405 protein-coding genes, 5 tRNA genes, 1 other RNA gene, 2 pseudogenes, 2 riboswitches and 1 other annotated feature (1 of these 416 running past the window's edge) are annotated in these 461,373 nt (G+C 44.2%); of the genes and pseudogenes, 304 read left to right on the forward strand and 109 right to left on the reverse strand.

Translation table 11 applies throughout. The annotated features are described in order from the left end of the window. Positions 1 to 105: 105 nt before the first annotated feature. The 34 genes from MKZ16_RS10455 to MKZ16_RS10620 all read left to right on the forward strand — a co-directional run bounded on the left by MKZ16_RS10455 (position 106) and on the right by MKZ16_RS10620 (position 29,937). Positions 106 to 258, forward strand: a complete 153-nt coding sequence (locus tag MKZ16_RS10455; RefSeq protein ID WP_179089978.1) for a hypothetical protein — start codon at positions 106 to 108, stop codon at positions 256 to 258. Further along, on the forward strand, positions 255 to 1,109 hold the full coding sequence (locus tag MKZ16_RS10460) for a hypothetical protein (protein WP_076104021.1): 855 nt from the start codon (positions 255 to 257) through the stop codon (positions 1,107 to 1,109). Before MKZ16_RS10455 ends, MKZ16_RS10460 begins: the two co-directional genes overlap by 4 nt. 804 nt (positions 1,110 to 1,913) lie before the next feature. Then, positions 1,914 to 2,321 carry a phBC6A51 family helix-turn-helix protein gene (locus MKZ16_RS10465; protein ID WP_339815639.1) on the forward strand — a complete coding sequence of 136 codons (408 nt, stop codon included), beginning with the start codon at positions 1,914 to 1,916 and terminating at the stop codon, positions 2,319 to 2,321. A 528-nt stretch (positions 2,322 to 2,849) separates the two neighbouring features. Further along, positions 2,850 to 3,011 (forward strand): hypothetical protein, encoded by a 162-nt coding sequence (locus MKZ16_RS10470; RefSeq protein WP_179089977.1) that lies wholly within the window; start codon positions 2,850 to 2,852, stop codon positions 3,009 to 3,011. 205 nt (positions 3,012 to 3,216) lie between these two features. Beyond that, the gene (terL, locus tag MKZ16_RS10475) at positions 3,217 to 4,911 is read left to right on the forward strand and encodes a phage terminase large subunit (protein ID WP_305953725.1); all 1,695 of its coding nucleotides are present in this window, start codon (positions 3,217 to 3,219) and stop codon (positions 4,909 to 4,911) included. Between the two features lie 19 nt (positions 4,912 to 4,930). Then, positions 4,931 to 6,496 carry a portal protein gene (locus MKZ16_RS10480; protein ID WP_305953724.1) on the forward strand — a complete coding sequence of 522 codons (1,566 nt, stop codon included), beginning with the start codon at positions 4,931 to 4,933 and terminating at the stop codon, positions 6,494 to 6,496. Beyond that, positions 6,493 to 7,332: a phage minor capsid protein gene (locus MKZ16_RS10485; RefSeq protein WP_076104019.1), complete on the forward strand. Its 840-nt coding sequence runs from the start codon at positions 6,493 to 6,495 to the stop codon at positions 7,330 to 7,332. The genes MKZ16_RS10480 and MKZ16_RS10485 overlap by 4 nt, the downstream gene beginning before the upstream one ends. A gap of 87 nt (positions 7,333 to 7,419) precedes the next feature. Next, entirely contained in the window at positions 7,420 to 8,088 is a 669-nt protein-coding gene (locus MKZ16_RS10490) for a hypothetical protein (protein WP_076104018.1), read from the forward strand. 95 nt (positions 8,089 to 8,183) lie between these two features. Next, on the forward strand, positions 8,184 to 9,275 hold the full coding sequence (locus MKZ16_RS10495) for a DUF5309 family protein (protein WP_076104017.1): 1,092 nt from the start codon (positions 8,184 to 8,186) through the stop codon (positions 9,273 to 9,275). A gap of 62 nt (positions 9,276 to 9,337) precedes the next feature. Beyond that, a complete protein-coding gene (locus tag MKZ16_RS10500) occupies positions 9,338 to 9,556 on the forward strand; it encodes a hypothetical protein (protein WP_076104016.1) in 219 nt (72 codons plus the stop codon). A 14-nt stretch (positions 9,557 to 9,570) separates the two neighbouring features. Continuing rightward, a complete protein-coding gene (locus MKZ16_RS10505) occupies positions 9,571 to 9,960 on the forward strand; it encodes a hypothetical protein (RefSeq protein ID WP_076104015.1) in 390 nt (129 codons plus the stop codon). Next, positions 9,945 to 10,280 (forward strand): hypothetical protein, encoded by a 336-nt coding sequence (locus tag MKZ16_RS10510; protein WP_339815642.1) that lies wholly within the window; start codon positions 9,945 to 9,947, stop codon positions 10,278 to 10,280. Before MKZ16_RS10505 ends, MKZ16_RS10510 begins: the two co-directional genes overlap by 16 nt. Continuing rightward, positions 10,280 to 10,660 (forward strand): minor capsid protein, encoded by a 381-nt coding sequence (locus MKZ16_RS10515; RefSeq protein ID WP_076104013.1) that lies wholly within the window; start codon positions 10,280 to 10,282, stop codon positions 10,658 to 10,660. Before MKZ16_RS10510 ends, MKZ16_RS10515 begins: the two co-directional genes overlap by 1 nt. Positions 10,661 to 10,729: 69 nt before the next feature. After that, on the forward strand, positions 10,730 to 11,257 hold the full coding sequence (locus MKZ16_RS10520; RefSeq protein WP_076104012.1) for a hypothetical protein: 528 nt from the start codon (positions 10,730 to 10,732) through the stop codon (positions 11,255 to 11,257). A 60-nt stretch (positions 11,258 to 11,317) separates the two neighbouring features. Continuing rightward, positions 11,318 to 11,755 carry a hypothetical protein gene (locus MKZ16_RS10525; protein ID WP_076104011.1) on the forward strand — a complete coding sequence of 146 codons (438 nt, stop codon included), beginning with the start codon at positions 11,318 to 11,320 and terminating at the stop codon, positions 11,753 to 11,755. A 155-nt stretch (positions 11,756 to 11,910) separates the two neighbouring features. Then, positions 11,911 to 12,057: a hypothetical protein gene (locus tag MKZ16_RS10530; RefSeq protein WP_155986544.1), complete on the forward strand. Its 147-nt coding sequence runs from the start codon at positions 11,911 to 11,913 to the stop codon at positions 12,055 to 12,057. A 7-nt stretch (positions 12,058 to 12,064) separates the two neighbouring features. Then, complete coding sequence (locus MKZ16_RS10535) at positions 12,065 to 12,466, forward strand: hypothetical protein (protein ID WP_339815646.1); 402 nt, start codon at positions 12,065 to 12,067, stop codon at positions 12,464 to 12,466. After that, positions 12,463 to 16,242 carry a hypothetical protein gene (locus MKZ16_RS10540; protein ID WP_339815648.1) on the forward strand — a complete coding sequence of 1,260 codons (3,780 nt, stop codon included), beginning with the start codon at positions 12,463 to 12,465 and terminating at the stop codon, positions 16,240 to 16,242. Before MKZ16_RS10535 ends, MKZ16_RS10540 begins: the two co-directional genes overlap by 4 nt. Then, positions 16,242 to 16,790 carry a phage tail domain-containing protein gene (locus MKZ16_RS10545; protein ID WP_076106543.1) on the forward strand — a complete coding sequence of 183 codons (549 nt, stop codon included), beginning with the start codon at positions 16,242 to 16,244 and terminating at the stop codon, positions 16,788 to 16,790. Before MKZ16_RS10540 ends, MKZ16_RS10545 begins: the two co-directional genes overlap by 1 nt. Positions 16,791 to 16,864: 74 nt before the next feature. Then, positions 16,865 to 17,269 (forward strand): hypothetical protein, encoded by a 405-nt coding sequence (locus MKZ16_RS10550; RefSeq protein ID WP_076106541.1) that lies wholly within the window; start codon positions 16,865 to 16,867, stop codon positions 17,267 to 17,269. Positions 17,270 to 17,291: 22 nt separating this feature from the next. Beyond that, positions 17,292 to 19,367 (forward strand): NosD domain-containing protein, encoded by a 2,076-nt coding sequence (locus MKZ16_RS10555; RefSeq protein ID WP_339815650.1) that lies wholly within the window; start codon positions 17,292 to 17,294, stop codon positions 19,365 to 19,367. Positions 19,368 to 19,445: 78 nt separating this feature from the next. Beyond that, positions 19,446 to 20,768 carry a hypothetical protein gene (locus MKZ16_RS10560; protein WP_339815652.1) on the forward strand — a complete coding sequence of 441 codons (1,323 nt, stop codon included), beginning with the start codon at positions 19,446 to 19,448 and terminating at the stop codon, positions 20,766 to 20,768. Positions 20,769 to 20,873: 105 nt separating this feature from the next. After that, positions 20,874 to 21,395, forward strand: coding sequence for a hypothetical protein (locus tag MKZ16_RS10565; RefSeq protein ID WP_339815654.1), 522 nt, complete (start codon positions 20,874 to 20,876; stop codon positions 21,393 to 21,395). 17 nt (positions 21,396 to 21,412) lie between these two features. Continuing rightward, positions 21,413 to 23,590 carry a phage tail protein gene (locus MKZ16_RS10570; protein ID WP_339815656.1) on the forward strand — a complete coding sequence of 726 codons (2,178 nt, stop codon included), beginning with the start codon at positions 21,413 to 21,415 and terminating at the stop codon, positions 23,588 to 23,590. Between the two features lie 43 nt (positions 23,591 to 23,633). Continuing rightward, entirely contained in the window at positions 23,634 to 24,140 is a 507-nt protein-coding gene (locus MKZ16_RS10575) for a hypothetical protein (RefSeq protein ID WP_339815658.1), read from the forward strand. Between the two features lie 63 nt (positions 24,141 to 24,203). Further along, positions 24,204 to 24,398, forward strand: a complete 195-nt coding sequence (locus MKZ16_RS10580; RefSeq protein ID WP_076273770.1) for a hypothetical protein — start codon at positions 24,204 to 24,206, stop codon at positions 24,396 to 24,398. Beyond that, a complete protein-coding gene (locus MKZ16_RS10585) occupies positions 24,398 to 24,712 on the forward strand; it encodes a hypothetical protein (protein WP_339815660.1) in 315 nt (104 codons plus the stop codon). The genes MKZ16_RS10580 and MKZ16_RS10585 overlap by 1 nt, the downstream gene beginning before the upstream one ends. Before the next feature lie 2 nt (positions 24,713 to 24,714). Continuing rightward, a complete protein-coding gene (locus MKZ16_RS10590; protein WP_339815662.1) occupies positions 24,715 to 25,488 on the forward strand; it encodes a M15 family metallopeptidase in 774 nt (257 codons plus the stop codon). Positions 25,489 to 25,492: 4 nt separating this feature from the next. Next, entirely contained in the window at positions 25,493 to 25,702 is a 210-nt protein-coding gene (locus MKZ16_RS10595) for a hypothetical protein (RefSeq protein ID WP_339815663.1), read from the forward strand. Between the two features lie 566 nt (positions 25,703 to 26,268). Next, positions 26,269 to 26,592, forward strand: coding sequence for a hypothetical protein (locus tag MKZ16_RS10600; protein ID WP_339815665.1), 324 nt, complete (start codon positions 26,269 to 26,271; stop codon positions 26,590 to 26,592). Further along, a complete protein-coding gene (locus MKZ16_RS10605; RefSeq protein WP_076273780.1) occupies positions 26,585 to 26,773 on the forward strand; it encodes a hypothetical protein in 189 nt (62 codons plus the stop codon). Before MKZ16_RS10600 ends, MKZ16_RS10605 begins: the two co-directional genes overlap by 8 nt. A gap of 81 nt (positions 26,774 to 26,854) precedes the next feature. Next, positions 26,855 to 27,214: a hypothetical protein gene (locus MKZ16_RS10610; RefSeq protein WP_339815669.1), complete on the forward strand. Its 360-nt coding sequence runs from the start codon at positions 26,855 to 26,857 to the stop codon at positions 27,212 to 27,214. A 12-nt stretch (positions 27,215 to 27,226) separates the two neighbouring features. Continuing rightward, positions 27,227 to 27,508 (forward strand): hypothetical protein, encoded by a 282-nt coding sequence (locus MKZ16_RS10615; protein ID WP_339815671.1) that lies wholly within the window; start codon positions 27,227 to 27,229, stop codon positions 27,506 to 27,508. Positions 27,509 to 27,675: 167 nt separating this feature from the next. Next, the gene (locus MKZ16_RS10620; RefSeq protein WP_339815673.1) at positions 27,676 to 29,937 is read left to right on the forward strand and encodes a hypothetical protein; all 2,262 of its coding nucleotides are present in this window, start codon (positions 27,676 to 27,678) and stop codon (positions 29,935 to 29,937) included. On the opposite strand, the gene MKZ16_RS10625 is transcribed toward MKZ16_RS10620, so the two are convergent. Continuing rightward, positions 29,903 to 30,280 (reverse strand): hypothetical protein, encoded by a 378-nt coding sequence (locus tag MKZ16_RS10625; RefSeq protein WP_339815675.1) that lies wholly within the window; start codon positions 30,278 to 30,280, stop codon positions 29,903 to 29,905. The two genes, MKZ16_RS10620 and MKZ16_RS10625, sit on opposite strands and share 35 nt — an antisense overlap. 226 nt (positions 30,281 to 30,506) lie before the next feature. Here MKZ16_RS10625 and MKZ16_RS10630 point away from each other — a divergent pair. The 4 genes from MKZ16_RS10630 (at position 30,507) to MKZ16_RS10645 (ending at position 35,784) form a co-directional block, all read left to right on the forward strand. After that, a tRNA-Ala gene (locus MKZ16_RS10630) sits at positions 30,507 to 30,582 on the forward strand. A gap of 10 nt (positions 30,583 to 30,592) precedes the next feature. After that, positions 30,593 to 30,665, forward strand: a tRNA-Lys gene (locus MKZ16_RS10635). A 1,852-nt stretch (positions 30,666 to 32,517) separates the two neighbouring features. Then, positions 32,518 to 35,598: a metallophosphoesterase gene (locus MKZ16_RS10640; RefSeq protein WP_076106510.1), complete on the forward strand. Its 3,081-nt coding sequence runs from the start codon at positions 32,518 to 32,520 to the stop codon at positions 35,596 to 35,598. Between the two features lie 113 nt (positions 35,599 to 35,711). After that, positions 35,712 to 35,784, forward strand: a tRNA-Lys gene (locus MKZ16_RS10645). Between the two features lie 355 nt (positions 35,785 to 36,139). Here MKZ16_RS10645 and MKZ16_RS10650 read toward each other — a convergent pair. After that, positions 36,140 to 36,598, reverse strand: a complete 459-nt coding sequence (locus MKZ16_RS10650; RefSeq protein ID WP_038569696.1) for a MarR family transcriptional regulator — start codon at positions 36,596 to 36,598, stop codon at positions 36,140 to 36,142. Between the two features lie 168 nt (positions 36,599 to 36,766). Here MKZ16_RS10650 and MKZ16_RS10655 point away from each other — a divergent pair, with 168 nt between their 5' ends. Then, positions 36,767 to 37,642, forward strand: coding sequence for an SDR family NAD(P)-dependent oxidoreductase (locus MKZ16_RS10655; protein WP_076107545.1), 876 nt, complete (start codon positions 36,767 to 36,769; stop codon positions 37,640 to 37,642). A gap of 336 nt (positions 37,643 to 37,978) precedes the next feature. Here the strand turns inward: MKZ16_RS10655 and MKZ16_RS10660 are convergent, their stop codons facing one another. Next, positions 37,979 to 38,554: a TetR/AcrR family transcriptional regulator gene (locus MKZ16_RS10660; RefSeq protein WP_076107543.1), complete on the reverse strand. Its 576-nt coding sequence runs from the start codon at positions 38,552 to 38,554 to the stop codon at positions 37,979 to 37,981. A 192-nt stretch (positions 38,555 to 38,746) separates the two neighbouring features. Between MKZ16_RS10660 and MKZ16_RS10665 the strand changes: the two genes are divergently transcribed. After that, entirely contained in the window at positions 38,747 to 39,952 is a 1,206-nt protein-coding gene (locus MKZ16_RS10665) for an MFS transporter (protein ID WP_076098505.1), read from the forward strand. A gap of 106 nt (positions 39,953 to 40,058) precedes the next feature. Here the strand turns inward: MKZ16_RS10665 and MKZ16_RS10670 are convergent, their stop codons facing one another. Then, positions 40,059 to 40,424 carry a VOC family protein gene (locus tag MKZ16_RS10670; protein WP_051491055.1) on the reverse strand — a complete coding sequence of 122 codons (366 nt, stop codon included), beginning with the start codon at positions 40,422 to 40,424 and terminating at the stop codon, positions 40,059 to 40,061. A 209-nt stretch (positions 40,425 to 40,633) separates the two neighbouring features. Here MKZ16_RS10670 and MKZ16_RS10675 point away from each other — a divergent pair, with 209 nt between their 5' ends. The 13 genes from MKZ16_RS10675 (at position 40,634) to MKZ16_RS10735 (ending at position 54,464) form a co-directional block, all read left to right on the forward strand. Further along, a complete protein-coding gene (locus MKZ16_RS10675; protein WP_036679206.1) occupies positions 40,634 to 41,416 on the forward strand; it encodes a helix-turn-helix transcriptional regulator in 783 nt (260 codons plus the stop codon). Positions 41,417 to 41,625: 209 nt separating this feature from the next. Then, positions 41,626 to 43,407, forward strand: a complete 1,782-nt coding sequence (locus tag MKZ16_RS10680) for a histidine kinase (protein WP_339815677.1) — start codon at positions 41,626 to 41,628, stop codon at positions 43,405 to 43,407. Between the two features lie 5 nt (positions 43,408 to 43,412). Beyond that, the gene (locus tag MKZ16_RS10685; protein ID WP_256715565.1) at positions 43,413 to 43,547 is read left to right on the forward strand and encodes a hypothetical protein; all 135 of its coding nucleotides are present in this window, start codon (positions 43,413 to 43,415) and stop codon (positions 43,545 to 43,547) included. A gap of 15 nt (positions 43,548 to 43,562) precedes the next feature. Beyond that, positions 43,563 to 44,609: a helix-turn-helix domain-containing protein gene (locus MKZ16_RS10690; protein WP_339815929.1), complete on the forward strand. Its 1,047-nt coding sequence runs from the start codon at positions 43,563 to 43,565 to the stop codon at positions 44,607 to 44,609. Between the two features lie 29 nt (positions 44,610 to 44,638). Then, entirely contained in the window at positions 44,639 to 45,916 is a 1,278-nt protein-coding gene (locus MKZ16_RS10695; protein ID WP_076107540.1) for an ABC transporter substrate-binding protein, read from the forward strand. 138 nt (positions 45,917 to 46,054) lie between these two features. After that, positions 46,055 to 47,539, forward strand: coding sequence for a glycoside hydrolase family 68 protein (locus MKZ16_RS10700; RefSeq protein ID WP_076107562.1), 1,485 nt, complete (start codon positions 46,055 to 46,057; stop codon positions 47,537 to 47,539). Between the two features lie 103 nt (positions 47,540 to 47,642). Then, positions 47,643 to 49,184 carry a glycoside hydrolase family 32 protein gene (locus MKZ16_RS10705; RefSeq protein ID WP_076107560.1) on the forward strand — a complete coding sequence of 514 codons (1,542 nt, stop codon included), beginning with the start codon at positions 47,643 to 47,645 and terminating at the stop codon, positions 49,182 to 49,184. A 174-nt stretch (positions 49,185 to 49,358) separates the two neighbouring features. After that, on the forward strand, positions 49,359 to 49,937 hold the full coding sequence (locus MKZ16_RS10710) for a TetR/AcrR family transcriptional regulator (protein ID WP_038569710.1): 579 nt from the start codon (positions 49,359 to 49,361) through the stop codon (positions 49,935 to 49,937). A gap of 90 nt (positions 49,938 to 50,027) precedes the next feature. After that, positions 50,028 to 50,489 (forward strand): FMN-binding protein, encoded by a 462-nt coding sequence (locus MKZ16_RS10715; protein WP_076098500.1) that lies wholly within the window; start codon positions 50,028 to 50,030, stop codon positions 50,487 to 50,489. Between the two features lie 21 nt (positions 50,490 to 50,510). Continuing rightward, on the forward strand, positions 50,511 to 51,032 hold the full coding sequence (locus tag MKZ16_RS10720) for a hypothetical protein (RefSeq protein ID WP_076107539.1): 522 nt from the start codon (positions 50,511 to 50,513) through the stop codon (positions 51,030 to 51,032). 143 nt (positions 51,033 to 51,175) lie between these two features. Next, positions 51,176 to 51,820, forward strand: coding sequence for a hypothetical protein (locus MKZ16_RS10725; RefSeq protein WP_076107537.1), 645 nt, complete (start codon positions 51,176 to 51,178; stop codon positions 51,818 to 51,820). A gap of 493 nt (positions 51,821 to 52,313) precedes the next feature. Further along, positions 52,314 to 53,048 carry a hypothetical protein gene (locus MKZ16_RS10730; protein WP_076143389.1) on the forward strand — a complete coding sequence of 245 codons (735 nt, stop codon included), beginning with the start codon at positions 52,314 to 52,316 and terminating at the stop codon, positions 53,046 to 53,048. 177 nt (positions 53,049 to 53,225) lie between these two features. After that, complete coding sequence (locus MKZ16_RS10735; RefSeq protein ID WP_036679228.1) at positions 53,226 to 54,464, forward strand: RICIN domain-containing protein; 1,239 nt, start codon at positions 53,226 to 53,228, stop codon at positions 54,462 to 54,464. Positions 54,465 to 54,480: 16 nt separating this feature from the next. Here the strand turns inward: MKZ16_RS10735 and MKZ16_RS10740 are convergent, their stop codons facing one another. Next, positions 54,481 to 55,434: a glycosyltransferase family 8 protein gene (locus MKZ16_RS10740; protein ID WP_052096920.1), complete on the reverse strand. Its 954-nt coding sequence runs from the start codon at positions 55,432 to 55,434 to the stop codon at positions 54,481 to 54,483. Between the two features lie 166 nt (positions 55,435 to 55,600). Further along, a complete protein-coding gene (gene coaA / locus MKZ16_RS10745; RefSeq protein ID WP_036679230.1) occupies positions 55,601 to 56,536 on the reverse strand; it encodes a type I pantothenate kinase in 936 nt (311 codons plus the stop codon). Between the two features lie 180 nt (positions 56,537 to 56,716). Between coaA and MKZ16_RS10750 the strand changes: the two genes are divergently transcribed. Next, entirely contained in the window at positions 56,717 to 57,808 is a 1,092-nt protein-coding gene (locus tag MKZ16_RS10750) for a dienelactone hydrolase family protein (protein WP_038569715.1), read from the forward strand. Between the two features lie 60 nt (positions 57,809 to 57,868). Then, the gene (locus MKZ16_RS10755; protein WP_038569717.1) at positions 57,869 to 58,519 is read left to right on the forward strand and encodes a suppressor of fused domain protein; all 651 of its coding nucleotides are present in this window, start codon (positions 57,869 to 57,871) and stop codon (positions 58,517 to 58,519) included. 32 nt (positions 58,520 to 58,551) lie between these two features. Here the strand turns inward: MKZ16_RS10755 and MKZ16_RS10760 are convergent, their stop codons facing one another. Continuing rightward, positions 58,552 to 58,932, reverse strand: coding sequence for a VOC family protein (locus MKZ16_RS10760; protein WP_076098496.1), 381 nt, complete (start codon positions 58,930 to 58,932; stop codon positions 58,552 to 58,554). A gap of 246 nt (positions 58,933 to 59,178) precedes the next feature. Here MKZ16_RS10760 and MKZ16_RS10765 point away from each other — a divergent pair, with 246 nt between their 5' ends. After that, positions 59,179 to 60,216 (forward strand): NADH:flavin oxidoreductase/NADH oxidase, encoded by a 1,038-nt coding sequence (locus tag MKZ16_RS10765; RefSeq protein ID WP_036679236.1) that lies wholly within the window; start codon positions 59,179 to 59,181, stop codon positions 60,214 to 60,216. Positions 60,217 to 60,431: 215 nt separating this feature from the next. Beyond that, complete coding sequence (locus tag MKZ16_RS10770) at positions 60,432 to 60,869, forward strand: helix-turn-helix domain-containing protein (RefSeq protein WP_052096922.1); 438 nt, start codon at positions 60,432 to 60,434, stop codon at positions 60,867 to 60,869. Between the two features lie 86 nt (positions 60,870 to 60,955). On the opposite strand, the gene MKZ16_RS10775 is transcribed toward MKZ16_RS10770, so the two are convergent. Further along, complete coding sequence (locus MKZ16_RS10775; protein ID WP_244886454.1) at positions 60,956 to 61,558, reverse strand: GNAT family N-acetyltransferase; 603 nt, start codon at positions 61,556 to 61,558, stop codon at positions 60,956 to 60,958. A 224-nt stretch (positions 61,559 to 61,782) separates the two neighbouring features. On the opposite strand from MKZ16_RS10775, the gene MKZ16_RS10780 reads away from it, so the two are divergent. The 6 genes from MKZ16_RS10780 (at position 61,783) to MKZ16_RS10805 (ending at position 76,135) form a co-directional block, all read left to right on the forward strand. Further along, complete coding sequence (locus tag MKZ16_RS10780; RefSeq protein WP_076107533.1) at positions 61,783 to 65,541, forward strand: alpha-L-arabinofuranosidase C-terminal domain-containing protein; 3,759 nt, start codon at positions 61,783 to 61,785, stop codon at positions 65,539 to 65,541. 261 nt (positions 65,542 to 65,802) lie between these two features. After that, a complete protein-coding gene (locus MKZ16_RS10785) occupies positions 65,803 to 66,324 on the forward strand; it encodes a serine acetyltransferase (protein WP_339815681.1) in 522 nt (173 codons plus the stop codon). Between the two features lie 115 nt (positions 66,325 to 66,439). After that, positions 66,440 to 68,275, forward strand: a complete 1,836-nt coding sequence (locus MKZ16_RS10790) for a UbiD family decarboxylase (protein ID WP_036679241.1) — start codon at positions 66,440 to 66,442, stop codon at positions 68,273 to 68,275. Between the two features lie 148 nt (positions 68,276 to 68,423). Beyond that, complete coding sequence (locus MKZ16_RS10795; RefSeq protein ID WP_170914161.1) at positions 68,424 to 68,972, forward strand: GNAT family protein; 549 nt, start codon at positions 68,424 to 68,426, stop codon at positions 68,970 to 68,972. Positions 68,973 to 69,333: 361 nt separating this feature from the next. After that, positions 69,334 to 75,522 carry an SGNH/GDSL hydrolase family protein gene (locus tag MKZ16_RS10800; protein WP_305953745.1) on the forward strand — a complete coding sequence of 2,063 codons (6,189 nt, stop codon included), beginning with the start codon at positions 69,334 to 69,336 and terminating at the stop codon, positions 75,520 to 75,522. Positions 75,523 to 75,670: 148 nt separating this feature from the next. Continuing rightward, a complete protein-coding gene (locus MKZ16_RS10805; protein ID WP_235219424.1) occupies positions 75,671 to 76,135 on the forward strand; it encodes a DUF2269 family protein in 465 nt (154 codons plus the stop codon). Here MKZ16_RS10805 and MKZ16_RS10810 read toward each other — a convergent pair. From MKZ16_RS10810 to MKZ16_RS10830, 5 genes are all read right to left on the reverse strand, one after another. Beyond that, the gene (locus tag MKZ16_RS10810; protein WP_076107529.1) at positions 76,107 to 77,267 is read right to left on the reverse strand and encodes a glycosyltransferase family 1 protein; all 1,161 of its coding nucleotides are present in this window, start codon (positions 77,265 to 77,267) and stop codon (positions 76,107 to 76,109) included. The two genes, MKZ16_RS10805 and MKZ16_RS10810, sit on opposite strands and share 29 nt — an antisense overlap. Positions 77,268 to 77,419: 152 nt before the next feature. Next, on the reverse strand, positions 77,420 to 78,262 hold the full coding sequence (locus MKZ16_RS10815; RefSeq protein ID WP_339815684.1) for a sugar phosphate isomerase/epimerase: 843 nt from the start codon (positions 78,260 to 78,262) through the stop codon (positions 77,420 to 77,422). 17 nt (positions 78,263 to 78,279) lie between these two features. Continuing rightward, the gene (locus MKZ16_RS10820) at positions 78,280 to 79,380 is read right to left on the reverse strand and encodes a mandelate racemase/muconate lactonizing enzyme family protein (RefSeq protein ID WP_038569729.1); all 1,101 of its coding nucleotides are present in this window, start codon (positions 79,378 to 79,380) and stop codon (positions 78,280 to 78,282) included. Between the two features lie 13 nt (positions 79,381 to 79,393). Then, positions 79,394 to 80,848, reverse strand: coding sequence for a GDSL-type esterase/lipase family protein (locus MKZ16_RS10825; protein WP_076107525.1), 1,455 nt, complete (start codon positions 80,846 to 80,848; stop codon positions 79,394 to 79,396). A 111-nt stretch (positions 80,849 to 80,959) separates the two neighbouring features. Beyond that, positions 80,960 to 83,305 (reverse strand): helix-turn-helix domain-containing protein, encoded by a 2,346-nt coding sequence (locus tag MKZ16_RS10830; protein ID WP_076107524.1) that lies wholly within the window; start codon positions 83,303 to 83,305, stop codon positions 80,960 to 80,962. A 180-nt stretch (positions 83,306 to 83,485) separates the two neighbouring features. Here MKZ16_RS10830 and MKZ16_RS10835 point away from each other — a divergent pair, with 180 nt between their 5' ends. The 8 genes from MKZ16_RS10835 (at position 83,486) to MKZ16_RS10870 (ending at position 93,550) form a co-directional block, all read left to right on the forward strand. Further along, positions 83,486 to 85,003: an extracellular solute-binding protein gene (locus MKZ16_RS10835; protein ID WP_076107522.1), complete on the forward strand. Its 1,518-nt coding sequence runs from the start codon at positions 83,486 to 83,488 to the stop codon at positions 85,001 to 85,003. 188 nt (positions 85,004 to 85,191) lie between these two features. Continuing rightward, positions 85,192 to 86,748: an extracellular solute-binding protein gene (locus MKZ16_RS10840; protein WP_036679248.1), complete on the forward strand. Its 1,557-nt coding sequence runs from the start codon at positions 85,192 to 85,194 to the stop codon at positions 86,746 to 86,748. A gap of 133 nt (positions 86,749 to 86,881) precedes the next feature. Then, positions 86,882 to 87,856 carry a sugar ABC transporter permease gene (locus tag MKZ16_RS10845; protein WP_036679252.1) on the forward strand — a complete coding sequence of 325 codons (975 nt, stop codon included), beginning with the start codon at positions 86,882 to 86,884 and terminating at the stop codon, positions 87,854 to 87,856. Between the two features lie 21 nt (positions 87,857 to 87,877). Further along, a complete protein-coding gene (locus tag MKZ16_RS10850; RefSeq protein WP_076107520.1) occupies positions 87,878 to 88,753 on the forward strand; it encodes a carbohydrate ABC transporter permease in 876 nt (291 codons plus the stop codon). Between the two features lie 40 nt (positions 88,754 to 88,793). Continuing rightward, on the forward strand, positions 88,794 to 89,897 hold the full coding sequence (locus MKZ16_RS10855; RefSeq protein WP_076107518.1) for a glycoside hydrolase family 88 protein: 1,104 nt from the start codon (positions 88,794 to 88,796) through the stop codon (positions 89,895 to 89,897). A 151-nt stretch (positions 89,898 to 90,048) separates the two neighbouring features. Further along, the gene (locus MKZ16_RS10860; protein ID WP_036679258.1) at positions 90,049 to 91,170 is read left to right on the forward strand and encodes a glycoside hydrolase family 88 protein; all 1,122 of its coding nucleotides are present in this window, start codon (positions 90,049 to 90,051) and stop codon (positions 91,168 to 91,170) included. 22 nt (positions 91,171 to 91,192) lie between these two features. Further along, the gene (locus MKZ16_RS10865; RefSeq protein WP_076107516.1) at positions 91,193 to 92,554 is read left to right on the forward strand and encodes a glycoside hydrolase family 28 protein; all 1,362 of its coding nucleotides are present in this window, start codon (positions 91,193 to 91,195) and stop codon (positions 92,552 to 92,554) included. A gap of 39 nt (positions 92,555 to 92,593) precedes the next feature. Further along, positions 92,594 to 93,550, forward strand: coding sequence for a pectinesterase family protein (locus MKZ16_RS10870; RefSeq protein WP_036679262.1), 957 nt, complete (start codon positions 92,594 to 92,596; stop codon positions 93,548 to 93,550). Between the two features lie 89 nt (positions 93,551 to 93,639). Here the strand turns inward: MKZ16_RS10870 and MKZ16_RS10875 are convergent. Both MKZ16_RS10875 and MKZ16_RS10880 read right to left on the reverse strand, forming a co-directional pair. Further along, a pseudogene (locus MKZ16_RS10875) lies at positions 93,640 to 94,183 on the reverse strand (NADP-dependent oxidoreductase). Between the two features lie 18 nt (positions 94,184 to 94,201). Further along, positions 94,202 to 94,666, reverse strand: a complete 465-nt coding sequence (locus MKZ16_RS10880; RefSeq protein WP_076107512.1) for a MerR family transcriptional regulator — start codon at positions 94,664 to 94,666, stop codon at positions 94,202 to 94,204. A 176-nt stretch (positions 94,667 to 94,842) separates the two neighbouring features. Between MKZ16_RS10880 and MKZ16_RS10885 the strand changes: the two genes are divergently transcribed. The 5 genes from MKZ16_RS10885 (at position 94,843) to MKZ16_RS10905 (ending at position 102,091) form a co-directional block, all read left to right on the forward strand. Then, positions 94,843 to 95,694 carry an SDR family NAD(P)-dependent oxidoreductase gene (locus MKZ16_RS10885; protein ID WP_076107510.1) on the forward strand — a complete coding sequence of 284 codons (852 nt, stop codon included), beginning with the start codon at positions 94,843 to 94,845 and terminating at the stop codon, positions 95,692 to 95,694. Between the two features lie 97 nt (positions 95,695 to 95,791). Further along, entirely contained in the window at positions 95,792 to 97,771 is a 1,980-nt protein-coding gene (locus tag MKZ16_RS10890; protein WP_076107555.1) for an ATP-dependent DNA helicase, read from the forward strand. A gap of 219 nt (positions 97,772 to 97,990) precedes the next feature. Next, a complete protein-coding gene (locus MKZ16_RS10895; protein ID WP_076107508.1) occupies positions 97,991 to 99,034 on the forward strand; it encodes a YeiH family protein in 1,044 nt (347 codons plus the stop codon). 110 nt (positions 99,035 to 99,144) lie between these two features. Next, complete coding sequence (locus tag MKZ16_RS10900) at positions 99,145 to 99,954, forward strand: MerR family transcriptional regulator (RefSeq protein ID WP_076107506.1); 810 nt, start codon at positions 99,145 to 99,147, stop codon at positions 99,952 to 99,954. A 199-nt stretch (positions 99,955 to 100,153) separates the two neighbouring features. Continuing rightward, on the forward strand, positions 100,154 to 102,091 hold the full coding sequence (locus MKZ16_RS10905) for an FAD-dependent oxidoreductase (RefSeq protein WP_076098484.1): 1,938 nt from the start codon (positions 100,154 to 100,156) through the stop codon (positions 102,089 to 102,091). A 76-nt stretch (positions 102,092 to 102,167) separates the two neighbouring features. Here the strand turns inward: MKZ16_RS10905 and MKZ16_RS10910 are convergent, their stop codons facing one another. After that, positions 102,168 to 102,584 (reverse strand): helix-turn-helix domain-containing protein, encoded by a 417-nt coding sequence (locus tag MKZ16_RS10910; RefSeq protein ID WP_038569750.1) that lies wholly within the window; start codon positions 102,582 to 102,584, stop codon positions 102,168 to 102,170. Positions 102,585 to 102,719: 135 nt separating this feature from the next. On the opposite strand from MKZ16_RS10910, the gene MKZ16_RS10915 reads away from it, so the two are divergent. After that, a complete protein-coding gene (locus MKZ16_RS10915) occupies positions 102,720 to 103,181 on the forward strand; it encodes a DUF2798 domain-containing protein (protein ID WP_038569752.1) in 462 nt (153 codons plus the stop codon). Positions 103,182 to 103,295: 114 nt separating this feature from the next. Here MKZ16_RS10915 and MKZ16_RS10920 read toward each other — a convergent pair whose 3' ends face one another. Beyond that, a complete protein-coding gene (locus tag MKZ16_RS10920) occupies positions 103,296 to 104,237 on the reverse strand; it encodes a MerR family transcriptional regulator (protein WP_076107504.1) in 942 nt (313 codons plus the stop codon). Between the two features lie 345 nt (positions 104,238 to 104,582). Here MKZ16_RS10920 and MKZ16_RS10925 point away from each other — a divergent pair, with 345 nt between their 5' ends. Then, on the forward strand, positions 104,583 to 106,379 hold the full coding sequence (locus MKZ16_RS10925) for a methyl-accepting chemotaxis protein (RefSeq protein WP_179090059.1): 1,797 nt from the start codon (positions 104,583 to 104,585) through the stop codon (positions 106,377 to 106,379). Positions 106,380 to 106,902: 523 nt separating this feature from the next. Here the strand turns inward: MKZ16_RS10925 and MKZ16_RS10930 are convergent. The 3 genes and pseudogenes from MKZ16_RS10930 to MKZ16_RS10940 form a co-directional block, all read right to left on the reverse strand. Next, positions 106,903 to 107,790 (reverse strand): NAD-dependent epimerase/dehydratase family protein, encoded by an 888-nt coding sequence (locus MKZ16_RS10930; protein ID WP_076107500.1) that lies wholly within the window; start codon positions 107,788 to 107,790, stop codon positions 106,903 to 106,905. 472 nt (positions 107,791 to 108,262) lie between these two features. Then, on the reverse strand, positions 108,263 to 109,138 hold the full coding sequence (locus tag MKZ16_RS10935; RefSeq protein ID WP_339815932.1) for an RNA polymerase sigma factor: 876 nt from the start codon (positions 109,136 to 109,138) through the stop codon (positions 108,263 to 108,265). Beyond that, positions 109,136 to 109,237, reverse strand: a pseudogene (locus MKZ16_RS10940) (sigma factor); the annotation flags it as partial. The gene MKZ16_RS10935 and the pseudogene MKZ16_RS10940, both read right to left, overlap by 3 nt. Positions 109,238 to 109,480: 243 nt before the next feature. On the opposite strand from MKZ16_RS10940, the gene clpP reads away from it, so the two are divergent. Together clpP and MKZ16_RS10950 are read left to right on the forward strand one after the other, a co-directional pair. Further along, the gene (gene clpP, locus MKZ16_RS10945; RefSeq protein WP_036679301.1) at positions 109,481 to 110,062 is read left to right on the forward strand and encodes an ATP-dependent Clp endopeptidase proteolytic subunit ClpP; all 582 of its coding nucleotides are present in this window, start codon (positions 109,481 to 109,483) and stop codon (positions 110,060 to 110,062) included. 21 nt (positions 110,063 to 110,083) lie between these two features. Further along, positions 110,084 to 110,290 (forward strand): hypothetical protein, encoded by a 207-nt coding sequence (locus MKZ16_RS10950; protein ID WP_076107497.1) that lies wholly within the window; start codon positions 110,084 to 110,086, stop codon positions 110,288 to 110,290. A gap of 48 nt (positions 110,291 to 110,338) precedes the next feature. Here the strand turns inward: MKZ16_RS10950 and MKZ16_RS10955 are convergent, their stop codons facing one another. Continuing rightward, a complete protein-coding gene (locus tag MKZ16_RS10955; RefSeq protein WP_076107495.1) occupies positions 110,339 to 111,346 on the reverse strand; it encodes a LacI family DNA-binding transcriptional regulator in 1,008 nt (335 codons plus the stop codon). A 263-nt stretch (positions 111,347 to 111,609) separates the two neighbouring features. Between MKZ16_RS10955 and MKZ16_RS10960 the strand changes: the two genes are divergently transcribed. Continuing rightward, a complete protein-coding gene (locus MKZ16_RS10960; protein ID WP_081393484.1) occupies positions 111,610 to 113,358 on the forward strand; it encodes an alpha-glucosidase in 1,749 nt (582 codons plus the stop codon). A 238-nt stretch (positions 113,359 to 113,596) separates the two neighbouring features. Then, positions 113,597 to 117,199 carry a M14 family metallopeptidase gene (locus tag MKZ16_RS10965; protein ID WP_076107494.1) on the forward strand — a complete coding sequence of 1,201 codons (3,603 nt, stop codon included), beginning with the start codon at positions 113,597 to 113,599 and terminating at the stop codon, positions 117,197 to 117,199. Positions 117,200 to 117,269: 70 nt separating this feature from the next. Here MKZ16_RS10965 and MKZ16_RS10970 read toward each other — a convergent pair whose 3' ends face one another. Further along, a complete protein-coding gene (locus tag MKZ16_RS10970; RefSeq protein WP_076107493.1) occupies positions 117,270 to 119,147 on the reverse strand; it encodes an LTA synthase family protein in 1,878 nt (625 codons plus the stop codon). A 304-nt stretch (positions 119,148 to 119,451) separates the two neighbouring features. On the opposite strand from MKZ16_RS10970, the gene MKZ16_RS10975 reads away from it, so the two are divergent. The 16 genes from MKZ16_RS10975 to MKZ16_RS11050 all read left to right on the forward strand — a co-directional run bounded on the left by MKZ16_RS10975 (position 119,452) and on the right by MKZ16_RS11050 (position 139,563). Beyond that, a complete protein-coding gene (locus MKZ16_RS10975) occupies positions 119,452 to 120,423 on the forward strand; it encodes a DUF4830 domain-containing protein (protein WP_076107491.1) in 972 nt (323 codons plus the stop codon). 42 nt (positions 120,424 to 120,465) lie between these two features. Next, complete coding sequence (locus MKZ16_RS10980; RefSeq protein WP_076107489.1) at positions 120,466 to 121,956, forward strand: stalk domain-containing protein; 1,491 nt, start codon at positions 120,466 to 120,468, stop codon at positions 121,954 to 121,956. A gap of 657 nt (positions 121,957 to 122,613) precedes the next feature. Beyond that, positions 122,614 to 123,813, forward strand: coding sequence for a saccharopine dehydrogenase family protein (locus MKZ16_RS10985; RefSeq protein WP_036679313.1), 1,200 nt, complete (start codon positions 122,614 to 122,616; stop codon positions 123,811 to 123,813). A gap of 10 nt (positions 123,814 to 123,823) precedes the next feature. Continuing rightward, on the forward strand, positions 123,824 to 124,960 hold the full coding sequence (gene nspC, locus MKZ16_RS10990; protein WP_036679316.1) for a carboxynorspermidine decarboxylase: 1,137 nt from the start codon (positions 123,824 to 123,826) through the stop codon (positions 124,958 to 124,960). 495 nt (positions 124,961 to 125,455) lie between these two features. Beyond that, positions 125,456 to 126,079: a deoxynucleoside kinase gene (locus MKZ16_RS10995; RefSeq protein WP_036679318.1), complete on the forward strand. Its 624-nt coding sequence runs from the start codon at positions 125,456 to 125,458 to the stop codon at positions 126,077 to 126,079. After that, complete coding sequence (locus MKZ16_RS11000; protein WP_036679320.1) at positions 126,076 to 126,729, forward strand: deoxynucleoside kinase; 654 nt, start codon at positions 126,076 to 126,078, stop codon at positions 126,727 to 126,729. Before MKZ16_RS10995 ends, MKZ16_RS11000 begins: the two co-directional genes overlap by 4 nt. A gap of 284 nt (positions 126,730 to 127,013) precedes the next feature. After that, complete coding sequence (locus MKZ16_RS11005; RefSeq protein WP_339815933.1) at positions 127,014 to 128,261, forward strand: collagen-like protein; 1,248 nt, start codon at positions 127,014 to 127,016, stop codon at positions 128,259 to 128,261. A 259-nt stretch (positions 128,262 to 128,520) separates the two neighbouring features. Further along, positions 128,521 to 129,702: a MalY/PatB family protein gene (locus MKZ16_RS11010; protein WP_076107486.1), complete on the forward strand. Its 1,182-nt coding sequence runs from the start codon at positions 128,521 to 128,523 to the stop codon at positions 129,700 to 129,702. A gap of 118 nt (positions 129,703 to 129,820) precedes the next feature. Further along, positions 129,821 to 130,111: a hypothetical protein gene (locus tag MKZ16_RS11015; RefSeq protein WP_036679330.1), complete on the forward strand. Its 291-nt coding sequence runs from the start codon at positions 129,821 to 129,823 to the stop codon at positions 130,109 to 130,111. 63 nt (positions 130,112 to 130,174) lie between these two features. Beyond that, on the forward strand, positions 130,175 to 131,125 hold the full coding sequence (locus MKZ16_RS11020) for a nucleoside hydrolase (protein WP_076107484.1): 951 nt from the start codon (positions 130,175 to 130,177) through the stop codon (positions 131,123 to 131,125). A gap of 156 nt (positions 131,126 to 131,281) precedes the next feature. After that, complete coding sequence (locus MKZ16_RS11025) at positions 131,282 to 132,535, forward strand: stalk domain-containing protein (RefSeq protein ID WP_036679335.1); 1,254 nt, start codon at positions 131,282 to 131,284, stop codon at positions 132,533 to 132,535. 62 nt (positions 132,536 to 132,597) lie between these two features. Further along, positions 132,598 to 132,829 (forward strand) — a binding site (T-box leader). 62 nt (positions 132,830 to 132,891) lie between these two features. Further along, the gene (locus MKZ16_RS11030; protein WP_076098475.1) at positions 132,892 to 133,698 is read left to right on the forward strand and encodes a class I SAM-dependent methyltransferase; all 807 of its coding nucleotides are present in this window, start codon (positions 132,892 to 132,894) and stop codon (positions 133,696 to 133,698) included. 44 nt (positions 133,699 to 133,742) lie between these two features. Beyond that, positions 133,743 to 134,663, forward strand: coding sequence for an AraC family transcriptional regulator (locus MKZ16_RS11035; protein ID WP_076107482.1), 921 nt, complete (start codon positions 133,743 to 133,745; stop codon positions 134,661 to 134,663). 548 nt (positions 134,664 to 135,211) lie between these two features. Next, the gene (locus MKZ16_RS11040; protein WP_036679337.1) at positions 135,212 to 136,165 is read left to right on the forward strand and encodes a radical SAM protein; all 954 of its coding nucleotides are present in this window, start codon (positions 135,212 to 135,214) and stop codon (positions 136,163 to 136,165) included. Between the two features lie 121 nt (positions 136,166 to 136,286). Beyond that, positions 136,287 to 137,333, forward strand: a complete 1,047-nt coding sequence (locus MKZ16_RS11045; protein ID WP_235219427.1) for a bile acid:sodium symporter family protein — start codon at positions 136,287 to 136,289, stop codon at positions 137,331 to 137,333. A 196-nt stretch (positions 137,334 to 137,529) separates the two neighbouring features. After that, positions 137,530 to 139,563, forward strand: a complete 2,034-nt coding sequence (locus tag MKZ16_RS11050) for a methyl-accepting chemotaxis protein (protein ID WP_036679339.1) — start codon at positions 137,530 to 137,532, stop codon at positions 139,561 to 139,563. 165 nt (positions 139,564 to 139,728) lie between these two features. Here MKZ16_RS11050 and MKZ16_RS11055 read toward each other — a convergent pair whose 3' ends face one another. Further along, positions 139,729 to 141,009 (reverse strand): histidine--tRNA ligase, encoded by a 1,281-nt coding sequence (locus MKZ16_RS11055; protein WP_305953504.1) that lies wholly within the window; start codon positions 141,007 to 141,009, stop codon positions 139,729 to 139,731. 352 nt (positions 141,010 to 141,361) lie between these two features. Between MKZ16_RS11055 and MKZ16_RS11060 the strand changes: the two genes are divergently transcribed. The 3 genes from MKZ16_RS11060 to MKZ16_RS11070 all read left to right on the forward strand — a co-directional run bounded on the left by MKZ16_RS11060 (position 141,362) and on the right by MKZ16_RS11070 (position 144,188). Then, positions 141,362 to 142,015, forward strand: a complete 654-nt coding sequence (locus MKZ16_RS11060; protein WP_036679342.1) for an HD domain-containing protein — start codon at positions 141,362 to 141,364, stop codon at positions 142,013 to 142,015. Between the two features lie 86 nt (positions 142,016 to 142,101). Then, on the forward strand, positions 142,102 to 143,547 hold the full coding sequence (locus MKZ16_RS11065) for a DEAD/DEAH box helicase (protein WP_036679344.1): 1,446 nt from the start codon (positions 142,102 to 142,104) through the stop codon (positions 143,545 to 143,547). 182 nt (positions 143,548 to 143,729) lie between these two features. Next, complete coding sequence (locus MKZ16_RS11070) at positions 143,730 to 144,188, forward strand: hypothetical protein (RefSeq protein WP_339815697.1); 459 nt, start codon at positions 143,730 to 143,732, stop codon at positions 144,186 to 144,188. Positions 144,189 to 144,207: 19 nt separating this feature from the next. On the opposite strand, the gene MKZ16_RS11075 is transcribed toward MKZ16_RS11070, so the two are convergent. After that, a complete protein-coding gene (locus tag MKZ16_RS11075; protein ID WP_339815699.1) occupies positions 144,208 to 144,795 on the reverse strand; it encodes a hypothetical protein in 588 nt (195 codons plus the stop codon). Between the two features lie 190 nt (positions 144,796 to 144,985). Between MKZ16_RS11075 and MKZ16_RS11080 the strand changes: the two genes are divergently transcribed. Then, positions 144,986 to 147,301, forward strand: a complete 2,316-nt coding sequence (locus MKZ16_RS11080; protein WP_076107477.1) for an endo-1,4-beta-xylanase — start codon at positions 144,986 to 144,988, stop codon at positions 147,299 to 147,301. Positions 147,302 to 147,640: 339 nt separating this feature from the next. On the opposite strand, the gene MKZ16_RS11085 is transcribed toward MKZ16_RS11080, so the two are convergent. After that, entirely contained in the window at positions 147,641 to 149,356 is a 1,716-nt protein-coding gene (locus MKZ16_RS11085; RefSeq protein ID WP_036679350.1) for an ABC transporter ATP-binding protein, read from the reverse strand. A 285-nt stretch (positions 149,357 to 149,641) separates the two neighbouring features. On the opposite strand from MKZ16_RS11085, the gene MKZ16_RS11090 reads away from it, so the two are divergent. After that, a complete protein-coding gene (locus MKZ16_RS11090; RefSeq protein ID WP_256715566.1) occupies positions 149,642 to 150,820 on the forward strand; it encodes an MFS transporter in 1,179 nt (392 codons plus the stop codon). 89 nt (positions 150,821 to 150,909) lie between these two features. Here MKZ16_RS11090 and MKZ16_RS11095 read toward each other — a convergent pair whose 3' ends face one another. After that, positions 150,910 to 151,671 (reverse strand): methyltransferase domain-containing protein, encoded by a 762-nt coding sequence (locus MKZ16_RS11095; RefSeq protein ID WP_076107474.1) that lies wholly within the window; start codon positions 151,669 to 151,671, stop codon positions 150,910 to 150,912. A 238-nt stretch (positions 151,672 to 151,909) separates the two neighbouring features. On the opposite strand from MKZ16_RS11095, the gene MKZ16_RS11100 reads away from it, so the two are divergent. The 5 genes from MKZ16_RS11100 (at position 151,910) to MKZ16_RS11120 (ending at position 157,326) form a co-directional block, all read left to right on the forward strand. Beyond that, a tRNA-Leu gene (locus MKZ16_RS11100) sits at positions 151,910 to 151,993 on the forward strand. Positions 151,994 to 152,650: 657 nt separating this feature from the next. After that, complete coding sequence (locus MKZ16_RS11105; RefSeq protein WP_036679357.1) at positions 152,651 to 152,980, forward strand: PadR family transcriptional regulator; 330 nt, start codon at positions 152,651 to 152,653, stop codon at positions 152,978 to 152,980. Beyond that, positions 152,977 to 153,534 (forward strand): DUF2812 domain-containing protein, encoded by a 558-nt coding sequence (locus tag MKZ16_RS11110; protein WP_036679361.1) that lies wholly within the window; start codon positions 152,977 to 152,979, stop codon positions 153,532 to 153,534. The genes MKZ16_RS11105 and MKZ16_RS11110 overlap by 4 nt, the downstream gene beginning before the upstream one ends. 205 nt (positions 153,535 to 153,739) lie before the next feature. Beyond that, positions 153,740 to 156,844, forward strand: coding sequence for a PAS domain-containing hybrid sensor histidine kinase/response regulator (locus MKZ16_RS11115; RefSeq protein ID WP_076107473.1), 3,105 nt, complete (start codon positions 153,740 to 153,742; stop codon positions 156,842 to 156,844). 11 nt (positions 156,845 to 156,855) lie between these two features. After that, positions 156,856 to 157,326: a NusG domain II-containing protein gene (locus tag MKZ16_RS11120; protein ID WP_256719396.1), complete on the forward strand. Its 471-nt coding sequence runs from the start codon at positions 156,856 to 156,858 to the stop codon at positions 157,324 to 157,326. Here MKZ16_RS11120 and MKZ16_RS11125 read toward each other — a convergent pair. From MKZ16_RS11125 to MKZ16_RS11135, 3 genes are read right to left on the reverse strand one after another with little or no spacing between them, the layout of a single operon-like run. Then, a complete protein-coding gene (locus MKZ16_RS11125; protein ID WP_038569778.1) occupies positions 157,319 to 158,194 on the reverse strand; it encodes a TIGR03943 family protein in 876 nt (291 codons plus the stop codon). The two genes, MKZ16_RS11120 and MKZ16_RS11125, sit on opposite strands and share 8 nt — an antisense overlap. 50 nt (positions 158,195 to 158,244) lie before the next feature. Further along, positions 158,245 to 159,234 (reverse strand): permease, encoded by a 990-nt coding sequence (locus MKZ16_RS11130; protein WP_038569780.1) that lies wholly within the window; start codon positions 159,232 to 159,234, stop codon positions 158,245 to 158,247. Next, positions 159,231 to 160,259, reverse strand: coding sequence for a GTP-binding protein (locus MKZ16_RS11135; RefSeq protein ID WP_036679372.1), 1,029 nt, complete (start codon positions 160,257 to 160,259; stop codon positions 159,231 to 159,233). The genes MKZ16_RS11130 and MKZ16_RS11135 overlap by 4 nt, the downstream gene beginning before the upstream one ends. Positions 160,260 to 160,462: 203 nt before the next feature. Between MKZ16_RS11135 and rpmG the strand changes: the two genes are divergently transcribed. From rpmG to MKZ16_RS11185, 10 genes are all read left to right on the forward strand, one after another. Beyond that, positions 160,463 to 160,612, forward strand: a complete 150-nt coding sequence (gene rpmG / locus MKZ16_RS11140; protein ID WP_076098468.1) for a 50S ribosomal protein L33 — start codon at positions 160,463 to 160,465, stop codon at positions 160,610 to 160,612. Between the two features lie 48 nt (positions 160,613 to 160,660). Then, the gene (locus tag MKZ16_RS11145; RefSeq protein ID WP_036679375.1) at positions 160,661 to 161,869 is read left to right on the forward strand and encodes a GTP-binding protein; all 1,209 of its coding nucleotides are present in this window, start codon (positions 160,661 to 160,663) and stop codon (positions 161,867 to 161,869) included. Between the two features lie 218 nt (positions 161,870 to 162,087). After that, entirely contained in the window at positions 162,088 to 162,795 is a 708-nt protein-coding gene (locus tag MKZ16_RS11150; protein ID WP_036679376.1) for a metal ABC transporter ATP-binding protein, read from the forward strand. Continuing rightward, positions 162,741 to 163,607 carry a metal ABC transporter permease gene (locus tag MKZ16_RS11155; protein WP_076098466.1) on the forward strand — a complete coding sequence of 289 codons (867 nt, stop codon included), beginning with the start codon at positions 162,741 to 162,743 and terminating at the stop codon, positions 163,605 to 163,607. The genes MKZ16_RS11150 and MKZ16_RS11155 overlap by 55 nt, the downstream gene beginning before the upstream one ends. Further along, on the forward strand, positions 163,597 to 164,658 hold the full coding sequence (locus MKZ16_RS11160) for a metal ABC transporter substrate-binding protein (RefSeq protein WP_076098465.1): 1,062 nt from the start codon (positions 163,597 to 163,599) through the stop codon (positions 164,656 to 164,658). Before MKZ16_RS11155 ends, MKZ16_RS11160 begins: the two co-directional genes overlap by 11 nt. Before the next feature lie 26 nt (positions 164,659 to 164,684). After that, on the forward strand, positions 164,685 to 164,954 hold the full coding sequence (rpsN, locus tag MKZ16_RS11165) for a 30S ribosomal protein S14 (protein WP_038569786.1): 270 nt from the start codon (positions 164,685 to 164,687) through the stop codon (positions 164,952 to 164,954). Between the two features lie 149 nt (positions 164,955 to 165,103). Beyond that, positions 165,104 to 165,538: a DUF6157 family protein gene (locus MKZ16_RS11170; protein ID WP_081393481.1), complete on the forward strand. Its 435-nt coding sequence runs from the start codon at positions 165,104 to 165,106 to the stop codon at positions 165,536 to 165,538. After that, a complete protein-coding gene (locus MKZ16_RS11175; RefSeq protein WP_081393480.1) occupies positions 165,516 to 166,286 on the forward strand; it encodes a GNAT family N-acetyltransferase in 771 nt (256 codons plus the stop codon). Before MKZ16_RS11170 ends, MKZ16_RS11175 begins: the two co-directional genes overlap by 23 nt. A 16-nt stretch (positions 166,287 to 166,302) precedes the next feature. Further along, positions 166,303 to 166,668, forward strand: a complete 366-nt coding sequence (locus MKZ16_RS11180; RefSeq protein WP_038569788.1) for a hypothetical protein — start codon at positions 166,303 to 166,305, stop codon at positions 166,666 to 166,668. A 3-nt stretch (positions 166,669 to 166,671) separates the two neighbouring features. Next, positions 166,672 to 167,307 carry a class I SAM-dependent methyltransferase gene (locus MKZ16_RS11185; protein ID WP_076107469.1) on the forward strand — a complete coding sequence of 212 codons (636 nt, stop codon included), beginning with the start codon at positions 166,672 to 166,674 and terminating at the stop codon, positions 167,305 to 167,307. Between the two features lie 112 nt (positions 167,308 to 167,419). Here MKZ16_RS11185 and MKZ16_RS11190 read toward each other — a convergent pair whose 3' ends face one another. Next, entirely contained in the window at positions 167,420 to 168,223 is an 804-nt protein-coding gene (locus MKZ16_RS11190; RefSeq protein WP_076107467.1) for an MBL fold metallo-hydrolase, read from the reverse strand. A 151-nt stretch (positions 168,224 to 168,374) separates the two neighbouring features. Then, a complete protein-coding gene (locus tag MKZ16_RS11195) occupies positions 168,375 to 168,959 on the reverse strand; it encodes a helix-turn-helix transcriptional regulator (protein ID WP_076098462.1) in 585 nt (194 codons plus the stop codon). Positions 168,960 to 169,123: 164 nt separating this feature from the next. On the opposite strand from MKZ16_RS11195, the gene MKZ16_RS11200 reads away from it, so the two are divergent. The 9 genes from MKZ16_RS11200 (at position 169,124) to MKZ16_RS11240 (ending at position 175,012) form a co-directional block, all read left to right on the forward strand. After that, on the forward strand, positions 169,124 to 169,411 hold the full coding sequence (locus MKZ16_RS11200) for a Dabb family protein (protein ID WP_036689213.1): 288 nt from the start codon (positions 169,124 to 169,126) through the stop codon (positions 169,409 to 169,411). A 207-nt stretch (positions 169,412 to 169,618) separates the two neighbouring features. Beyond that, entirely contained in the window at positions 169,619 to 170,059 is a 441-nt protein-coding gene (locus MKZ16_RS11205; protein ID WP_076098416.1) for a HepT-like ribonuclease domain-containing protein, read from the forward strand. A gap of 58 nt (positions 170,060 to 170,117) precedes the next feature. Then, a complete protein-coding gene (locus MKZ16_RS11210) occupies positions 170,118 to 170,783 on the forward strand; it encodes a metalloregulator ArsR/SmtB family transcription factor (protein ID WP_036689218.1) in 666 nt (221 codons plus the stop codon). 100 nt (positions 170,784 to 170,883) lie between these two features. Further along, positions 170,884 to 171,363 carry a YtxH domain-containing protein gene (locus tag MKZ16_RS11215; protein WP_076107466.1) on the forward strand — a complete coding sequence of 160 codons (480 nt, stop codon included), beginning with the start codon at positions 170,884 to 170,886 and terminating at the stop codon, positions 171,361 to 171,363. Positions 171,364 to 171,618: 255 nt separating this feature from the next. After that, entirely contained in the window at positions 171,619 to 172,425 is an 807-nt protein-coding gene (gene racE / locus MKZ16_RS11220) for a glutamate racemase (RefSeq protein WP_036689641.1), read from the forward strand. A gap of 306 nt (positions 172,426 to 172,731) precedes the next feature. Then, positions 172,732 to 173,940: a M14 family metallopeptidase gene (locus tag MKZ16_RS11225; RefSeq protein WP_036689219.1), complete on the forward strand. Its 1,209-nt coding sequence runs from the start codon at positions 172,732 to 172,734 to the stop codon at positions 173,938 to 173,940. A gap of 110 nt (positions 173,941 to 174,050) precedes the next feature. Next, the gene (locus MKZ16_RS11230; RefSeq protein WP_036689222.1) at positions 174,051 to 174,302 is read left to right on the forward strand and encodes a hypothetical protein; all 252 of its coding nucleotides are present in this window, start codon (positions 174,051 to 174,053) and stop codon (positions 174,300 to 174,302) included. A 126-nt stretch (positions 174,303 to 174,428) separates the two neighbouring features. Further along, positions 174,429 to 174,731: a heme biosynthesis protein HemY gene (locus MKZ16_RS11235; RefSeq protein WP_036689223.1), complete on the forward strand. Its 303-nt coding sequence runs from the start codon at positions 174,429 to 174,431 to the stop codon at positions 174,729 to 174,731. Between the two features lie 41 nt (positions 174,732 to 174,772). Further along, positions 174,773 to 175,012, forward strand: coding sequence for a DUF1450 domain-containing protein (locus MKZ16_RS11240; protein WP_036689224.1), 240 nt, complete (start codon positions 174,773 to 174,775; stop codon positions 175,010 to 175,012). 625 nt (positions 175,013 to 175,637) lie between these two features. On the opposite strand, the gene MKZ16_RS11245 is transcribed toward MKZ16_RS11240, so the two are convergent. Next, positions 175,638 to 177,677, reverse strand: a complete 2,040-nt coding sequence (locus MKZ16_RS11245) for an LTA synthase family protein (protein WP_076107464.1) — start codon at positions 177,675 to 177,677, stop codon at positions 175,638 to 175,640. A gap of 209 nt (positions 177,678 to 177,886) precedes the next feature. Further along, complete coding sequence (locus MKZ16_RS11250; protein ID WP_036689227.1) at positions 177,887 to 179,026, reverse strand: class I SAM-dependent RNA methyltransferase; 1,140 nt, start codon at positions 179,024 to 179,026, stop codon at positions 177,887 to 177,889. A gap of 202 nt (positions 179,027 to 179,228) precedes the next feature. Between MKZ16_RS11250 and MKZ16_RS11255 the strand changes: the two genes are divergently transcribed. Beyond that, positions 179,229 to 179,858 (forward strand): O-methyltransferase, encoded by a 630-nt coding sequence (locus MKZ16_RS11255; RefSeq protein ID WP_036689230.1) that lies wholly within the window; start codon positions 179,229 to 179,231, stop codon positions 179,856 to 179,858. 4 nt (positions 179,859 to 179,862) lie between these two features. Here MKZ16_RS11255 and MKZ16_RS11260 read toward each other — a convergent pair whose 3' ends face one another. Continuing rightward, positions 179,863 to 181,083 (reverse strand): MFS transporter, encoded by a 1,221-nt coding sequence (locus MKZ16_RS11260; protein ID WP_036689232.1) that lies wholly within the window; start codon positions 181,081 to 181,083, stop codon positions 179,863 to 179,865. 231 nt (positions 181,084 to 181,314) lie between these two features. On the opposite strand from MKZ16_RS11260, the gene hemE reads away from it, so the two are divergent. The 10 genes from hemE (at position 181,315) to MKZ16_RS11310 (ending at position 191,773) form a co-directional block, all read left to right on the forward strand. Then, a complete protein-coding gene (hemE, locus tag MKZ16_RS11265; RefSeq protein WP_076107462.1) occupies positions 181,315 to 182,376 on the forward strand; it encodes a uroporphyrinogen decarboxylase in 1,062 nt (353 codons plus the stop codon). A gap of 54 nt (positions 182,377 to 182,430) precedes the next feature. Then, complete coding sequence (gene hemH / locus MKZ16_RS11270) at positions 182,431 to 183,387, forward strand: ferrochelatase (RefSeq protein ID WP_076296412.1); 957 nt, start codon at positions 182,431 to 182,433, stop codon at positions 183,385 to 183,387. Beyond that, a complete protein-coding gene (gene hemG, locus MKZ16_RS11275; RefSeq protein ID WP_076107459.1) occupies positions 183,384 to 184,808 on the forward strand; it encodes a protoporphyrinogen oxidase in 1,425 nt (474 codons plus the stop codon). The genes hemH and hemG overlap by 4 nt, the downstream gene beginning before the upstream one ends. A gap of 135 nt (positions 184,809 to 184,943) precedes the next feature. Continuing rightward, positions 184,944 to 186,368: a CapA family protein gene (locus MKZ16_RS11280; protein ID WP_339279674.1), complete on the forward strand. Its 1,425-nt coding sequence runs from the start codon at positions 184,944 to 184,946 to the stop codon at positions 186,366 to 186,368. A gap of 18 nt (positions 186,369 to 186,386) precedes the next feature. After that, complete coding sequence (locus tag MKZ16_RS11285) at positions 186,387 to 187,121, forward strand: glycerophosphodiester phosphodiesterase family protein (RefSeq protein WP_244886457.1); 735 nt, start codon at positions 186,387 to 186,389, stop codon at positions 187,119 to 187,121. Positions 187,122 to 187,157: 36 nt separating this feature from the next. After that, a complete protein-coding gene (locus MKZ16_RS11290; RefSeq protein ID WP_036689251.1) occupies positions 187,158 to 187,781 on the forward strand; it encodes a fumarylacetoacetate hydrolase family protein in 624 nt (207 codons plus the stop codon). A gap of 22 nt (positions 187,782 to 187,803) precedes the next feature. Continuing rightward, positions 187,804 to 188,607 carry a DUF92 domain-containing protein gene (locus MKZ16_RS11295; RefSeq protein ID WP_076107458.1) on the forward strand — a complete coding sequence of 268 codons (804 nt, stop codon included), beginning with the start codon at positions 187,804 to 187,806 and terminating at the stop codon, positions 188,605 to 188,607. Between the two features lie 44 nt (positions 188,608 to 188,651). Beyond that, positions 188,652 to 189,221 carry a TetR/AcrR family transcriptional regulator gene (locus MKZ16_RS11300; protein ID WP_076098408.1) on the forward strand — a complete coding sequence of 190 codons (570 nt, stop codon included), beginning with the start codon at positions 188,652 to 188,654 and terminating at the stop codon, positions 189,219 to 189,221. Positions 189,222 to 189,307: 86 nt separating this feature from the next. Beyond that, positions 189,308 to 191,245 carry an ABC-F family ATP-binding cassette domain-containing protein gene (locus tag MKZ16_RS11305; RefSeq protein WP_076107456.1) on the forward strand — a complete coding sequence of 646 codons (1,938 nt, stop codon included), beginning with the start codon at positions 189,308 to 189,310 and terminating at the stop codon, positions 191,243 to 191,245. A 42-nt stretch (positions 191,246 to 191,287) separates the two neighbouring features. After that, positions 191,288 to 191,773 (forward strand): tetratricopeptide repeat protein, encoded by a 486-nt coding sequence (locus MKZ16_RS11310; protein ID WP_249267663.1) that lies wholly within the window; start codon positions 191,288 to 191,290, stop codon positions 191,771 to 191,773. 353 nt (positions 191,774 to 192,126) lie between these two features. Here the strand turns inward: MKZ16_RS11310 and MKZ16_RS11315 are convergent, their stop codons facing one another. The 6 genes from MKZ16_RS11315 to MKZ16_RS11340 all read right to left on the reverse strand — a co-directional run bounded on the left by MKZ16_RS11315 (position 192,127) and on the right by MKZ16_RS11340 (position 196,797). Then, complete coding sequence (locus tag MKZ16_RS11315) at positions 192,127 to 192,957, reverse strand: hypothetical protein (RefSeq protein WP_076107454.1); 831 nt, start codon at positions 192,955 to 192,957, stop codon at positions 192,127 to 192,129. After that, positions 192,941 to 193,981, reverse strand: coding sequence for a M42 family metallopeptidase (locus MKZ16_RS11320; RefSeq protein WP_076107549.1), 1,041 nt, complete (start codon positions 193,979 to 193,981; stop codon positions 192,941 to 192,943). Before MKZ16_RS11320 ends, MKZ16_RS11315 begins: the two co-directional genes overlap by 17 nt. A gap of 2 nt (positions 193,982 to 193,983) precedes the next feature. After that, entirely contained in the window at positions 193,984 to 194,295 is a 312-nt protein-coding gene (locus MKZ16_RS11325; RefSeq protein ID WP_042186819.1) for a lipopolysaccharide assembly protein LapA domain-containing protein, read from the reverse strand. Positions 194,296 to 194,383: 88 nt separating this feature from the next. Beyond that, positions 194,384 to 196,174 carry an oligoendopeptidase F gene (gene pepF, locus MKZ16_RS11330; protein WP_076107453.1) on the reverse strand — a complete coding sequence of 597 codons (1,791 nt, stop codon included), beginning with the start codon at positions 196,172 to 196,174 and terminating at the stop codon, positions 194,384 to 194,386. Between the two features lie 212 nt (positions 196,175 to 196,386). Next, positions 196,387 to 196,557, reverse strand: coding sequence for a hypothetical protein (locus MKZ16_RS11335; RefSeq protein WP_036689267.1), 171 nt, complete (start codon positions 196,555 to 196,557; stop codon positions 196,387 to 196,389). Between the two features lie 6 nt (positions 196,558 to 196,563). Continuing rightward, positions 196,564 to 196,797 carry a hypothetical protein gene (locus MKZ16_RS11340; protein WP_036689271.1) on the reverse strand — a complete coding sequence of 78 codons (234 nt, stop codon included), beginning with the start codon at positions 196,795 to 196,797 and terminating at the stop codon, positions 196,564 to 196,566. 173 nt (positions 196,798 to 196,970) lie between these two features. Between MKZ16_RS11340 and MKZ16_RS11345 the strand changes: the two genes are divergently transcribed. Further along, positions 196,971 to 197,168 (forward strand): cold shock domain-containing protein, encoded by a 198-nt coding sequence (locus MKZ16_RS11345; protein ID WP_036689272.1) that lies wholly within the window; start codon positions 196,971 to 196,973, stop codon positions 197,166 to 197,168. Between the two features lie 214 nt (positions 197,169 to 197,382). Here the strand turns inward: MKZ16_RS11345 and MKZ16_RS11350 are convergent, their stop codons facing one another. After that, positions 197,383 to 198,633 (reverse strand): MFS transporter, encoded by a 1,251-nt coding sequence (locus MKZ16_RS11350; RefSeq protein WP_076107451.1) that lies wholly within the window; start codon positions 198,631 to 198,633, stop codon positions 197,383 to 197,385. A 193-nt stretch (positions 198,634 to 198,826) separates the two neighbouring features. On the opposite strand from MKZ16_RS11350, the gene MKZ16_RS11355 reads away from it, so the two are divergent. Next, a complete protein-coding gene (locus MKZ16_RS11355; RefSeq protein ID WP_036689648.1) occupies positions 198,827 to 199,909 on the forward strand; it encodes a tetraprenyl-beta-curcumene synthase family protein in 1,083 nt (360 codons plus the stop codon). A 66-nt stretch (positions 199,910 to 199,975) separates the two neighbouring features. Then, positions 199,976 to 200,947, forward strand: coding sequence for a 6-phosphofructokinase (gene pfkA / locus MKZ16_RS11360; protein WP_036689277.1), 972 nt, complete (start codon positions 199,976 to 199,978; stop codon positions 200,945 to 200,947). 71 nt (positions 200,948 to 201,018) lie between these two features. Here the strand turns inward: pfkA and MKZ16_RS11365 are convergent, their stop codons facing one another. From MKZ16_RS11365 to MKZ16_RS11380, 4 genes are all read right to left on the reverse strand, one after another. Next, positions 201,019 to 202,392, reverse strand: coding sequence for an MATE family efflux transporter (locus tag MKZ16_RS11365; protein ID WP_036689279.1), 1,374 nt, complete (start codon positions 202,390 to 202,392; stop codon positions 201,019 to 201,021). A gap of 135 nt (positions 202,393 to 202,527) precedes the next feature. After that, positions 202,528 to 203,739, reverse strand: coding sequence for a putative glycoside hydrolase (locus MKZ16_RS11370; RefSeq protein WP_076098402.1), 1,212 nt, complete (start codon positions 203,737 to 203,739; stop codon positions 202,528 to 202,530). Between the two features lie 231 nt (positions 203,740 to 203,970). Continuing rightward, positions 203,971 to 204,159: a hypothetical protein gene (locus MKZ16_RS11375; protein ID WP_036689649.1), complete on the reverse strand. Its 189-nt coding sequence runs from the start codon at positions 204,157 to 204,159 to the stop codon at positions 203,971 to 203,973. Positions 204,160 to 204,339: 180 nt separating this feature from the next. Beyond that, entirely contained in the window at positions 204,340 to 205,173 is an 834-nt protein-coding gene (locus tag MKZ16_RS11380; protein WP_036689285.1) for a YitT family protein, read from the reverse strand. 335 nt (positions 205,174 to 205,508) lie between these two features. Here MKZ16_RS11380 and MKZ16_RS11385 point away from each other — a divergent pair, with 335 nt between their 5' ends. Then, complete coding sequence (locus MKZ16_RS11385) at positions 205,509 to 207,161, forward strand: DEAD/DEAH box helicase (RefSeq protein WP_036689288.1); 1,653 nt, start codon at positions 205,509 to 205,511, stop codon at positions 207,159 to 207,161. 127 nt (positions 207,162 to 207,288) lie between these two features. On the opposite strand, the gene MKZ16_RS11390 is transcribed toward MKZ16_RS11385, so the two are convergent. Then, positions 207,289 to 207,387, reverse strand: a complete 99-nt coding sequence (locus MKZ16_RS11390; protein ID WP_036689290.1) for a hypothetical protein — start codon at positions 207,385 to 207,387, stop codon at positions 207,289 to 207,291. Positions 207,388 to 207,573: 186 nt separating this feature from the next. On the opposite strand from MKZ16_RS11390, the gene MKZ16_RS11395 reads away from it, so the two are divergent. The 3 genes from MKZ16_RS11395 (at position 207,574) to MKZ16_RS11405 (ending at position 209,254) form a co-directional block, all read left to right on the forward strand. Then, positions 207,574 to 208,410, forward strand: coding sequence for a DUF624 domain-containing protein (locus MKZ16_RS11395; RefSeq protein WP_036689293.1), 837 nt, complete (start codon positions 207,574 to 207,576; stop codon positions 208,408 to 208,410). 103 nt (positions 208,411 to 208,513) lie between these two features. After that, positions 208,514 to 208,705, forward strand: a non-coding RNA gene (gene ssrS, locus MKZ16_RS11400) — 6S RNA. Positions 208,706 to 208,864: 159 nt separating this feature from the next. Then, on the forward strand, positions 208,865 to 209,254 hold the full coding sequence (locus MKZ16_RS11405; protein ID WP_036689295.1) for a DUF1499 domain-containing protein: 390 nt from the start codon (positions 208,865 to 208,867) through the stop codon (positions 209,252 to 209,254). 189 nt (positions 209,255 to 209,443) lie between these two features. Here MKZ16_RS11405 and tpx read toward each other — a convergent pair whose 3' ends face one another. Continuing rightward, complete coding sequence (tpx, locus tag MKZ16_RS11410; RefSeq protein WP_038569826.1) at positions 209,444 to 209,962, reverse strand: thiol peroxidase; 519 nt, start codon at positions 209,960 to 209,962, stop codon at positions 209,444 to 209,446. A gap of 117 nt (positions 209,963 to 210,079) precedes the next feature. Here tpx and MKZ16_RS11415 point away from each other — a divergent pair, with 117 nt between their 5' ends. After that, positions 210,080 to 210,715, forward strand: coding sequence for a rhomboid family intramembrane serine protease (locus tag MKZ16_RS11415; RefSeq protein WP_038574339.1), 636 nt, complete (start codon positions 210,080 to 210,082; stop codon positions 210,713 to 210,715). A 4-nt stretch (positions 210,716 to 210,719) separates the two neighbouring features. Next, positions 210,720 to 211,634, forward strand: coding sequence for a LysR family transcriptional regulator (locus MKZ16_RS11420; protein WP_036689300.1), 915 nt, complete (start codon positions 210,720 to 210,722; stop codon positions 211,632 to 211,634). A gap of 36 nt (positions 211,635 to 211,670) precedes the next feature. On the opposite strand, the gene MKZ16_RS11425 is transcribed toward MKZ16_RS11420, so the two are convergent. Further along, complete coding sequence (locus tag MKZ16_RS11425) at positions 211,671 to 212,342, reverse strand: zinc metallopeptidase (RefSeq protein ID WP_036689302.1); 672 nt, start codon at positions 212,340 to 212,342, stop codon at positions 211,671 to 211,673. A 35-nt stretch (positions 212,343 to 212,377) separates the two neighbouring features. Beyond that, positions 212,378 to 212,809, reverse strand: a complete 432-nt coding sequence (locus MKZ16_RS11430; RefSeq protein ID WP_036689305.1) for a MerR family transcriptional regulator — start codon at positions 212,807 to 212,809, stop codon at positions 212,378 to 212,380. A gap of 546 nt (positions 212,810 to 213,355) precedes the next feature. On the opposite strand from MKZ16_RS11430, the gene MKZ16_RS11435 reads away from it, so the two are divergent. Genes MKZ16_RS11435 through MKZ16_RS11445 form a run of 3 tightly spaced genes read left to right on the forward strand, consistent with a single transcriptional unit; the run spans position 213,356 to position 216,609 of the window. Continuing rightward, positions 213,356 to 214,750, forward strand: coding sequence for an ammonium transporter (locus MKZ16_RS11435; RefSeq protein ID WP_036689307.1), 1,395 nt, complete (start codon positions 213,356 to 213,358; stop codon positions 214,748 to 214,750). 39 nt (positions 214,751 to 214,789) lie between these two features. After that, positions 214,790 to 215,863: a DUF294 nucleotidyltransferase-like domain-containing protein gene (locus tag MKZ16_RS11440; protein ID WP_076107547.1), complete on the forward strand. Its 1,074-nt coding sequence runs from the start codon at positions 214,790 to 214,792 to the stop codon at positions 215,861 to 215,863. Then, on the forward strand, positions 215,860 to 216,609 hold the full coding sequence (locus tag MKZ16_RS11445) for an exonuclease domain-containing protein (RefSeq protein WP_038569828.1): 750 nt from the start codon (positions 215,860 to 215,862) through the stop codon (positions 216,607 to 216,609). Before MKZ16_RS11440 ends, MKZ16_RS11445 begins: the two co-directional genes overlap by 4 nt. On the opposite strand, the gene MKZ16_RS11450 is transcribed toward MKZ16_RS11445, so the two are convergent. Next, on the reverse strand, positions 216,591 to 217,067 hold the full coding sequence (locus MKZ16_RS11450) for a M67 family metallopeptidase (RefSeq protein ID WP_051491608.1): 477 nt from the start codon (positions 217,065 to 217,067) through the stop codon (positions 216,591 to 216,593). The two genes, MKZ16_RS11445 and MKZ16_RS11450, sit on opposite strands and share 19 nt — an antisense overlap. A 160-nt stretch (positions 217,068 to 217,227) precedes the next feature. Here MKZ16_RS11450 and MKZ16_RS11455 point away from each other — a divergent pair, with 160 nt between their 5' ends. Next, positions 217,228 to 217,791, forward strand: a complete 564-nt coding sequence (locus MKZ16_RS11455; RefSeq protein ID WP_076104608.1) for a TlpA disulfide reductase family protein — start codon at positions 217,228 to 217,230, stop codon at positions 217,789 to 217,791. Between the two features lie 607 nt (positions 217,792 to 218,398). Here MKZ16_RS11455 and cimA read toward each other — a convergent pair. Further along, the gene (gene cimA / locus MKZ16_RS11460; protein ID WP_036689313.1) at positions 218,399 to 220,018 is read right to left on the reverse strand and encodes a citramalate synthase; all 1,620 of its coding nucleotides are present in this window, start codon (positions 220,016 to 220,018) and stop codon (positions 218,399 to 218,401) included. Positions 220,019 to 220,174: 156 nt separating this feature from the next. On the opposite strand from cimA, the gene MKZ16_RS11465 reads away from it, so the two are divergent. The 3 genes from MKZ16_RS11465 (at position 220,175) to MKZ16_RS11475 (ending at position 223,438) form a co-directional block, all read left to right on the forward strand. Then, complete coding sequence (locus tag MKZ16_RS11465; protein ID WP_038574341.1) at positions 220,175 to 221,467, forward strand: DNA polymerase IV; 1,293 nt, start codon at positions 220,175 to 220,177, stop codon at positions 221,465 to 221,467. Positions 221,468 to 221,627: 160 nt separating this feature from the next. Next, on the forward strand, positions 221,628 to 221,870 hold the full coding sequence (locus MKZ16_RS11470) for a ferredoxin (protein ID WP_036689316.1): 243 nt from the start codon (positions 221,628 to 221,630) through the stop codon (positions 221,868 to 221,870). Positions 221,871 to 222,004: 134 nt separating this feature from the next. Further along, positions 222,005 to 223,438, forward strand: a complete 1,434-nt coding sequence (locus tag MKZ16_RS11475) for a L,D-transpeptidase (RefSeq protein ID WP_038569833.1) — start codon at positions 222,005 to 222,007, stop codon at positions 223,436 to 223,438. Here MKZ16_RS11475 and MKZ16_RS11480 read toward each other — a convergent pair. Further along, on the reverse strand, positions 223,435 to 223,572 hold the full coding sequence (locus MKZ16_RS11480) for a hypothetical protein (RefSeq protein WP_167348489.1): 138 nt from the start codon (positions 223,570 to 223,572) through the stop codon (positions 223,435 to 223,437). The genes MKZ16_RS11475 and MKZ16_RS11480 overlap by 4 nt on opposite strands. Positions 223,573 to 223,781: 209 nt before the next feature. On the opposite strand from MKZ16_RS11480, the gene MKZ16_RS11485 reads away from it, so the two are divergent. From MKZ16_RS11485 to MKZ16_RS11510, 6 genes are all read left to right on the forward strand, one after another. Then, on the forward strand, positions 223,782 to 224,876 hold the full coding sequence (locus tag MKZ16_RS11485) for a quinone-dependent dihydroorotate dehydrogenase (RefSeq protein ID WP_038569835.1): 1,095 nt from the start codon (positions 223,782 to 223,784) through the stop codon (positions 224,874 to 224,876). A gap of 34 nt (positions 224,877 to 224,910) precedes the next feature. Further along, on the forward strand, positions 224,911 to 225,723 hold the full coding sequence (locus tag MKZ16_RS11490; protein WP_036689325.1) for a GTP pyrophosphokinase family protein: 813 nt from the start codon (positions 224,911 to 224,913) through the stop codon (positions 225,721 to 225,723). After that, a complete protein-coding gene (locus MKZ16_RS11495; protein ID WP_036689328.1) occupies positions 225,713 to 226,165 on the forward strand; it encodes a DUF309 domain-containing protein in 453 nt (150 codons plus the stop codon). The genes MKZ16_RS11490 and MKZ16_RS11495 overlap by 11 nt, the downstream gene beginning before the upstream one ends. A gap of 101 nt (positions 226,166 to 226,266) precedes the next feature. After that, positions 226,267 to 227,787: an RsmB/NOP family class I SAM-dependent RNA methyltransferase gene (locus MKZ16_RS11500; RefSeq protein WP_036689330.1), complete on the forward strand. Its 1,521-nt coding sequence runs from the start codon at positions 226,267 to 226,269 to the stop codon at positions 227,785 to 227,787. Between the two features lie 2 nt (positions 227,788 to 227,789). Then, positions 227,790 to 228,554, forward strand: a complete 765-nt coding sequence (locus MKZ16_RS11505; protein ID WP_076104609.1) for a pseudouridine synthase — start codon at positions 227,790 to 227,792, stop codon at positions 228,552 to 228,554. Positions 228,555 to 228,815: 261 nt separating this feature from the next. Further along, complete coding sequence (locus tag MKZ16_RS11510) at positions 228,816 to 229,616, forward strand: Cof-type HAD-IIB family hydrolase (RefSeq protein ID WP_036689337.1); 801 nt, start codon at positions 228,816 to 228,818, stop codon at positions 229,614 to 229,616. Between the two features lie 125 nt (positions 229,617 to 229,741). Here the strand turns inward: MKZ16_RS11510 and MKZ16_RS11515 are convergent, their stop codons facing one another. Beyond that, the gene (locus MKZ16_RS11515) at positions 229,742 to 231,358 is read right to left on the reverse strand and encodes a DUF4179 domain-containing protein (RefSeq protein ID WP_076104610.1); all 1,617 of its coding nucleotides are present in this window, start codon (positions 231,356 to 231,358) and stop codon (positions 229,742 to 229,744) included. Further along, complete coding sequence (locus tag MKZ16_RS11520) at positions 231,342 to 231,860, reverse strand: RNA polymerase sigma factor (protein ID WP_076104611.1); 519 nt, start codon at positions 231,858 to 231,860, stop codon at positions 231,342 to 231,344. Before MKZ16_RS11520 ends, MKZ16_RS11515 begins: the two co-directional genes overlap by 17 nt. A 204-nt stretch (positions 231,861 to 232,064) precedes the next feature. Beyond that, positions 232,065 to 232,156: riboswitch (cyclic di-GMP riboswitch) on the forward strand. 117 nt (positions 232,157 to 232,273) lie between these two features. Between MKZ16_RS11520 and MKZ16_RS11525 the strand changes: the two genes are divergently transcribed. Next, the gene (locus tag MKZ16_RS11525; protein WP_076104612.1) at positions 232,274 to 233,128 is read left to right on the forward strand and encodes a DUF6612 family protein; all 855 of its coding nucleotides are present in this window, start codon (positions 232,274 to 232,276) and stop codon (positions 233,126 to 233,128) included. Positions 233,129 to 233,240: 112 nt separating this feature from the next. Further along, positions 233,241 to 234,404, forward strand: a complete 1,164-nt coding sequence (locus tag MKZ16_RS11530; protein WP_256715467.1) for an NADH-dependent flavin oxidoreductase — start codon at positions 233,241 to 233,243, stop codon at positions 234,402 to 234,404. A 76-nt stretch (positions 234,405 to 234,480) separates the two neighbouring features. Here MKZ16_RS11530 and MKZ16_RS11535 read toward each other — a convergent pair whose 3' ends face one another. Next, positions 234,481 to 235,497: a CapA family protein gene (locus tag MKZ16_RS11535; RefSeq protein ID WP_076100879.1), complete on the reverse strand. Its 1,017-nt coding sequence runs from the start codon at positions 235,495 to 235,497 to the stop codon at positions 234,481 to 234,483. 269 nt (positions 235,498 to 235,766) lie between these two features. Between MKZ16_RS11535 and MKZ16_RS11540 the strand changes: the two genes are divergently transcribed. From MKZ16_RS11540 to MKZ16_RS11645, 22 genes are all read left to right on the forward strand, one after another. Continuing rightward, on the forward strand, positions 235,767 to 237,005 hold the full coding sequence (locus tag MKZ16_RS11540; RefSeq protein WP_076104613.1) for an FprA family A-type flavoprotein: 1,239 nt from the start codon (positions 235,767 to 235,769) through the stop codon (positions 237,003 to 237,005). Between the two features lie 15 nt (positions 237,006 to 237,020). Next, positions 237,021 to 238,235 (forward strand): FAD-dependent oxidoreductase, encoded by a 1,215-nt coding sequence (locus tag MKZ16_RS11545; RefSeq protein WP_076104614.1) that lies wholly within the window; start codon positions 237,021 to 237,023, stop codon positions 238,233 to 238,235. Positions 238,236 to 238,263: 28 nt separating this feature from the next. Continuing rightward, the gene (rd, locus tag MKZ16_RS11550) at positions 238,264 to 238,446 is read left to right on the forward strand and encodes a rubredoxin (protein ID WP_038569857.1); all 183 of its coding nucleotides are present in this window, start codon (positions 238,264 to 238,266) and stop codon (positions 238,444 to 238,446) included. A gap of 48 nt (positions 238,447 to 238,494) precedes the next feature. After that, entirely contained in the window at positions 238,495 to 239,205 is a 711-nt protein-coding gene (locus tag MKZ16_RS11555) for a Crp/Fnr family transcriptional regulator (RefSeq protein WP_076104615.1), read from the forward strand. 214 nt (positions 239,206 to 239,419) lie between these two features. Beyond that, complete coding sequence (locus MKZ16_RS11560) at positions 239,420 to 240,781, forward strand: extracellular solute-binding protein (protein ID WP_179090004.1); 1,362 nt, start codon at positions 239,420 to 239,422, stop codon at positions 240,779 to 240,781. 213 nt (positions 240,782 to 240,994) lie between these two features. Beyond that, positions 240,995 to 242,059 (forward strand): GDSL-type esterase/lipase family protein, encoded by a 1,065-nt coding sequence (locus MKZ16_RS11565; protein WP_076104617.1) that lies wholly within the window; start codon positions 240,995 to 240,997, stop codon positions 242,057 to 242,059. A gap of 16 nt (positions 242,060 to 242,075) precedes the next feature. Beyond that, entirely contained in the window at positions 242,076 to 243,629 is a 1,554-nt protein-coding gene (locus MKZ16_RS11570; protein WP_076100870.1) for an extracellular solute-binding protein, read from the forward strand. Between the two features lie 74 nt (positions 243,630 to 243,703). After that, entirely contained in the window at positions 243,704 to 247,957 is a 4,254-nt protein-coding gene (locus MKZ16_RS11575; RefSeq protein WP_076104618.1) for an alpha/beta hydrolase fold domain-containing protein, read from the forward strand. Positions 247,958 to 248,060: 103 nt separating this feature from the next. Beyond that, entirely contained in the window at positions 248,061 to 248,267 is a 207-nt protein-coding gene (locus tag MKZ16_RS11580) for a tautomerase family protein (protein WP_051491612.1), read from the forward strand. Next, on the forward strand, positions 248,257 to 249,213 hold the full coding sequence (locus MKZ16_RS11585) for an ABC transporter permease subunit (RefSeq protein ID WP_036689353.1): 957 nt from the start codon (positions 248,257 to 248,259) through the stop codon (positions 249,211 to 249,213). The genes MKZ16_RS11580 and MKZ16_RS11585 overlap by 11 nt, the downstream gene beginning before the upstream one ends. 21 nt (positions 249,214 to 249,234) lie before the next feature. Next, on the forward strand, positions 249,235 to 250,119 hold the full coding sequence (locus MKZ16_RS11590) for a carbohydrate ABC transporter permease (protein ID WP_094902792.1): 885 nt from the start codon (positions 249,235 to 249,237) through the stop codon (positions 250,117 to 250,119). Positions 250,120 to 250,183: 64 nt separating this feature from the next. Then, positions 250,184 to 251,215, forward strand: a complete 1,032-nt coding sequence (locus tag MKZ16_RS11595; RefSeq protein ID WP_036689355.1) for a response regulator — start codon at positions 250,184 to 250,186, stop codon at positions 251,213 to 251,215. Next, positions 251,215 to 253,011, forward strand: a complete 1,797-nt coding sequence (locus tag MKZ16_RS11600) for a sensor histidine kinase (RefSeq protein ID WP_076104619.1) — start codon at positions 251,215 to 251,217, stop codon at positions 253,009 to 253,011. Before MKZ16_RS11595 ends, MKZ16_RS11600 begins: the two co-directional genes overlap by 1 nt. A gap of 47 nt (positions 253,012 to 253,058) precedes the next feature. Next, on the forward strand, positions 253,059 to 253,820 hold the full coding sequence (locus tag MKZ16_RS11605; RefSeq protein ID WP_036689358.1) for a glucose 1-dehydrogenase: 762 nt from the start codon (positions 253,059 to 253,061) through the stop codon (positions 253,818 to 253,820). Next, positions 253,817 to 255,895 carry a heparinase II/III family protein gene (locus tag MKZ16_RS11610; RefSeq protein ID WP_052096944.1) on the forward strand — a complete coding sequence of 693 codons (2,079 nt, stop codon included), beginning with the start codon at positions 253,817 to 253,819 and terminating at the stop codon, positions 255,893 to 255,895. Before MKZ16_RS11605 ends, MKZ16_RS11610 begins: the two co-directional genes overlap by 4 nt. A gap of 2 nt (positions 255,896 to 255,897) precedes the next feature. Then, on the forward strand, positions 255,898 to 258,192 hold the full coding sequence (locus MKZ16_RS11615; protein ID WP_038569870.1) for a DUF4962 domain-containing protein: 2,295 nt from the start codon (positions 255,898 to 255,900) through the stop codon (positions 258,190 to 258,192). A gap of 57 nt (positions 258,193 to 258,249) precedes the next feature. Further along, positions 258,250 to 259,806: an extracellular solute-binding protein gene (locus tag MKZ16_RS11620; protein ID WP_076104620.1), complete on the forward strand. Its 1,557-nt coding sequence runs from the start codon at positions 258,250 to 258,252 to the stop codon at positions 259,804 to 259,806. 162 nt (positions 259,807 to 259,968) lie between these two features. Then, on the forward strand, positions 259,969 to 260,367 hold the full coding sequence (locus MKZ16_RS11625) for a hypothetical protein (RefSeq protein ID WP_036689366.1): 399 nt from the start codon (positions 259,969 to 259,971) through the stop codon (positions 260,365 to 260,367). Between the two features lie 143 nt (positions 260,368 to 260,510). Next, positions 260,511 to 261,683, forward strand: a complete 1,173-nt coding sequence (locus tag MKZ16_RS11630; RefSeq protein ID WP_038569878.1) for a serine hydrolase domain-containing protein — start codon at positions 260,511 to 260,513, stop codon at positions 261,681 to 261,683. A 139-nt stretch (positions 261,684 to 261,822) separates the two neighbouring features. After that, on the forward strand, positions 261,823 to 262,554 hold the full coding sequence (locus MKZ16_RS11635; protein WP_256717035.1) for an ABC-2 family transporter protein: 732 nt from the start codon (positions 261,823 to 261,825) through the stop codon (positions 262,552 to 262,554). Next, on the forward strand, positions 262,551 to 263,333 hold the full coding sequence (locus MKZ16_RS11640) for an ABC-2 family transporter protein (protein ID WP_038569881.1): 783 nt from the start codon (positions 262,551 to 262,553) through the stop codon (positions 263,331 to 263,333). Before MKZ16_RS11635 ends, MKZ16_RS11640 begins: the two co-directional genes overlap by 4 nt. A gap of 34 nt (positions 263,334 to 263,367) precedes the next feature. Next, positions 263,368 to 264,366: an ATP-binding cassette domain-containing protein gene (locus tag MKZ16_RS11645; protein WP_244886461.1), complete on the forward strand. Its 999-nt coding sequence runs from the start codon at positions 263,368 to 263,370 to the stop codon at positions 264,364 to 264,366. Here the strand turns inward: MKZ16_RS11645 and MKZ16_RS11650 are convergent. Further along, complete coding sequence (locus MKZ16_RS11650; RefSeq protein WP_036689376.1) at positions 264,357 to 264,926, reverse strand: TetR/AcrR family transcriptional regulator; 570 nt, start codon at positions 264,924 to 264,926, stop codon at positions 264,357 to 264,359. The genes MKZ16_RS11645 and MKZ16_RS11650 overlap by 10 nt on opposite strands. Positions 264,927 to 265,089: 163 nt before the next feature. Between MKZ16_RS11650 and MKZ16_RS11655 the strand changes: the two genes are divergently transcribed. From MKZ16_RS11655 to MKZ16_RS11665, 3 genes are read left to right on the forward strand one after another with little or no spacing between them, the layout of a single operon-like run. After that, on the forward strand, positions 265,090 to 266,028 hold the full coding sequence (locus tag MKZ16_RS11655) for a 2-dehydropantoate 2-reductase N-terminal domain-containing protein (RefSeq protein WP_076100852.1): 939 nt from the start codon (positions 265,090 to 265,092) through the stop codon (positions 266,026 to 266,028). A 27-nt stretch (positions 266,029 to 266,055) separates the two neighbouring features. Next, the gene (locus MKZ16_RS11660; protein ID WP_076104621.1) at positions 266,056 to 266,697 is read left to right on the forward strand and encodes a histidine phosphatase family protein; all 642 of its coding nucleotides are present in this window, start codon (positions 266,056 to 266,058) and stop codon (positions 266,695 to 266,697) included. A 15-nt stretch (positions 266,698 to 266,712) separates the two neighbouring features. Further along, a complete protein-coding gene (locus tag MKZ16_RS11665; protein ID WP_076104622.1) occupies positions 266,713 to 267,303 on the forward strand; it encodes a class I SAM-dependent methyltransferase in 591 nt (196 codons plus the stop codon). A gap of 70 nt (positions 267,304 to 267,373) precedes the next feature. Here the strand turns inward: MKZ16_RS11665 and MKZ16_RS11670 are convergent, their stop codons facing one another. Together MKZ16_RS11670 and MKZ16_RS11675 are read right to left on the reverse strand one after the other, a co-directional pair. Continuing rightward, positions 267,374 to 267,469 (reverse strand): sporulation protein YjcZ, encoded by a 96-nt coding sequence (locus MKZ16_RS11670; RefSeq protein ID WP_197069771.1) that lies wholly within the window; start codon positions 267,467 to 267,469, stop codon positions 267,374 to 267,376. 112 nt (positions 267,470 to 267,581) lie between these two features. Further along, positions 267,582 to 268,982 (reverse strand): RsmB/NOP family class I SAM-dependent RNA methyltransferase, encoded by a 1,401-nt coding sequence (locus tag MKZ16_RS11675; RefSeq protein ID WP_076104623.1) that lies wholly within the window; start codon positions 268,980 to 268,982, stop codon positions 267,582 to 267,584. A gap of 157 nt (positions 268,983 to 269,139) precedes the next feature. Here MKZ16_RS11675 and MKZ16_RS11680 point away from each other — a divergent pair, with 157 nt between their 5' ends. The 3 genes from MKZ16_RS11680 to MKZ16_RS11690 are packed head-to-tail and all read left to right on the forward strand — an operon-like array spanning position 269,140 to position 274,864. After that, positions 269,140 to 270,276 carry a glycosyltransferase family 4 protein gene (locus MKZ16_RS11680; protein ID WP_036689393.1) on the forward strand — a complete coding sequence of 379 codons (1,137 nt, stop codon included), beginning with the start codon at positions 269,140 to 269,142 and terminating at the stop codon, positions 270,274 to 270,276. Positions 270,277 to 270,282: 6 nt separating this feature from the next. Then, positions 270,283 to 271,635, forward strand: a complete 1,353-nt coding sequence (locus tag MKZ16_RS11685; protein WP_076104624.1) for a DNA repair exonuclease — start codon at positions 270,283 to 270,285, stop codon at positions 271,633 to 271,635. After that, complete coding sequence (locus MKZ16_RS11690) at positions 271,625 to 274,864, forward strand: AAA family ATPase (protein WP_076104625.1); 3,240 nt, start codon at positions 271,625 to 271,627, stop codon at positions 274,862 to 274,864. The genes MKZ16_RS11685 and MKZ16_RS11690 overlap by 11 nt, the downstream gene beginning before the upstream one ends. Here the strand turns inward: MKZ16_RS11690 and MKZ16_RS11695 are convergent. Beyond that, positions 274,851 to 275,972: a hypothetical protein gene (locus MKZ16_RS11695; protein ID WP_339815722.1), complete on the reverse strand. Its 1,122-nt coding sequence runs from the start codon at positions 275,970 to 275,972 to the stop codon at positions 274,851 to 274,853. The two genes, MKZ16_RS11690 and MKZ16_RS11695, sit on opposite strands and share 14 nt — an antisense overlap. Before the next feature lie 196 nt (positions 275,973 to 276,168). On the opposite strand from MKZ16_RS11695, the gene MKZ16_RS11700 reads away from it, so the two are divergent. From MKZ16_RS11700 to MKZ16_RS11710, 3 genes are all read left to right on the forward strand, one after another. Then, positions 276,169 to 276,741: a xanthine phosphoribosyltransferase gene (locus MKZ16_RS11700; protein WP_038569895.1), complete on the forward strand. Its 573-nt coding sequence runs from the start codon at positions 276,169 to 276,171 to the stop codon at positions 276,739 to 276,741. A 101-nt stretch (positions 276,742 to 276,842) separates the two neighbouring features. Then, complete coding sequence (locus MKZ16_RS11705) at positions 276,843 to 277,160, forward strand: hypothetical protein (protein WP_036689410.1); 318 nt, start codon at positions 276,843 to 276,845, stop codon at positions 277,158 to 277,160. A gap of 115 nt (positions 277,161 to 277,275) precedes the next feature. Next, the gene (locus MKZ16_RS11710; protein ID WP_036689413.1) at positions 277,276 to 277,494 is read left to right on the forward strand and encodes a hypothetical protein; all 219 of its coding nucleotides are present in this window, start codon (positions 277,276 to 277,278) and stop codon (positions 277,492 to 277,494) included. Positions 277,495 to 277,590: 96 nt separating this feature from the next. Here the strand turns inward: MKZ16_RS11710 and MKZ16_RS11715 are convergent, their stop codons facing one another. After that, positions 277,591 to 278,037, reverse strand: a complete 447-nt coding sequence (locus tag MKZ16_RS11715; RefSeq protein ID WP_076104626.1) for a hypothetical protein — start codon at positions 278,035 to 278,037, stop codon at positions 277,591 to 277,593. Between the two features lie 182 nt (positions 278,038 to 278,219). On the opposite strand from MKZ16_RS11715, the gene MKZ16_RS11720 reads away from it, so the two are divergent. Further along, positions 278,220 to 278,303 (forward strand) — tRNA-Leu (locus MKZ16_RS11720). A gap of 934 nt (positions 278,304 to 279,237) precedes the next feature. On the opposite strand, the gene MKZ16_RS11725 is transcribed toward MKZ16_RS11720, so the two are convergent. The 3 genes from MKZ16_RS11725 to MKZ16_RS11735 are packed head-to-tail and all read right to left on the reverse strand — an operon-like array spanning position 279,238 to position 281,179. Continuing rightward, entirely contained in the window at positions 279,238 to 279,921 is a 684-nt protein-coding gene (locus tag MKZ16_RS11725; RefSeq protein WP_038569897.1) for a hypothetical protein, read from the reverse strand. Then, positions 279,921 to 280,811 (reverse strand): ABC transporter ATP-binding protein, encoded by an 891-nt coding sequence (locus MKZ16_RS11730; protein ID WP_076104627.1) that lies wholly within the window; start codon positions 280,809 to 280,811, stop codon positions 279,921 to 279,923. Before MKZ16_RS11730 ends, MKZ16_RS11725 begins: the two co-directional genes overlap by 1 nt. Further along, on the reverse strand, positions 280,808 to 281,179 hold the full coding sequence (locus MKZ16_RS11735; RefSeq protein ID WP_036689422.1) for a GntR family transcriptional regulator: 372 nt from the start codon (positions 281,177 to 281,179) through the stop codon (positions 280,808 to 280,810). The genes MKZ16_RS11730 and MKZ16_RS11735 overlap by 4 nt, the downstream gene beginning before the upstream one ends. Before the next feature lie 200 nt (positions 281,180 to 281,379). Here MKZ16_RS11735 and MKZ16_RS11740 point away from each other — a divergent pair, with 200 nt between their 5' ends. Further along, entirely contained in the window at positions 281,380 to 282,189 is an 810-nt protein-coding gene (locus tag MKZ16_RS11740; RefSeq protein ID WP_036689424.1) for a class I SAM-dependent methyltransferase, read from the forward strand. Here MKZ16_RS11740 and MKZ16_RS11745 read toward each other — a convergent pair. Next, entirely contained in the window at positions 282,181 to 283,428 is a 1,248-nt protein-coding gene (locus tag MKZ16_RS11745; RefSeq protein WP_076104628.1) for a S8 family peptidase, read from the reverse strand. The two genes, MKZ16_RS11740 and MKZ16_RS11745, sit on opposite strands and share 9 nt — an antisense overlap. 166 nt (positions 283,429 to 283,594) lie before the next feature. Between MKZ16_RS11745 and MKZ16_RS11750 the strand changes: the two genes are divergently transcribed. The 11 genes from MKZ16_RS11750 to MKZ16_RS11800 all read left to right on the forward strand — a co-directional run bounded on the left by MKZ16_RS11750 (position 283,595) and on the right by MKZ16_RS11800 (position 292,134). Beyond that, positions 283,595 to 283,966, forward strand: a complete 372-nt coding sequence (locus MKZ16_RS11750) for a hypothetical protein (RefSeq protein WP_051491616.1) — start codon at positions 283,595 to 283,597, stop codon at positions 283,964 to 283,966. A gap of 194 nt (positions 283,967 to 284,160) precedes the next feature. Beyond that, entirely contained in the window at positions 284,161 to 284,862 is a 702-nt protein-coding gene (locus MKZ16_RS11755; protein ID WP_076104629.1) for a hypothetical protein, read from the forward strand. Between the two features lie 25 nt (positions 284,863 to 284,887). Next, positions 284,888 to 285,439, forward strand: coding sequence for a GNAT family N-acetyltransferase (locus tag MKZ16_RS11760; protein ID WP_076104630.1), 552 nt, complete (start codon positions 284,888 to 284,890; stop codon positions 285,437 to 285,439). A 233-nt stretch (positions 285,440 to 285,672) separates the two neighbouring features. Beyond that, entirely contained in the window at positions 285,673 to 286,710 is a 1,038-nt protein-coding gene (locus MKZ16_RS11765) for an ABC transporter substrate-binding protein (protein ID WP_051491617.1), read from the forward strand. Between the two features lie 16 nt (positions 286,711 to 286,726). Further along, the gene (locus MKZ16_RS11770) at positions 286,727 to 287,716 is read left to right on the forward strand and encodes an iron ABC transporter permease (protein WP_051491618.1); all 990 of its coding nucleotides are present in this window, start codon (positions 286,727 to 286,729) and stop codon (positions 287,714 to 287,716) included. A gap of 1 nt (position 287,717) precedes the next feature. Beyond that, on the forward strand, positions 287,718 to 288,497 hold the full coding sequence (locus MKZ16_RS11775; protein WP_076100835.1) for an ABC transporter ATP-binding protein: 780 nt from the start codon (positions 287,718 to 287,720) through the stop codon (positions 288,495 to 288,497). A gap of 43 nt (positions 288,498 to 288,540) precedes the next feature. Beyond that, positions 288,541 to 289,068, forward strand: a complete 528-nt coding sequence (locus tag MKZ16_RS11780; protein WP_076104631.1) for a pyridoxamine 5'-phosphate oxidase family protein — start codon at positions 288,541 to 288,543, stop codon at positions 289,066 to 289,068. 3 nt (positions 289,069 to 289,071) lie between these two features. Next, positions 289,072 to 289,515, forward strand: a complete 444-nt coding sequence (locus MKZ16_RS11785) for a DinB family protein (RefSeq protein WP_076104632.1) — start codon at positions 289,072 to 289,074, stop codon at positions 289,513 to 289,515. 166 nt (positions 289,516 to 289,681) lie between these two features. Continuing rightward, positions 289,682 to 290,089, forward strand: coding sequence for a MerR family transcriptional regulator (locus MKZ16_RS11790; RefSeq protein ID WP_051491619.1), 408 nt, complete (start codon positions 289,682 to 289,684; stop codon positions 290,087 to 290,089). Between the two features lie 68 nt (positions 290,090 to 290,157). After that, positions 290,158 to 291,087 carry an alpha/beta hydrolase gene (locus tag MKZ16_RS11795; RefSeq protein ID WP_081393373.1) on the forward strand — a complete coding sequence of 310 codons (930 nt, stop codon included), beginning with the start codon at positions 290,158 to 290,160 and terminating at the stop codon, positions 291,085 to 291,087. Between the two features lie 456 nt (positions 291,088 to 291,543). After that, entirely contained in the window at positions 291,544 to 292,134 is a 591-nt protein-coding gene (locus MKZ16_RS11800) for a TetR family transcriptional regulator (RefSeq protein ID WP_036689440.1), read from the forward strand. Positions 292,135 to 292,350: 216 nt separating this feature from the next. On the opposite strand, the gene MKZ16_RS11805 is transcribed toward MKZ16_RS11800, so the two are convergent. Next, positions 292,351 to 292,581: a hypothetical protein gene (locus tag MKZ16_RS11805; RefSeq protein ID WP_143759032.1), complete on the reverse strand. Its 231-nt coding sequence runs from the start codon at positions 292,579 to 292,581 to the stop codon at positions 292,351 to 292,353. Between the two features lie 68 nt (positions 292,582 to 292,649). On the opposite strand from MKZ16_RS11805, the gene MKZ16_RS11810 reads away from it, so the two are divergent. From MKZ16_RS11810 to MKZ16_RS11820, 3 genes are all read left to right on the forward strand, one after another. Next, the gene (locus MKZ16_RS11810; protein ID WP_094902534.1) at positions 292,650 to 293,393 is read left to right on the forward strand and encodes an SDR family oxidoreductase; all 744 of its coding nucleotides are present in this window, start codon (positions 292,650 to 292,652) and stop codon (positions 293,391 to 293,393) included. A gap of 82 nt (positions 293,394 to 293,475) precedes the next feature. Further along, a complete protein-coding gene (locus MKZ16_RS11815; RefSeq protein WP_076100827.1) occupies positions 293,476 to 294,561 on the forward strand; it encodes a glycerol dehydrogenase in 1,086 nt (361 codons plus the stop codon). A gap of 105 nt (positions 294,562 to 294,666) precedes the next feature. Then, positions 294,667 to 295,527 carry a divergent polysaccharide deacetylase family protein gene (locus MKZ16_RS11820; protein WP_076100825.1) on the forward strand — a complete coding sequence of 287 codons (861 nt, stop codon included), beginning with the start codon at positions 294,667 to 294,669 and terminating at the stop codon, positions 295,525 to 295,527. Here the strand turns inward: MKZ16_RS11820 and MKZ16_RS11825 are convergent. Next, positions 295,514 to 296,266 carry an N-acetylmuramoyl-L-alanine amidase gene (locus tag MKZ16_RS11825; protein WP_235219580.1) on the reverse strand — a complete coding sequence of 251 codons (753 nt, stop codon included), beginning with the start codon at positions 296,264 to 296,266 and terminating at the stop codon, positions 295,514 to 295,516. The genes MKZ16_RS11820 and MKZ16_RS11825 overlap by 14 nt on opposite strands. Before the next feature lie 183 nt (positions 296,267 to 296,449). Between MKZ16_RS11825 and MKZ16_RS11830 the strand changes: the two genes are divergently transcribed. Beyond that, positions 296,450 to 296,638: a YqzE family protein gene (locus tag MKZ16_RS11830; protein WP_036689445.1), complete on the forward strand. Its 189-nt coding sequence runs from the start codon at positions 296,450 to 296,452 to the stop codon at positions 296,636 to 296,638. 68 nt (positions 296,639 to 296,706) lie between these two features. Here the strand turns inward: MKZ16_RS11830 and MKZ16_RS11835 are convergent, their stop codons facing one another. The 3 genes from MKZ16_RS11835 to MKZ16_RS11845 form a co-directional block, all read right to left on the reverse strand. Then, positions 296,707 to 297,729 carry a hypothetical protein gene (locus MKZ16_RS11835; RefSeq protein WP_076104634.1) on the reverse strand — a complete coding sequence of 341 codons (1,023 nt, stop codon included), beginning with the start codon at positions 297,727 to 297,729 and terminating at the stop codon, positions 296,707 to 296,709. A gap of 156 nt (positions 297,730 to 297,885) precedes the next feature. Further along, positions 297,886 to 298,950, reverse strand: coding sequence for a YqhG family protein (locus MKZ16_RS11840; protein WP_036689447.1), 1,065 nt, complete (start codon positions 298,948 to 298,950; stop codon positions 297,886 to 297,888). Beyond that, the gene (locus MKZ16_RS11845) at positions 298,947 to 300,692 is read right to left on the reverse strand and encodes an SNF2-related protein (RefSeq protein ID WP_076104635.1); all 1,746 of its coding nucleotides are present in this window, start codon (positions 300,690 to 300,692) and stop codon (positions 298,947 to 298,949) included. Before MKZ16_RS11845 ends, MKZ16_RS11840 begins: the two co-directional genes overlap by 4 nt. A gap of 386 nt (positions 300,693 to 301,078) precedes the next feature. Between MKZ16_RS11845 and MKZ16_RS11850 the strand changes: the two genes are divergently transcribed. After that, positions 301,079 to 303,736: an adenosylcobalamin-dependent ribonucleoside-diphosphate reductase gene (locus tag MKZ16_RS11850; RefSeq protein ID WP_076104636.1), complete on the forward strand. Its 2,658-nt coding sequence runs from the start codon at positions 301,079 to 301,081 to the stop codon at positions 303,734 to 303,736. A 158-nt stretch (positions 303,737 to 303,894) separates the two neighbouring features. Next, entirely contained in the window at positions 303,895 to 304,269 is a 375-nt protein-coding gene (locus tag MKZ16_RS11855) for a hypothetical protein (RefSeq protein WP_076104637.1), read from the forward strand. Positions 304,270 to 304,403: 134 nt separating this feature from the next. On the opposite strand, the gene MKZ16_RS11860 is transcribed toward MKZ16_RS11855, so the two are convergent. Further along, positions 304,404 to 304,802: a cytidine deaminase gene (locus MKZ16_RS11860; protein ID WP_036689594.1), complete on the reverse strand. Its 399-nt coding sequence runs from the start codon at positions 304,800 to 304,802 to the stop codon at positions 304,404 to 304,406. A 239-nt stretch (positions 304,803 to 305,041) separates the two neighbouring features. Between MKZ16_RS11860 and MKZ16_RS11865 the strand changes: the two genes are divergently transcribed. Further along, positions 305,042 to 305,992, forward strand: a complete 951-nt coding sequence (locus MKZ16_RS11865) for a methylenetetrahydrofolate reductase (protein WP_256715468.1) — start codon at positions 305,042 to 305,044, stop codon at positions 305,990 to 305,992. An 86-nt stretch (positions 305,993 to 306,078) separates the two neighbouring features. On the opposite strand, the gene MKZ16_RS11870 is transcribed toward MKZ16_RS11865, so the two are convergent. Continuing rightward, positions 306,079 to 307,821 (reverse strand): SGNH/GDSL hydrolase family protein, encoded by a 1,743-nt coding sequence (locus tag MKZ16_RS11870; RefSeq protein WP_076104638.1) that lies wholly within the window; start codon positions 307,819 to 307,821, stop codon positions 306,079 to 306,081. A 242-nt stretch (positions 307,822 to 308,063) separates the two neighbouring features. On the opposite strand from MKZ16_RS11870, the gene MKZ16_RS11875 reads away from it, so the two are divergent. After that, a complete protein-coding gene (locus MKZ16_RS11875; RefSeq protein ID WP_076104639.1) occupies positions 308,064 to 310,931 on the forward strand; it encodes a glycosyl hydrolase 115 family protein in 2,868 nt (955 codons plus the stop codon). Between the two features lie 47 nt (positions 310,932 to 310,978). Here MKZ16_RS11875 and MKZ16_RS11880 read toward each other — a convergent pair whose 3' ends face one another. Beyond that, positions 310,979 to 311,758 (reverse strand): helix-turn-helix domain-containing protein, encoded by a 780-nt coding sequence (locus MKZ16_RS11880; RefSeq protein WP_051491630.1) that lies wholly within the window; start codon positions 311,756 to 311,758, stop codon positions 310,979 to 310,981. A 129-nt stretch (positions 311,759 to 311,887) separates the two neighbouring features. Here MKZ16_RS11880 and MKZ16_RS11885 point away from each other — a divergent pair, with 129 nt between their 5' ends. Next, a complete protein-coding gene (locus MKZ16_RS11885) occupies positions 311,888 to 312,184 on the forward strand; it encodes a helix-turn-helix transcriptional regulator (protein WP_076104640.1) in 297 nt (98 codons plus the stop codon). 126 nt (positions 312,185 to 312,310) lie between these two features. Continuing rightward, complete coding sequence (locus MKZ16_RS11890) at positions 312,311 to 313,333, forward strand: NADP-dependent oxidoreductase (RefSeq protein ID WP_076104641.1); 1,023 nt, start codon at positions 312,311 to 312,313, stop codon at positions 313,331 to 313,333. Positions 313,334 to 313,404: 71 nt separating this feature from the next. Here the strand turns inward: MKZ16_RS11890 and MKZ16_RS11895 are convergent, their stop codons facing one another. Beyond that, positions 313,405 to 314,214: a YheC/YheD family protein gene (locus MKZ16_RS11895; protein WP_076104642.1), complete on the reverse strand. Its 810-nt coding sequence runs from the start codon at positions 314,212 to 314,214 to the stop codon at positions 313,405 to 313,407. Positions 314,215 to 314,376: 162 nt separating this feature from the next. Between MKZ16_RS11895 and sbnA the strand changes: the two genes are divergently transcribed. The 5 genes from sbnA (at position 314,377) to MKZ16_RS11920 (ending at position 321,836) form a co-directional block, all read left to right on the forward strand. Then, positions 314,377 to 316,584, forward strand: coding sequence for a 2,3-diaminopropionate biosynthesis protein SbnA (sbnA, locus tag MKZ16_RS11900; RefSeq protein ID WP_339815731.1), 2,208 nt, complete (start codon positions 314,377 to 314,379; stop codon positions 316,582 to 316,584). Between the two features lie 24 nt (positions 316,585 to 316,608). After that, on the forward strand, positions 316,609 to 317,574 hold the full coding sequence (locus MKZ16_RS11905; protein WP_076104643.1) for a 2,3-diaminopropionate biosynthesis protein SbnB: 966 nt from the start codon (positions 316,609 to 316,611) through the stop codon (positions 317,572 to 317,574). Positions 317,575 to 317,776: 202 nt separating this feature from the next. Beyond that, positions 317,777 to 319,750: a serine hydrolase domain-containing protein gene (locus MKZ16_RS11910; protein WP_076104644.1), complete on the forward strand. Its 1,974-nt coding sequence runs from the start codon at positions 317,777 to 317,779 to the stop codon at positions 319,748 to 319,750. Between the two features lie 59 nt (positions 319,751 to 319,809). Then, entirely contained in the window at positions 319,810 to 320,487 is a 678-nt protein-coding gene (locus tag MKZ16_RS11915) for a response regulator transcription factor (RefSeq protein WP_076104645.1), read from the forward strand. After that, positions 320,484 to 321,836: a HAMP domain-containing sensor histidine kinase gene (locus MKZ16_RS11920; protein ID WP_076104646.1), complete on the forward strand. Its 1,353-nt coding sequence runs from the start codon at positions 320,484 to 320,486 to the stop codon at positions 321,834 to 321,836. The genes MKZ16_RS11915 and MKZ16_RS11920 overlap by 4 nt, the downstream gene beginning before the upstream one ends. 2 nt (positions 321,837 to 321,838) lie before the next feature. On the opposite strand, the gene MKZ16_RS11925 is transcribed toward MKZ16_RS11920, so the two are convergent. The 3 genes from MKZ16_RS11925 to MKZ16_RS11935 all read right to left on the reverse strand — a co-directional run bounded on the left by MKZ16_RS11925 (position 321,839) and on the right by MKZ16_RS11935 (position 327,030). Next, on the reverse strand, positions 321,839 to 322,474 hold the full coding sequence (locus MKZ16_RS11925; RefSeq protein ID WP_051491631.1) for a TetR/AcrR family transcriptional regulator: 636 nt from the start codon (positions 322,472 to 322,474) through the stop codon (positions 321,839 to 321,841). Between the two features lie 46 nt (positions 322,475 to 322,520). Beyond that, complete coding sequence (locus MKZ16_RS11930) at positions 322,521 to 323,711, reverse strand: pectin acetylesterase-family hydrolase (protein WP_179090005.1); 1,191 nt, start codon at positions 323,709 to 323,711, stop codon at positions 322,521 to 322,523. A 172-nt stretch (positions 323,712 to 323,883) separates the two neighbouring features. After that, a complete protein-coding gene (locus MKZ16_RS11935; RefSeq protein ID WP_076104648.1) occupies positions 323,884 to 327,030 on the reverse strand; it encodes an alpha-mannosidase in 3,147 nt (1,048 codons plus the stop codon). Positions 327,031 to 327,279: 249 nt separating this feature from the next. On the opposite strand from MKZ16_RS11935, the gene MKZ16_RS11940 reads away from it, so the two are divergent. From MKZ16_RS11940 to MKZ16_RS11975, 8 genes are all read left to right on the forward strand, one after another. Then, complete coding sequence (locus tag MKZ16_RS11940; RefSeq protein ID WP_179086374.1) at positions 327,280 to 329,118, forward strand: sensor histidine kinase; 1,839 nt, start codon at positions 327,280 to 327,282, stop codon at positions 329,116 to 329,118. Beyond that, a complete protein-coding gene (locus MKZ16_RS11945) occupies positions 329,093 to 330,667 on the forward strand; it encodes a response regulator transcription factor (protein ID WP_076104649.1) in 1,575 nt (524 codons plus the stop codon). Before MKZ16_RS11940 ends, MKZ16_RS11945 begins: the two co-directional genes overlap by 26 nt. Positions 330,668 to 330,948: 281 nt before the next feature. After that, positions 330,949 to 331,878 (forward strand): ABC transporter permease subunit, encoded by a 930-nt coding sequence (locus tag MKZ16_RS11950; RefSeq protein WP_076100799.1) that lies wholly within the window; start codon positions 330,949 to 330,951, stop codon positions 331,876 to 331,878. Positions 331,879 to 331,896: 18 nt separating this feature from the next. Beyond that, positions 331,897 to 332,820, forward strand: coding sequence for a carbohydrate ABC transporter permease (locus MKZ16_RS11955; RefSeq protein ID WP_038569957.1), 924 nt, complete (start codon positions 331,897 to 331,899; stop codon positions 332,818 to 332,820). Between the two features lie 85 nt (positions 332,821 to 332,905). Continuing rightward, positions 332,906 to 334,423, forward strand: coding sequence for an ABC transporter substrate-binding protein (locus MKZ16_RS11960; RefSeq protein WP_038569959.1), 1,518 nt, complete (start codon positions 332,906 to 332,908; stop codon positions 334,421 to 334,423). A 122-nt stretch (positions 334,424 to 334,545) separates the two neighbouring features. Beyond that, entirely contained in the window at positions 334,546 to 335,865 is a 1,320-nt protein-coding gene (locus MKZ16_RS11965) for a glycoside hydrolase family 125 protein (RefSeq protein ID WP_038569961.1), read from the forward strand. Next, on the forward strand, positions 335,862 to 338,996 hold the full coding sequence (locus MKZ16_RS11970) for a beta-galactosidase (protein ID WP_076104650.1): 3,135 nt from the start codon (positions 335,862 to 335,864) through the stop codon (positions 338,994 to 338,996). Before MKZ16_RS11965 ends, MKZ16_RS11970 begins: the two co-directional genes overlap by 4 nt. A gap of 63 nt (positions 338,997 to 339,059) precedes the next feature. Then, positions 339,060 to 341,819, forward strand: a complete 2,760-nt coding sequence (locus tag MKZ16_RS11975; RefSeq protein ID WP_076104651.1) for an alpha-mannosidase — start codon at positions 339,060 to 339,062, stop codon at positions 341,817 to 341,819. A 70-nt stretch (positions 341,820 to 341,889) separates the two neighbouring features. Here the strand turns inward: MKZ16_RS11975 and MKZ16_RS11980 are convergent, their stop codons facing one another. Then, positions 341,890 to 342,327: a MarR family transcriptional regulator gene (locus tag MKZ16_RS11980; protein WP_076104658.1), complete on the reverse strand. Its 438-nt coding sequence runs from the start codon at positions 342,325 to 342,327 to the stop codon at positions 341,890 to 341,892. 257 nt (positions 342,328 to 342,584) lie between these two features. Between MKZ16_RS11980 and uvrA the strand changes: the two genes are divergently transcribed. Beyond that, positions 342,585 to 345,089, forward strand: coding sequence for an excinuclease ABC subunit UvrA (gene uvrA / locus MKZ16_RS11985; protein WP_076104652.1), 2,505 nt, complete (start codon positions 342,585 to 342,587; stop codon positions 345,087 to 345,089). A gap of 501 nt (positions 345,090 to 345,590) precedes the next feature. Continuing rightward, positions 345,591 to 345,731, forward strand: a complete 141-nt coding sequence (locus tag MKZ16_RS11990) for a hypothetical protein (RefSeq protein ID WP_179089339.1) — start codon at positions 345,591 to 345,593, stop codon at positions 345,729 to 345,731. Positions 345,732 to 345,863: 132 nt separating this feature from the next. Here the strand turns inward: MKZ16_RS11990 and MKZ16_RS11995 are convergent, their stop codons facing one another. From MKZ16_RS11995 to MKZ16_RS12025, 7 genes are all read right to left on the reverse strand, one after another. Beyond that, entirely contained in the window at positions 345,864 to 345,995 is a 132-nt protein-coding gene (locus MKZ16_RS11995; protein WP_326058360.1) for a hypothetical protein, read from the reverse strand. 224 nt (positions 345,996 to 346,219) lie between these two features. Next, positions 346,220 to 346,789 carry a YdeI/OmpD-associated family protein gene (locus MKZ16_RS12000; RefSeq protein ID WP_076100793.1) on the reverse strand — a complete coding sequence of 190 codons (570 nt, stop codon included), beginning with the start codon at positions 346,787 to 346,789 and terminating at the stop codon, positions 346,220 to 346,222. Between the two features lie 56 nt (positions 346,790 to 346,845). Next, entirely contained in the window at positions 346,846 to 347,361 is a 516-nt protein-coding gene (locus MKZ16_RS12005) for a DinB family protein (protein WP_076105369.1), read from the reverse strand. 82 nt (positions 347,362 to 347,443) lie between these two features. Continuing rightward, positions 347,444 to 348,355, reverse strand: coding sequence for a YafY family protein (locus MKZ16_RS12010; RefSeq protein WP_076100790.1), 912 nt, complete (start codon positions 348,353 to 348,355; stop codon positions 347,444 to 347,446). Positions 348,356 to 348,497: 142 nt separating this feature from the next. Continuing rightward, entirely contained in the window at positions 348,498 to 349,664 is a 1,167-nt protein-coding gene (locus MKZ16_RS12015; RefSeq protein ID WP_036689715.1) for a KamA family radical SAM protein, read from the reverse strand. A 140-nt stretch (positions 349,665 to 349,804) separates the two neighbouring features. After that, positions 349,805 to 349,946: riboswitch (cyclic di-AMP (ydaO/yuaA leader) on the reverse strand. A 48-nt stretch (positions 349,947 to 349,994) separates the two neighbouring features. Next, positions 349,995 to 351,593, reverse strand: coding sequence for an AraC family transcriptional regulator (locus tag MKZ16_RS12020; protein ID WP_305953650.1), 1,599 nt, complete (start codon positions 351,591 to 351,593; stop codon positions 349,995 to 349,997). A gap of 208 nt (positions 351,594 to 351,801) precedes the next feature. Next, a complete protein-coding gene (locus MKZ16_RS12025) occupies positions 351,802 to 352,827 on the reverse strand; it encodes an ABC transporter substrate-binding protein (protein WP_076105371.1) in 1,026 nt (341 codons plus the stop codon). Positions 352,828 to 353,354: 527 nt separating this feature from the next. On the opposite strand from MKZ16_RS12025, the gene MKZ16_RS12030 reads away from it, so the two are divergent. Next, positions 353,355 to 354,017 (forward strand): HAD family hydrolase, encoded by a 663-nt coding sequence (locus MKZ16_RS12030; RefSeq protein ID WP_036689719.1) that lies wholly within the window; start codon positions 353,355 to 353,357, stop codon positions 354,015 to 354,017. 42 nt (positions 354,018 to 354,059) lie between these two features. Next, positions 354,060 to 355,265 carry a mannitol-1-phosphate 5-dehydrogenase gene (locus MKZ16_RS12035; RefSeq protein ID WP_076105372.1) on the forward strand — a complete coding sequence of 402 codons (1,206 nt, stop codon included), beginning with the start codon at positions 354,060 to 354,062 and terminating at the stop codon, positions 355,263 to 355,265. Between the two features lie 93 nt (positions 355,266 to 355,358). Here the strand turns inward: MKZ16_RS12035 and MKZ16_RS12040 are convergent, their stop codons facing one another. Beyond that, positions 355,359 to 356,819, reverse strand: a complete 1,461-nt coding sequence (locus tag MKZ16_RS12040) for an alpha-L-fucosidase (RefSeq protein ID WP_076105373.1) — start codon at positions 356,817 to 356,819, stop codon at positions 355,359 to 355,361. A 120-nt stretch (positions 356,820 to 356,939) separates the two neighbouring features. Between MKZ16_RS12040 and MKZ16_RS12045 the strand changes: the two genes are divergently transcribed. Continuing rightward, positions 356,940 to 357,770, forward strand: coding sequence for an AraC family transcriptional regulator (locus tag MKZ16_RS12045; protein WP_038569983.1), 831 nt, complete (start codon positions 356,940 to 356,942; stop codon positions 357,768 to 357,770). 66 nt (positions 357,771 to 357,836) lie between these two features. On the opposite strand, the gene MKZ16_RS12050 is transcribed toward MKZ16_RS12045, so the two are convergent. Beyond that, positions 357,837 to 360,947: a glycoside hydrolase family 2 TIM barrel-domain containing protein gene (locus tag MKZ16_RS12050; protein WP_076100779.1), complete on the reverse strand. Its 3,111-nt coding sequence runs from the start codon at positions 360,945 to 360,947 to the stop codon at positions 357,837 to 357,839. 121 nt (positions 360,948 to 361,068) lie between these two features. On the opposite strand from MKZ16_RS12050, the gene MKZ16_RS12055 reads away from it, so the two are divergent. Both MKZ16_RS12055 and MKZ16_RS12060 read left to right on the forward strand, forming a co-directional pair. After that, positions 361,069 to 361,893, forward strand: a complete 825-nt coding sequence (locus MKZ16_RS12055) for an AraC family transcriptional regulator (RefSeq protein WP_036689725.1) — start codon at positions 361,069 to 361,071, stop codon at positions 361,891 to 361,893. A gap of 167 nt (positions 361,894 to 362,060) precedes the next feature. After that, positions 362,061 to 362,966 carry a hypothetical protein gene (locus tag MKZ16_RS12060; protein WP_036689727.1) on the forward strand — a complete coding sequence of 302 codons (906 nt, stop codon included), beginning with the start codon at positions 362,061 to 362,063 and terminating at the stop codon, positions 362,964 to 362,966. A gap of 47 nt (positions 362,967 to 363,013) precedes the next feature. Here MKZ16_RS12060 and MKZ16_RS12065 read toward each other — a convergent pair whose 3' ends face one another. Further along, a complete protein-coding gene (locus MKZ16_RS12065) occupies positions 363,014 to 363,883 on the reverse strand; it encodes an AraC family transcriptional regulator (RefSeq protein ID WP_076105374.1) in 870 nt (289 codons plus the stop codon). Between the two features lie 137 nt (positions 363,884 to 364,020). Between MKZ16_RS12065 and MKZ16_RS12070 the strand changes: the two genes are divergently transcribed. Next, on the forward strand, positions 364,021 to 366,687 hold the full coding sequence (locus tag MKZ16_RS12070) for a family 78 glycoside hydrolase catalytic domain (protein ID WP_076100776.1): 2,667 nt from the start codon (positions 364,021 to 364,023) through the stop codon (positions 366,685 to 366,687). A gap of 172 nt (positions 366,688 to 366,859) precedes the next feature. Continuing rightward, positions 366,860 to 369,241, forward strand: a complete 2,382-nt coding sequence (locus MKZ16_RS12075; RefSeq protein ID WP_076105375.1) for an alpha-L-arabinofuranosidase C-terminal domain-containing protein — start codon at positions 366,860 to 366,862, stop codon at positions 369,239 to 369,241. A gap of 73 nt (positions 369,242 to 369,314) precedes the next feature. Here MKZ16_RS12075 and MKZ16_RS12080 read toward each other — a convergent pair whose 3' ends face one another. Next, entirely contained in the window at positions 369,315 to 370,820 is a 1,506-nt protein-coding gene (locus tag MKZ16_RS12080) for an alpha-N-arabinofuranosidase (RefSeq protein ID WP_076105376.1), read from the reverse strand. A 150-nt stretch (positions 370,821 to 370,970) separates the two neighbouring features. Here MKZ16_RS12080 and MKZ16_RS12085 point away from each other — a divergent pair, with 150 nt between their 5' ends. The 6 genes from MKZ16_RS12085 (at position 370,971) to MKZ16_RS12110 (ending at position 378,174) form a co-directional block, all read left to right on the forward strand. After that, on the forward strand, positions 370,971 to 371,873 hold the full coding sequence (locus MKZ16_RS12085; protein WP_076100771.1) for an ArsR family transcriptional regulator: 903 nt from the start codon (positions 370,971 to 370,973) through the stop codon (positions 371,871 to 371,873). 170 nt (positions 371,874 to 372,043) lie between these two features. Then, complete coding sequence (locus MKZ16_RS12090; protein WP_036689737.1) at positions 372,044 to 373,051, forward strand: LacI family DNA-binding transcriptional regulator; 1,008 nt, start codon at positions 372,044 to 372,046, stop codon at positions 373,049 to 373,051. Positions 373,052 to 373,230: 179 nt separating this feature from the next. Beyond that, positions 373,231 to 374,172, forward strand: coding sequence for an ABC transporter permease subunit (locus MKZ16_RS12095; RefSeq protein ID WP_036689816.1), 942 nt, complete (start codon positions 373,231 to 373,233; stop codon positions 374,170 to 374,172). A 14-nt stretch (positions 374,173 to 374,186) separates the two neighbouring features. Continuing rightward, positions 374,187 to 375,074 (forward strand): carbohydrate ABC transporter permease, encoded by an 888-nt coding sequence (locus tag MKZ16_RS12100; RefSeq protein WP_036689738.1) that lies wholly within the window; start codon positions 374,187 to 374,189, stop codon positions 375,072 to 375,074. Between the two features lie 55 nt (positions 375,075 to 375,129). Beyond that, entirely contained in the window at positions 375,130 to 376,767 is a 1,638-nt protein-coding gene (locus MKZ16_RS12105) for a sugar ABC transporter substrate-binding protein (RefSeq protein WP_076105377.1), read from the forward strand. A 63-nt stretch (positions 376,768 to 376,830) separates the two neighbouring features. Further along, positions 376,831 to 378,174 carry a glycoside hydrolase family 30 beta sandwich domain-containing protein gene (locus tag MKZ16_RS12110; RefSeq protein WP_076105378.1) on the forward strand — a complete coding sequence of 448 codons (1,344 nt, stop codon included), beginning with the start codon at positions 376,831 to 376,833 and terminating at the stop codon, positions 378,172 to 378,174. Between the two features lie 200 nt (positions 378,175 to 378,374). Here the strand turns inward: MKZ16_RS12110 and thiD are convergent, their stop codons facing one another. Beyond that, entirely contained in the window at positions 378,375 to 379,187 is an 813-nt protein-coding gene (thiD, locus tag MKZ16_RS12115; RefSeq protein WP_038570000.1) for a bifunctional hydroxymethylpyrimidine kinase/phosphomethylpyrimidine kinase, read from the reverse strand. Positions 379,188 to 379,318: 131 nt separating this feature from the next. Next, complete coding sequence (locus MKZ16_RS12120) at positions 379,319 to 380,200, reverse strand: DUF4850 domain-containing protein (protein ID WP_076105379.1); 882 nt, start codon at positions 380,198 to 380,200, stop codon at positions 379,319 to 379,321. Between the two features lie 181 nt (positions 380,201 to 380,381). Here MKZ16_RS12120 and MKZ16_RS12125 point away from each other — a divergent pair, with 181 nt between their 5' ends. After that, the gene (locus MKZ16_RS12125; protein WP_076105380.1) at positions 380,382 to 381,476 is read left to right on the forward strand and encodes a glycosyltransferase family 2 protein; all 1,095 of its coding nucleotides are present in this window, start codon (positions 380,382 to 380,384) and stop codon (positions 381,474 to 381,476) included. Between the two features lie 565 nt (positions 381,477 to 382,041). Here MKZ16_RS12125 and MKZ16_RS12130 read toward each other — a convergent pair. Both MKZ16_RS12130 and MKZ16_RS12135 read right to left on the reverse strand, forming a co-directional pair. Further along, on the reverse strand, positions 382,042 to 383,652 hold the full coding sequence (locus MKZ16_RS12130; RefSeq protein WP_036689748.1) for a helix-turn-helix domain-containing protein: 1,611 nt from the start codon (positions 383,650 to 383,652) through the stop codon (positions 382,042 to 382,044). A gap of 14 nt (positions 383,653 to 383,666) precedes the next feature. Continuing rightward, positions 383,667 to 385,391 carry a sensor histidine kinase gene (locus MKZ16_RS12135; RefSeq protein WP_076105381.1) on the reverse strand — a complete coding sequence of 575 codons (1,725 nt, stop codon included), beginning with the start codon at positions 385,389 to 385,391 and terminating at the stop codon, positions 383,667 to 383,669. Between the two features lie 256 nt (positions 385,392 to 385,647). On the opposite strand from MKZ16_RS12135, the gene MKZ16_RS12140 reads away from it, so the two are divergent. The 5 genes from MKZ16_RS12140 to MKZ16_RS12160 all read left to right on the forward strand — a co-directional run bounded on the left by MKZ16_RS12140 (position 385,648) and on the right by MKZ16_RS12160 (position 393,289). Next, a complete protein-coding gene (locus MKZ16_RS12140; protein ID WP_076105382.1) occupies positions 385,648 to 387,252 on the forward strand; it encodes an extracellular solute-binding protein in 1,605 nt (534 codons plus the stop codon). Positions 387,253 to 387,334: 82 nt separating this feature from the next. Continuing rightward, entirely contained in the window at positions 387,335 to 388,258 is a 924-nt protein-coding gene (locus MKZ16_RS12145) for an ABC transporter permease subunit (protein ID WP_036689753.1), read from the forward strand. Between the two features lie 17 nt (positions 388,259 to 388,275). After that, positions 388,276 to 389,199, forward strand: a complete 924-nt coding sequence (locus MKZ16_RS12150) for a carbohydrate ABC transporter permease (protein WP_076105383.1) — start codon at positions 388,276 to 388,278, stop codon at positions 389,197 to 389,199. Between the two features lie 45 nt (positions 389,200 to 389,244). Beyond that, the gene (locus tag MKZ16_RS12155; RefSeq protein WP_051491642.1) at positions 389,245 to 390,849 is read left to right on the forward strand and encodes an extracellular solute-binding protein; all 1,605 of its coding nucleotides are present in this window, start codon (positions 389,245 to 389,247) and stop codon (positions 390,847 to 390,849) included. After that, a complete protein-coding gene (locus MKZ16_RS12160; protein WP_339815742.1) occupies positions 390,842 to 393,289 on the forward strand; it encodes a TIM-barrel domain-containing protein in 2,448 nt (815 codons plus the stop codon). The genes MKZ16_RS12155 and MKZ16_RS12160 overlap by 8 nt, the downstream gene beginning before the upstream one ends. Positions 393,290 to 393,377: 88 nt before the next feature. On the opposite strand, the gene MKZ16_RS12165 is transcribed toward MKZ16_RS12160, so the two are convergent. Next, complete coding sequence (locus MKZ16_RS12165; RefSeq protein ID WP_038570011.1) at positions 393,378 to 394,721, reverse strand: glycoside hydrolase family 30 protein; 1,344 nt, start codon at positions 394,719 to 394,721, stop codon at positions 393,378 to 393,380. A gap of 133 nt (positions 394,722 to 394,854) precedes the next feature. On the opposite strand from MKZ16_RS12165, the gene MKZ16_RS12170 reads away from it, so the two are divergent. Then, complete coding sequence (locus MKZ16_RS12170) at positions 394,855 to 395,649, forward strand: AraC family transcriptional regulator (RefSeq protein ID WP_076105384.1); 795 nt, start codon at positions 394,855 to 394,857, stop codon at positions 395,647 to 395,649. Between the two features lie 72 nt (positions 395,650 to 395,721). Here MKZ16_RS12170 and MKZ16_RS12175 read toward each other — a convergent pair whose 3' ends face one another. Continuing rightward, positions 395,722 to 396,690, reverse strand: a complete 969-nt coding sequence (locus MKZ16_RS12175) for a glycoside hydrolase family 43 protein (RefSeq protein WP_036689758.1) — start codon at positions 396,688 to 396,690, stop codon at positions 395,722 to 395,724. Between the two features lie 157 nt (positions 396,691 to 396,847). Beyond that, positions 396,848 to 397,876 (reverse strand): glycosyltransferase family 4 protein, encoded by a 1,029-nt coding sequence (locus tag MKZ16_RS12180; protein WP_036689759.1) that lies wholly within the window; start codon positions 397,874 to 397,876, stop codon positions 396,848 to 396,850. A gap of 142 nt (positions 397,877 to 398,018) precedes the next feature. On the opposite strand from MKZ16_RS12180, the gene MKZ16_RS12185 reads away from it, so the two are divergent. Beyond that, complete coding sequence (locus MKZ16_RS12185) at positions 398,019 to 398,528, forward strand: DinB family protein (RefSeq protein WP_076105385.1); 510 nt, start codon at positions 398,019 to 398,021, stop codon at positions 398,526 to 398,528. A 62-nt stretch (positions 398,529 to 398,590) separates the two neighbouring features. On the opposite strand, the gene MKZ16_RS12190 is transcribed toward MKZ16_RS12185, so the two are convergent. Then, the gene (locus tag MKZ16_RS12190) at positions 398,591 to 399,457 is read right to left on the reverse strand and encodes a sugar phosphate isomerase/epimerase family protein (RefSeq protein ID WP_305953653.1); all 867 of its coding nucleotides are present in this window, start codon (positions 399,455 to 399,457) and stop codon (positions 398,591 to 398,593) included. Between the two features lie 29 nt (positions 399,458 to 399,486). Next, a complete protein-coding gene (locus MKZ16_RS12195) occupies positions 399,487 to 400,395 on the reverse strand; it encodes an alpha/beta hydrolase (RefSeq protein WP_076105386.1) in 909 nt (302 codons plus the stop codon). A gap of 495 nt (positions 400,396 to 400,890) precedes the next feature. On the opposite strand from MKZ16_RS12195, the gene MKZ16_RS12200 reads away from it, so the two are divergent. The 10 genes from MKZ16_RS12200 (at position 400,891) to MKZ16_RS12245 (ending at position 411,666) form a co-directional block, all read left to right on the forward strand. Next, entirely contained in the window at positions 400,891 to 401,391 is a 501-nt protein-coding gene (locus MKZ16_RS12200) for a GNAT family N-acetyltransferase (RefSeq protein WP_036689764.1), read from the forward strand. Positions 401,392 to 401,607: 216 nt separating this feature from the next. Then, positions 401,608 to 403,677 (forward strand): bifunctional aldolase/short-chain dehydrogenase, encoded by a 2,070-nt coding sequence (locus MKZ16_RS12205; RefSeq protein ID WP_076105387.1) that lies wholly within the window; start codon positions 401,608 to 401,610, stop codon positions 403,675 to 403,677. Between the two features lie 40 nt (positions 403,678 to 403,717). Then, complete coding sequence (locus MKZ16_RS12210; RefSeq protein WP_036689767.1) at positions 403,718 to 404,476, forward strand: DeoR/GlpR family DNA-binding transcription regulator; 759 nt, start codon at positions 403,718 to 403,720, stop codon at positions 404,474 to 404,476. A gap of 26 nt (positions 404,477 to 404,502) precedes the next feature. After that, entirely contained in the window at positions 404,503 to 405,231 is a 729-nt protein-coding gene (locus MKZ16_RS12215; protein WP_036689769.1) for a (Fe-S)-binding protein, read from the forward strand. Beyond that, positions 405,228 to 406,781, forward strand: coding sequence for a LutB/LldF family L-lactate oxidation iron-sulfur protein (locus tag MKZ16_RS12220; protein WP_339815746.1), 1,554 nt, complete (start codon positions 405,228 to 405,230; stop codon positions 406,779 to 406,781). Before MKZ16_RS12215 ends, MKZ16_RS12220 begins: the two co-directional genes overlap by 4 nt. Further along, on the forward strand, positions 406,774 to 407,502 hold the full coding sequence (locus tag MKZ16_RS12225) for a lactate utilization protein (RefSeq protein ID WP_076105389.1): 729 nt from the start codon (positions 406,774 to 406,776) through the stop codon (positions 407,500 to 407,502). The genes MKZ16_RS12220 and MKZ16_RS12225 overlap by 8 nt, the downstream gene beginning before the upstream one ends. A gap of 26 nt (positions 407,503 to 407,528) precedes the next feature. After that, on the forward strand, positions 407,529 to 409,019 hold the full coding sequence (gene rhaB / locus MKZ16_RS12230) for a rhamnulokinase (protein ID WP_256715506.1): 1,491 nt from the start codon (positions 407,529 to 407,531) through the stop codon (positions 409,017 to 409,019). Positions 409,020 to 409,105: 86 nt separating this feature from the next. Continuing rightward, positions 409,106 to 410,380 (forward strand): L-rhamnose isomerase, encoded by a 1,275-nt coding sequence (gene rhaA, locus MKZ16_RS12235; protein ID WP_036689772.1) that lies wholly within the window; start codon positions 409,106 to 409,108, stop codon positions 410,378 to 410,380. 159 nt (positions 410,381 to 410,539) lie between these two features. Further along, the gene (locus MKZ16_RS12240) at positions 410,540 to 411,178 is read left to right on the forward strand and encodes a Vat family streptogramin A O-acetyltransferase (protein WP_076105390.1); all 639 of its coding nucleotides are present in this window, start codon (positions 410,540 to 410,542) and stop codon (positions 411,176 to 411,178) included. A 110-nt stretch (positions 411,179 to 411,288) separates the two neighbouring features. Further along, positions 411,289 to 411,666, forward strand: a complete 378-nt coding sequence (locus MKZ16_RS12245; RefSeq protein WP_080742463.1) for a YkvA family protein — start codon at positions 411,289 to 411,291, stop codon at positions 411,664 to 411,666. A 16-nt stretch (positions 411,667 to 411,682) separates the two neighbouring features. On the opposite strand, the gene MKZ16_RS12250 is transcribed toward MKZ16_RS12245, so the two are convergent. After that, on the reverse strand, positions 411,683 to 412,075 hold the full coding sequence (locus tag MKZ16_RS12250) for a helix-turn-helix domain-containing protein (RefSeq protein WP_076105391.1): 393 nt from the start codon (positions 412,073 to 412,075) through the stop codon (positions 411,683 to 411,685). 150 nt (positions 412,076 to 412,225) lie between these two features. Between MKZ16_RS12250 and MKZ16_RS12255 the strand changes: the two genes are divergently transcribed. The 11 genes from MKZ16_RS12255 (at position 412,226) to MKZ16_RS12305 (ending at position 418,080) form a co-directional block, all read left to right on the forward strand. After that, positions 412,226 to 412,900 (forward strand): NAD(P)H-dependent oxidoreductase, encoded by a 675-nt coding sequence (locus tag MKZ16_RS12255; RefSeq protein ID WP_076105392.1) that lies wholly within the window; start codon positions 412,226 to 412,228, stop codon positions 412,898 to 412,900. Positions 412,901 to 413,087: 187 nt separating this feature from the next. Continuing rightward, on the forward strand, positions 413,088 to 413,498 hold the full coding sequence (locus MKZ16_RS12260) for a CidA/LrgA family holin-like protein (RefSeq protein ID WP_036689778.1): 411 nt from the start codon (positions 413,088 to 413,090) through the stop codon (positions 413,496 to 413,498). Continuing rightward, complete coding sequence (locus MKZ16_RS12265) at positions 413,498 to 414,184, forward strand: LrgB family protein (RefSeq protein ID WP_036689780.1); 687 nt, start codon at positions 413,498 to 413,500, stop codon at positions 414,182 to 414,184. The genes MKZ16_RS12260 and MKZ16_RS12265 overlap by 1 nt, the downstream gene beginning before the upstream one ends. A 94-nt stretch (positions 414,185 to 414,278) precedes the next feature. Next, entirely contained in the window at positions 414,279 to 414,458 is a 180-nt protein-coding gene (locus MKZ16_RS12270) for a hypothetical protein (protein ID WP_036689781.1), read from the forward strand. Positions 414,459 to 414,624: 166 nt separating this feature from the next. Beyond that, positions 414,625 to 414,804 (forward strand): hypothetical protein, encoded by a 180-nt coding sequence (locus tag MKZ16_RS12275; RefSeq protein ID WP_038570027.1) that lies wholly within the window; start codon positions 414,625 to 414,627, stop codon positions 414,802 to 414,804. A 164-nt stretch (positions 414,805 to 414,968) separates the two neighbouring features. After that, the gene (locus MKZ16_RS12280) at positions 414,969 to 415,535 is read left to right on the forward strand and encodes a putative ABC transporter permease (protein WP_052096957.1); all 567 of its coding nucleotides are present in this window, start codon (positions 414,969 to 414,971) and stop codon (positions 415,533 to 415,535) included. A gap of 146 nt (positions 415,536 to 415,681) precedes the next feature. Next, on the forward strand, positions 415,682 to 416,158 hold the full coding sequence (locus MKZ16_RS12285) for a DUF523 domain-containing protein (protein WP_036689786.1): 477 nt from the start codon (positions 415,682 to 415,684) through the stop codon (positions 416,156 to 416,158). A gap of 49 nt (positions 416,159 to 416,207) precedes the next feature. Next, complete coding sequence (locus tag MKZ16_RS12290) at positions 416,208 to 416,354, forward strand: hypothetical protein (protein WP_155288116.1); 147 nt, start codon at positions 416,208 to 416,210, stop codon at positions 416,352 to 416,354. A 168-nt stretch (positions 416,355 to 416,522) separates the two neighbouring features. Beyond that, positions 416,523 to 416,972: a DUF4362 domain-containing protein gene (locus MKZ16_RS12295; RefSeq protein WP_036689788.1), complete on the forward strand. Its 450-nt coding sequence runs from the start codon at positions 416,523 to 416,525 to the stop codon at positions 416,970 to 416,972. A gap of 30 nt (positions 416,973 to 417,002) precedes the next feature. Beyond that, entirely contained in the window at positions 417,003 to 417,476 is a 474-nt protein-coding gene (locus tag MKZ16_RS12300) for an NUDIX domain-containing protein (protein ID WP_036689829.1), read from the forward strand. Between the two features lie 16 nt (positions 417,477 to 417,492). Further along, positions 417,493 to 418,080: a histidine phosphatase family protein gene (locus MKZ16_RS12305; RefSeq protein ID WP_076100752.1), complete on the forward strand. Its 588-nt coding sequence runs from the start codon at positions 417,493 to 417,495 to the stop codon at positions 418,078 to 418,080. Between the two features lie 47 nt (positions 418,081 to 418,127). Here MKZ16_RS12305 and MKZ16_RS12310 read toward each other — a convergent pair whose 3' ends face one another. Then, positions 418,128 to 418,256 carry a hypothetical protein gene (locus tag MKZ16_RS12310; RefSeq protein ID WP_256715507.1) on the reverse strand — a complete coding sequence of 43 codons (129 nt, stop codon included), beginning with the start codon at positions 418,254 to 418,256 and terminating at the stop codon, positions 418,128 to 418,130. An 82-nt stretch (positions 418,257 to 418,338) separates the two neighbouring features. Here MKZ16_RS12310 and MKZ16_RS12315 point away from each other — a divergent pair, with 82 nt between their 5' ends. Beyond that, positions 418,339 to 418,749 carry a DUF2809 domain-containing protein gene (locus MKZ16_RS12315; protein WP_051491644.1) on the forward strand — a complete coding sequence of 137 codons (411 nt, stop codon included), beginning with the start codon at positions 418,339 to 418,341 and terminating at the stop codon, positions 418,747 to 418,749. A gap of 24 nt (positions 418,750 to 418,773) precedes the next feature. Beyond that, positions 418,774 to 419,565, forward strand: a complete 792-nt coding sequence (locus MKZ16_RS12320; protein WP_036689792.1) for a lipid II flippase Amj family protein — start codon at positions 418,774 to 418,776, stop codon at positions 419,563 to 419,565. A gap of 18 nt (positions 419,566 to 419,583) precedes the next feature. Here MKZ16_RS12320 and MKZ16_RS12325 read toward each other — a convergent pair whose 3' ends face one another. Beyond that, positions 419,584 to 420,393: a hypothetical protein gene (locus tag MKZ16_RS12325; RefSeq protein WP_143759068.1), complete on the reverse strand. Its 810-nt coding sequence runs from the start codon at positions 420,391 to 420,393 to the stop codon at positions 419,584 to 419,586. A gap of 204 nt (positions 420,394 to 420,597) precedes the next feature. On the opposite strand from MKZ16_RS12325, the gene MKZ16_RS12330 reads away from it, so the two are divergent. Both MKZ16_RS12330 and MKZ16_RS12335 read left to right on the forward strand, forming a co-directional pair. Further along, complete coding sequence (locus MKZ16_RS12330) at positions 420,598 to 421,458, forward strand: SDR family oxidoreductase (RefSeq protein WP_076105393.1); 861 nt, start codon at positions 420,598 to 420,600, stop codon at positions 421,456 to 421,458. 342 nt (positions 421,459 to 421,800) lie between these two features. Further along, the gene (locus MKZ16_RS12335; RefSeq protein WP_141118582.1) at positions 421,801 to 422,226 is read left to right on the forward strand and encodes a DUF4265 domain-containing protein; all 426 of its coding nucleotides are present in this window, start codon (positions 421,801 to 421,803) and stop codon (positions 422,224 to 422,226) included. A gap of 84 nt (positions 422,227 to 422,310) precedes the next feature. Here MKZ16_RS12335 and MKZ16_RS12340 read toward each other — a convergent pair whose 3' ends face one another. After that, positions 422,311 to 423,288, reverse strand: a complete 978-nt coding sequence (locus MKZ16_RS12340; RefSeq protein ID WP_076105394.1) for an alpha/beta hydrolase — start codon at positions 423,286 to 423,288, stop codon at positions 422,311 to 422,313. 155 nt (positions 423,289 to 423,443) lie between these two features. On the opposite strand from MKZ16_RS12340, the gene lepB reads away from it, so the two are divergent. From lepB to MKZ16_RS12355, 3 genes are all read left to right on the forward strand, one after another. Then, positions 423,444 to 423,941 (forward strand): signal peptidase I, encoded by a 498-nt coding sequence (lepB, locus tag MKZ16_RS12345; RefSeq protein ID WP_036689798.1) that lies wholly within the window; start codon positions 423,444 to 423,446, stop codon positions 423,939 to 423,941. 184 nt (positions 423,942 to 424,125) lie between these two features. Then, entirely contained in the window at positions 424,126 to 425,163 is a 1,038-nt protein-coding gene (locus MKZ16_RS12350; RefSeq protein ID WP_036689800.1) for an HD domain-containing phosphohydrolase, read from the forward strand. Between the two features lie 264 nt (positions 425,164 to 425,427). Beyond that, a complete protein-coding gene (locus MKZ16_RS12355) occupies positions 425,428 to 426,288 on the forward strand; it encodes an alpha/beta hydrolase (protein WP_076100749.1) in 861 nt (286 codons plus the stop codon). An 83-nt stretch (positions 426,289 to 426,371) separates the two neighbouring features. Here MKZ16_RS12355 and MKZ16_RS12360 read toward each other — a convergent pair whose 3' ends face one another. Beyond that, a complete protein-coding gene (locus MKZ16_RS12360) occupies positions 426,372 to 426,689 on the reverse strand; it encodes a MazG-like family protein (protein ID WP_036689803.1) in 318 nt (105 codons plus the stop codon). A gap of 97 nt (positions 426,690 to 426,786) precedes the next feature. Between MKZ16_RS12360 and MKZ16_RS12365 the strand changes: the two genes are divergently transcribed. The 4 genes from MKZ16_RS12365 to MKZ16_RS12380 all read left to right on the forward strand — a co-directional run bounded on the left by MKZ16_RS12365 (position 426,787) and on the right by MKZ16_RS12380 (position 430,542). Then, positions 426,787 to 427,365 (forward strand): TIGR00730 family Rossman fold protein, encoded by a 579-nt coding sequence (locus MKZ16_RS12365; protein ID WP_036689805.1) that lies wholly within the window; start codon positions 426,787 to 426,789, stop codon positions 427,363 to 427,365. A gap of 16 nt (positions 427,366 to 427,381) precedes the next feature. Beyond that, the gene (locus MKZ16_RS12370; RefSeq protein WP_076105395.1) at positions 427,382 to 427,942 is read left to right on the forward strand and encodes a GNAT family protein; all 561 of its coding nucleotides are present in this window, start codon (positions 427,382 to 427,384) and stop codon (positions 427,940 to 427,942) included. Between the two features lie 68 nt (positions 427,943 to 428,010). Then, positions 428,011 to 428,760 carry a GTP pyrophosphokinase family protein gene (locus MKZ16_RS12375; protein WP_036689808.1) on the forward strand — a complete coding sequence of 250 codons (750 nt, stop codon included), beginning with the start codon at positions 428,011 to 428,013 and terminating at the stop codon, positions 428,758 to 428,760. A gap of 156 nt (positions 428,761 to 428,916) precedes the next feature. After that, positions 428,917 to 430,542, forward strand: a complete 1,626-nt coding sequence (locus tag MKZ16_RS12380) for a glycoside hydrolase family 9 protein (RefSeq protein ID WP_076105396.1) — start codon at positions 428,917 to 428,919, stop codon at positions 430,540 to 430,542. 121 nt (positions 430,543 to 430,663) lie between these two features. On the opposite strand, the gene MKZ16_RS12385 is transcribed toward MKZ16_RS12380, so the two are convergent. Continuing rightward, the gene (locus MKZ16_RS12385; RefSeq protein ID WP_076105397.1) at positions 430,664 to 430,933 is read right to left on the reverse strand and encodes an excalibur calcium-binding domain-containing protein; all 270 of its coding nucleotides are present in this window, start codon (positions 430,931 to 430,933) and stop codon (positions 430,664 to 430,666) included. Between the two features lie 209 nt (positions 430,934 to 431,142). Between MKZ16_RS12385 and MKZ16_RS12390 the strand changes: the two genes are divergently transcribed. Further along, positions 431,143 to 431,643: a hypothetical protein gene (locus tag MKZ16_RS12390; protein WP_076100742.1), complete on the forward strand. Its 501-nt coding sequence runs from the start codon at positions 431,143 to 431,145 to the stop codon at positions 431,641 to 431,643. A gap of 997 nt (positions 431,644 to 432,640) precedes the next feature. On the opposite strand, the gene MKZ16_RS12395 is transcribed toward MKZ16_RS12390, so the two are convergent. Beyond that, on the reverse strand, positions 432,641 to 433,498 hold the full coding sequence (locus MKZ16_RS12395) for an alpha/beta hydrolase (RefSeq protein WP_081393448.1): 858 nt from the start codon (positions 433,496 to 433,498) through the stop codon (positions 432,641 to 432,643). A gap of 171 nt (positions 433,499 to 433,669) precedes the next feature. Between MKZ16_RS12395 and MKZ16_RS12400 the strand changes: the two genes are divergently transcribed. Beyond that, a complete protein-coding gene (locus tag MKZ16_RS12400) occupies positions 433,670 to 434,506 on the forward strand; it encodes a cupin domain-containing protein (protein WP_256715527.1) in 837 nt (278 codons plus the stop codon). Positions 434,507 to 434,557: 51 nt separating this feature from the next. Here the strand turns inward: MKZ16_RS12400 and MKZ16_RS12405 are convergent, their stop codons facing one another. Continuing rightward, positions 434,558 to 435,553 (reverse strand): acryloyl-CoA reductase, encoded by a 996-nt coding sequence (locus tag MKZ16_RS12405; protein WP_036683447.1) that lies wholly within the window; start codon positions 435,551 to 435,553, stop codon positions 434,558 to 434,560. 139 nt (positions 435,554 to 435,692) lie between these two features. Here MKZ16_RS12405 and MKZ16_RS12410 point away from each other — a divergent pair, with 139 nt between their 5' ends. The 7 genes from MKZ16_RS12410 (at position 435,693) to MKZ16_RS12440 (ending at position 442,040) form a co-directional block, all read left to right on the forward strand. After that, a complete protein-coding gene (locus MKZ16_RS12410; protein WP_339815754.1) occupies positions 435,693 to 435,908 on the forward strand; it encodes a hypothetical protein in 216 nt (71 codons plus the stop codon). A 10-nt stretch (positions 435,909 to 435,918) separates the two neighbouring features. Further along, positions 435,919 to 436,269 (forward strand): hypothetical protein, encoded by a 351-nt coding sequence (locus tag MKZ16_RS12415; RefSeq protein WP_339815756.1) that lies wholly within the window; start codon positions 435,919 to 435,921, stop codon positions 436,267 to 436,269. 321 nt (positions 436,270 to 436,590) lie between these two features. Further along, the gene (locus tag MKZ16_RS12420) at positions 436,591 to 438,009 is read left to right on the forward strand and encodes an NAD-dependent malic enzyme (protein ID WP_036683453.1); all 1,419 of its coding nucleotides are present in this window, start codon (positions 436,591 to 436,593) and stop codon (positions 438,007 to 438,009) included. A 116-nt stretch (positions 438,010 to 438,125) separates the two neighbouring features. Continuing rightward, positions 438,126 to 438,659, forward strand: coding sequence for an AAA family ATPase (locus MKZ16_RS12425; protein WP_036683456.1), 534 nt, complete (start codon positions 438,126 to 438,128; stop codon positions 438,657 to 438,659). A 373-nt stretch (positions 438,660 to 439,032) separates the two neighbouring features. Further along, positions 439,033 to 439,476, forward strand: a complete 444-nt coding sequence (locus MKZ16_RS12430; protein WP_036683459.1) for a GNAT family N-acetyltransferase — start codon at positions 439,033 to 439,035, stop codon at positions 439,474 to 439,476. Between the two features lie 31 nt (positions 439,477 to 439,507). Further along, on the forward strand, positions 439,508 to 439,999 hold the full coding sequence (locus MKZ16_RS12435) for a DinB family protein (protein WP_038570047.1): 492 nt from the start codon (positions 439,508 to 439,510) through the stop codon (positions 439,997 to 439,999). An 88-nt stretch (positions 440,000 to 440,087) separates the two neighbouring features. Then, positions 440,088 to 442,040, forward strand: a complete 1,953-nt coding sequence (locus MKZ16_RS12440; protein WP_076106112.1) for a CotH kinase family protein — start codon at positions 440,088 to 440,090, stop codon at positions 442,038 to 442,040. A gap of 71 nt (positions 442,041 to 442,111) precedes the next feature. On the opposite strand, the gene MKZ16_RS12445 is transcribed toward MKZ16_RS12440, so the two are convergent. Continuing rightward, positions 442,112 to 443,806 (reverse strand): ABC transporter substrate-binding protein, encoded by a 1,695-nt coding sequence (locus MKZ16_RS12445; protein ID WP_036683466.1) that lies wholly within the window; start codon positions 443,804 to 443,806, stop codon positions 442,112 to 442,114. Positions 443,807 to 443,918: 112 nt separating this feature from the next. Between MKZ16_RS12445 and MKZ16_RS12450 the strand changes: the two genes are divergently transcribed. The 10 genes from MKZ16_RS12450 to MKZ16_RS12495 all read left to right on the forward strand — a co-directional run bounded on the left by MKZ16_RS12450 (position 443,919) and on the right by MKZ16_RS12495 (position 457,218). Further along, entirely contained in the window at positions 443,919 to 445,430 is a 1,512-nt protein-coding gene (locus tag MKZ16_RS12450) for a DUF4173 domain-containing protein (protein ID WP_076106114.1), read from the forward strand. Positions 445,431 to 445,454: 24 nt separating this feature from the next. Continuing rightward, entirely contained in the window at positions 445,455 to 445,979 is a 525-nt protein-coding gene (locus tag MKZ16_RS12455) for a hypothetical protein (protein WP_076106116.1), read from the forward strand. A gap of 94 nt (positions 445,980 to 446,073) precedes the next feature. After that, positions 446,074 to 446,772 carry a cyclic nucleotide-binding domain-containing protein gene (locus tag MKZ16_RS12460; protein WP_036683474.1) on the forward strand — a complete coding sequence of 233 codons (699 nt, stop codon included), beginning with the start codon at positions 446,074 to 446,076 and terminating at the stop codon, positions 446,770 to 446,772. A gap of 161 nt (positions 446,773 to 446,933) precedes the next feature. Next, positions 446,934 to 448,628, forward strand: a complete 1,695-nt coding sequence (locus MKZ16_RS12465) for a methyl-accepting chemotaxis protein (protein WP_076106118.1) — start codon at positions 446,934 to 446,936, stop codon at positions 448,626 to 448,628. A 267-nt stretch (positions 448,629 to 448,895) separates the two neighbouring features. Beyond that, positions 448,896 to 452,816, forward strand: a complete 3,921-nt coding sequence (locus MKZ16_RS12470; RefSeq protein WP_081383995.1) for a discoidin domain-containing protein — start codon at positions 448,896 to 448,898, stop codon at positions 452,814 to 452,816. Between the two features lie 147 nt (positions 452,817 to 452,963). Then, on the forward strand, positions 452,964 to 453,884 hold the full coding sequence (gene cysK / locus MKZ16_RS12475) for a cysteine synthase A (protein WP_038570052.1): 921 nt from the start codon (positions 452,964 to 452,966) through the stop codon (positions 453,882 to 453,884). Positions 453,885 to 453,904: 20 nt separating this feature from the next. After that, a complete protein-coding gene (locus MKZ16_RS12480; RefSeq protein ID WP_076106121.1) occupies positions 453,905 to 454,927 on the forward strand; it encodes a hypothetical protein in 1,023 nt (340 codons plus the stop codon). Between the two features lie 111 nt (positions 454,928 to 455,038). Continuing rightward, positions 455,039 to 455,857: a histidine kinase gene (locus tag MKZ16_RS12485; protein ID WP_076106124.1), complete on the forward strand. Its 819-nt coding sequence runs from the start codon at positions 455,039 to 455,041 to the stop codon at positions 455,855 to 455,857. Continuing rightward, complete coding sequence (locus tag MKZ16_RS12490) at positions 455,854 to 456,513, forward strand: response regulator transcription factor (RefSeq protein WP_038570057.1); 660 nt, start codon at positions 455,854 to 455,856, stop codon at positions 456,511 to 456,513. The genes MKZ16_RS12485 and MKZ16_RS12490 overlap by 4 nt, the downstream gene beginning before the upstream one ends. Positions 456,514 to 456,576: 63 nt before the next feature. Beyond that, positions 456,577 to 457,218 carry a DUF1775 domain-containing protein gene (locus MKZ16_RS12495; protein ID WP_051491292.1) on the forward strand — a complete coding sequence of 214 codons (642 nt, stop codon included), beginning with the start codon at positions 456,577 to 456,579 and terminating at the stop codon, positions 457,216 to 457,218. Between the two features lie 112 nt (positions 457,219 to 457,330). Here MKZ16_RS12495 and MKZ16_RS12500 read toward each other — a convergent pair whose 3' ends face one another. From MKZ16_RS12500 to MKZ16_RS12510, 3 genes are read right to left on the reverse strand one after another with little or no spacing between them, the layout of a single operon-like run. Then, positions 457,331 to 459,241, reverse strand: a complete 1,911-nt coding sequence (locus MKZ16_RS12500; protein WP_038570060.1) for a CotH kinase family protein — start codon at positions 459,239 to 459,241, stop codon at positions 457,331 to 457,333. Positions 459,242 to 459,270: 29 nt separating this feature from the next. Further along, entirely contained in the window at positions 459,271 to 459,999 is a 729-nt protein-coding gene (locus MKZ16_RS12505) for a DUF4956 domain-containing protein (RefSeq protein WP_036683492.1), read from the reverse strand. A gap of 2 nt (positions 460,000 to 460,001) precedes the next feature. Beyond that, positions 460,002 to 460,715, reverse strand: coding sequence for a polyphosphate polymerase domain-containing protein (locus MKZ16_RS12510; RefSeq protein WP_076106126.1), 714 nt, complete (start codon positions 460,713 to 460,715; stop codon positions 460,002 to 460,004). 226 nt (positions 460,716 to 460,941) lie between these two features. Between MKZ16_RS12510 and MKZ16_RS12515 the strand changes: the two genes are divergently transcribed. Next, positions 460,942 to 461,373: the beginning of a metallophosphoesterase family protein gene (locus MKZ16_RS12515; protein WP_076106129.1), read on the forward strand. Its footprint extends 810 nt past the window's final position; the window shows 432 of its 1,242 coding nt (coding positions 1-432); it begins with the start codon at positions 460,942 to 460,944; its stop codon lies off the right edge, out of view.

A 461,373-nucleotide genomic window follows, 5' to 3' on the forward strand; every position in this document is an offset into this window, starting at 1 on the left:
TGTACATATGTTACAACCGGAGGTTTAAGGGGCGTTTGGAATGCGAATGTTGCGGGTATACTCCGCACGTCCTTACGCTTTACATACGAATAGGAGGCGTTGTACATGGCCGGAAACATTGGCGAAATAAACGTTAAGGTAAACGTAGTCGATATCGCGGAAACGATTCGTGGACTTAAAGCGATCCAGCGTGAGGCGAAGAAAGCTACGCAGGCATTGCGGGATTTAGAGGCTGCGCAAAAGGGGGCAGCGGAATGAGTACCGCTAAACTATATACTACGGAACATATCGCATTTACCGGAACGGGAACCGCGTTTGATCCGGACACGGGTGAAGCGCTAATTTACGCGCCTGCCAATACGCACAGAGTCGTAAACATTGCGCAGTTTGAAGCGTTTAAAGAGCGCAAGGAATTTCAAGGTCGCCAAGCGGAGTTTACCTTCGCGGATATGAACGAGTTACATGAGGTAATCGACGTACTAACTACCGCACAGTGCGGTTACTTGCTACTCCTGCAGTGTTACGTAGACTTCGATAATGGCCGCCTAATCAACGCAAAGGGCGACGCTATGAAGCCGGGCGACTTGCTGGACGTGCTCGGATTAAAACGCAAGAGGCAAACGTTTTACGATTTCCTCGATAAATGCGTTGCACATTCGATTATCACGCGTGATGAGGGCGGAATGTACTACGTTAATCAGCGCTATCATTTCCGAGGAGCTGCCGGTAGTAGAGCGGTGGTACGGACTTATTCAACGATGGTTAAGCGCTCATATCGCGAGAACAAAGCGTCGGATCTCGGTCTCGTCTACCGAATGCTGCGCTTTGTCCATCTGGACACTAACGCACTTTGCGCTAATCCGCTTGAGCGTGACGCGAGAAAGGTGCGTTGGTTTAACGGTAAGCAACTTGCGGAAGCAATCGGAGTTGACGAGAAGACAGTTACACGCAGACTGCCGAATATAACGGTGGGAGGCGTTCCGATCGTGGCTCGCGTAAAGGTGAGCGGAGAAGCTACGAAATACGTGTTTAATCCTAACGTTTTCTACCGTAGTAGTAAGGAGCCGTCAACGTTGCTGGCTGCGCTATTTAACGGTGAGGCTGCGTAAAAAGTGACCTGATTCGTACATTTCGCCGAAAAAAGTGACTTTATTCGTACATCGAAAAATGCCGTTCCGCCTTAGAGTGGCGCGGCTTTTCGGCGTTTTGGGCGTTAAATTATATCTTAGTCTTGTTTGATACTTACGTTCACAAAACGTAATGCTATCGGTAAAAACGCGAACAAGGTGGCGTATTTACACATTCGTTCCATATACTGCGGAGTTCATTTCCGGAGAAGAACACTCCGACACTGCGGCGAAAACCGTGCCTTGTGTAACTATTATCTAACCTCGCCGATCTTTAATAAAAGCTTGAGCGCAGTTAAATAACATGTTCCGAAGACGCGACAGCGGCAAGGTGTGAAGCCCGCTTTTGGCTGAACAGGCACTATGCTGAAACCTTTGTCTAATAGATACAAGTTGATTAATCTAAGAAGTACCTCATGTAGACAACACAAAGAATAACGCGGATGTTAAAGCGTAAGCGAACGCTAAGTGAGCGGAGGGATAGCGTAATGTTAATCGTATTCTTATGCGTTTGGATAGCGCTAGGTGTCGGAGGAATTACGCATCATATTAGCGCTTATAAGCGCGATATACAGCCGTTTACTATAGCGTTCATTATCGTATGTCCTCCGTTATATTGGGCGCTGATATATGCGTTTAGGAACGGATTTGGCGGATGGGTATAACGTAATAGACAGCGTTGTTCTTACGCTTTGCCCGGGCGTAGGAGCAGCGTTTATAGTATGTAAGTATAAGCGTTAGGGTAGCGTAGATAAGCGTTAATTCAACGGAAGGGAGACGGTTATATTGGCGAAGACATTAACGCCAGAACAGTATATCGCGATCGAGTGGTTGTCTATACCGGGTAAAGGCGGTAAGACATACGAAGAGATAGCGGACATATGTGGCGTACACTTTAATACGCTGGGTAACTGGCGTAAGGATAAGGCGTTCGATGCGGAGCTTAAGCGTGCGATTGTACGGAACAATAGCGCTAAGCTACCGGAAGTAGTCGAGTCTATGGCGGACTGGGCTATACGAGAGGGTAACGCAGCAGCAGCGAAGTTAGTCCTGCAGATTAACGGAATGCTTACGGATAAACTCGAAGTGGAGACGAAGCTTGATAGCGGAACAGACGTAGCCGCGTTGACAGCACGGATCAAGGCGTTGCAGGTACGTAAGGGCGATGAGGATAGCGCGGACTCACAAGGATAGCGTGTGGTGTGCGCATATAATGAAGGAACGCGATGTATGACGGTGTGATTGCGTGTGAATCGCGCCTATTTAGTCTGCACGGGTCGCCTGACGCGTACCCTCCGAAAACTTTCGGACTTCACCGTAGTACAGCGAATTTAACGTTGCATAAGCGTTGTATAATCGGAGGGATTAGCGCTGAACTAACGCTGCATAAACTGGAAACGGAATATTACGTTAAATGGCGCTAAGCCGCGTGGATACAGCGTTATTGCTGCGCGGGTACTGGTAAATGTATATACGTTGCATACGGGGCGTTTATGCATTGCGTACGAACCGCGTAGTGGTGCGGGTTGGCGGCGTTGACATCTGCATCATATACGTATTTTGTGCACATGTCTTGCATAAACGTTGCATAATTAAATCTATTTTATTTACTTCAACGCTTTAGTGCTGTAAAGCCCCAACGCCCCAAAGCAATAAAGTGAATTCTGGTGCCACAGATTTCCGCGTATCAAAAATAACGTTTGGGTTTCGGAGGTGAATGCGTTGGAGGAACTACGTCAGATCGCGCTCGACTTATTGGAATCGTATCACAGCGCAGAGGAGTCCGCCATTCACGAATATATAACACACGACGTCCGCGGAAAACTGGCGGATCTCGAGCGTAAGGTTTCGGAACTGCGCGATCATATCGTCAACATCACGTAATTTCACCGTTAAATCACCGTCGAATTAGCGCGCCTACCTCTTTCCGAGTATAAGCGGAAGGGTCACGTAGTTCAAGCGCTAATTCAACGGTAATTTACGCCTATACGGAAGGGAGGCGATATCTATCGCATGGATTGACGGCAAATGGAACGGACGAGACGAACGCAACACGGTAATCAGCGGCATTAACGGACTCATTGATTCGTTGGCTGGCGTAGATATCGCGTCTCTTTCGGAAGAAGATCAGCGTTTAATCGACGAACAGGTTGCGGAGCTTGAGCGCTTAGAGCGTATTAACCGTTGCGAACGTAATTTGCTCGAATTTTCCTTAGAGTATTTCTCGGAAGCGCGCAATCCCGGCAATGACGGTAATTGGGACGGATTCGATATTACGGACGTGTCGGAAGCGCCCGATTTTCACCGTGAAATCGCCGAGATAATCGACGACATATCTAACGTTAATCTTAACGATAAGGTAGCGGTCGCAGCGCCCCGTTCACACGCGAAATCAACGTATTTATCGAAGGCGGAACCTTGTCGCGAGATCGTATACCGCAAACGTAAATACGAGATCATCATATCGGAGACGCCGGCAGTATCCAGCGCTAACCTCGATTGGATCGCGGCGCAATTAAAAAGTAACGCTAAACTACGGGCGGACTTTGGACCGTTATTATCACCGAAGCAGCAAGAAAATCCGAAGGATAACAGCTCGGAGTTTATCGCATGGGAACCGCGCGAAGACGGAACAAAGAAGCTACTCACGAAAGTCGAAGCGGCATCAACGGGACAGGCGCTACGTGGACGTAACTGGAACGGAGTACGCCCGGACTTAATTATCTGCGATGACCTCGAAGACATTAAATCTAACGCAGCAACTCCGGAACTCCGGCGCAAACTTAAGGACTGGTTCGCGCAGACAGTCGTACCACTCGGCGATCCGCGCGGAAAGAAGACGGCGTTTATCTACATGGGGACGACGGTCCATCACGAAGCATTGCTTGTTGACGTGCTATATAATCGTTCGGACTTTAAGAGCCGCGTATATCGCGCAATTAAGACGTGGCCTGAGCGTATGGACTTATGGGAAGCGTGCCGTCTCGTATATAAAGATCCGGATTTACCGAAAGAGCAACGCGTCAAGGATGCGCAGGCCTTATACGAATTGAATCGCGCTGAAATGGATCGTGGAGCCGTCGTATTATGGCCGGAAGCACAGCCAATATGGACGCTTATGACGTGGAAATGGAATAACGGCAGCAAGGCGTTCAACACTGAGTATATGAACAATCCGATAGATGAAGAGTCGATGATTTTTAATCCGGAGGCGTTTACGTATTGGGACGGAAAGCTTAACGTTGAGTTTACACAATACTTAAAGCCTACACCGGACTATGACATATATATGGGCGTTGACTTCGCTATGGGAAAAACGCGCGGAGACTATAGCGCAATTGTAACAATCGCACGACACAAACAAACTGGAACAAAATACGTAATCGATGCGTTCGGCGAACGGATAAAGCCGGACGCTTTTTTGCGTGTAATTGTGGAGAAGGCACTTCGTTATCAGCCGAACGCAATAGCAGCGGAATCACAAGCGGCGCAAGAATTCTTCGTTACACAACTAAAGACCGCGCTTAAAACTGCGGGATATCCAGCGCAAACACGTGTTAAGGAAATATACCAACGTTCACGTAAGGGACTGCGGATTGAAGCGCTTATGCCGGCGGTTGAGAGTGGGGAAATTCAATTCTCACGAAGGCACGCGCTGTTACTCGAGCAATTCGAAATGTACCCGTCTGGTACGCATGACGACTTACCGGATGCGCTTGAAATGGCCGTAAGTATCGCGAAGAATGGGCGCAAGCAAGCACGCAATAAACCAAAATGGATGTAACCGTAAAGGAGGCGATAATTTGACGGAGTTTTATACGTATAGCGAAACGAAGCTGTTTTATACGGGCGCTCAGTATCCGCCCGCAGCCGATATCGAACGCTTAGCAAAGTACGAACGTGGCCGCGCAATCTTTCAAGGCCGCCATGCTGAGATTTATGAACGCGCCTCATCCATACTCGCAGATACGCCCCAAGCACCGCAACTTAAGACCCTTTTTATTGCGGTTAACATTATGGACGTATTACTGACGAAGCCGGCAGATTTGATGGTTGGCGACCCACCTACCTACGATAGCGGCAAAGGACCGCAGTCTCGCGAACAGACGCGCCTTGATTCCGTTGTTCAAGAGAACGACCTCACGCAGATGATGCACGAAATCGTAATCGGAGGCGGATATCGAGGCGACTCGTTTATCAAAACGCGTATTGATTCACGTGATGACTTTACAGAAACGCTGCAGCTCGGATTGAAGCCGCCGGAAACCGTAAAGGAACCGATAATTGAGCCGGTCGATCCATCGATTGTGTTTCCGGAATTATCGCGAGGCTCAAAGAAACGATTCAAAGCGGTTAATATCGCATGGGTCGAATGGGAGGTCGAACGGTCTAGCGGATTTATGGCGCTATTGGCGGGAATGCCAACGTCAGAAGAACCGTATCTCAATGTTGAGCGTCATATTCCCGGATACATCATATATGAGCGGTATAAGCTGACACCGAACGGAGTCAATACGTACTACGACGTACCTGTTCCGGTTTATATGATCGGAGAGCAAGTAGGAGAGTCGCGTATTGAACCAACTGGTCAGACTTATATGCTTGTCGAGCATATTCCAAATAAGACAACGGATGACGATTGGCGCGGAATCAGCTCAGTCGAAAAGTTAGAAAGTGTATTGAGTGCGATTAATGATCGTCTGGTGCAGATCGATTATATACTTTGGAAACACAGCGATCCTACCGCGTATGGCCCTGAGATTGACGACAGTGAAGACGGGAATGTACGCTTCGGCAGCCGGTATATACCTCTTGATCAGACCGATGCAACTCCCGGCTATATGACGTGGAACTCGCAGCTTGAGGGCGCATTTAAAGAGCTTGATGTATTGCTTGGCCTAGTATTCCAAATGAGTGAAACGCCGCAGTGGTTATTCGGAACAACGCTCGCAGCGGATAAAGGTGGAACAGGCACATCGCATACGGACGCCGGCGCAATCAAAGCGCGATTCATGCCGATTTTATCGAAGGTCAAACGTATTCGCTCGCATATTGATCGCGCTTTTAGGAATGCGCTATGGAAGGCGTTGGCCCTTGAAAACTACGCGTATAAGGGTGTTCAAGGTTACGCAGAAATCGAAGAAATCTATCCGACGATTAATTGGCGCGATGGAATCCCACGTGACGAAAAAGAAGCCGCAGAAGTAGCGCAGATTCGTACGGGAGGTAAGGCAACTTGGTCCGTACTTGACGCGATTAAAGATCAGGACGGTGTAGACGATGCCTCGGCGGAAGAGACCATGCGCAGAATTGATAAGGACGAAGATCGAACGCTTGGAACGGTAACGTCGTCGGTGTTTAACGAATGACGCCGCTAATCCCGGAGCCAACGTACGACTATAGCATCAACCTTCTCGTCCGCTCATATAAAACCGCATTATTGGCGATATCCGCCGAACTATCACGCTTAGATTTAACGGATTTGTCCCGCGCTAATTCAAAAGCCGCCCTCGCCGAGGTTGCGGCTATTTTGCGTGGGCTGAATACGGAATCGGCTGCGTGGGTTGACCGCTATATTCCGTTAGCTGCTACGGATGGCGTTGCGCTCGCTATCGTGCAGCTCGGCGCTGCGGAAACGTTAGAAGAAGCGCGGAAGATCGTTAAGTTTAACCGGATCAATCGCGAGTTTGTAGCGTCAGCCGTTGCGGATACACAAGCGGATTTACTTGCGGTAACAAATAACGTAAGCCGCCGCGTTAAGCAAGTCGTCCGCCAAGTAACCGCCGATTCAATGCGTGCGAACCTGACGCGTGGTATTAACGGGAATCGCACGCTTAACGCTGATATTCTGCAGCGCATGAAAAGCACGCTAGGCAGCGCGGTTGATACCGGAATTATCGACGCGGCAGGACGGCGCTGGCGACCGGAAACCTACGTCGAGATGCTAACGCGTACGAAGATGGGCTCGACACAGCGCGAGTCTACGATAAATGAGGCGGTTGGTCGCGGTGCTTATTACGGAGTGATATCGAAGCATAACGCGATAGATAAATGCCGCCAATACGAAGGAATGATCGTTAAACTTACGCCGGATGCGCCAGGTAATTACCGTTATATAGGCGACCTTCCGCGTAACGAGATTTTTCATCCGTGTTGCAAACACGTAGTAACCGCAATACGTGATCCGAAGCTATTGGAGCAATAAGGCTCCGCGTCCCAAACGTATAAGACGCGATAAACTGGACGGCCAGACATACTAGTGCCGACGGGCCTTGTACGGGGAGGAAATACGATGGAAAACGCAATTAAGCACTCACGATATCCGTTAAATCTGCAAATGTTTGCGGAGGAACCGCCGGCCGATCCAGAACCGCCCGCTGATCCGCAAGACCCGCCAACAACGTTTACACAAGCTGACCTCGACCGTATTGTAGCGGATCGTATCGCACGGGAACGTAAGAAGTACGTAGATTATGACGATATCAAAACGAAGTTAACCACGCTTGAACAGGCGGAAATGTCCGCAACTGAGCGGTTAGAAGCGGAGAAAGCCGACGCGCTTAAACGAGCACAGGAGGCAGAGGAACGAAATGCGTCCGTTTTGACAGCGGCAAATAAGCGTTTGATCACCGCTGAATTTAAGACCGCAGCACGCGACGCAAACATTCCGGCTGACCGACTGGCTGCCGCACTTAAACTAGCGGACACCGGTGCTGTTACCGTCGATGATGACGGAAATGTTAGCGGATTGGCTGACGTAATTACAACGCTCATTGCAGAACATCCGTATCTGGCGGAAGCAGCGCAGCCGAAAACCGTAGGAAGTCCGTCGGGTGGCGGAGATCCCGCGATTAAGACGAAGGATCAACGATTGGCCGAAGCGAAGGCGATGGCGGAGAAGAATCCGACACCGCAGGCGATCGCAGCCTATACGAAGTTAAAACGTGAGTTATCAAGTTAAGCAGAGGCGTCCCAATGGGCCGTATTTTTATTTTGTACTTATTCTTTAGTGCTACACCGCACTAAACAAAACTTATAAACGGGGGAAATAAAACAATGACTAAAATTTTTAATGCTGACATTATCGGCAAGCCGGAATCAGTAACCGAACAGATTCTAATGCTCAATCCTTATCAAACGCCAATGCTTGCTATGTTGGGTTTTGCAGCGCCAGTAAGCCAAGTGGAGCACGTATGGTTTGAGGATTCGATGTTTGCTACTGAGTCCACTGCAACCGCTGACGCACTGGTCGGCGCTACCACCATCGTCGTTGCATCCGTCGAGCCGTTCCGTGCCGGAGACGTTATTAAGATCGGTGAAGAACTGCTAAAAGTTTCCGCAATTAACACCGGCACTAAAACGTTGACTGTAGCGCGGGGATACGCGAGCACTACTGCCGCAGCCGTAACGACAGGTGCGGTTGTTGAGTTCCAGTTTACGGAAGGCGTAGAAGGAGCTGACGCGATCGCAGCTCGGTACAAAAAGCGCGAGCGTAAATCTAACATCTCGCAAATCTTCACTGACACCGTTGAGATTACGGGTACAGCGGCTGCCGTTGCAAACTATGGCATCTCTGACCTGTATACGTACGAACAGTCGAAGAAGCAGCTCGAACTTGCGCTTCAATTGGAAAAGGCGCTGATTAACGGAATCAAATACGAAAACGGATCAACGCGCCAGATGGCTGGTGCTCGCAGTTTGATCACGACTAATGTCAAGGATGCAGCAAACGCGGCCCTGACGTTGAACATGATTAACGACTCGCTGCAAGCTATCTATGAAAAAGGCGGATTCGCGTCTGGAGGCAACTACGAGATCATCGTACCGGCTAAACAAAAGCGCGTAGTTTCCGGATTCGGCGCAGACCTGGTTCGCGTTGATCAAGCGGATAATCGTCGTGGTACCGTTGTATCCCGTCTGACTACTGACTTCGGCGAGTTCCCAGTTTCTATTAACGATAACCTAACCGCAACCGAGGCACTGATCCTAGATAAGAACCGCGCACAAATTAAACCGCTGAATGGTCGCGAGTTTCAACACGAATACCTCGGCAAGAAAGGCGATTACTATCAAGGTATGCTCGTAGGAGAATACACCTTCGAATTGCATCAAGAAGCCGCACACGCTCGCATTAAAGGCTTGGCGTAAGCCTAGTCGTAAATACAACGGAGCCTGCTCGCGCGGGCTCTTATTTATAACGGAGGTTAACGATGGCAAAGTATACGTCAAAGTACGCGGAGCTCTCGTTTTATGTTGACGGAACTGAGCGGAAGTTCAGCGTAGGTCAATACGAAGCGACGACACAAGAAGAGATCGCGGTACTCGACCGTTTGGTTGACGCGGTTAAGACGGATGAAGAAGTACCGGAGGATGTTCCCGTTAAGCCGGCGCCTAAACCGCGAAAGGCTGCGAATACCTCCGCAAAATAACGGGAGGTGGTTACGTGGCAACTACGGTAGAAGACGCAACAGCGTATATAAACGTGAATTGTATTAGCATTGACGACTGGACGGACGCAGACGACGCCAAAAAACTACGGATAGTAAACGTGGCAGGACGGACGCTGACGAACAAATACGCTCAATATACGATACCAGACGCGGCTGTATACGAATATGCGAACGAACTCGCGATCGCGTTTAACGATACGAATGCGCTACAGCAACAAGGCGTAGCGAGCTTCGGATTAACAGGCGTAGCGAATTTTACGTTTAAGGATTGGGCGAAAACGGGCCTTGACGCATGGATACCGGACATCGCGCTTGAACTCATTAGCGCGGAGAATGGCGGCGTTAAACTCGGACGTAAGACCGCGAAGTGGGTGACGATGTAATGGCGCTCATACCGCTGAGACAGACCGTCACAATTACGCCGTTTACCGGATATGATCCGGATTATAACGAGCCGTCATACGGTACTTCTTACACGCAGAAATGCCGCTTTAGTGAGGCGGTTAAACTCGTACGCAATCAGCACGGCGCGGAAGTCGTGAGCGTGGGTACGTTTTACTTCGATAAGCTCGCGGACATATCGCTCGACGACCGCCTCGCACATACCAACGAACTATTAGCGGAGACAACGTACACGCCAATCGCAATCAGCGTAAAAAGGGCGCTCAACGGTAAGCCGCTAATAACGGAGGTGGACGTATAATGGCGCTTTTAACAGTCGCAGATATTAACGCAACCATCCGCTTAATCGTTCCGGGGTTTACCGTAGTCGGCAACGATTTTACAACGGCTAATCCGGACGATTGCGCTTATACGCGGATAACGGGCGGACCGCCACCGAGCGAATGGTCATCCGTTGCTTACCCATCATTCCAAGTCGTGATTCGCGCGAAGTCATCCGCAACGGCAGAAACGAAGGCTAACGCAATATTCGAAGCGCTGCATGGTAAAGCGGAGTTTACTATCGGAACTACGCGCGTCGTTAAGTGCCTGGCGGATCAATCGGCGCCGTGGTATCTCGGGCCGGACGCGAATAACCGAGCGCTATACTCTGTGAATTTTACGTTAACAACATCACTATAAATGCAGGGCTGTCCGTTATCGGGCGGCTCTTTTTGTTGCGCAAATATAAATATAAGGGGACATGTGAGAATGTCACAAAACTTTAGCAAGATTGAGGTAGGCCCGGCAATCGTCGAATATGGCGAAGGCCCAACGATGGTCAAATTCGAGACAACGATCGGCGGCGTCGTTTTTAATACGGAAACTACGTACCGCGAACAGAAGACGGACCAAACCGGAGAAACCATCGTCGGCAAGCGCGTAACTGGACGTAATGCCAGCGTAACCGTTCCGTTCGGTGAGTACGAGCTGACTGTTATTCCTAAGATCATGGCGGGCGCGGAAGTCGTAACGGGCGCGGGCGGTTCGAAGATTAATCTCAAAACTGGCGTCGGATTAAACCTGATTGATAGCGCGAAGAAAGCCGTAATTAAGCCACTGGCTAAACTGACCGATCCGGATTTTTGGATCACGCTGCCGCTGGCGTATAGCGAGACGGATTTATCCTATTCGTACAACAACGAGAACGAACGCATCACGAACGTAACTCTACGGTCGACACCGGATGCAGACGGAATTATCGCGATTCTAGGCGACGAAGAAATCACCTCAGCTTAAATATCAACGTTAGCAGGGGCGCTTAATTGCGCCTCTATTTCTTTATAAGGAGCGAATATAATGCCGATTTTTAAGCGTTCAGATAAAGCGGAAACTACCGTGCCAGAAATTCCGGTAATTGACCCCAACGTAGTCCAACTCGGAGATAGAACGGTAAAGGTACGCAAAATACCAATCGACGGATGGATTCAATTGACCGGAGTTATTAATTCACTACCGGAATTGGTTATGGGCGTTATTTCAGCGCCGGAAGGAAGTCGCACAGCGTACTTATTCGCGATCCTCGAACACGCACTTGAGGACATCGTGCAGGTGGTCAGTGTATTGACCAAATTTGAACCAGAGTGGATTAAAGCGAACGTAGCGCCCGACGAATTGATGGCGTATTTTACCGCCGTTGCGCGCGTTAATAACTTCGGCGGTCTCTTAAAAAACGTGCAAGGCGCTCTGCAACTCGCGAACCTGCAGACGGGAGTAGCGGAAGCGAGCGCCGAGTAACGATAGATGAGTTTTTCATAGACGCAGCCGTTCGCCTCGGTAAAACGCAAGTTGAGTTCGAGCGCGGCTATTACGTTATGGATTTACTCGACGTGTTGGATGCAGACAAGCGGCGTAAGGCTGGCGAAACATTAGACGCGCTAAACGTTAACGTCATGTCGCACACGACTAACGTTGAGGACTACCGCAAGTTTACGACGGGATTACAGCGTGAAGCCGGATTCGCGACGCAGAGCAAGCCGAAGTTTGACGAAGCTGGATTTAAACTATTACGCGATCAGATGAGCGCGGGGAGGGTGTGACGGACGGATGGATTTTCGGATGGAAACGGCGGCGCTACGTCAGTTTTTAGAGCGTCAGAAAACGCGAGTACTCGACGGGGCGACCGTCGGATTACATGACGCTACCGACCACCTACTCGCGGCATCACGTAATGAGGCTCCGTTAGATACTGGCACATTGCGGATGGCAGCCGGTAAGGAAGTCGTAAATAGGGACGGACGGATATACGGTGAGGTATTTTACTCCGCAACGGAAACGGGCGCAGGTGGTGCGCGCTTTAATTATGCGCTACGTGTACACGAGATGGGCGAGTATAAGAATCCGACAACGCCCGGCACTCGTCCGAAGTTCTTATCGCGACCACTCCGAACGAATGAACGGATATATAAACAGTTTATCGCGGATGCAGTAAGGAGGGCGCTAAGATGAGTACGGGCGGCACAAACGTAGGTGAAATTCAAGCGCGGATTACGCTTGATATAGCGGAGTTTCGGCGTAACTTAGACGAAGCGAGGCGCCGGATACAGGAACTCGAAGATCAAAGTAGACGCGGTGCGGACGGCATGCGCGATATGTCTTCCGCGTTAGCCGGGATAGGTGCAGGCGCGGCCCTTACGAAGCTCGTTTCCGAGATGAAGCAAGCGGTTGACGCAGCTACGAAGCTGTACAACGCTTTTCAAGGTTTAAACGCTGTGGCAAAGGGCTTCGGAGTTCAGACGAAAGATGCGCAACAGGCCGCGCAGGATTTAGCCAAGCGTGGGTTCTTATCTCTGACCGAATCGGTATTAGCGTATAAAACCGCCATGTCAACCGGTTTAGGGTTGGAGCAGTCTACAAAGCTCATTAACTCCCTCGCGGATTCAGCAGCCTACAATAGACAATCCTTCTACACAATGGGCGGCGCTATCCAAGCGTCACTTGATGGTATCAAGAACGGTAACTCGGTACTGTCTGATGCGGTCGGCGTTACGAAGAATCTATCCGTTATGCAAAAGGAATACGCACGAACGATCGGAACGACGGCGGGCAGATTGACCGATGCGCAGAAGATCCAGGCCGCATATAACGGATTTATCAACGAGGGCGCGATATTCACCGGAAATGCGGACCAAGCGATGCAGGATTTCACCGGCACACAAGCGCGGTTCACTGCCGCAACGGACGAAGCAACGGTTGCGTTCGGACAAGCGTTCACACCGCTGTTTAAAACCGTGCTCGAAACGTTGACTCCGACAATCATTGCGCTCGCCGAGTTTACCACCGAAAATAAAGCGCTTGTCTCCGCTGCCGCTGCGAGTTCGGTTGGCGTGTTAGGTTTGGTCGCCATTCTCGCGACAGTACCGCCCGTGATTAAACTTATCTCAGGCGCGATAAAGTCGTTAGAACTAGCAGCCGGTCCGGTAGGGTGGGCAATTCTCGCAGTCGGCGCATTGGCCGGAGGTATCGCCTATCTAACAACAGCGCAATCAGAAGCCGCTAATTCAGCGAAGGAACTCGCGAAGGCACAGTCCGACCTCAATGCGGTATTAAATAAGCGGGATATTGATCGCACGGCTGCGGATATCGAAGAGTTAAAGGTAAAAACGGAGGAGCTAACGCCTGTCCTCGAAGAACGCGCGCGGCTACAAGAGCGGTTAAACGAGCTTCAGGCGGCTCAAAAGGCAGGAACAGCACTTCCGGAAATGTATACGGAACTTCCCGATATTATCGATGCAATCAGTATACTCGACGATAAGCTCGAAGACCTCGGTTACACTGGCGTAGAGAATGCGACGCAGAAGCTCGGAGAAATGAACGCGGTCATAGAGAAAGGTGTTATCGCGTTATCCGCTCAGGACAAAGCGGAGTATGCAGCGCTCGCTACGAAGAAGCAGACGCTAAAGGAAATGTCCGCAATGGCTGCGGAGTTTAAAACGCTCAACGCAGCGCAAGAACTTGACGCTTCGCAGAAAAGCCGCCTCGTTGATATTACGCAGAAGTTAGTCGAGCAGTATCCGGAATTGAACGCTCAACAAGGCGAGGACGGAAGAATTCGCGCTAGTAACATCGATGTAATTATCGACCAAATTGCGACGGACAAGCGTTTTACAGACACGGCCGCCGATAACAGCGTGGCGCGTATACGTAATTCTGCTAAAGAAAGTGAAGCGGTAGCGAAATCAATACAGACGCAAATTGATAACTACACGCGGCTAATAAAGGCGATGGCAGCCGTATCCGGTACAAAGGCAGGAACTTTTGAGGAAGATATGGCGGCAAAGGCGGAGGCTGACAAACGCAAAAAGTCGGGCAACGTTATGGACATCGTGACTAATGGCGCGCTGGAGATGATGGTGGGGTCCGGAGCATCTAAAGAACTTGAAAAGCAACGAGACGACGCGCTTAAAGAGCAACAGAAGTATTCCGACGCTGCTCGTGATCTCGAAAAGCTGGCCGCGGAGGTTGAAACGGGAACCCAAACGTTCACGAAGGATATAATCACGCCAGATGCCCCGAAAGCGGCGAAGGAAAAGAAAGCGACGGGCAAAACAGCCGCAGAACTTGCCGCCGAAGCGCGCAAAGCAGCGTACGATGCCGATATGAAAACCGTCCAGTTCCAAGCGGATTTTTACGATATGACGGCTGATGCGCAGATTAAGAAATACGAAGAGTTGCGCAAGAAGCACGCTACTTTCCTCAAAGAATCCGTAGACGATGCGCGCACCCTAGCGCTACAGCTTAAACGGCTCGGAGAAGACAGCGCTCAATCACGCTATGACTTTTCGGCTACGTGGATTGATGCGGAGTCGAAACGGATGGAGGACAGCGGTAAGTCGGAGTTAAAGATCGCGGAAATGAAACTCGCAAGCTGGACGCGACTACGTAATCGTTACGCGAAGGACAGCGCAGAGTATATTGCCGCCGATGATCAAGTTCGCCAATCGCGCAAGAACGTAGCAACCGCAACCGAAGCGGAAGCACGCGCTCAGTACAACGCATCGTCGAAGTGGATTAGCGCAGAGGAACGGCGCATGTCTGACGCGGGTAAATCGGAGACAGAGATCGCGCAAATGAAGATCGACGCGTGGACTCGTGTACGTAATCGCTACGCCAAGGACTCGGAGTATTATGCGCAAGCTGACGAACAACTGTACAACCTCCGCAAGTCACTAACGAAGCTTACGCAGGATCTCGCGACCGATCTCGTTAAGACGCAGAAAGCCGCGATTAAGGACGCGAAGGATGCGGAGCTTAAATCGATTGAAGAGCGTAAGCAAGCGGCACTCGACGATTATGACGCGCGGATTGACGCTATTCAGCGTTTACGTGACGCCAACAAAGAGCTAAATGTTGACGCGGACTATGAAACGCAATTAGCGGAAAAGCGCGTACGATTAGCGGAGTTGGAGTCTGCGGTTGGACAAACGGGCAAAGACGAACGTGACGCGCTGCTTAAAGAGATCGCGCGCATGCAACTCGAACATGACCGCGAATTAACCGACCGTACGCTCGCGGATCAGCAAGACGCGCTTAAGGACGAAAAGGATGCGCAGACGAAAGCGTACGAAGCAGAGAAGATCGCAGCCGAAGCGCAGTACGACGCACTCACAGCGGCATTTGATGCGTACTCAGGCGATATCAAGTCGATAGAGGACGGGATCGCAGCGTATCGTGTTAGCGCAAGTGGCAGCGCGAACACTGCGATCCTTACGGAGCTCGACGGATTCCTGACGCAGTATCGAGCGAAGATGGCGTCGATTACGCAGATCAATGCGGAGTCGAAAAAGGCGTCCGACCTCGCTGAATATAATGCGAATAAAACCGCATGGACCGCGGCGAAGGCGAGCGGCAATACGGCGGAGATGGCGCGGCTTAACGCACGTAATGAAGAGCTACGGAAACTGTACGGAGTATCTTCGGATACTGGCGTGTTGCAGGCGTTTAAGGACGGCGGCATCGTTAAGGGCGCACCTGGCGCGGCTGTTCCGGTTATAGCGCACGCGAGCGAGATGTATTTAAATCCGCAGCAGCAAGCGACGTTGTTCGATATGATCGCAAGCCCACGCATGTCACCGCAAGCCCCTGCGTCAGTTACTAATATTACGCAGCATATCGATCTCGGCGTAGATGAGGTAACACTCGCGGATAAAGCCGACATTGCTACGTTTTATGACGAGCGTACCCGCGCGCTATCCCGTTTGCAATCGATGGGGGTGAAGGAGTAATGGCGTATGATGTAGCGGTAAATGGCGTTTGGCTATCGGAGCACGGAGCCGCGCTATATGAACGTAACTTGCCGGTCTTGCCGGAAACCGAAGACAATACGGTCAAACTCGCGAATACGGACGGCGTCGTTGATTTCGGCGCTTCCTACGGTCCGCGTACGATTGGACTAACGTTTGAGATTACGTCATCGGCTGCGGAGTTTCACCGGACATTGGCTTATCTAGCGCGGACGTTTAACGCTAAACGCGGGGAGATTACGCTGGAATTTGCGGACATGCCCGGCAAGTACTACGTAGCTACTTACGCAGGTACGCTCGCGCTCGGTGCGACCGGATCGCGTTTGATTGACGTTAATCTGCGCATGAATGATCCGTGGCCGACCGGCAGCGAAGTGCTTACGGAGTATACGATAGATGCGTCACGGCAAGCGGTGGCGATCGAATCGGAAGCGGACGTAAGAGCGCGGCCGGTTATTACGATGGCGAATACGGGAGTTACGACAGTTAACGGATTTACACTAACGAACGAATATACACTCGAAGATTAAACAAAGGAAACGCGGAGGGTTCGGCAATTATGCCGGGCCTTTTTGCGTTGTCCACAAATAGGAGGAAACGAATAATGGCGATGCAAATTTCGAACTACCTTAGCGCGGCACTACTTAACGCGGCTTTACGCAATACGGCGTTTACCGGACCGTCTACCGTATATATTGCGCTATATAAATCGGACCCAACGGCGGCGGATACCGGCACGGAGGTAACCGGAGGCTCATACGCACGGCAGGCGGTTACATTCGGAGCGCCGACGCTCGTTAGCGGACAACAAACCGTGGCGAATACCGCAGAAGTAGTATTCCCCGTTGCTACTGCGGATTGGGGGCTCGTAACGCATATCGGATTACGAACGGCGGCAACTGGCGGATCTTTACTATGGACGAAACCGCTAGATAATCCACGTACACTACTCGTTGGCGACCGTCCGCGTTTCGCGATATCAAGTACGTCGGTTAAATTCACGCAATAATAACGGAGAGGGGAACAAATAGATGGCGCAGGTAGAAATGTTCGCAGCAAAAGCGAATAGTCCGGCAACGGAATTGACCGCAGCAATCACGGACGTAGCAACGACTGTCTCCGTATTGGATGCGTCGAAATTACCGGACGCTCCGAATATAGCGACGATTGGCGTAGATGAGAGCGCGGAAACAGTACGATACGCAGGGAAAAGCGGAAATGACTTAACGGGCGTTACGCGCGGTTTTAGTGGGACGGTAGCTAAGGCGTGGGCGACTGGCGTAGGGGTGGCGCGGTATTTTACGGCGTATGATGCGGATGCGCTACGGGAGAATGTGGCGGAGCATAGTGCGGAATTAGTGAGCGTTAATGCGCAGTTGGCGGATATAGCGATAAACGTCAGGATGTTCGGCGCGGTTGGAAATGGTATAAATGATGATACGGTGGCTATTCAATCAGCTATTGATTTTGCGGCTACAATCGGGGCGTTTGTACTGTTCCCCCCAGGAATATATAAAATATCTACCATTTACGTGAAAAATGGTGTGCGAGGACTGACGTCAAACTCTGCGGTGTTGATAAGTACGGCCAGCTATGGAAAGGTAATTAGCTGTACGACTGATAATTTAGACATACTGCAGCAAGTTAACAACTGTACGATCAAAGGTTTTACTGTTAACTTGGATCAAGTTGCCTCAATAGGTATCTACCTCTACGGCAACGACAACGATGTAAGTGACAACTACATTTACGGTGCTCGGACAGGCAGCCAACTCATTCGGGTGACTTACGATTCGCACCGCAACAAAATCCATAATAACAAGTTGATCTCAGCGATAGACGAACCGTTTGCCACGTATACCGATATGTCCTGCATCACCATAGAGGGAAAACAATATAACACCTGGGCAGGATTGAATGAGAGCGATGAGGTAATTCCAGGAACTAACACTAGTTATGACAATAAGGTCTACAATAATTACTGCGAAGGTGGTACACATACCATCGGTCTGCGGCAGGCGGAGCGCACTCTCGTAAAAGGAAATACTATAAAGAGAGGATCGCATAGAGGTATTGTGCTTAGTCCTTATGCTTGTTATAACCTCGTGACGGAAAACACCATTATCGAGTGTGGTTCATCTGGTGTGCACATTGCTTATGGGTCGAGTGAAAATAAAATAACCAACAATTCAATTATTAACTTACTTAACCCAGCTATTACTGGACTAACTGGCGAAGGTGCGATTCAATCCTATATTCATACAAAAAATAACTATATTTCTGATAATAAAATTATTTCTAGGTACAGATATGGGATATATACAGGAATACACTCGGATGGGACAGTCATCGAAAACAACTTTGTGGACGGCGGTACTCGGTGTTCTATTGCAGTCTCAAGTGAATGGTCTAGTCCACTGGCTGTCGATGAGAGTTATGATAGACCAAACTACAGCTCACCGGATAACCCTGCATGGACAAGTTGGGATAATGGTAAGGGACTGCACAACATCGTTGTATCAAATAATAAAATCAAAAAATACGTAAGTGATGATAACACCGTACGGGGCGCTGGAATCTACATCGGGCAAGGTAAGGTTTCAGTACTTGATAGCTTGTCGGTTAGGGGAAATCGTATTGTCGGGTTTTCAAACGGCAGCGAAGACTTATACGTCTATGTAAATGATCAAACTAAATTCACGAATATAACCATAAGTGACAATGACAGTTTCCCTAATCAGCCACTTAGAAACGTATTTACTAATCCAAACACAAATTTGACTACCTATCAGGGTAACTCTTGGCAGAACCAAACTATATCAATAACTGCTGCGCGTATTGATGGTGCTAATCTTATAGATGTATCAGTGTATGGTAATTATTTTGTTACAGCAACACCATCAACTATAGCAGGATTTAAGGGAGTCGTTTGCGAAGGTAGAGAACTTATTTTTCGACTAAATCCAAACATAACATTAGTGCATAGCAGCACCTTTAAGTTAAAAGGAAACACTAATGTGACCACGCCGAGTACGGCGGGGGATAATTTGATCATGAAATTCTGCTATGTGGGATCATCTTGGATTGAGATGTCTAGAAACTTCTAACCTATGAGGCACACAAATAATCCATTGCTCCCCTCCTAAAAGCTATGATATTATTTGGGAAGATAAGGGAGCGATGGTATGTTTAATTCTAATTTAGTCGAAGCAAGAGGATACAGGGTGCAGTCACTTATGACTGGGATACTTCTGATCACACCGTTTGTATTGCTTATGATGGCATTTCCAAATGATTCATTCGGGTGGTTCTTGCTAGCGGTATCTTATTTTTTACTGTTAACTTGTAAGGAAATACGAAACAGCACTACCCTGTTCTGGGTATCAGTAATTGTTCTAACATTGCATCACATCACATCATTTATTAACGCGTATATAGGCACCACCTTAGGGGCAGATACGGACGCAATGGGTTTTCATGTTGCGGCTCAGATTCAATCCTCAGTAACAGGTAGCTTTGAATTAAAGGTAGGGTCAGGCTTTTATATACAAATGCTTGCATACCTTTATAAAGTATTTGGGCCGTCGCAGTTCACTGGACAAATGACATCGGCAATTGGTTACGTCCTGTCTAGTATCGTCTTTATTAAATTGATGACTAGGATAGGGGTAAAGAGACACCAAGGAAAATTGTTATTTTTATTTGGTGCTTTGCCTACAGTATTTTTCCTTACAACGGTTATTTTACGTGAGTCTTGGGAAATTCTATCATTTCTATTAATCATTTATACAGCGTTGGGTCTTAGAGATAAAAAGTCACTCCGCCAGTTCGTAGTGCTTTTTATGTCTGTGTTTTTGCTTGCTCTTTTGCATAACGGTATGATGGCTTTTGCTCCAGTAATCATTTTGTTTTCATTTTTGTGGATCTATTCTAAAAAAGAGGGGCAAAAGAGCGCTGTTGGAAAGAGAGTTATTGCAGTTTTGATATCATGTATGGCTATTGGCGCATGGATTTTTATTAATAACTCAGGAATATCATCAACTGCATCTTCAGCGGTAGCTAGTGGATCGGTGGTGGATTATGCCAATGCATATCGGGATGGCAGCGCCCACGACTCACGCGCATCATACGGTATATCTAATCCCGACTCGTCATTGTTTGGACTTATAAAAACATTTCCGTTGATGTTGGTATATTATATGTTCGCTCCTTTGCCTTGGCAGATCGGTACTATGGCGGACGTTTACGCGGCACTAGAGTCTTTATTCCGGTTTGCCCTCCTATACTTTGCGTACAAGACATGGAAAAAGGCTGTCGGAGAAGAGAAGCAAAGGATGAAGTATCTTTTATTGACCTTTATTGCTCTTGAATGTTTGTGGTCACTCGGTACTATAAACTGGGGTACAGCCATGAGACACCATTTGGTCGGTTATGGACTGCTTCTTTTGATCGCGGGGCCGGGAATGTTTGATAGATTCAATAGTTTATCGAGGCCGAAAATAAAGTAATAATAAGTAGTAGGACTATACTGCGCACTAACGCGCCAGCAATCACGCAAGCCCTCAGGTATATTCCGGGGGCTTTTTACGTTACAAGAAAGGAGGCGCACGCATATGTCGTTTCTCGGCGCATTCAACCGCGCGCCCTTTAATCGCCCTTACGTAATCCAAACGTTCTTTAACGTTACGATCGCATCCGAAACGGACGTATCCGCTCGCTTAAACGCTGACTTCGCGGTCGGTATCGTATTTGACACCGAAACGAAGTTCGACGGAGCCCCAACGCGCGATATCCCGTCCGCTGCAGTATTCGAATCGGCTACGGAATTGCTCACGTCAATGATCCGCGAACGCTTAAATGGCGCGAACTTTGCGACATCTACGCAATTTAGCGCTAAAGTCCGCTATATGCACGTCGATAGGCTCTCGTTTACTGGTGGGTTTAATCCCGGCGATAAACTCGTCATCGACGTTAAGAAACAGACGATTACGCTAAACGGAGTTAACGCGATTCACTTACTTGACGGAGATTTCTTCGAACTCGGTCTCGGCCTTAACGAAGTCACCTACGCGGACAACGAAGCTGCTCGCGAAATCTTAACGCGCATTACGCATCGTGATCGCTATCTCTATTAACGGAAGGAGGCGCGCTCTTGATAAGCGCACTACAATCGTACGACCGTTTCCGCAAGCGCATCGGTATCCTACGCGACGCTTACGATATCACACGAACGCGGCGGACTAACGCAGATTATACGCTGACCTTTACCGTCCCAATGACTTCCGATGATTTCCGCGATAAGTTGCCGCTAAAAGGGCACGTAATGGATGAGTGCGGTCAATATTACGTGATTAATAAGCGTGAACGATCGCGTGAAGACCGTAAGCTTACCGCACAAATATCGTGTTCACACGTCATGTTTAAACTGGCGGACTATAAATTTCCGTATGCTTCGTATATAAAGGAAGGCTACGGAATCCACATAACGCAATTAACAGCGCTCATCTCGGCGGCAACCGGTGGGCGCTTTTCTATTGCGGTCGATGATACGTTCTACCTCGCGGATGTTAAAGCGTTCGGTGGCGGAAACTGCCTCGAAGCACTCAACGCTGTCATTAACTTATATGGCGCGGAGGTTGAGCCGGATAATTTTACGATACATTTGCGCAAGAAGATCGGTAATCCCGCATCGGACTACCGGATCCAAGTAACTCGCAATTTGATCGCGGCATCCTTTACCGATAGCGCAGCGTCATTATGTACGCGATTATATGCGGAAATGAAAGACTCGCGGACATGGATCGGTCAGCCTGCGTCGATTTTAACCGCGGAGGAACAGGCGCGACTTAGCGCGATACCTGGCGCAATTACTGACGGAATCCTCCGCGTCAACTACCTCGTTTCTCCGTATGCTGACGCGTGGGCTTCGGATAGCGTTCCTTTTTACGACGATTTGCTAACGGAGCAAGACGTAACCGATCCGGTAAAGCTCGTAGCTGCCGCTAGATTACGCTTATCCGAACGCGAAGTGCCCGCGCTTGAGGTGTCCGTTAGCGCTGCGGATTTATTTAAGATCGATAAGCAAGAAGCGCGCCCCGGCCTCGGCGATACGGTAACGCTCGTAGATCCTGCGCTCGGCTTAACGGGGATCACAGCGCGAATCACGGAAATGACGGAGTATCCGTATGCTCCCGATAAACATACGCAGCTTACGGTCGCAAACGTAATGAAACGTGACTATACGCAAATACTCGCGGACTTGGAGGCGGGACGGCGTGCGATAGAGAACGTGTTTAGCGGTGGGCGGATTCGTGCGGAAGTATTCGAAGAGTTCGCGCGGCTGGCGGTTAACGAGATTAACGCGAGTAAGACGGAGATTAAATACGATGAGCGCGGTATCGTCCTGCAGTCGAAAACGGACCCGTCCGATCAAGTCATATTAACGTCAAACGGACTTATCTTAACGACGGATGGCGGAGCGACTGCGCGGATAGCGATGACGGCGACCGGAATAGCAGCGGAGGTAATTGCGGGACAACTCGGCAGTTTCGTATCGATGGTTATCGGCAGCGGTAATAACGTAGTCAAGATCAACACGAACGGTATTAGCGCAGGGCACGACGATTTCAACTCCGCGCCCTTCCGTTTGGATATGGCGGGTAACGTTGTACTCAATAAGCTGACCGCTAACTCTGCGAATATCCTATCGTCCAACTTTACGAATGGCGCGATCGTCGGATCTTCGATTAACGTTGGGAACGGGGTATTCACGGTAGACACCGCTGGTAATATGCGAGCGACGAGCGGTGACTTTAGCGGATTTATTAGCGCATCCTCCATTAGCGGTACGACTATTACGGGCGGTACGATAACGGGCGCTAAGATACAGACGTCTGCCTCCGTTTATCCGCGTGTAGTGATCGATCCGACAAGCGTTGCGTTCGGTGTATATGCAAGCGCCGATAGCGGAATTCAGATTCCGGCATTTGACGGAGGATTAAGTAAGATCATATTTAATGCAGGAGGAGGTCGTCAGTCTACGTTATATAACTCGCCGTCATCCGGGCTAACTATAAGCGGAGATCCCGACGTGACGCTGAGCGGAACAAATATCAGATTATCTACATCGTCGTCCGGACAGGTGATCATCGCAGGTTGGGGGCGGTTGTACAACGGAGCTACTACACTTGCGGAGGAATTAGCAGCAATATGGACTGAGCTAAATAAAAAGTCTAATATCGGACACGGGCATACGGTTACCTTGCAAAACCATAATCATGGAAGTGCGACTCTTACTCCATCTGGTGGCGGAACCTTCCCAGTCTCCTAACGTAATGGTACTATTAGGTAAATACTATTACGGAGGTCATCATATGAAAAAGTTTATTTCCGGTATAATCGTCGGAGCGCTTTTATTTTCAGGCGCTTCGGTTTTCGCGGGTTCCGCTAGTTTAATAGGACAGAAAGTACAAGGTATCTTTGTAATAGAAAAAGGTGGATCGAAATTAGCGGAGGCTGTAGTTATTAACGGCACGGCATACGCGCCTATACGTGCAGTTTCAGAAGCTACCGGAACTAAGCTATCCGTGGAGGGGAAGAAAATAATAATGGACGAAACGACTACTGCGTCATCTGGCAATAGCATTACGGAGCGTGATCGTATAGTATCAGAAATCGCGCGCTATGATAAACAGATCGCTGGATATAAAGCGGATATCCTGCCGACGTATAAATTGCAGGCGGAAGAACTCGCTAATAACGGTGATCTCGGAAAAAGAGCCGCTGAGACATACGCAGACTTTAAGGCGCAGGTCGATGCGTGGGAAAAGGAACGGGCAGCGCTACAGGCGCAACTCGCCGAAATCGACGGTAATAAATAAACGCAAAATAACGAAGAGTCTCGCATCCGTTGCGGGGCTCTTTTTACGTAGAGGAGACGTTATATGAAAGTACGCGCATTACTCGAATGTACGATAGATACCGCTAACCCAGCGCCAGAACTCGCTGCAACTATTAGCGCAGTCCTAGCCGCACTACCTAACGCTGAGTCCCGCCTATCCGTACTCCAAACGCTCGATGACGAGATCGGCCGCGCATTAGCGGATTATCTTGCGCCTGAAACGGAGGCGGCTTCGTAATGGACGGAACACTTTGGGCGGAGGTCGCCAAGAACGGAATATTTGCGGTAGCAGCCGCAGTCATCGCGTGGACTCTATGGAAAGAGATGCGCCGAATGTCTGACGAGGCTCGCGCGCGTGAGGAACGCATAAGTACGGAGGCTAAAACGGAACGCGAACGGATGCACAGTGAAGCAATCGCGCGGGAAGACCGCTTGATGCGGTTAGCGGAAGGATTAACGGCGCGATTCGAAGCACTCGCAGGTCAATACGAAGGGCTGGCGCAAGACGTTCACGAAATTAAATCGAGTATTAACGGAAAGGATGTTGCGTAATAATGACGCTCACAATCGAACAGGTACGTGCGAAGTCCGCCGCTAAGTTGGTCGGGCTTATTCCGTGTGTCAAAGCGGCAGCCGAAGCGCTTATCGATCGGTCATATGCGCTAGGTATTCCGATTGTTGTTACGCAAGGACTACGAACATTTGCGGAGCAGAACGCACTATACGAACAGGGCCGCACGAAGCCGGGAAGTATCGTAACGAATGCGCGCGGAGGGTATTCGAATCATAACTTCGGCGTAGCGATTGATTTCGCGTTACTTACGAACGATGGGAAATCCGTATCTTGGGATACGAAGCTAGACGGAAATCGAAACGGTAAAGCAGATTGGAACGAAGTAGTTACGCTGGCAAAGGCGCTCGGCTTTACGTGGGGCGGCGATTGGAAAACGTTCCTTGACATGCCGCATTTCGAAATGACATTCGGATTATCCACGGCTCAATATCGCGCGGGTAAATGTCCGACACAGGCGCAGATAAACGCGGTACTAAAATTAATCGAAGGAGATGACGCAATGATTGCGGAACAGATTAGCGCGTTACAGAAAACGGTAGAGGAACAGGCTGCGGTTGTTCAGGCGCAAGCTAAACGGATTGAAACGCTCGAAGGCAGGGCGAAGTTGGGTGCAATTCCAGTATGGGCAACACAGGCGTGTGTCAACGCTAAGCTGGCGGGCTTTATCGATACGACCGCGGATGGTAGCTACGATTTCTACCGGTTCGTGACGTTGCTAGATCGCGCAGGAATGTTCGTAAAGGAGGCGAAATAATACGATGAGCAAAAATGATATCTTACGTAAATTATCCTCGCGGAAGTTTTGGGCGCTACTCGCTGCGTTAGCCACTTCGGTACTTACAGCTTCGGGCGCGGGCGACAATACGGTGCTGCACGTAACTGGCGTCATTGGCGCGGTTGGTGCGTGCGTTGCGTATATGTTGGCGGAGGGGATTTCTGACGCAGCGAACAAAGATAAGGCGGAATAGGCTACGCATATTTACAAAATGCGGAAACTCTCCGATAATGAAGTATAACGGAAATTAACGGAGGTCGATCGAATATGTTCTTAGGCGTAATCGTATTCGGAGTTGTAGTCGGGATAATCATCGCGGTAGTAATCGCAATTAAACAGACCGCAACTGCGGAGAAAGTTGATTGCCCTACGTGCGGACGTACGACTCTCTTACCGGGCGGAAGCGCAAAATGTCCGAAGTGTAAAACGCTGATTGTGCGGACGTCTAGCGGTGAATTGATAACGAAGTAACAACGTAATATAAGGCGCAGTCTTTGCGGAGTAATATCCGTAGGGGCTGCGCCTTTTTTTCGTTTATTTTCGCGAGTTCGTCCGGCATAACGTACAAGCCCGCCGTCATACGCTAGGGGTAAAGCGGTCGCCTACGCGATCCGCGCTTTGGGAGCGACGGTGGATACCTGCGATCCTTTTCGTTGTCTAACGCCTGTCTACACGTAATAATGTCGTAAAATTTGACGACATATAGACCGAGCTACTCCGCATAACATCAAACATACGTAAAACGTAGGAGGCGGTAATGTGGCAGCGTTAGTAAACAAAGCGTTATTGAAACGTATGGCTGGCGAAGTATCCGTTGGAATACTCGCTGAGATGATCGCTGATTTCGCGCAAGGAATCACGGATGCGGACGATGTTGACGACGGCGTGCTCGAAGTAGTTAGCGCGATTGAAACGTTGACGGCGGAGATTAAGAGCCGCAGTGGCGCACCGAAAGTTGATCGTTCTAAGCGTAAAAAGACAGCCGCAGTAGTAGCGGAGCCTACGGAATCAAAGCCCGCCGACGGTCCGAATACTCAACCGGTAACTATGCGCCCAATAGGAGACGGTAGTCATCGTGAGTAAGTACGTACGTAAGGGCGTGAATTTCAACGTCGACAACGAGCACCAACGCAAGATACTCGAATGGGCAGCGCGAAAGGGTCACGATAACTTTAGCGGATTTGTAAAGACGATATTATACGCCGCAATGACGGCTGAATTAAAACAGAAGCGTGATCGCTCCGACAGCACCGCCGACGATTAATCCGATAACAAACGCCATTAGTAACAACTCCTTTGCGTTAAATTTACGCCTAGTATATCCAATCCGAAAGGAATGATACGTATGACTAAAACCGTTGCGATCGAATGGGCCGCATTCCAATCCGGTATTATATTGCCGAAAGTTCGCGCACCTCACGTACCGACTCCGGTAACAAAAACGGCTGCCACCGTTCACCTCGCGTTAATCCCAAAGACCGCGTTTGCATCATCAGTAGCGGCGGGATCCGCAACGTGGGTAACGGTATTTTCAACGGTGCTCGGTATCGCCGATTGGCTCTGCGTCGGCATCATCGTATACGCCGGCATTACGTGGATGTTCGGTAATCGAACGAAGGCGATCGAGTTTCTAATGGGCGGAAGTATCGGTTACATTATCGTGCGCCATGCGGTCGATATCCGTAATTGGCTGCGGATGTTATAGGAGGTGGGCGCAATGATAATACGTATAAATGGCGCAGTACTTCCGGACATTGGCGGCGGTGCTATCGAGAACATAACGGAGACGATAACCGGAATAATGTCGCGTGCATTGGGAGAGACAGTGCACGGTATTTTCGCGGCGCTTAACGCATACTCACCGGAAATTATTACGTTTGGCATTATCGTATGTGCGCTCGGAATGATGGTCGCGCCAATCGTCGGCAACAACGGTAAGTGGCTGGGGCGCATGTTTATAACGTTTTGGGTCGGCGTAATCTGGCGTGTATTAACGTGAGCGCGTACGTCGTATATAAAATCATCCCGCATGTATCCGCACTAAACTCCGCCTCCCGTAACTTCCAACGCTCACTCTACGAGCTATTCTCCGCGCGCACTAAACCCCGCCGCGAAGGTTATCGCATTGTCACGAAGCCGGCTCCGGACTTCTGGTGGATAACGCAAATGGCTGCCGATTCAATATCGTTTTACTGCGCGATGCCATCCGATTTCGCCGAATCATTCCGCGTTAAATTCCGCAACCACGAACAGTGGCGTAAGGCAACGTTAGAACTCGCGGACGACTTTACGTTTCCGGACGCTGACGATACGGATTTATATGCGCTCAAATACCGCCGACACGATATGTTCTCGCTAGACTTCCGCTACAACGAGCAGACGACGCCAATACGCGAATTACTCGGAGTAACGAACGAACTAAGTGAGGGTGAAGCGGTCAGCGTATTTATCCGGACTGAAACGGTATCGCGCCATAAATGGAAGAAACTCGCGGACTATGCGTGGGAAACGTGGGAAGGCGGAGGGCTCGCGTACCGACCCGGATTTGATCCGATGCGGATTATGCGTACACTAGCGATGGGTGCAGCGCATATCTTTTATGAAGTAAAAACGCTGATCGAGGACGTAATGGCCGGCGTAGAGAAATCGCTGTATCATGGCGCAGGTCCGGCGGTTAAGTCCGAACGTAAGGCGTTACCTAATCCGGATCGCGCGGAGTTACTCGTTAATGGCGACCTATCTACGCAGACAAAAAATAAGCGTAATTTACCCGTATTTAAAACGTCGATTCGCTGCGCAGTAACGTCCGCTGATCCAGTTAAACGCGAGATGTTGGCGCGGTCAGTCGCGAGTGCATACGGTGGTCTCTCGGGCGATAATCGGTTAGAATGCGTAAAGGTTAACGTAAGGGCTCGCGCAGATTTGAGCGAATGGAAAGTGCGCGAGATAGCTCCGAATATTATGAGCGTAGATGAGCTCGGTAAATTAACGCAGCTGCCAACCGCCGATTTACAAACGGAGTTTTCCGAAGTACTTACGTCGAATCGGCGCGTTGAGATCGAGCTGCCGCGTGCGTTCCTGGATGAGCGCGGAATGCTTGCGGGTACGGCTACGGATCGCGGCGTAGAGCATCGCGTTCATATTCCGACGAACAGTCCGGATAAATTGTATATGCCGCGCGCTGTTAACGGATCGCCACGTATGGGCAAAGATCAGCACGTAGTCAATCTCGTTGTCGAAGCGAAGCGCAAGCACGGAATCGGCGCAGTTATACCGGATTTCATCGACGAACATAACCGCGATAAGGACGGTAACCAACGCGGCATGGCAGACGCAATCCGTGACCACTTAGCGCCAGAAGACGTGATCGATATTAACTTAGCGGATACAGCTTACGCGCCATATCTCGGACTGCAGACCGTGCTTCATAACGTTAGTGATAAGCGGATTGCCGCCGATGCGATAGCGGAATATTTAACGGATTTCTTACTATCGGACGGTGACGAAGATAAGTTTCAAACGTCGGAATTTACGCGTGATGCCGCGAAAGTGTGTAACGGGGATCTAACGGATATGAAAGCGATGTTTACGTCCGCCGCCTTCCGTAAGCAGAAGATAGCGGAGTTGGACGATACGTTCGATATGGATACGTGGCGCGATTACGATAAAATGAGCGAAGGTAAGCAGGGGCAGATATACGGACCGGTCTTGCGGAGGATAACGCAAATAACGAGTAGCGAGTTTTTGAAGCCGATGTTTTGCCAAACGTATAATCCCGCGATGGATTTATACCGCTGGGTCGCGGAGGGGAAAGTCGTGATTATCCGCTGTGTAATGCCGGAGGGGGTACCGATGCCGGAGCGCGTTAAGGAGATGCTCGGATACTGGATCGTAATGCTGACGCTACTTATTAAACTAGCGCAGGCGGGAAAGGGCGCCGGAACACTGCTCGTACTCAACGAGCCTCACCAGTTTATGTCGCGAGGACTCGTTCACTTTACTAAGCGGATGCTACGTGAGGGTCCGAAATATAAACTCGCGCCGATCATCGCGTTTCATGATTTCAGCGCGTTCCACTCATACCCTGGCTTCGTTGATACACTGCTCGCCGCGTCGGTCAATTGGCATTTATTCCGCAACACGCACGTTGATACGTATAAGCGCTTGATGCCGTATCTCTCGAAAACGTTCGACGATCCGCAGCAAGCTTTCGAAGCTACGCGCCAGTACCAATTTATCGCGTGTTGGCTGCGGGAAGGGGAATACGAAGCGCCATTCGTAGCGGATGCGTTAGTTCCCGTCGGCAAGCGCTATGCGTCCGTAGATAACGCAGCTCTCACGGCGGAACACTCGCGGAAATACGGCCGACCTATTGCGAATGTACTCGCGGAGATTAAGGCGCGGGAACGGGGTTATCGAAAAGCGTAAGATACGCGCGCATAACGTCCATGCCGCCGTTTATGTCGACCGTGACTTCTCCGCTGTGACCGCGACAGAGATAATGCGCTACAATATTTGCGCCAACACGCTCGGTAGAAACTACGCGTAAACCTCGCCGATAGACTTCGCGTTTAGCTGCGTCGAGATCCACAGTGGCGCGAGCAATGGCGGTGTCAATAACGTCGGTATACGGGGACGGCGTCTTTAGGAGACCGGGCTCCATAAATACGAGGCGATCACGTTTAAGCGCGGCAATAACTAGCGGAAGGGTGACGGCAGGTGCGATGAGAGCGAGGTCATCCGGAGAAGGTGGCGCGGGTTGATTTTTCATAGCGTAGACCTCCGTTTTGATTGCGAATATATGTTCGTATTATATAACGGAAAATGCGATTCCGCAATATTCGAGCAGATATCCGAAAAAAAGACTTGCAGCGATGCGCTCCCGTGTGGTATATTAATTGAGCGGAAAGAAAACGAGCGGATTTGCAGGACGCTAGAAACCGTTGGTACGAGCGGGTTGTACGTTGACTGACCGTCGACTTGACGGAGTAATTCGCGGGGCCATAGCTCAGCTGGGAGAGCGCATCGCTGGCAGCGATGAGGTCAGGGGTTCGATCCCCCTTGGCTCCACCAAACATCATATGGACTCTTAGCTCAGTTGGTAGAGCAGTAGACTCTTAATCTATTTGTCCAGGGTTCGAGCCCCTGAGAGTCCATCCTAAAGAAACGGCAGAAATGCCGTTTCTTTGCATTTAGTAACACTTTTATAATGAGTAAAAATCGGTGAGATGAGGATTAATCTAATTAATCTCTCTCTCATGTACAGAAGTGAATCTTCGATCAATAGTATTCCGCTTTATGAAAAGCTCAGTAGGATTTACTATGAATGTGGTAACATTCTTAAATCGACACTGATACCTTTTTGATAAGGTTTCGCAAAAATTCTCTTTGGTATTAATCACATTACCCAGTCTTATTATGCCGAGTATCTTCTAATCACATGTTATACGAATTACACTCCAATACCCAGTGACAGGCTGAATCCCGTTGTTTGAAGTTATGATGATTACAGAATTCTGGATCTTGTTAACTACTAAATATTGCTTGTTATTGAGACACAGTGAAACATTTAAAAGGAGTAGAGTGGTGGGACATAGTCCCATCACTCTACTCCTTTATTTTATATCGGAACTATTCCTAGAATTTTCGTATTCAATTTCAACTAATTTGAAGAAGTATGATGGTCTAGTTTTTAGCCCTTCGCAAAGTTAAAATATTTTACTGACGAATGGCTCATTTTTACCTACCTCGATTAACGATATATATATGATCTATCAACATTGCAGATTCCAGCCAAATCTTCTTGACTCAAGTTCTGGCTAGCTCGTAAGCCTTTAAGTGTCTTTCCGATAAATAACAACTGATATAAAGGTGAAATTAAACATAGTTAAATAATTGAATTTATATATTTTAATACTATTTATTGGATTTTGCGGAGTTATAAAACGAATATTAATTCCTGTTTGGCGTGAGGTGATTAAGAAAGCATCTACTGCTAAGAAGAAAATGATGCTTAGTACGATCATCGAGTGCGTGAGGGTCTACCGAGATTCAGTAGAACTGACGTTGAAATTGAAAATTAGCTCGTTTTTAGCGACTGCTTGTACAAGTAGCTTAAAAGTTGATGATTTGAATGTTGGGGTAAGGCACTGTCGCATCATACTAAGATAGAACAGTAATAGTACTAGAAGCATCCACTGAATTCTGCAGTTATCTAAATTTCAGTGAAATAAAGTAGGCCCTGAGTATCATTTGGTGGCTTTTTATTATACCAAATATAGCCAAACTTATGATATAGTAGAGAGAATTTGAACCGAAAAATAGCAAATATAGAAGAATGATCAATTGTAATATCGAAATTACTAGGTATGTAGTCGCTTTTTTCTACTTTGATAAGACCTATAACAGCATGAGGTGGGCTTTTATGGCTAAACGTATTACGCAGAAGGCAGGCAAGTAGCGTATATAGTGGGAGGATTGTTTATTCTTGGAGATTTAGTGATTCACTTTGGGGTTCTTTTTAGGAATTCTACTTGGTTCGGTCATTCTCGGTGAAATCTTCGGCAGTATGTGGACTCGTAAGCAGTGTAAGGCTAAGAAAGTAATAAGAGCATCTGGAACGTCAGATTAGCGTAGCAAGGACCGAAATTAGTGTTCATAGTACATCGACTAACGCTTCTACCAAAAAGCTGAGAGGTGCACTGATTCTGAAAGCAGAAGTAAGGACATTGTCCGGTACGGATTTTGAGCGTTTAATGGAGCTGTATTACATAGAAATCAAGGCTATACCGTACAACTGGTCGGTGGATAAGGTGATCATTAAGTAGATTTGATCCTTAAAGGCAAAGAAGGTTATAAAATCGCCGTGCAGTGCAAGCGCTGGAATCAGGTTGTCGGAAATGATATTGTATTGCGGCTTAAAGCTAGTCTTTAGTTTGATGTTGATTAAAGTTTTGATTAAGATTTATTATCACAAAATACTAAATATTAAAATTATTGGAGGGTTATATGTCTAAAATATGTGTTCTTCATCTTTCAGATTTACATATTTCTGAAAGAGATGATTTTGATACAAAAGGAATAAGAGAAGCCTTATTAAAGGATTTACTTCAGAAGAAAGCAGAGAAAGGATTAGTTGTAGATATTGTGGCAATTACTGGAGACTCAGTGGATAAAGGTGGAACACAAGGGTCATTTCAAATTGCCGAAAACTATTACATTCAACTATCGCAGGAATTAGGTATAGATAGAGAGAGACTATTATTGGTTCCTGGAAACCATGACTTCCCCAGAAGAAAAGCTGTGGAAGTTTTGTTAGCGAACACTCACAAAGAAAATTATTATGATGAAGTTCAATTTAATGAGTACTGGGAGACATTCGAAACTCGTCAAAAACAGTTTTTTGCTATGGCAGAAAAAGTAACTGGAGTGACAGACTATAGTTTTACTAAATATGGCGGAGCGGTAAGAAATATTAAGATTAACAATAGTATAATTAAAGTCATTATGATTAACTCATCTTGGTCATGCGTGGGAAAGGGGGATTATGGTAATTTAATGGTTGGAAAGCCGCAGTTGGAAGAATTGACAAGAATTAGCAAGAGTTTACCTGAGGCTGATTTAACTATAGGGCTTGTTCATCATCCATTTGAATGGCTAGATAAAGACGAAAGAGAGATGTGTGTAGATTATCTTACAAGCAGTCAAAAAATTAAGGTTGATGCAATTTTACATGGTCATATACATTCGGGCAAGATCACTAGATTTTCTAATCCCGACAAAGACTTATTTAGCTTAATCAGCGGTATTGGTTATCCGGAAAAAGGGGATAAAGGGATTGGAAGGAATAAAGTTTCGAATTGCAGATATGCGATATACACATTTGATACAATTTCGGGCAATGTGAATGTCCAACTAAGGATATCTAGTGAGTCAGGTACTTTTTCTTCTGATACATTAATGTATGACTTGGGAAAAGAGAACGGAATTTTTGATACGTTATATAAAGAGCCACTTATAGAAAAATTCACGGCAGTTACACAAGAAGTGGTATTGAAAAGATCGGAATTTCTGACTATTGAAGTTGATTTCGTTCCGAAAATCAGTGATTGGGTTGGTAGAGGTGATGAATTGTTATTACCCCAAAAAAGAGAAATTTCAGTTATCTCAATTACTGGTGTAGGAGGACAAGGGAAGACAGCGTTAGCATCAGAGTATTTAAGAAAATATTCTCGTGGAGATAGTCCTAAGTATGATTATGGAATTTGGATTGACTGCAGAGAACTTCCTGAGTCTTTTCATTACAAACTGATAGAATCACTCGAAAAAGTATCTGGAGGACTTGAAACAGTAACACTATATAAAGATGAAAGGCTAGAGGATACAGTAAAGAGATTTTTGAAGTATTTAAATAAATATAAATTATTAGTTGTGTTTGATAATATAGATGCGTATGTTAAAGTTGATTCTGAAGGTCCGGTAGAAGAATTAAAACCTTTGTTTAATTCTCTTTGTAACAATGAGCATTCAAGCTTGGTTGTTTTCACTTGCAGGCCCCCGCTAGTCCATTCGAGTTCGAATTTTCAACATATACAATTGAAAGGCCTTGATACGTCTGTGGCAGCTGATTTTTTTGCGAGAAGAGGTATAAAATCATCTGGTGAAAATGCTGAAATTTATGCGCGAGAAGTTTTCAAACTTACAAACGGTCATCCATGGTGGCTTGGATTGATAGCTGGACAAGTCAATGTAAAACAAGAGTCTTTAAAAAAGTGTGTTGAGAGATTAAAGCGAGGTGAAGAAACAACTGGTGGTAGTATACAAGAATATTTTAAGGATATTTGGCAGCAGTTGAATAAAGAGAGACAGAATCTTCTAAGATATTTAGTGGTAGGTCATAGACCATTAAATGAAGATGAAGTCAGTTTGGCTGTTACTACTGACTATGGGCCAGATAAGTTAAAAAAAGAATTAAGGAGACTTACTAGGTTAGGATTAATAGAGCCACATGAAAGTGGTATGAACGATGTATCAACCTTAACCTATCAAGTACATCCATTAATTCGTGAGTTTGTACATCAGTCGTACCCTCCTGCATCACAAGAACGTTTTGTGAAGGGGGTTTTATGCGTATTTTTACCCCAGAGTGTTTTAAATTATTTATTCAATAAAACTGAAAAACCAATGATTGAAGCATCAATGCGGCCAGCCCACTTAATTGATTCTATAGAGACATGTTTGAATTCTCGCAGTCCTGAAAAAGCATTAAATCTTATAGGGGCATATACTTCATTGCTTTACGATGGGGGTTATCATCATCAATATTATTCTTTAGGGTGTAGAATACTAGATTCAACGGACTGGAAGGACGTGAAAATGGTAACCCTTGCTAATAATATTTCCTTTTTGCACTCATTTCTACCGCACCTATGCAGTATAGGAGAAAATTTAAAGTGTGACTTTTATTTACGAAAGTATAATTCTATGATTGAAGAAGGAACTCACAGTCATGTGAATTATTTGTCTTTAGCGAGTAGGATTGCATGGATTAAAGGTAACAATATTGAAAGTATTCGATTAGCTGAAGAGCATATCTTACTTTCCTCTAAGCTTGAGGTCATTCCATCTACTACAGTTTTGAATTATCATGCTCTAGCGTTAAGAGATAGCGGTGAAGTAAAAAAAGCACTAGAGATATTTCAACAATTCGAAATGGAAGAGAAAAGCGATAAGTCAACTTATTATGGGAATTGTGCAAGATGTTACTTTAAATTGAATGATTTCCAATCAGCTGAGAGATATATTCGTAAATCCCTTAAAATTCTGATAGCAAGAGAAAGCTATCATGACATACAGAATATAGGGTATGCCTATCTATGGATTGCGGATATAATGTTTGAAAGACAAAATTTTAAGGACTCTAAGGCATTTTTGTTATTAGCTGAATCTATATGGAAGGAATATGCTCCAGGACTATTATTTAAAATTCACGAGGTCGAGCATAAATTTATTTTAAATGAAACTTGGCACCTTGAGCCTGTGAGTTTAGAAGAGGCCAAGATAATAGAAAACAGGTTTCTTGACACCTAACAATTATTGAATTCAAAAAAATGGGCAGTGCCCCTGACAATCACGCCAGAGCGCATCGCTGGCAGCGATGAGGTCAGGGGTTCGATCCCCCTTGGCTCCACCAAACATCATATGGACTCTTAGCTCAGTTGGTAGAGCAGTAGACTCTTAATCTATTTGTCCAGGGTTCGAGCCCCTGAGAGTTCATCCTAAAGAAACGGCAGAAATGCCGTTTTTTTGCTGTTTGGGGAGTGAGTGACTTTTTATTTGGTTTTGATCGTGGTATAGTTTGGGTAGATAAAACGTACAATGCAAAGGGAGTCGTGCGGAAACACGACTCCCTTTGCAATAGCCGCTTTTAAGGGCGGCGGCTTCGGAAGTTTAGTCAGGAAATAGACCGCATTCCTTTGCGAGAGGGCGGTCTATTTCTTTTTGAGGTAGTTGAGCAATGCAATAATGAACATGCCGAAGATGAATATCAGTGACAATTGTTGGCTCTAATTAAAGACAATCCATATCTAAAGAAACAGCAAGATGCTGTTTCTTTTTTTGTTCCCATTTATTAATTATCATTAAATCCATTAAACTCCTGAAGCATTTCGATAAATGTCTCAAGCTGTTGATTATCCCATTGGGCTATGCGCTCATAAAATATGAACTCCTTATCCTGTAACGCGTCAAAGGTTTTTTGCCGCCCAAGATCAGTGAGAGTAAGAAGTATAGCTCGACGATCGTTAGGGGAGTCTTCCCTTTTGATATAACCCAAATTCTCGAGTTGCTTGATGAGACGGCTGACTGAACTACGATCCATAGCCGTAGATTCTGCCAATACAGAGGCACTTGTTGGACCATAGGAGTACAGCCAACGAACTATATGGAAAGCAGCAGGTTGTACAGATGAATCGAAAGCGGCAGCAGTTCTGACATTTAGGGCATGCGAAGCGCTAATAAGGGCACTAATTTGTCCACCTAGCTTCAGTTCTAATTGTCCTCTCGACGTGTCTTTACGTTCAGTATTCATTGTTTTAACCACCTAACCTTGTATTTTAAAGTCATCAAACATCTATGTAGTTGACATATATCAATCATCGTCATATAGTTGATATATATCAATTATATGTTTTGGACAATACGCTGTCAAAATGAAATTGGCCCTTATGAATTCCTTATATAAAGGAGAATGTTGAAGATGACAAAGCCGATTATTGTAATTACTGGAGCTACAAGCGGTTTGGGACAACTCGTTGCACTTGAAATGGCTAAGCGAGGTGCCCATCTTGTTCTGACTGCAAGGAGTAATACGCGTTCGGAAGCAACTGAAAAAATGATAAAGGAGAGCGTACCAGCAGTCGAAATTAGTTTTTTTTACGGAGACTTATCCTCAATGAAGGATGTCACTAGGTTAGGACAAGAAATATCTAATGTTTTTCCGAAGATAGACGTTTTAATAAATAACGCAGGGCTTCATGGGTTTGAACAGCGGATAACTGCCGATGGATTCTCAGAAATGATGGCTGTGAACTATTTTGCACCATGGTTATTGACACATACCTTAGAGCATTCTTTGAGAGCAGCAGGAAGTGCAAAAATCATAAATGTTGCTTCAGAAGCTTCACGCCGGCATGGAGTGCTAAAGTTGCCAGAAGATTTGCTCAATACAGCTTCTTTTACTTCCAGAGGATCATCTGAGATTTATGGGAAAACCAAACTGTTAAATATTATGTTTACCAGTGAGCTTGCACGTCGCTGGGCGGAAACGGGAATTAGCGTTCATGCATTGAATCCGGGTTTTAACGTTACAGGCCTCGGGCGTGAACTTTGGTTTTCTTCGATGCTTAAGCACTTATTGAATTTCTTTCGTATTGGCGATCCTCGTAAAGGAGCTGAGATCATTATTCGTTTAATGACCGATCCTAAATATCAAGAGAGCAGTGGGGGATATTTTAACGTTGGGACAGGCAATCCCATTGTACCCGTACAACCGGGAGGAGATAAGGTAATGGAAAATAAATTATGGAACGATACGAGAGACATTGTGCAGCAGAAAGGTTTCGTTGGAAACTGATGTGATTAGTGAAACTGACCTCATTTCCGTTCGAATCACCTACTTTTGATCCTGCGGACTGTATGGCTCTTATTTTCTTTATTCGGTGCAATTAGTCGAGTGATCGGACCGTAGCGCACTTATTTCCTCTCCAGTAGCAGTATTTTGTTTTGAAAAGACTAGATAAGTGCGTAGGAGTCCGATAGCTTGGGAAAACGCCCCATAATGAGAAAATAAGAGCACCTTGGTCCTTTGTATCTCAACCTTCCGCCAGGCCGACCTTTTATAGTACTACGAGCAGAAATAGACCGCATCTCTGGTGAGAGAGGGCGGTCTATTTTTCCATTACCGTTCCCGTTAGTTACGTATTCCTTGAAAAGCGTACCTCACCAACTGCTGCACATAAGCATCGTCTATGGGTTGGCCGGTCACCAGCAAGCGGTAGAATATCGGCCCGTAAATAAGATCGGTAACTACTTCAATATCGAGATTATCCTTCAATTCCCCGCGCTGAACACCCCGTTCCATAAGCAGCCGTGCCTCAAGCCGACGAGGCTGGAAATATCGGGTCCGATAAGCTTCCGCCAAGCCTGAATCCATCTGTCCTTCGCCAATGATCTCCGTAATGATTTTACCCTCTCGACTAATCAGGAACCGGGATAAGTTCGTTGCATGCATGAGAATATCATCAAATACTGAACCTGTGTCAGGTACTGGTAGTCTGTCCGCAGCGGAGGATAGGAATCCATCCATGACCACGGCAGCCTTGTTAGGCCACCATTTATATATCGTAGCTTTGCTAACCTTGGCACGATCCGCTATTTTTTCCACCGTAACTGCTCCAAAACCAGTTTCCAATAATAAATCATAGGAAGCGGAAAGAATAGACTTCTCCGTCTCAACATTACGCGGACGCCCTCGTTTACTCTCCATCTGAAATCACCCTTTCGTTAATCTGTTTCCAATCAAAATATAAACTATACGTTCAGTATACTAAAAAAACCTGAAAAAATAAATGACCATCGCCTATTTACAAAACGATACGTTCAGTATATTATTTAAACATGAATTAGTGAACTGAACGTACAGTATTTAAATTATTAAGATAATCTGAGGAGGATTCACATGCAAAAAGAACAAGCGGTGAAAGAGAACCACATTTCAAGTTGGATGATGTTTATGTTAGCAGCTGCATGCGGGCTTATCGTGGCCAATCTTTATTATGCTCAAACCCTTGTTGGACCTATCAGTGTCTCGACAGGACTTTCTTCTACAGCCGCAGGCTTGATCGTCACTTTAACTCAAATCGGTTATGTTGTAGGTTTGTTATTTATCGTGCCGCTGAGTGACATTGTGGAGAATCGGCGCCTCACGATAATCACGTTAATGGTTGCAGTGGGTGCATTGCTGGTTGCTGCTTTCGCAGCTAATGCGCCTTTATTCCTGACAGCATCTTTGTTTATAGGAACCGGTTCAGTGGTAGCCCAAATCCTGGTACCTTATGCCACCTATTTAGCGTCTGAAGAGCAGCGTGGCCGTGTGGTTGGTAATGTTATGAGTGGACTCTTGCTAGGCATTATGTTTGCCCGGCCAGTGGCAAGCTTTATCACCAGCATCTGGGGGTGGCAAGCTGTGTTTATTTTTTCAGCGGTCGTGATCACGTTGTTAGCCATTCTGCTGTCGCGATTTCTTCCTGAACGTAAACCTGCACCTTCGGTAAGCTATGGTAAATTAATTGTCTCTTTAGGCACCCTTCTAAAACAAACGCCTATATTGCGCCGACGTGCCTTATATCAAGCTTGTTTATTTGGAGCTTTTAGTCTCTTTTGGACGGTGGTTCCGTTGCGGTTGGCGGATGATTTTGGAATGTCGCAGCAAGGTATTGCATGGTTTGCTTTAGTAGGTGTTGGTGGGGCTGTAGCCGCACCGATTGCTGGAAGACTGGCAGATAAAGGTTGGAGCAAATGGTTAACCGGGCTGGCCATGATCATTGCCACTTTGTCTTTTTTACTAATTCATCTTTTCCATAGCCACTCAACTTTTGCTCTCATTCTGCTCTTTATTTCCGCGATTACATTGGATATGGCCGTATCCGGAAATCTTGTACTCGGACAGCGTGTGATTTATTCATTGGGTAGTGAAGCGAGGGGGCGTCTTAATGGGATCTTTATGGCGATTTTCTTCGTGGGTGGAGCCGTTGGATCATCTTTGGGTGGTTGGGCTTATGCCTATGGGGGATGGACCTTCGCCTCACTCATCGGAGTGATCCTGCCGCTATTGGCTTTGGTTTACTTTTTCACTGAAAAAAGATCAACTAAAGCTGTTGAATAAAGCCTTGCTTTAAGAGTGGGGGTTAGGTTTTACACGGCAGAATAGACCGCTACCTTTGGTTAGGGCGGTCTATTTCTTTTTGAGGTAATAACGCGCTTGATAAACGTTAGTTATGCTCCGCTAACTGCACCTCAAACCCGTCCGGGTCCAGGATATAAAAGAACCGCAGGTGGGGATTGGGGGCGATTGGTCCGCGCGCTACTGGGATACCTTGGCTTTTTAAACTCTCCATCGCTTCATCAAGTGACTCCACTTCGAAACCCACAGAAACGCCACATTCCGGTTTCAAAGCCGGGTCACTTCCCTGAATAAGCTCGATCTTGGGTTGCCCCTCCAGACCTAACATGACGATCTGTTTTCCACTGCTTTCAAATCTACGCTCAATGGGTAGCCCCAGTATCCGGTTATAAAAATGAAGGGAAGCCTCCAGATCGCGGACCCGAAGCGTAATCCAATTCATACTCAATTTCATGGTTTTATAGTCTCCTCTGATGAATATTCTATATCGTATATTATACGCTATCATCTTGCCCGGAAATAGGGAGAATGGGGAATCAAGAACGTTTAATGAGGATAAAAGCCCGCAAAATCAGCTGTGCAACCAGTGGTTGACAGTATGTAAGGGTAGATAGGTAGTCAATTACAGAACGTTATAATATGATGAGCATGAGGTGATGGCGAATGGACTTTGCAAATAAATTGCAAAGCTATAGGAAACAGAGAGGAATGTCCCAGGAGAACTTGGCGGAGGTGATTGGTGTTTCGCGGCAAGCCGTGTCTAAGTGGGAATCAGGTCAATCCTATCCCGAAATGGATAAGATGATTAGTTTAAGTGAATTATTTCACGTAAGTTTGGATCATCTGGTGAAGGATGCTTCAAGCGATACCAAAGCAGAGCATGTCGCAAGCCCCGTATATGTAGATCTGAATTCCTTGTTTCATTATGAGTACAAAAGTAAGAGAACATGCTTTGGAATTCCTCTGGTTCATATCCATATCGGACGGGGGCTATACGTTGCCAAAGGGGTTATTGCCATAGGTAATGTTGCGATTGGTGCTGTATCCATTGGTATTGTTGCTTTGGGCGGATTATGTTTAGGTGCGCTTGCTTTAGGACTCATCAGCTTTGCAGGTCTGGCTCTAGGGCTTTTGTTAGCCGTTGGGGGCATTGCGGCGGGTACAATGGCCGTTGGTGGAATAGCATTGGGGATATTTGCTGTTGGAGGTTTAGCTGTAGGTATGTTCTCCTTGGGTGGTCTCTCTATCGCTTCCCATATTGCAATGGGTGGATATGCAAGCGGGCATATAGCTATAGGGGATACCGTAAAAGGTGCTTATACCTTTATTACTCAAGATAATAATTTCAACGACATCAAGGGGGAGGAGGTAAGAAAGTTAATTCAGCAAGAATATCCACATCTTTGGAAGCCCATTGTGCAGGGAATTATTTCAATCTTCAAATAGCTGATTAATTTGCGGAAATTTCTTAACGGTTGTTTCATATGGATATAATCTGGGTAATAAACGATTGGCGTTTGTCATATATGGATCCGGCAAAAATACTTGTTGCTCAGCAACAAGTATTTTGATTTTGTGTTGGATATTTGTGAAAATATAAAACCTGATATTAGATTTTTTGCTGAAAACCGAAATTTTTACAGAGGAGTATTTATTTGAAAAGCATTCATAAGCGCTTATTATTCTTGCTGCTTGTGTTTATAATTCTACCGTATTTTTTATCCGTGTTGTTGATCTATCGGCAGACGAAAGAGAATGTGGAACGACATGAACTTGAGAACAGCCAAGAGCAAATTCAGCAGGCGTCAGCCGATCTAGAGCAATATTTTGATGAAATCATTAATCTTCCATATATTTTATACCGAAATCCAGACTTATTCAGGGTGTTTGAAGAAGGGTTAGAAGAAGATTTTTATTTTAAGCAGCTTGAAATTAATAAGGGTATGACTAACTTCTATCTCATGAGGAGTGAAATTCGTCAGATTCGTTTATTCATAAACGAAGGGAAAAGCTCATTTACAGTTTATAATGCCATGTTAAGTTCCCGTAAAAGGAATCCGGATTTATTACAGCAAGCTTCCATTCAGAAGCTGATGAGCTCTAATAGCAATTATCTTATTGAAGCTCCGCATCTGATTGAGAACTATAACGATACCTCCATTATGCCTCCTTCGGATAAAACGATGGTCTTGACGGTTCATCACAAAATTGTGGATGTCCTAACGCAGGAATTTCTGGGCGTCATCACTATAGATATTGATTTGGACAAGATTGCTCATATCGCTAATCATTTTCTACAGAAAAATAAAGAGAGCGTGTGGCTTTCCGATGCGGAGGATCATGTCATTTACGCCAGTGATGAAACATGGATAGGCAAAACCGTTCCTGATGAACTGCAAAGGAAAATAAGTCCGGCACAGGCAGATACTAAATCTCCAGAAGGAGATATTGTGTTTACTAGAACATTGCAGGAACCGATAAAAGAGTGGCATTTTGCTAAGGTAACCCCGAGCTCTTTTTTATTTGAAGATGTAAGGAAAACCGCCTATACAAACATCATTGTAGGTGTGGTTGTAGGTGGACTGGGCTTGATAATGATAACAATCATTTCATATGGATTTACACGGCCGATAAAATTGCTTAGTCAAAAAGTCCAGCGCATCGAGGGGAGGAATATGAATGCCCCATTCGACGATATGCGGGAGGACGAAATCGGTATTCTAGAAAGACATATCAAGGAGATGATGAATCGGATCAACCGTCACATTGACCGGGAGTATAAGCTTGAGATAGAGAACAGGAAAAATCAGCATAGGGCGCTAAAGTCGCAGATTAATCCGCACTTTTTATTTAATTCTTTACAATCCATTGCTGCTGTTGCCCTACTCTCTGAATCTCCAAAAGTATATCAACTGATTACCTCTTTATCCAAAATGATGCGGTACTCGATTCATGTGGATCAGAAGGCGACGGTTCAAAGCGAAGTGGATTATGTACAGGCTTATTTGAATCTTCAAGCGGAACGTTTTCAGACTGATTTTAGCTATTCCATTGATATACCTAAAGATATTTTTGATATTCCGGTTCCCAGTATGATCCTGCAGCCGCTCGTTGAGAACTTTTTTAAGCACTGTTATGACGAGGGCTATGAACAAGCTTATATCCATATTTATGGTGAAATACAAGGTGAATATTTGAATCTAGTCGTAGAAAATAACGGAAACAGCGTGACGGATGATGAACTTGAGGCATTAAAAAATAATCTCTACACACCGGTTAACGAAGGCAATCCTTCTTTTGCACATATCGGGTTAAAAAACATTCATGATCGCTTGGTTCTTCATTTCGATCACACAGCGGGAATCAAACTAGATTCGATGCAGGGACAAGGGTTCACTGTACGGCTAGTAATTCCACTCTACCTAAAGGAGAAGTAACGTTTATGAAAGCTCTTATTGTAGATGATGAGTCTAATGTTAGAAAAAGCATCCGTTTTTTGGGACGGTGGGAACAATACGGGATTACCGAAGTGCTGGAAGCCAGAAATGGTCTCGAGGCTAAGGCGTTGATTGAGTAGAAATCTCCAGAGATCATAATGACAGATGTCAAAATGCCCAAAAATAGCGGGATGGAGTTAATCGAGTGGTTGGCTGCTAAAGACTATCCGGGAAAAGTGATTATGATTTCTGGGTTTGACGATTATTGTTTCATGCGTAAAGCGTTTAAGCTGGGATGCTTTGATTATTTGATGAAGCCAATTGAAGAGAAAATGCTGAATGAAACTTTAGAAGGGGCGTTGAGAGCCTGGGAACAAGAAGAGGGAGAACGTCGCAATATGGAGTCCGGATTTTATGAAGAGGTAAAAATATTTCGCTTAAACAGGGAGATTACTGCTGCTTGTAACGGTGAAGCTTTTGATGCAGGCGAAATTGCCTCAGCTCTCCCACAGGCAGACGTATACGACTTCACCATGATGTATTTTTACCAATCTCACTATTCGGAGCCATACATTCAGCTTTTGACCGAAGAACTGGCTACACGGGAGTGGGGAAACGCATTTACGCTTCAAAATGATCCTAATGTCTGTGTGATTCTGTCCCTTCATGGACAGTTTTTCCCGATAGAGGAATGGATTACCCAGCATTTTGATATACCTGTTCGTTTGGTTAGCGGCCCTTCCATCCAATCGCTTGCAGAGATATCGTTATCTTTTCAATCTGCACAAAGGTCTATGGCTGAACAAAATTTTAGAGCAATCCATCGTTTGGCGGATTTAGATGATGTTAGGCGTATGAATGATATTGTCGCATTTGTTGATGAGCATTATATGGAAGAGTTAAGTTTGGACAAATTATCCACCCGTTTTTTTCTGAGCCGAGAACATATCTCGCGGAGATTTAAGCAAGAAGTAGGGATGACTCTTACTAACTACGTCATTCATTTACGAATAAATCAAGCGAAACAGTGGTTACTAGAATCGGATGAAAAGATGTACTCGATTGCCTTAAAGCTAGGGTATCAAGATGAGATTTATTTCTCTAAGCTGTTCAAAAAAAACGTCGGTATGACGCCTGCTGAATATCGTAATTCACAGGGAGCAAGAGAAATAGACGCGGAAGTCAGGATAGCCAATACATAAGTTCATTGTTGAATGCATCTGGGGGAATTATGAAAATAAAAAGGGTTCAAATGATTATCGTGGGGTTGATTACGCTAACGCTTTCTTCATGTGGTGCGCATACACGTCCACTGAAGGAAGCGGATTTGAAGGTAGCGGATAAGACAGTCACTTTGGAGGTACTGAATCCTAAAGTGGAAATTTCTATAGAATTCGAGCAGATGGTTAAGGAATATGAAAAGGAAAACCCGAATATTAACGTGGAAATTCTAACCTTTGGCGGAGGAGCTAACTACCTTGATGAGCTAAAGGCGAGGTTTGCGGCCAATGTTGGTCCGGATATTTTTCCAAATGGCGGTTATGAAGAAGCGAGGGCATGGAGTAGATATCTTGAAGATTTATCGGATCAACCCTGGGTGGAACAGGCTTATGACGAGGCGCTAGAACCGATGAAGATGGACGGGAAAATATACGGGATGCCGATCAATTTTGAAGGCTACGGTTTTATTTATAATAAGGATTTATTCGCAAAGGCTGGGGTTGATCCTCTCCCAACAACGTTTACGGAATTAAAAGAGGCGGCGAAAAAGCTGAAGGCTATAGGTGTGACTCCTTTTTCTGTTGGGTATTCAGATCATTGGTTTTTTGTACTCCTGTTGAATATTGCTATTGCCCAACAGGAGGAGCCGGATGCTTTTATTCAAGGGTTAAACAACGGAACACAATCTTTTCGAGAGAATAAGGAAGTTAAAGATGTCATTCGGATGCTGGATTTGACCGTACAATATGGTAACGAAAATTTTTTGACAACAGATTATAATTCGGAAGTTGAGTTATTTGCAACAGGGAGAACGGCGATTCTTAAACAAGGGAATTGGGTTCAGTCTAAAATTGATCAAATATCGCCGAATATGAATATCGGTTTTTTACCCATGCCTATTAATGATGGTGCCGAAAACAATGCGTTGCCAGTAGGGATATCTAATAATTGGGCTGTTAATAAAGAATCTTCGCCAGAAAAGAAGAAGGAAGCCAAAAAGTTTTTGAACTGGATGGTTTCCTCGGAAACAGGGAAAAAGTTCATGAAGGATCGCTTTCATTTTATTTCAGCTTTTAAAAATATAGAGACGGACCGTTCGGGAGCGCTTGTAAAAGATCTTATGCGATACGTCGATGAGCAGAAAACATTATCTTGGAATTGGTTCAAATTCCCTCCCAGAGCAAGAGAGGAGTTTGGCTATCTTATGCAAGCTTATGTAGGAGAGCAAATCAATCGGGATCAATTGCTTCAAGAGCTTCAAAAATCGTGGGATAGCCATGTGAAGTAATAAAACCAAATCAATATAACCCTGTAAATGCATCAATTCACGACATACTCATAACGTCTACTCTTCATTAGAATTTAAAAGGGGAACAGCACAAAGGAAGATCGAAACCCAAATTTAAAGTATAAGAGGAGTTAGATGATGAATTTCAAGAAAATGATTAAACAAACAACAATCCTAACCTTTACAGCTGCTTTAATGTTAGGTGGAGCTACTCAAACCTTTGCGAAAGGAAATAACAAGCCGAACAAGCCGGAGTACAATGACTACGGTTTCTCTCATATCACTCGCGCTGACATGTTGAAATTACCCAAACAACAAAATAGTAATCAATTCCAAGTCCCAAAATTTGATGCTTCAACGATTAAGAACATTCCTGCAGCCGTTAAGTTCGATGAGAATGGAAACAAAATTGAAATGGATGTTTGGGATACTTGGCCGCTGCAAAATGCAGATGGAACTGTAGCAAGTTATAAGGGGTATCAAATTGTTTTTGGTCTGGCGGGCGACCCTAATAATGGATCAGACACATTTATTTATTTGTTCTATAAGAAAGAAGGAGACAACTCTATCAGCAGCTGGAAGAATGCCGGCCGGGTGTTTAAGGATAGTGACAAACTTGTACCTGATGATTATGTTTTAAACAATCAAGCCGAAGAATGGTCCGGTTCAGCAACCATGACATCTGATGGCAAAGTTCGCTTGTTCTACACCAATCGTCATCCTTGGGATCCAGATCGCGGATTTTACGGGAAACAAACTTTAACTACAGCTCAAATTAATGTCTCTGCCCCGGATGGGGATACCCTTAAGATTGATGGCGTAGAAGATATGAAATCCATCTATGACGGTAATCAAGGTGAAATTTATCAAAGTCTTGATATCACCGGTTTCAGCAAAGGCGATTACGACGATAATCATACCTTAAGAGATCCTCACTATGTGGAGGATAAAGGCCACAAGTATCTTGTGTTTGAAGCAAATACAGGGACAAGTACGGGTTACCAGGGTGAAGAATCTCTCTTTAACAAAGCTTATTATGGTAATAGCAATGCCTTCTTCCAAGCGGAGAAAAAGAAATTACTAAGCAGTGCTGACAAAACATCTGCGGAAACCGCGAATGGTGCGCTCGGTATCATTGAATTAAATAATGATTATACATTCAAAAAAGAAATGAAGCCGCTACTTGCCTCCAACACCGTGACAGATGAAATTGAACGTGCGAACATATTTAAATTGAATGGCAAGTGGTATCTGTTCACAAGCTCAAGAGGTTCTAAAATGTTCATTGATGGCATTGATGATGAAGACATCTATATGCTAGGGTACGTATCTAATTCTTTAACCGGACCGTATAAACCATTAAATGGTACAGGACTTGTCCTCCATCAAGATCTTAATCCTTATGATATTACCTGGACTTATGCTCACTTTGCGATTCCGCAAGTGAAAGGGAATAATGTAGTCATCACAAGTTACATGACGAATAGAGGTTACTTTGGGGATCATCATTCCACTTTTGCCCCAAGCTTTGTGCTGAATATTAAAGGCTCCAAGACTTCAGTTGTACCGAACAGCATTTTGGAACAAGGGCAATTGACACTTAAAGGTAACAAACCGTATTAATTATTTACAAAGTAAATGCCAATGTAGTTGGCGTTTACTTTTCTTTTTATAAGCTAAGATTAGCAATGTTAAAAAAGCGAGGTATATTTTGAATAAGAAAAAAATGATAGGAATCACTATATTAATCCTTTGTTTAATTTGTATTGTGACAATAGTATTAGTAACTTATGGCGCTGGAGAGAAGTATAAGCCGGGGATCGACGTTCCTGATCATAAACCTACCACTCGGGCTAGCTATCATTTCACTGTATCTGAGCATTGGAAAAACGATCCGCAGAAACCCATTTATTTTGATGGTAAATATCATTACTATTATCTCTATAATGCTGATTACCCGGATGGAAATGGTACAGAATGGAGACATGCCACATCAACGGATTTGGTGAGCTGGACAGATGAAGGCGTTGCGATTCCAAAATATACAACACCCAATGGTGATCCCTGGTCAGGATCTGTTGTTGTTGACGATAGCAATACAGCAGGTTTTGGCGAAGGGGCAATTGTGGCGATTTTAACACAGCCCTCTGCAGAGGCGGGGAAGCAAGAACAATATTTATGGTTCAGTACGGATCGTGGGCTGACGTTTAAATCTTATAGTGATGATCCTATTTTGCCAAATCCGGGCACAGAAGATTTCAGAGATCCGAAGATAATATGGGATCAACATTCTCATAAATGGGTGATGACACTAGCCGAAGGTACGAAAGTAGGCTTTTACGAGTCTGACAATTTAAAGGATTGGCACTACACAAGCGGCTTCGAAACAGAAAATATTGGAGTTGTGGAGTGTCCTGACTTCTATATGATGCGGGCGAATGATGGCACTTATAAATGGGTTCTTGGGGTCAGTGCAAATGGTAAGTCGATAGGTAAACCCAACACGTATGCCTACTGGACTGGAGATTTTAATGGAAATGAATTTATCACGGATTATCATGAACCACAGTGGCTAGATTATGGATTTGATTGGTATGGTGCTGTAACGTTTGAAGAGGGAAAGGATAAGGATCAATACAATCATCGATATGCTTTGGCCTGGATGAATAATTGGGATTACCCTCATGTTACCCCCAATCTTAACGAAGGTTTTAACGGAATGGATTCAATCGTACGTCAAATAAAATTAACACGAGATGAAGAGCAATCGTATCAGTTAGTATCACAGCCCATCGAAGCATTAGATCAAATGGTAACTTCAACGGATTCCTTGCAAAAAATAAAAGTGAACGGCTCGTCAACACTTGATATCACAGGTGAAAATTACCAGCTCGATGCAGATCTATCTTGGTCAGAGATTACCAATGTAGGCTTAAGACTTCGTGAATCAGCAGATAAGACGCGCCACGTGGACGTAGGAGTGTTTGTTGAAGGACAATATTCTTATGTTAATAGAGCCTTCACTGGACAACCTGATGAGAGTGACAGATATCTTGAAAGCAAGGCCCCCTTTGATGTGAACAAGAAAAAAGTGCATCTGAAGATCCTTGTGGATAGAACAAGTATTGAAGTTTTTATAGATGATGGTGAAATTGTATTTTCTAATGAAATCTTCCCGGAAATAAATGATCAAGGCATTACCTTGTTTTCTGAAGGTGGCACCGCGATTTTTAATAATGTTGTAATTAAGCATTTTGGCAAAGATTAGAATGATTAGTCAGAATTTTTCTAATTCTTGCGCAATAAGAGGGCACTCCAACCTAATTTGGGTGATGCTATAGATGTTAATGCTTTTGGTGATCTATTTTTGCATTGACATACCAAGCTGTTAACACTATGATATGAATGAAAAAATAATTATTCATTCACGGAGAGACGAAAAGTGGAAGACAAAAAAACAAAGATATACGAATGCGCGAAAGAGCTATTTAGCAATAAAGGCTTTAAAGATACTAATGTTTCTGGCATTACCAAAATGGCTGGAATAGCTGTAGGAAGTTTTTACAACTATTATCCCTCTAAGGAAAAGCTTTTTATGGATATTTTTTTAGAGGAAAACGAAAAGCTCAAAAAAAGCTGTATGCAATCGCTCGATATGAGCCAAAGCCCACTGGCAGTAATACGGCAGATGATGGCGCTTAATTTGGAAGGTATGATAGCCAACCCCATTCTTAAGGAATGGTATAACAAAAGTGTTTTCGCAAAAATCGAACAGTTGTACCGGGAAGAAACCAACATTCAGGTAAACGACTTCTTGTATGATAGCTTCCATGAAATCATTAAGCAGTGGCAAGCCGATGGTAAAATGCGCAGCGATATGGATAGTAAAATGATTATGATGATTTTCGCCGCTATGATTAATGTGGAAACCCACAAGGAAGAAATCGGGCTGGAGCACTTTCCACAACTTCTGGACAATATGCTGGAACTAATCATGAAGGGTTTGACAGACTGCCCCTAATACACTTATGGTGCAGTTTTTTTTCTTGTAAAATGAATGAATAATTAAATATTCATTCGAAATTTAAATCCAAAGGAAGGAGGCAAGCAGGTGAGTAAGAGAAGAGGAAAAAAGCGAAAATTCAATAAATGGATTATTGTTCTCAGCATTCTATGCGTGATTACAGTCATAGGTTGGATAGGTGGTATTCTCTTGACTGCTCCGGGAAGGCATGAGGTTCAGCAGCTTACTATCAACGTCATAGATATACAGAATTTGCGGGAGGGTACCTATGTGGGGGAATACATTGGCATCAAAGATCATTCCAGAGATACCAAGGTGAGGGCAATAATATCTGCTGAACGGCTGACAGATATCAAAATACTCAAAGGTGCCTTGGACAAAACAGGGAACCCTGCTGAACTGAAGGATGGTCTAGGCATTGGTGATTTGTTTAGTCATGTGATTGAATCGCAGTCTCTTCAGGTGGACGTTATCAGCGGGGCAACGCTTACCTCTAAAACACATCTTAAGGCACTCGAAAATGCCCTACAGCAGGCGGAGACGAAATAATTCATTTTAAGGAGAATTTATATGAACATTGCAGTCATTTCGTATTCATTCACAGGTAATAATGAAGCATTAGCAAGGAGTGTGGCGGATGCGTTGTCGGCTGAACATATCCGAATCTCGGAAGCCAAACCCCGAACACTCGGTAGGATTACCTTCGATATGATTTTTGACAGGATACCGTTGGTTCAACCGAAGCCTGAGCAAATAGGAAAATATGATATTATCCTATTTTTTGGACCGGTTTGGATGGGGAAAGTGGCCACACCGCTCCGTGCCTATTTAAAGGATTTGAAGAAAAATCCGCAAAAGTATGGTTACCTTTCAATCAGTGGCGGAGCTGACGGTCCAAATCCGAAGGTGCCAGGGGAGCTCAGAAAAAGAACTGGAGCAGATCCTGTTGTATTCATCGAGCAGCATATCGCAGATCTGATATCGGCAGATCACAAACCTGCACGTAAAGATACCTCAGCTTATAAGTTAAATGAGGGGGATATTAATCAATTAACTGGTAAAATAGTGAAGAAAGTAAGGGATATGATCTAGCTATTGAGCTCCAGCGAGACGAACAGAGAAACGGCAAAGCTGCCGTTTTTTTGTTTTCTCTGCAATCTGGTAGAAATTGTTCTATTATAAAGTGTTCGTTCAATTCGCTAGATGGTATGATAGGTATGGGAGGGAATTATAAAATGAACAATGAGACGACTAATGAAAATGAAATAACAAATGAGAATGAGGAAGTAAATGATAATACAGAAATGTCTGAAGAGGATATGGCACAGCTGCTAAAGGCTGTTCACCATAACGGCCTTGTAGCATTGAGAGTACACTTTAAAGATGTTGAAGGACAAGTATTGAACATGGAAGCCTACGGTCCTGTTTTTGTTTTTCACGTGAAAACTGAATTAGATCAGGTGTATTCCTGCGGATTTTTTCTGCGCGAGTTAATTGCAAGATTCCAGTCGGGTAAGGATCCGGCAGCATGGATGGCCTCATTCTTCGTTGAGCTGATGAAAATTGAGGGAGGCAAAACACTTCCAAAACCACCAGCAAGTGAAGAAGAAGCAAAAGGGATCATTGACAATGTGTTAGTTCCGCTTTGTATTGAGGAAATTACCCAAGAATTTGCTCCAGAAAAAGTGCATGTCGGGCTAGCTTGGAACGAGAAATTGGGACCAGTCTTCGAGGCTGGATTTCCAGCGATCACCGATGGGAATAACGTATGCGCATTCCCGCTTCATCTGTTGCTGACTCATTTGCAATTGAACCGGGATCCATCCGAACTGCTTGTTCAAGGCATGTATAACATCCGCAAAGAACATGGATTGGAGTAAAACAGGCTCTGAGCCCTGACCATCCATAACCCAAAGAAACGGCAGAAATGCCGTTTCTTTTTCTTTTGACATTCAAAGAGTAGATCCTTACTCAATGAATTCATTCATATCTACTATAGGCTGATAACCTGCTGCTTGAAGGTTTCGTTCACTTCATCTTCGGACTGTATAGCGCTTATCTTTGCTTTTTAGCTCTATTTACCGAACTCGCGGACCGTATAGCCCTTATTGTCTGTTTATCGCCGATAAAAGTAGGAGAATTAGCCAAAGAGTTGCATCTCAGTCCGTTAACAGAAGAATTCTCTTGAAATTGAACCAATAACGTCTCCTCGGTCCGATAGGACTTGGTGTAGCTGGATTATATAAAGAAACTGTAAATACTTTTCAGATATTTTAGGATAAAATTTCATTTACTGAATACGTTTGCGGACGAAGCTATATGCACAGCACCACTATACTTTTTTAGAAAAATAAACGAAGGCGTGGTAACAAGATGAAATATCTAGTTTCAATACTACTAATTGCTGCAGTGATAGCATCTGGTTGTTCCAATACCACTCCAATCCCTCATCCAACTTCTAATCAGGAAACTTCTCCTTCTCCTAATCCTAATCCAAATACAAATTTGAATTCTGATACTGATTCTTCAGATAACCGCAGAGAAGATACTGTGTTCCTCAACAAAAATATAGGTTGGAAAGCAGTCTATCATTTTCAAGGGATGTCACGCGAAGATATGGAGCTTTATGCAACTAGTGATGGGGGAGAGACTTGGAAGGAGATGGGGGATAGCTTACAAGCAGGAAGTACTCTTCCTAGCGGGGTGAAATCGGGACTTACTTTTGTTAATGAAAAAGAAGGCTGGATTACAACGAATGCTCCATGGGAGGGAAAGGTTGGTTTATATAAAACAATGGATGGTGGAGTTACCTGGAGTGAACAGACAGTCACAGTGCCGGGTGAGTTAGTAAACTCGCAAATCTATGCTTATCCTCCCCTCTTTCTTACGAAGGATCAAGGAATCTTAATTACTCGGCCCGTTGAAAAAGAACATACATTGTTATTTATAACGATAGACGGAGGACAACATTGGAAATCATTCCTTGACGATCATATGGATCAGTATGTTGGTATAGCATGGACGCTCTCTGAGAGTATGGCGACGGTGAAATACGCAGAGAAAACCTGGACATTAAGCATGCAGAACTATGGAAAATGGTCCCTTTAATCGAAATGTTGGCATATTGCGTTTAGAAAAGACGTACACATCAAATGAAGCGAGGCGTTAACCTGACTCCGGCTGTTATAGCTGTTTATGGGATAACGTTTTGTTTTATCCAATATTCGAAACCGGTTTCAAATGTGCGAGCGCGCCGCGCAATGAAATCAGTAGGAGGAAAAGACGATGTTACGAAAAGGAAAAATGTTAAGTCTATTTCTGCTGTTCACCCTCTTAATTGCTTGGGTACCTACAGGGAGTTCAAGCGCGGCATCAAGCTGGAATCTGGCATGGAGCGATGAATTTGATGGGAATTCTCTGAACACTAATAATTGGTCGGCGGAAATAGGTACGGGTAGCGGAGGTTGGGGAAACAATGAGCTTCAGTATTATACCAGTCGCCCGCAGAACCTGCAGGTAACAGGTGGGAATTTAGTGATTACTGCACAAAAGGAGTCGTACGGGGGGATGAATTATACCTCTGCACGGATCAAAACACAGGGACTCAAAAGCTTCACCTACGGAAAAATCGAAGCTAGAATCAAATTGCCTTCAGGACAGGGACTCTGGCCAGCATTTTGGATGCTTGGGGCGAATATTGATTCAGTGGGTTGGCCGAAATCTGGGGAAACGGACATTATGGAGCGTGTAAACAATAATGCTTTTGTTAATGGGACGGTACATTGGGATGCCAATGGGCATGCCGAGTACGGTCAGGTGTCTGGTAACCTCGATTTCTCACAGTACCATGTGTACAGCGTGGAATGGGATGCGAATTATATAAGATGGTTTGTAGACGGCAACCCATTTAATGCTTTTTATATTGAGAACGGAACCGGAAATACGGAGGAGTTCCAGAAACCTTTCTTCATCCTGCTAAACCTTGCCGTGGGTGGAAATTGGCCGGGAAGTCCAAATGCTTCAACTGCTTTCCCAGCTCAAATGCTGGTTGATTACGTACGTGTGTATCAGGCTGCGCCTACCTCAAGCATTGTTAGTGGTGGGATTTACACTTTAGCTGACAAGGCTAGTGGTAAGGTTCTGGACGTAGTGGATGTATCCACAGCAAGCGGGGCGAAAATGCAGCAATGGACCAATTACACTGCCAATAATCAGAAATTTAAAGTGGAGAGTACAGGCGACGGTTATTACAAGCTTACGGCAGTGCATAGTGGAAAAGTGTTGGATGTGCCAAACTCATCAACCGCGAGCGGTGTACAGCTGCAGCAGTGGGATGACAATGGTACCAACGCTCAGCGATGGAGCATTATTGATGTCGGAGGGGGCTATTATAAACTTATTTCAAAAGTGAGCGGATTAGCCATGGATGTATCCGGAGCATCAACAGCCGATGGCGCAGCTGTCCAGCAGTGGACAGATAACGGGAGTGATGCTCAGAAATGGTTTTTTACGAAAGTGAACTAAAGAATGCCGCCCCATATCAAATGGGGCTTTTTCTAATCGGTCTAATCGGTCTAATTTGTTTTAAATCGGATAAAAAAATAGGGGTTAAGTTCAACTGAACAATTTTTATTTTCTGCTTGTTTCTTTTTCGGGTGAGGTGTGGTTTTAAAGGGCTGCTTTTCCGTTTTCTTCGTCTGATTTTGGCTCTGGTGATTCTCCAAGGGGTTAGCTTTAGGAATTGCTGATATAGGGATGAACCCGCGGAATCTTTATTCCAGCATTTATCATCTCCGGCAAAATGGATGATTTTGTTAGTGAAATCATGGTCCGGAATGTTTGTGTTGAACGAATTAAAACGGATATCAAGGGGGAGGTAATTCCCACCAAAAACCGCATTCAGAACATCCTGATCTGGCATGGTGACATCAGGAAAGGTACGTAGGAAGGTTAGCATTTCTTCGTACCAGTTGGTATTCTGGCGGATATTATGCAAAGAAAATAAAATCACTCCGGAATTAAAATAAAGCTCAGGATTTAATCCCTTAGCGCTCACAATATGAGCAACCTCTCTAATCCCCTGGTCCCAAATTGCGGCCAAATACTTGTCATCCAGTTCAACCTGCCATAATTCAGTTATGTCCATATTCACTAATACATCGCAGTCCAGATAGATGATTTTGTCCACGGGTATTAGTGCAGGAAGAAGCAATCGATACATACATGCCTGCGTCCATACATTAATGGAGTTAACATTGGCTAACACCTGAGTTAGATCATCGGGCATAGTGATTGAATAAAAGCTAAGGGTATGATTATGTTTTGTAGTTAATGCGCTAAGCCTGCGCTTATTAGTTTCACTTAAAGAAACATCATGTAAAATATGAATATGAATTGGGGAACTCGTATGATGAAAAATTGACGCTAGAACGACTCCGGCATGTTCAGCATATTTCCCATCCTTATCTTGAAAAGCCAAGGCGATATCGATCATTTGATTTATCCTCTCTTCACGTTTGTGTACGAATGTACCACAGTATACGTTCGCCTTGATCAGAGGACAGAGACATTAAACCCAGAATATTCACCCAATTTGATGTGAGCACCAAAAAAACCAAGTGCTGAATCTCAGCAACTTGGTCGGCTAAGGACTTCAATCTTTATTTTCGCAGCTTAATTCGATCTACGTGATGATTGTTGTCCTTATGCATTATAAGATCCGCACGATTTCGGGTGGGCAGAATATTTTGCTGCAAATTAACGTAGTTTATTTCTTTCCAGATCCGCTTTGAGATTTCAATAGATTCCTCTAGAGACAGCTGTGCATATTTTTTGAAATAAGATTGTTCATCTTGGAAGGCAGTATCTCTGAGCTTAATAAACCGATCAATGTACCATGTCTCGATATCGTTTACATCAGCATCCACATAAATAGAAAAATCAAAAAAATCAGATACAAAATAGTTAGGCATATTATGATTATTTGTAATCGCAGTCTGAAGAACATTTAAGCCCTCAACAATTAGAATATCCGGATTCTCAATCGTAATATATTCATCTGGCACAATATCATAAGTTAAGTGAGAGTATACAGGGCTTTGGACCCGCGGCACCCCAGACTTCACATCCGTTAAAAAAGAAATTAAACTACGCGTGTCGTAGCTTTCAGGAAAGCCCTTTTTCGTCATTATACCGCGCTTTTCCAGCTCTGCGTTGGGATGTAGAAACCCATCAGTCGTAACTAAATCCACCTTTGGATGGGAAGGTAATTGTGAGAGAAGTTTTTGTAGGAGTCTGGCCGTAGTGCTTTTGCCAACAGCGACACTTCCCGCGATGCCTATGATAAATGGACCTTTTTTTACATCATTGTTCAGAAAGTGATTTATAGATTCATTAAATTTATGAGCAGATAGAAGTTGCAGATTTAGCAGATTGGACAGAGGAAGATAGACCTCGTTAACATCCTCGCTGGAGATTTTTTCATTAATACTTTGGACTTCCATAAGTTCTTCTTCTGATAATTGGATAGCGGTGAAATCGCTTAGTTTTTTCCAATCCTCACGTAAATAAAGTGTATATGCTGAATTATTCACCATTAAATTTTCCACATCCCTGAAGTTTTTAGAGATTTCTTATGCACTTAGGTATTATAACCGTTCATACAGCTTCATTCCATTCATTGTAATCGACATTATTATGGACATTAAGGAGATTGCATTTCAGTAAATGGGAAAATCAATTAAAATATAGAATATTAGGAAGAATGGGGTGGAGCAATGGAAGTTTTTCGAAAAGTTGAATTATTGAAGGATTACACACGCACGGAAACGTTCCAAGAAGAGTCAGAGGGAAGGAAAATAGTTATAAGTATTTATTATCCGGATACAGAGGGTGTATTAAATAAAAACGCATCTGCAATGAAGTATATGGAGCTTTTCGGGCCCTGTGAACAACAGGCGAGAGAGCTTCTACAAGATATTGGCATGAATATGGAAATCATAAATACATTATCTACCTCAATCAGCGATCGAACCTTTCAAAGCAAATCCAAACGCTCCTATCCAGTCATCATCTATTCACCTGCATTAGGTTTAGATAGAGATATGTATATTTATAATATAGAAGCGTTGGCCAAGCAAGGTTTCATAGTGGTAACGGTCAGTGCTGCGTACGAAGCTATGTTTACTGTTTGCCCTAGTGGTGGATTTATTAATCAATCCGAAGCCATGAGGCAAATAAAAGCTACGGATTATACCGATTTACATAACTTAATCTCCATTCGAAAAAAAGATATTCAATACGTTCTGGATCACCTGTCCACGCTTAATTCTATGGATAAAGATGTGAAGGGCTTATTTGATATGAATAAGATTGGTATTATCGGCCATTCCATCGGCGGTGCTACTGCATTAGATTTAACTATGGAAGACGATAGAATTAAAGCTGCTATTTTATTAGATGCAAGCATGCACTTATATATTGAGAATGAAGAGAAGAACAATACTGTGCCGCTTCTTGTATTAAGGCAAAAGGCCTCGACCTTAGAATCCTTAAGTAATATATTACAGGAGAAACTGGCAAATGATTTCATCAAAGGACAAGAGGCGCTTTTTCAGAATTGGAACGGATATAAATCTTTTCTAAAAATACGAAATGCTACACATATGTCATTTAGCGATCTGCCCCTTTTTGAGGAAGGAGAGACTTTAAAACAAAGAACCTGTGAAATTCATACTTGCTTAAATGAGCTTATAAGTAAGTTCCTTTTGGAACATCTTTTAGATCAGGGGCAAGGTTATTCGGCATTAATTAGTAGTGTTCATAAAGATTTTTGTGAGATCCATGGTAGTGGAGAAGAAATTCTGTAAATTAGCAATAAACTCTCCTTTGTTTATACCGATAAACATATATAAGGGAGGGAATTATGAATGCATTCTGCTCAGTCTAATGAGAAAATATGTAATCATATTGAAAAATACATAGGTGTTATTGATAATGTTTTTAAAGAAATTATTTCAGGTGTTCTGTCGATAGATATTCTAATTCTTGATCCGACGCCTGAGCGGAACTTCTATACTTTAATTACTTCTGGAATGAGCGAATTACCGATGACGGTGCCAGAAGGTGCAGAAGAATATCAATATGCTGAAATAATGATTTGTCTCCCTCCTACCTGGAAGCTGTCGGATGAGGCGTTTAAGGATGAACGGAATTATTGGCCGATTCGGGCCCTGAAAACAATGGCTAGGTTTCCGCATGAATATAATACATGGCTTTATATGGGGCATACGCTTGTGAACGGTAATCCCGCCCAGCCTTATAGTGAGGATACAGGATTTCAAGGGATGTTCGTTTGGGTTCCAGATGTAAAAGATAAAGCCGGTTTCTTTAATTTAGAAATGACCCGTGAGAAAGTGGTGCACTTTTATACGTTAATTCCGCTCTATGGGGAGGAGTTAGATTATAAAATCAAGCATAGCGAGGAAGAGTTACTACACAAGTTAAATAAGATTGGGGTTACGGATGTTTTGGATCCTTCCCGTAAAAATAGTTGTAAGAAGTTATGGGGACTCTTTTAAATACAAGAAAAAACGGCTGAGAGCCGTTTTTTTTATTTTTTGATTCCAAAAGCAATCCAGCGACCATCTACATCTTCGATCACAAATTCTTTGTTATTATAATCGGTGTTTGATAAAGAACGAACAATATGAACACCGGCGGCTTCGAACTCCTTCTCCAACTCTTCTTGCTGCTTCGTAATGAAATAGGCATCGTATCCATAACCGTACAACTCTCGATTGGGAATGACCTTTTGTCCATGGGATTGCGTAAGGATAATCTCTGTATCGTCGCGATACAAACAAAGATGTGGTTCTTGTGTATCTAAATAGGGCACAGCTTTAAAACCTAAGTACTGGCTATAGAAGGCAGCAGTTTGCTCAATATTCAAGGTAGGGAAAATACTATGCGATTGTAAGAGCTTTTTGTCCACGAGTGAGGTCATCCTTTCAAAGAAAAATAGATATCCATATATTACCTCAAGGTAGAAGTTTCAACAATACATGGAGTTTCCATTAAGCAGAAGATTATTCACGGTTGACACCATCGCTGTTATATAATAATATACATGCATGAGCATGCATTTATAAATATTATATATAAGATGAACTTAGAAACTCATGTTCACTGGAAGCATTGATCATACTATACTTAGTTTTTTATAAAGAGGAGAGATATCATGAAGGACTTGTTCACCCCGTATGAATTGAAGGATTTGAAACTGAAGAACCGCGTGGTTATGCCTCCAATGTGTCAGTATTCAGTGTCTAACAAAGACGGAATTGCTACGGATTGGCATTATAATCATTACGTAAGCCGCGCCGTTGGCGGAACCGGATTAATTATTATTGAAATGACGGACGTGGAGCCTGATGGACGGATTACTGATTTTGATCTTGGCATTTGGTCTGATGAGCAAATTCCTGCACTGGCCAGAATCGTTGAAGCTTGTCATTCTTATGGCGCTAAAGTAGGTATTCAAATTGCACACGCCGGACGTAAAGCAGAAGATGCAGCAGTTCCTGTATCCTCATCTAACGTTCCTTTTGACGCGGACTCCAAAACACCACGTGCATTAACAACTGAAGAAGTGAAAGCTATGGTTGAGAAATTCCGGTTGGGCGTGAAGCGGGCGATACAAGCGGGATTTGATGTTATCGAGCTTCATGGAGCGCATGGTTATCTTATTCATCAGTTCCATTCCCCTCTAACCAATCAAAGAACAGATGAATACGGCAAGGATTTAACACTGTTTGGTACAGAAGTCATTCGCGCAGCAAAAAGTGAAATGCCGGAAGGAATGCCATTGATTATGCGTATCTCCGCCCAAGAATATGTTGAGGGCGGGTACGGTATCAAAGAAAGCTTGGAATTTAGTAAAGCTTACAAAGAAGCGGGCGCAGATATTTTCCATATCAGTGCAGGTGGTGAAGGTCCTATCGCAGCTGCCGGGAAACCAGGGACGCATGCAGCTTATCAGGTTCCTTTGGCTAGAGAAATCAAGTATGGCTTGAATGTTCCGGTTATTGCGGTTGGCAGATTGGATGAGCCTGTACTTGCTAATGCCGTGATTGGGAATGAGGAAGCTGATCTTGTTGCCGTGGGCCGGGGCATGTTGAGAAATCCATACTGGACGCTGGAAGCTGGGGTTGAACTTCAGAAAGATGCCGGCATTCCTAGACAGTATACTTTCGGGTTTCCAAGAATTAATGGGTAAAGACTAATATAAATGGTATGAAGTCTGAAGTCCAAACAAAATAATTGTAAAGTGTGGAGGGGCCGGCTTCTTGGAGAAACGGTCTCTCCTCTTTTTTAAAATAAAATAAAGTATAAGTATCGAACCTATACTTTATGTATGCTTGTGGATTGTAGTACTATTATATAGAAGGAAAAAATCATGAAAAGCCATACACCCGGGAGATGAATAATAAAATGGACGACATTCTTAACAATGACCTTATAACGAGTTGGTTGACGTTAACGCATATACAAATGAATGTGACGAATGAATTGGAAGCTAATCTACAAGCCAAACATGGCTTATCCTTAAAAGAATTTTATTTGCTGTTATTTTTATCGGAAGCGCCGGAGAAGAAACTGAAATTGCAGAAACTCGAAGCTATGGTGGGTTTAAGCCAGAGTGCAGTTTCCCGACTGGTTAGTCGGTTTGAGGCCAAAGGCTGTGGCGCTTTAGAAAGAAAAGCGTGTGATGCTGATCGCAGAAGTATCTATACTGCCTTGACTGCCATTGGCGAAGACAAGCTCCTTCGTGCACAAGATACCTTTCAAGAGACCCTGCTTGCAGCTTTTCCAGAAAAAGATGTGAAAGAGCTTTTGGATCAAATGCTTCGCATGAAGCATCAATCATGAATTCACAATAAAAACCTCTGTTTTGGTAAATGGACCGAATCTCCATTTCCCATACAGAGGTTTTTTAGTGTAAGGCGCTATTTACATCATACCTGTTCATCCCACTGTTGCTGGGAAAGCCGGTAATAATTATAGTCTTCATGTTCAATTGTAATCTCGTCAAGAAGCTCGAAACCACATTTTTGAATGACTCTATTAGACGGGATATTGTGTTTCAGAGCAATGGTGTTTAATACATCGGTAGAGCTATTATCAAACAAATACTTAATTAATCCCTTGGCAGCTTGAGTAGTGTAGCCTTTACCGCGATGATCCTTGGATATGGCATACATAATCTCTCTGTTAGGAACGGGCAATTCCTCCTTAATTCCTGTACAACACCAACCAATAAACTCACCGGACACTTTTAAAATAATGCCTAAACGAAGACGAAGCTCTCCGATATCTCCGCCCGCTGAGATCACTTGAAGAAACTGCTGGTTCTCTTTTATTTCATAGTTTATTAACCAGTCCAACCGTTGTTCTTTAGGAACATTCCAATCTGGCAAGAATTCAATAATTTCAGGCTGTAGAGTAAGCGCATGAAACTCCTCTAAATCCTCCACACTATATTCCCGCAGAAAAATATCTTTACAATCAATCGTAAATAAATCACTAGAATTGGCCTTTTCATTCACAGCTTCGCTCAACTTTCACCACTCCTTTATTAACTAACAGATATTTTACCATGGAATAAATGATTGATTTGGTAATATTTGATTATAAAAATTGTTTTCTTTTATTTCACATAAATATTAATTGGTTAATATATTAATTGACTATAAAATATGTTATTATGTTTCGTATAAACGGCAATGAACTAATACAGTTAGGTTTTTAAGATTTCTACTATAAAGATAACAGGTGATATTTTATGAAAAATGACAACGGTAACAAATTTATTAATGGTAGTCTAATTGCGCACTATAAGTTTGATAATCTAGAGGATGTGGGTCAAGATTTCTCGGGGAACGGCAATGATGGAACCGCTTCAGGTACTACGCTGCCGGCTATTAAATCCGTAGCAGGTAGACAAGCTGTTTCGCTTGCTGGGGGAGAACATGGCACATCCTATATTTCATTACCTAACGATCTGCTTAAAGAGGTCAGTGACCATACAGGAATTACAATTTCGACATGGATGTATGTAAGCAAAGCTTCAAGCTTATGGGAAAGAATCTTTGATTTTGGTAAAGGTGAAACAGGACCTTATATTTTCGTAACTCGCAATTTGCGGGGGACTTGTTTTGCAGGGGAAGACTTAATCGCAGATCCAGGGAAATCCTTTGCGACTGATGAATGGGTACATGTTTCCTTTGCAGTTACAGGTACAGAAGGTGGAACACTAAGCAGTGCAGGTCCTGTGATGTATGTAAATGGTGAAGTAGTTGCGGATGGAATGATCAGCCAAACCTCGAGTGGCACATATGCTAAGCTGCGTACATGGTTTGCTACTTTTGAAGATCAACAGAATTATAGCAATAATACAATCGGGAAATCCCAATACGCGGCAGATGTTGATTTTAGCGGCTATATTTCGGACTTCCGTGTATATAAAGCAGGCTTAACTCAAGATGAAGTGATTGAAATCATGTGCGAATCTTTGACGGATGAAGATATCGTAAAGCTTGCAAAAGATAAATACTTAACCTTCCCAAGCTCGATCATTACCAAAGATATTGAGTTGCCAGTTTCGCTGATGGGCGGAAAAGTTGACGTATCTTGGGTATCCAGCGATTCCAAAGTCATTTCTAATGAAGGTGTTGTGAATAAAGGAGTTCAATCTGCTCAAGGCGTAACGCTTACAGCACATTTGAAAAAGGGAGCTAGTACAGTAGAAAAGAGCTTCACGGTGTCTGTGCTTCCGGAAGATTTGCCACCATACACCTTAACTATTGATGGTAATCAGGAGATTTTGGATGTTAGCCAAATTCTATATGGTTTATTCTATGAGGACATTAACAACGCAGCAGACGGTGGGATCTATGCAGAGCTAGTGCAGAATCGCTCCTTCGAATCTTTTGCTTTTGACAGCTATTCGCATGTATGTGGTGTACATGGTGCTTCCACCGGAAGAAATTATACACCTCTTCACGCATGGTCTGGGGATACAGAGAAAATGACTGTCCATAATACAGGCGGATTAAACGATTTCTTCGGCATCGAAGATAAAGATATGAATGCTCATTATGTGACGGTAGCGGATGGCGCGACTATTAATAATAGAGGTTTTGCGGATTCCAATCAGCACTGCTCGATGTTTATTAAGGAAGATGCCAAGTACAACTTCACAATCTGGGCGAAGGCAGAAGCAGCAGGCACAATTACCTTGCAATTGCTCGACAAAGACGGTAAAGCCATCAGCGATACTGCAATTGTTGAAGTAAACGGTGACGGCAACTGGAAGAAGTATGGTGTCGATTCTAAGCTTGTATTAACAGGGTCTGAAACTGTGCTTGGTCAGCTGGCGTTAACCTTTAACGGTGAGATCTCCATTGATATGGTATCCTTAATTCCTGATGACGTTTGGGGCGCTGGTGAAGAGGAACGTTCTGCTACAGCTCATGCTAACTATAAAGGAAATCCAAACTATAGATTAAGAAAAGACTTAGTGAATGCACTCGTTGATCTTCATCCTACATTCCTGCGTTTCCCTGGGGGTTGTATTTCTGAAGGTTCTCACATTTGGGAGAACGTGTACGATTGGAAAGAGTCCGTCAACGATATCGAATTGCGCAAAGAGAACTATAACGTATGGGGCTACATGATGACCATGGGTCTTGGATATATGGAGTATTTCCAATTAGCCGAGGATTTGAACGCAACACCACTTCCGGTTATGGCCTGCGGCGTACTCTGTCAAGCTCGTTCGGATTATGCGAATCCAGCTGGCGGTGCGTTAAGAGATTATTATGTGAAGAACTTTACGGATCTGATTGATTTTGCGATTAGCATGGATTTTGACAATAATGAGTGGGCTGCATTGCGTAAAAAGATGGGCCATGAAGCAGCGTTTGACCTGCGTTATTTGGGTGTGGGGAATGAAAACTGGGGTACAGAGTTTTTTGCCAACTTCGAATATTTTAAAACAGTGATTGATGAGTATATGGTGAAGAACTATCCTGATCATGAATTGACTATTCTCTCTACCGTGGGTGCACAGGCAGATGATGATGCTTACCAGCAAGGTTGGAAATTCCTAAGCGGAAATTTACAGGGCTCGGAAAAAATCAGCTTTACGGATGGTACATCGAGCATCGAAGAGACTGTTACCTGGTACGAAAAACAAAAGAACTACATGGATACCATTGCGGATGAGCATTACTACCGTTCCAATGAGTATTTGTTAGAGAATGCTGATCGTTACAACTACTATTACAGAGCCTATAAGGAAGACGGCAGCTTGGATGAGGCTGAAACTTCAAAGGTTTTTGTGGGTGAATATGCTTCCACAGATAAAAACACATTGGCAGGAGCTGTTGCTGAGGCAGCGATTATGTCCAGCTTCGAGAATAACTCTGATGTGATTAGATTGGCGGCAACGGCACCGTTGTTCAACAAGGTTCTGACAGATGGCACCTATAGATGGACACCGGATTGCATCTGGTTCGATGATGAGACCGTATGGTACACACCGAACTATTATGTTCAGCAGCTGTATGCTAAATACCTGGGAACCAAAGTGGTTGGCACCTCATTTTCGACTTATCGCAACGGGGAGAAGGTAGACCTCATTCCTCATGGAGGAATTGAAGTGGCTGCCGGGAAATCAGCTGTGATCGTGAAACGGGTGAAAGTGACCTCGAATGTAGATGGCAGTGTTTGGTTGGATCAAGATTTCACGCAGCCGCTGAATGAAGCTTGGAAAGTGATTCCTGGCTCTGCCGGATATACGATTGATCCTTCCAAAGGTCTGGTATTGAAAGCGCAGAATGGCGGACTGAATGGATTGTATATCCTTAATGACGCGTGGACTAATTATAAAGTAGAGGTTGTAGCTGAAAAAGCTTCTGGCGAAGATGGCTTCTATGTAGGCGCAGGTCTGACAGAAATCTCACCGGAAAATAAAGATGTCATCGAATATGCGATTGGCTATAATGGTGATGCCACAGGAGTCAAGGTGTACAAGCAAGGGATTGAGGCTTATACTCTCGGCGATTATTCCTCTAGTACCGCTGCTGGTAACCTGAGAGCCAGTTGCTATGAAGAGCTTGCGGATCATACGGAATATACTATCACCGTTAATTATGGTGGAGCAGATGGCAAACATTTGATTTGCTCTTATACAGATGGCAAGGTAACAAGCAAAGTACTGGATTATAAGCTTGAGGCTTATAACAGAGAGGTATATAATTCCGTAACTAAAGATGATAAGCATCTTTATGTGAAGCTTGTAAATGCGGATGGTGTAGAAAAAGCAACGAAGCTTGATCTAAAAGGCTTAAAAGTAGCTGCTACTGGTAAACGGATTACCTTAACCGGAGACGCCTCGCTGGTTCACACACCTAATGTGAACAGAAAAAATGATGAGAAGGTTACACCAGTCGAAACAGAAATCGTAATTGATAAAGACACGGCAGTTGTGAAGCTAGCTGCCAATTCCGTAAATGTGATTGTTCTGGATCTGATTTAATAGAAAATATGCTTTCCAACACGCGCCGATCTTTTTGTTCGGCGCGTGTTGTTGTTTAACAAGCCTCTAAATCGGTTGATGATTATATAGAGAGAACTGTCCACTTGCTTGATGAATCTCAAAATCTATCTTACACTGGTGAAAGTACAATCACCGACTGACCCTCCAGCCCGCGATCCTCCCAGATGTTTTATCCACAGCTGCCCTTCATTACTCCAGAATACAGTGCATACCCTAGCCCCTAAAAAGGAGAACGATAAAATGATGAAATCATTCAAAACGGACTGGAAAGCAAATCTGAAAAATCCTCAAACGATTATGGCCTTGTTTACTTATCGTTATGGAAATTGGGTGTATTATCGAGTGAAGAATGGCATCGTGCGAAAACCTTTGTGGCTTTTATATCGAATAATGGATGTGCTTTTTGTCCGTATTCATGCAAATGGAGAGCTTCACGCTCAAGCTCAAATTGGTGATGCGCTTCATTTACCGCATGGTTTAAATGGGATTATCATTAGTCCTAAAGCGGTGCTTGGAAGCCATGCTACTATTTTTCATCAAGTGACGATTGGCGGGAGAAATAACTTAGGAGAGCCTGTGATTGGAGACAGAGTTTTTATTGGAGTAGGCTCCAAGATTCTTGGACCGGTTGTCATTGGTAACGATGTTAATATCGGGGCCATGTCTGTAGTGGTAAAGGATGTGCCGGATAATGCTTCGGCAGTAGGTATTCCTGCTAAAAATATATTGCGGAGTGAACCGAAACCAGAGAATACAAGATAAAGACGTTAGGTTCTAGTACATAGGGTACGCGTGCGCTTTATTTTAATATCTTACAGGGTATAATTAAAGCATCCAAGTAATCTTGTAATAACCTTCTAGAGATCGGAGTAATGAAATGAAATATAGCAATTTAGAAGAGTGTGTTAATGATTTAGAGAAACACGGACATTTAGTTCGGATTCGTGAAGAAGTGGACCCTTATCTAGAGATGGCGGCGATTCACCTAAAGGTTTATGAGGCTGGTGGACCCGCATTATTATTTGAGAATGTAAAAGGCTCGAAGTTTCGGGCCGTATCTAACCTTTTTGGAACGCTAGAGCGCAGTAAGTTTATCTTTCGGCGGACTTGGGACTCCACACATAACGTAATTGCCCTTCGCAACGATCCCGTAAAAGCACTCAAAAATCCATTTAAATATGTTGGAACCGGATTATCCGCGAGAAAAGCATTGCCTATTAAAAAGCCAGGAGGTCTGCCAAGCGGTTTCCAGGAAATTAGTATCTCTGATCTTCCGCTAATCACACATTGGCCGGGAGATGGTGGTGCTTTTGTAACCTTGCCGCAGGTGTATTCAGAAGATCCGGACAAGCCGGGCATTATGAATTCCAATCTGGGAATGTACCGTGTGCAGCTGACTGGAAATGAGTATGAATTAAATAAAGAAGTGGGCATTCATTATCAAATTCATCGCGGCATTGGCGTACATCAGGAAAAAGCGAACCGCCAAGGACAACCGCTTAAAGTGAGTTGTTTTATCGGTGGGCCACCCGCTCACTCCTTATCGGCGGTTATGCCTTTGCCTGAGGGAATGAGTGAGATGATCGTTGCAGGTTTATTATCAGGACGCCATTTCAGCTATAGCTATGTGGATGGTTACTGTATCAGCAATGATGCGGACTTTGTGATAACAGGTGAAATTCACCCTGGTGAGACGAAGCCGGAGGGGCCATTTGGCGACCATTTAGGCTATTATAGCTTGGTTCACCCTTTCCCAGTAATGAGAGTACATAAAGTGTACGCCAGAAAAAATGCAATCTTTCCATTTACGGTTGTCGGTCGGCCGCCACAGGAAGATACCGCGTTTGGTGAGTTAATTCACGAGCTGACAGGTGGGGCTATCCGCCAAGAAATTCCGGGCGTCAAAGAAGTTCATGCAGTCGATGCTGCGGGTGTTCATCCCCTGCTGTTCGCCATTGGCAGTGAACGTTATACGCCTTATCAGCAAGTAAAGCAGCCAGCGGAAATTCTGACCATTGCTAACCGGATTTTAGGTACGGGTCAGCTTAGTTTAGCTAAGTTTTTGTTTATTACTGCAGAAGAGAATCAGCCTATCAGTACACATAATATCGAGGATTTCTTGACGTATATCTTGGAGCGGATTAATCTTCGTAGAGATATTCATTTCTATACCAACACCACGATTGATACGCTTGATTATTCCGGCACAGGATTAAACAGCGGAAGTAAAGTGATCTTCGCAGCAGTAGGGGATAAGAAAAGAGAGCTATGTACAGAGGTACCGGGCATGCTTAAAGAATTACAGGGATTTGGACATGCACGAATGGTGATGCCTGGTCTTGTTGCCCTTCAAGGTGCTAAATTCACAAGCTACGCTGAAGCAGCATTGGAAATGAACAAGCTTAGTGAAGCTATTCAGGAGCAAGGGGCACTTCCTTCTTGTCCAATGATTATTTTGTGTGATGATAGCGAGTTTTTGAGTGAAAAGATCGACAATTTCCTATGGGCGACGTTTACCCGCAGTAATCCATCTCATGATATCTATGGAGTGAACAGTTCTACTGAGTATAAACATTGGTCCTGTGATAACGTGATTATTGATGCTCGGGTAAAACCCCATCAAGCCCCACCACTGATCCCCGACCCAACCGTTCAGAAGCATATCGAACGATTATTTGCGTCAGGTGGCAGTTTAAGCGGAGTTAAGATATAGAGAAACATTCATCAGCCTTCTTGGGAATCCAAGGAGGCCTATTTGCTGTTTGTGAAATGATTTTGCTCATATGAAATAAAAAAGGCATAGGGGTATTATGGGGTGTATGGTATATATTTACTATTAATATTGGGGAAGTGTTGTTCTGATGGAAATTATGGAAACCGAACGTTTATGGATTAGAAGGTTCTCAGCAGAGGATTGGAAAGACCTTCATGAATATTTGTCGCAAGAAAGTGTTGTGAAATATGAGCCCTATTCCTTGTTTAGTGCAGATGAATCTCGCACTGAGGCGCTCAGACGGTCATCGGACCGTGCTTTTTGGGCAGTCTGTCTTAAATCTACGACCAAAATGATCGGCAACTTATATTTTCAAGAGAGCGAACCAAAGGCTTTTGGCGTTTGGGAATTTGGATATGTTTTTAACCCTGATTTTCAGGGAAGCGGGTATGCTACAGAGGCTTGTAATCAATTGTTAAACTATGGCTTTGATAATCTGAAAATGAGACGTGTGATTGCGAACTGTGATCCCGAAAATACACGCTCATGGAAACTGCTTGAACGATTGAAGCTTCGTCGAGAAGGACATTTTTTGCAGACGGGTTATTTTAAATACGATAGTAATGGAGAGCCAATCTGGCATGATACTTATTCCTATGGATTGCTCAGAAGTGAATGGTTAAGGATGAAGGAATAGCAAAACTGTTGTCGTGATCTCAAAAGGCGGGTGTCCCCTCACTGATTCTTCTGTCCTAACTGCTTACCAAATCGTAGGTTTTTATAACTATAGGCGAAGAAATTGAACGGTTTAGTGTATGATAAAATCTGTTTTTTAAATGTTCAGAGTGACACTTAGGTGGTAGTATCGTGTTGGATATGAGTAAAACTGGAATCATCTACCATCCAGCTGCCTGAGCAAAGAGGAGGGGATACGCGCACGAAGTGAACTTATATTTGAAGAACGAATGACAACGAAGCTTATTGTAAGCGTTTACTACAACAGGGCTAGATGCGTACTAAGTTCTTTCAATCATAAGAAAGCGGGTGAAGCACGGAAGATGAAGAGGAATAAACTTGGAAATAAAATATTTATGGTGTTATTGTCGTGGATCTTCATTTGTTCATCAATACTTCCATCTACAACATTTGGGGGGCAACAGGCCAGTGCAGCTTCAGGCCCAATAACCTTGCAATATGATTTTGGAACAGCAACAAGTCCTGTTATGAGTGGTTATACAGGCGTGCATGAATCTAAGTTATATACGAATGAGCTAGGGTATGGTTTAGATCAGGCGGTTGCTTCGAGGAATCGTTCGGGTGGAGACGGTATGACCAACGATTTTGTATTGGGACTGTCCTATTCTTTTTTGGTGGATCTTCCTAATGGGGATTACGATGTGACTGTATACTCAGGAGATTTACTAGCGGGTACAAGTACAACCAAAACTACGATTACTTTGGAAGGTAGCACGGCTGGGTCGATAAGCAGCAAGCAAGCTGTAAATCAAGCTACCTATCGGACGACTGTTCAAGATGGTCAACTGACCGTCGGCATTACGGGTACAGGGGTTGGCGGATATTTAAATGGACTAATTATTCAGCAGATTGTACCAGGTCCATTGAAAGCCCCTGAGGGATTAGTGGTTCATAATATCACCCCCACTGAGGTATCTCTGGGGTGGGGCAGCGTGACAGAAGCAGTCTATTACAATATTTATCGAACGGTTCTTCCTAGTGGAACCCTTCAAGCCATAGGTCAAGTTGCTGCTAACAGCTTCGTGGATTCAGATGTAGATGAAGGCAGTGGTTACATTTACAATGTGTCAGCTGTAAATGGAAAGGGTGAGGAGTCTGCTTTGAGCGCATCTGTGACAGTAGACAAAATTCCGGGGGTAGAGGTTCCCGCAGCACCAACCGGTCTTTCAATTGTCAGTGTAGGTGTAAGTTCTGTTCAACTGAGTTGGAACAGTGTGGCTGGAGCAAACCGCTATACGATCTTAAGGTCTGATGCAGCAGATGGAACATTCCATGAGATTGGTCAGTCAGAGAAGACGACATTTACGGATGCCTCAGCGGATACCTCAAAACGGCAATATTATGGGGTGAAGGCAGCCAATGACCAAGGAGAATCAGAGCTATCTGATAAGGTGGAAAGTGCCGTGTATACGCCTCCTGGAACTTTGCCAGAAGGAGATGTTTATTCCTTTGATTTTGGCCCGGGTGCTGTGGCTGAAGGTTATCTTAAGGTAGATGCAGGGGGATCTTATTCCTCTGAGGTCAAATATGGATTTACAGATATATCGAAAGTAACTGGGGTAGACCGAGGAACCTCAGATCCTTTGCGTTCAGATTTTGTGGTCCCTAAGGATGCTACCTTTAATGTAGATTTACCGAATGGCGACTATACTGTGTCACTTATCGCTGGTGACAGCGCCGGAGATACAGAGATTGGCATCAAAGTAGAATCCATTCAAAAAGTTCAACAGACGAGCAAAATAGCAGGCCAGTATTTGGAAATGAGCTTTGACATCGCTTTGGTGGATGGACAAATGAACTTGGTGTTCTCTGGCACTAAGCCTAATATCAATACACTGGTGATTACTAAGCAGCCAGACCGTCCTGCTAATGAATTGCCAACAGTTTATATTGCGGGTGATTCAACCGTGCAGACTTATGATCCTTATTGGATACCACAAGCAGGCTGGGGACAAATGATTCCTGATTTCTTTAGTGAGGAAGTAACGTTTAAGAATCACGCTATCGGAGGCCGCAGCTCTAAGTCATTTATTGTCGAGGGAAGGCTGGATGAAGTCCTGCGTAAGATCCAACCGGGTGACTATTTCCTTATCCAGTTTGGTCATAATGACGCAACGATTAGCGTTCCAGACCGATATGCTTCTCCAGCCGATTACAAAGTTTATTTAAAAACTTATGTCAATGGAGCTAGGCAAAGAGGAGCAACTCCGATTCTGGTGACTCCCATGGGCCGCAGAGATTATAATGCCGCGAGTGAAAAATTTAATGTGAGCTTTCCAGAATATGTGCAGGCTATGAAAGAAGTAGCAAGTGAGTTGGATGTTGACTTGGTCGATCTTAGCGCACTCAGTGTAGCTTATTACAATTCTATCGGTTTTGCAGCTACACGCTCTGTATTCCTTCACCTCGATGCAGGGATATATGGTGCTTTCCCAAATGGCTCGGCAGACGATACTCACTTTCAAGAGTACGGAGCCATTCAAATGGCCCGTCTGCTGGCCAAAGGAATAGGGGAATTAAATATTCCACTCTCCAGCTTTGTGCAGGACATCAAACAGCCGGAAACGGTGCCAGCGAAGCCTGAAGGACTTGTAGCTGGGAGTATCAGTAATGCAGGTGCAGTACTGAAATGGAATACAGTAGAAGGTACAGATATCTATAAAATCTATCGTAAGCTAGCGGCAGAAGCCGAATCTGCTTATACATTAGCGGGAACTTCAACTTTCCCTTCATTGACATTAAGCGGGTTGGTTGAAGGTCAAAGCTACTCGGTAAGAGTGACTGCAGTGAACGGGCTAGGAGAGTCTGTGCCTTCAGATGAAGTGAAGCTGACTACGAAATCCGCTCAGTATCGTTATGATTTCGGACCTGTTGGTTCACCCGTTGCTGCGGGTTATACGGAAGTGAATGTGAATGTCCTATATACCCCAGAACGAGGATATGGTTTGACCTCGAGTGCAGGGATGATTGATCGGGATCGGGGAAATGCGACGGACGATCTGCGCAGAGATTTTATGATTTATTTTGGAGGATCGTATGAATTCAAAGTTGATTTACCCAATGGTTATTATTCTGTTAAGACTTATACAGGAGATTGGATTGGATCTGCTAAGACGAATGTAGCCATTGAAGGCAAAGATTACGGAACAGTCTCCTCAGGTAAGGAAAATATTGCTGAGAAGCTGTATAACCAGATTGCTGTCAAAGACGGGCAGATGAATCTTGTCTTTAGTGGCACAACCGCTCATCTCAATGGGCTGGAGATCACACCGTTATTATTAGCCCCAACGAATCTGAAACTGGGTAGCCTGGATTTAAACAGTGAGCCTATTACAGCTAATCTTTCTTGGGACAGTATGGAGGGGGCGCTGAAATACCGTATATATCGTCAGGCTACGGTTGCGAATAGTGCAGAGCTGCTGGACGAGACAATAGAGCCGTTCTACACAGATACCACTGCGGATATTGGTATGGAATATATCTATACGGTAACTTCGGTCGACAGCACGGGACTGGAATCCGTAGGCTCTAATGCGCTAAAAGTGTCTATGATTGATCCCTCCGTAGCAAAAGCACCCGTACCTAGTGGTCTAGCTGTACAATCTACGAACAAAAATGATGTGACCTTTACTTGGAATGAGGTACCGGATGCACGGATGTTCAACATTTATCGTGCGAAATCCGCAGACGGTGAGTTCATCCTGATCGGCAAATCATTCGAAGCTTCGTACACAGACATGACCGTTCTGACTACCATTCCTTACTATTACAAAGTAGCCTCGGTAAATGCAGGCGGCATCTCTGATCTATCCGCTACGTTGGAAGCCTCAGCGGTGACAACTTTATACCGGAAGATGGAGGCGCTGGATCGTGCGCCTGTAGCGGTTAAGACAGATGAAGGTGTGTATATCAGCTGGCGGATGTTAGGTCTGGATCCGGAAACGATAGGATTCAATCTGTATCGTGGCGATAAGAAACTAAATGATTCGTTGATTACTCAAAACACGAACTATCTCGATATTACAGGCAGGGAGGATGCCAAATATAGAATCACATCAGTAATCAATGGAGTCGAGAAATCTGCTTCGGAACCATTCAGCGTATGGCAGAAGCAATATCTATCGATCCCTTTGCAAAAGCCAGCAGATGATTACACCAAGGATGGTCAACCGTATACGTATAGTGCGGGAGATGCAAGTGTAGGTGATTTGGACGGTGATGGTGTATATGAAATCATCATGTTGTGGTCACCTTCGAACAGCAAGGATAACTCTCAAGCTGGGTATACTGGACTTGTCTATATGGACGCTTATAAATTAGATGGAACTCGCTTATGGCGGATTAATTTAGGGCCTAATATTCGTGCCGGTGCACACTATTCTCCATTCCTGGTATATGATCTGGATAGTGATGGACGTGCCGAAATTATGATCAAGACGGCAGATGGCACAGTGGACGGTCAAGGAAAAGTCATTGGCAATGCCAGTGCAGACTATCGTAACAGTTCGGGTTATGTGCTGCTGGGCAATGAATATTTAACGGTGTTCGAAGGGGCAACAGGCCGGGCCTTGGATACCGTGGATTATGATCCGCCACGTGGAGATGTTGGCGCTTGGGGGGATACCTATGGTAACCGTGTAGACCGCTTTTTGGCAGCTGTAGCTTATTTAGACGGCGAGCAGCCAAGCGTGATTTTTAGCCGCGGTTATTATACTAGAACTGTACTTGCAGCTTACAATTATCGCGAGGGCAAGCTCGAGAAAGTATGGCGTTTCGATTCTAATGATGAAGGATATGGAGACTTCGTAGGTCAAGGAAACCACAATCTTTCTGTAGGAGATGTGGACGGCGACGGTAAGGACGAAATAACCTTCGGTGCGATGGCAATCGACGATGATGGGTTGCCGCTGTATAATACAAAGCTTGGCCATGGTGATGCAATTCATTTCGGGGACCTTGATCCTACCAGACCCGGGCTGGAAGTCTTTGATGTTCATGAGCATACCGATTCGAAGTATGGGATTGAAATGCGTGATGCAGCTACAGGAGATATATTATGGGGTGTGTTCACGGGGATTGATACTGGACGGGGGATGTCAGCGGATATTGATCCGCGATATGCTGGCGAAGAGGTATGGGCTGCAACGATCACCAATGAGGAGCATATACCTGTTACGGGCCTATACAGTGCGCAAGGTGAACTAATTACTAAAAAACTGCCTTCCTCCACGAATTTTGGTATTTGGTGGGATGGTGATCTTTTACGTGAATTACTGGATGCTAATCGAGTGGATAAGTGGGACTATAGCAATCAGACAACGGTTAACTTATTGACGGCTGTAGGTGCTTCTTCAAATAATGGCACCAAGGCGAATCCAAGCTTGCAGGCAGATCTGTTTGGGGATTGGCGTGAAGAAGTGATCTGGCGGGCAACGGACAGTTCTGAACTACGGATCTACACAACAACGGATATGACAGATTATCGTATTCGCACATTGATGCATGATCCGATCTACCGCCTGGCAGTAGCTTGGCAAAATGTAGGCTATAATCAACCTCCGCACCCTGGATTCTTTCTTGGTGAAGGGATGGAACAACCAGCGGCTCCAAAAATTCAATATGTAGGCTCACCGGGAGAAACTGAAGATACTACACCACCTACGATTTCTGGTTTACCTTCTGCTCAAATGAGTGAAACGGATGTATTGAAGGTGCAGGTCGTAGCGGAAGATCCAGAGTCTGGTATTCGCAGTCTGGATATTACTTTTGATGGTAAACCTGTCGTTTATGGAGATGAGATTCCACTCACAGGACTTGCGGGAGCGCATACGTTCATCGCAACAGCCATTAATAACGCTGGACTCTCAACGACAGAACAAGTGATTGTGGTCGTAAGTGGACCTCAGAAGGCTACAGGTGTTCCGGGGCAATGGGTTCTATCCAATAATAATGGGCAGGATACAGGACTTTTGGACGGGGATTACCAAATCACAATGAATATGTGGTGGGGCAATAATGGTACGGTCTACAAGCTATATGAGAATGGTGCCTTAATCGACACGCAAACCTTACGTGATGATTCCCCAGCAGCACAGACTGCAGTGACTAATATTACCGGAAAAGAAAACGGAACCTACACCTATACGGCTGAGCTAACCAATTCTTTTGGCACAACGGTGTCTGCTGCTCATGTAGTTATCGTGAAGGATGCTGCACCAGCTAAGCCGGTGTTGTCCAATGACAACTGGGATGGCGATGGAGAGTATAAAGTGACTATGAATTTATGGTGGGGGATGAACGGCAAAGAGTATCGCTTGTATGAGAACGGAATACTGATCGATACTAAGACTTTAACAGCAGGCACCCCAAACGCACAAACGGCATCTACTTCTATTACTAACCGTTCTCCAGGCGTCTATGAATACCGGGCTGAGCTGTTGAATGATCAAGGGGTAAATGAGAGTGCTATCATGAAAGTTACGGTAAAATAACTGAATATTTGTTAAAAAAACGCCTAAGTCGGTAATATCCGGCTAGGCGCTTTTTTTAGATTATCTAAGATTTAAAAGATTCTGCAAGACTAATTCTCCTATCTGCCTCATATGAATCTAAACAACGAATGATAGGGGGATTGTAAATATGGATTTGACGCATATGATCTCAAAGCTTGTGGTAGTTATACATGTTATAGCATCCATAGTGGGAATTGGGCCAGCTTTTGTGCTGCCAATACTGACAAGCTCAGCCAAGACAGGCAGTCAGCTTCGTTTTGTATTTGGTCTTATGAAGAAAATAAACAGATTCCCTAAGACAGGTGGGGTCACCCTGATCGTTACAGGTATTTTGTTAATGATCATAGATAAAATGGGCTTGTCGGTGTTGTGGTTAAATCTGTCGTTATTATTTTTTATCGTGATCGAAGTGATTATTATTGGAATGGTTGAGCCCCGATTGAAAAAGCTAACCCAGCTCGTAATGACCAGCGAAGGGGAGGAAATCCCTGAGGGTTACACTACCGCTATGAACAAGATCGCTCCCCTAGAAGCGGCGGTTCATGTGCTTACTATCGTCATTATTATATTAATGGTAGTAAAGCCGGTATAAGATCATAACGTCTATTCTCAATGATCTCTTCATAATCGCGGATGAGTCCATCAAAAATATTCTCCCAAGAGCGGCCGAGTGCCAGCTGTCGACCTTCATGTCCCATAGCAGCTAGCTTTTGAGGGTGCTCTATACATGCACAAATCTCACGAATAAAAGTATCCGGGCAGCGGGACTCGACAATCATTCCTGTGCGGCCGGGTGTGACCAGATCCTTCACTCCACCTTCATTTACTGCGAGGACAGGCAGTCCTGAGGCCATAGCCTCAAGGACAACATTACCGAAGGTTTCCGTACTGGAAGGGAAGACGAACAGATCTGCTGAGGCATATAATTGGGCAAGCTCATCACCATGTTTATAGCCTGTAAACGTGACATTATGGGGCGCCTGTGCCCGCATTTCCGGCAGAAGGGGGCCGTCTCCTACGACCAGCCAATGAACCTGAGATTGCATAGATTCGGGTAATTGCTGCATGGCGAGAGCAAGGGTGTTTATATCTTTTTCAGGGGCGATCCTTCCCACATATAGAAGCAGTAACGGTGCGGTAATTCCGTAGCGCTCACGGACCTCATGGCTGCGTTTTTTGGGGGTGTACTGCTGGCAGTCGATGCCTCTGGACCACAGCTTCAGGCGATGAAAGCCTTGAGCTTGGAGGGAATCGAGGGTTTCGTAGGATGGTGCAAAGGTGGCGTCGCAGGAGCGGTGGAACCACTTCATGTATTTCCAATAGAGCGGAGCGATTTTTTTCATCCGGTAATATTCAAGATAGCGGTCAAAATGGGTATGGTATGAGGCGACATGGGGCAAGTCATGTTTTCGCGCATAACGAAGGCCGCAGAGACCGATATTGAACGGAGTTGCCATATGGAGCAGATCGGGACGAAAAGCTTTCAGCTCTGATTGGATAGAGGACATATTGGGCAGTGCGAGTCTACATTCGGGGTATAAGAAAAAGGGGATGCTGGTAATGGGACGTATGGGATCGGCATAACTGTCTTCAGGAGCAGATTTCGGTGAGAAAAGCAGATGTTCAATACCACGCCCTTTCAAATGAGTGGTTAATCGTTGAAGCGTACGTGAAACTCCGTTGGTTTGCGGAAGAAATGTGTCCGTGAATAAAGCAAGACGCATGGAACCCCTCCCAGATACTCTTGATGCCCTGATCATAACAGGCGATTATTTGATGGAGGTCAAACGGATGTTAAACAGAATATAAAAATCCACTGCACCAAGTAAGGTAAAGAGGTGTGCAGTGGATTTATTAGTTTTAATGGGATGAAGCCCTACAGGGATTCGTATAACTGTTGCAAAAAGGTAATGCTTTCTCCTAAATGTGACTCAGGAGTGCTTTCCAGGATTCCTTGAATATGAGGACGTTCATATTTCATATAATGAAGAATCGGCTCAAACTCTAGCCACCCTTGACCTACAGGGACAATTTTTATAGCTCCATCTTGGACGATAAAGTCTTTTAAATGAATGATAGCAATTCGATTTCCTAAAAGCTTCAAAGCCTCCATAATAATAGCTTCTTGATGCAAGTAATTTGTAGGTGACATTAGATTTGCGCAATCCAATATGACCTGAAGATTGTTAGAAGGGACTTCATCCAGAAGTCGGCGGGTTAAGGGCGCGGTGTACAGCGGATGATGAAGTCCTGCTTCGATTCCTACCGTCACACCAAAACGTTCGGCCTCCGCCACCATGGCCTTAACTGATGTCACCACCTCTTGGAAGGCTTCTTCTGTAAAATTATCTGTGGTATACCCAAGTCCCACACTTCCGGTTTCCGTACCTACCAGACTAGCGCCAAAATCTCTGGCCAAGCGCAGGTGGGTATTAAACGCGGCTAACGCTTGTGCCCGTTTGTGAGGATCGGTATCTACAATGTTTACATAGCAGCCCAGAACCGCAATCTGAATACCTGCCTGCCTAAAGGCATTGCCATAATAGCTGGCTGTTCCAGGGCTTATAGCCGTCAGACTAGGGGCACTATCAGGAAAAGATTTCTTAAGTGCAAACTGGATATGAGTGAAATGATAGGACTTAATCTTCTCAATTAACTCTTGCAATGGAACTTGTGTGAAATCATGTGCTCGAACACCTAGATGAAGGGGAATGCTCATATGATCGATCGCTCCTATTAGTATTGTTGTTTGTGAGGTGCTAATTTGTCCCAGTCAAAGGTAACGCCAGTGCCCGTTACTTCAGGCGCTACTGCCATCCCATTGTCTTTGTTAATCACTAGCGGACGTGTAGTGTATTGATCGATAGGGAAGCTATGCATTTCGAGATAACCTGCATTTGGCATAGCTGCTAACAAACTAACGTGTAATTCCTGCATCCCATGTGTGGAAACGGAAAGGTTATAGGCTTGTGTTAAGTGAGCTACCTTTAACCAGCCCGTAATTCCGCCTATATTGGAAGCATCAGGTTGAGGGAAATCAACATGACCATATTGCAGCATGTGATGGAATTCGGTTAATGTGCGCAAGTTCTCTCCGCCTGCAACGGCCATTCCTGTTTCTTCAGCAATCCGTGCATAGCCGGCATAATCCTCCGGAATCGTTGGTTCTTCTAAGAAAAGAATGTCATATTTCAAAAATTCACGTGCGGCTTTTATCGCTTTTTCCACACTCCAGCTCATATTGGCATCGACCATAAAGGCTACATCCGGGCCGACCAATTGGCGTACCGCAGCCACTCGTTCCACATCTTCAGCTAATGTTTTTTGGCCTAGTTTAATTTTGACAGCCTGGAGGCCCATATCTAAGTATTTTTGATTGTTGCGCAGGAGCTTTTCTAATGGGAAATTCAAATCAATCGCTCCACCATAACATTTGACCTCATTGCTTGCGCCACCCAGAAGTTTGTAGAGAGGTTCATCTGCTTTCTTCGCACGTAAATCCCATAACGCAATGTCACATGCCGCAATGGCGAAGCTAGCCAGACCCCCGCGAGCAACATAATGTATTCCCCAGTTCATCTGCTCCCAGATACTTTCCACACAGCTGGCGTCTTTGCCAACTAAAATATGTGTTAATTCATTAGCAATTAGTGAACAGATCGCTTTGCCGCCAAATCCGCCAGTATAGGTATAACCTACACCTTCACGACCGTCATCCGTTCTAATTTTGACAATGGGTACTTCAAAATGAGTATGCAAGCCGTGTTTAGCATCCTCCATGATTTCTGGCAAAGGGATACGATAGTACTCTGTAATAACTTCTTTAATTATAGACATCTGTGATCACTCCTTATAAAAGTTGTTGTAAGTTTGATATAGGTGAGGCTGTATTTTGTTTAAGTGCTTGAACCACAAGTTTAGCAATTTGCTGGGCACCTTCATCCGAGAAATGAGTATCATCCGTAACTCCATTGGGGTAATTGGGATGTGTTTTCTCTGGTAAGTGCATGAATAACTTCTTGGATTCTTCTTCGCCTAATGAACGATAGAGCGCTTGCGAGGCTGTGAAAATATCAAGTAGCGGAGTGTGCGTTTCTTCAGCCACTTGTCTCATTACCTCGGGATAAGCGCCTACAGCCAACGGGTCAAGCTCTCCATCGGCGTTAAAGCGGCGGCGACTTACAGAGGTTAACAGAATCGGAGTCCCCCCTAGCTGCCGAGCTGCATCTATATATTGAATTAGATTGTGGCGATATTCGGTTTCAGGATCGGTGTAACGTAATGGATCCTCTTTTTTCTCATCGTTATGTCCAAATTGAATAAACAGGTAGTCGCCGGGTTGAAAGTCTTTTTTGATGGCATCCAGGCGGCCGTCTGTTATGAACGATTTGGTGCTTCGACCATTAATTGCACGATTCTGGATTTGAATAGAAGTCCCAAAATAACTTTGCAGGTATTCTCCCCAGCCAGTCATAGGTTTTTCTCCAGCGCCTTTAATAGCCGCAGTGGAATCGCCTGCAATAAATAGTTGTTGTCTCATAAGGCCTTCTGCTTCTTTAACGTATTGATGTTCCCTTAGCCAGTTCTCAGCAAGGGAAAGCCATTGCTGGCAATGAGGGTGTTCTTTAGCAAGCCCTAAACCATGCCGCCCTTCTTCAAAGATATGTAATTCAAAAGGAATTCCCTGATTAGACAGGGCAGAGGCGAACAACAGACTATTCTCCACGGGAACGCTGGCATCGTTTGCTGTTGTCCAGATAAAGGTTGGAGGTGTGAGTGAATCCACCTGGGCTTCTGAGGAAAAGGAGTCAAGCTCCGCTTGTGATGGGTCGTCTCCAAGAAAATGTAGCCGGCTTCCCTTATGCGAATGGGACTCTTGGAAAGTGATTACAGGATAACCTAACAGAAGAAGATTTGGTTTCTCTGCTCTAGTGGTAGAAAAGATGGAAGCTAAGTGTCCTCCAGCCGAGAATCCAATCATCCCTACTTTGTCTGAGATCACATTCCAAGCTTTGGGTGCTTCCCTAATCCATTTGAGAGCTTCCTCAACATCATTTAACAAAGAAGAGACGTTGAAGTCTCCGACCTGATAATCTAGTACACCTGCATGAATACCTAGATTGTTTAGCCATTGAGCCACAGGTTCTCCTTCATGTTTGGCTAAGTGCTGATAACCTCCACCAGGCAATACCAATATAAAAGGACGGGGTTGATCCGTCTCGAGCGGATAGAGGGTGAGTAGTGAGGTTTTCTGAGAAATCTCATCTTGTTCTACACGGTTAGTATTTAGTCGAAAGTTCAACATTGCGTTCAAATTCCTCCCTAAATGGTTATATGCACACGTTAACATATTTTCCGAAAAAAAGAGAGACTCTTTTTTTTTTAGATTCGACCTTGAACGATTATTTTGTGATTTTTACATAGATTCGTCAAATGTTGGTTTGGATTTAGTGCCTGTATTGTTATCCCGGTACTGTCCAGGGGTCATCCCTTCCTGTTTACGGAAAGATCGAATGAAATTCTGAGAATTGTTGTATCTTAATTTGGCTGCAATATCTTTGATCGGCATATCGGTTTCCTGCAGCCATTTTTTCGCCATTTTAAATCGGTACATCGTTAAATATTCGCTGAAATAGTATTGGGTCTCCTTACGGAAGACACTGCTGATATAGTTGGCGTTGTAATGCAGCCGAGAAGCGCATTCTTCCAAGGTTAGATCCGTATCATATTCATGTTGGATCAGATCAATGATTTTCTCAGAGATGTTTTGGTATTGGGCATTTTGCCTGCTGATAAAAATTTTGATCATCGGGTAAATGACCATGCTCCAGAACCAATCCTCAATCTCAGCCACAGTATGAAGGTCATGTAATTCCTCAAAAATTGAGCCATTAGCATGATAGATCTGATTTAAGCTAATGCCCGATTCCTGCATCATAATGAGCAAGTTATTGAGTAAGCGGGTCAACGGGATTTGATATTCCTGTGGTGATAGCTCTAGGGAAAAGATAGATTTAAAAAGCAAATGAATCAGTTCCTTGGCTTTATCCGTTTCAGCCAGCTTGATAGCATCCATTAGATCGTTTTCTTTATGCGTAGGGTAGTTCAAGTTCAGATAATGTTTGCCGGAGTTAATGTTCTCATATTGAATAATAACGCCTTTGCCAAGCTTAATGCGATGTTTCAGTGCTTCAAGACCTTCTCTGTAGGCGATGGCTAGTTTATCGAAGGCATTGAAGGGAAGGCTCAGCCCAATACTCACCTGCACCTTTAGATAATTATTTATTTCTTGCTGCAGCTTCTCCGTTAACGAATACAGTGTCTTATGAAAAGACTGGGTATCGCAGTCTGGACTGCCCAATAATACGACTACCGCATGGTCCATGATCACAGGAGCCAGTCGTTGTTCAGGACAGATTAACTCTTCGATCATATTGTGGGCAGCGAACAATAAGAGGCTGAGATCTTTTTTCTCATAGCTGGAATCCTCGGCATAATCAATAGATAACGTAATTACTGCCATTGTTTTCCATTCTTCAAGTTGGGTTTGGTAGCCGAATTGCCCTAATTCTTCGAGCAAATCACGTTTCTTAACATTGCCGTGGAAGGCATTGATCAGAAAAAACGTACGAACCTGCTGAAAGTGTTGCCGGACTTCTTTTTCCAGCTGTGATTTGGATTGAAACAAAGAATGAACTTGTTCACCTATAATCTGAAATTCATTGCGATGTCTTGATTTAATATCCGGTTTGCGTTGGCCCATCTGATTAAGCAGTCTTTCGATAGGGGTGTACATACGCCTGGAGCCGATCCATGCCAGAAGAATGGAGAACAAGAGCATAAAGGTACACACGATTATCGTAAACATACCGATTTTATTGGACTCCTTCGTCAAGCTTTCCATGGAAGTAACGGATAGATAAACCCAACCATTTAACTGAGAACGCATGAAAGTGACGGAGTAATTCTTTTTGTTGATCACAGTCTTGAACTGTCCGGATTGTTTAGAAGGATCAGAGATTAAAGGGACTTCTTTAAATCCGCCTTGCTCTTTAGGTTTTCCGATTAAGCTGGTATCCGGGTGGAGCAGGAAACGGCCAGCTTGATCCAGAACGATAATATCGTCGAGTGGCTGCACATCTGAATTAATGAAATCCTGAAGACTGCAGACCGGAATATTAGCTAGGGCAAGCCCATATTTTTGCAGCTTATTGGTGGGAAGCTTTTTGATAAGACTGATGCTGTAATTGCAGCCAGTGACGTTAATGCTCTCCTCGCTATAAAATAAGGACGATGGGTTCAAAATCCATGAAGTATCGTCAGCTATATTCATTAGATTAGAGAGTTGCGCATGGTTTTTGTATTCATCCAGACGATAGACGCCTGAATTTTTGATCATCCAGTTCTGCTGCTGATTGAGCAGGATGACATCCTCAAGTTTCGTATCGAAGGATTGCATATTGCGGATTTCGTTTCTTAAATCATTATATAAAATGAAATCGGTTTCATTTAAAGGGTTATTTAGTGCTTTTTTTAATACACTAGAGTTGATCACTTGGTTTAATGTTTGATTGACAGTTGTTAACTTATGTTCTACATTTGAGGTGATTTGTAATATAAGTTCCATTTTACTGTTGTTTACGTTCTTTTGGATCTCATTAGATGATGTGAAATAGGAAAAAGAACCGATGAATATCACCGGCAACGTGCTAATTACAAAGGCAAAAATCGTTAATTTACTTAAAAAGCTTAATGGTCTCACGGGGCTCAGCACCTTTACTTATGTAGAAGTAGACACTTGTTCTTAGTGTATGAAACCTGGTGGAAAATAACAATAATCATCTCGTTCTGCAATAATCATTAATCCTAATTATGACTACAAAATGGAAAATCTTCAAGCTGTAGGGTGAAAATCCTTACAATACCTTAGGAGGCTGTAGAAATGTTCAGACAATTTTTGTGTAGAAGGGCAACGTTTTGTTTCTGCTTATTTTTCATGCTTGTTTTCCCTATGTTAAGCGCTTGCAGTGATGGAAAGTCAGCTGGTTCTGTACTGCAAGAAGCTCGCCCGAACATCTCCATCTTGGCACCCCTTCATTTTCCACAGCAGCCTTCAAAAAAGATTATAGCTGAGATTGAAAGATTAACAGGGGTGGAGCTTGATATCACGTGGGTGCCTGAGGGTGTTTATACCGATAAAATGAACACGGCGTTGACCACTAATTCCTTAGGAAAAGTCACCTTTGTGAAGTTCTCAGATTATAATCTGGTGAAAAACGCCATCCGTTCTGAAGCATTTTGGGAGATCGGCCCATATCTTCAGGAGTTCCCCAATCTTAAAGCACTGGACCCCGCTATTCTTAAACAGACCGCTGTAGATGGAAAGATCTACGGCCTATATACAGAACGCCCTTCCTCCAGACAGGGTGTCATTATACGTAAGGATTGGCTGGACAATCTTCATTTAAGCAATCCACAGACCTTAGATGATCTATATGAAGTAATGAGGCAATTTACATATAACGATCCGGATCAGAATGGCAAACAAGATACCCTTGGATTAGTCGATCGTAATGATCTTGTTTATGGTGTATTTAAGACACTAAGCTCTTATTTTGACACACCAAATAATTGGAAGCTAGAGAATCATCAATTTGTTCCGGAATTCGTAACAGCGGAGTATATGAACACAATGAATTTTATGAAGAAATTATATGATGAAAAAATCATAAATCAGGACTTTGCTCTTACCAGTAAAGAGGTTCAACGCGATAAATTCATTAACGGAATCGCTGGTGTGTTTATTGGCAGCATGACTGATGTGCAGCGGTTGTCAATTGAAGCTCAAGCATACAATCCAAAGGCTGAACTTACCCTGATCAATCGTATCGGGGGGCCTGATGGATATAAAGTGTGGTCTATCCCCAATTACAACGGACTGTATCTCTTTTCCAAAAAGTCCATTGCCACAGAGGAGGAGCTTCGGCAGGTGCTTGGATTTTTTGATCGGACCATGGATAAAGATGTAGCCAATATAATGATGTATGGCTTTGAGGGGCGGCATTATAAGCTTGAAGGCGGCAAGATTATCCTTCCCGAGGAAACCTCACAACTGCGGGTACAGGAAGTGAATCCGCTATATGCTTTAATGATCGCGGACATTAGTAATAAAAACATTATGGAAGTGGCTCAGAAGGAGCAATTAACCTCTCTAGCAGATCAGCTGAGTAAAGATAATGAATCTTTTCTGGTCGATGACCCGACAGTTTCTCTGAGCTCATCTACTTTTGATGAGAAGAATATGGAGTTATCTACAATCATTGTGGATGCTACATATAACTATATATTAGGTAATATTACCGTCGAGGGATTCCAGCAAGAGGTTGAGAAATGGAGAGCTCGTGGAGGCAATCTTATTATTAAGGAATATGCTGAGGCTGAGTTTGGGACAGAAAAGTAAATAGGTTAAAAAGGTTTTGATCCACTGCGGATAATGCGGTGGATTTTTTTGTGCTGCGATATCACGATAATCATTTGCTCAGATCCCTTTCAGAACGCGCCGTTATGGGGAAATGATTGTTTTCGTAACCTTGCCGACGATGTAACGTGGAACTCGTAACCAATACAAATTATGGAGGTCAAAATGGTATGAAGAAGAAATCCTTCACCATGTTGTTAACAGCACTGTTAACATTCAGCACATTGTTAGCTGGATGCGGTGGTAACAACAATAACAAAGAAGAAGCAGCAGCTCCAACTACAAGTGCAGAGAACACTACGAAGGTGGAAGAGACTGAAGCACCTAAAGAGGAACCTACAGAAATCAAAATCATGCTTCCATTGAATACATCAGAGACTCCGCCTGATACGATTAAGAATGAACTTGAGAAATTGACCAACACGAAGCTGACTTATCAATTTTTTCCGGCTGATACTTATGAAGAAAAACTGAATTCATCTTTTGCAACGGGTTCATTACCGCAAGTAACATATTTGAAGAATCAGACAACCTTCATTCAGATGAAAGAAGCGATAAAAGACGGACAATTCTGGGAAATCGGTCCACTATTAAGCGAATTTCCGAATTTGAGCAAACTGAAACCAGAAATTCTTAATAACACGAAAGTAGATGACAAGCTTTATACCCTATATATCGGGCGTCCACTTGCACGCCAAGGGATCATTTACCGCAAAGACTGGGCAGATAAATTAGGACTTGCTGCACCAGCTAATGTAGATGAATTATTTGAAATGGCTAAAGCCTTCACAGAACAAGATCCAGACGGTAATGGAAAGAAAGATACTACCGGTATTATTGACCGTAATGAGTTGACCTATGGAGCTTTCAAAACTGTTTCGTCTTGGTTCGGAACACCGAATACCTGGGGTGAGAAGGATGGCAAATTAGCGCCTGAATTTACCTTCGATGAATATTTCGACACAATGGATTTTTTCAAAAAAGCTCGTGATGGCGGATACATTAATCAAGATTTCGCTGCCACCAGTAAAACGGATGCAGTAAATATGTTTAAGGCTGGAAAGGGTGGACTCTATATTGGGGGCTCCATGCAAGATATTGATTCCCTCAATAAAGATACTATTAAGAATAACCCTGACGCTGTTTTGGATGCGCATAGTATGGTTGCAAGTCCAGATGGAAAATATGCTCAATGGATGATTCCAGGCTATAACAATGTTGTCTTGTTCCCGAAATCTGCTGTTAAGGATGAGGCAGAGCTGAAGAAGATTCTTGCTTTCTTTGATCAAATGATGACTCCAGAAGTAGCTAATTTGATGTATTGGGGAATTGAAGGTACTCACTATACCGTTGAAGACGGTAAAGCGAAAGCTGCAGACGACAAAGAATTGATTGAACGTGAAGTAAAGGGATATAAGGACAGCGTTATCGGCGAAGCTGAAACCAATGGAATGTACGAAAACTATAACACGCTGCCAGGAAGAATTCATGCAGATCAATTGGTTCTTGAGAATGTCAAAGTTGGTGTAGCGGATCCAACAGCTGCTATGGATTCGGCTACCTATACAGAAAAAGGCGTAGAGCTTCAACAGATTATTACAGATGCAACCTATAAATATATTTATGGTCAGATTGACAAGGCTGGATTTGAGAAGGAAGTAGAGAACTGGAAGAGCCGTGGTGGAGATAAGATTATTGAAGAATACAACGCGTTATACAAAAAATAGTAACCCGTACTGGAATAGTTAAGCGACAAATTGTAGCTGAAAAGGTTGTTGATCTTGTTTCAACAACCTTTTCTATTCCTCACTGGGTTCAGAAATATCGTGTTTGAATAAAGAAGGAGAAAGGAAGAATATCATGCAGGAAGTCACCGCACAGCCCAGCTCAGCTCCTCAAATGAATCCTAAGCCTGAAATTTATAAAAGCAGCAGCGAACTGAAAAAGCGGCTGTGGAGAAATAAATGGCTCTACGTCATGCTAACTCCGGGAGTACTGTATTTTCTGATTTTTAAATATCTTCCAATGTACGGATTAATTATCTCATTTCAGGATTACAAACCCTATCAAGGGATCAACGGTAGTGATTGGGTAGGGATGAAGCATTTCAGCAGGTTGTTCACAGAGCCGGATTTCTTAAATATATTAGTGAACACACTTATTCTTTTCGGATTAAATATTCTTATCTATTTCCCGATGCCGATTATTCTTGCCCTGATGTTAAATGAACTTCAAGGCAGCTTTTTCAAAAGAACCTTTCAGACGATCTTCTATTTGCCCCATTTTCTGTCATTGGTTATCATCGTCTCCATTTCTTATGTAATGGTCACGATGGATGGAGGGATTATCAACGAGCTGCTTGTCTATTTTGGCTTTGAACCAATCAATTTCCTGCTTAATCCAGGGTGGTTCAGGCCCATGTATATTATTCAGGTGATTTGGAGAGAAGCAGGTTGGGGAACGATTATTTATCTAGCTTCCATAGCTGCGATTGACCCAGGGCTTTATGAAGCATCGCGTATGGACGGAGCTGGAAGACTTAGACAAGTCTGGCATATCACTCTTCCAGCGATTAGAGGCGTAATTATTACATTATTTATTCTGAAAATTGGTTCCGTTCTTGATCTTGGATTTGAACATGTATATCTGCTACTTAACTCCATGAATCGAGAAGTTGCGGAAATTATCGATACGTATGTATATACTGCTGGTTTGAGACAAGGGCAGTTTAGTTACAGTACAGCTATTGGATTCTTTAAATCGATTGTAGGCTTTGTAATGGTGATGATGGTGAATAAATTATCCAAGAAAATGGGAGAAGAAGGCGTTTATTGATATTTTGTGGGAGGAATCGAAATGGTAGAAGATAAAACAATCAGTGGTAGAATCTTTTCTGCTATAAACTTTACGCTGCTTGCGATCATTGCTTTAATTACTGTGCTTCCCCTTGTTCACGTTGTAGCAGGCTCTTTCACAACGAGTGCAGAACTAGCTTCTAGCAAATTTGTACTGATTCCAAAGGTATGGAGTCTGGAAGCGTACAAGTTCATCTTTTCGACGAATACAATATTTAAAGCCATGGGTGTTTCCATTGGTATCACGGCAATTGGTTCTATTTTTAGTTTGTTTATAACTTCTTTGATGGCCTACGCTCTTACCAGAAAAGATCTGGATGGTCGTAAAGTGGTTAACTTCATGGTCGTGTTCACCATGCTTTTTCATGGTGGGATGATTCCAACGTTCCTCGTGGTGAAGGAATTGGGACTAATTGACACGTACGCATCACTGATCCTACCGTCAGCGATTAGTGCCTTTAATATGATCATTTTGAGAAACTTTTTCCAAAATATACCTGAAGGTTTGGAGGAATCGGCCAAAATTGATGGTTGTAACGATTTTGGAATATTATTTCGGATTGTATTGCCACTATCCTTACCTGCGTTAGCGACTATCGGATTGTTCTATGCGGTAACGTATTGGAATACCTACATGAATGCGATTCTGTATTTGAATGATAGTGCGAAATGGCCAATACAGGTTCTGCTCAGACAAATTGTCGTCCTTGCCAGCGGTATGGATCACAGCGCTACACTGGATGCTGCTGTTCCACCGCCAGATCAATCAATTAAAATGGCTGTTATCGTTGTAGCTACCTTACCAATAGTTTGTGTGTATCCGTTCCTGCAAAAGCATTTTGCCAAAGGTGCCATGTTGGGTTCTATGAAGGGCTAGCAAGAAAGAGAGAGACTATACTTAGGGGAGGAGCTTCGAGATGACTGTACAGATACCTACAACGCCGATAGAGTGGGCAAAAAAAGCTTGCGATTCACTAATGGATACTTACAGGGCGGGAGAGCTTCCCCCCGCGCATCGATGGCACTATCATCAGGGTGTATTTCTGTGTGGCATGGAGCTTTTGTGGAATGCTTATCAAGAAGACCGTTATATCAACTATATTCAGGAATATGTAGATGATTTGGTGGATGAATACGGGAACTTTTATTTTGCACGTGATGAGCTGGATGCGGTTCAAGCAGGACAGCTACTATTCATTCTTTATGAACGGACAGGCAAACTTAAGTATCGTATTGCAGCAGAGAAGCTAAGGAATTTACTGCTCACACTAAATAAAACCTCTGAGGGCGGGTATTGGCACAAGGATAAGTACGCCAACCAAATGTGGTTGGATGGACTTTATATGGCAGGCGTATTCTCCTTGAAATATGCTAATGTCTACGATGAACCAAGCTTGCGTGAAACGGTCCTTCATCAGGAAATGTTAATGCGCAAGCATATGAAGGATGAGACAACGGGTTTGTTATACCATGCCTGGGATGAGAGCCGGCGGATGCCTTGGTCGAATCCGGAGACGGGTTGTTCACCGGAGTTCTGGAGCCGATCATTAGGATGGTATGGTCTCGCCTTATCGCAATTTCTGGATCTGTTACCTTCCCATGATTCAGCCCGGACAGAGCTGTCTACTACGCTGAGAGATTTTGTGGATGCACTTATTCGTTACCAAGATCAAAAAAGTGGACTTTGGTATCAAGTCGTAGATAAGGGACATGAGCCAGATAATTGGCTGGAGACTTCAGGGTCATGTTTGTTCGTCTATACGATTGCCAAAGCCGTGAAGTATGGCGTTGTAAGTGATGTGACTATCGCTACAGCTGCCGCTAAAAAAGGATATGAAGGGTTAACCAAAGTAATCCAGTGGGATGAGCATAACCGATTAGTTCTGCCGGACATTTGTATCGGTACCTCAGCTGGAGATTACGAGAGTTACGTGACTCGGCCTAAGGTTAAAAATGATCTGCATGGTGTGGGCGCATTGGTGATGGCTTGTGTTGAAATACAGTCAATGCTCCAAGACTGAATCGCTCCGTATCCTTACTAAACAATGACTTGATTCTCTGAGATTGCAGAGAATCAAGTCGTATTATTTTATGTACAAAGTAATCCTTAAATCGGGTGAACCTATTTATAGTTTTTGAGCTCTTAAATTTATAAATATTTTGGGGGTTGGGATGAAGAAATCACAGTGGGCAATTCAAACGGCAGACTCTATTATGGCGCGGACACCGAAGCTTTATGAAGATAAAGGCTACAAAGGAAGCTGGACCTACGATTATGGCGTGGTATTGAACGGTTTTGAATGGCTTTGGAAGCAGACCGGTGATTCGAAGTATCTGCAGTTCATTCAAGATAATATGGACTACTTTATTCAGGAAGATGGCAGTGTCAAGGGCTACCACCTAGAGGAGTATAACATCGATCATATTAACAACGGAAAATTATTATTGACTCTATATAAAGAAACGAAGCAGGAAAAATACAAAAAAGCGGCTGCTCTACTTAGAAAGCAACTTGAGACCCATCCGCGAACCTCGGAAGGTGCTTTTTGGCATAAAAATATATATCCCTATCAGATTTGGTTAGATGGACTTTATATGGGCGCTCCTTTTTATTTAGCCTACTTGCTAGCTTTTGAAGAAGGAAAGGGACTTGGGGATGTAACTAAACAATTTATCTTGTGTGAGAAGCATACGAAAGATCCGGTAACAGGTCTGCTATATCATGCATGGGATGAACAGCGTATTCAACCTTGGTGCGACCCTGAAACAGGACTTTCGCCTAACTTTTGGGCCCGTTCACTTGGCTGGTATCTCATGGCATTGGTTGATGTTCTGGAATTGCTGCCTAGTGAGCACTCAGATTATCCAGAGCTGGTACGAATACTAAATGATACCTTAACTGCGGTGAAGAAATATCAGGATAAGGAATCCGGGGTCTGGTATCAAGTGATTAATCTAGGGGAACGCAAAGGAAATTATCTTGAGGCCTCTGCTTCAAGTATGATCGTGTATGCCATGGCTAAAGGTATCCGATTAGGCGTGTTAAACGCTGGATGGTACGAAACATTAGATCTGGCTCAACAAGGACTTATCTCGGAGTTTGTACTAGAAACCAAAGAAGAATGGGTCAATTTAAATAAGAATTGCCAAGTAGCAGGATTAGGTGGAGTGGACCAACGTGACGGTACTTTCGCTTATTACATTAGCGAGCCTATTGTCACTAACGACCAAAAAGGTGTGGGTGCTTTCCTTCAGGCCTGTGTGGAATACGAACAATTAAGAGGCTGGATCTGATATAGAACAGGGAGGCTTATGAATGTTGATCTACAATATTGAGGATTTTGGAGCGCTTAAGAATAGTAAAAAGTTAGCGACAGAAGCGATAACGCGTGCAATTGAAGCGGCAAATAAAGTCGGTGGAGGAACCGTTTATGTGCCGGCTGGTACGTTCTTAACCGGTGCAATTCATATGAAAAGCAATATCGAATTGAATTTAAATCCTGGTGCCATTCTTTCATTCAGTACGAACCCGGAGGATTACCCTGCAGTGGAATGCAGATGGGAAGGAGTGAAGCAGCAGGTTCATTCACCTTGTATTTATGGAAGAGAGTTAGTTAATGTATCGATCACTGGCAGCGGAATGATTAACGGAAATGGTGAACTCTGGTGGGATAAGTTTCGGAACCGCCGGGAAGAGCTGCAGTATCCCCGGCCGACTCTAATCGGCTTGGACAGCTGTCAGCGGGTAACCCTTAAAGATATCGCGCTGGTCAATTCTCCAAGCTGGACCGTTAATCCGATAGGCTGTTACAATGTGACTATTGATAATATTTCCATTCTGAACCCGGCGGACTCTCCAAATACAGATGGTATTAATCCAGAGTCTTGCACCAATGTGCGAATTAGCAATTGCAATATTGATGTCGGTGATGACTGCATAGCGATCAAGGCAGGAACTGAGGATACCAAAGAACGAGTTCCTTGTGAGAATATTACGATCACCAACTGCACTATGGTACATGGACACGGGGGTGTCGTACTCGGTAGTGAAATGAGTGGAGATATTCGTAATGTCACGATTAGTAATTGTGTGTTTAAACAAACCGATCGTGGAATCCGGATGAAATCAAGACGGGGACGCGGGGGAACGATTGAAGATATTCGGATCAGCAATATTGTAATGGAGGACGTTATTTGTCCGTTTACTCTAAATCTATATTATTTCTGTGGACCACGCGGAAAAGAAAAATATGTGTGGGATAAAAATCCTTATCCGGTTACAGAGGAAACGCCGTGTTTTAGACGCATTCATTTTGCCAATATTACCGCACGTAATGTTCATGCCGCAGCGGGTTTCTTATACGGGCTTGCGGAGCAGTATGTATCCGAGATTACGTTTACCAATGTGGACATCTCCATGGCGACGAATGCAATTCCCGGCCATCCAGACATGATGACAGGGATCGAAAACATGAATAATCGCGGGTTTTTCCTCGGGAATGCAAGAGATGTTCAATTTCATCAGGTGACGATTGAGAACCATGAAGGGCCTGCTTTTTACATTGAAAATGGAGAAGCTGTAGAGATCATAAATTGTCGATCAAAAAACACGAAGAAGCCGGAAAAATTAGTAGAACAAGCTACAGTGTCACCTGAAGAACAGAATGTCTGTCCATAAGAGAGAGTCATCAATTTATTGAAAGGAAAAGAATCCACTATGCTTGTTGTAGGAAAAGAATCCTTTTGCGCTTATCACACGATTCAAGAGGCGATAGATTCACTAGAGCAGGGGCCATCCGGTCAAGCGGATACGCTTTATATTTTGTCAGGGGTCTATAAAGAGGCAGTGCGGATTTATCGTTCTAATCTTACGATCATAGGGATTGGCTACGTGGAGATTGTTATGAATCGTTACGCGAAAGAGCGTGATGAAGCGGGCGAAGAAATCAATACATTCTCTACACCAACGTTATTTCTGGGCGGCAGCCACCTGATCTTGGAGAATCTGGTGATTACCAATAATGCAGGGCAGGGTGAAAATATCGGGCAGGCGGTAGCCGTGTATGCTAATTGTGATCAAACCGTATTCAGAAATTGTACTTTAAAAGGGTATCAGGACACGTTGTTCACGGGACCTTTGCCACCTGCACCCAAAGAGCGATCTACGTTTGGAGGTATACCACTGAGAAAGCACCATGCCCAATATCGGCAGTTGTATCAGCATTGCTATATAGAGGGAACAGTGGACTTTATATTTGGTGGGGCTACGGCTTATTTTGACAGATGTGAAATTCGCAGCTTGCGTCATAGTGAGAATCAAGCAGGTTATATTACGGCAGCCTCCACACCCGTGGGACAATCGTATGGTTATATTTTTAAAAATTGCTTTTTAACAGCGGCTCCTGATATTGCTCCGGTGTTTCTGGGCCGTCCATGGCGTGAGTATGCTAAAACCGTATTTGTAGATTGTCAGCTGGGTGCACATATTCATCCACTTGGCTGGGATAACTGGAACAACACCGCTAATGAACAAACCGTTTGTTATCAGGAATATGGCGTGAAGGATGCAATTCTCCTGAGTAAGCAACGTGTTTCTTGGGCAGATTGCTTTGAAGATGGGGACGAGACGTTGGATAAAGAGTTTGTTTTTGCTGGCACGGATTTTTGGAAATAGATAATTTAATTAACGAGTACACAAATAAAAAACGGTAGTCTAGACGAGAAGCATAAATTCTTAGACTGCCGTTTTATTTATGTGTTGTATCATTTTATTTTTAATATGATCTTTCCTTTAGCTCTGCCCGATTCGGAATACTCCATCGCTTTCTGCGCCTCTACAGAAGGAAACACTTGATCAATAACAGGTTTTATTTGTCCGGACCTTATCAAATGCTTCGGTTTTATAATTGATAATTTGATCGGCTCCAAGTGACTTGACCAATTCTGCTCCAGCATCGCTTGTAGTAGTAGCCACGTATATCCCCATCGCTTTGGCAAGTTGGATAGTAAAAAGTGCCAACACCGCCCGCTCCCGCTTGAATCAATACCTTTTGCCATCATCTATCTTGAATTTTTTAACATTCTTTCCTACTTGGATGACAATCCCTGAAAAATCATTTCCTAAAACTAGGGGCATATCGTATTTCAACAGCGTACGAACTTTGCCATCCCGCACTTTGAAATCGATAGGATTAATACTTGCTGCATGGATCTCTGCCAATACATCATAATCACCCACTGCGGGTGTTGGGATGTCGGCTAGCTGAAGAGGGGAATTCCCGTATTTTTTTATGATCATTGCTTTCATCCTAAAACCTCCAATTCATTAATTATTCATTTTTGCTGATCCAGAAAAATAACTCATCTCAACAGGGGAGATGTTTTTTGGTTTCGATTTGTCCTCGCTTTTATCTGAGCAGTCTCGGCGATATTTTCCTTGTTCCAGCTTCATATCAATAAAATCGACAACCTGCTGCAGCGACGAGATTTGGCTGACGATGTTTTCTCGATGGTTCCTTAAATGCTCCACCAGTTCAGGATAATCCGCGGGATCAGCGTCGGCGGAGACCGCCAAAAATGGCTGCATATCCTGCAAGGGCATACCTGTTTTTTTGAGGCAGGATAGCAGCCGGATTGTATCTATGTCTTCCTGCCGGTAAACGCGATGCCCGTTGTCCTTCCGGTCCGCCCGGGGAAGCAGCGCAATCTTTTCGTAATAGCGGATCGTATCCTCGGATATTCCGGTTTGCACGGCGGTTTCTTTTATCGTAAACGTTTGCTCTGCCTTCATACTGTACCTCCTGGAGATTGCTTTGTGTGTGCATTATACAACTTGGAGCTGACTCCAAGTCAAGACCTTATCTCTGGGACAAAATCTTTTTATTACGCCTTGACTTGGAGTCGACTCCAATTAATAAAATGTGCGTTATAAGAGGAAGATATCCCGAATTCAGGAGGAGATTTACAATGAGCACACAGCAACGTGAAAATATCGCATTGATTACAGGCGCTAACGCCGGGATTGGATTGGAATTAACTCGAAAACTGCTAGCGGAGGATTGGCAGGTGATTGCTTTGAACCGTTCCGATTTTCCGGCCGACGATGTGAACATCCAAAAAGCCATCAAAAACGGCTGGCTTCGTATTTATAAAACAACCGATCTCGCGGATTTTGCCAGCTTGAGAGGGACGCTGGAAGAGATCAAAGGCAAGGAGCAGCGAATCGATATTTTGTTCAACAATGCCGGCGGGAGCTTCCCCGAACTAAGCTATTCGAAACAGGGGCGCGAAAAGCACTATGAATTGATGACCGTTGTTCCGTATATTATTTTAATGGAATTGAAGGATATCCTACAAAAAGGACGCTTAAAAACGGTGATCAACACCTCATCCTCAGCGCTTAATTATACGAAAGAGTTTACGATAGAAATCTTGGAGCATCCCACAACCTTCCGCAAGCTGCTTGGTCCTTACGCCACCTCAAAGCTGGCATTATCGTTATGGACACAGGCCGCCGCGCCGCAACTTGCTAACGAGGGCATCATGATTCGCAGTGTTGATCCGGGTAGCAATAACACATTGCGAAAAGGGAAAAATTCTGGACTGCCTCTTATAGTTAAACCGTTGATGAAGCTGTTTTTCTCTCCGCCAACCCACGGCGCCGGCCAATTGTATGAGGGTGCTCTGGGAGAACACCGTGAAGAGACAGGTATATTTCTTCGGAAAGGCCAGGTTGCGGATTTGAAATTTAAGGATCAAGCCCGGAATGTTTTGGAAAGGATTAATAATATCTACGAAAATGAGTATCTTCGTTGTTAATCTGATCTTTAGATCTCTAATTTTTTTTTGTAATTCCTCCAAACGTATGAGATAATAGAGTTTTTCCGTTGATTCTATTTTTCATGGCATGGTAGAGATGCCTGATCAAATATTGGAGGTAGGCTTGTTGGCGAAACAGTATCCTTTTGAATATGATCGGACCAAACCTTTTATGGAGCAAGTAGGGGAATGGGTCGGAGATGTATTCTATGAAATTCTTCCTGAGGCTGGATTTGAAGTACGTGATGAACAGATATACATGGCCTTTCAGGTAGAGCGAGCTTTTGCCGAGAAAAAGACGATTTTTTCTGAGGCAGGGGTCGGAACAGGCAAGACATTAGTGTATTTGTTGTATAGCATTTGTTACGCGCGTTATATGGGCAAACCTGCGATTATTGCATGTGCGGACGAGTCCTTGATTGAGCAGCTTGTGAAACCGGAAGGCGATATCGCCAAGCTTGCGAAGCATCTGAACATGAATATTGATGCCAGACTAGCGAAATCTCCGGATAAATATATGTGTCTGAAAAAGCTGGATCAGGCTCGGAACCATGATGATGAAAGCTTACCACTGGAGAGCTTGTACAGTACATTACCTGATTTTGTACATTCACATGCACCGATGCAGCAGTTCCATGCTTATGGAGACCGCAGAGATTATCCTGATCTGAATGACGAACAATGGAACAAGATTAACTGGGATACGTTTCAGGACTGCTTTACTTGCGATATGCGTCACCGCTGCGGGCAGACCTTGTCCCGTGATCATTACCGGAAATCAAGCGATCTGATCATTTGTTCCCACGATTATTACATGGAGCATATTTGGACCTATGAAGCGCGTAAGCGGGAAGGGCAAATCCCTTTGCTTCCGGATCACTGTGCGGTTGTATTCGATGAAGGACATTTATTAGAATCAGCGGCCATGAAGGCGCTTGGCTATAAGATGAAGCATGTCGTCTTTGAAGAATTGATTTCTCGCCTGCTACAGAACGAGATTCGTGAAACGCTGGCCGTTCTGATTGATGAAGCGATCATGCAAAGTGAGCAAATGTTCAAAGCGATTCGCCGTCAATGCCGAAACATACCTGGATCAGATCGGAAAAGCATTGAGCTGAATGCTTCATTGATTCGTGAGGTACACCGGATGCGGAGTGTAATTGCTGCTATCGAAGAAGAATTAGTATTCGAAAGCGGACTCTACACGATTGATGAATACCAACTCCGAATTGTGGAGGAACGTTTGGAGACCATAGAGATCGCTTTGCGATTGTTTGAGGATTCAGGGGCTTTAATCTGCTGGGCGACAGAAGAAAGCGATGGTCTAACGCTGTCGGTCATGCCACGAAATGTCAAAGAGGTACTTCAAGACAGCCTGTTCACGCAAAAAATGCCAATCGTATTCTCATCGGCCACATTGTCTGTGGATAAATCATTCCAATACTTGAAGGACAGTCTTGGGATACAAGATTTTTTATCCTTCTCTGTAGACTCACCTTATGACTATGAGCACCAGATGAATGTCTATGTGCCAGAGCTTCAGAGTGGGGATTTTGCTGAGAAAATGGAAATTTCCCTGAAGCTTATTCAGCGGACTGAAGGTAGAGCACTGCTATTGTTCCGTACTCGTGAAGAGCTTCTGCAGTTCAAGCAGCTTAACTCGTTACGACCGGAAAGCAGTTCATATTCATTTTTATATGAAGGGGATCAAGAAATCAGCTATTTGATTTCGGCATTCCAACGGGATGAGCATAGCGTGTTATGTGCGGTCACCTTATGGGAAGGGCTGGACATCCCTGGACCTTCATTATCCAATGTGATCATATGGTCGCTGCCGTATCCTCCGCTTGATCCAGTGTTTATGGCAAAGAGGGCGGAAACCTCCACTCCTTTTGAAGATGTGGATTTGCCTTACATGCTGTTAAGACTCAAACAAGGGATGGGGCGGCTGATTCGAACCGGTACAGATCAAGGAATTGTAACTGTACTTGCGGAAGAGGAAGGGCAACATCCGGTACACGAATATATAACTTCTGTACTTCCAAAAGGGACTCGACTACAGAAGCTGGAAGCTTAAATATCACTAACGATTATAATTGCTCCTTTGGTGAGGCAGATGCTACGGCATTTATGTTTCACTCGAAGGAGCTTTTTTTGTCTAAAATTAAGCATAAGTATTCCTAATCTTACGGATAGGATATTGGTATTTAACTTCCGAGCGCTGTCGTATTATTGTTGAGTCATGGGATGTATTTATACAGCATCATCTAGAGATTCATCAAGGAGTGTATACGACATGGGTCAATCAGAAGGTTTGTATCAACCAGATCACAACAAAAAGGTTGGGTTTGCATTAGGGATAGGGCTAACCTTAGTTATCGCATTATTGGCGAAATTTTTAGCGGGTTTTCCATTCCTATCTATTATGGGGCAATTGGTCATTGCCATCTTAATCGGGATTATTTGGCGAGCTACGATAGGAGTGCCAGATAGCATCACACATGGCACCGATTTTTCCAGTAAAAAACTGCTTCGTCTAGGGATTATCCTGCTCGGTATGCGGCTTAATCTAATGGATATCGTTGCTGCAGGACCTCGGGTATTTCTTTTGGCAGTCATCGTCATTATATTTGCGATCTCCGTTGTATACGGACTGGCTCGACTGTTCAAAGTAGATAAGCGCCTCAGTATCTTAACTGCCTGCGGAACTGCGATTTGCGGTGCGGCAGCGGTGGTTGCCATCGCTCCACAGATAAAAGCTAAAGATGACGAAACGGCCATTGGTGCAGCTATAGTAGCTATATTAGGCACAATATTTACACTGCTGTACACATTTTTGTATCCTTTCCTCGGCTTATCAGATTTAGGTTATGGGGTATTCTCAGGAGCGACTTTACATGAGATAGCTCACGTTATCGCGGCTGCGGATGCTGGTGGAAATGCTGCCGTTGATATGGCGGTCATCGTTAAATTGACCCGGGTGGCTTTACTTGTGCCGGTGGCTATTTTAATTGGGATTTGGTCCAATCGTGAAGAAAGAAAAGTGCAAGGTGGAGCGGCTAAAGCTTCGTGGAAAAGCATTCCAATCCCCTGGTTTATTCTAGGATTTCTAGTTGTCAGTGGTGTGAATTCGTTAGGAATCGTCTCCGCATCAGTAGCCAATGGGATCGTTACGATTGCTTATATGTTAATCGCTATGGCGATGGCAGGGCTTGGGTTAAACGTTGATTTGGCGGCATTTAGACGGCTTGGAATGAAGTCTTTTGCAGCGGGACTTATAGGCTCGGTCATGTTATCTCTAGTTGGATTTATGTTAGTTCACTTACTTGCACTAGCATAGTTAGCATGTACACCCTGAGTATGAAATGAGTTACTTCATATCCAAACAGTGTCCTTCTCTTTATCATTTAGTGTGGTAGGGTATGCATGAAATGAATGGAGGGACTTCAGGTGAAGTATTGCATAGGTGAATTTGCTTCCATTCTCGGGGTAACTGCGGATACGCTGAGATTATACGAGAAACATGATATTGTTAGGCCCACAAAAGATAACAGCAATAATTATAGATATTTTAATGATTTAGATGCGAGGGATCTGTTAATGAGCAGATGGTATCGCAGTATGGAAATTCCATTGCCCGAAGTGGCACTTTTAATGAAGGAGTCCTCTATTGAGCAAGTTATGGGAATGATGCAGCAGTCTCAGCAGAGTTTAGAAGAAGAGATTAAGCAAAAGACGATGCTGCTAAACAAGATGAATGAAATTCATAAAGAGCTTAAGGAAATAGAGTCCTCATTATATATATGTAAACTTAAACAACTGCCAGGCATGTACAGGCTTAAGCAAACGGATAAAAATGCATTATTAAAAAATGATATCGTAAAAAGCCTCGTCAACACTTGGATGGATAGGCTTCCTTATGCGTTTTATTCTTTTAAGATTGAGGACGCGGGGGTGTTATCCGGTGATAATAACTTTGACTATAGCTGGGGGCTTACCTTACCCGAGGAGGAGGTGCAGAAATTTGCGATGGATATCGATGAATATGTAGAGTACATTAGCCCGAGTACCTGTATCTCTGCTATCATGTTATCTACGGATGGACATTATATCACGAAGAAATCCTTGCAGTTTATGATAGATTACATCGAAGCAAATGGATATACTATAGCGGGTGACGTGGTGGGTAAATTAATGCTTACTGAAAAAATAGAAGGCAATAACCGCTCGTATTTGGAAGTGAATATCCCAATTGTATAAGTGTATTTTTATAAACACCTGCTCTGAGAGCGGGTGTTTTTCTTTTTGGACAAGAATTGGACATTGACCTTGGTGCTGCACCAATGTTTATACTTCGGTATATAGCTTGGCAACGTTCGGTAGATATGTATAGATATGAATGTGAAAAATATCACGTTCCTGGCGAGCTATAAGATATTAGATACTGGGGGAGAAGAGAATGCGCAACAGAAATTTCACCAAGAAAATGCTCATGTTAACTTTTTGTATGGTGCTGATCGTTTCCATGCTGAGCGGATGCAAAGGAAATGGGGAGTCGGCAAATTCGTCATCATCATCTTTTAAAGCCGGTACATTCGCTGGGGAAGCGGAAGGCAAAGAGGGCGTGATTAAAGTAGAAGTCACTATGGATGAGCCAGATAAAATTAAAGATATCAAGATCGTAAGCCAGTCAGAAACGGGTGGTCTAGGCGATAGTGCACTTGAAAAAATAAAAGATCAAATTCTGGAAGGACAAACCTTGGCAGTAGATGCTGTTAGTGGTGCGAGTCTTTCCAGTGAAGCAATGCTCGCTGCAGTTGAAGATGCCGTAACCAAAGGTGGAGGAAATCTGGAAGTCCTCAAAGCCGGTGGCGTGCAAAAAGCGGGTGAAGGTAAAACGGAAAAGCTTGAATCAGACGTAGTGGTAGTAGGCGCCGGTGCATCTGGTGTGTCCGCAGCGGTAACCGCTGCTGATAAAGGTGCCAAGGTTATTATTATCGAAAAAACAGGAGTTATCGGGGGAGCAAGTAATCTATCCTGGGCTGGTAAGTTCTATAATTCTTCCGCAGCTACTGACAATAATCTTAAAGTAAATGTGGAAAAAGAAATTGCCGATTGGATTGTCAACAATCACTGGAGAGTTGACGCTGCAGCGATTAGACAATACGTAACGAAATCCGGTGAAACTTATGATTGGTTAGCAGAAAAAGGGTATAAAACCAGCTTCCTAAACTTTTTCGGAGAGCAGCTGCATGTACTGCCAGCTTATGAAACCCGTGAAGAGACCCTTCGGAAAATGTTGGCTGAATCGGTTGAACAAAAGGGTGGACAAGTGATCACTGAAACCACTGCCAAAAAGCTGATTACCAATGAAGCAGGAGAAGTTACAGGTATTGTGGCTGAGAAATCAGACGGGACTACTCTTGAAATCACAGCAAAAAGTGTCGTAATGGCAACAGGCGGTTATGCCGCAAATTCGGAAATGGTTAAAGAAGCTTTTGGCTTTGAAGGGGTTAACGGAGGACTAGGTCAGAACGTTGGGGAAGGTCTGAAGATGGCTTGGGAAGCAGGAGCCAAGGTTCCTGATAACTTCGGTGGACAGATGCTGCACCAAACATTAGCCAGAGCAACACAAGGACTAAAAGCACAATATGAGCCTTTTGAAGCAAGTTATCCGCTGATGTTGACATATCTGCCTAACTTCATGAATGTCAGTTCTTCCGGAGCACGTTTCAGAGATGAAGCAGCTACATTAACATCGGTCGCAGCAGCTAATACGAGTGCATTTAATGGTGCTTATCATATGGTTATCGTATCAAAATCACAATTGGCTGCTCTTCAGTCCAAGGGGATGAAAGGTGTTAACGCACCAAGCCTGCCAGGAATGCCACCAGAATTTTATGCCGAATTTGCAGATCAATTCACGTTAGAGAATCCATGGGTAAATGCAGAAAAGGTCTTTGATTCTATGGTAGAAAACGGAGATGGCTTCAAAGGAAATACAATCGAAGAATTAGCAACAAATGCAGGTATGGATGTAGATGTGTTTGTTGAAAATTACAATAGTTATAAAGAAGCTACAAAAACTGGTGTGGATACTGAATTTGGTAAAGCTGCTGATTATTTAGAGCCAATGGGCGAAGAAGGACCATATTATGCCATCGTCGCTGAAATCAACAACTTGGGTTCTGTAGGTGGCTTGCTGGTAAACACTAAGTTCCAAGTGCTAAATGATAAACGTACACCAGTAAAAGGATTGTTTGCTGTAGGGCTTGAATCGGAAGGCGTATTATTCAACGATACCTATGTTGGCAATGGGGTTGGAATTGGTTATTCCTTTACCTCAGGTCGTCTAGGTGGAGAGAGCGCGGCAAACAGTGCTTTGAAAGCTAATTAACGACAATTTCCCGGAAAATAATTCAATCTTTTTAAAGACGCAGAGTAGACAACTCTGCGTCTTTTTTTGCTGGAGATTAGAGCCAATCTTCTTTTAGCAAAGATTTAAGAAGCTCTACATTTGTTACTCCTAGCTTGGCAGCGATCTGCTGCTCTAATTCAATTTTGGTGATCATCATTCTGTTATTGCATTCTATTCCCTTTGGAGTGAGGACAATATTTTTGTCACGCTGATTTCCTTCGACTTCAACGGCTTCGACATAACCACGGGATAACATGCCTTGAATGCTTTTATGCGTGCCCTGTCTTGAAATATGAATTATTCTACTGATTTCTGAGATCGATAACATTTCTCGGGCCTCAAGAACTGCAAGAATGTGGGATTCGGTCTTATTAATTTGATCCGGGTCTTTGTCTGTCACTATTTTACGTAAAGCTAGATGCTTCTCACTGAGTAAATCGATCAGGTTCATTTTTTGCAGCTGCTTATTCATTAGAACACTCCTAAATCATGGCTCGTTTACCCCAGTATAAGACATTTGCGAATATTGTCAACTTGGTTGACTTGATTTGAGAATTTGTGTTATTGTAATCCAAGTTGACAATATAGAGATAAAAGGAGCTTGAAGATGGGAAGAAACAAAAAAGAAGCATTTTTATTTACGTTCATCATGTGTTTTTTGATGGTGCTGGGTATGAGTATTTACAATGTAGCACTAATGGAGGGTTGGTCAGGCACGTTAGTTAAGGATGTGATTGTCGGCTACTTGCCTGCATTTATAGTTGCACTCATTCTAGATGTATTTGTTGTAGGCAAGGTTGCGAAGGGGATCGCGCATAAGCTGGTTAAAGAAAATGATCCGATGATCAAAAAAATCATGTTCATATCCTTTTTTATGGTGACCGGAATGGTATTGTTCATGTCCTTGTATGGCGCAGTTCTACATGTTGGATTTTCTGCTGAACTACCAAGAGCTTATCTGTCTGCCATAGGTAAAAATTTTATTTTTGCACTTCCACTGCAAATCATTTTAGTTGGGCCGCTTACACGATTTATTTTTGTGAAAATTACTCCAGCAGTGTCTGCGTAGGGAATAAATCAATAGAAGCAATGTACAACAAAACGCTCTCCGTCTGCCTGAATAAGCAGAAGAGAGCGTTTTGTTTTTTAAAAGATTAGAAACGTTTATCTATGGCTCGCTCGTTTACGTAAGCGCGTGAACTCTCTTTTTTACAGGTTCGAGTAGATTTAGGGCATACTCATTTCCGCTACCTTTGGGACTATCGTTGCGGATATGCTCCTCCAGACATAATCTGGAGTCGTGATCCGCTTGATAATCAGGATGATTATCCAGATACCCCATTAGGGCTTGCCATGAACCATAGATATCATCAGTGCTTTCTGTCAGAGCATAGAGGCCGCCGTCGAGCCGCATTTCCTTTAGATGAGCTGGTATCTTCACATTTTCCGGTATTGAGGCACAGAATCCATATCCGTAAGGTTTATTCTCACCACTTGGATGCGGGTTCGTATTGCCGCCAAACAGCCGTGCTGTGCCTAATAGTTGACTAGCTTCCAGCCATTCATTAACTGGGATCATAGCTTCATCTTCTGGAGAGGTACTAACCGCAACATTGTAGGCAAATCTCATAGCTGGGAGAGTAATGAATCTTACATGAATAGGGGTAGAGTGATTAATAGTTGGCATAGATATAACCTCCTCAGTTTTAGTCATACCATCCGATGGACTGCATGACTTTTCGTTTAGTTCAGATAATAATTGATTTGTAATGGGTTCCTCGAGATGGGCGGATATCCACTGTAAAAAGAGATGGATTTCACCTTCTCTATTTGTTAGTTCTGTTTTTTGATTGTGAATAGAAGCCGCTTGCTGGCTGAGCGCTTCGTACATGGACTGAACGGACATATTTTTAAGCACGGTTCCAATATCCTTGATGCTAATATCCAGCTTTCTTAATAATGAGGTAACCCGAATGGCGAGTATTGCTTTCTCATCATAAATCCGCCAGCCAGAGCTGCTGTCCCGCTTACTTTCAAACAATCCTTGTGCTTCCCAGTGACGCAGAGTCCGACTCGTCAGTCCGAATTGCGCAGAAAGCTTATCAATGGTAACAAATCCGCTCATAGACAACTCCCATTTCATAGTTTGATAAGGCGCCTTATGTGGATTATTTTAGCATTTAACGTTACGTCAATTGCAAGGAGAATTAATGATTGGGTATTCGAGATAATTTACATTTCTCATACAAAACATTGTCCAGTATTTAACGTCCAGCTTCTACAATCAAGATATTGGTAGAATGTACCTATTGCAATATGAGGCTTTATACGGAGGATGATATTGTTGAAAGCTAGGTCTATGCATCTAACTATGAAATGGAAGTTGATTTTGAGTTTTTCCGCCGTTGTTCTTTTCTTTTTGGGAGTAGCGTTTTATCAAAACCATAAAATCAGTCAAGTGGAGATTTCTATGGAAACGCAAAAAGCTGAGATGGAAAAACGAATTACCGTGTCTATCATTACGCAACTGCTGCAGGAAATGAATGCGGTAGAATCTTCGTTAGCGGGTTCGAGTGATTTGGAGTTCGTCCAACCCTTTAAGGACAAGCAAACAAAGCTGACTAAAGAGATGGCGACGGTGGATTTTGCGGCAGATTCGCCGGCATTTAAAGAGTTAGAACAATTACATAGTCAGATTGGGGAATATACGGGATATTTTGACGAATTGGTAAAGACCATAGAAGACGAGCAGCTTGATCCCATGAGTGTGCTGGAACAAATCGATGAATTACATACGAAGGCTACAGCGTTGAGTGAAGTCATGCTAGTGACTAATGAACATTTGTATACGGCAGCAGCAGAGAATGCAGAAAAAGCACAGGATTATTCTTTTGATCTGCTTAATCTAACCACCTCTATAGTTGCTTACGCAGCTGTGCTAGTGTTTATTTTCACATTAGTGATTGCGGTAATGCTCATACGTTCCTTTCTGAATCCTATTCATAAACTGCAAGTGGCTCTGCGAAAAATTGCCGAAGGAGATTTGCGTCAGCAGATTAATTCACCTTACAACGATGAGTTGGGCAGTTTGAGTCATCATTTTGATCATATGGTGGAGCGGGTCCGGGAAATGCTTCAGCATACTCAGTCAGTAGCCTCTTCGCTGGCAACTTATTCGCATTCTTTTCAAGAATCTTCATCTATAACGGCGCATACGAATCAAGATATCGTAAGCACTATACAGGAAATCTCGGTAGGCGCAGAACAGCAGGCAGGACAATCCGAGCAGAGCGCTGGCCTGATTCAGGAGCTGGAACGTGAAGTGAATGAGATCACGGAGTATACCGAGGTTATGCTGGCTACCAGTCAAACGGCTAATCACAATACTCGTAAAGGATCTGAATCCGTCATCGCCCTCCGGGAGGTATCTGAGCATTCGCGTGAATCTGTTAATAAAGTATATCTGGCTTTAACCAAACTGAGTGATCAATCAAAGGACATCTCGCGCATCACTAAATCCATAACAGATATTTCTAATCAGACCAATATCCTCTCACTTAACGCAGCAATTGAAGCAGCCCGGGCAGGTGCCTACGGAAAAGGGTTCGCTGTCATCGCTGATGAAGTAAGACAATTATCTGTGCAGACTAAAGAGTCCTCCGTACATATCAGTCAGATTATTAGCGAGCTGCAATCCGGGATGGATGAATTCCAGCAATATATGCTGGTGACCAAAGGAAATCTTGAGGAACAGGATCATAAAGTGGCCGAAACGTTGTCCTCTTTTGAAGCGATTGATCATTCTATTGTGGAGATTAGTAAACAGATTGGGCAAATTCACGACAAAGTGGATATGACTCAGACTATGAACCGTAGACTCGCAGAGTCTGTGCATGCCGTCGCGGCCATCGCCGAGGAAACTGCGGCAGGGGTGCAAGAGGTGAACGCCTCCAGCGTACAGCAGGATCATGCTATCCGTGATATAGCCCGTCAAGCCATTGAGATTAATGAAATTTCGCAGAATTTATTCAAAGAAATCAACATTTTTAAGATTGATTCGGATGGGGACGATGGGGTCAGCGATGAAGGGGACAGGGATACAAAGCATGCTGGCACTCCAGAAGCTGGGGACACATTAGGAGACGCATTAGGAGATGATACATTAGGTGCTGGCGATACTCCAGATGATAGCGGTACTCCAAATGATGGTGGTACACCAAATGCAGACGCTTCTAAAGAGGGGTCTTATCTGACAATCTCTGCGTAGCTCAGCGGGAATTGGCATTCGTAGCGTAAGGTGGAATAGAGAATAGAGAATAGAGAATAGAGTAGGGAGTAGGGAGTAGGGAGTAGGGAGTAGGGAGTAGGGAGTAGAGAGTAGAGAGTAGAGAGTAGAGAGTAGAGAGTAGAGAGTAGGGAGTAGAGTCTAGGGATTAGAGTTTATAGAATAGAGTTTAGAGATGAGAGGCTAAAGTTTAGCGCTTAGTGAGGTTCTACCTGCCGTTTTGATTTTAAGTGTATTTTATACAACTAAAAAGGTTTGTATTTAGCTTGATTAGGGTTTAGTTGTATTTAGTGCAGCTATTTCGAGCTGAAAAGGGGATAGCGGCTGTTTAGTGGGGATTTAATTGCATGAAATACAACTAAAACCAGGTGGGAGTGCACATACCTGAAAATAGTTGTATAGAGTGCAATTAACTCAACGCATAATTGTGATTTGTTGCATAAAGAAGCTGGCTCCTTCGTGGGAGTATCCACGAAGGAGCCAGCTTTTTTATGTAGAAATATAATTAGTCCTCGTAAGTTTGATTTAGGGTGCTAACTAACTCTGGGAGCCAGTCGCTTAGAGTGAGAAACTTGTATCCCTCCGATTGAGCTTTAGCTGTATCCATAAACCAGGATTGTGTGATCCCGAATGGAGAATTATGCGCATCCGCTGTTTCGCTTTGAATGACGGCTTGTTTTCTGGTCTCTTTTTCAATCAGCGAGATAAGCTCCTTAATACTAACCGTACCGTCTGAGCAAGCGTTGAGAGGACCCGTCACCGTCGAGTTGCCAAGCCAATACAGAAAATCAGCGGCTTCGTCCGAACGGATAAAACAGATATTTGCATCTGGATTCGGAATCCCGATGGGCAGCTCGTTACGTACATGTTCGATATGAAAATGGAGTCTTCGTGTATAATCGTCAGTTCCCAGAACAATCGGAAAGCGGACAGCGGCTACAGGGAAGTTAGCTTGTTGGATAAGGACGGCTTCCGCCAGTCTTTTCCCCTCCTGATAGGTGAAGTCATTTCGTCCTCCATAACGAATAGGGTGCGTTTCAGGATCGAACACCTCTTCCGTCAGCGCTTGCTCACTGAAATCATAAACAGATAAACTTGAAGTCAGTATGTAACGTGTGGTTTTGCCGTCAAAAATACGGCGCGCCTGATCCGCTTCATCAGGTGAAAAACAAATATTATCGTAGACTACATCCCAACTCGTATCACCTAATGCTTGAGCGAAGGCCTCCGGTTGAGACCGATCCACCTGTATCCGGTGAACGAGATCGCCAAAAGGGTCGCTTGTTTCCCCGCGCGTTAATATGGTTACTTCGTTCTTAGAATCCTCAAGCAGACGCTCGACCAAACGTTTCCCAAAAAAGCGTGTGCCGCCTAAAATAAGAATCTTACTCATCAACCTCACTCCTTGATTGCTATTAATGGTTATTAAAATGACTGTTTATTGGTTTATGTGAAGCTTCTGATTCATTGTAGAGAAGCGGCGGGATCAGCCAGATCAGCAGCAATGTATTGAGTTTTGAGTGATACAAATTGGACTAACGGGAAAGAGTTAGTTTGATTGTACTTCGTGCAATAGAATTCGTATTAGAGTGGAGAAAATTTGATCCTGTTGCACTCTATACAATCAATGGATGATCAAGTGGCATTAAACTAGCTTTTCACCAGAATCTATTGCAGAGATTGCAGCAGATTCAATTTTTGCGGCTAGGACGGCGGATTCTGTTGTACAATATGCAACGTTTGTAGCTAGTTACCACAAACAGCCCAAATGTTAATTACACATTAAGCACACTAATCACAATTATATCTGTTCGTTTTTAACGTAACGAGACACTTAGCTGCCCGAAATCGAGCTTAACGAAAAACTACGCCACCATACACATTCCTGGCGTGGTATAATTCCAGCTGTTTGAACTGAATCCACCAGCTTGGAAGGTCTGGAAGCCTTGCAAGCTTTGGCTCGATACCGCCATTACAGGTTCCTGGCTTTCGTCCGCAAATACAAGCTCGATCAGCTCGGCAATTTCCCCATGTTCATACGCGGCTGCAAGGCGGCTCAAGACAATCTGCATAGCTGTGTCCTGTGGTAAGGAAGGACCATCGGCCTGAAGCAGCTCTTGTCTTACGAGAGGAAGGGCTTGCCGGGCTCGGTGCAGAGCGGCTTTTATTGCCCCTTCTGTGGTAACGAGAATCTCGGCAGCTTCCATTGCAGAGTGTCCCAACACATCTCGAAGCAGGAATACCGCCTGCTGCAGCGGAGATAAATGCTCCTGTAGTGCTTGAAAAGCAGCTTCAATCTCAAATGAACCATACTCCGCAGAGGCTTCAGTGGGGGACTGATCCAGCTCCAACACTCGTGACAAGGTGGCTTTTCGCCGCATGATATCAATCCATGTGTTTCGGGCAATCCGAAAAAGCAATGCCTCAGGATTTGGGTGATTTGTAGAACTTGTATGATGAGTAGAATTTGTAGGAATCGTAGAATGCATTGCAGATTTTGCAGATCTTGTAGATGGTGCAGTCTTAGATGGCGTTACAGCCTTAGCAGACGTTGCAGCCTTAGAAAACGTATAGTTCATTTGATTAGTTTGATTAGTTTTAAGTTTTTCATTAGCTCCATTAGCTCCATTAGCTCCATTAGCTCCATTAGCCTTATCATTTTCAATGGTTTCTTTATTTTGTTTAACTTCATTCATTGGACTGTTCCCATTATTTGCGCTCGTTGAGTTCGAAGTCTTCATATAACCTAGAGCCTTGACCCATGTATCCTGAGCTAAATCATCGGCATCCCACGGGGATTGTGTCAATGCAAGACAATATCGCTTCAGAGCTATCTGCAAAGACCTGCTGTTACTTTCATCCGGCTCATCTCCGGTGCTAAGCTTCTCAAGGATGATCACTCTGCATAACTCCTTTTCCAGTAAGGTGATTTCGATTACTTCTAATAATAAACGAATGAGCAGGAAATTAAGATACGCAATTTTAAAAAATAAAAATTCTCACGCCTAACGTATCCTATCCCCATATTAATCCGTTTACAGGGTAGATTTCAAAACTCTAAAACAGATGGAGGTCGAATACGGATGGCGTACGTTCCTTATGTAGTCGAACAAACGAATCAAGGTGAAAGATCTTACGATATTTATTCGCGGCTGTTGAAGGACCGGATAGTGTTCGTAGGTGCGGAAATTGAGGATCAGCTGGCTAACAGTATTGTTGCCCAGTTATTGTTCTTATCAGCAGAAGATCCGGATAAAGATATACACATGTATATCAATTGTCCAGGTGGCTCTATCACCGCAGGCTTCAGTATTTATGACACGATGCAGCTTATTAAGCCTCCGGTGAATACCATTTGTACAGGAATGGCGGCTTCTTTTGGTTCTTTGTTGTTATTGGCTGGGGCCAAAGGGAAACGTTATGCCTTGCCGAATAGCGAGATTATGATTCATCAGCCGCATGGTGGGGCGCAGGGGCAAGCTAGTGACATTGCGATCAGTGCCAAACGTATTTTGAAGGCAAGGGAAGTGCTTGTGCAAATTACAGCGGACCGAACTGGGCAGACGGTAGAGAAGGTACTGCAAGATATGGATCGAGATTATTTCATGTCAGCCGATGAGGCGGTTGAATACGGAATTATCGATAAGGTCATCACAAATCTCTAAGACGAAGGAGTGAAGAAGGCTATGCTGGAGGTTTTGCAGGGAAAAGAGGTAACAATCTATTTTGTGGATGGCTCCAACGCTACAAAAGGAGTGCTGGAAACGGTAAGTGAAAATTTCGTCAAATATCGGACGGATTTTGAAGAGTTTTATATTCCAATCAGCTCGATCTGTTCTATCTCTCTAGGTACCAAAACGCGTGAACGAGCCAAAGTAGGGTTCACACAATAACATCAACAACATCATCTGTATAAAAAAGGGTTAGGAGCTCCCAAGCTCCTAACCCGTACTTTCCCGAATAGCCAAATAATGAGCCACATTTGCATGATGCGGCACAACGGTCTCCCCTTTAATCAGCTTGATTAAGGTTCGGGTGGCGGTCATCCCAATCTCCGTTCCAGAGTATTCAACCGAGGAAAGCTTAGGTCGAACGATAGAGGCAATGAAGCTGTTATCAAAACCGAACACGGCGACATCAGCTGGCACCCGTAGACCGTTATCGGTTAAATGATTCATGGCTCCAACTGCCATCCAATCTGTAGAGCAAAACACCGCAGTAGGTAACTCCCCGCTATCCATAATTCGGCGCATGGCGTCGCTCCCATCTTCGACGGCCATCGCACTTTCTACTACCCATTCTTTCCTTAAGGTTATGCCTGCATCCATAAGGGCTTGTAGATAGCCTTTATACCGATCCCCACCCACCGCATTATCTCCCGAGCCGCGAATCATAGCGATTTTGCGATGACCTTTTTGAATCAGATAAGTAACAGCTTCATAGGAGGCAGTTATATTGTCCAGATGAACGGAAGGAATCATATCCACCTGCGATTGTTGCCCGACAAGCACGCAAGGTGTATTTGAGCTGCGGATGATCTCCAGATGTTCATGGTTTGGAATTGAACCCACAAATATATTTCCTTCCGTCCCAATACGCTGGAACATCTTCAAATAGTGTTGTTCACTTTCTGCACTGCCGTCCGTTAATCCGACCATAATGTCGTATCCATACAAATCCGCAAGATCGCGAATACCAACATTGAAGTCATCCAGTACAGTGTTGCTATTCTGCGGAATGATCACACCGATCAGCTGTGTATTAGCTTTGTCCGTTTCAAGGCCGATGACATTCGGACGGTAGTTGGTTTGTTTAATAGCTTCCAGTACTCGTTTACGGACATCTTCGTTTACTGGTTTGCTGTTATTGATTACCCTGGACACCGTAGAGATCGAAACGTTCGCCATTTGGGCTATATCTTTTATCTTTACCTTCAAGAAGATCACCATAACTTTCCATATGATTCACTTGGTGTTTCAACTCTCGCAAGCATATCACGGATAGCTTCAAGAATCCAAAAGATTGTTGTTGACCTAGGAAATAAAAGGTCCTATAATGATCGCTGTGGGAAAATTATTTCCTTGAAAAAAGCTTTTTTTGAACGATAAAGTTGAATTTTTGCTAAAAACAATAACTAAATTATTAATTTTTAATGAATTTCGGGAAAATATTTTCCTGTGAAGGGTATATGAATACGAAGGAGCTGCATGCATTGAACAGAACATGGTGGAAAGAAGCCACGGCGTATCAAATTTACCCACGAAGCTTTATGGACAGCAATGGTGATGGTGTAGGGGATCTGCAAGGAGTCATTTCTAAACTTGATTATTTGCAGGAGCTTGGCATCAATGTCATTTGGATCTGTCCTATTTATAAATCCCCAAATGATGATAATGGTTATGATATTTCGGATTATCAGGATATTATGGCGGAGTTCGGCAGCATGGCCGACTTTGATCAGCTGCTGCACGAGGTTCATGCACGAGGCATGAAGCTGATTCTGGATCTAGTGATTAATCATACTTCGGACGAACATCCATGGTTTGTTGAAGCACGTTCAAGCAAGGATAATCCGAAGCGGGATTATTATATTTGGAGTGATCCTAAGGACGGGGAGGAGCCGAATAACTGGGAGAGTATTTTCAGCGGTTCGATTTGGGAGCTTGATCCCGCCACAGAGCAATATTTTATGCATGTATTTTCCAAAAGACAGCCAGACCTCAACTGGGAGAATCCTGAGGTGCGCCGTGAATTGTATAGCATGGTCAACTGGTGGCTGGACAAAGGAATCGACGGCTTCCGGGTGGATGCCATTTCACATATTAAAAAAATCACCGGACATCCCGATCTGCCGAATCCACAGAATCTTCCGTATGTTCCGTCTGGCGATGGTCACATGAACCGTGAAGGGATTCACGATTTCTTGCAGGAGCTCAAGCAGGAGACGTTTGACCGATATGACATCATGACGGTTGGCGAAGCGAGTGGTGTAAATGTTGATCAGGCGGAGTCGTGGGTGGGTGAAGAGCAAGGCAAATTTAATATGATTTTTCAATTCGAGCATTTAGCTCTTTGGAATAAGAGTGTGACAGGTGGATTGGATGTTCTGCAGCTAAAATCAGCTCTCTCCCGTTGGCAAAAAGGTCTTGAGGGCAGAGGCTGGAACGCATTGTTCATCGAAAATCACGACCAGCCGCGTTCAGTTTCTACTTGGGGAAATGATGGCCAGTATTGGAAAGAGTCAGCTAAATCGTTGGCTACGATGTATTTCCTGATGCAGGGAACACCATTTATTTATCAAGGTCAAGAAATTGGGATGACCAATGTAAGATTTGAATCAATGGATGATTACGATGATGTGGCGATGAAGAACTTGTATCGTTTGGAGACTGAAGCCGGTAAATCACATGAGGAAGTCATGGAGGTAATCTGGAAGAACGGTCGGGACAACTCTAGAACACCAATGCAATGGAGCGACTCTGAAAACGCTGGTTTCAGCAGCGGCAAGCCATGGATGAAGGTGAATCCGAATTATACGGAAATCAATGTGGAGCGGGCGAAGCAGGACTCTTATTCCATCTATCATCATTACAAAAAGCTTATCGCTCTTCGGGCTGCTAATCCCGTTACTGTTTACGGGACTTATGATCTCATTTTGCCTGAAGATGAACGTATTTATGCTTATACTAGGACGCTTGGAAATGAAAAACTGCTAGTCATGTCTAACCTGACAGCAGAGGAAGCGCTGTTTGACCTTCCATTTGAATTGGAGTTTGATACTAGTGAGTTGCTCTTGCATAACTATGAGGTTGATCCTGCGGAGCCGATTGAGACTGTCGCATTACGGCCTTACGAGTCCCGTGTGTATATGCTGGTTAACGCACCTGTAGAGCAAGAGGGGAGCAGTGAACTTGTACCTGCACAAGAGTTAAGTGAAGCTTCTTTTCCAGAAACAGTTTAATATATTATTGTAATTCAAAGCGCCCGGTTATCCGGGCGCTTTTTTTGTTGCGGTAGTGTAGGACTCTTGCACAAAATGAATACGCTTACCTAGGCAAGTCGTATAAAAATATTATTTTTTCTATTATTTTTGTTCCCAAAATTAATAGAATACTATATTATGTTATGAATACAGATTCATATAAGTGTATATTCATTCAATTTGGGGTGAAAGTAGACAAAATTATAGGAGGTAAAAAATGTCCAAGAGAATACTATCTTTATTACTAGCTTTTACACTTATGATGTCGGGTCTGCTTCCAGCTGCATATGCAGGTGAAGTTGCAACCGAAATTAACCCGCAGGCGGTTGTTGCTCCGGTTTCTACGGAGAACACAGCTGATCCAGCGGTGCTTTCTTCAGAACAAACTACGGTAGCGACTGCTGTCTATGAACAAATAGCGGCGACAGTTTCCACAGAAGTATACAAAGCTTCTATGACGGAAGCTAGAACATTAGAATTGACTTTAGATCTTCCTGATGGGGCATCGCCTCAAGATATCATCTGGAATTTTGGCAGAACGGCGGAAGAGATGAAGCCGCTGGCAGAGTGGAAAAAATGGAATAAAGATGCGAAAGATTATTCAGGTAATCCTTTCGTAACAGTGACATATGAGCCGATCTCAGGTTCAAAAGTAAAGGCTTTAATTCATTTTGATTTGCTGTACGGAGAGAATCTCTCACTAACGGGTATACGTGCAGAGTACGTCAAACGAGTGGGAATTTATAATCTAATCGGGACATTACCTGCTGGAGATGTGCTGGTAGAGCAGCAAGTCAAACTAAATCCATATGAAACCTATCATACATATGATGAGATTAAACCCGCGATCGATAGGATTACTGCTGAAAGCAATAATAAATATGATCGATATGTAGAGTATCAGCAAATTGGGACCTCAACTCAAGGTCGTGCCATTCATTTCTCTATTGTTGCTAAGGATAAGTCCTCAGTAGATCAATATTTGAACGAGACCTTACCGCTTATGATGAATGATCCTGAAGCCCTGCAAAAGAAAATTAACGACGGGGATCTGCAGAATTATAAGGTACCTATTTGGTTGAATAACATTCATGCCGATGAAGCCAATGGTGTCGATGTAATCATTAAGTTTTTGGATACGCTGATGACACAGCAAATTGTCACCTATGATACCACTGATGAGAATGGAAATCCGAAAAAGGTAGTTCTGAACATCGACGAAGCGCTTGACCATGTGATTTTCCTGCTTGATTATGTAGAGAATCCTGACGGTCGCGCGTTAAACACGCGTCAAACTTCAACGCTGCTTGATCCAAATCGGGACAACTCTTACCAGACCCAACCTGAGACACAAGCGGTAACTGCACAAATTGCTAAGTGGACGCCGCTTACCTTTTTGGACATGCATGGATTTGTAAGTGGCTTCTTGATTGAGCCTTGCACACCACCTCATGATCCTAACATTGAATATGATCTTGTAATGCCAAGTATGCTTGAGCAAGCAAATGCCATGGGTAAGGCGGGGATTGCTAATACAAAATATGATTCCTACCATATCCCTTATGAAGAATACGAAAAAACACAACAGGATCCGAACTATAAAGGAACGAATGCAACAGGTTGGGATGATGCTTCGCCAGCCTACACAGCTGTATATGCCATGCATCAAGGAGCACTTGGGCATACCATTGAAGTGCCTGAATTGAATGAAGATTCACTGGATGCCTTTTATTATGCGGCTTTGGGGGCCACCGATTATGTGATCAACAACAAGCAGGAACTGTTCCTGAATCAATTGGAAATCTTCAAACGGGGTATCCAAAATGAGAATACTAATGCTGCTGTTAAAGATTATCTAATCAATGCACAGAATGAGTCTATTGGACGTCCAGGGGTAGATGAGAATACGAATTTCTTCCCTGAGTATTACATTCTTCCGGTTGCAAAAGATTTGCAAAAAAATGATCTGGAAACCTACAAAATGGTTCAGTACCTACTGCGTAACAATGTGAAAGTAGAACGGACAACAGCCAGTGTAACTGTAGATTCTGTAGTCTATCCGGCTGGAACCTATGTGGTGAATATGCATCAAGCCAAAAGAGGTTATGCGAATCTTGTCTTGTATGATGGACTAGATGTCTCGGATTTTAATGAGATGTATTCCGATACGGTACAGAATTTCTCGGCTATGCGTGGTTTTGACCGATATATTAGCCGTTCTGTAGGAGCATTCACTGGGAAGACAGAAGAGGTTAGCGGTGTAACGATCCCTAGTACGAATCTGGATCAATCTCCGTTCGAGCAAAATTATGTGATTAAAAACAGCAACAATGATGCGATAAAAGCTGTGAATGAGCTGCTAGCCAACCATAAGGCAGTGACACTGCTGGAGAATGGGGGTACAGGTTACGAGAAGGGAAGTTTCCTTGTTTCCAGATCCAATCTTAGAACGGTATCGTCTAAATATCTGCTGGATATTGTGCCGTTTAGTGCTGCAGAGAACAGAACGGGTAAATTGCTTAAGGCTCCTAAGGTAGCTATTGCAGGAGCGACTGCATTTATGCTGAAGGATCTTGGGTTTAACGTAACTACGGATACAGTGGCAGCAGATGTTCTAATCAATTCGGGAACGAATCTGATTGCTACAGGTAAACCGTTTATCGGTTATGGAAGAACGATGCTAAAAACTGTTAAAGGGCTTAAGGTCCTCCCTGGACTGGACTATTCAACTCCGGTCAATAAGGATGGTAAAGAAGATGCTCATGAGGGATTGTTTAAGGCTGAGGTCTCTCAGGACAATGTAATTACAGCGCCTTATGCCGATAGCGAATATCTCTACACAGTTTCCGCGGCTTATATTACAAAAGTGCCTGAAGGCGCAGAGATCTTGGCGAAATACGGATCAGGAGCTGACTTTTTCAAAGCAGGCTGGTGGCCGAATAACGAGGCTGCACAAGACCAAGTATTGGCGCTTACTTACAATACAGACAACATCCATGTGACGTTATTTGCGAATGATCTGATGAATAAATATCATCCGCAAAATCAATTCAGATTGCTTGCCAATTCAATCTATGCTGCTGCTCCAGCGGCGACTAAAGAGGATGGTATGGATAACGGGGTGAATGAACCAGAGCCAACAACACCTTCGACACCGTGGCAGCCATCTGTAACATCAACACCTGCACCGACCGTGCAGCCGTCTGCAACACCAACGCCAGCTCCAACTCCAACTGTGCAGCCGTCTGCAACACCAAACCCAATAGGTTCTAACTTCACGGATCTAGGTAAGGTGGCGTGGGCAGTATCGGCAATTCAAGAGCTGGCGGCAAAAGGGATCCTGCAAGGAGTGAGCGATAATTCCTTTGCTCCGCTTAAAGAGGTGACGCGTGCCGAGTTTATTACCATGATCGTGCGAGCTTTTGATCTGCTTGATGTGAAATCAACCGCTGCCTTCAGTGACGTGAAAGCTTCTGACTGGTCTTATGGATACATTGCATCCGGGGTCAAGAACGGATTGATTAACGGTGTAGGCAATGGAAGGTTTGATCCTAACCGTGCGATTACACGCGAGGAAATGGCAATCATTGTATCCAATGCACTTAAGAAATTTAAAGGCAAGTCGGTAAATGATACAAATGCCGCTTTGGCTAACTTTAAAGACCAGGCAACAATCGCTGCTTACGGTAAAGAAGCGGTGGCATTACTAACTCAGGAAGGTATTGTGCAAGGTCTGACTGCGGATACCTTCGGTCCTAAAAACATTGCCAACCGTGCTCAAGCAGCAGTGATTATTGATAGGATGTTGAAGCTTAATTAAGTTTTAGATACTTATAAAATAATACAAGAATGCCCCTCAGCTATTTGGCTGAGGGGCATTCTTTTTATAGTTACTCTGCATTATCCGTAGATGGTAAATCCGGCAGTTGTTGAATGTAGCTGTTAGACATATTTAGAAGCCGCTGAACGGCGTCAAATTGTTCTTTTGTCGAACCGCCCTCTGTTTCAGAGCCATCGATTAGATTAAAGTTGTCTCCATCATCGTAATCGACACCAGTCAAATACATGCTTGTGTCATTAATGAAAGAGCCGGTAGGCAAAAAGTGTCTGACAGGGAGCATGTTGGTCTGTTGGTTCATCAGATCTTCTCCGAAGTAGAGCTGATCTTTCATTGAAATCCCTAACAGGTTAGCTACAGTTGGCATAATGTCGATCTGGCCGCCAGTTTGGCTGTATACCGTAGGTTGACCTACCCCTGGCGCATGTACGATGAAAGGAATGTTGAACATATCGGTATAACCATATTCGTGACCGACCATTTCTTCCATTAACGATTTCTCGTTGCCATCAAGGGAATATAGCGATACACCCTGATGGTCCCCGTAAAAGACAATGACGCTATCATCCCATAGACCACTGGACTTTAATTGATCCAGAAATTGTCCCATTGCATAATCTGCGTAATTTTGAGCTAGAATATAGTTGCCAACTAGGGTACCTTCATACCGTTTAGGCAGCGTCATTTTATTTTTTGACTCTGGCATTTTATAAGGGTGATGAGCACTCATAGAAATGACCATTGCATAAAAAGGATCATCTTTAGCATCCATTTTGACTAATTCAGGCACAGTCTTGGCATAGAGTACCTCATCAGAAGCACCGAATGCGATATGATCACCATCCCCATAGAACGCTTGATCGTAATACTTATCAAAGTCTAGGACTTTGTATAGAGTTTTGCGGTTCCAGAATTCTACGCTATTGGTGTGAAAGGTTGCTGTATTATATCCATTAGCTTTCATCAGCTTAGGCAGGCTCGGAAGCGCCTTATCCATATAATTGGATGAAGTGGCTACCTCGTGATGAGGAACGTACAACGAAGTATTCACCACAAATTCAGCATCCGAAGTTGTTCCTTGCCCGGCATTAGTATAGAAGTTATTGAAATAATGTTCGCTTTTCAAAAGCTTATTTAGATTGGGTGTTACTTCCTGTCCGTCAATGCTCAGGTCCAGCAAAAAGTTCTGAAAAGATTCCATTTGTACCACGATTAGATTTTTACCTTGAGCTGCCGCCCAGTACTTCGGTGAGCCAGGCTCTGTAATTCCTTTGGTCTCGTTAATGGATGGTTGCGTGATTTCTTTGCTGTCGATTATTTCTTCTGTTTCCCTTGTATCGGCAAAAATAGTATAGACCTCGTAATTAAGAATCCCCATACTCTCCGCTTTTTTGTTCTCGTTCATACTGGCATGATTCGGCCAAACATTAAAGACACAAACTGCTAAGGAAACACTGATGATCCCAAACAAAGCGGTCCGGTTCATGCGGCGGTTCATACCTCTTTCTTTCCAGATCGCAATATATTTCGGACGGAACATAAAAAACATGAACACTACAATATCCACAAAAATGAACAAATAGTAAGGGTCCAGCAACGAGTATGTGCTTTCTCCCACCTTAGTTACTTTATCTGCTTGTTCCAAGGCATGATAAGTAGCAATTACACCGTAATATTTGTAATACATTAGGACGGCGAAATATATGACTGAAATCAATAGGTTGGCTATCATGTAATACAGAAATTTTCGTTTGGAAGCCATCCATTCAATAAGTCCAAATACGATAAAGAAAAATGGGATCTCTGTCAGCAGCATGCTCCAGTTAGGACCGTCGCTAAAAACTACGAACCAGGCCACTGCGCATTTTAGCAGCAGGACGAAGCTAAAGACTAGGAAGGGTTTGTTTTTTATATCAAAATCTTTTTTCACTCGTTATCATCCTCTCTGATGCAATTACACCAAGGTCCTGCATATACCTGTATTTCATGGAAATCCGTTGCAATATGCCGAAGCTTATTATGCTCCCGAAGTTATCAAGTGTCAAAAGGTGGACGAGAGTCCTAGAGTGAAGCAACAAGCGATTTATGCCGCATAAGCAGGTAAAATCAACGCCAATCCCAAACTACAGGGTCCTATGCGTATAAAATGATTTTAATAATTTCCAGTTTCCCGCAACTTTGTATAATATTCCTCAGTCTAAATATAGAGGAGTGATTAGAGAGGCGGGAATTAGATGACCCAGCGGCAGTTCATAACGATGGTAACGATTTGTTTTCTTGTGCTCTTAAATTCAGGTTGTAATCAAGGGGAGAACTCCATTGGTGTGGAGCCTTCTGGCTCTATAGCTTCAACGTCTGTACCACAGGTTCCCGAAGACTTTTTGCTAACACTGGATTATAAAGTTCAGAACCATCCGGATACATTTGCAGTTGAGGTACCACAGAACTGGGAGGTTAAGCTGGGGGAGTATCCAGTGGGACTTTACTGGCGATTAGCGAATGAGTTCTCTAAAGATGCCGGATTGGATTTGACCCTCCTGAAGGGTGCCACGGTAGAGGTACAGCGGTATTCCTTAGTCGATGGTTTACCTGGTTCTGGCGAACAAAAAGAATTTTCTTATCCCTCCAATCTCGTTTTGCTTGTTCAATCAGGAAATACCGTTGGGGCTTGGCTGGAATTTAATATTCAAAGTATCGGCCCTTCTATTAAGAAGCGTAGCTTGACCGACATTACAGGATATACATTTGAGGAGTGGACGGAGAGAGAAGGTTTGTTTGCTAAGGAAGGTGAGAATGGTGATTTAGCCTCATTAGGCCATTTCGAGCTGCTGGATGCTTTTTTCCAGGCTATACAGGTGGGTAATCATACCCGCGCCCGCGCATGTTTGAATCCTAATGCCTTACTCACTGCATTGACGGTTAACCGTCAAGAGCATCAACTCTATAACCCGGGTTTTGGTGGTGAAAATGCTCTCAGTGAAAGTATTGTTGAGGCTAAGCCTACCTCTTATAAAGTGATGGATTATGATACTGGCTCTGAAATCAAAGACATCGGTGATCGCACAACGTTAAATATTGTGGTCGATCTGTATATGAAATCACTAAATCCCGTCTTCAATACCCCAGATGGCCGGGAGACTCGCTTCGCAGTGTTGACCAAACACGCTAACGGCTGGAAGATTGGAGGTTTTGGAACGGGACCGTGAGTTGTTGCGTTATCTATTTATTAATAAAAGGAGTGATCTCAAGTGTTTAAACAAAGTTTGATGTCAAAAGTGCAGGTAAGGCGGATATGTAGAGTTGTTGTCGGGACTGTTCTTAGCTTGGCTATGGTCTCACCCTTAGTGGCAGCAGCAGATAATGTGAATTCACCTGAAGAAAAGAAATTATTGTCTGGCATCACCCAACTGGACGCTGGTGACAGAAGTGCGTATGCCGTCACTGCGGATGGAACAGCCTGGGCGTGGGGTGGTGGGTACGGCTCTATTGGTAATGGGGCGACCACACCAGCGTATACTCCCGTCAAAATGCATATCGATCATGTAAAGCAAATCTCAGGTGGTTATCGTCATAACTTGATGTTGAAGGACGATGGAACAGTGTGGGCAGTAGGGGGGAACGAGCATGGACAACTTGGCATTGGAACACAGTCCTCTAAGATTCTTGTAGAGCCTGTTCAAGTGCAAGGGCTAACAGATGTGAAAGCTGTTTCTGCGGGGGGCACCTTTAGCTTAGCTCTTCTTAAAGATGGAACGGTCTGGGCATGGGGAGGCAATGAACAAGGTGAACTCGGTGACGATTCGCGGAAAAACAAGCTAACCCCGGTGCAGGTAAAGGGACTACCCTCTGTCCTGTCTATAGCAGCGGGATCGAATAATTCAGTGGCGCTTGGTAATGGTGGAGAGGTATGGGTGTGGGGATCGCAGCAACCGCTGGGAACGCAAAAAGGCGTAATCTTAAAGCCTACGCTTATTAAAGGAAGCGGAGAATATAGAGCGGTTGATATGGACGGAGCCTATGGGCTCTATGGGGCAGCATTGAGATGGGATGGTACAGTATGGATTTGGAATAATTACATAGATCCATATCTGGGAGAAACTCTAAAACCCGTTCAGATTCCAGGGCTTTCAGACGTCATTTCGCTGACAACAGATTCCGCGGTGAAGGCGGATGGGACCGTGTGGCAGTGGACGGTTGGCGATAAGAACAAGATTAATGTTACACAGTCAAAGGGTATTCAGAATGCAGTTTCCATTTCTAAAGGGAGCAGAAATCATTATGTACTCTTAAAAGATGGTCATGTCCTTGCCTGGGGAGCAAATGAATTTGGGCAGACGGGTCTGGGGGTCAGAGAGATCGAGGTGAATACGCCTCAGCTCGTGAAGAAATCTATTCAAGTATTGTTGAATGGGAATGAAATGGAACTGACTATGCCGCCACTACTAATTAATAATTCGACATATGTTCCTTTAAGAGGAGTCTTCGAGCAGATGGGAGTTAATGTTCGTTGGGATGTTCCATCGAGAGCTGTGGTCGCTGTAAAGGGATCTACAACTCTGATCTTGAATTCGGTAACTGGACAAACGACTGTTAATGGAAAGGTAATAGCAACAGATCAAAAACCGGTCTTCATTAATGATAGCGTTTATGTACCCCTCAGATTGATAAGCGAAATGTTGGGGGCGCAGGTAGAATGGGATGCAGATGCTTATGCAGTTCGAATAAATTCCAATAAATAAGTTGACTATTTATTAGAAGCTTTAGGCTGAATTCTCCTTCTGGAGAGTTCAGCTTTTTGCGTGGAGCGCAGAAGATTTAGAGGGAAATGCAATAACGGTAAACAAAGCGTATGCGATTTTGAAGAATGTAAGCGGGAATCTTTTCGAGGATTATTTATACGGATGATGATGAATATTGGAAAAATGGGACAACTTATAATTATCCCAATGATCGTTCAATTCTGGTCGCGAAACGGATGGGCATAGCAACAACGATTAATATTGCGACAAAAACGGGTAAGAGTATATATTACGGCCTCTTTGTATTTGTTGCAGTGCTGTTGATTGGAATGGTGGAAACCGAACGTTTTTAGGCGGAGTTGAAAGGATGGTGAGGTTTTTCATTGATTTTAAAATAAATCGTATGAAGTATAACCCTCTTGTGATAGAATAATCTAGTTGCTCTAGTTTCTGAAAATCCACTCTGTTCCAGCAAAACACCTGATCTATACACGTGGATAATCGAGGAAATATGAGCATTTAAGAGTATTAACAAGATTTCTTAGAGATTTTACACAAAACACATCATTTTTTGTCGGTTTTTATTGATTTATTCAAAAATATTATGTATAATCAGCCTTGTTGATTTTGCAAATGGAATTTTAGGAGGTTTTTATTTTGGGAAAAGCGTTAATTATTGGCGCTGGCGGCGTAGCAAGTGTTGTTGTTCATAAATGCTGCCAGAACCCGGATGTATTTGAAGAGATCTGCATTGCCAGCAGAACTGTCGCGAAATGTGACGCTCTGAAAGATAAATTAGCCGGAGGCCGCACGAAGATTTCTACTGCTCAGCTCGATGCAGATAACACGGACGAAGTCATTGAACTGATCAAGAGCTTTGAGCCGGATGTCGTTATTAATGTCGCTCTCCCATATCAGGACCTGACGATCATGGATGCGTGCCTGGCAACAGGAGTGCACTATGTGGATACTGCCAATTATGAACCACAAGATACAGCGAAATTCGAATATTCCTGGCAGTGGGCTTACAAAGAAAGATTTGAGAAAGCTGGCCTTACCGCTTTGCTCGGCAGTGGATTTGACCCAGGTGTAACTGGCGTGTTCACGGCTTACGCGCAAAAACACTATTTTGACGAGATCCATACCATTGATATTGTAGACGCCAACGCTGGCGATCATGGATATCCATTCGCTACAAACTTTAATCCTGAAATCAATATTCGTGAAATTACAGCTAATGGCCGTTATTTCGAGAATGGCGAGTGGATTGAAACCGCACCACTTTCTGAGAAGAAAGTTTACGATCTTCCGGAAATCGGACCTAAAGATATTTATCTTTTGTACCATGAAGAGTTGGAATCCTTGGCTGTTAACATCAAGGGCGTGAAGAAGATCCGTTTCTGGATGACTTTCTCGCAGAACTACCTGACTCACTTGAAAGTGCTTGAGAATGTGGGTATGACTTCTATCGAGCCTATCATGTACGAAGGCAAAGAGATCGTTCCTTTGCAATTCTTGAAGGCAATGCTGCCTGACCCGGCTTCCCTGGGACCAAGAACAAAAGGTAAAACTAACATTGGATGTATCATCCAAGGTACTAAAGACGGTAAGCCAAAAACTTATTATGTATACAACGTTTGCGATCATGAAGAATGTTATGCAGAGGTTGGCTCCCAAGCCATTTCCTATACTACAGGCGTTCCTGCAATGATCGGAGCAATGTTAATTATAAAAGGAATCTGGAAGAAACCAGGCGTGTACAACGTAGAAGAGTTCGATCCAGATCCATTCATGGAAGCTTTGAATAAACATGGTCTGCCTTGGCAAGAAGATTTCTCGCCAACGCTGCTAGACTAAGGCGCGATTGATGGATATTGATATCAGCGTTGTCCCGTCACCATGTTACCTTGTAGATGAAAGATTGCTTACCCGCAATCTTGAGATTATGAATTCTGTACAAGAACGTACAGGAGCTAAGATTTTGCTCGCGCAAAAAGGCTTCTCAATGCACTCCTTGTATCCGCTAGTTGGCAAGTACTTGCATGGCGTAACTTCCAGCTCCTTATTCGAAGCCAGACTTGGCTATGAAAAAATGGGCAAAGAGGTTCATGTCTACGCACCAGCTTATGTGGAAAGTGAATTCGATGAGCTTCTTGAATACTCCGATCACATTGTGTTCAATTCTTTTGACCAGTGGAATCGATTCAAGGATCGTGTGAAAAATGCACCGAAGCACATCAGCTGCGGCATTCGGGTGAATCCGGAGTATTCCGAGATCGAAGTTCCGCTGTATGATCCATGCTACAATTATTCCAGAATGGGAGTAACTCTCCCTAACTTTAGACCTGAAGAGCTTGAGGGAATTGATGGATTACATTTCCATACCATGTGCGAACAAAATTCAGACACACTGGAGCGTACGCTCAAGGTAGTCGAAGAGAAGTTCGGACCTTATCTCAAAGGGATGAAATGGCTTAATTTTGGTGGCGGTCATCATATTACACGTCCCGATTATGATCTGGAGACCCTTGTCCGCTGCATTCTGCATATGAAAGAGACTTACGGTGTGGAAATCTATCTGGAGCCAGGTGAGGCGGTTGCGCTTAATACTGGATATTTGGTAGCTACCGTTCTCGATGTTATGCATAACGGAATGGACATTGCGATTCTCGATACTTCGGCTGAATGCCACATGCCAGATGTACTGGCTATGCCATACCGTCCGAACATTATCGATGCTGGACAACCTGGGGAATATCCTTATACGTACAGATTAGGTGGAATGACTTGCCTAGCCGGAGATGTAATTGGAGATTATTCCTTCAAGGAGCCTTTGAAATACGGCGATAGACTCGTATTTCTAGATATGGCGCATTATTCTATGGTGAAGAACCATATGTTTAACGGCGTGAATCTGCCAGCTATCGTCAGCTACAATGACGAAGAGGGAATTAAAGTAATTAAACAGTTCGCTTTCGAAGATTTCAGCGGACGTTTATCTTAATAGAATGATCTAAAAAGGTGTCCCTTCAGGGACACCTTTTTTGCTATGGTTCCAGTCCTTTGAATGCGCGATGACATCTAGGAAAAGAGGAGTGATGCTAAAGGACCGTATGGCAACTATTGGTGTTTATTAGCTCATTTAGCTAAGGTTATGGACTGTATAGCTCTTATTGGTCGGATAGTGACTATTATTAGGGCGCATTTGGTAGAATAGCTGCAACTGAGTCCGATTGTATGCTGAAACAGCCAATTTTTCGGAAATAGAGTCTCCTCGGTCCGATTCATCCTCGTGGGGAGAAGATAGATATCGAACCGATTTTTCAGAGGAATAACTCTCTTATATATGCGTTTATCTTACAGTTGGACACTTGTATTACTGGAAAAGTTTCTTCATAATTAGCCGCTCACAAGTAAGGTCTCATGTGATACAATAATTTAGTCTGTTTTTTAAAATTAGTTATTGAAGGGTCCGTATCTGAGGAGGAAGTCAGCATCAATGGAACATGCACCGTTTATTGCAGTGGAAGGCCCGATCGGGGCTGGAAAAACAACATTAGCTTCGATGCTTGCAGAGGAATTAAACTTACCGATTATTAAGGAGATTGTGGATGAGAATCCGTTTCTGGCTAAATTTTATCAGAACATGGATGACTGGAGCTTTCAACTGGAGATGTTTTTTCTCTGTAATCGGTACAAGCAGCTTGAAGATACAGTAACTCAGTACATAGATAAAGGTAAACCGGTGATCTCGGATTATCATATTTATAAGAACCTTATCTTTGGGGAACGAACGCTGAAGGGAACGAAACGAGAAAAGTATCGACAAATCTATCATGTGCTGACGGATGACCTGCCGAAGCCAAATATTATTCTCTATATAAAAGCAGATCTCGATACCTTGTTAAAAAGAATCGCCAAACGCGGACGCCCTTTTGAAGGGGATATGGATACTGCGTATTTGCAGCAATTGATAGAAGATTATGATGATGCGATGGGCTCTCTAGCGATTCAAGAGCCGTCTACCGTTATTATTACCATAGATGGAAATGCAGTCGATTTCGTGGAGAACCCAGAACACTTCGTCGAAATTGCCTCTCACATAAAGGAGCTAATGAAATGAATCCATATAACATCCCAGCTAACGCCATAATTACCGTGGCAGGAACCGTGGGGGTGGGGAAATCCACTTTAACAGGTGCTTTGGCTAAAAGGTTAGATTTTCAAACCTCGCTGGAGCAAGTTGATCATAATCCTTATCTTGAAAAGTTCTATCATGATTTTGAGAGATGGAGTTTTCATCTACAGATTTATTTCCTAGCCGAACGTTTTAAAGAACAGAAGAAAATGTTCGAAATGGGCGGTGGTTTTGTTCAAGATCGCTCGATTTATGAGGACACTGGTATTTTTGCTAAAATGCATGCGGATCAAGGCACGATGTCCAAGACAGACTATGAAACCTATACAAGCTTGTATGAAGCCATGGTCATGACACCCTATTTCCCGCACCCTGATGTGCTGATTTATATTGAAGGCAGTCTTCCTTCTATTTTAGCGCGAATTAATGAACGCGGCCGTGAAATGGAAATTCAAACGGACGTGTCCTACTGGGAGCATATGCATGGCAGATATTCGAAATGGATCAATGAGTTTACAGCTTGCCCAGTGCTTCGTCTGAACATTGATGATTATGACGTAAATGACTCGGCATCAATGGCGGATATTCTCACGAAGGTAGGCAACACCATTCGTAAGCCTGTTGATAAAATATAATAGTTGAGGATTAGCAGCTCCCGTGGTTTGGGGGTTGTTTTTTTATGAGCTCATAAAAAAAGACCCAAATCTATGATTTGGGCCTAATAGGGAAGTGTCAGTTGTCCTAATAATAAAATACGAAAAGTGAATAAAAATGGTGTGGACATTCTAATGTACTTAAGGGCCACCTCCTATTTTATTAGCCCTTTTTTTAGGAAATAGGTTCCTGTCTAATAGAAACTAGTTATTGGTCCATGTCTAAAATTAATAAGATGCGTACACTGAACTATCTTTATAGGGAGGTGTACGTATTGAGTTGTCCAGACGATAAAAAGTGTCATAAAAAAAAAGTCGCCACTGTATTTGCTTCGAAAAGAAAAAGAAAAGAACATCGTCGAAAAGTTATTAAGAAGATTGTAAAAGTCACTTGTCCTCCACCAGAAGTGAATGTTACTACACCGACAGTCGTTGGTGCTACAGGACCGCAAGGGCCGCAAGGAGCACAAGGACTCCAAGGAATACAAGGGGCCCAAGGCGTTCCCGGAGCTCAAGGAGCACGAGGACTCCAAGGAGCTGAAGGACCTCCAGGACCCGCCGGCGGACCTCCAGGACCCCAAGGACCTCAAGGTGAACCAGGGCCAGCGGGAGCGATTGGTCCACAGGGTGTAGCGGGACCCGTTGGTCCTCAGGGTGCCCAAGGCGTGCCGGGTGCCCAAGGAGTTGTAGGTCCTCAGGGATCGCAAGGTTTACCTGGTCCTGCAGGAGCTATAGGACCACAAGGTTTTGTAGGAGCACCGGGAGCACCGGGAGCACCGGGAGCAACCGGAGCAACAGGAGCACCAGGAGCGCCAGGAGCACCAGGAGTAGCTGGAGCAACCGGAGCACCGGGAGCGGCCGGAGCACCGGGAGCAGCAGGAGCACCGGGAGCAACCGGAGCGCCGGGAGCAGCAGGAGCAACGGGAGCAACCGGAGCGCCGGGAGCAGCTGGAGCACCGGGGGCAGCAGGAGCAACGGGAGCAACCGGAGCGCCGGGAGCAGCTGGAGCACCGGGGGCAGCAGGAGCTGCGGGAGCAACCGGAGCACCGGGAGCAGCAGGAGCAACGGGGGCAACCGGAGCACCAGGAGGCGTATTAGGTTTTGCTGATTTTTTTGCCCTAATGCCTCCTGATAATGCAGCAACTGTAGCACCGGGCACAGACGTAAGTTTTCCTCAAAACGGACCTACCAGCGGGACGACAATTGCACGAACGGGTCCTAGTTCTTTTAATTTAGCAGCAATAGGGACTTATCAGGTGTTGTTTCAGGTTAGTGTAACCGAAGCAGGACAACTCATCTTGACTCTTAATGGCGCGGATCTCGCCTATACTGTAGTTGGACGCGCAACAGGTACATCACAAATCGTAGAAATGGCTATAGTGCAAACAACGGTTATTAACACCATCCTGACCGTTCGGAATCCTGCTGGTAACTCTACTGCACTTACTATTACTCCTCTCGCTGGAGGAACAAGATCTGTTTCAGCACATCTCGTTATTACACAATTAGCGTAATAAGGTGTATTTCGTATAGATAAGTTGGTCACCTTAATATTGGTGATTTTACTTATGATTATTGTAAAGAGGAGGACGAACGAAGGTCCTCCTCTTTATTCAGAGTATTTACTATTAACATTCTATTGTTTTTCTATCGTCTAACGACTTGAAATTAATCATCTATTTATGTGAATTCTTTTGATTCTATCTTAAGATGCCATATCGCTTTCCTCATGATACAATAAAAGATAAGTTTATAAGGATGAGGTGACTTTAGTTGAAGTATGATTTCGATCGCGTAATTGACCGCCGTAATACTAGCTCTTACAAATGGGACCAATCCGAGAAGTTGTTTGGTGAGAAGGATATTATGCCGCTTTGGGTGGCAGACATGGATTTTGAAAGTCCTCCCGCAGTGAAGGAAGCCATTCTGCGCCGCGCAGAACAAGGAGTTTACGGTTACAGTGTACCTAGTGATACTTATAAAGAAGCCATCACGTCATGGTTTAAAAGACGGCATGATTGGCAGATCAAACCGGAGTGGATTTCAGATTCTCCCGGAATTGTAACTTCCTTAAGCCTCTCTGTTGAACTTTTTACTGAGCCTGGGGACGAGGTTATTTTACAATCGCCAGTTTATTATCCCTTCTATGATGTCATCCAGATGAATGACCGGAAGGTTGCCAAGAATCCGCTTATCGTCCGTAATGGGCGCTTTGAGATGGATTATGAGCAGTTGGAAGGGCTGATGTTGGGTGGAGCTAAGCTGCTGCTGTTATGCAGTCCGCATAATCCAGGCGGTAGAGTATGGGAAAGAGAAGAACTGTTGAAGCTCGGTGAACTGTGCTTGCGCCACGGAGTGAAAGTTATCTCTGATGAGATCCATTGTGATTTGGCGCTTCCAGGGTATGAGCATATTCCTTTTGCATCTTTGTCTGAGGAAATTGCCAATATTACGTTAACCACACTTGCCGCGACCAAAACCTTCAATCTTCCGGGGCTTCAATCCTCTTTTATCGTGTCCTCGAATCCGGAATTGAAACGTAAATTTGATCAAAAAATGAAAGCCTTGAGCTTACATATGGCTAGTTTCTTCGCGCAAGGAGCAGTACAAGCCGCTTACAACGACGGAGAAGAATGGCTGGATGAGCTGTTACAATATGTATCAGATAATGTGGATTATACTATTAGCTATTTGTCGGAGCATTTACCACAGGTTCATGTGATGCAGCCGCAAGGAACCTACCTGTTATGGGTAGATTGCCGCGAACTGAACTTGGAAATAGACGGTCTGAAGCAGCTGATGCACAAAGAGGCTAAAGTTGCGTTTAATGAAGGTTCTGTTTTTGGAACAGAGGGCAAAGGCCATCTGCGGATCAATCTGGCTTGTCCGAGATCTACGTTAGTTGAGGCATTGGAACGCTTTTGCAAGGCAGCCGCAGCTTATACAAAGAAATAAACGGTGATTTACTGAAGCTTGATGATTCCGCTAATGGGGTCGTTAAGCTTCTTTATTTTGCAATAGGGTAAAAAGAATAATAAAATGGAGTCCATTACGACAAGCAGGAGGACTGCAAATGAAATGGGTAGCCCAGCTTCCGTATTATAAGATACAACGAGAAATTAGGGATGGAGAACAACGAAGTGTTGCTTCCAATCGGCTAATGTATTTATATCAAGATAGAATTGTAACTCGTCATCGGGAATTCCCGCTAAAAGATATTTTCGATATGTCTTATCGTTCAATGGGGGATATGGGCGGCATGTTCTATCTGCACACGAGTAAGGGTGTGTATGCTTATTTGATAGAGTGTGATCCCGAGCGGTTTATTGAAGCCTTTAAAGAACAGGAATTGAATAAGAATTGAGCGACCCTCGTTGGCCGTGATATGATAACTTTTATGAAAAAAGCATAATGGGAGAGAACATAAATGAGTAAAACACGAATTATTATTGATGCAGACACAGGTATTGACGATGCACTGGCGATTCTATATGCCTTACGCGCTCCAAACGTAATTGTAGAAGGAATTACAACCGTTTTTGGGAATATTGATGTCGAAAAGGCGGCGGACAATTCACTGCGGCTAATTGAGCTTGCTAAGCCTGGTTATGAGATTCCTGTAGCGATCGGAGCATCCAAGGCACTTGTTCGTGAGCACTCAGGCTACGCCACTCATGTGCATGGTGAGAACGGTATTGGTAATGTGGAAATTGCTCCATCCAGCCAGCGTCCCATTAGCGAAACTGCATCTGAGTTTATTGTTCGGATGGCTAATGAGAATCCCGGAGAGATTGTATTAGTCACACTGGCACATCTAACTAACCTTTCTATGGCGCTTGATATGGACCCTGGTATTAAGAATACTTTGAAAAAAGTAGTGGTGATGGGCGGTACGATCTTCAATCCCGGCAATAGAACACCGGTTGCGGAAGCGAATATTGCTGGGGATCCGGAAGCTGCTGATCATGTATTTACATCTGGGCTTCCTGTTATGATGGTGGGTCTAGACGTTACGCTTAAGACGCGGATTACCCAAGAGCATATCGATTTATTAAACCGTTTTGGACGTGAAGAAAATAAAGCGATCATTTCGTTCATGGAACAATCGCTTACTCATTATTTTAATTTCTATCGTGAAGCGAACTTTTTGATCAACAGCGCACCGCTGCATGATCCACTCGCACTTATGGTTGCGCTGCAACCAGATCTAGTAACCTACAAAGAGATGAATGTTCGTGTGGAGCACAAAGGTGAGTTTACATCGGGAATGGTCGTAGCGGACTTGCGGGCTCAGCCAAAAGTAGGTAAACCCATACAAGTTGCAGTGGATGTAGATGTTGAACGAGCAGTGGGAACCTTTTTGAACGTGTTTATGTAATTTTGCCGACCTCTTCTAATATGAAAAATAATTTCGAAGCTCATAGATGACAATCTATTAATTTTACAATTGGATAATCTTTGGTAAAATGGTAGAGGACATATAAGAGTTTACAAGATTAGACTTCATATCATAGAAGAGGGAGACTTATCATTCATGAACAAGCGAATCGGTAAATTAGTATTATGTTTGGCTATTTCGCTAGGAGGCACCACGGCTTTATTCCACAATACCACACAGGCAGCCACAGCTGGTGGAGTTAGTATTGTGCTGGATGGTTATCCACTACCCTTTCCAGTAGAACCTGTTGTGATGAGCGGAACAACGATGGTGCCATTCCGAGCTATATCTGAAGCTTTGGGAATTAATGTCGAGTGGAATCAGGCGCAGAAGAAAATTACGGCTACCAAAACAGATACTGCAGGGACCAAAGTGGTAACCCTGACCCTTGGCAGCAAAAATGCAGGTGTTAACGGCGCGGTTGTGAAGTTAGGAGTTGCTCCGCAGACGATCCGGGATACAACGATGATTCCCCTTAGCTTCTTCGGCCAGCAGTTTGGTGCGGGTGTAGCTTGGAATCAATCTACGAAGACCGTATCTATTACTTCGCCGAAGACTGAGCTGTACACTCTTGGTTTCTATGCTCTGAGTTCTTATAGTGAGATTTCCTTACTTCCTAATTTTGATGCTGTGGCCTTTGGTTGGAGTGGGATTGATAAAAGCGGGCAATTCACCACAACGGGGACTGATTTCAAATGGCCTCAGGCGGCTGGTGACGTAACACCAGAATCGATTGTCACGAATGCAGCGGCAGGTGGAACAGCTCCTTATCTGATGGTCTTCTCTGGAGATACCGCATCAGAGTTAACTAAGAACCTGGAAGATAAGCAGCTTCAAGAACAGACGATTACTGGAATCGTAGATCTTGCAACGCAAAAAGGATTCCAAGGCATTACCCTGGATCTGGAGGGCCTAGGTCTAACAGGTGATAAGGCGAAGGTGCAAGCAGATTACAATGCTTTTGTGAAAAACCTATCACAAAAAGCACATGCAGCAGGACTTAAACTTACCGTTATTCTTCATCCATTAAATAGTTCTTATAAAGGATATGATTACAAAACTTTAGGAACACTTGCAGATGATTTGGTCATTATGGCGTACGATTATTTACAAGAGAAAAAAGTTCCAGAGCCGATGAGTTTAGTTGATGAAGGCATCCGGCTTGCGCTTCAGCAAGTGAGTAAGGATAAGCTGATCCTCGGGATCTCTGTGTATAGCGAAAACGAATCTTCAGTGAATTCGAAGGTAGGACTTGCTAAACGTTATGGCCTTAAAGGAATTGCGATCTGGCGTTTAGGTCTGATCGGACAGCCTGTCTGGAACGAAATGGGGAAGTCAGTAGAGCTGTAAGTGGAATTTGTATTGACAGGGAATAATTTCTAAATATATACTAGGTCAAAATACAATACGGAATAAACGTAATGATTGGGAGTATTAAGGAATAACTACTGCCCAGAGAGCTGCCGGTTGGTGCAAGACAGCGGAGTAGGTTCCCCAACTCACCCATGAGCGGTAAGATCGAACCTCAGTAGATCTTAACGGCTAACCCTCCGTAATCGGGTTCTAAGATTCGTTGTTTATTATAAGCAATAAGCAACGATCAAAAAGAGTGGTACCGCGAAGGTTAAACCTATCGCCTCTTTGGAGGCGATAGGTTTTTTCTGTTCTCTACAGAAAAAATACAATTGAAGGTGGGTGTTTTGGTAATGGGCAATATTATTGATTATTACTCCCAATTTGATGAGTGGGGAAGATTGGATAGGGAGCCGCTGGAGTTCATCATTAATCTGCATTATATAAAACATTATTTAACTACCGCACAATCTATACTGGATAATGGTGCTGGGCCCGGTAAGTATGCCATGGAGCTGGCGAAGCTGGGCTATAACGTAACGTTATCGGATCTTACCCCTAAGTTAGTTGAAATAGCTCAGCAGAAGGTTAATGAATTAGGATTAACTGAGCAATTTAAAGGTTTTCATGTGCTGAATGCAACTAGTTTAGAGGGAATATCTGACGAAAGCTTTGATGCTTCTCTGATGTTAGGCCCTTTATATCATTTGCAAGAAGAAGAGGATCGGATTTTAGCAGTTAAGGAATTGTTTCGTGTGACAAAGAAGAATGGCATCGTATTTGTAGCCTTTCAAAGTCGGATGAGAATGACTCTTACATCCTTACAGTTCCCACAACATTGGAAGCCTAATGACAACATGGATTCAATACAAGAGTTTTATGATAGCGGGATTTTTAATCATAAAGATGAAGGTAGGTTTACGGGAGCTTATTACTTCAATATTGAGGATATAAAACCTTTCATGGAGGAGAATGGATTTCGAACCATTGATTTAATTGGTTCTTCTAGCCTCGGAGCATTACTGACAAATGAGCAGAAACAATACTGGACAGACCGGGGTGAGCATGAGGAGCTCTTTGAATTTCTCATTAACGCAGCAAAGGATCCATCCATTTTGGGGATTTCCTCTCATCTGTTGTATATAGGGCGAAGAAAATAAATAAGGAAAAATCATTTTATCATCACGGGATTGAGGTAGGTCTAGTGAACAATGATTACAGGGTGCGTATTCAGACGGTTCTTCATTTTATCGAGGACAACTTAGATCAAGAGATAAATCTAGAAACGCTAGCTGAAGTTTCTAATTTTTCTAAGTATCATTTTTCTAGAGTTTTTTCTGCAATTACAAATAAAACACCAATGACCTATCTGACGGAAAGACGTCTATATCACGCGGTTACCTATCTTGAAACAACCAATAAAACCATGCTAGATATCTCAATTCTATGCGGTTTTAGTTCCATCTCAAGTTTTAATTCATCCTTTAGGAAACTGTTTAAGGCAACCCCAAGCGAGATGAGAAGGTCAATGCAAGAACATAGCAATTATCAGTTAATTTCCAGCAATAATCAGGAAGAATTGTCTCCTTCTAAAAATTATGATGTGAGTATCAACATAAATAATTTTTTAAGGAGAGTATGGGAAATGAACATTGAGGTAAAAGAACTTCCAAGTTATCAAGTGGCATACGTAAGGCATGTTGGCAGCTATCTTGAAACGTATAAGGCATGGGGAACACTCAGCAAGTGGGTTGAGAAAAATGATTTACCGTCAACAGAATACTTCATTGGTATTTCTTTAGATGATCCCAGCGTGACTGACGAATACTCTTGTAGATATGATGCCTGCATAACCATTCCAGAAGAGTTTGTTAAAGAGGGTGATTCGAGCGTAGAGTTCAAAACTTTATCTGGTGGTCTTTATGCCTTATATCCGTTTTATGATACGATCGACAAATTGGCTATTGCCTATCAAAGTGTGTACGGTCAATGGCTACCTAATAGTGATTATGAACCGGATGATCGGTATGCGCTCGAATTTTGTATGAATGATCCATATACAGACCCTGAAGGTAAAGCAAAAGTTGATCTTTATATCCCTATAAAAAGTGTCGGTGGACATTAAAAACAAACTCTACTACTCGATTACAGTTCCATTCTCGATGGACGAAATGGTAGTAAAGCCCATAACCCCAGGTTTTATAGGTTTCACCAGTTTGAAGATAACCTGTAACATATATGCCTGAATGCGTATCGGTTTATCCATCACTCCACGAGGCTTCCGGACTCGGATGACGTTATTTGTATGTTATCAGCTATCAAAACATGATTTCGGACTCCGCTGACGCTATTCATTGCAAAAGGCACTTATTGGGCGTTTTTTCGGTCAATAGGTGCACTGGAGTCCGTTACAGGTTACTACGCGTATCTGAAAGTGATTACGCATGCGCTTCCGACTACGATTATGGTGAAAATTTGAGTGTTGTTCAATGGACTCGTTTATCAAGTGAGATCATAGAAATCTGGAAATAAGCAGCGGCAGATCAGTATTCGTTAATCAAACCGTACACTCGAATGTTATAAAACTCACATTAACCTAAGCTATAAACCTATATAATCTCTAAGGTTGAACTTTTGAACTAAATTCATTATTTTTCAGGAGGACTTTAGAGTATGAGATATAAAGCATTAGAGCTCGACAAACCGCTTACTTATGAGCTGGAAGGGTTAGAAATAGGGGTAACTTCGAACTGTAATTTCCGCTGCGATTATTGCTGTGCATATAATAGAAATGATGGACAAAGCATCAAAGCCAAAGAGGTCATCCGCATTCTGGACGAACTTCCAGGCCTTAAAAGAGTACGTTTATCAGGTGGAGAAGTGACGCTGAAGTTCGATGACTGTGTGGAGATTGTAACCTACTGCGCATCCAGAGGGATTCAGACACAACTGAATTCCAACGGCAGTCTTTTAAATGCTGAACGAATTGGCCAATTGGTTTCCGCAGGATTAACGACCATACATATTTCCTTCAATTTTACTACTGCGGAAGCTTTCTCAAAATATTATAATATTCATCCAAGCATTTATGAGAAAATAAGAGAAAATATTACCCTGTTCGCCGCAACAAGTGTAGATACTGTGCTGGAGACGCTGCTGTTCAGTGAAACCCAGGATAATATGAAGGAGATCAGCGATCATGTCTACGCAATGGGCGTGCGCACACATGAAATTCAGAACAGTATTATCATGGATCATACAGGGTGGAAGTCGATAGCTGCGCGGGAACAATTAAAGAATGCAGTGAGTGAGCTGATCGCACGGAAGAAAGAAGATACGATTCTGTATTTCACCTGCATGGACCGCTTTATGGACGCCCTTGGGTTCGAAGAGCAGCCGGGTGTGTATTTTCCTCACTGTATAGAGGGGAAGAAGCAGCTTCATTTGCATGGAAATGGCGACATTTTGATTTCAGAGCTTTGCCATCCGGTGATTATCGGCAACATTTATCAAGGAACTTCACTAAAAGATTTATACAATAATATGCCAGCGCCATTGGCACAGTTTTTGGATAAGCAACCTTGCCCAGCGCTGGATGCATTGTTTCCACAAGGCTTAGAAGTTTAACACTCTATATAGATTACTTCGAGGGACCAATTTAAGAATTGGTTCCTATTTTTTTATGGTAGACTTAATAAAAAACACAGATAAGGAATGTATGAGCTTCATACATAAGGTGTACTGCCAAGTGTTTGCTAATATAAGAAATGGACTTATCAAATCTAATGTTGTTCTAGAAAAGATTATGCCGTTATTAACACCCACAGCCATCGTGGTCGGTGTGCTTAACGAAAGCAGACTGCTGCCGTTCACAGGTCTCGTGCCCTGGATTTTCGCTGTAATGACGCTGATCGGTAGCTTGAAGTCCAACCTAAAGGACCTGCTAGGGGTACTTCTGAAACCCCAGAAGCTGATTATTCTAATGGTAATTTTACATATTGTAATGCCGCTGATCGGCTGGCTTGCAGCCATGGCTTTTTTTCCGGGAGATCCATATACAGTGACTGGTTATGTATTGCTGTTCGCGATTCCTACAGGTGTTGTAAGTGTGGTATGGGTGTCGATGTACGGAGGAAATATTGCATTGACATTAGCCCTTATTCTGATTGATACGCTCTTGTCGCCAATTGTTGTCCCGGGTACCTTATATTTGCTGATGGGAGCGAGTGTGGAAATTCAGCTAGCTGATATGATGAAAGGGCTGCTATGGATGGTAGTCATTCCTTCTGTAGTTGGGATGCTGCTGAATCAATGGACAAAAGGGAAAGTCAATACGGTATGTGGACCGCCGCTTGCTCCGTTTGTTAAAGTCGGATTGTTTATAGTTGTTTCTATTAATGGGGCCAGTATTGCCCGTTATCTGAAACATCCGGATGGCAAATTAGCGATCATAATTGGAGTGACCTTCATAACCGTTGTGCTTGGCTATGTAATCGGAGCTTTGGTGTCACGCCGTTTCCGCTTTAGTTATGAAGATTCCGTGGCGGTGCAGTTTAATTCGGGTATGCGGAATTTAAGTGCGGGAGCTGTATTAGCAGTGAAATATTTTCCTCCTGCTGTCGCGCTTCCAGTAATTTCGGGGATGTTGTTCCAACAAATACTCGCTGCGATGTCTGGTCTATTTTTACGTAGTAGAACTAAACGACTGTTAAGTGAGGGTGCATTAATGCAAGTGAATACTGCCTCTCAGATAGAACCCTCTGCTTCTTCTAGGACAGATGATAGGTCTTGTTAGCCGGTTTGTGAAGGATATATGACCTAAAAGCTGTGATATTTTATTCATTTACATGAAAATTTTCGACATTTTATGATATATTTCTTATTTTTGCGCGATTTATATTCACTATTCAACTTTGCCACCCGATAGTAATTGTATTATTTACAATTTCATTGTTCGCAAATGAACAAGGAGTCGGAAGGATGAAAAGAATATGAAGATTCGCCTAAAGTTATCACTTGTTATGATAGGTGTGACCCTTTTATGTATTTCTGTAATGGGGATATTTACGTATTTGAAATCAACTCAGGCGATTGTGAATCTTACTGAGAATTCTATGAAGCAGGTCAATACGAACAAAGCTCAGACCATATCAGCCATGATAGCAAAAGAGCAGAGAAGCACAGAGCTTATTGCGAGCCGCTCGGAAATTGTTGATCTACTGCTGCAAGCTGGGAATGGTGGAGTTAGCAAAGGTGATAAGCTTCAGAATGAGGTGAACGCCAGTCTTCAAAGCATTGTGGAGGAAGCAGGGAACCTTGAGCACATTCTTGTCAGTGATATGAAAGGTATTAGTGTGGCTGACAGTGATACTAAGCTTATAGGGACAGATTTTAGTGAAAGAGATTATACGAAAAGAGTAATGGAGACGGCTGAGCCTGTGATCAGCGAAACGCTGAAATCAAAATCTACAGGAGCTTATGTAGTGGCTTTTGTACAGCCCGTAAAGAGTAATGGAAAGATGATTGGATTTATTGCGTCAGCTGTTTCCGCAGATAGTATGATTAAGTATTTGGCCGATACCAAAGTGGTAAACACGACGAGCTCTTACGCTTATTTACTGGATGAGAACGGCAATAAATTATATTATCCGGATAAAACACAAATTGGTCAGCCTATTGAGAATACGCAGATCGCAGCTGTTATGGAGCGTGTGAAATCTGGTGAGAAGGTAGCGGATGGCCTGCTAAATAATACATATAATGGTGTGGAAAAAAAATCTACCTATACAGTTTTACCTGAGACGCACTGGTTGCTTGTATTAACCGCAGACCTTGATGAAATCGTGAAACCTGTCACTGATATGAGAAATTTCAACTTATTTCTTGGTGTGGGAAGTTTAATTATTGCCTTGCTGATTGCTCTTTATTTTGCTAAAAAAATCTCTTCTCCGATTGTTAAACTAACGGACATGATTAATAAAACGGCAGAATTGAATTTGACGCATGACTCAGAGTATGAGTATTTGACTAAAAACAAAGATGAGACAGGGACGATCGCCAAAGCGATGTTCCGCACCCGGGCTACACTTCGTGAGATGGCTGGAAGCTTAATTACGATCTCGTCCAAAGTGCTTGAAAATGCAGAAACGCTGGAGAAGCTGTCTATAGATGTGCGGGAAAATGCCCACGATAATTCAGCGACTACGCAGCAGCTATCGGCAGGTATGGAAGAGACCGCAGCCTCCACAGAGGAAATGACAGCAGCAATTACTGAAATTGATAACAATGTATCCGGGATCACCAATAATGTGAAGGAAGGCGCTGCCGTTTCTAGACAAATTAGTGAGCGGGCGCTGACTCTCCAAGATGAGGCAACAGAATCTACGACGAATGCTAAACAAATTTATGAATCCGTGCGAATCGATATGGAAAAAGCGATTGAGCAGTCGAGCGCGATTGCAGAGATTAATGTACTGACAGATACGATTCTATCCATTGCCAGTCAGACCAATCTGCTGGCCCTGAATGCAGCTATAGAAGCGGCAAGAGCGGGTGAGGCAGGTAAAGGTTTTGCGGTTGTAGCTGGTGAGATTCGGAAGTTGGCTGAGAAATCGTCTAAGATTGCGGCTGGAATTCAAGGTGTGGTAACAGGTGTATATTCTTCTGTTGAATCCATGAAGGAGAATTCTGAGGCATTACTTTCCTTTATAGACCAGAATGTCCTAGCAGATTATGAACGATTAACTGAGGTAAGTCAGCAATACAACAGTGATGCTGCCACTGTAAATACGCTGTTAAAACAATTCGAGAGCGCAGCCGATCATTTGAGTATGGCCATATCAAGTATTAATATTGCCGTTAATGAGGTAGCTGCTACAGTAAACGAAGGAGCTATAGGGATTCAGGATATCGCGGTGAAAACGGCGGATATCGTGGAAAAAACATTCCTGGAGGTTACTATGGCCGATGAAAATACTCAAAGTGCCAAAGAACTTCAGGGGTTAGTAGATAAGTTTAAGATCTAAGGGTTTGAAATGAATTAAGGGAATCCTTATCTCTTTTTCATAAAATATTAAGCTTGCAGGGTTATAGTACATGTATAACCTCCCTTATATATAGACTTTACCCCGCCGGTCGCCGGCGGGGTCTTTTTTTGTCCGGATCTTTTTAGAAGAATATCAGGCAGTAGTTTATCCAGTAATAAGGTAGATGGCTTCATCTAATGGAACTATAACCTCTGTTTGTTCCTTCATATCCTTCAGCCGCACCTTATCCACACTGGATTCACTCTCGCCGATTAGAATAACGTAACGGATTTTTTTGGATGAGGCTGTGGCGAGTTGCTTTTTAAGTTTTCTTTTACCGGATACCAGAGTGGTTCGGATAGAACAGGCACGGAGCTCGGCGGCTGCAATTAAAGCCTGTGGGAGCGTCTCGCCAATCGGAATGACCATAACTTCTGCTGTCTTGTGCTCTTGGATAGGACGTTCTGCAAGGAGCGCCATGATAGACTCCATACCAAAAGATAAGCCAACCGTAGGATATTGAATATCCTCTCTGCCCACCAGCTGTCCGATGATAGCGTCATATCTGCCTCCACCACCCAAGCTTGAGGTAAAGGAGCCGGATGCATCAAAGATCTCGTAGACGGTTCCAGTGTAGAAAGAAAGCCCGCGGGACAAAAAAGGATCGAAACGACAAGTCTGTTGCAGCTGAATGTCTTGGAGCAGCTTTTGCAGGACAAGAACCTCCATCGCTCCCGGTTGTCCGGTAAGACTATATTTTTCGCATAACTGCTCAAAGCTTGGATTGTCCGTTTCGATAAGCTCTAGGATAGCAGTGATGGTTGTAGGTTTGATTTCCTTGCTGATCAATTCATTTTTCACGCCGCTGAGGGTGATTTTTTCTAATTTATCCAAGGTTAGCATAACGGACAGCTGGTCCTCAGCAGGTACACCAATCGATTCCAGAATCTCACCGAGAAAACGTCTGTTGTTCCATTTTAGGATGATCGGGATATCCAGCTTGCGAAAAGCTTCTGTGGCCAGCTGCATCAATTCAGCTTCCGCCTCAGGTCCTGAAATACCAACGACATCAACATCGCATTGCAGAAATTCACGCAGGCGCCCACGTTTCACGGGACCATCACGGAATACTTTTCCGATCTCATAACGCTTGAAGGGAAACTCTATTCCAGGATTTAAAGCGATCACTTTGGCAAAAGGGATGGTCAGATCATATCGTAAGCCCAGCTTGCGGTTGCCTTGATCGGTGAGTTGGTACATCTCCTTGAGAATTTCATCCCCACCTGCATATTTCGAGGTTAATAAATCCAGTTCATTTAATAATGTGGTGTCCATGGATTCAAAATCATAGAGTTCGAACAAATCCTGCAGCGTATTTTGAATGTTCTTTCTGAGCGCCTGCTCTTTTCCGAAGTAATCATAAGTTCCTTTAATGTTTTGCATCATTAGTAGCTCCTTTGAATTGGCATAGTTTAGAGAATAAAAAAACGCGCAGGACCTCATGGTCCTGCGCGTGATCTATGCCGCAGGGAGGCCAACGCGAGTAGCGTTAGCCTCCCTGAGAAATTCAGGGTTGCTAACGCTGTTTGTGATAATAATGAAGTTGATTCAGCATGATTGTTATGGTGTTCATCAGAATCAATTCCCTTCGACATTTTGATTACTGCCGATTATAGCGGATCATTTGGAGTCGTGCAAGTAAGAATTTGTTATAACGAAGATTTTTAGTAGGCGAATGGACAGGCAATCAGCTATAATAGGGCTTCGATATTTCATAGGCGAAGGGAGCTTGTTGACGATGAATCAACCTTTAATAATAGCCCGGGCGGAAGAATTTGTTAAAGAACAACTGGGACAAGATACTACGGGTCATGACTGGTGGCACACCCATCGGGTCCGCAGCACGGCATGTGAAATTGCTGAGATCGAGCGTGCGGATGTGTTTATCTGTACGATGGCAGCCTTGCTGCATGATGTTGCAGACGAGAAGCTTAATCCGTCAAAAGAAGCAGGTCTGCTTAAAGTCCACACTTGGCTCACGGCAAACCTTACAGAGGAGGAGCAAATTCGTCATATCATGCTGATCGTTGAAACGATGTCCTTTAGTGGTGGTGGAGGAGAACCTATGCAGACTCTGGAAGGTCAAGTGGTGCAGGATGCAGATCGACTAGATGCACTTGGCGCGATTGGCATTGCCAGAACCTTTATTTTCTCAGGTGCAAAGGGACGTCCGGCTTATGATCCAGAAGTGGCTCCACGCGAGGAGTCGCTGCAAAAGGAATACAGGGATTATAGCAAGGGGACGGCTGTGAATCATTTTTATGAGAAGCTGTTGAAACTAAAATTCTTAATGAATACGGCTTATGGACGCAAGTTAGCGGAAGAACGGCATGATTTCATGTTGAATTTTCTGGACCAGTTCTATAAGGAATGGAATCAAGGACGCCAATAACTGTTATAATGATAAGTATGCACAAGATGGAAGGATCGCGGAGTTTCCGCTTTAACCAGAACAATCGGCATAGAAGAGGTTGAACGATGAGTGAATTGCAATTTAGAGATTATGAGTTAGACGAAGAGATAATTAAAGCACTGGATGTTCTGAAATTTATGACACCTACGGAGGTACAGAGCAAGGTAATTCCTGTGGCTTTGCAGCAAAAGGATCTGATTGTGAAATCGCAAACAGGCAGTGGCAAGACGGGAGCTTATGGTATTCCGCTTTGCGATCTGGTGGATTGGGTGGAGAATAAGCCGCAGGCTTTGATACTTACACCAACTCGGGAGCTTGCGATGCAGGTGAAAGAGGATATTACGAACATCGGACGTTTTAAACGGATTAAGGCAGTTGCTCTTTTCGGCAAGCAGCCCTTTGCCCCCCAAAAGATAGAGCTTACGCAAAAAACACATGTTGTCGTAGGTACGCCTGGACGCGTATTTGACCATATTGAAAGAGGCACACTTCCGCTAAATCGAATCAAATATTTGATCATCGATGAAGCTGACGAAATGCTGAGCATGGGCTTTATTGAGCAGATCGAGAAGATCATTAAGCAGCTGCCCAAAGAGCGAGTAACCATGTTATTCTCAGCTACCTTACCCGAAGTCATTAAGAACTTGTGCCGAAAATATATGAACGATCCAACGGATATCGAGATTCAGGCAAGTGGAATTACGACGGCTACGATTGAACATGCGTTGATTGAAGTGAGACAAGCTGCCAAATTCTCTTTGCTAAGCGATATCATAACGGTGGAGAATCCGGATAGCTGTATTATTTTTTGCCGTACGCAGGAGCAGGTGAATGCTGTATTCAGAGGACTGGCGGATCTGGAATATCCTTGTGATAAGATCCACGGAGGTATGGAGCAGGATGAGCGCTTTGAGGTCATGAATGCTTTTAAAAGAGGGCAATTCCGCTATTTAATCGCTACCGATGTGGCGGCTAGAGGGATTGATATCGAGAATATCACCCATGTGATTAATTACGATATTCCACTGGAAAAAGAAAGCTACGTGCATCGTACAGGCAGAACCGCGCGTGCAGGCAAGACGGGTAAAGCGATCACTTTTGTCACTCCGAATGAGCAGAAGTGGGTAACTGAAATTGAAAGCTATATTGGCTTCAGCATTCCGCATATGAAAGCTCCTTCGGACGACGCAGTTGCCTACGCAAAGGAAGCGTTCGAGCAGAAGATCAATAAGCAGCCTGTCCGCAAAAAGGACAAAAGCGAAAGCTTAAACAAAGAGATTATGAAGCTATACTTCAACGGCGGCAAGAAAAAGAAGCTAAGAGCCGTGGATTTTGTCGGCACAATAGCTAAGCTTGAAGGTATTTCCGCCGAAGATATCGGGATTATCTCGATTCAGGACAATGTGACCTACGTGGATATTTTGAACGGTAAAGGCGCAATGGTGCTGCAAGCGATGAGAGAGACCACCGTAAAGGGCAAGCAGCTGAAGGTTCATATTGCGAAAAAATAAATCAAGGATGACAGCTTATTGCTAAGCTCCTTGCAAATATGCCGCTACTGATGCGGTTTATAGGAAGAGGGAGTCGTGTTCACTACACGGCTCCTTCTTTAATTTGTTGTTTTATCTCAGCATTTCTATGTTTTCGTTGTGAAATTATAGAAATTAGAATATAACTTGTGAGAGGTGATAGATTGAAAGCTGAATCTAGAAGCACAAGGATGAAAGCAATCCTACAAGTTACCATTGTTATTTTCTTACATTTAATAATTATCTACCTTTTGGGAATGAAAACGGGGAAGTTGGAAGTAGAAGTAGTAAAACAAATGTTTATAATGTATGCAGCACCAATAATTCTTCTGAATGTGTCTTGCAAGATAGCTTTAAAGACGCAAAAGCTTAGGTACAACAATTCTTGGTTAGTTATTAGTATTGTTCCTAGCACGAGAATTCTATTTTATTTAAAAGAATTACAAGGAAAAGAGTCTAGAGGTTCAGGGGTTGTTGATTTAAGGTTTTTTGATATGAAGCCTGACTTTGATCAGATAAGTCTTATTTATTTTTTCCCTATAATATATTTAGGTATTCAACTAGTTTTGATTTTTTTACTATTGATCATGATAGTAACGAAAGAAAAATCAATAGCTGACTAGCATAATTTTCTTGTACGCACTAGGAATGCCGAAATGAACGGTAAAACTCCCGTACAATGAGCTGATCCAGCTGGAAGTGGCGAAATGAACGGTAAAACTCCCGTACAATGAGCTGATCCAGCTGGAAGTGGCGAAATGAACGGTATAACTCCCGTACAATGAGCTGATCCAGCTGGAAGTGGCGAAATGAACGGTATAACTCCCGTACAATGAGCTGATCCAGCTGGAAATGCCGAAATGTACGGTATAACTCCCGTACAATGCGCTGATCCAGCTGGAATCGCCGAAATGAACGGTAGAAATCCCGTACAATGAGCTGATCCAGCTGGAAGTGGCGAAATGAACGGTAAAGCTCCCGTACAATGTGCTGATCCAGCTGAAAGTGGCGAAATGAACGGTAGAATTCCCGTATAATGTGCTGATCCAGCTGGAAGTGGCGAAATGAACGGTAGAAATCCCGTACATTCAGCCAGCATATTATGTAACCCAAGATACAACACCATAATGGTGTCGTCTCTTGGGTTTTTTCGACGCTAAACGGATCTGATAACGCAGATCCGTTCAGCTTAAGTAAAATAAGATCGAAAATAATTAATTTTAGTTCCATAAATGGAAACAAATGTGATATTATGGCGATATAGAGCCCATACTTCACGGATGACCTGCCTAGCTTGGTTCCTCCTGAGGATAGGCTCTGATTTTTTTATGAGGAAGGTGGTGTGGCCCGAGCGGTATCGGGGACAGGAAGAAACGAAGCAATAAGGTTCGAACCTAATTCAGAAGGGAGAATCGAAGCGATGAAAAAAGGAACTTTTTTGAAAGCGCTTAATTTTGTTTTGGTTTTATGTTTGCTTGTACCTGCGTATTGGGCTGCACCCGCACATGCGGAGAACACGCTTATTCAGCAAAGCGATTTTGAAGATGGTACTGTTCAGGGCTGGAGTGGACGTGGGGAAGTTGAGGTGCTTACGGCCAAAACAGATGCGGCACGCAGCGGCACATATGGCCTGGAGGTAAGCGGCCGAACAAAAACGTGGCATGGACCTTCACTGGATGTGACTAGCCAGCTAGAAGTGGGACAAACTTATGTGTTTATTGGATGGGTGAAGCTGCCGGCCGGATCATCTAACGCGAATATCTATATGTCATTGCAGCGGACATTACCTTCTACCATTCATTATGACAATTTGACCTTTGGTGCAGTGACAGCGAACGGTTGGGTGAAGCTTCAGGCGCAGTACAAGCTATTGGAGCCGGCAGATCAACTTTCTATTTATTTTGAAGTGCCGGGTAGCGCGACAACTTCTTTTTATTTGGATGATTTTCGATTGGAAAAGCTACCGGATCTCGGTCCAATTGTCATCGAGGATGCGATTCCTTCGCTGAAGGATGTGTTTGCAAACAAATTTCTGATCGGCTCGGCTTTTACGAATAGTGAGCTGCTGACAGCTCCGGATCGGCAATTGTTATCCAAGCATTTTGATAGTGTAACGCCAGGAAATGTTCTGAAATGGGACAGCACGGAGCCGCAGGAAGGTGTGTTTAATTTCGCTGACGCTGACACGGCAGTAGCTTTTGCTACCGCAAATGGGCAGCAGGTACGTGGACATACCCTGGTCTGGCATTCGCAGACACCGGATTGGGTGTTCCGTGACGCCAGTGGTAATTTGGTCTCCAAAACGGTGTTATATGAGCGGATGAAGAGTCATATTAAGACCGTTATGGAACGTTATAAAGGTGAAATCTATGCTTGGGATGTCGTCAACGAAGTGATTGACACTTCGCAATCTGATGGCATGCGCCGCAGCCTGTGGTACCAGATCGCGGGTGAAGAGTACATTGAGAAGGCGTTCCAGTTCGCTCATGAAGCTGATCCTAACGCAAAACTGTTCATCAATGACTACAATACGCATGAGCCAGCCAAAAGCCAAGCACTATACAATCTGATTGTACGACTTCAGGCTAAAGGGGTTCCTATTGACGGAGTAGGGCATCAAACGCACATCAGCTTGTATTATCCTTCGCTCTCTGAAATCGAAAATTCGATTATCAAGTTCAAGGCTTTAGGGCTGGAAACTCATATTACTGAGCTGGATATTAGTGTGTATTCTGATAATTCTCAAGCCTATGAGACCTTCCCTGATCATTTGAAGCAGCGCCAAGCGGCTTTATACAAATCATTATTTGAGATCTTCCTGAGGCACACGGATACGGTCACGAATGTCACTCTCTGGGGGAAGGATGACAGTAATACTTGGCTGCGCACTTATCCGGTAGCCCGCAACAATTGGCCTTTATTATTTGATGAGCGCCTTCAATCTAAGCCGGCCTACTGGTCCGTATTGGAGACAGTGGCAGCTCCCGTAGTTCCAGCTGCTCCTGCTAACTTGAATGCAGCTGCAGGCAATGGGCTCGTGAATCTTAGCTGGAGCACCTCGGCGGGCGCAACTTCCTATACGGTGAAACGGTCACTTACGAGTGGTGGCCCTTATACCACTCTGACTACGGCTACCGGGACGAGCTATAGCGATGCGGCCGTTAGCAACGGAACGACTTATTATTATGTTGTGAATGCTGTCAATAGTGCGGGTACGAGCAGCAATTCTGTACAAGCGATGGCTACACCGCAAGGCTCGGGGCCTGTCGAACCGGTCACCGGGCTTGCAGTGGCGTATCGGACAGCGGATACTAACCCAAATGACAACCAGATGAAGCCCTATTTTAATATTAAAAATAACGGCACAACTGCAGTCGATCTTAGCGAGCTGAGCATCCGTTACTGGTATACGATCGATGGAGACAAGCCGCAATCCTTTTTCTGCGATTATGCCCAGATCGGCAACAGCAAGGTAGCAGGCAGTTTTGTAAAGCTGGACACGCCTCGAACGGGAGCAGATTACTACTTGGAAGTACAATTCAACGCAGGTGCGGGCATGCTTGCAGCTGGAGGTGCTTCCGGGGATATTCAGACCCGGATACACAAGACAGATTGGAGCAATTTTAACGAGGCCAATGATTATTCGTTTAATTCACTTCAGACCGCTTATGCGGATTGGAACAAGGTGACCCTTTATCGGAACGGAGTGCTGGTATGGGGAACAGAGCCGCAATAGCGAAACTAGGGGAACTGAGCTTTAATTGTGCCGTTTTTAATTTTTAGGGAAAACCTCCCTGAAAATAGCTGATTTATGCTGGTTACTTAGCTTTTCAGGGAAATCCTCCCTAAATATCGCCTGAATTCCACTATTATGAGCAAATTGGGGTGAATCTGCGGGAGGTTTTCCCTGATTGCAAGGATTAGAGCAATAAACCAAAGAAAATCAGGGAGGAATTCCTTAATCAAGCATCACGTTTGCTGCAAATAGAGGAGTTACGCGAAAAAGCAAGCCTAGTCGCCAAAAACATGGTGACTAGGCTTGCTTCATTTTTGCCCAGCTGTGGCAAATTACTTTTTAAAAGTTATATTGCGCCTGATGCAGACGGCTGTAAATTCCACCAGCATGGACTAATTCTTCATGTCTGCCTTGTTCAGCGATTCCTTCTTCATTCACGACCATAATCCGGTCGGCATTTTTGATCGTCGTCAAACGGTGAGCGATGACGAGTGTGGTTCTGCCTACGGACAGATCAGCCAGGGATTGCTGAATCGCGGCTTCGGTCTCTGTGTCCAGCGCGGAAGTAGCTTCATCCAGAATCAGAATCGGCGGATTCTTGAGGAACATGCGAGCGATAGCCAGGCGCTGCTTTTGTCCACCGGACAGCTTCACACCGCGCTCCCCGATGACTGTCTCCATTCCATCTGGCAGATTCTGAATGAGCTCCTCCAGATGAGCACGTCGCGCGGCTTCCCAGATTTCAGGCAGCTTTGCATCCAGTTTCCCATAGGCGATATTCTCGCGAATTGTCCCGGAGAACAGGAAAACATCCTGCTGCACGATCCCGATTTGTTTGCGCAGCGATTCCAGCTTCATGTCACGGATATCGATGCCATCAATCGTGATGGCCCCGGCTGTGACATCATAGAAGCGCGGAAGCAGGCTGCAGATTGTTGTTTTACCTGCGCCGGACGGTCCAACAAAGGCAATGGTTTCGCCAGCCTTTACGTTAAGGCTTATATTTTGCAGAACCGGACGATTCTCTTCGTATCCAAAAGATACATCCTGGAATGTAATATCACCGCGCAAAGCGTTGATCTCCACGGCATCCGGTTTGTCACTGATGTCAGGTTCCGTGTCAATGATCTCCAGATAACGTCTGAAGCCGGCAATTCCTTTAGGATAACTTTCGATCACTGCATTGATTTTCTCGATAGGGCGGAAGAAGATATTCGACAACAAGATAAACGCCACAAATTCACCGATTTGCAGCTCGCCATTGATGAAGAACCATGCGCCGCAGATCATCACCAGGATGGTAATGAGGCGGGTCATCATATAGCTGACGGACAAGCTTCTAGCCATGATTTTATAAGCCAGAAGTTTTGTTTTGCGGAACATTTGATTATCTACTGCGAATAGTTCTTGTTCATGCTGCTCATTGGCAAAGGATTGCACGACCCGAATCCCACCGACATTGTCTTCGATACGGGCATTGAAACTGCCTACATTTCCAAATAGCTGACGATAAGTGGAAGTCATATTGCGCCCGAAGTAGATGATTACCCAAGCCATAATTGGAACGATAATAAAAGTAATGATCGCCAGCTTCAGATTAATATCAGCCATTAGGAGAAAGGCTCCGACAAGGGTCATGATTGCAATAAATACATCCTCAGGACCGTGATGCGCAACTTCGCCGATATCATTTAAGTCATTGGTGATTCGTCCGATTAGATGGCCTGTTTTATTATTATCAAAGAATCGGAACGAGAGTTTCTGAATATGGTCAAACATTTTTTTGCGCATATCAGTTTCGATATTTATGCCCAGCATGTGACCCCAGTAGGTGACAATATACTGCATCACTGTATTTAAGGCGTAAATCGCCAGCAGCGCAACACAAGCGATAAGAATAAGCGGCCAATCTTGACCAGGAAGTAAATCATCAATAAATTTATTGACGGCTACCGGAAAAGCCAGTTCTAGCAGTCCCGCAAAAACAGCGCAGGAGAAATCCAATATAAATAGTTTTCTATACGGACGATAGTAGGAAAAAAACCTTCGAAGCATTCTGTTCACTCTTTTCTGTGGTTTAAATATGAGTCCAATTGAAATTAATTCTCAACTACCCGATGATATGGATACTAAAGATGGCCAGCGGTTTTGTCAATAATTCGGGTATAAAATTACTTAAGGGTTGTAACTTCTAATAGAATAGTAGATGATGGTTCATAGTGTTTAAATATTTCAGATCCTTGACAAGCTTTCTGCTTGGCGGGGTTATTTGTTTGTAATTTAGGAGGATACACGATGAAAGCATCACAACGCGAAGGACAGATTCAGAATAATAGCTTAATGGATAGCAAATATGATCGCTGGCTGCTTGTGCTGGGAATTATTTTTATCGCTGCAGCGCTGCGGGCTCCATTTACTTCTGTGGGTCCATTAATACAATTGATTCAGGATGACCTCGGCTTATCCAATACTTTAGCGGGAGCTATTACTACTTTACCATTATTAGCTTTTGCCATCTTGTCCCCGTTTGCTCCAAAGCTGGCCCGCCGTTTTGGTTTGGCTAATGTGTTATTAGTTGCCATGGTCATGCTGGCTATGGGAATTCTAATTCGCTCGGGATCTGGAGCAGGTCTGTTGTTCACAGGTACTGCTATACTTGGATTATCTATTGCCGTTTGTAATGTACTGCTTCCAGGTCTTATTAAGGGGAAGTTTCCTCACAAAATCGGGCTAATGACAGGTATCTACACGGTTTCTATGAATTTATGCGCAGCTATTGCCTCAGGAATTAGTGTACCGCTGGCAACGAATGCTGGATTCGGTTGGAGAGGGACCTTGGCCATCTGGTTTATGATCGCAGCTCTAGCAACAGTGTTCTGGATTCCGCAAATTCGTAAGCTTAATCAAGGAACCGGCTCTAAGAGTGCAGCCTCAAGCAAAAATATGTGGCGTTCATCTCTTGCTTGGAAAGTCACGATCTTTATGGGCTTACAGTCACTGCTTTATTACGTCTTTATTGCCTGGTTTTCGGTTCTCCTCGGTGAACGGGGAATGTCGTCGAGTAATGCGGGTTGGTTTCTCTCGCTCATGCAATTGGCACAGCTACCCTTTACTTTCTTCGTACCGCTGTGGGCAGGCCGGATGAAAAACCAACGTATTCTAGTTATAATCACTGCTGTTCTTTATTTCATCGCATTAGGTGGCATCTGGCAAGGCAGCGGCGCTTTAATGGCTGTATGGGCGATATGCTTTGGTATTGCCGGAGGATTTGCCTTCGGTCTTGCGATGATGTTCTTCAGTCTAAGAACAAGAAGTACGCAAGAAGCGGCGGAGCTGTCAGGAATGGCCCAATCTGTGGGTTATGTACTGGCAGCAATGGGACCGGCATTATTCGGCTGGCTGCATGATGTAACGAACAGCTGGACGGTGCCATTGATTTTACTGCTGGGTGCAAGTGTGCTGTTGATGGTTGTCGGACTTGGCGCTGGCAGTGATCGATATGTTGGAGATAGAAAATAGAATCTCGTGTAAAAAGAGTGTTCTAACGCGTACTAAGCGCCAGTGCACTTTTTTTGATTATTGAACATGGGCAGTAATTCTCATCTATATTAGCTTCGTTTGTAAGCAACAACCCGGATTCTGCGATAGTCCATTACCCAGCGGCCGTCCTGATATAGCGTGGGTTTCAGTTTCTGTTCCATAGAAGAGAGAACTTCTGCGCGTTCAATGGGTGTGAGCACACTTAAGATTCCATCGGCAAAAGTATTCAACCACCGCTGAAATCCTTGCTCCAAGCCTTCCAGTGGTGTTGGCCGGTCAAAACAAAGAGCGAGGTCCACGGTCAGTCCGTGCTTCTCTAGTAGAGTTGCGTACTCGCCAATGCTGGGGAAGTACCAGGGCAAATGCAGCTTATGACTACAGCCAATGGCTGCAAAAGCTTGTGGAAGTGTAGCGACGATGGAAGCAATATTGCCCAGTCCACCGAACTCGGCCACGAAACGGCCGCCTACCCGCAAGCTGGCAACGATGGACGCCGCCGCTCCGTTTGCGTCTGTTAGCCAGTGAAGGGCAGCGTTGCTGAACACAGCATCGACTGGCTGTTCCGCGACATAAGTTTGCCCATCAGCTAAGACAAAGCTTAGATGGGGATGTTTGTCACGGGCTGTCTGAATCATTTCGGCAGAGGCATCAATACCTGTCACAGTGGCGCCTCTAGCAGCAATGGCTGCCGCCAAATCTCCGGTTCCACAGCCCCAGTCGATAATCTGTTCGCCAGGCTGTGGGCGAAGCAGCTCAATCAAAGACTCTCCAAACTGAGACACAAAGGCCATATCAGTATCATAGGTTTGGGTATTCCACTGCTGGTTCATAAGTATTCATCCTTTCTATTGATAGATTATTCAGACATCTCCGTCATAACGCCATACTTTATCTATGTTGTACCATATGAGATCTTATAATAGAAATATATAAACTGAATAATATTGATTGGTTGTACCTATGAGGTCTATATGTAGCCCAATTCAATTATACAAAAACCTTGCGTTTTATATGCAAAGGGAGTATAGTATTATGTACAGGCGGTTTTGGTCGCCAGTTACATAATACGCGGTCATGGCGGAATTGGCAGACGCGCTGGCTTCAGGTGCCAGTGGTAGCAATATCGTGGAGGTTCGAGTCCTCTTGACCGCATCATAGCTTAATAGAAAGCCCCTAAATTCGCTCCTATGGCGATTTGGGGGCTTTTTTATTTGCAATTATCATGTAGCTAAATTAGCAATTATGTAGCTGAGCAGCAGTCATGTAGATCAATAGCATCCAACTGATGAATCTCAGCGTTCTCAAACAAATTAACGAAACTATCTCTAAATACAGTCACCGCCAGAGCGCATGGTGTTCTTTAGGTCCATAAACGGAACCTAGGTGAACGGTGTTAAACTAACGGACCGTATGGCCGTTATTATTGATATTTGGCACATTTTACAGGGGTTTCGGACTGCATAGCGCTTATTGCTAAGGAATCGTGTGAAAAGCGAGTGTTTGGTGACGAATAGCTGCATCTGAGTCCGAACGTAAGCTAAAACACGCTATTTTTCGGAAATAGCTGCATCTGAGTCCGATACATCATAATGAGGAAGGAATAGTTGCCACGGTGGGAGTAGCTAGCTGCTGAGTAGCCCCCCCAACAAATCCGTCCTTAGCTAAGTGCTGGGCGGTTTTTTTGTTGCGCTCATAATCGCTGCGAAGAATAAAATGGGTGTTTTTGTATTGACAATTATATCGGCTTCCGTAATAATGGTATTACGGAAGCCGATATATCGACAACAGTAATAGAATGGGGATGAAATGATGCCTGAAAGCACAGAAAGAGGCGCATTAACTGAAGCTGTATTTTATATCTTATTGTCTCTATATACAGCAATGCACGGATACGCAATTATGCAGAATGTGAAGGACTTAAGTAACGGTCGGGTTGATCTGGGCGCGGGCACTTTATACGGAGCACTTAACACTTTACTGGAAAAAGGCTGGATAAAAGCAGTGGAAGGGGAGCAAGGTTCCCGTCGAAAAGAATACGAAATTACCGACTTAGGAAAGTCAGTGATTCAGGGAGAGATTATCCGTCTGGAAGAATTGATAGCGAATGGGAAGAGAATAGCTGGAGGTGAGTCCAAATGAAACATGTGGTTCGCAAGCTGATTTGGGATTATGAGAAGGAAGAAAAGTGGCTTAATGAAATGTCTGCGAAGGGGATGGCTCTATCAGAATTATCTTGGTGCAAATATGTGTTTACAGAGACCCCCAATAATGAGTACACGTATAGAATTGAGCTTTTAGATAACATGCCTGATCATCCGGATAGCATCAAATATCTCAAGTTTTTAGAGGAAAACGGTATAGATTGTGTTAGTACTTACATGCGCTGGGTTTACCTTAGAAAGAAGTCGGGAGAAGGTCCGTTTGATATTTACACAGATCTGGAATCCAGAATAAAACACTATAAGCGAATCAACAGGTTATGGAAATCTGTAATGTGGCTAGAGTTGATTTTAGGTCTATTTAATGTGATGATTGGTGTAATAAATTATTCTTTTTCATCACAGGATCTCAGTATAGTAAACGTAATAATGGGCGGAATGTTGATTTTGTTAGGTCTTGTTTTTTTAATTATTGGTGCACCTATCCGTAAGAAAATTAAGAAGCTTCAGCTGGAAAATTTGATAATAGAATAGGACTTTAGAGTTGTAACATGCACACACGGCAAGTTTCCTTTTCAAAGGGAGACTTGCTGTTTATTTTTGCGCAGTTTTACTGCGAAATTTACCAGTCTATCATTTAGGACTCAACTATCAAGCTTATTTACCGAAAAAAAGGTATACTGAAATTATTACAAGTTTGTTAATATAGTCCCCCATTTTCAAAAGAGGAGGCTTACAGGTGTCTGATTTTCTTTTTAAGCAGCTATACTTACGGTCTTCTATCGGGATTGCGGTAGTCTCTCCGAAGGATGGGACGTTATTACAATCGAATCCTGCGCTATGCCAAATGTTTGGTTATGCAGAAGAAGATCTTTTGAATATAAATTATCTGGATCTTGTGTATCCGGAAGATAAAACTAATAACGATCATTCCGTTATCCTGAACGATCTGCTAGCTGAGCCTGGGACTGCATTGGAGAAAGAACGGCGGTTTTTGCGTAAGGATGGCGAAATCATCTGGGTAGCCCAACATATATTTTTAATCTATCAGGAGAATTCCAGTGAACCCTATGTCCTGATTTCTGAGTTAACGGATATCACTGACCGAAAACTTGCTGAACAGAAGATTCAGGAAGATGAGCATTTATATAATTTGATCACGCAAAATACACCGGATATGATTTCTTTTGGCGATCCTGACGGAACACTGCACTACGTATCTCCCTCAGTGGAGCTGCTGTTAGGTTATTCTGCACAAGAAATGATAGGTACCAAAAGACCCGAGTATTATCACGTAGATGATGCTCTTGAGATGATTGAACAAGGCAAGCTATATTCGGATACGGACGTATTTACTCGTAGAGCCCGTCATAAAGATGGACATTATTTGTGGATCGAGAGTTCTTCCCAAGTGGTACGTGATGAGCAGGGGAACATTAAACAGATATTAACCATTGGTCGCGATATTACTCAGCGCAAGAAATACGAGGATATGCTGGCTAAAGCTCAACACCTTGCGAAGATGGGATCCTGGGAATGGGATATGACAAAATCACGGCTGACGGTTTCCAGAGAGATGCGTAATATTTTTGGCTTTTTGGAAGATGAGAGCAATCATTCTTATTTTGATTACAGACGTGTTTTTGCTTGCATTGATCCTGACGATTTCATCAGACTTGAACAGTTAGTACATCAATCCATGGAGAATGGGACTAATGGCGAAGCAACGGTCCGTATTCATAGTGCGGATGGAGAGCTGAAGTTTCTGGATGTGCACTGGGAAGTGATTACAGATGAAGAAGGAAGACTGCTGCAGATCAGCGGGATAGCCCAGGATGTGACCGAACGTCAACGAATGGAAGAACAACTGCGGGAAAGTGAGCAGAACTATCGTCTGATCTCAGAAAATTCTATGGACTTCATTTCACGTAATGCAGCGGACGGGAGCTTTACCTATCTGTATGCCTCACCCATCTGCCAGACTATGTTTGGCTATGCACCAGAAGAAATGTGCGGAACTAGAGGGATTGATTACATACATCCGGAGGACAGAATCAAATTAACTTCATATCTCAGCAATTGTATGGAAGGGAAGAAGCTTGAGCCTGTTATTCTCCGGTTTTTTTGCAAAGACGGAACCTTTATTTGGACAGAAACGACTCTGCGGTATATTTACTCTGAGACCTGCGGGAATCAGGAGCTTGTCTGTGTAACCCGCGACATTGGGGAACGTACGCGTCATTTTGAAGAAATACAGAAATTAAGTAACGAGTATGCGCTGATCTTGAATTCGGTCTCTGAAGGCATATTTGGGATGAACCTTGAAGGCAACACGATGTTCATTAATCCAGCAGCCATTACTATGTTGGGATTCGATCCTACTGAGTGGGGAAACAGCAAATTTCATGCGATTCACCAAACCTGGCTGGATAACGAGTCTTTTACAGGAATTCAGAAGACGCTGCTTCCTTCACGCTCCAGTAATCTCACTATTGAAGATAGGGAGGGTGTGTTTTGGAGGCAGGATGGTTCAAGCTTTTTAGTCAGATATCGGATGACCCCACTGTTTGATGGTGATGAACGGATTGGGGCGGTTGTCGTCTTTCGAGATATTACGGAGGAGAAGGAGATTGTGCGGGCGAAGGAGTCTGCCGAGGAAGCGGACCGGGCAAAATCGGAGTTCCTAGCGATCATGAGCCATGAGCTGCGCACGCCTATGAACGGCATTATTGGGATGGCTGATCTTTTATCTGGGACGGAGCTGGATGAAGAGCAAAGCTACTACACACAGATCATTAACAAAAGCGGTGAGGCATTGCTTCATATTCTGAATGAAGTGCTGGATTTCAGCAAAATTGAAGCAGGCATGATGACGCTTGAACTACAAATGGTGGATTTGCATGAAGTGATACAAAACGTTTGTGAACTGTTTTATCCGAAGGTTAAGGAGAAAGGGCTTTTACTTACTAGCGAGCTATCTCCTGAGCTTCCAGCCGTCATCATGACTGATGGGGCGAGATTGCGTCAAATTCTCGTAAATCTGGTTGGGAACGCAGTGAAATTTACGGAGACAGGTGAAATCAGTATCTCTGTTATGTTAGAAGCTTCAGAGGCATCCGGAAATCTTATCGTGAAATTTATCGTAAAAGATACAGGATTGGGGATTCCAGTTTCCAGCCAAGGTTTATTATTTCAATCCTTCTCGCAATTGCATCCGTCGATCAATCGTAAATATGGCGGAACTGGGCTTGGACTTGCCATAAGTAAAAAGCTGGCCGAGCTTCTTGGCGGATCTATCGGTGTCAATAGCTGTGAGGATGAAGGCTCGGAGTTTTATTTTACAGTGGAAGTCTCTCTACCTAAAGAGGAATGGGATCAGAAAGTGACCGTCAACGCCTCAACAGATGTGGTCAGAAATGATAAATCTGCTGCTAAAGAGTTAACTACCGGTGAGTATGGACCGATGTCCATTCTTATTGCAGAAGATCATCCTGTGAATCAGCAGCTTATGCAGGCTTATCTGAAAAAGAGGGGATATGTTCCTGACATCGCTTTAAATGGTGAGGAAGCGGTTCGGGCTGTGCTTTCCAATCATTATGATCTGGTATTTATGGATATTCAGATGCCTATTATGGATGGAATAGAAGCAACGGGAATCATACGTGAGAAGCTTGGGCTGACACCAATTATCATTGCGGCTACAGCTTTTGCAAGAGATGAAGATAAGATGATGTGTCTTAGTGCTGGAATGCAGGATTTCATTTCTAAACCCATCTCGATAAAAGAGCTCGACCGGGTATTAAGAGAATGGTCTGCCCAAATTCGTTTAGGTGAGCATCATTGACAAATAGGGTTATGATTAATATATTGATATTAATCGTAATCATTACGTATATTATTTGTCATGAAAGGATTCTTACCTTGTTAACAATGAAGCGCGGGGATATTTTAATTATTGTGATAGCCTTGTTAGCTGCGGGCTTGATTTATGGCATGAAGTGGTGGGACAGCAGCAATGAGCAGTATCAGCAAGGGGATTTGAAAGCTATAATTACGGTGGATGGTAAAGAGTACAAAACCGTTTCTTTGACTAAAGAAGAACAAATTATAGATATTCAAACGAAATTCGGCCACAATACGCTAAAGGTGTTTGATTATGGAATCCAAATGATCTATTCTGATGCTCCCTTGAGAATCGCTTTAGAAATGGGGTTCATCTCAAGACCCAAACAGCAAATTATCTGTATTCCAGCTCGTATTATGGTAGAAGTATTTAATCCTAATAAGTCTGAGAATGATGAGGATGAGCTAGATGCGATTATTTAGTAATCTTAGTTGAACCTTCTAACTCTTTCCATGCGGTGATAGAGTCAGGACTGGTGTAAATGTAAGGTGTTGCGGGTTGTTTGATAGGTGTAATAGACTCAGCACTAATTTGCATAATTTCTTGACCTTTATAGGGAACAACTTGAAGCTTGCCCCGGACCTCTATCCAGGTATCGGTAGGCAGGCTTTTTAGTTTGCCGGAATCCACTAATATCCCAAAGGGTGTAGCATCGGCAGTGCAGCATTGGACCAGAAATCTACCTATGGCAAAAGAATTCTCTGAATGTTCACCTTGATCACGATATAAAAAGCCGGAAATAGTAATTTCTTTGCCTGCAAATTGTTGTTTGTACATCTCAAGGGCACCTAAGGTTTCGGAGAAAATCGCTGAATAAACTGGGACCACAGGTTGTGCATAAAGGATCTTGGCCAGCTCGGTAAGCTCCTCATGGTAAGGATCAATGGACTCGAATCTCGCGGAATTTTTAGCTTCAGTGGGCAAGGAGGATAGGGAGATTCCTTTTTTAGCAGCGGCCATACTTCCCAAAGCGCGATCCGGAAGGAGAAATCCGAGCAGCAGTGGAAAAAGGAATAATCCATATAGCGCTGTACTTTTGAAAAAAGAATGTGGAAGCCGATGCTCGCAGTCACAGAGAACACTACCCTTGCCAAATAAAGCCTGTACGGCCAGACTGAGCGCCATAAGTGTCAGCGGGATTGGACATAATTGAACCCAGCGTGCCAGCTTGGGCGCTACATAATAATGCAAAGCGTCCTGCTGTACCAGATGCCCGATATAGAGGGCGAAAGCGAGCAGAATGACCGCCCTTAACAAATAGTGAAACCGGATGCTTCGAGAGTCATTCATGCTCTATCCTCCTACCCATGTTGTAAGCAACAGCTTACCACCTCTATGAATTACAGCCACAAGGACATGAATACCGCCCCAATAAACACGCTTGCGAAGATCAGAAAGAACAAATAAAGAGCGAATTTGGTCTTAAACAGTGAGAGCAACATCAATGAATTTTTGAAATCCAGCATCGGTCCGAATACCATAAAAGCGAGCAGAGCACCAGATGGAAAAGAATGTACGAAGGTGGAAGCTACAAAGGCATCTGAGGTGGAACAAAGTGAGAGCACAAATGCCAGTCCCATCATGAAAAAATATGAACCCAGCGGCTTAGCTCCGATCGCAGCCAGACTGTCTTGAACCATAAATGTCTGAATGCCAGCGGTTAATAAGCAACCGATAATTAAATATTTTCCCATCTCAAAAAACTCATCTGAGGTATGGACGAAGACAGCGGCTATTTTTCCCCCACGAGAATTATTGTGATGAGCTTCCCCCGTTTCACGCTGAACATTTAGGCGGATGGGAGATTTTTTAACCGTTGCGTAGATTATCAAACCTATTAGACAGGCTACAACAAAAGCCAGACCCATACGGGCATAGGCCAGCTCCGAGTGGCTGCGAAATGCTGTCATGGTCGCCCCATAGACGACAGGATTTAGGATCGGACCGGACAAAATAAACACGATAGCTACGTAAACAGGCATACCTTTATGGATAAGTCGGCGGACGAGCGGGATCATTCCACATTCGCAGACCGGAAAAATAATTCCGAGCAGACATGCGAACAGAATGGCCGGAAGAGGTCGCCGCGGAATCCACCGGGAAATCATTTCATCCGGGATAAAGACGCGAAGCAGTGAAGATAACAATGCTCCTGCTAATACAAACGGCAAGGCTTCCAGCAATATGCCGATAAAAGCGGTTTTGAAGGTGTCGATGTATGCATTATCCAGCAGTTCCAGATGATTCGGCAGCCATACAAAGCCAATGATAATCAGGAACGAGATCGGGAGGAGCAACGGCAGTATTTTTAATGGTGAAAAGGTAGTCAAAACTCGAATAAGGCGGACCACCGATCTGCCAGCTGTTCTTCATCTATATTCATCCCGATGAACACCACATAAGGCATACCAGGATAACGAGAGGCTTCCCAGGTAGTACGCATCCCCGCATATTGGACAAGCTGAACCGGCTCCTGTTCGGACAAAAGAATATGCCCCTTGGCACGTAACAGGTTGTCACCCCATTCTTGGAAGAAGGCCTCTAGGCGTTCTTTAGAAGGCATAGTTGTCCTTACCTGCGGAATGGTTAACGTGATGGCTGTTACCTGCGAGAAAGAAGCGTGCTGCTCCTCATGCAGCTCTTTTACAGCGGTTCCCCCATGCTCTGAATGCATTTGTTTCAGTGATGCTCCTTTGAAGGTTTGAGGCGCTCGCTGTGGAGCCGGAGCTATAATTTTACGTGGGATTATTCCTGACAATATCGGAGACAGGTTGATTTCACTGTAATGGGTGTATACAATTTCAGCCTCCGTATTTTGTTTACGAACTCCCTTTTCAATTCTCCATAAGGTTTCCGGCTCTACGAGATCGCTTTTATTAACGACAATAAGATCAGCTGTGGAGAGCTGCTTACGCAGGGTCCGAACGAGCTGTTTGTCAGAGGAGAGTCTGCTGTTATATTCCAGAGCATTTTCCGCATCTAACAGAGTGATGGTATAGTGCAGCTCCACCAGATCCTGTAGAGGGGTTTCCTGTAACGTTTTGGCGATTTCTTCAGGATCGGCGACGCCGGTCAACTCCATGTAAATGGCATCTGGACGTCCTCTCAGCAGCACCATCAGGCTATCTGCCAAATCCTCTTTACGGCTACAACATACGCATCCGTCCAGCAGTTTAGTTACAGCTGTACCGGTATGCTCCTGCAGAATATACCCGTCCACATCCCGTTTGCCCAGTTCATTCATTACTACTCCTGGATTCAGCCCTCTTACCTTGCTTTCTTTCAGCAGGGACAACAGCAGAGTTGTCTTCCCGCTCCCCAGAAACCCGCTCAAAATAATTACTGGTATCTTCATGATCTCCACTCCTGCCTGATTCTCTAGGAATTACAAGAATCATATTTTTTATAATTCCATCTATACGTAATTTGTCCACCAGAAAGACCACAAAATTAAGAGAGTTGAAATTTTTACAAGATCATAGTTGACAGATTGTGAATAAACCGTGTACGATGTGTTAATCGTAATTATTACGATTTAATCAAAAGGAGATGGAAACGATGAGAGTAATCATTACTTTGGCATGTACGGAGACAGGAGATCGCAACTATACCACTACCAAGAATAAGCGAAATCATCCAGGGCGTATGGAAATGAAAAAATATTGTCCACGCCTAAAGAGAGTAACCTTACATCGCGAAACCCGTTAAGGGCGGAGGCTTTTAATCTTGATTTTATAAACGATAGGAGTGGTATAGATGAAAAAGCTCCCTGTTACCGTGCTCAGTGGATATTTGGGCTCTGGGAAAACAACGCTGCTGAATCATATTCTGCACAACCGTGACGGGCTTAAAGTAGCTGTTATTGTAAATGACATGAGTGAAGTCAATGTGGATGCGAATCTGGTGAAGTCCGGAAATACGCTTTCTAGAACAGAAGAGAAATTAGTTGAGATGTCTAATGGTTGCATCTGTTGTACGCTTCGTGATGATTTGATTGTCGAAGTACAAAAGCTGGCTGCGGAAGGGCGATTTGATTACATCCTGATTGAATCCTCAGGCATTAGCGAACCTGTACCAGTGGCACAGACCTTTACCTATGCCAATCCCGAGTTGGATATTGATTTGACTTCGCTTGCTCAATTAGACACGATGGTGACTGTTGTGGATGCTGGGCGTTTCTGGCATGACTTCTCTTCTGGTGATAGTCTGATGGACCGCAACCAAACGGCTGGCGAAGGAGATTTCCGCGATATTGTGGATCTGCTTATTGATCAGATCGAAACTTGTGATGTCTTGCTGCTTAATAAGTGTGATCTGTTGAAAGAAGATGAACTCAACAAGCTTGAAGCTGTGCTCCGTAAGCTTCAACCGTCTGCCAAGCTGATCCGCACGATTAACGGCGTAGTAGATCCGAAGGAAATTCTGAATACCGGATTGTTTGATTTTGAGAAAACAAGCTTATCCTCTGGTTGGATCGCGGAGCTGAATAAAGAGACCCATACCCCTGAAACGGAGGAATACGGAATTTCTTCCTTTGTTTATCGCCGGAGAACACCTTTCCACCCGCAAAGATTAAGTTTTTTCTTTAGCAACTGGCCGGAAGAGGTCGTTCGGGCAAAAGGTGTGGCATGGGTAGCTGCAAAAGGTGATCTTGCAGCAACTATAAGTCAGGCAGGACCTTCCATTCAGTTCGGACCTGCTGGCTACTGGTTGGCTACAATGCCTAAGGATCAGCAGCTGGAGGTACTGGAAAGCGAACCTGAGCTGCAGGCGAAATGGGACGAGCAGTGGGGCGATAGAATAAATGAAATCGTATTTATCGGTGTAAATATAGATCAGGCACAACTCGAAGCCAGATTGGACAGATGTTTGCTGACGGTGGAGGAGCTGAAGCAGGATTGGACAAAGTTCAACAATCCACTTCCGTGGCCTGTTGAAGAACTCCTTGCGGCTGCTGAGGAATAGATACTTAGTAAATTAGCGATGGAAATCCGGAATCCAGAAGGTGGGATTCCGGATTTTTGCTGTATGAAAAAGAGGTCTAATAGTTATTATTACGATTAATTTTTAATTTTGGGTTTACAAATCGTAATGATTACGATATTATCAAATTTGTTAAATCGTAATACTTACGATTTAATCCGAGATGGACATAACATCAGTCAGAAGGGAGGCGAGGCACGATGATCCTATCATCCATGCGGAATGTAGTGTTCGGGTATGGGGATGAAGCTGTCCTTGATAACATTTCATTAGATATTCATACCGGACAGTTTATTGGTATAACGGGACCCAATGGAGCTGCTAAGACCACCCTGCTGAAGCTAATGCTCGGCCTGCTTCGTCCATGGAGTGGAACGGTTCAGTTGAATAAAGAGTTATCAGATAACGGAAAGATGGTTATCGGCTATGTTCCACAGCAGGTAGCTTCTTTTAACGCAGGATTCCCAAGTAAGGTGATCGAACTGGTTCGCTCGGGTTGTTATCCAAGGCTGGGATTATTTAGACGCTTTACACCTGAGCAGGACGAGATCGTCGAGCGAAGTTTAAAGCAGGTGGATATGTGGCATTTGCGAGACCGGAAGATAGGAGAACTGTCAGGCGGCCAGAAGCAGCGGATTTGCATCGCTCGAGCATTGGCACAACAGCCGCAGATATTGGTTCTCGATGAACCTACTACGGGAATGGATCTGGACAGTCGCATTGGGTTCTATAAGCTGATGCGCCATGATGTCAGTGAACACGGCCGGACCGTAATCATGGTGACGCATGGCCTGGAAGAGACCAGTTCCTATCTGGATACGTTGATCAGCCTGGAACGAAAGGAGAATGAGGGTTGGCAATGTTTAGTTACGAATTCATGCAACGTGCATTTTGGGCCGGTGGTTTAATTGGCATTATTGGTCCGCTGCTCGGGGTATATCTCATGCTTCGCCGTCAGGTCCTAATGGCGGATACCCTCTCTCATGTTTCGCTTGCAGGAGTAGCACTAGGCTCAATACTTCAGCTTAATCCGGCACTAAGTGGTTTCATGGTGGCGATTCTCGGTGGTATTGTCATCGAACAGCTTCGACGTTCTTATCGTACATATAGCGAGCTTCCGGTAGCTATTATTATGACCTCTGGATTAGCATTGGCAGTTGTACTTATGAGCTTAAAGCAGAATTTAAGTAAAAGCTTCAGTTCCTATCTGTTTGGTTCCATCGTTGCGGTCAGCGACACTCAACTAAAGATTATCGCTGTGGTTGCTGTAATCGGTCTGGTCTATTTTATTGTGTTACGCAGATCTTTATATAATCTGACCTTTGATGAAGAGACCGCTAGTATCAGTGGAGTTCATGTGGGCTGGTTATCATTTTCGTTTGCTGTACTAACTGGAATGACAGTAGCTGCTGCGATGCCAGTTGTTGGAGTGCTGTTAGTCTCAGCGCTTATTGTTTTGCCAGCTTCGATTGCCTTGCGTATAGCGTCTGGTTTCACGACAGCTATATTGATATCAATTGGCGTAGGGTTACTCGGCGTTTTTAGTGGCCTAAGTGCCTCGTATTACATCAATACACCGCCTGGTGGGACGATTGCTCTTATACTGCTATCGTTCTTATTAATCGCAATTTTGGTACAGAAGCTGATCCGACTTAGAAATCGTCGGCGAATTCATAAATCTATTTCCAGAAAAGGAGTTACAACTCTCAATGAAATTTAGAATCCATCATTTAGCCCTTTTGTCCCTGTCCGCGTTACTTATTGCCGCAGGTTGCGGTAATAATAATGCCAGTAATTCTTCTACTACTACGAATGCTTCTGGAGCCGCAGAAGCCACAGCCCTTCCAGAGTCATCTAAACTAAATATTAAAGTCAGTTTCTATCCAATTTACGAGTTTACCAAAAATGTGGCAGGAGATCTGGCGGACGTGGAAGCACTCATACCGGCAGGAATCGAACCCCATGATTGGGAACCGACTGCACAAGATATGGCAGAAATCTCAGATGCGGATATGCTGATCTATAATGGCGCAGGAATGGAAGGCTGGGTAGACCAGGTGCTGGAAAGTGTATCTGGCACTCCGTTAATTACTGTAGAAGCGAGCAAGGGTCTGGACATCATGGAAGGCACGGAAGAGGAAGAAGCTGACCACCACCATGAAGAAGGAGAACATGCTCATGAAGAAGGAGAACATGCGCATGAAGAAGGAGAACATGCTCATGAAGAGCATTCGCATGATCACGGTGGATTAGATCCGCATGTGTGGCTCAATCCTACACTAGCCATTCAAGAAGTGCGTAACATTGAAGCAGCTTTAGCTGCTGCCGCACCTGAACATGCCGAGGATTTTAAGACAAATGCAGATGCTTATGTAGCTAAGCTGGAGCAACTGGATCAAGAATTTAAGGACGGTCTTAAGGATACTAAACGCAAGGATTTTATCACTCAGCATGCGGCTTTTGGTTACCTTGCCAAGCAGTATGGATTAACTCAGGTCCCGATTGCCGGACTATCTCCGGAGCAGGAGCCTTCTGCCGCAAATATGAGTAAGATTGTGGAGTTTGCGAAAGAGCATAAAGTGAAGACGATTTTCTTCGAGACACTTGTATCCTCCAGTGTGGCAGACACAATAGCAAAAGAGATTGGTGCCAAAGCAGCCGTTCTAAACCCAATTGAAGGATTAACAGAGGAAGATCGCAGTCAAAACCTGGATTATTTAGGAATCATGCGTCAGAACCTGGAAGCCTTGAAGAGTGCATTGAACGAGTAGATTTAAAGGATGGAAGGAGAACGAACATGGCCAAGAAATCTAAAGTTGTGAAAGAATTGAAAAGACAAGCACTAGTCGCCAAATACGCTGTTAAAAGAAAAGAACTAAAGGAACAAGGGGACTATATGGCTTTGCAAAAGCTGCCACGTGATTCCTCCGCAACTCGTCAAAAAAATAGATGCCAAGTGTCTGGCAGACCTCGAGGTTATTTGCGCAAATTTAATGTTTCCCGAATTGTATTCCGCGAATTGGCGCATAAAGGCCAGATTCCGGGTATTACCAAGTCGAGTTGGTAAATGAGAACGGCCAATCCTCCGTAGTTTAGAGGATTGGCCGTTTTTGCTGCTCATCCATCATGGACTTTAGAAAATTCGGCTATGCTAAGAATAGGAAAATGATTTATCATAGAAGGAATATATTTCTATTTAATATGGAGGTGATGCAAATGAGCTATACCGATACTTTTATTCGTGTAGCAGAGGACTGCCCTGAGGAAATCGGAGTTCCTCCGATGTCTTGCAAAACGCTCCCGCCTGCACATGTGATTCAATATGAACTGTTAATTAATGAGCCCTACAAATACAATCATGAAGAACTTCTGTACGAGGTTCATGTGCGCCATAAACAAATTCCACAGGAAGAACGTTTGGCCCGTAAGGAACAAATATGGAACGAGCTATTTTCCAAAAATCATCCTTGTCTAAGGGCTTCACTGCTGCCGAAGCGGTTTGGTTGGGGTGTTCATTATAACGGTGAGGGTAAAATAGCTCTTTATGGCAAAGAGTCTCCCAAATATGACTATTTCACTTCCCAAGAGGAGGGAACTGTGAAATTACTGCCTGCGATGCGTAACAAACGTGCTTCAAGAGGAGAGGAATAAGCTGTATAAATTCATAGAAGAAATCACACTTAATACTTGGCCTGCGGAGCAGAGCGTTCTCCTGCAGGGCTGGATTCTACGTACGGCAGCTGGTTATACAAAAAGGGCCAATTCGGTCAATCCATTATACGGGGCTGACAGCTCTCAGGTTGATCTCGCAGAACAAATCAAGCTTGCGGAGCGGTATTATGAGCATGCTGGACTACAGCCAGTGTTCAAAATAACCCCCTATACCCAGCCGGCAAAGCTTGATGAGATGCTTGCGGATCGCGGTTATACAATTGTCGAGCCTTCATCGGTAAGGCTTCTTGATCTGGGGGGCTTAGCGAGCCCCGATCTGTGTTATACGGTTCAGATGCAGGAGAGCTTGACTGAAGAGTGGCTGCACGCCTTCAGTGAGCTTACCGGGTTGTCTGGCAAGAACCGGGAAACCTTAACTAGAATGTTGTCTGCATCACATTTGCAGCAGGGTTATGTCCTGTTGTTTAATCATGGTGTTCCTGCCGCCTGCGGACTTGGTGTGATTCAGAATGGATACTTGGGTCTGTATGATATTGTCACTTCCCCTGCTCATCGTAGAAAGGGAATGGCGGAACAACTGCTGCTAGCGTTGCTTAATTGGGGCAGAGCAAAGGGAGCAACAACTTCCTTTCTGCAAGTTGTGCAAGCGAATACGGGGGCTTCAGCCTTGTATGACAAGCTGGGTTTTAAGGAGATTTATCAGTATTGGTATAGAGTGAAAAACTAGCTGAGGAGGGGATGCGGTGAGAAAATTAGGTTTAAATCTCCTGATCATTAGTGTGTACTGTTTTCCATTTGTATATTTCGCGATGGATAAAGATTTCAATAATGGTTCAATGGTTGGTTATTTAATGATGATCGTCATAACATCGCTAATAGCTTTTTTGGGAAAATGGTCTAATAATATAATTGCTGTAGTCATTGGGAATATCGCTTCTGCGTTTGTTTCGTATTATTTTATTAGCAAATTGTCAGGAGAAGGCGGTTGGGACGGGACGTTTTTCAAACCACTTGGACCTACAGGATCGTTTTTATTTTTTAGTATGCTAAACCTGATCCCTCAATTCCTTGCGATGAAATTAGCGAATAAATTTAAAAAGAAGGTCTAATCTATGTCCGAATACTGGAGTCGAAGATTTGCTCAGGAAGGCATGATCTGGGGGAGTGAACCTAGTCCTACAGCTCAGGCAGCAAGGGAGATATTTCGGCAATATGACGTGAAATCAGTTTTAGTCCCGGGTGCGGGATACGGAAGAAATACGAAGGTGTTCTCAGATGAGTTTAAGACCTTAGGCGTTGAGTTAAGCGAGGATGCGTTAAGGATGGCGGCAGAATGGGATCCCAAGAGCCATTTTATCTCAGGTTCCGTATTAGATCCTATTTCTGAAGTACAGGTTGATGCTGTCTACTGCTATGACGTGTTGCATTTATTTCTCGAAGAGGATCGCCGCAGGCTATTAGCTAATTGTCTGGAACAGCTGCGGCCGGATGGCTTGCTCTATTTTACCAGTTTTTCCGATGAGGATGCGAACAACGGCTGTGGAACACTTTTGGAACCGGGAACCTACGAATACAAAGAGGGAAAATATGCCCATTTTTTTAGTGATGAAGATTTAAGACAACATTTTGCAGGTACGAAAATAATTACGACCGGCTCATGTGTGGAGACTTTATGTGGGCCGCTTGGAAAAAAACATCAATACATACTGAGATATATAGTCGCACGTAAATCTGCACTTAGCAAATAATATAGGGAGGAACTCCCTATAATTTCGTTGAATATCCGTAGAATCGGCTATATCAAATGAATTATAGGGACTTTTTCCCTAGACCTCTGCTCGATGATCAGGAATACCTTATTTACACAAATTTACCTTGACCCGGTAGCGCCATTTCTTTGAAATTTTTGCATAAATGAGCAAGCTGGGTAGACAGCTCCTCACCTTCCATGGGTACTCCATGTCCCGAAAGAACAAGATGTGGATTCAGCAAGGCAAGGGTACGGACTGATTTCTCGGCATCTTCCCAGTCTGTCGTGAAATAAGAGGGTGGGCCATGCACCACCTGATGCTGCGTAGCCACTGCAAATACGGATTCCTGTTTGACCGTAAGGAACGTATCACCAGCGATCAGGACTCTATCCTCAGGCCTGAACAGGGAGATATGCCCGGGACTATGTCCAGGGGTATGGATCCATTCCCAGCCCTTCGCACCAGGGACAGTCCCGTCTTCCGGCAAGGGATGAACGGCTGAACCAAGGTCAATGCCATGATGTGAAAATAAGGGGGAAATCATGCTCATAAGCCCGCCGCCTACGGCCGGATCGGCTGGAGGGTAATCTTCTTTACCTGTCAGAAAAGGTAGTTCTAGCGGATGAGCATATACAGGCACATTCCATTCCTCAACAAGCCTTTTCACACCCCCAATATGGTCAAAATGCCCATGCGTCAGGATAATTGCCACCGGAGGCTTATCATAATGCTCCGTAGCAAAATCAATAATATTGCCTGTATATGAGCTAAGACCAGTATCTACAAGAACCCAATCCGAAGAGGGCTGGCCAATTAATGCGACATTTACAAACATAGTGCGAAGTCCAATGACATGAGGGGCCACATTCCAAGTATCGGTATAGCCCTTTGACAGTATTCCGTTAAGTTTCATCTTGCGCCTCCTGACCCGTTCTTTAGTACTACACAATGTATCTACATACAGTAGTATGACCTCTTTTTAAGAAAAAAAGGTATGGCAAATAACCCTTCTCATGATTTCTTGAAGAAGGGCTGTGTTAAACGTGTTCTGTGAGAGGATTGTATTAGAGCGTTCCGCAGTCTGCAAATAGAATATGGCGTGGAATCCGAAAGAAAGCTTCGGCTTTTTCCTGCAGAGCAGGGGTCGGCAGATGGCTGTTGTGGAGCCATTTCCGAAACGTTCCGGGATGGACGCCTATCCAAATACTTACATCCGTTACTGAGAAATCGTATACCATACAAAGTCCGGTCAGGATAACATTGCTGCGCGGTGAACTGGTAATACTTCTTTTCATAAATCGTGAGGGTGTAGGCTGACATACAATGGGGCTTTGACGAATCAATGCTTCATTGAACAGAATGTGGGGTGGGTACCCCAATAGGCGGCAGGTCTTGTCAATGTTATTGTTGGAAGGGATACGACCTTCGTATACCCAAGCGCTTACACTGCGTGAGGATATACCAAGCTCTTCTGCGAGTCGTGACAGCTTGATATCCTTAGCCATCAATACAGCAAGCAGCACACGGTTTCTAATCTGGCTGCGCTTTGGACGGCGAAATCTTTTGACTCGAACGCCTTGTCCAAGGTATTTGCGATTGATCAGAGACCACGCCTGGATATTATGAGGTTCTTGTTGGTTATTAGGCATAATTCCTCCGATTTTTTAAAAATATACTACAACACTTTCTGGTATATCGGCAATGGTTAATGCTGCTATTTCTGACAACACTGTTTAAGTTTCTTTCAGAACAGCTACGCTTATGATATATTTTTAATATCTAATTACAATATTACATTAGGGAGCGATATAGAATGATCAAACATATTGTGTTTTTCAAATTAAAAGATCGGTCCGAAGAAAGCGTAGCGGCAACGGTAGCGGTATTGCGTAATATGGAAGGCAAGATTCCGCAGCTTCTCTCCATCGAGGTGGGTGCTGACATCATTCATTCCGATCGTTCCTTTGATATTGCTCTAGTCACAGAAGTAGCTTCTCTAGAGGATTTACAGGCGTATCAGGTTCATCCGGCTCATAAAGAAGTTATTGCTCATATTAATGAAGTCAAAGAGCTCTCAATTGCTGTAGATTACGAAATTTAAGCTGCTGCTTGAATATAGTATCATCATTTTATACCGGAAGCGGTGACAGGAATGCGTGAGCTTGAGTATCCAATGGAAGCGTTAACTTATTTAGTCGTTTTTCTCGGAGCATGTTTCGTAATGTTCTTCTGGCTGAAACGCCGTGGCAAACGCGGTAAGTAGAGATTAGGACGATTCTCTAACTATTATCGATATGGGGGTATTGCTGTGTATTATGTCAACCGCAATCAAATCGAAACCATTCTAGCTCAAATCCCTGATATTACCGCTGGTCTTCGGACTGTAGCAGCTTCCTGGGATGGTACAACACTAACCGGACTAATACAGGAACGCAGCCTCCATCTGGCAATAGAGGTTGTAACAGACGTTGGTAGCTGTCTCATTGACGGGTTTATTATGCGTGATGCTGGAAGTTATGAGGATATAATTTCTATTATTCATGAAGAGAAAGTGCTAGGTCAAAGTGAGATTTATGAGAGATTGATAGAATTAGTTTCTCTGCGTAAGCCACTCGTTCAGGATTATTATGCCTGGGAGAGAGGTGATCTGCATCCACTTACCCCCATTCTTTCGGAAGTACTTGAGCAGTTTGCCGTTGAGGTACGGAAATATTTGGACCAGGAGCTTGGAGCCAGTGTACCGCTATAATAGCATAGGATAGAATCACATAGAATAGGCGATAGCCGTGAAAGAGAGGGGTTCCTTTATGATGAAGATGGGGCAGGAAAGCGGATCGACAAGACAAATGATTATGACGCTCCTGAAGACGAAAGGAACACTGACCATCGGCGCGCTGGCAGAAGAATTGGGAATTACAGAGATGGGTGTCCGTCGTCATGTGCTTCAGCTGGAGCAAGAAGGGCTTGCAAAGACAAAAGTGGTCCGGCAAGCGATGGGGCGGCCTTTACATATGTACTCATTAACGGAGAGAGCCGAAGAATATTTTCCAAAAAGTTATCACAACTTGGCTTTGGAGCTTCTGCGTGAATTGGATTACGGCAGTGGACTGGATGCTGTTAATACATTATTTGAAGGCCGCCGCCGCCGGATGCTCGCTCAGTATGCTCCGATGATGGAACGGCGCAATTTGGAAGAACGCGTCGCCGAATTATCTTCTATCCAAAATGCCGGTGGATATATGGCAGAATGGAACCGTGAAGAGGATGGCTCATATGTCATAAGGGAGTACAATTGCCCGATTCGCCAAGTGGCTACCCAGTATCGTAAGGCTTGCCAATGTGAGCATAGTCTTTTCGAAGAACTGCTGGATGCTAAGGTAACACGTAATGAATGTATGGCAGAGGGCGGCCATTGCTGCCGCTACGCTATCGTACCCAAAAATGTTACAGACAAAACTTCTGAAAAGTTATAATAATTAGTCACAAGACAATCCCCTGCTGCTTATGATATAGCAGATATAGGCATTAGCCCGGTAGAGCGGGGAGCAATGAATTTAAAGGAGAGATGAAACGATGAAAAAGGACACCAAAGGTTTATTATGGGGCGCTTTAGTCGGCAGTGTGGTTGGATCGGTGACAGCATTGCTGTTCGCGCCTAAACCAGGTAAAGAGCTGCGCAAGGATATTGCAGAAGGAACTACCGCTGGTATTGAAAAGGTTCAAGAACTTGCCGTTCAAGCGGGAGATAAGAGCATTGAGATTTATGACAAGGCAAAAGATTCGATTGGGCATGTAGTGCATGAAGTTCGGGAATGGAGCAAATCATGTGCGAATACTGTTGATGAAGAAGAAAAAATTACAGTAACTGTCAGCGGCATCGCTACAGAAGAAGCTGTAGAAGCAGTTGACGCTGTAGAAGCTGTTGAAGAGGCTGCTGCCACTTTGGAAGTGGAAACTGAGTTGGTTGAGGCCACTATAAGTGAAGATGTAAGTGAAGAAGCCAGCTTTGAAGAAGTCGTTCAAGATGACAAGGTTAATAAAGAAATTCTATAATGGAACCGTGGTTTAAATCCTCTGTTTCAGTGGTAAAAGAGTACTCATTCTCTTATAATAGAGCCGCTTTTTCGCATTGGGCGGAGGGTGGCTTTTTTAATTAGTTTGCACCCGCTTGTTAAATGATGGAAGAAGACTACTCTTGAACTCAGAGGGCAAAAGGAGTAATATCTGCAATTGGGGCTGAAAGCCAGGTACATTTTGTTTTCACCTTACATAAGCTACACAAAACAAGTAGAAGGAAGCGGTGTGTTCGTGCAGCAAGCTATAGCAATATTAGACTCAGGTGTGGGAGGGTTAACAGTTGTCAAAGAAGTGATGAGGCAACTCCCGCGGGAGAAGATCATTTATTTCGGAGATACTGCCCGAGCTCCGTACGGACCCCGTTCGACCGAGGAAGTACAACTGTTTACTGAACAAATTGTAGATTATTTGATCCAGTTTAATCCTAAAATGATCGTTATCGCTTGTAATACCGCAACAGCTGCGGCACTCGATTATATCTCAGCTAAGGTCTCCATCCCTGTAATTGGGGTGATTCATCCCGGAGCCCGCGCAGCAATTAGCGCAACCAAAAGCGGACATGTCGGCGTGATCGGTACGGTAGGAACCATCAACAGCGGTGCTTATACTAACGCATTAAAGCAGTTGTCCCCTTTTGTTGAGGTTGTAAGTCAAGCCTGTCCAGCGCTTGTCCCACTCGTCGAGCAAGGCAAGTTCCGCTCAGAGAAAAGTTACGATATCGTAGAAGAGGCACTAGAAGGCATTAAAGACACTAACATCGATACTTTAATTTTAGGATGCACTCATTATCCATTTCTTGTAGAACCCATTGGTGAGACTATGGGATCGGGAGTCAAGCTGATCAGTTCTGCAGATGAGACCGCTCGTGAGATCAGCACAATTTTATATGATAAAGGCAAGCTGTCCATCGGGGATGAAAGTCCAATTCACCAGTTTTTCTGCAGCGGTGATGCTGAGATGTTTCAAAGCATCGCGCGAGACTGGCTTGGAGAACAAATTAGACGCACCCCAGTAGTGTGGCAAGTATCTACGTTATAAGCAGGAGCAATGTTGAATTGAATAGGGACAAACTCCATGGGAGTGTAAAAGAAAAACAGACTGGGAAAGCACATTTCCCAGTCTGTTTTTTTGAAATATAAGCACTTATATGCTGCGGAACTGTAATATCCTTATTTTTCATGAGAAACGGTTGCCATCTATAAAGGGCGATGACGTTGTTTTTTCTTGTGATTCATTTCTCCTTCATGCCGGGTAGTGGCGCTTGCATACAATAGAGTTAAGTGCTGTATGCCGCTGTTTTTGTATTGCTGTATCAGCAATTTAAGGCCGAGAGGATGAGACCTAATGCGACAATATATTGCAAACAGGGGAGATACCGTAAGCCGAATTGCCGCTCTACATGGATTAACTCCTGAGCATGTTATTCAAGGTAATCCATGGGTTGGGAGACAATCTTATTTATACCCAGGTCAGGTTTTATTTCTGCCATCTTCGCCGCGTAAAAGGTATGCTGTGCAGGAAGGGGACACTCCAGAACGGATAACCTCATTATTTAAGGTGAATTTAGAGGATTTGGAGAAGCTTAATCCTGGTGTGACCTCAGGGCGCTGCTGTACACCTGGAAAAATACTTGTCATTCCACCCCCAATTCCAGACCGCGTGGTGTTTCTGCGCGGGGAGTACGGTCCGGCTGAGGTTGAGAGCGACATTGACAGCTTGCTTGTCCAATACCCGTTTATACAAGCAGCCACAATAGGCACGAGCGTGCTCGGCAAGCCGCTCCATGTACTCAAGATCGGGAATGGCACTCGTCATCTGCATGTTAACGCCGCTTTGCATGCCAATGAATGGCTGACTTCGCCATGCTTGATGTCCTTCATAGAGGAGTATGCAACAGCTTATGCTGAAGGCTTGGAATGGAATGGACACAGTCCTGAGGTTTGGTTCCAAAACTGGACATTATGGGTCGTGCCTATGGCTAATCCAGATGGCGTGGAGCTGGTTCAGGAAGGGGTTTTGCCAGACCATCCGTTTTATGATGACCTCATGAAATGGAATGGTGGACGAAGCAGCTTCCGGCATTGGAAAGCTAACATCCGCGGTGTGGATCTTGGGGATCAATTTCCCGCTCATTGGGAAGAGGAGCGGGAACGTCGGGGAGTAAGGCTGCCCTCACCGCGGGATTACAGCGGCCCTGAGCCGCTGAGTGAGCCAGAAGCAGCCGCTCTGGCTGCCCTGGCTGAGGCAGCGCCTGGCGAAGCTGCAGTGTCTCTGCATAGCCAAGGAGGAGAGATTTATTGGAACTACCGGGGGTATGAACCTCCCGAGAGCCGTGAATTAGCCGCGCAGCTGGCAGTTGCGAGCAGTTACCGGGCAGTGGAGCTGACTGGAAGTGATGCCGGATATAAGGATTGGTTTATTCAGACCTTCCGCAAACCTGGATTTACGGTGGAGCTGGGGATCGGCAAAAATCCGCTGCCACTAGCAGATTTTGAAGATATGGCCTTGGAAACAGGACTTATATTGGCAACGCTCCTTTCTAATGTGAAATAATTATGAAACATTTGCAGTAAACTTGCGTAAAATAAAACATGGGGTATGGCCGCTGTCGTCACTACACGTTATCCGCGGCTGTATCCTTTTTACTTGGGAGGAGGGTCACCATGAAACTGAAAAAAATACTGTCACTAAAACAATGGTCCCATATCTTCAGTAGCTCCTGGCAATACATCCGCTCCCCTAAAGTAGCAATGGGGGACAAGCTGTTATTTACAATTCCAGTACTGCTCTATTGGGTCTTGCCGGACTTCATGCCATTTATTCCGATCGATGATATTGGAGTGACCATGCTGCTAATGGGCTGGTTCGTGTCACGAATGGGGCGGAAATATCCTACACTTCAGCAGGGTGAATAGGATCGCACCACACATTTTCGACAAGAACTTCAGAGCTAATTAGCTAATATAGTTGCTTTTAGATGTCATTTACCTTTAAAATAAGTAATTGAGTATTTAATTTTCGGACTAGGAGATGGAATATAGATGAAGGTCAAAATTACCCGCAATGCGGCTAAAGTGATAAAGAAACAAATGGAGCTTGAAGGAAACAGCGAGTTGAAGCTGCGCGTAGCAATTACACATGCACACGGTGATCATGCTCACTACGGACTGGACTTGGACACGCCTAAAGAGAACGATGTTGTAGTGTCGACAGATAAGGAAATCGATGTTATTCTTGATCCGAGTCAACCACTCCTTGATGGCGTGGTCGTTGATTATTTGTATCTTCCACAAGAAGGTTTTGTCATTACGAATCCCTCTAAAGGTAATCACGGCGATCACTAAACACTCGCCTGTAAATTTCGAACACAAAGAAGGGTTGCTCCATGGCTAACGAAATACAAGTGTGCGATGAATGTAATTTCATGAAGTTGAAAAGTATTATCCCTAAGCTGCAAAAAATGGCACCTGATGCCGAGATCAAGGTCGGCTGCAAGTCGTACTGCGGTCCATGTGGCAAACGGGCTTTTGTTTATGTGAATGGTCGTTATGTGAGTGCTCCAACGGAGGATGAAGTGTTGAAGAAAGCAGAAGCTTTTATCAAACAGCCCTCCGTTCAGAAATAATACTGAGTTCTTATCAACTAAGATAATAGGGTCGATCCCTCTTCATTCTCAGAATAAGTAAAAGTAAACAGAGCAGCGATTCTCCTGTTATTTGGAGGATCGCTGCTCTGTGTTTTTTGGTCATTGGTGGCTTACTTCAATCGTGTCCATCATCCCATCATTTCTCCGTCTCCTCATCTCATCGACCCATCGTCCCATCATCTCACCATCTCACCATCTCATCATCCCACCGTCTCCTCATCTCCTCATCCCATCATCCTATCATTCCACCATCCCACCATCTCCTCATCCTACAAGGGTTACGGACTCAGATGATGTTATTTGCGTGTTTTTAGCTGTTAATGCAAGATTTCGGACCCCATGGACGCTATTCCTCAGAAAAGAGGCTCATATCGGCGTTTTTCAGGCTAATAGCTGCTCTGGAGTCCGTTAGCATTCCAAATCTCGGATATTGCTGGGTTTAAGGTCAGCTGTGTCCGTTAGTGAGATACTTCGCGTATCTAAGTCGGAAAACCCAACGTGCTTCCAACAACGATCAGGAGTGAATGTCCAACATAGAGAGGATGTCGCAGCAGCCCTTTTCGATAGTTTTGTGGACAGTCTCTTCATTTACCGGGATATAAGCTTAAGGTGCAGATTGTGTATTCTTAAGCTTTTTGATTCCATCATATTTCATGATATCGTCGGAGATCTGTAGGCGGAGCTTGCTGGTCTCATACCCGATGCTGCACTCCCCTACGTCCACGGCTTCGCGGCTTTCGAGACTATAACAGGTTCCGCTGGCAAATTGCCCATTCTCGCTGGGGAGATAAGACAGCTTTGCATCGGCATAGGCGCCGGATCGCAGCGTTACAAGACGCTCATGCCCGCTAAACAGATTATTGCCCATGAGATAATAAGGATCACGTGAGATCCCGAGCAAATGGAGCAAGGAAGGTGTAAGATCCAACTGACCAGCTGGAGCTGAATCTAGGACAGAGGCGTTAGAGCCTGGAAGATGAATGAGCAAGGGAACCTGATGCATTATTTGCTGCATATCGAGTGCGCTAAGGCTTTTGCCGAGAAATTGTTCGTAATAAGCGATCTCCTGGATCGAATTATCATGATCTCCATAGAAAGCAACAATGGTATTATCCCACAGCCCACGCTGCTTCATCTCTTTGACCATTTCCCCTAAAGCTTCATCCGTATAGTGAACAGCCTGCAAATAATCTCCGAAGATCGTGCCCTTGAACTCTCCAGTATCAAGCCCTTGTTTATCTGCAGGGAGAGAATAAGGGTGATGGCTGGATAGTGTAGTCAAAAATGAATAAAAAGGCTGCTGTATCGTTTCTGAAGTGTTCATAATATCGAGGGATTGCCGTAAAAAGGATTTGTCACCCAGAGACCAGCCTAGAGGTTCGTCTATTGTATAGTCTTTTTTGTTATAAAAATGGTCATAACCCATCGCGTTATACATAATCTGCCGATTCCAGAAGCTACCTTCGTACGCATGAAAAGCATTGGTACTGTAGCCCTTTGATTTCAAAATAGCAGGCAGCGTGTCAAACTGATGATCCGGGTAACGGACAAATACCGAGCCGGAGACCAGCGGGTACAGGGAAGCGTTGGACGTGAAATCCGCATCGGAAGTTCGGCCTTGTGAGGTCTGATGGTAGTAGTTACTGAAATAGGTGTTTTCTTTGATTAGAGCGTTCAGATTAGGCGTGATCTCCTGACCGGATATTGAGCGTCCAACTACAAAGTTCATAAAAGCTTCAGCTTGAATAACAACAATGTTGCTTCCGCTGTATTCTCCAAAGCTGTCATTATTGGCACTTTGCTCAGTGTTTTGTTCATTGAACCAGAGCTGCATCGAGGTGGCTTCTTCTTGTGAAAGCTCGGGCTGCGGACCTAGATGATCTTTAGCATATAAGTAAATATCATAACCGTGAAAACCGATTAGTCCGGTTACGTTATACATGGCGAGACTCCACCAGTTGCCAGTGAATAGATCTTTAGCCCAGGTAGTAGCGTAGGTGTGGATAGGTCCAAAGGTCAGCACGCAACCTAGCACCAGAGCAACGATCCCATTCACGCTTCTTTTTAGCGTCCTGCTTAGGCGTGAAGAGCGGCGGGAATAACCGGTTTGAGAATAAGAGTGAGATTGCCCATAACGGCGAGGGACGGCATTAGACAAGTATGTATGGGATTTGCGGCGGTATAATCCTACGCCGATTCCGTATGCAATAAGAAATAGCCAGTCAGCGAACAAATAAAGATCGGAAGGACGCAGTAGGGCGAAGATACTTCCACCAAGCGCATCCATCTGTCCAGCCTGAAACAATACGGGTACCGTGATAAAATCCTGAAAATAACGATAGTAGACGATATCCGAATAAATAAGCAGCGTCAGAAGCAAGTTTATACTTAACAACGTTATCGTCTGTCCCCGGCGGGGAAGCCACAGGGTCCAAAAAGACAATAACATGACTGAACCTACAGCGATCCATTTGTCCTGCTGGTTCATATCTATATTGGGAGCATGCAGCCCACTATGCAGAAATAATAACTTGGCCAGCATGATGCCAAGAAAAAGGAGATAACCGATATATCGGGAGCGAATCACAGAAGCTATTGTACTTGTTACGGTTGTGCTGCTCCGACTTGATGGAAAAACTGACATTTTGAAGCCTCCTAGCACAGAAAATAAATAAAACGAGAAGAAACAACGTTGTTGTCTTTTTTAGATGACAAACGTTTCTCTTAGAAATATAAGAGCGTAAAGGATGGGTGTTAAACTAAAACTGTCTTATACTCGGAGAAAAACGGACACCCTCCTCATACGATACGAGGTAGATGTCCGTTCTGCATTCAAACCAATGGTGATCCTAATTATTTCGGATTTCTAGGTGGAAGTGGACCCAAGTATTGATAATATTGACACTCGATACGTCCGTTATACAGTTTGCGGCGTTTGTCTGCCTTACGACCGTAAAATTGTTCGAATTCCTTGTAAGGGCTAATCGCAAAAAATGACCATGTTGGCAGATATATCATCATTTCACCAAACTGGCGGGTCAGCTTCTCCACTTCTTTGTCATTACTGATCCGTTCACCATATGGAGGGTTGGTGATGATACAACCATATTCTCCTTCAGGTCTTGCTTTGGCGGCAGCCATCACTTTGAAGGTGATTTCTCCGGACAGTCCAGCACTCTTGGCGGCGGCTTCAGCAATTTCAATTGCTTCTGGATCGATGTCCGTACCCGTTAATTGCAAAGGATAATCGTCGCGCACAGCATCGAAAGCTTCTTCGCGAGCCTCTTCCCAAAGATGTTTCGGAATGACTGGCCAATGTTCAGATGGAAATGAGCGGCGTAGTCCTGGTGCAATATTCCAAGCGATCATGGCGGCTTCAATTAACAGTGTTCCCGAACCACAACATGGATCGAACAGCGGCCGATGGCCATTCCAGCGGCTAAGCTGGATTAGTGCAGCAGCCATTGTTTCCTTCAGTGGAGCCTCTGTTGCATGTCTGCGGTAACCACGTTTGTGAAGTGCGGGTCCTGTGGTATCTAATGTGATCAAAGCGATGTCATTTAATAAAATCACTTCAATCACATATCGAGGACCGTTCTCCGGGAACCAGTCTGTATGATACGAAAGTTTCAGCTTCTCGACGATGGCTTTTTTGACAATCCCTTGGCAAGCGGGTACACTCGTTAGTTGTGATTTATGGGACCGTCCTTCAACCGGGAATTCTCCATTCTCTGGAATCCAGTCTTCCCAAGGCAAAGCTTTAACCCCTTCGAATAACTCGTCAAAGGTTTTAGCAGGGAATTGGCCCATTTTAACCAATACGCGGTCAGATGTACGCAGCCACAAGTTACAGCGACAGATATCGATGTAATCACCGCTGAATAATACTCGTCCGTTCTCGACCTTGGTCTCATAACCCAGTTCGTTTAATTCGCGCGCTACCACAGCTTCTAAACCCATAGGGGCAGTAGCGATTAATTGTAATTTGCTCAAATACTCTCAACTCCGTTTAACTTGTAGATAAATACAAAAAGCCAGTACAATAAGAAGAGACGACATTGTCGTCCTTTAAAGCATCCATACAAGTATAGGGGAATGTGGGACACTTCACAATGCCCGGCATTCCATAAATCATAAAATGTTCCCCGTCATCCCTTACTATGAGCAAACGGGGGATCCTCAAAGGAGAATCTTTATGCTTACGCAAGAAGAATACAGTGAACAACTTTATACAGAGGACGAAATTCTGCTTCAAGTAAAAGAAGCAATCGTCCAAGCAGGCATGCCGCCGGTGTCTGTCGAGCCGGGGTACGGAAGACTGCTCACCATGCTAGTTAGACTGTCTCGCTCTAAGCGTATTTTGGAAATTGGCGCACTTGGCGGTTACAGCGGAATTTGCTTGTCCCGCGGTTTCTCTGAAGGTGGCACACTGACTTCGCTAGAGCTGAGAGCCGACTATGCCGAGCTTGCCCGACGTAATTTAGAGCTGGCAGGCTTCGGCGATACTACGGAGTATAGAATAGGACCCGCAATGGACAGCCTGAAGGCACTGGAAGCAGAGGGCGCTAGGTTCGATTTCTTTTTCATTGACGCAGATAAGTTGAACTACACTAACTACTTGGAATATGCCATCAAGCTGGCCAATCCAGGAGCGATCATTGCGGGTGATAATATTTTTCTCCGTGGACGGACCTTAAATACAGATAGAAATGGTCCTGCCATCCTGGCTGTGCGCCACTTCAATGAGATGATCGCCACGGATGAACGTCTTATCAGCACATGTCTGCCTGCCTATGATGGACTGGCACTAGCGATGGTCAAATAGCTGATTAGCGAAATAACCGCGGTGTTGTTGCTTTGTACAGCTTCAATCGAACCCAAATCGTATTAACCAGCAGCAAGCAGCCGGATATAATGAAGAGCCCCTCAATTCCGATGTAACCTGATAGAAAGCCGCCCAAGATAGCTCCCAGCATATTGCCTAGCGCCAATGTACTGCTGTTGAAGCCGAATGCGCGGCTTTCTTTTCCGTCAGGGGTGTAGGAGCGGATAAGCGCATTAACGCTGGGCAACAGTCCACCCATGAAGACTCCCATTAGGAAACGGACTATAATCAGCTGCCAGACACTAGTTACGAATGCCTGCGGAATTAGGAATAGTGAAGCGCCAATTAACGCATAGGTCAGAATACGATGTGCGCCGACTTTGTCACTTAGCTTACCAAGCAAGGGAGAAGCCAGCATATTGGAGATCCCTGTAACGGCACTGACCATTCCGGCCAAGAAGGCTATATTCTCGGCGGGTCCATTTAATTTTTCTACATAAAGTGGCAACAAGGCCATAGGACTAATCATTGCAAATTGCAGCAGAAAGGTTACACCGAATAGAGCTGGCAGCTGAGGGATTTTGATTAATTCCTTCAAACCTGCGAGTACAGAAATCTGCGGTTCCTGTGCAGCTTCGGCGCGGTCGAATTTTTCCTTAACAAGAAATAATGCCAGGAGAGAGGCGATAAAGAGCAAGGCCCCAACGACATAAAAAATCGGCCGAAATCCGATTAAATCGGCAAGTAAGCCACCAATCAGTGGCCCTAGAATTGTTCCTGCTACAGATCCTGATTGCATTAATCCCATGGAGAAGCCCATACGTTCTTTGGGGGTAGTACCTGACACCAGTGCGATGGAGGCGGGATTGAAGCCAGAGATTGTACCGTTTAAGAGACGGAGCAGGAGCAGCTGTAAAGGGGATTGTGCGAAGCCCATTAATACCATGACAATAGCCATCCCAAAGCTGGAACGCAGCAACATGATCTTACGGCCATACTTGTCTGCAAGCTTGCCCCATAATGGCTGGAATATGAAAGAGGTTAAGAAGTTTGCGGCAAAAATAAGTCCCGCCCAGATTCCAATTTCATGTTCACCCTGGACACCAAGATCCTTCGCAAGGTACAAGGTCAGGAAGGGTGTAATCATTGTCATTCCAGCATTCACCAAAAATTGCCCGAACCAAAGCACTAAGAGGTTGACCTTCCAGGTCTCCCATTTCTTCATAGTGCTTTCACATCCTTTCAAAGAATTTCAGAGAATATATGATTCACGGAAAAAATGCCATTTTATCAGTATATCATTTTTTGCAGCTTAATGTGTGCAACACATGTCATAGTAATGTCATAGGATTGTCATTCCAAACTCTTCGTATTAGTTGTTACAAGCTTTTAAAAAGGGCATAATAGTAGATATGCCGATTAAAAAAATCTAATAAAATATAATGGAGATCTTATCATGACCTACAATGACACTTTTATCCGCGCCTGTAGAAAGCAGGACACGGAGCACGTTCCCGTATGGTACATGCGGCAGGCCGGCCGTTATGATCCCGAGTACCGTAAAATCAAGGAAAAGTATTCATTGCTTGAAATCTGCAAGCAGCCTGAGCTGGCAGCGGAAATAACCATGATGCCCGTTCGCAAGCTGGGTGTGGATGCGGCCATTTTGTATTCCGACATTATGAATCCAGTTGCTTCAATCGGAGTGAAATTCGATATCGTTAAGGATATCGGTCCAGTAATTGAGAATCCGATCCGTAGTGCAGCTGATGTGGAGAGACTAAAACCGATTGATGTAGAGGGTGATCTTAGCCACATTTTGGAAACGATTGCTATTTTGGATAAGGAACTGGACGTTCCTTTGATTACTTTTGCAGGCGCGCCGTTTACAATTGCCAGCTATTTGATCGAAGGTAGACCTTCCAAGGGGTATATCCGTACGAAAGAGCTAATGTACAGTGAACCCCGTGTCTGGGAAATGCTGATGGACAAGCTGGGCGATATGATTATCACTTACCTCCGAAGCCATGTACGGAGTGGAGGCAAAGCCTTCCAATTGTTCGACAGTTGGGTTGGTGCGCTTGCTCCACGCGATTTTGAAACGTATGTGCTGCCGACGGTTTCTCGTATTTTTTCCGAATTATCTGATCTTGATGTACCGAAAATATACTTTCCTGGTGTGAGCTCTGGAGAATTGCTGCCAAGTCTTACGAAGCTTCAAGCAGACGTAATCGGGCTGGATTGGCGTGTTAGCTTGACTGAAGGCCGACGCAGAACAGGCAATAAATTTGCGATTCAAGGAAATCTTGATCCATATTTGCTTACAGCTCCGATGGACCTCTTGAAGGAACGCGCGAAAGCACTGATCGATGAAGGTGTGCTTGAGCCAGGTTATATCTTCAATCTGGGCCATGGATTATTCCCGGAGGCTTCATTAGATAAACTTAGAGAATTGACGGAGTATATTCACACTTATTCTCAGGAAGTATTACAAAAAACGGCTAAGCAACGTTCGTAAAAATATAAGAATTTATATGTTCCACGCTATTAAATTGTAAAGGGGACGGAATCCGTGACAGTAAAAATAGGTGTTCTCGTCATGTCGTATGGCACTCCTAAGAGCCTAGAAGATGTTAAGGCTTATTACACGCATATTAGACGGGGGAATCCGCCATCAGCGGAGCAGCTTAAAGAGTTAACCGACCGTTATGAAGCAATCGTCGGGGGGGTATTCCCACTGCGGGAGAATACAGACCGGCAAGTAGAAGCTTTACAAGCAGCATTAAATGCGGATAAAGCGGGAGCAGATGTTGAATTTGTCTGCTATCAAGGCTTGAAGCATGCCAGTCCCTTTATTGAGGACGGCGTTGAGGCTATGGCGAAGGATGGCATTACTCAAGCAGTGGGTATTGTTTTGGCGCCACACTATTCCAGTATGAGTGTGGGGAGCTACATCAAGCGTGCTCAGGAAAAGGCTGATGCATGCAAGATTGACATGGGTTTTGTAGAGAGTTACCATATGCATCCTGAATTGATCGATGTGTTAAGCCAAAGAGTGTCAGCGAAGCTGGATCAATATATTGAAGCAGGCGCGACCCGTGATGAGATTCGCGTATTATTCAGCGCTCATAGTCTTCCAGAACGTATTCTGGCTATGGGTGATCCATATCGGGATCAACTGCTGGAAACTTCGCAAGCAATTGCAGCTCAGGCAGGCGTAACCAACTGGCAGTTTACTTGGCAAAGTGCTGGTCGCACAGCTGAACCGTGGCTCGGTCCGGATATTCTGGACACGCTGCAACAGCTTAGTAAAGAACAGGTGGAATACGTATTGGTGGCCCCTATCGGATTCGTATCCGATCATTTAGAGGTACTGTACGATCTCGATATAGAGGCAACAGCCGTAGCTTCGGAGCTTGATATGCGTCTTATGCGGATCGACTCACTGAATAGTGATCCCGCATATATGTCTGTATTGAGCGATGTAATTCGTAAACGACTGGAGCAGATGAAGGCCGCTCAATCATGATTGGCCCCACAAGAAAAATTGTTATCATAGGCGGAGGGCTGAGTGGACTCAGCGCCGCCTTTTATATTCGTAAATTTTATAAAGAAGCGGGTATTAAGCCTGATATAGTCTTGCTTGAGAAAGAGAAAAACCTCGGTGGAAAGATTGAAACCTTACATCGCGATGGTTTTGTGATTGAAAAGGGACCAGATTCATTTCTAGCGGAAAGGGCGGAGATGTGCGAGCTGGCTAAGGAATTGGAATTGGATCACGAGCTGGTATCCTCCAACCCTCTTGCTAAGAAGCGATATATCTTGCAGCGGGACAAGCTTAATCCTCTGCCAACCGGTCTTGTACTCGGTATCCCTACCGAACTGAAACCTTTTTTATCAAGTGGGTTAGTTTCGTTTGGGGGCAAAATACGTGCGATGATGGATTTTATTCTTCCTCCGCGGCGTAATGATGAGGACGAATCGCTTGGTGAGCTTATTGCGCGACGTCTAGGATCTGAAGTGCTGGAGAATTTAACTGAGCCGCTCCTTTCTGGCATGTACGGCGGAGATATACAAAAGATTAGCCTGCAAGCTACATTTCCGCAATTTGGAGAATTAGAGCAGCAGTATGGGAGCCTTATTCGTGGAATGCGCACAGGGCGAAAGAATAAAAAGGCACAGGAAGGTACTACACAGAGTACCTTCCTCACGTTCCGCAAAGGGCTGCAAAGTCTCGTGCATAGTCTGATTTATGAGCTGCATGATGTAGAACAACGGACGGAGTCTAACGTAGTTTCTATTCAGGCTGCTGGGAGTCCTTCTATCTATGAGGTAGAGCTGGAGAATGGCGAACGGTTGCTTGCGGATGATGTATATATCACTGCGCCTAATTTTTCGGCTGCTGACTTACTTCGTCCCCATATGGATGTTACAGCGCTGGAAGCGGTGGATTATGTTTCAGTAGCGAATCTAGTCATGGCTTTTAACAAAAAGGATATTGTTAACGAATATGATGGATCGGGTTTTTTTGTGCCTCGTAAAGAAGGGCGAAATATTACTGCCTGCACATGGACATCTACGAAATGGCCGCATACGGCTCCTGATGATAAGGTGCTTTTACGCTGTTATGTGGGTCGTTCTGATGATGAACAGAATGTTCAGCTGCCTGATGAGGCTTTGACGGAGCTTGTACTTAAAGATTTGCGAGAGATCATGGGCATTACTGCGAATCCAATATTTACGGAAATCACCCGCTTAGAGCATTCCATGCCGCAGTATCCTATAGGACATCTTGATAATATTACCGAATTCCGCAAAGAATTAGCAGCTTCGCTTCCTGGTGTGTATGTCATTGGCGCCGGATTTAATGGCATAGCAATGCCGGATTGCATCAAGCAGTCCAAGCTTATTGCGGAAAGCGTTGCTAAACAGCTAATGAATGAAATGTGAGTACGATGACTAAATAAAACAGTGAAGCGAAGCATGAGGCGCTTCACTGTTTTTCTTTAGTTAGTAAAATTTTCTATTTCTATCGACTCTCTTATTTGTAGGGTGCTGTGATAGATATGCTATAATAAAAACAATTTGAGAGTAGAGGAGATCACAGAAACCATGTATCCGCCGCGATCGCGTTCTAGACAAAAGAACAAACATAAGAGCAAACGCAAGCGCAGAACGGCCTGGGCTTGGATCAATGCAGGTCTTCTTCTGATGATTACCGTGTTATTGACTTATAGCTTTACGAATGACCCTGACAAGAAAAGCGCCTCACCGCCTCCGGTTGCAGAAGCGACAGCTACGCCTATACCGGAGAGTAGTGATCAGCCTCAGACAGCATCTCCGGTGGTTGCAGTTGCAACGCCTGAAGCTACGGAGACGCCAAGCCCTTCTCCTACGGCAACTCCAGAGCCAACGCCTACACCGCAGGAGGAGCCCGAAGAGATCATTGAAACACAAGCTCCTGAAGCGACAGCGACCCCTGCGAAGGATGAGGACAGCTCGGAAGCAGCAAATAATGATCCAGTGTCTGGTCTGCCGTCAGATGATGACGCGTCTGGTAAGACGGTGACTTTGAATTTTGGTGGAGATGTTATATTTTCCGGGAAAGCTGGAGAACTGCTGGAGAAGAAAGGTTATGATTATTCGTATGCCGCATTGGAGGGTCTGTTCAAGAAAGATGATCTTACGATCTTGAATCTGGAAACTCCAGTGACCACAGGTGGCGTAAGTGCCACTAATAAGCAATTTGTATTCAAAGGATCACCACTCGCTCTGGATGCGCTTAAGTCAGCTGGTGTGGACGCAGTAAATATGGCGAATAATCACACGCTTGATCAAGGAGAGCAAGGCTTGCGGGATACCCTTAACCACCTTGCTGAAAGAGGAATTCCTTATGTGGGTGCGGGGCTTAACAGTAAAGAAGCATATTCGGCGCAATATTTTGAACGTAAGGGCATTAAGATCGCTTTGCTGGGATTCACCCGGGTGATTCCTGCGTCGGATTGGATGGCAGGAAAAAATAAGCCGGGACTTGCCTCCGTATACGATAGTGCAGAAGGACTGAAGGCTATTGCTGCAGCCAAAAAGAAAGCCGATTTGGTGGTCGTAGTTGTCCATTGGGGTAAAGAACGGGTAGAACAATATGATAAAACGCAACAGTCGCTGGGCCATAGCTTTATCGATGCAGGAGCCGATCTTGTCATTGGCGGCCATCCACACGTGCTACAAGGCGTGGAGCCATACAAGGGCAAATGGATTGCCTACAGCACCGGGAATTTTATTTTTACGAGATCTACAGTGCCTGCCACTTGGGAAACTGCGGTTTTTCAGGCGGAATGTAGTGTAAAAGGTCAATGCTCCTTAAAGCTGAAGCCTATGAAAGCCGAGCTAGCACAGCCTGTGCCGATGAACGCAGTGGATGGACAACTTTTGTTAAAAAGAGTAGAAGCTCTATCCGCAGGACGGGTAAAGATCGGTAGCGACGGTAAAGTCACTCAAGTTACCAAATAGGGTTCCTGGGAGGTCCTTATGATGAACAATTTGTGTGTAGCCCATCGAGGGTTTTCCGGTAAAGCTCCAGAGAATACATTGGCAGCCATTCGGATGGCGATTGCCATGCCCTATGTGCACTGGATGGAAATTGATGTCCAGCTCTCCAAAGACGGCGTTCCTGTTGTCATTCATGATTATACGTTGGACCGGACGACCAATGGTCATGGCAAGGTGAAGAACATGGACTGGGAATATATCCGGCGTCTGGATGCGGGGAGCTGGAAAGGGCGTTCTTTTCAGGGCGAGCGGGTGCCTTCTTTGGAAGAGGTGCTGTCACTAGCCTCCGGAAGATTGCGTCTGAATATTGAACTGAAAACAGTGGGAGATATGTATCCTGGCATTGAGAAGACGGTGACGGATCTTATTTCTGCAAAAGGTATGCGGGACGACGTGATCTTGACCTCTTTTGATACTGGAGCATTAAAAAAAGTCAAGGAAATTGATTCCCGTTTTCGCACCGGATTGATCTTTGATTCCAGATTTGGCAATCCTGCACGCAGGCTGCATGAACTGGATTGCTCTTTACTTTCGATTAGCTTCTCGCGTCTGAATCCTAGACTGGCCAAGCTTTTGTCCGAGCGAGGGGTGGAAATTATGGCTTGGACTGTGAACAAAGCGAAAGAGATGCGTCGCTTAGCCGACATGCATTCTGATATAATGATCTGTACAAACCGCCCGGATATATGGGGCGACACCTTTCTGAAGGTATAAATAATCCAAATCGATGGGAAAGAGAGCTGACTGTTTATGTGCGCTGCTGTTAATAATCTTTATTGTGTTGGACGCAACTACAAGCTACACGCGGAGGAATTGGGTAACAATGTGCCAGTGGAGCCGCTCATTTTCATGAAGCCCTCACATGCGGCTGTTTCCCTCGATAAAGCAGTAATTAAGCTGCCAAAGGATGCGGGTCAGATTCATTATGAAGGGGAACTTGTACTGCGTATTGCACGTGATTATACACCAGGCATGAGCGTGGAGGATCTGGTAGATGTAATGGCACTGGGACTGGATTTCACGCTGCGTGATGTGCATAATGATCTGCAGAAGAAAGGTTTGCCATGGACGCCAGCTAAAGGCTTTAAAAATGCCGCACCACTCACCCCTTACATAGCGTTTCCAGATAAGGAAGAGCTGGAGGGAACTGATTTTACAGTGGTGAAAAATGGGGTGGAAGTACAACGCGGCAATGTTAAAAACATGATTTTTTCACTTCAAAAAATTGTTGATTTTATCGCCGAGCGCTACGGGTTAGGGAAAGACGATGTGATATTTACAGGTACTCCGGCAGGCGTGGGTCCTACTGTAGCTGGAGACGCTTTCGAGCTGTACTGGGGCGACAAGCTGATGGGGACTTGCCTGATCGGTTAATAGATCTGTTGGAGATGAATCTATGCAGTGGGTTATTGGCGCTTTAGGCGCTTTGATTGTTGCGGGAGCGGCATATTGGAAGCAGTCTTTAAGTCTCTCTGGCATGATTGCCGCGGTAGTGATGGGCACTATTTATTTTGGTGCCGGAAATGCTTTTTGGTTTGGGATATTGCTGATCTTCTTCATCACTTCAAGCCTGCTGTCCAAACTTCATCATGATAATAAAGCAGAATTAGAGCTGACATATGCTAAGACGGGCCGCCGCGATGCCGGGCAGGTCTTTGCTAACGGTGGACTTGGCATGGTTCTGGTTCTCCTGAATGCGATCTTCCCGCATGAGCTGTGGGGGTTTCTATTTATTGGTGTAATGGCTACAGTAACCTCGGATACATGGGCTACGGAGATCGGAACACTGAGCAAGAAACCGCCTCGTTCTGTCCTTACGGGTAAAGTTCTTCCTGCCGGAGCTTCGGGAGGCGTATCCAGCTTGGGTACGCTGGCGGCGGCGGCAGGAGGCGCACTCATCGGTGCGTCAGCTTGGCTGCTGCGAATGATATCCGGCATGCCGGATCACTCTTTCGTGCTGCTTACCCTAGCAGGACTTGCCGGAGGACTAGTCGGCGCCTTTGCCGACTCTATCCTTGGTGCAACCGTGCAGCAGATGAACCGCTGTACGGTATGCGGCCGCGAAGTGGAAGGCTCACAGCATTGTGGGGCTCCAGCTATACACGCAAGAGGCTGGAAGTGGATGAGCAATGATGCAGTCAATGCCATCAGCTCTATCCTCGGCGGTGCAGCTGCCTTACTGCTGAGCATGATCATTTAGCATTTGAATTTAAGCTTTGAACGGCACAGTTTAGGGAGGGACCGATGAGTAGCGCATCCAATCAAAAACATACTGCTATTCTGGATGCCGCATACGAGCTCTTCGGTTCAGGTGGATTTTACGAAACGAAGATGTCGGAAGTGGCGGAGCAAGCCGGAATAGCAAAGGGCACCGTTTATTTATACTTCAAGAGCAAGGAAGAATTATTCATGGCAGTGACGCGCCGCGATTGTGAGGGATTTCTCCTGCAATTACAGGAAAGGCTGAAGGCTAGTGATACTTTGGCCGGTAAACTGTCGATCATTGCTAAACATCACCTGAATTATTATTATGAACGCAAGCGGCATACGAAGCTCTTTTTCCGTGCCCCTAACAATAATCCTGAATTAGTGGCGTATATGACACAATTTATGGAGCAATACATGCAAGATGTGGTCAAGGTATTATTAGAAGGTGGAGCATCCGAGCCTGAGCTTATGGCACAGTCCTACATAGGGATGTTGGATCGTTTGAAGATGGATATCTTATTTGATCCGTCTTTTACGGAGGAGGACGCGTATAAACGCGCTGATTTCGCTGCTGGTCTTTTTATTAGAGGGGCTATGATCACCTGAATTTTGGATAGGATGATAGACCGGATAAATAGCATTGGTTAGATGCGGCCGGTTTTATGAAAATATAAGGCAAGCGAGGAAATAGCATGAATATTATGACCGTGGAACATCTTTCCAAGAGTTATGGCGAGAAAGTACTCTTTAGCGACGCTTCATTTGGTATGGACGATCGGGATAAAATTGGCTTGATCGGTGTGAATGGAACGGGTAAATCAACCTTTTTACGGATTATTGCCGGTCTGGATACTCCGGATGGTGGGCAAATTGCCATCGGGAATAATGTAAGAGTACAATATTTGGCGCAGAATCCTCCTTATGATCCTATGAATACAGTTTTGCAGCAAGTGTTCGCCGGGGATGATCCAGACCTTGCTACCATGCGTGAGTATATGGAGACTATGTCTCTACTTGAACAGCAGCCTGGTAATGCTGAACTGGAAGGAAAACTAGTAAAGATTGGGCAGGCGATCGACGCTGCGGGAACATGGCATTTGGAGAGTGAAGCCAAAAGTGTGCTTACCAAGCTAGGCATCTTAAAGTTTGATGCGCTAATGGACACACTTTCTGGTGGACAACGTAAACGTGTAGCTCTGGCAGCTGCACTGATTACCCCCTCTGAACTGCTGATTCTTGATGAGCCTACCAACCATATTGATACGGATTCCGTGGCTTGGCTAGAGCAATATTTGCAGAAACGGCGCGGCGCTCTTTTGATGGTGACGCATGATCGTTACTTCCTGGAGCGTGTGGCTAGTGTCATGCTAGAACTAGATGGTGGCCAGCTTTATCGTTATGAAGCTAACTATTCACGGTTTCTAGAGCTTAAAGCCGATCGCGAAGAACGAGAAGCCTCTGCCGAACAGAAGCGTAAGAACCTGCTGCGTACAGAGCTGGCTTGGATTCGTCGCGGTGCCAAAGCCCGTTCAACAAAACAGAAGGCAAGAATCGACCGCTTCGAAAAGCTGAAAGAGAGTACAGGAAGCAGCTCGAACGGTTCATTGGATATTTCTGTGGCTTCTACACGTTTAGGTCGCAAGATCATTGAAATTAATGACCTGTCGAAAGCGTTGGATGGTCGTCAGCTAATCAAAGATCTCAGCTATATCGCTGTACCCCAGGATAGAGTGGGCATCGTCGGCCCGAACGGCAGCGGCAAATCAACACTCTTAAATATGATTGCAGGTCAGCTGCAACCCGATAAAGGTGAAGTTCAGCTTGGCGCTACGGTTAAGCTTGGTTACTTTACACAAGAGCATCAGGATATGGATGACAGTATGCGTGCCATTGAATACGTGAAGGAAGAAGCAGAAGTGATACGGACAGCAGACGGCAGTGTGATTACGGCTGGTCAAATGCTGGAACGCTTCTTGTTCCCTCCTGCGATGCAGTGGACACCGATCTCGAAGCTGTCCGGTGGCGAAAAAAGACGCTTGTATCTGCTTCGTGTATTGATGGGAGCACCTAACGTATTGCTTTTGGATGAACCTACGAACGATTTGGATATCGGCACATTGGCTGTATTGGAAGATTATCTGGATGAATTTCCGGGTGTCGTCTTTACCGTATCCCATGACCGTTATTTCTTGGACCGTACGATAGATAAGCTGATTGCTTTTGAAAATGGCGATATCCGGATTCATGTGGGCGATTATACGGAATATGAAGAATGGCTGGCCAAAAATGTACCGCCACGCATTGGAGAATCGAACAAAGAAGATGGAAGCTCAAAGCGAAAAGAGGCCGCGGACACTGGCAGCAACCCTGCACCTACAACGGCTCCCAAAACAAAACTCAAATTCAGCTTCAAGGAACAGCGTGAATATGAGGGCATTGATGAGCAAATTGAGCTTGCAGAGCAACGTTTGACGGATATTAGTGTACAGATGGAGGCGGCTTTTGCTGACTCTGGAAGGCTGCAGGAGCTAGTAGAGGAGCAACGCCTAGCCGAAGCAGAGCTGGAGCGTCTTATGGAACGCTGGACCTATCTGAACGAGCTTGCGGAGAAAATCGCTGGTAAGGCTTAAACCAGTTGGATGGCTTTTAATGAAAATAGGGGAGGGCTCTGTGTGGAAGATAAACTTAAAGCTGCCGTAGCCCTACGCAACGCTGGTAAAGCGGAAGAAGCCAAAATGATGCTGTTTGAGCTATATGAGCAGAATGCTGGGGACGCTGAACTTCTATATCAATTGGCCTGGACGCATGATGTGCTGGGTTTGGAGCGGGCGGCAGTACCCTTTTATGAGAAAAGCTTGGCGTTAGGATTACCCTCTGAGCAGAGAGTTGGCGCTCTATTGGGACTGGGCAGCACCTACCGGACACTCGGAGAATACGAGAAGTCAAAAGGTCTTCTGATGCAGGCTGTTCAGGAGTACCCAGAGAATAAGGAATTTCCGGCGTTCCTAGCCATGACCTTGCACAATCTTGGAGAGCATAGTCAAGCGATGGAGCTGCTGCTTAAGCTGTTGGCAGAAACCTCTGCGGATGAAGGGATAAGAAGTTACAGTAAGGCCATTTCTTATTATTCAGATAAGCTGGAGCAAGTCTGGGATTGATGCTAGCTTTTATATCGCATTAATACTTACGAAGTACTATCCGGACACCACTGACCTTAAACGCAGCATTATTGCACATTTGGAATGTTTACGGACTCCGCAGTCACTATTAGCACAAAAAGCTCCTAATACGTAGCTTTTCAAGCTAATAACGTCAATGGGGTCCGAAACAGTGCCCCATAGGCTGAAAATTGGCGAATAACATCATCTGGGTCCATAAGCACTCACCGAAGGGGTTGACCCCAAAAAATTCCGGCAGTGTCTGTTGAAGAACAAGCGAACCACCAATAAACAAAAAAAGAGTAGGGTCCTCCATTAATTGGAGAATTCTACTCTTTTATTTTTCTACTCTTTTATTTCGTTCCGTCCACAGCAATCATTTGCACTACAGACCGAGAATCGCCGGGTACAATGATTTCCTTCGCATTCATCTGGGAAGAGCCATCTCCGTCCAAGAAGATACCCTCCAGACCCTTGGCAGGAACTGTCTGGAGGATCGCTGAGCGGAAATCTGCCGCTGTTGAGAGCGTTGGGGTAACAATCAGCCAGAGCTTTCCTGTGTTGTCATACACCATGCCTGAACGCAGGCGTTTCTCATCATCGTAAGGAAGATGCTCTTCAGCTACTGCCGCTTCCCATAAGTCTTCGTGTCCCAGATTCATACTAATGCCACCTTGCGCAAAATAATGCTGGCGATCAGTAATCTTCAATTCTTCTCCAGAAGAGACAACCTGTACGGAGAAGCTACGGGTGGCACCATCCCAGACAAGAGTTCCACGTGCGTATTTAGCATTGAACCAGCCAGACCCATAACCCTTCTGGGCCCCGTTGACTGGAGTATCATTCATGATAGCCATGGATAAAAGCGCATCTTGATAGAAAAAACCACCGTTAATCCCATATGCATTAACTTGCCGTAAAGGGACACCCGCGGCCCTGAGCTTAATATCTTCAGGTGAAAGTGACATCATATAGAGCTGCACATTATCTGCACTCACTGTTTCCAAAAAGCTATAGGCGTGAGGAAGACCTTTAAAGGGATCTTCCTTGTGATTTCTAAATACCAGAAACAACGATAGCGCTAACCCCGCTATCAATAACACCAGAAGTGAGACGATAAGTCCCTGTCTGCGTCCCCAGAGCTGTTTCGACTTGCCAGAGCTAACCTCAGTTTGTCCCCACATAAGCAGCGAGAAGCTTAGCAGTGTTCACTACAGCTTGCTTATGCGTACGTTCCATGGAGTGGGAGGCATGTACACCTGGGCCAATCAATGCTGCACGGATATTGTTTCCGCCTCTGAGCGCTGCGGAAGCATCGGAGCCGTACATAGGATAAATATCAACGGCATAAGGAATTGCGAGTGCCTCTGCCAGTTCAATCAAACGGCCTGTCATAACATAATCGTAAGGGCCGGAAGAGTCTTTTGCACAGATGGATACATCGGTTTCTTTACAGCTGAGATCATCACCCATGGCGCCCATATCGACGGCAATCATTTCATTGATTTCACCAGGAATCCAAGCTGTACCATGTCCCACTTCCTCGTAGTTAGAGATGAGGAAAGAAAGGTTGTAGAGAGGTTTCCAGCCTTCACGTTTAATACTTTCCAGTAATCCAAGAAGGGCAGCCACGCTTGCCTTGTCGTCTAAATGACGGGATTTAATGTAGCCGCTAGGCGTAATCACTGCACGTGCATCGAAAGAAATGAAATCTCCGACGGAAATGCCAAGCTTGAGTACGTCTTCTTTAGAAGATACCAGCTCATCAATACGTACTTCCATGTTCTCCTCTGATCGTTTGAAGTCACGAGCGTCTGGATATACGTGAACAGATGGATGGCTGGTTAAGATGGTTCCTGTATAAGTTTTGCCGCTGCGGGTATGGATCGTGCAATATTCATTCTCAATGCTGTGCATGGCGAAGCCGCCTACTGAGGTCAGTCGCAGTGTACCGTTAGCTTTAATCGAGCGGACCATGGCACCAAGTGTATCCACGTGAGCGCTGATGCCAATAGTACGAGAGGGATCTAGGCCCGGGACGTTAAGAATTACGCCGCCTTTTTCATTCCAGCTTAAAGGTATGTTCAGCGCAGCTGCTTCTTCAGCAACTAGTGTCATTACCTGTGCAGTGAAACCGCTTGGGCTGGGGGTATCGAGTAATTTTTTTAGGATGGAAAGTATGTAGTCTTCATTAGGTTGAATGGTAATCATTAGTTAAGCCCTCCTGTTAAGCCATCATTGTCTGTGTTAAAAGAATCCAGTGAAGTGTCGGCATCACGAAGCTTGGTAAGCTCAGCATTTAAGCTTTTAATTTGCTTTTGTAGTTTGTATTGACGAAAAATGCCGTAAGAGCCCACGATGATTCCGCCAATTAACGCGCAGCCAAGAATAACGAGTATAAGTGGTATATTAACCACATCAAAACCGAAATTGACTTGAACGGGATCAACGTTGATGACTGCGAATATGGCGGTTAGCAGCGCGAAGATTAGACCCGCAATTAGTGACCATTGAATTCTCATTGAATTCTTCCTCCTCAGGGGGATATAACAATATAAAATCCCCTGCCCAGATAGGGCAAGGGATTAATGTAATACTAAGCTCTCTGCCTTATTTGGTCAACTGTTCCATTTGCGCGATAACACTTTCGAACACACTCATCGCTTCGCGAATCGGCTCAGGAGACGACATGTCAACGCCTGCTTTTGACAAAATATTGATGGAGTAATCACTGCAACCGCTCTTCAGGAAGCCGAGGTAACGATCTACCGCCGGTTTACCTTCTTCAAGGATTTGTTTGGCAAAGCTAGTCGCTGCCGAGAAGCCTGTTGCATATTTGTAAACATAGAAGCTGTTATAGAAATGCGGAATTCGTGCCCATTCCATCTCGATATCCTGATCTACAACCATTTCTTTGCCGTAGTATTTGACATTCAGGTCGTAGTAGATACTCGAAAGATCTTGTGGGGTAAGCGAATCGCCCTCTTCAACACGCTGATGAATGATCTTTTCGAATTCTGCGAACATCGTTTGCCGGAAAATCGTTGTCCGGAACTGATCGGCATAGTAGGTGAGCAGATACATTTTTTCCTTAGGATCTGTAGACTTTTTGAGTAGATAATCCATAAGCAAAGCTTCATTGGTAGTCGAGGCAACCTCTGCAAGGAAAATGGTATACTGTGCATCCCGATAGTTCAGAGCGTTGTCTGAAAAATAAGAGTGTAGAGCATGACCCATCTCATGTGCCAGAGTAAACATACTGTTCAGATTATCGTTATGGTTCAGCAGGACGTATGGGTGTGTGCCATAAGGGCCCCAGCTGTAAGCTCCAGAGCGTTTATTCTCGTTCTCATAGACATCAATCCAGCCATTGTCGTAGCCTTTTTGCAGCACATTCAGATAATCTTCACCCAGCGGTTTGAGGCCTTCTTTGGTAATTTTCTTCGCTTCTTCGTACGTGATATCCAGCTTATATTCATCTACTAGTGGTGCAAATAGGTCATACATATGTAACTCATCCACACCAAGCAGCTTTTGACGCAACTTCATGTAACGGTGCATTAAAGGAAGACTCTCATGAATCGTATCAATCAGGTTGGTGTATACCTCTTTTGGAATGTTATCACCGTAAAGAGACATTTCCATTACAGATGGATACTTGCGGACGTGTGAGAAAAAGACGTTTTTGTTCACATTGGCGCTAAGCGTTGCTGCGATGGTGTTTTTTTGCTTACGATAGGTGTCATAGACTGCTTTAAAAGCATTTCGGCGAACCTCGCGATCGGAGCTTTCCAAGAACTTGATATAGTTGCCGTGAGTCAGCTCGACCTCTTTGCCATCTTCATCTTTAATCTTAGGGAATTTCAGATCTGCGTTGTTCAGCATACTAAAAATGTTCTGAGGCGCTTGTGCTAGGTTTCCAACTTGGGCAAGCAGAGCTTCCTCAGCCTTGGACAATACATGCGCTTTCTCACGTTTCATCTCTTTTAAAGTGAAGGTGTAAGCGGACAGTTCAGGATCAGCAATAAATTGATCCAGCTTCTCAATAGGCAGTGCCAAGATTTCTGGGGTTACAAAAGAAAAGGCTTCGCCTGCTTCGATCCCAAGCTTCTTCGCTTTGGAGGACAAAGCTTGATATTCAGGATTAGCAGTGTCTTCATCCTGACGCATATGAGCATAGACAAAGAGTCGCTCAGTGGAGACGGACAGCTTGTCATCCAGCTCAAAACATTGTTTCACAGCTTCTGCGGAATCAAGTTTACCTTGGAAATCAGCAGCTTTTTTGATCAGTGATTTAGCTTCAGCATATTCTGCATCCCAATCCTTCTGAGAGGCAAATATATCTTCAAGCTTCCAACGATTCTCAGCAGGTACTTCACTTCTCTTCAATAATTGTTCCATAGAAACCCTCCTAGAATGATGAGATGTAGTAGGCATAATCTCCCTCGGCAATACTGTGGATGATATTTCACCCGGTAGCAAGCTGAGCACAAGTAGAAGAGGGATGGACTTGAGTGTAATAGGCATGACGTCCTCCTCTTTGAAAAGTAGAGTCAGCTTATTATGTCCTGCTAAGTCCTGATTATTAATATTTAGTCTTCTTTATATGGTAGTTATGCCAACAAGCTATAAATAACAAAGATGAAAGCAAACAGAATCATTACGACCGCAGCCATGGCCATGCCCCGCTTTAATTTCGGCGGGACACGATCCTTGGTCATAATTAATACTGCGCCTAGACAGAGGACTAGGACAACATAAATCGTGAGATTTTCGTTATTCATTTCCTGTTATACCTGTTTGAAAGCTGCAATGATGTTTTTGTACTCTTCTTCATTGTCTTTATAAGATTCTTTGTTGAAGCGGTTATTCACCCATTGCATCATCGCTGGACGACTCAGGAAGGTATGTGTTTCTTCTCCCCATTGATCGGAAATTTCGCGGAGTACAATGTAGCGGCCTTGAACTTCTACCGTCATCATATTCCATTTGTCTGTTTTGTATATTTCATGTTTTTTGATCATTATCATTACCACCCTGGCGATTTTTGGCTTTTGGCTCAATGATAACGCACTGGAGAAGGGAAAAGCAAATTAAATCATATATTAAGGGTTGGGTTTGATTGATTTGAACAGAAGATTGCAGTATACTATAGTTATACGCCATATATGGCGGTTATTTTTAGGAGGTTGTTCAATTGAAAGGTACAGTAAAATGGTTTAACGCAGAAAAAGGTTATGGTTTTCTTCAAGTAGAAGGCGGCGAAGATGTATTCGTACACTTCTCAGCAATTCAAGGTGAAGGATTCAAGACTTTGGACGAAGGTCAAGAAGTAGAATTCGACATCACTGATGGTAGTCGTGGACCGCAAGCTGAAAACGTAGTAAAATTATAAGAAACAGCAGGACAGTTAAGCTGTCTGCTACAAATATATAATTTACTTGGCAAGCCCTTGCAAGAGTGGTTACCAACTTACAGAACACAGTTCTTTCGGGAACTGTGTTTTTTTACGCCCACTATAGAAGTTATCCAAAATGAAAAAGGTCGTTACACTCCAGTGAAGGGGAGTGCAACGACCTTTTTGTATTATGAAATAATACCAACCCTAATTATAGGGAGGCTTTTTTGTTCTTTTTTCTGAAATAATTGATCGGATCCAGGTTGGATTTCAATAAATGCTGTCCCAGAAACCCTGCAAAAGCGAGTAAGCTGAAACCCGTAGCCACTATATAAAAAATATAACGCCCCGCCTCTTGATAAATAATGCCGCCAAAGGTACCGCTAAGCAGCCCAGACGCACTTGACCAAACGACGGTGAAAATGGCAAGACCTGTTGCCCGAAGGCGATCCGGAATAATCCGGGTGATATAACGGACAGATGTTACATAAAAAACACCAAATGATATACTGTGCATGGCTTGAATGGCAATCATTGAGCCTGGATGATCCGCTAGGGACATCAAAAGAAAACGCAGAGCATACATCAGACTCCCCAAGGCCAGCAAGGGCAATTCTTTGAATTTGTCGCCGTATCTGCTGAGGATAAATAATACAGGGATCTCACTAAGAGCTGACGCGAGCAGTGCCCAGCCAATGATTTCCTCACCAGCGCCTAGTTGTTTTAGACTGATCGTCAGAAAGGCTTCGTTCATTCTATGGCCTAACGCGAGTACAAACACACACCCGAAGAACCACAGCACCTCTTTTTGCAACAATATATCTTTAAGTCCATTTTTGCTATTATCAGCTTCAGCTGTGTCCTTATCTTGATTCGTTGTTTCTATAACAGCAGGTCTTTTAACATCCTTAAGTCCTAGGGTAATTAAAAGTGCAGCAATAATGATGATGATACATAGGGTCAAGCTCCAAGTAGAGCCCAATGCTCTTAATGCATAGCCAACGGTTAGAGCAAAGAAAGAATAGCCTAAGGAGCCAAAAACGCGAATGGTAATGAAGTTCCGTCCGTGTCTTTCGGCAACTTTGATAGCCATTGTATCGGCAAGCGGAAAAACTGGGTAATAGAAGAAGTAGAAGAAGGACAAAATAAGCATGACAGATGAAAATTCCGTCGCTCTGGCTAATAGAAGACCAGTTACTAATTGACCCGCAAGTAATATGAACATGATCTTTCGAATGGTGCCTAACTTATCGCTTATCATACTCCAGAATAGATTGGATAGGATGGAGATAAGGGGGCCGAGGGAATACAAGTAGCCTATCTGAGAACTGCTAAACCCTAAATGTGTGTAGAATAAAGGAAAGTAGGATACTACAAGGACGCTGGTACCATATATGGTAAAGAGAAAGGAACGCAGCCAGTTTTGATCGCTGTAAAGGCTGCCGGTCCGTTTTGAAAACATGGATTGCACTCCTCCGAAATTGAAATATGCCTAGTATAGCATAAAGCAATGGGGAGATGTTTTTAAAAACTGCTGTATTTCTGAATCTTTCATGATTTTACGAAAGTGATTTTGTTGTTTGTACAAATACGCCTGATCATATTATAATAAGTGGTGATTTGGATAAGGAGACAACAATGTGGAGGCACTGTCATTGAGTGAATTAGAGCAAGGCCGTTACCTTAGCCCGCGTGGTCCACTGGGACTTATGAACAGGGTCTATAAGTACGTGCTGCCGGAAGTGAGAGAATGTCTCCATTTCTGGCGCCAAGATGCGAACGGGATTCCCGATCCCGAGCTCCGGAAGCAAGCACTTGCCAGCATTGAAACTAAAGAGTTTCATTGCATAGGCGGTGGTATTTATGCCGCCGGCAATTTATCGATGAAACATATACTGATTCCGCTAATTGTTGCTTATCAAACTATCAGTGATTATCTGGACAACTTATGTGATCGCAGTACTTCGCTTGATCCTGCAGATTTCAGGCTGCTGCATCAATCTATGCTGGATGCTATTGATCCAAATGCTGAGCCAGGTAATTATTATGCGCTTCGAAGTGAACAGAATGACGGCGGATATTTGTACAGGCTGGTTCGCAAATGCCAAGAGATGATTTCTTTGTTGCCAGGTTATTCCGCTGCTGCAGCGGAGATTCGAGAACTGGCTGTGCTCTATACAGATTTACAAGTGTATAAGCACATCCGCCCGGAACTCAGGGAAACAGCCCTGAAGGAGTGGTGGGAGGAACAGGGCAGTCGAGCACCACATCTGCAATGGAATGAATTTTCGGCTGCAACGGGATCAACGCTAGGTGTATTTATGTTATTTCTATCCGCATGTGATCCGAAGCTGAACCAAGCTTCTGCGGCTTCGATTCGAGCCGCGTATTTTCCGCATGTATGTGGTCTGCACATTATGCTGGATTATCTGATTGATCAGGAAGAGGACCGAGCAGGCGGTGATCTTAATTTCTGCAATTATTATGATGACACGGATACCATGCTGAGTCGGATCGCTGCAATGGTTGAGTGGGCCCGTAAGGATGTTCGTAATCTTCCAGAGTCTTCGATGCATCGTATGGTGATTGAGGGATTGCTGGCACTTTATTTATCTGATCCGAAAGTTAGCGAACAGCGGGAAGTTCGCTCTGTATCTAAAAGCCTGATGAAAGGCAGTCCGCTTACAAGACTGTTCTTCTTCGCTAACAGCCGTTGGATACGCAAACGCTTTTTGTAACCATGTCGCGAAGTTATTTTTATAAGAAGTATCAGGCTTCGCACAATTTTAAGGAGGAACAACAGAATGTCTAAAATTCAAAAAATCGCAGTATTGACTAGTGGTGGAGATTCACAGGGAATGAACGCCGCTGTTCGTGCGGTTGTAAGAAGCGCACTTTATTTCGGTATTGAGGTATTTGGGGTGCAACGTGGTTATCAAGGTCTGCTGAATCGCGATATCTTCCCAATGGATCTTCGCAGTGTAGGAGATATTATTCAACGTGGCGGTACTGTTCTGCAGTCTGCAAGATGTCTGGAGTTCACGAAACCGGAAGGACAGCAAAAAGGCGCGGATATCCTTAATGAACTGGGTATCGATGGTCTAGTAGTTATCGGTGGAGATGGTTCCTATAAAGGAGCTAACAAATTAAGTAAACTCGGTATCAAGACTATGGCTTTGCCAGGTACGATTGATAACGATATCTCCTTCACAGACTACACTATCGGGTTTGATACAGCGGTTGGCGTTGTTGTAGACGCTATTAACAAGTTGCGTGACACTATGTCCTCCCATGAACGTTCTTCGATTGTAGAGGTTATGGGACGCCACTGTGGCGATATCGCGCTGCATGCTGGACTGGCTTCCGGAGCAGAAACAATTCTTGTGCCGGAAATGCCGTATGATTTGAATGAAGTTGCTGACCGGATGCGCGATAATTTTATCAGAGGTAAACGTCACAGTATCGTAATTGTTGCCGAAGGCGTTGGCAAAGGTGAAGATGTGGCTCAAGCTCTGAAAGACCGTCATGCTTCTCTGGATGCACGTGTTACTGTACTCGGACATATCCAACGTGGTGGAACACCAACTCCTGGAGACCGGAATTTGGCTAGCCGTCTTGGCGATTTTGCCGTACGTAAGCTAATCGAAGGTGAATCCGACAAGGCTTGTGGTATCATCAAAGGTGAATTAACCCTTACGGATATTGATCTCGTTGTAAATACGAAAAAGGGCTTTGACCTGGAGCTGTATGAGCTGGCTTCCCGTCTTTCCCAATAATTAGCGACCCTATATATAAAAAGGAACAGCTGCGAGATTCGCACTGTTCCTTTTTTGTGTAATATGGATCGTTAACTCTGTGGTTGTTCCTGTGTGTATTGTGCGGCATAACGCCGTTGAACTTTGATAAGCCGAGACAATAGCAGGGTCGCACCGATGGCAAGACCGGTGATAAGACCAATCCAGTAGCCGAATGCTCCTAGATCTGTGTAAGTTGCAAGTACATAACCTGTAGGTAAGCCAATTACCCAATAGGCAATAAAACAAATGATAAAGGCTGGGTTAACATCCTTATATCCGCGAAGCGCACCTTGAGTAGGTGTAGCAATCGCATCTGAGATTTGAAAAAAGATTGCATAGATCAGGAAATGCTGAATTAACGAGATGACATCGGGTTCATCTGAATATAGACCAGCTACATGATTTCCGGCAAACAAGAGTAATAAAGCTGTGGCCAGCGAAAGGATTGCCGCCAGTCCGATACCCATTATTGCATATTGGCGTGCATCTTTTTGTCTGCCAGACCCCGTCTCGAAGCCGACGAGGATGGTAAGGCTGATGCAAATACTGAGCGGAATCATATAAAGTGTTGTTGCAAAATTGATTGCTGCCTGATGCGCGGCAATTGTTACGGTATCAAATCGGCTCATTAACAAGGTTACAGCGGAAAAGACAGCTGTTTCGAAAAAAATCGAGAAACCGATGGGTACTCCGATTTTGAGCAAATCTTTAATGCTGTTTAACGATATAAAATAGAACTTACGGAATAATCTGAGATTTACAAAGGCCTGAGAACGATATATGAACAGTAGAGCAACGGCAAATATAACCCAATAGGTAATAGCTGAAGCGACCCCAGCACCAACGCCCCCGAGACGAGGGAATCCGAAGTTCCCGAAGATGAGCAAATAGTTCAAACCTACATTTACAGGCAAAGCTATTAGTGTAATACACATTGATACGCGTGTTTGCCCTAAAGCGTCTATACAGCTACGAAGTACCGTATATCCAAACAGGGGGATAATTCCGAACGAAATAGCACTGAGAAAGCGGAAAGCAACATCTCTTACACCAGACTCCAAGTTCATAAAATTAAGAATAGGTGACAAGGCAAAGCTGCCAATTAGCAAGACGATGATCGAAACAATCAGTGACAGCCAAATACCTTGTGTGACTTGAAAGGCAACATCCTTATCCTTTTTGCTCCCGATGAGCTGTGAAACAATAGGTGTGATCCCCATAAGAATACCGCTGAGACCGGTTTGGATTGGAATCCAAAGACTAGTTCCTATCGCAACTCCTGCCAGATCGACGGTTCCGAATTTACCGGACATATTAGTATCAAAGAAGGTGATCGCGGATAAAGCAATTTGTGTAACAAGGATTGGGAATAAAATATGAAAAAATTGTCCTGCCTTTTGTTTTAAAGAGGTGGTCTGTATCATAATTATGTGCCTCATTCTTTATGGTTTTTCAAGGAATAGGTTAAATAGTTCAATAAGTTTCCGTTAAAAGACCCGGCAGACGCCGGGTCTTTAGCATACATATATCAGATCAGCTATAAATAATAAGGGCTGTATTCATTGTTTTTCGTAATCAACATCGGCAGTATAGCGATTGTTGGCGTTCCAGAGAAGGAACTCATCCACGTTCTCATCTTTTAAAGCGCGGATTTGATCTTCCACCTGTTTTTTACCATATTTCACATAATGACCACTTCCGAGCCAGCTTGCTGTAAAGTCTTGAATCCAAGGTCGAATAACGGGTTTATAGCTGCCCAGTGGATCAAGCTTCTTATGTGTATCAACCATGGAACCTTTGATTGTAGCGTAAGGATCTAAGTCGGGCTCTTTCACGCCAAACCAGCCGGTTGAATAGTGACTTGGATAAACCATTGGACTGATAACATCCACATTCTTGGATATTTTAACAAAGTCTTGGCCAATACCCTCAGCAGGGGCAGATGCGGCATATCCAAAAATATCTACGGACACACGGACACCAAGTGGAGCTAGCTCTGCTTTGGCATATTTAACAAAATTAGATACGATTTCTACGCGTGAGTCAGTGGTTTTAGTGTATTTAAGGGTATCAGCACGTTTTTCGAATCCTTCCGGAAAGCGAACATAGTCGAACTGAATTTCTTTGAAGCCGAGCTTAACAGCTTCCTTGGCGATATCCACATTGTATTTCCACACATCTTCATTATAAGGATTAACAAAGCTGTCGCCGCCCTTATTCTTCCATACAGTGCCGTCAGTATTAACAAAAGACATCTGCGGGTTCTTCTTGGCAAGAATAGAATCTTTAAAAACAACAATCCGGGCGATAGGATAAACATCATGTTTCTTCAAACGTTCCATTAACTTATTGATATCTCCAATAAAAGGCTGAGGGTTACCGAGCTTCTGGAGGTCGGCATTATCGGTCTTATACGTGATATAACCCGCATCGTCCTTAATGTCTATAACCATTGAGTTAAGTTCGGTTTGGTCAAGCAATGTAAGCAGCTTTTCCATTCGTTCCCCACCAGCACTGTAGGCGGTAACATAAATGCCTTTTACTTTGGGTGCGTCTGGTTGTGGATCGGTGTGTAACATACTTTCTGAGTTTGTTGCTTCAGGTGAAGCGCTTGGAGCTGGAGTTGCTACATTCGAATTGTTGTTTTGTTGTGCAATGATGGGGGGATTCATGGCGGACTTCAAAGCGATCGCCACTTCAGCGTCATGTTGGTTCTGTTGTACGCCTACGCTTCCCAAGGCCATCATCAGTAGAGCCCAGGTGATGTTCATTCGTTTTTCTCTCCCTTTATGTACTTTCCCCTAAATTATATAGGAACGGTTGCTCCCAAAAAGAACAGTGTTGTAACAATATTAGCTCAGATTGGGAATAAAAAACCGCCTTTGTTGTTTATAAACGAGATGTATGGATTCGAAACGGTATGAAAAAAGTAAATGCCGCCTTAAATCGGCAACAGGGCCGAACCCAAGGCGGCAACTATCAAGACTTCTCTTGCGGCTTGCTCATTGAAGATACGCAGAATTCTGATGTTCACAGATGCTGTAATGGATAATATCCATGGCATCTGCAGGTTCCAGAATACTTAGCCCGTCTCGCAGAACGATTACTGAATTTAATTCGTCCTGTTTGAGAAACGGCATCATATCAGGATACCACCTCATGACGATTGCTGACAGTTTTACCGTTTCCATTTCCACAAAAATCACCCTTTCCTTTTTCGATAGTTCTGAATAGATTCAGTGTTCATCGGAAAACGAAGTGCTTTGGAAAAAAGAGGGGTAAATCTCAATCTTTATGAAATTGTTAGGGTTCTGCGTGTGTATAATATATCATAATTCTGAGGTTGGTGCATTTTCCAATACTAGGAATTTTTATTTCCTCATTTTGTCTTTCCGGAAGGAACCCATAACACCCACTGTTTCAACAATATTTACAAAAGCTTGCGGATCTGTCGTGCGGATGATACGTTGCAGCTCTGCAAGTTCGTAGCGGGTTGTTACCGTCATTAGCATGTCCTTTTCAACGTGAGAATAAGCGCCTTCTGTTTTAATCTTTGTGACACCTCGTTGAAGGCCTATTAGATGTTGCAGTAATTCATCTGTACGGTTTGTTACAATATATACAGTCACCTTTAAGTGGCTGATATGAATCATATCCAACACTTTACCTGTTACATATATAGATACCATTGATGAAAGTGCTAAATTCCAGTTCTGGTCAAGATAAGCGGCCGCCAGGATAACAAGTCCATTTAAACTTACTACTACATTGCCGACCGGGAAATCTCGGTATTTAGTGATAATTGAACCCAAGATGTCAAAACCTCCGGAAGAACCTCCTGCACGGAAGGAGATACCACAGCCAATCCCAACGAGAACTCCGCCAAACACAGAGGACAGCAGCATATCTGTAGCCACCAGATGCTCGGGAATCACTGTTAAGAACCAGGTTGTAAACACAACGGACAACATGCTCATAATAATAAATCTCCGGCCTAACTGGAACCAGCCTGCAGCCAGCAGAGGAATATTAAAGAGCAAGTATAGGAGGCTTATGTTTAATGGAGTGAAATAACCCACTAACATGGAAAGCCCAGATACACCACCACTTAGTAAACGGTGTGGAATTAAAAATAGATTAAATCCACTGGCGATCAGTGCTGCCCCTAAAAAAACAACCAAACAATTCAAAATCTGTCTTAACAAGTAAATCCACCCTTATATATATATTTAAAAAAATAAAACATGAAAGCAATGAAAAGAAAGGAACCCACTGGTATTCTCACATGTGTTTGTGATATAATGTATAGGATATTCTTGAGTAGAACGTTACAATGGTATTTTTGCATTGCATCGGATGTAAAGCTACAGTTGCTCAGGTACAACAAGGTACCTGATGATTAGGGAGGCTTTTCGTCCCAAAAGCGCTATATCATGCAGAAAATAGAGCATGATTGGACAGCCTATAAATGTGTTTACCGCTACTTAAGAATACAGACAAGCATGTGGAATGTCCACTGTATAGAAGGAGCATGAATAATTTGAAAACATTCGCAGAATTTGGCTTGGAGCCAAAAGTGCTACAAGCAATCACAGAGTTAGGATTTGAGGAGGCAACACCGATACAGGAACAGTCGATCCCATTAGCATTGACTGGGTCGGATCTGATCGGTCAAGCTCAGACTGGTACAGGTAAGACTGCTGCTTTTGGTATCCCCCTCATTTCGAAGATTAACCGTGAAGACGAAAAAATCTTGGCCCTTATTATGGCACCAACACGTGAGTTGGCCATCCAAGTGTCAGAAGAAATTGGCAAACTAAGCCGTTTCAAAGGTCTTCGCTCGTTGGCGATTTATGGCGGACAGGATATTGGACGTCAAATCCGTGGATTGAAAAAGAAACCACAAATCATTATTGGTACACCTGGTCGTTTGCTCGATCACATCAACCGTAAAACGATCCGTTTGGATGATGTTCAAACCGTTGTATTGGATGAAGCAGATGAAATGCTGGATATGGGCTTTATGGAAGATATTCAGACTATCCTGAAGCTCGTTCCTGTAGAACGTCAAACCATGTTGTTCTCTGCTACAATGCCACCAAACATTCAACGCCTAGCTCAACAATTTCTTAACAACCCGCAACATGTCTCCGTTATTCCGAAACAAATCAGTGCCCCACTGATTGATCAAGCTTATGTGGAAGTGCCTGAGCGTCAAAAGTTTGAAGCTCTTAGTCGTTTGATTGATATGGAATCACCTGAATTAGCTATCGTATTCGGACGTACTAAGCGCCGGGTTGATGAGCTTGCTGAAGCTTTGCAAAAACGCGGATATTCTGCTGATGGATTGCATGGTGATTTGTCACAGAACCAACGTGATGCTGTAATGCGTAAATTCCGTGATGGCAGCATTGACGTGCTGGTAGCTACTGACGTAGCGGCACGTGGTCTGGACGTATCCGGCGTAACTCACGTAATTAACTTTGACTTGCCACAAGATCCTGAAAGCTATGTACACCGTATTGGTCGTACAGGACGCGCAGGTAAAGAAGGTACGGCTTGGTCATTCGTTACTCCACGCGAAATTGATCACCTGCATTTGATCGAACGTGTTACTCGTCACCGGATTACTCGTAAACCTTTGCCAACAATGGCTGAAGCTATTGAAGGTAAACAACGCGTTACTGCTGAGCGTTTGCTTGAAGTGGTAGAAAGCGGAGAGTTGAACGAGTACAAAGGAATTTCTATTCAATTGCTTGAGCAATATGATTCCGTACAATTGTTGTCCGCAGCTATGAAGCTTCTCACTGGCGACAAGAAGGATTCCGCAATTGAATTGACTCCTGAAGATCCGATTCGTGCTAAACGTCGTGGTGGCAAAAACGATATCCGCAGTGGCCGTAAACCTAATGGTGGTTATGGCGGAAACCGTGGTACTTCCGGTGGCAGCGGTAGCGGTGGCGGATACCGTGGTAACCGTGATAATAACGGTGGCGGTAGTCGTGGTGGCTATAGCAGCGGTGGCAGCAACTACGGTAGCGGCAGTGGCGGCTATGGCGGTGGCTATAAAGGCAACCGTGATGGCGCACCAGCTCGTGACGGTGGTGCAAACCGCAGCGCAGAGCGTAAACCATACACTCGTCCAAGCAGCACGAGCACTCGTCCTGCAAAACGTGAAGATTTCGATAATTAATACTTCGTCAAGATACCAAAGAAGACGAGATGCCGCATTGCGGTTCTCGTCTTCTTTTTGCTGAAATATAAGGATGTTTGGTGAATTGTTATGTCCTTAGTAGGGCGCGAATTTGTTTTGTGTGATATTAGTATCCGAATGTACGAGTGATGATAACGAGCAAGATAAACAATACGAGGATCGTGCCTGTAGAAGTCCAACCGCCGAAGCCAACAGGTGTAGACATGAGATAACCTCCTTTAGAATGTGGGGATTTTGGTATTTCTTATGGTTACAATCCTAATATATGGACTATAAAGGCTTTACGTATAGACGATAGTCTATAATTCAGAAAGTTGGGCTATGGAAATGAGGAGGTCAAATGAGGTATAGTTAAGATATGTAGTATGTAAGAGACAGAGGAGGAAGGGAATTGGAGTTTAAAGGAGCAATGGGCGGCTTATACCGCGTGACAGAATGGATTTCACGTATCGCAGGCAGTAATATCTTATGGGCACTATGTTCCGCCCCGTTTTTGTTTTTTGGTGTTTTAAAGATGATTATGTTAGGGACAGGCGCAGGTGGAGCGAACGAGCAAATTACATTGAACTGGGCAATGGGGATTTTAGCGCCCTTTACGGTGTTTCCAGCTTCAGCCGCTTTATTTACCGTAGTGCGTAAATGGGTAATGGGGAATACGGATGTAGGAACTTTTCGTACATTTTTTCAGGGGTATAAAGAGAACTATGTAAAAAGTATGCTCGGAGGAGTTATCTATACATTGATGTTCGTTGTTATGTACGTTGATGTAACAGTTTACATGACACAAATGCCTAACTTCAGAATTGTTGGTATTTTGATGTTGGTGCTGATGATACTTTTGTCGGTATCCATGTTTAACTTCTTTTCCATTGTGGTTCATTACCAAATGGGCTTCAAGCAAGTGATGACCAATTCTATATTGCTGACTATAGCACGCCCAATTCGTGTGTTCTCTACATTGATTGCAGCCGCAGTTCTTGTTTATATCGGTCTTAGATATCCGGCTCTTTATTTCATTTGTATTCCAACGTTGATTGCAATGGCGGCCTTCTTTAACTTCTACGCTACTTATAATAAGCTACAGCTGCAAGTAGAAAAGAAGAAGCTGAAAGAGCAGGAAGAAGCAGAAGCAGCAGCATTGAACAATCGGAATGAATATGACGACGATGACGACGATGATGATGACTACGAGGATGAAATTGATGAAAAGGACACCAAACGCATTTAACAAAAAACTGGATTAGCGTTGGATATTTCCAGGTAATTAATTCCTGTGTAAAAATAAAGCGCATACAGGTTTACTTTTTCGTTAAAACGCAATATAATAATAACAAATCCTGCGATGTACGTTACGGTTACTCGTTGTTTTGAACCAATGATAATGTCTTGGGAGATCTACACGAAGCGCAGCTGAACCGCCCTGTCTATATGACTTGGGGAATTCAAAAACGTTTTCTGCGATCACCCACCTGCTCTAGCAGGTTCAGAAGACACTGTAGCCGGACGGCATAAGCGGGTTTTCTCTTGTTTAAGCCAAGGCGCCCTGTTTCCCGTGAATAATGGGAGCGGGCGCTTTTTTGTATGTCTGGAATAAAGGGAAAGTGAGTTATACCCTTTTGTTCCTGAGACAAGAGTGTTACACTTAGAATAATGAACTTGGGATTTGTAGAGGGGGAAGAATTTTGTCGTTAAAAAGAACCTTGGTTGGCTTATTCCGCAGTCATGATGGAACAAGCGACCGCGCCAAAGATCCGACATTAAAAACGCGTTATTACAATCTAACTAAAGACAAAGCATGGGAAGAAGTTTCATCGACTTTAAAGAAAGTTCCTGGATTTAAGGTGCTTCACGAAGTGGAGTCTGTAGGTGAGATTACTCTTGAGAAGAGAACGGCATTTGGCCGTACGCTGGACATTACGGTATCGGTGCTTAATACGACGCCTGTTCGTTGTGGTGTAGATATGTATTCTGCATCTAGAGGTTCACTTGGTGATCTCGGGGCGAATTACCGTGTGATTCAACGCTTGTATGCATCTTTGGACAAAAAATTAGGAAAATACAAAGCAGACTGATTTTTAGAGGCCCGTCAAACCCTTCTTGCTTAGGGATAGTATGAATGCGTTTACGTAAACGGTGAGCTGCTCAGTGTGTTATCGATAAATCTTTCTATTACAAAAAAAGCGGGAGAAGGATGGACCTTCTGCCGCTTTTTTAACAGAGATTATTAAGTATTGTTGTAATAACCGCTACTGATTGGAGAATTAGAGCAGCTTCTTCACAGCAGCAATAGCATCTTCATAGTTAGGGTGCTCGGTCATTTCACTCAAATATTCAACATATACGATCTTGTCGTTCTTATCCAGAACAAAAATGGAGCGCATATCTAAGCGGAATTCTTTAATCAGCACACCATAGGCTTGTCCGAATGAGGTTGCTTTGTGATCGGATAGAGTAATAACTCGATCGATGCCGGCAGCACCGCACCAGCGAGCTTGGGCAAACGGCAGGTCCGTGCTTACAGTGAGAATTACCACATCGTCACCAAGCTCTGCGGCTTCACTGTTGAACCGGCGGGTCTGTGCGTCACATACCCCGGTATCAAGAGAAGGGACAACACTGATCAGCTTGATTTTACCGGCATAATCACTTAGAGACACGTCTTCCAGGAGATTTTTGCTCAGAACAAAATCGGGTGCAGGATCACCAGTTGTTAGCTTAGGTCCTACGAGAGTGATGGGGTTGCCTTTAAAAGTAGCTACGCCTGTTTTTTCTTGCGTCATATCCTTGTTTTCCTCCTCGAATTATAATATTGGATTCTTACTGCCACAATAAATTATAATCTTAATAGCAGGAAGATGTCCAACCGGACAAGATATATATGTAAAGGGATGGGTGTTATGATATTTATTCGGTACGAAAATTGGAAAAGTTATGTCCGGTATTATCCGGTAACCTGTCTGCTCATATTGGCCAATGTGATCATGTTTATCCTGATGGCAGTTAACGGAGGATCAACAAATATTCAAACGCTTGTTGATTTTGGTGCTATAGTTGATGTGAGTCCGTACAAAGAGGAACTGTGGCGCTATCTGGCCGCTATTTTTTTACATAATGGGTTTTCCCATCTGTTCTTTAATTGCTTCGCTCTCCTGGTGTTTGCACCGCCTCTGGAGCGATTGCTGGGCTGGTGGCGTTATGCGCTGCTCTATCTGGCGGGCGGATTTCTGGCAAATGTGCTTACAATTGCGATTAGTGCTCGCTCAGTAGTAGAGTTTGGTACGGTCTCGGTTGGTGCTTCTGGAGCAATCTACGCCATTTATGGTGCATTTTTATACATTGCAGTTATTCAACGGGCCATGATGGATGAGGGCTCGCGTAAAACTTTATATGGATTGTTAATAATCGGGATCATTATGTCGTTTGCTACACCAAATGTGAATTGGGTTGCGCATCTCGGAGGTTTGGTTTCTGGCTTTTTCGTATATGGGCTAATTATTCGTATATTCAAAAAAAGCCTAAGACAGGGGCGATGATGGAGTGGAGCTAAGACAGCTGCAATATTTTTTAAAGGTAGCTCAAAAAGAACACGTAACAAGAGCGGCAGAAGAGCTTCATGTAGCGCAGTCTGCGGTAAGCCGTCAGATTCATCAGCTGGAGCAAGAGCTTGGGGTTGATCTATTCATGCAAAAAGGGCGCAATCTGCAGCTTACGCCTGTTGGACAGCTCTTTTGCAAGAAGGTTGAGAGTATCCTTAAAGAGTTGGAGCATTCGGTAAATGAGGTGCATGAATTTCTGGATCCTGAGCGTGGAGAGATTCGGATCGGATTCCCGCATAGTCTTGGCACACATCTCATCCCGACTATCGTTGCAGATTTTCGTAAATATTATCCTCATGTCAAATTTCGTTTTAAACAAGGATCTTACCCTTCTTTGATAAAAGACGTATTGTCTGGAGAAGTGGATTTAACTTTCATTTCGCCTTTTCCGGAGAATGATGAGCATGTCTCGGGGGATATTGTAATGACTGAAGAGTTGTTTGCGATTCTTCCTCAGAATCACAGGTTGGCAGGAGAGTCTGAGATCCGGTTGGAACAGCTGCAAAAAGAGAAGTTTGTTCTATTCAGCCAAGGCTATTCGTTAAGACCTATCGTTTGGCAAGCTTGCTTGCAGGCGGGATTTCAACCGCAGATTGCATTTGAAGGCGGAGAGACCGATACCATTCGTGGTTTGGTGGCCGCAGGGATGGGTGTAAGCCTGCTTCCGGAGATGGCGTTCTATCAGACGAATCCTCTTCAACCAGCTCAGGTGAGGGTTGTGGAGCCTGCGGTGACGAGAACGGTTGGCTTGATCTACCGTACAGATAGTAAATTGCCGCTGGTGGCACGTTCCTTTCGGACTTTTTTAATCTCCTACTTTAAAGCTAGACAAAATAATACCCCGGTCGGCTCTTAGCCTTCCGGGGTTTTTGTTGTTTAGAGGTATGCGATATTAGTCGCGGTTGCCTAAAAAGACGGTGATTAAGCGAAGCAGTTCAAGCAAGGATACTAGAGCAGCGGCAACATAAGTTAATGCAGCGGCGTTGAGAACCTTTGCTACTCCGCGTTCTTCTTCGTTACGGATGAAACCTTGTTCTACCATGACCTGACGAGCCCGGTTACTGGCGTTGAATTCTACAGGCAGGGTTACGAGCTGGAATGCAACAGCAGCTGAGAAGAAAATGATACCCAAGCCTATAAGATTAAAGTAACCGAAGATGAAACCTGCCATCAGCATGAAAGGCGCGACACCTGATGCGAAATTAACTACCGGGAACATCCGGTGACGAAGTGTCAACATAGGGTAACTTACTTTATGCTGAATCGCGTGGCCTACTTCGTGACAAGCGACAGAGATTGCAGAGATGGAGCTTTCATAATACACAGGCTCTGATAAGCGTACAACCCTGTGGATGGGGTCATAATGGTCTGAAAGTGTGCCTCTTACAGGTTCAATCGGAACATCGTGTAAGCCATTGGCGTCGAGCATACGTCTAGCTGCTTCATATCCAGTCAGGCCGTTCGAATTAGCTACCTTCGACCATTTGCTGAAGGTTCCTTTAACTCTAAACTGTGCCCACAATGAGAAAAGAAAGGCAATAATTACTAACAGGTACATAAACATAGGTGCATTCCTCCACTGTATTGTAAATATGGTATTTACATTGGCGGTCCTTGCGTAAGCAATAGCCGGATCGCTTCCATGCAGGCTAATCCCTGAGGGAGCAGATTTGAAAGTACGCGACTGGCCTGTCCTGGCTTCAAACCACTTATAAGAGGTTCAAGGGCTTTTACTTCCCGTTCTAGCCGCTGCATTTGCTGCTCTAACTCGACTAATTTATCAGAGACGTCGGTTTCTGGTGTTGCCTCATTCCATTTGCCTAGCATAGATTTGATTTCTTCCAATGAATACTTGTCATGCTTTAATTGAGTAATACGTTCTAAAGCAGCCAAGGTTTCATGGCTGTATAGCCGATAATTTTTGGTGCTTCTAGATTCCGGGGAGATTAATCCCAGTTTCGTGTAATAATCAATAGTTCGTTCACTAATGTGAGCAGCCTTAGCTAATTCTCCAATTCGATACAAAATCATATCCCCATTTAATCTCGCCTCACTAATTGAATACGACTGCCGATAAGTGGCGGTCATCTTCTAAATTGATGGTTTCTTATGCTATCTGTAATGATAACAAACTGGAAACCATACAGTCAAACGTCATACTTTCATAAAGTATATGCAGTAAAGAAGGTAATTCATGAACGGTGATCTGTAGTTTCTATACAATACACTCAAACTCAAAGGGATATCAAATTTGAAGAATGATTGGGGATGAAAACTATAAGTTACCCCAATACATAACATTAAATGTTATGTATTTTGTGATTTTGGTAAAAGATGCGTTCAACAATTAGGTAATATAAATGAGATTGTACACGTAGTTATTTTAATGAAAATGCAGCTAGAATCAGGCCTTTAGGACCTCTAGTCCATTAGTACTGTGAAAATTTCGTGTGCTCAAATAAAATAAAATAAAAACATTCCCAAAATAGTCTTGTCAATTTACCTGACTTCTGATTATAATGACATTAAGAGTTTCACGCTTTGTTAGAAAATATAACATTGGGGAGTGGGGTAAAAATGAAAAAGAAATGGTTGATGATGTTACTGGCCATGATTACACTGATGATTTATCCGGTAAGTGCTTTTGCAGCGGACGGTCCGACGAACGTTGACTTACAAGTCGGATTGGACACAGCGTTTACCTTCCTGGCATTCATTTTAGTATTCTTTATGCAAGCAGGGTTTGCAATGCTCGAAGCGGGTTCGGTTCGGATGAAGAATGCAGGGCACGTAGCAGGTAAGACAGTACTTACCCTGGCTATCGCAAGTCTTTGCTTCTGGGCTATCGGCTTTGGACTTGGTTTCGGTAACGGCAATGGCTTCTTCGGTACTACAGGCTTCTTGTACGGAGGAGATTCAACCGCAGCTTCTTTTGAATCACTTGCATTTTCTGATGTTACTTTAAATGTTAAATTCTTATTCCAAATGGCCTTTGCAGCAGTTTCCTTGGCTATCGTATCTGGTGGTATGGCAGAACGTGCGAAGCTAAGTGTGTATATCATTTTCGGAATTTTGTTCTCCGTCGTAATTTATCCAGTTGTAGCTCACTGGGTATGGGGCGGTGGCTGGTTGGCTGAGCTGGGAATGCAAGATTATGCAGGTTCCACAGTTGTCCATCTTACAGGTGCAACGGCAGCAGTGGTAGCAACCATATTGCTTAAGCCTCGGCTTGGTAAGTTTAATAAAGAAGGAAAACCAGTGATTATTCCAGGTCATAACCAAGTATTTACTGTACTCGGTGTTATTATCCTCTGGTTTGGTTGGTTCGGATTCAATCCAGGTAGTGCTTTGTCCCCAATGGGCGGTTTCTTCGGTCACGTAGCCTTAACAACGAACATCGCAGCAGCAGCAGGTGGTTTGGCGGCATTGATTGCTTCTTGGTTGTACTTTGGTAAGTCTGATATTCCAGCAATGCTGAATGGTGTTCTGGCTGCATTGGTTGCAATCACAGGAGCGTGTGCTTTCGTTGATCCATGGGCAGCAATCATTATTGGTTTTGTAGCCGGTGCTTTTACATTCATGACTTCCCAATGGCTGGAACGTGCAGGGCTTGATGATCCAATCTATGCTTTCTCGGTGCATGGTATTGCGGGGATGTGGGGTGCAGTTTCAACGGGTCTGTTCGCTGTACCTGAGCTTATTACTAAAGGCGGCTTGGTAGGTGAAGCTGGGTTGTTCTACGGTGGCGGTTTCCATCAACTAGGGGTTCAAGTGCTGGGTGTGGTTGGAACATTTGTTTTCGTAGCCGTTCTTTCTTTCATCATCTTATATGTAATGAAGGTAACTATCGGACTTCGTGTTACAGAAGAAGAAGAATTGATGGGTCTGGATATCAGTGAGCATGGTACTTACGGATACCCTGAACAAATGAAATTGATCGCAGATTCGGAATCCAAAACCCTTAAACAATAATATTTCACCTCGGACAGGGAGGCGGACCGTGTGGCATCGATGGAGTTAACAGATGAGTATAATGAAGAAAGCTTTAGGACCATCGTATTGGCCGGTTCGTCAGAGGAGCTTAGGGAGAGGCGTGTTGCCTGTCAAAAAGTACTTCTCGAACAGTTGAATGTTATTCCTATAGAGGAATGGATGTTCCGTGTGAATACTATGCATGATCTTATTGCCCAAACCGCAGTACTCATATGTGAGGCGCAGATGAAAGAGGCGGGCTATGGCCCGCCTCCCTGTGCTTATTCCTTTATTGTGTTTGGCAGCAGTGGGAGACAGGAGGCAACGCTTTGGAGCGATCAGGATAATGGCCTGATAGTCGAAGGAGAGCCTGATGGGGAAAAAAATCGCTATTTCGAATTTTTCGGAACTTTGTTATCCGATATGCTTGAAGAAGTAGGGTATGAGAAATGTGCGGGGAAGGTGATGTGCTCCCAAGTTATGTGGCGTAAGACATTATCTGAATGGATAGAGCAGCTTGATAGCTGGAGAAATCAGTTGGAATGGGAGCCGATCCGGTATCTTATTATCTCTTCTGATATGCGTCATGTGGCAGGAAGCGTGGAGTTATCAGCGAAGTGGCAAGAAGCTTTCTATGAAGGCTTTGCGGACAATGAGCAGCTGTCTAATGCTGTTCTTCGCAATACAGTACGCCATAAAGCGACTTTGAATTTACTGGGACAGGTGTTAACAGAGCGGTTTGGTGATTATGCAGGCGGATTTGATGTTAAGTATGGGGTCTATATTCCGTTAGTGAACATTGTTAGACGGTTGTCCTTACTACATGGCATTAGAGCTGGCTCGACATTAGAGCGGATTGAAGCGCTTGATAGGCTTGGGAAATATCAACATTTAGAGGATATTCGCAGAGCTTTCTTATTAGCAATGCGGTTGCGAGTGAACACGCCATATAGTGTTCAGGATGGATTGTTAATCAGCAGTGATTATGTAGCTGAGAGTGAATTGAAGAATAAGCAGCTGCTGTCTGAGCTGCGTGAAAGCCTGCTGCTTGTCAGACGCCTTCACCGGGCGCTGCAGCGTCAGCTCCGCTCAGCGGAAAGGTGGCGGTCATGAGGGAGCCGAACAAAAGCGGAGGATTCTGGAGTAATCTAAGACAAGGTGGAATGCCCTCGGCTATCGCTTCGATGAGAGGTGGGGAAACTGCGCAACAGACTGCGCAGCAAATGGCCTTTATTCGATCTTTGATGCGAGAGAAGCGGCGTCCTGAGGTGCTGCATACCCCATTGTCTGAACTAGAGACAGTGATCTTTGATTTAGAGACGACAGGCTTTTCCCATCAGCATGGGGATGAGATTATGTCTTTTGGAGCCGTCAAGGTTGTTGGAGAGCAGATTAAAGAAGAAGAATGCTTTTATACACTGGTGAACTGTCAGACGGCTATTCCGGAGGATATTACAAGGCTGACTGGGATTACGGAAGAAATGACACAATCCGCTCCCTCCTTAATGGATGGTCTTCATAATTTTATGTCCTTTGTAGGTCAGAATGTGCTGGTGGCACATGCAAGCTCACATGATAAGGCTTTTCTTAATGCTGCTTTATGGAAAACCTCTAAAGTTCAGCTTACACACCGTGTGCTGGACACGATGATGTTAGCGCGTTGGCTTGAGCCACAACGAAGTAATTATTCGCTGGATGAGCTGCTATATGTGCACGAAATTCCGATTCATGGCCGTCATCATGCCTTGGAAGACGCAAAGATGACAGCGCAGCTGTGGGTGATCTACCTTCGGGAAATTTCGGAGCGCGGCCAAGTGGATACCTTGGGAGATCTCTATGCTTATTTAAGTAGAACGTGAAGCGGGGCTTGGGATAAACCGCGGGACAAATTACCGTGGTCATCAGGCAAACGCTCAATATAAAATCCGTTCAGAATTGGATTGCCGCTGTCTTTGGTGTTGGGAGAACCTATAAGATAGAGGGCAAACTCAGGTCCTAGTGCTGTTAATCCTTTATAATCGGCAACTGAAGGGATAGGTGCTGAATGTGGGTGGGAATGAAATAGACCGATGATTGTCGGTTCGTTGTAAAGAACATTAATCCACTCTTCGGGGTGGGGAGTGAAGGTGTGCAGCGGGTCTGGCGCTACGTTGCGCAAGGGTACGTAAGTATCAATGAGCATGCCACCCGCTGCGGCAGCACCCAGCAGGACTCCGCATGCTTCATGCGGATAACAGGACAGCAGGTGCTTCCCCAGTGCTTGCTGTACGGAATATTTCAGTCTTATTGGCTGGACATTTCCCTGGAATGCTGCCATTTGTTCACCCCTCTCTCTTCTTTAGGGTTTCGTCGCAGACGAAACCCTCTTTTTTATTATAAAAGTATATATTATTGTGTAAAATATGAATGGTTTGAAATTTAACCTAATGAGGGTACAATAGTAGAAAACTATTCCAATTGTAAAGGAACAGATGACTATGAAAGCAAGTAACAAATTAAATATAACAGTGTTGCTCATAGTTGTATGTGTTGCTGTGTTTGCGGTGTGGCATAATCGTGAGCCAAAAGCAGAAGCTGTGCTTGCGCAGCAAAATGAGCTGCCGATGAAGAGTGGACCTAAGGCTGGACTGCGTGCACCTTCGTTTTCACTTCAGGGAACAGATGGGACTACCTATGTTGTTGATGGCCTCAGAGATAAAGCGGTAATCCTTAATTTCTGGGCTTCATGGTGTGATCCCTGCCAGCAGGAAGCTCCTGAACTTAATACCATGGCCACTAAGTATAAGGATGTTCTAGATATTTACGGTATTAATGTGAGCAGTCAGGATTATAAACCCAATGCTGAACGTTTTATCAAGAAATACGGTCTTGTGTTTCCGGTTATGTTTGATGTAAAAGATGAGGTGTACAGCAAATATAATGGAGCTGTTTTTCCCACCAATGTGCTCATTGATAAGAATGGAGTGATCTCCGAGATTATTTTAGGTATTCTTAGCCCTGAAGAGTTGGAGGAGAAAATAATCAAGCTTACCGAATCATGAAGCGGGCTGTCCATATAAGAGACAGATCTGCTTTTTTCTCCAAACAGCAAAAGTCTAAAGATCAGCGATTCTTCTTATTGGAGGATCGCTGATCTGCGTTTTTGGTCATACGCGATTTGCTTTAGTGGACCACAAGCATTAATTTCACTATACCGTGGAGCAGAAATGGCTGGAACCCCGAAGGAAGCCGCGTTAGAACAATTAGGGAATTTCTCCCCATAAATTTGAGATATCGGGTCATTCAACGAATAATTAGGGAAAATATCCCTCTAATTTAGCTGTTTTGGAAAAAAATAATGAAATCACCCTAATTTTTAGGGAGGAATTCCCTATTTCTGTTCATTTATAGCGAATATCGGCTACTTTCAGGGAGTTTTTCCCTAATTACTCTACCGCACCCGCACCCGCACCCGCACCCGCACCCGCACTCCGCGCACCCCGCGCATCCGTACATCCCGCGCCGCCCACTGCCCACCACCCATAGTTTATGGGCTAAAGTAATAGTCCGTTATATAGCCTATTTAATAAAAAAGAAGCTGCCCTATAAGTAGAATTCTACTTTTGGGAAGCTTCTTTTTTTGTCTTACAAAAGTCTATAAGTGATCAATTAATGATTGACCAGGCCTCTAGGTTCATTGCTGGTTGTCTTCTCATTCTCCAAAGAGAGCTCATTGAGAAGCGCGTAGCGCATACTGTCAACAAGTGCCTCCCAGCTGGCTTCAATTACGTTACTGGAGACACCAACCGTACTCCAGGTGTCTGTGAAGTTCTTGGATTCAATCAATACCCTTACCTTCGCTGCAGTCTGATCCTGTTCATCTATTACACGGACTTTATAGTCGGATAGATGCATTTCCTTTAATTGTGGGAAATAGGTCTGTAATGCTTTACGAAGCGCGTTATCGAGTGCGTTGACTGGACCGTTACCTTCAGCAGCAGTATAAAGATTCTCACTGCCAACTTTCAGTTTAACGAACGCTTCAGATACTACTGGATGTTCTGCGGTTTTCTCAACTAACATCTTGAAGGATTCAAAGGTAAAGGTTTCATTCATCTCGCCGGTAGCTTCCCGAAGGAGTAGCTCCAGTGAGGCATCGGCACCTTCAAATTGATAACCTTGATGTTCCATCGTTTTAATCTTCTCGATCACCCGGCGAGCCTGCTCGCTGCTTGGATCCAGATTTAAACCCATATCCTGCGCTTTGGAGAGTACATTGCTCTGTCCAGCCAGTTCGGAGACCAGCACACGCTGCTTGTTCCCGACAAGCTCAGGAGCGATATGCTCATAGGTCCGTGAATCACGCATGATGGCGGAGACATGGATTCCACCTTTGTGGGCGAAAGCTGCATTTCCGACATAAGGCTGATTTACCGGCAGATTAACATTGGCCACTTCACTAATATAGCGGGCAGTGTTGGTAAGCTGTGATAATGAATCGCCTGGAATACAGTGATAACCCATTTTGATCTGTAGTGTAGGAATAATAGAACATAGGTTGGCGTTGCCACACCGTTCACCGTAACCATTAATGGTACCTTGTACTTGCCGTGCTCCAGCTCCGATGGCGCTAAGTGCATTGGCAACCGCCAGCTCACAGTCATTATGAGTGTGAATTCCGAGATTGGCTCCGGGTAATTGTTGATTTAGAGCGGTAACAATCTCATGAATTTCATAAGGTAAGGTTCCACCGTTGGTATCGCACATTACAAGCCAATCTGCTCCGGCTTCCCGGGCTTTGGACAGAACAGCTGCTGCATATTCAGGATTATTCTTGTATCCGTCGAAGAAATGCTCGGCATCAAAAATCACTTCAAGGCCTTGGCGTTTCAAGTAGGATATGGAGTCGCCGATCATGGCGAGGTTCTCCTCAAGCGTAGTCTGTAATGCAGTGTGTACATGGAAATCCCAAGATTTTCCGACGAGTGTAGCAGCAGGAACCCCTGCGTCAATCATACGTTTTAAATTGTCATCGTTTTCGGCCAAGGAATTCTTACGCCGAGTGCTGCCGAACGCTGTAATTTTGGCGTTCAGATGAAGCTCCTTGACTCTTTTGAAAAATTCAATGTCTTTATTGTTGCTTCCCGGGATGCCACCTTCAATATAGTGCACACCCAGATCATCGAGTTTCTTGGCAATCTTCAGTTTGTCGTCAGCCGACAGACTGATGCCTTCACCTTGGGTGCCGTCGCGTAATGTAGTATCGAAGATGGAGATGGACTTAGACATGAGAGTCCTCCTTATAGGGAAATGAATTTATATATTATAGCATTTTTACGCGGGAATGTAACAAAGAACTTTACAACCTCTTAAGTTGACCTAACCGCAGCGGAGAGTTATTCTAAATTGGACAATATAAAACCTGAGGATAAGAAGGTAGATATTGTGCAGAATGTTGATCAGTATTATCCAACGAGCGGCAGGGTTATCCTGCATGTCGATATGAATGCTTTTTACTGCTCTGTGCATGAGGCAGAGGACCCTGACCAATATAGAGGCAAAGCTACTGCGGTTGCGGGTAGTGTTGAATTGCGGAAAGGGATCATAGTGACTTGTTCCTACGTCGCCCGCAGAATGGGGATTTCGACGGGAATGCAAGTTCAGAAGGCGCTTCGTATTTGTCCATCGCTTATCGTTATTAAACCGGACTTCCATTTATACCGCAAATATTCTAATGCTTTTATGCAGATTGCATATAGCTATACTCCGTTACTGGAAGCAGTGTCCATCGATGAATGTTACCTTGATATAACTGGCTCCAGACAATTCGGTACACCCATGGAAATAGCGGAGATGATTCAGCGCCGTATAATGGAAGAATTGGGCTTGCCATGCTCAGTGGGGATCGCTCCCAATAAGCTGCTTGCGAAGATGGCTTCCGATTTAAAAAAGCCAAACGGCATTTCGGTGCTGCGGCTGCGGGATGTGCCTAAGATTTTATGGGACAAGCCCTGTAATGAAATGTTCGGCATTGGTGGAAAAACAGCAGAAAAGCTCCGCAAACTGGGCATTTACAGTATTGGTCAATTAGCAGCGGCTGATGAAAATATGCTGGTTGAGAATTTCGGAGTTATGGGCTCATGGCTAAAGCGTGCCGGCAACGGTATTGATCATGGGATCGTTAACCCTGAGCGGGAGCAGAGTAAGTCGATTGGGCACACCACAACATTGCCGCGGGATGTCGTAGGTCTTGCTGAGGTACGACCGATTTTGCTGAATTTAAGTGATCAGGTAGCTCGGCGATTGCGTAAGCAAGGTCTTGTTGCCTCAGGGGTACAGCTGACCATTCGGACGCCCGATATGAAGACTATAACCCGCTCGCGTCAGCTAGAGGCTCCTTCGGAGAGTGGGGAGGATATCTACAAGTCCGTCTGCGATCTATATGTTCGTCATTGGAATGGGGAGAAGCCTGTGCGGTTGCTGGGTGTGACCCTGCAGGGCTTGATTGCTAAAGAGGATTCCGCCATTCAGCTTGATTTGTTCGATTACGAACGTCAGCCTAAGAAAGAGTCTCTTAACAAGACTATGGATATGCTGCGTAATAAATTCGGTGAAAATGCAGTGTTAACTGCCGGGATGTTAAGCGATTCTCACTCTGCAAGGCTCCGCAATCATAAAGAACGGGGCACTTCACTGCAAAAGGATAATCTTCTATCTGTCGAGTCTGATAAAGAGTGACAAGAACATTCTATGACATGTCAAAATAGGTGTCGTAGAATGCGTCAGAAATGCAAACGTATTGAAAATCGATTGAAATTGTATTCTTTTTATATTAATATGAGAAAAATAAGACGCTGGTACAACAGCGCTGTATTGCTCAACGGGAGGCAGAGATAAAATGGCTAAGTACACTTGGGTCGAAAAAGACACTTGTATCGCTTGCGGTGCATGTGGCGCAACGGCTCCTGATATTTTTGATTACGATGATGAAGGTTTGGCAGAAGTTATTTATGAAAATGACGGAAACCACGGCATCACAGCGATTCCGGATGATTTGTTTGATGATCTCCAGGATTCTTGTGATGGATGCCCAACCGATTCTATTAAAATTGCGGATGAGCCTTTTAACAAAGAGGGCTAATTAACCGGGGTTTTGTAACTTCCAGCACAACATAAAGACATCTCCTGCGAACTTTTGTTCAGCTAGGGATGTCTTTTTTGCGATGTCTGACCGATATTAATGTAGGAAGGAATTATAAAATTTCGGAGGTTCCGATGAAAAATTCTCAGCACCTCAAAGCATATGTACAGATGCATCCAGACAATAAGATGGCATGGTACTTGCTGGGTAAGGAATACTATAAGAACGGTCAACAGGGGAAAGCTAACTATTGCTTCAATCAGGCTGGAGAAGTATATGAAGCTTTCGAGCATAGTAAGGTGCCTGCGGAAACGCTGCGGGAATATGAGGAAGGGCTGCTTCAGGCAAGCCGCCAGCGGGACCGAAGGCAGCAAAGATTCCGCTACATTATGCTTGGGCTGATGCTTCTATTACTGGTTATGGTGCCATCGGCTGTGGCTCCGGGTCTAGATATTGCGGGAGATCAGGATACGGTCCAAGACACGGTTACTTCTGAAGTTAAAGATCCGCTTGATCAAAAAGATATTGAGAAGGAACCCGTTCTAGAGGCACGAAAAATGATGTATACAGCGCAAGAGAGTGGAGCTTCGGCTTCGTCAGGGAAGCTGATGGCAACTATGCTAATGCGCAAGGAACCGTTTCAAGCTGCTATTTTGGGCATGGAGCGGGAAGGGAAGTGGCTGCTGTGGAAAGAGAAGCTTCCGCTGAATTCCACATTGCAGAAGAATGGGAATGGACGGTTGGTATACCAATCCTATGATTCAGCGGCATGTGCATGCGAACCGCCAGAGCAAGGGGAACTTGCGGTGGATGCAGCTAAGTGGCAGGGTGATCAAGAGGAGCTAGCTACATTATGGAGTGCAATGAGGGCTTATCAGAATCATAAAGGCAAGCTTCCGGTTTCCTTGGCGGAATTGACTAGACCTTTTCCGGAGAATTGGATTGGCGGGACGACACCAGTCATGAAGCGTGATTTTAATTCTCTAAAGGAAGTAGCAACTGCTAAGGCACTTGGGATACCAGAAGTTGCGGAGGAGCCTCCAAGCTCAATTGTTGAGGCGGGAATGGGCATACCGACGGCGTTAAGCGAGAGTGGAAGTAATGGAAAGGGCGTTCCCTTTTTTGACCAGCCGCTTAGAGTGATTGTGGATAAACAAAAACACCGCTTGGCAGTAGTCAGCGGCTCTGTTATTCTGCGGAATTATGAGGTAGGTCTTGGGGGAGACAAGACTCCAGAAGGCAACTTCATCATTACAGATAAAGTGGTCAATCCAAACGGTCATGATAATGGGGAGTTCGGAAGCCGCGGACTACAACTTTCAGATAGTAATTACGCTATTCATGGCACCAATGAGCCAGAAAGTGTCGGCAAGGATGAATCCCTTGGCTGTATTCGGATGAGTCGAGAAGATGTGGAAGAACTATTCGCTATGATTCCAAAAGGAACAAAAGTGGTGATCAGTAAAGGGGTTCTGCCTGAAAAGCAGCTGCTGCCGGCGAAACGCTTCAACCCTGCTGCTCCGTATGATCAGACCAACCCCCACAAAGTATATCACTGGCTGAATTAGTTCCCGGCAACTATAAACAGAACGATGATGAGAAGAATTAGTAAAGTTAAACTTACGCCGATCCACATTAGCGCTTTACGATTAACTTCTTCTTTCTTTTGCTGCAAAGTTGGTGGTTTACGTTTAGTTGACATCCAGCATACCTTCTTTCTCTCTTAATCGCTGATTACCCCTATATTGTAATGCGTTTACAAGAAAATTACTATACTTTGGGTTAAGCTCTCTGCACACTTACAGGGTAAAATGCTTTTCTTTTGTTCAAGAAAAGGCTAAAATTAAGAAGAAACCTACAGAATCGGGTAGACACGTGGATTAGTGAAGTACCCCTTAAGGAGCGAGAACGGTGTTGTATCGTAATTTTGGTAAACCAATTTTCTTTAAGCTGGACCCTGAGAAGGCTCACCATCTCGTCATAGGTGGATTGGATAAATCATCATCAGTTCCAGGGGGAAGCGCGGCATTGCGTTTAATGTATGGCGTTCCTGAAACGGCAGATTTAGCAGTTGATCTGTTTGGCATACATTTTCCGACTCCAGTTGGACTGGCAGCAGGCTTGGATAAGAATGCCGAGGCCGTTTCTGGATTCTCTTCGATCGGATTCGGATTTATGGAAGTGGGGACGGTTACCCCTAAGGGTCAACCGGGAAATGATAGCCCGCGTTTGTTCCGTCTTCCCTCTGATGAAGCTCTGATCAATCGTATGGGCTTCAATAACGAAGGGGCTGACGCTATGGCAGAGCGTCTAAAAAAATTAAAAAATCGCAGAGTTCCAATAGCAGTAAATATTGGACGGAATAAAATAACTAGTAATGAAGCGGCTCATGAAGATTATCGTCAGTGTATCCGTACGCTTTATCCGTACGGTGATTTTTTTGTGGTCAATATCAGCTCACCAAATACACCGGGGCTGCGCAGTCTCCAGCATGGCAGCGAATTAGCGTTCCTACTAGCACAAGTAAAGGAAGAAATGGAGATTCAGCGTAAAGCCACCGGCATGAATAAGAGCTTGTTGGTTAAGATTGCTCCAGATGTAAGTGATTCTGAATTGGAGTATATGGTTCAATCACTGACAGAAGCTGGTATGGATGGTATTATTGCTACGAATACTACATTGAACCGGGATGGACTTAGTCATGAAAAGGCTAATGAGACAGGTGGATTAAGCGGTAAGCCACTTCGTGACCGGTCAACGGAAATTATTCGTAGGATTTATCGCCAGACTGAAGGGAAGATGCCGATCATAGGTTCAGGGGGCATATTCACCAGTCAGGATGCGTATTACAAGATAAGAGCAGGCGCAAGTCTGGTCGAAATTTATACAGCACTTATCTACGAAGGACCGGAGGTTAACCGCAGGCTGCATGCCGGATTACGGCAGCTCTTACGGCGGGACGGATTCAGTCATATCTCTGAAGCAGTGGGTGCTGATCATCACTGATTGAAGGAGTCGAAAGGACAGGAGGACGAAGGCGATGGACGGCAGGGACTGGGGAACTTTTTTGCTTCCATATGAACAGACAGTGGAAGAATTGAAAGTTAAATTCAAAACAATGCGTTCGGAGTTGAAGAAAAGAGAGGAATACACGCCGATTGAATTCGTAACTGGTCGTGTAAAGCGGCTGTCAAGCATTTTGGAGAAGGCTAAGCGCCTGAATGTGAAGATGGAAGATCTGGAGACGGGCATTGAAGATATAGCCGGGATCCGGATTATGTGCCAGTTCGTGGAGGATATCCGCAGAGTGGCTGAATATATCCGGGCTCGTAAGGATCTTGAAGTCCTGTATGAGAAGGATTATATCACCAATTATAAAGAGAGCGGCTATCGCAGCTTTCATATGATTATTAAATATCCTGTGCAGACAGCTCTGGGACAAAAAATAGTGCTCGCAGAGATCCAAATTCGTACACTAGCTATGAATTTCTGGGCAACCATAGAGCACTCTCTGAATTATAAATATCGGGAAAGCTTGCCGGATGAAATGCGAGTGCGCCTGAAAACCGCAGCTGAAGCAGCCTCCATCTTGGACAGCGAAATGTCCAGTATTCGTGATGAAATTCTGGAAGCGCAAAAGACCTTCGAGGAAAACTCGAATATGACGACTCAAATTCTCAAATCTATTCATCAATTGTATTTCTATCATTTGGTGAATGAGGCTATAGATACTCAGGCTCGATTTAACGAAATATGGCAGGCTCAGGACATGGAAGCGATGAAGGAGCTTCTGGATCATGTACGGGGACTTCTCTCCGCAGCTAAAAAGGATAGTTTGCCGGATGGCTTATGATCCGTTGTACTTGGCTTATCTAGTGTACTTTAATCGTGACCGGGATTATTTCGAATGTCACGAGGTGCTCGAAGAGCTATGGCTTGCCAAGCAACGCGACCCATTGTACAAAGCACTTCTCCAAGTAGCTGTTGGGTTGTACCATTGCCGCAATAATAATATGCGTGGTGCAACGATTATGCTAAGTGGGGCTGCTGCCAAGCTGGAAGAATATTCAGCAGTGACACTTGGCATTAATTTGGCTAAGCTAGTGGTGGAAGTGAAGGATTATGTTCGCCGCTTGGAGTCGTGTGAGCAGCAGCCATTTTCTTATTATGATCTGACTATAGAAATCATTGATCAAGGTCTGGCGGACGAAGTGAACTCTGCGGCTATGGCGATCACACCGAATAATCCTCAACGACGAGGTCCTCAGAGACCGACCTCTTCTCATCGTAAATAATGATCCTCTATAAATGAGTATTGCCAAAGGGACACCCGTAAGGGTGTTCCTTGAATCTTTAAACACCTAAATTTTAGCAGTACTATCAGGAGGACGGCATCATGGCGGCACAACTGCCCAGTTCTTTCAGCGAGCGTATGATGGACTTGCTGGGAACGGATTATAATCAATTTGCGGATTCGTACAAGGAGACCCCTAACGGAGGCGTTCGTGTTAATACATTGAAAATTTCAGTGGAGAAATTGCAAGCTCTTTCCACTTTAGAGCTGGAACCCATTCCGTGGTGTCCAACCGGATTCTATACAGAGGATGGGGCCAGACCAGGTAAACATCCACATTATCACGCGGGATTGTATTACATTCAAGAGCCAAGCGCTATGGCACCTGTGGAACTGCTTGATGTACAGCCAGGAGATCGTGTCCTTGATTTATGCGCTGCACCTGGGGGCAAATCCACACAGATTTCTGCCAAGCTCTCAGGAGAAGGCTTGTTGGTTACCAATGATCTTCATCCAGAACGCACGAAAGCCTTAGCCAAAAATCTAGAGCTGTATGGGGTGCGCAACGGTATCGTATTAAACGAAAGTCCAGATCATATTGCAGCGGCATTCCCGCTTTATTTTGACAAAATCTTGATTGATGCTCCATGCTCAGGTGAAGGGATGTTCCGTAAAGACGAAGACATGGTGAAGCAGTGGGATTCAGGTACACCTGCCAAATATGCTGCCATGCAGCGGGATATTTTACGTTCTGCTGCAACAGCGTTGGCACCGGGAGGTACACTTGTCTATTCCACCTGTACATTTGCTACAGAAGAAAATGAGGAAATTATAGCGGAGTTTATTTCTGAACATCCACAGTTTTCGGTGATTACAGTTGGAGGCACCGGCTCGTTTGCTCCAGGTTTTGGAGAATTATCAGGGACGGCAAGACTATGGCCGCATAAAGTAAAAGGTGAAGGACATTTCATGGCTGTGCTGCAGCATGTAGGGCCAAAGGTATCTGCGGAGGAACGTGATCAAGCCGAAGTTAAGTTGAGCGCAGTTACACGGAATACGAATAAAAAAGGCACTGCTCATGTTAAATCCTCAAACAAACCAGAAGCCAGACGAGGGAAAGAAGGTAAGTTCTCTAATAAATCTGCTGCTGGCGCTGAACGTGGCCGTCAAGGTTCAGGAGAAGAGCAAGCATTGGCTGCATATGGAGATTTTATAAAAGATCAGCTTGGCTGGGAGCCAAAAGGGTATCCGATTTTCTTCGGTGATCATCTGTACATCTCCCCACTACCTAAGGAAAGATTAAATGGATTAAAGGCGATTCGTCCAGGATGGTATGTAGGACATGTCCGTAACGGCAGATTTATCCCAGGACATCCAATGGCTACCGCGTTACACCCTGAAGAGAGCTGCCGAAGTGTCTCACTTTCCAGTACGAGTAATGAAGCTATTTCCTATCTTAAAGGAGAGACATTGTTGATTAGTCAAGAACGTCTCTCTATTAAAATAGGAACTACCCAAAAAGGATACGTGCTGGTCTGCATAGATGGTTATAGTGCAGGCTGGGGGAAGTGGCAGGACGGTGTGCTCAAGAATGAATATCCCGCAGGCTGGAGGTGGATGTAAGAATGAGCCTATCAGGGAAAACTGCAAAAAAGCAGCGTTTAGATAAAGTATTGTCCCATATGGGGGTAGGATCACGCAGCGATATTCGTAAACAAGCCAAGCAAGGTTTAATTACCGTGAATGGTGCAGTCGTCAAGGATAGTGGATTTCATGTAGACCCTTATCACGATAAAATTGTGGTTGGCGGCGAGCTTGTTACCTATCGTGAATTTATTTATCTTATGATGAATAAGCCACCGGGAGTTCTGTCGGCAACAGAGGACAAGCGGGATCGGACCGTTCTGGATCTTTTAAAGCAGGAATATGTACAGTTTGAACCTTTTCCTGTAGGAAGGTTAGATAAGGACACAGTAGGGCTGCTTCTGCTCACCAATGATGGAAAGCTTGCCCACGAACTACTATCGCCACGCAAGCATGTCCCTAAGACTTATGAAGCTACAGTTGAGGGAGACGTAGATGCAGACGATGTAGCGGCTTTTGCGGCAGGTGTCGAGCTGGAAGATGGATATGTTACTTTACCTGCACAGCTAACTATATTGGGAAGAGAACGCGGCAGTAAAGTAATCTCCCATATTTCGCTGATCATCACAGAAGGAAAGTTTCACCAGGTGAAGCGAATGTTCCAAGCTGTCGGCAAAAAAGTCACTTTTCTGAAACGAGTATCTATGGGAGAATTGAGGCTGGACGAAAGTCTGCTACTGGGAGCTAGCCGGGAACTTACGCTAGAGGAACTGGCACTCTTAAGTACAGAAGCACCAGAACAATAATATATAGAAAAAATGGTATATAAATTGAATTTGGAAACTTGGGATAAGGGAATGGAGTGACGGAGGGGAAATTTGGAACTGTAAGAGCGATAGCGACCGCCTTTGTTTCCGGATTTCAACCACTATTAAACGGTATAAATCAAGAAATCTGGAAACAACAGCGGCTGGAAGCCCAAATATTCACCGCAGTTGCGACTGAAACTTAACTCAAATAGCCAGGTTCAATATATATAGAAAAAGAAAGACAAGGATGGTGGGAGTATGAGATACAAACTGATTGCACTAGATGTGGATGGTACACTGTTGAATGATGATCACCACTTGAGCACTGAGAATAAAGAAGCCATTGCTGAGGTTACGCGTCTTGGCGGGCAAATCGTGTTATGTACCGGCCGCAGTCCGCAGAACTCGATTCCTTTTATGGAGGAAATGGGGTTGTCTGGTTATGTGCTGGGTCATAACGGAGCTGCAACGGTTCGTGTGAAAGATCGGGAAGTGCTGCATCAATACGGTATGGATGCTCGTGGTCTTGACCCTTATATTGATTATTGTAGAAAGCATGATATTCATTATGATGTGAATACGGCTTTTGATATGTATGTAGATAATGTAGAAAACCTGACCAAAGAAGCCAATTATATGTATGAACACTTCCGTATCGTGCCGGCTACACTGCCAGCATGGGAAGATTTCCGTGAACCGGTTGTTAAGTTTACTGTATTTACACAACCAGAAATCCTTGACGAAGCTGAACGTGAATGGCGTACTTGGACCCATGAGTACAATATTTTGCGCAGTGGTGAATTTTTCGTTGATTTGATGCATCCGGAAGCCTCCAAGGGCAACGCCTTAAAGAATCTGGCTGTGAAGCTGGGAATTCCGCAAGAGGAAGTTCTTTCGATCGGTAATTATTTTAATGATATTTCTATGCTTACATACGCGGGTATGGGCGTTGCGATGGATAATTCTCCGGTTGAGGTCAAAGCGGCAGCGAATGCTGTAACGGGGTCTAACAACGAGCATGGTGTGCGAGATGCGCTGGTTAAATATTGTTTATCTTAATAATGGAAAGCATAAAGCGGACTTGAGTCCGTTCTATGCTTTTTTTGTTGTGAAGGAAATAAAAGAGATACATAAACAGAATTGATTCTATTAAAAATAATCCGCCCCTAGATTAACTTCCTGTATTAAAGTTTAATTTCCTCGTTCCGGCTAGGATCGCTATATTTATAGATACCAGGGTTCAGTTCGATTTTTTCGTCGAAAGGAATATCTTTGTAGCTATCAATATTAGTTCCTGCAGATATCATGCCCTTAGGCGTAATTTCAGGCACCACCTCTTTGCCATTAATCCGTAATGTAGTTTGGTTAACACTTTTGAAGCCAGAAGATTTGGATGTTGATTCGACAATCAAATTTTCGCCCTCAGTATAGTAAGTGAATTCAATTTTTAACCCATCGACATCAAGTGAAGTGAACTGCTTTTCTTCTTTAGGTTTGTTTATAGTGATCCAATTCTTAGTAGTATCACGTTTCTCAATAACAGCATCCTTTAATATAAGTTTCATTGGAACATCGGACCAGTCGTTATACCATTCCGGAGATTCGAATTGAAATAAATGCTGGTAGCTTTCGGAATGATCACCTTTCAAATTCCAACCCCCAGTGATTGTTTTATCACCTATAACCAACTGAGCGGTATTATAGTGGACAATTCCTTTTTTAAGCGAATCATTTTCATCTATTAGAATTTGGATATCCAAAGGGGTAACCACTAGCTGATCTAAGGTTATACCGGTCTTTTCTTGAAATTCAGGACTGTTATACAGTTTCTTAGTGTAAATCGCCTCACTTGCTTTTTGTCCATCTGCTTTAAAATCGAACTTCCACGTACCTGAAAATCGTTTCGCTTCTTCAATGTAACTAAAATGAAGACTAGCTTCCTTCCAATCTGATTCAGTTATATTAAAAACCTGTTCAATAAATAAATCCGATCCTTCGTTAGGCATGATGGTTGGAATTGCTTCATTCTCTTGACCACCAGTACTAACTACCAAATGTGGGTTACCCCGTCCTAAGTCAGATGGTGATGCAGCGACTTTGTAACGGATAATGGTTTGATTGGAAACATGTCGAACGGATTCGATTTGAATGCTTGGGTATTGCTTAACTCCAGTATCAATTATTGTATCTCCTGCTTGATGATTAGATTGTAAGGGAATATTCTGATCACGGTAAAAAATGAGATTCCGTGCTTCAAACTTGTAGTCCTTTTTATCATCCTTTAATGTATCAGGTGTTTCATATACTCCAATGAGTTTCTGGCTTTCAGGATCGTATTCTAAATAACCGTATACCTTTGCCTTGGCACCGGATTCACTAGTGATGATGTTTTCCTCTGTAGCAAATCCAATATATTGGGATAGATCAGATTTAGTATCAAGTGATAACAGCATTTTCATTTTTTCTCCATCAGTTACAACACCGTTCAAATTCATTGTTACTCCTGAACTGGAAGTTTGAAGATTATACTGTTGACCGATGCCGTTATTTAATGCATTACTCACACTTCGACCACCAATTTTATCCCAATTAATCGTCATACTAGCGAATACAGGAATGGCTACAAGTAAGAGGCAAGAGAAGACAATACTGATAGGAATAACCTTTTTATTAGGCCTAGGAGTATTCTGGGAGGCATGCAGATTTCTTTGACGTGTATATGCTTCTTGTTCTATGGCAGTCCACATCAAATCATAATCTGGTCGGGGAATATGTTTATCTTTTTCAATATACAGACTCATTACTATTCAGCTCCTTTAGTTGGGTTCCACCCATACTATTTAGTATTTTAAGTCCCTTGTTCAGTCTGGATTTTACAGTTCCTTCGGGTATGCTCATAACTTTAGAGATCTCGGGTACAGTCAATTCGTTGATAAAACGAAGGACTACTACCATTCTGATTTTGTCGGGAAGCTGACTGTATAACCCTTGTAATTCTTTTTTAGTTTCTTGTCGATCCAAACGTTTTTCTACAGGGTTTGATTCCTCAGACCTGGATAGTAAATAATTACGTACTTCTTTCATCCACCCCGTCTTACGCCTTTTGATCACACTGTTGCACTCATTTGAAGCAATTCGTAAAATCCAAGATTTCAAGTTTCTTACCTTCGACTTATCCGCTAAGATAACTTTTACAAATACCTCTTGGGAAATATCCTCCGCATCTGCCTGATTTTTCATTAAGTAGTAACAAAAATAATATACTTGTTCTTTATAGAGCTCGAAAATTTCCCGGTCACTCATTTTGCTGCACCCCCTGTCTTTGCTGTTCTCATTAATAAGACTTATAAGCGTATGTAATCGTTCATTTTTCATTTTGATTGTAGTATTTCTTCTGAGTATCATAGCGAATTCGAATGGAAGATAAGTCGTTTACAGGTAATTATAACCATGATAAAATTAGCGGTGGGACATGCGTCCGTAAGCTAATTAAAACTAATTGAATGTCCGCGTTAAAGGTAAAATCATCGAAAGATGATGACACAAAGCCATGGGTCTAAAGCCTTTCGACAGAAGGAAATGATCGCCAGGCCGCCATAGGGATGTCTTATGAAGCATAAAGGATAGCTCTAAGAATATGTAGTCTATTTTGAGCTCTTTTATTATTTCGACCTATACGGCGTTACATTATCGCAAGGGGCCGAAAGGGGAAGTACATGAACAGTTTTTTCAAAACAATAGGTACTAGTTTGGCAGTAGGTGCTTTATTGCTGTCCGGAACGATCGGATGGATGTCTAATCCTGGAGTAGTGTCTGCAGCTACCTCAACAGCAGTAACCGCGGATCAGATGATCAGCAAAGTAACGGCAGCCTCCAAAGCAATAAAGAATTTCCATCTGGATGTGACCAAAAAACAGGATATTCAAAGCGGCGGGGTGCGTATCAGCAACACCAACACTCTGAAGCTGGATATCAGCCGTCTGCCGAATTTTGCCGCAGCAGGTACTGTCGCTAGCAGTCTTTTAGAAACATCTTACAGCTTGTATGCCAACGATAAGGAGTTTTACTATCTTGTAGACGGAAGTGAGCTTATCGATGAATCTGAAGACGATTCTTCAGGTTACGACGATGACGGGGAGCCGATCGATCCTGATGCACAGTATTGGCTTGGACTGGAGAAAACGGAATGGGAGGCCTTTTACTCTAAAGGCCAATACGATCCTGTTTCCATGCTTGATTCGGTAAAAAGTTATAAAAAATCCATGAAAGTCAGCACTGCTGGCGCACAAACGGTCTTACAATTCACGGTAACCGATCCGACAGCAGCTAAGGGGATAATCAAACTCTATGACCAGGAGAACCTCTGGGATGGTGAGACAGTTCAACCCAAAAGTGTAACGTGGAAATTATTCGTCAATACTAAGACCTGGCAAACAGAAAAGCTGACAGTCGATCTGAGTTATGTGTTGGTAAGTGATGGAGCAAAAGATACATACACCACGAAAATCGAAGCTAAATATTCCAAGAATAATAAAGGTACAGCCATTGTAAAACCGGCTGAACTAGAATAATAAAGACGATTCATATCGAGCAAAAAGCGCTGTTCCGCTGAACAGCGCTTTTTGCTGTATTCAACAGCAGTTCTTTATTAGTTGACAAGAATAAATCATTGCTGTAATTTATATGTATGCGCATGTATATAATATTCTGTTTAAATATAATTTAATGAAAGTTGGGAAAAAGATGATAGCACTAGACACAGCATTAACTTTTCGCAGAGGACTGACACTAAAAAACCGAGTGGTTATGGCTCCAATGACCACGCGAATGAGCTTTTATGACGGTGTAGTAACACAAGATGAATTGAAATACTATTCACTAAGAACGGGCGAAGTAGGTGCGGTCATCACTGCGGCAGCAAATGTACAAGAGGGTGGAAAAGGATGGGAAGGTGAACTTAGTGTTTCCTCCGATCAATTTATTCCCAGCCTTAGCCGATTAGCATCTACTATTAAACGAAATGGAACAAAAGCTATTTTACAACTATTCCATGCAGGAAGAATGACAGATTCAAAAATACTACGTGGCGTACAACCAGTTTCCTCCAGCGCCATTGCTGCCGAACGTCCGAATGCAGAAATTCCAAGAGCATTAACAGAAGATGAAATTTTCGGTGTAATTGAGGATTTTAAAAAAGCGACTCAACGTGCTATTCAAGCTGGATTTGACGGGGTAGAAATTCATGGAGCAAACACATATTTAGTCCAACAGTTCTTCTCTCCACACTCCAACCGTCGTGATGATCAATGGGGCGGAAGCTTAGAGAAAAGATTTAATTTCATTAACCAATTAGTGGATGCAGTTATTGCTGTCGTTGACAATTCAAAGGTTAAGGATTTTATTGTCGGCTATCGTTTTTCTCCAGAAGAATATGAAGAGCCTGGAATTAAAATCACCGATACCTTTTATCTTATTGATAAATTAGCTGATAAAAAGCTAGATTATCTGCATATTTCATTAGGGGATTTTAAAAAAGTATCTGCATCAGAAGATTTTAAAGAAAAATCAATCCTGCAATATGTACATGAGAAAATCAATGGCCGTGTACCTTTAATTGGGGTCGGAGATATCCGTACCAAACAGGACGCAGAGGACACGTTGACAAATGCTGAATTAGTAGCAGTAGGACGTTCTCTTATCATTGATCCTCATTGGACAAGTAAAGTGCTGGAGGGTAAAGAAGATATCATCAGAAGAGTACTTGCTGATCAAGATAGAGAAGAACTCGTAGTAGAGAATGGTATTCTAGAATTCCTTAAATTAATGATGCCTGATCGTTTACGCTAAACCCAAACACAGTTTTGAGCTATATCTATAACGTTCCGCGGTAATTCCGCGGAACGTTATTTTTACTGTAACGACTCTATTCCCTCTTTAAGATTGTTGTCGTATGTTTCAACATTCGATTCATGAGATTTCGCCGTTCTGTTTTTATGTCGGTGTCGCTTCTCTTTAATGCGTCGCGGATGGGGATGATCTCTGTAATTTTCCTGCCGCTTTTTATTCTTCGATCTACACAAGTCGGAATGTAACCTACGTTAGTTATACTCGTGTGTCCTTTTTCATCCTTCTTTATTTTAAGCGTAAGAATGATACCGCTTTGTGTATAAGGAATATTCATTAGTTTAGTCGAAACAAAATTCCCCAATGAGTAAATAACGAATTGTTTTTTTCCACGAAGCGCTAACGGTTGTAGAACATGTGGGTGAGACCCCAGTATGATGTCGGCGCCATTTTTAAAGAAGAGATTGACCAGCTCTTTTTGCCTCTTGTTTGGAGTGTAACGGTATTCGCTTCCGAAATGCAGATAAAGCAAGACTAGATCGACTTTCTTTTTTAAATCTCGAATCTCCCGAATGATTTTGGGCGTAGATATCCGGTTAACCAGCCATGGCTTACTCACTGGTACAGGAATTCGGTTGGTTCCTGCTGTGTAGGAGAGGATGCCGATCGTAATTCCTTTGACGTTTTTAATAAGAGTTCTCTTGGATTCTTCTAATGATTTAGCTGTTCCCGTGTGGTCGATTCCATTACGGTCTAGAACTCGTAACGTCCGAACCAGACCCGGGGCACCATAATCCATGCAATGATTGTTGGCCGTTACTAATACGTCGAATCCGGCTTGCTTAAGTGCAGGGGCCAGTTCGTCTGGACATTTGAATATCGGACCGCCTGAACGTGGGCTTTTCCGGCATTCGGGGCCACTTCCAGCAAAGGTGGTTTCGAGATTGCCAATTGTCAAATCAGCCTGTTTTAGATAAGGAGCTACTTTTGCAAACAGGGGGCTGAACGAATAGGTTCCGTCAGGCTGTTTAGCATCCGAAATAATATAACGTTTGACCATTAGATCTCCCACAGCAGCTATTTGTATTTCAGTCATGGATATCCACCTTTTTATTATTTTCATTAGGATATGGCATAAAGTTGTTATGGGTTATTCTTTCTTTAAGGCGAAGTGCAAACATTTTTGTGGCTTTTTATTTAAAATGTGACCCAACGCATAATCACTTTATTTAGATCGTCTAAATTTAAGGTATTCATTTTTTTCAAACTTTTATAATTTGATTCAAATCCTCTTTTTTGTTTGGCAACCATAATAAAATAAGGTTGTTGATAAACATTATCAATCAAACATTGGAGGTTAAAGAAATGAGTACACAATTCAAAAAAATCGCCGAGGATACTTACTGGATAGGCAAAATCGATAACCGCCAGGTTCCATTTCACCGCCTGATTCTGGCAAAAGGAACTACCTATAATTCTTATTTATTAAAAACAGGTAAGCCAACTGTCATTGATACCGTAGATATGGAATTCGGACGTGAATATGCCGAGTGCCTGGGTGAAATGATTGATCTTCTAGATATTCATTACATTGTAATTAATCATACAGAGCCTGATCACTCTGGTGGACTGGCAGCTCTCGCTGCCAAGGCTGCAAATGCCACGATCGTATGCACCGAGATTGCTGTTCCAGAATTGCAGGAAATGTACAAGCTTCATAGCCGGAACTTCCTGGTGGTTAAAGATGGAGACAAGCTGGATATTGGCGGGAAAACGCTGCTGTTTAAAGAAACACCGTATCTCCATACCGCCGAAACGATGATAACCTATTGTATCGAAGACCAAATCTTATTTCCTTGTGATATTTTCAGCACGCATGTTGCGGTGGAGAATCTATTCAGCGATGAAGCCGGGTTTGATATTACGGAAGATTTCCAGGGCTATTACGCAGCTATTATACATCCTCATAGAAGATATGTAAGAACACTGTTAGAGGCTGTTAAGGATCTTGAGATCCGGATGATCGCTCCTTCCCATGGGTTTGTGATCCGGGAGGACATACGTAAATATATCGAGATGTACGCCACATTGAGCCGCGAAACGACGCAAGGAAAAAAGGCAACCATCGTTTATACCACCATCAAAAACAGTACCAAGAAGATGGCCAAAATTATACAGGATTGCTTGCAGGAAAATAATATTGAGACAGAGGTCTGGGATGCAGATAAAAGCAGTGCCACCGATATTCTGAACAGCATAATGTCAGCTGACGCGGTCTTTATTGGCAGCTCCACTAAATACGCGGACATGATTGGGAATCTGGAGAACATTCTGAAAGAATTGCACAATATGAATCTGGAAGGCAAACTTGCTGCAGCCTTTGGCTCCTACGGTTGGAGTGGTGAAGCCATTGAAGTCATTCAGGATTATCTGAATGGAACAAACATGACGGTGCAAAGCACATCTGAGGTTATTAAATCCACGGGGATGACACATGTAGAGTTCCCTGTACGAATCAGGTTTTCCCCGAAAGAGCCTGAGAAAGTTCAAAAAATTAAAAATGCGGCTGAATTTGTATCGGATTTGCTGCTGAGTTCATTTTAGGGAGGGGAGCATAGGATGACAAAACATTACGTTATTGTTGGCGGCGGAGTAGCCGCCGTCCATGCCGCCAAAGCCATCCGTGATCAAGACGCAGATTCGGAAATTTCGATCCTCGGGGAGGAAAGCCAACTGCCCTATAACCGGATTAAGCTGACTAAAGGGCTGTTTACCGACCTGCACAGTGAGAAGGTGCTGATTAAAAAGGAAAAGTGGTACCGCGATAACCGTATATCCGTAAAAACCTCGACCCGAATCCGTTCTGTCCACCCGGACCGGCAAATTGTTGTGACAGAAGATGGGCAGAGTGTTTCTTATCATAAGCTTTTACTGTGTATGGGAGCGAAGAATCGTGAACTTTCCCTTGAAGGCTCCGGCCTGAACAATGTCCATACCCTCCGGGACATGAACGACGCGGACAGATTGAAAGAAAACCTGCAGGATGGCAGCCATGTAGCCGTAATCGGTGGTGGAGTGCAGGGAATCGAAACCGCTTGGGCGCTGCATGTAGCTGGATATCAGGTAACGGTGATCGAAGCTTTTCACCGGTTGATGGGCAGACAGCTTGATGAGAAATCCTCACAGCTACTTAAGGAGAACCTTGAACAAGCAGGTGTGAAGGTTATTCTTCAAGCAGATGTGGCGTCTATTACAGGAACAGAGTTTGTTACCGGAATTACGCTGGACGACCAATCTCATTTTTCCTGTGACCATGTGGTCTACTCCATTGGTATTGTACCGAATACGGAACTGGTAAGTGGCTCGAGTATTCAAGTCCGGCAGGGCATTATCGTAAATGAACAAATGCAAACAAATGATCCACATGTGTACGCAGCCGGAGATGTGGCTGAAGTTAACGGGCATGTGGAAGGACTGTGGGGCGGAGCGATTGAGCAGGGCCGGATTGCCGGCAGTAATATGGTTGCCAATCTGACTGCGTATCGTAGAGCTGTTCCGGTTACCTTATTTAACGCCTTTGGCATCTCTTTATTTTCGATAGGCAACGTGGATGAACACTATTGCGATTCGGTGGTAAGCGGAGAAGAAAATGGGGCGTATACGCGAATCTATGTGAAAGATAACACAATGATTGGTGCGATATCCTGGCAAGGAGCAGCTGCTTCACTGGGGTATAAAACCGCTGTAGAGCAAGGCATCCCCCTTGAGGGGATCGATGTTAACGGGAGCAGCATCGAGGAGATTATGGCTGAAGTACAAACCAGGTTGAACTAAACTATTAACTTTTTAGGAGATGATAAAGATGAAAAAATACATTTGTCTACCCTGTGGTTATATCTATGATCCGGCATTAGGCGATCCCGATGAGGATGTTGTTGCAGGCACCGCATTTGAAGACTTGCCTGAAGATTGGGTCTGTCCGGTATGCGGTGAAGATACCAGTCATTTTGCAGCGGTTGAAGACAAAAAAACTTTTGTATCCTAAAGGAAAGTAAAAGTTGTACAAAAAAAATGAACAACAGGGGGGACAGTTATGAAGGAGTATTCTTGCCGATACGCTGCTGAACCTTGTACCCGCAAGGTGCCTATTTTTGCTGCGTTAAGCGATGACGATCTCTCCCGGATCAGTGCTATGATCAAGCATCGTAAGTTTACTAAAGGTCAACCTTTAATTCTGGAAGGGGCGCCGTCAGATACGTTGTACATTATTCAGCGAGGGCATGTTAAATTATCTAAAACAACTCCTGAGGGCAAGGAACAAATTTTGCACATCTTGACGAATGGAGACTTTTTCGGGGAACTGAGCATTTTTAACAGCGATGAGCTGAGTAACTTCAGTGCTTATGCTCTGAAAGACACTAACATTTGCATGCTGACCCGAACGGATATGGAGCAGCTGATGAGGGATAATCCGGATATTTCGCTCAGGCTACTGAAGAGTGTGACCAAAAGACTAGCCCATACGGAAAATCTGGCGCAAAGCCTGGCGACCAAAGATCCCGAAATACGAATTGCTTATATGATCATGGAACTCAGCGACAAATATGGTAAGCAGCGTGGCGCTCATATTCATATTGACCTTCCGTTGTCTCGTGAAGAGCTGGCCAGTTATGTTGGGGTCACCCGCGAAACTATTAGCAGAAAATTCTCAAGGTTCGAAGATTCAGGTCTTATTGAGCTAATCGGAAACAAGCAAATGATCATTATAGATCCAGCCGGTTTGGAGAGTTATATGGGGTATTAAGAGGATTACGGTGTATTGACTGTCCTGTATGACACCGTTGGTGCAGAACATACGCTATATGGGGCCAGACTCCGAATACTTGTCGTTCCCAAAGGATTTCAGTATGATGAATACTATAAACTTGTCCCTATGGGCTCGATTAATCGGAAGATGGCGAGGAAACCCAATGCAGAAAAGGAATAGCAGAAAATTTTTCAGGATTAGGCTAGAGGAAATGATTCAAACCTTGCGACATGAAATTCGTTCGGGAAGTATAGCGATCGGCAGTTATCTTCCTTCAGAAAGCGACTTAGAGGTGCGTTTCGGACTTAGTAACGCTTCTGTGCGCAACGGGCTCAAGGTGCTGGTGGATGAAGGCTTAATTGAGAAAATTCCGCGTGTTGGCAATCGGGTCATCCCTCCGGTAGAGGAAGGCAGAACGACGATCAAGTTCGGATATGTGAACACCATCCCCAAGCTTGTAGAGATGCAAGAGTTACTGAATGAGTTCGGCAAACGCTATCCGCATATCGACGTTCAGCCGCTCGAGTTGTCTTCAGGAAACTACTCAACATCTTTGAAAGAATATTTGCAATCGGAAATCATGGATGTCGTACTGATGAATAATAACAATTACCAGGATTTTTTGGAGCAAGGCTGTACAGAGCTGCTGGAGCCGATGGAGGAACAGCCGGGCACGTATCGTTTTCTTTCCGGCCCGTTCCGGTACGGTGACCGTAATCGCGTTCGCCCCTTCATTTATTCTCCAGTTGTGCTTTGTTATAATAAACAGCACTTTAAGGAAGCCGGCGTATCACCACCCGACAGTAGCTGGACCTGGGACGATTTGTTCGCTAATGGTCGAAAGGTAGCAGAAGGTCATGACTGGTACGGTTTTTATTTTTATTTGCCTTCTCGTAACCGGTGGCCGTTGTTCCTGCTTCAAAGCGGCACAACGTTTGCGGCAGAACAGGATGACGAAGGCAAATACCGGTTCAGTGGCTCAAAGCTACTCGACAGTTTAGGAACCATCCGAAAGCTGATAGGCATGAAGGATGTATTTCCAGCCGTATTGTCCGAGAGCGATGCGGATGCGGAAGCCTTGTTCTTGCAAGGCAAAGTGTCCATGATAATGACGACCTATTATTTCTTGAATCAATTGCGTCAATCCGATTTGGCATTCGATATTGCTCCATTGCCTCGGCTGCAAAATGCTGATACGCTGCTGATTATAAATGGACTGGCGGTTAACAGCAAATCACAGAACAAGGATGCATCCATGCTACTCGTTGATTTTCTCACCTCACACGAGGCGCAACTGATCATTAGGCGCAAGACACTGAATATTGCAGCCAACCGTTTGGTGATGGATTGGGAAGGTGAGGAAGTGGGTTATCGTCCGGCCCGTTTTCAGCTTTACCGTGAGATCTTCCCTACCTATCGTCTGGTTACAGAGCTGGGTTTAAGCAACCTCCAGTTGAAAGAGATTCAACGCGATATCATGATGTTTGTATCAGGCCTACTGGACAACGACGAGTTATGCCGCAGGCTTGAGGAGATATTGAATGCGGTAAATCAGGAGACTCAGCACTCTTGAAGACTGAAAGTTTATGTGAAAATCCCGGCACAGGTTCAATTCTGAACCTGTGCTTTTTGTTATGCTGAAGTATTTGTTTGTCGCACAATAATTGACTCATATATGACTCATAAAAACATGTTGACTATACTTTTATTATTATTATATGATGCAATAGAAGTCAGATATGAGTTAACGCGAACTCATTATTATTAAGGTGGTGTAGCTGCAACGATGGAAAAGGAAGGCGTTTATTTTCACAATGTTTCGGAGCTGGTTCATAAACCCTATCAATCTGGATTGCATCTCCAGCGTTTTCCACAGCATGTGCGCAATGGCTTGTCAGAGAAAGGAAGAACCAAAGCTATACAATCGAACGGCTGCGAATTGCGGTTTGTCACCGAATCCAAGCATGTTAGGGTCACTGTCGGATCGAATGATAGTAACGGCCGAGTTGTGGTATGCAGAGGGGATTTTTTTCATTCTCAGCATTTTTTGCAGGCGGGTACGGTAACCACTCTGCACTTGGAGGAGCCGGAACGTTTTACAGAGGTATCAAGTAAGCGGCTGAATCAGTCTGGATTTTCCTCTAACGTATGGCGTTTGCATTTTGATCGTTTCGGAGCTGTTTTCTACGATGTGGATGCTTTTGGTTGTGAAGTACGTGCGCCTAGACCGGATGAGGTGCCGAAGCTTACGATGCTCGCCTATGGATCTTCCATCAGCCAGAGCGCGGGATCCACGCATCATTTCAATGGTTACTTACAGCAGACAGCGCGCAGACTTGGTGTGGATGTGCTAAATCTTGCGCTTAGCGGATCTTGTTATTGCGAGGACGTAGTTGCCGATCATCTGGCTGAACGTGAGGATTGGGATTTTCTGTTTCTGGAACTTGGTGTCAATATGCGTGCTGTAGTGTCTCCCGAGGAATTCAAGCGTAGAGTGTCTTACATGCTGGACCGGGTTATCGAAAATCATCCTGACAAACCTGTGTTTGTTACTACGATTTATCCGAATCGTGCAACGTATTTTCTTGATGCAGGCCATCTTCTTCATGTCCAAGAGGGGATTTTTAACGAAGTGCTGCTTCGTTACTGTGAGAGCAATAAACATCCACAACTACATCTGCTGGATGGCGCATCAGTCATGCGCGATCTTACCTCGCTGACCTCCGATCTGATTCATCCTTCCGATTATGGACACACGCTAATGAGCGAGCATTTAGCAAAACTGTTGCGGCCCATGATCGAGCCCCTCCGAACTTCTAGTCATTCTAGTGCCGTGTCCCAAATTTTGTAATAGGGAGTTGATGGAAATGAAGCGTTGGATGCTTACCATGGTGGGAGTTTCATTATTAGCCGCCTCTATGAATGGATGTTCCTCTTCTAATAAGGGGGGAGAAGAGCAAGCGGGGGAGAGTCCAGAAAAAACCACTGCTATCTCCATATCGTTCCGGAGCGGAAACATTTCGTATGCAGACAATCATCCGAATATCAATGATGACAAATGGGTCAAAAAGCTGGAGGAACTTACAAATACAGATCTTAACATCCGTTTGATGCAGCAGAAAAATTTTGATTCCCAAATGATCCAAATGTTCGCGATAAACGACATTCCGGATGTCGTGCAAGCAAGCTCTGGGCTGACGAACCCTCAGTTGGCAGGTTCCGTGGAGGCTGGAGTATTCATGCCACTTAATGAATTGCTTGAGCAGTATGGGCAAGATCTTCTCAAGAAAGTTCCGAAGGAGGCATGGGACAAGGAGACCGATGCGAAAGGTAATATCTACGCGATTCCGGAATGGCTGTCCAATCCGTCACGCCGGGCAACTTGGATTCGTGCGGATCTTTTGGAACAAACAGGGCTGCCAGAGCCTAAAACAGTCGATGACTTCCTGAATGTCATGCGTGCTTTTAAGAAGATGGGTGTGGAGAATCCTTATATGGGCCGGGAGGACTTTGTATATTCGGATATGTTCTTCGGATCTTACGATACCTTTGCCAATTTCTTTATGAAACAAGGGGATCAAATTGTCCCGAAATTTATGAATATCGAAAATATGCAAAAGACGATCCAAACGTACAAGACAATGTTCGACGAAGGACTGATAAACAAAGAGTTCGTCACAATTAATCCCACGAAATTCAAGAACGATATTCTTGCAGGCAAGGCGGGTATCTGGAACATGAATGCCAACCTGTTGATCCAATGGGATCAGCAGCTAAGAGAACAGGTGCCTACTGGTAAAATGAAGCTGATCGCCTCGCCCACAGGACCTGACGGTAAGGGGGGACTTCGTCTTGTCGGTACGGTGCCGCGAGCGTATTTAATTAACAAGGATGCGAAAGATCCTGCCGGGATCATCAAGTTTTTCAACTGGATGGTTAGTGACGAAGCGGAAAAGTTTTTTACCTTCGGAATTGAAGGGGAAAACTACACTGTAGAGAACGGAAATATTAACTATAACAGACCGAAAACAGCCGATGAAGCTGATGAGGAAACGTTCCGTCAAATCCTGCTGTGGTTCGTACAGGATACTACCTACAATAAAGGCGCGCTTAGTCTCACACCCGAAGGAAAAGATTTGATGAAGCTCTACGACACAGTACTTGCGAATGAGGGACGCGACGGGATTCAATTTGAACCGCAAGTAAAAGGCTATCAGAAAAACCCGGACATCACTCCAGGTGGAGATAAATTGCCGCCTGTTATATTGACGCATGTGATCAATATGGTATACGGCAAAAAGCCGATCTCAGACTATCCGAAGGTGGTGGAGGAATGGCTGCAGAAAGGGGGAAGTGACGTCGTCAAGGAAGCAACAGAACGTTATAACAATAACGACGGTGTAATTTTGTCCCGACATTAATAAGCTGCATCTCAAAAGAGGTTTGAACTCCATAATGCTTGTGATTACCTATACCATGTCAGGGAGGAATTCATTTGAGAAACGGACTATATAGGAAAGCTTTTCGAGTGGGCATTAGAGTACTGTTGGCGTTGGCTTTGTTATATTCGCCTTTGGAAATGCAAGCGCTTACCAAAGTTTATGCAGACGGAATAAACGATGACTATGTTACGCTCTACGAGGAAAACTTCGATGACCCTGACAATTTTGGATCGACCGGTGGCGTTACCATTCCGGGGCCTTGGCTGCAGGAAGGTGAAGGAAATAGCATGGCGAAAACTTCGGTTTCGTCCACGGCCCCGTCCGTACCGAATCTGGTGAAAATCGATGGCAAGGATGCATTGGCGCTGCCAGTGAATTCGACGGGGTACCGCAATCTTCAATTGAGTTATTATACACGGGCATCCTCCTACATCGGAGGAAGCGTCATCGTAGAATGGTCAAGTGACGGAGGGATAAATTGGACAACGTTGGAGGAATTTAAGCTGCCCCCAGGGACGCTGGAACAAAAGAACAGTGAGCCGAATCAACTCAAAGTCCAAAACTTGGGCAGCGGAGCTGACAACAACCCGAATGTCAAGATCCGGGTCCGTGTGGGGGAATTGATGAGCGCGAATATGTACATCGATAGTGTCGCCCTCAAAGCTCAAGCGATTCCTGGAATACCACCCGCAGAGACACCGGTGCCAATCCCTACACCGGTTGAACCTAAGCCGTTTGTGGTTCCTGAAGGCGTTAAGCTGTCTGAAGATGTGCTGATTGGGAACGCTGGAACGCGGCCGATTTATACTTCGATTGCCGTACCTAAGATCCCGCCTCATGCACCGATGCCAGTGATGGTATACATTCATGGCGGAGGTTGGAACCATGGGGACCGGAAGCAAGCCCTTGCCAGTATCTGCAACTATGTAACCAAGCGAGGATATATCGGAGTATCGCTGGATTACCGCCTAACCCCGGAAGCGCCATTCCCGGCGCAAATTCAGGATGTGAAGCTTGCTCTCCGTTACTTGCGCGCGCATTCGGCAGAATACCATTTGGACCCGAGTCGGATCGGTGTATGGGGTTCGTCGTCAGGGGGGCATCTGGCCTCACTGCTCGGTACGACTGGGGACATCAAGTCAGGCGAGACAATCACATTGGATACTGGACATACCGTAAACGTTCCGGATTTGGAGGGGAATGGGGGTTGGCAGCAATATTCTGATCAAGTGCAAGCCGTTGTCGATCTGTACGGTCCAGCGGATTTTACAACAAACTTCGCTAATAGCTATAAATCCGTGAAAGCGCTTTTAGGCGGGAACGACGCGTTCTCTGTGCCAGACCAGGCAAGGTTGGCCATGCCTGGCACTTATGCGTCACCGGACGATCCGCCTTTTTTCATCCGCCATGGGGATGTGGATGCAACGATCCCATACACGGACAGCATTACGTTCTCCAATCAATTGAAGGATGCAGGCGTGAAAGTGGTCGATGTCAAAATTGTACCGAAACAAGGTCACGGTTTTATAGGCGAAGCGGCTGAGCAAGCAAGCGCCGAGGCTTGGGCTTTTATGGATCAATATGTAAAGAATCGAACGGCAACAACATCTGATGATGAGGTTGTATACCGCGATCTAGCCAGTCTGACACCGAGCGACGATGCAGTCATCGACAGCAGCAAGCCCACTGTAAACTTCAATAGCGCGACGGGCAGCAGCAATGGATTGTTCAGTATTTCTTCTGGCGCCGAGAACAAGAAATATGTGTATTTTAAATTTGATGTCTCTTCATATAGCAATCCTGCAAACAGGTATATTTTTAATGTTGCTGCCAAAAAGGGTTCATCCAATGCGGACCTCGAACTTTCGTTATTCGGCCTAAAGGATACAAATTGGACTGAATCGGAGCTGACTTGGAGCAATGCGCCTGTCACGGATCTGACCATTGCTTCGTTAAGTGGGAAATTTACCGTAACGGCAGACAAATCAGGAGCTCCACAGGTTTACAGCATCGATGTGTCCGAGTTTGTCAGAGACAGATTGTCCGCATCGGGCGGTAATATCGCTTTTCTGCTTGGTGATACGGCAAGCACTGGAATTTCCCTCAATGTCTATTCGAAAGAAGCTAATGGCAACAGCAACCCCCGTCCACAGCTTGTTGTTCAAGAAGCGGTTGAACCTTCAAGTGACCTTGAGAAACCTTCCTGGCCGGATGGAAGTTCTCTGAAGGCTGTCAATATAGGTACAGAGTTCATTCAACTTTCATGGCCGGCCGCCAGCGATAATCAAGGTATCGCCTCCTATCGCGTATACCGGGATAACACCCTGTTATCCAATGTTAACGATGCAACGTATACAGTCGTTGGGCTTAGCCCTAGCACGGCGTACAGCTTTAAGGTTGAAGCGGTGGATCAGTCGGGCAATACATCCGTACCGCTTGCTTTTACCCGGTCAACGCTTACAGAACCCATCATTCCTTATGCGATTGCAAACGTGACAGCTAGCGACAGCGATGGCAATATCGCAACGAATACCATCGATAATAACTTGTTCACCCGTTGGTCCGCTGCAGGTAAAAGCCCGTGGATCCAATACGATTTAGGCGAAGAGAAGCAGATCAGTTATTTAGGTATTGCCGTTTATAAAGGTGATACGCGCACGGCTCAATTGAGTATCGAAACTTCAAATGACGGTTTGGCTTGGACTACGATATGGACTGGTGCAAGTATGTTCAGGACGATAGAGATGCAACCTTTCGATCTTTCTGACACAGAAGCAAGATATGTGCGCATCGTAGGTCTTGGAAATTCTGATGGCAGCGCGTTTACAAGTTTATCGGAGGTAAACATCTATGCGCCGTTCGCAAATGGAGATACACCTGTAGCCAGCATTCCGAATTACACGCCTAATCCACCCCGGGAACCGATCCCATTCACAGCTCCCGGATTAACTGAACCTGATGGTACGGTGCATCCGGTTCATTCCTCACCTACTACCACTGGGCGCCTCTTGAATGTGCTGGACTATAATGCTGATCTCGCCGATAACGACACAGATGACGGTATTGCTATTCAAGCTGCCATAAACAGTGCTGAGCCCGGCGATGAGGTCTATTTGCCGTCTGGGGTTTATAATTTGAACTCAACATTGGATACCCTTGTCAATTTGAAGCTCAAGTCAGGTGTAAACCTTCGCGGTGAGGATCAATCAACAACCATCCTCAAGACATCTCTCAATAAGGTAAAAAACAGCACCTTGATGAAAGTATCCGGACAGCATGATCTGTCCATATCCAACCTCACATTGACTTCTACCTGGAACGGTGTCTACACGACGGATCATAAAGTGAACAACCCGGACGCAGGTGGTCCCGACAGCATGATTACCATTGCAAATTTTGGTGAGGTTCCGTCATACAACATCACGGTTGATGGGGTTACTGTAGAGAAGTATTCACGTATGGGTGTGCGTATCGACAACAGCCGTGATATTGTCGTACGCCGCAGCACGTTCCGAAATGCGACAGATGTAGGGCCGGGTGGTGCTGGCTATGGTGTGTCGATTCAGGGCATGGCCAAACAGGACCGCAACGGGTATGAGAACGACACGGTTTGGAATGTTGTGGAGGACTCCCATTTCGAAGGCCCTTATTTGCGGCATGGGGCGCTGATCCAATTTGTTGCCCATAACAATGTCCTGCGAAACAATCAGTTTATGAATACAAAGCTGGATGCCATCGATCTGCATGGAGAACTCGAATATTTGAACGAGATATACGGCAATTTGATTAGTGACATTCCCTACGGCGCGGCGATCGGGCTGGGAAACACCGGGGGTACAGCACCCAGCAATCACAGTAAGTCAGGACCGCGCAACTATATCCATGACAATACGATTCGTAATACAAGAGAAGGAATCAATGTAACTATGGGCACTCCGGATACAGTCATCGAGCGAAATGTGATTGAAAATACAACTCATATAGAGGACGCCAAAGGCATTCAGATTTTGAACGGGCCAGGTACAATCATTAAGGAGAATATCATTCGCAACAATACTGCGTCGAATTATTGGGCTGTATCCCTTGAGCATGATCCCGGCGACAGCAAAGCAAATGATATCGGAGCGGGCGACCCGCAGGACGTTCAATTGATCGGAAATTCGCTGATTAGTAATACGAACGGCATTCGACTTCTTGCTGGAAAAGGGATCATCCTGCAGGGGAATCTTATTGACAGTATAAGTCGCAATTATTTCAAAAATGATCATGTGGTAGTAGAGGGTTGGCCGTTACCGAATATACCCTAAAGAAAACACAAGCTCACTCATAGAAACTCCATATTGCAAGCGCTTTATTGTAGGTAGAATGAGGTTAGATTCATTCACTATTCAAGGAAATGGAGGAAGGCCGATGCCACATATTGAGATTAGGATGTACGAAGGCCGAACAAGTGAGCAGAAGGAGGAGATAGTCACCGTATTCACGCGGGAGTTATCCCGAATTATTGAACGGGATGAACGATTTATTACCGTTGAATTTCAAGAAATTCCCCTGGATGAGAATGCTCCGGCGAACCTGCTGAAAACAGGATCTATAGGAAACGGTTATGAAAGCTAAGTTAACTGGGGTTGACCTTATTAACTACAAAGCCGACACGAAAAGATCCTTGCTTTTAAACATGTGGAAATTCAGAGCACTCTATGTGATTGCGATTCCCGGGATCTTGTATTTCATCATTTTCAAGTACTTGCCGTTGGCTGGTTCAGTTATTGCATTTCAAAACTACAACATTTTTAAAGGCTTTACAGGCAGTGAATGGGTGGGACTTGAGCACTTTAGGACGATGTTTCAATACCAGGATTTCGGAAGAATCTTGAGCAATACAATTCTTCTAGGCTTGTATGATCTTATATTCGCCTTTCCGGCTCCAATATTGCTTGCGCTTCTGCTGAATGAAATTCGGCTTGTGTTTTACAAACGGTTTTTGCAAACGGTGGTTTATATGCCCCATTTCCTGTCTTGGGTAATTGTCAGCGGTATCGCCTTGGGTATACTCTCCCCAGGAACAGGGATTGTGAATCAGGTTTTACAAGCCTTCGGCTTTGAACCAATTTATTTTCTTGGTGAAAATTCATACATTCGCACGATTTTGATCAGTTCCGGTATCTGGAGGGATTCCGGGTACGGTACGATCATTTATCTGGCCGCGTTGGCAGGAATAAACCCAGATCTTTATGAGGCTGCTGAAGTAGACGGAGCCGGGCGCTGGAAACAAACCTTAGCCATTACACTGCCGTCTCTGATACCGACGATTATGATTTTGTTCCTTCTCCATATCGGGAGATTTCTTGATCTTGGCTTCGAGCGGGTATGGGTATTCCTGAACGCGCTTAATACCGGGAACGGGGAGATTCTGGACACTTATATCTATAAGGCGGGGCTGCTGTCTCAGCAATACAGCTATACAACAGCAGTGGGGCTATTCAAGTCGGTAGTTGGACTCATTCTGGTGCTCATCGGCAACATTTTGAGCAAAAAAACAACCGGTGAATCGCTGTATTAATCGCTCTTTATGGAGGTAGGGATGATGAGAGTACGCTATACTCGCGGCCAGAATCTATTTAATGTGTTCAATCTTTTGTTTCTGACCGCTCTCGCTTTGGCTATGTTTCTGCCGTTTCTGAATGTGATTGCCCAGTCCTTTAGCAGCTCTGAAGCAATTATTAATGGCAGGGTAGGTTTGCTGCCAAAGGAATTTACCGCGATCAATTATCAGTACGTTTTCAGCGATCATTCCATTTGGCGGGCGTTCGGTGTCTCCGTCTATATTACGGTACTGGGCACCGCAATTAATCTGATTGCGACAGCGTCTCTCGCTTATCCGGTGTCGCGGCCGGAATTCCTAGGACGTAAATACATCGTCATGATGGTATTGTTCACTATGGTATTCAGCGCCCCTCTTATTCCAAATTTTATCCTGATAAAAAATTTGGGGCTTATGAACTCCTTATGGGCACTTATGATTCCGGGCGCCATCAGCGCTTTTAACTTTTTCGTGATGAGAAGCTTCTTCATGCAGCTGCCTCAGGAGCTGATAGATTCCTCTAGAATCGATGGGTGTGGCGAGCTGCGGATCATAGTCAATATGGTACTGCCGTTGTCCAAACCGGTAATGGCCTCATTGGGGATTTTCTACGCCGTCGGGCACTGGAATACGTACATGAGCGCTCTGTATTATATCAACAAGCCGTCTTTATGGCCTCTGCAGGTGATGTTGAAGAAGCTCTTCGAGACGGACGATATCAGCATTGATCCGGCTTCCTCAGTGTATAGCTCTTTGGCCCACACCTCACCTGAGGGCATTAAAATGGCTGTTATCATTGTCGCTACTATTCCGATTATCATGATTTACCCGTTTCTTCAACGCCATTTCGTTAAAGGAATGATGGTCGGATCCGTCAAATCCTGATCTATCATAGTGTGGTAGAATAGGAACGCGTTAAGCGAGACGAATCGGAAGGTGGTATCCATGGATGAGATGTGTATTAATCGTAGACGACGAGCCCATGATTCGAAAGGGACTTTCTATCATGATCCAGCAATGCGGCGAGCATCCGTATAACATTAAGCTGGCCCAGAATGGCGAAGAGGCAATTCAGCTCATTATGGAGGAGCAGCCGGATTTTCTTTTTACAGATATCCGTATGCCCAAGGTAGACGGACTGGAGCTGTGCCGGCGGCTGTCGGAGATGGAGACGGATATTCAGACTGTTGTCATCTCGGGTTATGGGGATTTTGAATACGCCCGCCAATGCTTGTCCTATGGAGTGAAAGAATATCTCCTGAAACCCGTGAGCAAAGGGAACCTTCAAAATGTGATCGGCAAACTGGAAGCGCATAGAGAGAAGTTAGAGAGTTTTGTCTCTGTCGCTAAGCTCGATGAATGGGTCGTGCGTATGGATGATGCCATCTGGACCTTGGATAAAGAAAGGCTGTACCTTGTACTGAAGGAATGGGAAACTGACTTCCTCCAGCGCAAGATGAGCCGAATTCAGCAAAAAGAGCTTCTGGAAGAGGGCTACGCTTTGCTCGTGAAGAAGCTGCTTGTCAATTCAGTTACACCCGGTAAAAGCGTGTTAGACTTGTCCGCAGCAGCTGGACCTGAGCAGTTATTCCGCTGTTTCGCAGAAGCGTCAGCAGCAATATTGGAAGAGCTTCGTAGAAAGCGCAAGGGTAAAGCGAAGGATCCGATAGAGGAAGCTAAAGCATTTATAGAAAAGCATCTCGCTCAGGAAGTATCGCTGGAAGAAGTGGCGGAAGTGCTTGGACTAAATGCCTCTTATTTCAGCCAGATGTTTAAGCACTCAACGGGAGAGACCTTTGTACATTACCGCATAAAACGCAGGATGGAGAAGGCCAAAAGATTGCTTGCCGATGCAAGCTATCGGATCACCGATATTTCCTATGAGGTCGGGTATGCAGACCATCCTCATTTTACGAAAACGTTCAAAAAGTTCACCGGGCTGGCTCCTTCCGAGTATCGCAACCAGCTGGGGATCGATTGATGAGAAAGAGTCTGTCGAACAAGCTGTTCGCCTCCTTTCTCACCGTCATTCTTCTATCCTTGTCCATGGTTGGATTTATCTCCTATTTTCAGGCTTCGGCTGAGCTGGATAAGTCTTCAGAGAAGTCCATTGCCCAAGTTATCAGAAGTGCGTCTTATCAAACGGATCTGTATTTGCAAAATTATGAAAAGGCTAGCGATTCCATCCTGTCCTACAATCAAGTCAAGGAGTTCCTGGATATGGACCCAGAGGATAGCTTCTCCTACTATCAATATACGAATGACATTCAGAAGTATTTGTTTCGTTCTTTGTTTATTCTGTATCCTCAGATTAATCTGATGTACATCATCGGTGAACACGGCAAGGCCATTAGCGATGATAACTCCTATCAGGCGCATAGCCTGCAGTTTCATCCTCAGGAACGCTACCGTTTCTTAAGCGAACATACGCCGGAGAGCGGCCGCATCACCATTCTCAACACGAATGTGATGAATGAAGGGGATAAGAACATTATTACGATGGTCCGACGAATCAGAGGGGTCTCTTCCTATCGTCCTAAAGGTATAGTGGCCATTGAATTTAAGGCAGAGGATCTGGCCCGCATATGGGAACCTCTTGATCTGGGACAGGGCGGGTCCTACTTTATCATGGACGAATTCGGCAAACTCCTCTATCGGGCGGAAGGGAATAATAACCACCCTGGGTTATCTGCTGAGCACATTCAGAACGTATTTCAACACCCAAATGACTCTGTGGTGGAAAAAGTAGACGGGAAAGAGTATTTGTTCGTGTCGAGAAAATCCGAATATTCCAAATGGCAGCTTGTAGTATCCATACCCGTTGGTGAGCTGCGCAAGCCTATTTCTACCATTCGTACGACCACGCTGGTGGTGGGAGTTCTCACGCTTGTAGGCACACTGCTCCTTGCAACCTGGTTCGGACGATCCATCACGAAGCCCATCCTGATTCTTAAGGAGGGCATGAGGGAAACGGAAAAAGGCAAGTGGCGCAGGCTTGAGATGAACGGCCGTCAGGATGAGCTGGGGGGATTGATGCGCAGCTACAATCTCATGGTGACCCGGCTTTCCGAAATGATTGAGCGGGTATACGAAGCGGAGCTTACCACCCAGAAGGAGGCTCTGGAGCGTCATCAAGCTGAATTCCAGGCACTCCAGCTGCAGATTAATCCGCACTATCTATATAACACATTAGAGACTATCAAATGTTACGCGGTCGTTCAGGATTCGGATGAAATCACAGAAATAGTGGAGGCCATGGCATTCATGCTTCGCTACTCCATCCAAACTAATCTGGAGGAAATTACGATTGCCAATGAGCTTAATCATGTACTGAGCTACATGACGATTCTCAAGCACCGGATCGGCAGAGAGTTCGAAATTGACGTAGTGATTCCGCCGACGCTGCTACTGGCTAAGATGGTCAGGCTGACACTTCAGCCCTTGATCGAAAATATTTTTCAGCATGCGTTTCCCGAGGGAATTGAAGACAAGCACTATATTCGAATCGACGCCAGAATAGAGGGAGACCGTTTTCTAGTTCTTGTAGAGGATAACGGCGCAGGGATGTCCCGCGAACGGCTTGATAAGCTTCGTGAGAAGCTGAATCTGAATCAGCTGGCGGATACGGAAGGAGATTCCCTCTATCATAGAGGTGGAATCGGGCTCATGAACGTGCACCGGAGAATTCAAATGGTGTTCGGTGAACAATACGGGTTAAGTGTCGAAAGCGTGGAGAATGAGGGAACCCGGCTGATCTTATCTATGCCTGCGGAGTGAGAAGATAGATGTTTTCAGAAAAAACTACTACTAGGAGGAAATATGCAATGAAAATTGATTTGACTGGTAAAATTGCGCTTGTTACAGGGTCCAATGCAGGGATAGGCCGACAAATCTTGGAGACTTTGGCTGCTTCCGGCGCCAAAGTGGCGGTAAACTATTTGTTTGGTTCTGCGGAGGAGACGGTTGACGCGATCCGTCAGGCCGGAGGAGAAGCTTATGCTTTTCAGGCAGACGCAACAAGTCCTGCCCAATTGGACAATATGGTAAAGGAAATAGAGGAGCATTTCGGCGGAACCATCGATATTCTCGTCAACAATGCAGGCGGTATGATCAATAGGGTTCCAAATACTGAAATGAACGAAGAGCATTACAACAAGGTGATGGACGTCAATTTTAAATCATGCGTGTTTGCCTGCAAAGCCGTAGCAGCAGGAATGATTGCCAAGAAAAGCGGTAAAATCATCAATGTATCTTCCCTTGCGGCCCATGACGGCGGCGGACCGGGGGCTTCCATTTATGCAGCGGGTAAAGCTGCGGTATGGTCTTATACCAAGGGACTTGCCAAAGAGCTGAGTCCTCATGGAATTAATGTAAACGCTATCTCTCCCGGATTTATCGGTCAGACCGCTTTCCATGCTACCTTTACTGCGGATGCGGCAAGACAGGCAACGATTGCAAAGATTCCGCTGGGCCGGGAAGGTGCTCCACAGGATGTGAGCAATGTGGCACTCTTCCTCGCTTCAGAGCTGTCGGATTATCTGACAGGCGAAATTATTGAAATTAACGGAGGCTTGTTCATGCGATGATGAACCTTAAGGAGAAAGCAGATACTTTTTCCTGGGTTGGTCTTGAGGTGGATAAATTGAAAATGGAGCTGGATCCCTTCCGGAGAGAAGAGATTCTGCTCCCGTCAGAACCTGGTGGCTGGTGGCACCAATATGTATGTCCCCAGCATCATACTGAGCTAATCTTCGATGTTATGGAGCAAGATGCGTTTGTTTTTTCTTGCCCGAAGGGCTGCAAGCTGGAAGGTGAACCCTACCGGGGAGCATGGCTGGTATACCGGCATCAGGCGATGACGCGATACGCCCTGCAAGCTGCCGCGGTATTCGCCGCAGACGGAGAAGAATTCTATAGCAGCTTAGCCCGGAAGATTCTTGTCGGTTATGCAGAGCAGTTCCCCTTGTATCCGGTTCATCCCGATGCCCAACCCTGGATGCTTAGTGGCCGTGCCTTTCATCAGGCGCTGACAGAGGCTATCTGGTCCACCACGCTTATTCGGGCCTATCTGCTTCTTGTGGACTATGGAGTAACGTTCACTGAGGAAGAAGAGTTGAGGCTTCAAACATTCTTCACGATGCTGGAGGAGAGCATGGAGCAATACCGCCACATCCTCATTTACGAGAAGAAGAATGCAGAGAACAATTATACCGCATGGCTGAACGCTAGCCTGGCTTGTGTATATGCCGCCAAAGGCACCAGAGAAAAGCTTGCTTCTTTGCTGGAGGGAGAAGGCGGATTCTATCATCATCTGTCCATTGGCGTGAAGCCAGATGGCTTTGAATTTGAAGGCAGCACGTACTACCACATTTTTGTATTGCGGGCTTATCTCATAGCAGCCGAGATGTCCGGGCGCTTTGGGGTTGACCTCTATGCTGCCAAAGGAGATCAGGGACAATCCATCCGTGGCATGTTTCAGTTACTGGTAGAGCTTAGCGGCGATAACGGGGAGCTTCCAGCCGTGCATGATGGTCCTTATGCGCGCGTTCCTTTCGCCCGAGAAATTGCTGAAGTATTCGAAATAGGTATTGCGGTTTACAAAGACCCGAGTCTCCAGCCAATACTGGCGAATGCTTATAGGTATCTATATGGACAGGAATTAAGGACTGGTCTGGAGGCAGTGCTGTATGGAGCAGGTGAGAGTAAGGAACTTCAGACCAGTTACAGGGTGAGAGACTCTGTTCTACTGCCGGATTCCGGATTCGCCGTGCTCCGCCACCCGGGCAATCCGTTGTCCGTTCTGGCGGATTTCGGAGAGCATGGCGGATCACATGGGCATTTTGATAAGCTTCATATCACGATTATGCACCGATGGGGGGAGGTTGCTCCCGAGCTGGGCATGGTTCCTTATGGATCTGTTTTGCGGAAGGAATGGTATTCCGAAACCGCGAGCCATAACACGGTTACCATCGGAGGGCGCTCCCAAGCTCAACATACCGGAAGGTGCTGTCAATTCCGTCAGGAAGGCAATGCTACGTACTTATGGATTCGCTCAGACGGCGCCTATGAAGGAGCTGTTCTAGACCGGCATCTTGTATTGGCCGGCGGTTGGCTGCTGGATTGGTTTCATGTTGAGCAGGTGACGGAGCGGGATCAGGAAGTGGACTTATGGTTTCATCCGACGGGACATTTGCTGTTACCGTTCGACCTTCACCGTGTCCAGACGGACTCTCCGGCAGTCCTTGGTCTGGAAGCAGGTTATGGCTCAGTTGAAGTACTGTCCGCAATGAAAAATGAGACGGATTGTCCGTTAAATACGGAGTGGAATATCCGTTATGATGGAGTGAGCACCGGCCGGGAGTATGAAGTATCCACGAGTACTCTACTGGCGCCCGGCTCCACTATGTATGAAATCCGCACACCGGGTAATGCCGAAGACCCGAGTAGATTGCTACGAGGTATTATGCTTCGGCACAAAGGACCGTCGGTTAATTTTATTACGGTTTATCGGGACGGTCACGAACCTGCTGTACTGAAGCTAGTGAGTCAGGTGGGCGAACCGCCCCGAATCCAAATAGCAACAACTGGGCAAGTAGTGGTCTATTGCCTTGACCCTAAAGCGGGACTGATTCAGGAAAAGTCCCGGAATACGGAGGAGTAGAGATGTTAGAACCTTTATTTCAACCTACCAGCGGCGTACTCGACCTGTCATATGGGCCAGATGAACATACAGATGTTGGAGAGAATCCTCCGCGGTTTACTTGGATGCCTGCATGTCTAGAAGAGAGTATGTATGAGCTGCAGATCTCCTCAAACACTGGATTTGAGCCGGAAGGTACGTTGACCTACAGTAGAATTCCCTATAATTTGTTTACCCCGGATAAGCCGTTGGCGCCCGGCTCGTATTATTGGCGATACAGTCTTATCGGGGAAAATGATATCCGTTCCGAGTGGAGTAAAGTAAGAGCTTTTGTGGTGGAGGATGAACTGCCGCTAACACCACTGCCTTCCCGTACAGAACGATATTCAACTGCTTCCGCCCACCATCCGCGGCTATGGCTTCAAGCGGAGCAACTTCCGTCTTACCGGGAAGTTGTCCGCCAAGACCCCATTTCCACTGGCTGGGATGACTTCCTGAAGCATTCCGTTTTACCCTGGACAAAGCGCGAGCTTATTCCCGAGCCTGCACCGTATCCAGATAATAAGCGTGTCGCCACACTATGGCGGCAGATGTATATGGACTGCCAGGAAGTTTTCTATGCTGTCCGGCATCTTGCTATAGCTGGAGTTGTGTTGGAGGACGAGGCGCTTATCGCCAAAGCTAAAGAGTGGCTGCTTCATGCGGCAAGCTGGAACACGGATGGTACCACCAGCCGGGATTACAATGATGAATGCTCCTTTCGCATAGCCGGAGCGTTGGCATGGGGCTATGATTGGCTTCACGGCTCTCTGGTGGAAGAAGAACGCCTTAAGGTAAGGCAGGCGCTACTGCGAAGAACCGGGCAGATCGCATTCCATGTCATCGAACGTTCCCGCATCCATCAAGTTCCTTATGACAGCCATGCGATCCGCTCTTTATCCTCTGTACTCGTACCGTGTTGTATTTCCATGTTGGGTGAGGAGGAGAAGGCGCAGGAATGGCTTGATTATACGCTGGAATACTTCTCCGCCATGTATACTCCATGGGGTGGCAAAGATGGCGGGTGGGCCGAAGGTCCGATGTATTGGACCACTCAGATGGCATTCGTTACGGAGGCGCTCAATCTAATTCGCAAATACATGGCAATCAATTTCTATGACCGTCCTTTCTTTCGCAAAACCGGTGACTTTCCGCTCTATTGCTTCAGTCCGGATACCGTGAGGGCCAGCTTCGGCGATCAATCGTCACTGGGAGATCCGGTCAATCTCAAAACGGGCTTCAATATCCGCCAATTTGCCGGTTTAACCGGGAATGGCCAGTACCAATGGTATTTTGAGCAAACTAAGGAACTGAACCCTGACACCCAGATGATCTTCTATAACTACGGCTGGTGGGATTTCCGGTTCGATGAAATGGTTTATCGCACGGATTATCCGCAGATTTCTTCAGAGCCACCGGTGGCTGCAGAACCTCTGAAGTGGTTTCAGGATGTGGGATGGGTCGCCATGCATCATCGGATGGAGGATCCGCAGGAACATATCATGCTGTTGACCAAGAGCAGCCGTTACGGCTCTGTGAGCCATAGCCATGGGGATCAAAACGCCTTCCTGCTGCATGCCTTCGGCGAGCCTTTGGCTATTGAAAGCGGCTATTACGTTGCATTCAACAGTACGATGCATATGCAGTGGCGCAGGCAGACCCGCTCCAAGAACGCAATTCTTATTGACGGCATAGGCCAATATGCTGGCACGGACAAGTCGAAGAACATGGCAGCCTACGGCAAGGTGTTGAAGGCGTATAGTACGCACGGAATCAACTACACGCAAATGGATGCCACCGAAGCCTACCGCGAGAATGTACCCTATATCAAGCGGTATGTGCGGGAAATATTTTTCTTTGATAGCGCTTACTTTGTTATCGCAGACAGTGTCGAGCTGGAACGTCCGGGAAAATTGGATTGGCTGTTTCATACACTGTATCCCATGAAGTTGAAGGAACAATCTTTTAAAGTAAATGGTAAAAAAGCTCAGATGGAGGGCAGATTTGTCTATAGTTCCTCGGGAGAAATGACACTTAGCCAAAGCAATCAATTTACAGATGTAGATCCGAAAGAATGGGAAGGGCTGCCCGAGCATTGGCATTTGACTGCCTCTACCCAAGAGGCTGTAAGCCATCGGATCGTCACTCTTCTGATTCCCCAAAAAGCAGGAAGCCGGGATTACGTATCGTACTTTATGGACGATCAGGACCATGGGGTTCATGTCTACTTTACGAATCAGGGAATTACCCACCGGGTTGAGATCCCAAAAGCTTATTAGACTTAAGATATCTTCATTTTACGTATACACCCCATTGTACAAGGAGAGGGTTATATTATGAAAAAATGGATTGGCATCTGTCTGGCTACCGTAATGGGTGCTACCGTTATTGCAGGTTGCTCGAACAAGGACAAAGAAGAGACTGCCGGAGGTTCGTCAAATACGCCGCAGAAAACTGAATTCTCGATCTCGATGCGGACGCTGGCTTTTAACTATGTTGAGAAATCACCCGACTTGAATAAGGACAAATGGGTGAAAAAGCTGGAGGAGATGACAAACACAGACTTGGATATTGTGTTGGTTCCTCATAAAGAGTTCGAACAGAAAATGGTGCAGATGTTCGCCACTAATGATATTCCGGATGTCGTTCAAGGCTCGGGCGGCGTAAATGGCAAGGAAATGGCTGGTTCCGTTGAAGCTGGTGTGTTCATGCCCTTGGATGATCTGCTGCAGCAAAACGGCCAGAACCTTTTGAAAGTAATCCCGAAGGAAGCTTGGGAGAACGTCACCTATCAGGGAAAAATTTATGCAATACCGGAGTTTCTGTCCAATCCCTCCCGACGGGCGACTTGGATTCGCAAGGACCTGCTGGATCAGACCGGCTTGCAGGTTCCAAAAACGGTCGATGAGTACTTGACTGTGTTGCGTGCCTTCAAAAAGCTGGGGATAGAGAACCCGTACATGGGTCGTCAAGACTTCAAATATGCGGATGCTTTCTTTGGCGCTTATGATGTTTTTCCGTATCTGACTATGTTCGAGGAAGTAAACGGCCAGGTTCAGCCGAAGTTTATGGATAGCGAAAATATGATGAAGGCGTTACAGACCTACAACACCATGTATACAGAGGGTTTGATCAACAAGGAATTTGCCACCATTAACCCGACCAACTACAAAAATGCGATTCTCTCAGGCAAAGCGGGCATGTGGACGATGAATGCCAACGAGCTTCTGCAGTGGGAGCAACAATTGAAGGCTACGACGCCATCCGCCAAGCTGGAGATTATTCCTTCGCCAGTGGGAACTGATGGAAAAGGAGGCTCCTACTTGTACGGCTCCGCTACGCGCACCTACTTTATCAAGGAAGGTACGAAAAATGCTGCGGATATCGTGAAATTTTTTGACTGGATGTTGAGCGAAGAGGCTGAGACCTTCTTTACCTTTGGGATCAAGGACGAAACCTATAAGGAAGAGAACGGCAAAATCGTATACACTTCTCCTGCGGATTCCGCTGCTATAGATGAGGAGCGCTACCGCCAGTCTTTCCTCTGGATGGTGCAGGATACTACTTATAATAAGGGTGTCCTTAACATGACAGAAGAAGGCAGAAGCTTGATCAATGTATATGATACTATTCTGGCTAATGAAGGCCGTGACGGAATTCAGTTCGACCCGCGGCTAGATGCCTTGGTGAAGAATCCAGACATTGCACCTAACTCGGACACGGCTCCTCCGGTACTGCTGACGCACATGGTAAAGATGGTATATGGCAAGGAACCTATCAGCGACTGGCCGAAGGTTGTGGAGGAGTGGCTTTCTAAGGGCGGTAACGATGTCATCAAGGAAGCTACGGAAAAATATAACAACAAAGCAGGCGTCACCATGCCACGCAGATAAACTTATCCTCCAGGGGAGTTGGAATTCAATTTAAGGGCTGCCGAGAGGTAGCCTTTTTAGTTAGGACCAGTTTACTTTAATGCAATATCCAAAGTATGGATTATATGGTAAGTTAAATAGAGACATTCTAATGAACTATCTAAAAAGAAACGGAGTGATTTCATGAAGATGCGGAATTCAAAATTTTTATATTATCTTGTCTGGATCATAGTGGGGGCGCTCTTATTACATTATGGCAACTCGCTAATTAGCCATTACACTGAAGAGGCACAAAAGAACTATCAATTAGAAAATACTGTGTGGATCACGGCTATTGTCCCGTTTGTCTATGGGATCTATCTGGCGTTGTTAGAAGGATTACCTAAAGCTTTTATTGTTAATTGGCCGCTGTTGTTTATTGTGTTTCTTCCAAGTTTTCTTCTGCTTATGTATCCGATTTTAGTAATGTATTTTAACATTTCGAACATAGAGATTTACAAATTTGCAAGCATACATGATGGGGTAGTATTTGGTCTGGTTAGTGGAATGGCACTAGTTAAATCTCTAACGACAAACCGTTAACGAGATTACAGCATTGCTGTTACAGAATTATTGGAGCAGTATAAAATAGTTATATGCAAAATCACCCTTTCAATTATTTGGGTTTTATTGCAAGATATTTATGCATCATGTATTTTATTGAATAATAAGGGGGAGTGCGAATAATGTTATCATCCACAGAGCTTAGCAAGCTGAACGAAGTGAATTACAGGGAGGACCGATTAGAGGCACTTAATCATTTTTATGAGGATCTCTGTAATAAGAAAGTAGCCGATGGCTATATTTATTCTCTTAGTCGTTATGGAAAAATATTTGCTAATGGAGCGGGGGGACGCTTCAGTTACGAAGAAGATAGCGACCAAGAATTGAAAACGGATACAATTTTTCGAATCGCTTCTATTACCAAGCTGTTTACGGCAACAGCGATCTGGCAGCTTGCAGATGATGGAAAAATTTTTATGGGACAACCAGTTAGTTCTATTCTTCCAGAGTTTGATGCCGACCCTTTTAAGCCGATTACAATTGCTCATTTACTGACTCATACCTCCGGCATCGCACCTGATCATGGAACTATAAGTGATACTTACTATAAAAGTGCATGGTGGTATATTTATGAATCAGAGCTTGGAAAAGAAAACTGGATTAAAGCTGGACTTTCCTATGGCATTCGTTTTCCGGTAGGGACTCAATGGATGTATTCCTCGTTTGGATACGTGGTTCTTGGTGCAATTATTGAGAAAATAACAGGTGTTTTTGCAGAAGATTACATAATGGACCACATTGTAAAACCGTTAGGCATGACAGATACTTTCTTTGATATACCGCCTGAGAAAGCTGGTAGGATCGCTATTCGTTCGGAAGAAGCCAAGGAATATCTTCAGAAGCTGCAAAACGGGGAAATTACGGATGAAGAACAAAGGTCTGAGGAAGAAATCAAGACTCCCGGAACTGGTGGGGGACTGTATTCAACCGTTAATGATCTACAAAAGTTCGGAATCATGCTGCTTAACCATGGGGAATACGAAGGGGGTCATGTCTTAAGTCGGATGGCTGTTCAGAGAATGACCAAGCGGTTCAATTCTGAAAAAATTCCAAACTACGCATGGGGAGATGGAGGAGCGGATAGACCATACGGTCTTGGGCCAGACCTTCGATATAATGAAAGTACATCTTATTCTGAAGGCACTTTTTTTCACGAAGGATGGGGGTCTTGTTCTTTGGTCGTTGATCCGGTAGAAAAGCTGATTGCCGTTTGGTATATCCCTTTTCATAAAAATATATGGGACGGTAGAGGGATTTTCGGTACAAACAATGTGATCTGGTCCGGACTCGAATAAGAAAAAGACTTTTTTTATGTGATATCTATAGATAGGCAGGATGTGACTTATGTTTGAGATGATAAAGCACCGCTTTCGCATTATGAGGGCGGTTGCTTTTGTTACTTATAAGGAATGGAGTGCGTACAGGACGCATTCGATGGTTTCTATTTTTGTAGGCCCAGTGTACTTTTTAGTGCAGTATTATATATGGAGCGCTGTTTATAGCGGGGAATCTTACATCAACGGGATGTCACTCTCCCAAATGCTTTCCTATTTTTGTGCTACGATGTTGATCAACTATCTGACTATGGATTTTGCCGATTGGAATTTACAAATGCTTATTCGTACCGGGAAATTCATTACGTTTTCGTTAAGACCGCTAAATCATATGTTCTTTGCTTTATCTCAGAAGGCAGGGCATAGGGTACTTGGGCTTTTGTTTGAATTTTTACCTTGCTTTATGATCTTTTTCTTTATTTTTCATATTGATGTCTTACCCGCAAATTTACTATACGCGATTCTTTCAATAGCTATGGCGTTTATGATGAATTTTTTCATTCATTATAGTATTGGAATGGTCGCCTTTTGGATGGTGCAATCCTCTAGTATTCGTAATTTTTTTAATCTCTGCGAAGGGATATTTTCAGGATCGCTGATTCCATTAGTATTTTTCCCAAAATCCTTACAAATGGCATCCTTTTTCTTACCCTTTCAATATACGGCCTTTCTTCCAGCAATGGTCTATACAGGTAGCTATACTTTAGCTGATATAAGCTTACCTATTCCTCAAGTGTTATTGCTGCAGCTCATAGCCGTAATTATTGCCGGAGTTGTCTGCCGGGTGCTGTATGCGGTGTCGCTTAAGCATTTTACGGGGGTGGGCGCATGAAACGTATGTATCAAATATATAAAACCTGCATGAAGGCGAATATTGCTTCTGCTATCACTTATCGTGTTAACTTTATTTTTAATAGTCTTATCATGCTCATAGGGAATGTGCTGTTTCCTCTAGTAACGGTATTTATTTATAATTCGAATGCTTCATTTGCAGGATGGACCTTTAAAGAGGCGCTGTTAATTCAATCCGTTTTTATTCTGTCTACGGCTTGTGCCGGGATTTTTTTTAACGGAATTATGTGGAATACGATGTCTCATGTTGTAGAAGGGACTTTGGAAGTGGTATTAATTAAACCGACCTCGAGCCTTTTTCTGCTGTTGGCCAGATCTTTTGAGTTCGAAAGTATCGGGCTTTTAGGTGGAGGAGTAATCATGTTCGTATACGCACTTAGCGGAATCGATGGGATGACCATAGGCTCTTGGTTATTGTTCCTGTTGTTGTTTGGTGCAGGGCTGCTTGTTATGTTCGGTGTGGCGCTTATTGTGGCAGCGATTTCCTTCAAATGGGTGGCGAATTCCCGCTTGCCGGAGATGTTTGAGAGCATTAAGTCTTTTGGACGTTATCCAGGGACGATTTTTCCTAAGGCAGTCGTAGCTGTGAGTTCTTTTCTGTTTCCGGTCTCCATGATTGCCTACTTTCCAGCATCTACACTGATTGGCCGATGGGAACCCTATTTTTTTATAGCGATTATTCCTTGTGTATTATTTGCTGCCTTCGGAATTTGGCTCTATACATATATGCTTCGCAGTTACAAAAGCGCCGGAGGATAAAAGATTAGTTAAGATCTAAGAAGGAGAATTTCACTTGGACATTATTACCGTCAAGAACTTAACCAAGCAATATGAAACCTATCACCGTGGACAAGATGCAAAAAGTGTATTTAAAAGTCTGTTTCACCGTGAAAAATCGATAATTACCTCTGTAGAAGATCTTTCGTTTAGTGTTGGAAAAGGAGAAATCATTGGCATTCTGGGTCCAAACGGTGCAGGGAAATCTACGACTATTAAAATGCTGACAGGCGTTCTCTATCCTACCTCGGGCGAAATAAATGTTCTAGGGTACAACCCTCATAAGCAGAAAAATCAATATGTAAAACAAATCGGGGTATTGTTCGGACAGAAATCGCAGTTAATATGGGACATTCCCCCTTTGGATAGCTTTTATATGAACAAGGAAATCTATGATATTCCTACGAACGACTTTCGTACAAGACTAGACCAATTTGTAAACATGTTTGAGATTGGCGATATTATTACTAAGCCCACGCGCACCCTTTCCCTGGGAGAACGAATGAAATGCGAGTTTATTATGGCGATGCTTCATTCACCACCTGTGGTTTTTTTAGATGAGCCAACGATCGGGCTGGATGTAATAGCTAAACAAAGAATCAGAGAATTCATTAAGCAAATGAATCAGGAAGGCACCACATTTATTCTGACAACACATGACTTGGAAGATGTAGAGCGTTTGGTTCAAAGAGTACTTATAATTCATCAAGGGAAAAAAGTATATGACGACAAGTTCTCTGAACTTCGACTGCATCTGGGTGCCCAAAAAGTAGTTAGGCTTTCAGCCGCCACAACTATTGGAAATATTGATCTGCCTGGCACTCAGATATCGGAAAGAATATCGGATTACGAAGTGGAGCTGCTGATCGATACCGAGCAATGTAAAATGGGCGAGTTTCTGCATATTCTTAGCGAAAAGGTAGAGATCCTTGATATATCCATTAAGGAGATTCCCATTGAAAAAATTATCAGCTCCATTTATGAGATGGATATGGGAGAACATATTCAAGCTTGAGAACGGATCATCTGCAGATTTAGATCGAGCATGGACCATAACTTTTCAGTGATTTCTTTTGCAGAGCAAGGATTACTATGGGTAAACCACCATTCAATCACTCCGACAGTCGCCGAACTTAAAAATTGCACAGATATATCTTTACTCAGCTCATCGAGATTAAAATTGTTTTCTAAAAATTGTACCTTAATCTGCTCATTTATCATTTCTTGTAATTGGTTTCTAAAGGAGAGCAGAGCTTTGTTTCTTAATAAAGTCTTATAAAAAAGAGCATTCTCCTCCAATTGTTCCAGCGTGCGGAGCAATGACGCCTTCGAGGGATTGGGTTCGGTTTCATCCTCCACTGCGGAGCAGCTTTCGATTAGTTGCTGGAGCTGAGCCTCCAGGCATTTATCCATCAGATCGTATTTGTCCGCATAATGGGAATAAATCGTTCCGCGGTTTACATCAGCACGCTCTGCGATTTCGTTGATCGTTATTTTTTCAAAATCTTTTTCAGCCATCAGTTGAATTAATGCATTCATGATGGCTGTTTGGTTTTTTTTAATTCTTCTATCCATGATAAGACTCCCTTTTTATTAAACAATGTATTGTATTTTGTTGAAAAATCAACAAAACCGGTCAAACTAACGATTGAACCCTACCGGAGATGTGATAATCTGATTTTATCGAACAGTTGATCAAAATTCAACAAATGTCTAAAAAGGGATAGAGGAGCTAAATATGAGAGTTTTAGTTTTTGGAGCGGGAGTATTAGGCAGCTATCTTGCGCATGTTCTAGTGCGTGGGGGAAATGATGTCACCATGCTTGCCAGAGGGAAGCGAGCAGAGCAATTGACGAAAGACGGGCTTGTGCTTCGCCATTATTTTCAAATTAAAAACACTGTGGATACAGTAAAGGTCATCTCTACGCTTCGATCCGATGATCTCTATGATCTTATTTTTGTTGTTATGAAATATAATGATTTTCCATCTGTGTTACCTATTCTAGCTGAGAATCAGAGTCTGAATATAATTCTTGTGGGGAACAATGGCGATGCTCTTGGCATGCAAAAGGATCTCCAGGAAATGAGCAATGTGAGGAAAAATATACTCTTCGGATTTCAACTTAGTGCAGGAATTCGGGAAACGAGCGGTCGTGTTATTAAAATACACGCAGGAGGGCAAATGGTACTTGGCAGTTTAGACGGTGAGATTCCAATAAAACACTTACTGGAAAAAGCGTTTGAGAACGCTAAGTATAAGCTAACTTATCATGAGGATATGGATGCTTGGCTCAAAAGTCATATCGTGCCAATAGTGGCTTTGAACTCCCTTAGTTATCTGCATGACGGGGATTTGAAAAAGGTATCTAAAGATAAGAAGCTATTAAAACAAGCCATTTCAGTAATGGACGAGGGGTTTCAAATCATGGAGCAATTAAGCTATACTGTTACTCCAGCAGGTCAAGTTAACTTTGTTCGAAAGCACAAGCAGGCTGTATATTATGGTCTGGCAATAATTCATAAATTACCGTTTATGAAATTAGTGGACGGTTCTTTCAGCGAAATAGCGGCTTTGTTTAATTCATTTGATATTTTGAAGCAACAAGCAAACATTGCAACGCCCAATTGGGATCAACTTAAAAAACAAGCGTTTTCGAAGTTTAATGCAAATGTATAACAATCTTGTTCAGGAGGTATACAATCGATGGCTATATATTTTATAAGGCATGGAATAGATGATGAAGGCTTTCGTGGAGGTTGGAGTCAACGTGGACTTGTAGTAGAGGGATATAGACAAGCCGAACGTCTTGGATATTATCTTAATGAAAATCAATCTAGCTTTAACATAACCCGTATTCTTTGTAGTGATTTGCAACGTGCGTTAGATACAGCAAATGAGATCGCCAGAGAGCTTGATTTGCCTGTTGAAAGCAGCCAGTATTGGAGAGAAACGAACAATGGTGTAATCGCTGGAATGCCCCATGAAATCGTAAATGAACGATACCCGGGTCTTTATTTCTCGGCTTTAAGAATGGATGAGAGATTTCCAGGAGGAGAAAGTCCTCAGGAATTTTTTACGCGAATAAGTTCAAGTTTCTCAAAACTATGTAATGAACTGGAGAGTACTGATCCAAATGAAAATGTAATTGTGGTCACTCATGGTGGCGTAATTAATGTTATATACCATATTTTAAAAGGGCTAACGTGGACGAATAAGAATGCTCATTTCCCGACTTCATATACTAGTATTCATAAAATAGAGTATCAAGTAGATAAGTGGGCAGTTACAGCAGAAAATCTTACGGAACATATATCAAGTGATCAGGCTGCTGGTATGGCCAATTGATTGGGAGGTACAAATATGGGTTTATTGAATGCGCTGATTGAGCAAGCCAAGAATCCTAGAGGGTTCGTAGGAAATATCATGATCAAAATCATGAATCAGGCACATACCAGCATCACAACATGGGGACTTAGAAAAATAGAAATTAAGAGCGGCGATCCTATCCTGGACATAGGCTGTGGTGGCGGTCAAACTATACATACGTTAGCAAAACAAAATAAACAACATGAAATTTACGGCATAGATTACTCAGAACAAGCTGTAGAGACATCTATTCAAAAAAACAATAAGGCTGTAATCGCTGGTAAGGTGAAAATTAGTCAGGGAGATGTGTCAGCGTTACCGTTCAACGATAGATTTTTTGGGACGATCACAGCGATTCAGACACATTATTTCTGGCCGGACCTCGAACACGATATAAGTGAAGCATTTAGGGTGCTGATGGCAGGCGGTACATTTGTTATTATTTCTGAGATCTATAAAATCAATTATCATATGAAGCAATTCACTAAGAACGAAGAGATGGAGCAGTTATTTCGGAAATCGGGCTTTCAGACGGTAAATATTCACGAGAATAACAAATGGAGATGTTATGTTGGAAAGAAATAAAGCGGCCGCACCGCCCCAAAAAGGACGACACAGCCGCTTCGTTTCACCAGCTATTTAAGCCGGGAAGGTATTAAACAAACAACGAACGGGAAATGATGACCAGCAAGATGAAAAGTACCAAAATCGCTCCGGTCGAAGTGAAGGCTCCTCCATGAAATTCACCCATGATTTATTCCTCCTCAACTTATGTCTTCTTCTCAATTGCTGTGACTGATGTCGCAGCTTTCTGAGATAATGACATCATATGCCGAAGAGGGCCTGTTGTACTGGTCTATGGCCTATTGCTCGTCAATATGGGCTTTTAGGATACGTAATCCTTTAGGAAGATGATTTTTAAGCTGCCCTAAACTCGCTTTGCCCCAACTAATCGGCAAACCATCTAAAGTTACAAGTGTCCATCCATGTAATTCGCTGGGGACAGGCAGGCTTTCACCACGTAGCCAAGCATGTATTTCCGGGCCATCACTGCTGAGATCAAAGCTTCGTGAAGCTTGTATGGGCTGTAGTGCCATAGCTAATGCATGAGCAGGTTCAATCCGATTTTTCTTCAAATGGGCGATATGTAGTCCAGCTCGTGGAATACGCAGTCCGTCCAGCAGCCCGGTATGGAGACTGCCATTAAAGGATTCTGGCAGCAAATAAAGGGATTCGCCGAAGAGCAGTGGCACACCTTGGCATGAAAGACCAGGCAGTTCTACCGCAGCCCAGTCTTGAAAAAGCTGGTAGGCATCGCGTACAGAAGAATTAGTTTTTGGGTTGTTTTTACTTCGGCGTTTTTTGGCGTTGCGGTTGGCATCATCATTCACGGATGCAGTGTCAATTTGCTTACGCAGGAGTGCTACAAAGTGACCTTCGCCCTTTTCTAAATGCGGCCAAAGGCGTTTGCAGGTGAGTAGTTCCATATCGGGGTAACTAGCCGTCAATCGAGCAATGGTTTCTTCATTCTCTTGACGGTTAAAGGTGCAGGTAGAGTAGGCTAAAGTACCCCCTGGTTTAAGCATAATGTAGGCGTCTTGCAGGATATCCCATTGTCTCGCTGCGCACATAACTACATGAGCAGGAGACCACTCTTGAATGGCTTTTGGATCTTTTCGGAACATGCCTTCTCCAGAACAAGGAGCATCCAGCATAATTCGGTCAAAAGCTTGCGGGAAACGCGCAGATAGCTGTTCTGGTGTTGCACAGGTTACGAGGGTATTCTTAATGCCCAGACGTTCAACGTTCTCTGCTAGAATTTTTGCGCGTTCCGGATGAATCTCATTAGAGATTAAGAGGCCTTGTCCCTGCATTAAACCAGCGATATGCGTAGTTTTACCTCCAGGGGCTGCTGCAAGATCGAGGACGGTTTCACCGGGTTTAGGTGCCAGCAGTTCAGCTGCGGACATTGCGGAAGGCTCCTGAATATAATATAGTCCAGCGGCATGGTAAGGATGCCTGCCTGGTCGAGCGGGCTCATCATAATAAAACCCGCCCTGGCACCATGGGATAGGTTTCAAATTAAATTGTGAGACTGTACGGTCCACCGCAACTTGGCCTATGGCTGAGGTGCTTTTTAGCGGATTAAAGCGCAGTCCTTGAGTTCGTGGTGCTGAATAACTTTCTAGAAAAGCATCTGCCTCTTGCCCCAGCATTTCTTTAATAGATGCGGTGTAAGAGGCAGGCAGCTGTTCTTCCTTCATAGCTCATTCTCCTTTTTCTTAGTTGCTGTTTCATGTTTATACCGATAAAATCAAGGTATGGGGAACGTAATCGTACCTGAAATTCTACATATATTCAACTATATCATAATTGCCAAGTCTTACAGTACACAGGGCAATTGTAAAGGGGATGTACCATATGAATTTGCTGCAAGCGCTCTTCTTCCCGCCGGAGCAACCCGGTGGTGTATCATCTATGATCCCTTATCTTCAGGAAAGATTCCGTTCAAGCCGTTGGGAGATGGATTTGTTTTGGCTGCCTAAGCGGATTCGCAATAAGGGGCATGAGGAAGTAATATTCGAGACGTTTGATTGGACGCAGTATGGAGAAAGTCCGATCGTTCAGAAATATATTCAGACCTATCGTGATTATTTATGGTGGACTAAACTGCGGATGAGTAAGCCCTATGATCTTATTCATTCTCATCATCCGATTGCGGGCTTAGCAATGAAAAAAGTGTTCCCTGATACTCCGTTAATTCATACCCTGCATTCCAGTTACGAGCGGGAATTGATTCTAAATGGAGCGATTTCCGAGGATGGCTTGGAGCATCGTTTTCTAGTCTCACTTTATCGTGAGCTTGAGCATGTTAGTGATCGATTAATGACGGTGTCGCGATCTTTTGCAGATTATGTGGCCCCTTATATTATTGATCCTTCTAATATAGGTGTTATTCCGAATGGTTTTGATGAAAAAAGATTTAAGCCTGTTCCGCATGATAATGCTATTCCGCAGCTAGTGACCGTGACACGTCTGGTTCCGGCTAAAGGAATAGATATATTACTCAAAGCTTGCGCGGAGCTTAAAAATCGCGGCCATGAGTATGTACTGCATATTATTGGCGATGGTCCTTCACGTGCGGATCTGGAAAAGATGGCCCAACATTTAGGGATCTATAATGAAACGATTTTTTACGGATATACGCTGCACCCTGAAGAATTCATGCCATTCTTTGATATTTTCGTATTGCCCTCTCGGGCGGAGGCGTTCGGTTCAGTGTTTGCGGAAGCGGCACTTAGCTGCCTGGCTTTAGTGGGGACAAATGTGGGCGGAATACCGGAGCAGATTGAAGATGGTGTGAATGGTTTATTGGTCAGTCCTGACGATGAGATTGCTCTTGCTGACGCATTAGAGAAGGTGATATCTGATCCGGCTTATCGTTATGAGCTTTCACGTTCTGCATGGGATAAAGCCAAAAGCCTATATTCGTTGACACGAGTTGCTAATGAACTAAAAAAAACCTATTTACAGTATCCCTCAGGAACGAAAGGGTGAGCAGCTATGATTCCATTTCGCTTTCTGCATACTGCTGATTTACATCTGGATAGCCGTTTTGCCGGGCTGGCGCATATTTCGCCAGCCATTCGTGCTTATTTACGTGAGTCTACCTTTGCCGCCCTCGGGCGGCTTGTCCGCGTTGCGATCCAAGAGAATGTTGATTTTATTGTCATTAGTGGAGATGTGTACGATGTTTCAGATGCTTCATTACAGGGACAGCTGCGATTTCAGGAAGCGCTCAAAGAACTCGGTGAGCACGGGATTAACGTGTTCCTGATTCATGGCAACCACGATCCGCTTGACGGACTGCGTCTGACAACGGAAATGCCAAAGCATGTTACCGTATTTGGCGGAGAGAAGCCAGAACACGCTACAGCTTACCGCCGTATAGATGGCCAAGAAGTTGCCATCGTTAGTGGAATCTCTTATCCAACGGCGAAAGTGACGAACAACACAGCTGTAACCTTTTCTCGTAAACCTGGCAGCCGCCTGTTTCATATTGCGATGCTGCATGGCAATGTAGACGGTGATTTGCTGCATGAGACCTATTCTCCTTGTAGTCGCAGGGACCTTATCGAACGGGGTTTTGATTATTGGGCGCTTGGACATATTCATAAACGGAGTGTACTGCATGAGAAGCCTGTGATTGTGTATCCAGGCAATATACAAGGGCGCAGCATTAAGGAAACCGGTGCTAAAGGCTGTTATATTGTGGATGTAGATGAGGCTGGAAGATCCGCTCTGCAATTTCATGAACTGGATTTCGTTCGCTGGCAGGTTAGAGACCTATCTATAGAAGGATTAAGCAATGAAGCAGAATGGATACAGAAAGTGGAGCAGGTTATTGAAGACATCCGCGCGGAGTTCCCGGAGCTCATGTCGGTGGTCAGATTTCGTCTGATTGGACGAGGGGACGTACATAAAGTATTGGCTGAAAAAGGGGCGGCAGAGGATCTGCTGTCAGAACTCCAACGCCGTGAGGCGATTAGGGCTGAGCGTAAAGATTACAAAGGGCTTGTCTGGACCGAAGGGTTCGCCATCGAGTCCGGCTTAGCTATTGATCGCCAACGCTTATTGGAAGAAGATAGTTTTCTTGGAGAAATGCTGCGCATTGCAGAGCATACGGAACATTATCCGGAAGCGCTCGAAGAACTATTAAATAGTGCGCTTAAACCGCTATTGGAGAATCAGGAGCTGCGTAAGCTGTTGTCTATGACTAGTCAAGAAGAGAAGTTGAGCTGGCTACGTGGTGCAGCAGAGCAGGGGATCACGATGCTTGGTGGGATGGATGATACTGTTGAAGCGGCGGAAAGTCTTTCGTATCTACAAGCCGGAGGGCAAAACGATGAAAATTGAACATTTGCATATCAATGGCTTCGGGCGTCTTCACAATCGAGAGATTCATTTAACGCAGGGAGTGACCGTACTTTATGGGCGTAATGAAGCAGGAAAAAGTACGACACTGCAATTCATACGCTCTATGCTGTTTGGAATTCCAAGCCGTGGAAATCCCTTGGAAAGGTATGAACCTATGCAAGGTGGATTGCATGGGGGGACCCTGAAGATACGTGACTGTAATGATGGTTTGTGGACCATTCGCCGTTTTGCTTCAGGTGCTGAGGGATCAGGAAGAAATGAAAAGCTGAACATTACAGTAAATCATCCAAATGAAACGACTCAAGAGCTAGGACAAGCTGAAATGGAACGACATTTACTTGGGGGGATCTCTAGGAGTATGTTCCAGCAATTGTTCGCAGTTTCACTGGACGAGCTGCAGGAGCTTGCTGCCCTTCAATCTGAGGAGATGAGCAGCTTTCTTTTTCATGCAGGTATGGGCGGTGGAGGTGCAATCATGCGTGCGGAACGCCGTTTGGTGCAGGAAGCTGAGAAGCTGTACAAACCTCGTGGCAAGCTGCAAGAAGCAGCAAAAGTTGTGCAAGCCATTGAAAAGCTTGAGCGCCAAATGGTTGAGAGCCGTTCTTATCTCCCGCGATATAACGATAATATAGTGGCATTGAGGGCAACGGAGTCGGAGCTAGATGAATTGGAGCAACAGCGTAAGCTCACTGGAGAGCAGCTAGTGATGTTTCGAAAAGCACAGGAAGTCCGTGAGCTGTGGTTAAAGTGGAGCGAGGCTCAGCTAGAGCTGCAAGGATTGCCATTGATTTTAGCCTTTCCTGAAGAAGGGGCAACTCGCTTTCAGGCATTTGAAGGAGAAATTCGTAATGCACAGGGATCAGTAGTACGTTATGAACGTCTTCTAAGCGAGCTTACTATTGAACTGGCAAAGAACCCTCCAGACGAAGTATTAGCAGCGCAGGGGCCTGCTTTGGAGCGGCTGGACCGGCATCGGAGCAGTTATGAGAACCGTAGAACGGAAAGACAGCGGCTTGAGGGAGAATTAACGGCGCTGAATGAGCATTTGCGGAGAATTCTGCGCGGCATTGATGTGAACTGGGGCCCTGCAGAGCTGACTTCATTCTCCGGTACAGCAGCGGATCGTGAAGCTGCACGGAAGTTTGCGGCGGCGTTCGCTAGTTATGACCGCCGCATGGAGGCGGAGGGTGCAACGCGGCAGTCGTTGCGATCCCGTTTGGCCGCTGCCACAGCGTCGCTCCAAGCAGCAGAACGGGCGCTGGCGCGTGAGCATGCTACCGGCGCGGAATCTTTTGCGCAGCTGGCTCCCCGCAGCGCCCGTGAAGTGCTGCAGCTGTGGGACGAGCTGCAGCAGGCGGCCGAACGCTGGCGCGAAGCGCAGCTCAGCGAAGGGCCAGCGCGCGGCGCCGGAAGTGACGGCCTTGGCGCGAAGCGCATGGCCGCGCTCTATCGGCGCCTGCTGTGGGCTGGGGCAGCACTAACCGTGCTGCTGCCCGCAGCGCTGTGGCTGACCGGTGCTCCGCCGGCCAGCGCCGTGCTTGCGATCGGCCTGCTGGGTGCGGCCGATCTGGCCCTTTGGGCCGGCTTGCGCGGAGCGCGCCGGCCGGAAGCGTCCCCGCCAGAGCATAGCGGGGACGTCAGCGCAGCCGCAGCCGAGATGCTGCGGCTGCGGGGGCAGCTGCTCTCCGGGGCGGAGCCGGAGAGCGTTGTGCCGGGGCGGCGGACGGCCGCCCCGGGGTCCAGCCCTGACGCAGGCGGGCTGGAGGCCTCCATGAGGGAGCTTCGCAGGCTCATGGAGGCTTGGTCAGCTTGGCGGCAGCGCATCGAACGCTATGCCGCCGAGCGTGATGCCTGCCGCACGGAGCTGGAGACACTGGCAGGCCAAGAGAAGCTGCTCGCTGAAGAAATGCACCGGGCGGAGGCGGCATTTACGGAAACTGCTGAGCAATATGAAGAATGGCTTCGCCAACGCAGGCTGCCTGAAGGGTTATCCCCTGAAGGGCTGCCGGATATTTTTGCTATGGTTGAACAAGGGAATGAGCTGCTGCGCCAAGAGAATAAACTCTCCTTACGATTGAAGGAGCTGGAAGCAGAATGTAACATGTTTGAGGAGGAGCTGCTCACACTTATCTATGAGTCGGGTGCTGATCTTGGCGACGAGTCTGGTGTAGCGGCAGCTGGCTTTGAAATAGATCCGCAAGAGGGGAAACGAATATCTGCGTTATCCTTACTAAGCTGGCTGGAACTGCGAAAAAGAGCGTGGGATGATCTGAAAAAGGACTTGATTCGCCGGGAAACTATGCAGTCAAGATTGCAAGATGTGGATGAAGAACTCAAGGAGAGCCACAGGATATTAGGTGAGCTGAGAGAACAGCGTGAGCTTCTGATACAAGAAGGCGGGGCGACTGGTGGAGAAGACTTCTTACGCAGGTCAGCAGCTGTGCAGCGGCGCAGTGATCTGAATAAATCGATTCGCCAGTGGGAGCTTGTTATGTTCGGTGGTTGGGAGGAGGAGCGGGTTACTGCTCTGCTGGAATTATTAAATCATCATGATGCGGAAGCATTGCAGCTGAAGCGGTCATTGGCTGAAGAGTTGATGGAACGGCAGGAAGAGGGTTGGAACACCCTGCTGGAGCAGCGAGGCAAGCTGCTTCAGGAAAGGGAGTATCTGAAGGAGCGCTGCGTGGAGGATTCCGTTATTCAGCAACTGGAAGAGCAGAGAGCAGCCTTGCGGATCGTGGCTGATAAATATGCAGTGGCAGCGATAACTGCCGAACTAATCGGGCGAACTCGCCGTGTGTATGAGCAGGAGAAGCAGCCACAGGTATTACTGCTTGCCTCAATTTATTTCTCCAAGCTGACGGAAGGGGAATATAAAAGGGTTGTTATGACACTAGGGCACAAAGAGCTGAAAGCTGAACATAAGAATGGGGGATTACTAGACAGCGGACTGCTCAGCCGAGGGACGGCAGAACAGCTGTATCTTGCCATCCGGCTGGCATTGGCAGAGACCATGTCACGGCAAGTATCGCTGCCGCTGTTATTCGATGATCTCTTCGTTAACTTTGATGAGTCTCGTCTTCATGCTGCGCTTGGACTTCTTGGAGAACTGTCGATCTCCCGCCAGATTGTGATGATGACCTGTCACAAGCATGTGGCGGAAGCGGCAGCACGTATGATTCCTACAGCAGCGGTTATTTCCGTGTAGTTCGGGTGATTGGTTTTACGGATACGAGACTGTTCCCCTTCTCCTTTGAGTTCGATGAAGTATTACTACCTGGTGGAGAGGACCATGGCGTGCGCAGCAGCTTGACAGCCCAGACCAATGATAAACCTCCGAAGATTGGGTAGAACACGGAGAGCAGTGAACTAAAGCCAAACTGGCTCAGTAAATAGCAGACCAACATCAGAAGTGGTGTGATTAGTGCAGTTGATAGGGGAAGCCGTTGCTTAAGCTGTACAGCTACTCCATAAATATCGGCGACAAAAGTGCTGAAGATCTCCAAAAAGATCAGCAGGAGATATATAGTTTGCACTACAGTACCCAACCGGACGGCGATGCTGCCCATCGGAATTTCAAAATTGAGAATCCCTGGCATCTGTGAGCTCATTGCGAAATGTGCGGCGATCAACATAAAACCAATCCCGGTACCCCCAATAATACCGCCCCATACAAGGGATTTTTCTTCCTCTGTGTGACGAGCCATAGGGACTAAAACAGCTTGTGCCATCCCTAAATTAAAGGCGGTGTAGAGCAGCGGTGACATCCATGCGCCAAAGAGAGAGCGATCGTTATCAAGGAACAGGAACCGTCCAGCTCCCGGAATTTGAAAAGTATTAAAAATAATGATAAGTGACAGAGTAAGCATTAAAGGTACAACAATACTGTTCATTTGCAGAATACCGGAAATCCCTCGTTTTAGCAGAAAGTATGAACCAAGCAACGTGATAATTAGTCCAGTCTGATAATGAAGTCCGAGATGCTCCTGAAAAATAGCGCCGGCCCCTGCAAGCATAATACTGTTTACTCCGATCAGGACGACCATCGTGAACAAACTGATGGTGCTTCCGACCTGTTCCCCGAAGAGGTGGCGGTTAAAGTCTTCATAGGATTCCGCTTCTATTCGCCGAGCAATGACCATCATTTTTGTACCCAGCCATATGAACAATATAGTTGAGAGCAGGATGGTCAGGACTGCCCAGTGCCCGTAACGTGTGAAAAATTTTAATATTTCCTGTCCGGTGGCGAATCCGGCTCCTACAATGGTGCCAATATAAGTGAAAGCGATCTGTAATGTTCGGACATGTGATTTCATGGCTCCCCTCCTAATAGTTTTACGAAGCTAAAGAAAAATCATAACGAGTGCTATGCAGGATAACCTTGTGTACTCTGTATAGTACAGGTTATGATGAGGATCAGTAGGACATGACTTCCGTCGTAATTGCTTTATGATCAGTGATTAATTTGTACGGAATGTCTGCGATTATAAAGGGTATTGGAGGTTCAAAGTCATGGAAGTGTTGAAACAGCGGATTTTGGAAGAAGGTGTCGTCGTTTCGGATGAAGTGCTGAAGCTGGATGCACTGCTAAATCATCAGGTTGATCCACAGCTTACGATGGAAATGGGACGGGAGTTTGCCGGGAGGTTTGCGGACTCAGGAATTACACGTATTGTGACCGTTGAATCCTCGGGCATTGCCGTGGCATTTGCCACCGCGTATGAATTAAAGGTGCCGCTAGTTTTTGCACGCCGCAAAAAAACTCTGTTAGCTGATCCAGATGCGCTTTGCGAAAGAGTTCCGTCTTTTACAAAAGGTATCGTTACTGATATTATGTTGTCTCGCCAATTTATCTCTCCAGAGGATAAAATCCTCTTTATCGATGATATTATTGCCAATGGTGATGCAGCGCGTGGGTTGATTAAGATCATTCAACGTTCTGGCGCTGAGCTAGTTGGTCTTGGTGTTGTAGTTGAAAAAAGCTTTCAGGCAGGGGCTCGGACGATCAGAGAGCAAGGCATTCGTCTGGAGTCACTCGTAAGAATTACCTCTCTAAATGGAGGCACCATCGAATTTGGGGAATAACCTAATTGGCAATAAGAACAGGCCTATTTTTTAAACAACTGCTTTTCACCCTATGGATTTTCCTTTATAATAAAAATTAGACATAGGGAGGAGGCGTCACAATGGGGAAAGAACCGGTGACTGAACAATTTTTTATTGATAAATTAACCGAGGCCAAGGATCATTTCGAGCGTGCGCTGGACTGCAAACACACGGAATTCGACGATCTGTATCCCTATATGATTGAACATCCTCAGTTTTTTTGGTACAAACGCTATGTAGCCTGGTCAGAGCTTCTGACAATCAAAGGTTTGTGTGAAGAGTTATCCTTTCCTTGGAGGGAAAAATTCACTACTAACCAAGTGGAGTATCTGGAGCAACGTGTGATGTCCGCTAAAGTTCTTGACTTCTGGTTTGAGAAGAATGAAGCGCTGATATAAGAATGCTTTAGTAGACATGCAAGTCGTTAATTGCCTACATGAGACCCAGATGATTTATCATTTGGGTCTTTTTTCTGAGACTAAATAGGACAAGCTATGACAGGAGGGATTAATGATGATTAGCGATGAGCAATTGGATGCTTACCGGATTTCCGGTGAGAAAATTCGTGTAGTGCGCGATGGCTTGGAAAGTAACGACGTAAAAGGGATAGTTCTTGCATGGGATGATTCTCAGGTGATGATACGTCGTCAGAATAGACGAGTAGTGAAGCTGGATCGCAATTATTTATTCCAGCCATTTAGTGAACCAAGACAAGATCCGGATAATATATAATTTTTACAGTAATAATATCCGCAGTAATAATCTTCATAATACAAAACAGCTCCTCGCCCTACTGGGCGGGAGCTGTTTCTGTAATGTCATTTGGGACTATATAGTTAGAGCAAGTTCAGACGCATTCTCTTCTCTGGAGAGTATGGAGAGTTCTGATGACAGTCCAAGATACGCGCGCATGCGCAGCATCATTTCTCTACGGAAGCCTGGCCATAATATATTCATCTCTCCTTGAAATCCTCTGCAGGAATATAATGCTTCGACTCCTCGCTGATCTTGGCGAACGGTAGTAATCTTCAAATCATGGGAGCTCAGCTCGCGCGTAACCTCTTGAAGCATTAGTGACGTCCTCTTAGTGGCACCAGATACGAGCTCCATATATAGCTGAGGGGTCTTAAACAGGCCGCTTCTACTGATTACACGGCAGTCGCGTTCGAAAACTTTATGAATAAACGTTAGCAGCAAATAGCTTCTGACCAGGGACAGTTCTTCTTTAGTTACTTCTTCATCAATAATGGATGTGTTTAGCTTCGTAGTCGCCATTATAAATCACCTCATTTATATTATGCGAACTTTTGTTCTCATTATACCTTATATTCGGCAACAAAAGCAATAATTATCCATAAATTAATGAATGATAAGAAAATGACGGAAATATATTGACGTTGGATTCTCAGCGTGGTATGATCTATCTTGTGACCGCAATAAGCGAGTCATTATAATACGCGGTCATGGCGGAATTGGCAGACGCGCTGGCTTCAGGTGCCAGTGGTAGCAATATCGTGGAGGTTCGAGTCCTCTTGACCGCATAGCTAAAAGGATTATAGAACTGCTCCAGTAGCAGTTTTATAATCCTTTTTTTTGTGTTTTTCAGCAGACGGTAGTGCTTAAGCGAAAGAAATCTTTAAGAAACATCTCCTGAGGCTTACGGACCCAGATGAAGCTATTTGCTCATTTATCGCTTTTTGAGCATAGTATCGGACCCCAGTGCAGCTATCGCATAGGAAAAGGATCGAATTTAGCATTTTTTATGTCAACAGCGACTGTGGGGTCCGATAGGAATCTAAATGTGCTCTAAAGCTGCGAATAAGGTCAGCTGAGTCCGATAGCATCTTCGTACGCGCAGATTGGAGAAATACCAATTTGTGTTTTACTACTAAGCTACTCACCCCGCGGAATCATCATCACCTAAGGCTTACGGACCCAGCTGACGTTATTTGCTCATTTATCGCTTTTTGAGCATAGTTTCGGACCCCAGTGCAGCTATCGCATAGGAAAAGGATCGAATTTGGCGTTTTTTATGCCGATAGCGACTGTGGGGTCCGATAGGAATCCAAATGTGCTCTAAAGCTGCGAATAAGGTCAGCTGAGTCCGATAGCATCTTCGTACGCGCAGATTGGGAAATACTAATCTGTGTTTTGGTCCTTCGCTATCTGCAATAGAGGCACTACGTTCTGCTTTAAGCTACTCGCCCCGCTGAGTCCGATAGCGCCTTCGTACGCGCAGATTGGCGAAATACTAATCTGTGTTTTGGTCCTTCGCTATCTGCAATAGTGGCACTGAATTTTGCTTCTACGCTACTTAACCCGCTGAGTCCCATAGCAACTTCGCGCGCGCAACTATGCTTGAATCCAATGAAGTTTGTTGTCTAGATCAAAGTCTAAGACCCGAAATAAAACAGGTGCACCCAGCAACCATTGCATGGCTATTGGGACACACCTGTTTTTTTATAGGATAATGAATTACACGGTTGCTCTACGCAGCATCAAAAACGATAAAAGAGCGTACACGACTGTCAGAGGCATGGACCACAAGGCAAGTTCAAATGCGGTATATCCAGCAAACCAGTTAAAGAGGTCTACCCACCACTGATTATAGGTCATTAACAATACGCCGAGACTGCACAGGATAAACGTAACCCCTGAGAAAATGAACAAACCGCTTCGGCCAAATCTCCGGAAGATGCTGGATATCATTAGCCCCAGAAAAAACATATGCAGAAAGAGCGCAAAATACATCCATAGCTGTTCGAGGGCATTACCATCATTTAAATAGGGCAAATGAAAATAATGTAGTTCCAAACCCCAGCCACCTGTCAGTTTGCTTTCAATGATGGAGAGCAGGTAGAGGAGAATTGAGTAGACGGCGCTAGTTATAATAGCCATTAAGGAAGTGCCTATGAAATAATCCGTTCTTCGTTGGCTTAAGCCCAGAGCAAAAGGGAAGGTCTGCACCAAAATGAGTATACCGGTGATTAACATATAAATGAAGATAGAAACCAGACCGCCGGTATAGATCGGTTCTTGGAGGAAAGAAGCGACGATGACATTTACCAAGAAGCTGGATAACAAGATTACCCAAGGCGTATACAACCATAACCACTTATCTCTGAAATGCATTTTTAACATACCTGCCGTAGGATTCATTACACGGTCACTTCCTTTCCTAGAGATTTTTTATTTGTGAGATGAACAATTAATTGCTGTAAAGATACAGGTGAGATTTCTAAGCCTAACTTTTCAGCATGTGCTTGATCCTTCACGTTGAAGCCGATAATGGTGGCTGTATGCAATCCGCCAAAAGACTCGCGGGAAATGACTTGTTTGCCAGCGATAAAATCTTCGATCTTTGCTGTCGCGCCGATTACCGTAACAGCTTGCCCACGAAGGGCTTCAGCATCTTCGTTAATAATTAGCTTGCCGTTGTCGATGACGATAACATGCTCTAAAAGCTGACTTACTTCATCGATCAAATGGGTGGACAAAACAACCGTACGTGGATTTTCAGCATAATCTTCAATTAGGCGATCGTAAAACAGGCTTCTAGCTACTGCATCAAGACCTAAATAGGGTTCGTCAAAAATGGTAAGCGGAGCACGGCTGGCTAGACCTACTACAATTCCTACAGCCGAGAGCATACCTCGGGACAGCTTTTTTATTCTTCTTTTTAATGGCAGATTGAAATCCTTGATTAAAGAGTGAGCATATTCCCGATCAAAGTTTGGGAAAAATAATTCGGATACCTCCAGTACATCGATGATTCGGTACGTGTCCGGATACCTTTGGCTTTCCTTAATGAAGCAAATCTGCCTGAGAACCCGGTTATTCTCGTACGGATGTTCACCAAATACGTTCAGGACACCACTTGTAGGGAAAAGCTGAGCTGTGATCATATGCATTATTGTGGTTTTTCCTGCACCGTTTCTGCCGAGTAGCCCGTATATCTTATTTTTCTCCAAAGAAAAACTGAGTTCATGGATGGCAGTGACATTTCCGTATGACTTAGTCAATCCTTTGATTTCAACGACTTCATTCATGACTTGTTGTCTCCCCTCTGAATCATAATTGTTAATTGATCCAACGTAATTCCTAATTTTTCAGCTTCACGGATCATGGTTACTACATACTGTTCATAAAATTGTTCTTTTCTCTTCTCCATCAATACTGCACGCGCTCCAGAAGCTACAAACATACCGATTCCTCGTTTTTTGTACAATATCCCTTGATCCACAAGCAAATTCACACCTTTCGCAGCCGTAGCCGGATTGATCTGGTAGAAAACAGCAAACTGATTTGTCGAAGGAACTTGTGACTCCTCCAGCAGTGTTTCTTCGATGATGTCATTTTCTATTCGTTCGGCGATCTGCATAAATATCGGTCGTGTATCATCCATTAAGTTTCCCATGTATTCACCGCCAACTCCATTTGTTAGTTAGTTATGTAATTAACCATATATGCAACGAAGTTAATTGTCAATATTTTTTAATTATTTTGGGCTGTATCCACATAAATAAAGGCTGCCCAGAATGCTCTGGATAGCCTTTTATTTGCATTACATAAATGCTATGATTTTGTCCTTGGTAAAAAAGAAGGGGGAGTTCAGCTATGAATGATTATGGTCCGGATCTGTTCAAAGATACTGCAAGCTATTACACCAGATATCGCCCGCTATATCCGTCCTCACTGATTCGATATCTAGTGAACAAATTCTCACTTAACGGAGAGGGCCGGTTGCTGGACTTAGGTTGTGGTACTGGGCAGTTAGCGCAAAGGTTTACGGATTGGTTCGAAAAAATTGTTGGCGTAGATACTGAACTAGAGATGCTAGAAGAAGCAAAGCTGTTATCAAAGTACAACAGGGTTGAGAATGTTAGCTGGCAACAGGGGAGAGCGGAAGAACTATCCAATGACTGGGGTTCCTTTCGTCTCATCATGATGGCTAAGGCGTTTCACTGGATGGACCGAGAATCCATTCTTGAAATTCTCTATCACAGTTTAGATGATAACGGCGGTATTGCTGTAATTGATACTTTTAATGAACAACAAGAACCGTTACCTTGGCAACAAAAGGTAGATGAAGTAGTGAAACGCTGGTTGGGTGACGAAAGAATAGCCGGGAACAGTACATATAGACATCCACAAGAAAGACATGAGGATGTTGTAAAGCGATCCAGTTTTACAGATGTTGAAAGACAGGTGTTATCGAGTTATTCCATCACTTGGACTGTTGATTCTATTCTAGGAAATTTGTATTCTACGTCTTATGCCTCTAAGCGATTATTTAGAGATAACTTAGAACGTTTTGAAGATGATATGAAATCAGCTTTATTAGAAATAGAGCCTACAGGTATATTTACAGAGGAATTGTCGGTTTCAATCATTACTGCCTTTAAAAAAGAAGCGGATTTACGATAAGAATCGCGCATTGATCTCACCGCATCCTGCTGTGTTAGGACTTAGTTTAAGGCGAAATGTGTTCTTTTTTAGTATGGATTTTACTTGCTTAGGCGTAAGTGAAGGGTTCCTCTGGAGTAGTTGCGCGATCACACCCGAGACGATAGGTGTTGAGACACTGGTACCGGACAGCACAAAGTAATCTTTAGCTATCCGCAAATAAGGAAGCTCGCGATCCAGCTTGGATCGTGGGGCACGAAGGGAGATGATCGTTTCGCCTGGAGCAACGAGATCCGGTTTCTTCCTTCCTCCCGGTGCGGGTCCACGACTGGAGAACCAAGTGATTCGGTCGTCCGCTTGCGTGAGCGTGCGACGGTCATCCACTGCACCGACAGTAATTGCTGAAGGACTAATCCCTGGAGATTCGATCGTACTGCGTCCCGGTCCGCTGTTTCCAGCTGCTATTACAACGTTCAGTCCGGCTTTAATTGCTTTTTCTACAGCTTGGCAGAGTGGATCATCTGAACAAGGAAGATTCACCTTACCTCCGAATGACATCGAAAGAATACGAAGATTAAGTCTTCTCCGATTCGCAATACACCATTCAATTCCTTTAATGATTGTGGAATCATATCCATCGCCATTTTTATCGAGTACTTTGACACCTACTATCCCTGCCTCTGGAGCAGGGCTTTTGTATTTTCCTTTACTCATCCAACCGTTGCCTGCTGCATCCCCTGCGATATGAGTTCCATGGCCGTTATCGTCATAGGGCTGTTTTCTATGATTGATAAAATCTTTAAAAGCAACTATGCGGTTAACAGGGCGAAACAGGTCAGGGTGCCGATACACCCCTGTATCAAGAATAGCAATATTAATCCCTTTTCCGGTAAGCCGCTTTTTCTTTTGGGCAGCTGTGGAACCAATGGATGGTGTCGCTATATTAAGGGATGTTTTTTTGACTTGATCCAAATAAATTTTTTCGATACCATCCCAGCGGCACATCCGGTTCAGGCAGTTCTTTGAAACTTTGGATGATATCGAATTGAGCAGGTGAAGATGATGTCTGATCGGAAGGTCGTGGGATTTTAAATGGTTTTGTAAAGACTGTAGCTGGGCTGTAGTTATTTTTTGTTTGAATTTAATGATAACTGGAATGGAATTTGCCTTATGTGCTGGAAGATAGGAACGTTGAACTCTTTTTCTCAAAGAATGGTGCATTTTCGAATGATATTGCTCTAGCCATTTTTGACCGTTCATTAGTAATGAATCACCTCTTGAAGGTATTATATGCACTGCAGAGCTAGTGGACACGAAACTATGAAACTAGGATTTAACACATTTTCAGATTTGTAGGTGAAAGAGAGGTCAAACATTACGATTCTTGCATTTACTAACGTATCCTAAAAAGAAAGTGGTGAAGTAAATGGCAATTATTAAAAAACCAGTTAACAAGAAAGCAGTTATGGCTAGCAAAGTTCTCGCGGCTAAAAAAGCGAAAGCAGCTCCTACGAGAAAGAAACGTAGAATTAGACAGACTCTGGATAGATTTATTGTTGTTGCTATTGGTACAAATGCAACGGGTACACCTAAAGATACTACGGGGTGGTCAGCTTCATTGAGAGCTGGAACTACAACGGTAACTGCTGATTTTGACGAATTTGGTGTAGTTAGATTCCCAACAATTAGTACCTTAACATCAGTACCTTATCTTCTCACTTTAAGAGATGAGAGTGGAGCTACTATAAGAAGTTTTAACGTTCCCGCAGACCGCGAATTTTTTGTGGCTAGATTCTAGTTTGGACAAGCCAGGTCAAGTAAACAGCATGTGTCGATTTTATATCGATGCGTGCTTTTTTTTATGTATTTTTCTAACTTTGATTCAAGTGAGTGATTTGTTACAGACAAACAGAATGGGGGGATGCCATACTTTCAGCATCATAATTTTGGGAATATAGTACAAAAATGGACATAAGGCGGGTGAGAGGTTTCGTGAAAGAAAAAGGGAATATATCAGGTATTCAATATTTTTTATTAGGACTGCTTGTATTTTTAATGTTAGGAATGGATATGTTCATCATGGGATTAGATCAATGGTTATGGGGGGATTTGTTTAATATAGACGACTTTTTTGTCAGCCCTTGGTACGTACTAGTTGTTCATTGGAGCATAGTCACCCTATTGTGGACAGTTGGAGCTATGATATTTCTACTTTGGTTCAGGAAGAGGAAGTTGATTGAAAAGGTAATATCTTTGCGTTGGAGCTCTAAGGTCATTCCTTTGTTAATTGTAGCTTTTATATCAAGCTTTTTGTTCGCTGTGTTGGAATTTTGGATTAATGGGGAGAGCATTCCACAGATTTATAGAGAATATGAAAACTTCAAGTTAGAACATGGTTTTATGGGCATATGGGTTGCCTTGGTTCAAAACATATATTACATTGTGGAAGCTGTACTAGTTGTACTATTGGTTGCGCTAATGCAGTCTGCAGGAGAAGTATGGTTTAAGAATCCTTCTCTTCCTTATGGCGGAATAGGTTTAATGCTGACTTGGGGATTAGGTCATTTGACACATGGTCTGCAAAGCGGCTTGTATATTACTGCTTTTTCTTTGGTGTTTGGCTGGCTGTTTGTGAAAGCGGGTAAGCAGTGGTGGCCAAGTTTTCTGTTTATCTGGCTTGTATTTGTTTTATAATATTTAGTTTAACGGGGGGATACCATTGTACAATCCAGAGAAGAGAACAATTACTACTGAAAGATTGATTTTAAGACCTTTTGCATTGTCTGAAGCACAGCGTGTCAGTGAGCTCTGCAATAATTATAATGTTTACAAAAGTACATTAACTCTACCTTATCCATACCCCATTGAATGTGCGTTATCATGGATTGAAACACATGAAGATGAGTTCAATAATGATAATTCATATGAATTCGCTATTACTGATAAAAATACAAACGAGCTGTATGGTGCTATAGGACTGAGAAATAACCGGACACACAGAAACGGCGAGCTTGGATATTGGATAGGTGAGGAACACTGGGGTAATGGATATGCTACAGAAGCAACAAAAGCGGTCATTAATTTTGCTTTTACAGAAAAACATTATCACAAAGTGTATGCCAGATTCTTTGCTACAAATCCTGGTTCGGGACGGGTTATGCAAAAATCTGGCATGCTGAAAGAAGGCGTTTTGTTACAGCATATTTATAAAGAAAATGAGTTTGTAGACCTTATTCATTATGGGATTATAAATACGAGAGCTACTGACTAACGCTTGGATTTCATACACCACTATTTGAAGTCACGCCCATTGGGCGTGGCTTTTTTTATTAGAAATGCTAGTCCGCTTCAACGGACAATAATGAAATTCCTTCTTATTTAAAATTAAAATAAAATTCTTGACACTTCTCATTGATAACGATTATCATAGGAAGCGATTAGTGAAAATGAAAATCATTATCACTACATGAAACGTATAAATATACATATTCGGAGGGATAGATTTTGAAAAAATTATTAGTACTCCTGGTTGTTGCAGCGGTTACTGCAATGACTGCTTGTTCGTCTACTAATACAACGGACAATCGAAAAAATGAAGCAGTAACGAATACAACTGCTAATGAATCGAAAGAAGCGAATGCAGCAAATACAACAGAAGTAGCGAATACAGCGGAAGCTGCCGGCAAGGTGTACAGTCTGGAGAATGATGGTGTGGATGAAACGTTGTTCAACGAAGCCTTAAGCCAATTCCCTTCTACAGTACCGGAGCGTATTGTAACAACTTCTGTACCGTTAACAGAAATGCTTTATTTGCTCGGCATAACACCGGTAGGTGTACCTACTTCAACGAATCCAATCCCTGCTGATTTCGAAACAATTGATCGTATTGGATCTCCTATGGCACCGGATCTGGAAGTAGTGACAAAACTTGAACCAGACTTGCTGCTGGGAGCGGAATCACTTCGCAGCACATTAGACAAATCGCTAGAAGGAATCGACCTACAAAAAGCATATTTGAGAACAGAATCATTCGAGGATTTAAAGCTTAGCCTCAAAGTTTTAGGCACTTATTTTAATAAAAAAGATGAAATGAATGCTGCTTTAACTAAGATTTTGGACAAAGAAAATGAGCTGAGTCAATTAGCCGAAGGCAAAGAGCTGCCAAGCGTGCTGCTCGTAATCGGAACCGCGGATTCTTTTATGGTCATGAGTGAGAAATCTTATTTAGGTAGCTTGGTGAAAAAGCTTGGTGCTGATAACATCGCAACTTCTGTATTGCAAGTTACTGACACTTACTCACCTATTAATATGGAGAACATTGTAGCCGCTGATCCAGACATCATTCTCGTACTCGCTTCAGGCGACCACGGAGCGACAGAGGATAAGTTCAAAAAAGAAATAGAGAAAAATGAAACTTGGACAAAGCTCTCAGCTTATGCAAATAACAAAATCAACATTCTAGATTACAGCGTATTCGGTGTTACTTCGATCCTTAACGCCGAGACAGCCTTAACCGAAATTGCAAAATACTTCTATGAATAATTAAAGGAGACAGCAAGTGATAAATACATCTCGTAGCAGAATTATTGTTATTGTAACGTTAGCACTTGCGCTCGTTGCCGCCATAATTGCGATTGGACTAGGCTCAGTATACATCCCCATACCAGACATCCTAAGCACAATCTTTGGGTCAGCGGCAAAAGCGGTGAATGCCACCATCATATGGGATATTCGTCTGCCGCGTGTATTACTGGCGATGATCATTGGGGCAAATATCGCGGTTTCAGGCGCTCTGCTGCAAGCTGTGATGGGCAACCCACTTGCTGATCCAGGATTGACCGGTGTAACGAGTGGAGCGGCTGCATGTGTGCTTGTCATTATGCTTGCAGCACCACAATATACGGAGTTTATTCCAATTGCGGCTTTTGTTGGTGGACTAATCGCTGCAGGGATTGTATATGCATTAGCGTGGAGAAGAACCGGCATTTCGCCGATCACTATTATTTTATCAGGAGTTGCTGTGAATGCTCTTTGCGGGGGATTAATAGGACTCCTGACCATCATGTACAGCGACAGACTTCCGGCAGCAGTCCAATGGTTGAACGGCAGTTTGGCTGCAAAAGGGAACAATGCCTTGATGATGGTTTTCCCGTATGCCATTGCAGGCTGGATCTTATCCTTTTTCGCGATCCGCAAGGCGAATATTATACGTTTAGGCGATCAGGTGGCTTCGAATTTAGGTGAAAATGTGGATCGAATTCGTATTCTACTTTCCTTGCTGGCAGTATTTCTAGCGGCTATCTCTGTAGCGGCTATAGGGATGATTGGCTTTGTTGGACTTGTTGTGCCACATATGGCTCGATTGTTGGTGGGTTCAGACTATAAATTTCTTTTGCCGATGAGTATGGGACTTGGAGCATTGGTATTGTTGATAGCAGATACAGGTGGACGTACCTTATTTGCACCTTTAGATATTCCTGCGGGTATCCTTATGGCGGTGATCGGTGGACCATATTTTCTATACCTGATGAGAAAGAAGGCGTTCTAACATGTTTACTGTCGACTCTATTTCGATTCGGTATGAGCAGAAAAACATTATTAACAACTTCTCTTTTTCCGTAAAAAAGGGTGAAATCGTCTCGATTATAGGACCAAACGGTTCAGGTAAATCTACATTACTTAAGGCGGTATCACGACTAATTCCATATCATACGGGTGCGGTCACACTCGATGGTACGGATCTAAAGTCCATGACCGCCAAACAAGTGGCTCGAAAAATGTGCATGCTGAGCCAGAAGAACCAAGCGCCTAATGATATGACCGTGATCGATCTCGTCTCCTATGGAAGGTATCCTCATAAAAAATGGTTCGAAAAATTAAATCATGAGGATATGGAGATTGTCCACTGGGCACTGGAAAAGACACATTTAAAGGATTATAAGGATCGAGCAGTTTCCTCGTTATCCGGTGGTGAATCACAGCGTGCTTGGATTGCTATGGCCTTGGCGCAGCGCCCTTTGGTTATGTTGCTTGACGAACCGACCACTTACTTGGATATTTCGCATCAGCATGAAGTTCTTGAGCTAGTACGTGAGCTAAATCAAGACATGGGGATGACCGTCGTGATGGTGTTGCATGACCTCAATCAAGCCTCTACCTATAGTGACAGTATTGTTGTGGTGCAGGCGGGTGAAAAAGCGATGTATGGGGCACCAAATGAAGTTATGACAACCGATATGATCCGGAATATATACCGAATGGATGCCGAAGTTCAATATGTTCCTGCAGAGACGAAACCTCGTATTCATTTGTTAAGTACCGTTCGCTAGATTCGGGCTAGATTACATAACCTATTAATGGAGGGATTTTATAATGAAGAAGCCTGTAGATGTAAAGAAAAATAAAGAAAACTATTTGCAATTTATTGCGAATCGTAAAAATCTGATTTTGAGCTTAATAGATGACGAAGGAAAACCTTTTATCAGCTATGCTCCTTTTGTTAAGCATGAAGGCAAACTTTATATTTACATTAGTAAGATCGCCGAACATTACAGATATATGGAAAATAACGAGTTTGTAGATGCGCTTCTAATTGCAGATGAGTCTGCGACGAATAATAAATTTGCAACGGAACGTGTGCGATGGAATTGCACAGCAAGCAATATCGGGAATGACGGGCATGAGGAGATCTTTGAATTGTTTAATGCTGATCATGGGGCGGCAATGGTGAATTTGCTGCGTGGATTGGATTTTTCACTGTTTGAATTGACACCTGTCCAAGGGCGTTATGTTGTTGGTTTTGGCTTGGCCTTTGACATCGACGTAGATGCGAACCTGTTCAACCATGTGGTGATCGACAAGAAAAAAGACGAAGAAGCCACTGTACAAGGGAGCAAATAATCTATGACTTTCACTTTAGTGTTGCCAATCTGGCAAGCGGTACAAACGCGATTTCATAAAATGGTGAAGGCATTGCCGGAAGAGGATCTTAACCTTAAGCTAGGGAACTCTACGATTGGGGGATTAATTCAGCATAATGCGGAAGTTGAGTTTATGTTCGCAGAGTGGTTTTTTGCAAGACCTAATCCTCTAGGCGACAAGGCAGCATATTCTACATTGAATGAACTCGTTGATCTGCTGACTGTTTCCAATGAGAATCTAACTGCTGCGATGCAGGAATTTCCGGAAGAAGCGTGGCATGTGAGTGTGGATTCGGCTTTTGGCACATCTACACCGCTTGAAGCGATAGGCAGGCTTATGTATCATACAGGCATTCATGCCGGACAGATTTCGCTTATACAGAAAAATGCAGTCCGAAGTGAAGTGAGTAAATTGGGAAATGATTGATGAGAAAACGGCAGAAATGTCGTTTTTTTCGTGCGTAAATAAGGAGTTTTTAAAAGGGAGCTTGGTTACTTGTTGACGTTCTTTTGATGTCCCTTGATGGCCTTTTGATGTCCTCTGCTGCCTCTGAATTTGGTATAATGTAGGGGATTATAAGGGGGCGCTGATTATGACAGAATACTTGCGAGGCCAAATTGCTAAAATGGCGAATGTGAATATGGAGACGTTAAGGTATTATGAAGAGCTCGGATTAATTAGCACTCCCTTACGTTCAGAAGCTGGTTATCGTCTTTATTCGGATGAGGTGCTTAGCCGACTTGTTTTTATACATAATGCTAAACTGTGTGGTTTCACTTTAAAGGAAATCAAGAAGGCGCTCACTAAATCTGAAAGCAGCGGCATTAGCATAGATGATTTTGTAACTGTTGTGGATAAGAAAATGGATCGAGTTCGTGGCGAAATTGCAAAACAGGAAATAAAACTAACAGCCCTCGCAGATTTGAGAAAAAATTTGTTAGCCACAGATAAACATCCAGGCGTACAGTCCACGCTCGAAATCCTAAAAATGGATTCTTAACTTGACCTTGTAGTCTCCTACAGACTTTACAATCTGAGTTGAAAAGAATTGTAGGAGGGATTAACGATATGGAAAAGTCAAGTACAGAGCAGCTTGCAGCGATCAAAGATTATCTGCGACAAAGCAACCGATTGGATAGCAAGTCTATCGGGCAAATACGGCAGGAGATGGCCGCGACGGCTGCGAACATGCCCATTCCTACGGATGTTATCGTCGAGCGGGTCATGATTGGACCCTTAAGTGGAGAGTGGATTATTCCTGTGAAATCTGCTCCACCCGCTGATGAAGTGATCCTTTATTTCCACGGTGGGGGTTTTATTTCTGGGACTTGTGAATTTTATCGAGATTTGGTTACACGAATTGCAAAAGCTAGTGGTAAGAAAATCCTAATCATTGAGTATCGCTTGGCACCAGAATTTACTTATCCGGCTGCTAACGAAGATTGTATAGACGCTTATCTGTGGCTGCTCGCGAATGGATATTCTGCCGGGAATGTCTTGCTTGGAGGGGATTCTGTTGGAGCCAGCCTTGCACTGATGACGTTGATTACTTTACGGGATGCGGGTGTGGAATTGCCGGCGGGTGCTTTTTTAATCTCGGCGCATACAGATCTCGTCCATTTGGATGGTGAATCGTATCTGAGTCGAGCGGAGTTTGATCCAACAGGCAGCATAGAAGGAAATAAACGAATAATTGATGTTTATCTAGGTGCTCGGACAGAACTAGCTCCTATATTATCTCCCTTAAGGTTGGATTTGCAGGGATTACCTGATTTACTTGTTCAAGTAGGCGACCACGAGGTATTGTTAAGCGATGCAACGAGGTTGTCTGAACGAGCACAAGCCGCGGATGTTCATGTAGAACTGGAAATATGGGAGAACATGTGGAGCGTCTTTCACTTTTTAGCTTATATGCTGCCAGAGGCGCAGGAAGCGATCGCGAATGTCGGTAAGTTTGTTAGAACGAGGCTAGATCGGATTGAGCAAAAAAGCAGCTGATGTTGCCCGCCTTCTTGAGAGATCAAGGAGGTTTTTTTGGCGAAATCGTTAGGTTCGCAGAAGGTGGATTGCTAGATACTGGGCTTCTTCATCGTAACGGACCGTATTGCAGCTATTTGCTCAATTTAGCGTGTTTGGCTAACTTTTCGGACTGCATAGCTCTTATTGGCACATAAGAACGCCGAAGAGGTGGGGATTTGGGTGGATAGCTGCATTTGAGTCCGATAGCATGGTGAATTACGGTGATTTTCGGAAATAAGGGCTCCTCAGTCCGAATCCATGTAGGACAGGGGCTACGGAGAATTAGACACCAGACGTGGATCTAAGTTTAATAAATGGGTGTGAGTATATACTGATAATGATTTAACGAATGACAAAGTGGTAATATTGTCAGTTCGTTTTTGGACATGATATGCTATGATAATTACCACCAGAGATAGAGCGAGGGGAATACATATGTCGAATGATCTTCCATTATCAAAAGAAAACATTTTGGACGCGGCTGAACAAGTGCTCCGGCGTTTTGGCCCGGACAAGACTTCTGTTGTTGATGTAGCGAAGGTGCTTAAAGTAAGTCATGGTACGTTGTATAGACATTTTTCCAGTAAATCTGCTTTGCGAGAAGCAGTAACCGAAAGATGGTTGCAGTATAATATTTCAGAGCCTTTAAAAAATATTTCAGAGCATTTTGATGGGAATGCCAAAGAGCAGCTCCGATTATGGATGGACACGCTGATTCGTAGTAAACGTACCTATGCTGTGGATGATGCCGAAATGTTTGCTATGTACGCAGCTGTAACTTTAGAAGCGGTGGATATGATTACCCTACACGTAGATCAATTAATTGGGCAAATTGCAGGCATTATTGAAAAAGGCATACAATCCAAAGAGTATAGAGTGGTGGAACCAGTGGTAACGGCTAGAGCAATTTTTAATGCTACTTCGCGGTACCATCATCCAGCACATGCTATAGAGTGGCAGTCGGCTACGATTGATCAGGATTTCGCCTCTGTTTGGGATTTGCTCCTTTCCGGGATTTCTTTGTAGCATCTAATTAAAACCTTCTGATGTTCAGGAGGTTTTTTTGTGTCTTAAAGGGGTATAAATCCCGTAGATTAGTCTGAATCGAGCGACTTGCAGCGAATGAACGGTATAAATCCCCTAGATTAGGCTGAATCGAGCGACTAGCAGCAGATGAACGGTATAAATCCCGTAGATTAGGCTGAATCGAGCGACTAGCAGCAGATGAACGGTATAAATCCCCTAGATTAGGCTGAATTGAGCGACTTGCAGCAGATAAACGGTATAAATCCCGTAGATTAGTCTGAATCGAGCGACTAGCAGCAGATGAACGGTATAAATCCCGTAGATTAGGCTGAATCGAGCGACTTGCAGCGAATGAACGGTATAAATCCCGTAGATTAGGCTGAATCGAGCGACTGTTGCAAAATATGTGAAAAGCGAATTAGAATGACAAATATAAAAAAATGTCACTTGTAATTTGTAATCGATCGATTTATAATCAGACCAACAAGAAGGACAAAGTAATAGGAGGAATAAATATGAACCACAATTTAGCTGGAAAAGTAGCATTAGTAACAGGTGCATCGAGAGGCATGGGCCGGGAGATTGCGGAGAACTTGGCACAACAAGGTGCGAAGGTGGTCGTTAACTATTCGAGTAACCCCGGCAAAGCCGAGGAAGTCGTAACCGGTATTAAGCAAAAGGGTGGAGAGGCCGTCGCTATTCGGGCAGACATCAGCCAGGTGGCAGAACTTGAACAGTTATTCCAAACTACACTAGAAGCCTATGGACAACTCGACATTCTCGTCAATAACGCTGGTATTATGATCACGAAGCCGATTCTAAATATGACAGAAGAGGATTTCGACATGCAGTTTGCGATTAATGTGAAAGGCACCTTTTTTGCTTGCCAGCAAGCAGCTAAATATATGAATGATAACGGACGGATTATCAATTTTTCAACTTCCGTTACGGGTCAAATGTTCCCGACCTACAGCGTCTATGCAGGAACTAAGGGAGCAGTGGAACAAATCACTCGTCAGCTGGCCAAAGAATTTGGACGAAAAGGAATCACTATCAATGCTGTTTCACCGGGACCTGTGAATACGGAGTTATTTACCGTAGGGAAATCAGCGGAAGAGATTGCAACCGTGGGGAATATGAATTCCTTTGGACGTTTAGGCGAGCCTGAGGATATCTCAAACATTGTGTTGTTCTTAGCCAGCAAGGAATCACAGTGGGTTACAGGGCAAACGATCCGTGTGAATGGTGGATTTATTTAAGCTGGTGGCTAAAGGGATCTTTTTAATAGCTGAATGTGGTCAATCCTTCTAATATGAATGTAAATAAAAGGAGGAGTGAACCATGACGCAGATCATCTGCTCACCAACTAAATATATACAAGGACATGGTGAAATTCGTAAGCTGGGAGATTATTGTTCGCAGCTTGGAGCGACAAGAGCTTATGCCATTATTGATCCTTATATTTTCTCTGTGTACAAAAAAGAGATCACATACAGTTTTGAAATGAACGAAATGCCACTAGTGATGACTGAATTCAAGGGCGAGTGCAGCAGTAATCAGGTTAATGAGATAGTTGCAGCACTTGGCTTGAAGGATGCGGAAGTCATTATAGGGATTGGTGGCGGCAAGACCCTGGATACGGCAAAAGCAGTAAGCCACATGAGTAACCTCCCGGTAGTTATTGTACCCACAGTGGCTTCAACGGATGCACCTTGCAGCGCTTTATCAGTGTTGTATACGGATGAAGGAGACTTTGACTGTTATCTTCCATTAAAAAGAAATCCCGATCTGGTTATCGTAGACGTCGATATCATTGCCAAAGCTCCTGCAAGATTGCTTGTTGCTGGAATGGGTGACGCGTTGTCTACTTTTTATGAAGCAAGAGCTTGCCGAGAATCTGGGGCTATTACCCATGCAGGTGGGACTAGCACAATTGCAGCCCTTTCATTAGCTCGTGCCTGTCTGGATACCCTTCTAGCAGAGGGTGAAACGGCATTAAAAGATGTTAAGCAAGGCATTACCTCTCCTGCGGTGGAACACATTATTGAAGCCAATATTTACTTAAGTGGCATTGGGTTTGAAAGCGGCGGACTTGCTGCGGCGCATGCGATTCATAATGGATTGACGCTGCATGAGGAATGCAGGAATACTCTTCATGGTGAAAAGGTTGCTTTTGCTACGATCGTTCAGCTTGTACTGGAGAAAGCACCATATGAAGAGATTGATCAGGTGATTGATTTCTGCAAAAAAATCGGCCTTCCCGTTACTCTCAAAGATCTTGGGATTACAAATAAGGATATCGATCAGTTGATGACTGTAGCTGAAGCTAGCTGTTCTAAGGATAGCCCCATCTGGAATATGCCAATTGAAATTCAAGCACTGGATGTGCTGGAAGCTATTCTTGCCGCAGACGCACGGGGACAATAGAAAAAACTCGATTGTAAATTATTGCGAACCTTCCTCGTACATATTTAACCTTCGTGAACCAAACAATGAGAACAATTGTTTAAGACGAAGGAGGCGTTCCTCTTGATGAAGGACAGTCGAAGTTTCAAACGTTATTTACTGATTTGGATTGCTGTTGCTGCTCTAATGGTTACTTTAATCGGTTCCGTGGTACCGTCTGTTTCAGCTGCCGAGTCCAGAGACAACCCTACAAACACACCAAGTGAAGAGAAGGCATCTCGACGTAATAAGGTCGTAATTATTATTGACGATTTCGGCAATGACATGAAGGGGACGGATGAAATGTTTTCACTGCCGATTAAGCTTACGGTGGCGGTCATGCCCTTTTTGCCTACATCTGTGAAGGATGCCACACGCGCGCATGAACGCGGAGATGATGTTCTTCTCCACTTACCGATGGAGCCGCGCCAAGGTAATCCTAAATGGCTTGGACCAGGAGCTGTACTGGCCAAGATGTCTGATGAGGAAGTCCGTCAAAAAGTAGAGGCAGCACTCGATAATGTGCCTTATGCTATCGGCATAAATAACCACATGGGCTCTAAGATTACCGGGGACGAACGGATTATGGGTGTGATCTTATCCGTGTGCAAAGAGCGGGGATTGTTTTTTGTGGACAGTAAAACCAACTACCGTTCTGTTGCTGGCAATATGGCTTATCGAATGGGGCTGCCGCGTGTAGAGAATCATATCTTTTTGGATGATACACACACAGCCAATCATGTCCTGAAACAAATGGGCCTCGTAAATAACCTGGCGAAGGATCAACGATTCTGCGTAACCATTGGTCATGTTGGTGTATATGGAAAAGAAACCGCCGCAGGCATCCGCAGCGGTGTTGAGCAAATAAAAGATGATGTTGAATTTATAGGCATTTCTGATCTAGTCAAAAACGAAATGAACTGGAACTCGAATCCTACACTTCCATAAGATAAGCTACTATGCCGCCAGCAATCGCTTCTGCAATTTCTTGTTGCCCTTTAGGGGTGCATAGCTTTTCGCGATCTGTCGGACTGCTTACAAAACCCGCCTCAACAATTACAGTTGTGGCGGTTATTTTGTTGAGTAAATAAAAGGGCTTACCCGGTCTTGTCTCAGCACGGATATTATAGAGACTGTTTAATTGTTGCTGAATGGTCTGGGCAAGGATAAAGCTGCGGCCTTCTTGGCGATATAATACAAGCGGACCATGTTTGGAAGGAGAAGGTGCCCAGTTAACATGGATGCTGACCACTACGGTAGCTGGTAATGTCTCAGCCAGTTCTTTACGCTGGGCAAGATCGCGCAGATGTCGGGATTTACTGCGCAGCCAGCGGTTCTCATCACTTGGGGCATAATCTCCATTACGATTTAAGGCAACATCAAATCCATCGCTGCGCAGCAGCAGAAATAATCGGCGTGAGATATCTAATGTAATATCCTTCTCAAGAATATTTCCGTAGGAAGTTCCTCCGTCGATCCCCCCATGTCCTGCATCAATTAAGATCATACGGTGGCCGTGGCTTAAGAGATGCTGACGTTCATCATTCACTACGGGTTTGGATGGAGTTGCAGAAGCATATGCACTCCCCACAAACAGCATTAGAAGTCCAACTGTAGTTAAAGTAATACGTAAGCCGCATATTGCAGCTGCTGTCTTGGAATAAGCTTTATTTCTCCCATTGTTCAAATGAACTCCTCCTTGCATGTGAATAACCTCGTGCCCTAGATTCTTTGTTAGATTGTGCTTTAATAGGTAAACCTATTCGAACAATCCGGGACAAGAGTTTAGATATATGCTCGCTGGTGCACACTAAGAGCATGGAACGACGCTGGTTATCTTAATTCACTTATAATGTAGGAGGTGTTACAAATGGCTTCCGGCGGCGATGAGCTTGTAAAGTATATCACTGAGAAGGTAGTTGTTTATATCGAGGATCCGCGTGCCATTCATGCTCGAAGAGCGGCTACTAAGCAGCCGTGGTCACAGAAATGGTTCGGAATGCTTCCGCTTGGTTGGTCGATCTGGCGAAGCAAATGGAGCCACAGTGATAAGGATTGAATATCACAAATAACAAATAACCTTCCAGTGCCTAATCGAGGGTGTCAGCGGAAGGTTATTTGTTATGTTTATTTATAGATATTTTTGTCGGGCAGCTTGTGCAGTGTTCCGATAGCCTGCAAGGCAGTGAGTGGCAAATACCGTCTTCCTTCTGGCCCTGATGCTGCGTAAACGGTAGGCATGTTGTTTATTGCTTGTGTTTTATTCGAATTAGGCAACCAGTTTTGATAACCTGTAATCATAAAAGGGGCACCTACGATATCATTTCGACCAGCGGCTTGATAAGCAATACTTTCCTTGGGACGAATCAGTGCGGCGATATTGTCACCGCCTACAGCAAGCAGTTTTGGGGAGGTCAACCACATGATATCTTTATAAGGATCATCTGTTCCCCCGCTTTGATAGGCAGAAAGCGGCGACAGGTCAGTAGTTAAGTTAGTGATTACATCCGTTTCTGTCTGCTGCCCTTTAAGCACTTCTTCCGCTTTACTGAGCGTCCATGGTAAAACTTGGGGTACGGAAGCATTGATAAAAATCGTCTTATCGTCAATGGCGATTTTCCATACGGGTAGAAGTGGTGCATATAAGGCTGTAAGGTTTATTTTGCCTGTAAAAGATGAAGGTATAAGTCCTTCCTGCACCAAAAATTGGCGCAGTTCTAATAAACTATAGGGGAGGCCGTAAGTGCCAGCTCCATATTCGCTAAGCATATAACCACCTTGATCCGTAGCCGAAATGATCATGTAACCGATCCGCTGTTCACCTTTCATAACGTTGACAAGCCAGCTATGAGTACCTGGACCCAGAGGATAATATTCTATTCCTGCGTCCTTCCAGGCTGTAAATGGAGCTTCTGCTGCGAGCTTGTTCAGTGTACTCTTGGCAAATTCTTGGACCGTACCGGGTGAAGGTAAGATATCCATCTGCAGTACAGGTATCAAATCCTGTGTGACTGAATCAACTACACTTACTCTGGAAGCTGCAAGCGCAGAAGAGGAACCGGAGCTCGTTGCGATGAGTCCGATGCATAGAAGCAGGAGGAAGCAGCTTTGACCTGCAAGAAGCAGCCTCCGCCGTACACTTATTTTCATGGCGTCGTTCACCTTTCTTTGTTATGAAATATCAGAAAGTATAAGCTTCCTTTTTATTGTAGGGGACAAGCTATAAAAAGGCTGTTGCTTGCTGTCGCGCCGGAAGGCGGAAGTTCTCTTGTTTTTTTGCCTGCTTTTAGCGAGTAGGGTCGCATTCTATAGGCTCCGCAGATGAAACAGTCCATAGGTTACCGCAGAAACTGCGATTTGCGGCTCATATTGCCAAATGGTCTCTTGGCGCCGACGGTTATACTGTTCTTGTGTCGCTAGGCGTTTTTCTTCATCAGGCTCCTTCAATAGCTCTCCATAATAGACATCAATGATGTCCAGCTCAACCCTTAGCCGCTCACGCGCCTGTTCTGCCCAAGTATAGTCCAGTTCGGCTAGCTGAGCGGTTAGATGAGTTTCCAATAGTTCGGTAGCGGCTGCTACTGTCATTTCATAAGGCTGGATATGCACATTTTCCGGCAAGCGTGGCATCATCTCTTTTGTGGAAACTTTTGCATTAAAGTCATCAATGATGGTTCCCTTTGTTAGGGAGATGCCAAGATAATGGAGTTCTTCACGTTTCAAATCGCAGCTCATCTCCACCTTATAGCAGACACTAAGCCATGGTTCGTAAGCGGCAGAGAAAAGCGTATTTCGCTGCCTGCTGCCCGGGTCCTCAAATAAATAAAGGCATTTCCCTTCGTCCCTAGCGGCGTTCCAAATTTGTTGCAATCGCTTGCTTCCGTAAATAATATCCTCTCTTCGGATCATCCCGGGTCCAATTCGTGGGAGTGCCGGCACAATGCCGAAGTAGCGGGCTAGGATACTTTCCTCCGGGTCAGTAGATGGAGCATTCACTGCTTCTGAGCCCGGGGAGGCGGATTCGAGTAAGTCAGCGCTGGCCTCTGCATCGTTTGTTACACCTGTAGTTAGGCTTCCGGTGACAACTTGATTCAAAATGCCAGCACTACGATTTGCAATGGGGGGAACCTCTACAGCAGCTTGACTGTCGTATTTTTCCGGATCAAAAACAAAGGTGAAAGAAAGGGTCTCAGGATCTACACCTGTGCGCTCCACGAATCCCCAATAATACGGCCGGTCGGTGAGCATTTTGTCAGCTCTAGGTGATAATTTCACAGTTACGTGAAGGGGCGAAGCCTCAATGATGGAGCATTCAGTGGCTTCAAGATAGTCCATCACATGCTTGCGTACTTCCTGTGCGGTGAGGGTCATGTCGCAGTCCCACTTTCTTTTTTAATACCCTGTGTCAATTCACTGAGGGATTCACCAATATGGTCCAGCTCATGCCGCAATTCTTCGTCGGAGCGGGATTCGAGCATGATTTTGTATAAACTCTTCTCCAGCGATTCCTTCTTTTCAAAACGTTCCAGGATTACATCCAGCCCGCCAATCACCATTTCAAACATATTGATTTTCTCATGCAGCAGATGCAGGATATGTTCTTCAATCGTGCCTTGAGTAGACAAGTTGTAGATCACTACGTCATTTTCTTGCCCTAACCGGTGGACACGGCCGATACGCTGCTCCACCCGCATGGGATTCCAGGGCAGATCAAAGTTGATCATATGGTGGCAAAATTGCAGGTTTATCCCTTCTCCGCCGGCTTCCGTAGCAATCATAACTTGAGCCCGGCCGCGGAAAAGATCCATCATCCAATCTTTTTTGCCACGGTTCATTCCGCCGGAATAAGAGACACACATCAGCCCATGTTCACGGAAATACTGCAGTAAATATTCTTGAGTTGCGCGATATTCCGTGAAGACGATGACCTTTTCATTCATTTCTTGAATGAGGGCTAAGGTTGTTTCAGCTTTAGTGTTTGTTTTAACAGTACGGAGGGTCTGTAGCAGCTCCATCATCCGGTCTCTTTTTGGTGAATCCGCAGGCAGCTTTTTGATCAAATTAACTAAAGTGATAAAGACGGCATCCCGGCTGCTGCACACCTCACGTTGAAGGGTTACCAGAGAAAGCATGCTGCTAAGATTGCCACCGGATTCCTGATACTGGTCTTTGACAAAGGAAGTAACACTGTTATACAAATCTTTCTCTTCTTGGGAGAGAACTAAGGGAATATTACGGACTTTTCGTTTCGTGAAATTAACTGGACCTTCACCACGGCGATTGCGGATCATGACCTTCGAAAGCTCGTCCCGCAGTTGACCTTCATTCTTGGGCTGGCGTTTATCAACCACGAAATTCGAGGAAAAATCGCCCTGATTTCCAAGTTGCCCCGGCTTCAGTATAGTGATCAGATTAAAGAGTTCGCCCAGATCATTCTGAACGGGAGTCGCGGTGAGCAGCAGGCAATATTTTTTGCGTAATTGCTGTACAAATAGATAATTGGTCGATTTTTTATTCTTCAGCTTGTGAGCTTCATCAATGATCAACATATCGTATTCATTTTCCAGCAGGATTTCCTTATGCGGATCGCGTTTTGCGGTATCCATCGATGCGACGACTATGGCGTTACCCCAAGAATAGGCTTTTTTCTGAGCGACAGCAGTGATGCCGAATTTCGCATTCAGCTCACGAACCCATTGCAATACTAGAGAAGCAGGTACGAGAATAAGCACTTTGGAGACAAGACCGCGTACGAGATATTCTTTGAGCACCAGTCCTGCTTCAATGGTCTTGCCCAGTCCAACCTCATCTGCAAGAATCGCGCGGCCTGACATTTCGAACAGAACCTTATGCGCTGTATCCAGCTGATGGGGAAGAGGGGACAAGCCGGATAAATGCTTCATACATTGCAGCTCATCGAAGCTCGTTACTAGACCTGTTTCCTCTCCTTGTACGGCAAGCTTAGATAAACGGTAGTCTCCCCATGGGCCGCCCTTTTCCAGTTTGAGCTCCAGATCTTGCAACCAATTCCGGTCAAAAGAAAGAGGAACAGGCAGTATCGGCGCGGGTGTTCCCCCTTGCTGGGGTAGAGAATTACGGAATAATTGCGTCATAATGCAGCCTCCTCAAGCTCGGATTTATATCACCATTCGTAAGAGTAGTATGCTCGTAAACGAGAGAATTCATAACCTCTTATTTTTCACGATAGCCTTTAAAAAAGAGAGCAAGAGCGAGAAAAAGCAGCAACGTTTGCGATAATTCGGCAACTTGACTCTATTTTCGAATAAGACCTTCGATACAATATGTGGTATAGTTTAAAAGCTGACGCACACAATATATTGTGACAAAAGCTTGAATATGTATTTTTTATAGAGTGCTTAGCTGGTATTTGTTATTGACAAGATGAGCTTCCTACATACACCTGTTAAGCAGTGGAGGATGGTAAGGGAGTTTTTGTTGTGGGCCCATACCTTGGACCGGAAACTAATATCTACTACACATGCGGGAGGTTTTTTTATTGAGTAAAGTGGAACGTAAGCAACGCCTTGAAGGGCTAAGTGAAAAAATATTTTTGGATCGTTATGCTTGGAAGGATGCAGACAGCAACAATGCTAAAGTAGGCGACGTTGTATTGGTGCTGACCAAAGATGATCCGAAGTTTCCAACTAAGGAAGTCGGAGAAATTGTGGAGCGCAGTGGTCGAATTGTAACTGTAAAGACACGCAGTGGCGAGCTTGTGAAATCGGATGTTGAAAAGTTGACCCTTAATATAGAAAAAACTCCTGAGGAAATGTGGGACCGTTTATCCACAGCGATGGCTTCTGTAGAGAAGACACCTGAGCTTCAAGCAGAATGGGCGGGCAAATTCCGTTCAATCCTGGATGATTGGAAGCTTGTGCCGGGTGGACGTATTGCAGCTGGTGCAGGTGCTAGTGAAGAATTAACATTGTTCAACTGTTATGTGATTCCCTCTCCAAAAGACAGCCGTGGCGGCATCATGCAGACATTGTCTGAAATGACGGAGATTATGGCGCGTGGTGGCGGGGTGGGCATTAACCTGTCTTCATTGCGTCCGCGTCGTGCGATTGTTAGAGGGGTTAATGGTTCATCCAGTGGTTCCGTATCTTGGGGCGGTTTGTTTAGTTATACTACGGGGCTTATTGAGCAAGGCGGCAGCCGTCGTGGTGCGCTCATGCTAATGATTAATGACTGGCATCCCGATGTTGAGGACTTCATTACCGTGAAGCAAACGATGGGCCAAGTCACTAATGCTAACCTTTCGGTATGTGTGAGCAATGGTTTTATGAAGGCTGTAAAAGAAGATCTGGACTGGGATCTCGTATTCCCGGATACAACCGATCCTGAATATAACGAAATGTGGGATGGCGATCTCGACAAGTGGAAAGCTGCCGGCAAAAACGTTATCCATTATCGCACCGTAAAAGCGCGTGACGTGTGGCGTACGATCATTGAATCGGCATGGAAATCCGCTGAGCCGGGCGTCGTATTCATGGAATACTATAACCAGATGTCTAATAGCTGGTATTTCAACCCGATTATTTGTACAAATCCGTGTGGTGAACAAGGCCTGCCTGGCTGGGGAGTCTGCAATCTGTCTGCGGTGAACTTGTCCAAGTTCTACGATGAGAAAAATCATGATGTGGATTGGGAAGATCTTGCGACTACCACACGTTATTCCGTCCGTTTTCTGGACAATGTAATTGATAAAACACCTTATCATTTCCCGGAAAATGAAGCGAATCAGAAAAAGGAGCGCCGCGTGGGTCTCGGAACCATGGGATTGGCGGAGCTGATGATTAAATTGAACATCCGTTACGGCAGCCCGGAATCGTTGGAGTTTCTGGACAAGCTATACGGCTTTATGGCTCGTGAAGCATACCTTGCATCGGCAGAAATTGCTGGAGAGAAGGGGTCTTTCCTAGCTTTTGATACCGAAAAATATTTAATGAGCGGATTTATGAAAAATATAGTCGAAGCGTATCCAGAGGTTGGCGAAGCAATTCGTGAACACGGTATGCGTAACGTTACAGTGATTACACAAGCACCTACAGGTAGTACAGGTACAATGGTGGGGACTTCTACGGGAATTGAGCCTTATTTTGCCTTCAAATATTTCCGTCAAAGTCGTCTTGGCTATGATGAACAGTTTGTTCCAATCGCTCAAGAGTGGCTGGAAGCTCATCCGGGTGAAGAGCTGCCGGACTACTTTGTAACTTCGATGGATCTGTCAGCTAAAGATCATATCCGTGCGCAAGCAGCGATCCAACGCTGGGTAGATAGCTCCATTTCCAAAACAGCGAACTGCCCGTCTGACTTTACGGTTGAGGAGACGGCTGAGCTATATGAAATGGCCTTTGATCTAGGATGTAAGGGTGTTACGATCTACCGCGATGGAAGCCGTGACGTTCAAGTCCTGGAAACCACGAAGAAGGAAGACAAAAAAGAAGCCGCTCCGGTTGCGGCAGAGGAAGCTACAACTACTGTAGAAGCAAGTACAAGTGTTGTAGCAGCAAGTCCAGCGCCTCAAGTGACTACAAAAGAGGCGGATAAACAATACAAAAAACGTCCGCAGGTTCTGCGCGGCGCTACCTATAAAATCAACACACCATTTGGGATGGCATATATTACGATCAATGACCTTGATGGAATACCGGCTGAAATCTTCCTGAATGTAGGTAAAGCAGGTTCTGACGTCTTTGCTATGGCAGAAGCACTAGGCCGTGTCTGCTCCTTGTTCCTCCGTTACGGAGATCATGGTGAGAAAGTTGAGCTGTTGATCAAACATCTGAAAGGCATTGGCGGATCAGGAGCTATCGGCTTCGGCGCAAACCGTGTTGAATCCATTGCTGACGCTGTAGCTAAGGCACTGGAATCACATGTGCTGAACAATGCTCATGATGATCATGTACCTGCTCCGATTGCGGCAACTTTGGAGCTGGAGGATTTCAATGAAGCGTTAAATGCGGAGATAAAATCGAGCGTTCCGTCAGCTACGGAAGATGGACATGGTGGTCATCATGCGCATAACCATGCTACGGCTTCCCGTGACCTTTGCCCATCCTGCGGCAGCGCCTCGCTGATTAATATTGAGGGCTGTAAGACTTGTGGCAATTGCGGGTATAGTCGTTGTGGGTAAACGTTAGAGCCAATAAGTGTTTTATGGGAAAACTAGAAATGTGACTATGCATAGCTACTAAAAGCAAGCGATCATCGAGAGGAAGTGTTAATCTTTTATCTCAATGAATCGCTTGTTTTTTTTATTATTGATGATGTTCATTGAGAGGTTTTAACTATATGAGTTTGATAATAAGTGTAATTCAAAAGGGAAGAATAATTGTAGATACTAATTTTTTGGAGGAGCAGGTACCTGCACCACACAATAATTTATTTGGTTTCGAATCATGCAGAAAAACTCTCTGGGGAAATGATTTAATTAGTGAACTCGGATGTGAGTTAATATATTCTTTAAAGAATACGAATATTTTTGCATTTGATGAAGAAATAGAAAAACTGGAAAGTGAATTCCTTATTTTGCTTGATAATTTAGATACTATAGAACTACATACAGACTATGATAAAGAATTTATTGAATTTAGGGTAAGAAATGCTTTGGAGATGATAAAGGTAGTATTTAAAGAAAAAGATAAGGTTGGAATTGCGATTTGGTAAGTAACATCGTATTTACGCGGTGTGTCTGGTCTGTGAACTCGTGTCTAACTAAGCTTTTTAACACAAAAAACACGCGTACTTGTCTAACACAGGTACGCGTGTTTTTTGTTATTCCACTACGAGAGGAATTATTTTTACATATCTAAATTTTTGAATGCGTAAGGCAATAAATCCCTTAAACTTAGCTCTAAGATTTCTTTTTTCTCATTGGTTAAATAGACAGGCATGTCAGGCAAACAGAATTCCGATAATACTTGTCTGCAGATACTACATGGCGGCAGAAAATCCATTGTGTCACCTGCTACAGCTATAGCCTGAAAATCACCTTTAGTATAGCCCTTTGTAATAGCCGTGAAGATTGCTGTTCTCTCTGCACAATTAGTAGCGCCAAAAGATACATTTTCTACGTTTACTCCATTAATAACATTTCCATCTTTAAGCAATAAGGCTGCTCCAACTGGAAATTTAGAATAAGGGGCATAAGCAGCTTTCTTTGTGTTACGTGCGCTTTCCATTAATTCTTCTTTATTCATAATACTCACCCTTTTTAAATAAGAATGAACCTTTCGGTCCCCTTATCGCCAACTTTAAGGTTGGCAGGACTTCTAATATTATAGTCACATCAAATGGTTGTCAACATGTACTACTCCATAAGTATCATTAAGGAATCATAGTTTTAAAATATAACTAGATATAGTAAATAGAAGTTACACATATTAAGCCCGCCATGGTAACCTTATCTTAAAAGCGACGAGTAGAGGGGTTTTGTAATGTGGGAGCGGCAGAGAATACATTTAAACAAAAAATATTGAGCAAAAAACCGGGTATTATAACATATGGGATGACACCACCGAAGGCAAGCCACGCACCAGAAAAGGTCTCGGAAATCGCCCAGAAACAGGTTGAAAGACTTAAAAATCTTGATTTAGATGCGTTAATTCTGTACGACGTTCAGGAAGAAGTAGATAGAGTGGATCATGAAAGACCTTATCCCTATTTACCAACGATTGATCCGGCTGTCTATGGTGATAAATATCTAAGACAGGTGGAGGTCCCAAAGATAATTTACCGGTGCGTCGGTAATGATACAAGAGCCCAGTTCGAGGATTGGGTTAAAACTGACGACAATGAAGATAGATTTTCAGTGTATGTGGGCGCTTCGTCAAGTAAACAAGAGGTGAAATTGAATTTACCAGATGCTTATGAGCTAAGTAAACAGTTAAATAGTAATTTAACTTTTGGTGGAGTTGTCATTCCGGAAAGACATATAAAAAAGAATGATGAGCATATACGGGTTGTCGAAAAGACCAACAATGGGTGCAACTTTTTTATCACTCAGGCAACTTATAATGTAGAGGCATCTAAGAATTTATTGTCTGATTTATATTATTACTATACAAATAACGGTTTTGAGATGGTTCCTATTTTATTTAATCTTGCACCATGCGGCACAGCGAAAACATTACAATTTATGAAGTGGTTAGGGATCAGTATCCCGGGATGGTTAGAAAACGAGTTGAAATACTCGAATGATATTTTGGATAAATCAATCCAGCTATCGCAAAAAATCTTTGAAGAATTACTAGATTTCGGGCTGGAGAAGGGAATTCCTATTGGTTGCAGTATTGAAAGTGTTTCAACAAGTAAGTTGGAGATTGAAGCGTCCGTACAGCTTGTTAAAGATGTGAAGGCCATTTTAGATAAAAAGCTGCCTACCAAATAGAAAAAGATTCCTCAAAATATTGAGAAACCCAGGTCATTTAAAGACCGTGGGTTTCTTTTTAGGTTATATGCCACTAGGTCAACTTATTAAACATTATAGCCGAAGCCCAGTATAGTAAAAGACTTGTCCTGATCTTCCGGCACCATTCTGATGTCTATCTGATGCTCCCCGCTAACCTCATTTTGATAAAGAATTACCGGATTGCAATGTGTCCAGTTATTCTCATGTGGATCAGCGGTGACTACAAGACAACCATCGACGTAAATGTTCGCCTTGCCGAATTCGCTGCTGCCAGAATCCTTGTATACGAGGATGAGATTTTTGCTTGTTATCGTCAGCTTGAAGCTGTGTTCCCCAGACGACGCTGAATGCATCCAATTTTGAGGGAATTCCGGAGTTCCGAAAGAATTGGCATCCATTTCTACCCGCTGCAAATCGGTATCGATCCCCGAAAATCCGCCTACCTCAATCCTGCCTGCGTCAATATGGCTTTTGCGGTCCAGCAGGAGGGTTCCCGCAAAATCATTCCCGATGACCGGATGCTGATCCAATAGGAGATCATCTTCGTCCATTAGCGTTTTGTGGGTTTCGGAGAATAAATAAGCCAGACAATCAGCCATCACCCGGTGACCCTCATTAGTAGGATGATAGATATCATAGAAAAATTGCCGTTTCGAGAGGATGTTCCCCTCATTTTTGCTTAGGCGGAACTGCCCGGATACCGCATCCTTTACACTAACCATAGGAAGATTATAAGCTCGGCCAATGGGGGAGAGCCGTTCCTGCAGGTTCCAGTCATTCATAAACACGCTGAACAGGAGAACTACTGCCGGTCTATTATCGGCGGAAAGTATTTTTAGGCATAAGCTTTCAAAACAGTTGCCTTTCGTTTCATCCCCTTCGTCGTTTACCGCAAATTCCACCACCACGATATCCGGTGTTACAGAACCTTCCCGGAGAATATCCCTTTCATAACGGATGACCCCAAGCTCGGATGGTGTTCCACCTACCCCAGCCTTCACAAAATGGATGTTCCCGCCACCATTCGTACCGAATAATTCCTTAAATCTCAGATACGATTGGTAGGCATAACATTCTGTATGGATCGGCTTAGCGCCTGCTCCCTGAGTAATGGAACCCCCAATATAAGCGATCGTGACATCCTCACCTATTATAGCCTTATGGATGGCAGTTTTTAATCTTTTATTATTGCCCAGTTGAAGCAAGGATTGGGTAATGATCTCCCGGTATTCGTTAGAATCAAACGCTACGGGCGGTTCAATGATTAACTCTGGTACAGAATAACCGTCATGCAAATAAAAAATTATACTCGCGATGGCCAGTTCGCCTTCATGTTTAAATTCAAAGGCGAATTTGCCGAGCACTGCATCCTCTTCAGACCATTCCAAATCCTCCAACTTCAAGAGAATCTCAGAACCGTCGGAGGGACAGGGCACACGTATGCTGCTGCCGGTTTCGTATTTGCTGGTTTTGCCCCAGTTCTGCAATAGAAAAGAGATGGGTTCGTTCTGCTCATGATCCCTTCTCACAGACACTCCGATACTATGAACCAATTTGCGAAATCCAACGCAGTTTCCTAGCAGCTCCAGTATTGTCTCATCAGTGACGCCGCCAATATATCTGGCCTTGTCAATTAGATAGTTACCTTCCAGATAAACTTCCTGTGAAGGTGGACCTTCGGCCCGGGCTGTCGCCTCAATCGCGGTTTCGTAGAGCACAAAAAAACCGTTCCTGCGTTCAGCAGGGTCCTTGGGCGCCTTTGGACCTTCAATCTTGCCACCTGTAATGACCCCGTTATTGTTTTTCATATTGATCATCCTCGCTTTTTGTATATGCTTTTCTTGTTATGGATGCGCTTGCAAAAAAACATATTTCTGTTAGAAGGAATACCTGTTAACAGTAACACCAAATATCCAGATTGTTCAACCGATAAACAAAGTTTCATTTAATAATTACAAAAAGTTGCTAGTTTACACATGGAAGTTGAAATCGCTTACTTATATAATGTGCCTAGTCATACGAAAATAGGATGCTTAAGGGGAGAATTATCATGCCTACGAAGGAATTGCACCTTGTGAAGCAGGGCAGTGCTGCCATGATTTACGTAGACCCCAAGGGGAAAGATTATGAGGGATTACGCCGGGTGGCACAGTCTTTTGCAGCAGATGTTAAACAGGTAACAGAGGTAGAGCCTGAGATATATACACAATTGAACGAGTTGGATGGAACAGTCATAATCGCTGGGTCGATAGGGAGTAATGATTATATCGATGATTTAATCGCGGAGGGAACCGTTGATGTATCGGCCCTCCAAGGTAAAAGAGAATGTTATAAAATTCAGGTGGTTGAACAACCCACAGCGGGAGTGGACAAGGCGCTCGTCATTGTAGGAAGTGATAAACGGGGGACGATTTACGGGTTGTATTCGATCTCCGAAAAGATTGGAGTTAGTCCTTGGGTGTACTGGGCGGATATTGTGCCGGAGAAGAAGCCGGCATTGTCCATTCCTGATAACCAGCTTCATGTGATCTCCAAGGAGCCTTCGGTTAAATATAGAGGTATTTTTTTGAATGACGACTGGCCGTCTTTAGGTTCTTGGGTAACTCAAAGCTTTGGTGACTTTAATGAAGATTTCTATGACAAGGTATTTGAACTCATTCTTCGCTTGAAGGGGAATTATTTATGGCCGGCGATGTGGAGCGCCGAATTCAGCCTGAATGGTAAAAGCAGCCCGATTGCCAACGCCAAGCATGCACAAGAATACGGAATTATTATGGGGACCTCCCATCATGAACCCTTATTCCGGGCAGGCAGTGAATGGCAGAAGGTATACAGCCAATACGGAACAAGTAACCTATGGGATTTCGCCCGTAATAAACAGGCGATTACAGATTTCTGGGAAGACGGAATCAAGCGCAATCAGGCCTTTGATAACTTGATTACCCTAGGCATGCGGGGGGAAAGTGACTCTGCGCTGGAGGGCTCCGACCAGGAGAATATTGATCTGCTGAAGGATATTATACTTACGCAAAAAGAACTATTGAAGAAATACAATCTTGAACATGCACCGCAAATTTTGGCCGTTTATAAGGAAGTTGAGAAGTACTGGTATGGCACTGCCGGGGTGGAAGGGTTGAAGGACTGGGATGTTCTGAATGACGTTACGATCCTGCTTGCTGACGATAACTTTGGCAATCTCCGCAAAATCCCGACGAAAAACGAACGTAACCGCAGCGCAGGATGGGGGATGTATTATCATTTTGACTATCATGGTGGTCCGCATTCCTATGAATGGTTAAATACGACCCCGCTTGAAAAAGTCTGGGAGCAAATGTGTATGGCATTTGACTATGGCATCCGTGATGTATGGATTGTGAACGTCGGAGATTTGAAGCCTATGGAATTGCCCATTTCCTACTTTCTGGATTTGGCCTACGATTTTGAGGCATGGGGGACAGGTGTAATCAATCGGATTGTGGAATACACCAACCGTTGGGTAGAGCAGCAATTCGGATATGCGCTGGAACAAGAGACATGTCTGGGAATCGCACAATTGTTAGGTGATTATACCCGGATGAACGGTCGGCGCAAGCCTGAAATTACTTATCCGTCCACCTTCAGTCCTATCCATTACAATGAGGCGCACAGAGTTCTGGAGCAAGCGGTGATGATCGAGAGGGCTGCCAACAAATACGATGAGCTAATCCCGGAACAACTAAAGGATGCTTACTTCCAGCTCGTATATTTCCCTGCTGTTGCCTCGGCCAATGTGGTCAAAATGCAAATTTATGCAGGACTGAACCATCTATACGCTAAACGAAATAGTATGTTGGCAAATACTTACGCTGCTCTGACCTGCGAAACCATCGAAAGGGATAAGCATCTGGAGCTGGTTTATAATAGCGGAATTTCGGATGGGAAATGGCAGGGAATGATGAGTTCCCCTCATGTAGGGTATATACATTGGAATGCAGAAGGGTGGAAATATCCGGATGTAAACAGCTTGACGCCCGCCAGAGGTTCTTTAATGATTGTCGATGTGGAAGGAACGGAACAAGCGTATGTTTCCGGCACAGCTAATCTTCCGGTAATTACAAATCTTCAAAAAGAAAACTATCGCATCACAATCAGTAACGGTGGAGAAGCGGGTTTTGAATATCAGGTGCGGAGCAGCGTGGATTGGATCAAGCTTGAGAAAATACGCGGCTGGATTGAGGCAGGGGAGACGCTTCAGGTTTCCGTAGATTGGGAGAAGGTCAAAGAAACATCGACGGGCGAAATTACGATCTCCGGTGCCGGAAATATAGTTAAGGTGAAGGCAGCCGTGGATTGGATAGACATTCCGGATGTGCCACCGATGACATTTATCGAGGCCCATAATATCGTGTCCATTGAAGCGGAGCATACCATAACTCGTGTTTCGAAATCAGGGGTGGTATGGAAGACCATTGACAGCTATGGACGTTCTTTATCCTCGGTTAAAATGTTTCCGGATGCTGTATCTTTTGAACAACCGGAGGATGCACCTTATCTGGAATATCGGATTCTAGTGCAGCAGGACACCGATTATAGCTTAACCGCGTATATTGCGCCGACAAACAATCTGTCACAAACTAGCGGGTTGAAATATGCGATAGGTTTCGATGATCAGGCACCCGTGATTAAGGGTGCTTTACCAACGAACTTTGAAGGCGGCAATCATGATAATGAACCATGGTGCCGCGCGGTTATGGACAATATTCATGCTGTGACCACCAGCCATGCTTTAACAAAGGGTCTTCATACCCTCCGCTTTTACGGATTGGATGCGGGTCTGGTTCTGCAAAAGCTTGTATTGTCCGCTGCCCAGCTTCCTTATTCCTATTTAGGGCCGGAGGAGAGCTTTTATACTAGCGGGACGGCGTCCATTCTTAGTTAGGTTGAATTAAAAGGGCGAACAACTGGGTTGTTGCTTCGAATCCTCCGTTATTTCAGGGCAGATGACGGAGGATAACCCTTTATATTTTTGAAAACGTTGCTGAAGTAGGCGACATCTTGATAACCACAGTGAGCTGCCACTTCGGACACATTAAAGCCACCTGCCGATAGAATCATCTCAGCATTGTTCACCCGCACCTTGTTTATAAATTCTTTATAGGTGGAGCCAGTGTTCTGCTTAAATAGCTTACCTAGATATACGGGATTTAGGGCAACCAAATCTGCCAGCTCCTTGATCGTGACTTCCTCCGAATAATGATCCATGATATAGGTCATCACTTTTTGGATTCTTAGATCTATCAGAGGTGTTTCTTGATGGTGGGCGATACTTAATAAGCGGTACACAATCAGTTGAAAGATGGCCCGGGCCTTCATTTTGTAGAAAGGTTGTTTGCCCATCCAGACATGTGAGAATTCTTTAATATCCTCTAGAATCTCTTTAGTTCTCCAATTCCTAGTTACAGTCTCAAAAGGGAGCTGCACATGATTGTCCTCACCCTCCCAGAAGAAATTGAAGGCAAAGGAACGCATTGGTGCCTCCTTAAAGGTCTGAGCTTCCCGAATGCTGCCAGAAGGGGCATAAAGCATATCTCCGGCTTCAACCGTGAATTTCTCTCCATTAATAAAATAGTCAGACTTCCCTTCTACGATGAAGGTAAGATCATGGAAATCAATTTTACTCCTCGTAATCTCCCAATCCGGGAAGGATCGGCGATCAACGAACAAAAAAACACGGGGTACAAGATTTTCATATTTGGTAATGTCCATTTCTACCACTCCTCCTTCCTAATAAATAGAGCCGCGCTAATGCCGATTGGTATATTATACAAAAATGAAACCGATTAAGAAATGGGATTGTAAATTGACTTTGCGCAATTAGAAGAATACAATAGTTTTATGACTATCGAACAATATTCCTTAAAAGATGATGAAAAGCGAGTGAAGATTTTTAAAGCATTAGCAGAAGTGAAACGAATTGAAATGATTCGTTATCTTCATCACCATAAGGAGAACAATACATGTGGGTCCATTGGTGAATCTATGGGAATGGACAAATCCAATGTGTCGTACCATCTGAAGATTTTGTATGAAGCTGATTTAGTAAGTGTCACACGTATGGGGCAGAATAAGATTAGCCAGCTTCGAGAGGATACGTTTTGCGAATTATTACCGGGTTTCTTGGGCAGTTTATAATCTGTCCGGAAACCTATAATTTTTCTTAATAGTTTGATAGTTTTATAACTATTTGATAATCATGTACAGGGTTTGGTTAATAGTTATAGGTAGCAGCAAAAATAAATATTAATGGAGTAGTGATCTATGAATCAGTTGAAAAATAAACAGGTCCTGTTAATTTCACGTCCTGTAGGCATGCCAACCCAGCAAAATTTCGAGTTCAAAGATATTCCTGTAGTTGAAGCAAAAGAAGGACAAGTTGTTGTACGTACGTTGTATTTATCAGTGGATCCTTATATGCGGGGAAGAATGAATGATGCTAAATCGTATGTTCCTCCGTATCAGCTTAATGAAGTCATCGCTGGAGGACTTGTGGGAGAAATCGTAGAATCCAAATCGGAGCTATTCAAAGCTGGAGATAAAGTCATCGGTATGCTGGGCTGGCAGTTATATAATACTGTAGATGCTAAAGCAGTAACCAAAATCGATGATTCGATTGCACCAGTATCGGCTTACTTAAGTGTTCTAGGTTTGACAGGGCTCACTGCATATTTCGGTTTACTTGATATCGGTCAGCCGAAAGAAGGAGAGACTGTCGTAGTGTCTGGGGCAGCGGGTTCAGTGGGGATGTTTGTTGGACAGATAGCCAAAATCAAAGGCGCTCGTGTCGTTGGGATCGCAGGTAGCGATGACAAATGCGACTATTTAAAAAAAGAACTTGGCTTTGATGCAACCATTAATTATAAAACAACGGAAAATTTAGGCCAGGCTTTGGAAGAAGCATGTCCAAATGGTGTTGATGTTTATTTTGACAACGTGGGTGGAGCGATTTCAGATGCTGTGATGAGCTTGCTTAATGATTATGCACGTATTCCACTATGTGGCGCTATTTCTTCCTATAATAGTACAGACGGAGATATGGGTCCACGTATTCAGAGCAGATTGATCAAAACCCGCTCCCTTATCAAAGGATTCGTTCTTAGTGATTACGCAGCCCGCCAGTCAGAAGGCCTTCAAGAGCTTGGAAAATGGCTAACAGAAGGTAAATTAAAATATGAAGAAACAGTTGTTGAAGGATTCGACAATGTGGTGGAAGCATTCCTGCAATTGTTCCAAGGTGCGAACCTAGGGAAGATGCTTGTTAAGGTGAGCGACTCCGAATTCTAAAACAACACAAACAGCCCTGGTAGAGACTTCTATATATCAGGGCTGTTTGTATTATCACCAAACTAATTCGTTCAGACCATACCCTGTTTGGACTTCATGCATTTAAGATTGTATGTGCGGCCATAGGCTTTCGCATATTTGACGATTCGCTCAATCATGCTGGTGTCATTCAGTTTGGTAAACGGGCACGGATCGGGGGCTGTATTTACTTCCAAGATCCATGGTTTAAGGCGTCGATCCAAGGCAATATCCACACCGATTTCCTGCAGGCCGGGATAGGCTGTGTTTAGCTGTCTGGCGGAGTTCACTCCAATTTGTTGCATGGACCGGATCAAGGCGCTACTATTCTCTACGTTTGTATAGGATTCTAATAATGCCTCTACCGGATAAATCGTTCCCCCTTGGCTCCCATTCGTAACCACTTTGCGAGGATGAGCAACGCGACCCGCAATGCCTGTAGCTTCCCACCCGCCCTTAAGATTTCTTTGCACCATTACCCGGATATCAAATGGCCTTCCTTCATAAACCAAAAGCCAAATCCCCTTTTGCACCAAATAGGACTTTCCTTGGGTCTCGCTAAAGATTGCCCGATAAGCCATCTCGTAATCAGAAAATGTATGTTTATGCGTACCGGACTGATAGCTGTAGGCTGGTCGTTTTTTGGCGGAATGATCTTGTGATCTTTCAATCCGAATTACACCCTGTCCCAAAGATCCACAGCAGGGCTTAATGTACACCATTTTATGTTTTTGCAACATCTCATAGAGTACGTTTTTATTCATTTTTTTCGTTACCGGGATATACTTCCTTAGCTCTTGTTTTCTAAGCAGTATCCTTGTTTTCGTCAGCTTATTGGATATCCGCCGTATTGGCTCCTTCATTTTGTTCCTCCGTTCTATATATCTATAGGCTATATTACGGGAATACGCAGTTTTTGCTTGGGCAACCACAGAAGAATAGAACACATGCAAAGAATTCTACATATGAATATTGGAGGCATTTATTAAACTTGGGCTGCAGCATGCGGTCAACGGGAGGCGGCTATGATGCTGCTCGGGAAATTGCAGATTAAGGTGCAAGAAGTAATGGACGAATACCCTTGGTACAAGGGGCTGATCGATGGGGAGAAAACGAATTATAACCTGCAGAACTTACCTCTTATGTCTTCGAAAACACTTGAAACCTTCTATTATAACCAACCCATCGATCCTTCTTGGACTGTTTATAGGACGTCTGGTACAAGCTCAGGCCGTAGAAAAGCAATCCTCTACTCTGAGGAAGATGACAAACACTATGTGGATATTAAAACGAAGCTATTCGGCGAGCTTATTGCGGGAAGCGGATGTAACAGAGCGTTGGCGGATATGGGCACTGGACATGCAGCAAATACTGCGCTGACCATTTTTGAAAGGTTAGGATTGGAAAAAAGTTCAATCCCCTTTGAACTGCCAATCGAACAGCATATTGAACAGCTTAAAGCTTTTAAACCTGACTTGCTCTATACGATGCCGTCCATCCTTGACCATATCGTATATGCTGCCGGAAACCCGCGTGAATTCGGAATTCGCAAGATTATTTTGGTAGGGGAAATTGCTCCGCCTGAGTGGCAGCGGAACATGGCTGGCATGTTCGGTATTGAGCCTAGAGACATCATCGATACTTACGGCTCCATTGAAATCGGTACGATCGCTTATTACTCCCATGATCATGGCAGGTACATTTTTGCCGACGGAATTTTTGCGGAAGGAATCGGGGTTCATGAGTTAGACGAAGAAGTAAGGCCACTTCGGAACAATGAAAGTATTCTGGTGCTTACCTCAACTGTCCGCAAGATGCTGCCAGCTCTTCGTTTTGTTACTTATGACGTTGTAAGGGATTTTAGGCCTGTGATGATAGACGGGGTTGAACAACAAAGCTTTGAGTCTATTGTAAAAAGAGTGGGTCAAGAACTGAAGCACGGTGAGAAGATCAGCCTGTACGATATCGAGCAGGTCGTATACCGTCATATTGAAGATGCGATCATTCGGGTCAAGGTAAAAAACAATGCGCTCTCTATTTATATCAAGAGTAAATCTGTGAAGCCCTCTATTATTCCGGTAATCAAAGAGGAAATCAGGGAGTGTATTCCGGAAATCGGGATGATGATTCGCAACCATCTGCTTGATGATATTGAGATCATTATAGTAGCTAAAGGGGAGCCGCTGGCCAGCGGGCAGGTCAAGAACAAGAAGTTATATTATCAGAAGGACAAAGCTAAGGTGGACATAAATATCCAAGGCGGTATCTTGTCGACTATCGGAAAAACACCATTAATCAAGCTGGATAATCTGTTCCAGAACAGTGAGTTCGAAGTCTACGCAAAAATGGAACTGCTAAATCCGGGAGGAAGTGCGAAAGACCGTCCAGCTCTGCGGATGATCCATGAGGCATGGAAGGAAGGGAAAATCGGGCCGGAAACTACTATTATTGAGTCGAGTTCGGGTAATATGGCGATTAGCTTGGCGATGATTTGCCAATATTTAGGGCTGCGATTTATTAGTGTGGTTGATCCAAGAACTACCACAACAAATCTGCAGATTCTGAAAGCATTAACTGTAAAAATTGACTTTGTTAGCGATCCCGACCCCGAGACCGGTGAATATCTGCCTGCTAGACTGAATCGAGTGCAGCGACTCTTGGAGGAAATACCGGACAGCTACTGGCCGAATCAATATGCAAACGCAAATAACTATTTGTCCCACTACCATACGACCATGAAAGAAATCGTGACTGAGCTTGGCGAAGTAGATTATTTGTTTTGCAGCGTAAGTACATGCGGCACGATTCGTGGCCTCGCGGAATATGTAAGGGATCATGGTCTGAAGACTAAGATTGTTGCCGTCGATGCGGAGGGAAGTAGTATTTTTGGTGGCAACAAAGAGAAACGGCGGTTCCCGGGACTGGGTGCTGGCATCGTACCCCCTTTCTGCAGAACGGATTTAATCGACCGTATTGTGCATGTCTCAGACTTGGATATCGTAAAAGGATGCCGAGCACTCGCCCAGAATGAATCGATTCTGGCCGGTGCATCCTCGGGGGCTAACCTTGCCGCTGTTAGGCGTATGGAGCAAGAAATGGCTCCAGGATCTGTCTGTGCGGTGATTCTGCATGACAAAGGGGAGCGTTACCTCGATACAGTATACTCTGACCCATGGATTCAGAATGAATTTGGGCAGGAATTCTCGCCTGACGGTGGAGATGTTCTTGCTTAACGAACGGAAAAAGGAGGTTGTGGAATGCTGTATTTAAACGATCGGGACATCCGGGAGGTGGGGCTTGATTGGCCTTCTCTCGTGGAATCGATAGAAACTACGGTGCGCATACTTGATTCTGGAGATTACGCGCAGCCCGTAAAACCTTACCTAAGGTATAAAAATCCTCAAAATCGTATTATTGCAATGCCCGCATACGTAGGGGGGAACGTGAACGCAGCAGGGATCAAATGGATTTCCAGCTTCCCGGATAATATCCAGGTTGGTCTTCCCCGCGCGCATAGCATCATTGTCTTGAATGATCCCATTACGGGCGAGCCTATATCCGTCCTAAGCTCTCCGCTCCCCAGCATCGTAAGGACAGCTTCCATCAGTGGACTGATGATTGGTCACTTTTTGCAGGCTCGTTCACTTGAACGGATTCATCTTGGTATTATCGGCTGGGGACCAATCGGGCAATATCATTTTCAAATGGTTATGGCATTGTACGGAGATCGAGTTGAACGTATCCGCATCTTTGATATAAGGGAAGTAGATTTGTCAGACATCTCATCTATATATAAGGATAGGATAGAAGTGGAGGAGACGTGGGCGGGCGTTTATCGAAAGTCCAATATCTTTATCACCTGTACCGTATCCAATCATAGATATATTGATATACTTCCGGTGGAAGGTAGTCTTCTACTGAATATTTCACTGCGTGATTATAAGCCTGAGGCATTAGCTTCGGTGAAGGCCATAATCGTCGACGACTGGGATGAGGTGTGCCGCGAGAATACTGACATACAGCAGCTCCATCTGAAACATGGGTTAACTCGTGCCGATACCCGAATGATTACCGATGTCGTCTCGCGCCATTGCCTGAATGAACTCAGAGCAGATGAGCCGATTTTCTTTTGTCCGATGGGCATGGCGGTTTTTGATATCGCAACAGCGGTATACTTCGTGAAGAAGGCGAGAGAAAAAGGGATCGGGACTGAGCTACAGTAAGGTGGTAGGCATACGTTCGCTATGGGATTTTTTTATAGGTTTTTCTGATGTAACTAGACTATGATCCGTCCCTTTTAAGGGTGGATTGCTGTCTAGTTTTTTTATTGTCTTGTTAACGTTCCATTCATAATACTCTGATAATCTCTATAAGTGTTAGGCGGATGATCATCCACCCCAATAAATGATGACTCGGAGGATAATAATGTTAACACCTATGAAAAAAAGGCTGATCGCTGGTCTGACCCTATTGGCTGTGATTAGTGCCGGCTTAGGCGCAAGCTTGGTATTTCCCGGGAAACAGGCCTCGGCTGAGACCCAAAAGGGTCAAACCACGCTGCCGGCAGCTCAAATTGAAGCATCTGCCAATCTCGATGATACCGCAGGACTGACTAGCTTCGTTGATGGAATTATGGAAAAAGATATGAACCGGCTGCAAATTCCGGGAGCGGTTATCTCCATTGTAAAAGACGGCAAGATTATTTTAGCCAAAGGTTATGGCAGTTCTAATCTGGAAGAAGCGGCACCGGTTGATCCGACAACCAGCATGTTTCGAATCGCTTCAACAACAAAGCTGTTCACCTGGACAGCGGTGATGCAACTGGTCGAACAAGGCAAGATAGATCTGGACACTGATATTAACACCTACCTGAAATCAGTGAAGATCCCTGCTACTTATCCTGAGCCGATCACGATGCGCCATTTGATGACACATACAGCGGGGTTTGAAGAGGGTGGAGTGGGTTATCAAATCACTACCGACCCTGCCAAATTGCCGGGATCAATCTCGGAAACACTTAATGAGCATATGCTGGCACGGGTAAGACCTCCCGGAGAGATGAGTTCTTATTCGAACTTCGGGGCTACACTCGCGGGTCTGATAGTGGAGGAAGTCAGCGGTGTTCCTTACAATGACTATATACAAAAGTATATTTTCGATCCGCTCGACATGAAATATTCGACTGTGGTAGAGCCTTTGCCGGAGTCATTCATACCCAATCAAGTTGTAGGGTACACGAGTGAGAACGGCAGTTTTATTCCTGGCACACCTACCTTCGAGGGCGGCTTTCGTCCTGCCGGCTCGGGTACAGTATCAGCAGTAGATATGGCGCACTTTATGATTGCCCATCTGCAGAACGGGAAATATGGTGACCAGCAGATTCTTAGAACCGAGACCGCAGAACTAATGCATTCAACGGCGTACCAATTTGATAAACGTCTGCCGGGAGTAGATCTGGGGTTCTCTGAGAAACGCATCAATGGTCTTAGACTAATCACTCATGGTGGTTCCGACCCCATGTTTAATACTGAGTTTTATCTTGTGCCTGCCAAGCAAATAGGTATCTTTGTTTCCTATAACGGCGGTCAGGGCGGTGATTCCGCGGCAGGCCTAGTCCATGCCTTTTGTGAGCGTTATTATCCCGATCCTGAAGCGAAGCAGCCTGAATTCTCCACTTCTGCGGAATCTGTTCAGAAATATGCGGGAACCTATCAATTCACACGCCGTAACCACAGTGATATTGATAAATTTTTCAATTTTTTTGCCCAGCTAAATGTTAAGGTAGAGGAGAATAAGCTATCTTTGGGAAGTGGTAGTGAACAACAGCTGTACAGAGAAATCGGTCCGAATCTGTTCCAGCTCGAGGGAGGTACCGAACAAATAGGCTTCCGCACAGATGAGTCCGGTAAGGTTACACATATGCTCTTAGGTCTGGCACCGGAAATGCCGCTGGAGCGTACGCCACTCTTGAATCAGAATAAGTTTTGGCTTATCATACTTGGCGGCTCGGGGTTGATTTTCATCACTGCATTGCTTGGGCTAATCTTCTCCAGACGCAAGATCAAGGCGATGACGCCTCCGGAAAAGTGGGCCGTCCGCTTATCTGCGGGAACTGCCGGGTGGGCGCTGCTATCTTTCGTCACGATATTTATGGTGGTTATGTCCATGGACACGATGCAGAAGTTCAGTGGTATCAGTCTTTCGCTTTCTCTCAGTTTAGTTATGCCAATCCTTTTGGTTGGTCTGACTTTAGCTTTGCTAATCTCGGCTATACTGGTTTGGAAGAATAAATACTGGACAGTTTTCAAGCGTGTGCATTATACACTAGTGGCACTTTCGGCTGTAGCAATAACTCTGTTTTTCTACTATTGGAACCTGTTGGGTTGGCAGTTCGGATAACTTCGTTTCTTGTCAAGAATTTATCATATATAATGTAAGCTTATGAGAGGAGGACAATCGTGGCTACTATACTTATTGCTGATGATGATGATAACATCCGAAAGCTAATGTCTTTGTTTTTGCGAAAAGAAGGTTTTGACCTCAAAGAAGCCAGGGATGGCACCAAAGCGCTGTCCATTATAGAGAACTCGCGAGTCGATCTCGTCATCCTAGATATTATGATGCCAGGATTGGATGGTTGGGATCTGTGCAGAGAAATCAGGCGCTCTGATGCCAACATTCCCCTCTTCATGGTGACGGCTAAAGGAGAATCTGCACATAAAGTGAAAGGTTTTCAACTCGGCACGGATGACTATCTGACCAAACCGTTTGATCCGCTTGAACTGGTGATGCGAGTAAAAGCTTTGCTTAAACGCTCGCTGGTCGTTTCTTCCCAGTCTGTGCAGTTGGGCAATGTGGTGCTTAACCGCCGCACTTTCCAGGTTACGCGTGATGAAGAACCGGTAACGATTCCTTTGAAGGAATTTGAGCTACTGTTTCTGTTGGCTAGTCACCCCAGGCAAATCTTCACAAGAGAACAGTTGATTTCTCAAATCTGGGGATTGAACTATGAAGGAGACGGCCGGACTGTAGATGTGCATATAAGCCGGTTGAGGGAGAAATTCTGTGGTAACGACGAGCAATTTCAAATCGAAACGGCCCGCGGCCTAGGATACCGGCTAATCCCTGCGTTATGATCAAGACATTGTATGTACGCGTCGTTCTCACGTTTCTAGGCATCATTATCTTTAGTCTGATCTGTTCCTTTTTCATTGGTTTGTATGTCTTTCAGAAACAAATAAGTTACGAGGGACAGAATGAAATGATCACAGTGGGGAAGGAGATCATTCACCGTTATGATGACGCCAAGCCTGAGGATACAGACGAGTTCTTGAATAGTATGGTTAAGGTATCTGCATACCCTATCCACCTGTATAATCATTCCGGGGAATATACCTTCTATGGGCTCAAGGATAGTCCGGCCGTCACTATCACCCGCGATGCTGTGAAACAAGTGCTGCAAGGAAAACTCTATCGTTCCTCTGCGAAAGATAAGGATACCTTTATCGGGATGCCCTTTATGTTTAACGGGGAGTGGCAAGCAATGTTCTTGCAGTATTCTGCCGAGAACGAAAATATCGTCAATCGGATGCTGCTCTTTGTGCTTTTACTCGTGCTTTTACTGGGTAGTCTATGCATTCTTATTGCCGCCAGATATTTGGTGGAGCCGATCAAAGCTTTGACGAATGCGACAAGAAGGCTAGCCAAGGGTGATTTCGAGGTAGCGCTTAAAGTAAACCGAGTAGACGAAATAGGGGAACTGACACAAAGCTATGTGGAGATGGCCGGGGAGTTGAAGCAGTTAGAACAGATGAGGCAGGATTTCGTATCCAACGTGTCTCATGAAATTCAGACACCGCTTACGTCTATTTCCGGCTTTGCTAAGGCATTGCAGAACAATGATCTAATCATGGAAGAGGAACGTTCTGAATATCTTGATATCATCAATGCTGAGAGTGAGCGTCTGTCGAGGTTAAGTGATAATTTGCTGAAGCTCGCTTCCCTGGATTCTGAACATCATCCTTTTAACGCAGATTCCTTCAATCTTGACGAGCAGATTAGAACCATCGTTGTGACCTGTGAGCCACAATGGTCAGCCAAAGGCATCGTTATCGATCTTGAGCTGCCGGAAGCTGTCAAAATTAAGGGTGATGAAGATCAGCTGAAGCAAGTATGGATGAATTTGCTTAGCAACAGCATCAAGTTCACACCGGAAGGCGGGAACATCCGCATCAGTATAGATGACAGTGCAGCAGATGTATCGGTCACCATCAGTGATAACGGGATCGGGATTTCCCCGGAAGAGTTCAACACCGTATTCCAAAGATTTTATAAAATAGACAAGTCACGGAATGGAAACAACAATGGCAATGGCTTGGGACTTGCAATCGTTAAAAAAATTGTCTCCCTGCATCAGGGAAACATAGAAGTGGACGGTGCGGTTGGAGCGGGAACGACGATTATCGTCAGTTTGCCCCATAAGTGAAATTAAGGGTTTGTCTCATTCTTGGATTGCCGTACGCCAAACATAATGAAATCCTTGAATTGCCGGTCCATAACCCGATCTTCCTCCGTAACCACACCCCCCCGCTGATGAGTAATAATGACGGCTTTTTGTAAATACATGAAATACAGGTGGGTGGACTTGTGCAGAATGTCCAGCCACTTATTTTTTTCCTCCGGAGCGACTGAAATTGTCTCAAGGAGAATTAACCGTGAATACCAGCCTTCCATAGCCTGCTTAAAGTCAGGAAGTTCCGCGGGATTTTTGGAAAGCGTGCTGTAGTAAACTCCAAAAATGGCATCATAGTAGATCAGGGCTTCCTGATGATCTCTTAACGCCAGATATTTATCGAGAATGTTCTCCAATGACTGTACAGGGTGTTCAAAATCAAAATCAAACAGCAGCTGTCCAAACATCCGCTCCAGATTTAGGGCATAAATTTGAGCGGCTAACTCTTCCTTGTCCTTATAATGATGATACAAAGTACGCCGGGAGATGCCGGCTTGTTCCGCAATCTGTGCCATATCCGTGCGCTCAATACCTTGGGCACAGAATAAGCTAAGCGCTGTATCCTTAATGATCTCCCTTGTCATTTGCATTTGCTTTTCCCGCAAATTCATTGATTTTCTCTCCTGTCTTGTTGCAACTCTTCCGCTGCTTCTAGCACTATTTCTGAGCTGGCTTCGAATTCATGAGGAATTTGCTGCCCACTGAATAGGGGTTCTGCCGGTTGATCGCATCACCTAACCAATTCAGAAGCTTCACACTATCCTGTTCAGCCTGAAAGAAGGTCTCTCTGGTGGCAAAAGTGTGCGGAGTTGTACCCGTCTTAGCGTTCAGTCCATAGTCGGTGAGATAGTAATAATAATTAGGTAAAGTGGCTGCCAAAGAAGAAACAGATTGCCGCATTTCCTGTGACCACTCATTAATGATGCTTTGATCTCTTGGCCCCTTGTAATCGTTGATGTTGTTCTGAAAGTGGATTAGAATCTCGTCAAATACCGAGTAGGATTGCAATATTATCGCATTTGCAGGAAGTAGATGGCCGTTCGCTTTAAAAGCTGCCCCGATGATATCCGCTTCAGGGGCATATCCGAAGTTCTTCCCGAAGTCTGCTTGCCATTCCTGATTCACAACATTTGGCCACTTGTCTGATTTCAGGAAGGAACTGTCTGAATATTGGAAGATCTCAGAGTCCTTGTAATGAGAGGCGATCTCAGGAGCCCAAAAAGCGGATCCGAATCCACCAGCACTTTCGCCAGCAATCAGTAGTTTGCCGGGTTTATCCACGTTGGCATATATCCAATCGAGGCTGCTTCGCACATTATTGCTGCCGTTATAACGCATAGTAAAGGGGCTGCCGTCCTCTTTTTTATATTCAACTGTGCGGTTGCCGATATGGAAGTCACCGGTCGAATAGGGAAGGTAGACCACATTCCAGCCATGAAATGGATTGGCAGGGTTATCCGTATCCATCATGCCTCTCAGCAATGTAAGTATATAGAAGGGGATGTTGGGGAAATAGTTGCCTGTATCTCCACCTTTAATAAAGTTCATAAGCTTGATGGGGTGTGCGGCACTTTGGGCATCCCAGCTGGCCCCGCCCCCGGAAAAGAAGATGATCCAGTTATTATTTTCACCCTTTTTATTCCACAAAAAATACTCTGATCCATCACTTGATATGACATTTCCGTCTAGCGTGACTTTATTCCACTTGTAAGGCTTCACATCCGCGATTACGGGGGTGGTAGTCGCCGGTCTTTTGATTACAAAAGCGCTGATTGCAAACATGGCAATCAAAACAAGGCTGAATAACCCAATACCTGTGAATATTGTGATTTTCCTCATTTTTCTCATATCCATCTCTCCCTTACTCGGAGTATACGTCAAGATTACTCATTGCACAAGGTGTATACTTAAAAGCATAAGAAACAATCGTGAGAAAATATATAAAGAGGTGTCCTCGCAGCCTTTGATCCATGGCTACAGAGACACCTCGATTTTTGTATGTTACTTTATTTTTTGTGTATTACTTTATTAATTTCTCTGCTTCGATTTCAAATGTTTTTAGTTCGTAAGGTTCAAGTATAAAAGTAATGACAGGTTCAGTGTGGACTTCCCCTTCAGGACGCTCCATTAGATTACACTCTTGCCACGAAATAATATTCAAGTCGCTAGTCATATCAATTTGCTGGCGGCTTCCGGAATAGTCGTGCACACGTACGATTAATTTTTGACCATCCTCAGACTTCTTAATCGCAGAAACCATAACCGTTTGAGTAGAAAGGCGAATAAGCGACTTGGTTGCTACTTCTGCTTGACCCATGGTGCTCCGTAGAGGGTTGTTGACGGACCAAGCTTGACGGACGGTGTCACCCTGTAGCCAATCCCCAGTATGAGGCAGGATAGAGTAGGTGAAAGTATGTTCGCCTTGATCCGCTTCAGGGTCAGGGTGCGTTGCCGATTTGATTAAGGATAGACGCATCACATTATCCTTGATGTCATAACCGTATTTGCAGTCGTTCAGCAAGCTAACGCCATAACCACGATCTGATAAATCCGCCCACTGATGCCCCACAGTCTCGAATCTAGCGTAATCCCAGCTAGTGTTCCAATGTGTTGGACGCGTAACATTACCGAACTGGATATCATAAGTGGCTTCGGTAGCTCGTATCGCAACAGGGAAAGCTACTTTCATTAGCTGTTGTCGCTCATGCCAGTCTACCTTCGTCACGAAATCGATACGACGATGGTGTGCATGTAAGATCATTTGCTGCTTAATCGTGGAATCCATATAACTCCATGTGAATTGTACAACACATCGCAGTGAACCCTTTTCTATGACTTCAATGCTGCGGCAGTCGGTGACTTCACGTTTCTTTTGCTGATAGTAGATGTCAATGTCCCAAGCTTCATGGGCTAGGGGTTTATCTTCAAACACTTGGAACACGTTACCGTGACTTCCGTTTGCTAATACTTGTCTTTGTTCATTTATATCATAGATGGATACTAATTGACCTTGTTCGTTCCATTCAATTTCGAAGTGAGGCGTTGAAATTCCTGATTCATTTAGCTTGAATGGAGCGCTTAGAGACTCGGAATTCACATCTTCTACGAAGGAAATGGTTGTGTATCCGAGAGAAGGAATGTTAGATACTTCAACGATCCAGCGGTCACCTTCACGTTGAGCTTGTAGTTGTTTTCCTTCTGAGCTTATCCAATGTCCTGTTTCCATCCCGGCTTCAACAGTAATTTCTACGAGTTCTGTCAGCTCCCAAGCAGCATTGTTCCAGATCGTATATTTACCGGCTTCATTTCCGCTCACAAGTGCCTTACTGGATTGCTCCCAGACAGACTGACCTATTGCTTCTGCTTGTGCATATTCAATCGTACTGTCTTCATATACTTCACGAATCGAAGAGCCCGGAATAATATCATGGAATTGGTTGCGCAAAATAATTCTCCAGCCCTCGTCTAAATCGGTCTGACGATAGTTCGACCAGTCACCTGTCATCACACTTTGCAGTGTATTTAGCCATTCCGCCTCACGGTATAGCAGTTCAAGCTTACGGTTCATCCGCTTATTGTAGGCTTGGCTTGTATAGGTGCCGCGGTGATATTCTAAGTAAAGCTCGCCATCCCATACATGGACATAACGATCCGTATTTGCAACAGTTTCTTGCAAGTTACGGAAGTAGTCTCCCGCTGTTCCTGTTTCAATCTTCGGCAGACCGGGAAGATCGTTTAGCCGACGGCGCATCTCTAGCATTTCACGGTTCACACCCCCGCCACCATCGCCATATCCGTAAGAAAGTAACAGATTGCGATTCACTTCTTTATCCCGGTAGGTATCCCAAATTCCTTTTACAGTCTTAGGAATAATCCGGCCATTATAAGTGTAGAACCAAGAATCTTCTTCGGACCAAGGCTCTGGCGTTGTAATAAAATGTGTTAACACCTCTGTGCCATCAATCCCACGCCATTGAAAGGTATCATGTGGCATCCGGTTATATTGATTCCAGCTAATTTTTGTGGTCATGAAGGTATTAATTCCTGATTTTTTTAGAATTTGTGGCAAGGACCAGCTGTAGCCAAATACGTCCGGCAGCCATAAATAGTCACATTCAACCCCAAATTCATTACGTAAGAAGCGAGTTCCATACAGTAATTGACGGACTAGAGACTCTCCTGAGGTCAAGTTGCAATCTGCTTCAAGCCACATGCCGCCGCCAGCTTCCCAGCGTCCTTCAGCCACACGTTCACGAATATTTTCGTAGATTTCTGGATAGTCATTTTTGATATATTCATAGAGTTGCGGCTGAGTCTGTAAAAAGGTATAGTCCGGGAACATTTCCATCAGACGTAGTACGGTTGAGAAGGAACGCGCACATTTCTCACGGGTGTGTTTCAATTGCCACAACCAAGCCACATCAATATGGGTATGGCCAATACAGGTAACGGTGACGGGTGAGGACTTCTCCATTTTATTAATTTCATCACGCAAATAATTGCGGGCTTTCCCGATCGAAGCATAGAAGTTGTCTGAACCAGGACGAGACCAGTCGATCAGAAGAAAGGAGCGGTCTACTGTACTCATAAGTTGTGTATATTCTGGAGTTTTGGCATCGAGTACGTTCAGCGTCTCGACTACAGCAAGCGCGGTAAAATAGAAATCATCCGTTGCTTCATCCAGCCAACAAATTTCAGCCATGCGAATGCCATGTGTCTGATCCTTTTTAGGGCCGCCTCCTTCGAGTCCCGACCATAACCGGAAGGTCAGTGGAAGCTGAGTGCCTACCGTTTCATTTGGCAAGAACACTTCGGTATGATTGGAATCTACACCTTGATAGGGTTTGCCGTTGAAAAAGAATAAGGATTCAAATCCGGAGTTGTTTCCAGCACCCGTCTCGCCAAAATCAAATCGACCCAGTACTCTACGGCCTGCCCAAGTAGCGGGTACGTCTATATTTGTCGTTAGCCATAAATACAAATCGCGGCCTTTCCAGGTATCGCCAACTCGTAGCTCAGACCATTCTCCATCCACGGGCGGTTCGGCTGCAATTTCACCTTGTTCGTCAATCATTGAGTTGAAAAAAGGAATGTGTATACGATCCCGGTAACGATATTCGGAAATTTCGTTTAGTTGGGAGTTGAGTTTGCGTTTGGTTAGAAACATGAGTAATAGCCCCTCCAATATGTTGATGGGGGACGAGGAAATTAAGATCTATTTGGGTTATTATAGGTTTGTTTGGGGGGTAGAAATCAACTATAGACGATTTTTTGTGAGTTGTAAACTCTCGGTGGAGAGAAAAGTTGGAGCGCTAGAATTTATAAATAAAAAATGCATGCGCTTCCATTGCAGAAAAAGAAGTGTGATGTTAAGCTTCTAATCCTAAAGGTGATATTCAGAAAGAAGGTGGCTTTGTTGAATGTAAAGAAATTTTATCAAAACCATTTGCAGAAAAAACTGTTCAATAAAATATTAGCTATATACTCTTCAATCATCATAATTACGTTAATAGCCTCTTCCATTACCGTATATAAATACTATGAACAGACGATCACTCGCCAACATGTAGATGCCAATCGGGAGGTGCTGGATTATGTAAGTTTGTATATGAATCAGCAGTACGAAAGCATCCAAGTGGCTATCCAGCAAATATATAGCGATGCCTCTGTCAGTGAGGATTTGTCCTACTTTTTGCAAAATGATTATGGGGATTATCTTAAATACCGTTTAGATCAATATGCAGATATAGGGAGCTCCGTTCCTCATACGTTCGATACGTATTTCAAAACCTATTTGAATCAGAAAAATGGGATTTATGACGTTATTTTGTACAGCACAGAGAAAGAATTTTATTATTTATATAAAAATAATACCCGGCAATTCTACTTGAGCGACATGGACGGTTCTAAGCAAAAATTATCCTTACCGAAGAATGGCTGGGTCTCGCATGAAACCAAATTAGTGCTTAAGGAAATAAGAGAAGACAATAACAATTTATATACAATGACTAGGGAAATTAAAGATCCGATTACACTGAAAACGATCGGTATGCTCATAGTAGATTTTGACGCAGAACTTATTTCAAAATGGCTTGGCACAAAAGTTGCAGAAAATAATGGTCAATTGTTGGTCTTAACCCCAAGCGGTGACGTTATATATGATTCATTGGGAAGGTATATGGGACAGCGATATCCACATATCGATGCGCTTCATGCCGATGGCTGGACAACACTGGATGGGATCTCCAAGGTTAACTTAAATACAACGAATAGCTCAGGTCTTATTATGGCAGGGATCATTCAGAAGTCACAGGTCAACAACGAAATGAAAACGGTTCGAACTTGGATTATCGGGATTACCACAGCGCTTATTATTACTGCAATGTCTTTTACATACGGAATTATTTTACGTTTCTCTAAAAAAGTGAAGATCATTGTCAAATCTATGAAGCGCTTACAGGAAGGTGATTTGAGCACACGTATTCACCTTAATCGAGAAGATGAATTGCAGCTAATTGCCAACAATTTTAACTATATGTGTGAAAGACTAGAACTCTATATTAACAAAGTGTATATTTCGGAGCTTACCCAGAAAAATGCTGAGCTAGTTGCACTTCAATCACAGATTAATCCACATTTTTTATATAACACACTTGAGGCGATTAGGATGCGGGCAATTACGCAAGGAGCGAAGGATGTAGGTCAGATGATTTACATTTTATCGACATTATTTCGAACGATGATTAAGAAAAGCATGGTCGTTACAATATCTGATGAGATTGAATATTGTAATTTGTATCTGGAGTTGTTCCAGATTAGACATAAAGATAGGCTCCAAATCGAATCACAAATAAGTCCAGCTGCCATGAATTGTTCTATCGTTAAATTGCTTATTCAACCGGTTATTGAAAATTATATTGTTCACGGATTTAGACCTGACCGTTTTGGCAATCTCATCCGTATTGAAGTTACTGAATCTGGCGGGGAAATTCAAATTGCTATAAGTGATAACGGGAATGGAATTACTCCCAGCAAGCTAACAGAGCTACAGCAAATGCTTCAAGTCAGTATGAGAATGGATGAACCTCCTTCTTCGGTAGGCCTATGTAATGTGAATGAACGAATTAAACTTTATTATGGGACTGAATATGGATTGACGATCGCTAGTGAAGTAAATAAAGGAACAATAGTCATCATGAATATACCAGTAGTAAGGGAGAGTACTAATAATGCACAATATACTTATCGTGGATGATGAACCTCTTATTCTTGAAGGATTACGTTCAGTGATTGAATGGGAAAAATATGGATTGAGAATCGCGGGACAAGCGTCTAATGGGGAAGAAGCTTTAGAATTTCTGCGCAATCATAATGAAGGGATCGACATATTAATTACTGACATTACGATGCCAAAACTTACGGGACTTGAACTGATTCAACAAATAAAGGTTTTTGATTCAAAAATGAGATTTATTATCTTGAGCGGCTATGAGCAATTTGAGTATTTAAAAGCTGGAATGAGTCTAGGCATTGAAAATTATATTCTCAAACCCATTAATATAAATGAATTGGAATCAACCATTGAACAAATTGTTGAAGTGCTGAATCAAGAGGATGTTGAACAATTTCATGCTAAAGAGGATTGGCAAGTTCTGCGCAACAATATTCTAAACCGCTGGGTAACTGGCAATATAGGTAGGCAGGAGCTACAGCACCGTTCAAAAGTCTTAAATATCTCACTGGACTGTTCATTTTTTACGGTGGCTGCGATTCGGCTTATCACCGAACAGGATGACGATGAGGGGCAGGATAAACTCCACAGGAATCAGCTTATGGATGAATGTTATCGTATCGCTGTGAAGTCATTAGAGCAACTTGGAACCGTTATTGTATTTATAGATATGGAAGGTGATCTTGTTCTTATTATTGCTGAGCGGGCTGAAGCTGAGAACAAAGAAGAGCTTTATTGTGTACTGGAACGAGTACAATATGAGATTATGCATGAGTTGGAGAAGTCAGTCTGGATAACGATAGGAAGTAAGGAGCATGCTTTTCAGGAAGTCCCAAAAAGTTATAAAAAAGCGAAGAGTTTATATGTTGATCATCTAATGCTACCTGGCTACCCGATTATAGATGCGGAACAACTGTCAAAGATGGTTCTGCACGAGGAGAAGCTCGAAATTGATTATGAGGAATTCACCAAATTATTATTATCTGGAGACCGTGAAGCTACGAACCAGTTTATCGCAGAAACGTTCGAAAAGCTGTTTGGCTGTGGCATGATTACCCGTATTGATAATTACAACGTAGCGATTGAGTTAATGTTGATTGCCAAGAAAATGGAGAAAAACTCTAATTTTAGTGCCGTGTTTAATCCATTGCTGCGCATACATACTATTGAGCAATTGGTGCACCATGTGCAGGAAAGTGTGAAAGAAACACTGGACCAATTATCGTTAGTAAGTGATGAGCTCAGTCCGAATATGAGATATATGGTTGATCAAGTAAGCAAACACTATAGAGAAGAGCTATCCCTGAAAACGCTCAGTCAGCGTATGGAAATGCATCCTAATTACTTGGGACAGCTATTTCAGAAGGAAATGGGCCGTAGTTTCTCTGATTATGTTAATCAATTTCGAATTGAAAAGGCAAGACAATTGCTGCTACAAACTACGTTACTAACCAACGAAATTGCAGCTGAAGTAGGGTATCCGGATCCAGCATATTTCTATCGCCAGTTCAAAAAATCAGTAGGTGTATCGCCGACAGAGCTTCGGAATATGTACAAAAAAGCAAAATCCTAAAATAAAGGAAATGTTCCTGGCTATCCACGTTCAAGTACGGGTTTCATGGACGCTGATAACGAGAATGTTTCCTTTTTTTTGCTCAAATTTAAGGGGAAATAGACTTTTTAAATGTCCTTTCTGCTGTGGATCTTTAATTTTTACATCTGATTCTGGAGTTTTTCAACTTTATGAAACCGCTTTTATAGCGCAGAATTAAGGGTAGTTAAAGGGGCGAGGGAAAAAGATCGAAGGGATATATAGGGGTTGTTTGGGGATAGAGAGAAGGGGGATGTGGAATAATGCCTGCATTTTTCAAAAGTCTAATTAAGGATAAAGTACTCTGGTTTATGGTATTACCAGGGACATTATGGTTCCTGATCTTTTGCTACTTACCGATGTTTGGAACAGTAATTGCATTCAAGGATTTCAAGATTCATCGGGATGGATTCTTTGCAAGCGTTTTAAATAGTAAGTGGGTTGGCCTTGAAAATTTCAACTTTTTGTTCTCGACGGAGGACGCCTATATCATTACAAGAAATACGATTCTTTATAACTTGGCGTTGATCTCTCTCGGTTTAGTTCTTGCGGTGGGCATTGCGATCACCTTGAATGAACTTGTGAACAAACGGACGGCTAAAGTTTATCAAACGGCGATGTTTATGCCTTACTTCCTTTCTTGGGTCATTATTAGTTTCTTTACCTTCAGCTTTCTGAGTGTAGATAAAGGAATATTGAATCAAGTGGTTGTTTACTTCGGAGGCGATCCTATTTCCTGGTATGGGGATACTCGCTTTTGGCCATATATCCTAATTTTCATGGGGATTTGGAAATCAATTGGTTATTCAAGTGTTGTTTACTTAGCGGCTATAGCGGGTATCGACAAGTCTTACTATGAAGCGGCTATGATTGATGGGGCCAGCAAATGGCAGCAGATTAAGTTTATTACACTTCCTTTGCTTAAACCTTTAATGGTAACGCTAACGATTTTAGCGATTGGTGGTATTTTTAGATCAGACTTCGGTTTATTCTATCAAATCCCTCGGGATTCAGGTGTTCTATACTCCGTAACGAATGTTATCGATACTTATATTTATCGAAGCATGAGTACGACAGGTAATCTAGGAATGAGTACAGCGGCGGGTCTATATCAATCGATTGTTGGATTTATCATGGTGCTTGTAACGAATTCTATTGTGAAAAAGATCAGCAAAGAGAATGCGATATTCTAGAAAGGAGTTAGTGACGTTATGGCAGTATTCAAACGTAAGCCAAAAGAAATCGACAACAACGCCATTACTCCTTTATGGAATGTGGTACTCAATATTATAATTGGCATCTTCGCTTTTACTTGTGTGTTTCCGTTCTTGTTTGTCATAGCCATTTCTTTTACAGATGAGAAAGTACTTGCTCTAAATGGATTTAGCTTGTTACCCGAAAAATATAGTTTAGCAGCTTATCAGTTTGTTTTTAACACAGGTGATCAATTACTTCGTTCCTTTGGAGTTACTTTGATGGTTACTGTACTAGGTACGCTCATTAGTTTATTTCTAATAACAACTTATGCGTATGTTCTCTCTCGAAGATCATTTCGCTATCGTAATTATTTCAGCTTCTTCGCCTTCTTCACGATGTTATTCTCAGGCGGAATGGTTCCCAACTATATCGTGGCTACGCAGTTTTTACATTTGTACAACACGATATGGGCTTTGATATTGCCAATCGCGATGAATGCATTCTTTATTCTAGTAATGCGGACCTTCTTCCAGACTAGCGTACCTGATGCACTCATTGAGGCTGCCAAAATTGATGGGTCTGGTGAGTTTCGGACCTTCCTGCAAATTGTACTTCCAATCTCTTTACCGGGGATTGCAACGATTGGATTGTTCTGTACGCTGGGATATTGGAATGATTGGTTTAATGCCCTGCTGTATATAGATGATGCTAGTCTTGTTCCACTCCAAGCGATGCTGATGCGAATTCAGAATAATATGGAGTTTGTCATTCAGAACAGTATGCAGATGGGATCAAGCTTTGAGATTGCTGCAACCTTGCCAACAGAAACCGTTCGTATGGCGATGGTTGTACTGGCAACCTTGCCTATAGCACTAGCGTATCCGTTCTTCCAAAAGTATTTTGTACAAGGTTTAACCGTGGGCTCTTTAAAGGAGTAACACTACTAAGATGTATTTATTCGAATCGCTAGGATAGGAATCGATATAAATAAAGCGTTCATTAATCTAAAGGGGGAAAATAGAAATGAAAATGAAAAAAGGCTTAACACTCGCTCTTGCAGGGACAATGCTTTTTTCTGGCCTTCTAGCTGGATGTGGTTCGAATAATAATACAAATGCTGCTAAAGAAACAAACAATTCAGCGGCAGCAGGGAATTCAGCAGGGAACACATCAGAATTAAAGCCATATGAGCTGAAGATGTATTTAATTGGTGGACCTCAAAAGGATTTGGATCTTGTCTTAAAAGAAGTTAATAAATATACCCAAGAAAAAATTAACGCGACGTTGAACATTACGATGTTCGATTGGGGCGATTACGATAAGAAGATGCAAGTCATCACCGCTTCTGGTGAGCCTTATGATATTGCCTTTACCTCTTCTTGGACAAATGACTTCCGTCGTAACGCTGCTAATGGTACGTTCTTGGGTCTGAATGATCTGCTAGATAAGTATGGTAAGGAAACGAAAGAAGTTTTGGACCCTCGTTTCTTAGAAGGAACTAAGATTAAAGGTGAGATCTATGGTGTTCCTGTAAATAAGGAGCTTGGACAGCAATGGGTATGGCGCTTCAATAAGAAATATGTTGATAAATACAACATGGACATTTCCAATATCCGTACATTGGATGATCTAGAGCCACTTCTTAAAACGATTAAAGAGAACGAGCCGGGTGATATTACACCGCTAGCTGTTCCTAAAGGCTTTAAACCATTTATGCCATTTGACTATGTACTAGGTGATGAGTTACCTATCGGGGTCTATATGGATTCCACAGATGGCAAGGTTGTTAATATTTTGGAGACACCTGAACTTGCAACATCGTTAGATACGATGCGTAGACTTTACACAGCAGGTTACTTACGCCCAGACGTTGCGACACTTGAAGGTATTGATAACATTAAGACGGGTAAATGGTTTGCCGATCGCGAAATTACACAACCTTATGCAGAAAAAGGTTGGTCTCGTTCAGCAGGTTATGAAATTGTAACTTCGCCTATGCATGAGCCTTATGTATATACACAGTCCGCCGCAGGTTCGATGCACGCGATTTCCGTAACCTCAGGTGATCCTGAACGGGCTATGATGTTCTTGAATCTTTTGAATACAGATAAGTACTTACGCAATTTGCTCAACTATGGTATTGAAGGCACTCATTATAAGAAAATCTCCGACAATGTCATTGAAGATCTGCCAGCTATGCAAGATAGCTATGCAATGCCAGGCTTCACACTTGGAAACATGTTACTGACTTATCTGCATGCTGATGACCCTGCTGATAAATGGGATGCTTTTAAGAAGTTTAATGATTCTTCAAAAGAAGCCCCTACCTTCGGTTTTGCATTTGATCCTACACCTGTGAAAACAGAAGTAGCGGCTATCAACAACGTAACTAAAGAATTTATGCCAGCGCTATACACAGGTTCTGTTGATCCTAAAACATATCTGCCAAAAGCAGCGAAGAAATTTAAAGAAGCTGGACTTGATAAAGTCATTGCAGAAGTTCAAAAGCAACTTGATGAGTGGAACCAGACAAAGAAATAAGCTAATGAACGTAACACGCCTAAGATTAATCACTAAAGGTAACACAAATAGGATTAGTGGAGACGGGCAGCTATGCTGCCCGTCTCTCTATCTATCCCCATTTATTATGAAGGAGTGAGAATATGGAACAATTCCGACTTCCCACCATCTCTATGCCGAAGCTGACGCTTCCTCAAGCGGTTCAAGAAGTATTAAACGAAGCAGAGGAGAAGTTAGCTCATCGGCCGAAGCTATTGCAGCTCTTTAAGAATTGTTTCCCTAATACGCTTGAGACAACGACTAAGCTTATGGATGATGGAACAACGTTTGTGATTACAGGAGATATCCCGGCTTCTTGGTTGCGAGACTCTGTGGAGCAGGTTATGCACTACGTGCCCTTTGCTAAAAACGATCCCGATCTTCAGCGGATTATTGGCGGGTTAATTAAACGTCATATCGAGTATATTCATATCGATCCGTACGCCAATGCGTTTAATGAGACGGCGAATGATTGGCATTGGAGCACTAGCGATATTACGGAAATGTCCCCCTGGGTGTGGGAACGTAAATTCGAGATCGATTCTCTTTGTTTTTCCATGCGTCTGGCTTATGCCTATTGGAAAGAAACCGGAAAGGCTGATATATTCGACGCCGGATTTAAGGCAGCAATGGTCAAAATATTCAACCTGTTCAAAACTGAACAGCGTCATAGTGAATTATCTCCATACCGCTTTACGCGTAACAATGGGATTCCTGAAGATACACTGCGTAATAACGGCCTGGGTATGCCTGTTAATTACACGGGCATGGTCTGGTCCGGGTTCCGCTCGAGCGATGATGCTTGCGACTTCCATTACAACATTCCGGGGAATATGTTCGCTGTTGTTGCATTACGTCATATGCAGGAATTCGCTGAATGGGTATTCCGTGATCTTGAATTTCTGGAACAGCTTAAAGCATTAGAAGCTGAGATTGATCACGGAATTCAATTGTATGGTATTTATCGTCATCCGAAATTCGGTCCAATCTACGCCTACGAGACCGATGGTTATGGCAACTACTGCTTGATGGATGATGCGGGAACACCAGGACTCATGTCGATTCCTTATCTCGGCTATGTTACCGCAGAGGATGAAATTTATCAGAATACGAGACGCTTTGCTCTGAGCAAGGAGAATCCTTTTTATTTTGAAGGAACCGCAGCGAAGGGAATCGGCAGTCCGCATACTCCCAAAGACTACATCTGGCATATGGCATTATCCATGCAAGGTTTGACGGCTTCCACTAAGGAAGAAAAGCTGGAGATGCTTGCGATGTTAGAAGCTACAGATGCGGATACTGGCTTTATGCATGAGGGATTTCATGTTGATGATCCGAATACGTTCACTAGAAAATGGTTCGCCTGGTCCAATAGTCTGTTCTCCCAACTTGTCTATAAAACGATGAAGGAAGGACTACTATGAGCAGCCCGAGCAGACCTGTAATCATATTTTATGATTCTGATTTTCCAATTTCCAGTCCCATTCCTAGCGATGCGATTACATCCATGAGTGAGTTCGGATCTATTGTAAATGAGAATCAGCTTGCAGAAACGCTTCGCGAAACGGAAGGCGGCTGTTTCATCAATCTGCATGCACCCTATTTCCCGAAAACGGCCTGGATAGCCATTCTTGAATACCTGCAAAGAGGTGGCGGGCTGATTAGCATTGGAGGCGCACCCTTCAAACAACCTGTTCGTTGGGAAAATGGCCAATGGCATGTGGAAGCGGAGCAGACTTCCTATCATCAGGAGCTGTATATTCATGAGGCGCTTCATGTTGAATGCTCACGCAACCATTCATTGCTTGCCTCGGATGTCATTCCTCTGCTTAAGGGTCAAGAATCTCTTTTTCTAACGAGTGCGAATACATGGAACCTCGTGCCACATACGACAAAGACGAGTGATTTACCACATCAAATGGGCTCTGCAGGTCCAATGAGCACACGGATTTGCCCGCTATTAAAAGGAGTTACACTCGAGGGTCGGGAAATTTCTGCGCCAGTAGTTCTTTGGGAGAATACGAGCGGTTTATTTGCAGGCTCACGCTGGCTGTTCGTAAATACACCTGCAACAGCTTCTTTTTGGGAGCAAAAAGGTCCTTTCGCGATATCCAATTGGGCTCGTTTCTGCAGCAAGGGTGTAACGGAAATGTGGGTTAAGCCCAATTACGCGTCTTATGAATTAGGAGAACGTGCTTCCCTAACCCTTCAGATTCAGCAGCTTGAACGAGTGAGACCTTCTATGCGTAATGAAGATACATGGAATTTCACAATTCATGTAGAGCATGAATCAGATACCTCTTTGAAGTGGTCTCAGAGTTTGGAAATGAAGGCGAATGCTGAACTAAACATGGTGCGTCTGCCTATTCCTTTGGAGATAAGTAGGGGCCTCTACCAGATTGTCTGTGAAGCAGAAGCCAGTGATGGTGAGGTTCGCATTCTGCGCCAAGGGTTCTGGGGTCATGCTCCTGAGCTGCTGGCAGCAGGCAATCCGGTAACGAGCGGCAGAGATTATTTTATAAAAGATGGGCGTCCGCTACCAGTGGTCGGCATGACTTATATGGCGAGTGATGTGGCGCGGAAATTTCTATTTCTACCGAACGTGGGAGTTTGGGACCGTGATATGGGCCAGATGCGGAAGGCCGGGATTAACTGGATCCGTACAGGGATCTGGACAGCTTATCGCAATGTGATGCAAGACGATGGACATGTCTCGGAAGAAGTATTGCGGGCGATCGACGCCTTCATCATGACGGCGAAGAAGCATGATCTTCAAGTGACTTTCACGTTCTTCTCCTTCACACCGGAAACGTGGGGAGGGGTAAATCCTTATCTGGACCCACAAAGTGTGGAAGCTCAGAAGCGGTTCATTTGGTCTATTGTATCTCGTCATAAAGATTCTTCGAATGTAGATTGGGATCTTATTAATGAACCGTCGATGTTTGATCCGGCACGTATTTTTTCGGACGGCCCGAGTTCATGCCATGATCGTTTTGAGCGACAAGCCTTTATGGAATGGCTACAAGAAAGACATGGTGTAATCGACGTGCTGCAGGAACGCTGGAATATGACACCTGCACAGCTTCCGAACTTTGCATCTGCAGGGCTGCCAGAAGCAAAAGAGATTAACTTCGACGTACAAGACATGCACAGTGCTAAGAGGGGAACACGCTGGTTGGATTATTGTTTGTTCTCTATGGAGATGCATAACCGTTGGGTGAAACAATTATACGACGCCATTAAGGAGCAATGTCCAGCTCAGATGGTTACGGTTGGTCAGGATGAGGGACTAGGAGCGCAGCGACCTTCGCCGTTCTTCTACGAGGAGGCGGTGGATTACACCACTGTTCATTCCTGGTGGTTTAATGATTATCTGGTGTGGGATGGCATCTTTGCCAAGACGCCTAATAAGCCAAACCTAATTCAGGAGACTGGCGTCATGTATGTAGAAACTCCAGATGGCCGAGCCAAACGTTCAGAACAAGAGCTGCAGAATTTGCTGGAACGCAAGTATGCTTACGCTTTTGGAACGGCAGGTGCGGGGGCTGTTCACTGGATCTGGAATACGAATTTCTATATGGATAATGCGAATGAGTCCCATATCGGAGCACTGAGAGCAGATGGAACCGAGAAGCCTGAGGCAGGCGTATCTTATGATTTCGGGAAGTTTATAGAAGGTATCCGTGATATATTTGGTGATCGGAAATTGGAAGAGATTGCGGTGGTGTTCCCTTATTCGAATGATTTCTCTAATCGGAAGTTGGCTTTTGCTGCTACAACAGAGCTTACCCGCATTCTGTCTTATGAGCTCAAGATGTCTTTTCGGGGGGCTTCCGAATACCATCTAGATGATTTGGAGAAGAACCCTGCGAAACTGATTATACTGCCAAGCGCGCATAACTTCGCTGATGCAGCAATGGAACGGTTGTTACACATTGTTGAAGAGACAGGAGCGGTATTGCTTGCCACTGGACCGTTAGGCATTGATGCCTATTGGCGTTCTTCGGATCGGTTGAGTGATATCCTTGGCAAACGTGAATTGCGTAATGTGCGCCGCGAAGAAGTGCTTATGCTTCAAGGTCAAGTCCTGCCTGTCTCTTTCGGCCACCGCCGGATAGCTGAGGTGACAAAGGAAACGATCATTCAAGAAACTGGTGGAAGTTCAACTATAGAGACTGTCGTGAACCTTCCGCTTGGCAAGGGTCGACTCCTATGGAGCCCACTGCCAGTTGAATTGAGTGAGCGTAGGGATACTACGGCTGCACTTTACCGCTACGCGGTTAATGCTGCTTTTGTGGAATGTGATTTGGAATGGATTAGTGGTGGGGACTTAGCGGGTATCTACGGACGGAAATTGAGCTTTGCTACGGGTGCGCTTTTTACCTTCGTGTCGGAATATGCCCAAGATGCAAAGATCGAGGTGAAGGATTCAGCCACTGGCCGAACCTATTCGTTCGTGTTAGAACAGGAACGTTCTGTTCTCTTTGCTACGGATAGTAAAGGAGACTTGCTTGGTGTTTATCGCCCGCAGGAAGTCGAGATCCATGTAAATTAACCACATCTTCTACATTAAGCATCTTGGTAGAGAGAACGCATTGCATATAAGGAGGTCTTCACTTTGGAAAGTTCAAATCAATCTATTAAACCTCAGACTGCCCATATCATTTCCCATACACACTGGGATCGGGAATGGTATCTTCCCTATGAGAAACATCATGTACGCTTAGTAAAACTGGTTGATGAATTACTGAACCGGTTGGATGAGGATAACGAATTTAAGAGTTTCTATCTGGATGGACAGACGATTATTCTGGATGATTATCTTCAGGTACGTCCCGAAAATCAAGAGCGGCTACAGAAATATATTACGGAAGGTCGCCTTCTAATAGGACCTTGGTATATTTTGCAGGATGCGTTCCTTACTAGTGGGGAGGCCAATGTTCGTAATATGCAGATTGGCCATCAGGATTCGAAGCGTTACGGGGAACCCTCCAAAATCGGTTATTTTCCCGACACCTTTGGTCTAGTCGGCCAGACTCCACAATTAATGCTGCAATCCGGCATCAATAATGCCTTTTTTGGAAGAGGTGTGAAGCCCACTGGATTCAATAATACGGTGTCAGATGGAGGTTACGAATCCTCATTCTCGGAGCTGATTTGGGAAGGTCCTGATGGATCAAAAGTGCTCGGCATCTTATTTGCTAATTGGTATTCTAACGGAAACGAAGTGCCTGTAAATGAAGCAGAAGCCAAAGTGTTCTGGGAGAAAAAGCTGGCAGATGCGCGGAAGTTTGCCTCTACAAGTGAGCTACTGTTCATGAATGGTTGCGATCATCAGCCGGCTCAACTGGATTTGCCAGAGGCTATCGAAACTGCGAAGCGGTTGTATCCAGATATGGAGTTCATTCATTCGAACTTTCCTGATTACCTTAAGGCCGTAGAGGGTGTAATGGATCGCAGCAGCTTGTCGACTGTAAAGGGAGAACTGCGGAGCCAGCATACCGATGGATGGGGTACGTTAGTGAATACCGCGTCTGCGCGTGTCTATTTGAAACAGATGAATCAGGAAGGGCAAATCTTGCTTGAAAAGTTGGCCGAGCCACTTGCTTCGTTCGCACATTTACTGGGCAAAGAGTACCCCCATCATCTGTTCAACTATGCATGGAAGACATTAATGCAGAATCATCCGCATGATAGTATTTGTGGATGCAGCGTGGATGAGGTACACCGTGAGATGGTCACCCGTTTTGACAAAAGCCGTCATGTGGCAGAGACCATTGTTGAGGGTAGTAAACGAGTGATTGCAGAAGCTGTGGATACGACCGGGTTTACAGCATATGGTGAAGACGTGCTTCCACTAGTTGCGATGAATATGACGGGTTGGAGTCGCACGGGTACTGTGAGCGTAGAACTTGATGTGGCGCGTCTATATTTGCGAGAAGGGTTCTCTCTGGAAGAAACGGCTAGCCGTATGACCGGAATTGACTTGCACGATCGTGTGTTAGTAGACGATCAAGGGAATGATATTGCCTGCCAGATGGAGGACTTAGGTCTTCAGTTTGGTTATGATTTGCCAGATGACAAGTTCCGTCAGCCGTATATGTGCCGCCGGGTAAGACTTACCTTTGAAGCCGTAGAAGTTCCTGCGCTGGGTCTTCGTTCATATGCTTGGGTTCGCCGGGCAGATGCAGAACTGCCAATAGCCGCTGAATCTTTGCTACAAGGAGATCGGGTGCTGGAAAATGACGTTATCAAGGTAGTTATTAATGATGATGGTTCGTTTATGCTAAGTGACAAAACTAGTGGAGTGACCTATCAAGATCTTGGCGTATATGAAAACACCGGGGATATCGGCAATGAATATATGTACAAACAGCCAGAGGCCGAACAAGCTCTGACGACTAAAGGACTAAAGGCTAATATTTGTGTGCTGGAAAATACATCGTTTCGCGCCGCTATAGAAATTAAGCATGACTGGGAGATTCCAGCTTCGGCAGATGATAAGCTGGATGAGGAGCAGCGTGCACTGGTTTACTATCCGGAGCGCAAAGCTCAGCGCAGTAGTGACACAGTCATTCTAAAACTTCGTACTGTAATCACCTTGGAGCGGGGCGGAAAGGGATTGCATATCGAAACGACAATAGAAAACCAGGCCAAAGATCACCGGATTCGTATACTGTTTCCGACAGATTTGAACGCTGCTACGCATCGTGTAGATTCGATGTTCGAGGTTGCTGAGCGGAATATTGAACCCGCCACAGAATGGAAGAATCCGAGTAACACGCAACATCAGCAAGCCTTTGTTGATATTAGTGATGGGAAAGCGGGTCTAACCGTCGCTAATTTTGGATTAAATGAATATGAAGTGCTGCGAGATGGGCGTAACACTATTGCGATTACACTGCTACGTTCTGTTGGCGAACTTGGTGACTGGGCGCTATTCCCTACTCCAGAAGCGCAGTGTCTTGGAGAGCACGTTGTTCGTATGGAGCTAATCCCGCACACAGGCGAGGGTATAACTTCTGGTGCTTATGCTGAAGCTTACCAATTCCAGGTTCCGTGGATTGTATGTCAGACAGATGTACATGCAGGCGTGGTTGCGCCGGTGTATACTCCATTCGATTGGGAGAGTAAGGAACTTGCATTTTCTTCACTAAAAATGAACAAGCAGACTGGAGACTTGCTGCTGCGTTGGTATAACATGAGTCAGCAGAACACCAACCTGTCCTTCCGTTCAAGTATTCCACAGCAGTATTTCTATAAAACGACGATCCTAGAAGAGGAGAGCCACCCAGTCTCTAGTGATGAGAAAGAGAAAGGAAGCTTTGACTTACAGATCGGTCCATGCGAAATTGTAACTATTGGTATTAGAAAATAAATGAAAAAGGACGGTATCCAGAGAGTCGTATGACTTTTGGATATCGTCCTTTTTTGTATAAATACGTATCTTAGGAAGAAGATTTGCCGCGCGCAGTGGATCCAAGATGATCAATCTGCTCTTCTAGAACCGCACTTGCTTTGCCTAAAAACTGCGAAACAAGGGCGAGCTCTTCATTCGTATAAGAAGCTGCGAGCTTAACCATGGCGGTATGGAGCGGTTGGTACGTATTAATGACATCATCTTTATTCTCATATAATGGCACAATAATCACTTTACGGCGGTCATTCGGGTCATTTTGTCTGCGGACATAGCCATTTTTTTCGAGCCGGTCTATTAATGCTGTAACACTTCCGGTGGTCAGACCGGTTAATTTAGACAGTTCTCCGGCAGTGATCGGACCTTTCTCCCGTAGAATATCTATAGATAAGAAATCATTATTGTATAACCCAAGTGAGGCGGCTACATTTTGTTGGTACAATACCGTTCGGTTTCCCAAACTGCGCATAAGCAAGGTGAATTGTTCCTGCTCTGGTGTAGGTTGTTCGTGGCTTGACAAAAGATAACGCTCCTTTTAAAATAATTATATCTTGATAGTCAAGATATTAGATTATAAAGTTATTTGAAAATTTTGTGATTTATCAAATACATTCTATCGAAATTAGAAATGTTTTGCAAAATAATTGCAATACAACAACTTTGGGCAACCATATGGATAGAAGATATAACTACAAACCAGTGGGTTGAAATGAGAGGGGAATAGATGTGAAAGAGACTATTGTTATTAAAGGTGCAAGAGAGAATAATCTGAAAAATGTCTCGCTCACGATTCCTAAGTATAAGCTAGTTGTCCTGACAGGACCTTCGGGATCAGGCAAATCGACGCTAGCTATGGATACACTACAGCGGGAATGCCAAAGACAGTATTTGGATTCCATGGGCATGACGTCAGATACGATCAGTAAACCAAAGGTGGAGTCTATTATTGGACTATCTCCGTCCATTAGTGTTGGACAACATGTCACCAATCGTAATCCCCGTTCGACAGTCGGGACTGTCACTGACATCTATACGTTTGTCCGTTTTATCTTTTCCAGATTAGGCGAGCGGGTTTGCCCTTCCTGTAGTGGCAGCATCCCACCTTCTTTTGAAGCGAGGGGATTGCTGATCGAGGAAGACGAGGAAATGGATGGTCAGACGATGGGTTGTCCACATTGCGGAGCAGAGCTTGAGAAGCTGGGCATGTCCCACTTCTCTTTTAATAAACCGGAGGGAGCTTGTGAAGCCTGCGGTGGTGTTGGATCTGTGGCAACTATAAATGAAGCGGCGGTGTTTAATCCAGAGCTTAGTATGCGTGAGGGTGGGGTTGCCTCGCTGAATGGTGTTCATCGTGATATACAGATGCGTATATTATTGGCCGCTGGCAAGCATTTTGGCTTTGAGTTTGACCCGGATCAGCCCTTAAAAGATTACGGTGAAATTCAGCGCGACTTGTTGTATTACGGAGTGGAAAGTGAGGCGTTTAAGCGCCATTTTCCCAATGTTAAGCCGATTCAAGGCACCAAATTTGAAGGCGTCATTCCTGGTTTGTGGCGGCGTTACAAGGAGAAGGAAGGAGAAGCTGGTACACAGGAAAAAGACGGCGGATTTTTTCATGAGCAGCAATGCCCGGAATGTCTTGGCGCTCGTTTAAAAAACGAAGTTCGTCTCGTACGGGTAGCTGGCGTATCGATTACGGAGGTATCGGATTGGTCATTAAGCGATGTTTACGAGTGGACGAAAGGCTTAGAGGCGGCTTTGCCCGCCGAGGGACTTCATCTGCTTGAACCCATCCTTCACGATATGCCTACCCGACTAAAAAGGATTATCGATGTTGGTCTAGGTTATCTTTCTATGAACCGTCAGACGGTCTCCTTATCTGGTGGAGAGGCACAGCGGCTGCGCCTTGCCTCATTGCTGGGGTCAGGTCTGACTGGAGTGTTATACATTCTAGATGAACCGACGACCGGGCTTCATCCGCGGGATACTGTTGGCCTCATTCGTGTGCTTCAGGAGTTACGCGATTTGGGGAATACGGTGCTCGTTATCGAGCATGATATTGAGATGATGCGCGCTGCCGATCATATTATTGATATGGGTCCGGGTGCTGGTCTGGACGGCGGGCAAGTTGTTGGCGAGGGCAGCATTGAGGACTTGATGGCAAGCGAGACTTCCGTTACGGGAGTCTATCTTAGAGAAGAGCGTCATAAGACTGCTGCATATGTTCGCCGGAAAGGTGACGGAAAACAGATCACCATCCGACAGGCTCAATACCGGAACATTGAGATCCCGGAGGTTACATTTCCTCTAGGTTGTCTAGTTTCTGTAACTGGGGTTTCGGGTTCAGGCAAGTCGACGCTAGTCTTTGATATTCTTGCGCAAGGTAGTGCGAAAGAACATGAGCAAACAGGCTGTGCGGAGATTGCAGGCTTAGATCAGGTTGGAAATATAGTGATTTTTGACCAATCGCCCATGGGGAGGATGTTGCGTTCTAATGTAGCGACATATACAGATGTTTTCACACATCTGCGCCAGCTGTTTGCTGCATTGCCGGAGGCGAAAAAAAGAAAACTGACCTCCAAGCATTTTTCCTTTAACACACCGGGTGGACGCTGCGAAACCTGTCAGGGTCTTGGGGTGCTGACTGTAGACATGAATTTCTTACCCGATTTGGAGGTTAAATGCCACGTTTGCAAGGGGAGAAGATTTACGGATGAGGTTCTCCAGGTGAAATATGATGGATATTCCATCTCGGATCTGCTGGACATGTCCGTGCAGGAAAGCTTGCCAATTCTTAAGTCGGAAGCCAAAATGGCGGGGATAATCGAGACGTTGTGTGAGGTGGGTCTCGGTTACCTTAAATGGGGACAATCTGTCAAAACCTTATCCGGTGGTGAAGGGCAACGGATTAGACTGGCTAAAGAGTTGAGCAAACCTTCCAAAAACCATACGCTCTATCTGCTCGACGAACCAACAACAGGCCTTCATCCGTCAGACATCAGGCAGCTCCATACCTTATTGAGCAAATTGGTTGATACGGGAAATACGGTCGTGGTTGTGGAGCACAGCTTAGAGTTGATTCGGGAGTCCGACTGGGTGATTGACATTGGCCCTGAAGGTGGCGTTGTGGGCGGTAAGCTTGTAGCTGAAGGTACACCGGAGCAGGTTGCTGAAGTGCGGGAATCCTACACAGGGATGTTCCTGAAACGGATTCTGGCTGTAGGGATGTAATCAAAAAAAGGAGGTGTCCAAAAGCCATGAAAATGGCTAGGACACCTCCTTTTTTGAACTTAAACCAACCACTGCTCTCAACTCTAAACTTCGTCTGAACGTTTGAACCGATCCCATTCACGCGTACTTAACACTTTCGGAATAACAGATGAATTTACACGTACGTAGCACATTAGGATTAACAGATGAATTTACACGTATGTAGCACTATAGGATTAGCAGATGATCATGAGTCGATGGTGTTTGATCCGCAGATGATTAGGATACGGTAGCATCAGACAGCGAAAGACTATGCTTCGGCGTATCGGACTCAGCGGACCTTAAATGCAGGAAAATCCGCCATTTGGAGTATTATCGGACCGCATAGCTCCTATTGGCGAAAAAAACGCCTTATAAGAGCCTGTTTCTAAGAAATAGCTGCACTGGAGTCCGATGGATTGCTGAAAAGGCGATAAATTAGTAAATAGCATCATTGGAGTCCGAAAGCCTCAGCAGGAGATCATGGTGTCAGCAGCAGTAGCAGTAGCAGTAGCAGTAGCAATAGCAGTTGACCCAGCGAATGACTATGCTTCGGCGGTATCGGACTCAGTAGACCTTAAATGCAGGAAAATCCGCCATTTGGAGTATTATCGGACCGCATAGCCCCTATTGGCGAAAAAAACGCCTTATAAGAGCCTGTTTCTAAGAAATAGCTGCACTGGAGTCCGATGGATTGCTGAAAAGGCGATAAATTAGTAAATAGCATCATTGGAGTCCGAAAGCCTCAGCAGGAGATCATGGTGTCAGCAGCAGTAGCAATAGCAGTTGACCCAGGGAATGACCATGCTTCGGCGGTATCGGACTCAGCAGACCAGTGAATGACCATGCTTCGGCGGTGTCGGACTCAGGAGTCCAGCAAATGATCATTCTTCGGCGTATCGGACTCAGCAGACCTTAAATGCAGGAAAATCCGTCATTTGGAGTATTATCGGACCGCATAGCCCCTATTGGCGAAAAAAACGCCTTATAAGAGCCAGTTTCTAAGGAATAGCTGCGCTGGAGTCCGATGGATTGCTGAAGAGGCGATAAATTAGTAAATAGCGTCATTGGAGTCCGAAAGCCTCAGCAGGAGATCATGCATCTAGCGCAGCTTAATAATCGAGCAGACGTCCATTATCATGCCATTGCCCGTACATTTTATTTTCTTTAGTGTTTGTTATGAATTTGTCTAATTTACTCTTAAATAAATCTGGCTGATGTTTATTGCTTTGGATCGTGTCGATCCGAACTCTTTTATAAAGGGGGGGAAAGGCCCGGAAATTCTCATATACTTGCCTGTCCTCTTTTAGCCTTTGCTCTATAATCTTATCTACTATAAAAGAATCAGGGTTCATATCAGGAAGTATCCGTTTTCCTTCAGCACTCATTAACCCCAGCTTTTCGAGGCGGCGGACCCGTTCTTTGTTCAATTCAGTCCAAGAGCTTTTTTTACTTCGGGGAGAGAGTCTTTGCGCCAGCTCTGTTTCCGAAATTTTCTTTTTCACTCCATCGATCCATCCAAAACACAAACATTCCTCAACTACGTCCAAATATAGCAACGTTTCTGGGTTTGGCTTCATACTAACGAGTACCCAACAAGATTTTTCAGTCTTACAATTCTCCTGCAGCCAAACTCTTAAATCTTCCCTCGATTTTACTGTAATTAGATTTTCAATCTCCATAATTAAAATACAATTTCCTTTCTAGGTATGGAGTGGAGCACATTGCCCATTAGAGATTAAATAGCTTCCGCAGGTACCTGATACCAAAAAAGGGAATAGTCATTCATGGTGGAAGCGTGGCCTAACTGACGTAACATATTAGAGATATTGCCTCTATGATAAGTCCCGTGATTGACGACTTGCAACACAATTTCTGATAGGCGTGTTTGGCGGATTCCGGCGAATGGATTGTCAAGCAGAATGGTTTGCTCCAAATCGGATTGGTGGTGTAACCATTCTTTGTATTGTTCCGATAGCTGTGCAAAGATATTTACGTACTCATCCACAGAATCTAGAATGCTCAAATTTAGCGGGATACTTTGTTGAAAAGCCTCAGGCATAGCAGTGCCTGTTAAAACAAGATACCACATCGTATCAACCGCATAGATATGGCTAAGGGCATGAGCGATGGTGGGAAACGAGCTGTTCACTTCTTGACTTAGCACAGAGGATGGGAGTTCCTTGATTCTCCCCAGGATAGTTTGGTTTGCCCAAGTGTGGTATTTAAACATTTCTACTGGATAATTTGTCATTCGTATGGTCTCCTTTTGAATTGTCATGGATTTGTTTTTGTTACTGTTGTTAATATAAAAGAAGAAGTATGACATCAGACTGTCATACTTCTTCATAAAGTTTGAGTGTGTTTTGAAGCTGCTCTTTTAAAATACCTCGCAATGCAGGGGGTTCGAGGACTTCGGCCCCGCTGCCGAAACTCAGCAGAATGGACCAAAGCCAACGAGCTTCCAATGGCTTATACACAGGAATTCGCATCGTCATGCTTTTATCAGAATGAAATTCCTTGTCGACTTGATGAAACTGATCCAAAGCTTCTGCCAAAGCCTCAGGGCCCACCCGGATTACTATTTCCTCCACCTGATCTACCCTGTTTGAACAGCCAGCCTCTTTGGGTACTTCATGTTGTGATTGAAAGGTATCCTGCGTCAGGAACAAATTCAGCATCCGGGAAAGACGAAACTCCCGATAATCCTGCCGTGCCCGGCAATAACCATAGATGTACCAGTTGCTATATTTAAAATGAAGCTTTACTGGTTCCATTTCACGGGTTGTACGTTCATTTTTTACACTGATGTAATCAAAACGGACAACATTTCGTTCCGCTATAGCCGCACGTAAAAGAGGAAGTGCGTCAGGATCCGTACGCCGGGTTTCAAGATCCACCGCGAGACTAGAAGTTTGTGGCTCCGTTCCTATCGTTTGCAGCCGTTCAATGGTTCCTTGCGTATGCTCATCTTCAAACACGGAAGAGAGACTGTTAAGTACAGTAATCAGAGAAGTGACATCATACGAACGGAGCAGGCTTTTATCCATTTTATATCCGTCCATAATGCCATATCCACCTTTAGTACCCTGATACGATACGACCGGGATGCCAGCGGCACAAATCACATCGATATCCCTATAGATTGTTCGCTGGGAAACCTGAAACTCTTCAGCCAGCTTGGAGGCAGATAAAACTTCGTGGTTCAATAGCTTGTAGATCATAGAAATCAATCGTTCCAATTTCATGTGTGCATTCCCACCCATTAGTCCATTTCGTGTTACAGCGTGATTATATCATAGATTTTTTCGGGCTAATTTTGGGAGGGAGGAGTTTTGTTGTTGGTGATGAAGAAATATCCTATGACAGAGTCTGACAGAGCCGATTAATTTATTTACAGATTAAATCCGCAGGCTCTGATAAATCATTAACAGAAATAATAGCATCGTTTTTTTTCACAGGTGGGGTCCAATATTGCTCATTCCCAGGCAGGTCATCGAACCATTCGGCGTCCTTTGGACAATCTAGAATCATGAATTTTCCGTATTCCTGATCTCTGGATTGATGGTATTTGAGATAGGCTTTCCCGTTATCAATGGCGAGAATTTCTATTTTTCCTGAGGTGTGGCTCATGGATAAGCGTACTCTTTTGCCAAGTCCTGAGGTTCTAGCTTTGGCTTCTTCTACAATTTGATAGACTTGCTCGAGCGGTAATACGAAATCCCGGTTTCCGGCAACGGGCCGGTTCACAAAGAAGTAGTAGGGTGTAACGCCAGCCCATGAAAGTCGGTCCAGTAGTTCCCCTAAAATAATGGGATCATCGTTGATGCCTTTGAGGATGGGAGTCTGATTTACGACAATTGCCCCTGCGTTGTGGAGAGCTTTAAATGCTTTTTTGGCTTCAGGTGTGATTTCACGAGGATGATTGATGTGCGCCATAACATAGATTCGTTTGTCTTCGGTAGAGTAAGTACGAATCAGCTCCAGCAGCTCTTCGTCTTCAGAGATCCGCATCGGATTAAATACGGGAATTTTGGAACCTAGTCTAATGATCTTAACATGCTCAATGCTTCTTAGATTTTCAATAATGGATCTTAGCTTCGGTGTGGAGAGAATTAAACTGTCCCCGCCCGTAAGAAGTACGTTGTTAATCTCCGGATTCTTTGCGATATACTCCAAGCCCGGAGAGACATCAGCCATCGCCTCTTTCACGTCATTTCGGAACAGACGCTTACGGAAACAGTAGCGGCAATAAGCCCCGCAGACCTCGGATACAATCAGTAGTGCAGTGGTTCTATACTTGTGCTGACAACCAGGTACCACATAATTCGTGTCCTCATCGGAGGCGTCCCAGCGCCCATACTCCAGCAGTTCACCTTCGTTAGGAATAACCAGCTTACGGATGGGATCATCTGGATCATCCCAGTTAATCAAAGACAGATAGTAGTCATTTACACGAAAAACAAATTTGTCTGTAATTTCTTTCAGATTCTCTTTTTCCAGCTCAGACAACATAGCTATTTTGTTAATATCCGTGAAGTACTTTACCTTTTGCACGTACATCTCTCCTTTGTCTCGTAGTGTGAGAAATGAGGGAGCCTTAGTGTCAAAGGCCAATCTACTGCCAGCAGGGTCCAAAAAAAGCACAAAAAGAGACCCTTAGCAAGGGTCTCTGGTTATGTAAATAACATGAAAAGCAGACCCATCCACTGCTGACGAGGTTAGCTGACGGACTCGGGTAAGATGGTACCCTACATTCTAATGCTCAATGATTCGCCCCAATTAACTGGTTCCCCCGCTTTTCAACTGTAAAAGTTGGAAATTAAGCGTAGATAAAGTATACCCTATCAAGTTTTGAAAAGTCAAAAGAGAATCCTAGATTCACCTTCAATTGCTAGCGCTACTTCCGCCGAGTAGTTTAGGCAACAGCGTTAGCAGTTTCTCCCGGGTTAACGCATCACTAGAGTTCCATTTGCTTCCGTCGAGCAGATAAACATGTCCCTGACGTACTGCCGGAAGAGTGTTCCAAAGTGAACTGTCTAGTAATCGTTCCATCGCAGCTCGCGAGTCTTTGCGTTCCGGAATGAACATGAAGATATGATCTCCGGCGTAGGCAGGCAGTCGTGTTGGATCAACTTCGGCGAACCCTAACTCTTCGTCCAATATGGCTTGGATCTCTTCGGTCGGTTGTAAACCACATGGGGCATAAAGCGCAGTGGAGAATCCGGACATTCCCATAGCATATAGATGATCTCCATGATCATAGACCAAAGCAGAGGCGGTTTCTCCAACTTGGAGAGTTGTCGAGTAAAGCTGCTGCCACATGGCAGCGTTTTTGATTGTGAATGACTCCAGCCATGCTTCGGCTTCGCGCTGTTTACCTAGCCAACTGCCTAATGTCCGCATTCGGTTGTCGAGAGGCGCAAATGAATCAAAGGTGAGTGTCGGAGCGATACCAGAAACTGCTCTGTAGGCTCTTTCATCACTATTTGCCAAAATGATCAAATCTGGGTTTAGGGAAGCGGTCAACTGCGGGTCCAGTGGAAACCCGACGTTGGCGAGCTTCTTAAGCCGATGTTTATAGACGCTGTTCCGGGCGAATGCTTCATCTCCACCGATAGGCTTTACACCTAACGCGAGAAGGTCGCCAAGTGTCTCGCCATGATAGACAATACGTTTCGCTCGTTCAGGAATTTCCACCTCATGACCCGTCCAATCCTTGACGGTAAGCTTACGACCTTGCTGATGTGCATATTGTCCGGGTGTAACTCCGGTTTTTTGCCGAAAGCGGCGGCTGAAATAGTATTCATCCGAGAAGCCGACCAGTCTGGCGATTTCCCGCAGTGGTTCAGTCGATTCCTGCAGGAATCGTTTGGAATGATTAATACGCAGATCCGTCAGGTATTCAAGCGGCTTTTTACCCGTAAGCTGCTGAAAGATCGGTGTATATTGCCAGATTGATATTCCCGCCAGTTCAGCTAACTGCTTCACGGTGATACTCTCTGTATAATGCTCCTGAATGAATGTTATGGTCTTTTCTACGGATTCCGTAGGACTTGGCAGGTGTTTGGAAGGGTAATTATGCTCAAAAAGTAACAGCAGCAATTCTTGGAATTTTAATTGTTGCTTGAATTGTTGTACATCATCGGTGTTATTCCTGTTCATGAGCAGGTCTTCGACTAGCCGGATTACCTTGGTGAACGGGTGCACAATTAACTCCCGCCTGCCGGAAAGCAGCTCTCCAGAATATCGTTTAGGAAGCTTGGTTGTATAAATTGCTGTAAAGGTGATGAGGTAATAATACAACGTCAGCTCCTGGTTGTTCGTACTATAGGAGATTCCAGGAGATAGTAGATAACATTTATCCGTACTTAGTATCACGCTTTGATCATCGAGGTTCAATTGTCCGTTCCCTCCAGTAAATATGAGAAGGGTATAGTCCCGGGTTGTACGCGTTATAGAGCTTGAATCGGCAGCTTGAATCATCAGTTCGGCCTCGTTTAGCTGAAATAGCAGAGAGTGGAGTGGGGGGCAGGACGATGATATATGCAGCATGGGTTCAGCCTCCGTTCATTTGGTGAGAATGATTATCAATGAATTCATTGTATATAAAAAAAAGAAGCATATCAACAGCTGTTGACATGCTTCTTGCAGTTTTTTATCAGCCTTGTGTTAAACTCTTCATCACAGAAGGTTATTTCATATTCAATAGCTGTGGAATTTCGCCAAGCAGCCATTCTCTTGTTGTCGCATCACTTGAAGTCTTCATGATGTCTTGTGTATAGACATATCCGTTCTTGACGGCAGGAAGGCTCTTCCAGATAGGGCTCTTTAATAGATTCTCTGTGGATTGTTTTGCTTCTTCTGCCACTGGAGTCAAGATGAATATCCGGTCTCCGGCATATTCTTTCAGGACTTCCATGGATACTTCCTGGAACCCTTTACCTTCATCAAGTATCTTCTGAATAGCTGGAGTTGCCTTGAAGCCATTCTCCCCATAGAGTACCTGTGAAAGTCCGGTTGCTGCCATTATAAATAGTCTGTCTCCTGGATAATAAGTGAAGACCGCAGCCGTTTCGCCCTCTTTCATGCCTGCGGATTTCAATTGCTTCCACATGTTCTCTTCAGCGGTTTTATACTGGGCAAGCCATGCTTCTGCTTCAGTCGTTTTACCAACAATTCCACCAATGTCCAGCATACGTTCCTGGAGTGGGGCAAAGGTATTAAATATTATCGTTGGTGCAATTTTGGAGAGCTGCTCGAAATCAGCTTCATCTGTGCCCGCATAGATGATCAAGTCAGGCTGAAGCTCCAATGTTTTTTCCAGATTGATAGGGAAGCCTACATCCTCCACACCTTGCAATTGTTCTTCAAAAATCTGGCCTTCCCCCATAGAAAGAGGATAACCTACCGCCTGCACACCAAGTGCGAGCAAATCGCCATAAGTTTCTCCAGAATAGATAATTCGCTGCGGATTCACTGGAATCTCTACAGTATGTCCTATGTAATCTGTATAGGAGCGGGTAGTCGCTGCAGCTTCATCTGTACTGCTATCTGAGGGTTCTGCTGAAGGTGCCGCGGTTGCAGCGGAAGAGTTCCCGGTTGCGTTTGCCGTACTATTGGCAGAGGATTGTTCCTTTGAGTTTCCGCACGCCAGTAGCAATGTACTCAGCAAAAATAGTACACATACCACAGCGAAGGACTGTCGTGCCTTGTTCATATCTTATTGCCTCCCTATTATATGTAACGACCACCAATAATGATAATCATTATCGATTAAAAACTATCATAAATTAAAGCCTCTTTTTACTCAATGGACAAAAAATAACCCCGTAATTTGATTTGTACAATCAAGTAAAAAGGATGTGGTTGAAATTATTTTAAATTATTTTTAGCTGCTTGGAAAAATACTCTAAATAACGGCAATGGAGAGAAAGAGAGGAAGCTTGTCTTCATAACAAACTTGGCAGAAGGAATCCCTTGAAGCACATAGGATTGTGGTGTTTTTTTGAATCTGATTATTGTTATGTATTAAGATGTTCAGGTGATGCAAAAATTCAGGGTTGTCCGCATTGATTGTAATCGTTATCATTACGTGGCATGTTATCTACCGTGCTTGACGTCAGTAGAAGGGCTTTGTTATGGTTTTTATAGTCAAACGCAAGCCGAAATAGCTTTTTGTAGAATATGCAGAAGGTTTTGCGTAAGATATTCTAACCAAACATAATACGAGGGAGATGGTTGATTGTGATCAAAGGAATTATTTTTGATTTTGACGGAACGATTATCGACACGGAGACTGCTTGGTACACCGCATTTAACGAGGCTTATGCAGAATATGGAGTGGACCTGACGCTTGAACAATATTCCACCTGCATCGGCACGAGCTTGAACAGTTTTAATCCTTATGAATATTTGATGACTGATCTTAAGCTCGCGATTGACAAAGAAGAGTTCAGTAAGGCTGTTAAACAGAGACACAGCAAACTGATGGAGCTTGAAACAATACGACCAGGTATTCAGCATTATCTTGATTCCGCCAAAGCAGCTGGACTGCGCATAGGGCTGGCCTCAAGTTCTTCCCTGGAATGGGTGGAAAAATATCTGAATCAATTGGGTATTCGCGAGTATTTCGAATGCGTTCGGACTGCCGACCATGTGGCAAAAGTGAAACCAGATCCGGAGCTATATAACCAAACGTTAGCTTGTCTTGGAATCACAGCTGATGAGGCGGTTGCTATCGAGGATTCACCGAATGGATCTAAGGCAGCGGCAGCAGCTGGCATCCGTTGCATTGTGACGCCTAACGAAATTACTAATTTTCTTGAATTCGATAAGCAGCACCATAAAATTGATAATCTAAGTCTTCTTGAATTTGATCATGTAGTTACTCAACGTTGCTTCGTATAGAGAAACCGAGAAACTGAGTTCAAATTAAAGGGGGATACCAAATTGAGAGCCGTACACTTTGGAGCGGGCAATATTGGCAGAGGATTTATTGGGCCTATGTTGTCGGACTCCGGTTACAACGTTTGTTTCGTCGGAAGAAATAAGAGTAAAATTGCCCAATTGCAAAAACGTGGCCAATATCCTGTCACCCTAGCTAACAAGAACCGGGACAGCTTTATCGTTGATAATGTTACAGCGATCAATCTGAATGATACTGAGGACGTTACTAGAGCTATAGCAGAAGCTGAAATTGTGACAACTGCAGTCGGAATATCCGCTTTACAAGATATTGCTGAGACCATTGCGCAGGGCATCGAACGAAGGCTTGAAAACAACAGAAATCTCACCCCTCTTCATATCATCGCCTGTGAGAATGGGATTGGAAGCAGTCAGAAGTTGAAAAAATCTGTTTATCGATATATGAAGCAATCCTTCAAGGAGCTTGCTGACCGCAATGTCGCTTTTCCCAATGCGATGGTTGACCGGATTGTACCTATGCAGAAAAATACAGATTCACTTGAAATCCTCGTTGAACCCTTCAGTGAGTGGGTTATTCCCCGCAGTGGAATGATTGGTAACTACAATGAAATTAAAGGCGTCCATTATGTAGATTCGCTGGCGCCATACCTCGAACGGAAGCTATTTACTGTGAATACAGGTCATTGCAGTGCAGCCTATTTTGGATACCTGGAAGGTTATACTAGCATTCAAGAAGCGATGTCTGATCCCGAAATCAGAGCTCGTGTTCACGGGGTGCTTAAGGAAACAGGGACCTTATTGGTGCATTTATATGGCTTCAAGCCCATAGAACATGACCGGTATATAGAAAAGATGATGGAACGATTCACTAACCCCAACTTTAACGATAAAATTACACGTGTCGCCCGCTCCCCGCTTCGCAAGCTTTCACCTAATGATCGACTCGTAAAACCGGCAATGCTTGCTCATGAACTTGGTTTTGAGACCTCACATTTAGTCTCAGCTATTGTTTCTGCACTTTATTTTGATTATGAAAAAGATCCAGAAGCCTTACAGCTTCAAGCGGACATCCGAAACCACGGGCTAAGTGAAGTCATTGCTACACAACTAAAAATCCCTACGGAGCATCCGCTTCATGGTCGCATTATTTTGGAGTCCAACAAATTACGCGCGAGATATCCTCATAGGACTAGAATGAAGACAGTAAACGTCAGGGGACCCTACTTTTAATATAAATTGATGGTTATAAAACTATAAAAGAGTGTTCTCTGCTGGATGGGCAAGAACACTCTTTTTATAGGTTATGAAGTTCTGTAAGTGTCCCTAATCCAATTCAATCCGCAGAACAACCGGAGTCTCACTGCGAACCGAGGTTGTTTTTATAATCAGGGCTTCATCGGTTCTTTCCCATGCAGGTTGTTCCTCAAAACCTAAGATTTTGATCTGTTTAATCATCCCATGGAAGTGAGCAGAGTTTTCTTTAAGGGATTTGATTTGCACTATACCGTTGTTTGGATAGACAAGAACAGTAGCGTAAAGATAACTGCCTTTTACCGTAAAGCGGATATCTTCATTGGTGAAAATCTTCGTGATCCCATCTGTAAACTGACCTTCAACGATCTCTGTAGGGCCTTCCCCGAAGGTGCGCCAGTAGGTCGTATCATAGATTGCTTCACCATTCACCTTTAGCCATTCTCCGATGCCAAGCAGAATTTCCTGATCCTGAGCTGGAATGCTGCCGTCCGCTTTAGGGCCTATATTCAGCAGCAAGTTGCCGTTTTTGCTTACGATATCTACTAAATCTCTGATAATTTCTACGGCAGATTTATAATCATTTTCCGGTGTAAAACACCATGAATTTTTAGCTACTGCTGTATCCGTTTGCCAGAAATAAGGTTTAAGCTCGGAGAAATGACCTCTCTCAATATCTGGGATCGCTGAGCCAAACATGAAGGCATCATGCTTATAATTGATTGCAACCGGAGTTCCCCATTCCTCTCCCTTGTTGTAATAGTAAGCAGCGAACTTTTTGAGATAGGGTTTGAAGGCGGCTGTGTGAATCCACCAGTCAAAGTAAAAGATTTTCGGCTGATAATTGTCTACCAGCTCGCAGCAGCGAATCAACCAATCCTCCAGAAATTCTTGATTGGGTGGGGAGCCGAATAAATCCTGATGATCGGGTTCGGGCATGGATGGCCAATAGAGATCTCCACATACAAGCGGTTCATGGATATCGGAATCAAATTCCTTGCCATGAGACAGGAAGAACCAGTGCTCAGCTCTATGGGAAGATACACAAAACTCTAATCCCTGCTGCTCAAAAGCGTCTTTCATTTCCCCGACTAAATCCCGCTTGGGACCCATCTCATATGTGTTATAGTGGGAGTAAGCGCTCTTATACATTTGAAAGCCGTCATGGTGCTCTGCAACAGGCATCACGTATTTGGCTCCAGATAATTTAAAGAGATTGGCCCATTCCTCAGCATTGAAATGCTCAGCCTTGAACAAGGGGATGAAATCCTTATAGCCAAAGGTTTTATGCTCGCCATAGGTAGCAAGATGATGTTCATATTCCCGTGAACCCTGGATATACATATTTCGGGGATACCACTCATTGGCGAAAGCCGGAATAGAATAAAGACCCCAATGAATGAAAATACCAAACTTAGCGTTCTCATACCACGTAGGCACTTGAAATTGACTTAGTGAATCCCAATCGGCTTTGAATCTTCCAGTTACGATCGTATCTTCGATTACTTTTAAATATTTGCTTTTATCCACCATTTTGCAATCATCCTTTCAAACGTTTATTTCTTCTTCATTGTAGTGAATGGATGTGGGAATCAAAATGTAGGACATTAACTTTTAGATGTACAAAACTAACCTGATAAGGCGGAGTAAGGGATGGATAACCATGTTTTGCTTACTAATTATTTATCCAATTTAAAGGTTGATTTATTTATGGCTGATTACAATCTTTGTGGCCGTGACTGGAGAGATCTCGACTATACACCTGACTATAGCAAGTTTTATTTTATTTGCGATGGGGAGGGTTGGTTAAAGATCGGGGATCGAGAATATTATCCGAAGCCTGGTCAGCTTTTTTTGATGCCTGAGGGAGTTAAGCAATCTTATTCTTGCATAAGTGATCAACCCTTTGAGAAGTATTGGTGCCATTTCAGCGCAAAAGTCGGAGACATTAATCTATTCAAAATGTTAGAGTTAAGTCATGTATGCAGAGAAGTAGATCCTCATGTAATCCAAGAGATTTTCAGCAGCCTAACGAGTCATATGAAATCTGATGCGGTGTATGCTCATTTATTAGCCAAAAGTAAGTTAATGGAGTTATTTTCTTATTTTATTATGAACATAGATGTAGACGAAATCACTTTTAAGAATCTAAGCTCGATCGAAAAATTAACGAAAATATTAACGTACATAGACGCCCATATCGAGCGTAATATCACCATACAGGAGCTTGCCGAGATTGCGTACATGCATCCCAACTATTTTATCCGGCTATTTAAACAGCAAATCGGAGTTCCACCTATTCAGTATATCACCAGAAAAAAGATAACTAAGGCCAAGGAGCTATTGAGGGGGACGCAAAGTTCTGTCGGTGAGATTGCCCATGATCTTGGTTTTAGCGATCTCTATTATTTCTCCAAACAGTTCAAAAAAAATGTGGGTTTAAGCCCTTCGGAATTCAGACAAGGAACAGTAGCAGTGAAATAAATAAAAGAAGACCGTCCTGTGTGGTAGAAACCAACCAGAGACGGCCTTTTTTATAAGTGGAAGAGATTAGAGCAGTGAGACAGTGAAACGGAAGATGTACGGGCGATTAGCCGGCAGAGTGAACTCTTCGTGGGTTGGTGCGCCCCAGCTGTCGTCCCCGCCAACACCCATTTGCTTGTAGTTAACTCTTAGTACGCTTTTGTTCGAGACTGGCAATTTATAGACGTGATCATGGGCTTCCAATTCCTCAGGTTTCCAAGGCAGGGCATTAATCTCTATAGGCGTTGCACTTTCAAAATAGAGCCCTGATCCATCCTTGCTCTCTGTAATTGAAGCAAATCTGACATCTGTCTTGTTGCCGCACTCCTGAGGTTTGAGATAAGGCGTGAATTGTTCACTGACCTTGCCTGTATAACGTCCGAGTGGTGCCCCTGTTTGTCTATCCCAATAATTCTCATGAGGCCCGCGGCCGTACCATGATAGGGTATCAAGACTTCCATCTAGAACGAACATCATTCCGAACTCAGGGATTTCTGGCAGAACGCTGCTGCCCGGACTCAGTTCTTGCGTGATCTCTAAAGTCCCGTCAGCGCGAATCACATACTGAACCCGAAGCGTGGAATCCGGACTTGTAGCCAGAAGGTAGCTGGCAGAGACGAGACAGAGAGAGCCTTCGGTTCTAAATGTAAAGCTGATTAAGTGTTGTTTGTGCGATGCCTGCTTCCATACTGCACACCGCTGTGGCAATTTATTACCGCAATCATTATCTGTGACTGCTCTCCAGAAGTTAGGTCTTACAGGTTCTAGCAGACGTTCTTTGCCTGAGGAACGATAAGAGTTCAGAGCACCCGTAGTGGTACTAAAGCTCAGTTCGAAATTATCACCTTGTACGTTCAAAACATTCTCAAGCTCGCTGACACGCAGTGTTTCTGTGGTCCTCTTTGAGGTATTGGTTACGAAACGAGGTGACAGAATGAACTGTTCCCAAGCGATTTCGTGATTGGCTTCTACCCATATAGTTGCTGAAGGCTGAATAAAGGAAAGATTCAGAACTGCCTCATGATTGCCACGCAGTGAATCCAGCTCGTAAGGAACTTTGCATGAAGTGCTCTCACCTGGTGCACATGAGATCTTCAGTAAGCCTTCTTGCGCAGTTACTCCGTCTAAACGAACTTCCCATTTGAGATCGTATTCCTTTAAGTTGGTAAATAAGAAGGAATTGCGAATCTGGAAGAGTCCTTCTAGAATATTTTCAGCCGTTACTTTAATATTCTGATAACATTTTTTGACCTCAAAGAGCTTAGGAGTAACCGTACGATCAGCAAAAAGCAATCCGTTGCCACTAAAATTGCCGTCATGAGGCGATTCACCAAAGTCCCCGCCATAAGCGAGATATTCAATTCCCTCGGAGGTGTGGGTCCGAATGGCTTGATCTACCCAATCCCAAATGAATGCACCTTGAACAATGTCATATTTGTCGAACAAGTCACAGTATAAGTGCAGCCCACCGCATGAATTGCCCATGGCATGACTGTATTCGCAGAGGATATAAGGCTTCTTCGGATTATTAAGCGCATATTTTTCAACATCCTGCGGTTTAATGTACATAGTAGATTCTATGTCACTTGCTGCTTCCGATTCTCTACAGTGAAAGATCCCCTCATAATGAACTGGCCGCGAAGGATCGGTTTCTCTCAGGTAGTCGTGCATAGCGATAAAATTGTCGCCTCCGAAAGATTCATTGCCGAGAGACCAAATGATGACAGAAGGGTGGTTTTTGTCCCTTTGCATCATGGAGTTGCAGCGGTCAATGACATTGGCCCGCCATTCCGGTTTGCTTCCAGGAACATTCCCGTCATTCAATCCTTCTTGGCTGTATGCCCAAGTGCCGTGCGTTTCCAGATTGGTTTCGTCAATTACATATAATCCGTATTCATCACATAACTCGTACCAGACAGACTGATTCGGGTAATGGGAGGTTCGAACGGCATTAATATTATGTGTTTTCATTAATTGGATGTCGCGCAGCATATCTTCTTTGGCTAAAGCACGACCTGTGTCACAAGAGAACTCGTGGCGATTGACGCCCTTAAGCACGATTCTTTTGCCGTTGATCTTCATAAGTCCGTCTCTAATCTCAAACTTGCGGAATCCAACCTTACAGCTGACCGTTTCTTGTGTATGCCCGTTGTCGTCATTTATAGACAGGACTAAGGTATAAAGATAAGGGGTTTCAGCACTCCATTTAAATGGCTGCTCAACCGGGGCAGAAAGCTTGAGTTGCTGGACGCCTTCTTGCTCAAAGGAACCAGTAGTGGAGATAGGAGTCTCCCAAACAGGCTGGCCCTCTTTATTGTAAAGCTGCATTTGCAGTGTATATGGGCTTTGCTCGTTAAAGTAATTTTCCACCTTGATATCTACATTTAAATCCGCATGTACGAAGTTTTCATCCAGGTCGGTGTGGACGAAGTAATCAGCAATATGAACGGAAGGCGCCGAATAAAGATAGACTTCCCGAAAAATACCGCTAAGGCGCCAGAAATCCTGATCCTCTAGCCAGCTGGCATCACACCAACGATAAACCTCGACAGCTAGTTTGTTGTCCCCTGCAACTAAATATGGGGTGATATCGAACTCTGATGGAGTAAATGTATCTTCACAGTACCCGACAAGTGCACCGTTTACCCAGACATAGAAAGCGGATTCAACACCCTGAAAGCTTAGGTACACCGGTTGACCGTTCCAAGACTCAGGTACAGTAAAGGTTCGCAGATAAGAGCCTACTGGATTATATTTTGTTGGGGCAAAGGGGGCTTTAAGCTCTGGCTCGGATTCCGCCCAAGGATATCGGAGATTTGTATATTGTGGATAGTCGTAACCTTGGAACTGCCAGTGGGACGGTACAGGAATTGTATCCCAATTACTGCAATCGAAATCGGCTTTATAGAAATCCACAATTCGTTGATCCGGTGTTTCGGAAAAAGCGAATTTCCAAAGCCCATTGAGGGTTTGGTAGAAAGGTGAGGTTTCTTTATCGTTAGTTAGCGCTTGGGATAAACTACGGTAAGGGATCATGGAGGCATGTGCATCCAATCGATTCAATTCAAAAGTCTCTGGGTTGTTATTCCATTCCGGATAACCGTTAGCAGGTGGCTGGTAGACAAACTTTGCTCGCATGAGTTGATCTCCTTTATAATCATTGTAATGTTATTATATTCATATTATAAGTTGAAGTAATGTTAGGATAAATAAAAGAATTTTAGTCCCAGATAACAAAATATGAAACGAGGACTTTTTTATGGAGAGCAAAATTATTTTTTGCCAAACAGAAGATGTAAGCATGCTGCCGCTTTATGCTACAACCCTTGGATTTTGGGAGCATCAGCCAGAAACTATACGTCCTGCAGGCTTTCCAGACTATCAAATACATCAGATTCACGAAGGTAAGGGTGAGCTTATCATTCATGAGAGCCGATATCTCGTGGGGCCAGGTGATGTGTTCTTTTTGTTCCCGGATATTCCTCATTCGTATGCCCCTATCAGTGGGAAGGAGTGGAAGGTATCATGGGTCTCGTTCAATGGCAGAGAGGTTGGTCAAATGCTGCTCTATGCGGGCATCCGCGAGTCTGGTCCTGCTAGATTAAAAGAAGATCAATGGCTCAATCCTCTAAAGCAAATCCTTATGCTGCCAGATAGCAATGAGCTGGAAACCAATTTAGCACGATCAAAACATCTTTACGCATTGCTTCTGGATTTAAAAAGAAAGCTAGTATCGCCTCTGAATGAGGCACATGAATTGGAGCGAATCAAACCGGTGCTGCGTTATATAGAGAGCAATCTGCATAGGACGCTTCCTTTAAAGGAGCTGGCGGAGATTATTTCTGTATCGCCACAGTATTTATGCAGGCTTTTTCAAAAAACAATTCATGATCGACCTGTAACCTATATCAATAAGCAACGTATCAATTTGAGTAAACAGCTTATGTTTAATGGACGCGATAAAAAAATGTATGAAATTGCCCAGCTAGTGGGCTTTGATAATGCTAGTTACTTTTGTTTGGTGTTTAAAAGATTGACAGGGATGAGTCCTGAGCAATTTAAGCAGCTGCATGGTTTGGATTAGATAAACGCTTACTTGTTACCGTCTAGCACAACATGATATAGTTTACTTGAGTTCCTGCGATGTTTTTTTTACTGCTTAGCCCATACTTTTACTGCCACAAGAATTCAATACATAGAACCAAATTAACGATCTGAAATGACGAAAAGCATCAGGAAGGAGACATCATTTTGAATGAGAAGCTAAAGCAAGCCTATGAGCGTTTGAACTTGCCTGAAGACGTTACCCGGGAGGAATTGAACAAAAGGTTAGATATTCATTTGAAACGCCGTCGATCGAATTCGACTGAAGATGAGGTCGCAGCTTATGAAGAGGAATTCCGCGCTTACAAAACCATCCTAGATGGCTTGGATCAGAAGGAGATTCAGGAAGCGGAGGACAAGCGCCTGGAGAAGTGGGGAGCCATGTCCGGCGTAGCACGTAAATCGGAGAATTTCTTTCGGCTCTACAAAACGCACACTATTATTTCTATTATCGTGCTGCTGGTAGTTATCTTTGGGGGGAAAGCGCTCTATGATCAGTGGCAGGAAAGAAAATATGAAGCTACGCTCCCACCGGTAGATGTTCGAATCATGTTCCTAGGCAACTATGAATCTCAGGACTCGTCAGGTAAGAATGAAGAGCTAAAACAAGAGATTATCAAACGTTACCCGACCTGGAAGAGAGTGGAGGCAGAAATCGTTTATCTACCCTCAACAGGTGGGACGGACGGTGGAGTCTTGGATATGAGCTATATGCAGCGGGCTATGGCGATGCTGGCAGCCGACCATCCGGATATCCTGATTATGGATGATGCTACTTTTGAATGGATTGGCCAGCAGTCGGGACTGCAAAATCTGGAGTCGTTTATTAAATCCGCAGGACTTCCTCTGGACGATAACCGTTTGAAACGTATGACTAACCCGGAGAGTGGTCAAGAGCTGATTACTGGCATAGATATCACAGATACGGATTTTGCTACAGAACTCCCTATCCATTCTAACCAGATGATCATCGGAACGTTAGGGCAAGATGACAGTAAGACTAAATCAACTGATTTTGTTGAGTTTTTACTTAAACAGATCACTAATCAATAAATTAATAGGGCCGATGTTGTATGGATGTTCATACGACATCGGCTTTTTTATGATCTGTAGAGCTTGCGGTACGCGATGGGTGTCTGGCCGACTATTTTTTTGAATACAGCGTTAAAGGAGTCGATGTCACGGTAACCAACTAGCTCGGCAATCGTATTAATTTTATGTCCAGAAGTACGCAGCAATTCACAGCTTTTATGCATTCGCAGATTCTTCAAGTAGGTCCCAAAGGACTGGCCAGTATGCTTGTGGAACATACGCTGAAGATGCCTGCTGCTCCACTGTGAAATACGGGCTAATTCGGCAAGTGTAATCTTCTCTGACAGATTATGCTCTAGGTATTGAATGACTTGCGTGAAGTCTGCCATATCCATCGTAGATTTGTCATCTTCTCCGTATTTTTGCCTGTACACTGCTATGATTAATTGACTCAGCAGGGTGTAAAGCATTGTTTTGGAGCCCATACCGGATACCGACATTTCATGATATAAATTCAGCATTAAGCGCTCGATAGAGCCATCTCGACCTGAGACGGAAAAGTAAGATGAGCTGCTACTCCCAAGAGTGGCTAGGTGCTCCCGGATAGATGGCTCTTGAAGGACGATATTTAATTGCTCCACCATTTGCATATCAAAAAGGCAATTATAGACGATCAGGCGATTCCCTAAAGTATCAGAAGATGCTGGACGGAACACATGGGGAGCACCTACAGGAATCACGAACAGCATTCCTTTTCTAACGGGAAAGATCTCATTTTCAAGGTGATGAAAACCTCTTCCTTCAGCTACATAGCAATACTCAATAAATTCATGTGCATGAAAAGGGGCATGGAAGTTCTCTGAATAGCGGTTAACCAGCAGATGCAGATCGTTTTGAAAAAAGACTTCACTTTTGAACAATTCGGTGGTTCGTTGCATATTGAATTCCCCTTTCCAGATTTATGGCATGATTGCAGGGATATGATGTCCTTTTTACCGGGTGATGAAAGCGGTAACGCAGCTATAATTATAGGGCAAAGACTAATTTGTAGCTATAGAGGGAGGTTTTTATCTATATGTTCGCAATCACTAAGCTTCGTTGTGAGTACAAAGAAAATCCGCTAGGAATTGATGTGATCAGACCCAGAATCAGTTGGCAGTTAGTTTCAGATGACAGGGACTGCATGCAGTCTGCTTATCAAATTCAAGTGGCTGAGAATATGCTTTTTCAAGGCAAGCTATGGGATACAGAGGAAGTAAAGTCTTCTCAATCGATCCATGTTGAGCTTGAAGGTCTGCTGCTGGAAGCTCGCACGCGTTATTATTATCGGGTTCGGGCATGGAATCAGAATGCAACAGACTCGGGTTGGTCTGAGGTTGCATTTTTTGAAACCGGAATATTAGATGCAGGGAATTGGCAGGCGGAGTGGATCAGCGCTCCTACAGCCTCTTTTTCACAAGATTCTGAGATTTGCCCACAGCTTCGTACATTCGTGGATGTAAAAGGTCCAGTGGAAAGTGCAAGGATTTATGTTACTGCTTTGGGCTTGTATGAACTGCAGCTGAACGGAAGTCGGGTGGGAGATCATTATTTTACTCCAGGCTGGACCAGTTACAGTAAACGGCTGCAATATCAAACTTATGATGTCACAAAGCTTCTGCATGAAGGTGCGAATGCGTTAGGCGCACTGTTAGGCAATGGCTGGTACAGAGGGTATTTGGGCTGGGATAATCAAAAGGAGATTTATGGATCAAAGACTTCACTTCTGCTGGAGCTTCATATCCGGTACGCAGACGGTTCAAATGAGCTTATTAGCTCAGATCAGAATTGGCAGGCTGCAAAAAGCGCAATTATGATGTCTGAAATTTATAATGGTGAAACCTATGATGCTCGGCTGGAGCTGGATATCACCGATCCTTCATCAGAAGGTTGGCATCCAGTGGAGATTATTAACTATTCCAAAGCGATTATCGTTGCCCAGGAAAATGTGCCAGTGACACAAGTTGAAACCTTGAAGCCGATTGCACTGCTGACTACCCCGCAGGGAGATAGAGTGCTGGACATGGGCCAGAACATGGTAGGGTGGTTAAAATTTAATGTGAAAGGTCAATCTGGTCAGGCGGTAGAACTTCAGCATGCTGAAATATTAGACCGGGACGGAAATTTCTACACGGAGAATATGCGTAAAGCGAAACAGTGCATCCGCTATACTCTGAAAGGTGGAGAGCAAGAGACGTATGAACCACACTTCACTTTCCAAGGTTTTCGGTATGTGAAGCTTAGTGGGTTCTCAGCAGATCTTCAACTAGAGGATTTCACAGGAATTGTGATGCACTCCAATATGGAACGTACGGGTGATTTTCAGTGCTCAGATCCACTTGTGAATCAACTGCATCACAATATCCTGTGGGGGCAAAAAGGGAATTTCCTCGATGTGCCCACTGATTGTCCACAGCGTGATGAACGGCTCGGCTGGACGGGGGATGCTCAGATGTTTGTCCGCACAGCCTCTTATTTGATGAATACGGCACCATTCTTTACGAAATGGCTGCGAGATTTGAAGGCAGACCAAACCCCTGAGGGCGGCATTCCGTTTTTTATTCCAGAGCTGAGAGCAGCTCCTCCTGGCGACGGAGATACTAACCATTCTTCTGCGGCCTGGGGAGATGCAGCTACGATCTGTCCATGGACAATCTATGAAATGTATGGCGACAAAAGGCTGCTTGCAGAGCAATACGAGAGCATGAAGCAATGGATTTCTTATATTTATGCACAGGGAAGCAATCCTTATCTATGGAATACTGGGTTTCATTTCGGCGATTGGCTAGCGCTTGATTCCAAGCCAGACAGCTATGTAGGGGCTACAGATCGGGATTATGTCGCCACCGCTTTTTATGCCTATTCTGTTTCTCTGACTTTGAAAGCGGCAATAGCCTTAGAAAAATCGGAGGACGTGGACTATTATAGTGAGCTGCACGCCAAAATTATAAAAGCATTCAGTGATGAGTTCATAACACCTGCGGGCAGGTTATCCGTCTCTACACAGACTGCACAGATATTAGCCTTACGTTTCGATCTTGTAGAAGGGGTCGCCAAAGAACGTGCAATTCAGAAGCTCACTGAGCTGCTTGCTGAAGCTAAGGATCATCTGACTACTGGATTCGTGGGCACACCTTATCTGAATCCTGTGCTCAGCGAGATTGGAAATAACGAACTCGCGTATAAGCTTCTTTTTCAAAAGGATTATCCATCATGGCTGTATCAGGTGACGAAAGGTGCGACGACGATTTGGGAGCATTGGGATGGGATCAAGGAGGACGGCAGCTTCTGGAGTGCAGATATGAATTCTTTCAATCATTACGCCTATGGCGCAATAGGTGAATGGTTGTATCGTTACGTTGCAGGAATTGGAACAGATGAGTTGGAGCCTGGCTTCAAAATCGTTCATATCAAGCCACAGCCAGGCCCCGGTCTGGATTATGCAGAAGCTAGTCTTGAAACCATGTACGGAAAAGTGGAGTCAGCGTGGCGGCGATCAGAGGATAATGGAATGGTGATCCACGTTACGATTCCTGCCAATACCAACGGTATTGTCGTTCTGCCTGGAGCCAATCAACTAGGGTTATTAGAAAATGGAGTTCCTGTAGAGCAGTCCAGAGGCGTGCACAGCATCAGCTTGGTCGATAACGGAGTGAGACTCGAAATAGGTTCGGGCAGCTATCAATTTACGTATTCTTTATAACCTATACTAGGGGGCTTCCTAGTGTGAACTGACATCGAGGGGTATTCGGTGTCAGTTTTTCGTTTTCGAATTGACGAATGTAGAGAGGAGTTATTATAATGATTTATATTGATATGAACTAAGTAATATAAATATAAATTAAATTGGAATTCACAAGGAGGAAGACAAAAGAATGAAAACAGAAGGAAAATTGACGATACATACGCAGCAGCGGGGGGCGGAGTTAGGCGATCTATTCGGTATTTTCTTCGAGGATTTGAATCATGCGGCCGATGGTGGGCTTTACGCTGAGCTAGTTCAGAACCGATCTTTTGAATTCGACCCGATTGACCGGGCAGATTATCATGCGCTGATGGCTTGGGAGCCTGTAGAACGTGGAGATGGAAAGGTGAATATCTCTGTAGAAGACAGCAAGCCCTTAAATGATCGTAACCAACATTATGTTGCCATCGATATTGTGGCTGAAGGTGACGGCGTTGGCCTGATGAATCTAGGCTTTAACAGTGGTATTCCGGTAAAAGAAGGCGAGAATTATAACTTCTCGGTGTATGCCCGCCGGGAGACAAGCTTTGATGTGCCGCTTACCGTAAACATCGAAAGCACAGACGGCACCATTCTTGGTGAAGTGGAAATAGCCGTTAGCAGCTCGGAATGGACCCGATATGAAGCCGTTATCACAGCTAATAGCACAGACACAAGCAGTCGTCTTGTAATCGTTACCAAAGGTAGCGGGAAGGTATATCTGGATATGGTTTCCCTATTTCCTGAGAAGACCTTTAAGAATAGACCCGGAGGCATGCGTGAAGATATTTCGCTGCTGCTCGCTGATTTAAAACCTAAATTTATGCGGTTCCCAGGAGGATGTCTGGTGCATGACGGTTCCTTGGATCCAGATGACAGAGACTCCATGTACAGATGGAAGAATACGATTGGGGATGTTGCACAAAGACCGGCAAGACGCAATAACTGGTCGTATAATCAGACACTTGGGTTAGGTTATTATGAATATTTTCAGTTCTGTGAGGATATTGGAGCTAAGCCGATCCCCGTTCTTCCGGGCGGCTATGACCCGCATCATAAACGGATGGTACCGCTGGATGAATTAACGCCTTGGATTGAGGATGCTTTGGATTTAATTGAATTCGCCAAGGGGGATTCTTCCACGAAGTGGGGAGGCATTCGTGCAGAACTGGGTCACCCCGAGCCTTTTGGGCTGGAGTATGTCGGCATTGGGAATGAAGAGGTAGGCGCACCCTTTTTCGAGAGATATCCTTACTTTCATCAAGCCATTAAAGCAAAATATCCGGAAATCAAGGTCATTAATTCTAGCGGCCCGTTCTCTGCCGGTCAGGAATATGAACGAGGCTGGACGTCGGCAAAAGAGAACAATTCGGACCTCGTAGACGAGCATTATTACTGTACACCTGAATGGTTCCTGGCTAATCATCATCGTTATGATGACTTCAAAGCGGATGAGCCAAAGGTATTCCTCGGTGAATATGCTTCATGGGGCAATACCTATTACAATGCATTGGTGGAAGCAGCATTTATGACAGGTCTGCAAAATAATGCCCATGCCGTTGGCTTAGCTTGTTATGCTCCAATGCTCTGTAATGTGGATTATATCAACTGGAAGCCGGACCTGATCTGGTTCAATAATCATGAAGTGTACGGCACGGCAAACTATTATGTGCAAAAGCTATTCATGAACCATCAGGGAGATCATTTGCTGAAGATGGAAGCAGATGGCTTCACGGCACCGAAGGAAAGCAGAAAGGAAGCGATCACTGGAGCCGTCAGTTTCGGTGTGGATGCCTCCGCTGCTCGTTTCTCCGAGATCACATTAGTCAACAATCTTACGGGAGAAGTGAAGACGTACTCTGACTTATCAGAGGAAGTCTCAAATCTGCCTGACCCTGCTCAGAATAGAACGGCTAAACGGACACTAGAGCTTGGTGAGACAGAGTGGGAAAACTATACTTTGCATTTTAAGGCTACACGAACCGCAGGAAATAAAGGGTTTATCTTCTATTTTGGTAAAGCGGATGATCAGAATCATTTGTACTGGGAGCTGGGTGGCTGGCAGAATCAGGATTCGATTGTGGCCTCAATTATCAACGGAAGAAATTCTGTTCTGACGCATACTATGTTTACGGTTGAAACAGATGTAGAATACGATCTTAAGTTAGAAGTGGTGGGCAGACAAATCCGTACTTTTATTAACGGAGAACTGGTGAATGAGACAGAAGATAAACTTCCGGTCATCGAACCGTTGTATTACACGGCAAGTGTGGAAGAATTAACGGGGGATATTATCCTCAAGACAGTAAACGTACAAGAGAATAGTGTTTCTGCTGAGGTTGCACTGGAATCTTTGGCAAAAGAAGCACTGACCATCGAAGTCTATGAAATGTCGGGATACCAGCTTGAGGACGAAAATAACTTTGAGAATAAGCAGCAGGTCTCTCCGAAACAAACCAGCTTTAAGACAGAAGGAAGCAGCTTTAGTTATGAGTTTCCGAAGCAATCCGTGACAATTTTCAGAATAAAATAACGAAGACGCCCCCATGAATCTATAGCTTATTAAAAATTCATGGGGGCATTTCTATGACTAATTACAAGTTAACTTAGCCGTTCACACGCAGTCGAATCACATTCCAGGAAGCTTTTGCGAGAAGGGCTTTTACATGTCCACCCTCAACAACGGCTTTGCCTTGACTAGGCATCACGTTATGAGGATTGGATTTGGTATTTATAGCTTTAATATCTTCATGTTCCAGTACAATATGCTCAATAATGTTTACGGAACTGAAGCTGCGCAGATCCACGTCGAGCTCTAGTCCTTCGGATAAATGGCGGTTTACAGCGAAGACGGTTACTTCATTCAGCTCCTCGTTGTATACACTAATGGCTTCCAAGTAAGGCACATCAGTGAAATCTTTGGAATCGTATTTAGGGCTGGAAATCAGCGGGTGAAGTACGGTTCCACGACCATAAAGGGAAGCATGCAGGTACGGATAATAAGTAGTCTGCAGCCAAAGCGGTCCGCCATTTTCAGTCATAATTGGGGCGATAACATTGATCAGCTGCGCTAAGCAGGCCATTTTCACACGATCAGCATGCTTCAATAATGAAATAAGACAGCAGCCCACAACAAGTGCATCTTCAAGTGTGTACACATCTTCGAATTCTGGCGGTGCGATCTGCCAGTGTTGTTCGGCACGGCTGCTGCCTTGTGATTTCCATACATTCCATTCATCGAGCGACAGATTTATTTTCTTTTTGCTCTTTTTCTTCGCTTGAACATAATCACAGGTGGCAGCCACACTGCTGATGAAATGATCCAAATCCATGGAGCGGGCTAGGAAGTTAGGCGTGTCGTCATTGTTGTTATTGTAGTACGTATGCAGTGATAAATAATCCACATTATCATAAGAAAGATCAAGCACGGTAGCTTCCCACTCGGCAAAAGTGTCCATGCCGCTGCCGGAGCTGCCACAAGCCACAAGCTCAAGCGTTGGATCGACCCAGCGCATAGCTTTTGCAGTTTCGTTCGCTAACCGGCCATATTCGACCGCGGTTTTAGCTCCAATCTGCCACGGACCATCCATTTCATTTCCGAGGCACCAGGTCTTAAAAGCGTGGGGCTCTTTATACCCATGAGAGATCCGCAGGTCACTGTAGTAGGAACCGGAAGGATGATTGCAGTACTCTACTAGATTTCTAGCTGCATCGATGCCGCGTGTTCCAAGGTTAACTGCCATCATGACTTCGCTGCCTACGAGCTTAGCCCAATCTGCAAATTCGTTGGTACCCACTTGATTGGTTTCTGTGGTCCACCAAGCTAATTCAAGAGATTGCTTGCGTTCATGCTTGGGTCCAACCCCATCTTCCCAATTGTAACCGGATACAAAGTTTCCTCCAGGATAACGGATGATAGGAACGTTTAGGGCACGAATAGCTTCGATGGCATCGTTCCGAAAACCATTCTGATCCGCAGTAGGGTGACCCGGGTCATAAATCCCACCGTAAACTGCTCTTCCTAAATGTTCGATAAATGAGCCGTAGATCCGCGGGTCTACTTCAGCTAGTCTGAAATCTTTGTCAATAATCATTGTCGATTTAATCGGCATGAGTGTACAGCTCCCTCTAGTTGAATTAATGATTTCACTAATTAAGTAATTGTTTTATGATTACATGATACTGATTTTAGCTTATAATAAGCAATGAATTAATTTAGGATTCGTTAAAATACTAATTCAATAAGCATAGGAGACGTTGAAATGTACTTAACCACAGATTCTGAATCCTTGCAGGTGTATGAAGCACTGGCAAGTGAAGTTAGGCTGCGAATTATTGAACTTCTGGACCGCAGAGAGATGCACATCAAAGAGCTGGCAGCGGAGCTCTATCTTAGTAGTGCAATTGTTAGTACTCATGTAGCAAAGCTGCAAAAAGCAGGCCTGATCAGTTCTAAAATGAGACGAGTAAATGGAGGGACCTATAAATATTGTTCTTTGTCTGCGAATTACCTGCAGATTAAATTATCAGGCTCCCGTGGAGTTGCCAGAAAGGTGGTTGAGGTGTCTATCCCTGTAGGGCAATATACCGATATTCAGGCTTTACCTACCTGCGGGATTGCTACTACTGAGAAACTGATCGGCTATTATGATGATCCACGTTATTTTCTGGACCCGGAACGGGTGAATGCCGGCATTGTATGGTTTGCGAAAGGTTCTATCGAGTACAAGATTCCAAATTATCTATTTCAAGATCAAGTGGTGCAAGAGATTGAGATTTCACTGGAAATAGGTTCCGAAGCTCCACATGTAAATGAGAAGTGGCCGTCGGATATCGGCTTTATGATGAATGGACAGGATTTAGGAAAATGGACCAGTCCGGGCGACTTTGGCCTCACTAGAGGACGATTAAATCCCATTTGGTGGCGTTCGGATGTTAACCAATATGGTTTGCTGAAGGTTCTGCGGATTAATGCAGGTGGAACCTTTGTGGATGGGCAGCAAATCTCAGATATTACCTTAGAGGATGTACGAGTAGAGCAGGATCAGTGGACCTTTCGTTTAACGGCAGAGAATAGCGGACGGAGAAGAGGTGGACTAACCATATATGGCCGTGGATTTGGGAACTACGAGCAAGACATTATGTTTAGAGTGTATTACGAATGATTTCGAGTTTACAGGTAAAGTGTTTATAAGATTCTGTAGAAAATTTAAGCTTGTGTACCAATTATTACCTCTGATAAAATAAAAATAAAAAATATATTGTAATGAAAACGTTTTTATGTTAATTTAAATCTATAAAAACGTTTTTATTCGTAAAGGAAGATTGAATCATTATGGAAAAGGTAACGATCAAAGATGTTGCCAGAGAGGCTGGAGTCTCCATTTCTACGGTTTCCAACGCGTTAAATGACGTAGATGTATTAAACCCGGAGACGAAATCACATGTTCTTAAGGTTGCGAAGCGATTAAATTATGTTCCTAACCTGAACGGTAAGCTCCTAAGGAATGGAAAAACCAAAATGCTGGGTTTTTTCACAACAAGTGTGTCGGGTCCATACTTCTATAAACTGGTCGAGTCCATGTCGCGTGAATGTGATCGACTAGGTTACGGGCTGAATGTATTTGTTACCAAGGATAAACAAGTGATTATGAGCAATATTCTAGGCCGGCGAGTGGATGGTGTCATTATCTACGAGGAGCTGAGAATAGACGAAGAAGAAATTGCTGCAATGGTGAAAGACAAGATTAAGGCTGTATTTTTAGATCGACCGCTTAAGAACGACACGATGGGAAGCGTGATTTTTGATTCCTTTGAAGCGGGGTTTGAAGCGACCAAATATTTAATCAGTCTAGGGCATAAAAAGATTGCTTACATATCTGGTGTGGATGAGATGTACGACAGTGTTCAGCGGAGAGAAGGATACTTAGCTGCTTTGCGTCAGTATCAGCTACCCACGCATGAAGAGTATATTATACAAGGATATTTTGAGGAAGAAAGCACTTACAACGCTATAAAATCTTTTCTTCATTATAGTCCTGATAAAATACCTGATGCCTTCTTGGCAGGGAACGACTTGAGTGCGATTGGATGTATTCAAGCTTTGAAATCGCATGGATACGAAGTTCCTCTAGATGTTAGCGTTATGGGGTTTGATGATATTGATATTGCGCAGTATTTCTCACCACCTTTAACTACGGTAAGAAATCAAATTGCTAGACAAGGTATTTTGGCTATTAATCACCTAGTTCGCATGATCCAGAAGAAGGAACAGGGCGAGATGATGAAATTGGCAGGTGAATTAGTCGTAAGAGGTTCTAGTCAAGTAAAGATTGGTCGGTAAGAACACATATATGTAATGGGTTCAAGATTTTACCCGATCATTTTTTATAATTTTGTTGTTTTGGGAGGGTTTTTTTTTCAAAAAAATAAAAACGTTTTTATTATGTGGGGATCATGATTTGGAGGGGAGAAGAAAAAGTGGATAAATTAGCCGTAGTGCCAACAAACGGAAAGAATCCAATGAGCGGGAAAAAGCCTATGGGGCAGAGGGTCAAAGAATTTGTAATTGATTACAAGAGACAATGGGAAATTCAATCCATGGTCATCCCGGGAATTATTTTTATGATTATCTTTTGTTTTATTCCTATTTACGGATTGACGATTGCTTTTAAAAGTTACACCGTAATTGATACGCTCGATTCTGCACCTTGGGTAGGGCTCGATAATTTCAGAATTATTTTATCTGATAAATATTTTTGGGACGCTGTAGTCAATACATTAGGGATCAGCTTTCTGAAATTAGCCATAGGGTTTGTTATTCCTATTATTTTATCCGTTATGATTTACGAATTAAGTGGCGGACGCTTTAAAAAGATAGTGCAAACCATCTCTTATTTACCACACTTTTTGTCCTGGATCGTTCTCGGCGGGATGCTGATTGCCTGGTTTTCCTCATCCGGTATGTTTAATGAGATTATGCTCAGTTTGGGACTGATTTCGAAACCGGTAAATATTTTGCTTGATGCGAATAAATACTGGTGGATTGCAACGTTATCCGATATTTGGAAAGAGGCTGGTTGGGGAACGATTCTCTACTTAGCCATTATGTCGAAAATAGATCCTACTTATTATGAGGCTGCCAAAATAGATGGCGCAAGCCGTATGAGACAAATTTGGAATATTACGCTTCCTAATATGAAGCCGATTATCAGTTTAAATCTGATTCTCACTGTAAGCGGTTTATTAGGATCAAATCTGGATCAAACCCTGGTATTGATGAATTCTCAGAACCGCGTTAAGGCGGAGGTCATTAATTCTTATGTGTATCGTATGGGTATGACGCAAGGTGACTTCTCTTATGCTACTGCTGTTGGTTTAGGTGTCTCCATCGTTTCAGTCATCCTACTGATTAGCGCCAACAAAGTATCCAGTAAATTAAATGATAATCAATCAGTTCTGTAGAAGGAGGCATTTCTGTGAATCGTACGGTGGCTAAAGAAGATCTCGATAGTCGAATCTTTAATACCTTAAATATTATCCTGCTCTGTATTTGTACAATCATTATTGTCGTTCCTTTATGGAATGTAGTCATATCCTCTTTAAGCTCGGGTAAGGCGCTTGCGGAAGGCGGATTCATATTTTGGTCTCCAGAGTTCTCCTTGGAAAATTATCGTGCTGTATTTCAAGATGAGACCATTGGTTTAGCGTTCGTAGTATCGCTTGCCAAAACATTTATTGGTGTCATTACCCACGTATTCTTTTGTGCCATGATCGGTTATGGCTTGAGTAAGAAATACATACGTGGACGTAAGCTGTATGTTGCCATGGGTGTAATCACCATGTTTTTCTCAGGTGGAATGATCCCTACGTATTTATTGATTAAATCATTAGGCCTCTTAAACAGCTTCTGGGTTTATATTATCCCGGCCTTGTTCAGTTATTATGATGTAGTTATTCTAATGAACTTCTTCAGAAATGTACCGGATTCACTTGAAGAGTCAGCCAAAATTGATGGTGCAGGTGATTGGCGCATTTTCCTAAAAATCTTTATCCCTCTTTCCATGCCGGCTATGGCCACCATTGCGTTATTTAACGGGGTTGGGCAGTGGAACGACTTTATGACCACCAAGTTATATATTACCGATCAATCGCTCTACCCGCTGCAGATGAAGCTCTATGAAATCATTGTTCAGTCGCAAACACAATCCATGCAAAATGTTGGTGGATCTGCGATTATCGAAACTACGACTAAAGGGGTTCAACTAGCAACAATTGTCATTACAACTTTGCCGATTGTTGTGATGTATCCAATATTACAGAGGTACTTTATCTCAGGCATGATGATGGGGGCGGTGAAGGAATAGTAAGTAAATCTCCAAGTAGTGAATGCTTACAAAACTTTTTAGGGGGAATCAAAAGATGAACAAAGCATTTGGGAAAAAAGGACTCAAACTTTGTACGGCACTTATGGCTGTTGTATTAGTATTTACAGGTTGCGGATCGAAAGGTAATTCTGACAGCTCCAGTAAAGAGTTAAGCTCCATTGAAGGCCGTTATACTATAGATCCGGAAACACCGGCATGGAAGCTGGATACAAAAAAAGAGACAACAGATCTGACTTGGTACGTGAATGCAGACTGGTGGAATACTGATTTCGGAAAAGACCTTGTCACTAAGAAAATTAAAGAGGATTTAAACATCAACATTAAATTCATTACAGGCGATGACACTAAGCTAAATACGATTTTTGCCGGCGGTGAAATGCCAGACCTGTTGACTATTTTTGATTCCAACTCTCCAGTCGTACAAAAAGCTGCTACATGGGCATTGCCTTTAAATGATCTGGCAGATAAATATGATCCTTATTTCAATAAAGTTGCAGAAAAAGATACGATGAACTGGTTCCAGTTAGCTGATGGCAAGACCTATGGATACCCTAACTATTCCAATACGCAAAACGATTATGATAGCGGTAACATCCCTGCTAAAACAGCCTTTGTCATCCGCAAGGATGTTTACGAGGCCATTGGAAAACCAAGCTTTGGAACTCCTGAAGAATTCAAGAGCGTTATGCAACAAATCAAAAAACAATTCCCGGACATGATTCCTTTTGGTTTTAACTCCATTGGTTCAGGCACTGGTTCTTTGGGAGATGTATTGGAGGACTTCATCGGAGTGCCGATGGAAACTGAAAATGGCGAATTCTACAACCGTAACCTGGATGAGGATTACTTGACGTGGTTGAAAACGTTAAATGAAGTCTACAGAAATGGTGACATCAGTGATGACAGCTTTGCTGATGACGGTACTGCCTTTGAAGAAAAAGTGAAATCCGGTAAATATGCAACAATACTTTTGGATGGAACACCGCAACAAAGTGGTAACCTGCAAATCTACATGACAGAAAATCCAGGCAAGGAATATATCGCTATTGATGGCCCACAAAGTACTGTTGGACATGAACCAACGTTGAATCAATCAGGAATTACAGGTTGGATGATTAGCTATGTTACTAAAAAGGCTAAGGACCCTGCCAAAGCGATTCAAATTTACACTTATTTGCTCAGCGACGAAGGACAAAAGCTCATGAACTACGGTATTGAAGGAGAAACCTATAAAGTTAACGACAGCGGTAAAATTGAATTCTTGCCTGAAATCAAAGACCTGCAATTAAATAATGCCGATAAATTCAAAAAGGATTACCGGATGGGTGAATTTATGTTTTTTGGACATGACCGTGATAAGGCGCTAAGTAACGACGCATTCGCAGATTCCATTAAACAAATGCAAGAGTGGGGCAAAGGAAAGCTGAAACCACACTTTATTCTTGAAAACATTAACCCGGCTCAAGGAACGCCTGAAGCTCGCAGTCTTACTGCAATTGACACTACTTGGAACACTACGCTTGTAAGTATGATCCGCGCTAAAGACGATGCTACATTCGACAGCACCTTAGCTGCTTACAAAACATTTTTAAATGATAACAACTGGGATAAGATTGTAGAAGTTCGTTCTGAAAAAATGAAAAACAACAAAGAAAAATTAGGCCTTAAATAAGTTAGAAAATAGAATGTGGCCCCTTCACTGGGGCCTCTTCATAGAAAGATGGAGGGAAACAACATGCCAGAGCTTAAAATTTATCAATCCACCGGGGAGAATACATTGTTTGTAGAGCAAAGTCTGCAACAATTAACTCCAATTGCTGACGCAGAGGCGACCACTACTGTAACTATTGACGAGAATCAAACCTTTCAGGAAATGGATGGCTTTGGAGCATCTTTTACGGATTCATCCGCTTATTTGATTAATCAAGTCCTGGACAACGAACAGAAAAAGGAAGTCATGAGCAAGCTTTTTGACGCACAAGATGGAATTGGTTTGTCCGTATTAAGAAATCCAATGGGGGCATCGGATTATGCTAGAGATATTTATAGCTATGATGATAGACCTGCTCAGGAAACGGATACGGAATTAACCCACTTCTCTATCGCACATGATGAAGCAGACATTATCCCTTTGTTGCAACAAGCTCTGGAAATTAACCCTGAGATCAAACTGATGGCTTCTCCATGGAGTGCACCAGGTTGGATGAAGACTAGCGGATCGATGATTGCTGGAGAACTTAAACAAGAATATTATCAGGCTTATGCCGATTATTTTGTTCGATATATTCAAGCTTTTGAAGGGCACGGATTGCCAACTTATGCTGTAACACCACAGAACGAGCCTTTATTTGAACCAAAACACTACCCTAGTATGTTAATGTTGCCTGAGGCGCAAAAAGATTTCATTAAAAACTACCTGAAGCCTAGCTTTGTTAAGCACAACATCGCTACAAAAATTCTCTGCTACGACCACAACTGGGATCGTCCAGATTATCCGTTAACCGTGCTCGATTATGCAAAAGATGAAGTAGATGGTGTAGCTTGGCACTGGTATGGTGGCAATGCATCAGCGCAATCAGAGGTTCTGAAAGCTTATGCTGATAAAGAAGTGCATTTTACAGAAGGTTCTGGTGGAGAATGGATTCCTCCGTTTGAACAAGCCTTCTCCAATGTAATGAGAACAGGGATTGATATTCTTAGAAATCATAGTAAATCCTTTGTGTTATGGAATATGGCCTTAGATGAAAAGAACGGCCCAACCGTACCGGGTTTTGGCAAAAGTACTTGTCGTGGTGTTGTGACAGTCAACCAAGAGACCAAGGAGCTTACGTATACGCTCGACTATTATGCGCTGGCCCATTTCAGTAAATTTATTCGTCCGAAGGCTGTGCGTATTGACGCTTCCACCAATCAAGAAGAGATTCGTTCCGTAGCTTTTAAGAATACAGATAACTCTATTGCAGTTGTTCTGTTCAACGATAGCGAAAAGGCTGAGAATGTTGCTTTGAACTTGCCGGGAGCGGATGAATTATCTTTCCGTTTGGCGTCAAAAAGTGCTTTATCCATTTTGATAAAATAATTAGAGGACGTAGCTCAGAAGCACTCGAATCTTGACTCGGGTGCTTTTTTTATGAAAATAATCGTATGAAAAATCAATGTTCGGTAAGCAAAGTTTTGAATTTACGGATTTTCAATAATAGTAAATAAAAATGGCAGTCCAGAGCTGATGTTCAGCATCTGGACTGCCATTTATTTTTCTGTGTAATTGGATTGTGAGTTCTAACGTTCTAAACGGTAACCACCGTGAAATACAGGACCCACATATTCATTAAACGCAAATCCATTACGAATGGCTGCGGAGACAAAATCTTTAGCTTTTGCAACAGCCTCATGAACCGTTAAGCCATTAGCTAGACCGCCTGTAATTGCTGCGGCAAAAGTACATCCAGCTCCATGATTGTGAGCGGGTTCGATTTTGGCTGTTTGGAATACAGTGTACTCAGAACCGTCGAAGAAGATATCAATCGCTTGATCGCCGCCGAGTGCTTTGCCGCCTTTAACCACGACATTACGTGCACCGAGCTTATGAATCAGACGTGCAGCTTCTTTCATTTCCTCAAGGGTAGTAAGTTTGCCAAGACCTGAAAGAACACCTGCTTCAAACAAGTTTGGGGTGACCACTGTTGCTAGTGGTAGCAATAAGTCACGAATAGCCTCAGCGCTGTCAGGGTTCAAGACTTCATCTTCACCCTTGCACACCATAACTGGATCAATAACTACATTAGTCTGAAGATTTTCTTTGATCGCTTGCTCAGCAACGCGCACAATTTCAACACTTCCAAGCATACCTGTCTTCATGGCATTAACCGGGCCACCAGCGAAAATAGTTTTTAACTGCTCAGCAACAATGGAGGCATCAATTGGATAAACATTATGGTGCCAGCCGTTGTCCGGGTCCATAGTAACGATAGTGGTCAAGGCACTAAAGCCGTAGGTACCATACTCTTCAAATGTTTTTAGATCCGCTTGGATGCCTGCGCCACCACTGGAGTCGCTGCCTGCAATAGTTAGAGTTTTAATAATTTGAGTCATGGTTACGTCCCCTTTATATATGTCTGAATTCATAAACAACGCATTGCATTGATTATAACAAAAAATAGCACCTACGTCTTTCTAAAAGCAAGAGCAAGGTTGAAAATACCTTCCTCTAAAAATTCCCACCCTTAGTCCAGCTTCTCTGCGTTTGGGTCAGCAATGAAGAGCGGTCCATGATTATCTGTAAAGAACTTCATGAGGGTCTCCACTACTTCCGGCTGTGGGGATGTTTGAGCTTGATGTATTCCGATACTGCGGAATAAATAACCCCATTCTCCCTTATCGTAATAGGCAGCACCCTCGTCCTGATAGCCATTCGCGTCTGCTTGAAGCGTATATCTGACCGTTCTGGCTTCAGCTCCTGCAGTACCTAAAATATGCTGTTCGCTAAACTTAAGCGGATTATTAATGGTAAATCCCAACGCGTCAGCCCATTCGGCTTTTTCCGGGAAATAGGCTCCGATTGCAGTGATAGCACAGCCTATACAAGTCCAAGCCGTATCTGAATAGTTCATGTTTTGTTCCGGATGGTTCGGATCCTGAAAGGTAACTCCATAAGAACCGTTAGCGCCGACAACCGCGGTAGCCTGCCATCCGGCAGGAGCGAGTAGAAGATAACCTCCACCGATATCAGGGCGGTAGACCAGCGTTGCTTCTACTTGGTTTTTCATGTCTTGAGATAAAGCAAAGGTCATTTCAGGTATGGGGGGGATTTCTGTGTTTACATATTCGCTGCCACTATCAATATTTAGCTGCGCGAGCGTGGTATGCAGTGGAATGATGACCTGCCCATTATCGGGATCACTGCTAGGAAATTCGAGCATTTTTAGAGTGGAGCTGGGTTCGTTATCTGCTTCATTATTAGTTTGTGCGTTGGTGGACGGGGGGGGAGTGGTGGGCGTTCCCCAGTCGAGCCCTTTATATCCAATCAGCAGTACTAGTACAATTACGACGCACAATATTGAAGTTAAGATCCAGCCGTTTCTAACGCTTTTTCGTTTGGATTTCATATATGCTGTACCTCCTTTGATCTTACTTATATAGACCTAAGAATGGAGTGGAAAGTTTCTTACATAATCTTTATATTTCTGAAGTTCTTCATGATATGGCGGGATAGAGCGGGAGTCCGTTTCTTAAACCCTGCATATCAATATAGAAAGAATTTCAAACAAAGCGTGTAGGAGGGCGAGTATGGTTACGATTAGTTTATGTATGATAGTACGAAATGAAGAAAAAAGCTTGCACCGATGTTTATCTACCATTGCAAGTCTCGTAGATGAAATTGTTATCGTGGATACAGGCTCGACGGATAAAACGAAAGAGATTGCGTTGTCCTTCGGAGCTGTAATTTATGATTTCGAATGGATTGATAATTTTAGTGCCGCACGTAATTTTGCCTTTAGCAAAGCTACTCAGGAGTACATTTTGTGGCTGGATGCGGATGATTATATAAAGGAAGAGGATCAGATTCTTTTTAAAAAACTAAAAGAAATCCTGCCGGGACATATTCACAGTGTGAACATGCAATATAATCTGGCTTTTGACGAAGCGGGAAATGTCACAGCTAGTTTACGCCGCAACAGGCTGGTTCGGCGCAGCTGCAACTTTCAATGGATCGGATCTGTTCATGAGTATTTAGAGGTAAGTGGTCCTTCTTTTAGTAGTGATGTCTGCATCACACATGAGAAAGATAAGGAATACACAGATCGTAATTTGCGGATTTATCAAAAACGTGTTGCACAGGGTGAAGTATTTTCGCCGAGAGACCAGTATTATTATGCGAATGAATTAAGGGATCATGCTATAAATGAAGAGGCTTGCAAATACTATGAGATTTTCTTAGCGGGTGGGCAGGGCTGGATTGAAGATAATTTCCAGGCTTGCCTAAAGCTTGCCGAATGCCGGGAACGGCTGGGGGATAAAGAAGGTGCATTTGAAGCGTTATGTAAAACCTTGCAGTATGATAAACCACGTTCAGAGTTTTGTTGCCGACTGGGGGCACTTCTGCTGGAAAAAGGCCAGTTGCAACCAGCCGCATACTGGTATGAGCTAGCGATTCAACTACCGCGGGATTACGATTCGATGGGGATGAAGAATGGGATCTTTTATACCTGGCTGCCGCATCTTCAATTGGCACTCTGTTATGATCGTCTCGGCCAACACGAGAAGGCGAATCATCACAATGAAACGGCGTTGAGTTTTTATCCATCCCATCCTAGTATGTTATATAATCGCACCTATTTCAAAAATCTGCTTGGCGATAAATATGTAACGCTTCAGGCTTAATTTAGTAAAAGAGATGCCCCAGCCGTTCTGATTATGACTGCTGGGGCATTTATGTGTTTTTTGGAGCTTGCAAGATTACTGGCGGTGGGGAACCTTCCCGTGATCCCCGGCAAGCTTCGCAGATTCGATTAGATTTCCGCGTACGAAGTAGCTATCGGACTCAGCTGACCTTAAACGCTGCTTTATGCCACATTTGGAATTCTAACGGACCGCATAGTCGCTATTGACCTGAAACACACTCGATTTGGAGCAATATCACAGTAATAGTTGCACTGGAGTCCGAAACTGTGCTCAAAAGGCGATAAATGCGCAAATAGCGTCATCTGGGTCCGGAAGCAGGGGGACATGGTGGATGGTTACTGGATGTAAGAGTAAAGTCAGGGGTGTAAGATTCCCGGCAGCGTAGGAGTAAAGGAGTGGCAGATGATTACTGGGCGCAAGAGTAAGCTCGTAGGTGGATCATTATCAGCAGCGTAGGAGTAAAGGTAGACAGTAATTAATATGCAGAAGATATCCCAAAGAGGGTAACCCAGCATCCATGAACTAGATGCTGGGTTACCCTCTTTTAGTAAGCTGGATTGTATTGTTGTTCCTTTTTATAATCGTTTGGAGGGAGACCTACCTCTTGTTTGAAAAGCTTGGAGAAATAGGAGTAGTTGCTATAGCCAACTTTGTTCGCGACGGTATATACAGACATATTTGTGGTTTCCAATAAATGTTTCGCAGCCGCGATTCGGACGTGGATGACATAACTGCCTAATGAAACCCCAGTTTCTCGTTTGAATATCCTTGCCAGGTAATCAGGATTGAGATAGACAATTTCAGCCAAATCATTTCGGGTCAGGTCATCGCCGTAATGTGAATGAATGTATTGTTTGATTTCTTCTGCGACGGACTTAGGCTGGGCAGCAAAGTCACGATATTTCATGGCTGTAGTGACAAGGTATTTAAGATATTCTTCCATATCCTCGATTGAATCCAAAGAGTGCATAGATAATTTATCATTAGTTTTGCCAGAGTATAATTTGTGTGATCTTATCCCTTTCAGGTTGAGAAATGAATAGACTAGCTGTACTACATCTAAACGGAACAAGCTAAGGACAGAGGTCTCAAGTGTTCTATTGTTAAGCATGACCTTTAAATATTGTGTAACTTCTTCAAGAAAAGCAGTGAATTTATTCTGATTCAGCAGTTCTTCCAAATAGGCAAGATCCGGTGGTGTATAGCCCGGTTTATTTTGATGCAGATAAGCCTCCACCAAAAAGGTCTGATTTCTGCATCTCGTAATTTCTTCATCCATAGTCAGGGATTGTTTTAGAACATTCCCCACATTACTCAGTTTATCGTTTAAACCAATATTGCAGCAGACATCACATTTTAAATAAGGATTCGCCTTTTGAATAAAAGAAGCACATAATGCTTCAAGCAGTTGCGTATCTGGAGCCTGGTTCCATTTTAATATGGCGATCCAGTTATAATCTTTGTATTCCAGAATGCTTTCGATGGTAAAACAAGGGTGCTGAAACAATTCGTACAATACATTTAGCAGGGCAAAATCAAACAGATCCTTTTCTTCTTTTCCCATACTGCCATTGTAAGGGAATAAGTTAAATATCAAAGGCTGTAGGGTATCACTCATTTGATAGGAGAGGTTTTGTTCTTCAATGGCATGTGTGATGTCTGACAATTTAATCGGAAATGATGTACTGCCACTAACTAACTTCCGCCAAAAATGCTCAAGAATCTTCGCCTGATTTTTTTGCCAAAAGTAACCGCCCTGAATGGCTTTTTCGTTTTTTTGCTGCTCTTTTGCTTGGGTAACCGCCTTATGGATGATCAACATCAGCTTGTCAAATTCAATGGGCTTAAGGAAATATTCAAAGCTCTGCAATTCGATTGCTTTCTGCGCATAGTTGAAATCTGCATAATTGGTAAGAAGAATAGTCTGAATACTATAATTTCCCTCGCGAATCCATGCTAGTAATTCCAGTCCGCTGCCCTGTGGCATTTCAATATCTGAAATCAGAATTTGAACAGAATGCTTTTCTATTATTTCACGTGCTTGAGCGACATTATTAGCCGTATAAACAGTATCAATGTGTAGTGATTCCCAATCAATTTTCTTTTGCAATGCGGCAATAACATAAAAGTCATCATCAACAAGCAGTACATTCATAGTTTGCTCTCCATTCATTTAGATTTATTAGGAAGCTTCGGAAGATATAAGATTACACTAGCGCCGCCGCCCTCCAAATTGGAGAAGGTAACGGTTGCTCTTTTTAAATATAGGTACTCTAGTCTTTTAAGCGTATTCATAATGCCGATTTGTGTACCTTTACTTTGATCCAAGGGCTCTCCAAGATTAAGTTTCTCTAACACTTGAGGTGGAAAACCGGGACCGGTGTCGGTGAGCTGGATAACGAGCATTTCTTCTTCCTGCTCCATCTGTAATCGTTGTACTGTAAGTCTGATTTCGGCTTCATGTTCGCGTGAAATCGCATATTTAATTGAATTTTCGATAAAGGTTTGCAGCACTAACGGTGGAATTTCCACACTGCCTGCCTGATCCTCTTGTTCGATGTAATAAATAAATGCGTCCTGATAACGTTGCTTTTGAATCTCCAAGTAGGTTCGGACATGCTCGATTTCATCCTCCAACCGGACAAAATTCTCGCCATTCTGAAAAATGTAACGGAAATACTTAGAGGTAGACAACGTCATATTTTCAATTTCTTTATACATATGAATTTGCGCCATGCTATAGATGCTAGTCAGACAGTTTAAGAAAAAGTGTGGTTTAATCTGTAGCTTCATATAGTCCAGCTGTATTCTTTGTTTCTCCAGTTCCTGCTCGTACATAGCGATTTTAAAGGTTTTGATTTGTTCAACCAAGCCTTTAAACTGAGTGTTTGCCTGTTCCAGCTCTATAATCTCACTGCTTCTGAAATCTGCGGGTTGCCCAGACTCATTAATGAAAGCAAGGTTATCGGAGAAGCTTTGAATCGGACCTAACACTCTTTTTTTGAAAAAGAGCAGAACAATGCATAACGTGGAGGTCACAATGAAGAACAATAACATAATAAGCAGCTGGGCAATCATGATTTTTTCGAATATGCCATATTTAATGACCATTTTGGTGCTGAAGGTGGTGTCTGAGAATGCACTGTTGATTGTTGTACGCGATTGCAAAAGATTAGAGAATCCCCCATTTTCCGTTATTAGCTTTCCGCTATTGGAGATCGGACTAGTTAAAGGCTGTTCATTCTCATCTACTAGAGAAACATAACCATTGGCGCCAAGATTAATTTGGCGTAGCGGCCGGATCAGATTATCTGCGGAGATCAGTCCAATTAAATAGCGATTGTAATAGGGCACGATATTAATCACATAATAATGGTTGTTTACTAGAATAGGCGTCCATTTGGAATAAAACTTCTCGTACATCTCCTTATCATCAATATAAGAAATAATCTTCTTTTTCAGCTCCCTGTAATCCGTATAGGTTACGCTGATCGGTGCGCAATTCAAAAAATAGGTCTCATTTTTCAAATAGTAGAAGAAGTTATACTCATGCCCGTAGTTTTTTTGCAGCTCGGTAAAGCGTTTGAACAGATTATCATTTGCCTTTAAGAACTCGATACTGTTGACCCCGTAAGTATTCATCGTTAGTAAGCTCTCATCGTTCCCAAGCGTCCAGCCCATATAGTGATTAATGTAGGCAAAATCATGATTAATACGATTGATGTAAAGCGCCGCAGTATCCTGCAAATTTCGAGTGGACTGCTGCTTAACGATGGAAATGGAAGCGATGCTGATTCCTAAATCCAGAATAAGGACTGTGAATGAAACCAACATCATGACTTTTATATAATGGCGAATGGGGTAGGTTTTGTGTTTCGCTGTTTTTTTGATCATAAAGTCATTATAAAACCTCTGCGTGAAAAAAACATAAGAACTCGCTAGCGATTTCCCTCAAAGTCCGGATAGCACATACAGAAGTCGGGATACTGTTATTAAATCTCCCCAAGTAGAGCATTTAGCTTTTGCATTTTTTGTAAGCGAATTCAAAGGTCTGGATAACCGTCTTAATGTGTCCGGAATACGAAAAAATAAGAAGTTATTATAAAGCTATTCAGATGCATTTTGATAAATTGAAATGGGGGATTAAGAGATGAGTCAACACAGTAAGAAAAAAACTGCAAAGAAATGGACTGTGGGTCTGCTGGCGGCTGCGATGGTATTTGGAATTGCTGGCTGCGGCGGTAACAACGGGAATAATGCAGCGACAAATGAAACGAGCAGCTATAACAAAGAAGGTCTGCCGATTGTGAATGAGCCTGTAACACTTAAAGTGCTGACTGTCCGTTGGGGGAGTATGGGGGACACCTTTACGCAAAACCAATGGCTGAAGGATCTGGAGAAAAATACGAATGTCAAAATCGATTGGCAAGTGATGTCCTCCAATGATTGGGGTGAGCAGAAGTCGATTATGCTGGCGAGTGGCACGCTTCCGGATATCGTCTTGGGAAATCAAACCTTTGGGGATGCCGATATCGTAAATAATCTAAGCTTTTTCCGGCCGCTTGATGATTATATTGAGCAAAATATGCCTAATCTCAAAGCAGCTATGGAAGAAACCCCAGAAATGAAAAAAATCAGCACATTTCCTGACGGGAAAATCTACTCACTGCCAACAAGACTTCCTGCACGTCCAAAAAGCTCACGTCAGCCTGTGATTAACAAGACCTGGCTGGACAAATTGGGCTTGAAGGTGCCTGAAACGATTGATGAGCTTTATAACGTGCTCAAAGCTTTTAAAGAACAAGATCCGAATGGTAATGGAAAACAAGATGAGATTCCTTTTATTGAAATTGGTAATGACTTGATCAGTCCTTTCGGAATTGCCGATTTGAATAACAATAATATGATCATCAAGGACGGAAAAGCGATATATTTCCCTGTTTCAGAGGAGTTCAAAGAAGGTCTCAAATGGGAAAATAAATTGTATGCGGAAGGCTTGCTAGATAAAGAGGTATTCACTCAGGACGATACGATGAGATCGGCTAAGTTCCAGAATCCGGATGCTCCAATTGTAGGCTTTACGTACCAGTGGACTCCAGACGCCGTGTTTGGAAAATGGAGCGATCAATATGTGACGATTCCACCGATTGCCGGACCAGATGGTAAACGTTATACGATCGGGAATCCGATTGGGATGAATCTTAACCGTAATGAGCTGCTGATCACCACATCCTGCAAATATCCTGAGGTTGCTGCACGTTGGGCAGATCAGTTCTACACTGACGAAGCGAGTATTCAGAATTTCTGGGGTGCAATTGGAACGGTTATTAAGAAAAACGATGATAGCACTTATACATTGATGGATCCACCTGCTGGAACCAGCGCAGATGCTTGGTATTGGGATCAATCCTTACGTGATTTTGGACCGAAATATGTGAGTCCTTCCTTTGAATCGAAAATCGTCCTGAACCCTGAAAGTGGAGATGGACTGAAGCTGCAACTGGATAAGCTGGGCAGTGAATATGTAACAACACCTTTCCCTAACGTAATGTACACTTCTGAGGAGTTCGAGGAGCTGCCAACCTTGACTACGGATATCGACAGCTATGTGAATACTATGCGGGCGCAATTTATTAGCAAAGGCGGAATTGACGAGGGCTGGGATGCTTATGTGAGCAAGCTTAATAAAATGGGACTTGAAAAGTTAGTTAAGATTCGCACGGATGCTTACACCCGTTATATGAACGTGAAATAACCTATTCGTCTTTCGAAAAAGGTGCTGCCCTACAGGATAGCTGTGGGGTAGCATTCTCTATTTTAAATAAGGAGGGGATGTCATGAAATCTGGTCCACTTCATTTCGGGCGGAAATTCGGACAAATCAAACAAAATTGGGGTCTCTATCTATTGCTTTTTCCTGCTGTAGTTCTGACGTTATTATTCGCGTACAAGCCAATGTACGGGGTGCTGATTGCCTTCAAGGATTATAGCCCTGCGTTGGGAATTGGGGGCAGCCCATGGGCTGGATTCAAATACTTCGAGAAATTCTTTCATTCCTATCAATTTTCATCAACGATTAAAAACACATTGATCATCAGTGTGTACAGTCTGATTACCTTTCCGATTCCAATTATACTGGCGTTGATGGTTAACCAGATGAGACCTAACCGGTTTAGACGTTTTTTCCAGACGGTGTCTTATATGCCGCACTTTATCTCCACGGTAGTAATGGTGGGTTTAATGATGATTTTGTTCTCACCTAGCACCGGACTGCTGGGCAATATATATAGTCTTTTTGGTAAAGAGGCTCCTGATCTGATTGGCTCCGCTGGATTATTCAGCAGTGTATATGTTTGGTCGGATGTGTGGCAGCATGTCGGCTGGGACAGCATTATCTTTATCGCTGCGCTCTCCGCAGTTGATCCTAGCTTGTACGAGGCGGCAACCGTAGACGGAGCAAGCCGGATGCATAAAATTCGTTATATCGATATTCCGATGCTGATGCCAACAGCGATAACCCTGCTTATTTTGCGGGTCGGAGGACTGCTTGGGGTTGGCTTTGAAAAAGTGTACCTAATGCAAAATGACTTGAACATCACTTCAAGTGAAATTCTTTCTACTTATGTCTACAAAATTGGCTTGCTCAGCAGTCAATACAGCTTTTCCTCGGCGATCAACCTATTCAACACCGTTATTAATTTTATTTTATTGATCATGGTCAATCAGATATCTAAAAAACTAAGCGAAAATAGCTTGTGGTAGAAGGGAGGAGAATTGAAATGGGAGGTTTAGAGACAGTTACTAAAGGGAATGTGGGGAAAATAAAGAAGAATCGTTCTTCGGATACTATAATGGAAATAGTGATGTATGTTATATCAGCAATTTTTCTAGTTATCTTAATCTATCCGCTGTATTTTATCGTCATTGCTTCGTTCAGTGATCCTTCCGCGGTGGCGGGGGGGCAGGTTTGGTTATTTCCTAAAGGGTTCACCTTCGATGGTTACAAAGAGCTGCTGCGTCATGAAAATATTTGGATCGGTTACTGGAATACCGTCATGTATACGGTGGTAGGGACGGCAATCGGTTTAATTGTAAATATTTCTGCGGCCTATGCGTTGTCCAGAAAGGATCTTGTGGGACGAAAATATCTTTCCCTGTTTTTCATCTTTACGATGTTTTTTAATGGGGGGTTAATTCCGACTTTTCTAACGATCCGTGATTTCCATCTGTACGATACATTTCTGGTGATGGTACTGCCTTTCTCCGTTGGGGTGTTTAACATAATCGTTGCCCGCACCTTTTTTCAGTCGAGTATTCCGGGAGATTTATGGGAAGCTGCACAGATCGATGGTTGTGGAAATCTTCGTTATTTTCTACAGATCGTTTTACCACTGTCGAAGGCGATTATTGCCGTGCTGGGTCTATGGATCGCCGTTGGTTACTGGAATTCATATTTTAATGCTTTGATCTATCTGAAAAATCCTAATATGTATCCTTTGCAGCTGATCCTGCGAAATATTCTGATCACCAATCAGATGCAGTCGGGGATGGGAACCGGGGAAGCTGCGCAAATCGCACTACGACTCGCCAATATGATGCGGTATTCTGTTATTATCGTGGCAACGGTTCCGATCATGTGCGTGTACCCTTTTGTACAAAAATACTTTAACCAAGGGGTAATGATCGGCGCAGTGAAGGAATAGTACATTCAGCTATTCTACTAACATTCGTAAGGGAGCAAGAACGTTATGAAAAAGCAACAAAAAAACAGGATATATAGAACAATCACCGTCATTCTTTTAGTGACAACGTTGCTTGCTAGCCTTACAGCTTGTAAAGGGAACAGTGGGATTAATTCTGTTGAAACTGAACCGGGTGAATTTAACAAAGAAGGATTGCCGATAGTGGATAAGCCTGTGACGCTGAAAGTACTCACTGTCCGGTGGGTCAGCATGGGAGATTCTTTTACCGAGAATCAATGGCTCAAGGATTTGGAGAAGAACACGAATGTCAAAATCGAGTGGCAGGTGATGTCCTCCAATGATTGGAGTGAACGGAAGTCTATTATGCTGGCCAGCGGCACACTTCCAGATATCATTTTAGGGAGTCAGACCTTCGGAGATGCGGATATCGTCAATAATTTAAGCTTATTTCGGCCGTTAGATGACTATATTGAGCACAACATGCCTAATCTCAAAGCAGCTATGGAAGAAACACCGGAAATGAAAAAAATCAGCACCTTTCCTGACGGGAAAATCTACTCGCTGCCTGCAAGATTACCCTCACGTCCTAAAAGCTCACGTCAGCCTGTGATTAACAAAACCTGGCTGGACAAATTGGGTTTGAAGGTACCGGATACGATAGACGATCTTTATAACGTGCTAAAAGCATTCAAAGAACAAGATCCGAATGGAAACGGAAAACAGGATGAGATTCCTTTTATCGAATTAAGTAATGATCTAATCAGTCCCTTCGGAATCGCAGATTTGAATAATAACTTCATGGTGGTCAAGGACGGAAATGCGGTTTATTACCCGATTTCAGAAGAGTACAAAGAAGGGCTCAAATGGGAGAGCAAATTATTTAAAGACGGATTACTCGATAAAGAAGTATTCACTCAAGACGAAACGATGAGATCGGCAAAGTTTCTAAATCCGGATGCCCCAATCGTAGGCTTCTCTTATCAGTGGACGCCAGACGCTATGTTTGGCAAATGGAGTGATCAATATGTGACCATTCCGCCAATTGCTGGACCAGACGGGAAGCGCTACACCGTTGGGAACCCGTATGGGATGAATCTGGAACGCAACGAGCTGTTGATCACCATATCCTGCAAGTATCCAGAAATTGCAGCACGCTGGGCGGATCAGTTCTATACCAATGAAGCCAGCATTCAGAATTTCTGGGGTGCCATTGGAACGGTGATTAAGAAAAATGACAACGGTACGTATACATTGATGGACCCTCCAACCGGCACCAGTGCAGATGCTTGGTATTGGGAACAGTCACTCCGGGATTTCGGGCCGAAATATGTGAGCCCAGCTTTTGAAAAGACCATCTTTCTAAATCCCAAAACCGGAGATGGGCTGAAGCTACAACTCGATAAGCTGGGAAGTGACTACACAACACCACCTTTCCCTAACGTAATGTACACTGCAGAAGAGTTTCAGGAGCTGCCGACCTTGACCACCGATATTGATAGTTACGTCAATACAATGCGTGCTCAATTTATAATCTCAGGTGATATTGACGAGCAGTGGGATGACTATGTGAAGCAGCTGCGGGGGATGGGCCTCGAAAAGATGGTGAAAATTCGGACAGATGCTTTCAGCCGTTATATCGGCGTTGAATAACAAGAAATGGGGTTTTTACTTGATGGGAAATACGATGAAAGAGCCAACCCCTTTGGCGACCCAATTAAAGCTGCGTTCTGAACCAGGCAGTAATGCTGACGCGATTATTCAGGGGGAGTGCTATCGGTTCACTGTCTTAACTCCGGAGCTTATCCGGATGGAATATAGTGAGGAAGGATATTTCGAAGATCGGGCGTCACAGACCGTTGTGAATCGCAATTTTCCGGTTCCAGAGTTCCGCGTAATGGATCTGGGGAATAAACTTGAGTTGATTACGAAGCGCCTGCATTTAACTTATGACAAACAGCCTTTCTCCCGGCATGGTCTCAGTATTCGGGTGAGAAACGAAGCGGGTCATTTAATGAGTGTCTGGAATTATGGAGATACAGTCCAAGATTTGGGAGGGACAGCACGTACACTGGATAATGCAGATGGTGCCATTCCGCTGGAGCACGGACTACTCTCACGTGCCGGGTATACGTTAGTTGATGATAGCACCTCCCTAGTACTGGAAGAGGATGGACGGGTAGAGCTACGGGCGTTGGCTGGCCTCGATGTTTATTTTTTTGGATACGGTCATGATTATTTGCACTGCTTGAAGGATTTCTATCACCTTTGCGGTCGTACGCCCCTATTGCCACGTTATGCCCTTGGCAACTGGTGGAGCCGTTATTACCGATATTCAGAAGAAGAATACAAAGCGCTAATGGAGCGGTTTGAGCTCGAGCGAATTCCGTTTTCCGTCGCTGTTATAGATATGGATTGGCATCTCGTCGATATTGATCCGCAGTACGGCAGTGGTTGGACGGGTTATACCTGGAACCGGGAATTGTTCCCGGAGCCTCAAAGATTTTTGGCATGGCTGCATGAAAAAGGACTTCGAGTAACGCTCAACGTACATCCAGCAGACGGTGTACGGGCGTTTGAAGATCCTTATCTTGCCATTGCTGCGGAGATGGGTATGGACCCGGAAAAAGGGGATGCTGTGGAATTTGATATCACGGATCCGAATTTTTTGCGAGCATACTTTAAGTTTCTGCATCATCCGCTAGAAAATGAAGGTGTGGATTTCTGGTGGATTGATTGGCAGCAGGGTGGAGTGACTAAAGTACCGGGACTAGATCCGCTTTGGATGCTGAACCATTATCACTATCTGGATAGCGGCCGGAGAGGCAACCGGCAGATTACTTTTTCCCGTTATGCAGGTCTTGGCAGCCATCGTTATCCTGTGGGCTTCTCTGGAGATACCATTGTCACTTGGGAGTCGCTGGATTTCCAGCCATACTTCACAGCCAACGCCGCTAACGTGGGATATGGTTGGTGGAGCCATGATATCGGGGGCCATATGAATGGTTATTTAGACGATGAGTTGGCAATGCGCTGGGTGCAATTCGGTGTGTTTTCGCCTATTCTGCGGTTACATAGTTCTGCTAGTGCCTTTAACAGCAAGGAGCCATGGCGATTCAATAAGATTGCGGAAGATGTGATAAAGGATTGCCTGCGCTTGCGGCATAGTTTACTTCCCTATCTGTACACCATGAATCGCTACGCCAGCCGCGATAGTCTTCCGCTAATCCGACCGATGTATTATCATCATGCGTTGTCGAATGAAGCCTATGAAGTGCCCAATGAATATTATTTCGGAACGGAACTTATTGCCTGTCCGATTACACAGCCGGTCAACCCAAAGGTAGGCGTTGCCGAATTTAAGGCTTGGTTACCAGAAGGGGTTTGGATAGATTTTTTTAACGGAAGAGTGTACGACGGTGGCAGAAAGCTTTCTCTCTATCGCAATCTAGAAAATATCCCTGTATTAGCTAAAGCAGGTGCTATTGTGCCCATGGCAGATCTGACGCAATATACGTCTTCAGTGGATAATCCGAGGCATATGGAGGTCCGTGTGTTTGCGGGAGGAAGGGGTCATTTTCATCTCTGGGAGGATGAGGGGGATACTGCGGAGGATCAGGATGATCAATGGTGCGATACAGAAATGATCCTGGAAATGGGGGATAAAGCCAGCTTCAAGATTCTCTCTGCTCAGGGAAATACAAAGGTTGTGCCTGAGCGGCGATCATGGAAGTTGTCCTTTGTCGGTTTTGCTGATACGAAGGTACAGGTATTCGCTGGCGGCACAGAAATCGAAGCAAACATAGACTATGATGAGGCAACACATACGCTTACGATCATGATCTCGGATCAAGCGGTAGAGCATTCCTTGGAGGTAACGTTCACAGATGCCCGGATTGCGGTGAATTCTGTAGATGATGAGGTGTTCAGCCTTCTGAACCGTGCGCAAATTCTTTTCCAATTGAAAGAACAAATTTACCATGTAGTCAAAGCAGCAGTAACGCCGATGGCGGCCCTGGCTTCTCTTGCCTCGTTGGATCTTGAACATACACTGTATGGAGCGTTATGCGAAATACTATCAGCAAGGCTTTAAGCACTATTTCTTTTAATTTAATAAAAAAGGAGGTTCTCTCTGTGCGCTGGCATAAAGAGAACCTCTTTTTATTAGAAATGAACAGCTGCTACTTAATTAGCAGGGTTTGAATGGCATGAGCCGGAATCATGTTCTCAGCCAGTTCGTCATGGAAGCGCAAGGTGAATGGAAGCTCTTGCTCTGTGCGGTTCATAACGATAACAGCAATAGTGCCATCAGGGTTGCGGAAAGCTGTTGTTTCAAGCTTATCTGTATATTTAGAGAAACCAATGCGTTTAGCACCCGGACGAATATATTTACTGAAGTGCCCGATGTAATAGAAAGAGCTCTCAAAAGTAATTTCATCGTTTTTGGTATCTCCGATAATTGGAGCGTCGCAGTAATTTCCTACATGGTTAGGTCCACCTTGCTCATCCAAGACAATGTTCCAGTCTGTCCAGCTCGACATCCAGTTGTTCAGATTGCCAATGATATCATGTCCGTAACGTTCACCGGTGTTCCATGAGCCGAGATGAACGCCACCTTCTTGGCAGCCTTCGCTGAAGAACAGCTTTTTATCTGGGAAACGATCATGAACGGCAGAGAGGGCTTCGAAGTGATCACCGGAATACCAGTGAAAGCAGATTCCCCATATGTATTTGGACGCTGCTTGATCTTCAAAAGCAACCTTAGCACGGTCATACACCCGTTCTTTATTATGATCCCAGATCATAACCTTTACATGGCCCAAGCCCGCTTGTTCCAGAGCAGGTCCCAAGTAGTCACGCACAAAATCCTTTTCTTCTTCGGCGGTATACAGGCAGGAATCCCATCTTTGTACAGCTTTGGCTTCATTCTGAACACTGACAGCCCAGATATCAATCCCTTCTGCAGTGTACGCCTCAATATATTTAACGAACATGTTAGCCCAAGCCTTACGATATTCAGGCTTAAGAGCTCCGCCTCCGTTCATTTGCCCGTTAGTCTTCATGAACGCTGGAGGACTCCATGGGGAAGAGAACAGACGGAAATCTTCACCTACTGCTGCGGCAGCATTTTTTATGAGGGGGATAACCGACTCGTGATCTCTGGAAATATCGAACGAACGTAGCTCCGCATCGCCTTCCTCTACATAAGCATAGTTGCCCAGTGAGAAGTCGCAGCTTTGGATATGTGAGCGGCAAAGGGTATATCCAATGCCGTGCTCAGGATGAAAATAAGCGTCGATGATTTCTTTTTGTTTAGCTGCACTAAGCTTAGCGATAGTAACGGCAGAGGACTCCGTAAGAGCTCCACCAAAGCCTTCAATTTCTTGATACTCCAGATCATCATAGATATTGATTAGCTCTGATTCGACTCCTGACGTATCGGGAAGGAAAATCAGAGGGTCCTTTTCTGTTAAACGATCCGTGGTTTCTTTAGCGGTTTGAATGACGCGAATAGTTTTACTCATAATGCTTGATAACCTCCTACATATGAATTCTGTCTTTATTATAGAAGGAGATTCACTGCACTTTGAAGAAACTATATGGCTAAGAACCTCAACAATCTGGTCATCGACTATTATAGAATGAGGAGCATATGCGATGGAAACAAACAGCGTTCAAATTAGTCTGTGTGGATTTATCCGCCATACTCAGCCTTTTCGGCAACTATATCGCAGTGGGTTGGATACCTATATCATCAGGCTGCAAGCAGAAGGGGAATGTGAAGTCCTCATCGATGGAGAAATGACTGCCGTAGTGCCGGGGGATCTATTGTTATTTAAGCCCTACGATATATATGATCTGAGAATCGGTGAAAAGAAAAGTCCTTTGGGACATAGTGTGGACTATTTTGTAATGTGTACAGGGGAATGGGTGGACCACTGGTGGAACCTGCGTGAGCGACCCAAAAAGGTTAGAATTGCGGATGATGGTAAGCTGCAAAGTGTATGGCAACAGCTTGATCTGGAGAATAGAAGACTAGACGGGGGTAGCCCTGAAATACTTGAAGCACTATTTAAAGCTTTATGTTTGTTGTTAGATCGGGCTATGGAAGAGGCACCTGCATCATCTTCGGCTTCGCTTCTACACGGACTTAAAATGAAGAGTTATGTGGAGGAGCATGCTACTTCAGAGATCAGACTAAAGGACGTAGCTGCTCATGCTGGAATTAGTGTGACAAGGGCTGTACATTTATTCAAGATCCAATTCGGTTATTCTATTATGCAATATGCGGGGCAAATCCGGCTTGCGATGGCACTGAGATTAATGGACAATACCAATTACACCTTAGAGCGTATAGCAGAGGAGACGGGGTTTGGAAGTTACACCTATTTTCACAGGGTGTTTCGGGAGCGTTATGGTGTCTCGCCAGGTATCTATCGAAAGAGAGAGTAGAAGGTTTATCAGTAAAAAGAAGCTGCCCCATAAATCACAGAGTAGGACTTCGGGGCAACTCTCGATTAGACGTTAATTATAGTAAGGCCAGCCAGCAGAATCCCATTCGAGATCACTGATTAACAATTTGGGTGCGCCATTCTCAGCGACACTGTAAGCATGGCGGACGATAACGTTGGTTCCGTATATATCCTGTCCACCAGGACCCGCCCAAAAACTGTTGCCGCTATCGATGACCGTAGCCCCGCCATTTTTCATATCGGTACCGTCCTTCGCATAGAAAGGCCCCAGTACGCTGGTTGAGCGTCCCACTGCAATTTTATAGGTGCTGTTTACGCCTGAGCAGCATTGGCCAATGGATACGAATAGATAATAATATCCGGTGTTTGGATTGTAAACCATGCTGGAGCCTTCAATCCCCCCGGATTTAGTCGCAATGCGATACGAGTTGCCCGTTGGCTTCATGGTTGTTTTGTTGATGGAGGTAATGTAAATCCCGTTGCTCCAGGAACCGAAGGTCATCCATAGGTTTCCGTTAGCATCTGCCGTAATGTTAGGATCAATGGCGTTATAATTGGAGGCGTCATTAGACGAGATAACGACACCTTGGTCCGTCCATTTTCCCCCGGAGATCGATTTAGTAGTTACTAAACCAATAGCAGACACTCTTGAGCCGAATGTGGAGATAGAATAATAGAGGTAATAGGTACCGTTATAGTAGAAAATTTCTGGGGCCCATACATCTAGCCCTTCTTGATTGGGAACGTAAGAGCTCCACCAGGAGGGTTTCGAGGTATAAATCGGGAGGGAGCGAATATAGTTAGTTCCATCGTTTGAGAACATCACTTGGAGACCTGATCCCGTGCTGAATACCCAATGTGTGTTCCCCTCTTTGATATATGAAGGGTCGTGTACGTTGGTATCTCCAGTCAGATTCCAGGTTGCTGCATAAGCTTGCGATCCTCCTGAGAAAACAGTTGTAAAAAGCATTAAAAAAGACAACAATAACAACCGATAACCTTGCCTACCTTTTTTCGCCATATTCCTTCTCCTTTTAGTTTAGATTTCCCTAAAGTGTTTCATTATTTTGCAATTGATAACGCTTACATAATATCTTGTATTATTTCTCTAGTCAATGATTCTTTTGGATCAATAAAAAAGCAAATCTCAGCCATCGGAGACTTGCTTTTTTATATTTTTATAATAAATCTGTGATCGCTTGTTCAAATAATCTGACACTATTTTCCCAAGTCCATTTGCGCGAATATCTTTCCCCCTGCTCCGCTAATTTAGTTCTTAAGTTGGGATCACGTATTAAGCGGATGACATCTTCACCGAGCCGGTTCTCATATCGATAAGAGAGCAAACAGTTTTTCTTGTGATGGGCGTATTCCATATTCCCACCCGAATATACACAGACTAACGCTGCTCCACAACGCATGGCCTCAAGTCCCGGTAAAGAACCTGTATCAAAAATACTTGAGCTAACAAAAATATCCGCACCGTTATAGTGATAGCAGAGCTCCTCATCATTTGCTGGCGTAAAGAACCGATATTTGCCAGTAGCTTTCATTCTTTGGAGAATTTCTGAGGTGTTGAACTCGTCAGGCGGACTGATGAAGTTAATATTTACATCGGGATATTGGCTTTTTACGTAATCCAGCTGTTCTATAAGATAATCTTGCTCGCGGTGCCAGGAGAAGCCGCGTTCTGTTTTTCTTAATATAGCTGTTATGTTTAAAGGCTCTTGAAGACTGTGACGGATATTCATATTTTTAAAAGAGGAGCTAATGCCAATGGGCACGATACTGCCGGTGATGCCATGATTTAAAAAGATCAGCTCCTGCTGCCAACGTGATAAAACGATTAGATGCTCAGTGATGTGATAGGAGGGGAAGGAGCGTCCGTTATCCGGTAAAAAAGGAGGCTCATAACATAAAGATAAACGTACATGAACCCCTTTTCCTTGTTTGCTTGCTGCTTGGGCGATGGGGACAGTTGTATAATAATTAGAAACAATGACGTCTCCGGGAGGAAAGTCATGCTCGTGAATATTCATATGTGAGGAGCGGATTACGTTTGCGCGCACATCATAAGAAATAGCGCCATCCACAGGCAAGAGGAGGTTGACCTGATGGCCCAAATCTGTCAGCCCATTGGTGAGCTCTACCAGCATACGTTGTGCTCCGCCATGAGATAAGGTCAGAATAGGGAATGTGAATCTCATTGATAATCCCGTCCCTTCCAAGTTAGAGCTGTAATAGTGAAACAATATGATTCAATCGTTATGTTTCTTATTTTATTCAGCTCCTATAGAAAAGTACCATTTAACAAGTTTACAAACAAAAGTAGAAGGAAGAGGGATTAGTATGAGTGAAATCATTATCGAATGTATGAGAAGGCTCGATCAATCCTTGGGGTATGTGGAGCAAGCTGTAAATAAGCTATCGACCGAAGAGATATGGTTTCGTCCAAAGTCAAAAATGAATGCCATTGGTAACCTATGCCTGCATATTGCGGGCAGCGAATATCAGCATCTGGTCAGCGGAATCGGCAATAAGCCAATAGAAAGAGATAGACCTAATGAATTTTTGACCAGAGGCGGTTATTCATCACAGGAATTATTGCAGTATATGCTGAAGGTCAGGGAAGAAAGCCGTGCGGTGGTGGGCAATTTGACGAAGGCTGATCTAGAACGGGAGGTCACCATTAGTTTCCCTGAGGGGGCTGGAATGGAGAATTATACTTGGAGTATTCAAAAGATTATGATCGGAGCGGTAGAACATTATTCCTATCATACAGGTCAAATCGTATATGCCTCCAAATTGCTGCAGAAAGAGGATGATCATCTGCTCAATAACTGGAAACACTATTTTTGAGCATAGATAAAGCTGGGATAGATGCGCAGCTGCTGCTAACACCTATCCTCAGAAGTGGGTTTTTATTGTGTTATAGGAGCAAGCTTCTTCAGTAAAGCAACGGTATCATTAACCTCCAGATCCTTGATATCTTCTAATGACACATCGATCATTGGCTTATATTCTTGGAGTTTGCGCAGGAAAGCTTCGGTATGGAATAATCCGCTGCCTGCTTTTCCGTGGTATGCTTTTTCACCATCTTGATAGATATCTTTTAAATGCGCCAGAATGATACGGTCGCCGAATAATCTGAAGGAATCATCGACAATTTGATCCTGCAAATGCGCAGCCGTGCCAATAAAATTACAAGGGTCCAATACAACACCTATACAGCTTGATGGGACTTCATCTAAGATGCGGCGCATCTTGTCTGGTGTAGAAAGTGTATGTGTGCAGACCCCTTCTAGTCCTAGAAAAACGCCCCATTTTTCAGCTTCCTCTGCAAGTTCTTCTATAGTTGCCCTTAACGTATCCCAGCCGATAGCTTCGTAATGGACCGGATCTTGTGCTTGAAAAGTAGTCAGCGCACCGGTCTCTGTTGCCACCATAGGTGCGCCGAATTGGCGGGCATAACGAAGATGCTCTTTAAAACGATTGATCTCAGCTCTCCGGATGACAGGATCCGGATGAACAGGGTTGATGTAACAGCCCAAAACACCGATACGTATTCCTGCTTTATCAAATTGTTCGCCAATATAGCTGGCAAGACCTGGACTTAGTTTACCGGTAGAAGTGTCGATGTCCTGAATGGCTTTGGATAATGCAAGCTGAACAAAATCGATATCATAATTCTGAAGGGTTGCAGTTAACGACTTGAGCGGCAGGCAGCCAAATGTGTGGGCTAGAGTTCCGTATCTGATGGGTAACCTCTCCTTTAATAGAGTAAGTATGAGTAATAACCTTCATAATAGTAACGCTTTCATAAGGATGCAAGTGATTTATCATTATCGCCGGTCAGGAAATTGATGATTTCAGTGTTGACTCTATCCGGTTGCTCATGATTAATGCCGTGTCCCGCACGGGGGATGACTTGGTAATGAAACTTTCCGTCCTCTAAAATATCTATGAAATCCTTTGATTGTTTTAATGCGTGTTCTCCTACTAAAAAATAGAGCTTATCTCTGACGGCAACTGCGGCGTTTCTATCGTATTTTTGAAGCTTATGAACAAACATAGCTTGTTGATTATGAGTGCGCATTAAAAGGATTAGATGAGCAGCTACTTCTGGGTGATTGTCAAATAAAGGGGAGTCAGGCGCACTTAACTTCTTCAGCACTTTGAGTAAATTGCGATCCGTGGGAATCAGAATCTCTGGGAACATCATCATTAGCGTTTGCAGCATGGCTTTGATTGGTGTGGTGACCATTCCGCCTTCCAAACAAATCACACGGTTCACTTTGTCCGGTTGCTTGGTCGCATAATTAAAAGCAATATAGGCGCCATTTGACACCCCTGCAATATTAAAGACGTCTATGCTCAGATGTTTGGCTATTTCATTAATCCATTCCACCTGCTCAAACTTTTGTTTATTAAAGTACGCATTAGGAATGCTTTTTCCGGGTCCGCCCAGAGTATCAATAGCGATGCAGTAAAAATGCCGCGATAATTCCTCGATGTTAAGGAGCCACATGACCGCCGAGTTATCACCAACGCCATGAAATAGAAATAAGGGGGGATTACTCTTTTGCCCGGTAAGGATACAATGCGTCAGCCCATATGTGGTTGGGAGATCGAGCTCTTCAAGAGGAATAGGCCACTGATCAACTAGCTGTTGGTAGGACTGCCACACTCGTTCTTGCGCCTTGGCATTCTTAAAGCTATTTACCATCACAAACCTCCTTAGTGAAAAATACAACATCTGTATCTTATTCCAATAAGTATACTACGAGAGTGCGGAAGGAGGAGTGAGAAATAGAAACATTCCTGTGAAAAGAGGGGGAGCAGAAGGTGATTAGAGGGCGAGTAGATGGTGATTAGATTAGATTAGATTAGATTAGATAGATTAGATAGATTAGTTTAGATACCTGTTGCTTGATCACCTAGTAGTCACAAGGAGCCAGATAAGTGTATTTGGTACAACTAAATTGCTACTTTACTCTCACTTCGGTGATATAGATGTACTTTGTACAACTATATCTCTCGTAATTAGCTGATTTAGCTAAATTGGGCGAATTTAATTGCACAAAGTACACTTAACACATTAGGCGTGAGCATTGAAGTACATTTTAGTTGTAGATTGTGCAATTAAATAATGCATGCCGGTCTTGTTTGCGGTAAATTTTTGATAGGGAAGTTATTAATAACGTTCTAGGGGGGGATTATTATGCTTGTTGAGCTAAAGGAAGCTAGCATTTCAGATGGACGCGATATTTTTGAGATGATTGTGGAGATAGGTCCGGGGGAAAATGGATTCGTCAACAATGGATTTGATCTGGCTTTCAGTCAATTTCCTGATTTCATCCGGGAGAGGATAGCACTTTCACAAGGTGATAATCTTCCACCACAGTATGTAGCACAGACCAACTACTGGCTACTGATTGACTCCTATCCCGTTGGTGTCGGAAAATTAAGACATTCCTTAAATGATCAATTGAGGAAGTCAGGTGGACACATTGGCTATAGTATCAGACCCAGTGAGAGAGGAAAAGGTTATGGTACGATTTTTTTGGCAGAGCTGTTAAAGAAAGCTGCGGACATGGGGATTGATAAGGTCATGCTGACTTGTGAGCCGGACAATATATTTTCGAGAAAGGTTATTGAAGCGAACAAAGGAATACTACATGGTATTGAGAATGAAAAATGTAACTACTGGATCACCCTTTAAGCTGGTGTGAACAATAGGGGAGGAGTTGCCAAGAGGCAGCTCTTTTTTGTTATTCGCGAGGTTATTGTAGTTCATCCAATAGAGATTCGTCTAAAATGTGAAAATAATTTAAATTTTTGTTGAAAGCGCTCTATTCAAACACAAACAAATAGTTTAAAATCAAAACAAACAAAAATAAACAAAAAAACAAACATTCAAAAACGGAGGTATTCACAAATGGTACAAAACTTATGGGATTCATCTCGGGAAACGAAATTAAACGGGGGATTGGATGCATTAGTGTTCCGCTCTAATCTGCTGGGCGAAGATCGCAGAGTCTGTAACTTTGGCGGAGGGAATACCTCCAGCAAAACGATAGAATTGGATTTTCGCGGGCGTGAGGTAGAAGTAATGTGGGTGAAGGGCAGCGGCTCTGACCTCGCTACGATGAAAGCAGGCAATTTTACCGGACTAAGGCTTCAGGATATTGCCCCGTTATTTGAACGTGATGAAATGCCAGATGAAGAAATGGTAGCTTATCTCGCAAATTGTATGATTGATCCTAAACATCCGCGTGCTTCTATCGAAACGTTGCTGCATGCATTTTTACCTTTCAAGCATGTGGATCATACGCATCCAGATGCCATTATCAGCCTATGCTGCGCTCATAACGGTAAGGAAATTGCCCGTGAGATTTATGGGGATCGTTTCGTATGGGTGCCTTACATCCGTCCAGGCTTTACTTTATCCAAAATGATTGCCGAAGGTGTGCTCGCAAACCCGAAAGCTGAATTAGTGCTGATGGAGAAACACGGTCTCGTGACTTGGGGGGATACACCTGAATCTTGTTATGACAAAACAATCTCCATAATTAACGAAGCGGAAAGTTATATTGAAGAAAGAATTGAAGATCAGAACCTATTTGGCGGCCGCAAATCAGAAGCACTTCCAGAAGCAGAGCGACGGGCTGTAGCGGCCGCAGTGATGCCACTGATCAGAGGCGCAGTCAGCGATGAGCGTAAAATGATTTTGACCTTCGACGATGCGGAGGATGTGCTGCGTTTCGTAGGAGGGGCTGACTCGGAGAAGTTATCTGATGTAGGCGCAGCTTGTCCGGATCATTTGGTACATACCAAAATGAAGCCGCTTTTTGTTGCGTGGGAGCCAAACACCAATGATATCGATGGCTTGAAGGCGAAGCTGAGCGAAGCGATTAGCGCTTATAATGAGCAGTACAAAGCATACTTCGACCGTAATAAACATGAGGGCGATGTAATGTTCGAGGCTGCGCCACGTGTGATCCTGATCCCTGGCGTGGGCATGATCAACACAGGTAAAAGCTGGAGCAATGCTAAGATCAGCGGAGCCTTGTATCACCGGGCGATTGCTGTTATGCGCGGAGCTACTGCGCTGGGAGATTTCGTCTCTCTTAGTGAGAATGAATCGTACAATGTGGAATATTGGCCCCTGGAATTATATAAATTATCACTGGCTCCGGCAGAAGCGGAGTTCTCCCGTCAAGTTGCCTTTATTACAGGTGGTGCCGGGGGAATTGGGAGTGAGACGGCTCGTCGTTTAGTATCAGAAGGAGCGCATGTTGTATTGGCAGACCTCAATCTGGAGGGTGCACAAAAAGTAGCAGAAGAGATTAACGCTAAGTATGGTGAAAATCGTGCATTCGCCGTTAAAATGGACGTAACTCAGGAAGAGCAGGTAAGCGCGGCTTATGCGGAGACAGCACTTTTTTATGGCGGGGTCGACATTATCGTTAATAATGCTGGGCTTGCAACCTCCAGTCCGTTTGATGAGACTTCATTAAAAGAGTGGAACTTGAATATTTCTGTACTGGGCACAGGATATTTCCTCGTTGCGCGCGAAGCTTTTAAGGTGATGAAGGAGCAAAAAATCGGTGGCAGCATGGTGTTCATCGGCTCCAAAAATTCTATTTTTGCAGGAAAAAGCGTCTCGGCTTACAGTTCTGCCAAGGCGCTCGAAGCCCATCTGGCCCGCTGTATAGCAGCTGAAGGCGGAGAGTTTGGCATCCGTGCCAATACGATTCTGCCCGATGCAATTTTACAGGGATCAGCCATCTGGAATTCGAACTGGCGTAATGAACGGGCGGCTGCTTACGGGATTGAGCCGGATCAATTAGAGGAGCATTACCGTAAACGCACGACGCTGCTAGTTAATATTTATCCGCGTGATATTGCCGAAGGCGTTGCTTTTTTTGCTTCTTCCAAGTCAGAGAAAACTACGGGTTGTATGCTGACAATCGACGGTGGAGTGTCAGCAGCTTTTACTAGATAAGAGGTAGCTTGAATATAGATAGGGATAACGGAGGAAAATCATGCTGATTGCAGACAGATATGAACGAATCGTAGAACTAGTGAATGAACGCGGCAGCATCCGTGTCTCAGAATTGAGTACATTATGCCAAGTGACGGAAGAAACCATTCGCCGCGATCTGGATCGATTGGAAAAAGCGGGGCGGTTGCTGCGTTCGCATGGCGGAGCAGTTAGCCTGCGTGACCGGCAACCGGAGACCCCTTATGCCGAACGAGAAATCATGAATGCAGCGGAGAAACAGCGGATTGCCCGTGAGGCGGTAATGATGATTAAGCCGGGCGATCGAATTCTGCTGGATGCCAGTACAACGGCTTGGTATATGGCTTCGCATTTGCCGGATATGCCGCTTACTGTGTTGACCAATTCTACTAGAGTGGCAGCAGAGTTAAGCGGGAAGGAGCGGATCGAGGTCTTTTCTACAGGCGGACAGCTGAGCCGCAGATCAATGTCCTATGTTGGTCATTTAGCAGAACGTTCGCTTGAATTGTATCACGTGGATAAGATGTTTTTTTCCTGCAAAGGATTTCATCTCGAACGTGGCGCTAGTGAATCAAATGAGCTGCAAGCTATGGTGAAACGAAAGATGATTTCTATAGCGGAGCAAGTGATCTTATTATGTGATTCCAGTAAATTTGGAATACAAGCGTTCACACATTTTGCGGCACCTAGTGATGTGGATGTCCTAATAACGGATTACAGCCCTGTTGAAGAACAAATGAAGCAGTTGCAGAAGCTGAACATCGCAATAACGACAGTGTAGTAAATAGTTGTGCAGGAGGTGAAGGCATGAAGGTATCGATGTTTATAACTTGCGTCAGCGATGCCGTGTTCCCGAAGGTCGGGGAAGCCATGGCTCGTCTGCTAGCCAGGTATGGCGTACAGCTGGAGTTCCCGGAGGTGCAGACTTGCTGCGGACAGCCTGCGTACAACAGTGGATATTGGAATGAAGCGCGGCAAGCTGCACTTACGATTCTACAGGCTTTTGATGACAGTGATTTTGTCATTGCACCTTCCGGATCCTGTACGGGGATGCTTCATCATTACCCTAAGCTGTTTCAGGATGATCCGGTTAATCTGGTCAAGGCGCAGAATTTGCAACGCAAATCCTATGAATTTAGCCAGTTTATGGTGCAGGTGCTTGGCGTAACTGATCTAGGAGCAGTGTTTCCGCATAAGGTTACTTATCATCCTTCCTGTCATGGCACAAGGATTCTAGGGATTCGCGACGAACCTATGCAGCTTATGCAAAATGTGAAGGCGATGGAGCTGGTGCCACTGCCTTTTGCTGAGGACTGCTGTGGGTTTGGTGGAACCTTTGCCGTGAAAATGTCTGATATCTCCGGGGCAATGGTCACTGAGAAATCAGATCATGTGCTGGAGACGGAAGCAGAAATCCTAACGGGTCTGGATATGGGTTGTCTGATGAATATTGCCGGGAATCTGCGTTACCGCCGCGAACCCGTTCGAGTTATGCATTTAGCAGAACTGCTGTATGAGGGGGTGACTGATAAATGAGCCAAGCTACCACCAATCCCAAGGCGGGTTCAGAGAATAGAAAGCCAGCTACAGTAAAAGAACGTGCAGACTTGGCGCTGAATAATGACTTTTTACGCAAGGCTGTTCGTTTTACCACGGAGAGACTGCGTGATGGAAAACAAAAAGCGGCTAACGATCATGGCCACTGGGAAGAGTGGCGTGAACGTGGGCGGCAAATCCGTCTACACACGATCGCCCATCTTGATTACTATCTGAACCTTTTTGCAGACAAGGCAAGAGCAAACGGCACACATATTCATTTTGCAGCAACGGGTGAAGAGGCTGTGAAGATTGCCCTTGAAATCGCGCAGCGAAAACAGGCAGCTTCTGTGGTCAAATCCAAATCAATGGTTACAGAGGAGCTGCATTTAAATAAGGCGCTGGAATCCATTGGTGTGGAGACCATAGAGACGGATCTGGGGGAGTATATTATCCAGCTTGCCGGGGAAACCCCGTCACATATCATTATTCCGGCGATTCATAAGAACCGCTACCAGATTGCCGAGCTGTTGTCCAAAGAGGCAGGAGAGGAGCTTTTGCCCGAAACTACTATCCTTGCTGGATTTGTAAGGCGTAAGCTGAGAGAGAAGTTCCTTGATGCGGATATCGGAATGACTGGCTGTAACTTTGCTATTGCAGAGACGGGTTCGATGGTGCTGTTCGAGAATGAAGGTAACGCTCGTATGGTCACCACTTTACCGAAAACGCAAATTACCCTGATGGGGATGGAGCGGATTATTCCTTCGTGGAGTGATCTTGAAGTGATGGCTACATTATTGCCTCGTTCGGCAACAGGGCAGAAGTTAACGGTATATATGTCGGGTATTTCTGGTCCCCGCAGGGATAATGACGGTGATGGGCCGGAAGAGCAGCATATTATTATTCTTGATAATGGTCGATCTGAGCAGCTAGGCGATCCTGAGTTTCAGGAGCTGCTGAACTGCATCCGCTGTGGAGCTTGTCTGAATGCTTGTCCTGTCTACCGTCATATTGGCGGTCATGCATATGGAGGAACGTATAGCGGACCTATAGGAGCGGTGTTGACCCCGGCGCTGAATAAAAATGTAGATCAATGGGATGACATCGCCTCAGCCTCTAGCCTGTGCGGAGCATGTTATGAAGCCTGTCCGGTCAAAATCCCTCTGCATGATATGCTCATCTATTTACGGCGGCGGAAGGTAGAACGTGGTTATGGGGATAAGGCAGAAGGTCTCGGCATGAAGGGTTTTGGGGCGATTATGGCGAAGTCACAGCGATTTAGTAATGTGATGAAGGTAGGTAGAATCGGGCAAAAGCTGCTAGTGCGAGACGGAGGAATTCCGTCGAAACTGGGGCCGCTGAAAGGCTGGAACAATTATCGGATCGCCCCGAAGCTGGCAGATCAATCCTTCCGTGAGAGCTGGAAGGGGCTGCAACAGGAGCTAGACAAGAACAGTCGCGAAATGGACCCGGTGATACAGAAGCGAATGGAAGATTTACTAGCGAAGCGGAAGCGGGAAGAGCTGGAAGGAGGGGCCGGGCATGACTGAAGAGACGCACAGTAACTGGTTGGAACGTATGGAGCAGGATTCATGTGAACAGCAGCAGGCATTCATGAATGATATCGCTCGCCGCCTGAAGCGGCCGAGAATTACTGAAGCTCCTGCACATCCTTTTCGCGGCGCACCGCAGTATTGGCAGCAATTCCAGTGGAGTCCGGAGGAAAGGATTGAACAATTTACGGCGAATTTTCAAAGCGCAGGTGGTCATGTATTTCGTATGGAGGATATGGATGAAGCCAAAGCTTTCATCGTCAGCAAAGTCAATGAGATGCTCGCACGGTATATTCTCCGGCAAAATGTCACCGAGCTAGCAGCACTTCGACTAGAGGAGGAACTCACAGATACACGGGTGTCTGTCTGGAATACAGATGATCAGGAGGCATGGAAAGCTAGGGCGGCCGAGGCTGATATTGGAATTGTGATTGCGGATTATGCAGTTGCCTATACAGGCTCCATTACTGTGCTGTCCTCTGAGAATAAAGGCCGTTCAGTCAGCTTATTGCCTACCGCATTAATTGCCATCGTTCCATTGGAGCGGCTGAAGACTCGTCTCGGTGAGGTGCTTATTGATTTTGATGAAGCTGGGCCATCGGGGCTGCCGGCGGGCATCCATTTTATCTCCGGACCTAGCCGTTCAGCGGATATTGAGAATGATCTGACGATAGGCGTGCATGGTCCAGGAATCGTATTCGCTTTGCTAGTAGGCTGATAGGAGATAAGGAGTGTTGTATAGGGATGAATACACAAGCTCATAATCAAATTCAGAATCATATTGCTGTTGATATCGGAGCCTCTAGTGGGAGAGTGGTCTGTGGAACCTTGCAGCAGCCGGGAGGAACCCTGTCTATAGAAGAAATTCATCGCTTCAGTAATGGATTCGCTGAACAAAATGGTAATCTATATTGGGATATAGATTATTTAGTTGCTGAAATCGTCAAGGGCTTACAGCAGGCCAAGGCTAGAGGGATCGAGCGCTGCACCGTGGGCATCGATACTTGGGGTGTCGATTATGTACTTCTCGATCAGGAGGGAGCGCGGATCCATGAGGTTTTTTCTTATCGTGACTCCCGAACGGATGGAGCGATAGAGAGGCTGCATCGCAATATCTCAACTGAAAGCGTTTACGAAAAGGTGGGGATACAATATCTCCCGATTAATACATTGTATCAGCTGTTTGTGCATGATCAGGCGGAGCTGGAAGCAGCACATTCCATCCTGCTGGTCCCTGATTATCTTTATTATCGGCTTACGGGTCGCAAGATTAGTGAAGTGACGATAGGTTCCACCTCTGGGATGCTGAATCTTCACACTCGTGATTACGATGAGGATCTTCTGTCGGTGCTTGGTCTTTCAAAAGAGCAATTCCCTCCCTTAACAGAACCTGGGGAACCCGTTGGGAGGTTGACGGAGGACTTGGCGGCTCGCGGTGATCTTCCAGATTGCGAGTTCATAGCAGTAGCCTCTCATGATACAGCATCAGCTGTATTAGGGGTTCCGGCAAACAGCGAGAACTGGGGATTTCTCAGTAGTGGTACTTGGTCACTCATCGGGGTGGAACGGGGTTCAGCCATCACAAGTCCAGAGGCAATGTTACGCAACTATACGAATGAATGGGGAGCCTACGGCTCATTCCGGTTTCTTAAGAATATTATGGGCATGTGGTTGATTCAAAAGGTTCGTGAGGAGTACGGCGGACAATACAGCTTCGGCGAGCTGGTAGAGCTGGCAGCACAAGAAATCCCTTTTAGATCAATCATTTATTGCAATGATGAACGATTCATGAATCCACAGAGCATGATTGACGAGATCCGGAGCTATTGTGTGGAAGCAGGACAGTTGGTTCCTCAAACGCCTGGGGAAATGGCTCGATGTGTATTTGATAGTCTTGCTTTATCTTATTATTTCTACATTCAGGATCTCCAGCAATTGACGGGTGACAACTTAGAGAGGCTGCATATCGTTGGCGGAGGTGCGAATAACGGTCTGTTGTGCCAGATTACGGCAGATCTGCTGGAGATGGAAATTCACGCCGGACCAACGGAATCTACGGCTTTAGGCAATCTAGTGGTGCAGATGATCAGCACGGGTGCTGTAAATGATCTTCAAGAGGCGAGAGAAATTATAAGTCGTTCATTCCAAGTTACATCTTATATACCGAAGGGGATGGACCCCACGACCAAAAAGGCGGCTTTGGCACAGTTCGCCCGGCTGCAGGCCGTTAATTAGTAGCTAAGTTAAGAGGCACGCGAGCCAAAGAGAGGCAAAAGTGCCTCACCTAAAACACACTAAGCTAAAAATCAGGAGGCTCAATCATGGAGCAGAGTAAAGAGAGCTTACAGAGCATTCAGAACAGCTACAATGAAGCGAAAAAGCTTTACGCACAGCATGGGATCGACGTAGATAAGGTGTTGCAGCAGCTAGCGGAAATTAAGATTTCTTTGCATTGTTGGCAAGGTGATGATGTGAAGGGATTTTTGAATAAGGAAAAAGAACTGAGCGGCGGGATCGCAGTCACTGGAAGTTACCCGGGGAGGGCCGGGAATCCGGAGGAGCTGCGCCGTGATTTGGAACAGGCCCTTGCACTCATCCCAGGCCAACATAAAATAAATTTACATGCTATTTATGCGGATACAGAAGAGACTGTAGATCTCGATGCTTTAGAGCCTAAGCATTTTGAGCGATGGGTGAGCTGGGCCAAAGAGCGGGGACTCGGATTGGATTTCAATCCTACCTGTTTTTCTCATGAAAAAGCAAACGATGGCTTCACACTGAGCCACCCAGATCCTGAAATCCGCAACTTCTGGATCGCTCATTGCAAGGCCTCACGTCGAATCGCCGAGTCCTTTGGCCAGGCATTAGGTCAGCCTTGTGTGACTAATTTTTGGGTTCCAGATGGTTATAAAGATACGCCGATCGACCGTTTGTCACCAAGGGTACGGCTTCAGCAGTCACTCGATGAAATCTTCAGCGAGGAAATCGATCAGCAATATAACATTGATGCTGTAGAAAGTAAGCTGTTTGGTATTGGTTCGGAAAGTTACGTGGTTGGCTCACATGAATTCTATATGGGTTATGCGCTAAGCCGGGGCAAGGCGGTGTGCTTCGATGCTGGGCATTTCCATCCAACCGAGACGATTTCGAATAAGCTGTCTTCCTGGCTGCTGTTTGGGGATCAATTGCTGCTGCATGTTAGCCGTCCAGTACGCTGGGATAGTGATCATGTGGTAACTATGGACGATGAGCTGCTCGAGATTGCCCGTGAACTGGTTCGTGGCCAGTTTCTGGACAGAACGCATATTGGGTTAGATTTTTTTGACGGAAGCATCAATCATCTTGCTGCTTGGGTGATCGGAACACGAAATACATTAAAAGCTTTGCTTCGTGCCATGCTGGAGCCAATCGAGCAATTGAAGCAAATTGAGCTGGATGGAGATTACACTTCAAGACTTGCCTTGGTCGAGGAATTTAAATCGTATCCGTTTGGAGCCATTTGGGATTATTATTGTGCGAAGAATGGCGTACCGGTCCGGGAAAGCTGGCTAAATGAAGTAAAACAGTATGAGGCAGAGGTTTTATCGAAAAGATAGAGGTGGAAGTAGAAGCAGAACGAGCTTTGACAATATAAGTAGATAATAGATAGGCGGTTACCAGCAGGTGGCCGCTTTTTTTGTTTATAAATCGTACATTATTTGAATTCAGCTCTGATCTCTGCTATGTTTTATCCAAAAGAGAGCGAGGCGTAAACTATGAAACAATATGGACCGAACCCGAATACGCTCTATCCCAATGAACAAATTAAAAGTATCTGCTATATAAAAAATGCGATTACAAGAGACAATATCATTGTTGGCGATTATACCTATTATGATGATATAAACGGTGCAGAGAAGTTTGAGGAACGTGTGACTCATCATTATGATTTTATTGGCGACAAGCTTATTATTGGAAAATTCTGCGCGATTGCCAAAGGCATTAAATTTGTTATGAATGGTGCCAACCACCGGATGAATTCGGTTTCGACCTATCCGTTTAATATCATGGCAAATGGCTGGGAACAGGCGGTCCCGGATTTAAAAGATCTGCCGCTAAAAGGTGATACAGTCATCGGAAACGATGTTTGGATTGGACAAAATGTTACGATTATGCCAGGTGTGCATATTGGAAACGGAGCAGTTATCGCAGCCAATTCTACAGTTGTAAAGGATATCCCGGCGTATAGTGTAGCTGGAGGAAATCCCTGCAAAGTGATTAGACAACGTTTTGATGATGAAATGATCGAATATCTTGAAGCGCTGAAGTGGTGGGATTGGGATGCAGAGCGAATCTTTAATAATCTTGAAGTGTTATGCAGCAGCGATTTAACGAAAATCAAAGCAATCGATTAATCGTAAGTAGGTTCAGGATACGGACTTTAGTTTATCTTAAAGATATAAACCTCAATTGAGGGAATACTTTAGGTATGTACGTCATATGAACCTTTCGGAGGGAACCGGCAATGAAGAAAGATAAGGTCAAGAATAGCATGGAGCTCACTGCAGAGGAATTTCCATATAGCAAAGAAAATGAGGAAATGGTAACGCAAAATTTTTGGACGAAAACTAAAAAGTTTGCAGGCAAAATTCCATTTACTAAAGATGCTATCGCGATGTATTATTGTGCCGTCGACGCTAAGACACCTTTATGGGCGAAAGGAATTGCTTTCGGTGCATTGGCTTATTTTATTTCTCCTATAGATGCTATACCCGATGCGATTCTAGGCCTTGGATTTACAGATGATGCAGCGATTATCGCAGCAGGCATTAAAGCGATATCCGGTCAGGTAACCAACGAACATAAGGAAAAGGCGGAAGCGTTTTTTAATGGGGAAAAATAAAAGGTGCAGCATTAAGCTACACCGTTACATCTGTACTTTCAGGACAGCTTTCTGCGGAAAGCTGTTTTGTTTTGTACACCTCGCCCCAATCTTTCATGAGTTTAATAATAGGAATCAGTGTCTTGCCGAATTCAGTTAAAGAGTATTCGACTTTTGGGGGAACCTGATGGTAGACCTCACGGTGTACAACCCCATCCTCTTCCAACTCTCTTAGTTGCAGGGTCAGCATACGTTGGGTAATTCCCGGGCAGATCCGGCGGAATTCGTTAAAACGTTTCGTGCCATCAATCAAGTGATAGATGAGAATTCCTTTCCATTTGCCTCCTATAACGTCCAGTGTGAATTCTACAGGGCAAGCTTCTTTATTGCTTTCCGGGAAATTTCCGAAGCCACCTTTTCGGTCACGCATAGCTGTTCAACTCCCATGGTATCATTTTGTATACTACATAACATTATTGTGCGTACTTTTAAAGAAGTGATATATACACTAATATTAAGCATGTGATCGGCAAACAGTCAAATGCCCGTCGATTCTAATCAAGTAAAGGGAGTGTTACTCATGGATACTTTATCGTTAAACAAGAATGAAATCCTGTCTGCATATCAGTTCAGACATGCAACTAAAGAATTCGATAGCCATAAAAAAATTAGTGAATCGGACTTTCAATTTATATTGGAAACTGGACGATTGTCACCAAGTTCATTCGGATTCGAGCCTTGGCGTTTTGTGGTAGTGCAAAGTCCGGAAGTACGTGAGAAATTACGTCCTAATGCCTGGGGAGCACAAAAGCAATTGGCAACCGCAAGCCATTTTGTGCTTATTCTCTCACGTCTTCCTAAAGATATGGCTGCTGACTCCGATTATATTAAAGGGATCATGGAGAATGTGCAGGAGTTGCCTCCGCAAGTAATGGAAGGAAAACGTAAAGTTTTTGATAAGTTCTTGAAGGTTGATTTCGGACTGATGGCGAATGAGCGGGCGATGTTCGAATGGAGCTGCCGGCAGACTTATCTGGCACTTGGGAATATGCTGACATCAGCTGCGTTAATTGGGATCGACTCCTGCCCAATAGAAGGTTTCGATAAAGTAAAGGTTGAGCAGATATTGGCAGAAGAAGGTATTATGGACGCTGAGCATTTTGGAATCTCTTGTATGGCAGCTTTCGGATATCGCCTGAATGAACCACGTGGTAAGACGCGTCAAGGTGCAGAGCAAGTAATTCAGTGGGTTTAACGAAATTGAATCTTAATCTTTGAGCCTGTAAAGTCTCTGTATTCTGGGGATTTTGCAGGTTTTTTTGCGATATTTCTTATAAGATTCAAAAAGTAATTGAAAGTTTCATGAAAACTCTGATACCCTTATGAAGGTGACTCAATATTAGCGCTATCGCTTTAACTTAATAATGAAGGGATCCTGCATCATGAAAATCATTCGCATTATTATCCAAGTGTTCCTGCTATATTTGTTCTACTTGGCTGGGGACTATCTGCAAAAGCAACTGCATCTCCCCGTGTCCGGGAGTATCGTAGGATTACTGTTACTTTTTGTTCTATTGCTATTCAGGGTCGTGCCTGTGAAGTGGATTGAAGAGGGTGCAACAACGATATTAGCTTATCTTCCGTTATTTTTTATTCCAGCGACAGCTGGGATCGTGAATCATATGGATATCTTTAGTGGTAGAGGTTTACTATTAATCCTAATCCTTATCGTTAGCAGTGTTCTCACGATTGCCGCAGCTGCACATTCTAGCCAATGGCTTACTAGTGTAAACAACAAGCTGAAAGCGGGTTGGAGCGGCAAGAGACTAAGCGAAAAGGGGAAGGAAATATAATGTTTTTTATCGCAACAGGTATTGTACTGCTTAACGTAGCTATTTATTTGATGATGTCAGTAGTATATAGACGATTTCGTATTCCTGTACTTATTCCCGCGCTTACAGCAACAGTGATTGTTGTAACTTTACTGCTATATTTTCATATTCCGTATGATACATATATGATAGGCGGCCAATGGATTAATCAGCTGCTCGGTCCTGCTGTAGTCTCGTTAGCCTACCCATTATATAAACAACGTAATGTGTTGATTGAGAATCTCCCGGCGATTCTGGGCGGAGCGATTGTGGGACTGCTTATAGGGATGTTTAGTGGACTGCTTTTGGCGGCAGGTCTAGGATTCTCTAAATTATATGTTTTATCTTTATTACCTAAATCGATCACTACACCTGTAGCGATACAGATCTCGAACAGCTTAGGTGGGGACTCTTCTTTAACTTCCGTATTTGTTATGATTGCTGGATTTACTGGTGCGATTGGCGGACCTTTTATCATCAAGCTGTTTAGAATTCGTAGTGAGGTTGGAATCGGAATTGGTCTCGGAACTGCTTCTCATGCTCTAGGAACAGCAAAGGCCTTGGAATATGGTGAACAATCCGTTTCGATGAGCTCGGTTGCGATGACTGTATGCGCGATAGTTGGTTCTTGTATCGGCCCACTTGTAGCGTGGATGATGTACCCTTAAATTATTCTTTTAATTGGACTATGTTTGCAAAACACTCCATCGGGTAACTATAACTAAGGAACAAAAAAAGCAAAGCACCTGAGGAGGATTTCACATGTCCGATCACACACAAGATGAAGCGGAAATCCGCAACAAGGAAAATAAAGAAGGCGATTCATTAGCTGAAATTAAGAAGATGGAGAACGGTGTAGACATCGAGCCAGAGGCAGATGAGTGGGTAGCCAAACCTGCTGAATCCTCACACCCAGATCCGCTTCCCGATAATTTGGAGTAAATGATTCGGAAGACAGGCTGTCCTTTAGGGGACAGTCTGTTTTTGTTGATGATTGTAGTAAGTATTGTATAATAAATAAAAGTACAACCTCATCAGAGTGTTTTCTCCAAGTTCGTCTTAGCTTTTCGCAAATTTCACAGATCTTTGCCAATGGGGAGGAAATGGAATGCGTAGTCGAAATGAGAACAGCCGTTACCGGCAAAAACGTGGTGAGGCTCTCGCAGGAAACTTTGAGAAAAAGTACGGTTCAAACTTTGGCGTACGCAGTGAGCTTAAGATGGATGCACTGAAGAAACAAAACGACGATCAGTTGCTGACGACACCTCATGAAGAAGAGCATAAATAATTAGAAAATAACGAGTGGGAGACTTTTACTCCTGGAATTCTGGAATGAAGGCATAACCTTTTGGGTTATGTCTTTTTTGTGCGCATATTTCCTGAACGATCAAGACATAATAGGGCCGGATGGGCAACTAAGAAAATAATGACAACGAGAGGCGGGATTAGGTCATGATTATTCCTATATTTTCGTTAAGTGAAGATATAGCAGTTACTGTGGTGGGCCAATACTTTTTTTATTTTATGGTCTATTCCTTTTTAGGCTGGGTATTGGAAGGGACCTATAATCTATACAGTAATGGAAGCTTTCGCAAAGAAGGATTTCTAAAAGGTCCATTTAAGCCGATGTATGGCTTTGCTCCACTATTGCTATTGATTGCTAGAGATTTGACGCTGCCACTTCCGCTTTTCCTATTTCTTGCGCTAATCATTCCTTCTGCTGTTGAATTTATAAGCGGTTGGCTGTTAAAAACGGTATTCCATAAGCAATGGTGGGATTACTCAGGAATGTCTTATCAACTGCAAGGGCATATTTGCCTGCGTTTTTCTCTATATTGGTGGGGGCTTTCAGTAGCTAGTGTGTATGTAATTCAGCCGCTTATGGAGCTTTTATATTCGGGTGTTCAGCCTATTTGGAAATTCGTGCTTCCGATCGTGGGGTTCTACTTTATGGCGGATTTATTATGGACCTGCTGGAGCCGATATCGGATGGAGAAAACCCCTCAATATCAGAAATAATGGTTTCCTATATGTATACAATGAGTCTTCTTTTGTGTATCAAGCACAAACATTTCGTGGACAGGCATTTCGATATTGCATATCCGTTTCTAGTCATAAATAATATAGCAATATATTAAATACTAGACGGACTGGTGGCGATAACGATGACAGGGAAGATTCTAGTGAGCGCATGTCTGTTAGGGCATAAAGTACGTTATGATAATGGCGATGTTCCGTGTCTCGATGCCCGATTCCTAAAGTGGTATGAGGAAGGGCGTTTTGTCCATATTTGTCCAGAGGTAGTGGGCGGTTTGCCAACCCCTCGTCCTGACGCACAGCGGCAAGGAGATCGGGTAGTGACGGGGGCAGGCACGGATGTTACCGAGCCATTTATGAAGGGGGCTCAAGCCACACTAAAGCTGGCTAGGGAGCATCAGGTTGCATTAGCTATTTTAAAACAAGACAGTCCTTCATGCGGAAGCCTGTATATTTATGATGGAACCTTTAAAGATACGAAAGCACCGGGAGAGGGCACCACTACGGAGCTGTTGAGGAAAAATGGGTTTAAAGTATTTGGCGAAGATCAGCTGGACGAAGTCGAGCAGGAACTCGCACGTATGGACGGGCAGGTTATTCTTTAAGTAATAAATAGGTTGCAGGATACATAGTGTGTATAAGGGGAACGAAGCAGTGTCCTTGGGAGAGGAAATGCCGTCCGATGAGCCATCCTTCATTTGGGATAGGAGGCGGACGCAGATGAGTATTGATCAGCTCATTGCTTTGCTCGTTCTTGTCATTATGATCGTACAGCTTGCTGGCACAAAAGGTAAACACTAAGTCTCACCTCATTGTAACTGCTTCCGGAGCTCAGGATTTTTTGAGTTCGGAAGCTTTTTTTGTCCCTGGCTATGCATATTGTGAAATCTAAAGGATTCCTTCATAGTGATGTCTAATATACATATAGTGGGTTTTTGGGAAGTCCAAGGAAAGAAATTAGGGGGAACTATGAAATTTAGAACATGGATAATCATTGTTCAGTTGTTTATGATTGCTGTGCTTGTAGGCGTTTTGGCGGCCGATCTAGGTAAGCCAGGCTCAGATGAGTCTAAACATGATGATATTTTAATACATTTTGATCAAAAAGATTTAAACAGGATAAAAGAAACGGTTCAAAGGTTTAGTGAAGGTAAAGGGGATAACCTGATGTTGATTGAGCCAACCACGGATAGTGGACGGTTAATTCATGATTTCTATTCTAATGGTAAAGAGCTTCATTGGGTAAAGGATGATACAAGAGATGCATGGAGTAATAGTCCTGGGAAGATCGAATATGTATGCAAGGCGATTGAACTAATAGAGACAGGTGAGCGGTTTAATGTCGAGTTATCCCAATGTAATGTTCAGCCAGACGGTGAGAAAATAAATGTGATCAGCTTTTTAAAAGAAAGATTATAAACCCATTTACGGAGAGGATGGATGAACAATATGCCGATGTCTGAGTACTATCAAGGAATTCGTGGGAAAGTGGGCTCAGAATTATTAATGATGCCTTCCGTAGCTGCAGTAATAAGAAATAAAGAGGATGAGATTCTGTTCATCCGCAAGCCAGGAGAATCTTTGTGGGGATTGCCTGCGGGAGCGATTGAGCCAGGGGAGCGTCCTGGAAGAACCTTACGCAGAGAGGTATATGAAGAGACAGGGTTGATGGTTCATCCTACGTCTATTTTAGGTGTTTTTGGTGGAGCGAAATATAGATACGAATATAGTAATGGCGATCAGGTAGAATATACGGTTATTGTATTTGAGTGCTCTATCATCAGAGGAACGCTTAGAGCTATAGATGGGGAGATCGAAGAATTTAAATTTTTCAAAGAGAACGAGCTGCCAGAGATTGCAATTCTATATCCTAGAGAGATTTTTATAAAAGACCGAGAGAAGACTGCAACGATATTTGAGTGACTGAGAGGAGTGCCTCATGAAGACCTACATTTATATGGTTAGACATGCAGTGTCACCTTTTGTATTAGGGAATGAGCGGGAACGGGGATTATCCGAAAAAGGGCACGCAGACGCTTATAGAATCAAAGAGCTTTTGGCGGAGGAGAAAATTACACATTTTGTCTCCAGTCCATATAGACGAGCCGTAGAGACGATCAAGTATTTGGCAGAAGCTTCGAACCAAGAGATTGAACTGTATGAAGAACTCAGAGAACGAGCAATCGGAAGTGTCGAGATTGAAATTAGTGAAGATGACTTTCTGCAGGGCATTCGGACATCATTCAGCGACAAATATTATAAAATGCCGGATGGAGAGAGTACTCAGGAAGCACAAGAGCGTGCAATTCCTGTTATCAAGCAATTAATTAAACAGCATAAAGGCGGCAAAATCGCTTTAGGTACGCACGGGAATATCATGACCATTATCCTGAATTACTTCGATAAGAAGTATGGATATGAGTTCTTTGAACAGACGTCCAAGCCGGATATTTATAAGCTGGAATTTGAAGAATTGGAGCTTACCCATGTGGAGCGGCTGTGGGACTCCGAAGTGCTGAACAGATGAAATATTTTATAAAGTTGAATGCACTAAGCGTACTTTATGCCTTTATGTTATTTGTTGTAATAGAGCTGCCATTGAATATTTATCGAATCAGCAGAATTTCCAGCTTGGTGGTTCCCAATCACAGAACCTGCAGATAAACCTGCACCGGTAACAGGACTGATCATAATAGGAGCCATGATTATTTATCCGTTTTATATCGCAATGATTAGTATTATCGCAAGCATCACTTTTAAGTCAGACGCTGGATAGAGGTTGGAAATGAGGATCAATGATTTGAAAGAAAGACTTTTTTATACTTGTATCTGCCTCGTTGTTATTGTATTGGGGTTAAGCTCTAGAGTATTCACGAATCAGCTGCCTTTGTTTGTATCTAGACATTTCGGAGATGCGCTTTGGGGCAGTATGGTTTATTTTATGTTTCGGGTCCTACTGGTAAATCAAAAGCTAAGGCTCGCCTTTGTATGGAGTTTGGTGTTTAGCTTCGGCATAGAATTTAGCCAGCTGTATCAAGCGGAGTGGATCAACAGCATCCGATCTACAGTATTGGGTGGTCTAATTCTCGGAAAAGGATTCCTATGGATCGACCTCGTTAGATATTTGGTTGGCATTACCCTTTGTTATGGATTGGATCAATACTTTCACCAAAAGGTGCACCGAAATGATAAATAGTGTTTATTGGAGAGGAACCTTTAAATGGTAAATAGTTTGATTGTGGTATGCTTGCTTACGATGATTATTCACACGGCAGAAACCTTATCGTATTCGGTACGATATGCCGGAGTGAAGCTGAACAAGATAGCCATTGCGTTATCTCTCACAGGCATTATTGTTCTCGTCTCAAGAACTGCAAATATGATCCAAGCTCCACTGACGGCTAAATTCGTAGATTATGCCAAAATACATTCTGATTTTCCGCTTCTAAATTACTTGAGAATTATATTATTGGCTTCTTCCTTAGGGACATTAATTGCCATTGCTGTGTTCCCTACCTTTGTAGGCTTGTTTGGGAGAATCATCTCTAAGCTTGAAATTGAGGGTTCTATCCCAAAACTGCTTACCAGTGTGACGATCGGGCAACTAAAGAACACAAGAAAATACATAAGAAAACCAAAAGTGAATCTATATAACTTCAGATACCTGGGGATTCCTAAACGTTTTATTGTGATGAATGTTTTTGTTACAGCCTTTTACACCGTAGGTGTCATATCATCTTTGTATGCTGCTCATCTAATGCCTCAATATAGCACGACTGCTTCTCAAGCTTCCGGACTGATTAACGGTATGGCGACTATTCTGCTGACCATATTTATCGACCCACAGCTTGGTCTAATTACCCATAAGGCCACTGAAAATGTAGAATACCGTGATCAGCTAGGAAAAATATATGTGGTATTGATGGGTTCTCGATTTGTAGGCACTATATTTGCTCAGCTCCTGATTGTGCCCGCAGCCCAGCTAATTAGTATGTTAGTGAAGCTGATTTGAGCCAGTGGGAGCGAATCATTAGCGAAGTTTAGATTCTGCTACTCTTAGAGCTAGCGAGATCTTCTGCTCCCAGCTGTAAATATTCTGCTGCATGGAATGAATTCGTTTCATTTGCTCATAGGATGATTTCAATTCTGTAGCGGCTCTAACTGCATCACCTTGCTTAACAGCTGCTTTATATTGTTTGTCAGCATCCGCGCGTACTTTCTGCGTGACAGTGAGATTCTTACTTTCGGCAGTTATTTGCTTCTTTAAAGCAGTGATGGGTGCTAACGCATCTTTGACGGGTTTAAGCTTAGCAGCGGTTTGCTTGCGAGCGGCTGCCAAAGCGGTTGTCTTCGTTTTAATTTCGGCTCGGGCCAGGGTTACAGCAGCTTTTAATTTATTGCGCTTCAGGTCTAGCAATGTGACTGTTTTCAAGTCTTTAGCTTTCTTGGCTTCGGTAGACTGTTTACCGAGTGTGCTGTATTGTTCCAGAAGGGGAGCGTGTTTCTTCTGAACTGAGGTTGCTTCTGAAGATAAGCGGCTTAACAGTGCTTGATCTGTTGACTGTATGACGGAACGAATAGATTTCAGAGCGTCATTATTCTGCTTGCGTAACTTCTGAATTTCTGAGTTATCTGTCTTGAGGGTGGCTTGAAGCGCGGTATAATTACCATGAAGACTGTTAATGTCATCCAGCGCGGCATCCCAGCCAGTAGCAGCAGACACAAGTGTAAGGTTACAGGTTAGGAAAGCTGCTACCAGCACTAATTGAGCCACCCATTTTAAATCCCTAATTCTGAAAATGTTCTTTCTACATCTGACGGTACCTTTTGGTTTAAACATTCATCTCAGCTCCTTAATGAATTAGTTAATATACGCAAAAAAGCACCTCCAAGATAGGCATTGACGCCTGTCTTGCGAGGTGCTTCTCCCGCACAGAAATATAAAAGATGCTCTTACTATAACTTGAAATTAATGGATAGTCAATGGACAATAGAACGTTTGTTTGCTTGTTTTTATAATTGTGAAATACAAAGGGGAGTAAATATGAGTTCACATCTAGAGTATGGGCACGATCGAGTGGCCCTGATTACCGGAACCTCCAGTGGATTTGGATTGCTGACAGCGCTCAAATTGGCTGGACAGGGGTTTAAGGTGATAGCAACCATGCGTGATTTAAGCCGTAAAGCAGAGCTGGTGCAGCAGGCAGAGCAGGCAGGAATTTTAAAGCAGTTTCATTTAATGACCATGGATGTCACCGACAGCGATTCTATAGAGACAGCAATATCTTCAGTACACGAAACATTTGGAAGAATTGATGTTCTAGTCAATAATGCAGGTTTTGCCATTGGCGGTTTCATAGAAGAAATATCTATGGAGGAATGGCGGCGGCAAATGGAGACGAACTTTTTTGGATTAGTGGCTGTGACAACAGCTGTGCTGCCCATTATGCGAGAACAGCAGAGCGGCACGATTATTAATGTGGGAAGTGTAAGCGGATTATCCGGATTTCCAGGTTATGCGCCTTATGCAGCTTCTAAATTTGCTGTTGAAGGTTTCAGCGAAAGCCTGCGTCATGAAATGTCCCCTTATGGAATACGGGTGGTATTAATTGAACCGGGCTCCTTCCGTACACCGATATGGGGAAAAGGCATGGAGCAAATTCGACGTAAGGAGGATTCTCCGTATAAAGAACGTCTTGACGCTGTGCTACGATATTCCAAACATACTGCTGAGACAGCGCCTGACCCTAGTCAAGTGGCTAATCTTATCGGTCGTATTACCGAAATGAAAGCACCACGGCTACGTTATCCTATCGGCAAAGGCACGCGAATCTTAATCTTAGGCAAAACGCTGCTTCCATGGAAATGGCTGGAGAGAATTATTGCGAAAGAATTGAGGGGATAGGATGGAGTCATCCATAAATTTAACAATCATTAAACTAATAGGTTATATGTCTAGTTTGATGACCGTTTTTTTATGGCTAATTTTTATATTCATCAATCCTTATGCTGAGATTACGAATCGCTCCACTCTTGTAATTAGTATAATTATGTTGTTATTACCGGCGGGGTTATTAGCAATAGGTGTCTTTTTAAACAGAAGTCGGCTAATGCTGCTTGCATTTATCTGGAGTTTTCCCTACAGTTTATATATGTTATTAACGCCCGGAATCTTTAGGTTGTTCGGGATTACGAGCCTAATGTATTTACTTTGTTTTGTGTTATTTAGAATGAACAAGATTAGATATTGAACAAGGATAGAGGTGTGCCGATGCTAGAATCGTCCGGAATCCATATCTGCTTCAACGCAGATGGCCGTGAAATAGAAATCCTCGATGTTACTCCATTTGGCAAAGATAAATTTCGAATTGAAGAGACACCGATTTTTAATCCGGCTGTTACAATGGGAGATATTATACAGGTGAAGGAAGAAAATGGAGTCTATTATTATCAAGAGACCGTCCAGAAATCTCCTTTCAAAAGATACGCTTGGCTGCTTAGTAAAGAGGCTGTTGATTCTACGGCCATTGCAGATTTTAAACATAGAATTATAGAGAATGAAGGCAAATGTGAGTTGATCTTTGGCGGTTTGTTCGTCATTCATATTCCTAAGAATACTTCGATTGATGTTGATGGGGAAATGAATCGAATTATTGAGCGGTTCGAGATTTGAATACTAAGAAAAAAATGCTGCGTCATGAAATGCAAGGAAACTTGCACACGATGACTGCAGCATGGAGAATAGAAGAAACGCTTTTTATTTTATTTCTTCCATAAATGTCTTGAAATTTTCAGTGATTTCTTTTGATTTGGTATGGTGCAGATAATGTCCTGCATCAAGTTTTACCAATTTTCCTTGTTTAGCATTTTTGACTTGCTCTTCATGCAATGATATCCAATCTTTTAAGAGAGTATCATCCCCTTGTACAAAGAGCAAAAGGGGAAGATCCTTTGGAAAAGTTGAATTTAGAGCCCCTTTATAATTAGAAGACATATGTTCCACTTCATTTAAGTGAGTGTAATTATAAGTGTTTCTAAGTGTAAATAATCTCAATTGTTCTTTAGTTTCATCATCAAACGGCAATCCAACATAGGGGTTTCCACTTGTTTTAAATAACAATCTGCCCAAGCCTGATTTTCTAAGTAGTTTTAATTTTCCTGTTGGTATTTTAACATTTGTTCTGTCTTCTGTTGCAATACTGTTATCAATCCCGACAAATGCACTCACTTCGTTTGGATATTTGTTCACATAATTCAAACTGTACATACCGGAAATAGAGTGTGCCATTAGAATATAACGGTCAATATTAAGCTGCTTTACAGCTTCATGAATTTCACTTACAATATTTTCCGTGGTTCGTTCTTTTTCAGTTCTATCACTTAATCCATAACCGAAAGGCTCAATCGCGACAACTTTGTAAAATGGAGATAGTTCATCTATCAGCAGTTTAAAATCAAGTCCCGGTGCCACCGTTCCATAACCAGGTAAGAGTACGACCGTCTCTTCGCCATTTCCTTGAATCAAAACATTCATATTTTTACCGTCGACGCTTACAGACTGACCATAGGGTTTTATTTTAGCTTGGTCCGATTTATTAAGGAAAATATTAGCGACAAAAACAGTCACTAGAAAAAGTACTATTGCAGTAGCTAAAGCCCCTAAGGAAATAAGTATAATTTTCAGCGGTTTATTCATCCTTTTTTTAATAACCTCTTCTTCTGGTTTCACTCGCATCTTCTCCTGTTCTAATCGCTTTATTCTAGCTACCTTAACGAGTCGCTAAAGGAAGCTTACCCGATGAAGATGAACTATACATGACGACAATATGAACTGAATATGAACCAGCTGAAAAAGTTTGACTCATTAAAATGAATGCGAGGTGAGCAATAATGTTGAAATTTATGAAGCAATGGTTGCCGAGTATTATGATCGCAGTGGTTATTTCTTTGTTTGTTAGAACCTATGTTGCTGAAGCCATGCGAGTTCCAACGGGCTCTATGATCCCAACGATTCAAATCAATGATCGCTTAATTGTTGAGAAAATGTTATGGATGACCACACTGGAGCATGGAGATATTGTTGTATTTACGCCACCTGTAGCTGGTGATGAGAATAAAAGATATGTAAAAAGGCTAATGGGGCTGCCTGGAGATACCTTGGAAATTAAAGATGGCGAACTTTACCGAAACGGAGCGAAGGTTAACGAACCTTACCTCAATGAACAGATGGATTACACTTTTGGACCGGTTACGGTACCCGCCGATCATTATTTTTTTCTTGGAGATAACCGGAATATAAGCTATGATGCTCATCTGTGGGATACTCCATTTGTGTCGAAGGATAAGCTGATTGGGAAAGTGATCGCTGAATTTAGCAATCCCTTTTAGGTAGTGTGTAAGACGGATAAATGTAAGGCTTAATCTCTAAAAATAGATTTAGGGGTGCTGAAGTCGCGGGGGTCTTTTGAACTAACCGAGTGGTTTAATGAGACTTTAACCATATTGTTACTTTGGAAGAATTTAGCTATCCTTAAGGTAAAATATACCTACATATAGTAAGGGGTGCTGAATTTTGAAAGCTCATGTCACAGATCTCAAACATGGCGATTGTCTAATAGCAGATACATTCAATAGTGTTGGCCTACACGTGCTTCCGAAGGGGACAGTGGTCTACGGAGAAGAAATCACCATCCTGATGAGGCATCAGATTGATTATGTCGATATTGAACCACGCATGATGGCGCTGGATAATGAAGAAATGAATGTGGCACAAGGGATAGATGGTAATTTTGATCAAGCCATCCAAAACTATGAATCTATATTTCTGGAAGCACTCAGCAAGGGTAGCTTTACGCAGTCGGATGTTGATAATACGCTGCAGCCATTGCTGGAGAAATTGGATGAACAAAAGGATGTCGTTTCTTTATTATTGCTGCTTGAACGTGATGATATCAGTACATACAATCATTCATTGCAGGTCGGACTGTTATCCTTTTACATAGCGACTTGGTTAGGTCATACAAAAGCCGAAAGATTTGAGATTAGTAGAGCCGGTTATTTGCACGATATCGGAAAAAGCCAGATTGCTCCACATATCTTAAATAAGACGGATAACTTAACTCCTGAAGAATCAGAAGAACTAAAACGTCATACTACGTATGGATACGACATTATCCTTAAATCGATGAATGACGAAAAGACCGCACTAGTGGCGCTTCAGCATCATGAATTCGAGGATGGTACAGGTTATCCTAACAATCTCCGTAAACAGGACTTGCACCCGTATACGCAGATTGTTGCTGTCGCAAATACTTATGTAGGCATGACCTTAGGAAGAGCGAATCAACCGAAACAAGGCCTGATTAACGTTCTTCGCAAGGTACATGAACTTGGATTTGGCAAGCTGAATGGAAATGCGGTACAAGCTCTGATCGGACATTTATTGCCGAATTTTGTGGGTAAGAGCGTTCAGCTTAGCAATGGTGAGCAAGGTACGATTATTATGAATAATCCGTTGGATATTTTCAAACCTCTGGTAAAAATAAATGAGACTACGTTCAGAGACTTATCTAAAGAGCGTAATTTGACTGTTGAAGAAGTATTTATTTAACGAATATTTTTGTGGCGAAAAATAGTAAGGCTATCTCCTTGATCCGTAAAATCAGGGGATAGCTTTTTTGTGTTATAATCGGAATTGGGTTAAAAACCCTTTAATATGGAATAGGAGAGTGCTTATCGTGATTATCAAATTCATTCGTTTACGTTAATTTGAGGTGCAATTCAATGATGACATCATCCATTTTTTTGAAAATGTATTGAGTCTTATTTAACTGTGCATTCATTGATAAAATTCGAATGAAATGAGGAATGAACAATGAGCGAAAAAATAGTAAAAGTAAACGGAATTGATATATGCTCGGAAAGTTTTGGAGATCCTAGCAATCCTGCGATATTGCTGATTATGGGTGCCACATGTTCTATGGTTTATTGGGATGAAGAGTTCTGTCAGCGATTAGCAGATACCGGACGTTACGTTATTCGTTATGATAACCGGGATGTCGGACGTTCCGTTGTTTATGAGTCTGGGAGTTCCAATTATACCGTGATAGATATGGCTAATGATGCCGCTGGGTTACTAGACGCCTATAATATTGAACAGGCAAATATCGTTGGGATGTCCTTAGGCGGAATGATTGCACAAGTCCTTGCTACACGTCATCCGCAAAAAGTTCTAACCTTAACCTTGATCGCATCAAGTTTTTTCGAATCTGATGATAATGATCGGAACTTGCCTCCTATGGATGAGCGGATCCTCGCATTCCATGCAGATGGAGCAACACTGGATTGGTCTAATGAGGAAGCGGTAGCCAATTATTTGGTTTCAGGTTCCGGCATACTCTGTGGTTCAAAACATAAATTCGATGAGAAAAGAGTGTATAAACAAGTAAGGATGGAAATAAAACGTGCCAACAACTTGCTTAGCATGTTTAATCATTCTCTCCTTACAGGGGATGACGACTACGAGGGCAAGGCAAAAAATATCATGGTTCCTACCTTGGTTATCCACGGCACAGAAGACACGGTGCTTCCTATAGAGCATGGCTTGGCACTTGCTGCGGAAATTCCTAATGCGTCGCTTCTAACCCTGGAAGGAACGGGCCACGAAGTCCACCCGGATGATTGGGAAACCATAATCAAAGCGATTTCGAATCATACATTAGGCGGTAAAGCTTAACAGGGCTTAAAGAGTAAATTAAAGAAGGGCTACAATTCGGTGTTGCCGATTGTAGTCCTATTTTTTTCAGGATTACTTTGTCCCTAGGAATTAAACCGCTTCACTAATTTGTCTTTATGTGCAGTAAAAGCCTCTTCTAAAGTGATGCCATATAAGTCGGCTAACAATGCGATATTTCCGAGAACATCCCCGATTTCCTCAATCAAGTCGTTTTTCAGTTGCTCTGGAGTGCGAGTCGATTCATCCGGTCGATCTCTGCCGATTTCATAGGAGCGTACAGCTCGTGCTACTTCACCTGTCTCTTCCATTAAGAATCCCACTCTTATAAAAGGACCATAAGTAGTCCAGCCTCGTTCTCCATAAAAATGATTAATCCATTTCTGCACATCATTAATTTCCATATTATGTAGCACTCCTTAATCTTTCACATGATTTATACTCCAACATATAGTATATTAGATAGCGGACATTATCAATATATAGTTTGGAGATGGGATTTTGAAATCAATATGTGTTTTCGCAGGATCGAATTTAGGGGGACATGAGGATTATAAAGCTAAAGCTGTTGAACTTGGTAACTACATGGCTATGAATAATTATCGTTTAATTTACGGTGGCTCAAAAATCGGATTAATGGGTGAAGTCGCTAATGCTGTTTTGAATGGTGGAGGCGAGGTAATCGGAGTAATGCCTAGAGGATTATTTAATGGGGAAATGGTACATAGAGAATTAACGGAGTTGATAGAAGTAGAAGATATGCATGGCCGTAAAGCAAAAATGGGAGAATTGGCAGATGGCTTCATTGCTTTACCTGGAGGGTTTGGAACGTATGAGGAGCTTTTTGAGGTTTTGTGCTGGTCACAAATTGGCATACACAAGAAGCCGGTAGGGGTTCTAAATATCAGGAATTATTTTGATCCTCTGCTGAATCTGATTCATAACAGTATCCAAGAAGGCTTCTCTAATTCTTCGCATCTCAGTCTGCTAAACGTATCCAACGAGCCGTTGGAACTCTTAACTCTATTGAAGGAGTATGTTCCGCAAACGCTAGAGCAAAAGTGGAAACAGCTCAACTAGAAAAAGGAGAACTTACATGAATTCAGAATTTGCATTTACTGATTTCCCTGTGTTACAAACTGAACGATGTACACTACGTAAAGCAACAGAAAATGATCGCTATGATATATTTGAACTTTATTCCCAAGAAGCCGTTGTGAAATATATGCCATTTACACCCTTCATTTCGGTCGAGGATGCGATAGATGAAATGAAATGGTATGACAAAATTTTTAAGGAACAATCCGGTTTACGGTGGATGATTGAAGATCGTGAGATTCAAAAAGTGATTGGAACCTGCGGATTTCTGAATTATGAGCAAGATCATCATCGTGTGGAAATTGGGTATGACTTAATGCCTGCTTTTTGGGGAAAGGGGATTATGACAGAGGTAGTGAACCGTGTTATGCAGTTTGGCTTTTTGAACATGAAACTAAATAAAATTGAAGCGAGAGTGGAACCGAAAAATGAGGCGTCACTTATATTGATGAATAAGCTCGGCTTCTACAAAGAAGGGGTCTTAAGGCAACATGAGTTCGAAAAAGGTCGGTATGTGGATCTTGCTGTCTTCTCTAAATTGAAAAGTGAATACCGCTGAATTTGAATTTCACTAGTGGATTGGCTATGATAAATATAGAGAAACGCTACAAGAGGAGAAATGAGATAATGACCCCCGAGAATCAAATTGAACAATTTAAGAAGCTTAAGCACGATATCACTCGTTTCATGTTGATTTATAAATTTGCATTGGATGAGATGGAAACAAAGATTGAGATCCTAAAACAGGAGTTTCAGTCTCTGCATGATTACAGCCCAATTGAACATACCAAATCGCGTATTAAGTCACCAGAGAGTATCATGAACAAAATGCTGCGCAAAAATGGTGAATTATCGCTGAATTCAGTGAAAAATTGTATTAAAGACATCGCTGGTCTGCGGATCACCTGTTCTTTTATCTCTGATATCTATCATGTTAGTGAGATGCTTCAGAAGCAGGATGATCTAACGGTTCTTGAGGTAAAGGATTATATTAAGAATCCTAAACCTAACGGATATCAGAGTCTTCATTTGCTGATTCAAGTCCCTGTTTTTATGTCCGATCGCCAGGAGCTTGTCTGTGTAGAAGTTCAAATTCGTACCATTGCTATGGATTTCTGGGCAAGCCTCGAACATAAAATCTTTTATAAATATAATAAATCAGTACCTGAGAGCATGACTCGTGAGCTGAAAAATGCGGCGGATGCCGCCCATGCTCTTGATCTGCAAATGGAGCGTCTGCACCGAGATATAAAAGAAATTAAAGACGATGATGAAGATGATCTTAGCTCTTTCGAGGAGGAGCTTCGCCGTATAGTGGTTCATAATAAGCAGTTCACACTTCCAGCTAACTTTATTAAACTGCTTGACGATAAATAAGCTGTTTTGTCCGCCTAGAGTTATCCGTTTCGTTTCGGGTGACTCTAGGTTTTTTCTTGTATACATCATTGCCATAGATAACTAGAATAGAGTATTCTCAACTAGAAGAGAAAGGTTACTTCAGCTTCATCATTTTTACATAAAAGGAGAATGAAGATGAGCGAGCGTACACTTCGCGCCATTACTGTGAATCAAATCGGATATCCGCTGGATGGAGAAAAAATCGCAGTATTTACAGGTGCTGAGCATGATTTTCAGGTAGTTGATGTTGATAGCGGGACTATTGTGTTCAAAGGTAGTTCAGATGCTGGAAGATTTGATAAAGCCAGTGGAGTAACTTTGCACACAGGTGATTTCTCGGAGGTCAAGGCTGAGGGAAGATATCGGATTGAGCAGGGCGAGGGTGTAGCTTCGGCATCCTTTACAATCTCAGATCAGCCTTATCATGAGCTTCAACAGGGCTTGCTGAAAGCTTTCTATTATTATCGCTGTGGCGTTGAATTGACTGAAGAATATGCTGAAGATTGGAAGCACAAGGCGTGTCATACCGCAAAAGGGATTGTATATGGGCAACCGGATCTTCAACTAGACTGTTCGGGTGGCTGGCATGATGCAGGTGATTATGGAAAATATAGCGGTCCCGGAGCGAAAGCTATCGCGGATATGCTGCTTGCATATGAATTATATCCCTCGGCTTTTGTAAGCGCTATCCCATTGCCTGAAAGTGATGGATCTACGCCAGATGTGCTGCTGGAATGCAAGGTGGAGCTCGATTGGTTGTTTAAAATGCAAGACTCCGCAACAGGTGGTGTATACCATAAACTGACTACGCTAAGCTTTCCTGGACTGGATGTTATGCCTGAGGACGATACAGCGGATCTGTACTTCTCACCAATATCTGCTACTGCTACTGGAGATTTTGCTGGGGTTATGGCTATGGCTGCAAGAGTGTACGAGTCTTTTGATGCTGCTTATGCGCGGAAATGTCTGGATGCTGCAGGGGCAGCATGGGAATGGCTTGTTCAGCATCCAGATGTACCCGGTTTTACGAATCCGCCTGAGATTAGCACTGGAGAATACGGGGATGGAGTCGATAAGGACGAGCGGTATTGGGCAGCGGCGGAGCTGTATCGTACGACAGGGAAAGAGGAGTATCATCAAGCTGTTCTCCAGCTAGTGCAGCTGGCTTTTCCAAAATACAGTTTAGGCTGGGGTGATATGGGGGGCTATGGCACTATTGCTTATCTGTTAAATGGTGAGGAGCAAGCAGAACGTGCTTTATATGTCTCGTTAAAAGAAGGGCTTGTTGCTGAGGCGCAACGATTAGTGGAACAGAGTCGTGAGGAGGGCTATAGGATCTCTTTAAAAGAGGAGGACTATATCTGGGGCAGTAATATGCTTGTAATGAACAATGCAATGCTGCTGCTGGCGGCTGAATATTTTAGTGGAGACTCCGGTTTTGCGGACTGTGCCTTAGATCATCTACATTATCTGATGGGGCGTAACGTATTGGATATCAGCTATGTTACCGGATTTGGGGATCATGCCGTGATGAATCCGCATCATCGCCCTTCTGTAGGTGACCAAGTGGCTGATCCGGTGCCAGGATTGGTGTCAGGGGGGCCAGATCGTGGGCTGCATGATGAATATGTAGTTGAGCATTTACAGGGAAAACCAGCTGCGCAGTGCTTTGTCGATCATGAGCTTAGCTATTCTACGAATGAAGTGACGATCTATTGGAATTCACCTGCGGTGTTTGTTGTGGCCCGGTTTAATCAATAAAAAGCAATAGTTCGAATAGGGAAAGGCGTCCTGGATCTGGATGTCTTTCTCTTTTTTATAGTTGAAATGCGATATTCACGCGGGATCTAAGGCTCAAGCAAATGATTGAGCAAGGTTAAGCCTATTTCTCACAAGCGATTCCGTCTTTGTCACGGTCGCTTTTTTTATTGGCATTATAGAGTTCTTTCGATACATAGGGTTTATTTTTCGTTTTGCCGCCTTTGTTCTTGGTTGAGCTGGAAATAGCAACTCCACCTTTGTAATCTTTGTTTAGCTCCGAGCAGTTTTTGTAGGTTTTGACCTTGGATTCTGCGCTTGCTGTATTTAAGGTACCGACGGATAGAGTGAGTAGCAGGCCTGCTGCTAGACAAATGTTTAAGATTTTTTTCATGAGAACATCTCCTATAAAAATCTAATGGAATTGATGATTGCGTAGTATCGTATGTGTTTTATATTACCAGTTTAATTCATTGAGGTATACATTATTGGTGGATTTGGAAACAGTGTACATATTTATGAGTGAAGTGGGGGAATAATTAGATTCAATTCACATGTAGTGAACAGGCTACGAATGAGGTGATTCTAATTAGCAAAAAGAAAATGGCGACTGCTCTAATTGCAGGGTTGTTGCTTCTGCCGGGAATGGCCTTGGGTGCATCAGCCCCCGTTACTATGACTCGCGTTAATGGAGAACTGCTATCGGCTATGCCCAAGCCAGCTCCGGAGTCCAAGCGCATTATATTACCTTCTGCAATTCAAGCATCAGAGCTATACGGGTTCGGATTACAGCATCGGAATGCCTCGATTCAATATTCGATCTTCTCTAAAGAATTCAAAAAGATTATGTATCCGCGGTTTGTTGAACTAAACTGGGTAACGGGTGTCTCCAGCCCCTGGATCACGAACTACGAGGTCACTAAAGAAACGATAATTAACAAGAACTCAGAGGTCATAGAAATGCGTTTGGATACTGCGACTTCAAGTGGACCAGCACCTTCTATATTTTTGACAATCTCACTTGTGCAAGAGAAGAATAGCTGGGTGATTACCGGAGTGACATCGGACCCTGAGCTGCCGCGTGGCGGATTGCCTAGGAAGTAGGTATGTTATGGATAAAAAGAGCAAGCGTATTAGGGGATTCCCATACGCTTGCTCTTTTTTTGATTCGAAAGCACAATCGTTCAGTCCACGCGGTCTGTTTCTCCACAAATCATCAGTGACAATGTTCAGCCCAGAGTGGCAATGCCAGCTCGAGTCACAAATCATCAGCCTACGTTGGTGATTAATTAAGAGACCTCGCGTCAGACATCGTTACGGACCGTATTGCAGCTATTTTGGCATTATGATCGTTCTGGCGAGAGTTTCGGACTGTATGGCTCTTATTCCCCTGAAATCACGCATTATAGGAGTACTTTTGGGTGAATAGCTGCATCTGAGTCCGATAGCATGGCTAAATCGCCGAAATTGTGAAAATAAGAGCTCCTCGGTCCGATCACCGCCAAGCTCTAGTGGATTTGGAGTCGCAATGTTCAGCCCAGAGTGGCAATACCAGCTCGAGTCACAAATCATCAGCCTACGTTGGTGACTAATTAAGAAACCTCGCTTCACACATCGATACGGACCGTATTGCAGCTATTTTGGCATTATGATCGTTCTGGCGAGAGTTTCGGACTGTATGGCTCTTATTCCCCTGAAATCACGCATTATAGGAGTACTTTTGGGTGAATAGCTGCATCTGAGTCCGATAGCATGGCTAATTCGCCGAAATTGTGAAAATAAGAGCTCCTCGGTCCGATCCCCGCCAAGCTCTAGTGGATTTGGAGTCGCAATGTTCAGCTCAGAGTGGAAGGCCAACTCAGCATCACAAAGCCCAGCTTGCATTATAGAGTATAGCATACGTCACCAGCCCAGCTCATATCATACAGCGCAACTGACGTCGCATAGCCCAGCTCGCATTACACAGCGCAACTCACATCGCATAGCTCAGCTCACATCACAAAGCGTAGCTCGAGCCACCAGCCCAGCTCACGTCACCAGCCCAGCTCGCGAACCCCAGCTCAAGCCACAACAGCTACTAGACTATCCAGCTGTTAGGCGACTAATCTCTTCCCGCCTTCACCATCAATTCCGCCAGCATTTTGGGTTCGGTTCGAACGGTGGTCATGTGATCTCCTTTGCCCTCGATGAAGCGGAAGACGCCTAAATGACTGGATTGTGTAGGATGGAATCCGTATGGACCTTGCGGTATCGCGGTGTCCTCCGTTAGATAAAGATAACTTTTGGGGATCTGGAGACTGTAGAATTTCTTGAGATCAAGCTTTTCGAAAAGTGGACTTGCTGGCTCAGGAGGAGCTTGTTTATAAAAAGCTTGCGCTTCCGCAAGACTGGCGGTGTTGACGAATGTATCCCGGAAGAGAGGAAAGGGGAGCGTTATGGTGTTATTGCCGGAAGTATCTCTTAGCTGTTCAAAGTACTTAAGCGAATCAGCTGGAAATTGGTCCGCCAGACTTTGCCCATCCAGCGGTACGAAGGCATCGAAGAATACCAGACGTTTGATCCGATCCGGTACTTGCTGAGAGACGGTTTGGATCACCGATCCACCAAAGCTATGTCCGAGCAGAATGATATCCTTTAAGTCTTTTTGCTTGATAAAGTCGACAACAGACTGTGTAATTTGCGCATGCGTTACATTATTGTTTTTGTCCCCGCCATGACCGGCATATTCCGGAGTATAGACGGTGTGTCCTAAGCTGCGAAGTGCGGCGGCCGTTTGATCCCAAAAACCAGCAGTAGCCCAAGACCCATGAACTAGAACAAATGTAAGAGGCGCTTGTTTCGCTGCTGTTTTGTTATTGGCGGCCTCAACCGTGGAGCTGAGATTCATAGGCTGGAAACCCATAATTGTAAAGAGAGTGATACATAACGCTAACACTATTTTTGTGTGAATGGATTTCATACTATGCCTCCTATGTGGGGTGAGAGTGTAATACTTAGAGGATGCCCCGTTTAGAAAAGAAAGATGAATTTTTATCAGGAGTAGTGAATCTCCGCACCTAGGCATAGGCAAACGCATATCTTGTGTTTAGGGAAAGCAAAAATTTATAGCAACAGAAAGGCAGGAAAAAAAGTGACTTCATACATGGACTATACGTCCCCCAATACAGAGTTTACTTTTGATGTGAACACCAATACACTTTTTAAAAAAGATGCCAACAACTTCATTAACTTGCTGTCGATTAAACAATTGAACACGCTTGAGAACATATCGCTGCTGGATATTTTTCTTAGCAAATCAAATGTTGTGGAACCTCATTATCATCAAAATGCTGCAGAGCTTGTATATTGTATCTGCGGTTCAGCGGTAGTGTCTTTAATCAATCCGTTCACAAATGAACTTCTGCATTTTCCGATTTGTCCGGGTCAAGTGGCAAACGTGCCGCAAGGCTGGTGGCATTATGAGGTAGCTACTGTGGATAATACACATCTGCTCGCGATTTTTGACGCACCTATTCCTGAGGTCATTTTAGGTTCGGATATTCTTAGCAAAACCCCAGCAAATGTATTAGCCCATACTTACTGCTTAAATGAAGCTAAGGTAAAAGAAGCTCTTGCTCCAATCAAGCCGGGAACCTTCATCGGCCCTCCTGCTGACTGCTGCGAAGAAGATAAAGTAATGGGCAGCAGCAATATGGCTCCTAATATGGCCCCTAACATGGCCCCAAATATGCAAGCCAATGTTAAACCAAATATGCATCCTAATATGCAGCCAAATATGAATCCATACGCTCATATGCAGGCACAACCCATCCCGATATCTTCACAAATGCCTCCAGCTACACAAGCCTTTAATTATCAGCCTTACCCGATGCAAGGGTACTATACGCAGGGTTATGATCAGCATTATCGCCAACAACCCTATGTACAGCAGCAGCCGCATTACCAGTATCCAAATAACCAAGAGTAAACTAAAAAAACCTCCCGGAACTCTAGATTCCGGGAGGTTTCGTTGTTAAACCTAGGATAAACGGACAAGTACTCTTCCTCTAAGGTTTCCTTGCAGAATATCTTCCAATGCTTGCGGTAGCTCGTTTAACGTGACTTCACGATCCACGAGGTTCTCCAGTTGACTTGGCTTCAGATCGCTCGCCATCCGTTTCCAAGCCTTCTGGCGAAGGTCGGCAGGACATTCAACGGAATCTATGCCGAGAAGGTTAACACCCCGAAGAATAAACGGAAGTACTGTAGTTGGAACTGAAGTGCCTCCGGTTAAGCCACTTGCAGCTACAGAACCTCTGTAGGTGATTTTACTCAAAACTGCGGCAAGGGTGTCACCACCCACCGAATCTACTGCGCCTTGCCATAATTGTTTGTCCAAGGGTTTGCTGGCGCCGCCAATGACCTCTTCACGTGAGATCACGTCTTCGGCTCCTATACCTCTAAGGTAATCGGTAGCTTTGGCGTTACCTGTGCTTGCCACTACGCTATACCCTTTTGCGCCAAGCATGGCAATAGCAGATCCACCTACACCGCCGGTAGCGCCTGTTACAAGTACTTTGCCTTTGTCCGGGGAAACGTCATGATCTTCCAGGGCTAGTATGGACAAGGCAGCTGTCAGTCCTGCAGTACCGTAGATCATAGCTTCTTTAAGCGTCAGGCCTTCGGGAAGGGGAGTGATCCAACCTGCGGGAATCCGAGCGTATTCGCTAAAGCCGCCAAAGTGTGATACGCCAACACCATATCCTGTCGCAATGACTTGCTGCCCTTTATGAAACCGCTCATCTGTGGAAGATACCACAACACCGGATAAATCTATCCCTGGAATAAAGGGATATGTTCTTAGAATTTTACCGTTTGGAATACTGGCTAAACCGTCTTTATAGTTTACACTGGAGTAAGCAACCTTAATTACAACCTCTCCAGCTGGCAGATCCTCTAGGGTAACCGGCTTAACAGCTACGGAGAAGGATGATTCTGTTTTGTCGACAACTAACGCCTGAAATGATTCTGTCATAAGTGTGAGCTCCTTCAACTACGTTATAGGTAAGACATGTATATAATATTTATTCTGCCCGGTCAACTTGTGATTGTCTATGATATAGCGCAATTGTTTATTAAGGTTCCGTTAAATCTTGTGATAGAGGGTGAAGCTTATGAAATGGAAAAATTTAATGGGTACAGTCTTAGCGGGTATCACATTAGTCTCACTTGGCTTTAATGGATATTCTTTTTATAACAAGCCACCAAAAGAGACTAACCAAACTACCAAGGAGCTTGTTCAAACTATAGGCGAGATTTCAATCCAATCTAACTCTGAGAGTGGAGTGCAGGGTGAAAGCGTGGAGGAACTGAAAAAAAATTATTTATAACTTACCTCAAGTGGAGAAAAAATTAGCTTTTATAAAGGGAGTAATCACAGAAGGGAACTCGGTTTATCTGGATCTGGATGAGGTGGAATGGTTCGGTGGAGAGGCGGCAGAAATTGCGGCTAAAGAAGATGGTATACAAGAACCCGAATCATTGCCTAATGGATTCTATATCCGAAATGCAAGCGATGAAATCGAACGACTTAAGCTTGAGACTGATGTAACTATAGCTGAACTAAATGGGGCGAGACCTCAGCAAGTTGACTATACGAATTTTATTAGCGAAGAGCTTGTGGATAGATTATTCCATCTGACATTTGTAGAAGGTAAGGCTGTTTTGCTAGAAGAGCAGTACAGACCTTAGTGAGGGAGAGCAACTGAAAGTGCCAGCGGAGAAAAGAATCGGCGGGATGCTCTACAGCATGCAGTGAAGGTAATGAAGAGTAGAAGAGCTTACGGTTTGTTTATGCTTACATACACTTAAGATTATGATGAAATTTATTTTCACGGGAAAAATGGCTCTGTGTCCGTAGCTGCCATACCTGATGTATTTGGACCGGGTGCGGATGGGAATACTGTATGAAGAAAAATTTTTCGTTGATCTAGTTAATAGGCGGAAGATATGTTTAAATGGGAAAGTATAGTATTTTTTAAATAATAGGATTGAAGAAAGAGAGGCTAATTCATGTCGATTGCGACTACAATGATTATCAGGCTCGAAATTCGGAAATCGGTTGCATCTTTTGGCGATGTTGCTTCAGGAATTGCCGCAGCTGGCGGAGATATTGTTGCTATTGACGTGATACGTGCAGGGAAGGATGTCACTACCCGAGATATAACAGTGAATGTGCAAGACGCAGCTAATGGAGAAATTATCTCAATATTATCGAAGATGCCGGGAATTAAAATAATCAACGTGTCGGATCGGACGTTTCTGGCTCATCTTGGCGGAAAAATCGAAATCACACCTAAAATGCCGATTAAAAATCGGGAGGATTTATCCTTAGTGTATACGCCGGGGGTAGCCCGAGTGTGTACGGCGATTGCCGAAGATCCCAGAAAAGCTTATTCTCTGACGATGAAAAGAAATACAGTTGCAGTCGTTTCGGACGGCACTGCTGTGCTTGGACTAGGGGATATCGGCCCGGAAGCAGCTATGCCTGTCATGGAAGGTAAGGCGATGCTGTTTAAGCAATTGGCGAACATTGATGCTTTTCCGCTATGCTTAAATACCAAAGATCCGGAAGAAATTATCAATATCGTAAAAGCAGTTTCTCCTGGCTTTGGAGGGATAAACTTAGAGGATATAAGTTCACCACGCTGCTTTGAAATCGAACGGCGGCTTGCGGAAGAGCTGGACATTCCGGTATTCCATGATGATCAGCACGGAACTTCCGTGGTGGCTTTTGCAGGACTTTTGAATGCGCTTAAAGTTGTTAATAAATCTATTGAAAATGCGCGGATTGTTGTTGTGGGTATAGGGGCGGCTGGGGTGTCCATATGTAATCTGCTGCTGGCAGCGGGCGCGCGTTATATTTATGCGGTTGATCGTGAAGGCGTTCTCAGAAAAGATCTCCAGTATGATAATCCGGAATGGCAGAAGCTTGCTGCCGCAACCAATCCTGAGGGAATTGAGGGTGGAATAACGGAGGTTATACGAGGGGCAGATGTCTTTATTGGGGTGTCCCGTGGGGGGATTCTGACCGTGGAGCATCTTAAAAGCATGGCCAGTGATAACATCGTTTTTGCGATGGCTAATCCTACACCGGAGATTGAACCGGATTTGGCAGAACCTTTTGTTCGCGTTCTAGCGACAGGCAGAAGTGATTATCCGAACCAGATCAACAATGTGTTATGTTTTCCGGGTATTTTCCGTGGCGCACTTGATTGCCGGGCTAGAACTGTGAATCTGGAAATGAAGCTGGCTGCGGCAAAAGCCATTGCATCGGTCGTTCATCCCGATGAACTCAATGAGCAATATATCATCCCAAGTATTTTTAACGAAAAAGTAGTTGAACAGGTCCGCCTGGCAGTAATCCAAGCGGCTATATCCACGGATGCAGCACGCCGGATTCCTAAAGACGTAGCAGCTATAACGGAATAAGAGCTATACGATAAATGGACTGCTTTGCTTACTTAGAGAGCAGTCTATTTGTTTTTATATTTGGAGGGAAATTGCCCGAATTGCAACTTTAAATCCACTTAAAGGTGAGGGAATGTATGAGAAAAATTCATATTATGGGAGCCTCAGGCGTAGGAACGAGTACATTAGGTTACGAATTAGCTAAAGTGTTGCCACATGTCCAGTTAGACAGTGACGACTATTTTTGGGAGCATAAATTCACTAAGCAACGTGAGGTCAATGAGCGATTAGCAAGACTTACAAGAGATTTGACTCATAAGGAACCTTGGATTCTGAGCGGTGCGGTATGTGGCTGGGGAGACGGCCTTCGACCATTATTCGATTTGGTTATTTTTCTAGGACTTCCACCGGAAATTCGTTTAGATAGATTAAGAGCCAGAGAGTACGAGAGATATGGTGATCATATTTTGCCTGGAGGAAGTAAATATGAAGCGTATCAGAGCTTTATGGAGTGGGCGGCATTATATGATGTAGCTGGAGTTGAAGTCAGGAGCAAAGTGCTGCATGAGGAATGGATGTCCGCACTGGAATGTCCTATTTTACGAATAGAGGAAGATTTATCGGTTGGAGATCGTGTTGAGATCGTGCTGAGATATTTACAAATGGTATAGGAGGAACTTTTGGTCGGCGGAATATATTCAACAGGCTACAGAAGAATTCAGCAATAATGTTGAGGGAGTCAACGGCGAGTTAAAGTCCGTACATTCTGGGATTGGTGCGTAGAGTGGGATGGACAGATGGATGAATTCGAGTTGATAGTTCGTAAATAATGGGGCTATGAAGAAGATTAAGCTGCATCCATTTTATGTGGCTAGTGCTGGGGCGGATGGCTTGGTATTATGGGCATTCTTCTTTTATGAAGATGTTGGCACAGCAGTTGGTCCAAAGAGGTTATAATTGAAAGCCTATATCTCATCCACGGAATGGTGGACTGTATGTGTATGAGCAGGGCTGTTAATTTAAAAGAAAGCAGGATGAACAATCATGGTTGATATTAAAGAAATAGAAATGGAATCTCTTCCTGAACTGGGGAATTTATATCAAGAGCTGATGAATAAACCGTCTGACCTTAATAAGCTTGAAGAAGTGTTTAAAGTGGTTAAGGCGGATAACCGGTACATTCTATTGGGTGCTTTTGTAGAGGGGGAGTTACTAGGGTCTTTGATGGGCATCGTGTGTCAGGACTTAGTGGGGGACTGCAAACCGTTTATGGTGATTGAGAATGTGGTCGTTTCAGCGCGGGCACGCCGTCAAGGCGTCGGCAAAAAACTTATGAACGCCATTGAACAAGCGGCCCGGGAAAGAGACTGCTATTATATTATTTTAGTCTCCGGTGAGCAGCGGAAGGAAGCGCATGTGTTCTATGAATCGTTAGGTTATAGAGATGAAAAGGTAGAAGGATACCGAAAACATTTAAGTTCCCATTAAAAAGTACAACAACTTTCTAGGAGGTTTTTATTTGCAGACATTTTTTCAATATAACTGGATGGTCCGCGAACAATGGTATGAGTGGTGTGCAAATATTTCTGAGGAGGAGCTGCTTGCAATACGTATAGGTGGTGTAGGCAGTATACTCAAGACGCTTTTTCACATTGTGGATGTGGAGTGGAGCTGGATTCAAGTATTGCAAGGAAAACCGGATTTCCAAGAGGATTTTGAGCAGTACAAGACTTTGCAGCATGTACGAGAATTGGATGCAAAATTCCACACAGAGGTGGAACCCTTTGTAACGGCTTGGCATGAGGGGCTGGAGCAGAGGATTTTTGAGGATCACCTTCCGGATGGCAGGATCGTGACCGATGCCTGGGGTGAGGTAATGCGCCATGTGATTGCTCATGAGATTCATCATGTCGGGCAATTATCTGTCTGGGCCAGAGAGATCGGAAAACCGCCGGTTTCAGCTAAACTGATTGGCAAAGGGCTGATAAACAGCCTGCCTGGCAAAGCGTAGACAAGCTATTCAGCGTATACTCAGATTCATATTTTACAATCTCCTTGAACTGCGAAAACATAAATCAGTACTTCAAGGAGGATTACACATGGTGAAGAAGAAAAATTTGCTGAGAAAGTTTATGGCAGTTACACTAAGTCTTGCTATCGTCTCAACAGCGTTTGGAGTTGCTGGAAACACGCCCGTAGTTAGTGCGGCGGATGCAGGTGTAACGAAAGCGTATGAATCCCTGTTCGCGGGTGACAGAATCATTGATGTTAAAGTAACGATTGATGATGCGGATTGGAAAAGTATATTAGCAAGTCCCCTCGAAAAAGAATACAAAAAAGTTAAGGTTGAAGTTGACGGGAATGTTGTTGAAAATGTTGGATTTTCTACTAAAGGGAATCTGACGTTAAAATCGGTAGCCAGTATGACAGACTCGGACAGATACAGCTTCCGGCTGAAATTTGATAAATATGATAAGAAGCAAACGTTACTTGGTCTTGATAAAATGGTACTGAACAACAATTTTTCGGACCCTTCGTATATTCGTGAATATTTACATTACGAAGCGCTCCGTTCTGTTGGTGTGGATGCACCTTTGACTGTGTTCACCAACCTGTATATCAACGGAGAATTATATGGGTTTTATGTAGGTGTGGAAGCGATAGATGACAGCTATCTAGAACGTACCTATGGAGAAACTTATGACGAAGGTGTTCTGTATGATACAGAAGAAAAAAGTTATCTGCAGTACAAAGAAGACAGTGACTACGAAACGATAACTTATGATACAGGTAAAGAAGATGATAAAGCTTCGTTAAAGAACTTCATCAAGGTACTGAATGAGATGCCTGCCGGTGAGAAGGGTTCTATTGAAAGTGTGCTAGATGTGGATTCGGCCCTGAAGTATATCGCCGCTAATGCTGTATTGGGTAACTATGACAGCTATAACGGGGATAAAGGTCATAATTATATGTTGTACGGGGATGCATCCGGTAAATTTAGTGTACTTCCATGGGATATGAACATGTCCTTTAACGGGTATTCTGGTGGCGGAGGCGGCAGAGCAGGTACAACAGCTGCTGCGGGCACAACATCTACATCGGCAACAACCATTGCAGCCAATACCAACGCAGTAACTGCATCGATTGATAATCCTACACTTGGGATAAGTTTAGATCAGGTCCCAATGATTGCTAATCTGTTGGAAGTGCCTGAATATAAGACTAAATACTTGAAATATGTATCTGAGCTGGTAGATTATTTGGAAGGAATTCAGAGCAGAATCACTGAATTGGCTACCTTGATTAAACCTTACGTTCAAGCAGACCCAACCAAATTTTATACCATGGAACAATTTGAAAGTAATGTTACTTATTCAGCAACAGGTGAGATGGGTGGTAGTGGAGGAATGACTCCACCAGCTGGGATGGAAGGCATGACACCTCCGGATGGAACGACACCGCCAGCACGTCCTGATAATACAGGGACTGCGACTGATGGTAATCCTACACCTCCAACAGGTAACGCTGGAGGCGGGGGACAAGGTATGGGCACAATGGCTGCAGGTTCGATTATGACCTTTGCGCTGAACAGACTTGCTAATCTGCAAGGCCAGCTAGGACTTAACGTCACACCTCTACCCTCTGTAACTACAACACCATCAACAACTAATCCGAACACGACGGGCACTAAGGGAATATCCGTACTTTTAAACGGAACAGCGGTCAGCTTTGCAGATCAGCTTCCTGTGAATAAGGATGGCCGGGTGCTTGTGCCAGTGAATGCAATCTTTAATACTCTGGGTGCTACAGTAACCATGGATCAAACGACTAAGAAAATCACTGCAGTAAAAGACAATACAACGATCGTAATGGCCATTGGCAGCAAGACTGCTTACATCAATGGCAAAGCGCTCACACTCGACGTTCCTCCGCAAATTATCGGAAATCGGACATTAGTTCCGGTTAGATTTATTTCCGAGGGATTGAATATGGATGTGAAGTGGGATGCGGGGACTTCTACAGTTACAGCTACGACTAAAACAGCAGCTTAATAATTAGCTTTATCGCGTATGCGGAAATCCGGGGCAAGCTCTGGATTTCCGCATTTTTTAATTCAAGCAGATCAACTCGTGCTGCTGCTAGAGAGCAGTGGCGGAAACCAGACATGACGAAGATCAACCCAACCCTGGCTATTGAAGCTAACCCCGCGGACAGAGGGGAGATAAGCTGTCTGAGTGGGCTTTTCATACAAAATATGTAGGTGGTGCTCTTTAATCAGACGGTTCTCGATGATACTGAAACTTTCCGCTCGGGCCACCGGATTAGGTTCGCGCGCGATGGTATACAGCCAGCCTTCTATATCCGCCCGGGTATACGGTTCAATATGCTGGGAGAGCGTAAGGTATAGATCAAATAAACGAAGTTGTTCATCCTCGTCACGGAATAATGAGAAAACAATCAGGTCAGATTCCAGCCGAATCGGACCTTTAAATTCCTCTGGAGACACGGAAATGACATTGCATTTATAACCTTGTTGCTCTAGTCTAGTGGCAATAAAATCAGCATCGCCAGCATATTGTGGAATCGTAGAGATTTGCAACGTGATTTCTTGATCTTTTATCGCTTCTTGCTCGATGGACGCTGAATCGTCTTTTAAACAGGAGACTATTTTTGCCCGAAGCAGGGGATCGCTTAACGGTCCCTTTTTTTGCGTATTGCAGGTGACGAATTTCCGGATGGAAGACTCCGAATGAATTCGGCTCCAGGTCGAAGAACTGGCGGATGAGGGATTCTGAATCACGTGAAAAGCAGAACCCGTATCAGAGGATGACGTTTCGGTATCCCACGGGACATAAAGGATTTCAACCCGATCTAAATGAGCCCGTCCTTGAAAATAATAAGGAAAAACCTCCAGCACACAAGTGTCCTCGGTCATGTCCACAACCTTAAAGGGGCCAGTCCCCACGGGTCTACGGCCAAAGCTCTGCTCATCTATTCCTTCTAAATCACGCGGTACAATTGCGGCTCTGCTCGTGCACAAAAATGGCAGAAATAGTTCATTAGGCTGCTTAAGCGTAATTTGAACGGTAGATGGATTTAATGCGGTGACCCGCTGGATTTCTTTGAAAATATAGCTATAGAGTGTCCGTTTAGAGGTTCGCATCAACCGTCCCAGGGAATAGACTACATCCTTGGCTGTAAGCACTTTTCCATGATGGAATAACACCTCTTTGCGCAGAAAAAAAGTCCAGAGCGTCCGGCTCTCATCGACTTCCCAGGCGTGAGCCAGACAGGGAACAATTTTGTCCCGTTCACCGCTTCTTTTCACTAACCCGTCGAAAACATGGCTGGAAACAAATGACTCTGCCAGCAAATTCATATATAACGGATCGAAGGTATGTAGCTGCTGGGTAATGGGCAGGCGGAGAGTATCAATTTGTTTGTCACTACGAATTTCAGAATGATGCCCAAAATAGGTCAGCAGCCAACCCTGTAGTGTATCCTGCAGTGAGGTGGAGCTGGCATGGGTTTTGATGCCTTCTATAGCGTGGTGGACATCTTTGCGGCTAATCGCCTGCATCATGGATTGAAGGGCAATTTCTTCGGAGGGAACAAGAAATTGCAGCAAAGAGCGGCTTCCCCGCCCACGCTTAGGCGTCCATTTGATCCATTCCTGCAACATCATTTTATTCACAATATGCATGGCATTGCGGTGTGTACAGCCGAAAATCAATGCCAACTCATCCATCGTCACTGAGATTTCTGTTGCTCCCCCAAAATGAGATTGCAGCTTTAAAAATTGGCTATGCAGCTTCATTGTCTTGGTTCCTTTCGGAAAATAGGAAATTATAAATAAATTCTTTCTCTTTTTTTTCTTATTTTATCACGTAAAATAAGGATGAGAAAGTAAGAAAATGGGGGTAATTACCATGACCGAGGAAATGGAAACGGGAACGGGACTTAGGCTTAATCGATCGCTTGCTGCTTTGCTTGCTGCGTTCTTACTGGCAATAGTTCATCAGTATTTATTTTATGGAAAGCTGGCGGGCCTATCGTATCCAATCTTTGTGTGTCTGTTCTATGCGTTCATGCTTTATTATGCCAAGGCTAAAATCCGCAAGCTCAACATATTCAGTTACTTCTGGTTTGGAGCGATTTTTCTACTTTCATTAACCTATTTATTCTTTCATAATTTTTTCTTCTTTGGGCTGAACCTGCTGGTGATCCCGGTGTTGATTTTATTACATATGACTTATTTGCTTAGTGATAAACGGCCGGCTTGGAGCCGGCTTGGATTAGTGGGGAACACGCTGGAGCATGTGCTTCCACAGAATTTCCGCCATTGGAGCACTGTGTTTACGATCATTAAAAGGACTGGCGGCAGTAAAATGAAGGACGAGCGTAAGCAGGTCATGGGGAAAGTGCTGATAGGACTTGCGATCTCTTTTCCAATATTGCTGGTTGTGGTTACTCTGCTGTCCTCAGCGGACGGAGTGTTTCATCATGTACTGCTGGAGCTGCCGAATGTGCTGGATCGGATTTCATTTGGGGAAAGTTTTGTGCGGGTGCTGTGGATTATCCTGCTGGGCATGGGCTTGTTCGGCTTAGTGTGGGGGTATGTGGATTCGAAAATCTATGACTGGAATATGCAGCCTAAGGAATATGGTCCAGTGCTGGCGCCTGTAAGCTTTAAAATGGATCCGATAATTATGACGACGATTCTTATAGCCATTAACACGGTATATGTATTGTTTGTTTTCGTACAGTTTTCTTACTTGTTTGGAGCATGGGAAGGGATTTTACCAGAGGGCAGCTCATATGCTGATTACGCACGTAGTGGATTTTTTGAGCTGATTATGGTGGCTGCGATTAATTTCGTGATTTTGCTGCTGGCTTTGGTATCGGAAGGAAAAAGAAGTGGAGGGCTGCAAAAATTTATTAATGTCCTGCTCTACATTCTGGTTGGTTGCTCGACAGTGATGCTATATTCCGCCTATACCCGTCTGACTCTATATGAAGAGGTGTACGGCTATACCACGACTCGGTTTTTAGTGCATGCATTTATGATATTTATGGGCTTATTGTTGGTGGTTGCAGCCTTACGGATAGCTGTTCAGCGTGTGCCATTGGCGAAATGTTATATTGTGCTGGGCTTGATCTCCTACGTCGTCATGAACTATATCGGGATGGATGTTATTATCGCTAATAAAAATATGGATCGTTATGCGGCAAGTGGTAAATTGGACGCCAATTATTTGGTCCGTTTATCTCCGGAGGTCATCCCTTCTCTGATAAGGTTTAGTGAACAGGAAGATGGGATGCTGGATGATTTTTTAAAGAATGAATGGAGAGAACTCAATAAGCGTGAGCGGGCCTGGCAGTCGTTCAATTTCCCGCAATATCTGGCGCAGCGTGAGCTGGCTGAATATTTTGCACAGTAAAGGTAAGAAGAAGGTGTGAGGTCAGTGAGGAAGAAGCCATTTAAAAGAGGCTGGTCATTTATCATCATTTTTATTACGGTAGGTTTAAGTTACGGGATCTATCATATCTATTTATACAATGCGCCCAAACAAAATCATTACTCGCGTGTTTCCAGCACCAATCTTGAACAGGAAAGTCTGGGCGGCATTCAGCTGCTTCAAAGCCTTGATTCAATTGCTAGGGAACCTAAGCCAAATAATGATATAGAGCGGTATCAGTATTATGATCTGGGTAACGAGACAACAATAGCCACAGCGCGTGGTGATGATAAAATAATTCTAATCAGCGTCTATTCCGATCATACGATGAGTACGGCAAGAGATATTCATGTTGGAGCTTCAGCAGACGAAGTGATCAAGGCTTATGGCACTTCTTATTATAAAAGAGGGGAGCAAGGGGCTGAGATTATCGGATACGTGGATAAAATCAACCATCGGAGTATTGAATTTTGGCTGCAGGATCAGAAGGTAGAGATGATTCGTTATTGTGTGGATTCTGTTGTAATGTAAAGTGTCATAGGAAAACCTCATTAAAAAGGACATATGTCCTTTTTTTGTGGGGTATTCTAAATTACACTGGAGCAAACAATAGAGGGGGCACAACATGCAGACGATAAATGACCGTGAGGCTGTCCGTGCCTTGGCAGTGAAGAACGGTCTGGACGGAATATTTAGCCCGCTGGTAACGCATAAAATGGAGTTGAGACGTTACGCGGATGAAGAAAAGCTGTGTTTGGTTGGCGATCAATTGGATGGAATGTTCATATTGGTTGAGGGCAAGCTCAAAATTCAGACCTTGCTGCCAAATGGCAAATCTATGCTGGTGCGGTTTACAAATCCGATATCTGTGATTGGGGATGTAGAGCTGCTTCACCGGTTCCCTGTTAAGAATCAAGTGGAGTCTGTGGGTGAGAGCTTGATTCTTTTTGCAGGGAGAAGACTACTCCTGAGAGAGCTTGAGGAAAATACAGCGTTGTTACGTTTTCTCGTCGGAGAACTTAGTCACAAATTGCATACGCTCGGTCAAGCCTCCGCACTTAACCTGTTGTATCCTGTGGAGAATCGATTTGCCAGTTATTTAATGTCTTTGTTCGCAGATAAAAACGGTGACCGGCGAGTGGAGGAGATTCGGACCTCAAGTCTTATTGAAACAGCAGAATTGCTTGGCACAAGCTATCGGCATCTTAATCGAATCGTGCGTCGTTTTATTGATGAAGGAATCATTACACGAAATCGTGGACGCTTAAGTGTACTGGATGAATCGAAGCTGGCAGAGCTGGCTAACGGAAATTTATACGAATAAAAAGATCTCAAAAGACCATTAGTTCCTGCCCTCGGCCGGAAATAGGGGTCTTTTTGTTTTTTTAAGCAAACATTCAGTTCAAATTCAGAGAGGCTTAAGGGAGAGCTAGTAGGATAAAAGTACCAAATAGACCTACATACATATAGAGATGAGGAAAAACGATGGTGAAAAGTATCCGTGGGAAAATAGTCTTAGGATTTACTGCTGTGATTATAGTCTTTCTAGTGGCGATAGCCGGAAACACATTGTTTCAGGGGAAGGTTACCCAATTGACAGATCAGGTTAATCGTAACTGGGACAAGCTGTCACTTGTTCAAGGCTTAACGGATAAGATTCGTACCGCAGATGAGCTGGGTGCTCGTTATGTGATGAGCAACACAGATGATGAGCGGAATTCCTATCTGGCGCAGTATGAAGAAATGCTCCCATTGATTGAAAATGCTATTACAGAGCTGGAGAGTGCCCGATTAAGTGAAGCTGAGTTAAAGGGTGTAACTGAGCTGAAGAGCAAATGGAATGATTATTTGATCGTTCTGAAGGAAGCTTTTGCTTTAGCTAAGGAAGGCAACTTCCCGGAAGCGCAAAAGAAATTCACGGACCTATCATTAGACGCTATGATAGAATCTCAGATTGTGTTTCAGAACATGCTCATGGAGGAAATAGAGAATGGACAAAGCCTGGCAAATTCGCATCGTAATAACGCTTTGATTACTAGCTTTGGTGTGACCGGATTGTCGGTAGTGCTCGCGGTGATCCTTGCGCTGCTAATTTCTGGACGAATTATTAAACCGCTTCGTGATGTGAACACGCAGTTGAAGGAAATTGCAGATGGGGATGCCGATCTTACGCGCAAGTTAAGTGTTCGTTCTAAAGATGAGATTGGTGAACTGGCGTTTAACTTTAATAAAATGACAGATAATCTGGGCACGATGATTGAACAGGTGAAGTTATCGGCAAATAGTCTCGCGAATTCCTCTACAAAGCTTAGGTCAGATAGTGGAGTGACGGCAGGCGCCACAGAACGAATATCGGATTTTATGGGTGAAATCGCTTCCGGAACAGCCAAACAGATGAATGATTTGCAGACCAATACGATTACAATCTCAGAAATATCACTAGGAATCGGCCAAATTGCTGCCAGTGTCCAGGACATCTCGGAAGCCTCCCATCGCTCTGCGGCATTTGCCATTACAGGAGATGAATCCCTTCAGGCCGCTGGGCAGCAAATGGAATCGATTAATCACTCCATACAATCTTTATCACAGCAAGTCCAAGGTTTTGTGAATCGATCTCAGGAGATTGGCAGTATTGTAGGAGTCATAAAAGGAATCGCTTCGCAGACGAATATGCTGGCCCTAAATGCGACGATTGAGGCAGCTCGTGCTGGTGAGCAAGGTAGAGGTTTTGCTGTGGTTGCCGATCAGGTCCGTAAGCTGGCAGAGCAGTCCGCGGAATCCGCCAATCAAATTGCAGAAATGGCGACTGGGATCCAAAGTGAAGCAGATGATGCCATGAAGGTGATGATGAGCAGCATGCGTGAAGTAAAGGGAGGTACGGAGATTATCGAGGAAGCGGGACGTTCCTTCGGTGAGATTCGATTATCTATAGATTCACTCGCCGAACAGGTTCAGGAAGTATCTGGAGCCGTGGAGGAGATTACGGCGGCTGCGGATGAGATTGTAGAGTCAATTCGTAACGTTACGCAAATCTCGGAAACAACCGCTGCGAGTACTCAGCATGTGTCAGCAGCCTCACAAGAGCAAATGGCTTCGGTCGAACAAATTGCATTCTCTGCAAGTGAATTAAGTACAATGGCGCATGGACTGCAAGGGTTGGTAGCTAGATTTAATGTATAACATGAAGCTTCGGAGAGTTAAGGGGCAATATAGTCCCCTTGTCCTCTCCGGGGCTTTTTTTTGTTGAACGTAATATCCCACATACAAAGCATAGAAATTGCCATCGACGGCCATCTACGTATAACTTATATTATTAGCGTTATTAGTTAGCTTGTATCCGTAATCCATCATTTCAAATGTAGGAGGCGAATGTCTATAAAACTACTGTTTTGAAAGCGCATCCTTTCTGCTGTATAGCTCCACAAAATTTTGGAAGGTGGTTATTCAATGATAGCAGCTTCTAAAAGATTTACCGGGAAGACGGCAGTACTTTATTGTTTGATTGTTATATTATTTGTAGGTCAGTTAGGATTATATCCCTCGGTGAGTTTAGCTGCGGGGAATTTAGCCCAAGGGAAGACTATTACTTCAAGCTCGTTCGGTGATGTATACGTAGCAGCCAATGCTAATGACGGCAGCCAAGGAACGTATTGGGAGAGCGCAAGCGGTGTTTTTCCACAATGGATTAAAGTGGATTTAGGGGCAGCAAGCAGCGTGAATCAGGTTGTGTTAAAGCTGCCTACGAATTGGGAAACAAGAACTCAAACGTTAGCGGTGCAAGGGAGTACAGATGATGCAGCTTACAATAACTTAGTAGATTCCGCCAATTATACATTTAATCCAACGAGTGATTCCAATACAGTGACCATCAGCTTTACAGCTGCGAATGTCAGATATGTTAAACTGAATTTCACATCCAATACGGTCTGGCCAGCAGCACAGTTAGCGGAATTTGAGGTTCATGGTAATACAACTACAACTCCATCCTCAGGATATGAAGCGGAGAATGCCGCATTATCCGGTGGTGCCAAGGTTAACACGGATCATACAGGTTATACAGGTACAGGATTTGTTGATGGTTACCTAAATCAAGGTGCTGCAACTGCATTTAGTGTTAATGTAGCTTCTGCTGGTAACTATGATGCTACATTAAGATTTTCAAATGCATCAGGCAGTACAAAAACCATTAGTGTTTATGTGAATGGAACTAAAATTAAGCAAACCTCACTTGCGAATCTGGCCAATTGGAATACGTGGTCAACAAAGATTGAGACGCTGGCTCTGAATGCTGGCGCTAACACGATTACTTATAAGTACGATACAGGAGACACTGGAAATGTGAATCTAGATAATTTGAACGTCACTCCAGCTTCTGCGACAACACCAACGCCGACGGCAACTCCAACACCAACGGCAACTCCAACACCAACGGCAACACCTACCTCAACTCCAACGGTAACACCAACACCGACACCGACGGTAACTCCTACGCCAACACCGACAGTAACACCTACACCAACTCCAACGGTAACACCGACCCAGACACCAACAGTTACACCAACGCCTGGGGCGGGTTCCAATCTGGCTTTGAACAAAAGCATCAACGCTTCCTCTTCCGTCTTTACCTTTGTTCCTGCAAATGCGAATGACGGTGATGTAACTACTTACTGGGAAGGAGCAGGAGGAAGTTATCCCAATACATTATCTGTAAACCTGGGTAGTAATGCCGATATTACATCCATTGTCCTCAAACTGAATCCATCATCAGCCTGGTCCACACGTACTCAGACTATTCAAGTGCTTGGGCATAATCAGAATACAACAGCCTTTACTAGTCTTGTGCCAGCAACCGTGTATACTTTTAATCCGGCAACCGGCAATACGGTCACTATTCCGGTAACGGCCACGGCTAGTGAAGTACAGTTGAAGATTACCACCAATACTGGTTCAACCGCTGGACAAATCGCTGAATTCCAAGTGATGGGTGCACCAGCTGCTAATCCGGATTTGGCGATAACCGGTCTTACATGGTCACCTTCAGCTCCAGTAGAGACCAATGCCATTACTTTAAATGCAACGGTAAAAAATATTGGAACATTAGCTTCCACAGCGACTAATGTAAATTTCTACTTGGGCAGCACACTTGTAGGTACTAGCCCAGTGGGGGCATTAGCGGCTGGCGCATCTACGAACGTCACTTTAAATATGGGCGTAAAGGATGCAGCTACCTATACTTTAACTGCAAAGGTTGACGAGAATAATACGGTTATTGAATTGAACGAAGGCAATAACAGCTTCACTAGTCCAAATTCTCTTATTATTGCTCCCGTATCCAGTTCTGATCTAGTAGCTTCCCCAGTTAGCTGGACACCAAGCAATCCAGCAGGCGGCAATGTGGTCAGCTTCTCGGTGGCAATCAAGAATCAAGGGACGGCAGCATCCGCAGGGGGTGCGCATAACATAACCCTGAAGGTTCTGGATGCTACTACGAATGCTGTACTCCAAACCTTAACTGGAACCTATAACGGCGTGATTGGCAGTGGAGTAACAGCGCCTCCTGTTAGCCTTGGCACTTGGACAGCAGCTAATGGCAAATATACTGTGAAGACCGAAATTGCCGTAGACACTAATGAGCTGCCAGTTAAACAAGCCAACAATATTCAAACACAGTCTCTTTTTGTAGGTCGTGGAGCCAATATGCCTTACGACATGTATGAGGCTGAGGAGGGCGTGATTGGTGGCGGGGCTGTGAAGCTTACTGCTAATCGGACCATTGGAGATCTTGCGGGTGAGGCTTCAGGCAGAAGAGCAGTTACACTGAATACTACAGGCAGTTATGTAGAATTCACTACTAAGGCTGACACTAATACACTGGTCACCCGCTTCTCGATTCCAGATTCGGCGAGTGGAGACGGTACGAATGCTACACTGAACATCTATGTGAACGGAGTTTATACCAAGGCGATTAATCTGACCTCTAAATATGCATGGCTGTACGGTTCAGAGATAAGTCCCGGCAATTCACCAAGCGCGGGCTCTCCGCGGCATATTTATGATGAAGCCAACATTATGTTCGACAGCACGATTCCGAAAGGTAGTACGATTCGACTGCAAAAGGATGTGGCAAATACCTCGCAGTATGCCATTGATTTCATCAGTCTGGAGCAGGTTTCACCAATTGCCAATCCAGATCCGGCCAAATATACGGTCCCAGCCGGCTTTACACATCAGGATGTGCAAAATGCGCTAGATAAAGTACGCATGGATACGACCGGAAATCTCGTAGGTGTGTATTTGCCAGCAGGTAACTATCAGACCTCCAGTAAATTTCAGGTCTATGGAAAAGCAGTGAAGATCATTGGTGCAGGCCCATGGTATACGAGATTCTACGCTCCAACGAATCAGGAGAATACGGATATCGGTTTCCGGGCAAGCGATACTGCTAATGGCTCTACTTTTGCGAATTTTGCTTACTTTGGGAACTACACATCACGTATTGATGGTCCGGGTAAAGTATTTGATTTCTCCAATGTGGCAAATATTACGATCGATAACATCTGGACCGAACATCAGGTGTGTATGTACTGGGGAGCTAATACGGATTACATGGTGATCAAAAACTCCCGTATCCGCAACACCTTCGCTGACGGCATCAATATGACGAATGGCAGCACGAATAATCTCGTATCCAATATTGAGGCACGGGCTACAGGGGATGATAGCTTTGCATTGTTTTCGGCTATTGATTCCGGTGGTGCAGATATGAAGGATAATATTTATGAGAATCTCACTTCAATCTTAACCTGGCGGGCAGCAGGTGTAGCCGTCTATGGCGGATATGCCAATACCTTCCGCAACATTTATATTGCCGACACGCTTTGCTATTCTGGAATTACGATCAGCTCACTTGACTTCGGGTATCCAATGAACGGCTTTGGCGCTTCACCGACAACGAATTTTGAGAATATTTCCATTGTTCGTGCAGGTGGACATTTCTGGGGGGCACAGACCTTCCCGGCAATCTGGGTATTCTCAGCCTCTAAGGTATTCCAAGGCATTCGTGTCAGTGATGTGGATATCATTGATCCAACCTATCATGGTATCATGTTCCAGACCAACTATGTCGGCTCCGCGCCGCAGTTCCCAGTGACAGATACCATCTTCACGAATGTCACAATTTCCGGTGCGCAAAAGAGTGGAGATGCTTTTGACAGCAAATCCGGAGTGGGCATCTGGGTAAATGAAGCGGCTGAGGCTGGGCAAGGTCCTGCCAGAGGGTCAGCCACCTTTAACAATCTGAAAATTACCAACACGGTAACGAATATTAAAAATAATACGTCTACTTTTACGATTAACGTTAATCCGTAAAAATAAAGCTGCCAATACTGAACAGCCGTCTCCCGCTTTCGTGGGGGGCGGTTGTTTTCAGGTTGCAGAAACCAAGGGTTCTGAATCGACAGGAGGTGCTGCTCACGTTACAATAATGGAAGGTACAGAAATGAAGGAGGCTCTAAAATGACATCCTTAGTGGTTAACAATATAACAGAGCTGATTGGGAATACACCGGTTGTAAGATTAAATCGGCTGACTAGCCCCCAAGATGCAGAACTATATGTGAAGCTGGAGCTTTTTAATCCAAGTGGCAGTGTAAAAGACCGGGCAGCTTATAATCTAATCCTGCAAGCCGAGCTAGCAGGTTTGTTGAAGCCGGGCGGGACGATCATTGAGCCGACTAGTGGAAATACAGGGATAGGATTAGCGATGAATGCCGCGGCAAAAGGGTATAAAGCGATTCTTGTCATGCCTGATAATATGACCAAGGAACGAATCAATATTCTAAAGGCTTATGGTGCGGATGTTGTGCTGACGCCGGCAGCAGAACGGATGCCGGGAGCTATAGCAAAAGCGATTGAGCTGGGAAAAGAAGTGGAGAACAGTTTTATTCCACAGCAATTCGAGAACAAAGCCAACCCTGATATTCACCGGACAACGACCGCTCTGGAAATCTTGGAGCAAATGGAAGGTAAGCTGGATGTGTTTGTTGCTTCATCAGGAACTGGGGGCACGATAACTGGAACCGGTGAGGTTTTGCGTGAGCATCTACCTGATATCCGGATTCTTGTGGTTGAGCCGCAAGGCTCGCCCGTATTATCTGGAGGAAAGCCAGGACCACATAAGCTGGTAGGAACGAGTCCGGGCTTTGTGCCCGCAATTTTGAATACACAGGTCTACGATGACATCGTTCAGGTCGCGGATGAAGCTGCCTTGGAGACGGTAAGAAGGCTGGCTGCAAAAGAAGGAATTCTGCTGGGTCCATCCGGTGGTGCCACTGTATGGGCGGCGTTGCAGGAAGCGCGTCGTCTTGGGGCTGGCAAACGCGTGCTTTGCATTGCACCTGACACAGGGGAACGGTATCTTAGTATGGGAATATTTTAGTTTCGTCTGGAGGAATGGGAATGAATAAGCTCAGTGTGAGTTTTCTTATTGTTCTACTGCTGGCGGGCTGCTCAGGCTCTAACAAGCCAACCCCTTCTCCAAGTGCAGAGCCAACACCAACGGCAAGCATGCAGCAGCCAGCAACTTATCTGGAAGCTGGAAAGCTGAAGGCGAATTTTGGTTTTGCAGATGAGTCTGGCAAGAGCATCTTAGTCACCGGGCAGGAAAAAGGGCTGGATGCGCAAATGCAACAATTGAATGAGGCGATCGGCGATCATGGGCAAGTGCTAAAAGTGAAGTTGAATAAATGGCAGGAGGGTACGGAGAACAGTAATGGCCGGGAGATGGCTCACAATTTTGTGAATCTGCCAGGGTATCTTTATACGGTTGAAGAGGGGAATGCGACTCCTGATGAGACCTATTACCTGACGGATCAGGCAGAGTTTAATACGAATGCGCTAATCTCTGTTAAGCCTACGGAGGTTAAGCAAGCCTCGCTAAATGTTGCAGAAAATGTGCGGCAGAATATTGTTTCTGCAAAAAATCGTGAAGTAGAGCATATTTGGAAACTTGCTGACCTGTCTGGTGAACGGCAGCTGTATCTCGTTCAATTCATTAGGCAGGATCAGGATATGTTATTCAGTCTCGTGCTGGAAGACAAGGTCGGGCTTACCTTTATGGATTATCCGGCTGTCATTCAAGGCGATGAATTTTCCGTCTGGAGAGTGGATGATGGTGGGGAAGTCATACCAGAGATGTTCTCTATTCTTTTTGCGGCGGAAACCGCTGAAGGCCCATTACTCGGTATGGAGTGGTGGGGAGCGGAAGGCGTAAATACATTTTTCCTGAAAAAGAGGGAGATGTTTTTAAAGAAATGGACATTCAATACGGACGCTACACATCACCACTATAACTGGGATGCAGATACATCGAAGGATGTATCTTTTTTTTGCTACAATATAAGAAAGTATAAATTTTCACTATATATTGCTTATAATATTATGAAGGATAGCATTAATTTTTTAAAATACTTAAATTTGTAACAATAAGAACTTTAAATAGCCCGATCGAGTCATGTAGCAGAATTGTGACGGTGATATTGTTAATCATAAGATGTACGGGAGGGGACAGCAACGTATAACCGAATCAAGTACATGATCCTGTTACTGCCAACGCTAATGGTAGGGATCTGGGAGGTCGTGCGCCATCAGTTTCTAATGCCTTATATTTCGATGGATCTGGGGAATTATTTGACACCTGTTCTCGTATTTTTGTTCACTCTTGTATTGCTCGTCCCTATGTTTTCGCTTATGGAGCGGAATCAGCGGGAGCTGGAGCAGGAACGTGCGCTCAAAGAGGCAATGAAAGCCCGGGAAGGGCTAGCTAAGGAACTGCATGATGGGATGGCGCAATCTTTATTTCTTTTATCTGTCAAAATAGATCGTTTGGAAGCAAGCCGCAGGAATGGGGAAGTCAGCGAAGAAAATGTGGATCAGATCAAAAAGACCGTCCACGAGGTGAACCGTTATGTTCGGCAGGCGATCGCTAATCTGAAGGTACCAGTGTCTGAGCAGCACTCTTTTTCATTGGAACAGTCGGTTAAAGATCAGCTTGCTCAAATGGCTAACGAGATTATGATTGAAGTTTCCTTGGATTGGAGTCTACAGGATGAAGCCCTCTCTCCTTCGGAAAAAGCAGAGCTACTATCTTGTATCCGAGAGGCTATTATTAATGTGCGTAAGCATACAAGAGCGGCGAAGGTTTCTATCACGGGTGCAGGCACTGAGAAAAACTGGAGCGTGGCGATTGTCGACAATGGCGAAGGATTTCAGCATGACCCTTTTGAGGTAAACGGAAGTTACGGCCTTCAGATCATGAAGGAACGTGTCGAAGGAATGGGTTGGAAGCTTCAGGTGAGCTCCGGCAATACGGGGACAAATGTGGAAATTACGAAAGGAGGGGGAAGTTTATGAGCCGGTACCGGGTTTTGGTTGTGGATGATCATGCGCATGCGCGTGAGGCGATGTGTGAGATTTTGTCCATGGATGATAGTTTTGAGGTCATTGGTGTAGTGGAGAGTGGTCCTGAGGCGATCGCGTTCACGGCCCAGTGGATGCCTGATCTCATTCTTATCGACATTCAGATGCCGGAGATGGACGGGCTGGAGACTACTCGCCGGATCAAGCAGGAATATCCCTATGTCAAAATCGTTATCGTTACGGTATCGGACGAAATTTCCCACCTCCTCGAAGCGCTGAAGCAAGGTGCACAAGGGTACTTATTGAAGAATCTGGCACCTTCCACCTGGATTGAATATTTGCAAGCCATTGTGAATGAAGAAGCACCGCTAAGCCGGGAGCTGGCTTTTCAAATCCTGAAAGAATTTACCGTTCCTTCAGTAACGGACGAAGGAGAGTCATTGACGGCAAGGGAGAAGGAGATTTTAAGCTGTGTGTCTTCCGGATCGACGAATAAAGAGATTGCCATAAGCCTGTCGATTTCGGAGCATACCGTAAAAAACCATCTGAAAAACATCCTTCAAAAGCTTCAACTCCAAAATCGTACGCAGCTGACGCGTTATGCTCTGGAGCAGGGGCTTGCTTCACGTAAACGTGATTTTCCGCGGTAATTATGAGGATAGAGATGAAAGTGAAAAATGATAAAATTACTTAAGGAAAGAGGCACTCTAACTATGAACAGATTATCTCGCAAAATAATGACACTATTCGCACCAGCCGCTGCAACACTTCTGTTGTTCGCAGCCGTGGCAAGCGCACACGTAACCGTGGCACCAGCACAATCCAGTACCGGAGCATGGGAGACTTACACACTTAAAGTCCCTTCAGAAAAAGATGTAGCGACTGTACAAGTTGATCTACGTATCCCGGCAGGTGCCGAGTTCAAGCAATATGAGGCTACACCGGGCTGGGATGTTACCATTGAGGGGAACAAAGTTAGCTGGATAGCTAATGGAGAAGGAATTAAAGCAGGACAATTCCAACGTTTCTATTTCACAGCGAAGAACCCTGATACTGCAGGTGACATTGCTTGGGATGCTTATCAGCATTATGCCGATGGCAGCTTGGTGCAGTGGTCTGGTGAGGCAGGAACAGAAAGTCCGCATTCTATTACTTCGATTGTGCAAGCCTCCGGTGGGAATGAACATTCTCACGGTTCCAGTGACAATGGCATGAGTATGGAAGAACATAATGCCATCATGGAAAGCGAGAACAACTCAACCAGTGTCAACCCAATGGTCTATATCGCATTAGGGATCTCTTTACTAGCCTTTTTAATAGCAACCATAAGTATATTGCGCGGGCGGAAAGAGTAAGCGGGAACTAGTTGTGATACAAGAATATAGTGTTCATGCAAGAAGCCTCCGTCAATAAACGACGGAGGCTTCTTGCATGAATTATTTGTTGATGAGGATACTTTTTACTGCTCTACAGCCGTTTGCGTTTGTAGTAGGTTACGAAAGCAGCGGTTAGTATTAGGAGAAGGATGGCGACGCCAGTGGTGATGGCTTCACTCGTGCTGCCTTTTTGCTGCATAGTACCAGCACCACCAAAGTCGCCACCGCCCATACCACCAGGCATACCGCCACCAAAGCCACCGCCGCCCATGCCGCCACCACCAGGACCATTTCCGCCGCCTTCAGGGAAAGCGGGTCCGCCCATAGCTCCAGGCTCACCACCCGCGCCGCCGTCAAATCCACCTTGAGCAGCTTGGCCGTTAGTGTTGTTTTGTCCGTCTTGAGCAGTTTGCCCTGTTTGTGTAGTCTGCCCACCCGCAGTTGCTTGTGAGTTACTGCCAGGACCATCGCCGGCATTAGGGACAGCCGGTCCGCCCATGGCACCAGGCTCACCACCTGCACCACCCTGAGCAGTCTGTCCATCCGTAGCCGCTTGCCCTCCGGTATTTGCTGCAGCTGCGTTTGCGCCAGTATTACCAGTAGCGCCATCCGCACCTGTGGCCTGCCCAGCACCCGCAGCGCCTTGAGCTGCACCATTTTTAGCGCCGCCACCAAAGCCACCGCCGCCCATGCCACCACCCATGCCGCCACCACTTCCTGATCCGTCACCGGATGAAGGAATGGTGCCGTCGAGCTGCTGCTGGATACTTGTGGCCATGTTCGACATGAAGGTCTCAACAGCCTTTATCCCATTTTCATACTGTTCGAAAGTGTAGAAGGCGGATGGATCCGCTTTGACATAGCTGGAAATCATCGTGTTCAGCTCATCAATCCGAGCCTGGAACGTATCGTCCGCTAGATAGCCAGTAATCATCTCACTAACAATTTCGTGATATTTCGTTTTGTATTCCTCATTAGCGAGTAGTTTCGCAATCAGCGGGCGTTCTGCCAACGCACCTTGGGTAGGCTCGTCAATTAACACATCTGCGCTTCCCATGCCGCCAAAAGCCATATTATAATCCCACGGTAGAATCGAGAAGACTCCATCGTCTTCATATAAGTAATAATTCTGCTTATTTCCACCTAAATAACTGTCCATATTACCCGTGACCGCATTTAGAGCGATATACTTCAGCGATTCCTCTACGTCGATGTATTTTTCATAATCGGTGCCGTTATTTAGCTCATTCAGCATGTCGACAAGAATATCATCGTTGGACTTATCGGATTTCATTTCTAGTCCAGTATAGAGGGCTGGATCATCGCCCAGCCAAGTCAAATCACTGCCCTGACCGGTCATTATGCCTTTATAAAGTGCACCATAAGTGTTGCCGAAATTGCGTTCCAGATAAGCATCACCGATCTGTTCTACTGCAAGATAGAAACCCTTCAGTTCATCGTTTACATACACATTGACGAAGGAATATTTCGGCGTCGGGAGACCGACACTTTCAGCGAGCTCATAGGTCAGAAATTCACGCATATAAGAAGCATCGCTGTAATTATTATTAAGATTGATTTTAGTAATGCCGAATAAATTCTGGTTAACATACTCATCAAAAGAAATTTTGAAGCTGTAGCGGTCAGAGTCTGTCATCTGTACTACGCTTCTGAGACTGAGATTTCCTTTGGTCCGTACAGCTACATTATCGTATTTCATACCGTTGTACTCTACGGAAGCCATTTTATATTCTTCTGCACTGGCATTATCCAGCATATCCTGAAAATCGTCCGGGTCCAAAGTGATTTTGACATCCACTACCTTATCTTTTGGAAAGACCTGCTCGTCTAGCTTTTTCTCATCGCTCGAAATGACCTTGTCTTGAGCATCAGACGTTGGATTATTTGTTGCAGACGGACTTGCGTTCTGACACCCGGCTACGGCGATGACCAGCAGCAGGCAGCAAAAACTCAGCAGGATTGACTTACCTCTGGTTTTCATCTGGGGCACCGCCTTTCATCTCGTTGTAATTAAGATACATAGTCACCGCTATAGCTGATCAAGAGTGCATTTTTGACACCTTTTAGGTCAGAGACTGTGTTGACAAAGCCGCCTACTTTATCATCCAGACGAAGCTCCAGCGTCAATTCAATATTGTTTGCGGAGACTGTTTTTTGCTTCACATTGTAACGTTTTACGGATTTGGTGATATGGCTGTGTACTTCACGTTCACTTTCATCACTGTCGCAGTTAATGACCAGTAAATATGGCGTTTCGATAGAAGAGTGTTTGATGAACAGGAACAAAATGAGGCCGATAATGATCGAACCGATAATAGCCAAGGTGAAAAATCCTGCGCCTGTTACAATCCCTGCTACAGCTGCCCAGAACAAGAAGATCAGATCAGTTGGATCTTTGATTGGTGTTCTGAAACGAACGATGGACAATGCGCCGACCATACCGAGGGACAGCACAAGGTTAGAGTTAATCGCAATAATGACAGTAGCTGTAATCATGGTCATGCCCATAAGTGAGACGTTAAAGCTTTTGGAATATAAAACACCGCTAAAGACACGTTTGTAGAGCAGGTAAATGAAGTATCCGATCAGAAAAGCTACGCCCAAGGTAATCAGCATCTTGGAGATACTAATATCAGATACAAAATTGTCGATCACCGAGTTTTTAATAATGTCCGAAAAATTATTTGTAGTATCTGTAGTCGTTGTTGTAGCTGCTAGCGGTGCTAGTGATGCATTCATAATCAATAATCCTCCCAAGTGTTAGTTTTTAAGAATTTGCGGCAGATCACGTATTTTGAAGCGGACTGCCTATTCAGTCCCCCAAGCTGCAAAGCGATTTTAATGTACTCCGGAATATACTCATCAAATTTCACTTCAAAAATTATGAAGTTCTCATCAATCGCCCGAATCGGATGCAAATCCTTATCGAAAATATCCGTAGAATGCAGGCCCGTACGTAATTCTTTATCGAACGTTATTCGCACATTGCCGTTGTGGCAAACATAAGGCTCGCGAACATAATCCACGATGACCTTGGGTCGCAGCAGGTTATGGCGCATCTGATCGTATAACTCCATGAACAGCGGACTGTCCGGGACGTTCAGCACTTCGTAGTTGCCCGCCATAATCTCGTCGTACATTTGACGTGTTAGCGGTTCTTTGATTTTGGCGATATAATCGTCCATTTTAATTTTTTTCTCAAAGTGAATGATGTTGTCTTGGATGTTGTAAATGCGAATCCGGTATTTGGCCCGCTCTCTGAGACCGCCGAGCTTGTCTGCAAGTGCCGTGTTGTTGATATCGTCAAAATACAAACTCCGAATGTGGTATTCTCCACTCTCATTAGCGTGTTGATCTTTATCAATCAAGCTTTGCAATCGCTGGCGTAATATAAGGTATTGATGATAGTTAATGAAAAATTTAAGTTCATGCCGGAATTGAAGCTTCTTATTCATTTTCACACCTCGTTTCTCTCTCTATCTCTGGCTAACCTTCCTGCTTGACTAATTCTAGGAGACAGACCTTATGCTTAACTTAAAATAGACTGAATGTTTGCTGAATGTTTTACACTGCGTTAACAAAAGTCTGTATAAAGAATCGTGTGCAGATTTGACTTCTGACTTTGTAGGGGGCTATCTTATTTAGAAGGCTAGAGAGAAATTTTCATAAGGAGGTACCGTGATGAGAGACTATAAATTTGCCATAATCCTAGGAGTGCTTGTGATTGTGGTTATTTTAGTGGCTTATGGGTTGGAACGATCGAAAAGCGGAAGTGATGCAAATTCACCAGCACCGTATGATCTCGTGACTACCTTTAAGGGAGCCGCGAGCACAAGCCGCGCGTTTACTTGGTATACAAGTGATTCTAGTGCAGCAGGCATTCTGGAGATTGTAAAGGGACAGGTGTCCTCTTTTGCAAATACGGATGTACAAAGGGTAGAAGCGAAAAGCAGTTCCATCAAAACAGACAATGGCACCAAAGGTGTTCATAAAGTGGAAGCTACGGGTCTTGAACCCGGGACGTTATATACTTATAGAGTGGGTAGTGGCGTTGAAGGGGAATGGAGTCCGGCAGCGGAATTTACAACGGAAGAAGATGGACTGGACAGTGTG

It is taken from the genome of Paenibacillus sp. FSL R5-0928 (assembly GCF_037970385.1).
Taxonomy (GTDB): domain Bacteria; phylum Bacillota; class Bacilli; order Paenibacillales; family Paenibacillaceae; genus Paenibacillus_AQ; species Paenibacillus_AQ odorifer.

Bases quoted from the DNA above. Each gene is read 5' to 3' on its own strand.
- MKZ16_RS10455 (WP_179089978.1), top strand. From the start codon at position 106: ATGGCCGGAAACATTGGCGAAATAAACGTTAAGGTAAACGTAGTCGAT.
- MKZ16_RS10460 (WP_076104021.1), top strand. From the start codon at position 255: ATGAGTACCGCTAAACTATATACTACGGAACATATCGCATTTACCGGA.
- MKZ16_RS10485 (WP_076104019.1), top strand. From the start codon at position 6,493: ATGACGCCGCTAATCCCGGAGCCAACGTACGACTATAGCATCAACCTT.
- MKZ16_RS10490 (WP_076104018.1), top strand. From the start codon at position 7,420: ATGGAAAACGCAATTAAGCACTCACGATATCCGTTAAATCTGCAAATG.
- MKZ16_RS10495 (WP_076104017.1), top strand. From the start codon at position 8,184: ATGACTAAAATTTTTAATGCTGACATTATCGGCAAGCCGGAATCAGTA.
- MKZ16_RS10500 (WP_076104016.1), top strand. From the start codon at position 9,338: ATGGCAAAGTATACGTCAAAGTACGCGGAGCTCTCGTTTTATGTTGAC.
- MKZ16_RS10515 (WP_076104013.1), top strand. From the start codon at position 10,280: ATGGCGCTTTTAACAGTCGCAGATATTAACGCAACCATCCGCTTAATC.
- MKZ16_RS10520 (WP_076104012.1), top strand. From the start codon at position 10,730: ATGTCACAAAACTTTAGCAAGATTGAGGTAGGCCCGGCAATCGTCGAA.
- MKZ16_RS10525 (WP_076104011.1), top strand. From the start codon at position 11,318: ATGCCGATTTTTAAGCGTTCAGATAAAGCGGAAACTACCGTGCCAGAA.
- MKZ16_RS10530 (WP_155986544.1), top strand. From the start codon at position 11,911: ATGTCGCACACGACTAACGTTGAGGACTACCGCAAGTTTACGACGGGA.
- MKZ16_RS10535 (WP_339815646.1), top strand. From the start codon at position 12,065: ATGGATTTTCGGATGGAAACGGCGGCGCTACGTCAGTTTTTAGAGCGT.
- MKZ16_RS10540 (WP_339815648.1), top strand. From the start codon at position 12,463: ATGAGTACGGGCGGCACAAACGTAGGTGAAATTCAAGCGCGGATTACG.
- MKZ16_RS10545 (WP_076106543.1), top strand. From the start codon at position 16,242: ATGGCGTATGATGTAGCGGTAAATGGCGTTTGGCTATCGGAGCACGGA.
- MKZ16_RS10550 (WP_076106541.1), top strand. From the start codon at position 16,865: ATGGCGATGCAAATTTCGAACTACCTTAGCGCGGCACTACTTAACGCG.
- MKZ16_RS10555 (WP_339815650.1), top strand. From the start codon at position 17,292: ATGGCGCAGGTAGAAATGTTCGCAGCAAAAGCGAATAGTCCGGCAACG.
- MKZ16_RS10560 (WP_339815652.1), top strand. From the start codon at position 19,446: ATGTTTAATTCTAATTTAGTCGAAGCAAGAGGATACAGGGTGCAGTCA.
- MKZ16_RS10565 (WP_339815654.1), top strand. From the start codon at position 20,874: ATGTCGTTTCTCGGCGCATTCAACCGCGCGCCCTTTAATCGCCCTTAC.
- MKZ16_RS10575 (WP_339815658.1), top strand. From the start codon at position 23,634: ATGAAAAAGTTTATTTCCGGTATAATCGTCGGAGCGCTTTTATTTTCA.
- MKZ16_RS10580 (WP_076273770.1), top strand. From the start codon at position 24,204: ATGAAAGTACGCGCATTACTCGAATGTACGATAGATACCGCTAACCCA.
- MKZ16_RS10585 (WP_339815660.1), top strand. From the start codon at position 24,398: ATGGACGGAACACTTTGGGCGGAGGTCGCCAAGAACGGAATATTTGCG.
- MKZ16_RS10590 (WP_339815662.1), top strand. From the start codon at position 24,715: ATGACGCTCACAATCGAACAGGTACGTGCGAAGTCCGCCGCTAAGTTG.
- MKZ16_RS10595 (WP_339815663.1), top strand. From the start codon at position 25,493: ATGAGCAAAAATGATATCTTACGTAAATTATCCTCGCGGAAGTTTTGG.
- MKZ16_RS10610 (WP_339815669.1), top strand. From the start codon at position 26,855: ATGACTAAAACCGTTGCGATCGAATGGGCCGCATTCCAATCCGGTATT.
- MKZ16_RS10615 (WP_339815671.1), top strand. From the start codon at position 27,227: ATGATAATACGTATAAATGGCGCAGTACTTCCGGACATTGGCGGCGGT.
- MKZ16_RS10620 (WP_339815673.1), top strand. From the start codon at position 27,676: ATGGCTGCCGATTCAATATCGTTTTACTGCGCGATGCCATCCGATTTC.
- MKZ16_RS10625 (WP_339815675.1), bottom strand. From the start codon at position 30,280: ATGAAAAATCAACCCGCGCCACCTTCTCCGGATGACCTCGCTCTCATC.
- MKZ16_RS10640 (WP_076106510.1), top strand. From the start codon at position 32,518: ATGTCTAAAATATGTGTTCTTCATCTTTCAGATTTACATATTTCTGAA.
- MKZ16_RS10650 (WP_038569696.1), bottom strand. From the start codon at position 36,598: ATGAATACTGAACGTAAAGACACGTCGAGAGGACAATTAGAACTGAAG.
- MKZ16_RS10655 (WP_076107545.1), top strand. From the start codon at position 36,767: ATGACAAAGCCGATTATTGTAATTACTGGAGCTACAAGCGGTTTGGGA.
- MKZ16_RS10660 (WP_076107543.1), bottom strand. From the start codon at position 38,554: ATGGAGAGTAAACGAGGGCGTCCGCGTAATGTTGAGACGGAGAAGTCT.
- MKZ16_RS10665 (WP_076098505.1), top strand. From the start codon at position 38,747: ATGCAAAAAGAACAAGCGGTGAAAGAGAACCACATTTCAAGTTGGATG.
- MKZ16_RS10670 (WP_051491055.1), bottom strand. From the start codon at position 40,424: ATGAAATTGAGTATGAATTGGATTACGCTTCGGGTCCGCGATCTGGAG.
- MKZ16_RS10675 (WP_036679206.1), top strand. From the start codon at position 40,634: ATGGACTTTGCAAATAAATTGCAAAGCTATAGGAAACAGAGAGGAATG.
- MKZ16_RS10685 (WP_256715565.1), top strand. From the start codon at position 43,413: ATGAAAGCTCTTATTGTAGATGATGAGTCTAATGTTAGAAAAAGCATC.
- MKZ16_RS10695 (WP_076107540.1), top strand. From the start codon at position 44,639: ATGAAAATAAAAAGGGTTCAAATGATTATCGTGGGGTTGATTACGCTA.
- MKZ16_RS10700 (WP_076107562.1), top strand. From the start codon at position 46,055: ATGAATTTCAAGAAAATGATTAAACAAACAACAATCCTAACCTTTACA.
- MKZ16_RS10705 (WP_076107560.1), top strand. From the start codon at position 47,643: ATGATAGGAATCACTATATTAATCCTTTGTTTAATTTGTATTGTGACA.
- MKZ16_RS10720 (WP_076107539.1), top strand. From the start codon at position 50,511: ATGAACATTGCAGTCATTTCGTATTCATTCACAGGTAATAATGAAGCA.
- MKZ16_RS10725 (WP_076107537.1), top strand. From the start codon at position 51,176: ATGAACAATGAGACGACTAATGAAAATGAAATAACAAATGAGAATGAG.
- MKZ16_RS10730 (WP_076143389.1), top strand. From the start codon at position 52,314: ATGAAATATCTAGTTTCAATACTACTAATTGCTGCAGTGATAGCATCT.
- MKZ16_RS10735 (WP_036679228.1), top strand. From the start codon at position 53,226: ATGTTACGAAAAGGAAAAATGTTAAGTCTATTTCTGCTGTTCACCCTC.
- MKZ16_RS10740 (WP_052096920.1), bottom strand. From the start codon at position 55,434: ATGATCGATATCGCCTTGGCTTTTCAAGATAAGGATGGGAAATATGCT.
- coaA (WP_036679230.1), bottom strand. From the start codon at position 56,536: ATGGTGAATAATTCAGCATATACACTTTATTTACGTGAGGATTGGAAA.
- MKZ16_RS10750 (WP_038569715.1), top strand. From the start codon at position 56,717: ATGGAAGTTTTTCGAAAAGTTGAATTATTGAAGGATTACACACGCACG.
- MKZ16_RS10755 (WP_038569717.1), top strand. From the start codon at position 57,869: ATGCATTCTGCTCAGTCTAATGAGAAAATATGTAATCATATTGAAAAA.
- MKZ16_RS10765 (WP_036679236.1), top strand. From the start codon at position 59,179: ATGAAGGACTTGTTCACCCCGTATGAATTGAAGGATTTGAAACTGAAG.
- MKZ16_RS10770 (WP_052096922.1), top strand. From the start codon at position 60,432: ATGGACGACATTCTTAACAATGACCTTATAACGAGTTGGTTGACGTTA.
- MKZ16_RS10780 (WP_076107533.1), top strand. From the start codon at position 61,783: ATGAAAAATGACAACGGTAACAAATTTATTAATGGTAGTCTAATTGCG.
- MKZ16_RS10785 (WP_339815681.1), top strand. From the start codon at position 65,803: ATGATGAAATCATTCAAAACGGACTGGAAAGCAAATCTGAAAAATCCT.
- MKZ16_RS10790 (WP_036679241.1), top strand. From the start codon at position 66,440: ATGAAATATAGCAATTTAGAAGAGTGTGTTAATGATTTAGAGAAACAC.
- MKZ16_RS10795 (WP_170914161.1), top strand. From the start codon at position 68,424: ATGGAAATTATGGAAACCGAACGTTTATGGATTAGAAGGTTCTCAGCA.
- MKZ16_RS10800 (WP_305953745.1), top strand. From the start codon at position 69,334: ATGAAGAGGAATAAACTTGGAAATAAAATATTTATGGTGTTATTGTCG.
- MKZ16_RS10805 (WP_235219424.1), top strand. From the start codon at position 75,671: ATGGATTTGACGCATATGATCTCAAAGCTTGTGGTAGTTATACATGTT.
- MKZ16_RS10810 (WP_076107529.1), bottom strand. From the start codon at position 77,267: ATGCGTCTTGCTTTATTCACGGACACATTTCTTCCGCAAACCAACGGA.
- MKZ16_RS10815 (WP_339815684.1), bottom strand. From the start codon at position 78,262: ATGAGCATTCCCCTTCATCTAGGTGTTCGAGCACATGATTTCACACAA.
- MKZ16_RS10820 (WP_038569729.1), bottom strand. From the start codon at position 79,380: ATGTCTATAATTAAAGAAGTTATTACAGAGTACTATCGTATCCCTTTG.
- MKZ16_RS10825 (WP_076107525.1), bottom strand. From the start codon at position 80,848: ATGTTGAACTTTCGACTAAATACTAACCGTGTAGAACAAGATGAGATT.
- MKZ16_RS10835 (WP_076107522.1), top strand. From the start codon at position 83,486: ATGTTCAGACAATTTTTGTGTAGAAGGGCAACGTTTTGTTTCTGCTTA.
- MKZ16_RS10840 (WP_036679248.1), top strand. From the start codon at position 85,192: ATGAAGAAGAAATCCTTCACCATGTTGTTAACAGCACTGTTAACATTC.
- MKZ16_RS10845 (WP_036679252.1), top strand. From the start codon at position 86,882: ATGCAGGAAGTCACCGCACAGCCCAGCTCAGCTCCTCAAATGAATCCT.
- MKZ16_RS10850 (WP_076107520.1), top strand. From the start codon at position 87,878: ATGGTAGAAGATAAAACAATCAGTGGTAGAATCTTTTCTGCTATAAAC.
- MKZ16_RS10855 (WP_076107518.1), top strand. From the start codon at position 88,794: ATGACTGTACAGATACCTACAACGCCGATAGAGTGGGCAAAAAAAGCT.
- MKZ16_RS10860 (WP_036679258.1), top strand. From the start codon at position 90,049: ATGAAGAAATCACAGTGGGCAATTCAAACGGCAGACTCTATTATGGCG.
- MKZ16_RS10865 (WP_076107516.1), top strand. From the start codon at position 91,193: ATGTTGATCTACAATATTGAGGATTTTGGAGCGCTTAAGAATAGTAAA.
- MKZ16_RS10870 (WP_036679262.1), top strand. From the start codon at position 92,594: ATGCTTGTTGTAGGAAAAGAATCCTTTTGCGCTTATCACACGATTCAA.
- MKZ16_RS10880 (WP_076107512.1), bottom strand. From the start codon at position 94,666: ATGAAGGCAGAGCAAACGTTTACGATAAAAGAAACCGCCGTGCAAACC.
- MKZ16_RS10885 (WP_076107510.1), top strand. From the start codon at position 94,843: ATGAGCACACAGCAACGTGAAAATATCGCATTGATTACAGGCGCTAAC.
- MKZ16_RS10890 (WP_076107555.1), top strand. From the start codon at position 95,792: ATGCCTGATCAAATATTGGAGGTAGGCTTGTTGGCGAAACAGTATCCT.
- MKZ16_RS10895 (WP_076107508.1), top strand. From the start codon at position 97,991: ATGGGTCAATCAGAAGGTTTGTATCAACCAGATCACAACAAAAAGGTT.
- MKZ16_RS10905 (WP_076098484.1), top strand. From the start codon at position 100,154: ATGCGCAACAGAAATTTCACCAAGAAAATGCTCATGTTAACTTTTTGT.
- MKZ16_RS10910 (WP_038569750.1), bottom strand. From the start codon at position 102,584: ATGAATAAGCAGCTGCAAAAAATGAACCTGATCGATTTACTCAGTGAG.
- MKZ16_RS10915 (WP_038569752.1), top strand. From the start codon at position 102,720: ATGGGAAGAAACAAAAAAGAAGCATTTTTATTTACGTTCATCATGTGT.
- MKZ16_RS10920 (WP_076107504.1), bottom strand. From the start codon at position 104,237: ATGAGCGGATTTGTTACCATTGATAAGCTTTCTGCGCAATTCGGACTG.
- MKZ16_RS10925 (WP_179090059.1), top strand. From the start codon at position 104,583: ATGGAAACGCAAAAAGCTGAGATGGAAAAACGAATTACCGTGTCTATC.
- MKZ16_RS10930 (WP_076107500.1), bottom strand. From the start codon at position 107,790: ATGAGTAAGATTCTTATTTTAGGCGGCACACGCTTTTTTGGGAAACGT.
- MKZ16_RS10935 (WP_339815932.1), bottom strand. From the start codon at position 109,138: ATGAAGACTTCGAACTCAACGAGCGCAAATAATGGGAACAGTCCAATG.
- clpP (WP_036679301.1), top strand. From the start codon at position 109,481: ATGGCGTACGTTCCTTATGTAGTCGAACAAACGAATCAAGGTGAAAGA.
- MKZ16_RS10950 (WP_076107497.1), top strand. From the start codon at position 110,084: ATGCTGGAGGTTTTGCAGGGAAAAGAGGTAACAATCTATTTTGTGGAT.
- MKZ16_RS10955 (WP_076107495.1), bottom strand. From the start codon at position 111,346: ATGGTGATCTTCTTGAAGGTAAAGATAAAAGATATAGCCCAAATGGCG.
- MKZ16_RS10965 (WP_076107494.1), top strand. From the start codon at position 113,597: ATGTCCAAGAGAATACTATCTTTATTACTAGCTTTTACACTTATGATG.
- MKZ16_RS10975 (WP_076107491.1), top strand. From the start codon at position 119,452: ATGACCCAGCGGCAGTTCATAACGATGGTAACGATTTGTTTTCTTGTG.
- nspC (WP_036679316.1), top strand. From the start codon at position 123,824: ATGGATATTGATATCAGCGTTGTCCCGTCACCATGTTACCTTGTAGAT.
- MKZ16_RS10995 (WP_036679318.1), top strand. From the start codon at position 125,456: ATGGAACATGCACCGTTTATTGCAGTGGAAGGCCCGATCGGGGCTGGA.
- MKZ16_RS11000 (WP_036679320.1), top strand. From the start codon at position 126,076: ATGAATCCATATAACATCCCAGCTAACGCCATAATTACCGTGGCAGGA.
- MKZ16_RS11015 (WP_036679330.1), top strand. From the start codon at position 129,821: ATGAAATGGGTAGCCCAGCTTCCGTATTATAAGATACAACGAGAAATT.
- MKZ16_RS11020 (WP_076107484.1), top strand. From the start codon at position 130,175: ATGAGTAAAACACGAATTATTATTGATGCAGACACAGGTATTGACGAT.
- MKZ16_RS11025 (WP_036679335.1), top strand. From the start codon at position 131,282: ATGAACAAGCGAATCGGTAAATTAGTATTATGTTTGGCTATTTCGCTA.
- MKZ16_RS11030 (WP_076098475.1), top strand. From the start codon at position 132,892: ATGGGCAATATTATTGATTATTACTCCCAATTTGATGAGTGGGGAAGA.
- MKZ16_RS11040 (WP_036679337.1), top strand. From the start codon at position 135,212: ATGAGATATAAAGCATTAGAGCTCGACAAACCGCTTACTTATGAGCTG.
- MKZ16_RS11050 (WP_036679339.1), top strand. From the start codon at position 137,530: ATGAAGATTCGCCTAAAGTTATCACTTGTTATGATAGGTGTGACCCTT.
- MKZ16_RS11055 (WP_305953504.1), bottom strand. From the start codon at position 141,009: ATGATGCAAAACATTAAAGGAACTTATGATTACTTCGGAAAAGAGCAG.
- MKZ16_RS11060 (WP_036679342.1), top strand. From the start codon at position 141,362: ATGAATCAACCTTTAATAATAGCCCGGGCGGAAGAATTTGTTAAAGAA.
- MKZ16_RS11065 (WP_036679344.1), top strand. From the start codon at position 142,102: ATGAGTGAATTGCAATTTAGAGATTATGAGTTAGACGAAGAGATAATT.
- MKZ16_RS11075 (WP_339815699.1), bottom strand. From the start codon at position 144,795: ATGGAACTAAAATTAATTATTTTCGATCTTATTTTACTTAAGCTGAAC.
- MKZ16_RS11080 (WP_076107477.1), top strand. From the start codon at position 144,986: ATGAAAAAAGGAACTTTTTTGAAAGCGCTTAATTTTGTTTTGGTTTTA.
- MKZ16_RS11085 (WP_036679350.1), bottom strand. From the start codon at position 149,356: ATGCTTCGAAGGTTTTTTTCCTACTATCGTCCGTATAGAAAACTATTT.
- MKZ16_RS11090 (WP_256715566.1), top strand. From the start codon at position 149,642: ATGGATAGCAAATATGATCGCTGGCTGCTTGTGCTGGGAATTATTTTT.
- MKZ16_RS11095 (WP_076107474.1), bottom strand. From the start codon at position 151,671: ATGAACCAGCAGTGGAATACCCAAACCTATGATACTGATATGGCCTTT.
- MKZ16_RS11105 (WP_036679357.1), top strand. From the start codon at position 152,651: ATGCCTGAAAGCACAGAAAGAGGCGCATTAACTGAAGCTGTATTTTAT.
- MKZ16_RS11110 (WP_036679361.1), top strand. From the start codon at position 152,977: ATGAAACATGTGGTTCGCAAGCTGATTTGGGATTATGAGAAGGAAGAA.
- MKZ16_RS11120 (WP_256719396.1), top strand. From the start codon at position 156,856: ATGATTAATATATTGATATTAATCGTAATCATTACGTATATTATTTGT.
- MKZ16_RS11125 (WP_038569778.1), bottom strand. From the start codon at position 158,194: ATGAATGACTCTCGAAGCATCCGGTTTCACTATTTGTTAAGGGCGGTC.
- MKZ16_RS11135 (WP_036679372.1), bottom strand. From the start codon at position 160,259: ATGAAGATACCAGTAATTATTTTGAGCGGGTTTCTGGGGAGCGGGAAG.
- rpmG (WP_076098468.1), top strand. From the start codon at position 160,463: ATGAGAGTAATCATTACTTTGGCATGTACGGAGACAGGAGATCGCAAC.
- MKZ16_RS11145 (WP_036679375.1), top strand. From the start codon at position 160,661: ATGAAAAAGCTCCCTGTTACCGTGCTCAGTGGATATTTGGGCTCTGGG.
- MKZ16_RS11150 (WP_036679376.1), top strand. From the start codon at position 162,088: ATGATCCTATCATCCATGCGGAATGTAGTGTTCGGGTATGGGGATGAA.
- MKZ16_RS11160 (WP_076098465.1), top strand. From the start codon at position 163,597: ATGAAATTTAGAATCCATCATTTAGCCCTTTTGTCCCTGTCCGCGTTA.
- rpsN (WP_038569786.1), top strand. From the start codon at position 164,685: ATGGCCAAGAAATCTAAAGTTGTGAAAGAATTGAAAAGACAAGCACTA.
- MKZ16_RS11170 (WP_081393481.1), top strand. From the start codon at position 165,104: ATGAGCTATACCGATACTTTTATTCGTGTAGCAGAGGACTGCCCTGAG.
- MKZ16_RS11185 (WP_076107469.1), top strand. From the start codon at position 166,672: ATGTCCGAATACTGGAGTCGAAGATTTGCTCAGGAAGGCATGATCTGG.
- MKZ16_RS11190 (WP_076107467.1), bottom strand. From the start codon at position 168,223: ATGAAACTTAACGGAATACTGTCAAAGGGCTATACCGATACTTGGAAT.
- MKZ16_RS11195 (WP_076098462.1), bottom strand. From the start codon at position 168,959: ATGCCTAATAACCAACAAGAACCTCATAATATCCAGGCGTGGTCTCTG.
- MKZ16_RS11200 (WP_036689213.1), top strand. From the start codon at position 169,124: ATGATCAAACATATTGTGTTTTTCAAATTAAAAGATCGGTCCGAAGAA.
- MKZ16_RS11210 (WP_036689218.1), top strand. From the start codon at position 170,118: ATGATGAAGATGGGGCAGGAAAGCGGATCGACAAGACAAATGATTATG.
- MKZ16_RS11215 (WP_076107466.1), top strand. From the start codon at position 170,884: ATGAAAAAGGACACCAAAGGTTTATTATGGGGCGCTTTAGTCGGCAGT.
- MKZ16_RS11225 (WP_036689219.1), top strand. From the start codon at position 172,732: ATGCGACAATATATTGCAAACAGGGGAGATACCGTAAGCCGAATTGCC.
- MKZ16_RS11230 (WP_036689222.1), top strand. From the start codon at position 174,051: ATGAAACTGAAAAAAATACTGTCACTAAAACAATGGTCCCATATCTTC.
- MKZ16_RS11235 (WP_036689223.1), top strand. From the start codon at position 174,429: ATGAAGGTCAAAATTACCCGCAATGCGGCTAAAGTGATAAAGAAACAA.
- MKZ16_RS11240 (WP_036689224.1), top strand. From the start codon at position 174,773: ATGGCTAACGAAATACAAGTGTGCGATGAATGTAATTTCATGAAGTTG.
- MKZ16_RS11245 (WP_076107464.1), bottom strand. From the start codon at position 177,677: ATGTCAGTTTTTCCATCAAGTCGGAGCAGCACAACCGTAACAAGTACA.
- MKZ16_RS11255 (WP_036689230.1), top strand. From the start codon at position 179,229: ATGCTTACGCAAGAAGAATACAGTGAACAACTTTATACAGAGGACGAA.
- MKZ16_RS11260 (WP_036689232.1), bottom strand. From the start codon at position 181,083: ATGAAGAAATGGGAGACCTGGAAGGTCAACCTCTTAGTGCTTTGGTTC.
- hemE (WP_076107462.1), top strand. From the start codon at position 181,315: ATGACCTACAATGACACTTTTATCCGCGCCTGTAGAAAGCAGGACACG.
- hemG (WP_076107459.1), top strand. From the start codon at position 183,384: ATGATTGGCCCCACAAGAAAAATTGTTATCATAGGCGGAGGGCTGAGT.
- MKZ16_RS11285 (WP_244886457.1), top strand. From the start codon at position 186,387: ATGATGAACAATTTGTGTGTAGCCCATCGAGGGTTTTCCGGTAAAGCT.
- MKZ16_RS11290 (WP_036689251.1), top strand. From the start codon at position 187,158: ATGTGCGCTGCTGTTAATAATCTTTATTGTGTTGGACGCAACTACAAG.
- MKZ16_RS11295 (WP_076107458.1), top strand. From the start codon at position 187,804: ATGCAGTGGGTTATTGGCGCTTTAGGCGCTTTGATTGTTGCGGGAGCG.
- MKZ16_RS11300 (WP_076098408.1), top strand. From the start codon at position 188,652: ATGAGTAGCGCATCCAATCAAAAACATACTGCTATTCTGGATGCCGCA.
- MKZ16_RS11305 (WP_076107456.1), top strand. From the start codon at position 189,308: ATGAATATTATGACCGTGGAACATCTTTCCAAGAGTTATGGCGAGAAA.
- MKZ16_RS11315 (WP_076107454.1), bottom strand. From the start codon at position 192,957: ATGTGGGGACAAACTGAGGTTAGCTCTGGCAAGTCGAAACAGCTCTGG.
- MKZ16_RS11325 (WP_042186819.1), bottom strand. From the start codon at position 194,295: ATGAGAATTCAATGGTCACTAATTGCGGGTCTAATCTTCGCGCTGCTA.
- pepF (WP_076107453.1), bottom strand. From the start codon at position 196,174: ATGGAACAATTATTGAAGAGAAGTGAAGTACCTGCTGAGAATCGTTGG.
- MKZ16_RS11335 (WP_036689267.1), bottom strand. From the start codon at position 196,557: ATGAATAACGAAAATCTCACGATTTATGTTGTCCTAGTCCTCTGTCTA.
- MKZ16_RS11340 (WP_036689271.1), bottom strand. From the start codon at position 196,797: ATGATCAAAAAACATGAAATATACAAAACAGACAAATGGAATATGATG.
- MKZ16_RS11350 (WP_076107451.1), bottom strand. From the start codon at position 198,633: ATGTTTTCAAAACGGACCGGCAGCCTTTACAGCGATCAAAACTGGCTG.
- pfkA (WP_036689277.1), top strand. From the start codon at position 199,976: ATGTCTAAAATTCAAAAAATCGCAGTATTGACTAGTGGTGGAGATTCA.
- MKZ16_RS11365 (WP_036689279.1), bottom strand. From the start codon at position 202,392: ATGATACAGACCACCTCTTTAAAACAAAAGGCAGGACAATTTTTTCAT.
- MKZ16_RS11370 (WP_076098402.1), bottom strand. From the start codon at position 203,739: ATGAACATCACCTGGGCTCTACTGATGATGGCCTTGGGAAGCGTAGGC.
- MKZ16_RS11375 (WP_036689649.1), bottom strand. From the start codon at position 204,159: ATGGAAACGGTAAAACTGTCAGCAATCGTCATGAGGTGGTATCCTGAT.
- MKZ16_RS11390 (WP_036689290.1), bottom strand. From the start codon at position 207,387: ATGTCTACACCTGTTGGCTTCGGCGGTTGGACTTCTACAGGCACGATC.
- tpx (WP_038569826.1), bottom strand. From the start codon at position 209,962: ATGACGCAAGAAAAAACAGGCGTAGCTACTTTTAAAGGCAACCCCATC.
- MKZ16_RS11415 (WP_038574339.1), top strand. From the start codon at position 210,080: ATGATATTTATTCGGTACGAAAATTGGAAAAGTTATGTCCGGTATTAT.
- MKZ16_RS11425 (WP_036689302.1), bottom strand. From the start codon at position 212,342: ATGTTTATGTACCTGTTAGTAATTATTGCCTTTCTTTTCTCATTGTGG.
- MKZ16_RS11430 (WP_036689305.1), bottom strand. From the start codon at position 212,809: ATGATTTTGTATCGAATTGGAGAATTAGCTAAGGCTGCTCACATTAGT.
- MKZ16_RS11435 (WP_036689307.1), top strand. From the start codon at position 213,356: ATGAAAAAGAAATGGTTGATGATGTTACTGGCCATGATTACACTGATG.
- MKZ16_RS11440 (WP_076107547.1), top strand. From the start codon at position 214,790: ATGGAGTTAACAGATGAGTATAATGAAGAAAGCTTTAGGACCATCGTA.
- MKZ16_RS11445 (WP_038569828.1), top strand. From the start codon at position 215,860: ATGAGGGAGCCGAACAAAAGCGGAGGATTCTGGAGTAATCTAAGACAA.
- MKZ16_RS11450 (WP_051491608.1), bottom strand. From the start codon at position 217,067: ATGGCAGCATTCCAGGGAAATGTCCAGCCAATAAGACTGAAATATTCC.
- MKZ16_RS11455 (WP_076104608.1), top strand. From the start codon at position 217,228: ATGAAAGCAAGTAACAAATTAAATATAACAGTGTTGCTCATAGTTGTA.
- cimA (WP_036689313.1), bottom strand. From the start codon at position 220,018: ATGTCTAAGTCCATCTCCATCTTCGATACTACATTACGCGACGGCACC.
- MKZ16_RS11470 (WP_036689316.1), top strand. From the start codon at position 221,628: ATGGCTAAGTACACTTGGGTCGAAAAAGACACTTGTATCGCTTGCGGT.
- MKZ16_RS11475 (WP_038569833.1), top strand. From the start codon at position 222,005: ATGAAAAATTCTCAGCACCTCAAAGCATATGTACAGATGCATCCAGAC.
- MKZ16_RS11480 (WP_167348489.1), bottom strand. From the start codon at position 223,572: ATGTCAACTAAACGTAAACCACCAACTTTGCAGCAAAAGAAAGAAGAA.
- MKZ16_RS11490 (WP_036689325.1), top strand. From the start codon at position 224,911: ATGGACGGCAGGGACTGGGGAACTTTTTTGCTTCCATATGAACAGACA.
- MKZ16_RS11495 (WP_036689328.1), top strand. From the start codon at position 225,713: ATGGCTTATGATCCGTTGTACTTGGCTTATCTAGTGTACTTTAATCGT.
- MKZ16_RS11500 (WP_036689330.1), top strand. From the start codon at position 226,267: ATGGCGGCACAACTGCCCAGTTCTTTCAGCGAGCGTATGATGGACTTG.
- MKZ16_RS11505 (WP_076104609.1), top strand. From the start codon at position 227,790: ATGAGCCTATCAGGGAAAACTGCAAAAAAGCAGCGTTTAGATAAAGTA.
- MKZ16_RS11510 (WP_036689337.1), top strand. From the start codon at position 228,816: ATGAGATACAAACTGATTGCACTAGATGTGGATGGTACACTGTTGAAT.
- MKZ16_RS11515 (WP_076104610.1), bottom strand. From the start codon at position 231,358: ATGAGTCTGTATATTGAAAAAGATAAACATATTCCCCGACCAGATTAT.
- MKZ16_RS11520 (WP_076104611.1), bottom strand. From the start codon at position 231,860: ATGAGTGACCGGGAAATTTTCGAGCTCTATAAAGAACAAGTATATTAT.
- MKZ16_RS11525 (WP_076104612.1), top strand. From the start codon at position 232,274: ATGAACAGTTTTTTCAAAACAATAGGTACTAGTTTGGCAGTAGGTGCT.
- MKZ16_RS11530 (WP_256715467.1), top strand. From the start codon at position 233,241: ATGTATGCGCATGTATATAATATTCTGTTTAAATATAATTTAATGAAA.
- MKZ16_RS11535 (WP_076100879.1), bottom strand. From the start codon at position 235,497: ATGACTGAAATACAAATAGCTGCTGTGGGAGATCTAATGGTCAAACGT.
- MKZ16_RS11540 (WP_076104613.1), top strand. From the start codon at position 235,767: ATGAGTACACAATTCAAAAAAATCGCCGAGGATACTTACTGGATAGGC.
- MKZ16_RS11545 (WP_076104614.1), top strand. From the start codon at position 237,021: ATGACAAAACATTACGTTATTGTTGGCGGCGGAGTAGCCGCCGTCCAT.
- rd (WP_038569857.1), top strand. From the start codon at position 238,264: ATGAAAAAATACATTTGTCTACCCTGTGGTTATATCTATGATCCGGCA.
- MKZ16_RS11555 (WP_076104615.1), top strand. From the start codon at position 238,495: ATGAAGGAGTATTCTTGCCGATACGCTGCTGAACCTTGTACCCGCAAG.
- MKZ16_RS11560 (WP_179090004.1), top strand. From the start codon at position 239,420: ATGATTCAAACCTTGCGACATGAAATTCGTTCGGGAAGTATAGCGATC.
- MKZ16_RS11565 (WP_076104617.1), top strand. From the start codon at position 240,995: ATGGAAAAGGAAGGCGTTTATTTTCACAATGTTTCGGAGCTGGTTCAT.
- MKZ16_RS11570 (WP_076100870.1), top strand. From the start codon at position 242,076: ATGAAGCGTTGGATGCTTACCATGGTGGGAGTTTCATTATTAGCCGCC.
- MKZ16_RS11580 (WP_051491612.1), top strand. From the start codon at position 248,061: ATGCCACATATTGAGATTAGGATGTACGAAGGCCGAACAAGTGAGCAG.
- MKZ16_RS11585 (WP_036689353.1), top strand. From the start codon at position 248,257: ATGAAAGCTAAGTTAACTGGGGTTGACCTTATTAACTACAAAGCCGAC.
- MKZ16_RS11590 (WP_094902792.1), top strand. From the start codon at position 249,235: ATGATGAGAGTACGCTATACTCGCGGCCAGAATCTATTTAATGTGTTC.
- MKZ16_RS11595 (WP_036689355.1), top strand. From the start codon at position 250,184: ATGAGATGTGTATTAATCGTAGACGACGAGCCCATGATTCGAAAGGGA.
- MKZ16_RS11600 (WP_076104619.1), top strand. From the start codon at position 251,215: ATGAGAAAGAGTCTGTCGAACAAGCTGTTCGCCTCCTTTCTCACCGTC.
- MKZ16_RS11605 (WP_036689358.1), top strand. From the start codon at position 253,059: ATGAAAATTGATTTGACTGGTAAAATTGCGCTTGTTACAGGGTCCAAT.
- MKZ16_RS11610 (WP_052096944.1), top strand. From the start codon at position 253,817: ATGATGAACCTTAAGGAGAAAGCAGATACTTTTTCCTGGGTTGGTCTT.
- MKZ16_RS11615 (WP_038569870.1), top strand. From the start codon at position 255,898: ATGTTAGAACCTTTATTTCAACCTACCAGCGGCGTACTCGACCTGTCA.
- MKZ16_RS11620 (WP_076104620.1), top strand. From the start codon at position 258,250: ATGAAAAAATGGATTGGCATCTGTCTGGCTACCGTAATGGGTGCTACC.
- MKZ16_RS11625 (WP_036689366.1), top strand. From the start codon at position 259,969: ATGAAGATGCGGAATTCAAAATTTTTATATTATCTTGTCTGGATCATA.
- MKZ16_RS11630 (WP_038569878.1), top strand. From the start codon at position 260,511: ATGTTATCATCCACAGAGCTTAGCAAGCTGAACGAAGTGAATTACAGG.
- MKZ16_RS11635 (WP_256717035.1), top strand. From the start codon at position 261,823: ATGGTTTCTATTTTTGTAGGCCCAGTGTACTTTTTAGTGCAGTATTAT.
- MKZ16_RS11640 (WP_038569881.1), top strand. From the start codon at position 262,551: ATGAAACGTATGTATCAAATATATAAAACCTGCATGAAGGCGAATATT.
- MKZ16_RS11650 (WP_036689376.1), bottom strand. From the start codon at position 264,926: ATGGATAGAAGAATTAAAAAAAACCAAACAGCCATCATGAATGCATTA.
- MKZ16_RS11655 (WP_076100852.1), top strand. From the start codon at position 265,090: ATGAGAGTTTTAGTTTTTGGAGCGGGAGTATTAGGCAGCTATCTTGCG.
- MKZ16_RS11660 (WP_076104621.1), top strand. From the start codon at position 266,056: ATGGCTATATATTTTATAAGGCATGGAATAGATGATGAAGGCTTTCGT.
- MKZ16_RS11665 (WP_076104622.1), top strand. From the start codon at position 266,713: ATGGGTTTATTGAATGCGCTGATTGAGCAAGCCAAGAATCCTAGAGGG.
- MKZ16_RS11670 (WP_197069771.1), bottom strand. From the start codon at position 267,469: ATGGGTGAATTTCATGGAGGAGCCTTCACTTCGACCGGAGCGATTTTG.
- MKZ16_RS11675 (WP_076104623.1), bottom strand. From the start codon at position 268,982: ATGAAGGAAGAACAGCTGCCTGCCTCTTACACCGCATCTATTAAAGAA.
- MKZ16_RS11680 (WP_036689393.1), top strand. From the start codon at position 269,140: ATGAATTTGCTGCAAGCGCTCTTCTTCCCGCCGGAGCAACCCGGTGGT.
- MKZ16_RS11685 (WP_076104624.1), top strand. From the start codon at position 270,283: ATGATTCCATTTCGCTTTCTGCATACTGCTGATTTACATCTGGATAGC.
- MKZ16_RS11690 (WP_076104625.1), top strand. From the start codon at position 271,625: ATGAAAATTGAACATTTGCATATCAATGGCTTCGGGCGTCTTCACAAT.
- MKZ16_RS11695 (WP_339815722.1), bottom strand. From the start codon at position 275,972: ATGAAATCACATGTCCGAACATTACAGATCGCTTTCACTTATATTGGC.
- MKZ16_RS11700 (WP_038569895.1), top strand. From the start codon at position 276,169: ATGGAAGTGTTGAAACAGCGGATTTTGGAAGAAGGTGTCGTCGTTTCG.
- MKZ16_RS11705 (WP_036689410.1), top strand. From the start codon at position 276,843: ATGGGGAAAGAACCGGTGACTGAACAATTTTTTATTGATAAATTAACC.
- MKZ16_RS11710 (WP_036689413.1), top strand. From the start codon at position 277,276: ATGATTAGCGATGAGCAATTGGATGCTTACCGGATTTCCGGTGAGAAA.
- MKZ16_RS11715 (WP_076104626.1), bottom strand. From the start codon at position 278,037: ATGGCGACTACGAAGCTAAACACATCCATTATTGATGAAGAAGTAACT.
- MKZ16_RS11725 (WP_038569897.1), bottom strand. From the start codon at position 279,921: ATGAATCCTACGGCAGGTATGTTAAAAATGCATTTCAGAGATAAGTGG.
- MKZ16_RS11730 (WP_076104627.1), bottom strand. From the start codon at position 280,811: ATGAATGAAGTCGTTGAAATCAAAGGATTGACTAAGTCATACGGAAAT.
- MKZ16_RS11735 (WP_036689422.1), bottom strand. From the start codon at position 281,179: ATGGGAAACTTAATGGATGATACACGACCGATATTTATGCAGATCGCC.
- MKZ16_RS11740 (WP_036689424.1), top strand. From the start codon at position 281,380: ATGAATGATTATGGTCCGGATCTGTTCAAAGATACTGCAAGCTATTAC.
- MKZ16_RS11745 (WP_076104628.1), bottom strand. From the start codon at position 283,428: ATGAACGGTCAAAAATGGCTAGAGCAATATCATTCGAAAATGCACCAT.
- MKZ16_RS11750 (WP_051491616.1), top strand. From the start codon at position 283,595: ATGGCAATTATTAAAAAACCAGTTAACAAGAAAGCAGTTATGGCTAGC.
- MKZ16_RS11775 (WP_076100835.1), top strand. From the start codon at position 287,718: ATGTTTACTGTCGACTCTATTTCGATTCGGTATGAGCAGAAAAACATT.
- MKZ16_RS11780 (WP_076104631.1), top strand. From the start codon at position 288,541: ATGAAGAAGCCTGTAGATGTAAAGAAAAATAAAGAAAACTATTTGCAA.
- MKZ16_RS11785 (WP_076104632.1), top strand. From the start codon at position 289,072: ATGACTTTCACTTTAGTGTTGCCAATCTGGCAAGCGGTACAAACGCGA.
- MKZ16_RS11790 (WP_051491619.1), top strand. From the start codon at position 289,682: ATGACAGAATACTTGCGAGGCCAAATTGCTAAAATGGCGAATGTGAAT.
- MKZ16_RS11795 (WP_081393373.1), top strand. From the start codon at position 290,158: ATGGAAAAGTCAAGTACAGAGCAGCTTGCAGCGATCAAAGATTATCTG.
- MKZ16_RS11800 (WP_036689440.1), top strand. From the start codon at position 291,544: ATGTCGAATGATCTTCCATTATCAAAAGAAAACATTTTGGACGCGGCT.
- MKZ16_RS11810 (WP_094902534.1), top strand. From the start codon at position 292,650: ATGAACCACAATTTAGCTGGAAAAGTAGCATTAGTAACAGGTGCATCG.
- MKZ16_RS11815 (WP_076100827.1), top strand. From the start codon at position 293,476: ATGACGCAGATCATCTGCTCACCAACTAAATATATACAAGGACATGGT.
- MKZ16_RS11820 (WP_076100825.1), top strand. From the start codon at position 294,667: ATGAAGGACAGTCGAAGTTTCAAACGTTATTTACTGATTTGGATTGCT.
- MKZ16_RS11830 (WP_036689445.1), top strand. From the start codon at position 296,450: ATGGCTTCCGGCGGCGATGAGCTTGTAAAGTATATCACTGAGAAGGTA.
- MKZ16_RS11835 (WP_076104634.1), bottom strand. From the start codon at position 297,729: ATGAAAATAAGTGTACGGCGGAGGCTGCTTCTTGCAGGTCAAAGCTGC.
- MKZ16_RS11840 (WP_036689447.1), bottom strand. From the start codon at position 298,950: ATGACCCTCACCGCACAGGAAGTACGCAAGCATGTGATGGACTATCTT.
- MKZ16_RS11845 (WP_076104635.1), bottom strand. From the start codon at position 300,692: ATGACGCAATTATTCCGTAATTCTCTACCCCAGCAAGGGGGAACACCC.
- MKZ16_RS11850 (WP_076104636.1), top strand. From the start codon at position 301,079: ATGCGGGAGGTTTTTTTATTGAGTAAAGTGGAACGTAAGCAACGCCTT.
- MKZ16_RS11855 (WP_076104637.1), top strand. From the start codon at position 303,895: ATGAGTTTGATAATAAGTGTAATTCAAAAGGGAAGAATAATTGTAGAT.
- MKZ16_RS11860 (WP_036689594.1), bottom strand. From the start codon at position 304,802: ATGAATAAAGAAGAATTAATGGAAAGCGCACGTAACACAAAGAAAGCT.
- MKZ16_RS11870 (WP_076104638.1), bottom strand. From the start codon at position 307,821: ATGAAAAACAATAACGGGGTCATTACAGGTGGCAAGATTGAAGGTCCA.
- MKZ16_RS11875 (WP_076104639.1), top strand. From the start codon at position 308,064: ATGCCTACGAAGGAATTGCACCTTGTGAAGCAGGGCAGTGCTGCCATG.
- MKZ16_RS11880 (WP_051491630.1), bottom strand. From the start codon at position 311,758: ATGGACATTACCAAATATGAAAATCTTGTACCCCGTGTTTTTTTGTTC.
- MKZ16_RS11885 (WP_076104640.1), top strand. From the start codon at position 311,888: ATGACTATCGAACAATATTCCTTAAAAGATGATGAAAAGCGAGTGAAG.
- MKZ16_RS11890 (WP_076104641.1), top strand. From the start codon at position 312,311: ATGAATCAGTTGAAAAATAAACAGGTCCTGTTAATTTCACGTCCTGTA.
- MKZ16_RS11895 (WP_076104642.1), bottom strand. From the start codon at position 314,214: ATGAAGGAGCCAATACGGCGGATATCCAATAAGCTGACGAAAACAAGG.
- sbnA (WP_339815731.1), top strand. From the start codon at position 314,377: ATGATGCTGCTCGGGAAATTGCAGATTAAGGTGCAAGAAGTAATGGAC.
- MKZ16_RS11905 (WP_076104643.1), top strand. From the start codon at position 316,609: ATGCTGTATTTAAACGATCGGGACATCCGGGAGGTGGGGCTTGATTGG.
- MKZ16_RS11910 (WP_076104644.1), top strand. From the start codon at position 317,777: ATGTTAACACCTATGAAAAAAAGGCTGATCGCTGGTCTGACCCTATTG.
- MKZ16_RS11920 (WP_076104646.1), top strand. From the start codon at position 320,484: ATGATCAAGACATTGTATGTACGCGTCGTTCTCACGTTTCTAGGCATC.
- MKZ16_RS11925 (WP_051491631.1), bottom strand. From the start codon at position 322,474: ATGAATTTGCGGGAAAAGCAAATGCAAATGACAAGGGAGATCATTAAG.
- MKZ16_RS11930 (WP_179090005.1), bottom strand. From the start codon at position 323,711: ATGAGAAAAATGAGGAAAATCACAATATTCACAGGTATTGGGTTATTC.
- MKZ16_RS11935 (WP_076104648.1), bottom strand. From the start codon at position 327,030: ATGTTTCTAACCAAACGCAAACTCAACTCCCAACTAAACGAAATTTCC.
- MKZ16_RS11945 (WP_076104649.1), top strand. From the start codon at position 329,093: ATGCACAATATACTTATCGTGGATGATGAACCTCTTATTCTTGAAGGA.
- MKZ16_RS11950 (WP_076100799.1), top strand. From the start codon at position 330,949: ATGCCTGCATTTTTCAAAAGTCTAATTAAGGATAAAGTACTCTGGTTT.
- MKZ16_RS11955 (WP_038569957.1), top strand. From the start codon at position 331,897: ATGGCAGTATTCAAACGTAAGCCAAAAGAAATCGACAACAACGCCATT.
- MKZ16_RS11960 (WP_038569959.1), top strand. From the start codon at position 332,906: ATGAAAATGAAAAAAGGCTTAACACTCGCTCTTGCAGGGACAATGCTT.
- MKZ16_RS11965 (WP_038569961.1), top strand. From the start codon at position 334,546: ATGGAACAATTCCGACTTCCCACCATCTCTATGCCGAAGCTGACGCTT.
- MKZ16_RS11970 (WP_076104650.1), top strand. From the start codon at position 335,862: ATGAGCAGCCCGAGCAGACCTGTAATCATATTTTATGATTCTGATTTT.
- MKZ16_RS11980 (WP_076104658.1), bottom strand. From the start codon at position 342,327: ATGCGCAGTTTGGGAAACCGAACGGTATTGTACCAACAAAATGTAGCC.
- MKZ16_RS11990 (WP_179089339.1), top strand. From the start codon at position 345,591: ATGGTGTCAGCAGCAGTAGCAGTAGCAGTAGCAGTAGCAATAGCAGTT.
- MKZ16_RS11995 (WP_326058360.1), bottom strand. From the start codon at position 345,995: ATGATCATTTGCTGGACTCCTGAGTCCGACACCGCCGAAGCATGGTCA.
- MKZ16_RS12000 (WP_076100793.1), bottom strand. From the start codon at position 346,789: ATGGAGATTGAAAATCTAATTACAGTAAAATCGAGGGAAGATTTAAGA.
- MKZ16_RS12005 (WP_076105369.1), bottom strand. From the start codon at position 347,361: ATGACAAATTATCCAGTAGAAATGTTTAAATACCACACTTGGGCAAAC.
- MKZ16_RS12010 (WP_076100790.1), bottom strand. From the start codon at position 348,355: ATGAAATTGGAACGATTGATTTCTATGATCTACAAGCTATTGAACCAC.
- MKZ16_RS12020 (WP_305953650.1), bottom strand. From the start codon at position 351,593: ATGATTCAAGCTGCCGATTCAAGCTCTATAACGCGTACAACCCGGGAC.
- MKZ16_RS12025 (WP_076105371.1), bottom strand. From the start codon at position 352,827: ATGAACAAGGCACGACAGTCCTTCGCTGTGGTATGTGTACTATTTTTG.
- MKZ16_RS12040 (WP_076105373.1), bottom strand. From the start codon at position 356,819: ATGGTGGATAAAAGCAAATATTTAAAAGTAATCGAAGATACGATCGTA.
- MKZ16_RS12045 (WP_038569983.1), top strand. From the start codon at position 356,940: ATGGATAACCATGTTTTGCTTACTAATTATTTATCCAATTTAAAGGTT.
- MKZ16_RS12050 (WP_076100779.1), bottom strand. From the start codon at position 360,947: ATGCGAGCAAAGTTTGTCTACCAGCCACCTGCTAACGGTTATCCGGAA.
- MKZ16_RS12055 (WP_036689725.1), top strand. From the start codon at position 361,069: ATGGAGAGCAAAATTATTTTTTGCCAAACAGAAGATGTAAGCATGCTG.
- MKZ16_RS12065 (WP_076105374.1), bottom strand. From the start codon at position 363,883: ATGCAACGAACCACCGAATTGTTCAAAAGTGAAGTCTTTTTTCAAAAC.
- MKZ16_RS12070 (WP_076100776.1), top strand. From the start codon at position 364,021: ATGTTCGCAATCACTAAGCTTCGTTGTGAGTACAAAGAAAATCCGCTA.
- MKZ16_RS12075 (WP_076105375.1), top strand. From the start codon at position 366,860: ATGAAAACAGAAGGAAAATTGACGATACATACGCAGCAGCGGGGGGCG.
- MKZ16_RS12080 (WP_076105376.1), bottom strand. From the start codon at position 370,820: ATGCCGATTAAATCGACAATGATTATTGACAAAGATTTCAGACTAGCT.
- MKZ16_RS12085 (WP_076100771.1), top strand. From the start codon at position 370,971: ATGTACTTAACCACAGATTCTGAATCCTTGCAGGTGTATGAAGCACTG.
- MKZ16_RS12090 (WP_036689737.1), top strand. From the start codon at position 372,044: ATGGAAAAGGTAACGATCAAAGATGTTGCCAGAGAGGCTGGAGTCTCC.
- MKZ16_RS12095 (WP_036689816.1), top strand. From the start codon at position 373,231: ATGAGCGGGAAAAAGCCTATGGGGCAGAGGGTCAAAGAATTTGTAATT.
- MKZ16_RS12105 (WP_076105377.1), top strand. From the start codon at position 375,130: ATGAACAAAGCATTTGGGAAAAAAGGACTCAAACTTTGTACGGCACTT.
- MKZ16_RS12110 (WP_076105378.1), top strand. From the start codon at position 376,831: ATGCCAGAGCTTAAAATTTATCAATCCACCGGGGAGAATACATTGTTT.
- thiD (WP_038570000.1), bottom strand. From the start codon at position 379,187: ATGACTCAAATTATTAAAACTCTAACTATTGCAGGCAGCGACTCCAGT.
- MKZ16_RS12120 (WP_076105379.1), bottom strand. From the start codon at position 380,200: ATGAAATCCAAACGAAAAAGCGTTAGAAACGGCTGGATCTTAACTTCA.
- MKZ16_RS12125 (WP_076105380.1), top strand. From the start codon at position 380,382: ATGGTTACGATTAGTTTATGTATGATAGTACGAAATGAAGAAAAAAGC.
- MKZ16_RS12130 (WP_036689748.1), bottom strand. From the start codon at position 383,652: ATGAATGTACTGCTTGTTGATGATGACTTTTATGTTATTGCCGCATTG.
- MKZ16_RS12135 (WP_076105381.1), bottom strand. From the start codon at position 385,391: ATGATCAAAAAAACAGCGAAACACAAAACCTACCCCATTCGCCATTAT.
- MKZ16_RS12140 (WP_076105382.1), top strand. From the start codon at position 385,648: ATGAGTCAACACAGTAAGAAAAAAACTGCAAAGAAATGGACTGTGGGT.
- MKZ16_RS12145 (WP_036689753.1), top strand. From the start codon at position 387,335: ATGAAATCTGGTCCACTTCATTTCGGGCGGAAATTCGGACAAATCAAA.
- MKZ16_RS12150 (WP_076105383.1), top strand. From the start codon at position 388,276: ATGGGAGGTTTAGAGACAGTTACTAAAGGGAATGTGGGGAAAATAAAG.
- MKZ16_RS12155 (WP_051491642.1), top strand. From the start codon at position 389,245: ATGAAAAAGCAACAAAAAAACAGGATATATAGAACAATCACCGTCATT.
- MKZ16_RS12165 (WP_038570011.1), bottom strand. From the start codon at position 394,721: ATGAGTAAAACTATTCGCGTCATTCAAACCGCTAAAGAAACCACGGAT.
- MKZ16_RS12170 (WP_076105384.1), top strand. From the start codon at position 394,855: ATGGAAACAAACAGCGTTCAAATTAGTCTGTGTGGATTTATCCGCCAT.
- MKZ16_RS12175 (WP_036689758.1), bottom strand. From the start codon at position 396,690: ATGGCGAAAAAAGGTAGGCAAGGTTATCGGTTGTTATTGTTGTCTTTT.
- MKZ16_RS12180 (WP_036689759.1), bottom strand. From the start codon at position 397,876: ATGAGATTCACATTCCCTATTCTGACCTTATCTCATGGCGGAGCACAA.
- MKZ16_RS12185 (WP_076105385.1), top strand. From the start codon at position 398,019: ATGAGTGAAATCATTATCGAATGTATGAGAAGGCTCGATCAATCCTTG.
- MKZ16_RS12195 (WP_076105386.1), bottom strand. From the start codon at position 400,395: ATGGTAAATAGCTTTAAGAATGCCAAGGCGCAAGAACGAGTGTGGCAG.
- MKZ16_RS12200 (WP_036689764.1), top strand. From the start codon at position 400,891: ATGCTTGTTGAGCTAAAGGAAGCTAGCATTTCAGATGGACGCGATATT.
- MKZ16_RS12205 (WP_076105387.1), top strand. From the start codon at position 401,608: ATGGTACAAAACTTATGGGATTCATCTCGGGAAACGAAATTAAACGGG.
- MKZ16_RS12210 (WP_036689767.1), top strand. From the start codon at position 403,718: ATGCTGATTGCAGACAGATATGAACGAATCGTAGAACTAGTGAATGAA.
- MKZ16_RS12215 (WP_036689769.1), top strand. From the start codon at position 404,503: ATGAAGGTATCGATGTTTATAACTTGCGTCAGCGATGCCGTGTTCCCG.
- MKZ16_RS12220 (WP_339815746.1), top strand. From the start codon at position 405,228: ATGAGCCAAGCTACCACCAATCCCAAGGCGGGTTCAGAGAATAGAAAG.
- MKZ16_RS12225 (WP_076105389.1), top strand. From the start codon at position 406,774: ATGACTGAAGAGACGCACAGTAACTGGTTGGAACGTATGGAGCAGGAT.
- rhaB (WP_256715506.1), top strand. From the start codon at position 407,529: ATGAATACACAAGCTCATAATCAAATTCAGAATCATATTGCTGTTGAT.
- rhaA (WP_036689772.1), top strand. From the start codon at position 409,106: ATGGAGCAGAGTAAAGAGAGCTTACAGAGCATTCAGAACAGCTACAAT.
- MKZ16_RS12240 (WP_076105390.1), top strand. From the start codon at position 410,540: ATGAAACAATATGGACCGAACCCGAATACGCTCTATCCCAATGAACAA.
- MKZ16_RS12245 (WP_080742463.1), top strand. From the start codon at position 411,289: ATGAAGAAAGATAAGGTCAAGAATAGCATGGAGCTCACTGCAGAGGAA.
- MKZ16_RS12250 (WP_076105391.1), bottom strand. From the start codon at position 412,075: ATGCGTGACCGAAAAGGTGGCTTCGGAAATTTCCCGGAAAGCAATAAA.
- MKZ16_RS12255 (WP_076105392.1), top strand. From the start codon at position 412,226: ATGGATACTTTATCGTTAAACAAGAATGAAATCCTGTCTGCATATCAG.
- MKZ16_RS12260 (WP_036689778.1), top strand. From the start codon at position 413,088: ATGAAAATCATTCGCATTATTATCCAAGTGTTCCTGCTATATTTGTTC.
- MKZ16_RS12265 (WP_036689780.1), top strand. From the start codon at position 413,498: ATGTTTTTTATCGCAACAGGTATTGTACTGCTTAACGTAGCTATTTAT.
- MKZ16_RS12270 (WP_036689781.1), top strand. From the start codon at position 414,279: ATGTCCGATCACACACAAGATGAAGCGGAAATCCGCAACAAGGAAAAT.
- MKZ16_RS12275 (WP_038570027.1), top strand. From the start codon at position 414,625: ATGCGTAGTCGAAATGAGAACAGCCGTTACCGGCAAAAACGTGGTGAG.
- MKZ16_RS12280 (WP_052096957.1), top strand. From the start codon at position 414,969: ATGATTATTCCTATATTTTCGTTAAGTGAAGATATAGCAGTTACTGTG.
- MKZ16_RS12285 (WP_036689786.1), top strand. From the start codon at position 415,682: ATGACAGGGAAGATTCTAGTGAGCGCATGTCTGTTAGGGCATAAAGTA.
- MKZ16_RS12295 (WP_036689788.1), top strand. From the start codon at position 416,523: ATGAAATTTAGAACATGGATAATCATTGTTCAGTTGTTTATGATTGCT.
- MKZ16_RS12300 (WP_036689829.1), top strand. From the start codon at position 417,003: ATGCCGATGTCTGAGTACTATCAAGGAATTCGTGGGAAAGTGGGCTCA.
- MKZ16_RS12305 (WP_076100752.1), top strand. From the start codon at position 417,493: ATGAAGACCTACATTTATATGGTTAGACATGCAGTGTCACCTTTTGTA.
- MKZ16_RS12310 (WP_256715507.1), bottom strand. From the start codon at position 418,256: ATGGCTCCTATTATGATCAGTCCTGTTACCGGTGCAGGTTTATCTGCA.
- MKZ16_RS12315 (WP_051491644.1), top strand. From the start codon at position 418,339: ATGAGGATCAATGATTTGAAAGAAAGACTTTTTTATACTTGTATCTGC.
- MKZ16_RS12320 (WP_036689792.1), top strand. From the start codon at position 418,774: ATGGTAAATAGTTTGATTGTGGTATGCTTGCTTACGATGATTATTCAC.
- MKZ16_RS12325 (WP_143759068.1), bottom strand. From the start codon at position 420,393: ATGTTTAAACCAAAAGGTACCGTCAGATGTAGAAAGAACATTTTCAGA.
- MKZ16_RS12330 (WP_076105393.1), top strand. From the start codon at position 420,598: ATGAGTTCACATCTAGAGTATGGGCACGATCGAGTGGCCCTGATTACC.
- MKZ16_RS12340 (WP_076105394.1), bottom strand. From the start codon at position 423,288: ATGCGAGTGAAACCAGAAGAAGAGGTTATTAAAAAAAGGATGAATAAA.
- lepB (WP_036689798.1), top strand. From the start codon at position 423,444: ATGTTGAAATTTATGAAGCAATGGTTGCCGAGTATTATGATCGCAGTG.
- MKZ16_RS12355 (WP_076100749.1), top strand. From the start codon at position 425,428: ATGAGCGAAAAAATAGTAAAAGTAAACGGAATTGATATATGCTCGGAA.
- MKZ16_RS12360 (WP_036689803.1), bottom strand. From the start codon at position 426,689: ATGGAAATTAATGATGTGCAGAAATGGATTAATCATTTTTATGGAGAA.
- MKZ16_RS12370 (WP_076105395.1), top strand. From the start codon at position 427,382: ATGAATTCAGAATTTGCATTTACTGATTTCCCTGTGTTACAAACTGAA.
- MKZ16_RS12375 (WP_036689808.1), top strand. From the start codon at position 428,011: ATGACCCCCGAGAATCAAATTGAACAATTTAAGAAGCTTAAGCACGAT.
- MKZ16_RS12380 (WP_076105396.1), top strand. From the start codon at position 428,917: ATGAGCGAGCGTACACTTCGCGCCATTACTGTGAATCAAATCGGATAT.
- MKZ16_RS12385 (WP_076105397.1), bottom strand. From the start codon at position 430,933: ATGAAAAAAATCTTAAACATTTGTCTAGCAGCAGGCCTGCTACTCACT.
- MKZ16_RS12390 (WP_076100742.1), top strand. From the start codon at position 431,143: ATGGCGACTGCTCTAATTGCAGGGTTGTTGCTTCTGCCGGGAATGGCC.
- MKZ16_RS12395 (WP_081393448.1), bottom strand. From the start codon at position 433,498: ATGAAATCCATTCACACAAAAATAGTGTTAGCGTTATGTATCACTCTC.
- MKZ16_RS12405 (WP_036683447.1), bottom strand. From the start codon at position 435,553: ATGACAGAATCATTTCAGGCGTTAGTTGTCGACAAAACAGAATCATCC.
- MKZ16_RS12410 (WP_339815754.1), top strand. From the start codon at position 435,693: ATGAAATGGAAAAATTTAATGGGTACAGTCTTAGCGGGTATCACATTA.
- MKZ16_RS12420 (WP_036683453.1), top strand. From the start codon at position 436,591: ATGTCGATTGCGACTACAATGATTATCAGGCTCGAAATTCGGAAATCG.
- MKZ16_RS12425 (WP_036683456.1), top strand. From the start codon at position 438,126: ATGAGAAAAATTCATATTATGGGAGCCTCAGGCGTAGGAACGAGTACA.
- MKZ16_RS12430 (WP_036683459.1), top strand. From the start codon at position 439,033: ATGGTTGATATTAAAGAAATAGAAATGGAATCTCTTCCTGAACTGGGG.
- MKZ16_RS12440 (WP_076106112.1), top strand. From the start codon at position 440,088: ATGGTGAAGAAGAAAAATTTGCTGAGAAAGTTTATGGCAGTTACACTA.
- MKZ16_RS12445 (WP_036683466.1), bottom strand. From the start codon at position 443,806: ATGAAGCTGCATAGCCAATTTTTAAAGCTGCAATCTCATTTTGGGGGA.
- MKZ16_RS12450 (WP_076106114.1), top strand. From the start codon at position 443,919: ATGACCGAGGAAATGGAAACGGGAACGGGACTTAGGCTTAATCGATCG.
- MKZ16_RS12460 (WP_036683474.1), top strand. From the start codon at position 446,074: ATGCAGACGATAAATGACCGTGAGGCTGTCCGTGCCTTGGCAGTGAAG.
- MKZ16_RS12465 (WP_076106118.1), top strand. From the start codon at position 446,934: ATGGTGAAAAGTATCCGTGGGAAAATAGTCTTAGGATTTACTGCTGTG.
- MKZ16_RS12470 (WP_081383995.1), top strand. From the start codon at position 448,896: ATGATAGCAGCTTCTAAAAGATTTACCGGGAAGACGGCAGTACTTTAT.
- cysK (WP_038570052.1), top strand. From the start codon at position 452,964: ATGACATCCTTAGTGGTTAACAATATAACAGAGCTGATTGGGAATACA.
- MKZ16_RS12480 (WP_076106121.1), top strand. From the start codon at position 453,905: ATGAATAAGCTCAGTGTGAGTTTTCTTATTGTTCTACTGCTGGCGGGC.
- MKZ16_RS12485 (WP_076106124.1), top strand. From the start codon at position 455,039: ATGATCCTGTTACTGCCAACGCTAATGGTAGGGATCTGGGAGGTCGTG.
- MKZ16_RS12490 (WP_038570057.1), top strand. From the start codon at position 455,854: ATGAGCCGGTACCGGGTTTTGGTTGTGGATGATCATGCGCATGCGCGT.
- MKZ16_RS12495 (WP_051491292.1), top strand. From the start codon at position 456,577: ATGAACAGATTATCTCGCAAAATAATGACACTATTCGCACCAGCCGCT.
- MKZ16_RS12500 (WP_038570060.1), bottom strand. From the start codon at position 459,241: ATGAAAACCAGAGGTAAGTCAATCCTGCTGAGTTTTTGCTGCCTGCTG.
- MKZ16_RS12505 (WP_036683492.1), bottom strand. From the start codon at position 459,999: ATGAATGCATCACTAGCACCGCTAGCAGCTACAACAACGACTACAGAT.
- MKZ16_RS12510 (WP_076106126.1), bottom strand. From the start codon at position 460,715: ATGAATAAGAAGCTTCAATTCCGGCATGAACTTAAATTTTTCATTAAC.